Source organism: Gilliamella sp. B3022, assembly GCF_028751545.1.
Taxonomy (GTDB): domain Bacteria; phylum Pseudomonadota; class Gammaproteobacteria; order Enterobacterales; family Orbaceae; genus Gilliamella.
Genome location: NZ_CP071867.1, coordinates 634,385 through 1,095,757 on the forward strand (window position 1 = coordinate 634,385; position 461,373 = coordinate 1,095,757).

413 protein-coding genes, 10 tRNA genes, 6 rRNA genes, 1 other RNA gene and 8 pseudogenes (2 of these 438 only partly in view) are annotated in these 461,373 nt (G+C 34.7%); 183 read left to right on the forward strand and 255 right to left on the reverse strand.

Annotation, left to right across the window (positions count from 1 at the left end):
• The 5 genes from J4T76_RS02785 to J4T76_RS02805 form a co-directional block, all read left to right on the forward strand.
• On the forward strand, window positions 1-1,547 hold the 3' portion of the coding sequence (locus tag J4T76_RS02785; protein ID WP_267339600.1) for a multicopper oxidase family protein. It extends 7 nt beyond the left edge of the window; the window shows 1,547 of its 1,554 coding nt (coding positions 8-1,554); the start codon falls outside the window, past its left edge; it ends in the stop codon at window positions 1,545-1,547.
• 314 nt (window positions 1,548-1,861) lie between these two features.
• The gene (locus tag J4T76_RS02790; protein ID WP_267339601.1) at window positions 1,862-2,206 is read left to right on the forward strand and encodes a hypothetical protein; all 345 of its coding nucleotides are present in this window, start codon (window positions 1,862-1,864) and stop codon (window positions 2,204-2,206) included.
• Window positions 2,207-2,288: 82 nt separating this feature from the next.
• Entirely contained in the window at window positions 2,289-5,021 is a 2,733-nt protein-coding gene (gene secA / locus J4T76_RS02795) for a preprotein translocase subunit SecA (protein ID WP_267339602.1), read from the forward strand.
• Window positions 5,022-5,138: 117 nt separating this feature from the next.
• A complete protein-coding gene (gene mutT / locus J4T76_RS02800; RefSeq protein ID WP_267339603.1) occupies window positions 5,139-5,543 on the forward strand; it encodes an 8-oxo-dGTP diphosphatase MutT in 405 nt (134 codons plus the stop codon).
• 436 nt (window positions 5,544-5,979) lie between these two features.
• Window positions 5,980-6,132, forward strand: coding sequence for a DUF4177 domain-containing protein (locus J4T76_RS02805; RefSeq protein WP_416380281.1), 153 nt, complete (start codon window positions 5,980-5,982; stop codon window positions 6,130-6,132).
• A 155-nt stretch (window positions 6,133-6,287) separates the two neighbouring features.
• Here the strand turns inward: J4T76_RS02805 and J4T76_RS02810 are convergent, their stop codons facing one another.
• Genes J4T76_RS02810 through J4T76_RS02830 form a run of 5 tightly spaced genes read right to left on the reverse strand, consistent with a single transcriptional unit; the run spans window position 6,288 to window position 8,204 of the window.
• Window positions 6,288-6,671 (reverse strand): DMT family transporter, encoded by a 384-nt coding sequence (locus tag J4T76_RS02810; RefSeq protein WP_267339604.1) that lies wholly within the window; start codon window positions 6,669-6,671, stop codon window positions 6,288-6,290.
• Window positions 6,671-7,027: an EamA family transporter gene (locus tag J4T76_RS02815; protein WP_267339605.1), complete on the reverse strand. Its 357-nt coding sequence runs from the start codon at window positions 7,025-7,027 to the stop codon at window positions 6,671-6,673. Before J4T76_RS02815 ends, J4T76_RS02810 begins: the two co-directional genes overlap by 1 nt.
• Window positions 7,015-7,449 (reverse strand): zinc uptake transcriptional repressor Zur, encoded by a 435-nt coding sequence (zur, locus tag J4T76_RS02820; protein WP_267339606.1) that lies wholly within the window; start codon window positions 7,447-7,449, stop codon window positions 7,015-7,017. The genes J4T76_RS02815 and zur overlap by 13 nt, the downstream gene beginning before the upstream one ends.
• 22 nt (window positions 7,450-7,471) lie before the next feature.
• On the reverse strand, window positions 7,472-7,741 hold the full coding sequence (locus J4T76_RS02825; RefSeq protein WP_267339608.1) for an RnfH family protein: 270 nt from the start codon (window positions 7,739-7,741) through the stop codon (window positions 7,472-7,474).
• A 1-nt stretch (window position 7,742) separates the two neighbouring features.
• The gene (locus J4T76_RS02830; protein ID WP_267339609.1) at window positions 7,743-8,204 is read right to left on the reverse strand and encodes a type II toxin-antitoxin system RatA family toxin; all 462 of its coding nucleotides are present in this window, start codon (window positions 8,202-8,204) and stop codon (window positions 7,743-7,745) included.
• Between the two features lie 33 nt (window positions 8,205-8,237).
• Here J4T76_RS02830 and smpB point away from each other — a divergent pair, with 33 nt between their 5' ends.
• Window positions 8,238-8,720: an SsrA-binding protein SmpB gene (gene smpB, locus J4T76_RS02835; RefSeq protein ID WP_267339611.1), complete on the forward strand. Its 483-nt coding sequence runs from the start codon at window positions 8,238-8,240 to the stop codon at window positions 8,718-8,720.
• A gap of 31 nt (window positions 8,721-8,751) precedes the next feature.
• On the opposite strand, the gene J4T76_RS02840 is transcribed toward smpB, so the two are convergent.
• The 8 genes from J4T76_RS02840 to J4T76_RS02875 all read right to left on the reverse strand — a co-directional run bounded on the left by J4T76_RS02840 (window position 8,752) and on the right by J4T76_RS02875 (window position 19,983).
• Window positions 8,752-9,750: a substrate-binding domain-containing protein gene (locus tag J4T76_RS02840; RefSeq protein ID WP_267356020.1), complete on the reverse strand. Its 999-nt coding sequence runs from the start codon at window positions 9,748-9,750 to the stop codon at window positions 8,752-8,754.
• 15 nt (window positions 9,751-9,765) lie between these two features.
• Window positions 9,766-10,884, reverse strand: a complete 1,119-nt coding sequence (locus J4T76_RS02845; protein WP_267339614.1) for a glycoside hydrolase family 172 protein — start codon at window positions 10,882-10,884, stop codon at window positions 9,766-9,768.
• A gap of 58 nt (window positions 10,885-10,942) precedes the next feature.
• Complete coding sequence (locus tag J4T76_RS02850) at window positions 10,943-12,193, reverse strand: oligosaccharide MFS transporter (protein WP_267339615.1); 1,251 nt, start codon at window positions 12,191-12,193, stop codon at window positions 10,943-10,945.
• A gap of 618 nt (window positions 12,194-12,811) precedes the next feature.
• Window positions 12,812-14,128, reverse strand: coding sequence for a glycoside hydrolase family 28 protein (locus J4T76_RS02855; protein ID WP_416380580.1), 1,317 nt, complete (start codon window positions 14,126-14,128; stop codon window positions 12,812-12,814).
• A 110-nt stretch (window positions 14,129-14,238) separates the two neighbouring features.
• The gene (locus J4T76_RS02860; RefSeq protein ID WP_267345284.1) at window positions 14,239-15,738 is read right to left on the reverse strand and encodes a UxaA family hydrolase; all 1,500 of its coding nucleotides are present in this window, start codon (window positions 15,736-15,738) and stop codon (window positions 14,239-14,241) included.
• 13 nt (window positions 15,739-15,751) lie between these two features.
• Window positions 15,752-17,215, reverse strand: coding sequence for a tagaturonate reductase (locus J4T76_RS02865; protein ID WP_267345155.1), 1,464 nt, complete (start codon window positions 17,213-17,215; stop codon window positions 15,752-15,754).
• A gap of 18 nt (window positions 17,216-17,233) precedes the next feature.
• A complete protein-coding gene (uxaC, locus tag J4T76_RS02870; RefSeq protein ID WP_267356018.1) occupies window positions 17,234-18,646 on the reverse strand; it encodes a glucuronate isomerase in 1,413 nt (470 codons plus the stop codon).
• A gap of 68 nt (window positions 18,647-18,714) precedes the next feature.
• Complete coding sequence (locus J4T76_RS02875) at window positions 18,715-19,983, reverse strand: MFS transporter (protein WP_267339619.1); 1,269 nt, start codon at window positions 19,981-19,983, stop codon at window positions 18,715-18,717.
• A 242-nt stretch (window positions 19,984-20,225) separates the two neighbouring features.
• Here J4T76_RS02875 and exuR point away from each other — a divergent pair, with 242 nt between their 5' ends.
• Entirely contained in the window at window positions 20,226-21,008 is a 783-nt protein-coding gene (exuR, locus tag J4T76_RS02880; RefSeq protein WP_416380283.1) for a transcriptional regulator ExuR, read from the forward strand.
• A gap of 556 nt (window positions 21,009-21,564) precedes the next feature.
• Here exuR and lolA read toward each other — a convergent pair.
• Window positions 21,565-22,158 (reverse strand): outer membrane lipoprotein chaperone LolA, encoded by a 594-nt coding sequence (gene lolA / locus J4T76_RS02885; protein WP_267339622.1) that lies wholly within the window; start codon window positions 22,156-22,158, stop codon window positions 21,565-21,567.
• 175 nt (window positions 22,159-22,333) lie between these two features.
• Here lolA and J4T76_RS02890 point away from each other — a divergent pair, with 175 nt between their 5' ends.
• The 7 genes from J4T76_RS02890 (at window position 22,334) to J4T76_RS02920 (ending at window position 35,683) form a co-directional block, all read left to right on the forward strand.
• On the forward strand, window positions 22,334-23,674 hold the full coding sequence (locus J4T76_RS02890; RefSeq protein WP_267339623.1) for a replication-associated recombination protein A: 1,341 nt from the start codon (window positions 22,334-22,336) through the stop codon (window positions 23,672-23,674).
• Window positions 23,675-24,380: 706 nt separating this feature from the next.
• Window positions 24,381-25,769: a hypothetical protein gene (locus J4T76_RS02895; protein WP_267339624.1), complete on the forward strand. Its 1,389-nt coding sequence runs from the start codon at window positions 24,381-24,383 to the stop codon at window positions 25,767-25,769.
• 711 nt (window positions 25,770-26,480) lie between these two features.
• Window positions 26,481-27,878 carry a hypothetical protein gene (locus J4T76_RS02900; RefSeq protein WP_267339625.1) on the forward strand — a complete coding sequence of 466 codons (1,398 nt, stop codon included), beginning with the start codon at window positions 26,481-26,483 and terminating at the stop codon, window positions 27,876-27,878.
• 321 nt (window positions 27,879-28,199) lie between these two features.
• On the forward strand, window positions 28,200-30,485 hold the full coding sequence (gene nrdA / locus J4T76_RS02905; protein WP_267339626.1) for a class 1a ribonucleoside-diphosphate reductase subunit alpha: 2,286 nt from the start codon (window positions 28,200-28,202) through the stop codon (window positions 30,483-30,485).
• Between the two features lie 142 nt (window positions 30,486-30,627).
• The gene (gene nrdB, locus J4T76_RS02910) at window positions 30,628-31,758 is read left to right on the forward strand and encodes a class Ia ribonucleoside-diphosphate reductase subunit beta (protein WP_416380284.1); all 1,131 of its coding nucleotides are present in this window, start codon (window positions 30,628-30,630) and stop codon (window positions 31,756-31,758) included.
• Window positions 31,759-32,080: 322 nt separating this feature from the next.
• Window positions 32,081-34,735 carry a bifunctional uridylyltransferase/uridylyl-removing protein GlnD gene (gene glnD, locus J4T76_RS02915; protein ID WP_267339629.1) on the forward strand — a complete coding sequence of 885 codons (2,655 nt, stop codon included), beginning with the start codon at window positions 32,081-32,083 and terminating at the stop codon, window positions 34,733-34,735.
• A 24-nt stretch (window positions 34,736-34,759) separates the two neighbouring features.
• Window positions 34,760-35,683 (forward strand): AEC family transporter, encoded by a 924-nt coding sequence (locus tag J4T76_RS02920; protein WP_267354508.1) that lies wholly within the window; start codon window positions 34,760-34,762, stop codon window positions 35,681-35,683.
• 140 nt (window positions 35,684-35,823) lie between these two features.
• Here the strand turns inward: J4T76_RS02920 and J4T76_RS02925 are convergent, their stop codons facing one another.
• Entirely contained in the window at window positions 35,824-36,504 is a 681-nt protein-coding gene (locus J4T76_RS02925; RefSeq protein ID WP_267339631.1) for an HD domain-containing protein, read from the reverse strand.
• Window positions 36,505-36,877: 373 nt separating this feature from the next.
• On the opposite strand from J4T76_RS02925, the gene mprF reads away from it, so the two are divergent.
• Together mprF and J4T76_RS02935 are read left to right on the forward strand one after the other, a co-directional pair.
• On the forward strand, window positions 36,878-39,478 hold the full coding sequence (gene mprF, locus J4T76_RS02930) for a bifunctional lysylphosphatidylglycerol flippase/synthetase MprF (protein ID WP_267354510.1): 2,601 nt from the start codon (window positions 36,878-36,880) through the stop codon (window positions 39,476-39,478).
• A gap of 4 nt (window positions 39,479-39,482) precedes the next feature.
• Window positions 39,483-40,763 (forward strand): virulence factor family protein, encoded by a 1,281-nt coding sequence (locus J4T76_RS02935; RefSeq protein ID WP_267356016.1) that lies wholly within the window; start codon window positions 39,483-39,485, stop codon window positions 40,761-40,763.
• A 58-nt stretch (window positions 40,764-40,821) separates the two neighbouring features.
• Here J4T76_RS02935 and J4T76_RS02940 read toward each other — a convergent pair whose 3' ends face one another.
• Entirely contained in the window at window positions 40,822-41,718 is an 897-nt protein-coding gene (locus J4T76_RS02940) for a DMT family transporter (RefSeq protein WP_267339635.1), read from the reverse strand.
• A gap of 1,229 nt (window positions 41,719-42,947) precedes the next feature.
• Here J4T76_RS02940 and ssrA point away from each other — a divergent pair.
• The 4 genes from ssrA (at window position 42,948) to J4T76_RS02960 (ending at window position 47,666) form a co-directional block, all read left to right on the forward strand.
• Window positions 42,948-43,312, forward strand: a transfer-messenger RNA (tmRNA) gene (gene ssrA / locus J4T76_RS02945).
• A 119-nt stretch (window positions 43,313-43,431) separates the two neighbouring features.
• Window positions 43,432-43,617, forward strand: a complete 186-nt coding sequence (locus J4T76_RS02950) for a helix-turn-helix domain-containing protein (protein WP_267356024.1) — start codon at window positions 43,432-43,434, stop codon at window positions 43,615-43,617.
• A gap of 1,218 nt (window positions 43,618-44,835) precedes the next feature.
• Window positions 44,836-46,803 carry a hypothetical protein gene (locus J4T76_RS02955; RefSeq protein ID WP_267356015.1) on the forward strand — a complete coding sequence of 656 codons (1,968 nt, stop codon included), beginning with the start codon at window positions 44,836-44,838 and terminating at the stop codon, window positions 46,801-46,803.
• Entirely contained in the window at window positions 46,791-47,666 is an 876-nt protein-coding gene (locus J4T76_RS02960) for a hypothetical protein (RefSeq protein WP_267356014.1), read from the forward strand. Before J4T76_RS02955 ends, J4T76_RS02960 begins: the two co-directional genes overlap by 13 nt.
• Window positions 47,667-47,884: 218 nt before the next feature.
• Here J4T76_RS02960 and J4T76_RS02965 read toward each other — a convergent pair whose 3' ends face one another.
• From J4T76_RS02965 to J4T76_RS02985, 5 genes are all read right to left on the reverse strand, one after another.
• Window positions 47,885-48,565, reverse strand: coding sequence for a hypothetical protein (locus J4T76_RS02965; protein ID WP_267356012.1), 681 nt, complete (start codon window positions 48,563-48,565; stop codon window positions 47,885-47,887).
• Between the two features lie 34 nt (window positions 48,566-48,599).
• A complete protein-coding gene (locus J4T76_RS02970) occupies window positions 48,600-49,508 on the reverse strand; it encodes a DUF5655 domain-containing protein (protein WP_267356010.1) in 909 nt (302 codons plus the stop codon).
• Window positions 49,509-50,093: 585 nt separating this feature from the next.
• Window positions 50,094-50,831, reverse strand: a complete 738-nt coding sequence (locus J4T76_RS02975) for a carbonic anhydrase (protein WP_267339646.1) — start codon at window positions 50,829-50,831, stop codon at window positions 50,094-50,096.
• A 374-nt stretch (window positions 50,832-51,205) separates the two neighbouring features.
• Window positions 51,206-51,934 (reverse strand): outer membrane protein, encoded by a 729-nt coding sequence (locus J4T76_RS02980; RefSeq protein WP_267339647.1) that lies wholly within the window; start codon window positions 51,932-51,934, stop codon window positions 51,206-51,208.
• A gap of 182 nt (window positions 51,935-52,116) precedes the next feature.
• Window positions 52,117-52,192: transfer RNA gene (locus tag J4T76_RS02985), tRNA-Asn, on the reverse strand.
• Window positions 52,193-52,337: 145 nt separating this feature from the next.
• Between J4T76_RS02985 and J4T76_RS02990 the strand changes: the two genes are divergently transcribed.
• Window positions 52,338-52,913, forward strand: a complete 576-nt coding sequence (locus tag J4T76_RS02990) for a TIGR00730 family Rossman fold protein (protein ID WP_267345137.1) — start codon at window positions 52,338-52,340, stop codon at window positions 52,911-52,913.
• Window positions 52,914-52,967: 54 nt separating this feature from the next.
• On the opposite strand, the gene fruA is transcribed toward J4T76_RS02990, so the two are convergent.
• The 11 genes from fruA to glnA all read right to left on the reverse strand — a co-directional run bounded on the left by fruA (window position 52,968) and on the right by glnA (window position 65,949).
• On the reverse strand, window positions 52,968-54,665 hold the full coding sequence (fruA, locus tag J4T76_RS02995) for a PTS fructose transporter subunit IIBC (protein WP_267345136.1): 1,698 nt from the start codon (window positions 54,663-54,665) through the stop codon (window positions 52,968-52,970).
• Between the two features lie 8 nt (window positions 54,666-54,673).
• A complete protein-coding gene (gene fruK, locus J4T76_RS03000) occupies window positions 54,674-55,609 on the reverse strand; it encodes a 1-phosphofructokinase (RefSeq protein WP_267339651.1) in 936 nt (311 codons plus the stop codon).
• Between the two features lie 2 nt (window positions 55,610-55,611).
• A complete protein-coding gene (gene fruB / locus J4T76_RS03005; RefSeq protein ID WP_267339653.1) occupies window positions 55,612-56,808 on the reverse strand; it encodes a fused PTS fructose transporter subunit IIA/HPr protein in 1,197 nt (398 codons plus the stop codon).
• A 173-nt stretch (window positions 56,809-56,981) separates the two neighbouring features.
• Window positions 56,982-58,046 (reverse strand): catabolite repressor/activator, encoded by a 1,065-nt coding sequence (gene cra / locus J4T76_RS03010; protein ID WP_267339655.1) that lies wholly within the window; start codon window positions 58,044-58,046, stop codon window positions 56,982-56,984.
• Between the two features lie 121 nt (window positions 58,047-58,167).
• A complete protein-coding gene (locus J4T76_RS03015) occupies window positions 58,168-58,923 on the reverse strand; it encodes an iron ABC transporter ATP-binding protein (protein WP_267339656.1) in 756 nt (251 codons plus the stop codon).
• Window positions 58,920-59,891 (reverse strand): iron chelate uptake ABC transporter family permease subunit, encoded by a 972-nt coding sequence (locus J4T76_RS03020; protein ID WP_267339658.1) that lies wholly within the window; start codon window positions 59,889-59,891, stop codon window positions 58,920-58,922. Before J4T76_RS03020 ends, J4T76_RS03015 begins: the two co-directional genes overlap by 4 nt.
• On the reverse strand, window positions 59,881-60,840 hold the full coding sequence (locus tag J4T76_RS03025; RefSeq protein WP_267339660.1) for an ABC transporter permease: 960 nt from the start codon (window positions 60,838-60,840) through the stop codon (window positions 59,881-59,883). The genes J4T76_RS03020 and J4T76_RS03025 overlap by 11 nt, the downstream gene beginning before the upstream one ends.
• Window positions 60,841-60,847: 7 nt before the next feature.
• A complete protein-coding gene (locus tag J4T76_RS03030; protein WP_267339661.1) occupies window positions 60,848-61,804 on the reverse strand; it encodes a siderophore ABC transporter substrate-binding protein in 957 nt (318 codons plus the stop codon).
• 167 nt (window positions 61,805-61,971) lie between these two features.
• A complete protein-coding gene (glnG, locus tag J4T76_RS03035; protein WP_267339662.1) occupies window positions 61,972-63,411 on the reverse strand; it encodes a nitrogen regulation protein NR(I) in 1,440 nt (479 codons plus the stop codon).
• A gap of 14 nt (window positions 63,412-63,425) precedes the next feature.
• The gene (glnL, locus tag J4T76_RS03040; RefSeq protein ID WP_267339663.1) at window positions 63,426-64,472 is read right to left on the reverse strand and encodes a nitrogen regulation protein NR(II); all 1,047 of its coding nucleotides are present in this window, start codon (window positions 64,470-64,472) and stop codon (window positions 63,426-63,428) included.
• Window positions 64,473-64,539: 67 nt separating this feature from the next.
• Window positions 64,540-65,949 carry a glutamate--ammonia ligase gene (gene glnA / locus J4T76_RS03045; RefSeq protein ID WP_267339664.1) on the reverse strand — a complete coding sequence of 470 codons (1,410 nt, stop codon included), beginning with the start codon at window positions 65,947-65,949 and terminating at the stop codon, window positions 64,540-64,542.
• Window positions 65,950-66,504: 555 nt separating this feature from the next.
• Between glnA and J4T76_RS03050 the strand changes: the two genes are divergently transcribed.
• From J4T76_RS03050 to gpsA, 3 genes are read left to right on the forward strand one after another with little or no spacing between them, the layout of a single operon-like run.
• The gene (locus tag J4T76_RS03050) at window positions 66,505-66,945 is read left to right on the forward strand and encodes a rhodanese-like domain-containing protein (RefSeq protein WP_267339666.1); all 441 of its coding nucleotides are present in this window, start codon (window positions 66,505-66,507) and stop codon (window positions 66,943-66,945) included.
• A gap of 25 nt (window positions 66,946-66,970) precedes the next feature.
• Entirely contained in the window at window positions 66,971-67,444 is a 474-nt protein-coding gene (secB, locus tag J4T76_RS03055; protein WP_267339668.1) for a protein-export chaperone SecB, read from the forward strand.
• 39 nt (window positions 67,445-67,483) lie between these two features.
• The gene (gpsA, locus tag J4T76_RS03060) at window positions 67,484-68,497 is read left to right on the forward strand and encodes an NAD(P)H-dependent glycerol-3-phosphate dehydrogenase (RefSeq protein ID WP_267354518.1); all 1,014 of its coding nucleotides are present in this window, start codon (window positions 67,484-67,486) and stop codon (window positions 68,495-68,497) included.
• A gap of 56 nt (window positions 68,498-68,553) precedes the next feature.
• On the opposite strand, the gene J4T76_RS03065 is transcribed toward gpsA, so the two are convergent.
• Window positions 68,554-69,528: a hypothetical protein gene (locus J4T76_RS03065; protein ID WP_267339671.1), complete on the reverse strand. Its 975-nt coding sequence runs from the start codon at window positions 69,526-69,528 to the stop codon at window positions 68,554-68,556.
• Window positions 69,529-69,726: 198 nt separating this feature from the next.
• Between J4T76_RS03065 and aas the strand changes: the two genes are divergently transcribed.
• The 14 genes and pseudogenes from aas to J4T76_RS03130 all read left to right on the forward strand — a co-directional run bounded on the left by aas (window position 69,727) and on the right by J4T76_RS03130 (window position 82,622).
• The gene (gene aas / locus J4T76_RS03070; RefSeq protein WP_267356009.1) at window positions 69,727-71,868 is read left to right on the forward strand and encodes a bifunctional acyl-ACP--phospholipid O-acyltransferase/long-chain-fatty-acid--ACP ligase; all 2,142 of its coding nucleotides are present in this window, start codon (window positions 69,727-69,729) and stop codon (window positions 71,866-71,868) included.
• Window positions 71,869-71,882: 14 nt separating this feature from the next.
• A complete protein-coding gene (gene lplT / locus J4T76_RS03075; protein ID WP_267356008.1) occupies window positions 71,883-73,070 on the forward strand; it encodes a lysophospholipid transporter LplT in 1,188 nt (395 codons plus the stop codon).
• Window positions 73,057-73,968 (forward strand): N-acetylmuramic acid 6-phosphate etherase, encoded by a 912-nt coding sequence (gene murQ / locus J4T76_RS03080; protein WP_267339675.1) that lies wholly within the window; start codon window positions 73,057-73,059, stop codon window positions 73,966-73,968. The genes lplT and murQ overlap by 14 nt, the downstream gene beginning before the upstream one ends.
• Before the next feature lie 200 nt (window positions 73,969-74,168).
• A complete protein-coding gene (locus J4T76_RS03085; RefSeq protein WP_267365799.1) occupies window positions 74,169-75,920 on the forward strand; it encodes a carboxylesterase family protein in 1,752 nt (583 codons plus the stop codon).
• Between the two features lie 499 nt (window positions 75,921-76,419).
• Window positions 76,420-76,800: pseudogene (locus J4T76_RS11820) on the forward strand (PTS sugar transporter subunit IIA); the annotation flags it as partial.
• A 51-nt stretch (window positions 76,801-76,851) separates the two neighbouring features.
• Window positions 76,852-77,394, forward strand: a pseudogene (locus J4T76_RS11825) (PTS system mannose/fructose/N-acetylgalactosamine-transporter subunit IIB); the annotation flags it as partial.
• 23 nt (window positions 77,395-77,417) lie between these two features.
• The gene (locus J4T76_RS03095) at window positions 77,418-78,218 is read left to right on the forward strand and encodes a PTS mannose/fructose/sorbose transporter subunit IIC (protein ID WP_267339680.1); all 801 of its coding nucleotides are present in this window, start codon (window positions 77,418-77,420) and stop codon (window positions 78,216-78,218) included.
• 16 nt (window positions 78,219-78,234) lie between these two features.
• Window positions 78,235-79,146, forward strand: coding sequence for a PTS system mannose/fructose/sorbose family transporter subunit IID (locus tag J4T76_RS03100; protein ID WP_267339682.1), 912 nt, complete (start codon window positions 78,235-78,237; stop codon window positions 79,144-79,146).
• 167 nt (window positions 79,147-79,313) lie between these two features.
• Window positions 79,314-79,688, forward strand: coding sequence for a DUF956 family protein (locus tag J4T76_RS03105; RefSeq protein ID WP_267339683.1), 375 nt, complete (start codon window positions 79,314-79,316; stop codon window positions 79,686-79,688).
• Window positions 79,689-79,909: 221 nt separating this feature from the next.
• Window positions 79,910-80,158, forward strand: coding sequence for a 30S ribosomal protein S16 (gene rpsP, locus J4T76_RS03110; RefSeq protein ID WP_034900786.1), 249 nt, complete (start codon window positions 79,910-79,912; stop codon window positions 80,156-80,158).
• A gap of 26 nt (window positions 80,159-80,184) precedes the next feature.
• Window positions 80,185-80,712, forward strand: a complete 528-nt coding sequence (gene rimM, locus J4T76_RS03115; RefSeq protein ID WP_267354520.1) for a ribosome maturation factor RimM — start codon at window positions 80,185-80,187, stop codon at window positions 80,710-80,712.
• A gap of 16 nt (window positions 80,713-80,728) precedes the next feature.
• The gene (gene trmD / locus J4T76_RS03120) at window positions 80,729-81,481 is read left to right on the forward strand and encodes a tRNA (guanosine(37)-N1)-methyltransferase TrmD (protein ID WP_267339693.1); all 753 of its coding nucleotides are present in this window, start codon (window positions 80,729-80,731) and stop codon (window positions 81,479-81,481) included.
• Between the two features lie 31 nt (window positions 81,482-81,512).
• Window positions 81,513-81,863, forward strand: coding sequence for a 50S ribosomal protein L19 (gene rplS, locus J4T76_RS03125; protein WP_025314641.1), 351 nt, complete (start codon window positions 81,513-81,515; stop codon window positions 81,861-81,863).
• Between the two features lie 156 nt (window positions 81,864-82,019).
• Window positions 82,020-82,622, forward strand: a complete 603-nt coding sequence (locus tag J4T76_RS03130; protein WP_267339694.1) for a MarC family protein — start codon at window positions 82,020-82,022, stop codon at window positions 82,620-82,622.
• Window positions 82,623-82,747: 125 nt separating this feature from the next.
• On the opposite strand, the gene J4T76_RS03135 is transcribed toward J4T76_RS03130, so the two are convergent.
• From J4T76_RS03135 to lysA, 4 genes are read right to left on the reverse strand one after another with little or no spacing between them, the layout of a single operon-like run.
• Entirely contained in the window at window positions 82,748-84,133 is a 1,386-nt protein-coding gene (locus tag J4T76_RS03135) for an amino acid permease (RefSeq protein ID WP_267345120.1), read from the reverse strand.
• A gap of 56 nt (window positions 84,134-84,189) precedes the next feature.
• Window positions 84,190-85,296 carry an alanine/ornithine racemase family PLP-dependent enzyme gene (locus J4T76_RS03140; RefSeq protein WP_274460514.1) on the reverse strand — a complete coding sequence of 369 codons (1,107 nt, stop codon included), beginning with the start codon at window positions 85,294-85,296 and terminating at the stop codon, window positions 84,190-84,192.
• Window positions 85,297-85,315: 19 nt separating this feature from the next.
• The gene (locus J4T76_RS03145; RefSeq protein ID WP_267339699.1) at window positions 85,316-86,728 is read right to left on the reverse strand and encodes an APC family permease; all 1,413 of its coding nucleotides are present in this window, start codon (window positions 86,726-86,728) and stop codon (window positions 85,316-85,318) included.
• Between the two features lie 53 nt (window positions 86,729-86,781).
• Window positions 86,782-88,179: a diaminopimelate decarboxylase gene (lysA, locus tag J4T76_RS03150; RefSeq protein ID WP_267339701.1), complete on the reverse strand. Its 1,398-nt coding sequence runs from the start codon at window positions 88,177-88,179 to the stop codon at window positions 86,782-86,784.
• A 262-nt stretch (window positions 88,180-88,441) separates the two neighbouring features.
• Here lysA and J4T76_RS03155 point away from each other — a divergent pair, with 262 nt between their 5' ends.
• Window positions 88,442-89,881: a sigma-54 interaction domain-containing protein gene (locus J4T76_RS03155; protein WP_416380278.1), complete on the forward strand. Its 1,440-nt coding sequence runs from the start codon at window positions 88,442-88,444 to the stop codon at window positions 89,879-89,881.
• 6 nt (window positions 89,882-89,887) lie between these two features.
• On the opposite strand, the gene J4T76_RS03160 is transcribed toward J4T76_RS03155, so the two are convergent.
• Both J4T76_RS03160 and J4T76_RS03165 read right to left on the reverse strand, forming a co-directional pair.
• Window positions 89,888-91,069, reverse strand: a complete 1,182-nt coding sequence (locus J4T76_RS03160; RefSeq protein ID WP_267356002.1) for an NAD(P)/FAD-dependent oxidoreductase — start codon at window positions 91,067-91,069, stop codon at window positions 89,888-89,890.
• Window positions 91,070-91,853: 784 nt separating this feature from the next.
• Window positions 91,854-93,083, reverse strand: a complete 1,230-nt coding sequence (locus J4T76_RS03165) for an MFS transporter (RefSeq protein WP_267356000.1) — start codon at window positions 93,081-93,083, stop codon at window positions 91,854-91,856.
• Between the two features lie 871 nt (window positions 93,084-93,954).
• On the opposite strand from J4T76_RS03165, the gene J4T76_RS03170 reads away from it, so the two are divergent.
• The 3 genes from J4T76_RS03170 to J4T76_RS03180 all read left to right on the forward strand — a co-directional run bounded on the left by J4T76_RS03170 (window position 93,955) and on the right by J4T76_RS03180 (window position 101,009).
• A complete protein-coding gene (locus J4T76_RS03170) occupies window positions 93,955-94,533 on the forward strand; it encodes a TetR/AcrR family transcriptional regulator (RefSeq protein ID WP_267355998.1) in 579 nt (192 codons plus the stop codon).
• 592 nt (window positions 94,534-95,125) lie between these two features.
• Complete coding sequence (gene gltB / locus J4T76_RS03175) at window positions 95,126-99,583, forward strand: glutamate synthase large subunit (RefSeq protein WP_267339705.1); 4,458 nt, start codon at window positions 95,126-95,128, stop codon at window positions 99,581-99,583.
• A 13-nt stretch (window positions 99,584-99,596) separates the two neighbouring features.
• Window positions 99,597-101,009, forward strand: coding sequence for an FAD-dependent oxidoreductase (locus tag J4T76_RS03180; RefSeq protein WP_267355996.1), 1,413 nt, complete (start codon window positions 99,597-99,599; stop codon window positions 101,007-101,009).
• 80 nt (window positions 101,010-101,089) lie between these two features.
• On the opposite strand, the gene J4T76_RS03185 is transcribed toward J4T76_RS03180, so the two are convergent.
• From J4T76_RS03185 to mazG, 3 genes are all read right to left on the reverse strand, one after another.
• The gene (locus J4T76_RS03185; RefSeq protein WP_267339708.1) at window positions 101,090-101,782 is read right to left on the reverse strand and encodes a glutathione S-transferase; all 693 of its coding nucleotides are present in this window, start codon (window positions 101,780-101,782) and stop codon (window positions 101,090-101,092) included.
• Between the two features lie 96 nt (window positions 101,783-101,878).
• Window positions 101,879-102,319, reverse strand: a complete 441-nt coding sequence (locus tag J4T76_RS03190; RefSeq protein WP_267339710.1) for a hypothetical protein — start codon at window positions 102,317-102,319, stop codon at window positions 101,879-101,881.
• Window positions 102,320-102,325: 6 nt separating this feature from the next.
• Window positions 102,326-103,114 carry a nucleoside triphosphate pyrophosphohydrolase gene (gene mazG / locus J4T76_RS03195; protein ID WP_267339712.1) on the reverse strand — a complete coding sequence of 263 codons (789 nt, stop codon included), beginning with the start codon at window positions 103,112-103,114 and terminating at the stop codon, window positions 102,326-102,328.
• Window positions 103,115-103,345: 231 nt separating this feature from the next.
• On the opposite strand from mazG, the gene J4T76_RS03200 reads away from it, so the two are divergent.
• A complete protein-coding gene (locus tag J4T76_RS03200) occupies window positions 103,346-105,349 on the forward strand; it encodes an OPT family oligopeptide transporter (RefSeq protein ID WP_267339714.1) in 2,004 nt (667 codons plus the stop codon).
• 48 nt (window positions 105,350-105,397) lie between these two features.
• Here J4T76_RS03200 and J4T76_RS03205 read toward each other — a convergent pair whose 3' ends face one another.
• The 3 genes and pseudogenes from J4T76_RS03205 to J4T76_RS11835 all read right to left on the reverse strand — a co-directional run bounded on the left by J4T76_RS03205 (window position 105,398) and on the right by J4T76_RS11835 (window position 107,100).
• Window positions 105,398-106,546 carry a glycerate kinase gene (locus J4T76_RS03205; protein ID WP_267345111.1) on the reverse strand — a complete coding sequence of 383 codons (1,149 nt, stop codon included), beginning with the start codon at window positions 106,544-106,546 and terminating at the stop codon, window positions 105,398-105,400.
• A gap of 63 nt (window positions 106,547-106,609) precedes the next feature.
• Window positions 106,610-106,922, reverse strand: a pseudogene (locus J4T76_RS11830) (NAD-binding protein); the annotation flags it as partial.
• Window positions 106,912-107,100, reverse strand: coding sequence for a sugar diacid recognition domain-containing protein (locus J4T76_RS11835; RefSeq protein WP_416380277.1), 189 nt, complete (start codon window positions 107,098-107,100; stop codon window positions 106,912-106,914). The pseudogene J4T76_RS11830 and the gene J4T76_RS11835, both read right to left, overlap by 11 nt.
• Before the next feature lie 201 nt (window positions 107,101-107,301).
• Between J4T76_RS11835 and J4T76_RS03215 the strand changes: the two genes are divergently transcribed.
• Window positions 107,302-109,245 carry an ABC transporter ATP-binding protein gene (locus J4T76_RS03215; RefSeq protein ID WP_267339717.1) on the forward strand — a complete coding sequence of 648 codons (1,944 nt, stop codon included), beginning with the start codon at window positions 107,302-107,304 and terminating at the stop codon, window positions 109,243-109,245.
• Window positions 109,246-109,363: 118 nt separating this feature from the next.
• Here the strand turns inward: J4T76_RS03215 and nusG are convergent, their stop codons facing one another.
• From nusG to J4T76_RS03265, 10 genes are all read right to left on the reverse strand, one after another.
• Entirely contained in the window at window positions 109,364-109,909 is a 546-nt protein-coding gene (gene nusG, locus J4T76_RS03220; protein WP_065602493.1) for a transcription termination/antitermination protein NusG, read from the reverse strand.
• A gap of 1 nt (window position 109,910) precedes the next feature.
• A complete protein-coding gene (gene secE, locus J4T76_RS03225) occupies window positions 109,911-110,312 on the reverse strand; it encodes a preprotein translocase subunit SecE (protein WP_267339719.1) in 402 nt (133 codons plus the stop codon).
• Window positions 110,313-110,446: 134 nt separating this feature from the next.
• Window positions 110,447-111,631 (reverse strand): elongation factor Tu, encoded by a 1,185-nt coding sequence (gene tuf / locus J4T76_RS03230; protein ID WP_267342169.1) that lies wholly within the window; start codon window positions 111,629-111,631, stop codon window positions 110,447-110,449.
• 184 nt (window positions 111,632-111,815) lie between these two features.
• A tRNA-Thr gene (locus J4T76_RS03235) sits at window positions 111,816-111,891 on the reverse strand.
• A 3-nt stretch (window positions 111,892-111,894) separates the two neighbouring features.
• Window positions 111,895-111,969 (reverse strand) — tRNA-Gly (locus tag J4T76_RS03240).
• Window positions 111,970-112,026: 57 nt separating this feature from the next.
• Window positions 112,027-112,111, reverse strand: a tRNA-Tyr gene (locus J4T76_RS03245).
• Window positions 112,112-112,144: 33 nt separating this feature from the next.
• Window positions 112,145-112,220 (reverse strand) — tRNA-Thr (locus J4T76_RS03250).
• A 153-nt stretch (window positions 112,221-112,373) separates the two neighbouring features.
• Entirely contained in the window at window positions 112,374-115,070 is a 2,697-nt protein-coding gene (adhE, locus tag J4T76_RS03255; protein ID WP_267356111.1) for a bifunctional acetaldehyde-CoA/alcohol dehydrogenase, read from the reverse strand.
• A 317-nt stretch (window positions 115,071-115,387) separates the two neighbouring features.
• Window positions 115,388-116,191 carry a tRNA cyclic N6-threonylcarbamoyladenosine(37) synthase TcdA gene (gene tcdA, locus J4T76_RS03260; protein WP_267341688.1) on the reverse strand — a complete coding sequence of 268 codons (804 nt, stop codon included), beginning with the start codon at window positions 116,189-116,191 and terminating at the stop codon, window positions 115,388-115,390.
• Between the two features lie 283 nt (window positions 116,192-116,474).
• Window positions 116,475-117,038, reverse strand: coding sequence for a hypothetical protein (locus J4T76_RS03265; protein WP_267341687.1), 564 nt, complete (start codon window positions 117,036-117,038; stop codon window positions 116,475-116,477).
• Between the two features lie 354 nt (window positions 117,039-117,392).
• Between J4T76_RS03265 and J4T76_RS03270 the strand changes: the two genes are divergently transcribed.
• Window positions 117,393-118,397: a dihydroxyacetone kinase subunit DhaK gene (locus tag J4T76_RS03270; RefSeq protein ID WP_267341685.1), complete on the forward strand. Its 1,005-nt coding sequence runs from the start codon at window positions 117,393-117,395 to the stop codon at window positions 118,395-118,397.
• Between the two features lies 1 nt (window position 118,398).
• The gene (gene dhaL / locus J4T76_RS03275; RefSeq protein ID WP_267341683.1) at window positions 118,399-119,028 is read left to right on the forward strand and encodes a dihydroxyacetone kinase subunit DhaL; all 630 of its coding nucleotides are present in this window, start codon (window positions 118,399-118,401) and stop codon (window positions 119,026-119,028) included.
• 185 nt (window positions 119,029-119,213) lie between these two features.
• Here dhaL and J4T76_RS03280 read toward each other — a convergent pair whose 3' ends face one another.
• From J4T76_RS03280 to J4T76_RS03310, 7 genes are all read right to left on the reverse strand, one after another.
• Window positions 119,214-119,876 carry a class II aldolase/adducin family protein gene (locus J4T76_RS03280; protein ID WP_267355006.1) on the reverse strand — a complete coding sequence of 221 codons (663 nt, stop codon included), beginning with the start codon at window positions 119,874-119,876 and terminating at the stop codon, window positions 119,214-119,216.
• A 28-nt stretch (window positions 119,877-119,904) separates the two neighbouring features.
• Window positions 119,905-122,010 (reverse strand): BglG family transcription antiterminator, encoded by a 2,106-nt coding sequence (locus J4T76_RS03285; RefSeq protein WP_267341681.1) that lies wholly within the window; start codon window positions 122,008-122,010, stop codon window positions 119,905-119,907.
• A gap of 47 nt (window positions 122,011-122,057) precedes the next feature.
• On the reverse strand, window positions 122,058-123,437 hold the full coding sequence (locus tag J4T76_RS03290; RefSeq protein WP_267341679.1) for a PTS galactitol transporter subunit IIC: 1,380 nt from the start codon (window positions 123,435-123,437) through the stop codon (window positions 122,058-122,060).
• 9 nt (window positions 123,438-123,446) lie between these two features.
• On the reverse strand, window positions 123,447-123,725 hold the full coding sequence (locus J4T76_RS03295; protein WP_267341677.1) for a PTS sugar transporter subunit IIB: 279 nt from the start codon (window positions 123,723-123,725) through the stop codon (window positions 123,447-123,449).
• Window positions 123,726-123,734: 9 nt separating this feature from the next.
• Window positions 123,735-124,226 (reverse strand): PTS sugar transporter subunit IIA, encoded by a 492-nt coding sequence (locus J4T76_RS03300; protein WP_267356113.1) that lies wholly within the window; start codon window positions 124,224-124,226, stop codon window positions 123,735-123,737.
• Window positions 124,227-124,518: 292 nt separating this feature from the next.
• On the reverse strand, window positions 124,519-125,874 hold the full coding sequence (locus J4T76_RS03305) for a PFL family protein (RefSeq protein ID WP_267356115.1): 1,356 nt from the start codon (window positions 125,872-125,874) through the stop codon (window positions 124,519-124,521).
• A gap of 34 nt (window positions 125,875-125,908) precedes the next feature.
• Window positions 125,909-126,178 (reverse strand): ACT domain-containing protein, encoded by a 270-nt coding sequence (locus J4T76_RS03310; RefSeq protein ID WP_267341672.1) that lies wholly within the window; start codon window positions 126,176-126,178, stop codon window positions 125,909-125,911.
• Between the two features lie 145 nt (window positions 126,179-126,323).
• Here J4T76_RS03310 and J4T76_RS03315 point away from each other — a divergent pair, with 145 nt between their 5' ends.
• The gene (locus J4T76_RS03315) at window positions 126,324-127,538 is read left to right on the forward strand and encodes a pyridoxal phosphate-dependent aminotransferase (RefSeq protein WP_267341670.1); all 1,215 of its coding nucleotides are present in this window, start codon (window positions 126,324-126,326) and stop codon (window positions 127,536-127,538) included.
• 355 nt (window positions 127,539-127,893) lie between these two features.
• Here J4T76_RS03315 and J4T76_RS03320 read toward each other — a convergent pair whose 3' ends face one another.
• Window positions 127,894-128,649 carry a M48 family metalloprotease gene (locus J4T76_RS03320; protein ID WP_267341668.1) on the reverse strand — a complete coding sequence of 252 codons (756 nt, stop codon included), beginning with the start codon at window positions 128,647-128,649 and terminating at the stop codon, window positions 127,894-127,896.
• 192 nt (window positions 128,650-128,841) lie between these two features.
• Here J4T76_RS03320 and queA point away from each other — a divergent pair, with 192 nt between their 5' ends.
• Window positions 128,842-129,879: a tRNA preQ1(34) S-adenosylmethionine ribosyltransferase-isomerase QueA gene (queA, locus tag J4T76_RS03325; RefSeq protein ID WP_267346125.1), complete on the forward strand. Its 1,038-nt coding sequence runs from the start codon at window positions 128,842-128,844 to the stop codon at window positions 129,877-129,879.
• Window positions 129,880-129,974: 95 nt separating this feature from the next.
• On the opposite strand, the gene J4T76_RS03330 is transcribed toward queA, so the two are convergent.
• On the reverse strand, window positions 129,975-130,580 hold the full coding sequence (locus J4T76_RS03330) for a M48 family metalloprotease (RefSeq protein WP_267356117.1): 606 nt from the start codon (window positions 130,578-130,580) through the stop codon (window positions 129,975-129,977).
• Between the two features lie 212 nt (window positions 130,581-130,792).
• Here J4T76_RS03330 and tgt point away from each other — a divergent pair, with 212 nt between their 5' ends.
• Both tgt and J4T76_RS03340 read left to right on the forward strand, forming a co-directional pair.
• Window positions 130,793-131,941: a tRNA guanosine(34) transglycosylase Tgt gene (gene tgt, locus J4T76_RS03335; RefSeq protein WP_267341665.1), complete on the forward strand. Its 1,149-nt coding sequence runs from the start codon at window positions 130,793-130,795 to the stop codon at window positions 131,939-131,941.
• 60 nt (window positions 131,942-132,001) lie between these two features.
• A tRNA-Pro gene (locus tag J4T76_RS03340) sits at window positions 132,002-132,078 on the forward strand.
• A gap of 126 nt (window positions 132,079-132,204) precedes the next feature.
• Here the strand turns inward: J4T76_RS03340 and J4T76_RS03345 are convergent.
• Window positions 132,205-133,236, reverse strand: a complete 1,032-nt coding sequence (locus J4T76_RS03345; protein ID WP_267341664.1) for a LacI family DNA-binding transcriptional regulator — start codon at window positions 133,234-133,236, stop codon at window positions 132,205-132,207.
• A 328-nt stretch (window positions 133,237-133,564) separates the two neighbouring features.
• Here J4T76_RS03345 and J4T76_RS03350 point away from each other — a divergent pair, with 328 nt between their 5' ends.
• The 4 genes from J4T76_RS03350 to rimL all read left to right on the forward strand — a co-directional run bounded on the left by J4T76_RS03350 (window position 133,565) and on the right by rimL (window position 136,429).
• A complete protein-coding gene (locus J4T76_RS03350) occupies window positions 133,565-134,008 on the forward strand; it encodes a PTS sugar transporter subunit IIA (protein WP_267341663.1) in 444 nt (147 codons plus the stop codon).
• Between the two features lie 31 nt (window positions 134,009-134,039).
• Window positions 134,040-134,312 carry a PTS sugar transporter subunit IIB gene (locus J4T76_RS03355; RefSeq protein ID WP_267341661.1) on the forward strand — a complete coding sequence of 91 codons (273 nt, stop codon included), beginning with the start codon at window positions 134,040-134,042 and terminating at the stop codon, window positions 134,310-134,312.
• Between the two features lie 20 nt (window positions 134,313-134,332).
• Window positions 134,333-135,694, forward strand: coding sequence for a PTS ascorbate transporter subunit IIC (locus tag J4T76_RS03360; protein WP_267341660.1), 1,362 nt, complete (start codon window positions 134,333-134,335; stop codon window positions 135,692-135,694).
• A 183-nt stretch (window positions 135,695-135,877) separates the two neighbouring features.
• Window positions 135,878-136,429, forward strand: coding sequence for a 50S ribosomal protein L7/L12-serine acetyltransferase (gene rimL, locus J4T76_RS03365; RefSeq protein WP_267341658.1), 552 nt, complete (start codon window positions 135,878-135,880; stop codon window positions 136,427-136,429).
• 105 nt (window positions 136,430-136,534) lie between these two features.
• Here rimL and J4T76_RS03370 read toward each other — a convergent pair whose 3' ends face one another.
• From J4T76_RS03370 to J4T76_RS03380, 3 genes are all read right to left on the reverse strand, one after another.
• Window positions 136,535-137,983, reverse strand: coding sequence for an APC family permease (locus tag J4T76_RS03370; RefSeq protein WP_267341657.1), 1,449 nt, complete (start codon window positions 137,981-137,983; stop codon window positions 136,535-136,537).
• A gap of 195 nt (window positions 137,984-138,178) precedes the next feature.
• Window positions 138,179-139,213 carry an alcohol dehydrogenase AdhP gene (gene adhP / locus J4T76_RS03375; protein WP_267341655.1) on the reverse strand — a complete coding sequence of 345 codons (1,035 nt, stop codon included), beginning with the start codon at window positions 139,211-139,213 and terminating at the stop codon, window positions 138,179-138,181.
• A gap of 496 nt (window positions 139,214-139,709) precedes the next feature.
• On the reverse strand, window positions 139,710-141,029 hold the full coding sequence (locus J4T76_RS03380) for an MFS transporter (protein WP_267355010.1): 1,320 nt from the start codon (window positions 141,027-141,029) through the stop codon (window positions 139,710-139,712).
• A 247-nt stretch (window positions 141,030-141,276) separates the two neighbouring features.
• Between J4T76_RS03380 and J4T76_RS03385 the strand changes: the two genes are divergently transcribed.
• Window positions 141,277-142,311 (forward strand): tagatose 1,6-diphosphate aldolase, encoded by a 1,035-nt coding sequence (locus J4T76_RS03385; RefSeq protein WP_416380573.1) that lies wholly within the window; start codon window positions 141,277-141,279, stop codon window positions 142,309-142,311.
• Window positions 142,312-142,466: 155 nt separating this feature from the next.
• On the opposite strand, the gene grxB is transcribed toward J4T76_RS03385, so the two are convergent.
• Together grxB and J4T76_RS03395 are read right to left on the reverse strand one after the other, a co-directional pair.
• On the reverse strand, window positions 142,467-143,117 hold the full coding sequence (gene grxB, locus J4T76_RS03390; RefSeq protein WP_267356121.1) for a glutaredoxin 2: 651 nt from the start codon (window positions 143,115-143,117) through the stop codon (window positions 142,467-142,469).
• A 2-nt stretch (window positions 143,118-143,119) separates the two neighbouring features.
• Window positions 143,120-143,752, reverse strand: coding sequence for a Pr6Pr family membrane protein (locus J4T76_RS03395; RefSeq protein WP_267346117.1), 633 nt, complete (start codon window positions 143,750-143,752; stop codon window positions 143,120-143,122).
• Between the two features lie 234 nt (window positions 143,753-143,986).
• Here J4T76_RS03395 and J4T76_RS03400 point away from each other — a divergent pair, with 234 nt between their 5' ends.
• From J4T76_RS03400 to J4T76_RS03440, 9 genes are all read left to right on the forward strand, one after another.
• Window positions 143,987-144,259, forward strand: a complete 273-nt coding sequence (locus J4T76_RS03400) for a hypothetical protein (protein WP_267341646.1) — start codon at window positions 143,987-143,989, stop codon at window positions 144,257-144,259.
• A 12-nt stretch (window positions 144,260-144,271) separates the two neighbouring features.
• Entirely contained in the window at window positions 144,272-144,664 is a 393-nt protein-coding gene (locus J4T76_RS03405; RefSeq protein ID WP_267341644.1) for a hypothetical protein, read from the forward strand.
• A gap of 135 nt (window positions 144,665-144,799) precedes the next feature.
• Window positions 144,800-145,063 (forward strand): hypothetical protein, encoded by a 264-nt coding sequence (locus J4T76_RS03410; protein WP_267341643.1) that lies wholly within the window; start codon window positions 144,800-144,802, stop codon window positions 145,061-145,063.
• Window positions 145,064-145,662: 599 nt separating this feature from the next.
• On the forward strand, window positions 145,663-146,562 hold the full coding sequence (gene xerD, locus J4T76_RS03415; protein ID WP_324123803.1) for a site-specific tyrosine recombinase XerD: 900 nt from the start codon (window positions 145,663-145,665) through the stop codon (window positions 146,560-146,562).
• 25 nt (window positions 146,563-146,587) lie between these two features.
• Window positions 146,588-147,292, forward strand: coding sequence for a bifunctional protein-disulfide isomerase/oxidoreductase DsbC (gene dsbC, locus J4T76_RS03420; RefSeq protein ID WP_267341640.1), 705 nt, complete (start codon window positions 146,588-146,590; stop codon window positions 147,290-147,292).
• Window positions 147,293-147,372: 80 nt separating this feature from the next.
• A complete protein-coding gene (gene recJ / locus J4T76_RS03425) occupies window positions 147,373-149,109 on the forward strand; it encodes a single-stranded-DNA-specific exonuclease RecJ (RefSeq protein ID WP_267356123.1) in 1,737 nt (578 codons plus the stop codon).
• Window positions 149,110-149,233: 124 nt separating this feature from the next.
• On the forward strand, window positions 149,234-150,628 hold the full coding sequence (gene mpl / locus J4T76_RS03430) for a UDP-N-acetylmuramate:L-alanyl-gamma-D-glutamyl-meso-diaminopimelate ligase (protein WP_267341637.1): 1,395 nt from the start codon (window positions 149,234-149,236) through the stop codon (window positions 150,626-150,628).
• A gap of 70 nt (window positions 150,629-150,698) precedes the next feature.
• The gene (locus J4T76_RS03435; RefSeq protein ID WP_267341636.1) at window positions 150,699-152,177 is read left to right on the forward strand and encodes an NAD(P)H-hydrate dehydratase; all 1,479 of its coding nucleotides are present in this window, start codon (window positions 150,699-150,701) and stop codon (window positions 152,175-152,177) included.
• Window positions 152,178-152,289: 112 nt separating this feature from the next.
• Complete coding sequence (locus tag J4T76_RS03440; RefSeq protein WP_267341635.1) at window positions 152,290-152,649, forward strand: helix-turn-helix domain-containing protein; 360 nt, start codon at window positions 152,290-152,292, stop codon at window positions 152,647-152,649.
• Between the two features lie 95 nt (window positions 152,650-152,744).
• Here the strand turns inward: J4T76_RS03440 and J4T76_RS03445 are convergent, their stop codons facing one another.
• Both J4T76_RS03445 and J4T76_RS03450 read right to left on the reverse strand, forming a co-directional pair.
• Window positions 152,745-154,112, reverse strand: a complete 1,368-nt coding sequence (locus J4T76_RS03445) for an L-serine ammonia-lyase (protein WP_267341634.1) — start codon at window positions 154,110-154,112, stop codon at window positions 152,745-152,747.
• 198 nt (window positions 154,113-154,310) lie between these two features.
• On the reverse strand, window positions 154,311-155,612 hold the full coding sequence (locus tag J4T76_RS03450; protein WP_267356125.1) for a serine/threonine transporter: 1,302 nt from the start codon (window positions 155,610-155,612) through the stop codon (window positions 154,311-154,313).
• Window positions 155,613-156,034: 422 nt separating this feature from the next.
• Here J4T76_RS03450 and proS point away from each other — a divergent pair, with 422 nt between their 5' ends.
• From proS to J4T76_RS03465, 3 genes are all read left to right on the forward strand, one after another.
• Window positions 156,035-157,756 (forward strand): proline--tRNA ligase, encoded by a 1,722-nt coding sequence (proS, locus tag J4T76_RS03455; protein WP_267346105.1) that lies wholly within the window; start codon window positions 156,035-156,037, stop codon window positions 157,754-157,756.
• A gap of 139 nt (window positions 157,757-157,895) precedes the next feature.
• Window positions 157,896-158,363, forward strand: coding sequence for a dual specificity protein phosphatase family protein (locus tag J4T76_RS03460; protein WP_267341630.1), 468 nt, complete (start codon window positions 157,896-157,898; stop codon window positions 158,361-158,363).
• Window positions 158,364-158,491: 128 nt separating this feature from the next.
• A complete protein-coding gene (locus J4T76_RS03465; protein ID WP_267341629.1) occupies window positions 158,492-159,946 on the forward strand; it encodes a beta-barrel assembly-enhancing protease in 1,455 nt (484 codons plus the stop codon).
• Between the two features lie 78 nt (window positions 159,947-160,024).
• Here the strand turns inward: J4T76_RS03465 and J4T76_RS03470 are convergent, their stop codons facing one another.
• Window positions 160,025-160,687 carry a histidine phosphatase family protein gene (locus tag J4T76_RS03470; RefSeq protein ID WP_267341628.1) on the reverse strand — a complete coding sequence of 221 codons (663 nt, stop codon included), beginning with the start codon at window positions 160,685-160,687 and terminating at the stop codon, window positions 160,025-160,027.
• A 20-nt stretch (window positions 160,688-160,707) separates the two neighbouring features.
• Entirely contained in the window at window positions 160,708-161,697 is a 990-nt protein-coding gene (gene rluC, locus J4T76_RS03475; protein WP_267341627.1) for a 23S rRNA pseudouridine(955/2504/2580) synthase RluC, read from the reverse strand.
• A gap of 148 nt (window positions 161,698-161,845) precedes the next feature.
• On the opposite strand from rluC, the gene dsbB reads away from it, so the two are divergent.
• The 4 genes from dsbB (at window position 161,846) to rapZ (ending at window position 164,726) form a co-directional block, all read left to right on the forward strand.
• Window positions 161,846-162,388, forward strand: a complete 543-nt coding sequence (gene dsbB, locus J4T76_RS03480) for a disulfide bond formation protein DsbB (protein WP_267341625.1) — start codon at window positions 161,846-161,848, stop codon at window positions 162,386-162,388.
• Between the two features lie 67 nt (window positions 162,389-162,455).
• On the forward strand, window positions 162,456-163,112 hold the full coding sequence (rluA, locus tag J4T76_RS03485) for a bifunctional tRNA pseudouridine(32) synthase/23S rRNA pseudouridine(746) synthase RluA (protein WP_267341624.1): 657 nt from the start codon (window positions 162,456-162,458) through the stop codon (window positions 163,110-163,112).
• 85 nt (window positions 163,113-163,197) lie between these two features.
• The gene (locus J4T76_RS03490; protein ID WP_267341623.1) at window positions 163,198-163,794 is read left to right on the forward strand and encodes an XTP/dITP diphosphatase; all 597 of its coding nucleotides are present in this window, start codon (window positions 163,198-163,200) and stop codon (window positions 163,792-163,794) included.
• Between the two features lie 83 nt (window positions 163,795-163,877).
• Window positions 163,878-164,726, forward strand: a complete 849-nt coding sequence (gene rapZ, locus J4T76_RS03495; protein WP_416380289.1) for an RNase adapter RapZ — start codon at window positions 163,878-163,880, stop codon at window positions 164,724-164,726.
• Here the strand turns inward: rapZ and J4T76_RS03500 are convergent, their stop codons facing one another.
• Window positions 164,727-165,545, reverse strand: coding sequence for a divergent polysaccharide deacetylase family protein (locus tag J4T76_RS03500; protein ID WP_267341621.1), 819 nt, complete (start codon window positions 165,543-165,545; stop codon window positions 164,727-164,729). It lies immediately after the preceding gene.
• Window positions 165,545-166,756 (reverse strand): murein hydrolase activator EnvC, encoded by a 1,212-nt coding sequence (gene envC, locus J4T76_RS03505; RefSeq protein ID WP_267341619.1) that lies wholly within the window; start codon window positions 166,754-166,756, stop codon window positions 165,545-165,547. Before envC ends, J4T76_RS03500 begins: the two co-directional genes overlap by 1 nt.
• A gap of 210 nt (window positions 166,757-166,966) precedes the next feature.
• Between envC and glyQ the strand changes: the two genes are divergently transcribed.
• The 4 genes from glyQ (at window position 166,967) to ybaK (ending at window position 171,435) form a co-directional block, all read left to right on the forward strand.
• Window positions 166,967-167,899 carry a glycine--tRNA ligase subunit alpha gene (gene glyQ / locus J4T76_RS03510; RefSeq protein ID WP_267341617.1) on the forward strand — a complete coding sequence of 311 codons (933 nt, stop codon included), beginning with the start codon at window positions 166,967-166,969 and terminating at the stop codon, window positions 167,897-167,899.
• Window positions 167,900-167,909: 10 nt separating this feature from the next.
• Entirely contained in the window at window positions 167,910-169,979 is a 2,070-nt protein-coding gene (gene glyS, locus J4T76_RS03515; RefSeq protein WP_416380290.1) for a glycine--tRNA ligase subunit beta, read from the forward strand.
• Between the two features lie 67 nt (window positions 169,980-170,046).
• Window positions 170,047-170,850: a hypothetical protein gene (locus J4T76_RS03520; protein WP_267341614.1), complete on the forward strand. Its 804-nt coding sequence runs from the start codon at window positions 170,047-170,049 to the stop codon at window positions 170,848-170,850.
• A gap of 99 nt (window positions 170,851-170,949) precedes the next feature.
• The gene (gene ybaK, locus J4T76_RS03525; protein WP_267341612.1) at window positions 170,950-171,435 is read left to right on the forward strand and encodes a Cys-tRNA(Pro) deacylase; all 486 of its coding nucleotides are present in this window, start codon (window positions 170,950-170,952) and stop codon (window positions 171,433-171,435) included.
• 144 nt (window positions 171,436-171,579) lie between these two features.
• Here the strand turns inward: ybaK and J4T76_RS03530 are convergent, their stop codons facing one another.
• The 4 genes from J4T76_RS03530 to J4T76_RS03545 all read right to left on the reverse strand — a co-directional run bounded on the left by J4T76_RS03530 (window position 171,580) and on the right by J4T76_RS03545 (window position 174,679).
• Complete coding sequence (locus tag J4T76_RS03530; RefSeq protein ID WP_267341610.1) at window positions 171,580-171,852, reverse strand: HU family DNA-binding protein; 273 nt, start codon at window positions 171,850-171,852, stop codon at window positions 171,580-171,582.
• A 174-nt stretch (window positions 171,853-172,026) separates the two neighbouring features.
• Window positions 172,027-172,620, reverse strand: coding sequence for a YjaG family protein (locus tag J4T76_RS03535; protein WP_267341608.1), 594 nt, complete (start codon window positions 172,618-172,620; stop codon window positions 172,027-172,029).
• Complete coding sequence (gene hemE, locus J4T76_RS03540) at window positions 172,613-173,686, reverse strand: uroporphyrinogen decarboxylase (RefSeq protein WP_267341606.1); 1,074 nt, start codon at window positions 173,684-173,686, stop codon at window positions 172,613-172,615. The genes J4T76_RS03535 and hemE overlap by 8 nt, the downstream gene beginning before the upstream one ends.
• Before the next feature lie 87 nt (window positions 173,687-173,773).
• Window positions 173,774-174,679, reverse strand: coding sequence for a LysR family transcriptional regulator ArgP (locus J4T76_RS03545; RefSeq protein WP_267341604.1), 906 nt, complete (start codon window positions 174,677-174,679; stop codon window positions 173,774-173,776).
• Window positions 174,680-174,885: 206 nt separating this feature from the next.
• On the opposite strand from J4T76_RS03545, the gene rpiA reads away from it, so the two are divergent.
• Window positions 174,886-175,551, forward strand: coding sequence for a ribose-5-phosphate isomerase RpiA (rpiA, locus tag J4T76_RS03550; RefSeq protein ID WP_267341602.1), 666 nt, complete (start codon window positions 174,886-174,888; stop codon window positions 175,549-175,551).
• A 68-nt stretch (window positions 175,552-175,619) separates the two neighbouring features.
• Complete coding sequence (gene serA / locus J4T76_RS03555) at window positions 175,620-176,861, forward strand: phosphoglycerate dehydrogenase (protein ID WP_267341600.1); 1,242 nt, start codon at window positions 175,620-175,622, stop codon at window positions 176,859-176,861.
• 189 nt (window positions 176,862-177,050) lie between these two features.
• On the opposite strand, the gene srlR is transcribed toward serA, so the two are convergent.
• From srlR to srlA, 6 genes are all read right to left on the reverse strand, one after another.
• The gene (gene srlR / locus J4T76_RS03560) at window positions 177,051-177,830 is read right to left on the reverse strand and encodes a glucitol operon DNA-binding transcriptional repressor SrlR (protein WP_267341599.1); all 780 of its coding nucleotides are present in this window, start codon (window positions 177,828-177,830) and stop codon (window positions 177,051-177,053) included.
• Between the two features lie 113 nt (window positions 177,831-177,943).
• Window positions 177,944-178,303 carry a transcriptional regulator GutM gene (locus tag J4T76_RS03565; protein ID WP_267341598.1) on the reverse strand — a complete coding sequence of 120 codons (360 nt, stop codon included), beginning with the start codon at window positions 178,301-178,303 and terminating at the stop codon, window positions 177,944-177,946.
• 79 nt (window positions 178,304-178,382) lie between these two features.
• Window positions 178,383-179,162, reverse strand: coding sequence for a sorbitol-6-phosphate dehydrogenase (srlD, locus tag J4T76_RS03570; RefSeq protein WP_267341596.1), 780 nt, complete (start codon window positions 179,160-179,162; stop codon window positions 178,383-178,385).
• Window positions 179,163-179,173: 11 nt separating this feature from the next.
• Window positions 179,174-179,542 (reverse strand): PTS glucitol/sorbitol transporter subunit IIA, encoded by a 369-nt coding sequence (locus J4T76_RS03575; protein WP_267341594.1) that lies wholly within the window; start codon window positions 179,540-179,542, stop codon window positions 179,174-179,176.
• Between the two features lie 89 nt (window positions 179,543-179,631).
• A complete protein-coding gene (gene srlE / locus J4T76_RS03580; protein WP_267341593.1) occupies window positions 179,632-180,624 on the reverse strand; it encodes a PTS glucitol/sorbitol transporter subunit IIB in 993 nt (330 codons plus the stop codon).
• 19 nt (window positions 180,625-180,643) lie between these two features.
• Window positions 180,644-181,192 (reverse strand): PTS glucitol/sorbitol transporter subunit IIC, encoded by a 549-nt coding sequence (gene srlA, locus J4T76_RS03585; RefSeq protein ID WP_267341591.1) that lies wholly within the window; start codon window positions 181,190-181,192, stop codon window positions 180,644-180,646.
• 276 nt (window positions 181,193-181,468) lie between these two features.
• Here srlA and J4T76_RS03590 point away from each other — a divergent pair, with 276 nt between their 5' ends.
• The 5 genes from J4T76_RS03590 to J4T76_RS03610 all read left to right on the forward strand — a co-directional run bounded on the left by J4T76_RS03590 (window position 181,469) and on the right by J4T76_RS03610 (window position 187,086).
• Entirely contained in the window at window positions 181,469-182,029 is a 561-nt protein-coding gene (locus J4T76_RS03590; protein ID WP_267341589.1) for a Dps family protein, read from the forward strand.
• 83 nt (window positions 182,030-182,112) lie between these two features.
• On the forward strand, window positions 182,113-182,661 hold the full coding sequence (locus tag J4T76_RS03595) for an NADPH-dependent FMN reductase (RefSeq protein ID WP_267341587.1): 549 nt from the start codon (window positions 182,113-182,115) through the stop codon (window positions 182,659-182,661).
• 69 nt (window positions 182,662-182,730) lie between these two features.
• The gene (gene mutH / locus J4T76_RS03600; RefSeq protein WP_267341586.1) at window positions 182,731-183,408 is read left to right on the forward strand and encodes a DNA mismatch repair endonuclease MutH; all 678 of its coding nucleotides are present in this window, start codon (window positions 182,731-182,733) and stop codon (window positions 183,406-183,408) included.
• 393 nt (window positions 183,409-183,801) lie between these two features.
• On the forward strand, window positions 183,802-185,214 hold the full coding sequence (locus J4T76_RS03605; RefSeq protein WP_267356129.1) for a glycoside hydrolase family 28 protein: 1,413 nt from the start codon (window positions 183,802-183,804) through the stop codon (window positions 185,212-185,214).
• 618 nt (window positions 185,215-185,832) lie between these two features.
• Window positions 185,833-187,086 carry a PTS ascorbate transporter subunit IIC gene (locus J4T76_RS03610; protein WP_267356131.1) on the forward strand — a complete coding sequence of 418 codons (1,254 nt, stop codon included), beginning with the start codon at window positions 185,833-185,835 and terminating at the stop codon, window positions 187,084-187,086.
• A gap of 40 nt (window positions 187,087-187,126) precedes the next feature.
• Here J4T76_RS03610 and argA read toward each other — a convergent pair whose 3' ends face one another.
• From argA to J4T76_RS03645, 7 genes are all read right to left on the reverse strand, one after another.
• Entirely contained in the window at window positions 187,127-188,455 is a 1,329-nt protein-coding gene (argA, locus tag J4T76_RS03615; RefSeq protein WP_267355030.1) for an amino-acid N-acetyltransferase, read from the reverse strand.
• Window positions 188,456-188,692: 237 nt separating this feature from the next.
• Window positions 188,693-189,991, reverse strand: a complete 1,299-nt coding sequence (locus tag J4T76_RS03620) for an MFS transporter (RefSeq protein WP_267356133.1) — start codon at window positions 189,989-189,991, stop codon at window positions 188,693-188,695.
• A 76-nt stretch (window positions 189,992-190,067) separates the two neighbouring features.
• A complete protein-coding gene (locus J4T76_RS03625; protein ID WP_267341581.1) occupies window positions 190,068-191,267 on the reverse strand; it encodes an MFS transporter in 1,200 nt (399 codons plus the stop codon).
• A 285-nt stretch (window positions 191,268-191,552) separates the two neighbouring features.
• The gene (gene aroL / locus J4T76_RS03630) at window positions 191,553-192,065 is read right to left on the reverse strand and encodes a shikimate kinase AroL (protein ID WP_267341580.1); all 513 of its coding nucleotides are present in this window, start codon (window positions 192,063-192,065) and stop codon (window positions 191,553-191,555) included.
• Between the two features lie 221 nt (window positions 192,066-192,286).
• Window positions 192,287-192,640 (reverse strand): Aca2/YdiL-like domain-containing protein, encoded by a 354-nt coding sequence (locus J4T76_RS03635; RefSeq protein ID WP_267341579.1) that lies wholly within the window; start codon window positions 192,638-192,640, stop codon window positions 192,287-192,289.
• A gap of 161 nt (window positions 192,641-192,801) precedes the next feature.
• Window positions 192,802-193,632, reverse strand: coding sequence for a shikimate dehydrogenase (gene aroE, locus J4T76_RS03640; protein WP_267341577.1), 831 nt, complete (start codon window positions 193,630-193,632; stop codon window positions 192,802-192,804).
• Window positions 193,633-193,887: 255 nt separating this feature from the next.
• Window positions 193,888-194,787, reverse strand: a complete 900-nt coding sequence (locus J4T76_RS03645; RefSeq protein WP_267341575.1) for a LysR family transcriptional regulator — start codon at window positions 194,785-194,787, stop codon at window positions 193,888-193,890.
• Window positions 194,788-195,093: 306 nt separating this feature from the next.
• Here J4T76_RS03645 and rpmB point away from each other — a divergent pair, with 306 nt between their 5' ends.
• Window positions 195,094-195,330, forward strand: a complete 237-nt coding sequence (gene rpmB, locus J4T76_RS03650; protein WP_025314527.1) for a 50S ribosomal protein L28 — start codon at window positions 195,094-195,096, stop codon at window positions 195,328-195,330.
• A gap of 15 nt (window positions 195,331-195,345) precedes the next feature.
• On the forward strand, window positions 195,346-195,513 hold the full coding sequence (rpmG, locus tag J4T76_RS03655; protein WP_025314526.1) for a 50S ribosomal protein L33: 168 nt from the start codon (window positions 195,346-195,348) through the stop codon (window positions 195,511-195,513).
• Window positions 195,514-195,765: 252 nt separating this feature from the next.
• On the opposite strand, the gene gltP is transcribed toward rpmG, so the two are convergent.
• The 22 genes from gltP to murA form a co-directional block, all read right to left on the reverse strand.
• Window positions 195,766-197,088, reverse strand: a complete 1,323-nt coding sequence (gltP, locus tag J4T76_RS03660; RefSeq protein ID WP_267341570.1) for a glutamate/aspartate:proton symporter GltP — start codon at window positions 197,086-197,088, stop codon at window positions 195,766-195,768.
• 75 nt (window positions 197,089-197,163) lie between these two features.
• A complete protein-coding gene (gene gyrA, locus J4T76_RS03665; protein WP_267341568.1) occupies window positions 197,164-199,860 on the reverse strand; it encodes a DNA topoisomerase (ATP-hydrolyzing) subunit A in 2,697 nt (898 codons plus the stop codon).
• A gap of 98 nt (window positions 199,861-199,958) precedes the next feature.
• Window positions 199,959-200,537: an SIS domain-containing protein gene (locus J4T76_RS03670; protein WP_267341567.1), complete on the reverse strand. Its 579-nt coding sequence runs from the start codon at window positions 200,535-200,537 to the stop codon at window positions 199,959-199,961.
• 16 nt (window positions 200,538-200,553) lie between these two features.
• Complete coding sequence (locus J4T76_RS03675; RefSeq protein ID WP_267341566.1) at window positions 200,554-200,922, reverse strand: YraN family protein; 369 nt, start codon at window positions 200,920-200,922, stop codon at window positions 200,554-200,556.
• Window positions 200,891-202,726: a penicillin-binding protein activator gene (locus J4T76_RS03680; RefSeq protein WP_267355035.1), complete on the reverse strand. Its 1,836-nt coding sequence runs from the start codon at window positions 202,724-202,726 to the stop codon at window positions 200,891-200,893. The genes J4T76_RS03675 and J4T76_RS03680 overlap by 32 nt, the downstream gene beginning before the upstream one ends.
• 22 nt (window positions 202,727-202,748) lie before the next feature.
• Complete coding sequence (gene rlmM / locus J4T76_RS03685; RefSeq protein ID WP_267341564.1) at window positions 202,749-203,831, reverse strand: 23S rRNA (cytidine(2498)-2'-O)-methyltransferase RlmM; 1,083 nt, start codon at window positions 203,829-203,831, stop codon at window positions 202,749-202,751.
• Window positions 203,832-203,876: 45 nt separating this feature from the next.
• A complete protein-coding gene (gene lpxL, locus J4T76_RS03690; protein WP_267341563.1) occupies window positions 203,877-204,827 on the reverse strand; it encodes an LpxL/LpxP family Kdo(2)-lipid IV(A) lauroyl/palmitoleoyl acyltransferase in 951 nt (316 codons plus the stop codon).
• A gap of 213 nt (window positions 204,828-205,040) precedes the next feature.
• Complete coding sequence (thyA, locus tag J4T76_RS03695; protein ID WP_267341561.1) at window positions 205,041-205,835, reverse strand: thymidylate synthase; 795 nt, start codon at window positions 205,833-205,835, stop codon at window positions 205,041-205,043.
• Window positions 205,832-206,701, reverse strand: coding sequence for a prolipoprotein diacylglyceryl transferase (gene lgt / locus J4T76_RS03700; protein WP_267356135.1), 870 nt, complete (start codon window positions 206,699-206,701; stop codon window positions 205,832-205,834). The genes thyA and lgt overlap by 4 nt, the downstream gene beginning before the upstream one ends.
• On the reverse strand, window positions 206,698-207,270 hold the full coding sequence (rppH, locus tag J4T76_RS03705) for an RNA pyrophosphohydrolase (protein WP_267341559.1): 573 nt from the start codon (window positions 207,268-207,270) through the stop codon (window positions 206,698-206,700). Before rppH ends, lgt begins: the two co-directional genes overlap by 4 nt.
• Window positions 207,271-207,366: 96 nt before the next feature.
• Window positions 207,367-207,927 (reverse strand): YgjV family protein, encoded by a 561-nt coding sequence (locus J4T76_RS03710; protein ID WP_267341557.1) that lies wholly within the window; start codon window positions 207,925-207,927, stop codon window positions 207,367-207,369.
• Between the two features lie 201 nt (window positions 207,928-208,128).
• Window positions 208,129-208,244 (reverse strand): 5S ribosomal RNA (gene rrf, locus J4T76_RS03715).
• A 152-nt stretch (window positions 208,245-208,396) separates the two neighbouring features.
• Window positions 208,397-211,295, reverse strand: a 23S ribosomal RNA gene (locus tag J4T76_RS03720).
• Between the two features lie 202 nt (window positions 211,296-211,497).
• Window positions 211,498-211,573: transfer RNA gene (locus J4T76_RS03725), tRNA-Ala, on the reverse strand.
• Window positions 211,574-211,630: 57 nt separating this feature from the next.
• A tRNA-Ile gene (locus J4T76_RS03730) sits at window positions 211,631-211,707 on the reverse strand.
• Window positions 211,708-211,763: 56 nt separating this feature from the next.
• Window positions 211,764-213,301: ribosomal RNA gene (locus tag J4T76_RS03735) — 16S ribosomal RNA — on the reverse strand.
• Together the 16S, 23S and 5S rRNA genes with 2 tRNA genes alongside form the textbook arrangement of a ribosomal RNA operon.
• Before the next feature lie 793 nt (window positions 213,302-214,094).
• Window positions 214,095-215,165: an acyltransferase family protein gene (locus J4T76_RS03740; protein ID WP_267340414.1), complete on the reverse strand. Its 1,071-nt coding sequence runs from the start codon at window positions 215,163-215,165 to the stop codon at window positions 214,095-214,097.
• Window positions 215,166-215,312: 147 nt separating this feature from the next.
• Complete coding sequence (locus J4T76_RS03745; protein WP_267340413.1) at window positions 215,313-215,570, reverse strand: GNAT family N-acetyltransferase; 258 nt, start codon at window positions 215,568-215,570, stop codon at window positions 215,313-215,315.
• A 260-nt stretch (window positions 215,571-215,830) separates the two neighbouring features.
• Window positions 215,831-216,793, reverse strand: coding sequence for a 6-phosphofructokinase (gene pfkA, locus J4T76_RS03750; protein ID WP_267340412.1), 963 nt, complete (start codon window positions 216,791-216,793; stop codon window positions 215,831-215,833).
• 93 nt (window positions 216,794-216,886) lie between these two features.
• The gene (locus J4T76_RS03755; protein WP_267340411.1) at window positions 216,887-217,783 is read right to left on the reverse strand and encodes a cation diffusion facilitator family transporter; all 897 of its coding nucleotides are present in this window, start codon (window positions 217,781-217,783) and stop codon (window positions 216,887-216,889) included.
• Window positions 217,784-217,794: 11 nt separating this feature from the next.
• Window positions 217,795-218,370, reverse strand: a complete 576-nt coding sequence (locus J4T76_RS03760) for a DJ-1 family glyoxalase III (RefSeq protein WP_267340410.1) — start codon at window positions 218,368-218,370, stop codon at window positions 217,795-217,797.
• A 55-nt stretch (window positions 218,371-218,425) separates the two neighbouring features.
• Complete coding sequence (murA, locus tag J4T76_RS03765; protein ID WP_267340409.1) at window positions 218,426-219,679, reverse strand: UDP-N-acetylglucosamine 1-carboxyvinyltransferase; 1,254 nt, start codon at window positions 219,677-219,679, stop codon at window positions 218,426-218,428.
• 282 nt (window positions 219,680-219,961) lie between these two features.
• On the opposite strand from murA, the gene J4T76_RS03770 reads away from it, so the two are divergent.
• From J4T76_RS03770 to can, 4 genes are all read left to right on the forward strand, one after another.
• Entirely contained in the window at window positions 219,962-220,159 is a 198-nt protein-coding gene (locus J4T76_RS03770) for a YbdD/YjiX family protein (RefSeq protein ID WP_267340407.1), read from the forward strand.
• Window positions 220,160-220,175: 16 nt separating this feature from the next.
• Window positions 220,176-221,216 carry a CobW family GTP-binding protein gene (locus J4T76_RS03775; RefSeq protein ID WP_267340406.1) on the forward strand — a complete coding sequence of 347 codons (1,041 nt, stop codon included), beginning with the start codon at window positions 220,176-220,178 and terminating at the stop codon, window positions 221,214-221,216.
• Window positions 221,217-221,427: 211 nt separating this feature from the next.
• Window positions 221,428-222,486 carry an FAD-binding protein gene (locus tag J4T76_RS03780; RefSeq protein WP_267340405.1) on the forward strand — a complete coding sequence of 353 codons (1,059 nt, stop codon included), beginning with the start codon at window positions 221,428-221,430 and terminating at the stop codon, window positions 222,484-222,486.
• Window positions 222,487-222,543: 57 nt separating this feature from the next.
• Window positions 222,544-223,209 (forward strand): carbonate dehydratase, encoded by a 666-nt coding sequence (can, locus tag J4T76_RS03785; protein WP_267340403.1) that lies wholly within the window; start codon window positions 222,544-222,546, stop codon window positions 223,207-223,209.
• 10 nt (window positions 223,210-223,219) lie between these two features.
• Here the strand turns inward: can and nrdG are convergent, their stop codons facing one another.
• The 5 genes from nrdG to trxA all read right to left on the reverse strand — a co-directional run bounded on the left by nrdG (window position 223,220) and on the right by trxA (window position 229,741).
• Window positions 223,220-223,684: an anaerobic ribonucleoside-triphosphate reductase-activating protein gene (nrdG, locus tag J4T76_RS03790; protein ID WP_267340401.1), complete on the reverse strand. Its 465-nt coding sequence runs from the start codon at window positions 223,682-223,684 to the stop codon at window positions 223,220-223,222.
• Between the two features lie 17 nt (window positions 223,685-223,701).
• Window positions 223,702-225,837, reverse strand: a complete 2,136-nt coding sequence (gene nrdD / locus J4T76_RS03795; protein ID WP_267355837.1) for an anaerobic ribonucleoside-triphosphate reductase — start codon at window positions 225,835-225,837, stop codon at window positions 223,702-223,704.
• A 385-nt stretch (window positions 225,838-226,222) separates the two neighbouring features.
• Window positions 226,223-227,638 carry an NADP-dependent phosphogluconate dehydrogenase gene (gene gndA, locus J4T76_RS03800; protein ID WP_267340399.1) on the reverse strand — a complete coding sequence of 472 codons (1,416 nt, stop codon included), beginning with the start codon at window positions 227,636-227,638 and terminating at the stop codon, window positions 226,223-226,225.
• A gap of 166 nt (window positions 227,639-227,804) precedes the next feature.
• Window positions 227,805-229,067: a transcription termination factor Rho gene (gene rho, locus J4T76_RS03805; RefSeq protein WP_065565045.1), complete on the reverse strand. Its 1,263-nt coding sequence runs from the start codon at window positions 229,065-229,067 to the stop codon at window positions 227,805-227,807.
• 347 nt (window positions 229,068-229,414) lie between these two features.
• A complete protein-coding gene (gene trxA, locus J4T76_RS03810; RefSeq protein ID WP_267340396.1) occupies window positions 229,415-229,741 on the reverse strand; it encodes a thioredoxin TrxA in 327 nt (108 codons plus the stop codon).
• A 155-nt stretch (window positions 229,742-229,896) separates the two neighbouring features.
• On the opposite strand from trxA, the gene rhlB reads away from it, so the two are divergent.
• Window positions 229,897-231,126 (forward strand): ATP-dependent RNA helicase RhlB, encoded by a 1,230-nt coding sequence (gene rhlB, locus J4T76_RS03815; protein WP_267340395.1) that lies wholly within the window; start codon window positions 229,897-229,899, stop codon window positions 231,124-231,126.
• Between the two features lie 124 nt (window positions 231,127-231,250).
• Here the strand turns inward: rhlB and J4T76_RS03820 are convergent, their stop codons facing one another.
• Window positions 231,251-231,865: a TfoX/Sxy family protein gene (locus J4T76_RS03820; RefSeq protein WP_267340394.1), complete on the reverse strand. Its 615-nt coding sequence runs from the start codon at window positions 231,863-231,865 to the stop codon at window positions 231,251-231,253.
• A 319-nt stretch (window positions 231,866-232,184) separates the two neighbouring features.
• On the opposite strand from J4T76_RS03820, the gene J4T76_RS03825 reads away from it, so the two are divergent.
• Window positions 232,185-232,826: a hypothetical protein gene (locus J4T76_RS03825; protein ID WP_267340393.1), complete on the forward strand. Its 642-nt coding sequence runs from the start codon at window positions 232,185-232,187 to the stop codon at window positions 232,824-232,826.
• A 6-nt stretch (window positions 232,827-232,832) separates the two neighbouring features.
• Here the strand turns inward: J4T76_RS03825 and glnB are convergent, their stop codons facing one another.
• Window positions 232,833-233,171 (reverse strand): nitrogen regulatory protein P-II, encoded by a 339-nt coding sequence (gene glnB / locus J4T76_RS03830; protein ID WP_267340391.1) that lies wholly within the window; start codon window positions 233,169-233,171, stop codon window positions 232,833-232,835.
• 22 nt (window positions 233,172-233,193) lie between these two features.
• Window positions 233,194-234,801, reverse strand: a complete 1,608-nt coding sequence (locus tag J4T76_RS03835) for an NAD+ synthase (RefSeq protein WP_267340390.1) — start codon at window positions 234,799-234,801, stop codon at window positions 233,194-233,196.
• 119 nt (window positions 234,802-234,920) lie between these two features.
• Between J4T76_RS03835 and aroB the strand changes: the two genes are divergently transcribed.
• Window positions 234,921-236,000, forward strand: coding sequence for a 3-dehydroquinate synthase (gene aroB / locus J4T76_RS03840; RefSeq protein ID WP_267340389.1), 1,080 nt, complete (start codon window positions 234,921-234,923; stop codon window positions 235,998-236,000).
• Window positions 236,001-236,167: 167 nt separating this feature from the next.
• On the opposite strand, the gene J4T76_RS03845 is transcribed toward aroB, so the two are convergent.
• The 3 genes from J4T76_RS03845 to J4T76_RS03855 all read right to left on the reverse strand — a co-directional run bounded on the left by J4T76_RS03845 (window position 236,168) and on the right by J4T76_RS03855 (window position 239,542).
• Window positions 236,168-236,347 (reverse strand): hypothetical protein, encoded by a 180-nt coding sequence (locus J4T76_RS03845; RefSeq protein ID WP_267340388.1) that lies wholly within the window; start codon window positions 236,345-236,347, stop codon window positions 236,168-236,170.
• A 121-nt stretch (window positions 236,348-236,468) separates the two neighbouring features.
• Window positions 236,469-238,919 (reverse strand): flavocytochrome c, encoded by a 2,451-nt coding sequence (locus tag J4T76_RS03850; protein WP_274460533.1) that lies wholly within the window; start codon window positions 238,917-238,919, stop codon window positions 236,469-236,471.
• On the reverse strand, window positions 238,919-239,542 hold the full coding sequence (locus J4T76_RS03855) for an NADPH-dependent FMN reductase (protein WP_267340386.1): 624 nt from the start codon (window positions 239,540-239,542) through the stop codon (window positions 238,919-238,921). Before J4T76_RS03855 ends, J4T76_RS03850 begins: the two co-directional genes overlap by 1 nt.
• A 245-nt stretch (window positions 239,543-239,787) precedes the next feature.
• Here J4T76_RS03855 and J4T76_RS03860 point away from each other — a divergent pair, with 245 nt between their 5' ends.
• Window positions 239,788-240,732, forward strand: coding sequence for a LysR family transcriptional regulator (locus tag J4T76_RS03860; RefSeq protein ID WP_267354620.1), 945 nt, complete (start codon window positions 239,788-239,790; stop codon window positions 240,730-240,732).
• Between the two features lie 23 nt (window positions 240,733-240,755).
• Here the strand turns inward: J4T76_RS03860 and J4T76_RS03865 are convergent, their stop codons facing one another.
• The gene (locus tag J4T76_RS03865; RefSeq protein WP_267355839.1) at window positions 240,756-241,679 is read right to left on the reverse strand and encodes an FAD:protein FMN transferase; all 924 of its coding nucleotides are present in this window, start codon (window positions 241,677-241,679) and stop codon (window positions 240,756-240,758) included.
• 330 nt (window positions 241,680-242,009) lie between these two features.
• Between J4T76_RS03865 and J4T76_RS03870 the strand changes: the two genes are divergently transcribed.
• Window positions 242,010-243,095 carry a 3-deoxy-7-phosphoheptulonate synthase gene (locus tag J4T76_RS03870; RefSeq protein WP_267340382.1) on the forward strand — a complete coding sequence of 362 codons (1,086 nt, stop codon included), beginning with the start codon at window positions 242,010-242,012 and terminating at the stop codon, window positions 243,093-243,095.
• 56 nt (window positions 243,096-243,151) lie between these two features.
• Here J4T76_RS03870 and purL read toward each other — a convergent pair whose 3' ends face one another.
• Window positions 243,152-247,054: a phosphoribosylformylglycinamidine synthase gene (gene purL, locus J4T76_RS03875; protein ID WP_267354622.1), complete on the reverse strand. Its 3,903-nt coding sequence runs from the start codon at window positions 247,052-247,054 to the stop codon at window positions 243,152-243,154.
• 259 nt (window positions 247,055-247,313) lie between these two features.
• Between purL and J4T76_RS03880 the strand changes: the two genes are divergently transcribed.
• Window positions 247,314-247,832, forward strand: a complete 519-nt coding sequence (locus J4T76_RS03880; RefSeq protein WP_267340380.1) for an endonuclease V — start codon at window positions 247,314-247,316, stop codon at window positions 247,830-247,832.
• A 53-nt stretch (window positions 247,833-247,885) separates the two neighbouring features.
• Here J4T76_RS03880 and glnS read toward each other — a convergent pair whose 3' ends face one another.
• From glnS to J4T76_RS03900, 4 genes are all read right to left on the reverse strand, one after another.
• On the reverse strand, window positions 247,886-249,562 hold the full coding sequence (gene glnS / locus J4T76_RS03885; RefSeq protein ID WP_267340378.1) for a glutamine--tRNA ligase: 1,677 nt from the start codon (window positions 249,560-249,562) through the stop codon (window positions 247,886-247,888).
• Between the two features lie 240 nt (window positions 249,563-249,802).
• Window positions 249,803-249,952 (reverse strand): hypothetical protein, encoded by a 150-nt coding sequence (locus J4T76_RS03890; protein ID WP_267340377.1) that lies wholly within the window; start codon window positions 249,950-249,952, stop codon window positions 249,803-249,805.
• Between the two features lie 454 nt (window positions 249,953-250,406).
• Window positions 250,407-251,750: an ATP-binding protein gene (locus J4T76_RS03895; RefSeq protein WP_267340375.1), complete on the reverse strand. Its 1,344-nt coding sequence runs from the start codon at window positions 251,748-251,750 to the stop codon at window positions 250,407-250,409.
• Entirely contained in the window at window positions 251,747-252,475 is a 729-nt protein-coding gene (locus J4T76_RS03900; RefSeq protein WP_267340374.1) for a response regulator transcription factor, read from the reverse strand. The genes J4T76_RS03895 and J4T76_RS03900 overlap by 4 nt, the downstream gene beginning before the upstream one ends.
• A gap of 157 nt (window positions 252,476-252,632) precedes the next feature.
• Between J4T76_RS03900 and J4T76_RS03905 the strand changes: the two genes are divergently transcribed.
• The 4 genes from J4T76_RS03905 to J4T76_RS03920 are packed head-to-tail and all read left to right on the forward strand — an operon-like array spanning window position 252,633 to window position 254,968.
• A complete protein-coding gene (locus J4T76_RS03905; RefSeq protein WP_267340373.1) occupies window positions 252,633-253,361 on the forward strand; it encodes an MtnX-like HAD-IB family phosphatase in 729 nt (242 codons plus the stop codon).
• 13 nt (window positions 253,362-253,374) lie between these two features.
• Window positions 253,375-254,208, forward strand: a complete 834-nt coding sequence (locus tag J4T76_RS03910; protein WP_267355841.1) for an alpha/beta hydrolase — start codon at window positions 253,375-253,377, stop codon at window positions 254,206-254,208.
• On the forward strand, window positions 254,208-254,564 hold the full coding sequence (locus J4T76_RS03915; protein WP_267340369.1) for an EamA family transporter: 357 nt from the start codon (window positions 254,208-254,210) through the stop codon (window positions 254,562-254,564). The genes J4T76_RS03910 and J4T76_RS03915 overlap by 1 nt, the downstream gene beginning before the upstream one ends.
• 2 nt (window positions 254,565-254,566) lie before the next feature.
• Window positions 254,567-254,968 (forward strand): DMT family transporter, encoded by a 402-nt coding sequence (locus tag J4T76_RS03920; protein WP_267340367.1) that lies wholly within the window; start codon window positions 254,567-254,569, stop codon window positions 254,966-254,968.
• An 80-nt stretch (window positions 254,969-255,048) separates the two neighbouring features.
• On the opposite strand, the gene J4T76_RS03925 is transcribed toward J4T76_RS03920, so the two are convergent.
• The 3 genes from J4T76_RS03925 to J4T76_RS03935 form a co-directional block, all read right to left on the reverse strand.
• Window positions 255,049-255,921, reverse strand: a complete 873-nt coding sequence (locus J4T76_RS03925) for an arginase family protein (protein WP_267345459.1) — start codon at window positions 255,919-255,921, stop codon at window positions 255,049-255,051.
• Window positions 255,918-256,967, reverse strand: coding sequence for a peptidogalycan biosysnthesis protein (locus J4T76_RS03930; RefSeq protein WP_267340363.1), 1,050 nt, complete (start codon window positions 256,965-256,967; stop codon window positions 255,918-255,920). Before J4T76_RS03930 ends, J4T76_RS03925 begins: the two co-directional genes overlap by 4 nt.
• A 72-nt stretch (window positions 256,968-257,039) precedes the next feature.
• Window positions 257,040-258,449 (reverse strand): aspartate aminotransferase family protein, encoded by a 1,410-nt coding sequence (locus J4T76_RS03935; RefSeq protein WP_267340362.1) that lies wholly within the window; start codon window positions 258,447-258,449, stop codon window positions 257,040-257,042.
• 166 nt (window positions 258,450-258,615) lie between these two features.
• Between J4T76_RS03935 and J4T76_RS03940 the strand changes: the two genes are divergently transcribed.
• From J4T76_RS03940 to gyrB, 7 genes are all read left to right on the forward strand, one after another.
• Window positions 258,616-259,365: a MipA/OmpV family protein gene (locus tag J4T76_RS03940; protein WP_267340361.1), complete on the forward strand. Its 750-nt coding sequence runs from the start codon at window positions 258,616-258,618 to the stop codon at window positions 259,363-259,365.
• A gap of 126 nt (window positions 259,366-259,491) precedes the next feature.
• The gene (locus tag J4T76_RS03945) at window positions 259,492-260,400 is read left to right on the forward strand and encodes a recombination-associated protein RdgC (RefSeq protein ID WP_267340360.1); all 909 of its coding nucleotides are present in this window, start codon (window positions 259,492-259,494) and stop codon (window positions 260,398-260,400) included.
• Window positions 260,401-260,591: 191 nt separating this feature from the next.
• Window positions 260,592-261,695, forward strand: a complete 1,104-nt coding sequence (gene ompA, locus J4T76_RS03950) for a porin OmpA (RefSeq protein ID WP_267340359.1) — start codon at window positions 260,592-260,594, stop codon at window positions 261,693-261,695.
• 156 nt (window positions 261,696-261,851) lie between these two features.
• Window positions 261,852-263,210, forward strand: a complete 1,359-nt coding sequence (gene dnaA, locus J4T76_RS03955; RefSeq protein WP_267340358.1) for a chromosomal replication initiator protein DnaA — start codon at window positions 261,852-261,854, stop codon at window positions 263,208-263,210.
• Window positions 263,211-263,225: 15 nt separating this feature from the next.
• Entirely contained in the window at window positions 263,226-264,329 is a 1,104-nt protein-coding gene (dnaN, locus tag J4T76_RS03960; protein ID WP_267340356.1) for a DNA polymerase III subunit beta, read from the forward strand.
• Between the two features lie 49 nt (window positions 264,330-264,378).
• A complete protein-coding gene (recF, locus tag J4T76_RS03965; RefSeq protein WP_267340355.1) occupies window positions 264,379-265,452 on the forward strand; it encodes a DNA replication/repair protein RecF in 1,074 nt (357 codons plus the stop codon).
• Window positions 265,453-265,494: 42 nt separating this feature from the next.
• Entirely contained in the window at window positions 265,495-267,906 is a 2,412-nt protein-coding gene (gyrB, locus tag J4T76_RS03970; protein ID WP_267355843.1) for a DNA topoisomerase (ATP-hydrolyzing) subunit B, read from the forward strand.
• 354 nt (window positions 267,907-268,260) lie between these two features.
• Here the strand turns inward: gyrB and J4T76_RS03975 are convergent, their stop codons facing one another.
• The 3 genes from J4T76_RS03975 to gss all read right to left on the reverse strand — a co-directional run bounded on the left by J4T76_RS03975 (window position 268,261) and on the right by gss (window position 271,918).
• Window positions 268,261-269,055, reverse strand: coding sequence for a virulence factor SrfB (locus tag J4T76_RS03975; RefSeq protein ID WP_324123789.1), 795 nt, complete (start codon window positions 269,053-269,055; stop codon window positions 268,261-268,263).
• 125 nt (window positions 269,056-269,180) lie between these two features.
• Window positions 269,181-269,963: an SrfA family protein gene (locus tag J4T76_RS03980; RefSeq protein WP_267354626.1), complete on the reverse strand. Its 783-nt coding sequence runs from the start codon at window positions 269,961-269,963 to the stop codon at window positions 269,181-269,183.
• A gap of 71 nt (window positions 269,964-270,034) precedes the next feature.
• A complete protein-coding gene (gene gss, locus J4T76_RS03985) occupies window positions 270,035-271,918 on the reverse strand; it encodes a bifunctional glutathionylspermidine amidase/synthase (RefSeq protein ID WP_267345461.1) in 1,884 nt (627 codons plus the stop codon).
• Between the two features lie 208 nt (window positions 271,919-272,126).
• Here gss and ybeD point away from each other — a divergent pair, with 208 nt between their 5' ends.
• Together ybeD and J4T76_RS03995 are read left to right on the forward strand one after the other, a co-directional pair.
• Entirely contained in the window at window positions 272,127-272,393 is a 267-nt protein-coding gene (gene ybeD, locus J4T76_RS03990) for a DUF493 family protein YbeD (protein WP_267340351.1), read from the forward strand.
• Window positions 272,394-272,459: 66 nt separating this feature from the next.
• Entirely contained in the window at window positions 272,460-273,740 is a 1,281-nt protein-coding gene (locus J4T76_RS03995; RefSeq protein ID WP_267340350.1) for a bifunctional O-acetylhomoserine aminocarboxypropyltransferase/cysteine synthase, read from the forward strand.
• A gap of 63 nt (window positions 273,741-273,803) precedes the next feature.
• On the opposite strand, the gene adk is transcribed toward J4T76_RS03995, so the two are convergent.
• The 11 genes from adk to putP all read right to left on the reverse strand — a co-directional run bounded on the left by adk (window position 273,804) and on the right by putP (window position 284,845).
• Window positions 273,804-274,448, reverse strand: coding sequence for an adenylate kinase (gene adk, locus J4T76_RS04000; protein WP_267340349.1), 645 nt, complete (start codon window positions 274,446-274,448; stop codon window positions 273,804-273,806).
• 37 nt (window positions 274,449-274,485) lie between these two features.
• Window positions 274,486-274,737 (reverse strand): YfgJ family double zinc ribbon protein, encoded by a 252-nt coding sequence (locus J4T76_RS04005; RefSeq protein ID WP_267340348.1) that lies wholly within the window; start codon window positions 274,735-274,737, stop codon window positions 274,486-274,488.
• Between the two features lie 3 nt (window positions 274,738-274,740).
• On the reverse strand, window positions 274,741-276,207 hold the full coding sequence (gene der / locus J4T76_RS04010; RefSeq protein ID WP_267340347.1) for a ribosome biogenesis GTPase Der: 1,467 nt from the start codon (window positions 276,205-276,207) through the stop codon (window positions 274,741-274,743).
• A gap of 18 nt (window positions 276,208-276,225) precedes the next feature.
• The gene (gene bamB / locus J4T76_RS04015; protein ID WP_267340346.1) at window positions 276,226-277,398 is read right to left on the reverse strand and encodes an outer membrane protein assembly factor BamB; all 1,173 of its coding nucleotides are present in this window, start codon (window positions 277,396-277,398) and stop codon (window positions 276,226-276,228) included.
• Window positions 277,399-277,425: 27 nt separating this feature from the next.
• Window positions 277,426-278,139: a YfgM family protein gene (locus tag J4T76_RS04020; RefSeq protein WP_267340345.1), complete on the reverse strand. Its 714-nt coding sequence runs from the start codon at window positions 278,137-278,139 to the stop codon at window positions 277,426-277,428.
• Between the two features lie 23 nt (window positions 278,140-278,162).
• Window positions 278,163-279,440 carry a histidine--tRNA ligase gene (gene hisS, locus J4T76_RS04025; protein ID WP_267345462.1) on the reverse strand — a complete coding sequence of 426 codons (1,278 nt, stop codon included), beginning with the start codon at window positions 279,438-279,440 and terminating at the stop codon, window positions 278,163-278,165.
• A gap of 24 nt (window positions 279,441-279,464) precedes the next feature.
• Complete coding sequence (ispG, locus tag J4T76_RS04030; protein WP_267340342.1) at window positions 279,465-280,574, reverse strand: flavodoxin-dependent (E)-4-hydroxy-3-methylbut-2-enyl-diphosphate synthase; 1,110 nt, start codon at window positions 280,572-280,574, stop codon at window positions 279,465-279,467.
• Between the two features lie 86 nt (window positions 280,575-280,660).
• The gene (locus J4T76_RS04035; RefSeq protein ID WP_267340341.1) at window positions 280,661-281,095 is read right to left on the reverse strand and encodes a helix-turn-helix domain-containing protein; all 435 of its coding nucleotides are present in this window, start codon (window positions 281,093-281,095) and stop codon (window positions 280,661-280,663) included.
• Window positions 281,096-281,153: 58 nt separating this feature from the next.
• Window positions 281,154-282,020 (reverse strand): pyridoxal kinase PdxY, encoded by an 867-nt coding sequence (gene pdxY, locus J4T76_RS04040; protein WP_267355845.1) that lies wholly within the window; start codon window positions 282,018-282,020, stop codon window positions 281,154-281,156.
• A 4-nt stretch (window positions 282,021-282,024) separates the two neighbouring features.
• Window positions 282,025-283,296: a tyrosine--tRNA ligase gene (tyrS, locus tag J4T76_RS04045; protein WP_267355847.1), complete on the reverse strand. Its 1,272-nt coding sequence runs from the start codon at window positions 283,294-283,296 to the stop codon at window positions 282,025-282,027.
• Window positions 283,297-283,351: 55 nt separating this feature from the next.
• Complete coding sequence (gene putP / locus J4T76_RS04050) at window positions 283,352-284,845, reverse strand: sodium/proline symporter PutP (RefSeq protein ID WP_416380253.1); 1,494 nt, start codon at window positions 284,843-284,845, stop codon at window positions 283,352-283,354.
• Between the two features lie 262 nt (window positions 284,846-285,107).
• On the opposite strand from putP, the gene nth reads away from it, so the two are divergent.
• Entirely contained in the window at window positions 285,108-285,746 is a 639-nt protein-coding gene (gene nth, locus J4T76_RS04055; RefSeq protein WP_267340336.1) for an endonuclease III, read from the forward strand.
• Between the two features lie 6 nt (window positions 285,747-285,752).
• Window positions 285,753-286,295 carry an endonuclease SmrB gene (smrB, locus tag J4T76_RS04060; RefSeq protein ID WP_267340335.1) on the forward strand — a complete coding sequence of 181 codons (543 nt, stop codon included), beginning with the start codon at window positions 285,753-285,755 and terminating at the stop codon, window positions 286,293-286,295.
• A 620-nt stretch (window positions 286,296-286,915) separates the two neighbouring features.
• On the opposite strand, the gene cgtA is transcribed toward smrB, so the two are convergent.
• The 4 genes from cgtA to rplU all read right to left on the reverse strand — a co-directional run bounded on the left by cgtA (window position 286,916) and on the right by rplU (window position 289,711).
• On the reverse strand, window positions 286,916-288,076 hold the full coding sequence (cgtA, locus tag J4T76_RS04065) for an Obg family GTPase CgtA (protein WP_267340333.1): 1,161 nt from the start codon (window positions 288,074-288,076) through the stop codon (window positions 286,916-286,918).
• Complete coding sequence (locus tag J4T76_RS04070) at window positions 288,063-289,040, reverse strand: DMT family transporter (protein WP_267340332.1); 978 nt, start codon at window positions 289,038-289,040, stop codon at window positions 288,063-288,065. The genes cgtA and J4T76_RS04070 overlap by 14 nt, the downstream gene beginning before the upstream one ends.
• A gap of 86 nt (window positions 289,041-289,126) precedes the next feature.
• A complete protein-coding gene (gene rpmA, locus J4T76_RS04075) occupies window positions 289,127-289,387 on the reverse strand; it encodes a 50S ribosomal protein L27 (protein WP_025314437.1) in 261 nt (86 codons plus the stop codon).
• 15 nt (window positions 289,388-289,402) lie between these two features.
• Window positions 289,403-289,711 (reverse strand): 50S ribosomal protein L21, encoded by a 309-nt coding sequence (gene rplU, locus J4T76_RS04080; protein WP_025314436.1) that lies wholly within the window; start codon window positions 289,709-289,711, stop codon window positions 289,403-289,405.
• Between the two features lie 227 nt (window positions 289,712-289,938).
• Between rplU and narX the strand changes: the two genes are divergently transcribed.
• Together narX and narL are read left to right on the forward strand one after the other, a co-directional pair.
• Window positions 289,939-291,747, forward strand: a complete 1,809-nt coding sequence (narX, locus tag J4T76_RS04085) for a nitrate/nitrite two-component system sensor histidine kinase NarX (RefSeq protein WP_267340329.1) — start codon at window positions 289,939-289,941, stop codon at window positions 291,745-291,747.
• Window positions 291,748-291,750: 3 nt separating this feature from the next.
• Window positions 291,751-292,404, forward strand: a complete 654-nt coding sequence (gene narL / locus J4T76_RS04090) for a two-component system response regulator NarL (protein WP_267345466.1) — start codon at window positions 291,751-291,753, stop codon at window positions 292,402-292,404.
• 144 nt (window positions 292,405-292,548) lie between these two features.
• Here the strand turns inward: narL and cysG are convergent, their stop codons facing one another.
• The 4 genes from cysG to nirB are packed head-to-tail and all read right to left on the reverse strand — an operon-like array spanning window position 292,549 to window position 297,613.
• Window positions 292,549-293,922: a siroheme synthase CysG gene (cysG, locus tag J4T76_RS04095; protein ID WP_267340325.1), complete on the reverse strand. Its 1,374-nt coding sequence runs from the start codon at window positions 293,920-293,922 to the stop codon at window positions 292,549-292,551.
• Window positions 293,923-293,960: 38 nt separating this feature from the next.
• The gene (nirC, locus tag J4T76_RS04100) at window positions 293,961-294,728 is read right to left on the reverse strand and encodes a nitrite transporter NirC (protein ID WP_267340324.1); all 768 of its coding nucleotides are present in this window, start codon (window positions 294,726-294,728) and stop codon (window positions 293,961-293,963) included.
• A gap of 25 nt (window positions 294,729-294,753) precedes the next feature.
• Window positions 294,754-295,086, reverse strand: a complete 333-nt coding sequence (nirD, locus tag J4T76_RS04105) for a nitrite reductase small subunit NirD (protein ID WP_267340323.1) — start codon at window positions 295,084-295,086, stop codon at window positions 294,754-294,756.
• A gap of 1 nt (window position 295,087) precedes the next feature.
• Window positions 295,088-297,613: a nitrite reductase large subunit NirB gene (gene nirB / locus J4T76_RS04110; RefSeq protein ID WP_267345470.1), complete on the reverse strand. Its 2,526-nt coding sequence runs from the start codon at window positions 297,611-297,613 to the stop codon at window positions 295,088-295,090.
• A 305-nt stretch (window positions 297,614-297,918) separates the two neighbouring features.
• Between nirB and J4T76_RS04115 the strand changes: the two genes are divergently transcribed.
• From J4T76_RS04115 to agp, 14 genes are all read left to right on the forward strand, one after another.
• Complete coding sequence (locus J4T76_RS04115; protein WP_267340321.1) at window positions 297,919-298,419, forward strand: MarR family winged helix-turn-helix transcriptional regulator; 501 nt, start codon at window positions 297,919-297,921, stop codon at window positions 298,417-298,419.
• Between the two features lie 73 nt (window positions 298,420-298,492).
• Window positions 298,493-299,605: an HlyD family secretion protein gene (locus J4T76_RS04120; protein ID WP_267340319.1), complete on the forward strand. Its 1,113-nt coding sequence runs from the start codon at window positions 298,493-298,495 to the stop codon at window positions 299,603-299,605.
• Complete coding sequence (locus J4T76_RS04125; RefSeq protein ID WP_267354629.1) at window positions 299,605-300,771, forward strand: ABC transporter permease; 1,167 nt, start codon at window positions 299,605-299,607, stop codon at window positions 300,769-300,771. The genes J4T76_RS04120 and J4T76_RS04125 overlap by 1 nt, the downstream gene beginning before the upstream one ends.
• Before the next feature lie 403 nt (window positions 300,772-301,174).
• The gene (gene agaR, locus J4T76_RS04130; protein ID WP_267345471.1) at window positions 301,175-301,957 is read left to right on the forward strand and encodes a transcriptional repressor AgaR; all 783 of its coding nucleotides are present in this window, start codon (window positions 301,175-301,177) and stop codon (window positions 301,955-301,957) included.
• A gap of 48 nt (window positions 301,958-302,005) precedes the next feature.
• Entirely contained in the window at window positions 302,006-303,175 is a 1,170-nt protein-coding gene (locus J4T76_RS04135; protein ID WP_267340315.1) for an SIS domain-containing protein, read from the forward strand.
• Window positions 303,176-303,212: 37 nt separating this feature from the next.
• Complete coding sequence (gene agaV / locus J4T76_RS04140) at window positions 303,213-303,695, forward strand: PTS N-acetylgalactosamine transporter subunit IIB (RefSeq protein WP_267340314.1); 483 nt, start codon at window positions 303,213-303,215, stop codon at window positions 303,693-303,695.
• Between the two features lie 20 nt (window positions 303,696-303,715).
• Window positions 303,716-304,498, forward strand: a complete 783-nt coding sequence (gene agaW, locus J4T76_RS04145; RefSeq protein WP_267345475.1) for a PTS N-acetylgalactosamine transporter subunit IIC — start codon at window positions 303,716-303,718, stop codon at window positions 304,496-304,498.
• Window positions 304,488-305,384: a PTS system mannose/fructose/sorbose family transporter subunit IID gene (locus tag J4T76_RS04150; RefSeq protein ID WP_267345476.1), complete on the forward strand. Its 897-nt coding sequence runs from the start codon at window positions 304,488-304,490 to the stop codon at window positions 305,382-305,384. Before agaW ends, J4T76_RS04150 begins: the two co-directional genes overlap by 11 nt.
• A 9-nt stretch (window positions 305,385-305,393) precedes the next feature.
• Window positions 305,394-305,831 carry a PTS galactosamine/N-acetylgalactosamine transporter subunit IIA gene (agaF, locus tag J4T76_RS04155; protein WP_267340309.1) on the forward strand — a complete coding sequence of 146 codons (438 nt, stop codon included), beginning with the start codon at window positions 305,394-305,396 and terminating at the stop codon, window positions 305,829-305,831.
• Between the two features lie 85 nt (window positions 305,832-305,916).
• A complete protein-coding gene (locus J4T76_RS04160; RefSeq protein ID WP_267340307.1) occupies window positions 305,917-306,039 on the forward strand; it encodes a hypothetical protein in 123 nt (40 codons plus the stop codon).
• Window positions 306,036-306,320 carry a hypothetical protein gene (locus J4T76_RS04165; protein ID WP_267340306.1) on the forward strand — a complete coding sequence of 95 codons (285 nt, stop codon included), beginning with the start codon at window positions 306,036-306,038 and terminating at the stop codon, window positions 306,318-306,320. The genes J4T76_RS04160 and J4T76_RS04165 overlap by 4 nt, the downstream gene beginning before the upstream one ends.
• Window positions 306,321-306,506: 186 nt before the next feature.
• Complete coding sequence (locus tag J4T76_RS11840; RefSeq protein WP_416380241.1) at window positions 306,507-306,638, forward strand: hypothetical protein; 132 nt, start codon at window positions 306,507-306,509, stop codon at window positions 306,636-306,638.
• A gap of 382 nt (window positions 306,639-307,020) precedes the next feature.
• Complete coding sequence (locus J4T76_RS04170; RefSeq protein WP_443135232.1) at window positions 307,021-307,497, forward strand: hypothetical protein; 477 nt, start codon at window positions 307,021-307,023, stop codon at window positions 307,495-307,497.
• Between the two features lie 69 nt (window positions 307,498-307,566).
• Window positions 307,567-308,814 (forward strand): bifunctional glucose-1-phosphatase/inositol phosphatase, encoded by a 1,248-nt coding sequence (gene agp / locus J4T76_RS04175; RefSeq protein WP_267345477.1) that lies wholly within the window; start codon window positions 307,567-307,569, stop codon window positions 308,812-308,814.
• Window positions 308,815-309,060: 246 nt separating this feature from the next.
• Here agp and J4T76_RS04180 read toward each other — a convergent pair whose 3' ends face one another.
• The 8 genes and pseudogenes from J4T76_RS04180 to gatA form a co-directional block, all read right to left on the reverse strand.
• Window positions 309,061-309,393, reverse strand: coding sequence for an HAD-IA family hydrolase (locus tag J4T76_RS04180; protein ID WP_267345478.1), 333 nt, complete (start codon window positions 309,391-309,393; stop codon window positions 309,061-309,063).
• Between the two features lie 387 nt (window positions 309,394-309,780).
• Window positions 309,781-309,960 (reverse strand): annotated as a pseudogene (kbaY, locus tag J4T76_RS04185) (tagatose-bisphosphate aldolase subunit KbaY); the annotation flags it as partial.
• A gap of 152 nt (window positions 309,961-310,112) precedes the next feature.
• Window positions 310,113-310,334: a hypothetical protein gene (locus tag J4T76_RS04190; RefSeq protein ID WP_267355848.1), complete on the reverse strand. Its 222-nt coding sequence runs from the start codon at window positions 310,332-310,334 to the stop codon at window positions 310,113-310,115.
• 720 nt (window positions 310,335-311,054) lie between these two features.
• Complete coding sequence (locus J4T76_RS04195) at window positions 311,055-311,828, reverse strand: DeoR/GlpR family DNA-binding transcription regulator (protein WP_267355850.1); 774 nt, start codon at window positions 311,826-311,828, stop codon at window positions 311,055-311,057.
• A 93-nt stretch (window positions 311,829-311,921) separates the two neighbouring features.
• On the reverse strand, window positions 311,922-312,965 hold the full coding sequence (locus tag J4T76_RS04200; protein WP_267340299.1) for an alcohol dehydrogenase catalytic domain-containing protein: 1,044 nt from the start codon (window positions 312,963-312,965) through the stop codon (window positions 311,922-311,924).
• Window positions 312,966-313,064: 99 nt separating this feature from the next.
• Window positions 313,065-314,447: a PTS galactitol transporter subunit IIC gene (locus J4T76_RS04205; RefSeq protein ID WP_267340298.1), complete on the reverse strand. Its 1,383-nt coding sequence runs from the start codon at window positions 314,445-314,447 to the stop codon at window positions 313,065-313,067.
• Window positions 314,448-314,451: 4 nt separating this feature from the next.
• Window positions 314,452-314,736 carry a PTS galactitol transporter subunit IIB gene (gene gatB / locus J4T76_RS04210; RefSeq protein ID WP_267340297.1) on the reverse strand — a complete coding sequence of 95 codons (285 nt, stop codon included), beginning with the start codon at window positions 314,734-314,736 and terminating at the stop codon, window positions 314,452-314,454.
• Between the two features lie 20 nt (window positions 314,737-314,756).
• Window positions 314,757-315,206, reverse strand: coding sequence for a PTS galactitol transporter subunit IIA (gene gatA / locus J4T76_RS04215; protein WP_267340296.1), 450 nt, complete (start codon window positions 315,204-315,206; stop codon window positions 314,757-314,759).
• Between the two features lie 312 nt (window positions 315,207-315,518).
• On the opposite strand from gatA, the gene J4T76_RS04220 reads away from it, so the two are divergent.
• A complete protein-coding gene (locus tag J4T76_RS04220; RefSeq protein ID WP_416380252.1) occupies window positions 315,519-316,019 on the forward strand; it encodes a gluconokinase, GntK/IdnK-type in 501 nt (166 codons plus the stop codon).
• A 66-nt stretch (window positions 316,020-316,085) separates the two neighbouring features.
• Window positions 316,086-317,857: pseudogene (gene edd, locus J4T76_RS04225) on the forward strand (phosphogluconate dehydratase).
• A gap of 107 nt (window positions 317,858-317,964) precedes the next feature.
• Here the strand turns inward: edd and J4T76_RS04230 are convergent.
• A complete protein-coding gene (locus J4T76_RS04230; RefSeq protein ID WP_267340294.1) occupies window positions 317,965-319,686 on the reverse strand; it encodes a thiamine pyrophosphate-dependent enzyme in 1,722 nt (573 codons plus the stop codon).
• A gap of 249 nt (window positions 319,687-319,935) precedes the next feature.
• Here J4T76_RS04230 and J4T76_RS04235 point away from each other — a divergent pair, with 249 nt between their 5' ends.
• A complete protein-coding gene (locus J4T76_RS04235) occupies window positions 319,936-321,813 on the forward strand; it encodes an SLC13 family permease (protein WP_267365734.1) in 1,878 nt (625 codons plus the stop codon).
• 273 nt (window positions 321,814-322,086) lie between these two features.
• The gene (fmt, locus tag J4T76_RS04240) at window positions 322,087-323,049 is read left to right on the forward strand and encodes a methionyl-tRNA formyltransferase (RefSeq protein WP_267355852.1); all 963 of its coding nucleotides are present in this window, start codon (window positions 322,087-322,089) and stop codon (window positions 323,047-323,049) included.
• 43 nt (window positions 323,050-323,092) lie between these two features.
• Here the strand turns inward: fmt and tehB are convergent, their stop codons facing one another.
• Complete coding sequence (gene tehB / locus J4T76_RS04245; RefSeq protein WP_416380570.1) at window positions 323,093-324,022, reverse strand: SAM-dependent methyltransferase TehB; 930 nt, start codon at window positions 324,020-324,022, stop codon at window positions 323,093-323,095.
• A 126-nt stretch (window positions 324,023-324,148) separates the two neighbouring features.
• Here tehB and fabI point away from each other — a divergent pair, with 126 nt between their 5' ends.
• Entirely contained in the window at window positions 324,149-324,937 is a 789-nt protein-coding gene (gene fabI, locus J4T76_RS04250; RefSeq protein WP_267345486.1) for an enoyl-ACP reductase FabI, read from the forward strand.
• Between the two features lie 157 nt (window positions 324,938-325,094).
• On the opposite strand, the gene J4T76_RS04255 is transcribed toward fabI, so the two are convergent.
• Window positions 325,095-325,385, reverse strand: coding sequence for a pyrimidine/purine nucleoside phosphorylase (locus J4T76_RS04255; protein ID WP_267355854.1), 291 nt, complete (start codon window positions 325,383-325,385; stop codon window positions 325,095-325,097).
• Window positions 325,386-325,721: 336 nt separating this feature from the next.
• On the opposite strand from J4T76_RS04255, the gene slyD reads away from it, so the two are divergent.
• From slyD to J4T76_RS04270, 3 genes are all read left to right on the forward strand, one after another.
• The gene (gene slyD / locus J4T76_RS04260; RefSeq protein ID WP_267340286.1) at window positions 325,722-326,291 is read left to right on the forward strand and encodes a peptidylprolyl isomerase; all 570 of its coding nucleotides are present in this window, start codon (window positions 325,722-325,724) and stop codon (window positions 326,289-326,291) included.
• A gap of 167 nt (window positions 326,292-326,458) precedes the next feature.
• The gene (radC, locus tag J4T76_RS04265) at window positions 326,459-327,130 is read left to right on the forward strand and encodes a RadC family protein (RefSeq protein ID WP_267345488.1); all 672 of its coding nucleotides are present in this window, start codon (window positions 326,459-326,461) and stop codon (window positions 327,128-327,130) included.
• Window positions 327,131-327,180: 50 nt separating this feature from the next.
• On the forward strand, window positions 327,181-327,384 hold the full coding sequence (locus J4T76_RS04270; RefSeq protein WP_267340283.1) for a SlyX family protein: 204 nt from the start codon (window positions 327,181-327,183) through the stop codon (window positions 327,382-327,384).
• A gap of 167 nt (window positions 327,385-327,551) precedes the next feature.
• Here J4T76_RS04270 and rplQ read toward each other — a convergent pair whose 3' ends face one another.
• The 35 genes from rplQ to iscR form a co-directional block, all read right to left on the reverse strand.
• Window positions 327,552-327,941, reverse strand: coding sequence for a 50S ribosomal protein L17 (rplQ, locus tag J4T76_RS04275; protein ID WP_267340282.1), 390 nt, complete (start codon window positions 327,939-327,941; stop codon window positions 327,552-327,554).
• Window positions 327,942-327,968: 27 nt separating this feature from the next.
• Window positions 327,969-328,958 (reverse strand): DNA-directed RNA polymerase subunit alpha, encoded by a 990-nt coding sequence (locus tag J4T76_RS04280; RefSeq protein ID WP_065738256.1) that lies wholly within the window; start codon window positions 328,956-328,958, stop codon window positions 327,969-327,971.
• Window positions 328,959-328,983: 25 nt separating this feature from the next.
• On the reverse strand, window positions 328,984-329,604 hold the full coding sequence (gene rpsD, locus J4T76_RS04285) for a 30S ribosomal protein S4 (protein WP_267340281.1): 621 nt from the start codon (window positions 329,602-329,604) through the stop codon (window positions 328,984-328,986).
• A gap of 42 nt (window positions 329,605-329,646) precedes the next feature.
• On the reverse strand, window positions 329,647-330,036 hold the full coding sequence (gene rpsK, locus J4T76_RS04290) for a 30S ribosomal protein S11 (RefSeq protein ID WP_025314405.1): 390 nt from the start codon (window positions 330,034-330,036) through the stop codon (window positions 329,647-329,649).
• Between the two features lie 15 nt (window positions 330,037-330,051).
• On the reverse strand, window positions 330,052-330,408 hold the full coding sequence (gene rpsM, locus J4T76_RS04295) for a 30S ribosomal protein S13 (protein ID WP_267340280.1): 357 nt from the start codon (window positions 330,406-330,408) through the stop codon (window positions 330,052-330,054).
• Between the two features lie 169 nt (window positions 330,409-330,577).
• Window positions 330,578-330,691, reverse strand: coding sequence for a 50S ribosomal protein L36 (gene rpmJ, locus J4T76_RS04300; protein WP_025314403.1), 114 nt, complete (start codon window positions 330,689-330,691; stop codon window positions 330,578-330,580).
• Window positions 330,692-330,717: 26 nt separating this feature from the next.
• Complete coding sequence (gene secY, locus J4T76_RS04305) at window positions 330,718-332,058, reverse strand: preprotein translocase subunit SecY (RefSeq protein ID WP_267340279.1); 1,341 nt, start codon at window positions 332,056-332,058, stop codon at window positions 330,718-330,720.
• An 8-nt stretch (window positions 332,059-332,066) separates the two neighbouring features.
• Window positions 332,067-332,501 carry a 50S ribosomal protein L15 gene (gene rplO, locus J4T76_RS04310; RefSeq protein WP_025314401.1) on the reverse strand — a complete coding sequence of 145 codons (435 nt, stop codon included), beginning with the start codon at window positions 332,499-332,501 and terminating at the stop codon, window positions 332,067-332,069.
• A gap of 5 nt (window positions 332,502-332,506) precedes the next feature.
• Window positions 332,507-332,686, reverse strand: a complete 180-nt coding sequence (gene rpmD / locus J4T76_RS04315) for a 50S ribosomal protein L30 (RefSeq protein ID WP_025314400.1) — start codon at window positions 332,684-332,686, stop codon at window positions 332,507-332,509.
• A 6-nt stretch (window positions 332,687-332,692) separates the two neighbouring features.
• On the reverse strand, window positions 332,693-333,193 hold the full coding sequence (gene rpsE, locus J4T76_RS04320) for a 30S ribosomal protein S5 (protein ID WP_065569211.1): 501 nt from the start codon (window positions 333,191-333,193) through the stop codon (window positions 332,693-332,695).
• Window positions 333,194-333,207: 14 nt separating this feature from the next.
• A complete protein-coding gene (gene rplR, locus J4T76_RS04325; protein WP_025314398.1) occupies window positions 333,208-333,561 on the reverse strand; it encodes a 50S ribosomal protein L18 in 354 nt (117 codons plus the stop codon).
• A 9-nt stretch (window positions 333,562-333,570) separates the two neighbouring features.
• On the reverse strand, window positions 333,571-334,104 hold the full coding sequence (gene rplF, locus J4T76_RS04330) for a 50S ribosomal protein L6 (RefSeq protein ID WP_267340278.1): 534 nt from the start codon (window positions 334,102-334,104) through the stop codon (window positions 333,571-333,573).
• Between the two features lie 11 nt (window positions 334,105-334,115).
• Entirely contained in the window at window positions 334,116-334,508 is a 393-nt protein-coding gene (rpsH, locus tag J4T76_RS04335) for a 30S ribosomal protein S8 (protein WP_039129274.1), read from the reverse strand.
• 17 nt (window positions 334,509-334,525) lie between these two features.
• On the reverse strand, window positions 334,526-334,831 hold the full coding sequence (gene rpsN / locus J4T76_RS04340) for a 30S ribosomal protein S14 (RefSeq protein ID WP_025314395.1): 306 nt from the start codon (window positions 334,829-334,831) through the stop codon (window positions 334,526-334,528).
• A gap of 11 nt (window positions 334,832-334,842) precedes the next feature.
• A complete protein-coding gene (rplE, locus tag J4T76_RS04345) occupies window positions 334,843-335,382 on the reverse strand; it encodes a 50S ribosomal protein L5 (protein WP_065558584.1) in 540 nt (179 codons plus the stop codon).
• Window positions 335,383-335,399: 17 nt separating this feature from the next.
• The gene (gene rplX, locus J4T76_RS04350; RefSeq protein WP_267340275.1) at window positions 335,400-335,714 is read right to left on the reverse strand and encodes a 50S ribosomal protein L24; all 315 of its coding nucleotides are present in this window, start codon (window positions 335,712-335,714) and stop codon (window positions 335,400-335,402) included.
• A 10-nt stretch (window positions 335,715-335,724) separates the two neighbouring features.
• Window positions 335,725-336,096 carry a 50S ribosomal protein L14 gene (gene rplN, locus J4T76_RS04355; protein WP_025314392.1) on the reverse strand — a complete coding sequence of 124 codons (372 nt, stop codon included), beginning with the start codon at window positions 336,094-336,096 and terminating at the stop codon, window positions 335,725-335,727.
• 194 nt (window positions 336,097-336,290) lie between these two features.
• Complete coding sequence (gene rpsQ, locus J4T76_RS04360) at window positions 336,291-336,551, reverse strand: 30S ribosomal protein S17 (RefSeq protein WP_025314391.1); 261 nt, start codon at window positions 336,549-336,551, stop codon at window positions 336,291-336,293.
• A 1-nt stretch (window position 336,552) separates the two neighbouring features.
• A complete protein-coding gene (gene rpmC / locus J4T76_RS04365) occupies window positions 336,553-336,744 on the reverse strand; it encodes a 50S ribosomal protein L29 (RefSeq protein ID WP_034902373.1) in 192 nt (63 codons plus the stop codon).
• Window positions 336,745-337,155: a 50S ribosomal protein L16 gene (gene rplP / locus J4T76_RS04370; RefSeq protein ID WP_025314389.1), complete on the reverse strand. Its 411-nt coding sequence runs from the start codon at window positions 337,153-337,155 to the stop codon at window positions 336,745-336,747.
• A 12-nt stretch (window positions 337,156-337,167) separates the two neighbouring features.
• The gene (gene rpsC, locus J4T76_RS04375; RefSeq protein WP_025314388.1) at window positions 337,168-337,905 is read right to left on the reverse strand and encodes a 30S ribosomal protein S3; all 738 of its coding nucleotides are present in this window, start codon (window positions 337,903-337,905) and stop codon (window positions 337,168-337,170) included.
• Window positions 337,906-337,919: 14 nt separating this feature from the next.
• Window positions 337,920-338,252 (reverse strand): 50S ribosomal protein L22, encoded by a 333-nt coding sequence (gene rplV, locus J4T76_RS04380; protein WP_025314387.1) that lies wholly within the window; start codon window positions 338,250-338,252, stop codon window positions 337,920-337,922.
• Between the two features lie 13 nt (window positions 338,253-338,265).
• The gene (gene rpsS, locus J4T76_RS04385; RefSeq protein ID WP_024496505.1) at window positions 338,266-338,544 is read right to left on the reverse strand and encodes a 30S ribosomal protein S19; all 279 of its coding nucleotides are present in this window, start codon (window positions 338,542-338,544) and stop codon (window positions 338,266-338,268) included.
• A gap of 19 nt (window positions 338,545-338,563) precedes the next feature.
• Window positions 338,564-339,388, reverse strand: coding sequence for a 50S ribosomal protein L2 (rplB, locus tag J4T76_RS04390; RefSeq protein ID WP_160401459.1), 825 nt, complete (start codon window positions 339,386-339,388; stop codon window positions 338,564-338,566).
• Between the two features lie 18 nt (window positions 339,389-339,406).
• Entirely contained in the window at window positions 339,407-339,709 is a 303-nt protein-coding gene (gene rplW, locus J4T76_RS04395) for a 50S ribosomal protein L23 (protein WP_267340272.1), read from the reverse strand.
• Window positions 339,706-340,308, reverse strand: a complete 603-nt coding sequence (gene rplD / locus J4T76_RS04400) for a 50S ribosomal protein L4 (protein ID WP_025314384.1) — start codon at window positions 340,306-340,308, stop codon at window positions 339,706-339,708. The genes rplW and rplD overlap by 4 nt, the downstream gene beginning before the upstream one ends.
• 16 nt (window positions 340,309-340,324) lie before the next feature.
• Window positions 340,325-340,951 (reverse strand): 50S ribosomal protein L3, encoded by a 627-nt coding sequence (gene rplC / locus J4T76_RS04405; protein ID WP_267340271.1) that lies wholly within the window; start codon window positions 340,949-340,951, stop codon window positions 340,325-340,327.
• A 31-nt stretch (window positions 340,952-340,982) separates the two neighbouring features.
• Entirely contained in the window at window positions 340,983-341,294 is a 312-nt protein-coding gene (gene rpsJ / locus J4T76_RS04410; RefSeq protein WP_006120582.1) for a 30S ribosomal protein S10, read from the reverse strand.
• A gap of 694 nt (window positions 341,295-341,988) precedes the next feature.
• A complete protein-coding gene (fdx, locus tag J4T76_RS04415) occupies window positions 341,989-342,327 on the reverse strand; it encodes an ISC system 2Fe-2S type ferredoxin (protein ID WP_267354632.1) in 339 nt (112 codons plus the stop codon).
• A 14-nt stretch (window positions 342,328-342,341) separates the two neighbouring features.
• Window positions 342,342-344,201, reverse strand: coding sequence for a Fe-S protein assembly chaperone HscA (hscA, locus tag J4T76_RS04420; protein WP_267340270.1), 1,860 nt, complete (start codon window positions 344,199-344,201; stop codon window positions 342,342-342,344).
• A gap of 36 nt (window positions 344,202-344,237) precedes the next feature.
• Window positions 344,238-344,756 carry a Fe-S protein assembly co-chaperone HscB gene (gene hscB, locus J4T76_RS04425; RefSeq protein ID WP_267345490.1) on the reverse strand — a complete coding sequence of 173 codons (519 nt, stop codon included), beginning with the start codon at window positions 344,754-344,756 and terminating at the stop codon, window positions 344,238-344,240.
• A 14-nt stretch (window positions 344,757-344,770) separates the two neighbouring features.
• Complete coding sequence (gene iscA / locus J4T76_RS04430; protein ID WP_267340268.1) at window positions 344,771-345,094, reverse strand: iron-sulfur cluster assembly protein IscA; 324 nt, start codon at window positions 345,092-345,094, stop codon at window positions 344,771-344,773.
• Window positions 345,094-345,480: a Fe-S cluster assembly scaffold IscU gene (iscU, locus tag J4T76_RS04435; RefSeq protein ID WP_025314376.1), complete on the reverse strand. Its 387-nt coding sequence runs from the start codon at window positions 345,478-345,480 to the stop codon at window positions 345,094-345,096. Before iscU ends, iscA begins: the two co-directional genes overlap by 1 nt.
• A gap of 16 nt (window positions 345,481-345,496) precedes the next feature.
• Window positions 345,497-346,711 carry an IscS subfamily cysteine desulfurase gene (locus J4T76_RS04440; protein WP_267340267.1) on the reverse strand — a complete coding sequence of 405 codons (1,215 nt, stop codon included), beginning with the start codon at window positions 346,709-346,711 and terminating at the stop codon, window positions 345,497-345,499.
• A gap of 36 nt (window positions 346,712-346,747) precedes the next feature.
• Window positions 346,748-347,203 (reverse strand): Fe-S cluster assembly transcriptional regulator IscR, encoded by a 456-nt coding sequence (gene iscR / locus J4T76_RS04445; protein ID WP_267340266.1) that lies wholly within the window; start codon window positions 347,201-347,203, stop codon window positions 346,748-346,750.
• 165 nt (window positions 347,204-347,368) lie between these two features.
• On the opposite strand from iscR, the gene sltY reads away from it, so the two are divergent.
• Both sltY and trpR read left to right on the forward strand, forming a co-directional pair.
• Window positions 347,369-349,309: a murein transglycosylase gene (gene sltY / locus J4T76_RS04450; protein ID WP_267340264.1), complete on the forward strand. Its 1,941-nt coding sequence runs from the start codon at window positions 347,369-347,371 to the stop codon at window positions 349,307-349,309.
• Window positions 349,310-349,320: 11 nt separating this feature from the next.
• Window positions 349,321-349,611 (forward strand): trp operon repressor, encoded by a 291-nt coding sequence (gene trpR / locus J4T76_RS04455; protein ID WP_267340262.1) that lies wholly within the window; start codon window positions 349,321-349,323, stop codon window positions 349,609-349,611.
• A gap of 42 nt (window positions 349,612-349,653) precedes the next feature.
• Here trpR and robA read toward each other — a convergent pair whose 3' ends face one another.
• The 3 genes from robA to J4T76_RS04470 all read right to left on the reverse strand — a co-directional run bounded on the left by robA (window position 349,654) and on the right by J4T76_RS04470 (window position 352,018).
• Entirely contained in the window at window positions 349,654-350,571 is a 918-nt protein-coding gene (gene robA / locus J4T76_RS04460) for an MDR efflux pump AcrAB transcriptional activator RobA (RefSeq protein ID WP_267340261.1), read from the reverse strand.
• A 96-nt stretch (window positions 350,572-350,667) separates the two neighbouring features.
• Window positions 350,668-351,249, reverse strand: coding sequence for a Fe-S biogenesis protein NfuA (gene nfuA / locus J4T76_RS04465; RefSeq protein ID WP_267340260.1), 582 nt, complete (start codon window positions 351,247-351,249; stop codon window positions 350,668-350,670).
• A 97-nt stretch (window positions 351,250-351,346) separates the two neighbouring features.
• Entirely contained in the window at window positions 351,347-352,018 is a 672-nt protein-coding gene (locus tag J4T76_RS04470) for a phosphoribosyltransferase family protein (RefSeq protein ID WP_267340259.1), read from the reverse strand.
• A gap of 253 nt (window positions 352,019-352,271) precedes the next feature.
• Here J4T76_RS04470 and J4T76_RS04475 point away from each other — a divergent pair, with 253 nt between their 5' ends.
• A complete protein-coding gene (locus J4T76_RS04475; RefSeq protein ID WP_267355858.1) occupies window positions 352,272-352,832 on the forward strand; it encodes a peptidylprolyl isomerase in 561 nt (186 codons plus the stop codon).
• Window positions 352,833-352,922: 90 nt separating this feature from the next.
• Here J4T76_RS04475 and pepB read toward each other — a convergent pair whose 3' ends face one another.
• Window positions 352,923-354,203, reverse strand: coding sequence for an aminopeptidase PepB (pepB, locus tag J4T76_RS04480; protein ID WP_267340255.1), 1,281 nt, complete (start codon window positions 354,201-354,203; stop codon window positions 352,923-352,925).
• A gap of 100 nt (window positions 354,204-354,303) precedes the next feature.
• Here pepB and J4T76_RS04485 point away from each other — a divergent pair, with 100 nt between their 5' ends.
• The gene (locus tag J4T76_RS04485) at window positions 354,304-355,068 is read left to right on the forward strand and encodes a tyrosine-protein phosphatase (protein WP_267345494.1); all 765 of its coding nucleotides are present in this window, start codon (window positions 354,304-354,306) and stop codon (window positions 355,066-355,068) included.
• A gap of 146 nt (window positions 355,069-355,214) precedes the next feature.
• Here the strand turns inward: J4T76_RS04485 and J4T76_RS04490 are convergent, their stop codons facing one another.
• Window positions 355,215-355,832 (reverse strand): 4'-phosphopantetheinyl transferase family protein, encoded by a 618-nt coding sequence (locus tag J4T76_RS04490; RefSeq protein WP_267340253.1) that lies wholly within the window; start codon window positions 355,830-355,832, stop codon window positions 355,215-355,217.
• A gap of 97 nt (window positions 355,833-355,929) precedes the next feature.
• Here J4T76_RS04490 and metC point away from each other — a divergent pair, with 97 nt between their 5' ends.
• Together metC and tilS are read left to right on the forward strand one after the other, a co-directional pair.
• Window positions 355,930-357,147, forward strand: a complete 1,218-nt coding sequence (metC, locus tag J4T76_RS04495; protein ID WP_267345495.1) for a cystathionine beta-lyase — start codon at window positions 355,930-355,932, stop codon at window positions 357,145-357,147.
• 11 nt (window positions 357,148-357,158) lie between these two features.
• Window positions 357,159-358,466: a tRNA lysidine(34) synthetase TilS gene (gene tilS / locus J4T76_RS04500; RefSeq protein ID WP_267340249.1), complete on the forward strand. Its 1,308-nt coding sequence runs from the start codon at window positions 357,159-357,161 to the stop codon at window positions 358,464-358,466.
• Between the two features lie 37 nt (window positions 358,467-358,503).
• On the opposite strand, the gene J4T76_RS04505 is transcribed toward tilS, so the two are convergent.
• Both J4T76_RS04505 and suhB read right to left on the reverse strand, forming a co-directional pair.
• Window positions 358,504-360,687 carry a heavy metal translocating P-type ATPase gene (locus J4T76_RS04505; protein WP_267354637.1) on the reverse strand — a complete coding sequence of 728 codons (2,184 nt, stop codon included), beginning with the start codon at window positions 360,685-360,687 and terminating at the stop codon, window positions 358,504-358,506.
• A gap of 847 nt (window positions 360,688-361,534) precedes the next feature.
• The gene (gene suhB, locus J4T76_RS04510; RefSeq protein WP_267340246.1) at window positions 361,535-362,338 is read right to left on the reverse strand and encodes an inositol-1-monophosphatase; all 804 of its coding nucleotides are present in this window, start codon (window positions 362,336-362,338) and stop codon (window positions 361,535-361,537) included.
• A 387-nt stretch (window positions 362,339-362,725) separates the two neighbouring features.
• Here suhB and ubiU point away from each other — a divergent pair, with 387 nt between their 5' ends.
• The 4 genes from ubiU to csdE all read left to right on the forward strand — a co-directional run bounded on the left by ubiU (window position 362,726) and on the right by csdE (window position 366,398).
• A complete protein-coding gene (gene ubiU / locus J4T76_RS04515) occupies window positions 362,726-363,721 on the forward strand; it encodes a ubiquinone anaerobic biosynthesis protein UbiU (protein ID WP_267340245.1) in 996 nt (331 codons plus the stop codon).
• 153 nt (window positions 363,722-363,874) lie between these two features.
• On the forward strand, window positions 363,875-364,753 hold the full coding sequence (locus J4T76_RS04520) for a U32 family peptidase (protein WP_267340244.1): 879 nt from the start codon (window positions 363,875-363,877) through the stop codon (window positions 364,751-364,753).
• The gene (csdA, locus tag J4T76_RS04525) at window positions 364,710-365,933 is read left to right on the forward strand and encodes a cysteine desulfurase CsdA (protein WP_267340242.1); all 1,224 of its coding nucleotides are present in this window, start codon (window positions 364,710-364,712) and stop codon (window positions 365,931-365,933) included. Before J4T76_RS04520 ends, csdA begins: the two co-directional genes overlap by 44 nt.
• Window positions 365,934-366,002: 69 nt before the next feature.
• A complete protein-coding gene (gene csdE / locus J4T76_RS04530; protein WP_267340241.1) occupies window positions 366,003-366,398 on the forward strand; it encodes a cysteine desulfurase sulfur acceptor subunit CsdE in 396 nt (131 codons plus the stop codon).
• A 68-nt stretch (window positions 366,399-366,466) separates the two neighbouring features.
• Here csdE and dolP read toward each other — a convergent pair whose 3' ends face one another.
• Entirely contained in the window at window positions 366,467-367,048 is a 582-nt protein-coding gene (gene dolP / locus J4T76_RS04535; RefSeq protein WP_267340239.1) for a division/outer membrane stress-associated lipid-binding lipoprotein, read from the reverse strand.
• A 241-nt stretch (window positions 367,049-367,289) separates the two neighbouring features.
• Here dolP and J4T76_RS04540 point away from each other — a divergent pair, with 241 nt between their 5' ends.
• Both J4T76_RS04540 and J4T76_RS04545 read left to right on the forward strand, forming a co-directional pair.
• Complete coding sequence (locus tag J4T76_RS04540) at window positions 367,290-367,988, forward strand: DUF1266 domain-containing protein (RefSeq protein ID WP_267340237.1); 699 nt, start codon at window positions 367,290-367,292, stop codon at window positions 367,986-367,988.
• Window positions 367,985-370,663 (forward strand): J domain-containing protein, encoded by a 2,679-nt coding sequence (locus J4T76_RS04545; protein ID WP_267345505.1) that lies wholly within the window; start codon window positions 367,985-367,987, stop codon window positions 370,661-370,663. The genes J4T76_RS04540 and J4T76_RS04545 overlap by 4 nt, the downstream gene beginning before the upstream one ends.
• A 68-nt stretch (window positions 370,664-370,731) precedes the next feature.
• Here J4T76_RS04545 and J4T76_RS04550 read toward each other — a convergent pair whose 3' ends face one another.
• The 3 genes from J4T76_RS04550 to xthA all read right to left on the reverse strand — a co-directional run bounded on the left by J4T76_RS04550 (window position 370,732) and on the right by xthA (window position 374,816).
• Entirely contained in the window at window positions 370,732-372,402 is a 1,671-nt protein-coding gene (locus tag J4T76_RS04550) for a molecular chaperone HscC (protein ID WP_274460534.1), read from the reverse strand.
• A gap of 234 nt (window positions 372,403-372,636) precedes the next feature.
• Window positions 372,637-373,974: an exodeoxyribonuclease VII large subunit gene (gene xseA / locus J4T76_RS04555; RefSeq protein ID WP_267345506.1), complete on the reverse strand. Its 1,338-nt coding sequence runs from the start codon at window positions 373,972-373,974 to the stop codon at window positions 372,637-372,639.
• Window positions 373,975-374,009: 35 nt separating this feature from the next.
• Window positions 374,010-374,816 (reverse strand): exodeoxyribonuclease III, encoded by an 807-nt coding sequence (xthA, locus tag J4T76_RS04560; RefSeq protein WP_267340234.1) that lies wholly within the window; start codon window positions 374,814-374,816, stop codon window positions 374,010-374,012.
• 116 nt (window positions 374,817-374,932) lie between these two features.
• Here xthA and tyrA point away from each other — a divergent pair, with 116 nt between their 5' ends.
• The 22 genes from tyrA to lysS all read left to right on the forward strand — a co-directional run bounded on the left by tyrA (window position 374,933) and on the right by lysS (window position 398,867).
• Entirely contained in the window at window positions 374,933-376,054 is a 1,122-nt protein-coding gene (tyrA, locus tag J4T76_RS04565; protein ID WP_267340232.1) for a bifunctional chorismate mutase/prephenate dehydrogenase, read from the forward strand.
• Between the two features lie 138 nt (window positions 376,055-376,192).
• Window positions 376,193-377,530, forward strand: a complete 1,338-nt coding sequence (glmM, locus tag J4T76_RS04570; protein WP_267340231.1) for a phosphoglucosamine mutase — start codon at window positions 376,193-376,195, stop codon at window positions 377,528-377,530.
• A gap of 254 nt (window positions 377,531-377,784) precedes the next feature.
• Entirely contained in the window at window positions 377,785-378,567 is a 783-nt protein-coding gene (atpB, locus tag J4T76_RS04575; protein ID WP_267340230.1) for a F0F1 ATP synthase subunit A, read from the forward strand.
• Window positions 378,568-378,603: 36 nt separating this feature from the next.
• Window positions 378,604-378,834 carry a F0F1 ATP synthase subunit C gene (gene atpE / locus J4T76_RS04580; RefSeq protein WP_034901511.1) on the forward strand — a complete coding sequence of 77 codons (231 nt, stop codon included), beginning with the start codon at window positions 378,604-378,606 and terminating at the stop codon, window positions 378,832-378,834.
• A 24-nt stretch (window positions 378,835-378,858) separates the two neighbouring features.
• A complete protein-coding gene (gene atpF / locus J4T76_RS04585; RefSeq protein ID WP_267340228.1) occupies window positions 378,859-379,329 on the forward strand; it encodes a F0F1 ATP synthase subunit B in 471 nt (156 codons plus the stop codon).
• Window positions 379,330-379,342: 13 nt separating this feature from the next.
• Window positions 379,343-379,876 (forward strand): F0F1 ATP synthase subunit delta, encoded by a 534-nt coding sequence (gene atpH / locus J4T76_RS04590; protein WP_267340226.1) that lies wholly within the window; start codon window positions 379,343-379,345, stop codon window positions 379,874-379,876.
• A gap of 11 nt (window positions 379,877-379,887) precedes the next feature.
• A complete protein-coding gene (gene atpA, locus J4T76_RS04595) occupies window positions 379,888-381,429 on the forward strand; it encodes a F0F1 ATP synthase subunit alpha (RefSeq protein ID WP_416380240.1) in 1,542 nt (513 codons plus the stop codon).
• A gap of 14 nt (window positions 381,430-381,443) precedes the next feature.
• Entirely contained in the window at window positions 381,444-382,313 is an 870-nt protein-coding gene (gene atpG / locus J4T76_RS04600; RefSeq protein ID WP_267340225.1) for a F0F1 ATP synthase subunit gamma, read from the forward strand.
• A 47-nt stretch (window positions 382,314-382,360) separates the two neighbouring features.
• Window positions 382,361-383,743: a F0F1 ATP synthase subunit beta gene (gene atpD, locus J4T76_RS04605; protein WP_267340224.1), complete on the forward strand. Its 1,383-nt coding sequence runs from the start codon at window positions 382,361-382,363 to the stop codon at window positions 383,741-383,743.
• 26 nt (window positions 383,744-383,769) lie between these two features.
• Complete coding sequence (locus J4T76_RS04610; RefSeq protein WP_267340223.1) at window positions 383,770-384,195, forward strand: F0F1 ATP synthase subunit epsilon; 426 nt, start codon at window positions 383,770-383,772, stop codon at window positions 384,193-384,195.
• An 859-nt stretch (window positions 384,196-385,054) separates the two neighbouring features.
• Window positions 385,055-388,255, forward strand: a complete 3,201-nt coding sequence (gene recC, locus J4T76_RS04615) for an exodeoxyribonuclease V subunit gamma (RefSeq protein ID WP_267340221.1) — start codon at window positions 385,055-385,057, stop codon at window positions 388,253-388,255.
• 8 nt (window positions 388,256-388,263) lie between these two features.
• The gene (locus J4T76_RS04620; protein WP_267340220.1) at window positions 388,264-389,061 is read left to right on the forward strand and encodes a TatD family hydrolase; all 798 of its coding nucleotides are present in this window, start codon (window positions 388,264-388,266) and stop codon (window positions 389,059-389,061) included.
• Between the two features lie 44 nt (window positions 389,062-389,105).
• Window positions 389,106-389,648 (forward strand): bile acid:sodium symporter family protein, encoded by a 543-nt coding sequence (locus tag J4T76_RS04625; RefSeq protein ID WP_274460535.1) that lies wholly within the window; start codon window positions 389,106-389,108, stop codon window positions 389,646-389,648.
• A gap of 163 nt (window positions 389,649-389,811) precedes the next feature.
• A complete protein-coding gene (locus J4T76_RS04630) occupies window positions 389,812-391,200 on the forward strand; it encodes an MFS transporter (protein ID WP_267340219.1) in 1,389 nt (462 codons plus the stop codon).
• A 20-nt stretch (window positions 391,201-391,220) separates the two neighbouring features.
• Window positions 391,221-391,853: an MBL fold metallo-hydrolase gene (locus J4T76_RS04635; RefSeq protein ID WP_267340217.1), complete on the forward strand. Its 633-nt coding sequence runs from the start codon at window positions 391,221-391,223 to the stop codon at window positions 391,851-391,853.
• 163 nt (window positions 391,854-392,016) lie between these two features.
• A complete protein-coding gene (locus tag J4T76_RS04640) occupies window positions 392,017-392,607 on the forward strand; it encodes a biotin transporter BioY (protein ID WP_267340215.1) in 591 nt (196 codons plus the stop codon).
• Window positions 392,577-393,167 (forward strand): YiiX/YebB-like N1pC/P60 family cysteine hydrolase, encoded by a 591-nt coding sequence (locus tag J4T76_RS04645; protein ID WP_267340214.1) that lies wholly within the window; start codon window positions 392,577-392,579, stop codon window positions 393,165-393,167. The genes J4T76_RS04640 and J4T76_RS04645 overlap by 31 nt, the downstream gene beginning before the upstream one ends.
• A 95-nt stretch (window positions 393,168-393,262) precedes the next feature.
• Window positions 393,263-393,338 (forward strand) — tRNA-Asn (locus J4T76_RS04650).
• A gap of 637 nt (window positions 393,339-393,975) precedes the next feature.
• Complete coding sequence (locus J4T76_RS04655; protein WP_267340213.1) at window positions 393,976-394,701, forward strand: type 1 glutamine amidotransferase; 726 nt, start codon at window positions 393,976-393,978, stop codon at window positions 394,699-394,701.
• A 596-nt stretch (window positions 394,702-395,297) separates the two neighbouring features.
• On the forward strand, window positions 395,298-395,924 hold the full coding sequence (locus J4T76_RS04660; protein ID WP_267340212.1) for a Fe-Mn family superoxide dismutase: 627 nt from the start codon (window positions 395,298-395,300) through the stop codon (window positions 395,922-395,924).
• Between the two features lie 298 nt (window positions 395,925-396,222).
• Window positions 396,223-397,321 (forward strand): peptide chain release factor 2 gene (prfB, locus tag J4T76_RS04665; RefSeq protein ID WP_324123788.1). Its coding sequence is split into 2 segments (ribosomal slippage): window positions 396,223-396,297 and window positions 396,299-397,321, totalling 1,098 coding nucleotides; the frame shifts between segments, so codons are not numbered across the junction.
• A gap of 31 nt (window positions 397,322-397,352) precedes the next feature.
• Window positions 397,353-398,867 (forward strand): lysine--tRNA ligase, encoded by a 1,515-nt coding sequence (lysS, locus tag J4T76_RS04670; protein ID WP_267340211.1) that lies wholly within the window; start codon window positions 397,353-397,355, stop codon window positions 398,865-398,867.
• 552 nt (window positions 398,868-399,419) lie between these two features.
• Here the strand turns inward: lysS and J4T76_RS04675 are convergent.
• On the reverse strand, window positions 399,420-400,604 hold the full coding sequence (locus tag J4T76_RS04675) for a uracil-xanthine permease family protein (RefSeq protein ID WP_443135237.1): 1,185 nt from the start codon (window positions 400,602-400,604) through the stop codon (window positions 399,420-399,422).
• A gap of 186 nt (window positions 400,605-400,790) precedes the next feature.
• Entirely contained in the window at window positions 400,791-401,417 is a 627-nt protein-coding gene (gene upp / locus J4T76_RS04680) for a uracil phosphoribosyltransferase (protein ID WP_267340208.1), read from the reverse strand.
• Between the two features lie 247 nt (window positions 401,418-401,664).
• Here upp and J4T76_RS04685 point away from each other — a divergent pair, with 247 nt between their 5' ends.
• On the forward strand, window positions 401,665-402,012 hold the full coding sequence (locus J4T76_RS04685; RefSeq protein ID WP_267340206.1) for a DUF805 domain-containing protein: 348 nt from the start codon (window positions 401,665-401,667) through the stop codon (window positions 402,010-402,012).
• Between the two features lie 66 nt (window positions 402,013-402,078).
• On the opposite strand, the gene gntR is transcribed toward J4T76_RS04685, so the two are convergent.
• From gntR to J4T76_RS04710, 4 genes and pseudogenes are all read right to left on the reverse strand, one after another.
• Window positions 402,079-403,074: a gluconate operon transcriptional repressor GntR gene (gene gntR / locus J4T76_RS04690; protein WP_267340204.1), complete on the reverse strand. Its 996-nt coding sequence runs from the start codon at window positions 403,072-403,074 to the stop codon at window positions 402,079-402,081.
• A 1-nt stretch (window position 403,075) separates the two neighbouring features.
• Window positions 403,076-403,768 (reverse strand): uracil-DNA glycosylase, encoded by a 693-nt coding sequence (ung, locus tag J4T76_RS04695; RefSeq protein WP_267340202.1) that lies wholly within the window; start codon window positions 403,766-403,768, stop codon window positions 403,076-403,078.
• 77 nt (window positions 403,769-403,845) lie between these two features.
• A pseudogene (locus J4T76_RS11845) lies at window positions 403,846-404,943 on the reverse strand (glycoside hydrolase family 88/105 protein).
• Between the two features lie 114 nt (window positions 404,944-405,057).
• Window positions 405,058-405,420, reverse strand: a complete 363-nt coding sequence (locus J4T76_RS04710) for an MFS transporter (protein WP_324123791.1) — start codon at window positions 405,418-405,420, stop codon at window positions 405,058-405,060.
• Window positions 405,421-406,278: 858 nt separating this feature from the next.
• Here J4T76_RS04710 and grcA point away from each other — a divergent pair.
• On the forward strand, window positions 406,279-406,662 hold the full coding sequence (grcA, locus tag J4T76_RS04715; protein ID WP_025314317.1) for an autonomous glycyl radical cofactor GrcA: 384 nt from the start codon (window positions 406,279-406,281) through the stop codon (window positions 406,660-406,662).
• Between the two features lie 583 nt (window positions 406,663-407,245).
• On the opposite strand, the gene dnaJ is transcribed toward grcA, so the two are convergent.
• The gene (dnaJ, locus tag J4T76_RS04720) at window positions 407,246-408,376 is read right to left on the reverse strand and encodes a molecular chaperone DnaJ (RefSeq protein ID WP_267340198.1); all 1,131 of its coding nucleotides are present in this window, start codon (window positions 408,374-408,376) and stop codon (window positions 407,246-407,248) included.
• 128 nt (window positions 408,377-408,504) lie between these two features.
• On the reverse strand, window positions 408,505-410,421 hold the full coding sequence (gene dnaK, locus J4T76_RS04725) for a molecular chaperone DnaK (protein WP_267340197.1): 1,917 nt from the start codon (window positions 410,419-410,421) through the stop codon (window positions 408,505-408,507).
• A 228-nt stretch (window positions 410,422-410,649) separates the two neighbouring features.
• Here dnaK and satP point away from each other — a divergent pair, with 228 nt between their 5' ends.
• Complete coding sequence (satP, locus tag J4T76_RS04730) at window positions 410,650-411,228, forward strand: acetate uptake transporter (RefSeq protein WP_267340196.1); 579 nt, start codon at window positions 410,650-410,652, stop codon at window positions 411,226-411,228.
• Between the two features lie 95 nt (window positions 411,229-411,323).
• On the opposite strand, the gene asnB is transcribed toward satP, so the two are convergent.
• The 6 genes from asnB to polA form a co-directional block, all read right to left on the reverse strand.
• A complete protein-coding gene (asnB, locus tag J4T76_RS04735; RefSeq protein ID WP_267354639.1) occupies window positions 411,324-412,997 on the reverse strand; it encodes an asparagine synthase B in 1,674 nt (557 codons plus the stop codon).
• A gap of 216 nt (window positions 412,998-413,213) precedes the next feature.
• Window positions 413,214-413,558, reverse strand: a complete 345-nt coding sequence (locus J4T76_RS04740; protein ID WP_267340193.1) for a YdbL family protein — start codon at window positions 413,556-413,558, stop codon at window positions 413,214-413,216.
• A gap of 134 nt (window positions 413,559-413,692) precedes the next feature.
• Entirely contained in the window at window positions 413,693-413,878 is a 186-nt protein-coding gene (locus tag J4T76_RS04745) for a YnbE family lipoprotein (protein WP_267340192.1), read from the reverse strand.
• Between the two features lie 11 nt (window positions 413,879-413,889).
• Window positions 413,890-415,503 (reverse strand): intermembrane phospholipid transport protein YdbH family protein, encoded by a 1,614-nt coding sequence (locus J4T76_RS04750; RefSeq protein WP_267345515.1) that lies wholly within the window; start codon window positions 415,501-415,503, stop codon window positions 413,890-413,892.
• Between the two features lie 57 nt (window positions 415,504-415,560).
• Window positions 415,561-416,991, reverse strand: coding sequence for a glutamate--tRNA ligase (gene gltX / locus J4T76_RS04755; protein WP_267355861.1), 1,431 nt, complete (start codon window positions 416,989-416,991; stop codon window positions 415,561-415,563).
• A gap of 259 nt (window positions 416,992-417,250) precedes the next feature.
• On the reverse strand, window positions 417,251-420,031 hold the full coding sequence (gene polA / locus J4T76_RS04760) for a DNA polymerase I (protein WP_267355863.1): 2,781 nt from the start codon (window positions 420,029-420,031) through the stop codon (window positions 417,251-417,253).
• A gap of 202 nt (window positions 420,032-420,233) precedes the next feature.
• Here polA and folE point away from each other — a divergent pair, with 202 nt between their 5' ends.
• From folE to ispH, 5 genes are all read left to right on the forward strand, one after another.
• A complete protein-coding gene (gene folE / locus J4T76_RS04765; protein ID WP_267340187.1) occupies window positions 420,234-420,893 on the forward strand; it encodes a GTP cyclohydrolase I FolE in 660 nt (219 codons plus the stop codon).
• 302 nt (window positions 420,894-421,195) lie between these two features.
• Window positions 421,196-422,134: a bifunctional riboflavin kinase/FAD synthetase gene (gene ribF, locus J4T76_RS04770; RefSeq protein ID WP_267340186.1), complete on the forward strand. Its 939-nt coding sequence runs from the start codon at window positions 421,196-421,198 to the stop codon at window positions 422,132-422,134.
• A 37-nt stretch (window positions 422,135-422,171) separates the two neighbouring features.
• Complete coding sequence (gene ileS, locus J4T76_RS04775) at window positions 422,172-424,979, forward strand: isoleucine--tRNA ligase (RefSeq protein WP_267354645.1); 2,808 nt, start codon at window positions 422,172-422,174, stop codon at window positions 424,977-424,979.
• A 105-nt stretch (window positions 424,980-425,084) separates the two neighbouring features.
• On the forward strand, window positions 425,085-425,558 hold the full coding sequence (gene lspA / locus J4T76_RS04780) for a signal peptidase II (RefSeq protein WP_267340182.1): 474 nt from the start codon (window positions 425,085-425,087) through the stop codon (window positions 425,556-425,558).
• 1 nt (window position 425,559) lies between these two features.
• The gene (gene ispH / locus J4T76_RS04785; RefSeq protein ID WP_267340180.1) at window positions 425,560-426,507 is read left to right on the forward strand and encodes a 4-hydroxy-3-methylbut-2-enyl diphosphate reductase; all 948 of its coding nucleotides are present in this window, start codon (window positions 425,560-425,562) and stop codon (window positions 426,505-426,507) included.
• Window positions 426,508-426,514: 7 nt separating this feature from the next.
• Here ispH and J4T76_RS04790 read toward each other — a convergent pair whose 3' ends face one another.
• Both J4T76_RS04790 and J4T76_RS11850 read right to left on the reverse strand, forming a co-directional pair.
• Window positions 426,515-426,763 carry a YfhL family 4Fe-4S dicluster ferredoxin gene (locus J4T76_RS04790; RefSeq protein WP_267340178.1) on the reverse strand — a complete coding sequence of 83 codons (249 nt, stop codon included), beginning with the start codon at window positions 426,761-426,763 and terminating at the stop codon, window positions 426,515-426,517.
• A gap of 862 nt (window positions 426,764-427,625) precedes the next feature.
• Window positions 427,626-427,844: an IclR family transcriptional regulator domain-containing protein gene (locus J4T76_RS11850; protein ID WP_443135238.1), complete on the reverse strand. Its 219-nt coding sequence runs from the start codon at window positions 427,842-427,844 to the stop codon at window positions 427,626-427,628.
• 558 nt (window positions 427,845-428,402) lie between these two features.
• Between J4T76_RS11850 and J4T76_RS04795 the strand changes: the two genes are divergently transcribed.
• Entirely contained in the window at window positions 428,403-429,590 is a 1,188-nt protein-coding gene (locus J4T76_RS04795; RefSeq protein ID WP_267340177.1) for an efflux RND transporter periplasmic adaptor subunit, read from the forward strand.
• Between the two features lie 2 nt (window positions 429,591-429,592).
• Window positions 429,593-431,563, forward strand: coding sequence for a MacB family efflux pump subunit (locus tag J4T76_RS04800; RefSeq protein WP_267340176.1), 1,971 nt, complete (start codon window positions 429,593-429,595; stop codon window positions 431,561-431,563).
• 83 nt (window positions 431,564-431,646) lie between these two features.
• Here J4T76_RS04800 and J4T76_RS04805 read toward each other — a convergent pair whose 3' ends face one another.
• Together J4T76_RS04805 and J4T76_RS04810 are read right to left on the reverse strand one after the other, a co-directional pair.
• On the reverse strand, window positions 431,647-432,366 hold the full coding sequence (locus tag J4T76_RS04805; protein ID WP_267355865.1) for a DsbA family protein: 720 nt from the start codon (window positions 432,364-432,366) through the stop codon (window positions 431,647-431,649).
• Between the two features lie 14 nt (window positions 432,367-432,380).
• Window positions 432,381-432,650, reverse strand: coding sequence for a YihD family protein (locus tag J4T76_RS04810; protein ID WP_267340174.1), 270 nt, complete (start codon window positions 432,648-432,650; stop codon window positions 432,381-432,383).
• Window positions 432,651-432,888: 238 nt separating this feature from the next.
• On the opposite strand from J4T76_RS04810, the gene mobA reads away from it, so the two are divergent.
• Complete coding sequence (gene mobA / locus J4T76_RS04815; protein ID WP_267340172.1) at window positions 432,889-433,476, forward strand: molybdenum cofactor guanylyltransferase MobA; 588 nt, start codon at window positions 432,889-432,891, stop codon at window positions 433,474-433,476.
• Between the two features lie 205 nt (window positions 433,477-433,681).
• Here mobA and J4T76_RS04820 read toward each other — a convergent pair whose 3' ends face one another.
• Window positions 433,682-434,716, reverse strand: a complete 1,035-nt coding sequence (locus J4T76_RS04820; RefSeq protein ID WP_267340170.1) for a threonine aldolase family protein — start codon at window positions 434,714-434,716, stop codon at window positions 433,682-433,684.
• A gap of 73 nt (window positions 434,717-434,789) precedes the next feature.
• On the opposite strand from J4T76_RS04820, the gene mobB reads away from it, so the two are divergent.
• Together mobB and mtgA are read left to right on the forward strand one after the other, a co-directional pair.
• Window positions 434,790-435,284 (forward strand): molybdopterin-guanine dinucleotide biosynthesis protein B, encoded by a 495-nt coding sequence (mobB, locus tag J4T76_RS04825; RefSeq protein WP_267340168.1) that lies wholly within the window; start codon window positions 434,790-434,792, stop codon window positions 435,282-435,284.
• Between the two features lie 799 nt (window positions 435,285-436,083).
• Window positions 436,084-436,719 carry a monofunctional biosynthetic peptidoglycan transglycosylase gene (gene mtgA, locus J4T76_RS04830; RefSeq protein ID WP_443135233.1) on the forward strand — a complete coding sequence of 212 codons (636 nt, stop codon included), beginning with the start codon at window positions 436,084-436,086 and terminating at the stop codon, window positions 436,717-436,719.
• Window positions 436,720-436,728: 9 nt separating this feature from the next.
• On the opposite strand, the gene cobB is transcribed toward mtgA, so the two are convergent.
• Window positions 436,729-437,415, reverse strand: a complete 687-nt coding sequence (gene cobB / locus J4T76_RS04835) for a Sir2 family NAD+-dependent deacetylase (protein ID WP_267340164.1) — start codon at window positions 437,413-437,415, stop codon at window positions 436,729-436,731.
• Between the two features lie 934 nt (window positions 437,416-438,349).
• On the opposite strand from cobB, the gene J4T76_RS04840 reads away from it, so the two are divergent.
• Window positions 438,350-439,042 (forward strand): aspartate/glutamate racemase family protein, encoded by a 693-nt coding sequence (locus J4T76_RS04840; RefSeq protein WP_267340163.1) that lies wholly within the window; start codon window positions 438,350-438,352, stop codon window positions 439,040-439,042.
• Here J4T76_RS04840 and J4T76_RS04845 read toward each other — a convergent pair.
• The 21 genes and pseudogenes from J4T76_RS04845 to tsaE form a co-directional block, all read right to left on the reverse strand.
• On the reverse strand, window positions 439,032-439,253 hold the full coding sequence (locus J4T76_RS04845) for a helix-turn-helix domain-containing protein (RefSeq protein WP_267340162.1): 222 nt from the start codon (window positions 439,251-439,253) through the stop codon (window positions 439,032-439,034). The genes J4T76_RS04840 and J4T76_RS04845 overlap by 11 nt on opposite strands.
• A gap of 10 nt (window positions 439,254-439,263) precedes the next feature.
• A complete protein-coding gene (locus tag J4T76_RS04850; protein WP_267340161.1) occupies window positions 439,264-439,836 on the reverse strand; it encodes a DUF2975 domain-containing protein in 573 nt (190 codons plus the stop codon).
• A gap of 207 nt (window positions 439,837-440,043) precedes the next feature.
• Window positions 440,044-440,904, reverse strand: a complete 861-nt coding sequence (rpoH, locus tag J4T76_RS04855; protein ID WP_267340160.1) for an RNA polymerase sigma factor RpoH — start codon at window positions 440,902-440,904, stop codon at window positions 440,044-440,046.
• Window positions 440,905-441,042: 138 nt separating this feature from the next.
• On the reverse strand, window positions 441,043-442,014 hold the full coding sequence (gene ftsX / locus J4T76_RS04860; RefSeq protein ID WP_267340159.1) for a permease-like cell division protein FtsX: 972 nt from the start codon (window positions 442,012-442,014) through the stop codon (window positions 441,043-441,045).
• Entirely contained in the window at window positions 442,015-442,671 is a 657-nt protein-coding gene (gene ftsE / locus J4T76_RS04865; RefSeq protein WP_267340158.1) for a cell division ATP-binding protein FtsE, read from the reverse strand. It abuts the gene before it with no gap.
• 8 nt (window positions 442,672-442,679) lie between these two features.
• A pseudogene (gene ftsY, locus J4T76_RS04870) lies at window positions 442,680-443,603 on the reverse strand (signal recognition particle-docking protein FtsY); the annotation flags it as partial.
• A 179-nt stretch (window positions 443,604-443,782) separates the two neighbouring features.
• Window positions 443,783-444,343: a pseudouridine synthase gene (locus J4T76_RS04875; RefSeq protein ID WP_267340155.1), complete on the reverse strand. Its 561-nt coding sequence runs from the start codon at window positions 444,341-444,343 to the stop codon at window positions 443,783-443,785.
• Window positions 444,344-444,506: 163 nt separating this feature from the next.
• Window positions 444,507-444,622 (reverse strand): 5S ribosomal RNA (gene rrf, locus J4T76_RS04880).
• Window positions 444,623-444,774: 152 nt separating this feature from the next.
• Window positions 444,775-447,673: ribosomal RNA gene (locus tag J4T76_RS04885) — 23S ribosomal RNA — on the reverse strand.
• Between the two features lie 209 nt (window positions 447,674-447,882).
• A tRNA-Glu gene (locus tag J4T76_RS04890) sits at window positions 447,883-447,958 on the reverse strand.
• A 56-nt stretch (window positions 447,959-448,014) separates the two neighbouring features.
• Window positions 448,015-449,552, reverse strand: a 16S ribosomal RNA gene (locus tag J4T76_RS04895).
• A gap of 301 nt (window positions 449,553-449,853) precedes the next feature.
• The gene (gene purT, locus J4T76_RS04900; RefSeq protein WP_267341014.1) at window positions 449,854-451,035 is read right to left on the reverse strand and encodes a formate-dependent phosphoribosylglycinamide formyltransferase; all 1,182 of its coding nucleotides are present in this window, start codon (window positions 451,033-451,035) and stop codon (window positions 449,854-449,856) included.
• 92 nt (window positions 451,036-451,127) lie between these two features.
• Complete coding sequence (locus tag J4T76_RS04905) at window positions 451,128-452,426, reverse strand: adenylosuccinate synthase (RefSeq protein ID WP_324123794.1); 1,299 nt, start codon at window positions 452,424-452,426, stop codon at window positions 451,128-451,130.
• Between the two features lie 19 nt (window positions 452,427-452,445).
• The gene (hflC, locus tag J4T76_RS04910; protein ID WP_267372663.1) at window positions 452,446-453,408 is read right to left on the reverse strand and encodes a protease modulator HflC; all 963 of its coding nucleotides are present in this window, start codon (window positions 453,406-453,408) and stop codon (window positions 452,446-452,448) included.
• A gap of 17 nt (window positions 453,409-453,425) precedes the next feature.
• Window positions 453,426-454,646, reverse strand: coding sequence for an FtsH protease activity modulator HflK (gene hflK / locus J4T76_RS04915; RefSeq protein ID WP_267354813.1), 1,221 nt, complete (start codon window positions 454,644-454,646; stop codon window positions 453,426-453,428).
• Window positions 454,647-454,669: 23 nt separating this feature from the next.
• A complete protein-coding gene (hflX, locus tag J4T76_RS04920) occupies window positions 454,670-455,965 on the reverse strand; it encodes a ribosome rescue GTPase HflX (protein ID WP_267341018.1) in 1,296 nt (431 codons plus the stop codon).
• A 21-nt stretch (window positions 455,966-455,986) separates the two neighbouring features.
• Window positions 455,987-456,232: an RNA chaperone Hfq gene (hfq, locus tag J4T76_RS04925; RefSeq protein ID WP_267341019.1), complete on the reverse strand. Its 246-nt coding sequence runs from the start codon at window positions 456,230-456,232 to the stop codon at window positions 455,987-455,989.
• A gap of 304 nt (window positions 456,233-456,536) precedes the next feature.
• Window positions 456,537-457,448 carry a tRNA (adenosine(37)-N6)-dimethylallyltransferase MiaA gene (gene miaA, locus J4T76_RS04930; protein WP_267341020.1) on the reverse strand — a complete coding sequence of 304 codons (912 nt, stop codon included), beginning with the start codon at window positions 457,446-457,448 and terminating at the stop codon, window positions 456,537-456,539.
• The gene (mutL, locus tag J4T76_RS04935) at window positions 457,445-459,304 is read right to left on the reverse strand and encodes a DNA mismatch repair endonuclease MutL (RefSeq protein WP_267355925.1); all 1,860 of its coding nucleotides are present in this window, start codon (window positions 459,302-459,304) and stop codon (window positions 457,445-457,447) included. The genes miaA and mutL overlap by 4 nt, the downstream gene beginning before the upstream one ends.
• Window positions 459,305-459,324: 20 nt before the next feature.
• Window positions 459,325-460,029: pseudogene (locus tag J4T76_RS04940) on the reverse strand (N-acetylmuramoyl-L-alanine amidase); the annotation flags it as partial.
• A gap of 67 nt (window positions 460,030-460,096) precedes the next feature.
• A complete protein-coding gene (gene tsaE / locus J4T76_RS04945; protein WP_267341025.1) occupies window positions 460,097-460,564 on the reverse strand; it encodes a tRNA (adenosine(37)-N6)-threonylcarbamoyltransferase complex ATPase subunit type 1 TsaE in 468 nt (155 codons plus the stop codon).
• A 136-nt stretch (window positions 460,565-460,700) separates the two neighbouring features.
• On the opposite strand from tsaE, the gene tusB reads away from it, so the two are divergent.
• Entirely contained in the window at window positions 460,701-460,982 is a 282-nt protein-coding gene (tusB, locus tag J4T76_RS04950) for a sulfurtransferase complex subunit TusB (RefSeq protein WP_267341027.1), read from the forward strand.
• Between the two features lie 165 nt (window positions 460,983-461,147).
• A protein-coding gene (locus J4T76_RS04955; protein ID WP_267341028.1) for a Sua5/YciO/YrdC/YwlC family protein crosses the window boundary here: on the forward strand, window positions 461,148-461,373 show its 5' end (the start). It continues 338 nt past the right edge of the window; the window shows 226 of its 564 coding nt (coding positions 1-226); the start codon lies at window positions 461,148-461,150; the stop codon falls past the right edge of the window.

A 461,373-nucleotide genomic window follows, 5' to 3' on the forward strand; every position in this document is an offset into this window, starting at 1 on the left:
GTCGACATTTTTTATTAAATATTACCACTGCAATCAGTGGATTAGCGGTTACCAAAGCCTTTGCCAAAATGGACCACTCAACTATGAGTCATGCCATGTGCACAACAAATTCTGATGAATGTCAAAAGGGGGACAGTATGCACCACGAACATATGAGTATGAATATGAATATGAGCCATAACAACTCTCCACAAAAACTTTTACCTACTTCAGCATTACCACAAGGTCGAAATTTACCAGAATTAGTACACTTAAAAAATACTAGTGATAAACAAGGTACTTTCGAAGCAGATATTGAAGCTAAACCCGTTAAAATTAAATTAACACCAGAATTAACAACAGAATTTTGGGCATATAACAATAGTATTCCTGGCCCAGCAATTGAAGCGTTTGAAGGTGATAAAGTCAAAATAACCGTTAAAAATAGTTTACCGCAAGCAACCACTGTACATTGGCATGGTTTACTGATTCCATCCAATCAGGATGGCAATCCGCAAGACGCAATCCCAGCTGGTCATAGTCGAACTTATGAGTTTACGATTCCTGAAGGTAATTCAGGTACCTTCTGGTATCATCCTCATGGACATGAAACTGTTGCTGAACAAATTGCCCGTGGCTTAGCCGGAATATTTATTGTACGCAGTAAAAACGACCCTCTCGCCTCTTTACCTGAACAAAACTGGTTCTTTTCCGATTTAAAATTGACCGATAAAGGTGAAATTGCCGATAACTCAATGGTTGATTGGATGAATGGTCGTGAAGGACAATTTGTATTAATTAACGGTGCTTATCGTCCTAAAATCACGGTGAATACTGCAACCCGAGTACGTGTTTGGAATGCGTGTTCTGGACGTTATCTAAATTTATCCATACCGAACTGTGATGTTTATTTAGTCGGAACGGATGGAGGATTGATGCCTGAATCCATTAAACTAACTTCACCATTATTATTGTCACCAGCTGAACGTGCTGAATTAGTTATTGTACCAAAGAAATCTGGAGTCGTTTATTTACAATCAATTGGTTACGATCGTGGTAAAATGGGCAATGTCCCCCCAGAACAAGATATCATACTCGGAGAATTAGTCTTAACACAATCATCCTCAATTACTTTACCGTCAATCTTACGTGAATTACCAAAAGTAGGACAAGCAACTGCCCATAAATCACTAGAATATACAGAAGTGATGGATATGAAAGAACCGCGTGGTGGTATGCTATTTTTAATTAATGGCAAACGTCATGATATGCAACGTATTGATTTAGAGAGTAAAATTCATGAAATTGAAGAGTGGACAATTTTTAATAACTCTCATATGGATCATAATTTTCATATACATGGTGCGCAGTTTACCGCTGTTTCACATGAATTCGACGGTAAAACGACACGACCTGAATATGTGGCATTAAAAGATACCATTAATCTACGCCCACGTGAAAAAATCACTCTAAAAATTCAACAAAATATGCCGGGATTACGTATGTACCACTGCCATATAGTTGAACATGAAACATTGGGCATGATGGGACAATTAATGGTGAAATAGTTTGACTATCCCCTCCCTATTTTTAATCGCTGTTTATTAAAATTAGAAGGGGGGGAAGATTTTGTTAATAAAGAAAGTTCTCAGACAGAGTTTAAAGATTAGAATATTAGCTAATCGCTTTTTAAACTAATTTTAATCACAACTTTCAAGGTACAACTTATTACCATGCAAGTTTTGATCAATTTAAATTACTTTTTATTGATAATAGGTCTTATTAGGTTTATCCGCTTATCACTTCAGTACTTCAAATAATCGCTTAACTTGTTGTAATAATTATTTTTGATTTTGACAAAAAATGCTAATATACTGCCAAAATGATCATGATCAATTATTGGCAAAAAATCAGCAAACGCTTGATTATCAATACTGCTTTATCGCACTTATTATTAGGTGTGATTGCTGCTGGGTTTGGATTATGTCAAGAAAATGCTTTACCGGTACAATTGTCAACATCCCAAGTTGGCATCATTACTATTACCCTAATCGTACAAGATCATCAAGCGCCGATAACAACAAAAACACAAACATTAGCCTTATCACAAAAACCACAATTTTATAAGTCATTTACGCCATTAAATTACACTGAGATTAGTCCAAATACCATTATTCGATTATCACCAAATAATGGCATAAGAGCTGGACCCGATGCTACTGCTTGATGAGCCTACCGCTCAATGTATTTAAATTGTTGTATAAGGTATCAGCCTTACTATATCTATTAAAAAGAATAAGAGAAAAGTTATGTTATTAAAATTATTAACTAAAGTATTTGGTAGCCGCAATGAACGCGTATTAAAAATGATGCGTAAACGTGTTGAAAGAATTAATGCCCTTGAACCGCAAATGGAAGCATTAACTGATGAGGAACTTAAAGCTAAAACCACAGAATTTAAACAAAGAATTGCAGATGGTACTAAGTTAGATGACATTTTAGAAGAAGCTTTCGCCGTTGTACGCGAAGCAAGTAAGCGCGTTTTTGGTATGCGTCATTTTGATGTACAACTTATTGGTGGCATGGTTTTAAATGAACGTTGTATTGCTGAAATGCGTACTGGTGAAGGTAAAACGTTAACAGCAACCTTACCCGCTTATTTGAATGCCTTAACAGGTAAAGGGGTGCATGTTGTTACCGTCAATGACTACCTAGCACAACGCGATGCTGAAAATAATCGCCCACTATTTGAATTTTTAGGATTATCCGTTGGCATCAACTTACCTAATATGCCACCACACATTAAACGTGAAGCTTACAATGCCGATATTACTTATGGTACGAATAATGAATATGGCTTTGATTACTTACGTGACAATATGGTATTTACTAAAGATTCGCGCGTACAACGTCCATTACACTATGCATTAGTCGATGAGGTTGACTCAATTCTAATTGATGAAGCCAGAACACCACTTATCATTTCAGGACAAGCTGAAGATAGTTCAGACCGATATATTAGTGTCGATAAAATTATTCCATTTTTAGTGCAACAAGAAAAAGAAGATTCCGAACAATTCCAAGGTGATGGTGATTTTTCTATTGATGAAAAATCTCGTCAGGTAAACTTAACTGAACGGGGATTAGTGAAAGTTGAAGAGTTGCTTATTAAAAACGGTATTATGAGAGGTGACGAATCACTTTATGCACCCGGTAATATTGTATTAATGCATCATGTTAATGCCGCATTACGCGCTCATCACCTATTCCATAAAGATGTTGATTACATTGTTAGAGATAACGAAATCATTATCGTTGATGAACATACTGGTAGGACTATGGATGGTCGACGTTGGTCGGATGGTTTGCATCAAGCCGTTGAAGCCAAAGAACATGTTAAAATTCAAAATGAAAACCAAACATTAGCATCAATCACATTCCAAAACTATTTCCGTTTATATGAAAAACTAGCAGGGATGACAGGAACAGCTGATACTGAAGCCTTTGAATTCAATCAAATTTATGGTTTAGATACCATTGTTATTCCAACCAATCGCCCGATGGTACGCAAAGATCAACCTGATCTTGTCTATATGACTGAGAAAGAAAAAATCAATGCTATTGTAACTGATGTGAAAGCTTGTGTAGAGCGCGGACAACCTGTCTTAGTTGGGACAGCCTCAATTGAAAAATCTGAATTAGTTTCATCTGCTTTTAAAAAAGCAGGGATTAAGCATAACGTACTTAATGCTAAATTTCATGCTCAGGAAGCGGAAATCATCGCTCAAGCTGGTCGTAAAGGTGCCGTAACAATTGCCACCAATATGGCGGGTCGTGGTACTGATATTATGCTTGGCGGTAACTGGCAAAGCGAGATAGCGAAACTTGAAGAACCAACCCCTGAAGATATCGAAACAGCCAAACAAGCATGGCAAGCAAGACACGAAGAAGTCATTGCGCTTGGCGGACTTTATATTTTGGGTACTGAACGTCACGAATCCCGTCGTATAGATAACCAGTTACGCGGTCGTGCAGGTCGTCAAGGTGATCCGGGAGCATCACGTTTTTACTTATCACTGGAAGATCCGTTAATGCGTATTTTTGCTTCTGATCGTGTAGGCAATATGATGCGTAAACTTGGTATGAAAGAAGGTGAAGCCATTGAGCATCCTTGGGTAACTAAAGCCATTGCTAACGCTCAAAAGAAAGTTGAAAGTCGTAACTTTGATATTCGTAAACAGTTACTTGAATATGATGATGTTGCCAACGATCAACGTAAAGCAATTTATCGACAACGTAATGAATTACTCGATAATTCAGATATTAAAGAAACGATCAATTCAATCCGTGGTGATGTCTTTAACGCATTAATTGATCAATATATTCCACCGCAATCCATTGAAGAAATGTGGGATGTTGCAGGACTCGAAACAGCACTTAAAAACGATTTTGATTTAGATTTACCTATTGCTAAATGGTTAGATGAGGAACAAAATCTGCACGAGGAAACATTACGTGAACGTATTTTACAAATAGCACAAGATACCTATATCGAAAAAGAAAATATTGCTGGTTCTGAAGCATTTAGACAATTCGAAAAAAGTGTTATGTTACAAACACTCGATACTTTATGGAAAGAACATCTTGCGGCAATGGATTATTTACGTCAAGGGATTCATTTACGTGGTTATGCTCAAAAAGATCCAAAACAAGAATATAAACGCGAATCATTTAACATGTTTGCCAGCATGTTAGAATCGTTAAAATATGATGTAATTGGTATTTTAAGTCGTGTACAAATTCGTTCACAAGAAGAAGTCGATGAAGCTGAACGACAACGCCTAGCAGAAATGGAAAAATTAATGGCAAAGCAACAAACCAACCATGAAGAGGTAACTAGTATGGGTAGTGAAAGTAAAGACCAATCAGCTGGATCGTCATCACAACCAATCGTAAGGAACCAAACCAAAGTTGGACGTAATGATCCATGTCCTTGTGGCTCAGGTAAAAAATATAAACATTGTCATGGTGCTGTTCACTAAGGCAAAAATTTAGTATCATCAAATAATATTGATATTAAATAACCGATTAAACTCGGTACTTACATTATCAGGGAAAGTAGCCGCTTTCCCTGATGTTGATAACAAATAGACAGGATTATGAAAAAACATACTGAAATTGCTGTAGGTATAATTCGTTCACAAGATTGTCAGATCTTTATAACTCAACGCGGTGAAGACTCACATCTTGCTGGTTTTTGGGAATTTCCAGGTGGCAAGATTGAAGTAGGTGAAACCCCATTTCAAACCTTACAACGTGAAATAGCTGAAGAAGTTGATATCCAAATTCATCAAGCCCAATTTTTAAATATTTTTAAACACAGTTATGATGATCGTCATATCACTATTCATGCTTACCTCGTTGAAGAATGGGACGGCGTACCATTTGCTAAAGAAGGCCAACCTAGCCGTTGGATTGATCAACAAGATCTCAATGCTGACGAATTTCCAGATGCCAATAGACCGATCATTGAAATGCTTAAGAATCTAGATAAACAAATTTGATTTATTTGTCTGTTGGCTTTAAATAGCTTTGAATGTTTTTGAAGCTAGGGTGCTTTTTGTTTTTTTATCATATTAAAACTCTCTAATTTACTTATTCACTTTTGCAAAACGATGTCATTATCATGATTCTATATCATAATATTCACCTAAATTCTCTTTTTTATACTGAAACGTTTGCATTACCTGAAACGTTTTAACAAAATCAGAATTAAACAATTTAGATTGATTAATCCTAAAAATCATAAGGTTCAATATTTGTTTAATTGGCTAAAAAAGGTCTAATTTCTGTCTGCTTTTTAATATCACAATCAAAAAAATGACTATTTTGGTAAATGGATTTAAGGTTTAACCATATGAAAGAATATTAAGTAGTACTCTATCGAGAAGATACGTTATCTTCATTGCTTTAGGTATAGCTAACGCTAATCCAGTAAAATTGTCTGATTTTTTAAATAAATATGCAGTTCAAGGTTGGCAAGTTGTTACTATGGAAACAGACATACGTCGTTTGTTTCTATTTTGGCGTAGAGAAGCTTACTTAGTTATCATGGAACGTGAAGGCAACGAAATTAAACAAAACTTTTTCTAACCGGACAATTATGAAAGGAATCAATATCCCTAATAACTTTATTGATTCCTGATAATAAATAGATCCAATCAATAATCAATCTTAAAAGTTAGCAAGTCAAAAAAATAACTTTTGTCAAAAAGTTTCAGGTAATGCAAACGTTTCAGTATAAAAATTTACTTTTTGCATTGTAATTTTTGCTCAGCTAACGCTAAAAATACAATACCAATAATAATACATAGTCCACCAAGCAAACGAGTTAACGTTATATGTTCATTAAACACAATTATTGAAACTAGCATAACCGTCACCACTTGTAGATGAGAAGCAGCAAAAGCTGGTCCTACCGGCGCATTTTTTAATAAAACCATCCAAGTCATAAATGCACCAGTGTAGCCTAAAATTACCAAATAGACCCATCCATGACTAAAAATACGAATTAACCAATCGAAACTTATTTCAAATGGTAAAGCTGATAATGCGGTTAATTTGAAAGTAGTTTGACCAAACGTATCAAAAAACAATAATAAGATAAAACCAATGATATAAAATTTTTTCATTAAGTCAGTCCCACTAATATCACGCCGATAGTGATAAACAATATACCGATAAGACGAAATGCTGTTAGATGTTCTTTGAATAAGATGCGTCCAGCAACCATAACCGTGATGATATTAAACGATCCTAATAAAATACCTTGCGATAATGGAACTTCACTTAAAAAAGCCAGCCAAAAAATAAAACCAACAAAATAAGTACCAAAACCTAACCAAAGCCAGAAATTACCAAACAATTTTTGCCAATAATATAAACCTTGTTGATGTTTTGAAGTTATCGCGGCATATTTAAATGCAATTTGTCCGACAGTATCACAAAATAAATTAACAAACCAAAGAATAATAATTAAGGCTGACATGACTGACAAATTCCATGGATTTCAAGCACACTATGTTTTATTAAAAACTCATTTTGTTGCGCTAACTGCTTAAGTTGTGTTTCTATATCTTGAGAATGTTTTTCAATAATCTGTTGACACTTATCACAAATAAACAGTATGGAAATATGTTCTGGATCATGAAAATTTGGACAAATAATAAAACTATTAGACGATTCTACTTTATGGATAAAACCTTGTTCAAGCAAAAATTCCAATGCACGATAAATTGTTGGCGGTTTTGCTTTTGGTTCACTGACTTTAAGCAAATCTAAAAGATCATATGCACTCATTGCCTTATTTGCTTTGAGCATAATGCCTAACACAGTTCGACGCTGTGTTGTTAATTTAATCCCACGCTTCTTGCATAAATTTTCTATTTTTTCAATTAGCAGATTAAGCATTGTGTTTCCTTTGCTTCATAAACTATTTTTTTGCTGCTCTTCTTCGTCTGATTTCTTTAGGATCATTAATTAATGGGCGATAAATTTCAATACGATCACCATTTTTCACCAAATCATTAAGATCACAACGTTTGCCATAAATACCAATCAAATGCCCATCCAATTTTATCTGACATATTGATAAGATATTGGATTTTGTAATTGCTTGCAAGACATTCGTTTGCTCATCAACATCGCAAGTAATGATGGTTGGATTATTTGGTAGCGCATAAACAACTTGAATACTGTTCATCTTAATAAATCTGCCTTGCTCTTTGTGAAAATGCATTAACCATGTTAGACATCACCTCTTTAAAAACTGGAGTGAACGCTATATCAAGTAATTTATTTTTGAATTCAAAATCCAAATCGAAACTAATTTTACTTTTGTGTTCACCTAATGCAGTAAATTGCCATTTTCCCGATAAGTATTTAAATGGGCCGTCTAACAAACTCATTTCGATAGAATGAGGCTGATTAATTTTGTTTAATGTTGTAAAAGATTTCTTAAACCCTAATTTTTCAACTTCAATAAATGCGGCCATTAAATTATCTTGTTTTCTAATAATGCCAGTTGCGATACAATCAGGTACAAATTCTGGATAGTGAGTAATATCATTGACCAAAGTAAACATTTGCTCAATTGAATAAGGCTCGATAACCTCGTGAAAAACATGTGCCATAATAATAAAATGAAAAGTTAAAATTAATGGCATATAGTACCACGTAACTTTATAATATCGCATATTATGACTAAGAAAAAATCACACAAGCCGGGTTCGGCAACTATAGCACTAAATAAACGCGCACGCCATGAGTACTTTATTGAACAAGAAATCGAGGCAGGACTATCCCTGCAAGGCTGGGAAGTAAAATCATTACGTGCAGGTAAAGCCAACATAAGTGATAGCTATGTTTTACTTAAAGATGGTGAAGCATGGTTATTTGGCGCAACAATTACACCATTAAATGTTGCATCAACACATGTAATATGTGAGCCTATGCGCAATCGAAAATTGTTATTAAATGAACGTGAGCTCAACTCATTATTTGGTCAAATCAATCGCCAAGGTTATACTGTTGTCGCCCTTTCTTTATATTGGAAAAATGCTTGGGCGAAAGTAAAAATTGGTGTGGCGAAAGGTAAAAAAGAGTACGATAAACGCTCCGATATTAAAGAGCGTCAATGGCAGGTTGATAAAGCCCGTATTATGAAAAACGCCAATCGTTAATCATTGCGTGATTCATCGCGCTATGCTCAACTTAATGATGGCGTATTATTTGTGGTTTGATAAAAATTGTAGGGTTTTTTAACTCATTAAAGTTAAGTAAATTATCGATAACATCAACACAAACATGCGCCATACTTTGAAAATCCTGCGCAATTGCATCAATCGGGTAATAAGAGTAATCTAAATAAATATTGTAGTCATAAGAACATAAGCAAATTTTTTTTGGATCGAGCTTGATTTCCACCAAATAACTAAGCACTTCTTGTAACAAATTTCCTGATGGTGTAAAAATCGCTTTTGGTAATCGCCCTAATTTGTGATGTAAATTTTTTAGTAATTCGTATCCTTTATTGGGACAATAATCATCACTGACTAGCCAATGTGGATTAACGGTTAAACCAGCTTTATTCAGACCTTGCTTAAATCCTTCAAGCCTTGCATCAATCGATGTCAATTGTGTATCACAGCCAATAAAATAAAACTCATCTAATTGTTCGGCATAAGGTCGAATTAATTCAGCAACTGAATGCAATGATTCACTTGTAATAAAAGGTAATGAGGTGTCTTTAAGATAGCGGTCAAAAAACAGAACCGGAGTGTGTTGGTTAATACTCACATAAAATTCATCACTGTCTAAAGATGTCACCACAATCATCGCATCCACTTTGCGTTCAACTAAATTTTGGGCGACATTCACTTCGACATCTTTATTATAATGACTGCACGTAATTAATAATTGAATGTTTTTTTGCCGAAATGATGCTTCTAAATGATGCAAAAACATTGAAAAAAAAGAATTCGACATATCAGGAACAATCACACCCACCGTATTGGTACTGTTAGCTTTTATCAAACATTGACGAATATGAGATTGATCACTATATTGCTGAGCAATGGCTAATACCCGTTGTCGTGTGTGCGGTGAAATACGATATTTTTTGTCTCGTTTATTAAAAATATGACTGACGGTCGTTGCCGACACGCCAGCCAAACGAGCAATATCATTAATTTTTATTTTATTACTCGCCATTTACTCATCTCTCAATTATCGTGGTGTACGTTGTTGTTTATTCGGAAATACCGGATTATGGTTTTCCGATGGACTTTGATACCAATAAGCAACACTGGCAATATCATCACAACGTTCATATAATCTTATATCATCATTACCAATTTGTTGGAATGCAAGTTTGATATTTTTATGGAATGCGATTGGATCGGGTAAATGCCAACGATATAAGCCATGCATAGGTAGGCTATCATCACCAAAACCGTGTACGGGGTTAGAATCTCCTGTTTGAAAAAAATCACGCGTTGCATCACGATTGGTTTGATATGGATACCCCATAAATAACGTTTGGAAACATTTAGCCTTTGGCCGACCTTGAGTATCTCGGTTATGAAATGCCCATGCACCACCAAAATAGTCTTCTGAACCGGTTGAATGCTGAGTTGGGTAATTGCTATCATCATCTAGATAAAACTTAAACTCACCTTCTCCCCACCAATAGCGCTCAAGGGCAGTCAGTGCTAAGTAAGTACCAACATAATAACCATGACCTTCAACATTGTCTAATATTACATAGTCTTGCGCATAGTTGGTGACGCGTTGTCTACGCCATTGTGCATGGAAATAAAGCGGTGCCTCAAACGGTTTTGGCATAATGGCATAATTAATAGTGAAGAAGAAATGTTGTAAATCCGCTTCGTGCTCATTTTGAATTTCAATGCGCGCTTTTTTATTAAATGGCATTCTAAAATAGCTATTAAACCCACCTGTTGGATTAACAACAATTGGCACAGAATTAATATCGCATCTTGCCCCAAAACCATTACAGAAAAAATCCCCAATAGGGCTTTCAACGGAAGGAATTTTTTCATCGTCCCAATAGATGCGAATCACTACATCACGAAGCACAAAACTACCGCGATGCGTTCTATCAGTTAAGGTAAACCACATATGGCGAATCTCGGCCGGACCTGTGATTTGGGCAATGGTTACCGTTTCGCCTGAAGCAATTGAAATGCAACCTTGTCCCTTACGACTAGGACCTAATGCGCTGCTTTTCATGCACGATTGTCCTTTTTCACCAGTCATGTTTTCCGGTGAAATGGTGCGAGTTTGTTCAAAGTGAAATTGTGTTACAGAATTATATATGTTCATTGTGAATCCTTACTAACGTGATTAAATTCGATTAATGAAAATTAAAAACAGTGTTAACTTAATTAACTTCCTGCTCAGTTTCGATATTGATACTTTTCCTGTCACGACTTAGGAAGATGATGGCGAAAATCATAAAGCCTAGCACAACTAAACCAAGATTATTAAATGTAGTTGCCGCCCCTGCGGTATCATAAAAATCACCAACTAACGTTGAAAATAAAATGACCCCCACTGATCCTGCAACCTGATAACCAATTAAAAAAACAGTCGCAGATAAGCGAGCATTAAAGTTATTATCAATATATTTAAATACTGAAACCAAAATGGTTGAAATCTCTAAGCAGTGCATAAGCTTAATCACTGAGATAATTGCAATACTGCTAACGTGACCCGTTAGAAAGATACGAGAAGCCGAAATAAATGCTGCAAAAATCAATGCATTTTTTGCACCAACACGATTCACTACAAATGGTACACAAAACATAATGGCGGCTTCTAAAAAAACTTGGAAAGAATTTAAAATACCATATAAGCGATAACCATCATTGATATCGTCAAACTGTTGTGTGAAATAAACCGGAAATAACTGCTGATCATAAATATTATAAAGACTATAGGTTCCGAGTACATAAATAACAAATATCCAGAATTTTTTCAGGGTAAAAACGGAAAGGATCTCACTAAAACTGAGTTTATCCTTTTTCTGAAACACCGCTTCTGATGATTTACTCAAATCAGGTTTGAAGTTGAAATTAAGAATCATGAAACAAACACCAACTGCCGATGCCGCCCAAAAATTAAGGTGAGGGTTAAGACTAATTAAAATACCTGCAATAAAAGTACCAACAGCATAAGCAATACATCCCCATGTTCGACATTGACCAAACTCAAAACCAAACGCTCGGCTGATTTTTTCGCAATAGGAATCAATTAGCCCCATGCCAGCAATCCAACCAAAGCCTAAAAAGAAACTACCAAAAATCACTCCTACGTAGAAATTATGGCGTAATAGTGGCTCATAGACGTAAATTAATGCTGGAGCGGCGCAGGTAATAATAATACTTTGAAACCAGACAAGGTGTTTTTTTAGCACTAGTTTATCTTGGTAAACGCCATACATAATCATAATGATTAATGAAATAAAGTAGTTAAACGAATAAATAATGCCGGTCTGTTTTGCGCTTAAGCCTATCTCTTTACTTAGCCATATAGCATAAAAGGAAAAAACAAAACTTCCTGCTGCGTAATACATAAAACTGTAACAGGAAGCGAACCAATATGTTGGTTTATTATAAAATGCAGTTGTCATAATTTATCCTATATAGAGTGAACCACTGCAATTGAGTATGCAGAGCTAAAAATTTAGCTTTAAAAGGTTTATTAGATAAATGTGATCAACATCAAAGTTATTTTACTAAAGAAAAGTAAACAAAAATTCTAAGCTACCTAACGATCAGTCGTTGCTAAGTTTAGAGCTGGTCATGTAGACCGTAAAATAACGCACAAATTCTGTAGGTTGGTGTCATTAGCTATGAAATTAACAGCGCTGTTATCCGTTGGTCTCACCTTTCTCATGTCAATAAAGATTCATTACATTTTTTATGTGCAGCAGGATTTACCCCCAGCGAAGATAACTTCCACTCAAATGATAATGTGGTGTAAATTTGCAATGCATATTGGATAGATTTTAATGTGGATTAATTAAGTAAAAGGAATAACAGTAGATAAATCATTAAAACGTTTTTTGAATGTCAGAGTACCTCTGTTAAATGGTAAAAAATTATCGACAAGTTTATGCCAACCTATTTTTAAAAGGAGAATGCTTAAGTTATGCTTTTTAATGATAAAAATAACCGCTATTCAAGCGGTTATTTACTAACAATCACTGATTTTTTTAATAGAATTTAAAAGATCAGTGATAATGCTTTTAAACTTCCAGTTTAATTAATTTGCCATCCTGCTTCACAAATGTTTGATTAACATGAACATCAAGACTGTTTTTAACACAAAGTGGCTCACTCACAACATTATCGACAATAACGTTATTAAACAAAATACTTTGTGCATTTTCGATAAAAAATCCTTTACCTGCCTCTGATTTAACATCCTTAAACATATCAACTTCGCCGGCTTCGGCATTCATTTGCATTGATACTCGTACATTATCAAAAGAAATATTGGTAATGGGCGATTCAGGAATACCATATAAAAATCCAGCATAAGCACGCACATTTTTAGCAATAATATTTGAAAAACTAATATTATGGCAGGCTGGTGTTGCTTCATTTATTGGCATCGGATCTTTATTCCAAACAATTGGATCGTTCCCTTTTGGTCCACAGTAATAATAATAGTTCATCACAAAAGCTGATAGCACTTCATCCATAACAATATTACTAAAAGTAATATCTGAAATGGTGCCACCGCGACCACGACGTGTTTTAAATCTCACACCACGATCTGTTTTTTGAAATACACAGTTAGTAATCGTCACATTACGAATACTACCACTCATTTCACTACCCAATACTACCGCACCATGACCATGAATCATATTACAATTAGTTATTAAAATATTTTCACAAGGACTTTTGTCCGCTGTTTCCTCAGTACCAGCTTTGATTGCGATGCAATCATCACCCACATCAATATAACAATTTGAAATTCTAACATTACGGCAAGATTCAGGATTGATACCATCAGTATTAGGTGAATCAGCAGGATTTAAAATCGATATATTATCAACCACCACATTATTTGACTCCATTGGATGTACCGTCCAACTTGGAGACTGAGTTAAAAAGACTTTTTCAATCGTTATACGTTGGCAAAAATCAAAACCAATTAAGTAAGGTCTTGGATACCTTAGGCTATCACGATTATGACGGAAAGTATGCCACCATTTAGCACCATTGCCGTCAATTTTACCTCCCCCTGTGATAATGACATTTTCAAGATATTGACCATAAATACAGGGCATATACACATCTTGCTTTACCCCTTCCCAACGTGAATGAACGATTGGATAATCTTGCTCATTATCGGAAAACAATAAAGTCGCATTTTGTTCAATCACTAAAGTTAAATTACTGCAAAGCTTTATTGCGCCAGTCAAATATGTCCCAACGGGAACGATAAGGATTCCACCGCCTTGTTGTTCAATATGGTCTATTGCTTTGGCAAATGCAGCTGTGTTGAGCGATTTGCCATTACCTATAGCGCCAAAATCTTTAACAGATACCATTGTCATTGTTGCTTCCTTTTGTATTTTAGTGTGAACGGTAGACTTTAATCGTCTACCGTTCGCATTTTTTTGATAAGAAGGCCAGCTGGTTTAGCCTTGATTGTAAAGTGTTATAGCGTTACACCACTTTTTAATATCGCTAGATTTCTGAAATTATTTATTTCATTGCAAGTCTGCTGACCATTAGCAACCAGTACGATATAGTCAATAAATTCAATTAATAATTCTTGCATAGAGACACCTTCAATCAGTTTACCAGCATTAAAATCAATCCAATTGACTTTTTTGTCAGCTAATTGCGAATTAGTAGCAATTTTCACCGTTGGTACGATTCCACCATAGGGAGTACCACGACCAGTAGTGAACAACACCATATGACATCCTGCTGCTGATAAAGCCCCGGTGGCGACCGCATCATTACCAGGTGCACTGAGTAAATTAAGACCAAGCTTTGTTAGTCTTTCACCATAGTTCAAAACATCAATCACTTCACTTCCACCAGCTTTTTGCGTACAACCAAGAGATTTTTCTTCTAAAGTTGTTATCCCTCCTGCTTTATTACCCGGAGAAGGATTTTCATAAATAGGTTGATTGTTTGAGATGAAATACTGTTTGAAATCGTTGATCATATGCACGGTTTTATCGAAAGTTGGCTCATCAACACAGTGCGACATTAAAATATTTTCAGCACCAAACATTTCCGGTACTTCAGTTAAAACACTGGTTCCACCATGAGCAATGACATAATCGGAAAACAGTCCCAACATCGGATTGGCGGTTATGCCTGAAAAACCATCTGATCCACCACATTCTAAACCAAATTTTAACTCACTCAAACGCCCTGCTTCGCGTTTATCTTGCTTCATAATGGCATACAATTCTCTTAGCTGCACCAAGGCACAAGCGACTTCATCGGCTTCTTGTTGAGCAATAAGAAATCTAACACGCGACTCATCATAATCACCAAGATCGGCTTTAAATTCAGAGATTTGATTATTTTCACATCCAAGTCCAATAACTAATACAGCCCCCGCATTAGGGTGTTTAACAAGATCTTGTAATATTAATTTAGTGTTTTTATGATCTTGCCCAAGTTGCGAACAACCATAAGGATGTTCAAGTACGGTAATTGCATCAATTTCTAATTGATTATTGAGCTCATCACAAAACTGTTTAACAATTTGCTGAGCAATACCATTAATACATGTTACCGTTGGTATGATCCAAAGTTCATTGCGGATCCCCACTTCGCCATTTTTTCGACGGTAAATGTTTACTGGTTTATCCGCTATTTCATGCAGTGCCTGATTTTTGGATAAATTAGGCAGATATTTATAATCATTAATATCACTTAAATTGGTTTTTAAATTATGTGAATGAATATGTTCACCAGTTTTAATTAAACAAGTGGCATGTCCTATTGGTAAACCATATTTAATGATATTTTCATTAGGCTCTATATCTTTAAGCGCAAATTTATGTCCTTGTTTGATCGCTTGTGGTAAATCGATGGCGTTTTCATCGATTATAATATTACTTTCATGTGCTTCAATATCAGATAATGCCACAGCAACATTATCTTTATTATTAATTTTTATATATTTTACCATTGCACCACTCATGTTATTTGCTACCAGTAACACATTTTTTAATAGCACTGCGCATTCCTTCTTGAGTAATGACAGTTAAATATTGTGTTAATGTTTGTGATAATTGCGGAATGCTGAGTAAATCACAATCCCAATGAGCACGATCACTCAGTACTGTTTGAACTAATTGTGCAAGTGTTTCATTGCCACTATTAACCTTCGCCCAGCCTGTACTGAAACGCTCTAACCAAATTGCTTCATCCTGTAATGGATAATTTTGATTACTTCTCACACCACGATAAAAAGCAATTAAGGCAGCGAAAGAGAAGACTAAATGCTTAGGTAATGCGCTTTTTGCTTTTTGATAAGCGAGCAACTGCGGAAGTATACGCGTTTTAAATTTGGTCATACTATTTAGAGCGATTGACAATAATTGGTGTTCAATAAATGGGTTTTTAAAACGATTGATAACTGACTGTGCAAAATCAACTAATTCTTGGTGTGGTAAATCTAAAACAGGAATAATCTCATCAAAAATGGTCTCTTTAATGTACTCGAAGATTTGTGAATCATTCATTGATTCACCTACCGTATCAATTCCTGCCAGATAAGCAACAGGAACCAACGCGGTGTGTGCACCATTTAAAATCGCGACTTTACGCTCTTTATATGGCTTAATATCATCGACAATTTTGATATTCATGTTGCATTTATCTAAGCGCAATTTCTGTGCTAACCATTGTGGACCTTGGATAACAAAAAGATAGAAGTATTCTGCTGAATCAATAAAGTTATCTTTATAACCTAATTCCGATTCTAATTCAGCCATTTGAGCTTTAGGGTAACCAGGTACAATCCTATCAACCAATGTTGAACAAAATACATTATCATTTTCTAACCAGTTAATAAATTTGTCTGACAAATTCCATTGTTTGGCATAGTTTAAAACTAAGTTTTTCAGTGCGTCACCATTATAATCAATTAACTCACATGGAATAATGATTAGACCACTTTCTTTGCTACCAGAAAAATGGCTAAATCTTTCATATAAGAAAGCGGTTAATTTAGCTGGATAGCTAGTAGCTGGCTGGTCAGTGAGTTTGTCACTTTCAACATAACTGATGCCCGCTTCAGTGGTATTAGAAAAAATAAATTGGATATTAGGATCTTTGGCAAGTTCAAGATATTGGTCATATTGTGTATAGACATTTATCTCAGTGTTAACCGAACGAATCATCCTAAATTCTTTTACCGTTTCATTGCTTTCATTTAATCCACGGATTAACGTGGTATATAAACCATCTTGCGTATTTAATGATGGTGGAAAGTCTGTATTAAGTGGACGAATAATAGCGACACCAGCATCAAGATCGGTTTTTTCATTCAAGATATCCAATTGCCAATCTAAAAAAGCACGCAAAAAATTGCCTTCGCCGAATTGTACAACACGCGTAGTATATTTAGCACCAGGAAAATCAACTCTGTTTAATGTTTTCATTACTATCACTCTAATCTATTAATTTAATTCAATACCAAAATAGTTTTTTGCATTATCAAAACTGATATTTTTGACCATCTGTCCTAATAATTCGATATCACCTGGTGCTTCACCATCTTCAACCCAACGACCAATCATACGGCATAAAATGCGTCTAAAATATTCATGACGAGTATAAGAAAGGAAACTGCGGCTATCGGTTAGCATTCCAACAAAACGACTTAATAAACCAAGTTGAGCAAGTTGGGTCATTTGGCGAATCATGCCATCTTTTTGATCGTTAAACCACCAACCTGAACCAAATTGCATTTTGCCTTGTATTGATTCCCCTTGGAAATTACCTATCATCGTACCCAAGATTTCATTATCAGATGGATTTAAACAATAAAGAATGGTTTTAGGGAGAGCATTTTGTTTAGCTTGTGCATCTAAGAGTCGAGACAATGGTTGAGCAATTGGCGAATCATTAATAGAATCAAAACCAACATCAGGTCCCATCAGTTTAAACATTTTTGAATTGTTATTACGTAAAGCGCCAATATGGTATTGCTGAACCCATCCACGTTTGTTGTATTCACTGCCTAAGTAGATGATAACCGCAGTCTTGAATTGAGCGATCTCTTTCGAAGTTAAATTTGCACCCGTTAACCGTTTAGTTAAAATTACATCTAATTCTTTTTCTGTTGCTTCTTCATAAACTACTGTATCTAAAGCGTGATCAGAAACTTTACAACCATGTGCAGCAAAATGATCCATACGTTTTGCTAAAGCCTGACAAAGTTGATGAAAGCTTGAGATGCTGATATCTGCTACTGTCGATAATTTTTCTATATAAGAAACAAAAAATTCAGAATCAATATTAAATGCTTTATCAGGACGCCAACTTGGTAAAACTTTAATATCAAATGAAGTATCTTGAGCAATGGTTTTATGGTGAATTAAATCATCAATTGGATCATCGGTTGTGCCTACCATTTTCACATTCATTTTTTTCATAATACTACGCGCAGTAAAATCTTTAGTTTCAAGCATTGCATTACAGGTATTCCAAATGGTTTCAGCCGTTGCAGGTGAAAGCGTAATGTTATCGATGCCAAAGGGTCTACGTAATTCTAAATGGGTCCAATGATAAAGTGGATTACCTATCGTATGAGGTACTGTTTCAGCCCATGCTTTAAATTTATTAAAATCATTAACGTCGTTGCCCGTACAAAATTTTTCTGGTACACCATTAGTGCGCATGGCACGCCATTTATAATGATCGCCTTTTAACCATATATCGTATAAATTTTTAAATTGATAATCTTGCGCGATTTGTTCTGGCGGTAAATGACAGTGATAATCAAAAATTGGCTGTTGTGCCGCATAATTGTGATAAAGTTGACGAGAAAATTCTGTATCAAGTAAAAAATCTTCAGTTAAAAAACGCATGTTATTCTCCATAAACCGTATTTATCTATTGGATTGCACATGCCAATGGCATGTACAACTTGATTAATTTATTGTTGTTCAGTTGTAGATGGTGCTTTTAATATTGTCCATACCGCTAATGCAGCTAAAAGATCAAGACAACTTAATATTACAAATAATGGACTAAAACCAACTGATTCCGCAACCGCTCCCACAATTAAAGCAAAGATAGTACTTGCAAGCCATGCCGCCATACCTGTAAAGCCATTTGCAGTTGCAACTTCATTTCGACCAAATACATCGGAAGATAATGTAATTAATGCACCAGATAATGCTTGGTGAGCAAATCCTCCAATACAAAATAAAAAGATAGCAACATAGGGATTTGCAAACAGCCCAATTAACCCAGGAGCAATCATTAATATGCCACCAACAGTCACAACTAATTTGCGTGAGTTAATCAAACTGACATTAAAATATTTTTGGAAAAATGGCGCCATATAGCCGCCAAGTACACAACCAAAATCAGCAAACAGCATTGGCATCCAAGCAAAAATTGCAATCTGTTTTAGGTCAAAACCATAAGTTGTAAACATAAATAATGGGATCCAAGCGTTAAAGGTTCCCCATGCCGGTTCAGCTAAAAATCTAGGAATGGCAATACCCCAAAAGCGACGAGTACTCACAATTTTATATGCAGGTAATTTTTCAGTATTTGAAGTTTGGTGACTTACTTCTTGCCCAGATAGAATGTATTTTCTTTCTTCTTCTGATAATCGTTTTTGGTTAGTTGGATGACGATAAAGAGCAAACCAAAATACCCCCCAAACAAAACTTAATAAACCACAAATAATAAATGCTAACTGCCAGCTATGTAACCATATTGCTCCGGCGACTAATGGCGGTGCTATCATTGCCCCAACCGATGATCCTAAATTAAACCAACCAACGGCAATTGATCTTTCTTTCGCTGGAAACCATTCACTTGTTGCTTTTAAACCAGCAGGAATCATAGCCGCTTCAGCAGCACCCACTGCTCCACGAGTGAATGCAAGACCAACCCAACTGCCTGAAAATGCAGTACTAATACAAAAGATTGACCATAATAGAGCGAATACCGCATAACCTACGCGTGTACCCAATAAGTCAAGTACATAGCCAGCTACAGGTTGCATTACGGTATAACAGGCTGAATAAGCAGCAACAACATATGAATATTGTTGAGTTGTCATACCCATGACTTCATTAAGCACTGGGGCAGCAACAGCAATTGAATTTCGAGTTAAATACCCAAGAATGGTGCCAATGGTTACTAACGCTATCATATACCAGCGAAGATTTTTTATTGCTTTGTACATTTTATGCTCCCTATACATTATAAATTTTGGCGCATATTAACATGTCAGTCAACTTAAAAAGTTGACATACATCACAGAACATAACAATTAACCACCATAAAAATCCGGTTGTTCATTTGTCAGTCTTATTGAAAAAATATCAGATAAGGTTACAAAAATTTAATCAAAGCTTGTTTAACTCTAAGCAATTAGATGGTATTTTAAGAACCAAACTAGAATTATGGAATTATTCAAACATTATTATGATCCAAGAGCAAAATGAACATCAGCGTCTTTATCAAGTTATCGCTACAGAATTAAAAAACCGTATTATTAATGGTATTTATTCTGTTGGAAGTAAATTACCGTCAGAAAGACTTATTTGTGAAGAATTAAAAGTCAGTCGTTCGGTGGTAAGAGAAGCGATTATTATGCTAGAAGTTGAAGGTTTTGTTGATGCTAGAAAAGGGTCTGGTATACATGTTATTGCAAATAAGCAACAGACCATCAATATAATTAGTGACTCACACGGACTTAATTTTGCAACAACAGGGCCATTTGAATTATTACAAGCCCGTCAATTAATTGAAAGCAATATTGCTGAGTTTGCTGCAACTCAGATCACAAAAGATGATATTGTAAATCTATTAGAAATTCAGCACAATGCCAAAAAAGAAGATCACTATCGTGACTCTGATTGGGATCTGAAATTTCACACCCAAATAGCCATGATTACGCGTAATACAGCTTTAATAACCATTGTTGAAGAAACATGGCGACAGCGAACTTTAAATCCTTTATGGAAAAAACTTCATGAACATGTACAGCAACAAGATATCGAAAGCTGGTGGGAAGAACATGATAAAATTCTTGAGGCATTAATCAATCGAGATCCCAAAGCAGCCAAATTAGCGATGTGGCAACATCTAGAAAATACGAAAAAAATGTTATTTGATGCAGCGAGTGAAGATTTTGAAACTAAACGCGATCATTACCTGTTTTCAGATAATCCAGTTGTCAGTATTAATGAAAATGAATTTGAATAAATATTCAATTTATGCCTTGTTCATCCATATTCTTGATATCAAACTAACCTCATATTTTATATAGAACAAGTGAATGATCGGGGCTTTTACTCGTGTTATTTTGAACATGACAAGTTAATATCAAAAAGAACTTTTTATACATAACAATAGGACTCAATCAAACCGATATGGCATAATAATACTAAAAAAGATTCAATAAATTTAAAATATAAGTTATGTTATCGCTTGTTTAGTCAATGACAAATCAGTACGATTTTTTTAACCTAACTGATTCTAGATTGATACTCAATAAACTGATCTTAGAAATAAATATTTATAATATTTTTCATATAAACACTGAATGATCATATTGGCAATATTGAATGGCATAATTAAGTTCAGATAAAAGACATTCACTGATATTTTACAGAGTTCTCATCTTTTATCTGATAGCTTGTTAAAAGTCTTTAAAATTGATAAAGTTCATTACTCATTTTATTAATAACGGTTTAAAATAAAAAAATAAATAAGAGACATAAATAAATTTTCACATCACTTAAATCATCTCTACAGAGAACTAACGTTGATCATCAATTGTTATACCTGCTGGTGGAGTAAATTTAAATTTGTCTGAGTCAACTTTGCCAAGTTTTTGGCTAAATAATTCATAGTCGCTACGTTGCCCATCTTCTTCAATAATGGAAAAGTTAGAAATCATGCCCGTTGGTAACACCGAAATAACAAAAACCTGATTAGATCCATCTGTTGGTTTTAATGTAAATGAATCTTGTTTACGAGTCACATTATAAACATTCCAAATGGCATTGTGGCTATCAGTAATCAGTAGCATCAATCGATTATCCACTGCTTTTTTTAAATCCATTACACTCACCTGCTCAACCGCTGGTATATAGACCCACATATCTGTTCCATCGGAAATAATTGAGGTTTCATCGGGTTCGTGCATTGTCCAATTAAAATAATAAGGTCTTGTAACCCAAAGCTCTCCTTTACCTTCTTGAACCATTTGGTTATCAGCAGTTTTTACCTCTTGAGAAAAATGTGCATAAAAACCATCTATTTTATCAAGGCGGCGTTGTAACAACTCTTTATCGCCAGCCCATACTGAAGCGCTAGCCAACAATCCCATTAACAATAAAAACTTTTTCATAACTCATCCTTATGTACTTTATTTGGCAGTATTGAAATCAACTTCGATAATTGAAATTACTTAAAATATTACTGTTTTTTAGTTAGAGGGAAAAGATATTTTCTTTTCTTTTTCACTAATTTCATTCAATAAGTATATAATACCTATAACTTTGTAAAACTGGACTCAATGTGTTATGCCTAGTATGTCTTTTGAATTTACGACAGAAGAATTTAAGCCGTTAGCGGCAAGAATGCGTCCTCGTACGTTATCAGAATATATTGGTCAAACACAACTTTTGGGTGCTAACAAACCTTTACCAAAAGCGATTACTGCCGGTAATTTGCATTCGATGATTTTATGGGGGCCTCCTGGGACGGGTAAAACGACACTTGCTGAAATCATTGCCCATCATGCCAATGCTAAAGTTGAAAGAGTTTCGGCAGTGACGTCAGGAATCAAAGATATTCGTGAAGCCATTGAAAGGGCGAAAATTAATCAGCAAGCGGGTATCCGTACCATTTTATTTGTTGATGAGGTTCACCGTTTTAATAAAAGTCAACAAGATGCATTTTTACCCTATGTTGAAAATGGTACCGTAACATTTATAGGGGCTACCACTGAAAATCCTTCATTTGAATTGAATTCTGCATTATTATCACGTGCTCGTGTGTATCTGCTTAAATCATTAACCACACATGATATTGAGCTAATCTTACAACAAGCGATAGATGACCCAGAACGCGGATACGGTAAATATAAAATTACCCTACCAGATGAAACCAAAAAACAAATCGCGGAATTTGTGGGTGGGGATGCGAGACGTGCCTTAAATACTCTTGAACTTTTAGTCGATATGTCTGATGGACAACCACTTACGCCTGCATTACTCAAAGAGATAATTGGAGAACGTAGCGCTCGATTTGATAATCAAGGTGATCGTTATTACGATTTAATCTCTGCTGTTCATAAATCGATTCGAGGTTCAGCACCCGACGCAGCACTCTATTGGTATGCTAGAATTATTTCGGCGGGCGGTGATCCACTTTATGTTGCTCGCCGATTGTTAGCTATAGCTTCGGAAGATGTGGGTAATGCTGATCCAAGAGCAATGCAAGTTGCACTAGCGGCATGGGATTGCTTTACACGTGTTGGTCCAGCTGAAGGTGAGCGCGCTATCGCACAAGCAATTGTGTATCTTGCTTGTGCACCAAAAAGTAATGCGGTATATTTAGCTTTTAAACAAGCTATGCTTGATGCGCAATCAAAGCCCGATTATGATGTTCCACAACATTTACGTAATGCACCAACAAATTTAATGAAAAAGTTAGGTTATGGTGCTCAGTATCGTTATGCTCATGATGAACCTAATGCATTTGCAGCAGGAGAAAATTATTTTCCGCCTGAATTAGCCGATAGCAAGTATTATTATCCAACCATGCGTGGTGCCGAAAAAAATTATCGTGATAAACTCGCTTGGTTAGAATCGCAAAATCAAGCCAGCCCTATTCAACGTTATAAACCATCCAAAGATTAAATCAATCTGTAAAATGGTCATATTATGACAAAATGATGACTTCCAATTATATAGAAATATATTGCTATTCATCATTGGCAAATACTTATAGTGCATTAAATTTAGTAACGCTTTCAATTCAACATTTGTTTACTAATATCAACTCTAAAGTCATGATATTGACAATTTATTGATTACCCTCAATCGTCAAAACCTATTGTTTTCCCTATATTTTCATCTTTAATTCAGCAAAAAGGCTATAACATTTTCTAAGTTACGATCCTAAAAGGCATTAACATTTTCAAGTATATTTTTAAAACTCCTGTGACTCGATACCGTTAATAATGGGTATCATTTACATTACGAAATATTACTCGGGTATGGACAATAACTTCTATTATTTTAAGCAAACAAAAAATTAAAAAACTTATTGTTTATTATGAATATATTTCATCAGATGTAAGACAGTGAATTATACCTATCATGTTCATTTTTACCTGTTAAAAAGGGTTATATCGCTAATATTTACTTTTTAAATACACAATAATTGACAAAAATTAAAAAAAAACGGTAGTTTTAGATATAATTGATCGACTAGCTATATTATTTTTATTATAATCAGCTCATTAATGATTCAGGTTATCGAATCATTAATTAAAATAAACTAATATATAAAACAAATAATTACATAATAAAATTAACAATTTTAAACATGAAAGTGAATACAATGATCAGATCCTTAAAAACAACTAGGTATGCTTTACTGCTATTACCTTTTTTTCAGTTAAGTTATGCTAACTTGACCATCGAAACAGCTAAAACAATACAAGGAACACAACCAAGATTATCAGAAGACTTAGAAAACGAATTACTAAATAATGGCGAATTAAAACAGTTATTTGGATTACGTATTGATCATAAAGATTATTATGGTGAAGAAGGGATAGCTAGCATGCCAGTTCCAATTAATCATCCATTTAAAAATCGATTTATTCCTGCACAAATTAAACAACCTAATGAAAATGAATATTTTGATAGGGACGGTGATAAATTATCGTACATTTTACCTGCAGATCCGTCAAAAGATATTAAAATGCAATGGTACTATACAGATTCAAGAAATAACGACATTGCCTTTACACCCAAAGACACTGATACATTTTGTTCATTGTCAGCAGAAGGAAAATTTGCGCCCTATAAAGTTAAATTATCTACAGATTTAGTTTTATTTTCTGAATCTGGTGATCCTGATCATACTACTTATCCTAATGACGTTATTAAAAATCAACCATCGGCAACATTTACTGTTATAGATGATATTGGCATTTGTTTTGCAAAACCATCATTAAGACCTAATCTTCCTTCAAGCGATAAAGATCAGTGGATTGCCCAAAAAGGGTTCAAAACTCAGTCAAATACAGACCCAACAAAAAACTTTCCAAATACCGGTTTTGTTGGTGCTAAATTTGAACTAATCCTATCTCAAACAAACCTTTATGCCAATTATGAATGGAATGTAAAACAGGGTAATGATCTTGTCACAGTTACCAAAGATGCTAGAACGAATATACCAACAGTAATCTTCAATGGACCTGATGCAAAAGATACAGAAAAAGCTTGGGAGCATGTTATGGGTGGCTCAGGAGATGGATATCCAGTTGTTATAGAAGGAAAAAACACTAAAACCGGTAAAATAATCCAATATGCCTTTACCATTACCAAATGGTTTGATACTTGGGAGCAAACTGTTATCAACAACATTTATTATGCAAAAATAGATACCGTTGCGAAAGTTGTTGCAGCATGTAAGAAAAAACCGGGTCATTACCGTTTAAGTCAAACTTCCGATGTAACGAATGCTATTGAACCAGATACCGCTAAGACTATTTATATTACGCGTGAAATAGGGACTTTATTTAGCGAATGGGGTGATGTGGATCAATTGAATTACCCAGGATCTTTTGCTCCGAATGTAGCAGGTACTTACAAATTCTTTTATGTAGAACAACCAAGTAATAACAAAGTTTGTGACATACATATTGATACAGGTATATATCATTGTCGTCCTGTTGACACAGAACTAAAAAATGCTGTCTGTGCATCCTATAGACCTTAATATCTAAATGCGGTAAATTCTATTTAAATAAAATGACCATCGAAAAAAGATGGTCATTGTCACTCAACTTATTATTCTATTCTTCGATACCTATCGTATTGTTTACTTCATCATCAAATCAATAAATTAATTTCTAATAACAATGCATTTTTATTAAAAAAATTCTGTAATTTAATGATTGATAGAATTTTATTCATTTTAATGATCTATTTTTCAGTTTGATCTTTTTTGAATGAATTTAACAATACACATTGCGATAAAATTTACAGCATGTTAAATATCCTTGCCAATATGAAGATACTGAAGATAAATTGGTGATGGTGAATTGATATAAAACTTGTAACTCAGTTATGTTTCTGTAAATAACACCTAGCATCTATGAAAAGATGGTCATTATCAATTAAATTGTCGTTTTTTTCTTTTATCTCTTTCTTTTATTCATTTCTTACTAAAAATTATCAAAGTACTGATCAGTGACCATTAACTTCATTATTTATCATTTTAGAAAGCTTTTCATTCGATTGTTAACACAATATATCCGTTAATCATATGAATAAATGAATGATTATTTAAATAGTAAATTCTCATATTTAATTTTATTTTCTTTTCGACTAAACTTAATAATTAAGTTATACTATTTGTAAATATAGAAAAGTTTATGTAAATAAACCTTCTTTTTTCCAATAAATATTTAATGAAAGAAATAAAATAATGAAATTAATAACTTTTAGCCGTCATATAAAAAGCATTACATGTACATTACTTTTGTTGCAATTTTCTACCAGCAGTTATGGATATTTTACATCTCAAACAGCGCAAACAATTCAAGGTAGTCGTCCATCTTTAACACAAGAAATGGAACTGAATATTGAGAATTTGGAGTTATTTGGTTTGAGTATTGATGAGCATAATTATTACGGTAATGAATTAGCGAATATGCCTGTTCCAATTAGCTATCCATTTAAAGATAAGATAAAACCAGCAAAAATTAAACAGCCAGACGATAAACAATTTTTTGATAGGGATGGTGATAAATTAGATTATCTCGGAGTTGATGGCGATATTAGTATGGTGTGGTACTATACGGATGCTAGCAACAGAGAGATTGAATTTAAACCAAAAAACAATGATACATTTTGTTCATTGGTCGCTGAAAAAAAATATGCACCTTTTAAAGTGAAGCTTTCTGCCAATTTAGTTTTATTTTCTAAATACGGTGATCCAGATAATAATACTTATCCTAACAGTGTTATCAAAACTCAGCCATCAGTAACATATACACTCATTGAAGATGTAGGCATCTGTTATGCAAAACCAGAATTAAAACCAACTGCCGTCTTAACTAGTGATAAAAAACACTGGGATTCAACCAATGGTTTTTTAACTCAATCCATTGTTGACCCAACAAAAAACTTTCCAACTACTGGCTTTTATGGTGCTAAATTTGATCTAATCTTATCTAAAAATGGCCTTGTCAATAATTATAATTGGCGTGTAAAACAAGGTAGTGAACTTGTTACTATTGACTATAGTAATGCCAATGTCGTAACCGTATTGTTCAAAGGACCAGATGCTCAAGATGTAAAAAAAGCTTGGGAACATGTTATGGGTGGATCTGGCAAAGGATATTCAGTTGTTATTGAAGGAGTAAATAAAAAAACCAATGTAGCAATTCACTATGCCTTTACTATAACCAAATGGTATGATGCTTGGCAACAAAATATTACCAATAACAATTATATTTCATTGACAGCTCCCGTTGCGAAAGTTATTGAACAGTGCAGTAAAAAACCTGGTCATTATCAGTTAACTTATGCTGAAGAAATAAGTAATGCTGTTGTGGGAGCGAAAAATGACGTGAAATTTACACGAGAAATCGGTAGATTAATCAGTGAATGGGGTGATGCAAGTCAAAAAACTTATCCTGGTTCTTTTGCGCCTCATGCAGGCGGAGCTTACAAATACTTTTATGTATGGGAACGAACAGAACAAGGGGGGAAAAAAGTGTGTGACATACATATAGATACAGGTGTATATCATTGTCGTCCCGTCGACACAGAAGCAAAAAATGGTGTATGTGTTTCAGTACCTGCACAAACACAAGAGTAATTTTTTTAAGCTCTATTTATTAATAGAGCTTTTTTTTAACTTTTAAATAATAACTTTAAACAATCATTCATAGATAAAGTCTTATATCCTCATATTTTTGTTATTTTAGTTATCATCTCGTTATCCTTATTGTATCATCTGAAAAGATTCATCATTTAAAATGGCTTTATCAATTTTAGCTGTTAAAATCAATAATATAAACTAAGTAACAAACATACTACATATAGTAATTAATTCATTAATAGGTACTATATATTGTATATTTTGACAAATATCAATTATTATAGCCTTCCACAAGACACATACGAAACCGGATGAAAAATGAACAAATCAATGCTTGTCACTAAACGAAATGGCAAAAAAGAACCGATTAATCTTGATAAGATCCATAAAGTAATTACTTGGGCAGCAGAAGGATTAGAGAATGTTTCCGTTTCGCAAGTTGAGTTACGCTCACATATCCAATTTTATGATGGCATTCATACTTCTGATATTCATGAAACAATTATTCGAGCTGCAGCTGATCTGATTTCACAAGAAACACCAGATTATCAATATTTGGCTGCACGTTTATCAATTTTTCATTTACGTAAAAAAGCTTTTAATCAATTTACTCCTCCCCCTCTTTTTGAACATGTTAAAAAATTAGTCGATTGTAAACGCTATGATAAACATTTACTTGAAGATTATACTCAAGAAGAATTTACACAAATGGATAAGATGATTGATCACTGGCGTGATATGTCTTTTTCCTATGCAGCAGTAAAACAGTTAGAGGGTAAATATTTAGTACAAAACCGTGTTACAGGTGAAATTTATGAAAGCGCACAATTTTTGTATATTTTAGTTGCCGCTTGCCTTTTTGCTCATTACCCAAAAGAAACCCGACTTGATTTTATCAAACGTTTTTATGATGCAGTGTCAACATTTAAAATTTCACTACCAACACCCATTATGGCAGGCGTTAGAACCCCTACTCGTCAATTTAGCTCATGTGTTCTTATTGAATGCGATGATAGTTTAGATTCAATCAATGCCACAGCTAGTGCAATTGTCAAATATGTCTCACAACGTGCAGGAATTGGTATCAATGCGGGACGTATTCGCGCTTTAGGTAGTTCAATTCGTGGGGGAGAAGCGTTTCATACCGGATGCATTCCATTTTACAAATACTTTCAAACTGCAGTTAAATCATGTTCGCAAGGCGGTGTACGAGGTGGTGCAGCTACCGTATTTTATCCAATATGGCATTTAGAAGTTGAAAGTTTACTTGTTTTACGAAATAACCGTGGTGTTGAAGAAAATCGAGTTCGTCATTTAGATTATGGTGTTCAAATTAATAAGTTGATGTATCAGCGACTGATTAAAAACGAAAATATAACACTGTTTAGCCCTTCTGATGTCCCTGGACTTTATGATGCATTTTTTGCGGATCAAAATACCTTTGAAACACTCTATCATCAATATGAACAAGATGTAACTATCCGCAAACGTGTGGTAAAAGCAATTGAACTCTTTTCATTGCTAATGCAAGAACGTGCATCTACTGGTCGAATCTATGTGCAAAATGTTGATCATTGTAATACTCATAGTCCATTCAATGCACAATTAGCACCAGTGCACCAATCGAATTTATGTATGGAAATTGCGCTACCAACTAAGCCCCTTAATAATGTTAATGATGAAAAAGGAGAAATTGCGCTTTGTACCTTGTCCGCTTTCAATCTAGGTAAAATTGATTCTCTTGATGATTTTGACGAATTAGCTGATCTTACCGTACGAGCACTTGATTCACTGCTCGACTATCAAGATTATCCCGTACCCGCTGCCCGTAACTCATCTATCAATCGACGAACGTTAGGTATTGGCGTAATTAACTATGCCTATTATTTAGCTAAACATGGAGTCAAATATTCCGACGGCAGTGCCAATCATTTAACCCACCGCACGTTTGAAGCAATGCAATATTATTTGTTAAAAGCGTCTAATAATTTAGCAAAAGAAAAAGGTGCTTGCTCACTTTTTAATGAAACAACCTACTCGCAAGGTATTTTACCGATTGATACTTATAAAAGAGATTTAGACACTATTTGCAAAGAACCATTACATTATGATTGGGAATCATTACGTGAATCAATAAAAACTTATGGTTTACGTAACTCGACCTTATCAGCATTAATGCCGTCAGAAACATCATCACAAATTTCGAATGCGACTAATGGTATTGAACCTCCTCGTGGTTATATCAGTGTTAAAGCATCTAAAGATGGTATTTTAAGACAAGTCGTGCCGGATTATGAGAATCTAAAAAATGCATATGAACTGCTATGGCAAATACCAAATAACACAGGTTATTTGCATTTAGTTGGTATTATGCAGAAATTTATAGATCAATCCATTTCTGCTAATACCAATTATGATCCAACTAAATTCCAAAATGATAAAGTACCCATGAAACAATTATTAGCTGATTTACTGACAGCTTATAAATTTGGTGTAAAAACACTCTATTATCATAATACACGTGATGGCGCTGAAGACATTCAAGGTGATATCCCATTAACTGAAAGTGATGATGGCTGTGAAGGTGGAGCTTGTAAAATTTAGTTAACTTTTATTATTGAAAGATTGATACTTGATATCGTATTTAGGGGGGAAGCTAATAACCCCTAATGATTTCCCCCCTCTTTTCTAATGACGAAAGGTGGCGGTAAAAGCAACCAACTCAATGAGGAATAATTTTATGAGTATGAATTACAGTACCTTTTCGCATGTACATAATGATCAACTTAAAGAACCCATGTTTCTTGGTCAACCCGTAAATGTTGCACGATATGATCAACAAAAATATGAAATGTTCGAGAAATTAATCGAGAAGCAACTTTCTTTCTTCTGGCGACCGGAAGAAGTGGATATCTCTCAAGACCGTATTGATTATGCCGCTTTACCAGAACATGAAAAACACATATTCATTAGTAATTTAAAATATCAAACCTTGCTTGATTCAATTCAAGGACGTAGTCCAAATGTAGCACTGCTTCCACTCATTTCGATTCCTGAGCTCGAAACATGGGTTGAAACTTGGTCATTTTCTGAAACTATTCACTCCCGTTCATACACACATATCATTCGAAACATTGTTAATGATCCTTCTGTTGTTTTTGACGATATTGTTACAAATGAAGAAATTCAAAAACGTGCTGGTGATATTGCGGGCTATTATGATGATCTTATCAGTTATGCAAGTTACTATAATTTATTAGGTGAAGGCAAACATACTGTTAACAACAGTACCATAACTATTGATTTGCGTGAACTTAAAAAAAAGCTTTATCTATGCTTAATGAGTGTTAATGCGCTTGAAGCCATTCGTTTTTATGTCAGTTTTGCTTGTTCTTTTGCCTTCGCTGAACGTGAATTAATGGAAGGTAATGCTAAAATTATTAAGCTTATTGCTCGTGATGAAGCTCTGCATTTAACAGGAACTCAATTTATGATCAACACCCTACGCAGTGGTGAAGATGATCCTGAAATGGCTGAAATCGCCAAAGAGTGTGAGCAAGATTGCTACGATTTGTTTTTGCAAGCTGCCAATCAAGAAAAAGAATGGGCTGGATACTTATTCGAAAGTGGCTCAATGATTGGTCTAAATAAAGATATTTTATGCCAATATGTCGAATATATTACCAACATCCGTATGCAAGCAGTTGGACTAAAATTACCCTTCCAAGTCAAATCTAACCCAATCCCATGGATAAACAACTGGCTCGTTTCAGACAATGTCCAAGTTGCTCCACAAGAAGCCGAAATGAGTTCTTATTTAGTTGGGCAAATTGACTCTGAAATGAATGAAGACGATTTAAGTGATTTTGAATTATAGTTTTTTACTTAAACGTATAGTTAACCTGAAACTTTTTTACAAAAAGAATCGTTTCTTTCATTAAAAATGCTGTATAAAAATACTAATAATCTTTTTTGTCATTCAAAACGATTATTAGTATTTCTTATTTAAATTGACGCGCTTATCGCATACTAATAATCAATTATCCATTAACAAGCTAATTTGCACATAATTTTTTTATCGATTAAATAATAAAATTATTATTAAAACTTATAAACAATTCAAATAACTGTAACTTGACAGTCATCTAAAATCAGGTGACGATATGACAATTGACTCATCCTAATTTAATATGATGACTATGACTCAAACGCATATGTTATACCCTATTTCTCCGCTTAATTTTAGCGATGAACAGATAAATATTAACTATCTCAAACAACAGCTCAATGACTTTCAACAATGGTCTGTTATACAATTTGAACAAAATGTCGATATTGATATTTTAGTGCATTTACGCAGTCATTTTATCGATCAACTGTTGCAACGTTTATGGTGCTATTTTCAAATTCCTGAACAAGTTTCTTCTCTTTTTAAACAAAATCGTATAGCTTTAATTGCCGTTGGCGGATATGGTCGGATTGAACTTCATCCATTATCAGATATCGATATATTGATCTTAAGTGATCATCCATTTGCTAAAGATATTGAAAAAAAAGTCAGTGATCTGGTTCGTTTGCTTTGGGATCTTCATTTAGATATAGGCCATAGTGTTAGAACGTTAAAGACTTGTCTACAAGAAGCAAAAAATGACATCACCATCATGACGAACTTGATCGAATCAAGGATAATAGCTGGCAGTCAATCATTATTAGATGAACTTCGTGAACACATTTTTAGTGATAAGATCTGGCCTTCTGCTGCTTTTTTCCGAGCGAAAGTGCAAGAACAACAAGACAGACATAAACAATATCATAGTACCAGTTATAATCTCGAACCCGATTTAAAAAATAGCCCAGGTGGGCTTCGCGATATGCAAATCATACAGTGGATTGCAATTCGCCACTTTGGAGAAGAATATTTACAAAAAATAGCTCACTTTGATTATTTAACCCCCGAAGATATTGAAGACTTTAAGACATGTCGAAATTTCTTATGGCGTATGCGCTTTGCTCTACACAGTGTCATAACGCGCTATGATAATCGCTTACTGTTTGATCGTCAGTTAAGCATAGCGAATATGCTCGGTTACCATGGTGAAGGCAATACACCAGTCGAAAAAATGATGCGCGATTATTATCGTGTTGCCCATAATATCACTGAGCTTAATCAAATGTTACTACAACTGTTTGATGAATCTATACTGGAACTTAATCCACAAAATAAAAGCTATGATATAGATGAACATTTCAAAATTAGGGAAAAACTCATTGATGTAAAAGATGACAATTTGTTCAAAAAAGATCCAGTCATGATTATGCAACTTTTTTATACTATATTGCTGAATCCACAAATTATAGGGCTTTATTCAAATACGATAAGACAACTACGTTCAGCACGAAGACAATTAACGACACTGCTGAGTGAAGATGCCAAAGCAAGATCACTGTTTATGAAAATAATTAAACACCCAGATGCAATAAAAAAAGCAATCTTACCAATGCATCAATATGGTATCCTCACTGTTTATATACCCGGTTGGAAACATATTGCAGGGATGATGCAATTTGATCTGTTCCATGCTTACACCGTAGATGAACATACTATTCGCCTACTGCTTGAGCTTGATAGTTATAAATCCGAATCCGGCAAACAAAGACACCCTAATAGTTCTAAAGTTTTTGCTAAACTATCTAAACCTGAGCTACTTGTGATTACTGGTTTATTTCATGATATTGGTAAGGGTCATCATGGTGATCATTCCGAAATCGGTGCCAAATTAGTAGAAAATTTTTGTCAATTACACGAATTAGAGCCTAGAGATACAGATTTAATCATTTGGTTAGTACGTTATCACTTACTTATGTCAGTAACCGCCCAAAGCCGAGATTTACAAGATCCAGCGGTTATCAGCGAATTTATTCAAATTGTAAAAAGTGAGCGACGTTTACAATATTTACTGTGTCTGACTGTTGCAGATGTCTGTGCAACAAATGAGACCCTTTGGAACAGTTGGAAGCAAAGCTTAATGCGTCAACTGTATGAAACAGCAAAACGATCATTTGATTCCGGTATTCATCAAATACCTGAGCAACGAAGTATTGCTCGTCAACATAAGCAAGAAGCATTAGCTATCTTACTTAAACAAAATTACGATGAACAAAAAATAAAAAATCTTTGGTTAGATTATCGTATTGACTACTTTTTACGCTATACCACAGAACAAATTGTCTGGCATGTACAAAATTTATTATCACATGATTTGAACCAAATTCTAGTATCGATCAATCCAAATCCTTATCACGGTGGTACTGAAATAATTATTTATTCACCTGATAGACCTTATCTGTTTGCTACTGTATGCAATACACTTAACAATCATAACTTAAGCATTCATGATGCACTCATTATTACAAATAAAAAAGGATTTGCACTTGATACTTTTATTGTATTAGAGCCAAATGGACAAACATTACAAAACGATAGGTATCAAAGCATTATACAAGCGCTAACTAAAGCCCTTAAACAGCCTGTTTACAAAGGTGTGACTATTAAACCACCTAAACAAAGGTTACGATCGTTTTCGGTACGAACACAGGTCAATTTTTTATCTGCTTTCAATGAAAGGCAAACATACATGGAACTCATAGCTTTAGATAGACCCGGATTGCTTGCATGTGTCGGTGAAGTATTTGCTAACTTAGATGTATCATTGAGTAGTGCTAAAATTGCAACTATTGGTGAACACATTGAAGATTTATTTATCTTAACCGATAAAAATAACAATGCGCTAGATGATAATACCTGTTATCAATTACGAGAATCGATTATTAAAGCTGTTGAATTATTGAATTAATTATTCAAATGCAGGATGTAATTTATGCAATTTTTTATTATTTTGTTTCCTATTTTTTGTATTTTTATTGTCGGATTTATTTCTCAGAAAATAGTAAAATTTGACGTTGCTAATCTTTCAAAAATGTCACTGTATGTGCTTTCTCCTTTTTTAGCTTTTAAAACCTTTTATGTCCATACTTTGACCATTGATTACCTATATTATATTTCTTATATTTTAGGACTCTGCTTATCATTAGTATGTATCATCTCTATTTGGTCAATCATCATGAAATATTCGACTAAAGAACGTTGTGCAATGATTTTAAGCTCTTGTTTTATGAATAACGGTAATTACGGTACCCCAGTACTATTAGTATTTTTTGGTAGTATAGGTTTTGAGCTTGGTGTAATTATGATGGTGTTACAGCAATTTGTGATGAGTACCGTTGGCATTTATTATGCGGTAAAAGGGAGTTCTCATAGTGACATTGTTAGCCAAAAAGATGTCATTAATAAAGTAATTCGTATGCCTGTTGCTTATGGTGCACTTTTAGGTATTATTTTCCAGTTATGCCACATCCCTTTGTCGAAATCCATTATGACATCCATTGGCATGATTGGGGATGCATCTGTTGTAGTAATTATGATTATTTTAGGGATGCAGTTGGCTAAAATAAAGATCACACAACTCGATTATCCTAAACTTTCATTTTCGTTAATAACCCGTATGATAATTTCACCGTTGGTGGCAACGTGTATGGTCTACTTTATGCCAATTTTACCTGTTTATAAACAAGTATTGATCGTGTTATCGGCAATGCCAAGCGCAGCTAATACCACTTTAATGTCTGTACAATTTGATACCAACCCTGAACTGGTTTCTAGTGCAACGTTAATAAGCACATTACTCAGTTTGATAACATTACCCACTGTACTATGGCTTGTTAACGCCCCCATCCCTTTTTGATACAAAGTCGCGTTCTTTTCAGCAAAGAACGCTAAATCAAACGATAAAAAGGTCATCATCTATCCTAGACATACCATTTAAAAATGTTAATCCGTCATGACGTTAAGACCATAGCTTTCTATAAATTGTTCTAAGAAAGATTAATCTTCACCTTGCCACTCTTTTTCAAATTGTTGAACAAATGCAACTAATAAATTATGTCTGGATAAAGCCAATTTTTTTGCCTTTTCTGTATTCATCCTATCTTTCAATGAAAACAGTTTTTCATAGAAATGATTAATAACGGTATTGGGGCGTCTATAACTTTCTTCATCAATAACCGTTCTTGGTAAAAGAGTAGGATCGTGCATAATATTATGCTTATTACCTCCATAATAAAATGTTCGTCCTATACCTATTGCTCCAATGGCATCTAAGCGATCGGCATCTTGTACAATTTGCCCTTCAAGTGATAATGTTTTTTTACCTGATAAATTTTTTCGAAAAGACATATTTTCAATAATATCAATTATCATTTTTATATTATGATCTAATATGTTTAGTGAATTCAGATAATAATATAATTGTTCTGTCGCTTGATGGACATCATTGACAACTTTTTCATCAATAACATCATGTAAATAAGCACTTAAAATTACGATAAAGGCATCCGCTTTTGGTTCATAAGGTAAGATTTTTTTTGCTAATCTAACTACGCGCTCAATATGCGCCATATCATGACCTGAAAAATCATTAGCAAGTTTTTGCTTAACATAAGCTTGTATTTTTTCAACAATCTGATGTTGTTCTTTTGTTAATTCAATTGATTCGTTTATGCTCATTTAATTTATGATTATCCATTTAATTAAAAGAAAATTAGAAATTTAAAAGTTTTAGTAAAGATTATGCTAACCATAACTTAAATAGGTTACCACAATTGATTCGCTATTAATTTAATTAAACTTGAAAATATTAAGTTATTAGATGATTCAACGTTCTTAGATTTGTGTTTAACAATAAACATCAATTCGTTTCCATTCATTGATGTCATTCGTTTATTAAATACTCAATAAATAGACAAATATTGTAAAAAAATTCTAATGATTAATGGTTTTTTTAAATTTCCTTTAGTTTCTCACGATTGTTTTCATTAGTTTGCAACGGTAGAATGCGCCAATCTAAAACACCATTAAAGCAAGTATCGGAGTTGCTCACGTGAAAATATTAGCGCGTAAAGTTCTGCCTTGGCAATTGATAGAATACTTCACTCGCTATCGTCAAATCATAACGTTATTGTTTGGATTATCCATCTTTTTTATTGCACTTATTTTATGCTGGCATTTACTTAAAGATATTAATCTATGCGATTTAAAAAATGCTGTTGACAACCTTTCAACTATAGCCATTTTGCTTGCTTGTTTATCTGCTATTGGCAGCTATTTGATGCTTATTGGCTGCGAATGGTGTGCAACACGATATGCAGGTGTAAAATTGAAACCATCAGTGATAATGCTTGGTGGTATCTGTGCTTCGGCTATTGGTAATGCGATTGGTTTATCCGCTTTATCAGGCGGTGCGATTCGTTGCCGATTATATTTCAAACAAGGATTAACGACTATCGACGTAGCCAGAATGTCGATATTTGTTACATTGTCATTAGGGCTTATTCTGCCCCTACTGGCTACGATAGCTGCTTTAATAAATATTCAAAATACTATGTTAGCACTGCATTTATCCCAAAAAAATGTAGTGTTAATCTCATGTGGCATAATTTGCTTTTATGCTGGCATGTTGATCTTTTTATATTGCAATCGATTAGAAACAAAACCGAATAAAGATACCCAATTATTCCAATTATTTCACTGGTCAATACGTTTACCTAATTTGCGCCTTGCATCTCACCAATTTGTCATTACATTAATCGATACAGTTTTAGCTGGGACTATTCTCTACTTTTTAGTACCAGTTCAACCTCATTTTATTACCTTTATTATGATCTATATTCTGGCTTTAGTTGCTGGGGTATTGAGCCACATTCCTGGCGGTGTAGGTATTTTTGAAGCAGTGATGTTGGCTGCATTTTCATCCGAAATTGGCCCTGCTTCATTAACTGTTGCGTTAATTATTTATCGTATCATTTATATTTTAATACCACTTGTTATAGCTAGTTTTTTACTTTTAATAAATGAAAGTAAACATTTTTTTGCAATGCCAGAAGTTAAAGAAACTGAAACAGGTATTGCGGCTATTATTATGGCGGCAGCTGTTTTTTTTGCTGGTATGGTAATGATGTTTTCAAGCGTTCTTCCCGGATTTAATCACCACTTAGTCAGTACCTTTATTCCCAATAAAATCATTAATACGGCTCATTTAGTCGCCAGTTTAATCGGAGTTTTATGTGTATTACTGGCAGTGGGTGTACGCCGAAGACTTTATTCTGCTTGGGCGGCTTCGATCATTTTATTGTTTTTAGGTAGTATTTGCTCACTTTTACGGGGCTTGCATTGGATAGAAGCTAGCACGTTATTCACAATCGCGATGTTATTAATCCATTTCAGACATGCTTTTTATCGCAAAAGTCGATTAAATGTATTGCCTTTTCCTTTTAAATCCTTCGCTGTCTGCTTTTGTCTAATCGCTGTTCTTGTATGGTTAATATTATTTATCTATCAAGATGTACCTTATAGTCATTCATTATGGTGGCAATTTGAACTCGACACTCGTGTACCACGAGTATTAAGAGCAACTTTAGGCAGTTTTATTTTATTAATTTGTATTATGCTCTATTGGTTATTTCATCCAGCTTTGCCAATATTAAACAGTCCAAAACGCGAAGAGTTAACCAAGGCTCATCAAATTATTTTAAATTCAGCTCAGCCAGAAGGTGGACTTGCCATGACTGGCGATAAATCACTGTTATTTAATGAATCACACACTGCTTTTATTATGTATGCCAAACGTGGCAGAAGCATGGTCGCACTGTATGATCCAATTGGTGATAACACGGATCGAGCGGATTTAATTTGGGATTTCAGAGATTTATGCGATGCCCACCATCTTCGTCCTGTATTTTATCAAGTTAAAGCCACTAATTTACCTTTTTATATGGATATTGGTTTGCGAACAATAAAATTAGGTGAAGAAGCTTTGGTGAATTTAGAAAAGTTTGATCTTTCATCTAAAGGATATAAAGATCTTCGTTATACATGGAACAGATGCCAACGCGATGGGCTTAGTCTTGAATTTTATGCACCAGGTTCGGCTCCACTTGATGAGTTAAAAGTTGTATCCGATTCATGGTTAAAAAGCAAACATTCTAGAGAGAAACAATTTTCACTGGGATCTTTTTCAAAGTCATATTTAGATAATTTCACTATTGCTGCTATCAAATTTGAAGGTCGTATTATTGCTTTTGTAAATTTACTTGAAACAAATCAACATTACTCAGCTAGCATCGATCTAATGCGATTTGCTGAAAATATTCCTAAACTCACCATGGAATTTTTAATGATTGGTTTAATTCTGCACTATAAAGAAAAAGGATTTGAATATTTTAGTTTAGGTATGGTACCTCTATCAGGCATGCAAAGAAGACGCGGAGCCCCATTAATTCAAAGGTTTGGTGCATTAGTATTCAGGCGTGGGGGTCGATTTTATAATTTTCAGGGATTACGTCGTTTTAAAGACAAATTTGCAACTCATTGGGAGCCGCGTTATATGGCAGTTCCTGCTGGACTTGATCCATTTGTTGCTTTAATCGATACCACTATGCTGATCTCAGGTGGATTAACTGGCTTAAAAAAGAAAAAGAGCTGATTTTATGAAAAAATTTATTCGCTATTTTTTGTTATTCATTGTCATATTACTAATTATTTTGTTTGTATTTACTAGCTGGCATTATATAAAAAATCGCGGCAATGCAACTGTGAAAACCGTGGCTGTAAACAATGATTTTTCAGTAGTATTAGCTAACCCAAAAAATTCAGTAGAAGCAGCCGCGATGATTGTTGCCACTCAAAAAGATCATTTTACTGAAAAACAATTATTGGATTTATCTCAAAAAATGGGTGCTCGGTTGGTTCAATTTGAATTGAAACCTCAGGCAAGTTGTGCAGAACAACAAAATCGTTTTAATCAAGCATTAAAAATTTTAAACGAGCCTGAATTTGTGGTTGCGGGTATGGAAGAAGGCGCGGCTTTTGCTTACCGTTGGCTGGCTAAACAACAAAATGATGATGCTAAAGCGTTATCAATAGAGTTCACTTTGGATAATCAAGATTGTGAAGCACCCTTACCTGCTCAAGCAACACGAGGAACATGGCAAGTAATTTGGAACAACCCGCCTGATGAACAAGTGGCAATTTTTCCTCGCCAACAAAAACAAATTAAAGTAACGACTGAAATTGGCGAATATCAAGCATCACCAACCGAACTTTTAAGTTCACATTTATCATCCATTTTATTTGGTGAATATAAACCACTGCCAGTTATAGAATTACCGGCTAAAAACAAACAACAACATCCTAATACCGTTACATTTTATTATTCAGGTGATGGTGGATGGCGAGATTTAGATAAAGTTTCAGCAGAATATATGGCTTCACATGGTTATTCCGTTGTTGGCGTTGATGCACTAAAGCTATTTTGGCAACATCGTTCAGTTGAACGTAGTGCTAAAGATTTAACTTATTTAATGCAACAATATCGAGAAAAGTGGGGAACGACTAAGTTTATACTAGCCGGCTATTCATTCGGTGGTGATATCTTACCTGCACTATACAATCGTTTATCTAAGGAAGATCAACATAGTATTCAAGCTTTAATCATGATAGCTTTTTCAAAAGACGCTAATTTCGAAATAGAAGTTAGTGGTTGGCTTGGTCAATCTGGTGATGAAATGAAAACTGCTCCTGAAGTGAATCAGATTCCAGCAAATAAATTATTTTGCATCTATGGAGAAGAAGAAAAAGAGGATACTGGTTGCTTACAACCAGAGATGAAAGGTGAAGTTTACCAATTACCTGGTGGTCATCATTTCGATGAAAATTATGAACATTTAGGGCAAATTATTATGCAAGCAATTGACAAACGAATTCTATAAGTAAATAAAGTTAGATGAGTTCATTAAAATTAACCAATTAATAATAAATTTCAAAACATCAATGCTTTTTGAGTTTTATTTTACCTTCTGACAAGAATACACCGAAAAGTGTTAGTACTGTGCCGAATGCTGCAATCCAAGTAAAAGGTTCATTTAAAATAAGAATGGCAGCAATTACAGTAAGTATGGGAACTAAATATAAATAAACGCTAATTTTTACAGCCCCCACTAATTTCACTGCATAATTCCATGAGGCAAAACATATAGCTGAAGCTCCTACCCCTAAAAATAGAATATTGAATAAATTAACTGGGTTAGTGAAACGCATTAAATCCCATTGAAAATCAGAAAAAGACAGTGCAGGAAACATCATTATCAAACCATAAAAGAAGAAGCGCCGAGTCAATAAAATCGTATTGTAACCGTAATTACTGCATTTCTTGGTTAAAATTGAATAACATGCCCAAAACAGACAAGCTAACATCGCAAGAATATCGCCGATTGGATTAAGGGAAAGCACAAATTTACCATTAAAGCTAATTAACCCTACTCCAATAATGGCAAACAAGCAACCTATATAAAAACGCTTAGGGGGTGTTTCGATTTTTAAAAAAAATAGAGATAATATAGCAGTAAAAATGGGGGATAAAGTGGTTATGATTCCCACATTAGATGCCGTGGTATAAGTTAGTGCGATATTTTCACACAAAAAATAGCAAGTCACCCCACATAATCCCGCACATAAAAACATAACTTCTCGCTTAAAACCTTGCCAAATAAAAAAGTGAGGTTGTAAGATCCATAAAGTAATGTAACCAAGCCCAAAGCGAAAAAATGAAATTTCAATTGGTTTAAAATCGACTAATAATACTTTAGTTGCAATAAATGTGCTTCCCCAAAAAAATACGGTCATTAATGCAACTAAATTTCCTTGTACCCTTTTTGACAATAACATAATAACTTTATCTGCTTACTAAAATGAAATGCGACTAATATAAATTATAATATATTATTCATACATCATTTTAATTAAAATGATTAGTAAGACTTGATAACGAAAAAAAAGGCTACTATTTTAACTAATTGCAGTACTTGCTTTCTATTGATCAAAATACAATTTGTTTTTAGTTTATAAAATAATTTATGATAAGGTGTGGTTGATAATCACTGTATCTAAAACTGAATCATTTATCTAAGCAAGATAATTTAGGATAAAAAAAATCCACTCGAATATTCGAGTGGAGGGCAAAAAATGAAAAAACGTAATCTGCTTATATAGACATGCTAAATCATAAAAAGTTCAATTTAAATTCATATATTTTTCCTATTTTCGTAAAATAAAATATAACATAATAATTAATAACAATTTATTATTTTAATTTTTTTAATAAAGTTAACGTTTGATTATTCATCCTTGCATTTTTTACTTATTTTCAATTTGCTACTGAATACTTAACGACTCATGTTATTGAGCTAAATATTCAAATTAATTGAACTGCCTTTAATTATGATCAATTTACCTTTAATCATCTAATGACAAAATAGTATGTTTCTTTTAATAAAAACTTTTTATAGCGAGGTATTTTCGTTTTTACTTCGATACAAAGTTATCGGTGAATGAGTGATGCTTTGATAAGATTAATTGTCAATCATGGCATACTATATATAAACTGTTTTATGTGCAATTTACGCAATTAATCGGTTTGAAATTAAAAACAGCATATGTTGTAAAAGTGATTTTGCACGATTTAACCCAACGATTTCCAATCGGTGTTTCATTAAAATCTTCTTAGTAATATATGTCACTTGGTTTTGACCATCTGTTGATTGTTAGTTTCCTAGTACTCATCAATGGTAAGGGTGTTTATTATAAAAAATATCCATTAGCCACTAATCAATTAATCACTTTAATCAATAGAACTTTTGCTTTACCGTTCTTTGTTGTATTAATATGTTCAATATTCTAAAAATCATGAGCCGATTAACATTTCTCTTTGTCGGTATCGCAACAATTATTAGGCAACATCATCATGACGGTTATATTGCACATTGATAATGTTGTGGCTTTGAAAGGCGCAAAACAACAGGAACTGGATTAATCACAAGGTAAGGTAAGTTAACTTGTATTACAACTTGAATTCACCTATAATGCCCCGATATTGTTTACATTAACAATTCACAATTGGGGCTGATTCTGGATTCGACGGGATTTGCGAAACCCAAGGTGCATGCCGAGGTGCGGTAGGCCTCGTAAATAAACCGCAAAAAAATAGTCGCAAACGACGAAAACTACGCACTAGCAGCTTAATAACCTGCATAGAGCCTTCTCTCCCTAGCCTCCGCTCGTAGGACGGGGATAAAGAGGAGTCAAACCCAAACGAGATCGTGTGGAAGCCTTGCTTGGGGCGGAAGCATTAAACTTAATCAAGCTAGTCTATCGGTAGCGTGTTTGTCCGCAGCAGGTAGGCGAAATTTAAAGACAAACTACGCATGTAGTACCAAGGATGTAGAGATTTCGGACGCGGGTTCAACTCCCGCCAGCTCCACCAACTATCTTCTGTCATATTTTTAAATAGCAAATACATTGAATATAAATAAAAGATTTAAAGTTTTCTTTACTATCATTAATCCCCATTAAGGTCTATTAATCGCAGATAACAATAAAGGAATAACGCTATCTGCGTTATTTAGACAATCTGGCTATGCACCTTCAACGCTTTCTAACGCACTTGTACGGCCATGGACAAAAGGCGAAATGATTATTGCTAATGCTTTAGGTGTAGAGGCTAAACGGATTTGGCCATCTCGTTATAGAAAGAAAATTCGGGTAATGCGAAGTAAAGAATGTGAATAGAAACCATATAATTCGTTTAGTCCCTAAATTTAAATTAGGTGAAAAATCGATTGCAACGATTTTAAGTTTAGTGAGCATAACGAGCAACAACATAAGTACAGCCGTCACTGTGGAATCAAGGACGGATTTGGATATCTACCAATGATCTTTAACATCATCCTAATTATAGAAACGGTATTTAGGTAAACCTGCTATCCTACTTTGATTCAATAATATTTTCATTAGGTTTGGTTGTTGATGTTGGTACATATAACCATTGAAAAGCCAATAAAACTGAGGTAGCTTGTTGTAGTAATTTAACCCATTCTACGGTATCCAAAATATTTATTGTAATTTCAATATGTTCTTGATTAGCTTCTTCATAAGGAAGTATTGCATTATCACAAATATTTAATATTTCGATAAATTCTTCATGTTCTACTGAAGATTGGGAATGTAATTCGTTCTTTAGGTTAATAAATAATTTTTTAAAAGCACAATGTTTATACTCGCCATTACCAAACTTTATGACATAACACGTTATGCCTAAGCAGATAATGCAAATATCCGAAGGAGATTACTTTATTTTAAACATCAACCTTATGTGATTGGCTGACAAGTTAACGCATCTACTTCTCATGAGAGACCTTGAATGCGCTGAACATTCAACCCTATGATTTGTTACAGATAATTTATTACTTCGTGTAATAAATAGAAATTGTTTTTAGTAATTGCATAAAGCGAAGTAAAAATCGATGATGTGAGGCATGATTTGTACAATTCCCTAAACCAAATTCACCAGTCTGCAAGTAAAGACTCGCTAATTACTGCCAATAAAAACCACTTACAACAAAGAAATACTTATGAGGTACAATATTAAAAAGTAGGGTTTATTAAATGCATAGCTTACGGAACGCACACGCACACGCACAAACACTATGCGAAACGCTCACTTAGAGAAAGTCACCGAAAGCGATAGGGTTATCAGAGAAAGAATTATTGCCTGAACAGCAGATCAAAGACAAATGTGATCAGCAGATAATTAGTCAGAAAATTGGACATGAGCAGATTAGCGTTTTTGGGTTTATTTGAGGCGATGATTTTAATAAAAATAAATATAATTTATTTGGTTATACACTAAACAGTTGATAATTTGTTCTGTATAATTACAAAAGTCAAATATAATAAGATTAATAATTTTAAGATGTTAATATGAAAATATTGGAGTAAAGCATAGCAATGGTTGAATTATCTTTTAATTTTGCTGAAATTAAATTAGTAACGAATGAGTTCTCTGTATATCGTACAGAATATGATAAAAAATTATTTGATGAATGCAGAAAAGATCCTAACAAAGATTTTTTTTATTATCGATATGGTGAACATATATATGCTTTCCCCCAAACTCCCTCTTTGACAAAGCCCATTGGATTTCAAAATGAAATTATTAAAATCAATGAAAATACTAGGATTTTTGCTAAATTTCTTAGTTTATTATTTAAGAGTTACTTTGAGTCTAAAGGACGAAAGATTTATTATTCGAAGTATTCATCCCTTTTTTATTTCAATATTCAACAAAAGTCCCCTGAATTAATTGGAGATTTAGAGCTTGTACCTAAATGTTTTTTTTCTGTAAATCCATTATTTACTAATTCTGGAAATATAGTTTTTATATTAACTATATCCAAAGAATTTAAACCTAAATTTAATTGTACGTTAGAAAAGTTGGAGGAAGAAAGAATTGATGTACAGGACTTTATAGTTAAAGAAGGATATATTCAGGCGAATAAATCAAATATAAAAAAATATTTAGAACGAACAGGATTACAGAAAAGTTATAATTCAAAATATGAGCATGTATCTAGGAAAGAAGAAGAATATAATTTTATTTGTTCGACTTTTAATTATCTAACAAAAGATTTGAGCCATATTGATAATGGTTTTAATCTTATAAAAACAATTGAACATCTACATATTTCTAATAGTAATTTCAGACAAATTATAATAGATAAACCAACTCTATATTATTATAACAATAGTACTACAAAAATGTACTTACATGAAGCCTTGAAAAATTATAAACCATTAAGTTTTGATAATTTTTATGATAAAAAAATAAAAATTTGTGCATTTATTCCAACGGTTGAGGCAGAACAATGCCAAAAATTCATTAATAAAATACATTCAAATCTAACTCAATATTTTCATATAGAAGATATAGAACTCACTAATTTTTTAGTAGAAAATGATAGAAATCAACATTTAGATATTATCTCTAAATTTAAAAATAAAGAGTATGAATTAGCTTTACTCTTTCTAAAAAGTGAAGATAAAAACCAAAGTAAAGCTCACTCTGATTATAACAAATTAAAATCTAAATTAATTAGTAAACAAATACCATCTCAAAACGTATTAGTTGAAAACGTACAGAATAGCAATGAGTATACACTAAGAAATTTTGCTTTAAACTTATATGCAAAATTAGGTGGAACAGCATGGTCTATAGAAAAAAAAACTATTGCAAATAATGAATTTATAATTGGAGTAGGTTCAACTATTGACGAGAAAGGTAATAGAAATATCGGATTTGCTAATATATTTGATCATTCTGGCTCCTATATTGTTGGTAATTGTACACCCTTATGTGAAGTTAAAGACTATACTGAAAATTTGAAAACACACTTATCTTCAATAATTAGTAATACAATTATTAATGATAAAAATCTTTCAAAAGGGGATAAAATAAGATTAATATTCCATTTATTTAAGCCAGCTAGTGAAAAATATGAGTTATTTGCAATTAATGAATGTATCAAAAAATATATAGATTATGATATTGAATTTGCAATTATAAATGTGAGCTATGCTCACCCATTTAAATTATTCAAAAATATTAATGAACAGCTTGAAAGGGGAAGATTAATAAGTTTAACTCCCTATCAAGCCTTATTAAGTATGGGAGGAACTGGTCGAGTGCCTTTACAAATAAGATTGGATAAACGCTCTACATATAAGGATTTATTAAAATTAAGTGAACAAGTTTTATTTTTTTCGCACCTTTCTCATCGTTCATTTATGCCGTCAAATAAGCCTGTTACAATAACGTATCCTCAAATTTTAGCAAAACTAACTAATGATTTACTTTCTATTCCTCATTGGGATCCTGATATGTTATATGGTATGGAGGATAAACTTTGGTTTATTTAGATGAGTTGGAAATAAAACTCATAAGTAAGGCATCAAATAGAGAAATAGCGATCTATAAAAGTTCTTGTTCTGAAAAGTACTACTTTGAATATAACCCAAATGATATCGAGAGTATTATTTGTTCAGCTGCATGTTCGGATCCTCAGTCAGGATTAAGTACATTAACTTTGCTTAGAAATCAAAAGCCACCAAAAGGATTATACTATTTTAATAACTTAACATTACTTTTGGCTGCAGCTAAAATTGACTTACATGGTGAATTAAAAAATATAAATAATTATATTAAATCTCATACATTTAAAGGTAAGTATATTTTATCTAAATTGTTAAAGGAAAATTTTGATGCAGTAAGCAAAGAAAGTACTAATTCTATTGATAGATTGGCAGAAAAACTATATGGCAATGAAACAATTGTTATTGATGATATTTCTTGTTGTTTAACTTCTATTTCAGATTTATATGACTTTATTATTTTAAAAGATGCAGTTGCTAAAATAATGACTCAAATTAGTTTAATAAACAACCTCGATACATACAAAAAAATAGTCAGTATTAATAAGGGTATGGTTACGAGGATAAATTGTATATATACAATAATAATTATTATTGCTTTATTAAGTGTAGCTCCCTTTATTACTTATAATCTTTATTGTAACTCGGAATTTTTTACGGCATTACAATCTACATATCAAATAATTATTACTATATTATCATTTTTATTAGAAAGTCTATTTTATTTTGGAATAAAAAAGATTAGAGATTTTATAAAAAATAAAATACTATCTTTGCTTTATAAAATAATAAAAATAGACTACTCTGAATTTAGTGAACTATTAAATAAAGTAAATAACATAAAAAAGTAGATACTATATCACATTGATTTATTAATAATTATTGATCGCTATGCCCACCTCCAACATGGGCATAGATAGAATGGCTAAGAAAACAGGATTGAAAATTTTAAAACTTAATTAAAATCATTTAATTGAACCTAAGTATTCCACTTACAACCCATAAAGATCTCTTTTAATAAGTTAAATGAATATCAATAAAAACTGTTATTTATCTTTTATAGTTGAATTTAATTCTTTATTTCTATGGTATTAAAAACGGGTGGAATCGTTAATTTAATTGAATAACATTCAGCACTGTTTTTTTTGATATAAACAATATCGTTACGTTTCTTACCACAGTCAGAAATATGAAAAGCATCAGCGATAATATAATAATCCCTCAATTCATCGGCAACATAAGATAATGGAAAAATTATACTAAACATTCCTATTATCACAAATGGTGCAAAGCAAAACTCAATTGATTGTGTCTTTTTTCTATGCCTTGTAGTGTAAAAATTAAGAAATCCCCACCATGAAGATTTTATTTGATAAGGAATAAAATAGAATAGAAAAATTAAGATGACACCAATGCACAATGCAACTAACGTAGCATATATACTAACAGAGTAATTTAAATACTCAGGGTTGATGTCATAAATATAACTTAATGACTTCTCGGCATAAATGCGAGCAAAAAAATATAAAACACCAAAACTAAGCAAAAGTTTCCACCATTTATTTATACGAGATAATAATTGTTGATAATGAGTAACAACATAAATAATAGTGGGAATATAAAAGATAATTCCAGCAATAATATAATATTGATTTGCTATTAGATAAAGTACTACAAAACACCAAAATAAGTTTAGTGATATGCTCAAGAACCTATTTCTATTTAAATAATCACTTATTTTGTTCCACATACTATTTATTATTCCTCATATAGAGCGTAGTTTCTTACAACACCTGCTTTACCAAACTCATAATATATTCTAAATTCTTAGTATCAGTTACCGTCAACTCATAATCCCCATTTCCCCAATGACCAACATTCGAAACGTCTTTAGTGAGTTTTTTGGGATCATCAAGTTCATCTTTTTTGGCGTTAATCCATATCTTTAACGATTTACTTTGAATATGAATATCAACAATATTATTTTTACCCTGTTTAAAAGCAATATAAAATTTTTTAGGTGAGATTTCTAGATCTGTCGATAATGCTAAAATAGCATTCTTAAAGCTTTCATAAAGCTCTAGAACGTCATCTGATTTATCCTCTAAATGGTAGTCTTCATCATATACAACTAACTCTTTGGTTACTTTATCTAATGCCGAATCTTTAGTATGTTGTACTTGTTTAATACTTGGTGCCGACTTAGAACGTTTGATAGGGTTAATCGAAATTAAGTCATTATCAAACCGTTTAATTTCCCATAGTTCTATGGCTAAATCTTTGAAGTTAGTCGATTGTTTTTGATAATCAGTAAATGCAGGGGAAACAAAAATAATTTTACTTTGCGACCAATCAATTTGATGACGTTTTAAATTCGCTTGGCAAGATTCATTATACTCGACAATAAAATCAGCCTGATAATCCAGCATAAGATTTAAGTAGGTCACGCCCTGATCAATAACACTAAAATTACGTTCACGTTTATATTCAATAATGACAAACGCATTTGCTTCGGTATCATAAGCTAGGGTATCAATGCGGTAATCTTTAATTTTGAATTCAGATTTTACAAAAGTTAAATTACCAATAATATCTAAATTATGTTCAAATAATGACTGGATCTCTTTTTCTAGTTTGAATGGTTTTTCTTTTAAGATAGTCAATTTTTGACTTTTATTTGTAAAAATTTGCATCATTATTTCCTAATCAATCTCATCATTTTTTATAGAATAAACGATTTCGTGTTTTTTTTCATTGTGTATAAAAATAAAGATATTACGAATATTAACCTAATCAGCACTTAAATTGGTCTACAAAAAATTAAACTATTTTTATTCAATTAATCAATTTATTATAAAAGGATTCAACTCCCGTCTGGGTCGAAGTCTCAATTAATTTCAGTGATTCATTAAAATTAGTAGATAAATTATATTGTTCGTAGACTAATTGTTAATCATGCCAAAACTAAATTTACTTATGGCATGACGAATATTGATAATGCTAGGGTATATTTCAATTTCGCATTTGAATTATCAGGTAACACATGGTCTAAAGCGTTTTCAACTAAGCAAAATGATAGCGGCGTAAAAAATGCAAATAGGACTGATGTGGTAGAATGTGATTCGACTTTAGATGTTGCGTGATAAGTTGCAAAGCATTTATAAGTAATTTCTTATTTCAAATTTCAATTATAAAAAAATTAAAAATTTTTTTATAATTGAAACACAATTTGTTAGAATAGGCTCTATCTAAATACATTCGATATAGCCATTTGGACATTAATCAACAATTACCCTTCCATTCAATGGTTGAACTGGTCGGTTGTTGTCATGATGCATGATTGAATGGAATTTTTGAATTTGTTCATCTGAAGCAGTAACTGATTTTTCAAATACAATCCATCTTACACCTTCTGTACAAGGTGGAGTGGTAAGTGATCCACTAAAGCGATAATAATCCAATTTTTTAGGAAATAATTTTTTAATATCAATTGTTCTATCTAAAATAGTTTTATTGCCTGATTCTGTTGGCATTTGTTGCCATGCTTTTGCTATTTCTTGATTCTCCTTACCATAATCAAACATTAATGCCACTACGGTAAGCTCTCCATCTTTATTTTTGTAAACAAAGTGGGCTTCCATTGGATAATGTTTACCTTTAATGGTATTTTCACTTATTGTATGAAAATGGAATTGCTGTAATTTAAAAATTTGATCGTCCAACGTTAATTGATTATCTCCAGAAACACTAATCTCAATAGTATGTCCATTATTAATAATTTCTTGTTTACCAGCCTCAAAAGAAAACTTTAAATTTTCATGATGAGTTTTTAAAACATGGTCAATGTTAATAGGTGACTGATTTTTTCCGTTTTCACATGTAGAATATTCAATGGATAATTTACCCCAGTTTTCTGGTTTTTCTTGACCTTCATATCCCCAATGTGAAGTATCCTCTGCTGCCGTACAAGATAGACTAATTAACATTAGTGCTACAATTATTATGTTTTGTTTCATTTTAGATTTACATTAATAAATTAAAGGAAAACAAATTATACGTCACAAAAAATAACCTTACTACACGAGATTAACATTATTTTTTCTTTTTTTTATTATTTTTTTAATTGTAAGACGAAATAATTTTAATCAAAAAATTATCAATCTAGTCAGTCTGTTTTATAGTTTATGCTATAGATAACCTATCAATAATTAGGGGGTCTATAATGATGAAGATAGGATTATAAATCGAAAATTAAGAAGTAAAACTCTTCTAGGTTTGTTTGAAATAACACCCTATGATTAAAGATATAAATATTGAGTTGTTGTAGTCTAATTTGCATTTAGTGAGAAAATAAAAAAGGGCAAATGCCCTTTACCGTTAAAATATAATATTAGAAGGTGTAACGAATACCTGCTAAGAAATCCATCGAACTTAATTTAGCGCTCGCTTTTACATTAACACCCTCAATATTGGTTTTTATAGAAGTTTTACCAGCATTAACATAACGTGCGGTAAAATCAATATCGACATTTTCGTCAATGTTATATGTTACGCCAGCAGCTACATTCCAAGCAAATTTTGTTTTAGTATCTGATATGCCAACTGAAGCTGATTCTTCAGTAAATTCACTTTTATAATATCCTGAGTATTTCTGATCCAACTTAGTGAAAGCAATACCTAGTCCAGCTCCAACAAAAGGAGTAATGGAATAATTAGTTTCAATATCATAGTATGCATTTACCATCAAAGTATTCATGCGAACTTTGTGTTTATCGCTAGTTTGAAGATAATCGTCTTCCAAATCTACATCACTATAAGCGTGACGGTATTTTTTATCTGAATTACCGCGTATTGTAAAAGATAGCTCAGTACGAAGGGGAAGTTCATAATCATATTTGAAGTTATAACCAATATTTAACGCCCCTGCGATTTTACCGTTTTTGAAAGATCCAATTTTAACCGTTTCGGACTCATCGAAATAAGACAATGTATCTTTAATGCTGTTAGCCTTCAAAATACTCGCACCTAATTGACCCCCTAGATATATTCCTATCGTTTCAGTTTGAGCAAACGCTGGGAAACAGGCGATAGTTGCCAGAGTAATAAGTGTTTTTTTCATATTTTATTTTCCTTTCCTTTTAAATTACTTTTTTGTCATTTAATTAACGTGGCAAGTTTAAACGAGCAAATAAGATAAAGCAATAAAAAATAAGAAATTTATAAAAGCTGAAGGTAACAACTAATTATTTATATAAGATATACGATAGAGGAATGATAAAAATAAAGGGAGTGGGTTAAAATTGGCTCCTCCAACAGGACTTGAACCTGTGACATACGGATTAACAGTCCGCCGTTCTACCGACTGAACTATGGAGGAACACTCGGGGTAAGATAGTAACGATCTATAATGATTATGTCAATGTGAAAAACAATATTTAAATTTAATTGCTCAGCTTGTAATCAAATCTCTTAATGGCATGCTAAAATAGATAAAATTATATGGTCAAGGTAAATAAATAGTTATGAAAAAAAATATTTGTGTGTTTTGTGGTGCAAGTGAAGGTAATCGCGCAGAATATCGTGTAGCGGCAGAACAATTAGGGGTATTAATTGCAAACCAAAATAGACGATTAATTTATGGTGGTGGAAATAAAGGTTTAATGGCTGTTATCGCCAATTCAGTTTTAGCTCATGGAGGCGAAGTTATTGGAATTATTCCAGAGCGACTAGTCAAAGCAGAAACAGCACACCATAACATTACTCGTTTAGAAGTTGTTGAAAATATGCATCAACGTAAAGCACGTCTTTGTGAATTAGCCGATGGATTTATCGCTATGCCAGGAGGAACTGGTACTTTAGAAGAGGTTTTTGAAGTTTGGACTGGTATGCAAATTGGTTATCATGAAAAACCAGTTTCATTGTATAATCCAGCCAAATTTTGGGAGCCTATGATGAATTTTTTACAGCATGCTGTCGATGAAGGTTTTATTAGAGAAAGTTTTTATAAAACTTTAATTGTGTCTAATGATCCACAATCTATTCTACAAAAAATGGACGATTTTACTGCTAAAGATTTACAACGTTGGGTAAAAAAATAATTCAAAAAATAAAAAATGCCATCAATTGATGGCATTTTAGTATAAATAAATAATTTAAGCAGAAGCCGTTTCTGTGCTTGATTCAGGTTGTTTAAATACCGCATAGGCAACACCAGAAACAAGAGAACCAATTAAAATTGATAGTAAATAACCGCCAACAGGCTTCACTACTCCAGGGATAGCTAAAGCGAATAATCCACCATGTGGTGTCATAAGCTGTGAACCAAATGCTAACGCTAAACCGCCTGTAATTGCCCCACCAATAATACAGCAAGGAATCACTCGTAATGGATCACGTGCCGCAAATGGAATCGCTCCTTCAGAAATAAAGCATAAACCAAGTACTAATGAAGCTTTACCACTTTCTTGTTCAGCTTTAGCAAATTTTTTACGAGCAATTAATGTAGCAATACCCATAGCCAAAGGAGGAACCATGCCACCTGCCATAACCGCCGCCATTGGTGCGTATACTTGAGCTGAAATTAAACCTGTACCAAACGCATAAGCAACTTTATTAATTGGTCCACCCATATCAGTACACATCATACCGCCTAAAAGTGCACCTAACAAAACAGCATTGGCGGTTCCCATTGATTTCAACCACCCAGTTAAGGCTTCCATTAACCATGCGATCGGCGTACCAACTATAAACTGCATGACTAAACCTGTAGCTAATGTAGCAAGTAAAGGTACAATAAGAATTGGTTTTAATGCTTCAAGTGTTTTCGGTAATGGTAAATACTTTGAGATTAACATTGCTAAGTAACCAGCAAAATAACCTATGATAATACCACCTAAGAATCCAGCACCCGTAGAGACAGCCAGCAAACCACCTACAAGTCCAGGAGCTAAGCCAGGTCTATCAGCAATAGAATAAGCAATATAACCAGCAAGTAAAGGTACCATAAGTGAGAATGCAAGCCCACCAATTTGTGCTAAATGAGATTCACCAACCAGTTTTTGTACACCATCAACCATTTCAAATGAACCAAAAGCAAACGATAAAGCGATGATTAATCCACCCGCAACAACCATTGGTAACATATAAGAGACGCCTGTTAATAGATGCTGATAGATGCCTTTCTTCTCATTACTCGATTTTGTTGTTGAAGCAGAACGTGTTGGTTGATAGATTGTCGCTTCTTCAAATGCTCTATCTAATTCTTGTGCAGTTTTTTTCAGTGCAGGACCGGTTTTAGTTCGATACATCTTTTTACCTGCAAACTTGCTTAAATCGACTTCTATATCACATGCTACAATCACAACATCAGCTGAAGCCACCTCTTCTGGTGTTAATTCATTGCCAACACCAACTGAGCCACGTGTTTCAACTTTACACCACCAACCACGTTTTTTTGCTTCTTCTTCAATCGCTTCGGCTGCCATGAAAGTATGCGCAACACCTGTTGGACAAGCAGTTACCGCAACAATACGTTTTACACCACTTCCCGATACTGAACTTGTGTCACTATGTTTAGATTGTGCGAAAATAGCAGCTTTACTTTGTGCATCTTTGAGTATTTGTTTAGGATTGGCAAAAATATCATTGAGATCACTAACTACATAAACTTTTTTTCCGATCACGGTTTTATCACTGACATCACCTGATCCGATAGCAACAGTTACCTCTGCTGATGCCACACTATCGACGATATTAAAATTTAATGAATTAGCAGCTAAAACCAATTCAGCTTTAGCTAAACGTCCATTAACAGGGCCTGCATTATTCCCCTCTATTATGTAAATATTCATGAATACTCCTATCCAGCAATTATTTCAATTTTATCCAACATATTGGTTACAGCCTGACGATCAGCAATACCAACTCCGGCTTGTCCAACAGATAACGCAGCAACACTTGAGGCGAAAACTAAGGTGTCTTTAATTGATTGACTGGTCATAAGTCCATACATTAATCCACCAACCATTGAATCACCAGCACCAACGGTACTTACTACCTGACATTTTGGTGGTTTTGCTAACCATGCTTCATGTTTAGTTACCCACAAAGCACCTTTGCTACCAAGTGAAATGACAACGTTTTCTATGCCATCATTGATAAGTTCCATAGCAGCAGCTTTTATTTCAGCTAACGTCGACAACTTGCGTCCTACAAACATTTCAAGCTCTTTGTCATTAGGTTTTATTAACCACGGTTTAGCTTTCAATCCTGCAACTAACGCATCACGGCTACTATCAAAGACCACTTTAGGACAAATTGCTTTCACTTGTTTCATCCATTCTGTGAACTTTTCCAGAGACACTCCGGCAGGCAAACTACCACTAATTGCAATCATATCAAAATTTTTTAACCATTCGAGAGAATCGGTAACAAAACTTTGCCAATCTTGCTCTGTTATAGTAAAACCAGAAAAGTTTAAATCAGTAACTTCACTATTTTCCTCAGTCAATTTAACATTAATGCGGGTACGACCCGCTATAGATTGAAATTTATCCTCAACATTAAGTGAATTAAATAGTAAATTAAAACCATCACGATTTTCTTTACCTAAAAATCCACCCAAAGTTAATTTAATACCAAGATCAGATAATACTTTAGCAACATTGATGCCTTTGCCAGCAGCAAGTAATGCATTAGTTTGAACTAAATTAACATCGCCAAGTTCTACTTTTGGACAAAAACCTAATAGATCATAAGCAGGATTTAAAGTGATAGTTGCAACACGATAAGTCATGATTAAATACCCTCACCTAAACCACTCTCAATAGCTTTTCCAATCGCATCTAGTGCTTGAACAGCATCATCACCTACTGCTGTGAATAGTAATCGACTGCCTTTTTTAGCGCCAAGAGCAACAATTTTCATTAAGCTTGTCGCACTAACAGGTTCAGCTTTACCATCAAGGTTTGCAACAGTAACTTTACTTTTAAATTCTTTCACTAATTTAACTAATACCGATGATGGGCGAGTGTGCAAGCCATTTTCATTTGGAACAATAAATTCACGAGTTAATATTGGATTATTTGTATCTGAAGTTTGTTTTGCATTGGACGATTGAGTCTCAAGTTGATTTGATACCGCAGATTGATCATTAGATACAAGCAAATCAATAATTTTATCAATATCAGCTGACAGTAAAAGATCCAATTTTTGATTAAAGGCTAAAGAAGCTAAATTATTTACTACGTTATCAATAGCATCATTCATCATCGACATGGTAATCAACAATTTAACTGGTTTACCGTCTTCATTTAGATCGCTTATTGTACGACTAATTGCAATCGCATTTTTTAGGTTACCTTCTTTGCTATCATTGAACCAAACGCCGCTACCCAAATAGTTAGGTTTATTATCCAGTACATTAGTAATAAAATTAGCATTTACTGCACTTTGTTGTTTTAAACGTGAAGCGTTTAATGCTTGTAAAGTTCCTAAACTATCCGCAGGAATATCCAATAATAAAGAAGATTCAGTTATACTAAATTGGCTATCTTCTATGCTCGATTTTCCCGTTAAAATCGCAATTGCCTCATCTGCTGATTGAATATTTTTAATGCGTTCTTCAACACCATCAGCGCTAAGTACATGTGTTAATTGACGAAGTAATTCTAAATGCTCATCAGAACTTGCTGCAATACCAATGGCTAGATAAGCTTTTTCGCCATCATCACCCCATTCAACTCCGTTAGGAAAGCAAAAAACTTGCACACCGGTTTTTTTTACTAAATGACGAGTTTTAGTTGTACCATGTGGAATAGCAAGACCAATACCCAGATAAGTTGCTGCTTGAGCTTCGCGTTCGAGCATTCCATCTACGTATCCTTCCTCAACAAATCCTGCACTTGTTAAAGCAGCAGCTACTTTTTTTATCGCCTCAGTTTTGTTAGGGGCTTGTTCATTTAAATGGATATTTTCTTTAACTAAATGAAACATATAATAAATACCTCTGGGTTGCTATGTTAAATCATCTAACATAATTCATATTATTTACTTAAATAACTTAATTGAATCGTTTCAGCAATAATGACGAGAATTATATTAATTATCAAATAAATTATCTCTATTAATAGAAAATATGTGATCTGGATCTTCTTTTTGTATAAAATTTAACAAAAAATTTTGTTAAAATGATCCTTTTTCATTAAAGTTCGATCCCGACTTAAACTGCCACGGTAAATTAGTCGTCTAGGAATAACTGTGGTTCCTGGCTGATAATTCTCATTTTTCAAACAGTTTAATAACATTTTTATCGTCATTTTAGCAACTTCTTTATGATCTTGACAAAGTGATATAACTTTACAAGGTAAGAAATCCAATAATTCATTATCACCAAAAGTAGCAATAGTTAATGTTTCAGGTAAATGACCGAACTTTCTTAAGATTGCGTCAATAGTCCCTTGAAGCAAGGAAAAAGAGGTCGTAAAAATGCCATCAGGCAAATCATGATCTTCTAACCATTGACTAAAAGCGATATCAGCGTCGTGACGACTATAATTAGTTGCATATAAGAAATCAATTTTATTCTCATTATCATGATTACAATGATTAAGTCTAATATCATTAAATCCATCTAAACGAAGTTGACTAACCGATAGATTAGGTAAGGCTCCTAGATAAACCATAGAACCATGAACAACATCATTAAACGCTTGTGCTAAGGTTTTGGAGTCTTGTTTATCCGCACCAACTATATTTCTAAATTTAGTACTGGATAGAATTCTATCAAGAGCAAATAATGGAATTTTTGTATTTTGCCAATCGTCATAAAAAACATAATCTTTGGCGGAAACAAATGATGAGGAAATTACTAACGCATCAACTTGTCGTTGTTGAAGATGCTTAACGCACTCTTTTTCAATTTTGGGATCATCTTCTGAACATGAAAGTAATACTTGATAACCTTCTTTTCTTATTAACTGTTCTAAGTAATTAGCAATACGAGTATAACTGATGTTTTCTAAATCGGGAATAATAATGCCAATAGTATGAGTTTTACCCGCTCTAAGTCCGGCTGCAACCGCATTTGGCTGATAATCATGCTCTTTTACAACTGACATTACTTTTTCTATTGTCTGATCACTAACGCGATATTTCTTTGCTTTTCCATTAATAACGTAACTAGCCGTTGTTTTTGAAACGCCAGCTATTAGTGCAATTTCCTCTAATTTCATTATTATTATCTCGGCAAAAATATTGTCATTTATTTAACATGAATCAGAGAGAATAGTAAACAATCGTTTCTTTATTTACTTATACATATGTAATGTCTTTATTATTAGAATTAATTATCTATCAATAATAGATTGCGATATTTTGATTATGTATTTTTTCTATTTTAACGGGAGTATCAAAAATATCCTCTAAAATAGTTGAATCCATTACCTGATTTGGATTTCCCTGATAAATTAATTCTCCATTTTTCATTGCAAGAATATAGTTAGAATAGACCGAAGCAAAATTAATATCGTGAATGACAATAACAATAGTTTTCCCCAACTCATCTGCTGCACGACGTAACTGTTTCATCATTGCAACCGCATGCTTCATATCAAGATTATTTAGAGGTTCATCAAGTAATACATATTCTGTGTCTTGACAAAGAACCATTGCAACATAAGCACGTTGTCGTTGTCCTCCTGAAAGTTCATCTAAAAATCGATCTTTATATTCTGTTAAATTTAAAAATTCAAGAGCGCGATTAATATGTGCTAAATCATCTTTAGTTAATCGCCCTTTGCTATAAGGATATCGACCAAAACCTACTAACTCAGAAACAGTAAGTCTACTAGTAAAACGATTTTCTTGTCTTAATACTGAAAGATAGGTTGCAAGTTTATCACTTGGCGTATTAACCACATCCATGTTTTGAATCTTTACTAGGCCCTCATCAGCTAGTAATAATCGACTAATAATTGATAATAATGTCGATTTACCTGCACCATTTGGACCAATAATCGCTGTAATACCACCTTGTGATATTGTTGCACTCACATTTTTTAATACCGGTAAAGTTTGATATTTTTTACTAATATTATCAATTTCTATCACATTGGAACCTTTTTCAATAATAAGAAGATAAACAATGAACCACCAATAAATTCAATTACAATAGATAATGCACCTACCATATTTAAAACATGTTCTAAAAACATCTGTCCACCAACAAGAAAAATCACACCTAATAAAAAAGCTGTTGGTAATAAAAAGCGATGTTGACCGGAACCACTGATGCTATACGCTAAATTGGCAATAAGCAGACCAAGAAAAGTAAAAGGACCAACAAGTGCTGTTGATATTGAAACTAAAACCGAAACGAGTAATAAAATAATGGTGACACTTCTTTGATAATCGACACCTAGATTAATCGCATTATCACGTCCTAGAGCCAGTACATCAAACTTGAATCGCATTCGCCATAAAAAAAGACCAATTATACTGGAAATAACTAACGAAAAGACAATTAATACGGGTTCAGCTCGAGTAAATGTTGCAAAAATTCGGCTTTGCAATACTGCAAATTCACTCGGAGCCATTAAACGTTGTAGTAAATTGGAAAAGCTACGAAACAGTGTCCCTAAAATAATCCCAATTAATAAAACTAAATGCAGATTTTGTTTAAGTTTGGTAAATAAACCTCGATACAAAAATAGAGAAAATAAAATTAACAGTAATGATTCAAAGACAAATTTACCAACAATGCCAATATAAGGAATACCTTGCGCATCAATAAAAAAGATTATCATCGTTTGAATTAACACAAACAAAGATTCAAATCCCATTATAGAAGGGGTCAAAATTCGATTATTCGTAACAGTTTGGAAAAGCAGAGTCGAAGTTGCAGCAGAAAAAGCCACTAAAATCATTGTTAAGACAATCCAAGCCCGATGGCGTAGAATGTAACTAATATTACCTTTTAAATTAAATGCCATAAATAAAACAACACAAAAAACGGCAATAATTAGTAAAAATACTATGGTTTTTCGAGTTGAAATGAGGCGTTTTTGATTAACTAGCATGACGTTTAGTACTCAACAACACTAAAAAAATAATTGCCCCCACCACACCAAGAATTACACTAACAGGTATTTCAAACGGATAGCGGATAACTCGTCCAATAATATCACAAAGTAACACTAACCCACTTCCGAACAAACATATCCAAGGGATGGTTTTACGAACGTTATCACCAAACATTAAACTGACTATGTTAGGAACAATCAAACCTAAAAATGGCAATACACCAACAACGACAACAACAATCCCACCAATAAGAGCTACCACAATAAGTCCGGTTAACATCACTTGATTATAATTAAGCCCAACATTAACAGAAAAGTCACGTCCCAGTCCCGCAACCGTAAAACGATCTGCACTCCAGCAAGCAAACAAGGTGATGCCCCCTACTAACCATAATAATTCATAACGACCTTGTAAAATACCTGAAAAATCACCGGATTCCCAACCTACAAGAGATTGCAATAAATCAAAATACATAGCAAAAAAAGTACAAATGGCACTAATTACTGCACCAAGCATCATTCCAATAAGTGGTACCATAAGGGCTGTTTTAAAAATAATTTTGCGAGAAATAAACATAAATAACACGGTACCAGCCATAGCAAACAAACTCGCTACCAACATTTTCATCATAACACTTGCGCCTGGAGCGAGTACCATCATCACTAATAAACCCAAACTAGCTGATTGAGTAGTTCCGACTAGAGATGGTTCGACAAATCGATTTTGGGTAAGGAGTTGCATTATTAAACCGGCAATGCTCATGGCACTACCCGCTAAAAGTAAAGCCACCGTTCTGGAAACGCGACTAACAAAAAAAATTTGTTGCATATTACTGTCAGACCAAAGATCGACTAACTTTACATGCCCTGCACCAATAAATAAGCTCAATGCAGTCATTGTTAATAAAAAAACAATGCCTGCAATAAAATAAACTCTTTTAGTCATGGTTTATTCAGTTAGCTGATGTTTTGTTTAAAACATCACTTATTTGGTCCATTAAACGACTATAAGTTTGAATACCACCTGAAATATACATTGATGTTGAATCTAAATAAACAATGTGATTTTGTTGCCATGCATCCGTTTTAGAAATTAATTCATTATTTAAAACTTGCTGTGCTGATTGAGCTTCTTTATTACCAATTGCATTGTCTCTATCTAGAACAAATAACCATTGAGGATTAACGCTTAGTACAAACTCAGAAGTAATCGCATTACCATGGAGCCCTGCTTCCTGAAATATGGTTGCAGGTTTAAAACCAAGTACATCAAAAATGAAGCCAAAACGTGATTTTGGTCCATAAGCAGACATTTTGCCACCATTAATCATAATAACTAAGGCTGTTCCTGCTGTGCTTGCTTTTGGACTTAACTGTTCAATTTTTTGATTAAAATCAGCAAGTAATTTTTTAGCTTCTTGTTGTTTACCAAAAATATGACCTAACTGTTCTGTACGTTGCGTTAAGCTAGCTAAGAAATTATTTGGATCGAGATCAAGCGAGATTGTCGGTGCAATGTCACTTAATTTTTTATACGCATCATTTGCACGTCCACCAGCAATAATCACATCGGGTTGGAGTGTACTTAGTACTTCGTAATTTGGTTCAAATAAAGTACCGACATTAGTATAAGCTTTGTCTGCATATTTTGATAAAAACTCTGGAAAATGTACATCTGATTGAGGAACCGCTGTAACAGGAATATTTAATGCATCGATAATATCTAATGTTGCAGTATTAAATACCACTACTTTTTTCGGATTTTCAGGAACGTCTGTTTTACCTTGGGCGTGTTCAATAACGATTGATGTTTTATTATCGGTAGGTGTATCTTTTTTATTGTCACAACCAACCAACGCAAATAAAGCGGCCAGTAATACTAAAAATTTAATTTTGATAGATGAATACATTGTAACTCCTAATTATTAGCTTAGTTCAAAAGCGCATAAATGATAAATATAATAATTATCATTTACGCCAAATTGTAACTAAAAATAAATAAGTGTTCAATGAACTTTAAACAAACAGCAAAATAATACTAAAGAATTTGATAAAAACAGCATTAGAGCATGATAAATTATTTATCATCAGATAACTCTTTAAGCTTTCTAGTCAATGTATTACGCCCCCAACCTAATAGATGGGCGGCATCTTGTTTATGCCCACGAGTAAAATTCAAGGCACAATTTAATAAAATACGCTCAACATCAGCAACGACCTTGGTTAAAATGCCAACTTTCCCTGCAAGTAATGCTTCTTTAGCCCACTGTTCGAGCTGATATTGCCATTCAATATTTATTTGTTCTTGATTACTCTGTTTAATGCTAACATCCCGACTTAAAATGTTTTTAGGCACATTTAATTGCAATAACTCTGGTGGTAAATCTTGCACAAGTATTTCTTTACTAGAAGACATAACTGTGACCCAACGGCAAGCATTCTCAAGCTGACGAACATTACCTGACCAATTAAACTTACATAAAACATCTAAGGCTTCAAGACTCAATACTTTACTTTCTACCCCCAACTCTTTTGCCGTAGTGTGTAAAAAATGTGCTGCCAGTTTTGGAATATCTTGAGCTCGCTCACGTAGTGGAGGTAATAAAATACGAATAACATTTAAACGATGAAACAGATCATCTCTAAATTTTCCTTCTCTCACTCTCGCTTCTAAATCTTGGTGAGTTGCCGCAATAATACGTACATCGACTTTGACTGGCGAATAACCACCAATACGATAAAACTGTCCATCAGCCAACACTCTTAATAATCTTGTTTGTACATCAAGTGGCATATCCCCAATTTCATCTAAAAATAATGTACCGCCATTAGCTTGTTCAAATCGTCCATGACGAATTTGAGCTGCTCCTGTAAAGGCACCTTTTTCATGCCCAAACAGTTCAGATTCAATAAGGTCTCTAGGAATTGCAGCCATATTAAGCGCGATAAATGGTGATTGCGAGCGAGGACTATGAGTATGCAGTGCTTTAGCAACAAGTTCTTTACCCGTTCCAGACTCTCCATTAATTAAAACACTTATTGAAGATTTAGATAAACGCCCAATAATACGAAACACTTCTTGCATTGCAGGTGCTTCACCAATAATACCTGTTGACGCTTTAGAGGTTGTATTATTACTATTTTTACTACTTTGAGTTTGAATTATTGCTCGCTCTACGAGTTGAATTACTTCATCAACATCAAATGGCTTAGGAATATAATCATAAGCTCCTCTTTGATATGCATTCACTGCAGCATCAAGATCTGAATGGGCTGTCATAATAATAACAGGTAAATCAGGATATTGTTCTTTAACATAATGAAGTAATGTAAAACCATCCAGCCCAGGCATTTTTATATCTGAGATTAACACTGCGGGCTTTTGTGGATTATTAACTAGAGCATCTATTGCTTCTTGACCACTTGAAAAACTAATACAGTTAAAATGAGCATTGGTTAACGCCTTTTCTAATACCCAACGAATAGAGCTATCATCATCAACAATCCAAACATTCATTTTAATTTACCTCACTACTTAATTGGCAGATAAACAGAAAACTCTGTATGCCCAGGCCAACTATTAAATTCAATTTTACCGTGATGTTGATCGACAATATTATGTGCAATTGAAAGCCCAATACCCGTACCGCCTTCATAACCACTTACCATTGGATAAAACAGTGTATCTTGTATCTGAACAGGAACACCTGGTCCATTGTCTTCAATATCTATGCGCGCACATAGACGATAACGCTGGCCATGTAAAGTAACTTGAAACGCTGTTCTTGTTCTAATTGTTATAGTTCCACTTTTAGAACCAATAGCTTGTAAAGCGTTACGAACAATATTTAAAATCACCTGCTCAATCTGCTCTGAATCATGAATGAATTCAGGCAAACTGGGATCATAATCACGTAAAATAACAACATTGAAAGGTTTTTCTAAACAAAGCAGTGCATATATTCGCTCAATTGCTTTGTGAATATTCTGTTCCTTTTGCTGCAATCGCTGTTGGGGACCAAGTAACCTATCTACAAGATTTCTTAATCTATCTGCTTGTTCAATAATTATTTGTGTATAATCTTGCAATTCATTTTTAGGTAGTTCACGTGATAATAATTGAGCGGCACCTCTAAGACCACCAAGTGGATTTTTTATTTCATGAGCAAGCCCTCTAACTAATTCTCGTGCTGCACTTTGTTGGGCTTGTTGCAATTGTTCCTGGCTCAAGCGCTTATGATTATTTAATGGAGCCATTTCTATCAATACATGACCATTTGTTAATAATTGTGCCGTTAACGATAAGATATGCAATTCATTGTTAACAACTAAATTAACTTCATTATCCGTAAAACCTTGATTTTTTTCTAATGCATTAAGCATTAATTCAATATCTAAGGAAAAATAACTCAATAAATCTGGAAAATAACTTTCTAATAATTTTTTGGAACTTTGCGCTAGTAATTGTTGTGCGGCAGTATTAGCATAAAAAATATTGAGTTTCTTATCTAATAACAAAATACTTGTGATCATCGAATCGAGAACAAGATTAGCATCAGATTCATTATCAAATGTCATCGTTGGATTTCCGTCCTCTTAAAGAAGCCACCACTAAATAGTGGTGGTTAAGATATAAAGTTTTTACTTATAGACTATAATACAATTCAAATTCAACTGGATGTGGTGTCATACGAACACGATCCACATCTTGACGTTTTAAATCGATATAAGCATCTATAGTGTCATTAGTAAATACGTTACCACGAGTTAAAAATTCACGATCTAAATTTAATGCTTCTAGTGCCTCTTCCAATGAGCCAGCCACTTGCGGAATTAATTTAGATTCTTCTGGTGGTAAATCATATAAGTTTTTATCCATCGCATCACCTGGATGAATTTTATTGATAATGCCATCTAAACCAGCCATTAACTGTGCTGCAAACGCTAAATATGGATTCGCTGATGGATCGGGAAAACGAACTTCAATACGGCGAGCTTTAGGGCTTGTAACAACAGGAATACGAATAGATGCAGAACGGTTACGAGCTGAATAAGCAAGCATAACTGGTGCTTCATAACCTGGTACTAAACGTTTATAAGAGTTAGTGGCTGGGTTAGTAAATGCATTGATTGCTTTAGCATGTTTAATAATTCCACCAATATAAAATAATGCCATTTCAGATAGACCGGCATATTTATCACCCGCAAAAAGGTTTACTCCATCTTTAGCAAGTGATTGGTGGCAATGCATACCTGAACCGTTATCACCAAATATTGGTTTTGGCATAAACGTTGCAGTTTTACCATAGGCGTGAGCAACATTTTGAACAACATATTTATAAATTTGAACTTCATCAGCTTTTTTAGTTAATGTGTTAAAACGACAAGCAATCTCGTTTTGACCTGCTGTAGCAACTTCATGGTGATGAGCTTCAACGATTAAACCAAGTTGTTCCATAATCAAGCACATTTCAGAGCGAATATCTTGTGATGAATCAACCGGTGGAAGTGGAAAATACCCCCCTTTTACACCAGGACGATGCCCTTTGTTACCTTCTTCATATTTAGTGCCTGAATTCCAAGCCGCTTCGATATCATCAATATGAACAAAACTGCCTGACATCGGCGAACCAAAACGTACATCATCAAATAAAAAGAACTCAGGTTCTGGTCCAAAAATAACAGTGTCAGCAATACCTGATGATTTTAAGAAGTCTTCTGCACGTTTAGCTATCGAACGAGGATCACGATCATAACCTTGCAATGTAGCTGGTTCTAAAACATCACAACGTATATTTAATGTCACACTTTCAAAAAATGGGTCAATAACCGCGCTTGATGAATCTGGCATTAATACCATATCTGATTCGTTAATACCTTTCCAACCTGCAATTGATGAGCCATCAAACATTTTACCATCTTCAAAAAAATCAGTATCAATTTGGCTAACCGGAATAGTAACATGTTGCTCTTTACCCTTAGTATCAGTAAAACGTAAATCAACAAATTTCACATCATTTTCTTTAATTAGCGTTAAAACTCTTTGTATAGACATGTATCTTCTCCATTGAGGACAAATAATTGTTCAGTTTAAAAGGCATTCTTGCCGAATTGTTTATAATTATGCAAATATGATGCCATTCTTTAATCATATTGTTTTAGTGGATTTATCTTTGATGATAGTAACATAAATGCACAAATTGCACCAAATTAAAGCAATAAGCACCAAATCAACGCACCAAAATTACTCATCATTCAAAAAATTATCGTTTTAATGCCCTAAAATAGAGAAATTTTACCATATAAGTCATTATGCAAGATCCATTTCGTTTTTTAAATTGACATTTTTCTTAAGCGAATCATCTAATCACCAAACAAAAAACATGAATAATAAAGAATAATGCATAATTGGATTTTAAATAACAGCACATAACTAAAATAGGCTTATAAAAAACATAAAATTAAGATAACTTATTAAAGTTATCTAAAATCCAACCTTAAATTAATACGGTTCCATGTAAATTAAGTTTTCTCCTTTAGCTCTGTATTTCAATGCATAATACCGTTATAATCTTGCCTTATTATTAAAAAATTAGGTAATTATATAAGTATGGACTTTATAACACTCGAAATTCTACCTTTTGTAAAAAATCATCTTTTGCTTTCATTAGGTTGGATTGCACTATTTATCACAATTATTGTATTAACTATTAAAAGTAAACTATCAAAAGTTAGAGTTGTTGATAATGCTCAAGCAATCCATATGATTAACAAAGAAAATGCAGTTATTATTGATATTCGATCGGCTGATAGCTTTAAAAAAGGTCATATCACCGACGCTCATAATGTTTTGCCTATCGATATTAAAAATTCCAGTTCAAAATTAATTGAGAAATTTAAAGAAAACACCATAATTTTGATTGACGAAAATGGTTTATCATCAGCGAGTATTGGTGAAACACTTGTCAAACAAGGCTTTTTAAATGTGTCTGTATTGAAAGATGGCATTGCAGGCTGGAATGGCGAAAATTTACCACTAGTTAAAAAATAATATTATTCAAAAATAAGGTTTTATCATGACAGAACAAAATAATACACAACAACCTGAAACACAATTTGCAATTCAGCGTATTTATACTAAAGATGTTTCATTTGAAACTAATAATGTACCTGAAATTTTTACTAAACAATGGCAACCCGATATGAATTTAGAGTTAAATTCATCCTCGCAAATCTTAAATGAAGGGGTTTATGAAGTTGCATTACGTGTGACGGTCACGGTAAAACAGCAAGATGAGATTGTGTATATTTGTGAAGTGACCCAAGCCGGTATTTTTTCACTTATTGGATTTGATGAAAACCAAGTTCAACATTGTGTTGGTTCTTATTGCCCAAATATTTTGTTCCCTTACGTACGTGAAGTGATTTCTAACTTAGTAAATAAAGGATCATTCCCACAAGTAAATTTAGAACCAGTAAATTTTGAAGCACTATATATGAACTATATTCAGCAACAAGCTGAAGCTGAGTCAACCGAAACATTGCAATAGTTGTAGTGTTTAAATCAATAGAAAGTTTTTTGGATTATTATGAAAAAAAATGCTGCCGTGACAGTTATTGGAGCGGGTTCTTATGGAACGTCTTTAGCTATCTTGCTAGCTCGAAATGGCCACCCTACATTATTGTGGGGACATAACCCTGATAAAATGACTGTTTTGCAGCATGACAGGCAAAATAGGCAGTTTTTACCGGATATTCCTTTTCCTGACCAGCTTCAAATTGAAGCCGATCTAAAAACCGCAGTTGCGGCTTCACCTGTTTTATTAATTGTTGTACCAAGCCACGCTTTTGGTAGTATTTTGAAAAAAATTAAGCCGTTTTTAAGAAAAGACAACAAAATTGTTTGGGCAACAAAAGGGCTTGAAGTTGATACAGGCAGATTGTTACAAGATGTAGCTCGAGAAATTTTGGGTGATCACATTCCATTAGCGGTTATCTCTGGACCAACATTTGCCAAAGAAGTGGCTTCAGGTTCTCCAACAGCAGTAACCGTCGCATCAACTAATGAGCAATTTTTATCTGAATTGCAAAGTCTATTTCACTGTAGTAAAAGTTTTCGTGTTTATAGTAGCAAAGACTTTATAGGAGTACAGCTCGGTGGCGCAATAAAAAATGTTATTGCTATCGGCGCAGGTCTTTCAGACGGTTTAGGGTTTGGTGCTAATGCTAGAACGGCGTTAATCACCCGAGGACTCGCCGAAATGATGCGTTTAGGTGAAGTATTGGGAGCTGATCCTGCAACTTTTATGGGAATGGCAGGACTTGGCGATCTAGTTTTAACATGCACAGACAATCAATCCCGTAACCGTCGCTTTGGAATATTACTTGGTCAGAATAAATCTATTCAAGAGGCCCAAAATATCATTGCTCAAGTTGTCGAAGGTTGTAAAAACACAAAAGAGGTTTGGTCACTCGCTCAAAAGTACCATGTTGATATGCCTATTACTGAACAAATATATCAAATTTTATATGAGCATAAAGATCCCAAACAAGCTGCCATGGCATTACTTGGACGCTCTAAAAAAGAAGAGTTAAAAAGCTAATCTTTTACTTAAATGTATAGTTAACCTGAAACTTTTTTACAAATTTCAGGTTTTTTTTAGATGTTTAAGCCAATACCATTTTCTTTTGCTTTAAGGTAAATGTCATAACCAACATAGACATCAAGTACTGCTGTTCCAACCGATTTAAATAAAGTAATTTGCTGCTCATTTTGACGACAAAGTTGCGGATTTAAAATTAAATCACCTAATTCTAAAAAATCATCTTTTGATACTATTTTTTGGTGAAGCGGATCAATAATATCCCCCGCTTCAGCAAACACACCTCCTTTCGTATCAAGTACTCGAATTTCGGCTTTTTCTACAATATTACTTGGGATCTCATGCATGTCTGGCATGTATGCCCCTACACCATTGATATGAGTGCCTGGCTTAACTAAATCTCCATTAAAAGTTACCTCTTTTGACGTGGTGACAGAGGTAATGATATCCGCTTGATGAATATCTTCATCAATATTGTAAGAAAAATAAAGATTAACAGAAAAATGTTCAAATCTTTTCTTCATTGCTTCGGTAAATTGTTGCCCTTTATTAGCATCAAGTCCAAAGATTGCCACATCTGTTAATGGACGAACGGTTAACATTGCTTCCAATTGTGAAGCAGCTTGTCCACCTGTACCTATCAACACTGCCCGCTTAGAATCTTTACGGGCTAAAAGATCGGTTGCAGCACCTTGCACAGCGCCCGTTCTAAGTTGGGTCACAAAAGTACCATCTAACATGGCACAGACTTCACCAGTTTGTGGATCGATCATCATGACTTGAGCCGGTACAGAGGGTTTACCTAATTTGGGATTATCTGGAAATACCGAAACTATTTTAATACCGACAATATCTTGACCTTTTATATAGGCCGGCATAAACAAGCATTGTCCTTTTTGCATATCGAAATTGATACGTAATGGTACATCACTTTTTCCTTGAGTATAAATTTTTAAAGCTTGTTTATCAGCGGCTATTGCTTCTGACATAGTGTAGAATTTTTCAATATCTTTAGCTGTTAAAATGAGCATTTTGATCCCTTATTGTTCTTTACTATTTATTTACGTATTTTATGTATTTATCATCTATTTTTAGATTGAACATCACCATCTTAATACATAACAATATGTTTTATATTGTTTATTTAATAATATTTACATTTCTTGTATATTTTAATTATTTTCACTATTATTACATGGTGCAATTTTACACGATAATTGAGAATTCAGATGTTATTTAAAACATTAAAAATCTTATTAAAGATGCTATTCCATGTCAAAGTTCATGGTAATTTTAAAAATTTAGAACAAGACAGATTGCTTATCACACCCAATCACGTTTCTTTCCTTGATGGTATTCTAATCGGCGTTTTTTTACCAGTAAGACCAGTATTTGCTATCTACGCAGGTTATATCAATCATTGGTTAGTACGCTTAGCTAAACATTATGTAGACTTTGTGCCAATGGATCCCGTTAACCCAATGGCTATTAAACGCTTAGTTCGTGAAATTGAAAAAGGCCGACCTATTGTAATTTTTCCTGAAGGAAGAATTACAGTTACAGGCTCACTAATGAAAGTTTATGATGGTGCTGCTTTTGTTGCTGCCCGATCTCAAGCAACCATTGTACCTGTCTGGATTGAAGGTGCTGAATTTACCATCACCAGCCGCTTAAAAGGATTATTTAAACGCCACTTATTCCCCAAAATAGTGATTCATGTGCTTGAACCAACATCCATTCCTATGCCTAATGCACCTAAAGCTAGCGAAAGACGCTATATTGCCGGTGAAAGACTTCATCAAATAATGATGAATGCTCGAATGGGAAGTCGTCCAAAATTAACCCTTTTTGAAGCATTGCTTGAAGCTCAAGTGCGCTATGGCGTGAAATCACGAATGGTACAAGATCCTACAACTAATGAAGCATCTTATCGCAATCTCATCAAACAAATTATTGGCATTAGTTGCATCGTTTCTAAATTCACTAATAAAAAAGAACGTGTTGGAGTTCTATTACCCAATTCAACTATTACCGTTGCTACCATTTTTGGTTTATCGGTAAAAAACCGCATTCCAGCAATGCTCAATTATACTGCAGGAACAAAAGGTTTAACCTGCGCTATCACTGCAACTGAAATCAAAACTATTATCACTTCACGTAAATTCATCCAAAAAGGAAAACTCGACTATTTACTTGAAGAAATCAAAAATGTTAAATGGTATTTTTTAGAAGATTTACGTAACAGTTTAACATTTACCGATAAGCTTTATGTTACCGTTCACCAATTTATTCCGCGTTTGGTTAAACAAGATCAATCCTGTGATGACGAAGCTTTAATACTATTTACATCAGGCTCTGAAGGTAATCCCAAAGGTGTTGTGCATAGTCATGGTAGTTTACTTGCCAATGTTGAGCAAATTCGAACCGTGATTGACCCAACGCCTGCCGACCGATTTATGTCTGCATTACCTTTATTCCATGCTTTTGGTATCACCGCTGGACTATTTTTACCAATATTTTCTGGTAGCCGTACTTTCTTATATCCCAATCCTTTACATTATCGTATGGTGCCTGAAATAATTTATGACCAAGATTGTACTGTTCTATTTGGTACACCCACTTTCTTGGCTAACTATGCCCGTTATGCGCACCCGTATGATTTTATGCGACTACGTTATGTGATCGCTGGTGCGGAAAAACTATCTGACGCAGTTCGTGAACAATGGAAAGATAAATATGGCATTCGTATTCTAGAAGGTTATGGTGTTACTGAATGCGGACCGGTTGTATCACTGAATGTTCCAATGGCATTTAAAACTGGTACTGTAGGCCGTTTATTACCGGGTATGACAGCTAAATTAATCTCAATTCCAGGTATTTCTGATGGCGGAGAATTGCTCGTTAAGGGGCCTAATGTTATGAAAGGGTACTTACGAGTAGAAAACCCAGGTAAACTGGAAAAACCAATTGTGACCAATGAACAAGGACAATCGGAAAAAGATTGGTATGATACCGGTGACATTGTTTATATTGATAATCAAGGTTTTATGACAATCAAAGGACGAGTGAAACGATTTGCTAAAATTGCAGGTGAAATGATCTCATTAGAAAGTGTTGAAGCTCTTGCTAAAAAAGTCGATCCTCAAGCGATGCACGGTGCAACAGTAAAAAGTGATGCTGCTAAAGGAGAAGCGATTGTATTATTTACCACATCATCTGAGTTAAATCGAGAACAACTCAATCTAAAAGCTCAAGAACTGGGTATTCCTGCATTAGCTATACCGCGTGATATTCGTATTATTAAAGAGTTACCGCTTCTTGGTACAGGTAAAGTTGATTTTATGACCTTACGAAAAATGGCTGACCAATAATTTAAGGATATCTTATGAACCAACGCCCATTATTAAATAAAGGCATGGTTGCAACCATGCTAGCGCAATTTTTTTCAGCCTTTTCCGATAATGCGATCTTTTTTGCCATATTGGCGTTCATTAAAAATTTACATTATCCCGAATGGAGTCAGTCAGCATTACAGATAGGTTTTGTTGTGCCTTTCATTTTACTTTCCCCTTTTGTTGGTCAATTTGCTGATAGTATGCCCAAAGGAAAAGTGATGATGATTTCAAACGGTATAAAATTATTGGGTGCCGGTTGCGTCTGTTTAAACTTAAGTCCATTTGTAGGCTATTTCTTAGTTGGTATGGGTGCAGCCGCATACTCTCCTGCAAAATATGGAATTTTAGGAGAACTTACCAGCGGCGATAATTTAGTAAAAGCCAACGGGTTAATTGAAGCATCAACAATTGCTGCTATTTTGCTTGGGTCATTAGCTGGTGGACATATTGCCGATCTCAATGTAAGCGTGGCATTGTTTGCTTGTGTATTGATGTATGGACTTGCTGTTATCGCTAACTTTTTTATTCCTAAATTACCCGCTGCAAGAGAAAAAATTCAATGGCATTTTTTAAGTATGGTCAAAGATTTTGCTAACACGATTAACATAATATTTACTAATAAGCAAGTACTGTTTACATTATTAGGCACAAGTCTATTTTGGGGCGCGGGTATTACTTTACGCTTTTTATTGATTAGTTGGGTTCCTGTCGTTTTAGATATTTATGATAATGCAACACCGACTAATCTTAATGCTGTTGTTGCCATTGGCATTGTAATTGGTGCAGGACTGGCCAGTACATTTATTTCTATAAATAACATATTGCGATGTATTCCAGCAGGAATTATGATGGGGATTATGGTTATTACTTTTACTTTGCAAGGCAATATCATTTCATCTTATATTTTATTAGTTATCATTGGGGCTTTAGGTGGCTTCTTTTTAGTACCCCTAAATGCTTTTATCCAAAAAATAGGTAAAGAACTTGTTGGCGCAGGAAGTGTGATTTCGGTACAAAACTTAAGTGAGTATACTGCCATGATGGTAATGTTAGGGCTTTACACTTTGGCTGTTGCTCTGGATTTACCCATTATAGCAATTGGTGTTGGTTTTGGTGGTTTATTTGCCATAATAATTTTATTATTATGGTTAGGATTAAAAAAACATGCAAAAAATTAATCTTTCAGAGATGATAACCGAAAGTCGCAATCCTAATAGCGAACACATAGATAACTGTTCAACAGTAGAGATACTCAAAATTATCAATAATGAAGATAAACAAGTCGCGATAGCTGTTGAAAAAGAACTTTATAATATAGCCCAAGCTGTTGACGTTATCAGCCAAACTTTTTTAAAACAAGGTCGATTAATTTATCTTGGTGCTGGCACTTCAGGGCGATTGGGTATTTTAGATGCCAGTGAGTGTCCTCCTACTTATGGTTCGCCACCACAGCAGGTCATAGGCTTAATTGCTGGCGGCTCATCAGCTATTTTTAAAGCAGTTGAAAACGCGGAAGATGATCCTACTCAAGCTATCAGCGATTTAGCCAATATTAATTTTAGCGTTAACGATGTTTTAGTAGGTATTGCTGCAAGTGGGCGTACGCCTTATGTAATAGGAGGTATGCAATATGCAAAATCAATGGGGGCAACCGTTATTAGTTTATGTTGTAATCCTCAAGCACCAATAATTAAACTGGCGGATATCTCTATTACCCCAATTGTTGGAGCCGAAGTGATCACCGGTTCATCAAGAATGAAAGCCGGTACTGCACAAAAGTTAGTACTCAATATGCTCACTACCGCAAGCATGATCAAAATCGGCAAAGTTTACGGTAATTTAATGGTTGATGTTGAAGCAACTAATGCCAAACTCATGGAACGACAAATATCGATCGTTATGCAATCCACCGATTGTACTCGTGAAATAGCAATGGCTGCATTAAATAAATGCGATAAACATTGTAAAACAGCAATATTAATGATTCTTGCTAATATTGATGAGTTACAAGCAAAAAAAATATTGTTACAAAATAATGATTCTATTCGCAAAGCAATAAACAATCACACCGCATAAATGACTACAAAACACAAATTGGTTCACCCAATTTGTGACTCAAGTCTAATTTTTCATTCTTAATGTTTGAAATAAATATTCATAAAAATAATAATTTTGCTCTAATTTCAAAGGTTACTATGTTCATTAATTAATGGATTTTTTTGAAAAAAACTAATTAAACTTTGATTGTAAGTTTAATCTTATAAAAAGGAAAATCTATGAAAAAATCATTATTACAACTTAATATAGCCACAATTTTGCTTGGTATATTAGCGCTATCCCTCCCAACTTTTGCGAGTAATGAAAAAAATTTACCTATTGTTGATAATCATCAATCCAATATCAACCAAATTGCTGATGCCTCTTTAGTTCAAACTCAATATGGTATGATAAAAGGTCAATTCGATAAAATAAATAACGTTATTGTTTGGACTGGTATACCTTATGCAAAATCACCAGTAGGTCAACTTAGATGGAAAAAACCTGTTGATCCTGAATCTTGGAAAGGAGTATTAGATGCAACCCAAGCAAGCAAAATTGCATTCCAACTGAAAGATAATAAAGTTATCGGATCAGATGATAGTTTAAATCTCAATATATACCGACCAAATAATAAATCGAATAATTTACCAGTACTGGTTTATATTCACGGGGGAAATAATCAAAATGGCAAAGCGGAGGAAATGACAGGGAATACTCTGGTAAATGACATTGAAGGAATTTTTGTCTCAATTAATTACCGTTTAGGACCGTTGGGATTTAATCCGCTTCCAGCCTTACAAACTGGCGATAAACTCGAAGATTCTGGAAATTATGCACTACTTGACATTGCAAAATCCTTAGATTGGATAAAAGAAAATATAACCCATTTTGGTGGAGACGCTAATAATATAACTGTATCTGGATTTTCTGCTGGCGGGCGAGATGTAATGGCAATGTTAATCTCACCTATTTTTAAAGGTAAATTTCAAAAGGCTATATCTTTTAGTGGTGGCATGACTATCGCAGATAAACAAGATAGCGTAAAAGTATTTGCTAAAGCTATCGCTCCCCTTGTTGTTGAAGATAAAATTAAACCAACCCAAGATGAAGCTTATCATTGGTTATTAACCAATAATTCTAATGTAAGAACTTATCTTTATAGTGTATCTTCACAACGACTGGTATCACTTATGGGAAATGCTGGAATAAGAATGAGTGTATTTCCACATTTATACAATGATGGATATGTCATTCCTAAAGATGGTTTCAACACTCATGAATATAATTCTGTACCACTGATTATGCTCACAGGTACCGGCGAATTTTCATTGTTTGCCCAAACATCACCCTATTTTAGTGATACTTTCAATAATGATTTGCCAACAGGAAAAAAGCTTAAAGAATTTAATTTTGCCAATAAATATGGGGGACATTTATATGACCTATTTAATGTAGCAGATTCTGCGCAAAAAATGGCACCCTTTTATAAGGCCAAAATTTATGGACTAGAAATAGAATTTGGTCAAGACAGCAATAGTGTTGGTTCACACATGGCATTATTTGGAGCTTTTCATGGAGTGTTCCTACCACTATTGGATGCTGATTCTCAAAATTATGATCGGTTAATTGGTAATGCATATAAAACTCAAGGCGCCAAACAATTAAGCATGACATTAAAAAAATACCTTAATAATTTTATTCATTCAGGTGATCCTAATGGAACTGATTTAGTTTATTGGAATAACTGGACTACTGAACATAATAAAGCTAATAATGCTTATTTATATATGAATGCAGATAAAGTAAAAGCCATTGCTTATATGGGAGGCAAAAAATTGACTTACAGCGATGTACTTAATGAAATGGATGATGATCAATCAATTAATCAAAAAACGAAAAAAGTCATCATATCTGAAGTTTTAAACGGTCGATGGTTTAGTAGTGAGCTTGATCAACGGTATAACAATAAATCATTATGGATTAAATAAGTTAAGTAATGCTATGCACAATATGTTCTGTATTATCATTTGATGATCATATATTGTGCTTAATAATGATCATCAAAAGTTTACAAATGGATAAAATAAAGTTGAGTGACCAACCAATCTGAATGTCCTATGAAAAGCTTTAAGAAATTATCCTAACGTCTAGAAATGCATAATTCTAGGGAATAAAAAATAAAATTTTTTATTTTTGACTATTCTATTTTTTTATTTTAACAATATGTTTTTTAGAAATATTATCCATTATCCCTGTCACAGATTTTAACAAATGCTATCATTTAATAATAAAATTTATAATATAATAACTATATTCGTTGATGAGATAAATAGGTAATCAGATTGACACTAAAAACTTTTTGCTTTGTTTGCGTAATAAAAAGTAACATTTTTTAGTGTAGAAAATAACTGAGTTAGTCATAATTTTTAAAAATATTTTATAACACATTTATATTATTCAATAATATAAAAATCCGGAGGAAATTATATGGTAGGAATTATCCTAGCTACTCATGGGGAGTTTGCTGAAGGTATTCTACAATCAGGATCGATGATCTTTGGAGAGCAGGAAAATGTGAAAGCCATTACCTTGCATCCTAGTGATAGTCCAGAAAGTTTAAAAGAACGAATGCAGGAAGCAATCGCAACATTTGACAATCAAGATGAAGTATTATTCCTGGTAGATTTATGGGGAGGTACACCTTTTAATCAGGCTAATAATTTATGTGGTGAACACAGTAATTGGGCGATCGTCGCAGGTTTAAATCTTCCAATGCTTATCGAAGCTTATTCTTCACGTTTTTCAATAGAGAGCGCCAAAGAAATTGCTGCAGCAATTATTGATCCTGCAAGAGAAGGTGTCAAAGCAACTGTTGAGGCACCAAATCAAAGCAAATCAGCAACGCAAGTATCTAACACAATACCTGAAGGAACGGTACTTGGTGATGGTAAAATGAAAATTGTCTTAGCGAGAGTTGATTCACGATTATTACATGGACAAGTTGCCACTGCTTGGACTAAATCAACCAATCCTAATCGTATAATTGTGGTTTCAGATTCCGTAGCGAAAGATGAACTAAGAAAAAAACTTATTCAAGAAGCTGCACCTCCTGGCGTTAAAGCCAATGTTGTGCCAATTAAAAAAATTATTGAAGTATCGCACGATCCTCGATTTGGCAATACTAAAGCCTTACTCTTATTTGAAAATCCTCAAGATGTTTTACGTGCGATAGAAGGTGGCGTCGATATTAATGTTGTTAATATTGGTTCAATGGCACATTCTGTAGGTAAAGTCATGGTTAATAAAGTACTTTCTATGAATGCTGATGATGTTGATGCTTTTGAAAAATTGAAAGCTAAAAACGTTAAATTTGATGTTCGCAAAGTACCAAATGATTCCAATAGTAATATGGATGATTTATTGAAAAAAGCAAAAGAAGAGTTGGCTGAACAAAAAGATTAGTTTTATTTACGAGGTTATACATTATGACATTATCAATCATTGCTATCATATTAGTGATAGCTGTTGCCTTTCTAGCCGGTATAGAAGGTATTTTAGATCAATTCCAATTCCACCAGCCGCTTGTTGCATGTTCTTTAATTGGACTTGTGACCGGAAATTTAGAAGCGGGCGTAGTATTAGGTGGATCACTACAAATGATTGCGTTAGGTTGGGCAAATATTGGGGCAGCAGTAGCGCCTGATGCCGCACTAGCCGCCGTTGCATCATCGATTATTTTAGTTTTAGGTGGACAAGGTATTGCTGGTGTATCAACAGCAATTGCGGTAGCGATTCCACTTGCGGTTGCTGGATTATTTTTAACCATGATTGTACGAACTATCGCTGTTCCATTAGTTCATATGATGGATGCCGCAGCAGAAGAAGGCAATATTCGTAAAATCGAATGGTTGCAAGTTTTAGGCATCTGCTTACAAGGTCTACGAATTGCCATTCCAGCAGCAGCGTTACTATTCATTCCAGCAGAAACGGTAAAAGAAGCGTTAAATGCAATGCCTGAATGGTTAACAACTGGTATGGCTATTGGTGGTGGTATGGTTGTTGCAGTAGGTTATGCAATGGTAATAAACATGATGGCAAACCGTGAAGTATGGCCGTTTTTCATTATTGGCTTTGTGGTTGCCGCTCTATCCCAATTAACATTAATTGCCCTTGGTGCGTTAGGAATCGCATTAGCACTGATATATCTCAGTCTTTCAGAACGTGGCAATTCATCGAATGGCGGTAGTAAAGGTGATCCGCTTGATGATATTTTGAATGATTACTAGAAACTTGGAGAAGAAAATGACAGATAGAATTCAATTAAGTAAAAAAGATCGTTTAGCAGTCGCTTGGCGTTCAACTTTCCTTCAAGGTTCTTGGAACTATGAACGTATGCAAAATGGTGGTTGGGTTTATTCTATGATTCCTGCCATCAAAAAATTATATACCACAAAAGAAGACCGTTCAGCAGCGTTAAAACGTCATTTAGAGTTTTTCAATACACATCCATATTTAGCATCACCCGTTTTAGGTGTAACACTTGCTTTAGAAGAAGAGCGCGCTAACGGTGCCGCAGTTGATGATGTTGCAATTCAAGGGGTAAAAGTTGGGATGATGGGTCCTTTAGCGGGGGTGGGTGATCCAGTGTTTTGGTTTACCGTACGACCAATGCTAGGTGCTCTTGGTGCTTCATTAGCGCTTAGTGGTAATATTATGGGCCCTATTTTATTCTTTTTACTATGGAATATTATACGTTGGGGTTTTATGTGGTATACGCAAGAATTTGGTTATCGTACTGGATCGAAAATCACAGATAACCTATCAGGTGGTTTACTACAAAAAATTACTAAAGGTGCATCTATACTAGGAATGTTTGTGCTTGCTGCTTTGGTACAAAGGTGGGTATCAATAAAATTTCAACCCGTTGTATCAACAGTTAAACTAGACAATGGGGCATTCATTGACTGGGATTCGCTTCCAGCTGGCGCTCAAGGTATCCAACAAGCATTACAACAAATGCAAAGTGGATTATCACTAACCCAAGAAAAAGTCACCACATTACAAAATAACTTAGATCAATTAATACCAGGGCTTGTTCCGCTACTTTTAACGTTTTTCTGTATGTGGTTATTACGTAAAAAAGTATCGCCAATCATTATCATTGTTGGATTATTTTTAGTAGGTATTGCTGGTCATTTAGTTGGTCTTTTATAAACCAGTATTTTTGTAAAGAGGTTTTAGGAAAGCATAATGTTACAGTATGAAATTTTGCTTTCTGTCAAACAATAATTATCCTTTTCATTACACAATGTGACAAACAACACGATGTGTATGAAAAGGATAGCATTATCAATTCAACCTTAACTATGGATAGGTAATAGATGGTTCAATCTTTGAATACAAAAATTGATTTGACTGTAAAAGCAACCGCTTTTACTGGTTTATCTGAATATGGCAATATTATGATTGGTGATAAAGCATTTGAATTTTATCATCGGCATGACCCTCGCAAATATATCCAAATTCCTTGGGATGAAGTGGACTATGTCATTGCATCAGTATTATTTGGTGGCAGATGGATTCCACGTTATTCAATTCAAACAAAAAAAAATGGTACTTTCACTTTTGCCTCTGAAAATCCTAAAAAAACATTAAAAGCGATTCGCGTTTATATAGATGGTCAAAAAATGGTGAGATCTTTAGGCTTTTTTGATGTTTTAAAACGAGCTTTTATTTGTAAAAAAAATAAAAAATAGCAGCGATATCTAAATATAAGAACGTAATAGATTCTAAAAAATAAAATATCGTCAGTATTATTTTTATTCATTCATGACTAAATAAGTTTAAAGCAAGCAATATCACGCCAAGCATCAACAAACAGCCATTGCACTTTTTTCCAGAAAGAGTATAATTTCGGGGCTTTGATTTTGTCCATGTTGGGCAAAAGAAAGATTATTTTTTAATTTAAGAGGATGTTATGGTAACTATTCGTTTAGCTCGTGGTGGCTCTAAAAAGCGCCCTTTTTATCAAGTAGTTGTCACTGATAGCCGTAACCCACGTGATGGTCGTTTTATTGAACGCGTTGGCTTTTTTAATCCAATTGCACAAGGTAAAGCAGAAGAATTACGTTTAGATCTTGATCGCGTAAATCATTGGGTTGGTTTAGGTGCAACAGTTTCTGATCGTGTGAATGCATTGATCAAACAAGCACAAAAAGCTGCTTAATTAAGTAATAAATAGTAACTGTAATGATGAATACTGAGAATCTGATCGTTGTAGGTAAACTTGGTTCTAGCTACGGCATTCGTGGTTGGCTCAGAATTTTTTCGTTTACAGAATTTCCAGATAGTATTTTCGATTACACACCTTGGTATATCCAGCGTGCTGGTAAATGGCAAGAGGTAATCGTAGAAAGCTTCAAACCCCATAATCAGGATATGATTGTAAAACTCAAAGGCGTTGACGATCGTGATCAAGCCAATGCATTAACTAATTTTGAAGTATTTGTTGATGCTGAAAAATTTCCAGAGCTTAACAATGGTGATTTTTATTGGAAGGATTTGATTGGCTGTCGAGTAAAAACAGTTAACGGTTATGATTTGGGTCAGGTGACTGACTTAATGGAAACTGGTTCGAATGATGTGTTGGTTGTTAAAGCAAATCTAAAAGATGCATTTGGAGCAACAGAACGTTTAATTCCATTTGTGGATGATCAATTTATAAAACAAGTTGATTTAACAGCAAAAGTGATTGTGGTCGATTGGGATCCTGCTTTTTAATTGGTAAGGTAAGAATATGTGGATTGGCGTTATTAGCCTTTTTCCTGAAATGTTCCAAGCAATTACCTGTTATGGTGTGACTGGTCGAGCCGTAAAAAACGGACTGTTAACAGTAGAATATTGGAACCCGCGCGATTTTGCGTATGATAAGCATAAGACTGTCGATGATAGACCTTATGGCGGTGGTCCCGGCATGTTAATGATGGTACAACCACTTCGCGATGCAATTCATGCTGCAAAAACAGTAGCTGGTAACGATACAAAAGTAATCTATCTCTCCCCACAAGGGCGCAAATTAAACCAACAAGGTGTTGGCGAGTTATCGCAATATCAAAAAATGATTTTGATTTGTGGTCGATATGAAGGTATAGATGAACGTGTTATCCAAACCGAAATTGATGAAGAATGGTCAATTGGAGATTACGTGTTAAGTGGCGGTGAATTACCAGCGATGACGATGATTGATGCATTAGCAAGATTTATTCCTGGTGTATTAAATCACGAATCATCAGCAGAAGAAGACTCTTTTGCTAACGGGTTACTCGATTGTCCACACTATACCAGGCCTGAGGTGTTAGATGGAATGGCGGTGCCCGACGTGTTAATGTCTGGTCACCATGAAGCGATTCGTCGCTGGCGATTAAAACAATCACTGGGACGAACTTGGTTGAGAAGAGAAGATCTTCTTAAAAATCTAGCTCTGACTGATGAAGAGCAACGTTTACTCACTGAATTCCAACGTGAATATCGTGATGAACCGAGCCGTTGATATTTCAGTATAACTAGTAAGAGACAAAATTATGAAAAATGCAATTATTCAGCAATTAGAACAAGAACAAATGAAAAAAGACATCCCGTCTTTTCGTCCGGGTGATACGGTTGAAGTAAAAGTATGGGTTGTTGAAGGTAACAAAAAACGTCTTCAAGCTTATGAAGGTGTTGTTGTAGCAATTCGTAATCGTGGTTTACATTCTGCATTTACAGTACGTAAAATTTCGAATGGCGAAGGTGTTGAACGAGTATTCCAAACTCACTCACCAATTGTTGATTCAATTACTGTGAAACGTCGTGGTCAAGTACGTCAAGCTAAACTTTACTACTTACGCGAACTTCGTGGTAAAGCAGCGCGTATCAAAGAACGCCTTAACTAATTCAAATTGGTTAATATTTGATAAACTAATTAAATATATCCAATTAAATATGGTCACCTTTATGGTGACCGTTTTTATGTATATAGTAAAAGTTCATTCCCGCCAACAATCGTTGACAAAATTCAAGCAATATCTAGATTAAATAAAGGTAACATTATGGATAACTATCTTGTTGCGATTCTTGCTACCACAACCAAGTTATTCGCATTAATGACACCACCAGCAGTGCTAAGTGCATTCTTAAGTGGTACTAAACAATATGATGAACCACAACGCCGAAAAACTGCACTTAAAACATCTTGTGCTGTATTTATAATTGGTATTGTATTGTTCTTTTTTGGAAATACTATGTTTAGTGTTTTCGGTTTTACTCTCGATGCATTTCGTATCGGTTCTGGCGCGTTACTGTTTATTACTGCTGTGACACTAATGAATGACTCTCCAGATAAAAATAAAATTAACAGTAATGAAGATATTAGTGTTGTACCGCTTGCAATTCCTCTTTGCATGGGCCCTGCTTCTATCGGTACAATTATTGTTATGGGAACAAGCTCAGTGGGTTTTGCCGCCAATATGATAGGTGCGGTTTCATTGTTTATTGCTTCCTCGGGCATTTATGCCATGCTTTTATGTGCAAAAAGTATTGCAAAAGTATTAAAAAATACAGGTATTGCCATTTTATCAAAATTAACCGGACTACTAATATCAGCAATTGCTGCACAAGTAGTTTTTTCTGGCATAACGGCTTTTATAAAATAGCTAACCTATATTGATAAATTTGTTACGTTATTACGTAAAATAACGTAACAATTAAATTCACTATTTCATCTAAGATTAAATTATGAGCATTTCTATACTAATTGAGTATAAATAATCTTAATGATTCATGATGAGATTGCGTTTTTATTATAGTAATACGAAGCTAAAATAATGATAATTAAAACAACTTCTGATAATAAAATAAAATGCCCCGACTCACCAAACCACACACCAACAATGATCACAATATTAACAATGATTGAAATTGCTGCTAACCATGGAAATAATGGTGATTTAAATTTAATCATCTCTTTAGGGTATTTACCACTATTCACCCCTTTACGAAATTGATACTGACACCAAGCGATAATAATCCACGCAAAACAACCTACTTGTCCAGTACCTGCAACCAAATAGAGATAAAGCTTTTCCGCGGCAATATATTTAGAAAATAATGAAACTAGAGCAATAATTGCAATAAATAAGATGCCTTTAGTAGGAACGCCCCGTTTATTGACTTCTGAAAAATATTTAGGCGCTAAATTATCCTGTGCCATAGACCATAACATACGCGAACTGGCATAAATAGCTGAGTTAGCCGCAGATATCGCAGCACAAAAAATAACGAACAACATCATATAAGAAGCAAAAGTGATACCGACTTTGTTAAATACCCACACAAAGGGACTAATTTCATCATGCACAGTTCCATAAGGGTAAACTAATGCTAAAATTGCAATAGCTAATACATAAAACAGAATAATTCTAAATGCTACACCTGTAATAATCTTGGGTAATACTGACTGAGGTGACTCAGCTTCACCAGCGGCACTACCAATTAGCTCAACACCTTGAAATGAATAAGTCACAATGGTCATGCATACAAAAATCGATAAAAAACCATTTGGAAACCAGCCTTGTTCTGTTTTAAAAGTAGGTAATATGTGAGTTTGAGTATATTGCTGATAAAGAAGATAAATACCAACACCGATAAAAGCAATAATTGCCAACACTTTAATGGTTGAAAACCAATATTCACTTTCACCAAAAGCACGGACAGAAGTTAAATGAACTGAGGTAATAACAATTAAAATCAATAAGCTAAAAAGATAAATAGGAACAGCAGGAAAAAATTGGTGAGCAATCATAGAAGCGGCAGTTAAATCTGCTGCCATAGACAGAACCCAACTAAGCCAGTATAACCAACCAATAGTATAACTCCAAATCGGATTTGGAATAAACATTAGTGCATAATGCTGAAAAGAACCCGCATGCGGGAATGCACAAGAAAGCTCACCTAAACATAACATTGTTGCTAACATTATGCTACCAGCCATTAAATAAGCAATAATAGTTCCTAATGGCCCTACCGTAGTTAATGGCGCAGCGATACCAATAAATAAACCGGTACCAATCGATCCCCCTAATGAAATCATTAGCAGATGACGATTTTTAAGATTCTTTTTTAAATTACTGAAATTTTGGCTTTGTTGTGATACTGATGTTGCCATGTATAAACCGCCTAATCATTGATAAAAACTGCTGGTTAACCAGCAGTTAACACAAATTAATAGATAAACCGTTTTTCTACACCACTAGTTTGACAAGCCATTAGCAAGGCAGTGTAATCAAGCTCAAATCCAATCATATCACCGACTTTAAGATTTTGTGACACATCTTCGATATCGACTAACGTATGATCACTGGTTTGACCAAGTACAGTAATATTATCATCGATTGGTACACAGCTTTCAGCCGGAACATCTTGACGTCCAAACGCAAGCAGCGCTCGTTTACGTATACCATGATCGACAAAAGTTTTACTGTTTAAAAAAGCATCAACACCTAGCTCGCCGACTGGAACGGTTGGTTTACTGTTAAGCTCGATGATTTGTGCATATAATTTATACATATCACTACAAGCTTTTTCGACAGGTTTATTGGAATGATGAAATTCATCAAGATATTTCATATCCACATACTCAATACCAAACTCATGTAAACCACCAATCCGGATATGATTAAGACCTTCTGGCCAGATACCCTTGTCTAATAAGTGATAACTAGTACAATTACCGGCCGATAAATATTGTATTTTAATATTGCAAGATTTTTCAACTTTACGCGCAATTTCTAAAAAGTCTACTCCATTTTTAACTGTTGGTAACACAGTACCATAACAGTTAAAATTAGTACCTAGCCCATAAAGCTCAACACCCGGTAAAGATAAAATAAGTTTGACCGTATCAATAATTTCATCCAAATGTTCAAACCAAATACCTTCACGTAAATCACCCATATCAATCATTAATAAAACTTGGTGAATTTTTTGTTGCTTAACGGCTTCGTCTGAAAGTGCTTGAATCACCACTTTTTCACTATTTAAGCTAATATCTGCATATTTAACTATTTCACTAATTTCACTTAAACAAGGACTACGCAATAAGCAGGTTTTACACCCTAAAGCATCTTTAAGTTTCTTCAAATTGTAGGTTCTTGACTCAGCAATAACATCAATACCTCCATCTAGAACTGCTTTTGCTGTTTCAACACAACCATCAAACACTTTATTAACTGCCATTACTTCAATGCCGTGTTTAGCAAGCAGCTCTTTTTCAACACGTGCATTGTCTTTTAATTTTCCTAAATCAATTTCCAATACAGGTTTGTACATAAATTTACTCCTCTATCTCTTATTGTTGTTGCATGCGATTACGCTTTTGTGCTCTATGGTATATCCACTCCGCTAACACGATAGCAAGCACTGCACCACCAACAATTTTCGCGATATACTCAACATATCCCCCCATATCAATCTGTGCTGGTGGAATAAACACTAAGATCACCGCAAATAGTGTAGATAAGAATCCTAAACCTGGTAAAACAATCGGTAATACTTTACCTGGGATCTTAAAGCTACGTGGTACATCTGGTTGAGTAATACGTAAACGATAGTATGCAATAAACATCACTAAATAAGGAATAAAGTAACAAATGGTTGTTAATGCAGTTAACATCCAATATGCAGCAGCAATACTTGGCGATACAAACGTTGAGAAACAAAGTACTGTGACAATGATTGCTTGAATAACTAAAGCAAATGCTGGAGTTTGATAGACAGGATGTAAATGTCCAACACGTTCACCAAGTAAATTATCTTCTTTTGACGCCTCTTGTAACATATAGATAGGGCCAACTAACCATGAGTTAATTTGACCTAATGCACCAAAGAATAAACAAATTGCCATTACAGGTAATAACCAAGGCATATGTAACTCTTTAGCCGCTGCTTCCATTGCTTGCATTACACCGGCAACAATATCAGTATCAACAGCAGGTAATAAGGTATTAATGGCCCAAGTACCAATCATATAGATACCAACGATAACAATTGCAGATACCGCCATCGCTTTAGGGAAGTCACGTTGTGGATCACGAGTACGACCAGCAATCATAGGGGCAACTTCAAGTCCAGCAAAAGCAAACATCATACTTGATAGAAAAACAATGGTATCCCAGCTACTTAAATCCGGAATCCAATCACTAATATGACTATAATCAGTGGCCATTGGGTGACCAGTCATTAGCCACACAATGGCTAATAACACGATAATACCAGCAGGAATAAAGACCCCTAACCATGCACTAACACTGTTAATGATTTTAGTCCATTTCAAACCTTTGATATTCATTAATGTTAAGATCCAAAATACTACCATGGAACCAACACCAATAAACACCTGATTTTGAGCTAGTTCAGGACTAAACATGTAGCCAATTGCAGTAAAACCAAATTGCAACATCAGTGGGAAGAAAAGCACGCATGAGAATAAGAAACAAACAACTACTATCCAACCAACTCGTTTACCAAACGCTTCTTTTACCCAAACAAAAATCCCACCATCTTTTGGCCAACCAGTAGAAAGTTCACCACAAACCATTGCTAAAGGAAAAAACAAACAAAATGCAGCAAGGAGCCAAAGCACCATTGCTGACGCTCCATAAGGAGCAACATTAGGAATTTGACGTAAACTTAGTATTGCAATGACATTCATAAATACAATGTCTTTAATACCAAGTAAACTTGAATTTTTAGAATCACTCATAATAACCTCACATTATAATATCTGGGACGATAAGCGCCCCAGATAACTCATGATTAATACACGTCGTATCCAACCATATCCTCGTAAGTGTCCTCACGGCGAATCAATCGATCTTTACCTTTTTTATCAATCATAACAACAGCAGTACGTGGACGGTTGTTATAAACTGTTTGGCTCTCAATGGTATAAGCTCCAGCATCAAGGAATGCAATAATATCTCCAACCTGAGTATCTTTTGGTAGCAAGAACTCTTCCCCTTTTACACCAACATGGTAATAGTCACCACCATCGCATAAAGGTCCAGCAAGTTTAATGTATTGATCATGCTCTTCGGTAATTTTTGATGCATCATAAACATAGAAGAACCAATCAAAATGCTGACTGTCAGATAACACGCTATAGCCTGCGTCAACAAATTTCCACTCAACATGTTCTTCAATGTTTCCGTCTAAATCGTAATTAGTTTTACGTTTTTCACAAGCTACTTCTGTTAATAATACGGCAGCTGATCCTGTTACTTTACGACCTGGTTCAATACAAATCTCAACATCGGTACGCCATTTATGTACTTCTTTAATTACTGCATCAGCAAAATGTTGTGCGGTAATACCTGCGTACATATTATCCTGTAATGGATTGCCATTTTCTTCGTCATATTTATATGGAACAGGAATACCACCACCAACATTAATTAAATCCAATTTAATACCAAGAACTTCTTCTAAACGGCGTGATTCATCAACTAATACTTTCGTTGCTTTAGCAAAAGGTTCTGCTTCTGGTACTTGATCTCCTACGTGCATATGTAAACCACGTAAATGTACATAAGGCATTTCAAGAATACGGCGACAAGTTTCTTCCGCTTGTTCTAAATCGATACCCGATTTAGCATGATAAGCTGTCACGAGTTCCGCATGCGTCGCTGAAGGTACATTGGGTTCAACACGTACACAAACATTTGCCACTTTCTTCAAACGTCTTGAAATTTCATCAATTATATCAAGTTCAAATAAGCTATCTACGTTAATAATATAAAGCTCATTTTGGATAGCAAATTCTAAATCAACTGGTTTTTTAACCACACCATTGAAAACAATTTGACTGCCTGGAAAACCAATCTCTAAACATTTGCGCACTTCAAACATTGAGTTCGCTTCAGCATAAATACCCGCATCTTTAATTGCTTTTAGCACACCCATTACAGAACATGTTTTTGACGCATAAAAAATCTTAGTGTTTGGATGAGCTTTAAACGAATCTTTGATTTCCTGAATATTACGATCAATTTCTTTTTCAGAAAATACGTAAAAAGGTGTTGGGTATTTCTTTGCTAATTCTTCTAAATTTATGCCGTCAAAACATAATTTACCGTTTTGAGCACTGAAACGACGATCTTTAGTTATTAGATCAGTACGTAATTTGTTATAATTTGACATAATTTTGTCGGACATAAGACCTCCAGTTAATTAGTACATAAAAAGTACATAAGAAAACAAGTAAAATGGCTTCTCACTTGCAATGCAATCAGCATGCCAACTTATAAATCATAAAAAATCAATTTATTATGAAAATTATTGCAAAAACAATTTTGGTCATTTTGTTTAAAACCTGTTTTTATGACAAAAATTTGTCACAAAATCATTAATGGTTGAAAGGTATTAAAATTAACGTAAGCTAAACTTAGCTAATAAGCTAAATTAAAAAGGTACTAATATCATGACAATCGATCCTGAATTATTACAATCATTAGAAATATTCAAACATTTTTTTGATTTAATCCATCAGCCAATGGCTATTATCGATAAAGAAGGTAAATATATTTATTATAATCGGGAAAGTGCAGAACTTGATGGTTACCCTATGGAGCAAGCTATTGGTAAACCCATGCTTAAAGTTTATCCTAATTTAAGAAAAGAAGATAGTACCATGTTACAAGCTTTACAACAAGGTAAGGAATATCAGGATAATTACCAAAGCTACTATAATCATGTAGGTAAACTGGTTGATTATATGCATACAACCGTACCACTTTATAACAAGCATAAAGATATTATTGGTGCGATCGAAATAGGACGAAATTTATCAACTGTTAGGCAGCTACACGATCAAGTATTCAAACTCAATAGTAAATTATACCAAAATAAAGATCAGCCATTGCCTGAAATAGTTTTTGTATCACAAAAAATGCAAAAGGTTATTGATCAAACAAATATTTTAGGAGCAAATGATGTCCCAGTATTAATTGTCGGTGAAACTGGAACTGGTAAAGAGCTTTTTGCTCATTTGATTCATCAAACAAGTCATCGCCGTAATAAAGCGTTTATTTCGTTAAACTGTAGTGCTTTACCTACCACATTGATAGAAAGTACCTTATTTGGAACGATGAAAGGAGCCTTTACTGGAGCCGAAAACCATCCAGGTTATTTAGAACTGGCTAATGGCGGCACACTATTTCTTGATGAACTTAATGCTATGCCACTGGATATGCAAAGCAAATTACTGAGATTTTTACAAGAAAAGACTTACTGGCCATTAGGGGGCAATAAAGAGCTACACGCCGATGTTAGAATTGTTGCCGCCATGAATGAATCACCAGCAGAGTTGTTAAAAACAGGGAAAATGCGAAGTGACCTATTTTATCGATTAAATGTCGGATTAATTAAACTTCCAGCCCTTCGTGAAAGAAAAGAAGATATTCCTGTATTGGCGCGATACTTTATTGATAAACATAAAGCGGATGTAAATGTTGTGATAACAGGCATTAGTGAGCACGCATTACAACAACTCATGTCGGCACCTTGGCCGGGAAATGTGAGGATGCTGGAAAATGCAATCGTACGAAGTATAGTCTTACAAAATGAACCGGGAGAATTGCAACAAATTATCCTTGATGATGAACTGTTTGACATTCATAGCCCTTACCCACAAGATCAATTCGAAACGAAATTTGAAAAACAAAGTACGAGCATGACCGCTGGCAACATTAACTTAACTGTACAAGTTGAAAATTATGAAAAACAACTTATTATTGATGCTTTAAATCAAACCAACGGCAAAATTATTGCTGCCGCAAAATTATTAAATATTTCACGGACGACATTACAATATAAAGTAAAAAAATATCATATTCAAATGGGGGTAATAGGTAACTAATCCCTCTTAACAAAAGGCTTGTGCGCAGGCAAATGCACTGCTCCAGGCCCATTGAAAATTATAACCACCGAGCCAACCAGCTACATCCACAACTTCACCAATAAAATAGAGATTTGGATGCGATTTAACTGCCATCGTTTTTGAAGATAAAGCATCGGTACTTACTCCGCCTAACGTCACCTCAGCCGTTCGGTATCCTTCAGTACCATTTGGTGTTATATGCCAGTGTGTCAATGTATTATATAGATCTTGTTGCTGCTTAGGATTAAGTTGTTTAACAGTTGTGTCGATTATCAAATTCAATTGTATCAGTACTTCAATCAACCTTTTCGGTAAAATCTGTGCTAAGCAATTTTTTATAGTTTGATTACGATTTTGTTCAAGTAACGGTTTAAAAGTTGATTCGAATAACCTATCTGGTAATAAGTTAATCATGATTGACTCTCCTGCTTGCCAATAACTCGAAATTTGTAAAATCGCTGGTCCTGACAATCCACGATGGGTGAATAATAAATTCTCTTTAAAACAGATTCGTTCATTAGATACTTCAACTGGAACAGCCATTCCTGATAAAGTAGATAAAACTTCTAACAAAGGTCTATGTAACGTAAATGGCACTAGCCCCGCTTTTACTGGTACAACAGGAATCGAAAATTTTTCAGCTATTTTATATCCGATCGAGGTCATGCCTAGTGCTGGCATCGACTGTCCACCGGTTGCAATAATTAGTTTATCAGTATCAACAAAGCCTTGAGAAGTAGATAACTTAAATCCTTGCTGTTCAGCCTCCACATCTTCAAGTTGTGTTTTTAACATAAACTTAACTTGCCCTTTCTGGCACTCTTGAATAAGCATATCAACAATATCTTGAGCTGAATTATCACAAAATAACTGACCATGATCTTTTTCATGATAGGCAATATGATATTGATTAACGAGTTGGATAAAATCCCATTGGGAAAATCGTTTTAATGCAGATTTACAAAAGTGGCGGTTTTGCGAAATATAATGTTTTGCCTCAACATCGAGATTAGTAAAATTACATTTACCGCCACCAGACATTAATATTTTACGTCCTAATTTTTTACCATTATCAATGACTGTTACATCAAAGCCTTTTTGACCAAGTAATCCCGCACAAAAAAGCCCAGCAGCACCAGCACCGACAATTGTTATTTTGGTTTGCATAACTAATATGTCCAAAAGAAAAGGTGCTAGATTATAACAGTATACAATTGCCACTTATAGTCGTCATTTTATACTTGATTAAATGCATTAGCTGAAACTTATTTAAAACACCAATATAATGGTCTACAATCGTAAAAGACTAGTATTTTCATTAGCTATGTAATCGATACTTAACAAGGTTAGGATATTGTTAAATGCTTGGGGGTGTTCTACCAAGTCACAAATCCAATCACACTAAAAACTGAGTGTAATTTTTGTAAAAAATATTTAGGAGTCTATCCCTCTTGGGATTTGAATTATGCTCATTAACCTGAAAGGAATAGCTATCAGTGTTTAGGTGGCTTAGGTAAGATTTTAATTAAGTCATTCCGATACCTAATGCTAAAGCATTAATTTTCTGTATATCCTTGTACCAAGATCTCAGAAAATTAATGTTATTCTAGGTGTAATCTGCCTACTTTGGAGCAGTGCTATGAATAATTCCTTGCTCGCAGGAAATCAATTCATTATGTTTAATGTCAGTAATTCACAACTACGACTTAATAGATTAATTTAAATCCATGCAAAAGGATTTTTTGTATAAAAAATAGGCAATCTTGACGTGTTATGCTTCCTTGCTGATAATGTTTTATTAGAGCAGCAAATCTTCATACCTTTCCCTATTTAATCACTCAAATGTTGGCGGAGTATTAATTTCATGAAGAAAATACAAGTCTAAATAAAAGCGTCACTTTCGCCAGAAAATCAATAAGATGGAACTATCAAATTTTTTGCATAATCGTTTTTAGGATTTATTAATATCACCAATGTATTTAAAAGACTTTTTGTTGTTTGAAAATATGAAACAAAATAGCGCTGCAAATGTTAAAATAGACACAGCCCCCCATACTGTTCTCCATCCATAACCATGTGCAACACGGGAAACTAAAATAGGTGTCAAAAACGATGAAATGAACACGGTTGTACCGACCATACCTAATGCTGTTCCTGCACGTTCAACGCCAGCTTTTATTGCAGATTCTGTATAAGCAATACCATGCCATGCATGGCCAAACAAACCAGTTAATACAAGAAATACAACGCCTATATACATATTATCAACCATAAAACAAAGCACGAGAGAAGCACTTCCACCAAGAATAGCATAGTACTTTAATAACGAAATACGATTCTTTTTTTTATCCGTATAGTAACCTGACCAAATCCTAAGGATTCCCCCACCAATCTGAACACCAATGAGAATGATAGAGATCAACGTCAAATTTATATTTAGCACATCTCGCATATAGACGCCTCCAAAAGTGAGTACGGCCATTTGTGGTACCGTTAGGAAACCAGCAGACAAAACAACTCTCCAAACTTCAATATTTTTTAGGGGTGAAGGTAAGATAAAATTAGATTGGGATGCATTTTTTAATTCAGTATGTTTAGAGTTGATAAATAAAACAGTAATAAGACCAACAGTAAACGCTGTGATAGCTAAAACAATAAAAGTAACTTTAAAACCGTATGAATAAGCTAGCCAAGGTAGCAAACCCGTGCCAATAGCACCACCAATAGGAATTGCAGTTTGACGAATACTCATGGCAAAGCCTCGTTCACTATCATCAAACCATGACATCACCGTTCTTCCTGATGATGAGTTAATGCTTCCCCCAAAAGCTCCTGTTATTGCAAAAGCGGCTGCCAAGTGTAGATATTTAACGCCACCAGAAGAGGTCTCGGATGTAAACAATATAGCAATTATCAAAAACATCACTGCTGATGACCATAGTCCTAAAATTAGAACGGTCTTATCGCCTAGTTTATCGGTAAGGATTCCCCAAATTATCTCTGAAGCGGCAACTCCTAGCCCCATTGAACCTAATACAAAACCAAGCTCATATAACGAAAAATGATACACATCACGCATCAAAATTCCCGTTATAGGAATTCCTGCAAACCCCATGGCGAATGTTGCTTGTGCAAGTACACCTATTCCAAGCACAAACCAACGATAATTATTTTTTTTCATTCTTTCGTGATCCTTATTTTCAATTAAATACCTACTAGTATGTATTTAAACATAACTTGAAATATTTGTATATAAAAATAAAATTAGATATATAAATGAATAATTGACATTAATTATTATCTGATGAAGTTATTATTTATTTTATCAAAAATAGACTAATTGGTATTTTTTGGTATGAAAGTAATGGGCAATAATGATGACTAATGTAATGATTAATAGTTTTATCTTATTAAGTGATGTTTATACATATTCTGGAAATAAATCCATATAATATAAGATTACATTATAAAACAATCAGTTACATTAAGTTTAACAAACAATAATTAGCGAGTTATAATACATGAGAAATGTAATACTGATAATCCTACATTATCTCATTACTAAATTGATGTCATACGAAAATCTGCAAATGCAGTTAATGATGAGAAAAAATCAAATAATAATATGTATTATAATATGAAAATAAACATTTCATTATTTAAAACTTTCATACACAACGCATTTAGTTAGATGTACTACTTGTAAACGTTGATATTAAATAAGTATTATGATAGTTATTACTCAAGCCATGACAGAGTTTTAATTATTAATGTTATTTTAAAAATAGAGAAAGAAGTGACACATCAATAACTAATTAATACTATTAAAAAGTAATTAATTCAAGAACGATGGATGGTATACTTGTTTATAGAAAAGTTGAAATTGTTTTAACAAAAGTTATTAATGACAACCTATCTAAAGTTATTAGTTAGTAGGACAAAGAAAGCAACAAGAATTAAACCATTTAGTAGATATAATTTTACTGTTTAAATAATTATTCAATTAAACATGTCAATATTACTGATCGGTATAATGGTATTTTGTGAAGAAAATGAATAATAACCAAAACACTAAACGAAATTCGAGAGAAAAGCTAATCAAAGCAATGGCCGATCTTTTGTTGGAAAAAGGTCTAGCTAGTACTAGTCCAAATGACATTTTGACTCGAGCAGAAGTCGGTCAAGGTAGTCTCTACCACTATTTTACAGGTAAAGAGGATTTGTCCCTATACGCAATAAAATACAATGTAGAACAATTAATAAACTTTAATACTTCAATTCTAAATTCAGATAAAGATGCATACAATAAACTTTCAGATCTTCTTCTAAAATCTCGTAATATAGATAGAGGTTGTTTGATTGGTCAACTCGCTCGAGATAGAGCAATTATGGAAAATGAAGCTTTAGCAACAGAAGTGACTCGTGGATTTGAATTCATGCAACAAACATTCACTAGCATTATAAATAGCGGAATTTCTGATGGAAGCATTTCTAATAAACTTGCGCCTTTAGAGGCGGTAACACTGATAATATCAACTTTGCAAGGTGCCTACATTTCTGCAAAAGGGTTACAAGATGACTCATATTTTCGCATAACGATTAATACATTATTGAAAATATTTACTCCATAGCCGTAAATTTCACGAATAATTTAAATAACAAATGTCTTTTGGAGATCATTATTTATTTACCAATTTTATAGTTACTTTTTGTAAATTGCTGTTTAATTCATAAATGATTATCAACACCAATTTTGTGATTACAGCAAACACTTTAACTACTACATAAGAAACCCCTTAGCTACAACTATCCAATCTAGCTGATAAAATACCTACATGTCGTTACAAAATATCACCAAATAGTAAGCAGATCTCCAACATAATTGGTTTCTTAACTTTTAAAGTAAGTCTTTTAGACATTCTAATTGATTGCTGGTTTTTACTGAAATGTATATACATCATCTGAATTTTTTTAACAAAAAAAGAGAAATTTATAGTTATTAAATTACATACCGTTATAAATAAATTAATTTTCCTCATGAAAATAATAAGGATAAATACAATTATAAGCTTCATTAATAACTCTGATAGACCTTATTAAAAGATTGACTTATAAGTAATATTTATTTGACCAAAATACCTTTTTTCTTTAATTTCTTAGCCATTATGGGATTAATGCCTATACCTTCACAAAATATAAAAGCGATGATTTAGAGGCAATGATATGTTATATAACCAGCATCATGAAAAAGATAACTGCGGATTTGGTTTAATTGCTCATATTGAAGGGCAACCAAGTCATAAAGTGGTGCGTACTGCAATACACGGGCTTGCCAGAATGCAACACCGAGGAGCCATACTATCAGATGGTAAAACAGGTGATGGCTGTGGTCTTTTATTACAAAAACCTGATCGTTTTTTCAGACTCGTTGCACAAGAAGCTGGCTGGCGTTTAGCCACCAATTATGCTGTTGGTATGCTATTTCTAAGTCAGGATAAAAAAGAAGCACAAGCTAGCCGTGATATTGTTGAAGAAGAACTTGCTAATGAAACCTTATCTATTTTAGGTTGGCGTGAAGTTCCTATTGATAAAAGTGTTTTAGGTGAAATCGCTTTATCATCATTACCACAAATTGAACAAGTTTTTGTTAATGCTCCTGCTGGATGGAGTAAAATTGACTTAGAACGACGTTTATATATGGTGCGCCGACGTATTGAAAAACGGGTACAAGATGATACTTTTTATGTCTGTAGTTTTTCAAATCAGGTTAATATCTATAAAGGTCTGTGCATGCCTAAAGATTTACCTAGATTTTATTTAGATCTAGCGGATTTACGTATGGAAACAGCAATCTGCCTATTCCATCAGCGATTTTCAACCAATACTGTTCCTCGTTGGCCACTTGCCCAACCATTTAGACATTTAGCCCATAATGGTGAAATTAATACTATTGAAGGTAATAGACAATGGGCGAAAGCACGTTCTTATAAATTTAAAACGCCATTGATTCCAGATCTACAAGATGCTGCGCCTTTTGTAAATGTTACCGGTTCAGATTCAAGTTCATTAGATAATATGCTTGAACTATTTTTAGTGGGTGGTATGGATATAGTACGAGCTATGCGCTTGCTTGTACCACCTGCATGGCAAAATAATCCTGATATGAATGAAGATTTACGTGCCTTTTTTGATTTTAATTCAATGCATATGGAACCATGGGATGGGCCAGCAGGCATTGTTATGTCTGACGGTCGTTATGCAGCCTGTAATTTAGACCGTAATGGTTTGCGCCCAGCACGCTATGTCATTACCACGGATAAACTTATTACCTGTGCATCAGAAATTGGTATTTGGGATTATCAACCTGACGAAGTCGTCGCTAAAGGACGTGTTGGTCCTGGAGAACTGATGGTTATTGATACGGAAGAGGGACGTATTTTACAATCATCCGAAACTGATAACGATCTACAAAAACGTCATCCTTATAAAGAATGGATGAGTAAAAACGTAAAGCGACTCATTCCTCTTGAAGATTTACCCGATGACAATATTGGTTCAGGTATCTACGACGATGTCTTACTGGCAACGTATCAAAAACAATTTGGTTATAGTAGTGAAGAAATTGATCAATGTATTCGTGTTTTAGGTGAAAATGGTCAGGAAGCCACGGGATCTATGGGAGATGATACTCCTTTTGCGGTATTATCAGGCAGACCACGCCTTATCTATGATTACTTTAGACAGAAATTCGCTCAAGTCACCAACCCACCAATTGATCCATTGCGGGAAGCGCACGTAATGTCACTTTCTACCAGTATTGGTCGTGAAATGAATGTGTTTGCCGAAGCAGAAGGACAAGCACATCGTGTAGCATTTAAATATCCGGTTTTAGTTTATTCTGATCTTGAGCAGTTAGTCTCTTTAGAGTCTCGCTATTATAAATCTGAAAAACTTGATATGACTTATGATATTGATGGTAGTTTACGCGATGCTATTGAGCAGTTATGTGGTGATGCTGAAGCAAAAATACGTAATGGTACAGTATTACTGATCCTATCAGATAAAAATATCGCAGCAGATCGCTTACCTATTCCAGCACCTATGGCATTAGGTGCTGTGCAGCAACGATTAGTTGAAAAGAATTTACGCTGCGATGCAAACATTATTGTCGAAACAGGTAGTTGCCGCGACCCTCATCAATTTGCCGTACTTATCGGTTTTGGTGCCACAGCCGTTTACCCTTATTTAGCATACGAAACTTTGGCAAAAATGGTCGATAATGGGACCATCAAAAAATCCTACCGCGAAGCTATTTTAAATTATCGTAATGGGATCAATAAAGGTCTATATAAAATCATGTCTAAAATGGGGATCTCAACTGTTGCCTCTTATCGATGTTCAAAACTTTTTGAAGCTGTAGGGTTACATAAAGATGTGGTTGACCTCTGTTTCCAAGGGGTTACTAGTCGTATCAGTGGTGCGAATTTTGATGATTTTGCTCAAGATCAATTTAACTTATCAAAAAGTGCTTGGTTACGTCGTAAACCTTTAGATCAAGGCGGATTACTTAAATTTGTTTATGGCGGCGAATATCATGCTTATAATCCTGATGTTGTGCAATCTTTACAACTCGCTGTCAATAATGGCAACTATGAAGATTATAAACGTTATGCCGATATCGTTAATAATCGCCCTGTCGCTACATTGCGCGATTTATTAAAACTTAATCCACCCGAAAATGAGGCTATTGCACTTGATGAAGTCGAACCGGAAGAATCTTTATTTAAACGTTTTGACTCAGCAGCAATGTCAATTGGTGCACTTAGCCCAGAAGCGCACGAATCACTTGCCATAGCAATGAATACTTTAGGGGGGTATTCAAATTCTGGTGAAGGTGGAGAAGATCCTGCGCGCTATAACTCCATCAAAGTTTCTCGCATTAAGCAAGTGGCATCTGGTCGCTTTGGGGTAACTCCTGGTTACTTAATGAGTGCAGATGTAATTCAAATTAAAGTGGCACAAGGTGCTAAACCAGGTGAAGGTGGTCAACTACCAGGCGATAAAGTCACACCTTATATTGCTAAATTACGGTTTTCTGTTCCTGGCGTAACCCTAATTTCACCACCACCTCATCACGACATTTACTCTATTGAGGATTTAGCACAGCTAATCTTCGATTTAAAACAAATTAACCCTAATGCAATGATTTCAGTTAAATTGGTTTCCGAACCGGGTGTGGGTACCATTGCAACTGGCGTGGCTAAAGCTTATGCCGATTTAATCACTATTTCGGGTTACGATGGTGGAACAGGCGCCAGTCCATTAACATCAGTTAAATATGCTGGCTCACCTTGGGAGCTAGGACTTGTTGAAACTCAACAATCCTTAGTTGCTAACGGATTACGTCACAAAATACGTTTACAAGTTGATGGTGGTTTAAAAACTGGTACAGATATTGTAAAAGCTGCTATTTTAGGGGCAGAAAGCTTTGGATTTGGTACAGGACCAATGGTTGCATTAGGCTGTAAATATCTGCGTATTTGTCATCTTAATAATTGTGCAACCGGTGTTGCAACTCAAGATGAAAAATTACGGAATGAGCATTATCATGGTTTACCAGAAAAAGCCATGAACTATTTCCGATTTATTGCTCGTAATACAAGAGAGGTCATGGCTGAACTTGGAGTAAGTCGTATTGTTGATTTAATCGGACGAACCGATCTCCTTCTAGAACTAGACGGCATTACCGCCAAACAACAAAAATTGGATTTATCCAGTTTGCTCGAAACAGCGACGCCTCATGAAGGTAAACCGGTTTACTGCATTGAAGAGAATAAACCATTTGATAAAGGTGTACTTAATAAAGAGATCCTTACGCAAACCCAACAGTTTGTTGATGCACGTAAAAGTAAAAGTTTCTATTTTGATATTCAAAACACAGACCGTTCTGTGGGAAGTAGTCTATCAGGTTATATTGCCCAAAAATATGGTGATCAAGGTTTAATATCAGAACCAATTTCATTAAATTTCAACGGCACGGCCGGTCAAAGCTTTGGAGTATGGAATGCCGGTGGTGTGGATTTAACTCTGACAGGTGATGCTAATGACTATGTTGGTAAAGGCATGGCAGGAGGTCGCATTGTAATTCGACCTCCTCAAGGTTCGGCGTTTTTAAGCCATGAAGCAACCATCGCCGGTAATACCTGTTTATATGGTGCAACTGGCGGTAAATTATTTGCCGCAGGTCGTGCCGGTGAACGTTTTGCCGTACGTAATTCAGGTGCCATCAGTGTGGTTGAAGGCATTGGTGATAATGGCTGTGAATATATGACAGGCGGGATTGTTTGTGTATTGGGTAAAACTGGGGTTAACTTTGGTGCCGGTATGACTGGTGGATTTGCCTATATTTTAGATGCTGATGGTGATTTTCATAAACGTATCAATAAAGAGTTAGTCGAAATGCTAAATGTTGCTGATTATTCAATACATGAAGAGCACTTACGAGGCTTAATCATGGAGCATGCTCAACTTACTCACTCATCACGCGCTGAAGAAATTCTAGCGAATTGGCAAGATTTTGCTAAACAATTTGTTTTAGTTAAACCTAAATCGAGCGATGTAAAAGCGCTGCTTGGTCATCGTAGTCGTTCATCAGCAGAACTACGCGTTCAAGCACAGTAAGGAGAGCACGAAAATGAGTCAAAATGTTTATCAGTTTATCGATTTACAACGTGTCGATCCGCCAAAAAAACCGTTGAATATTCGTAAAATAGAATTTGTTGAAATTTACGAAGGATTTTCCCCTGCGCAATCTCAAGCCCAAGCCGATCGCTGTTTGGCTTGTGGTAACCCATATTGTGAATGGCGTTGTCCTGTGCATAACTATATTCCGAATTGGCTAAAATTAGTTAACGAAGGTAAAATTTTAGAGGCAGTTGAACTCTCTCACCAAACTAATAGTTTACCGGAAGTTTGTGGCCGTGTTTGCCCTCAGGATCGACTTTGTGAAGGATCATGCACCTTAAACGCAGAGTTTGGCGCTGTTACTATCGGTAATATAGAACGCTATATTACCGATGAAGCCTTTAAAATGGGCTGGAAACCTAACTTAACTAATGTTGAAAAAACGGGATTAAAAGTCGCCATTATTGGTGCGGGTCCTGCAGGACTTGCTTGCGCTGATGTTTTAGTACGTAATGGTGTAACACCGGTAGTTTTTGATCGTCATCCTGAAATTGGTGGGCTATTAACCTTTGGTATTCCTGCATTTAAATTGGATAAGGAAGTATTAATTAACCGTCGTAAAATTTTTACCGAGATGGGAGTTGAGTTTCGTCTAAATACCGAAGTAGGAAAAACAGTTCAATTATCTGAGTTACTTAATGAGTTTGATGCTGTTTTTATTGGAACAGGTACCTATCAATCAATGCGCGCAGGACTTGAAAATGAAGATGCTAACGGCGTTTATGATGCGTTACCATTTTTGATCGCCAATACTAAGCACATAATGCATCATGAACAAACCAAAGATACCCCATACATCGACATGAAAAATAAGCGTGTAGTTGTATTAGGTGGGGGGGATACCGCGATGGATTGTGTACGAACTTCAATTCGTCAAGGCGCAAGCGAAGTAACATGTGCTTATCGTCGTGATGAAGCCAATATGCCAGGCTCTAAACGCGAAGTCAAAAATGCCAAAGAGGAAGGGGTACAATTTCAATTTAATGTACAGCCATTAAGTATAGAAATTAGCAATACCGGACACGTTACCGGCGTGGAAATGGTCAGGACTGAATTAGGTGAGCCAGATGCTAAAGGCCGCCGCTCACCGGTAATTATTGAAGGTTCAGAATTTGTCCTTCCTGCTGATGCTATAATTATGGCATTTGGCTTTAAACCCCATGCTATACCATGGCTAGCCGAACATGGTGTTGATTTTGATGATAAAGGGCGGATTATCGCTCCAGAAATGAAAGGTTATCAAACAACCAATGCCAAAATCTTTGCCGGCGGCGATGCAGTGCGAGGCTCGGACTTAGTCGTCACTGCCATTAGCGAAGGACGCAAAGCAGCAGAAGGAATTTTAGATTATTTAGAAGTGTGATTGCGTTTTTAGATTAAATCCAAAGATTAACCCCTACTTACGCAAGGTTAAGTGGGGTTATTTTTTAGCAAAATCTTTAATTATCGGTGTAATCGATAAGGTTCATCCATCGTGACAAAACTGTGTTCTTTTAACGCCTCATTTATCCAATCTTGAATACCTTTAGTATGACAAATCGTTTCAATGTAATTAGCTAAAGTTGAACTTGTTTGAATATGATAATTTTTTAATCTTAAGCATAAAGGTGCATAAAATCCATCTGCTATACTAAAGTCACCAAATAAGAAGCGATCATTTGATTTGTTAGAAGATAAAAAAGACGTTAATAAATCATCTAAAAACAAAAGCTCTTTTTTTACTTCGGGGTGATCACGTAAAATTATTTGCCCGACTTCTGGCAATTCGGCCTCGATATTCATGGGTAAATAATTTCGAATCGCTTGAAATCCCGAATGCATTTTTGCAACTAAGCTACGAGCCATTGCTCTACGTTTTATATCCGTTGGCCATAGTGCTAAATTTCGATGCTGTTCAGCTAAGTATTCACAAATCGCTAAAGAATCGTTAATGATAAGATCGTTATCAATAAGTATCGGAACAGTTCCAAATTTTGAAATGGATGATATCGTAGTTTTAAATAGTGAATCTTCATCAAAACTATCAAATTTAACCAATTTTTCAGCAAAGGGAATATCAAAGTATTTCATCACGACCCAAGGCCGCATAGACCACGTAGAGTAGTTTTTATTGCCGATATAAAGTGTGTAATTCATTTTCAACCATCCTTGCAATAAAGATTAAGTTTAGCTTTAGGCGCTAATCTTACTTAACCTTTTCATTAAGAATTTTAAATATTACACTTTATGAAGTTATAAATAAACCACATGTGTGCCTTTTTCTGGTTGAAAGGTCGCTTTACCAAATTCATCAAGGAAATAAGCAATATGATCAGTTTTATCACCCAATAAACGTCCTTTAACTTTATTCCACGTTAATAACGCTATAGTCGAGTCAGGCTCACAGCAGATTAACATAGGTTGTTCAAATTCTTGATTCCAATAAAACTGACCACCATATAATTTATATGCAGTTAATAACAAATAACAGCCATATTCTTGCGATATCATATTAAGTTGTTCTTCTGGAAGACCAAAGCTTTTATCAGCCATTTCGCCAATGATCATCTCAACAACTGTAATACTTTTTTCGGAATAGTCGAGTTGATTAATACTCCAAGTTGGACTATGTAAAATGGCATTTTGTGCCCATGCTTCGATTTCTTGATACAATTCATTTTTTTGTTCAGTCATTTTTATTCACTTTAAACGTTTATTATCTTGTTCTAGTTGTTTAACACTTTGCCATGCCTCTTCCATTTCTTCAAGTGTTGCATCCAGTAAAGCACGATCTTTTTGTTTGAGTATCGATTCTACCAGCTTAAAACGCCGTTCGAATTTTTTATTAGCTTGTTGTAAACAAAGTTCTGACCTTATTTTTAAATGTCTAGCTAAATTTACAGTAGCAAAAAACAGATCACCAAGCTCCTCTTCGATTTTTTGATGATCACGTTCATTTTGATTGAGCTCATGCTCTACTTCACCAATTTCTTCTTTTACTTTATCTAACACTGGTTGTAATTGATTCCAATCAAATCCGACCGAAGCACATCGTTTTTGGATTTTTTCGGCTTTCATTAAAGCTGGAATAGAATTGGGTATATCATCTAATATTGAATATTGCGCACGTTTATCACGTTCTTGTTGTTTTAGTTGTTCCCAATTGGGCTTTTCTTTTGTTTTATTGGTAAAAATATGGGGATGACGACTGACTAACTTATCGGCAACAGCATTACAAACATCATCAAAATTGAATTCTCCTTGATCACTAGCTAAATCAGCATAAAAAATGATTTGGAATAATAAATCGCCCAATTCATTTTTCAGTTCTTGCATATCTTGATGATCAATTGCATCTAAAACTTCGTAGGTTTCTTCTAAAGTATAAAGTTTCAATGATGTGAAAGTTTGTACTTTATCCCATTCACAACCATCAATAGGATTACGAAGCCGCTTAGTAATAGCTTGTAAGCGTTTTAATCCGGTCACGTTAACAATACCTCCATGAATCTACCAATGATCACTTATTGTAAAGCTTTTAAGTTAAAATCGGTTATTATTTTACATTATAATTAACATGAATTTTTAGTATAACGGGTAAAAATTCTACTGAAAAGAATGTTAAAAAGCTTAAATATTCTGTTATTTACAGAACCTCTAGTCGATAAAAGCGAATTAAGTATATAATACCCCCTTATCAAATTAACTTAATGACATAATATGAATAATTTACGAGAACTTACATTAAGAGGCACAATTTTAGGTGCTTTTATCACTGTCATTTTTACTGCATCAAATGTCTATCTTGGCTTAAAAGTCGGATTAACATTTTCATCGGCTATACCTGCAGCAGTAATTTCAATGGCAATATTAAGAATGTTTTCAGGATCGACTATCTTAGAAAACAATATGGTGCAAACCCAAGCTTCCGCTGCGGGCACATTATCTTCAATTATCTTTGTTTTACCGGGCTTATTGATGATTGGATATTGGCAAAGTTTTCCTGTTTGGTTAACACTTGCAATTTGTGCTGCGGGTGGAATGTTAGGGGTGCTATTTTCAATCCCATTGCGTCATGTTATGGTGGTCAAAAGTAATTTACCCTATCCAGAGGGGGTTGCTGCCGCTGAAATATTAAAAGCCGGCTCCAAAACAGAAGGTAACGAAGCGAATAACGGACTAAAAGATATTTTATTTGGTGGTGTGTTAGCTTCCATTGTGAGTTTATTAACGAATGGTTTTAGAGTGCTATCGGACAGCACGGCTTATTGGTTTACCGCTGGTAAATCCATTTTTCAACTGCCAATGGGGTTTTCGTTAGCTCTTTTGAGTGCTGGTTACTTGATAGGCATTATGTCAGGTATCGCAGTATTAGTTGGGACAATTATTGCTTGGCTATTTGGCATTCCAATTTTAAGTCTAATGAGTGATTATGATACAAGTCAACCTTTATCACAAATTGCTATGGGGTTTTGGGCTAAAGATATTCGCTTTATTGGTGCCGGTACTATTGCTATCGCGGCTATTTGGACATTACTTACTTTAATTAAACCCGTAATTGAAGGCTTAAAAATTTCATTTAAAACCATGCGTGCTGACGTGTCAGCAAGTGATATTGCGCCAACAGATCAAGATTTATCACCTAAAACGATATTCTTAGTTATGGCAGGGATATTGATGGTTTTACTCGTTACCTTTTATGCATTTATTGCTGATAGTGGATTACCATTAGGCATAGCATGGTCTTTAGTCATATGTGCAGTGTTATTTGCATTTATTATGGGCTTTTTAGTAGCGGCTGCTTGTGGTTATATGGCAGGATTGGTTGGATCATCCGCTAGTCCAATATCAGGCATTGCGATTGTTGCTGCTATTGTTATTTCACTTATCTTACTTGGTTTAGGCGAAGTAAATGGTATGTTGAACTCTATAGAAGGTACTAATTTTGCAACCGCTCTCGCGCTATTTACCACCAGTGCTGTTTTAGCTGTGGCCTGTATTTCTAATGATAACCTGCAAGATTTAAAAACCGGTTATTTAGTCCAAGCCACACCATGGAAACAGCAAGTTGCATTATTAATCGGTTGTATTGTTGGCGCTATTGTCATTGCACCCATCTTAGAAATCTTATACAACGCTTATGGCTTCACAGGTGCGGTTCCTCGTCCTGATATGGATCAATCACAAGTATTAGCAGCACCACAAGCAACCCTTATGACAACCATTGCTAAAGGTATTTTTTCACATAATCTTGACTGGACTATGATCATAATAGGCTTAGCTGTTGGTGCTGTTATTATCGCTATTGATTTAGTTTTAGCTGCCAATAACTCCAAATTTAGATTGCCTGCCCTTGCTGTTGGTTTAGGTATTTACCTGCCACCTAGCATTACTATGCCTATTTTCGTCGGAACAGTATTATCGTGGATTATAAAACGTAATACTTATGTAAAAGCAAAAATGCATAAGTTGGATCCAGAAGAAGAATATAAAAAGGTCGATCGAAAAGCAGCATTAATTGCTTCAGGCCTGATTGTTGGTGAGAGCTTAGTCGGGGTAATTTTAGCGGTTGTGATTGTAATTAGCATTGCTAGTGGCGGCAGTAATACTCCACTTGCCATATCAGCTGATTTAGGGATATTACCTCAATATCTAGGATTATTTGTTTTTGCAGCTGTTTGTGTGTTATTTATTCGCCGAGCGTTATCCGTTCTTAAACGATAACTCCATTATAATACCCTTTATCTTATTTTGATAAAGGGTACTTATAACTTATTTGAGAGTATTTCCTAATTTAAGTGTCAAAGCTACATTCGTTGATGTCTGAAGAAGATTAGCACTTGCTGCTGTTGGATCTAGAGCTTCGGATAAAGTAGTAACTTTACTTAAAATGCTAAACATAGCATTAATCCCGTAAGGATAAATAGCTTCTGCCTGATCACCTAAACTTCCAACAATTGCGATAACAGGTTTTTGATATTTTTGAGCAATACGAGCAACACCTACAGGAACCTTACCATTGATACTTTGATAATCTAATTGCCCTTCACCAGTAATCACTAAATCAGCATTCGAAATAAATTTATCTAAATTTAAAGTTTCAGTAATAAGTTCGATTCCAGGCCTTAATTTAGCATTCATAAATGCTAATAATGCCGCTCCCATTCCACCAGCTGCACCAGTTCCTGGGATGAATTCAATATCGAGATTAAAACTTTTTTTTATTACTTGGGCATAATGTTTAAGATTTTTATCAAGCAAATGAACATCGGCTTGTGACGCTCCTTTTTGTGGTCCAAATATGAATGAAGCACCATTTTCACCAGTTAAAGGATTAGTCACATCACAAGCAACTTCAAAATCACAATCTTTAATTCGGTGATCAATTTCATTAATGTCAATTGTATCAAGATCACTTAATGAAATACCACCATAACCGATTTGATGACCATATTCATCTAAAAGCTTAACACCTAATGCTTGCAACATTCCAGCACCGCCGTCATTTGTGGCACTACCGCCTATACCAATAATAAATTTTTTACAACCTTTATCCAAAGCATCTTTAATTAATTCTCCAGTACCATATGAGGTCGTGATTTTAGCATCTCGTTTATTAATGGGTACACGCTCAAGACCACTTGCTGAAGCCATCTCTATCACAGCTGTTTGTCCATCTCCTGAAATGCCATAAAAAGCCAAACCTTTTTCACCTAATGGATCAGTAATCGTCACTGTGATTTTATTACCATTTAATGCATCAACCATTGCATCAACAGTTCCTTCTCCTCCATCAGCAACTGGAATTAAATAATATTCAGCCTGTGGATAAACGTTTAAAAATCCCTTTTTAATTATATTAGCAACTTCAATAGCACTTAGACTTTCTTTAAAAGAATCAGGAGCAATGACAATTTTCATATCTATCCTTATCAAATGACTCAAAGTTATTGAGTATGTCACCATACTCAATTTTAACCTTAATTATTTCATTTCTATTTTTGCTAAACGCTTATAGTAACGCGTTAATGCACTATGATTACATTCTCCCTTATCATCAGTTTTTAGGCTTACATCATTTCCATTAAAGCTACCGTTAATGGCAATGACGTACCAATACCATGAGAAGTATCTAACGCATTTTGTAAATCCTTAAAATGTAAATCAATTCTAAAACCTGTTTGAAATTACGATTCAAAACCATTGGAGCTTTAGCATCTAATACAGTACATCCAGCTAATCCCCCGCGAATTGCTTGATAAACTAATTCAGGGTTTACACCAGCTTTAGTTGCTAAAACTTCTTGTAATAATTGGGTTTGCCCCATCATCATTTTTTGCCGTCCTACAGACCAACTTATTAAATTGCCTAATATCTGATGGTTCACCGGTTAAACCAATGACACCCACTATGCGATCGTTGAGCGTTAATGATAAATTGATGCCAGACTTAATCCCTTTCAGACATTTAACCATTGTACCATCAATAGAAACAATTCTTTTTTGAGATATAGATAGTATTGCCCCTTAATGTAATTCCCCAATACGTTCTAAATCACCACTCTACCAATGATACAACCATCGGCAGTTTACCATAATAATTCCTATTCTAATTTTGCATATGCATTATTTTTGTTAGAATAACCCATTTTACATTGAATCATAGGTGACTTAATCATGATAGTATTTGATTCCATCCAAGTTCGCCGCGGAGTTAATGTACTCTTAGATAAAGCTTCTGCCACAATAAACCCTAAACAAAAGGTCGGATTAGTTGGTAAAAATGGTTGTGGCAAATCTACTTTATTTTCACTCATTAAAGGTGAAATTGAAGCGGATGCAGGTACGTTAACCTTTCCTAGCCTATGGCAACTGGCATGGGTAAATCAAGAAACCCCTGCATTAGATATACCAGCAATTGAGTATGTTATTGATGGTGATCGGGAATATCGCCAATTAGAAAAAAAGTTAGACCTAGCCAATCAACATAATGATGGTCATCAAATTGCTCTTATTCATGAAAAATTGGATAATATTGATGCATGGACAATTCATCCAAGAGCAGCCACACTATTGCATGGTTTGGGATTTTCTAATGAGCAATTATTACTACCAGTAAAATCCTACTCTGGTGGTTGGCGCATGCGTTTAAACTTAGCGCAAGCCTTAATGTGCCGTTCGGATTTATTATTACTTGATGAACCTACCAACCATCTTGATTTAGATGCCGTTATATGGCTTGAAAAGTGGTTAAGTAATTATCAAGGAACCTTAATATTAATATCTCATGACCGTGATTTTTTAGATCCTCTGGTCAATAAAATCATTCATATTGAGCAACAAAGTTTATTTGAATATACTGGTAATTATTCTTCATTTGAAACTCAACGCTCAGCTAAACTGGCGCAACAACAAGCCCTCTATGAAAATCAACAAGCTAAAGTGGCACATTTGCAAAGTTACATTGATAGGTTTAGAGCTAAAGCAACCAAAGCTAAACAGGCTCAAAGCCGTATTAAAATGCTAGAAAGAATGGAACTCATTGCCCCTGCTCATGTTGATAATCCATTCCATTTCAATTTTAAAAAACCGGAATTTTTACCAAATCCATTATTAATGATGGAAAAAGTTGTTGCTGGTTATGATGACAAAATTGTGCTGGAACAAATTAAATTAAACTTAGTCCCGGGTTCTCGAATAGGTCTATTGGGCCGTAATGGTGCTGGAAAATCAACCTTAATTAAATTACTGGCTGGCGAGCTTGCACCTAAAGAGGGACATATAAACCTTGCTCAAGGTATTCAACTCGGATATTTTGCTCAACATCAATTAGAATATCTAAGGCCTGATGAATCTGCACTTTGGCATCTCTCTCGAATTGCTGATTCAAATAAAACTGAACAATTATTACGTAATTATTTAGGGGGATTTGATTTTCATGGGGATAAAGTTAAAGATCCAGTAAAAACCTTCTCGGGTGGTGAAAAGGCTCGCCTTGTTTTGGCATTAATTGTATGGGAAAAACCTAATCTGCTTTTATTAGACGAACCAACAAACCATTTAGATTTGGATATGCGTCAAGCACTCACTGAAGCGCTTATTGGGTTTGAAGGAGCATTAGTGGTCGTGTCGCATGATCGTCATTTATTACGATCAACAACGGATGAATTTTACTTAGTTCATGATCATAAAGTGGAACCTTTTGATGGTGATCTAGAAGATTATCAAAAATGGTTATCTAACGAACAAAAAGCTGAAAATCAAACGATAGATCAAGAGAATAAAATTGAAAAGGAGATTATCAAAAAAACAGCTATTCAAAATGTTTCGGCTTTAGATCGTAAGGAACAAAAACGTAAAGATGCACAACGACGTGCGCAAATGCAGCCGCTGAAGAAACAGCTTGAAAAAGAAGAACACATGCTTACACGATTAACGAGCCAATTACACACACTCGAACAACAATTAGCCGATCCAACTGTGTATGAAGCCGATAAAAAAACAGAATTAACTGCGTTACTTTTGAAACAGAGCCAATTGAAAAATGAATTAGAAGATACTGAATTAAAATGGTTAGATATTCAGCAACAACTTGAAGAGTTTGAAGTAAGAAATAATTAGTATTAATGTCTAAAATAAGATGTTTAAATTATTTCTCAGTTAATAAGCAAAAAAAATCACAGAATTAATTCTGTGATTTTTTTAACTTGTAACAGAATGAATAAATTCTAATAAAATTTTAGCTTTTTTCTACCTGGCTAAAATCAAGTTCAACAGGTGTAGAACGACCAAAAATTGAAACCGATACTTTTAAGCGACTTTTTTCATAATCAACTTCTTCAACAACACCATTAAAGTCTGCAAACGGTCCTTCATTAACACGAACAAGTTCACCTGGTTCAAATAACGTTTTAGGACGTGGTTTATCACCAACTTGTTGTAAACGATTCATAATAGCATCAACTTCACGCTGACTGATAGGTGCTGGTCTATCTGAGGTACCACCGATGAAACCCATAGTTCTTGGTACGCTTTTGACTAAATGCCAAGTTGCATCATTCATCATCATTTCAACTAAAACATAACCAGGGAAGAATTTACGTTCACTTTTACGACGTTGACCACTTTTCATTTCAACGACTTCTTCGGTTGGTACAAGTACTTCACCGAATGAATCTTCCATATTATGTAACTTGATATATTCACGTAATGATTGTGCAACACGCGCTTCGTAACCAGAATAAGCTTGAATAACATACCATCGTTTTTGTTGTGTTTCACTCATATCAACGCCCTATTGATGTTAAATAAAAGACTACTGAACGGAATAAAGAATCCATTCCCCAAAGCGCTAAACCAACAACCACTGTGATGGCGGCAACTAATAAGGTGGTTTGTACCGTTTCTTTACGACTTGGCCATACAACCTTTCTTAATTCTTTTCTTGATTCTTGTAAAAATAATATAAATGATTTGCCTTTACCTGTTGTAAATGCAATAAATAAAGTTAATGCTGAAATCACCACAACGGCAATAATCCGAACGATCGTATTAGGTTGATATATATCATTAGGTTCAGAAAAATAAAAATTGCCCCAAACAATAAACGCAATCAATACTAAAACTAAACCCCATTTAAATTTGTCTAGAATAGCATTTGTATCTTGACTCTCGTTACTTACTAGCATATAAAACCTACGATTATGTTATTTATAATATTATCTATTTTCCAAAATGCTCTTTTCTTAAAAACATTTTGCTAAACAGACCAGATAAGAAAGGGCATCAAAAGACACCCTTTCTATGGTAGCGAATAACTTAATTATTTAATAACCTTAGCAACAACACCAGCACCAACAGTACGACCACCTTCACGGATAGCAAAGCGTAAGCCTTCTGCCATTGCGATTGGGTGAATTAATGATACAGTCATTTTGATGTTATCACCTGGCATTACCATCTCTACGCCTTCTGGTAACTCGATTGTTCCAGTTACGTCAGTTGTACGGAAGTAGAACTGTGGACGGTAGCCTTTGAAGAATGGAGTATGACGACCACCTTCATCTTTACTTAGAATATATACTTCTGATTCGAAATCAGTATGTGGTGTGATTGAGCCTGGTTTTGCTAATACTTGACCACGTTCGATTTCTTCACGTTTTGTACCACGTAGTAAGACACCAACGTTTTCACCCGCACGACCTTCGTCTAGCAATTTACGGAACATTTCAACGCCAGTACAAGTTGTTTTTGTTGTTGGTTTGATACCAACGATTTCAACTTCTTCACCAACTTTGATTACACCACGTTCTACACGACCTGTTACCACTGTACCACGTCCTGAAATTGAGAACACGTCTTCAATTGGAAGTAGGAATGGTTTATCGATATCACGCTCTGGTTCCGGGATATAGCTGTCTAAAGCTTCAGCTAATTCAACAATTTTTTCTTCCCATGCTGCATCGCCTTCTAACGCTTTTAACGCTGAACCACGAATGACTGGAGTGTCATCACCTGGGAAATCGTATTGAGATAGAAGTTCACGTACTTCCATTTCAACTAATTCTAATAATTCTTCATCATCAACCATATCGCATTTGTTTAAAAATACGATGATGTATGGAACACCTACTTGACGACCTAAAAGAATGTGCTCACGAGTTTGTGGCATAGGACCATCTGTTGCTGCTACTACTAAGATAGCACCGTCCATTTGTGCCGCACCAGTGATCATGTTTTTAACATAGTCAGCATGGCCCGGGCAGTCTACGTGTGCGTAGTGACGAGTCGGGGTATCGTATTCAACGTGTGAAGTGTTGATGGTGATACCACGTGCTTTTTCTTCTGGTGCATTATCGATTTGATCGAATGCACGTGCTTGACCGCCGTATTTTTTAGAAAGTACAGAAGTAATTGCTGCTGTTAAAGTTGTTTTACCATGGTCAACGTGGCCGATTGTACCAACGTTAACGTGGGGTTTTGTACGTTCAAATTTTTCTTTAGACATTGATTGTCCCTCAAATGTAATACAAATCGGTGGTGAATCACCACATTAACCAAGTATCATATTAAATTATCAACATAATACTAACTTAAAATTAGCTCTGAATAATAACAGATAAAGCTGTATAGTGACAAGCTTTAAAGCAGGCAAATTCGATATTTTTAGAAGTTTAGGAGAATAACAAGAATGGTGCTGATAGGCAGATTTGAACTGCCGACCTCACCCTTACCAAGGGTGCGCTCTACCAACTGAGCTATATCAGCAATTGGAGCGGGCAGCGGGAATCGAACCCGCATCATCAGCTTGGAAGGCTGAGGTAATAGCCATTATACGATGCCCGCATGTTCAAACTCGGCTACCTAAATGCTTCGATTAGCTATTGCTAATATCAGATTACATGGTGGTGGGGGAAGGATTCGAACCTTCGAAGTGTGACACGGCAGATTTACAGTCTGCTCCCTTTGGCCGCTCGGGAACCCCACCCCGAATCTTTATTAATTTGTCTACTTAGGAAAATGGTGCCGGCTGCCGGAATCGAACTGGCGACCTACTGATTACAAGTCAGTTGCTCTACCTACTGAGCTAAGCCGGCCTAAGTGCTGCGCATTATGTACTAGAACATTTAACCTTGCAAGCAAAAAAAACAAATTTTATTTTGTTTGCTTAAAAATAAATCAAAAAATACAAAAAAGCCTGAAATTTAGGCTATTTCAGGCTTTTTTTAGATCAAAAATAATGTATTAAATTATTTCTTTTTTGACGCTTTTTTCTTAGTAATTGCTACGCCTTTGGCTGCTGTATGTACAGCAACTTCCTCGCTAATATCTCCATTATCTTGATATGCACGACCATAATATGTATCAAGTAGGATTTGTTTTAATTCAGCAATTAGAGGATAACGTGGATTAGCACCCGTACATTGGTCATCAAAGGCATCAACAGCAAGTTGATCCACTTGGGCCAAGAAGGTCTTTTCATCCACACCAAACTCTTTAATTGAGAATGGAATATCAAGTTCTTTTCTTAATTGATCTAACCAACCAATTAATTTCTCAACTTTCTTCTCATCTTTATCAGCTACAGCAGTTAAACCTAAATGATCAGCTATCTCAGCATAACGGCTAACAGCTTTAGGATAACCATATTGGCTAAAGGTGCCTTGTTTAGTAGGTTTATTGGTTGCGTTAAAACGCACCACATTACTAATTAGCATTGCATTTGCCACCCCATGAGGAATATGGAATGCAGCACCAATCTTATGCGCCATAGAGTGACAAACACCTAAAAATGCTTGAGCAAAAGCAACACCAGCTAATGTTGCAGCACTATGTACTTTTTCTCGAGCCAGTGGATTTTTAGCCCCTTCTTTATAGCTAGCAGGTAAATAAGCTTTTAACATGCTTAATGCTTGTAATGCTTGCCCATCAGAAAACTCCGTTGCCATAATTGAAACATAAGCTTCTAAAGCATGAGTTACTGCATCATAACCACCCGCAGCACAAAGTGATTTTGGCATATTCATTACTAAGTTAGCATCAACAATAGCCATGTTTGGAGTAATTGCATAATCAGCTAAAGGATATTTTTGACCAGTAGCATCATCAGTAACTACAGCAAAAGGAGTCACTTCAGAACCTGTACCAGAAGTGGTTGTAACACAAATTAGTTTCGCTTTTTTACCCATATTAGGGAAATGGCAGGTACGTTTACGAATATCCATAAAGCGTAATGCTAGCTCATCAAATTTGGTCTCAGGGTGTTCATAAAGAACCCACATAATTTTAGCCGCATCCATTGGTGAACCACCACCTAAAGCAATAACAGTATCAGGTTGGAAGGATGTCATTGATTCAGTACCCTTTCGAACCACACTTAACGTTGGATCGGCTTCAACATCATAAAATGTTTCACAGATAACGCCTTGCGATTCTAATTGATCAGTGATTTGTTTTGAGTAACCATTGTTAAATAAGAATTTATCGGTTACTAAAAATACTCGTTTTGCGCCTTGTTCGACAACTTCACTTAAAGCAACAGGCAATGAGCCCCGTTTAAAATAGATAGAACTTGGTAATTTGTGCCATAACATGTTTTCTGCTCTCTTAGCGATGGTTTTTTTGTTTAGTAAGTGTTTCGGTCCAACATTTTCAGATACCGAGTTTCCACCCCAAGAACCACAACCTAATGTTAAAGATGGCGCTAAATCGAAGTTATACAAATCACCAATACCACCATGAGCAGCTGGTTGATTAATTAAAATACGGCAAGTTTTCATCTTACTGCCAAAATAATCAATACGATCACGGTTGCTATCTTGATCTGTATAAAGTACAGAGGTATGACCCATCCCCCCCATTTCTACTAATTTTTCCGCTTTCTCAACTGCTTCAGTAAAATCTTTTGCTCTAAACATTGCTAAAGTAGGGGAAAGTTTTTCATGCGCAAATGGCTCAGATAAATCAACTTTAGTTACTTCACCAACAAGTACTTTTGAACCTACCGGAGCTTTAAATCCTGCTAATTCTGCAATTTTAATAGCTGGTTGACCTACAATATTAGCATTTAAAGCGCCTTTATCATTCAATATAATGCCTTGTACTGCTCTAGTTTCTTTAGCATTTAAAACGTATGCACCATATTCTGATAATAAACTACGCACTTCATCATAAACAGAGTCAACTACAACGATCGCTTGTTCTGACGCACAAATCATACCATTATCGAATGTTTTAGACATCAGTACTGAAGCAACAGCTCGTTTCAAATCTGCCGTTTCATCAATAATTACTGGCGTATTACCTGCTCCAACACCTAGTGCTGGTTTACCAGAGCTGTATGCCGCTTTGACCATACCTGGTCCACCAGTCGCTAAAATAGCTGCAATATCATCATGATGCATCAAAGCATTAGACAATTCGATAGATGGCTCATCAATCCAACCAATAATATCTTTCGGTGCACCAGCTTTAATTGCGGCATTTAATACAATTTTGGCTGCTTCGATAGTGGATTTTTTTGCTCGAGGGTGAGGTGAAAAGACAATAGCATTGCGAGTTTTTAAACTGATTAACGATTTGAAAATTGCGGTAGAAGTTGGGTTGGTAGTTGGGACGATACCACAAATGATGCCCAAAGGTTCTGCTAAGGTAATAGTGCCAAATGGTTCGTTTTCAGCCACTACGCCACACGTTTTATCGTGACGATATTTATTTAATATATACTCTGCGGCAAAAAGATTTTTTATTACTTTATCTTCAACAATTCCCATTCCTGATTCTGCAACTGCTTGTTGTGCGAGAGGGATTCGAGCTGCGGCGGCCGCTGTTGCTGCTGCTACGAAGATTTTGTCGACTTGCTCTTGAGTATAATTTGAATAAGTTTCTTGTGCTTTCTTCACACGAGTCATTAACTCATTTAACTCATTCATATTAGTTACTGCCATAGATTTCTCCTTGAAATATAAAAAATAAACCGGGATCGTTTGGCGTCTTCCTTGAAACTTTTTAATGCTTAGACATAATTACAAAACGAAATTGGCATTATCGTAAATCAGATTTGCGCTTTATACAATAATATATGAACAAAAAAAAAGATTGTTTTTTAAATCAATAGATATATTTAGACTTTTAGAAGGTAAATAAAGAAAAATATTTACAATAGGAACTCAAAAGACAATTATTTTTAGTCAAACGTTAATTGTCCTTTAAAAGAATTTATTTTAAAAAAATAAAAACTATTTTTTTAAATTGAGAGAGAGAATCATATGTTACATAATTTGTTCAATACATAACTCACAGCAACAAAACCAAACGTTGCTGTTACCGTTGTTATTGCTCCGAATCCTGATTCACAGTCCATTTTTTTATTACTGTCGGCTTGATTTTTAGCAAAACAAATCTGACCATTTTTAGTTGGATAAGTTAGCTGCTCAGTCGAAAATACGCAAGGGATGGAATATTTACCTTTACTGTCTTTATTAAGCTTATAATCATTTTTTAACTTTTCGCGTAATTTAGCCGCTAAAGGATCTTGAATGGTTTTTGCTAGATCAACAATCTTTATTTGTGTAGGATCTTTTTGACCTCCTGCCCCCCCTATTGTAATCATTTTTAATTTTTGACGCTTACAATAAGCAAGGACAGCTGCTTTATCACGAACGCTATCAATTGCATCGATAATATAATCATATCGTGGATTTTGTTTCGTTCCCAAATATTGGCTAACATTATCAATATTAATAAAATCATCGATTTCATTGACAATACATTCAGGATTAATTTGCAAAATTCGTTCTGCCATGACGGATGTTTTAGGTTTGCCAATATTAGATTTTAATGCGTGAATCTGACGATTAGTATTAGTAACACACACATCATCCATATCAATTAAGGTAATTTGCCCTATACCACTACGCGCGAGTGATTCAGCAACCCAAGAACCTACTCCGCCAATACCAATCACACAGACATGTGCACGAGAAAAAAAAGTTAATGCAGACTCACCATATAATCGTGCAACTCCGCTAAAACGTTGAAAATAAGATTCTGAAAATGTGTTTTGCATAATTACCATTCATCTATCAAATTATGCCAGCATACTAACAGCGCATAGATTCAAGCGCAATATGTTAACCAATCTCAATAGATGGTCTCCTCTACATGAGTAATAATCCTAAAATAGATGTTTAATTCTAACCGTTTCTCCATTATTTTTAGTATTTATTGTTACTCAACTGCTTTTTTTAAAGCTATTAATAACTTTTTAATTACTGTCCTTTTATAAAGGTGAGAACATTTACTTTTATTGTGGTTAGTTCTCGTCAAAATACGAATACAATCACAAATGATTATTTAGCAAAATTGATTAATTCATCAACCAGTTGCTGTGGTTCAATGGGGTTTATGATATCAAAAAAATCAGTATTTTTAGTATTGAGTCGATAGACTAAAGATTTTATTGTTACTAAACTGTTAGCCTCATCAAATTGTTGGACAAGAATATAACGTCTGTTTAATCTGGAATCAATACCATCAATATATTTGACGTTATTATAAAGTTTGATTTCTGGTTTTGGATTACCACGCGTTTTAGCTTGCCCAAGAAATATTTGCATGGCCTCTTTTTCATTAGCGACAACTTCATTAATAATTAAAATTCTTGCGTCATTCAAATCATTACTATAAAGCACGACATAATTATCAGTGAAATTCTGGATATTATTAGAATTGAACGCTTCAGTTTTTTCAAAATCGATAGTAAAAAATCGACTTTTCTCTGGTAACTTAAATTTTGACAAGACTTTATCAGATGATTGAATTGAAATTTCATCCGTTTTAGGTACAGATAACGCTTGATTAGTTGGCATGTTTATTAAAATGCATGCAGTAAAGATCGCTCCAAGATTTTTCATACTCTCTACTCTATTTATTCATCAAATCATCATGCTTGAAAATCGATTATAACCTTATTGTGCAAGTTAGCAATTTATATGAGAATCCCTTAACAAAAATTTTTCTAATATCAAACCAATGATTTAAATAAATTTTATCTTATTGAATTAATAATGTTTTTACACAAATACACCTATAACCTCAAACTTTTTTACAAACAGATGTTGTATTTTATTAAATAAATGGTTGAAAAGGTTGCTTCCTATGATGAGCAACCAAAGGGATATTATTTGTCATTAAATGTGTTCGTTTGATTTTTTAGTTTTACCTACAATAAATGCCATTAAACATGAACAATTAAAGAGGAAAAATCAATGCGTAAGCCTAAAAAATTACTTAATGATCCAAATAACATAAGGCAAGAAGTCATGCAAGGATTGGTCTATGCCTATAATGGTAAATTAACGGCTATTTCAGATTATTGTGCTGTTTATGGTAACCATATCTCAAACAAACAAGTGGTAGTTATTTCAGGAGGCGGTAGTGGTCATGAACCAACTTTTGCCGGTTTTATTGGTGAAGGAGGCATTGATGGTTGCGCATTAGGAGAAGTATTTACTTCACCATCACCAGACCAAATAATTGAACTCACGAAAGCCATTGAAAATGGTAAAGGTGTCCTTTTTTTATATGGTAACTATTCAGGTGACGGGATGAATTTTGATATTTCAGCCGAATTATTAGCGGAACAAAACATTGTCACTAAAACTGTTCGAGCAACCGATGATATTGCCTCTGCTCCTTTATCCAAGCTTTCTAACCGCCGTGGTGTAGCCGGTATTATGTTTTTATATAAAATTGCAGGTGCTGCATCTCAATTTGAGAAATACCATCTTGAAAATCTTTATCAAGTTGTATCAAAAGCTAACGTTAATGTTCGCACTATAGGTGTCGCACTTGATGGCTGTGCTTTACCTCAATCAAATAATTTTAATTTTGCATTGGATGAAAATGAAATCGAAATTGGGATAGGTATTCATGGTGAGGCAGGATTACATCGACAAGCTATGACACCAAGTGATGAAGTGGTCAAAGAGATGATAGATCGCCTGTGTGATGATTTACCTTTTCAAACAGGAGATCGTGTATGCGTACTGATTAACAATTTAGGGGCACTTAGTAATACAGAACTATTAGTGGTAACACGCAAAGTCGGAATTGAACTTAATAACCGAGGTATTATCAGCCACGATATTGCTGTCGGGCATTTTTGTACATCACTTGAAATGTCAGGTTTTTCAATCTCACTAATGAAATTAGATGATGAATTGCAACGTCTTTATGATCTACCTTGTCAAACTCTTGGATGGAGAAAATAAAATGAATTTATCACACATTCGTAAAATAATGTTGTTTACTGCTCAAAGAATGGTCGAAATCGAACCAGAATTAACAGCTTTAGATCAGATAATTGGTGACGGTGATCATGGAATTGGGATAAAACGAGGATTCACATCTATCATTGAATTACTCCATGATGAGAATTTTCAACCTGAAGATATAGGTGATTTATTTACCCAAATTGGCACAAAATTAATGACAAGTATGGGCGGAGCTTCAGGTGCTATATTTGGAACATTATTTAGGACAGGCGGAAAAAGTATTGCTGGCACGATGGAATTAAACTCTGAACTCTTCGCTAAATTTCTTAATTCCGGTTGGCAAGGAGTATATCAACGTGGTAATGCAGAACCAGGAGATAAAACGATGGTAGATGCATTAGCAGCAGGTGCAAAAGCAGCCAATGAATTAACTTCACTTACACTTAATGAAGCGTTACCAACAATTGCTAAATCAGCAATGGAAGGCGCAGAAAAAACCAAACAAATGATTGCGGTATTTGGGCGGGCTAAAAATTTAGGCGACCGTACGATTGGGCATATGGATCCTGGGTCGGTTTCAATGGCATATATTTTAAAATACATGAATGAATGTATTCAAATGCAATAAATAACATAATCCGCTGGTCATCGGCGGATTTAAATAAATCACATTGAGTAAAAACATTTTATAAAACTCCTATTGAGTAACAATAAAAAAGATCTTTCAGTTAATAGTATCAAAATAAATGAAAACATCTGCATTTTATAACGTAATGTTGAATTATTACGTTATAAAATAAAGAATATTAAACATTAGTTTTTAAATTTGATTTGTGAAGGATACGCCCAGTTTTGTAACTCTTCTGGTGGAAAACCGCCTGGATCTTTACCATCATTGATAAGCAATGCGTGATAATAAATTTCAGCCATTTCCTCAATATAAGCAGCTTTTAAAACAGCCTCATAAGGATCTTTATCCACAGCTATAGCGCCATGTTTTTCCATTAAAATCGCATCAGCACGTTTAATGGGTTCTATAACACTATGTGAAAGTTCCGTTGTTCCTGGTCTGCCGTAAGGTGCAACAGGGATAACGCCATCTTTTAAATTAAGAATAGCACATTCATAAACGACCGCTGGAATAGGTCTTGATAAGACTGCAAATGAAGTAGCAAAAATAGAGTGAGTATGTGATACAGCAAAAATATCTTCACGAGCTTTATAAATCTCAAGGTGCATTAAACATTCACTTGTAGGTCTTAATCCTGAATCAGCTTCAATAATATTACCATCAAGATCCATCACCACAATATCCCGAATGGTTAATAATTTTTTGTCAATGGTTGTTGGTGTTACCAGCACATACCCAGTTTGTTCATCTCTAACACTTGAGTTACCAGCTTTATGTTTACATAATCCCCATTCGCTGGATTTTTGTGCCATATCAACAACCTTCTGTTTTTGAATCTCTAACATTTTATGACTCCTGTTTTTGGCAAAATATTCATTGATAGTGTGCAAACAATTTCCTAATTTCATGGCTATCGTTTGCTTTTCGTATATTTGCTGCTCCGTCATGAAGTTCTAATAATTCATTTAATTGAGCTAAAGCTTTAAGATGTTTTTGTGGATTATTGGTCGCAAGAACAACGATTAAATCTGCTTGAATGTAACCACAAATATCAATTTTCTGGGGGAATTTAAGCAACGACATGGCTACTTTATTAACACCATCATCTATTCCAGCATGAGCAATAATTAAACCATCCACCAACATAATATAAGGTTGTTCAAATTGAATTTTGTTAACCATTCTTTCAAGATAACAACGCTCAATAGATTGATTACTTAAAAGTGGCTTAGCGGCTAGTTCAAGTGCATCTTGCCATGAAAGATCGACTAATTGCGCTATATTGATATGTTCTTGTTGCATTAAATCAGCAAGCGATGGAATTTCCTGTTGAGTAATGCGTAAAGGATTATCATTTACTTCATCGTTATACAAATATGCGGTTAACTCTTTTTGTAAAGCTTTTCGCTCTTTTATATTACTGAACTTTTCAATAATTAACATGAGCTCTTCAACTTGAATGATGCTTGGATCAATTCCTTGTAAAGTACCGATCACCTGATTACGAAAAGCATTTTTATGAAAATTATTAACGGAAGGATTAACAATAAATAAAAGTTTATCCGTCGATAAATATGATGTTGAAAACACAATATCATAATAGTGATTATATTTTTCAAACTCACGTTTTGACATCGCATCGGAGAAATGCAATTCAGGTAGTAAGACCTGTAAAGTTAAATAAAGATAAGTTGAAACCGTTGCGCTATTTTCACAAACAACAATTGCGATTTTTTTGGTTTTAATTTGATTTATCAAACCTTCACGAGTTAACCAACCACCGAATAAAACCGTAATAAAAGCGACCTCTTCATCAGGCATGTTACCATGCAAAATTTTTTCAAATGGTGCGATGGCTTTTCGTACCATTTCATGCAAATGACCAAACTCTTGTAATACGATGTCATAGACACTATTAATATTGGTAATGTGGTAACGAATTCGATAATAGGCGGGTTTCCAATGTTGGTAAATGCGTTCAATAAGTTCACTTTTATCCTTAAAAGTAATACAGCTAATCTGCTCAAAATTATTAATCACTTCAACAGCGCTTTCCAATAAGACTGTATCTAAATGGAAATATTTATCGGATAACGTTTGGATATTTGAACTTTGCACAAGAATGGTTAAAAAAATCTGCTCATTTAAATCGGTAATACCAAATTTTTCAATCAACTTTTTCATCAGTTGAAAATCACGGCTATTAGCAACTTCAGCATAATTTTTTGGTAAATATTCAATTTTTTTATTCGATTCAATGCGCCTTAACATAAAACAAATAAAATAGGTCAGTTCTTGTAACTGCTCATCGGTAAAAATAATTTTTAATTTTTTCTCTATTTCACTAAATACTTGTCCTACTTGTTCTAATCCGCCTTGGGTAATAATATCATTTTGTTTAAAAATTTTATCTGCGATAGGCATACTGATAATTCTATGAATTAATTCCAGCAACAAATAACGCTTGTCAATTTCGTTACCGACAATTCTGTAACCATTTTCACGGTCGTAACTTATTTGAAGATGATATTGCACCATCATTATTTGTACTTTTTTTATGTCATTAATAACGGTATTTTGACTAACAGTAAGAGCGGAAGATAAATGTATCAAGGACAATCTTTCGGTTCGAGTTAATAAAAAGAACAAAAGCAAATGGACACGCTCATCTTCCGAATATATATAACGTCCGATAGTTTTGGAAACAGGTTCATCTCTAAATGTTTCAATGACATGTTTTGGTACACTAAATTTTCCTGTTTTAAAACGTTTAATTAATTCAAGATTAGAAGACTCAAGAAAATCATTAATTTTCTTAAAGGTATAACTAAGCTGTTTGCGTGTTAACCCAAATTCAGCTTGAAGTTCTACACCACTGATACTTGGATTTTGAATCAAGGCATTTAGGACAGTATGAATTCTCTTATCAACAACCATATCACAATTACCTTTTGTTCGTTGTCTGATGATCATTACCATCAGAGAGACCAAAAACTATTTCCAACGAAAGCTTAAATACTCATTTATCAATTATTTTTAGCTAAATCTTGTAGTGTTTCCCTGCGCAGCTCACGGGAATAAAAGAAATACCCGACACACCAATAGACAGCAAAAATTAAGGGTATAAAATAACCTTGCAAACATTGCCAAATAAAAGAAAACGCATAGGTAAAAATCGGTGCATCAATAGAGCTGTTTGAAATCAATTGATTGGCTGGAATATCAATTGCTTTTGTTGATAATCCTAAATCTGTAATAATAGGCGCAAATTGGGTACCAACAAATAAAAAAAATGGCACACCTATAATTGCTAAAATCACCATTCTTAAAGTATTACCTTTAGTCAAAATATAAGCTGGAACAATAAGAGCAATGTTAATAATGCCAGCAAATGGTAGAATTTTATTGCCCGGTAAAATAACTGCCCAAATTAAAGTAACCGGAATAGCAACAATTACACTAAACCAAATCTCACTAGCCCCGCCCATAAATGGCCAGTCCAAACCTACGAACAATTTCCGTCCAGAAAAACGCTTATTCATATAATCACTAATTGCTTCAGAAATTGGCGAGAGCGCTTGCATAAATAATTTAGAAATCATTGGAAATAACATCAATGCAGTAGCGGCTTGCACTCCTAACATTAAGATGGCTGCTACATCATAACCAGCAATAATTCCAAAGGTCACGCCTAATAAAAAACCAATAACATGATTTTCAGCAAAAATACCAATTTTGGCACGTAATGTTGCTGCATCCATCGGTTTATTTAAAATAGGGATTTTGCGAAGTAGCAGATCAAAAGGATAATAAATCGCACAGAAAAATAACATTCGATGGGTACACGTCACCCCAGGAATACCAGTTAATTTTTCAATACGATGTTGATTTATATCACCAGAATTGAGTTCCAATATGATTTGGAGTATGGCAATAATAAAAGCAAGAATTAATGCCACAAGAGGACCTAAAATAGGTGTAGCTACTGCGACAACAATAAATGCAGTAAAGATTTTGCCCCATACATTCCATAAATCAGCGTTAAATGTATCGGTCTTTCTTAAGACCAGCATTAAAATATTGACGCCCACTTGTAAAGGAAACATAAGAAAAGCATACGGCCAAGCCCAAGATACGTTTGCCATAGTCGTCCAACCGCCATCAACAATACTAAGCTCAATGCCTGTACGTTCCATCATTGTTTGTGCAGCTGAGCCAATGGCACCAACCATAAAACCAATCAACATACTCATACCCACAAATGCAACACCTAGCGTAATAGCGGCTGATGCGTCTTCTCTAAATTTCATTCGTACAATTAAGCCAGCAATAAGCATAATGAAAGGTACAAAGACTGGAGCACCTAAATTTAAAATATAATTTATCATTGTTGCAAGAAAGTCCATAATGCACTCCTATTTACAGGCATCGATAATTTTTTGTAACTCAGCTTCCATATTTATTCCCGTTAAAAATGCAATGCCATTAATTACTGGGATAGGATATTGTTTTTCAATTTTGGTTATCGCTATGTATGCCGCGCTATTTTTGATGTGAGCATCAACCGATTTTAGATCGACAACTTCGACCTTTATGTCATCAAGATTTCGTTCTTTTAATAAACGTGTAACTTTACTTGCAACAGTTTGAGATGTAGCAACTCCACTGCCACATGCAACAATAACTTTTTTCATATTGCCTCCTTATAGATTAATATTCGACGTTAGTAATGTAAAAACTTCATGTTTGTTTTTTGCATGAAAAAGCGACTCTAAAAAACCTGAATTGACAAAGTGGGACATTAATTTTTGTAACAAATCAATATGTCCATTTTTTTCATTAAATCCAAGTAAAAAAACAAAATTAGCATTTAAAACATGGTCGTTATTTGCCATTTCACACCATGGAATGGTTCCTTTGAGTCGAGTAAAAAAGATAAATGGCTTAATCACATGTTCAATGTCAGTATGAGGCATAGCAACGATATAAGGTTCAGTAGGTAAAGCGGTTGGGAATGAAGATTCTCTTTTTTTAATTGCCTCTAAGAAGGAGTGAGTAACATACTTTTTCTTTTTTAAGACAGAAAATGTGAATTCAAAAAATTGATTTGTATTTTGGAAGTCTTTATCTAAAAGAATCAAATCTTCAAAAAAAATTTGGTCGCTAGATTCATTCCCCATTTCATCCTCCATCATTCTGTGATCATCAAATTTTAAAATACTGATTGTTGGCTATTGCTTGAATTAAATAAGTACTGTTTAGATGTGATTGATTTTAGGAAATAAAAATAAAAGACACGAATGGATTTGATACCAAAAAGTCGCCATGATATTGCACATCATAGGGAGCGTTATAACTTCAGTGATAATAATTTTACCAAGCGAGTAAAAGATATTTCTGAAGGAAGAATAGAATATAAATCGGTTGACTTCCGTCTGCTTTTTACAGACGGTGTATAATATAAACAACCAATTTATTAAAAATGAATTAATTTTTAAATGAATGAATTGGAGCCGGAATTCGTCCACCACGATGGATAAAATCACTAGAGGAATATTTATTGACTGACATCACAGGTGCATGCCCAAGTAACCCACCGAATTCAATATTATCTCCGACTTTTAGACCAACCGCTGGAATAATTCGCACCGCGGTAGTTTTGTGATTAATAACACCAATAGCAGCTTCATCAGCGATAATTGCCGAAATGGTTTCAGCTGGAGTATCACCAGGAATGGCTATCATATCAAGCCCTACTGAGCAAACACACGTCATAGCCTCAAGTTTTTCCAAATTTAATGCGCCATTATTTACTGCATCAATCATCCCCGCATCTTCCGATACAGGAATGAAGGCGCCACTTAAGCCCCCCACATGCCCACATGCCATTACACCACCTTTTTTAACTGCATCATTTAGCATAGCCAGTGCTGCAATTGTTCCATGAGTGCCAACAGCTTCTAATCCCATTTCCTCTAAAATATGGGCAACAGAATCACCAATAGCAGGAGTTGGCGCTAAAGATAAATCAACAATACCAAATTTTACGCCTAAACGCTCTGATGCTTCTTTACCAACAAGCTGTCCCATTCGAGTAATTTTAAATGCGGTTTTTTTGATCGTTTCAGCAACAACATCAAACGGCTCACCTTTCACTTTTTCAAGCGCTCGTTTAACGACACCAGGACCACTGACCCCCACATTAATGACACAATCGGCTTCACCGACACCATGAAATGCCCCAGCCATAAAAGGATTGTCTTCAACCGCATTAGCAAATACCACTAATTTAGCACATGCCATACTGCTATTATCGGCTGTTAATGCCGCAGCTTCTTTAATGATCTGCCCCATTAATTTTACAGCATTCATGTTGATGCCTGTTTGCGTAGAGCCGATATTAACTGATGAACAGACTCTTTCTGTTTGTGCTAATGCTTGAGGAATTGATTTAATTAGAATTTCATCACCTTTATGGCATCCTTTTTGTACCAACGCTGAAAAACCACCAATAAAGTTAACCCCCACAGCTTTAGCTGCTGCATCAAGCGTTTTAGCAAATTCAACATAATCTTTATCGTCACTCGCTCCAGCAATTAACGAAATAGGGGTAACTGAAATGCGTTTATTAATAATTGGAATGCCAAATTCTGAAGTAATTTCATCCCCAACTTTAACCAGATTTTTAGCTAATCGCGTAATTTTTTTATAGATTTTTTGACGTGCTTTTTCACCATCACTGTCAATACAATCCAGAAGTGAAATACCCATGGTAATTGTACGAATATCGAGTTTTTCTTCCTCAATCATTTTAATCGTTTCGAGGATTTGTTTGGTTTCCATAAGTATTATCCTTTAATAAAGTACAAAATTTAAATTATAAATGATGCATTGCATCAAAAATTTCTTCCCGTTGAATATTCACTTTTACTTTTAGATTGTCGCCCGTTTGAGTCAATGCAGTCTTCACATCATCAAATGACATATCAATTTTCGATAAATCCAATAACATAATCATGGTAAAATATTCACCCATAATCGTTTGACTTACATCTAAAATGTTAATATTTAACTCATATAACTTCTGACTGATACCTGCAATAATCCCCGTTCGATCTTTACCGATTACCGTTAAAATAGTTTTCATAACACTCCCGCACAAATTTTACACAATCAAAAGACATTTCCTAAGCTAATTATAATAACATCTTCAAAAATTATCGAAATAGGAGTAGATTATTTTTTTAATTAAAAAATAAAAAATTATCACAATAAATAGAAAGGGCAGAATTATGGTAAATTTCCAAAAATCCAATAAATTGGATCATGTTTGTTATGACATACGTGGACCAATTCTTGAACATGCAAAGCGTCTCGAAGAAGAAGGTCAAACGATTCTTAAACTCAATATTGGAAATCCCGCCCCGTTTGGTTTTACCGCTCCAGATGAATTATTAGTTGATGTCATTCGCAATCTCCCCACTTCACAAGGATATTGTGATTCAAAAGGTCTCTATTCTGCTCGCAAAGCAATTATGCAACATTATCAATCGAGAGGAATTACAGATTTAGATGTTGAAGATATCTACATAGGAAATGGTGTTTCAGAATTAATCGTACAGTCAATGCAAGCACTACTCAATAATGGGGATGAAATTTTGGTTCCAATGCCTGATTATCCATTATGGACAGCCGCAATTAGTCTATCTGGAGGGAATGCAGTCCATTATCTCTGTGATGAAGAGTCCAATTGGTCACCCGATTTAGAAGACATTAAGCACAAAATTACTTCCAAAACAAAAGGAATTGTGATTATTAATCCCAACAATCCAACGGGTGCGGTTTACAGTAAGGAAGTGTTACTTGAGATTGCTGAAATTGCTCGACAAAATAATTTAATTATTTTCGCTGACGAAATTTACGATAAAATTTTATATGATGATGCTGTTCATCATTCAATTGCAGCCTTGGCTCCCGATCTTTTTGTCATAACCATGAGTGGTTTATCAAAGACGTATCGAACAGCAGGATTTCGACAAGGGTGGATGGCTCTTTGTGGACCAAAACAGCACGTAAAAGGCTATATTGAAGGTTTAAATATGCTGGCGTCAATGCGTTTATGTGCAAATGTGCCACTGCAACATGCCATTCAAGCTGCTTTAGGAGGATACCAAAGTATTAATGAGTTTATTGTTCCCGGAGGGCGACTCTACGATCAATGTATGTTGGCATGGCGATTACTCAATGATATCCCTGGCGTATCATGTACTAAACCACAAGGTGCTTTGTATTTGTTCCCAAAACTTGATCAGAAAAAATTCAATATTCATAACGATCAAAAATTAGTCTTAGATTTTTTACTACAACAAAAAGTATTACTGGTACAAGGCACTGGATTTAACTGGCATCAACCTGATCATGTTAGGATTGTCGCCTTACCTCATATTGGTGAACTTGAAGATGCTATTGAAAGATTCGCTAAATTCTTATCTTCCTATAAACAATAAAATAACCCCAGTCACCGCTGGGGTTAGGATATCAAAATATTAAATTGGGTAATAAACCACATTAATTCTGTCAAGTGCTTTTCAATTTGTTTGATATTTAACCTTAATACTGTGAGTGACTGTTTATAAATAAGATCTACTTTTCTCATTGAGTAAGACTGATTATTTCCACTACATTGCTTTTCAACATCTCATCGTAACTATACTCAATATTAGAAAAGAACCGAACATTACTTAATAGGTCAGGAGAAGAAAAATAAGATCACTGACGATGGTTTTTATCAATATAGAAAAATAATTGCATAAAAGTTAGATAAAAAACGCCATAAATGGCGCTTTTAAAAATAAAGGAGTTTTATTTTTTTATTTGGGCAATTTTTTTGCGGATATTTGCTGCACGGGATTTAGAAGATGGATGACTGCTTAATATTGAAGAATCTCCGCCACCTAATTTATCAAATGCAGTTGCAAGTCCTGATGGATTAATTTTTTTCTTAACTAAGTAATCAAATGCGTAATTATCAGCTTCTTGTTCTTGTTTTTGTGAGAATTGAGAATTAATTACTGTAGATGCTAAAGCACCTAATTTAGATTTAGAGATTGAAGAAACTGCTGCATTACCAGATGCAGATGCGGCATCTTGAGCAATTTCGGTTGCATAAGCAATTTGCATGGCTTTTTTACTATGACCTAAAGCAACATGACCTAATTCATGTCCTAAAACACCTTGAATTTCATTATCTGTCATTAAGTCCATCAAACCACTATAGACACGCACACAACCGTTCGCCATTGCCCAAGCATTAACGTCTTTAGTAATATATACTTTATAGTTAATAGGCGTACCATCAACTTTGTTACCCAAAGCTTTAACGATTTTCTTTAATCTTTTAGAGTAAGCGCTGTTTGCAGAAGCAACTTTTGACGTAGCATCCATTTGTGCACAAGAATCTTTACTTAATTGTTTAACATCAGCATCACTTAATGTTGCAGCTTTCAGACCTTTCATGCCAAGGTTAGCTAAATCATCTGGGTTCATATTACAACCAGTGAGAGACATGGTTGCAACTAGTGGTAAGGCAACTAATAATGTTTTTTGATGTTTTTTCATAATATTTTCCTTATTTCAATAATTATTTATATCCATCTAAACTAAAGATAAGTTAAGTTAGACGAAGAAATTTTAAACTAACTTTATTAATAATCAATAAATAATTGCTTGTTTTAACACTTGAAAAATATTTACTTGATTACTCAGTATATGAGATTTAGACTAATCATCCATTTTTTAAGGTATAAACTTATGCAACTATCTGATTTCGATTTTACACTTCCTAAAGAACTCATTGCCAAATATCCATCAGAAACTCGAAGTGCATGCCGACTTTTATCGCTTGATGGAAAGACAGGTAAGATTAGCCATGGCATTTTTACTGACATTATAGACAGAATTAATCCCGGCGATTTACTTATTTTTAATAACACACGAGTCATACCAGCACGTGTTTTTGGGAAAAAAATATCTGGCGGTAAAATTGAAATACTCATTGAACGATTATTAGATGGAAATCGTGCACTTGCACATATAAAAGCGTCAAAATCACCTAAAGAGGGAATGGAATTAATCTTAGGAGAAAACTCAACTGTTACTGTAACTATGGTAACTCGTCATGATAGTCTTTTTGAACTACAATTTCCGGACGACGTACTTACCATTTTGAATCAAATTGGACATATCCCTTTACCTCCTTATATTGATAGACCTGACGATGACCAAGATCGTGAAGTTTACCAAACAGTCTACAATAAAGTACCTGGAGCAGTTGCAGCGCCTACGGCTGGACTTCATTTTGATGAAAGTTTATTAGAAAAACTGAATCAAAAAGGGGTTGAAATGGCTTTTGTCACTTTACATGTTGGTGCAGGAACATTTCAACCGGTAAGAGTTGAAAATATCGAAACGCACATTATGCACGCAGAATACGCGGAGGTTTCCGAAGAAGTTGTCAAAGCGGTATTAGCCTGCAAAGCCAGAGGTAATAAAGTTATCGCTGTGGGTACCACTTCGGTTAGAGCACTTGAAAGCGCCGCACAAAAAACCGGAGAAATTGCTCCTTTTTTTGCTGATACACAGATATTTATTTATCCTGGTTACCACTTTAATGTCATTGATTCACTGATCACAAATTTTCATCTGCCTGAATCAACATTAATTATGCTTGTATCAGCATTTGCAGGATATGAAAACACAATGAATGCTTATCAGGAAGCTGTCAAGCAACAGTATCGATTCTTTAGTTATGGTGATGCTATGTTTATCACCAAACAATCTAATGAATAATTCTATAATCTTATCGATATTTAATGAAAAGTTGCTTAATCAAGCGGATAGGTCAAATTTGATTGGTAACTTTTCCAATAAATCAATTTTACTATCTATTGATTATCTAATTTATCTAAAATATTATTAATACGATACAAATTTGAAGGATGAGATGTTGGATGCTCTGATGCATGAATGGGCATTTTAAATAACATATTTACCAAACCTCTTGGATCAATTTTTTCTTTTAATAACAGATTAAGAGCATACTCGTCAGCCTCAATTTCATACTTTTGAGCAATCTCTTGTTTTACAATGATAACAATTTCATTAGCTTTATCGGTAACTTCAATATACGGGGCTTGTCGAAATGATTGAATAGCATGGTTAAGTGCAATATGTCCTTGCTCATGCGCCAATACAGCTTGCAATTCATTATCCGTTAATAATTTCATTAATCCACTGTTCACTCGAACACAACCATTTGCTGTAGACCATGCATTAGGTTCAGTATTTAAATAGACTTTATAATTTACTTTTATGTTATGAATATTATTAGGCAATGTTTCAGCTATTTTAGTTAACCGTTTACTTAAAGCATGATGATTAGCTGCAATCGTTGCCTTATTATCCATTTCATTACACGCTTGCTTGCTAATTGCTAGAATATCTTGTTCAGATAAAATTTTTACTGCTTCAGATGGTATGCGTTTAGGCATACAATATTTTCTGTTATTTTGACATGCGGTCGACAAAAATATTAATGATAATAAAAATAACAATATCACATAATTCACAATTCTAAAAATCCCATCAAAAGTTGTTAATTCAAGTCAAGCACGATAAACTAGGCATCGCAATGTAATAATACACAACGCATTATATCAATAATACGCGCCAAACTGTTTATTTGGTCGCAAGAGGTAAATAAATGAAATTTGAATTAGATAATACCGACGGCTTAGCTCGTCGTGGGCGTATGAAATTCGATCGTCGTGGAGTCGAATATACGGTAGAAACCCCTGCATTTATGCCTGTCGGAACTTATGGAACGGTAAAAGGTATGACACCGGAAGAAGTCGCCGCAACGGGAGCTCAAATCTTATTAGGTAACACTTTCCATTTATGGCTAAGACCAGGTCAAGAAATCATGCGTAAACATGGTGATCTGCATGATTTTATGCAATGGCATGGCCCAATCTTAACCGATTCAGGTGGTTTTCAGGTATTTAGTTTAGGTGATATTCGCAAAATTAAAGAAGAAGGTGTCTATTTTAGAAATCCAATCAATGGAGACAAAATCTTTTTATCTCCAGAAATTTCTATGGAAATCCAATATGATCTTGGTTCTGATATCGTCATGATATTTGACGAGTGTGCGCCATATCCTGCCGAATGGGATTATGTCAAAAAATCAATGGAAATGTCACTACGTTGGGCCAAACGAAGCAGAAAACGCTTTGATGAACTAGGCAATAAAAATGCTCTATTTGGCATTGTTCAAGGTGGTATCCATCAAGAATTACGAGACATCTCAATTAAAGGATTAACGGAAATTGGTTTTGATGGTTATGCCGTTGGTGGTCTTGCAGTTGGGGAACCTAAAGCGGATATGCATCGTGTTTTGGAAGGTACATGCCCGCAGTTGCCGATTGATAAACCTCGTTATTTGATGGGTGTTGGTAAACCTGAAGATTTAGTTGAAGGTGTTCGCCGCGGCATTGATATGTTTGATTGCGTAATGCCAACACGTAATGCACGCAATGGTCATCTCTTTGTAACCAATGGTGTAATCAAAATCCGTAATGCCAAATATAAAGACGATACGACACCGCTCGATCCTCAATGTGATTGTTACACATGTAAAAATTATACAAAATCTTATCTGCACCACTTAGATAAATGTGGGGAAATTTTAGGTGCACGATTAAATACTATTCATAATTTGCGTTATTACCAACGTCTAATGGCAGAGATCCGTGAAGCTGTAGCAAACAAACGTTATGAAGAATTTGTTATCGAATTTTATCAACGTATTGGTAAAACGCCTGCCCCATTTACAAAATCTGAAAATAACTAGCATATTTTTTTAGGTAAGTATTGACACTTTTTTGTTAGCGCAGTATTATGCGCTTCCTAACGGCGAGTAGCGCAGCTTGGTAGCGCAACTGGTTTGGGACCAGTGGGTCGGAGGTTCGAATCCTCTCTCGCCGACCAATTTCAAATAAAAAAGCCTACTCAGTAAGTGGGCTTTTTTATTATCTGTATTTTGACAGGATGAGAACTGATTAGAGGTTCGAGTCGAGTGTAATATAATTTAAATCATCTATCTTATAAAACTAGTTAAACACTAGCCCGCAATCGAATGACTGGAGCTAATTCGGACAAATCTGTTTTTTCTGATGCTTTTTTATTCTTCAAACTATCTAATAACAAAGTGGCCGTATATTCACCGATCTTTTTATATGGTAAAGCGATGGTTGTTAATGCAGGAAAACTCACTTGGCTGAACTCATTATCACCAAAACCACTTACCGCTAACTGATGAGGTACTCGAATATGACGACGTTGGCATTCATACAGGACACCACAAGCTAATTCATCGGAAGTACAAATTAATGCGTCCAATTCTGGCCAATTTAATAACATATCGGGTAATAACTCACTTCCAGTGCTAAAATTAGCTGGTTTAGCGGCATTAATAATTCGATACGTAGGAAGATGATAGACCAACATTGCTTTATGCCATCCGTGTAAACGCTGTTGAAAAATTTGATATTCTTGGTTAGCACAAAGTAAACCAATGTATTGATAACCTTTTTTAATTACATGTTCAGTTAGCATATACATAGCCAAACTGTCATCTATTCCAATATTTATATTGGTTAATCCGTCATAATTCTTACCAATATTCAAAATAGGAACAATTTTATTTTTCAAAATCTGCTTAACAAAACCTTCATCTTCAAATTGGAATAGTAAAATTGCTTCAAGATTGTGACTATATATAGCATCTAACATTTGTGATTCAAATTTGTAATAATGATAAGATTCAATGATTAAGGTTGTATACCCCGCTTTTGCTAAGTGTGTTTGAAGCGAATTTAACCATAGTTGAGCTGAATGATCATATATTTTAGTCGTGATAACAGCAATAACTCGATTCGCTGATGCGGAAGCTAACAAACTTGCTGCAATATTGGGTTTATATCCTAACGTATCAACAGCAATTTGAATTTTTTGGCGAAGTTTATCTGAAACTCGATCTGGGGTTCGTAAAGCTCTGGATACGGTCATTGTTCCGACACCTGCATATTTAGCAACATCAAACAAAGTAATTTGTCCCGTTGTTTTACGCTTCTTTATTTCTTGCATCTTTTATTCCGATTGAATTTAATCTAAACTTTTACTAATAAATGTTATATTAATGACAGCAAAACACGAAAAATAGACAGCATATAATCAATAATATATAAGTGTGATAGCTTCATTTGAACTCACTCTGATTTACATAATACTATTACGTCTAAATAACTATTTTATGTTCGTCGTATTAAAAATGTTATCTCCATCACAAAATAAGAAAAATTTTCATCAACTTTGATAGCGCTATCACATTTCTATTTTTTTTTTATTTCTATTCTTATTTAGTATGTTAGTTTTTAAAGTAACTATTATTGATATCGGTTTTAATGGAGGAAAAATGTTAGGTAAATGGTTAACCAGCCAAGCAGTCAACATTGTCGATTCTGTTCAAGATTGGAAAGAAGCGATACAAATTTGTGCAAAACCATTATTAGAAAATAATGCCATTTCACCCAATTATGTCCAAGCAATTATTCAATTGCATGAATCAATTGGACCTTACTACGTATTGGCGCCTGGCATTGCCATGCCACATGCCAGACCGGAGCAAGGTGTCAATCAATTAGGGTTATCTATGCTATTGGTCAAACAAGGAGTGAAATTCAATTCAACAGAAAATGACCCCGTATATTTAATTACTTTGTTAGCCGCTAGTGACAGTACAAGCCATATTGAAATATTAACTCAATTAGCTGGTCTGTTTAGTGAATCAAACGATATGCAGACAATTTTTAAGGCACAAAACAGTGATCAAATTTTGGCTGTAATCAATCGCTATTAAATTTAATAACATTAAGAAAGGGATAAATAAAATGAAAATTATGGCAGTTTGTGGTTCAGGTCTTGGTAGCAGTTTTATGGTTGAAATGAATATCAAAAAAGTTCTAAAAAAATTAAGTATTGAAGCAGAAGTAACACATGCAGATCTTGCCTCAGCAACACCTGAACAGGCTGATGTATTTGTTATGACCAAAGATTTAGCAGACAGCTCTGGCATTCCTAGTAATAAACTTGTGGTTCTAAATAATATAATTGATATCAATGATTTGGAATCCAAGCTCGTTGAACATTTTGCTAAGCAATAATCAGATAATGAGGTGTTGCGATGATTCAAGAAGTTGTTAAATTTATCGTTGATATTTTAAAAGTACCTGCTGTGTTAGTTGGCATGATTGCTATGGTTGGGTTAATCGCCCAACGCAAATCATTTGCTGATACGGTAAAAGGAACGGTTAAAACGATTTTAGGATTTTTAGTTTTAGGCGGTGGTGCAAGCGTACTCATCAGTGCAATTACACCCTTAGGCATGATGTTTGAGCAAGCCTTTAAATTACAAGGCATCATTCCTAATAATGAAGCAATTGTATCGATGGCATTAAATGAATATGGAGCAGCAACAGCATTGATTATGGCTTTTGGGATGATTGCGAATATTGTTGTTGCGCGTTTTACATGTTTAAAATTTATCTTTCTAACTGGGCATCATACATTTTATATGGCGTGTATGATCAGCATTATTCTAACTGTTGCAGGTTTTGAAGGATGGCAATTAGTCTTTACTGGAGCATTAGTACTAGGGTTAATAATGGCATTTTTCCCTGCGATAGCTCAACCTTATATGTGTAAAATTACAGGTAATAATGATGTTGGATTTGGTCACTTTGGTACCTTAGGTTATGTATTAGCGGGAGCGTTTGGTCAAGTCGTAGGTAAAAACTCTCGATCAACAGAAGAGATGAATTTACCTAAAAATCTCAGTTTTTTACGTGATAGCTCAATTTCAATCTCATTAACAATGATGATTATCTATTTAATTCTTGCCATTTTTGCAGGACCTGATTATATCCAAACAACATTAAGTAATGGTGATAATTACCTCGTTTATGCAATTATCGAAGCAATTACCTTTGCAGCTGGTGTATTTATTATTCTACAAGGCGTACGCTTAATTCTTGCTGAAATTGTCCCTGCATTTACAGGTTTTTCAGAAAAACTTGTGCCAAATGCCAAACCAGCTTTAGATTGTCCAGTTGTTTTCCCATATGCACCTAATGCCGTATTAATTGGTTTTTTATTTAGTTTCCTTGGTGGATTAGTTGGTCTATTTGTATTAGGTCAGTTAAATGCTGTATTAATTCTACCTGGCGTGGTTCCTCATTTCTTCTGTGGCGCAACGGCAGGTGTCTTCGGTAATGCAATGGGCGGACGTCGAGGTGCTATACTTGGTGCATTTGCTAACGGTTTATTAGTCACATTTTTACCGGTACTTTTATTACCTGTTTTAGGTTCACTTGGTTTTGCAAATACGACTTTCTCAGATGTTGATTTCTGTGGAATTGGTATTATCTTGGGTAATATGGCTAAATGGTTCAATAAAGACATAATAATGGTGATTATTATTGCTATCTTTACGCTATTGGTCATCCACAATTACTTGTTTAACCATAAAAGAACCGCAAATGATTAAAGCGTAAAAGTTTCTAATTAATACAAGATAACAATTCAATGACCAGATCAAATGGTCTGGTAGGTTTTTATAAGTACAGTAACAGCACAATTAAAATTACAACTCATGAACTAACTTATATTTATATCATTCTTTAATTTGTGTTAATAAAAAATTGATTGTACTCTTTTAAAGGAATCGTTAATGACAAATCCCAATCAACAAGGCATCTTTGTCAATGAGCATATTCACTTAGTCCCACCAGATCGACGATACTCGACAAAGTTATACAATATTATTGATGTAAACCGTGATAATTTTAGTCAATATATGGCATGGACGAAGTTTGTCAGTAATGAAACAGACACATCAAATTTCTTAGATAATTGTACAATTGAACATCAAATAGATCTCACCAAAACTTATCTAATTTTACTGGATAATAACCTCGTCGGTTTACTGTCTTTCAATCAGATAGATAAAAACAATAAAACCGCTTATATTGGTTATTGGCTCGATAAACGAACAGAAGGTAAAGGTATTATGACTCAAGCCATTCAAGCTCTTACTCATCACTATGCATCACAAAAAATAATTAAACGATTTGTTATCAAATGCTCTGTAGATAATCCAAAAAGTAATGCTGTTGCAAAACGATGCGGTTTTAGCTATGAAGGCACACTTAAACAGGCGGAATACTTAAATGGAATTTATCATGATCAAAATATTTATGGTCTAATTTCAACGTACCTTTAAAATTATCACGATGAAATTATGCACAAAAAAACCGACTAATGTCGGTTTTTTATTTCTATCATTTTTAAATAACCTATCTCACGATAAGCTTTATACATTCAATAATTATCTACTAACCACATTACCATAAAGAGCTAACAGAGCAACGATAATCATTGCAGAAATGGCGATAATATATTGCATTTTCACTTTGTATTTCTTCATTTTACCAAGCGAAAGCTCTTTATTCTGATTCTTTCTATGGTAATAATAATATAAAGGTAAACCAATTAATGTCAGAATGATGGACGCAATGCCATTAAAGGTTTGATAAACAAGCATACCATAAATAACATACATAGCACCCAATATAGCTATAATCGGAATAATTGGATAACCAATTACTTTATAAGATCTTGGAACATTAGCATACTTTTTACGGGCAATGATAACACCGATAAATGTTAATAAATAAAATACCCAAATTGAAAACATCGAGATTTCCGATAAACGATCTGCATCAAGCAAGATCGAATATAAAAAAGAAAATATCACTAATACACATATAGCATTAACCGGTGAGCGGCTATCATCATCAATTGTACTTAAATAACGTGCACCAATGATGGTTCCTCGTTCTGCCATACTAAAAATAGTACGAGATAACGTCATAATATAACCATTAATTCCTCCTAAAATTGAGATCATAATGCCAACAGCAACTAAATTACCACCTAAATGGCCAAACATACGTTGTGAAGCAACAGCCGATGCATCATGACCGAGTGATACCATTTCTTGTACAGGAAAAATTTTAAATAATGCAATATTGATGCAAGCATAAACAATAACTAAAAATATAATACCCAAAATGATTGCTTTAGGTAACACTTTTGCAGGGTTATGAATTTCACCAGCAACCGAGGCTACTTGAGCCCAGCCATCATAAGCAAATAAAGTGGCCAAAATCGCTACAGCAAACGGAGCATAAGTTTCAATACCTTGACCACTAGTACTAAATAATGCGACTTGACCATTGCCTTTCAATAGTCCAAATACCGCTAATAATAAAATAGGAATAAGCTTACAAACAGTAGCAATCGTTTGCAGATAACCGGCTTGTTTCACGCCAATAGCATTAATAACAGCAATAAAACCTAAAACACCAGCACTGACCGCCATTTTAAAAGAATCATCTATGCCAAATAACAGACAAAATACCGAACTAAAATACCCCACCAATGCGCCAACTAATGACGGAGCAAAAAGCACCGTAATCATCCAACCATAAAGATGGGAAACTTTTGAGCCATAAATTTTTTCCAAATAAACCAGCATACCACCTGTACGTGGAAACATAACACCCAATTCACAAAGTGTTAATCCACCACAAATAGAAAAAACACCACCAATAATCCACGCTAATAATGCATAGTTATAATCACCAGCAACTTCTAATACGGCAGGTGGTTTCATAAATGCACCTGCCCCTAAAACCATACCAACCACCAGTGACAATGCAGAAACTAAACCAAGATCTTTCCGTAAATTATTTTCTAAATTGTGATCTTCCATACAGGTCCTCTTAAAACATATTAAATTAGCGAGCAAAATAGATTTATGATAGGGATTTATCAATAAAATACAAGAAAGATTAATATTATTGATAGTAAAAGTCGCGAAAGTAAAATGAATAAATCAATATTTAGTCAAGAAAAAAGCCGGCATCAAGCCAGCTTTTATTCTTTTTCAACTTAAATAGAAAAACGATCAGCTCTGTTTTTTCATTTTCATATCAACAACCATACGACCGCGAATTTTACCTTCTCTCATTTCATTAATCATTTCGTTGATGTCTTCAAATGGACGCTTTTCAACTATTGGTACAACTTTACCTTCAGCACTAAATTGGAATGCTTCAGCTAAATCTTCACGCGTACCAACCAAAGAACCTAAAATTTGAATCCCATCTAATACCGTTTTAGGAATACTTAAATCCATAGTTTCAGAAGGTAAACCTAAAGCGACCACTCTACCTAAAGGACGAACAGACTCAATTGCTTGATTAAAGGCTGTTTTAGTGACCGATGTCACTACCGCACCATGCACACCTCCACCCGTATGTTTTTTAATATAAGCACCAACATCAGTTACTTTTTTCGGATTGACAATTAAGTCAGCACCCAGTTCTTTACATAGTTCTAACTGGCTGTCACTATTACTAATCGCCACCACTTTATTGTTGAATACTTTTTTGCCATATTCAACTGCCAAGGTGCCTAAACCACCAATACCAAATACCGCAAGCCATTGCCCCGGTTTGGTGTCTGCAACTTTAATACCTTTGTAAGTTGTTACTCCTGCACAAGTTATACTGGTTGCTTGAGCTGGATCTAATCCTTCTGGCACTTTAACAGCGTAATCCGCTTTTACAATACACTGTTCTGCCATACCACCATCAACACTGTATCCAGAATTTAAAGCACTACGGCAAAAGGTTTCTTGACCTGAAATACAATACTCACACGAACCACAGCCAGCATGGAACCAAGCAATACTGACACGATCACCTATTTTTAAGCTTTTTACATCTGGAGCAATTTTAGTCACGATCCCTACTCCCTCATGTCCAATAACACGACCTGGTTTTTTACCAAAATCACCTGCCGCGACATGAAGATCGGTATGACAAAGGCCACAATATTCAACTTCAACTAAAGCTTCACCTGCTTCTAATGGACGCAGTGGAATATCTTTAATTTCAACTTGACCATCGCACTCTTGTCTAACAACTGCTGCCTTCATTTTTTTCTCCTACATAATTTGAAAATACAATATAACTGAGTTTATTTTATCCTAACCATGCTGAAAAAAAATGAGTTATTTCACAAAATTATTAAAAACATTGAATATTTAATAATCCTAATTGAAACGTATATCTAACCTCAAACATATTGACAAACAATAGCGAAATATTTCAAAAAAACGTGTTTAAATTAGATTTTGATAATTTGGTTAGTTTTTTATTTTTTTGTTCTCTATTGAATAAAAAAGCATACTTATAAACTTAATTAAACTTAGCCAAATAAATGGATAACAAAAGTATTTTCACGATCAATAATCCTAATTTTAACTTTGCATTCATATCATGAAATTTAACGCCAGTTAACAACGTATTAAGATATTTTGAAAGATTCTGTCAGGAAAAGAATGGACGATCATGGGCAGGAAAAAATGTTTATATACCTTAAAGGAACGAGTCTAAATACTCGCTCCTTATTTAAGTTTAACACAATGATTATTAACCAATATCTTTTGCAATATATTTCTGACTCTGGTTATTTATTAATAAAAATAGCCCAATTAATGCACCTAGTGTAAATAACCCAACCACATACATAGCAGGTGCCATTTTGCTTACAAAGTCACTCAAAAAAGATATTAATAAAGGTGTTAATCCACCTGCGATGGCATACGCCATATTAAATGAAAACGATACGCCACTATAACGAATTTGAGCAGGAAAAACTTTCACCATAAAACACGCAAAAGCCCCAACAATACCAACACAGAATCCGGCTAGAGAATAAGTGATAAATAAAAGTTGATGGTTATCTAATGATAAATAAAAAATAGCGATAGCAAGTGTAGCAAAAATACAACCCATTAATATGACTTTACCCATAGCAAACTTATCCATCATCATGCCATAAAAAGTACAACTTATAATCAGACCAATGATGGCTAATATATTAGCTTGTAATGCATCAATAGGTGAGTAACCAAATGCTTTTTGCAATAAAATGGGGGTCATTAACATAATGACCATAATACCGGCAGACAAAACCCAAGTCAGTAACATTGATAATATTGTCTGGGGTAAATATTGAGTTATCACGGTAATAACAGGAATTTTATTAGACAATTCTTGCTGTTTACGTTTCTGAATTTCAAGAAAAATTGGGGTTTCTTTTAACCAACGGCGCAAATACATTGCCATCAAACCAAAAATACCACCAATAAGAAAAGGAATTCGCCATCCCCAATCAATTAATTGTTCGGGAGAGACGCTTTTATTTATAACAGTTGAAACCAATGATCCGAATAAAATACCTAAACTTAAGCCACTGGTTAAAATTCCACATGCTAAACCAATTTTATTTTTTGGTACGTGTTCAGCAACAAATGTCCAAGCACCGGGTACTTCACCGCCTACTGCCAGACCCTGACATAATCGCATAAGTAGGAGTAATAAAGGAGCAAAAACACCAATATGGGTATATGTTGGTAAACAACCGATAAATAACGTCGGTAAAGCCATAAGCAGTATACTAAGCGTAAACATTCGTTTTCGACCAAAAAGATCGCCAAAGTGCGCCATAATAATTCCTCCAAAGGGACGAATTAAATAACCTGCTGCAAAAATACCGAATGTTTGTACCTGACTTAACCATACTGGCATATCATTTGGAAAAAACAGATGACTAATAGTAATTGAAAAGAAAACAAATATAATAAAATCATAAAACTCTAAAGCTCCACCTAAAGCAGACAATGCTAACGTTTTATAATCTTGTTTATTTAAAGTACGAGTGTACGTAATGGGTGCTGTGTATGACATGATCTTCCTTGTAATTTTTTTTTTACACATAGTATATTTTAATGTACTAATATACCTGAACACCCTATTTTTTAAAAGAAAATATCAATTAAAACGACAACCTACATTTTATTATCGGTATAATATAAAATCTTTTTTTAAAATATATCTTATTTGATTAGATAAACAGCACTAAATGATTAATATACCGTGACAAATTAAAACTACAATCAAAAAATATTTTAAAATGGAGAGTCGTGAAATGGCTATAAAACATATTACTCGAGGTAAATTCACACGCATGCAACAATTATCTAACCAAGATGGTGTGATTGCAGCATTAGCGATTGACCAACGCGGTTCAATGGTAAAAATGATGGAATCGGCAGTAGGTAAAGATCACTATCATATAGATATGGTGTATGAGTTCAAAGAGCTTGTCTCACAAGAATTAACCAAATATGTTAGTGCTATCTTGTTAGATGAAGAGTATGGCTTTAAAGGTATGGCTAAAAAAAATAAAGATGCTGGATTAATCATCTCCTACGAAAAAACAGGTTATGATGCTAATACTCCAGGTCGTCTACCCGATGTTTTGCCAGAAGACTCTCTACAACGGTTATTGAAAAAAGGAGCCGATGCCGCAAAAGTTTTGGTTTATTATAATCCCGATGATCCTCAAGATATTCTAGAAAAAAAACATGCTTTTTTAGAACGTATCGGTACTGAAGCAAGAGCGGCGGATATCCCGTTATTTGTAGAACCAATCGTCTATGATAATGTGATAACTGATGATAAAAGCCCTGAATTTGCCAAAATAAAACCTCAAAAAGTCATTAATACCATTAAAGAGTTTACTAAAAATCAATATTATATTGATGTACTAAAAGTTGAAGTCCCAGTACTTTTCAAAAATGTTGAAGGATTTAATGATAATAATGCTGTTGTTTACACCCAAAAACAAGCTGCTGATTATTTTAAACAGGCCAGTGACGTAGCAACTCGCCCATTTATTTATTTGAGTGCAGGTGTACCCACTAAAACTTTCCATCAAGAATTAATTTTTGCTGGCGAAAACGGCGCTAAATACAGTGGTATTTTAGGTGGTCGCGCAACATGGTTTGAAGGCGTTGCAGCTTATGCCAAAGAAGGAAAAGACGGTCTTAAACGCTGGTTAGATCAAACAGGACGTGAAAATGTTGAACACCTCAATAAAATTTTAAAACAGTATGCGACACCTTGGTATGATATTTATGGTGGTAAACAAAACATAGAAGTGATCGATATTAAATTAGGTAATTAATCATAAATTCGAACCAAATAGCTGTAAATTACGAGTAAGCAAAGATAGAGTACAGGATGTTATCCTATTTACCTGTACTCTCTTTTAAAGTGCTAAAAATGTTATTACCAAGATGTGCTGTCAATAAAAAATAAATTAGAACGTCCTAAATGATATTAGAGCGCTTTATCAAAAAATAAATTTACTTTAGTTAATTTAGCCATCGACTCAATATAACTTTGCACTTTAGGTGGAAAAGACAATCCTTTTACACATGTTAAGTTGCGTAGCACAGGAAACAAACATATATCATCTAAAGATAATTGCCCATTACACGCTTGTGACGAGATAATTAACGGTTCAAGATCATTCAATAATTTAGATATTTTAGATACCAATGAATCCGTCTGTGCTAAACATTCATCAAACGAACCTATTTTTTTAGTTTTACTTGTGACAAAGTAGTTGATTGCACTTTGAGTAGTAAATTCTGCCAAACCAAGTTTTATATAGCGTGGGCACTCTAATTTATAATCATATTGTTGTAGTTGTTTAATTAAATTTTCAATATTTGCAGATGTTGGTCCGATTAAAATAGGTTTGCTCCCATAATGATTATCCACATAATGAACAATATCTAAACTTTCAGGCAAATAACTGCCATCATCTTTTTGTAAAATTGGGGCCATTTTTTGACCTATCATGCTTTCGGGAGACTTAAAATCATCACTTAGAAATACATGTAGCTCAACTGGGATATTTTTTAAACCAAAGATCATTCTAGCCCTTACACAAAAAGGACAATGTTCGTAAATATATAATTTCATTTTTACCTCCTTCTTAACCAATCAATAGCCCATAATAAATATGCGAGCCCGAGGAATACCAGTATAACAATGCTTGCATTAATCAATGCTTGCCAATAACCGATTTTTGTTACATTGATAAAAGGATACGGATAGAAATGAGTAAAATACCCTCGTACAAAAGTATAAACACCATAAATTAACATGCTAATTAAAGATCCCATAATGACGCGAAAATTAATCCGCTGAAATGGTCCCCAAATCAACCAACTTAAAATACCAAATGTGGGAATAACGACATGTAAACTTTCATTAGCTAATCGCATATATATATTGGGCGGGATATGAATGCCACGCAAAAGCGAGTTATACACAATAGCAGTAATGATTACCCCCACCAACCCATTTAATCGAATAACTCGAAAAATAAAACGATTACAATTCGGGCTAAAAGCTAACCATAAACAACTTATTGCCAACATAAGGTTAGATAATACAGTAAAAAAACTGTAATAAAACACCATACGCCCTATTGGTGTTGCTGGTTGCCAGCTTCGAAGTTGTGCATGCCAATAAGTATAAGTTTCAAAACCGACAACAAACAGCACATATAATGCAATAAAAAAATGAAAATTTCGTTTCAACATAACAAACATAAAAAAATCAAACCGTATTGCAGTATATATCAGTTCATATAAAAAAACGAAAATATAAAAATAGATTAATGTGTGACTTTTAATCAAAACTCTGAACAAAATACTCATAAAGAAAGCATAAAGAAGGCATAAAATCTAAGTATTTTTCACTATTGCAATTTACGCTTCTAATTTAAAATTACCACGATTTTAGAATAAAACGGTATACACTCCTGAATATTTTTTACAACTTAAATGATCATTTTTGTCATTATTTTGGGTTTTATTATCGGTATTGGTCTTATATATTTAAGCAATGATGATTCAAAAAAACAAAACCATGAACTTAATCAACCGGAAAATTTAATTATAGACCTTACAATTTACCCTTCAACCATTCCTGAAAATCAATTATTACATATAAAAGAAGCTAAAAAGTTGTATGAATCAGCTTTTGACGATCAAGTATTCCATGCGGTAGTTAGCCCGGACAACTTAATCAAATTTTTAAAACATGCCTGGCAATAAGATAAAAATGCCATGCCATATTATTACTCTCTTCTTACTTGGCATAAATTCTTTGATGAAGATTACGAAGAAAAAGGGATGATCTCATTTACAGAATTTATGCATAAGTATCGGGATCAGTTAGTGGATAATCCAGGTAAACCGTTAGTCGAACCTTACGTATTTAAAAGTGAGCAAATGCGGGGGTACTTATGGGATAAGTTTGCCGATTTAAAATATCCGTATTTTGCAATTAGAAAAGGTTGGAGTAAGGGGGCTTGTAGGTATGATGAACAAGGCATGGCGAGACCCTGTACAGATGAGCAATTAGAAAAAAGTATTGAGTATTTTAATTACGCCATTGACGGTGGCTATCATTGCTACGAAGGTTTGATAGCCCGTATGTTATTTCAACAAGGGCGTTAATATAAAGATCAGAAATATGAGCAACTGAATAAATTAACCGAATACCGCAAAGTATTAAAATCAGACAATTTAAAACAGGCGATAGATTATGCATAGCTAATAGCAGAGCATAGCTCGATTATAGGCATATTGCGCATGACTGAAGCCTATTTATATGGTTTAGGACGGGAGCAAGATCCGGTTAAAGCCAATGCCTGGTCACTATTAAGTGATTATGCAAAAAAAATTATCGAGATAGGCAGGAATTTAGCGTGGGATGCAGAGCAACTACCACCGGTTTGGGAATATAACAAAGAAATCCAAAATCGTTTGGAGCAACAACTTACCCCCAACCGAAAAACAAGCGGCATTAGATTATTTGGAAACGCCGAAAACCAAAGTGGTCACTTGGAATTATAATAAATGGCGAGATCAAATAGATAATTTTCACCCTAAACCATAGACAAAATCCTATTTCAATTACAGAAGCCCATTGGCTTATTTGCTAATAAATTGAGCCTAAAATTCGTTGCCAACCTGCCTATCGTAAAAAAGTATTTCTGCTTCAGAAACAAAGGATTCAAAGAGTTATACCGGTATCATTTATTTTAAAACAAAAACTACCATTACATCTGAAAATCAAGGAGATCGAAGTCAGAATTGATGATAAAAGTAGTTAAAATTGTATTAAGAACTCATATCAAGCTTCTTAGATTTTTCTAAATTGAAACGTCGGATATTTAATAGTGCTATGCAGCTAATGACGTATAATTAAAAATGGACATTAACGTTTTTACAAAATTCAGTGTGACTAGATAATGAAATTAATTTTGTCAAAAAGTTTCAGGTTAACTATATCTTTGAGTAAAAATATTGGTTAAATCTAATTGTAATTGAGCATCAAAAAAAGATTATATCGCCTTATAATCTGAACCTATCTTTAACTTCTTATCTTCAGTTGGTATATAATATTTATCACAAATTATTCGTAGGGACTACTTTTGATATCTGATAAAAACATACCAGCACAAAATAAAATGTTAATTGAACAATTTTTAGACTCGCTATGGCTGGAACGTAGTTTAGCAGAAAATACTATTACATCTTATAAACTTGATTTAATTGCATTAAGTCAATCACTGCAACAACAAGATGTAACATTATTGACCGCGCAAACTAACAATTTACAGAATTTTTTAATGCAGCGTGTTCAAGATGGTTATAAAGCCAGTAGCTCTGCACGTTTACTCAGCGCGACTAAAAGATTTTTTCAGTATCTTTATCAAGAAAATTATCGCACTGATGATCCTTCAGCAGTTTTATCATCACCAAAATTACCGAAAAAACTGCCCAAAGATTTAACTGAATCACAAGTCGACGCATTGCTTGAATCTCCAAGTATTGAAGATCCTATTGAGCTTCGAGACAAAGCCATGTTAGAAGTTCTTTACGCCACAGGTTTACGTGTTTCTGAACTGGTTAATTTAGAAATAAGTGATGTGAGCTTACGTCAAGGCGTCGTTCGAATCATCGGTAAGGGTAACAAAGAACGCTTAGTGCCACTCGGTGAAGAAGCGATTTATTGGTTAGAGTATTATTTTAAATATGCCCGAAATGATCTTTTAAAAAATGGCGCAGTTGATGTACTATTTCCAAGCAGATTAGGTAAAAAAATGACCAGACAGACCTTCTGGCATAGAATTAAATATTATGCCATACTAACCGGTATTAACATTGAAGCACTTTCCCCACACGTACTTCGACATGCTTTTGCAACCCATTTGCTTAATCATGGTGCAGATTTACGCGTGGTACAAATGTTACTCGGTCATAGTAGCTTATCGACCACTCAAATTTACACACATGTGGCAACGGAAAGATTAAAACAGTTACACAGCAAACATCATCCTCGAGCATAGTTCTCAACAAAATAAGGATAATTAAATGAAGAAAATAGTTTTAAGTATAGGTTTAGCATTGATCTCAACTTCAGTACTAGCAGCGAATGCCGATATTACAAAAAGCTTAAACCAATTAGGATATCAAACCAAAGACATAAAAATTGAGAATAGTCCAGTAAATGGATTTAAAACCGTGATCACACCTGATGGCGTTTTTTATGTTTCTGATGATGGAAAATACCTAACTCAAGGACCAATCTTTGATGTTCAAGGCAACGAACCTCAAAATATCGCTAATAGTCACAATGCTAAATTAATCAAATCGATTGAGAAAGATGCTATTGTCTATAAAGCTAACAATGAAAAATATGTTATTTCCGTATTTACGGATTATACCTGTCATTATTGTAAACTGTTGCATGAAAATATTAATAAATATTTGGATGCAGGTATTTCAGTACACTATTTTGCTTTTCCTCGAGCTGGCGCAGATAGCGAAGTTGGAAAAAACATGCAATCAATCTGGAGTGTAGCGGATCGTAAAGCTGCTTTTGAAAATGCTTACAAAGATAATCCTATCTCTCCAGCAAGCAGTATGATACCTTATGTAACCCAACAATTTAATGTTGGTAAACAAATTGGTATTACTGGCACACCTGCCATTGTTTTAGCTGATGGTCAACTTGTTTCTGGCTATGTCCCTGCTGATAAATTACTTACTATTTTAAATAAAAAATCGGTTAAGTAAGATTTTACGAATCAATTTTAATTATTAATTAAAACGAACATAAAGACATATGTTAGCGTTTTGACGCTAACATCTATAATATGAATAAAAATAGAATATTACATCGAAAATTACCTGATTCTTTTCCCGAGTTATCACAAGATATTCCGCAATTATTGCAACGAATATACGCATTACGTGGCATTAAATCCATGCATGAACTTGATTATACAACGCGTAATTTATGCAATTATGATAAATTAACTGGCACACAAAATGCTGTTGAAATCCTTTATTCAGCAATGAAAGAGAACAAACGCATTGTTGTTGTAGGTGATTTCGATACCGATGGGGCAACAAGTACGGCATTAACCGTAACAGCACTGAAAAAAATGGGCTGTCAATTTGTTAATTATATCATTCCAGATCGCTTTGAAGATGGTTATGGATTGAGTGTAAGCGTCGTAAAAAAAGCCATTTCACAACGTGCGGATTTGATAATCACTGTTGATAATGGTATTGCTGCCATTGAAGCTGTTGAGTTTGCAAAGCAAGCTAACTTAATGGTCATTATTACTGATCATCATTTATGTCCAGAACAGTTACCCAGGGCTGATGCCATAATCAATCCTAATTTACCTAATTGTTCTTTTCCATCTAAACATTTAGCTGGAGTCGGGGTAGCATTTTATTTTATGCTCGCATTAAGGGCCAAGTTACGTAAGGAAGATTGGTATACAAAAAATAACTTAATACCATACAATGTTGCCAATTTATTAGATTTAGTAGCTTTAGGTACCATTGCCGATGTAGTAAAACTGGATCACAACAATCGAATTTTGGTCCATCAAGGCATAAGACGAATTCGATCTGGCTATTGTTGTGAAGGAATAAAAGCTTTATTGTATATTGCAAGAAAAGAGCCATCTTCTTTCACTGCAACAGATCTCGCTTTTTATATTGCACCAAGATTAAATGCAGCAGGAAGAATGGATAATATGTCTTTAAGTGTTGAATTATTACTTTGTGATGATTTTGATACGGCTATAGAACAAGCCAAAAATCTTGATATGCTCAATAATGATCGCAAATTGATTGAGCAAACTATGCATAAAGAAGCATTATCATTTATTCAACAAATTGAAAAACAAGCAACAGCCATTCCAGACATACTGATTGTTTACCACTCTCAATGGCACCAAGGTATTATTGGTATTTTATCGGCTCGATTAAAAGATAAGTATTATCGACCTGTTATCTCATTTGCCTCAACTACAGATGGTTATTTAAAAGGATCTGGAAGATCAATAGCAGGAATACATTTACGTGATTTATTAGATGAATTTGATCAGCAATACCCGAATTTAATTGTGAATTTTGGTGGTCATGCAGTGGCGGTAGGTTTAACCATTCGTGAAGAGGATTTTGAACAATTTAAAACTTGCTTCGAAGAGCTAGTCAATACTAAATTCATTAAGACACCATTAGAACCAATCATTGAAACAGATGGCGAAATAGAGGGTAAAGATTTTAATTATGTCATAGCAAAACATTTAAAAGAAGCCGGTCCTTGGGGAGAAGGTTTTTCTGAACCCATTTTTGATGGGGAATTTATTATTCATCAACAGCGCTTGTTTGCAGAAAAACATCTTAGATTAGTTTTGGAACCCCAAAAGGGAGGACCACTTGTTGAAGGCATATTGTTTAATGCTAACTTGCAACAATGGCCAGATCAATCATTAAAAAATGTCAAAATCGTTTATCATTTAATGGTAGATGAATTTCGTGGTAATCAAATGGCAAAACTATTGATTAGATATTTATGGCCTATCGCATAAGCCATAAAAATCGACTATAATTACGCAGACATTTCGGAATTACATCCAATTGCCAATCAAAACAACAGTGATAACTAAACAAATATTATTATCAATACATTTTTATTAAAGTTAAGGACTAAAAATGCATATTCATATTCTAGGAATTTGTGGCACATTTATGACAGGAATTGCATTAATAGCCCGTTCGCAAGGTCATAACGTAACGGGTTCAGACAAGAATGTTTACCCGCCGATGAGTACACTTTTGCAAAAAGAGCATATCGATATTATTGAAGGGTATGATCCTTCTCAATTGACCCCTACTCCCGATCTGGTAATAATCGGTAATGCGCTATCAAGAGGTAACCCTTGCGTTGAATATGTTCTTGATAATAATATTCCCTATATTTCAGCCCCTCAATGGTTACATGATAATGTCTTACGCGATCGTTGGGTGATTGCTGTTGCAGGTACCCATGGTAAAACAACGACTGCTGGAATGGTCAATTGGATATTAGAAAAACAAGGTTATCAGCAAGGTTTTGTTATTGGTGGTGTTCCGGGTAATTTTGATGTATCGGCACGATTAGGCGAAGGTAATTTTTTTGTAATTGAAGCTGACGAATACGATTGTTCATTTTTCGACAAGCGATCAAAATTTATGCATTATTGCCCTAAAACCTTAATCATGAACAATTTAGAATTTGATCATGCTGATATTTTTGATGATCTTGGTGCAATCCAAAAGCAATTTCATCATTTAGTCCGTTTAGTACCAAGTAAAGGACTTATCATCACGCCACAAGATGATGTAAATTTAAAACAAGTATTAGCTAAAGGTTGCTGGAGTGAACAAAGCTTTACGGAATCTGAAACAGGTTGGCTAGCACAACGTATTAATAGTGATGCCAGCCACTTCGCGGTTTATTATAATAGCGAAAAAGTGGGCGAAGTTAAATATTCTTTAGTGGGTGAATATAATATGCATAATGCGCTGATGGCTATTGCTGCCGCTCATAATGTGGGCATTCAACCTACGGATGCTTGTGCAGCATTAAGTACGTTTATCAATGCGAAAAGACGATTAGAACTTTATGGTGAAGTTAATAATATTGAAATATATGACGATTTTGCCCATCATCCGACTGCAATTTTGGCAACTCTTGAAGCTTTGCGTAGCAAAATTGGAGCTAATCGCCGAATTTTAGCCGTTCTTGAACCTCGCTCAAATACAATGAAACTTGGTGTATCAAAAGATGAGTTGGCACCATCACTGGGTCGTGCTGATGAAGTTTTTATATTCCAACCGGAACAATTACCATGGTTAGTAGCAGATGTTGTTGATGGTTGTATTCAACCTGCATACTGGTCTGGCGATATCGATTTGCTTGTTGAAATGATAACGAAATCCGCTAAACCTTCTGATGCTATTTTAATTATGAGTAATGGCGGTTTTAGCGGAATACATGATAAAATTTTAGAAAGCCTAAAAAAAAAACAGCTAAAAGATCAATTGGATGAACAATCATTACTCTAATGATGGGTGAATTTACCTGTATGATTTTGCCACTTAATGTGGCATCTCATTTACAGTAAGAGGCAGTATCATGCAATACTTAGTTACCTCGTCTGAAATGAAGCATTATGATGCTTATATCTCAAATAAAATTGGTTTACCCTCCTTGGTACTCATGGAACGTGCTGCCCTAGCCGTGGTGAATCAACTTAATAAAAATAACTATAATTTAAATAAAGTGGCTGTAGTATGTGGATATGGTAAGAATGGTGGTGATGGTATTGCTATTGCTCGCTTACTCAAATTACAAAACATTGATGTTAATGTTTATTTAATTGGCAAACCAGAAAAGGCTTCAAATGAAACGTTACAGCAAATCAAAATAGCACAACATTATAATATTACCTTTGTAACTTCACTCAAAGGGTCCTTAACTAAATATACAACGATTGTTGATGCTATTTTTGGTATAGGGCTTAATCGTATCGTTACAGGTGATTTTTTTCATACAATTAAATTGATTAATCAGAGTAACGCTGAAGTTCTTGCTGTTGATATTCCTTCAGGACTTTGCAGCAATACGGGTAACATTCTTGGTATTGCTGTCAAAGCGAAACAAACGGTAACATTTGCCTATTCAAAAATTGGTTTATCACTTTATCCAGGAGCTGAATTAGCCGGCGAAATCACTATTGCAGATATTGGTCTCTATGCAGATACGCCAGCAACTCATTATACTTATCAATCTAGTGAGTTGAGCCAGTTATTACCACGTAGATCGAATCATAGTCATAAGGGTAGCTATGGTAACGTATTGATTATTGCCGGATCAGAAAATATGTCCGGAGCAGCCTTCTTTTCAGCTAAAGCCGCTTATAAAACTGGTGCTGGGTTAGTACGTATTTACACACCAATATGTAATCGTGATATTTTATTAACACAACTACCTGAAGTATTATTTACACCTTATATTCCCAATCAAATTGATACAACAAAACTTGAAGAATTAATAAATTGGGCCTCAGTCATCGTTATTGGGCCGGGAATGGGAGTATCTAAAGATACTTATACAATATTAATGCACGTATTACAATACGCTACGATTCCCATTATTATAGATGCTGATGGACTTAATACCTTAGGTGGGAATTTGAAATTATTAAAACAAGCGCACTCAACCATCATTGTCACTCCACATTTAGGGGAAATGTCCAGATTAATCAATCTACCAATTGAAAAAATTAAAAACAATCTCATCATGACTGCAAAAAAATTTGCACAAGACTATAACGTAATCTGCGTTCTTAAAGATGCAAAAACCATTGTCACAATCCCTCAAAACGCCACTTATATTAACCAAACCGGTAATAATGGTATGGCAACGGGCGGGACAGGTGATGTTTTAACCGGAATTATGGCAGGACTTATAGCACAACATTTACCACCTATAAAAGCGGCCCCAGTAAGCGTTTACTTACATGGATTGGCGGGTGATGAGGCGTTAAAAAGACGAAATAAATACAGTTTATTAGCCAGTGATGTCATCGACAGTCTAAATGATATATTATAAATTTAGCTCAACATATAACCTGTAGTTTTAGTTTTAGTTTTAGTTTTAGTTTTAGTTTTAGTTTTAGTTTTAGTTTTAGTTTTAGTTTTAGTTTACTCAGTAAGGATATTTCATGAATGAAATTACCGATATGATTAAATTGTTATGTCGCCGAATAAAAATAACTAGAATCGAAAAAAATTTATCACAACAAGAACTTGCAGATAAATCTCAAATTGGTATAGCAACGATAAAACGTATTGAGCAAGGCGAATCAATCACATTACAAACATTAATTTCAGTTCTTAAAGGATTAGGTGAACTCGATCAACTCAATAATCTACTCGCCTACAACGAAGTCATTCACAAAACTTATGCAGACCAACCAAAACGAAAAAGAAAACAACGAACAACCAGAAAAGAAACAGTTGAAATACTAATTGAAAATGATTTTTTACGCTCTAAAGTGAATACCATGCGCTGGAAATACTAAAAAGATACTCTAAAAAACAAAATGCTAAAAATAAGTATATAGGGTAATTTTTATCTTCGCCAATGATAAAACAGACGAAGATAAATAATGAGATCTTAATTACAATGTACCGTAATTGCCAATCCTCCTCGCGATGTTTCTCGATATTTAGCATTCATATCTTTACCGGTTTCATACATTGTTTTAATCACCTTATCTAAAGAGACTTTTGCTGCCGTTATTCTTCTCAACGCCATTCTTGTGGCATTAATAGCTTTAACCGCTGCAATAGCATTACGCTCAATACATGGCACTTGCACCTGCCCAGCGACAGGATCGCACGTTAAACCTAAATTATGTTCCATCGCAATTTCAGCCGCCATACAGACTTGTTGAGGATTACCCCCTAAAAGTTCGGCTAATCCCGCAGCAGCCATTGAACAAGCCACGCCCACTTCACCTTGGCAACCCACTTCGGCACCAGAAATAGAAGCATTCATTTGATAAAGTTGTCCAATTGCACCACAGGTTAAAAAGAATCGAATACAAATATCAGGCGTGACTGGATTAATAAATTTATTATAATAACCCAAAACAGCAGGAATAATACCGCAAGCACCATTAGTTGGAGCCGTAACCACACGCCCACCAGCTGCATTTTCTTCACTAACTGCAAATGCAAACATATTCACCCAATCAATGATCACCATAGGATCGCCGATGATCTGATCATTCATTGTTGATAGCTGCCGATAAAGAGAGAAAGCTCGGCGTGGTACCTTAAGTGGCCCAGGTAATAAACCTTCTGTGTTCATGCCACGTTTGATACATTCTAAAATAGTTTGCCCTACGCGTGAAAAATAATCTTCAATTTCTTCATACGAATGAAGTTGCAGCTCATTTTTCATTATAATACTTGAAATTGATAAAGAATTATCTTCACAATATTTTAATAATTGTGAGGCAGAAGAAAACCGATAAGGCAGTTTTACTGTTTCTGGTTTTTGCTGTGCAAACTGTTCTTCTTCTACAATTTTACCACCACCTACTGAATAGTAGGTTTTCTCAAACAGCAGAGTTTCACCATTGTAGGCACTCAATTTCATACCATTTTCATGGAGTGGCAAAAATTTTGAATGAAACACCATACAACTCGCAAGAGAAAAATCGATTTCGTAACGCTTATTATAAATCGGTAAGCGATGCGTTTGACTGATTCTTTCAATGAATGATGGAATACTATCAATATTAACCCTATCAGGTTTTTCGCCGGCAAGCCCCATAATAATTGCAATATCGGTTTGATGACCTTTACCTGTTAGTGATAAAGATCCATAAACATCAGCAACAATTTTGGTAACTGATGACATCATGTCATTATTTATCAGTTGATCTACAAATGCCTTTCCTGCTCTCATAGGGCCAACAGTATGTGAGCTTGAAGGACCAATACCTATTTTAAATATTTCAAATACCGAACTCATATTTTTCCCTTTTTGATACAAACGCAACTCAATGGCGCGAGTCTAAATCTTTAAAAATTTACTATTGTAACAAAACGGCCAATAAGCTAATTCACTATTAACACTATTTTACCTATAGATCCTGCATACTATTGGCTAATACCCATGGATTTTATTCATTAAAAAATCAAATCATTCATAATAAATAATGGGTTAATCTTAAATTAAATTATAAATAGCGGCTGAAATCGCAATGAATCCCATGATCACAATAAATCCATTACTCAGTTTGCCACGATATTTTGCTAATGTGGGCAATTTATGAATGGCATACATAGGCATTATGAACAATAGGACAGCCAAAATTGGACCACCTAGTGATTCAATTAAACCTAAAATACTCGGATTTAGTGTTGCAACGCCCCATGCTGTTAAAAACATAAATGACACAACAAGTTTTTCAAGTTTGTTTTCAGATATTGTTTTGTTACGACAACGTAAAGCTTTATTCACTATACCATTAAACCCTTCTTTAGCTCCCAAATAGTGTCCCAAAAACGATTTAGCCATAGCAATAAAGGCAATTGGTGGACCAATATACTCAATCACCGGCGAATTAAAGCGATTAGCTAGATAAGATAATATTGAAATATTTTGCGCTTTTGCTTCTAAAAGTTCTGTAGGTGATAAACAAAGTGCACAACTAAATACAAAAAACATCACAGTTACAACCATCATAATATTACTGACTGCAATAATTTTAGTGCATTTTGGTTCAGCATAAGTTTTCCCATATTCTTTACGTTTCGCAACAGCTAAAGAAGAAATAATCGGCGAATGATTAAATGCAAAAACCATAACAGGAATGACCAACCAAAGTGTCATTAAAGTACCATGACCACTATAATCATTATTACTAAAAGAAATATTATGAAAAATTTCACCATTCCATTCAGGAATTAAAAATAATGCTAAAATCATTAATACCGCAATGAAAGGAAACACCAAAATGGACATAACATTTACAATAAACCCTTCACCAAAATGAACAATCGACATTAAAAAAGCGACCAAAATAAAAGATAACAAAACTCTTGGTAGTGAAGCCAAACCAAGTTGGTGCACCATAAAACTGTCGACGGTATTAGTAATGCCAACACTGTATACTAATAAAATGGGGTAAATAGCAAAAAAATAAAGTACTGTTATCCAGTTACCTGCAGTGCGGCCAAAAGCTTCTTCAACGACAACAGTAATATCCCCTTCTCGGTTTTTACCTGACAATACAAATCGACACAAAGCTCGATGAGCAAAAAATGTCATAGGAAAAGCAAGAACTAACATCACTAATAAAGGAATTAAACCTCCAACACCCGCATTAATTGGTAAAAACAAAACTCCTGCACCAATCGCAGTACCATAAAGGCTTAGCATCCATAGAGTATCGCTTTTACGCCATTTAGATAATGCCGCATCCTCTTTAGAAATTGTTATCCCCTCATTAATGGTTAATTGGTCCATATTAAACTACTCCTTATGTTTAAAAATTTTGCGCATATGATATCAACTTAATATCCTTATCAACGTGATCTTTGTCACATAAACATAATAAGTTAAATATAATCAATATCATATATTTTAAAAATATATCTATTTTGATACTTAGTGTTGCCAAAAAAATTAAAGCATCAATTTTAATACAAAATATTTATAAAATTACCAACAATTTTCAATTGGCCAAAAAATTATAATGCAATTTAAATTAGAATTAGATTTGGCATTGATCGCAAGTCGCTTGTGTTATTTGAAAGGCTATTAAGGTTTTTATTATCTATTTCACATCAAAAATAACGATAAAATTACTTTAGTGTTGCGCTGGGTACTGCTAAACTAGCAAGCATTTTTAGTATATTTATAAGTAAATTATTTTTCGGGATAAATTCATGCGAACCAGTAAATATCTTCTTTCTACGTTAAAAGAAACGCCAGCTGATGCTGAAGTAATTAGTCATCAATTAATGTTACGTGCCGGTATGATTCGAAAAGTTGCGGCAGGTTTATATACTTGGTTGCCAACTGGTTATCGTGTACTTAAAAAAGTTGAAAACATTGTCCGAGAGGAAATGAATAAAGCTGGTGCAATTGAAGTACTAATGCCTGTTGTCCAACCTGCTGATATTTGGCAAGAAAGTGGACGTTGGGAACAATATGGCCCAGAGCTATTACGTATTAAAGACCGAGGTCATCGCGACTTTGTATTAGGACCAACACATGAGGAAGTGATTACCGACTTACTACGCAATGAAGTTAGTTCCTATAAGCAACTACCATTGAATGTTTATCAAATTCAAACCAAATTCCGTGATGAAGTTCGCCCACGTTTTGGTGTAATGCGTTCACGTGAGTTTATTATGAAAGATGCTTATTCATTCCATACGTCACAAGCATCATTACAAGAAACTTATGATGACATGTACAAAGCTTATAGTGCAGTATTTACTCGCGCAGGCTTAAACTTTAGAGCAGTACGTGCCGATACCGGATCAATTGGAGGTAATTGGTCACACGAATTCCAAGTCTTAGCTGATAGTGGTGAAGATGATATTGTTTTTTCAACTGAATCAGATTATGCAGCCAATATCGAAATGGCCCAAGCATTAGCACCGACTCAAAACCGTGCAGCGCCAACAAAAGTAATGGAAATTGTGGATACTCCAAATGCTAAAACCATTGATGAATTAGTTCAACAGTTCAATTTACCAATTGAAAAAACGGTTAAAACATTAATGGTAAAAGCAACTAAAGAAAGTGGTCATCAATTAGTCGCATTATTAGTGCGTGGTGATCATACTTTAAATGAAATCAAAGCTGAAAAAATTGACATTGTTGCTTCACCATTAGAATTTGCAACTGATGAAGAAATTCGCGCTATTGTTAATGCTGGTCCTGGATCATTAGGTCCAATTAACCTAAATATGCCAATTATTATTGACCGGGATGTCGCAGTAATGAGTGATTTTAGTGCTGGAGCGAATATTGATCATAAACATTACTTTAATATTAATTGGGAACGAGATGTTGCTCTTCCACGCATTGAAGATATTCGTAATGTGGTTGAAGGTGATATGAGTCCTGATGGTAAAGGCACATTACAAATTAAACGCGGCATTGAAGTTGGGCACATTTTCCAACTTGGAACTAAGTATTCAGAAGCCATGAAAGCTACGGTTCAAGGCGAGGATGGACAAAACCATGTTATGATTATGGGGTGTTACGGCATTGGTGTCAGTCGCATTGTGGCCGCAGCAATTGAACAATGCCATGATGAACGTGGTATTGTATGGCCAGAAGCCATCGCTCCATTTAGTGTTGTCATTATTCCTATGAACATGCATAAATCTGAAAAAGTACAAGCAACAGCTGAAAGACTTTATGCGGATTTACAAGCTACAGGTATTGAAGTGTTGCTTGATGATCGTAAAGAGCGACCAGGTGTGATGTTTGCCGATGCTGAGTTAATAGGAATTCCACATACCATTGTTATTGGTGAACGAAATCTTGAAAATGGCGAAGTGGAATATAAACACCGCTGTGGAGGGGATAAAGAAATGGTAAAAATTGAAAGCATCATTGAATTTATCCAAAACCGTCGTCAATTGGTATAAAATTAATAGATAAATTGCACATATTTATGCTGTCACAACACAACAATTAAGTCCTTGTTATTGCTTTATCAACGTAAAAATAACAAATTTATTCATGTTGTGTTGTGTCTTTTTCAGGATATTTGACTGCCAATTTAATATGAAACCTAGCAATAATTTACCCAATAATTTTTATAAAATCTCGAACGATCTTTCACGATCAGAACAGCCTACTCGAAAACAGATACAATATCTTAGTAAGTTAGGTTTTAAAACCATTATCAACTTGCGTTTATTGCATAGTAATCGAGATAAGTTAGAAAATACTGTTCTTTCCGAAGTTTGGATCAAGGTACGGGCTGGCAATATTACCGACGAAAAAATGATTGAGATACTCAGAGCTTTTAAACAATCACCCAAACCAGTCTTAATTCATTGTTGGCATGGTAGCGATCGTACTGGTGTTGCTGTGGCTATGTATCGTATAGTCTTCCAAAATTGGTCAAAATCTCAAGCCATTGATGAATTAATGAACCCAGAATTTGGTCATCACTATAATGTTTATCCTAATATTGTTAAATACATCAAAAATGTAGATATCGAAAAAATTCGAGCCGCAGTATTATAATATTTTATTATTTTTTATCCTCAAAACCTGATATATTTATAGATTGATTAATAAATCAAAGTGAAATTGTGTTTTTTTTCATCTAAAATGATAATTGTCAAATATTCATATTCCTATAGGTTGAAATAATGTTAAAAAAAACAGTCGCATTTGTGCTATCTACCTCACTATTATTACAACATGCCCCTTTAGTTTATGCCGATAATATCAATCTTCCTGATATAGGTACGACCGCTGCTTCAACGTTAAGTATAGGACAAGAGATGGAGATGGGCGATTATTCTATGCGGTTATTACGCGCGGATGCCCCTATTATTAACGATCCAGTTTTGAATCAATATATCAATGATTTAGGTAAAAAATTAGTTTCAAAAGCAGAATCAGTACAAACACCTTTTCATTTTTATATTATACGAAGCAATATAATTAATGCATTTGCTATGTTTGGCGGTAATGTGGTTATTCACTCTAAATTAATATTAGATACAAATAATGAAAGCCAATTAGCTTCTGTCATGGCTCACGAAATTGGACATGTTACTCAACGTCATTTAGCGAGATCAATGGAAAACCAGAATCGTAACAGTCCTTATGTTTGGAGTGCTACATTAGGTTCTTTACTATTAGCATTAGCCAATCCAGAAGCTGGGATGATGGCAATGACAAGTACTATTGCTGGTTCAACGCAAAGTATGATTAGTTTTACTCAAAGTAATGAACAAGAAGCCGATCGTGTTGGTTTAAGGACACTTGCTAAAGCAGGGTTTGATCCATATGCTTCATCGGAATTCTTGCAAAAGCTAGCGGATGAAACCCGTTTTAGTAGTAAGCAGCCAGAAATTTTGCTTACTCACCCGCTACCAAATAGTCGTTTAGCCGATATTCGTAATCGTTCAATGCAATATTCCAAAAAAGATGTTGCTCCTTCACTTAATTATTATTTAGCCAAAGCAAGAATAGCAATTTTACTCAATAATAATAGCAATACTGGTAAATTATTACTTGAAGATTACAAAAAAATCAATAATGAACAAAGCAAAATGGCTATGATTTATGGTGCTGCACTAACGGATTATCGAGATGGTAATTATCAAAAAGCAAAACAGCAACTGCAACCATTATTAGATAATGATCCCAATAATCTTTGGTACATAGATTTAATGACAGATATTGATCTAAGTACGAATAACAATAGTGCTGCAATTAATCGATTGCAAGCTGCATTAAAAAAATCTCCAAATAGTTCAGCATTACAACTCAATTTGGCTAATGCTTATGTGCAAAATAAAAATTATCAAAAAGCCGTAAGTATCCTTCATCGATATACTTTTGATCACAATGATGATACCAATGGTTGGGAGTTACTGATTTTGGCTTATGGGGGATTGCATTCAAGAGCTAAAGAAATGAGTGCTCAAGCAGAACTCATTGCACTACAAGGTCAATTTCAACGTTCAATCCAAATATTACAAAATGCTAAAAATCATACGAAAGGCGATCAAATCTTGATGTCAAGGATTGAGGCTAGAATTAAACAGTTACAACAGCTACAACAACGGTATTCACAATACAGTAAAACATAAATGTTATGCCAGTTTATTATCTCTCATTTTATGTTATTAAACACATTATTTGAGAGATAATAAAAAATACATGGCCAATTATTTATCCGTTAAATGATCTATATTGTTATAATATTTAACCGTAAATTTCCCTTCTGACTGGTCATCGGCTTGTTGATAATTAACAACACTTACGCTGGTATTTAACATACGAGGAAAGTATTGTTCATCACGATGTAAACGCCAATCGCCTCCATTTAATACGCAAAGTAATAACCGTAATACCGTTCCATGCGAAACAACCAAAATATTGCCTGTATTTTGTGGCACTTGTTGGATTATTGTATTTAAAGCTTGTTTCATTCGTGTTAGAACATCCAGGTAATTTTCACCTTTATTAACAGATGCATCAAAATTAGCGGGATCGGTTAAATAAGTCATAAATTCTGGCACTTCTTTTTTAAGAGTCGGTACGTGTTTTCCCTCCCAATTACCAAAATCCATTTCTTGCAAATCAGACAGTTCGAAAGTTGGAATATTATGAAGATTTTCGTTAACAATATAATTTCGTGTTTCTATAGCACGTTGTTGAGTACTGGAGTATGCTTGCAAAAAAGGCACATTTTTTAAATGTTTCCCTGTTATTTTCGCACCCAAAATGCCTTGCTCTGTCAAAGGTGAATTTTGCGATCCTTGCATTTGATCTTTAACATTCCACTCTGTTTGCCCATGTCTAATTAAGTATAAATTGAGATCTTTCATTCGTACTCACTACCTTTTTTTTATTTTAACGATTCTGTTTGTTGATATTTATCATTTCTAAGCTGATTTAAACATGCCTGTAACTTATCATCCATAGGCGCATGTAATTGCATTTCTTGTAAAGTTTTAGGATGAATAAATTTCACATTTGCTGCATGTAAAAATAACCGGTTAAGCTTTGTATTTACCAATAGTGCATCAAATTGGTTATCACCATAACGATCATCAAAAGCAATTGGATGGTTAGCATATTGAGTATGAACTCGAATTTGATGAGTACGCCCCGTAACCGGACTGGCTTTAATTAAAGTTGCAAAATCAAATCGCTCTTCAACTTTAAATCGTGTTTCAGAAGGTTTTCCTTCTTTATCAACTCGGACAACTCGTTCACCACTTTTTAATACGTTTTTAAGTAATGGAGCCTGCACTACTTTACATTCCGACGACCAATTTCCTTTAACTAATGCAAGATAATTTTTTTGCATCTGTTTAAGCCTCAGCTGCTCATGTAATGCTTTTAATGCAGAACGTTTTTTAGCGATTAACAACACACCCGATGTTTCACGATCAATTCGATGGACTAATTCTAAAAATTTTGCTTCGGGTCTTAATGCACGTAATCCTTCAATAACACCAAAACTCAAACCACTACCACCATGAACAGCAATACCAGAAGGCTTATTAATTGCTAAAATCACATCATCTTCATAAATAATTGCTTTTTCCAAATCGGCTACTTTATTAAGCTTAGTTGAAATTTCGGGGGTCGATTTTTCGGCAACGCGAATAGGAGGAATACGAATTTCATCACCATGATTTAATTTATATTCGGGTTTTACGCGTTTTTTATTAACTCTCACTTCACCTTTTCTTAGTATGCGATAAATCATACTTTTAGGCACACCTTTTAAATGTGTGATTAAAAAGTTATCAATTCGTTGTGTCGCATTTTCTTCTGAAATTGTAACAAATGAGACTTGCAATTTAGTTTGTGGAACGTTTGAATCCATAAGAAGTGATTAATCCGCCATCAATGTATAAAAGTCGTTTACATTATCCGAAAATAAACTACACTACCATCACTAAAAAATCAGTTAGATTACTTTCGATATAATTAAAGATAGGTAATTATAACGGAATATGGAGGAATAAAATAGTATGTTATCACTACTCAATCATTACTCACATGGCAGAGCTGCTTGGTTTTTATTATTCCTTTCTACCTTTATTTTTGAATTAACGGCTCTCTATTTTCAATATGGGTTAGGACTAGCCCCTTGTACATTATGCATTTATCAACGCTGTGCAATTTTTGGAATTATGCTTGCAAGCATTATTGGATTGATTAAGCCTAATAATTTTATTTTTCGATTAATCGGAATTTTGATTTGGTTGATTAGTGCATATAAAGGATTTACCCTAGCCACATTTCATGCCCATTTACAATTTGAACCCAACCTCAGTGATACATGTTCAATTAACGTTCAATTTCCATCTTGGTTACCTTTAAATCAATGGTTACCAAGTATGTTTAATGCGTATGGCTCATGTGCCGATAAAATTTGGACTTTTTTAACCATCGAAATGTCTCAATGGATGATTATTATTTTCGCCTGTTATTTTCTTGTTGGGCTAGCTGTCTTTATTGCTCAATTTTTCTCGGCAAGAAAACATAATGTCAAGCCAGAGGCACTTTTATAAAACTGGCACTTTTTGTTGAGTTTGCTAAAATGTATGGCAATTTTATTTTGAGAATTGTCATACATAAATGCTTTTGGAATATCATCCCCCCATTGACCCTTGGCTTTCTATCCTACATCAAGATGACCATATTGTCGTTGTTAATAAACAACCTGGTATATTGTCGGTATCAGGCAATAAACCTCAATTTATTGACAGTATTATTCACCGTTTACAACAGAAATACAGTTATGTGGAGTCTGTTCATCGCTTAGATATGGCAACCAGTGGTATTATGGTTGCAGCACTATCAAAATTAGCAGATCGAGACATCAAAAAGCAATTTCGAGAACGGATCCCTAAAAAAACCTATATTGCTGTTGTATATGGGCATCTTGCGCAAGATACGGGAAAAATTGAACTGCCTTTAATTTGTGATTGGCCTAATCGCCCTAGGCAAATGGTCGATTTTGAAAATGGTAAACATGCATTAACTGAATATCAAGTTATTTCACGAAATGCCAATAATACCACCAGAGTTAAATTATTTCCATTTACGGGGCGGTCACATCAATTACGTGTTCATATGCAAGCTATTGGGCATCCAATTTTAGGAGACAAATTTTATGCGCATCCTGAGGCATTTTCGATGTCTCAAAGATTGTTGTTACATGCCCAATTACTGACCATTAATCATCCTAAAACAGGTGAAAGCATGACTTTTACGTGCGAACCTAATTTTTAAAAATGTGCATATATCAACTCCCCACAGTGACACAAAATTCACTAGCGATAATATTTAACAAACAAGTTATATTAAGGAAATTAGAATGCAAAAAATTGTTTTAGCAACAAATAACCAAGGTAAAGTTAATGAACTCCAAAACCTTTTAGCCAATGCAGGGTTTAACATTGTTGCACAAAAAGAGTTCAATGTACCTGATGTGGATGAAACAGGTTTAAGCTTTATTGAAAATGCGATATTAAAAGCAAGACATACCGCTAAATTTACTGGATTGCCAGCAATCGCTGATGATTCCGGATTAGTGGTTAATGCTCTTGACGGTGCTCCAGGGATCTATTCTGCCCGTTATGCAGGTGAACAAGGTAACGATGAAAACAATAATCAAAAATTATTACAGGAATTAAACAATGTACCAAGTGAAAAACGTTCCGCTTATTTTTATTGTGCATTGGCATTTATGCGACATGAAAATGATCCAACACCAATTATTTGCTTAGGAAAGTGGAATGGCATCATTTTGAATGAAACACGAGGTACAGGTGGCTTTGGCTACGATCCATTATTTTATGTACCTGAACTCAATTGCAGTGCAGCAGAGTTAACAAAAGAGCATAAAAGCCAGATTTCTCATCGAGGACAAGCACTTAAACAACTTATTGCTAAGATTAAAACCGAAAATTAAATCAGTTTCATATCAACACGAAATTGCATCTTTACAAACAAACAGTATATACTGAAAAAAACATCAATATTGGAGTTTTAATTGTGATTCTGATGATAGTAAGTGGACGTTCTGGTTCAGGAAAATCAATTGCTTTACGAGCGCTAGAGGATATGGGATTTTATTGTGTTGATAATATTCCTGTCGCTTTATTACCGCAATTAGCCGATGCATTAAAAAATAATAATACGCCTGTTGCTGTTAGTATTGATATTCGCAATTTACCTATCAATTTTGAATTTAATTACGATATACTGCAAAAACTTCCTGAATCAGTAACACCTGAAATCATTTTCTTAGACTGTAGCCGTAATACTCTTATCCGTCGTTATAGTGAAACAAGGCGAATCCATCCTTTAGCCAACCAAAAATATTCACTTGAGGAAGCAATCGATCTTGAAGAAAATTATTTAGAATCGTTAAAATCACATGCAAGTTTAGTAATTAATACTGATAATCTTTCCGTTCACGAATTATCTGACATTTTAAGAACACGTATTTTAGGTAAAAAAGAGCGTGAATTGACTATCATTTTTGAATCATTTGGGTTTAAACATGGATTACCAGTTGATGCCGATTTTGTATTTGATGTCCGTTTTTTACCTAATCCTCATTGGGATATCAATTTAAGACCCCTAACCGGATTAGATAAACCTGTTATAAATTATCTATCCAAACAAGATGAAGTAACCAATTTTATTTATCAAACCGCTAATTATTTACAACAATGGTTGCCAATGTTGGAGAAAAATAATCGAAGTTATTTAACTATCGCTATTGGCTGTACCGGTGGACAACACCGTTCTGTTTTTATTGCAGAACAGTTAGCTGAATTTTTTCAAGCACAAAATAAACAAACACAAATTCGCCATCGAACATTAGAAAAAAGATAATTATTTATTTAGATCATTATTAAAATTCCATGCATCTTCTAAACGTTTTATACAATGTTCAAAAATGTATTTTAATGTTACTTTTGGTTTAGATTCTGTTGGTAATGGAATTACAAGTTGACTGACTTTGATTAATTCAATATCTAATGGTAAGTTAGCCAGTTTATTTTTAAGCACATTGATCGTCTGTGGATGTGGGTGCCCAATAGCAATGGCTGAACCATTTTTACGTGCAACTTTGATAGCTAACTCGAATTGTTGACTAATAGCAGCTTCATTTTGCTTATCATCTAGAAATACATCTCGTTCTAAGACGGGAATATCATAAATACTTGCAGCATCTATGACCGCTGTTTTTCCGACAGTTTTACTATCTAAAAAAAACATTGAGTGATGGCGGAGTGCTTTCATAACATTTTCCATTCCAATTTGGTTGGATGTCATTAAGCTACCCATATGATTATTAACACCAATTGCATGAGGTACTTGTGCTACCGCATCGGTTACAATACGATCAACTTCCTCTTCTTCCATATAAGGATACAAAGTATCTTTTTCTAACGGCTGCTTACCAAATGGCGCCATTGGCAAATGAATGATCACATCATTACCATGTTGATGAGCGATATTTGCAATACGATGCGCATTTGGAGAATTAGGCAATACCGCCACAGTAATATTAGGCGAAAGCTTAATAATTTGTTCTTCATTATGTTGCCTATAGCCAAAATCATCAATAACAATTGCTAACTGTGCCGCCCATACATTGCTTGTTTGTAATAATAGACCGAGGGCCATTGAACTAAGTAAACGAACCACTATTTTAACCATCCACTAGGATTTAACGCTTTTCCATCTCGACGAATTTCAAAATATAATCCTGAACTATTTTGCCCACCACTAGAGCCTACTAAAGCAATGGGTTGACCACTATAAATTTTATCACCGACTGCCACAAGCACTCTCTGATTATATCCATACAAACTCATATCACCTTTACCATGTTCAATTGCGACAACAAAACCATAACCTTGTAACCAACTCGCTAATATTACTCGTCCATTGGCTATCGCTTTCACTTGTGTACCATCTTTAGCATTTATCACCATTCCTTTCCAATATAATTCACCTTGTAGTGACTCACCAAATCGATGTAAGACAGTTCCACTTACAGGCCAATTAAACTGGCGTTGTGGTTTACCAATGCCACTCACTCGAGCCATGAGCGAACGCTCATCAGGGCTTAAAGTATAATTATTATTTTTTTGTTTTGCTTGTATATTTTTTGCTTGTCTTGCTTCTTCTTCTGCTACACGCCGGCTTTCTCTCTCAGCTTCAGCAATTTTTGCTTGTAGTTTTGTCTCATTTTCATGCAATTGAGCCAGTTTTTGTTGATTTACTTGCATGGATGATTCTAATGAAGTAATCGTTTTTTTTCTATCTTGACGATTTTTTTCAAGTCCTATTTGTTCCTGCTTTTGTTTTGTTTGTAACGTTTGCTGGGAGACCTGTTTCTTTTGTAAAGCTAATTTTTTTTCGTTAAGCTGTAATTGAGTTTCACGCAGAGCATTAATATGTTGTTCTCTGGCGTCATTAATGTAACCAAAATAGGTGATAAGACGTTCATTACGTTCACTTTGTTCACTAGCAAAAATAAGCTCAAAACCTGTTTTTTTACCTAGTTTAAAAGCTGTTTCAAGTTGCTTTGCTAATGCGCGTCTTTGTTGCTGTTGTTTAACATTTAACTCATCGATCTGCTTGATTAACTGAGTAATTTCCTTATTAAGTTTATTCAATGTGACATTATTTTTTTCAATTGAAGTCAACAGTTTGGCAATCTCAGTTTCTTGGTGTTTGAGATCACTCACTAATTGTGTTCTTTCCTTTTTCTGTTCAGCTAAACGAATTTCTTGTTCTTTAATTGACTGGCGCAAAGTTTGTAACTTCTGATTATCATCCATAGCATACAAGAAGTTGGCGTGCATTAATCCAATTAAAATAGGGATAAGAAATTTTTGATAAATAGCCATAGAATTGTAATTAGGATTTATTATCAAACGTAAATGATAAAATACTATACATACAAATAACTAAATAAGCAAAATGTATACCATCTCAGTGGGTTTAAGAATAATTGCAGCATAATAGTATATTAGATATTTCACAAGCACTGATAAAAAGTATAAAATATAAAACTATTTAAATTACCAAAAAATCAATTCAACCATAAAGATAACATCATGCAAAAGTTTAATGTCAAAACCTTTCAAGGGTTAATACTAACGTTACAAGATTACTGGGCTAATCAAGGTTGTACGGTGATTCAGCCGTTAGATATGGAAGTCGGGGCAGGAACCTCTCACCCTATGACTTGCTTACGAGCTCTTGGTCCCGAGCCTATTAATGCTGCTTATGTACAACCTTCGCGTCGCCCTACCGATGGTCGCTATGGCGAAAACCCAAACAGGCTACAACATTATTATCAATTTCAAGTTATCTTAAAACCTTCTCCTGACAATATTCAAGAGCTATATTTAGGTTCATTAAAAGAGTTAGGTCTGGATCCAACTATCAATGATATTCGTTTTGTTGAAGACAACTGGGAAAACCCAACTTTAGGCGCATGGGGACTAGGTTGGGAAGTTTGGTTAAATGGTATGGAAGTTACCCAATTTACTTATTTTCAACAAGTTGGAGGACTTGAGTGTAAACCTGTTACAGGTGAAATTACTTATGGTCTTGAACGACTCGCTATGTATATTCAAGGTGTAGATAGCGTATATGATTTAGTTTGGAGTGACGGTGCATTTGGTAAAACAACTTATGGCGATGTGTTTCATCAAAATGAAGTGGAACAATCAACTTATAATTTTGAATATGCCAATACTGAATTTTTATTTTACTGTTTTGAACAGCATGAAAAAGAAGCTAAATTTTTACTTGAACTCGAAAAACCACTGCCATTACCGGCTTATGAACGTATTTTAAAAGCTGCTCACTGTTTTAATTTACTTGACGCACGTAAAGCAATTTCAGTTACTGAAAGGCAACGGTATATTTTACGAATCAGAACATTAACCAAAATGGTGGCTGAAGCATACTATGCATCACGCGAAGCACTCGGCTTCCCTATGTGCCAAAATTCACGTTCTAACCCAAGCGTAGCAAAGTAGGAATTTAAAGATTATGCAAAAAACATTTTTAGTGGAAATTGGTACTGAAGAGTTACCTCCAAAATCACTCCGAACATTAGCTGAGAGTTTTGCAGCGAATTTTATTGAACAACTTGATAATGCCAAATTGGAACACGGTGAAGTACTTTGGTATGCATCGCCTCGTCGTTTAGCATTAAAAGTATTGAATTTAAATGATACACAGCCAGATAGCCAAATCCTGAAACGTGGTCCAGCAGTGAGTGCTGCATTTGATGCAAATGGCAATCCAACCAAAGCAGCGGAAGGATGGGCTCGCGGATGTGGTATTAGCGTAGTGCAGGCTCAACGGATCCAAACTGATAAAGGAGAATGGCTTTGTTATACGCAAAATCAAAAAGGCCAGCCTGTAGTTAATTTATTGTGTGAAATGGTAAAAAATGCATTAAGCAAATTACCCATTCCTAAACCGATGCGTTGGGCTGCCCGTCAAGTTGAGTTTATTCGACCAAGTCATACTGTAACGATGCTTTATGGTGAAGATTTAGTGCCTGGTATTATTTTAGACATTGAATCTAACCGAGTAATTCGTGGTCATCGCTTTATGGGTGAACAAGAATTTACTATCGATAATGCTGATCAATATCCTGATATTTTAGAGCAACGAGGTAAAGTCATCGCGGATTATGATAAACGTAAAGCTATCATCAAACAACAAGCTCAAGCTGCTGCAGCTAAACTGAATGGTAAAGCAGATTTAACCGACAGTTTACTTGAGGAAGTGTCTTCTTTAGTTGAATGGCCAGTAGTGTTAACAGCTAAATTTGAAGAACGCTTTTTAGCTGTACCTGCCGAATCATTGGTCTATACCATGAAAGGCGATCAAAAATATTTCCCAGTTTACGATAAGCAAGGCAAACTGCTACCAAATTTTATTTTTGTGGCAAATATTGAATCAAAAGACCCACAAGTGGTGATTTCAGGTAATGAAAAGGTTGTTCGCCCTCGCCTTGCGGATGCGGAATTCTTTTATCAATCTGATTTAAAACAACGTTTAGAAGATCGCTTACCTCGTCTTGAAACCGTTCTATTTCAACAACAATTAGGAACAGTTAAAGATAAAGCGTTGCGCTTAGAAGCTTTGTCTGGCTTTGTTGCCGATAAAATAGGTGCTAACGTTGAACAAGCTAAGCGTGCAGGTAAACTGACTAAATGTGATTTAGTGACAAATACCGTTTTTGAGTTCCCTGAAACGCAAGGTATCATGGGTCGCTATTTAGCACTAAAAGATGGAGAAAGTATCGAAATAGCTACAGCTATCGAGGAGCAATACAAACCTCGCTTTGCTGGTGATGAGTTACCGAGTACTTACGTGTCATGCGCTGTGTCTATTGCCGAGAAAATGGATACTTTAGCGGGTATTTTTGGTATTGGTCAACACCCTAAAGGTGATAAAGATCCATTTGCGTTACGTCGTGCAGCCATTGGCGTTCTACGTATTATTGTTGAAAAAGCGCTACCTTTAGATTTGTCAGATTTATCAAGTTATGCGGTGTTACTATATGGCGATAAGTTAAACAATAAAAATGTTGTTGAAGATATTGTTAGCTTTATGCAAGGACGATTCCGTGCTTGGTATCAAGAACAAGGTTTTACCATTGATACCATTCAAGCTGTATTAGCACTCAATCCAACTAAACCTGCCGATTTTGATGCCAGAGTTAAAGCAGTAACGCATTTTAGGACATTATCGGAAGCATCGTCATTAGCGGAAGCCAATAAACGTGTTTCAAATATTTTGTCTAAAACCGATAGCATTATCTCTGAACATGTAAATGCTGCCCTGTTGGTAGATGGTGCTGAAGGAGAATTAGCTAAACATGTGGCAATATTAACGGATAAATTAGCGCCTTACTTTAAAGATGGACGTTATCAAGAGGCTTTAGTTGAATTAGCCGCGCTTAAAACACCAATTGATGCCTTCTTTGAGAAGGTCATGGTGATGGTAGATGATGAACAGGTTAAACTCAATCGTTTAGCCCTTTTGAAAAAGCTACAAAATTTATTTTTAAAAGTTGCTGACATTTCACTTTTACAATAATATCCCTTTCGTTAATTATATTTAGTGGTAACTTAATAGTTACCACTAATGAGGTAAGAATATAAACATGCAAACAGAACTCTCTTTTTCCATAGTTTTTACTCAGGCCGCTAATTTTATTCGAAATCGGTTTTGGCCAATCGCGCTAATCAGTTTATTCTTAAATTTAGTCTCATCATTAATTTTAAAAAATACAGTTGATCTAGCTACTCTCACTCAACTTCTTCAAACAGAAAATTCAAGCGCATTTCCACATTTATTAAAATTGCTAGTAATTAAATTAGTATTATTTATAGTAATTGATGCTATTTTAATTGCCGTTATTTATAACTATTCTATCCATGAAAAACTGAATTTAAATACAGTATTCTCCAGAATGTTACCCAATTTACTCTATATGATTGGTTTTGAATTGGTATTCTTAATCATATTGCCAGTAGTATTTCTATTTGGGGGATTAATATTTATGATTTTAGGATTAATTATTCCAAATACTGTAGCCATTTTTTTATTTGTAATTGTCGCGATTGTATTTGCTGTATTTTTTAATGCACTTTACTATAATTTTTGTGGATTAATCACTCAACCAACGACTAAAACTTTTTTCGAAAAATTCGCTGAGTGTAACAGATATACCTTAAAGTATTGGCGTTTCGCTCTTCCAATGATGCTAATATATTTTCTTGTAATTTTAGTCGTTTCGCTTTTTAATTCAGTAAACAGTAATACTTTTTTATCTGTTATTTATTCAACATTATTAACAATCTTAAATATTTTTACAATTTGCTTCTTTTATCGATTGAATATGCTATTAACAAATAACAAATCAGATCTTGAAGCAACTGAGCAAAATAACAATTTAATTATTTAAATAATAATTACTTTCTCATATTACCCTATTCACTTTCGTGACTAGGGTAGTTAAAATTAAATAATTAACCTATTTTATTTCATCCTAGTAGACACCACTATGACACCTGCGATTAACCTTCTCAAAAAGTTAAATATCACATTTAAAATTCATCAATATGAACATAATCCTAATGATACACATTATGGACAAGAAGCCGTGAATAAACTCGCTCCCAGTTTAAACGTAGTTGCTGCACAAGTGTTTAAAACATTGGTTGTGAGTTTAAATGGTAACGATAAGACGTTAGCAGTTTGTGTATTACCTGTTGATAATCATTTAGATCTTAAAAAAGTAGCCAAAGCGCTGAATTGTAAAAAAGTCGATTTAGCAGATCCTAGTTTAGCTCAAAAAATTACCGGTTATTTAGTAGGAGGTATTAGTCCATTAGGACAGAAAAAGCAATTACCTACTGTTATAGATTCAAGTGCAGATCAACTAGAAAAAATGTTTATTTCGGGAGGAAGAAGAGGCTTAGAAATAGAACTGATCCCACAAGATTTAGCTAGAATATTAAAAGCAACATTTGTAGAAATAAAATCTTAATTTTATATAAATCTGCTTTTGTTTTATAACAAATCGCTGTGTGTTGAAAAAAGAAAATAGCCAAGAAAAACTAGGCCACAAGACAACGTCTTATGACCAAAAGTACATCCCATCAATATAATAAAATAGGAAGAAAAACCAAACTTATTTGATTGCTTCTTTTAAGCTTTTACCAGATACAAACGCTGGTACTTTACTTGCGGCAATTTTGATTTCTTTACCAGTTTTTGGATTACGACCAATACGAGCTTTACGATCGTTAACTTTGAATGTACCAAAACCAACTAATTGCACGGATTCACCCGCTTTCAATGATTCAGTAATAGCTGCTAATGTTGCTTCTAGAGCTGTTTTTGCAGCAACTTTTGTAATATCTGCTTTGCTAGCAATAGCATCGACAAGTTCTGTTTTATTCATGGAAATATCCTTACATAATTATTTTATTGTTAAAGTTAACATTATAAGCAATGCCGAGAATCAACTTTGCTTCTGTAAACAACCTCAGATTACATTGTTATTAAATGTAGTCTATATTCTCCTAATGTTAAAGAAAAATTTGGTAAAAAATAAAAAAATGACGCATTTAAAAGCTTAATCGCTCAAAAAAACACCAATATTACTTATTGCTGATTCTCGAATATCGGCTTTTAAACCTTTTATTAAGTCAATCATATCGTTATTTTCATCTCGTAATAATCGATAGATTTCCCATTGAAAATCAAATTCATCAATCACACTAGGTAAAGTTTGTTGCTCATCTTCACTTAGAGCAATATTTGATTTTGTCATTTCAAATTCTGCAACAGTTGTTGCCGATATACTACTCACTTTTATTGCGTGCTCAGCTATTTCACCAGTTAAGTGAGAGTGTAACACCTCACTTAAAGCCTGACATGCATCAATAGCAGGGTAAATCATGTAGGGACTATTTTCGGTGATAATAGGAATAATGACTTCTAACTTTTCCAATTGTAAATCAAAATTGATTTTTACATTATCAATCAGTAATGATTCCCACATCAGATCAAGTATCTTTTTATAACTTTTAGCATCTTCTTCATTTTTCTGCTGTTTTGCATAAAAGACAAAATTTGGATACATTCTCTCACACAAACAAAGCATAAATAAACGTTGTTGCCATAATGCTAATTTTTCGATTCTTAACTGAATTGGATTTTTAATCATGATGAAACCTTTTGGAGCGTTGATGTACAGCCTCAATTAAATATTGTACATGTTCTACTGGAATATCTTGATGAATACCGTGTCCTAAATTAAAAATATGACCATTCTCTGTACCATACTCTTTAAGAACAGTATCAACATTAGATTCTATTGTTTGTCTATCAGCATATAAAACCGACGGATCTAAATTACCTTGCACAGCAATTTTACCTTTTTGTCGAATATCACTTAAATTAACGGTCCAATCAACACCAATCGCATCGCAGCCAGTGTTAACAATATTATCTAACCATAATCCACCACCCTTGGTAAACAATGTAACAGGCACATATGAGGTGATATCCGGAGTTTTATTACCTCGTTTTAACTTTGATAAAATTAATTGCATATAGTTGAGAGAAAATATTTGATAACTTTGATGACTTAACACTCCCCCCCAAGTATCAAATATCATTATTGATTGAGCTCCCGCTTCAATTTGTGCGTTTAAATATAAAGCAACACTGGTTGACAATTTTTCAAGTAATAGATGCAGTGCTTTGGGATTACTATAAAGCATCTTTTTTATTTTGGTAAAAGCTTTACTGCTTCCCCCTTCAATCATATAAGTCGCCAACGTCCAAGGACTACCAGAAAAACCGATTAAAGGAACTTTGCCATTAAGCTCTTTTTTTGTCAGGCTTATCGCATCCATTACATAGCTTAGAGACAATTGCGGATCGGGAATAGGTAATTTTTCAATATCAGATAAGTGAGATATAGTTTTAGCAAATTTGGGACCTTCCCCCGCTTCAAAATATAATCCAAGTCCCATTGCATCAGGAATGGTTAATATGTCTGAAAAAATAATTGCTGCATCAAGATCAAACCGACGTAATGGTTGTAAAGTCACTTCACACGCTAATTCTGGTGTTTGGCACATCGTCATAAAATCACCAGCTTTAGCTCGTAACTGTCGATACTCAGGCAGATAACGTCCAGCTTGTCGCATCATCCAAATAGGGGTGTAATCAACAGGTAAACACTGTAATGCGCGTAAATAACGATCATTTTTTAATTGATTCATATTATTTGCTCTGTAAGTGATGATTGTACTTTGTAAAGAAGTTTCAGATTAGCACTACGTTTCAGTAAAAACATCTCGTTTTATTTATTATTTTCTATCTTGTGGCTGAGATAAAGAACGTTGGGCATAACGAATTAAAGTTTCAGAAATATTTTGCATTACACTACTTTCAGGTGCAAACCGATGCCAATAAAGCATTCGTCTTTGGTATAAACCTTCGGTCAAATTTACCAATTCACCATTTTTTAACTCTTGCTCAACTTGTAACATCGGTATCATACAACAAGCAGATCCTTGCTTAGCAAGCTGAACAAAGGCTTCTGATGAACTTGTGATATGACAAATTACACTGCCAGGTGTAAGATTAAAATTTTCTTGTAAAAAAGCTTGATGCATATCATCCAAATGGTCAAAAGCAACCGCAGGTGCTTTTAAAAGCGAAGATCGAGTCACACCATTAGGAAAGTATTTTTTAGCAAACTCAGGAGATGCAACAAAAATATAGTCAAGCGCCCCTAGTAAATCAGATAAACAACCAGGTAATGGATTAGCTTGAATACTGATGGCCGCAACCACCGTGCCTAAACGCAATAGTTCTAAAGTATGCTCTTCATCCCTTACTTGAATATCAAAACGAAGAATATTTTTATCCAACACGGGTTTTAAAGCAGGTAAAAGCCATGTGGCTAAAGAGTCTGCATTAATCGCAATAGATAACGACAAAGGGGTCGTATTTTGCTCATTATCACCTAACCATTGCTGTTCTAATAATTCAACTTGATGAAGCAATCCTAGAAGATGCTCTCCTTGTTTAGTGGCTTTCGGTGGTATAGTTCTAACTAATAATTGTTGACCGAAAAAGCTCTCTAATTGTTTGATACGCTGTGATACGGCTGGTTGTGTAATACACAATTTATCAGCTGCTCGTTCAAATCCCCGTTCTTTTATCACTGCATCTAATGCTTGTAATGCTCTATAATCTGGACGCTTCATAATCTCTTTACTAATGATTTGATCATTGATTGGATATTCAAGCTATTTTAATATCGTAAAAAATTTTTAATAGATCAAAAATTAATATATTTCTTAAAATACTAATGATTTTTGCTTTCCAATTGGGTACTATGCCATATCTTTAATAATTTTTCTTTTAAAATTTTATTTTTTTGAGAAAATTATCCTTCAGATAGGATGATATCATGACACAAGACGAATTAAAAAAAGCTGTAGGCTGGTCAGCCTTAAAATATATCAAACCAAATTCTTATGTTGGAGTGGGAACAGGTTCTACTGCGTCTTATTTTATTGATGCATTAGCTACAATAAAAGATCAGATTAAAGGCACCGTTTCAAGTTCGGAAGCATCGACACAAAAATTAAAAAGCTACGGTATTCCAGTATTAGACTGTAATGATGTTGATAGTTTAGATGTATATGTTGATGGCGCTGACGAGATAAATCAACAATTACAAATGATCAAAGGCGGGGGTGCTGCATTAACACGTGAAAAAATAGTCTCAGCGCTGGCTAAACAGTTTATTTGTATTGTCGATGAATCTAAAGTCGTCAATGTTCTTGGTAAATTTCCACTTCCAGTAGAAGTAATTCCGATGGCCCGTTCTTATGTTGCTCGAGAATTATTTAAACTTGGCGGTAAGCCAATCTATCGACAAGGTGTAGTGACCGATAATGGCAATGTTATTTTAGATGTGCATGATCTTCTTATCACCAATCCTGAGCAATTAGAACATCGGATTAATAATATTGCAGGAGTGGTAACCGTTGGATTATTTGCCAATAAAGGGGCAGATATTGCATTAGTCGGATGTCGCTCAGGTGTAAAAGAGTTAAATAAAGCTATCTAATTTTTAAAAATTTAAAATTTTAAATCATAGTAAATACCAAATCTATTTTGTAGGAAAGAGAGGAAATAATGGTTGTTCAGTCGTTAACAAAAGATGAAAATAAGTTTGTATTACTTGAAGGTATCCACCCTAGTGCGGTTGAAACACTTAAATCAGCAGGTTATAGCAACATTGAATATCATAAAGGTGCATTATCGGAATCGGAACTCAAGGCCGTTTTAAAAGATGCAAGATTTATTGGAATTCGATCACGAACACACTTAACGAAAGATATCATTGATGCCGCCCCTAAACTTGCTGGGATTGGTTGTTTCTGTATTGGTACCAATCAAGTTGAACTTAATGCCGCTACCGTTAAAGGTATTCCTGTTTTTAATGCACCGTTTTCTAATACCCGTTCTGTTGCAGAGCTAGTATTAGCTGAAGCGATTTTATTACTTCGTCGTGTACCAGAAGCCAATGCCAAAGCTCATCAAGGAAAATGGAATAAAATGGCTACAGGCTCCCATGAAGCGAGGGGTAAAAATTTAGGTATCGTTGGCTATGGTCACATTGGCAGTCAATTGAGTGTACTTGCTGAAGCATTAGGTATGAATGTTTACTTTTATGATATTGAAACAAAATTGTCATTAGGCAATGCCAAACAAATTTCAACTATGAAAGAGTTACTTGCCATGAGTGATATCGTCAGCATGCATGTTCCTGAAAATCCAACAACAATTAAAATGATCGGTAAATCAGAAATTGATATGATGAAATCAGGAGCAATCTTAATTAACGCTTCCCGCGGTAGTGTCATTGATATCGATGCCCTAACTCAAGCGTTAGAAGCCAATAAGCTCAGTGGTGCAGCAATTGATGTATTTCCAACTGAACCAGCCAGCAATAATGATCCATTTGAGTCGCCATTATGTAAATTTGATAATGTCATTATTACTCCACATATTGGTGGTTCAACCAGCGAAGCCCAAGAAAACATTGGTATTGAGGTGGCAACAAAACTGGCTAAATACTCAGACACAGGAGCAACACTTTCCGCAGTTAATTTCCCTAAAGCTGCTCTACCAATTCCAGCAAAAGGGTCAAGTCGTTTTATTAATATTCACCATAATCAACCTGGGGTATTAACGGCAATTAATACTTTATTTGCAGAACAAGGCCTCAACATATCTGCGCAATATCTGCAAACGGACCCTAAGATTGGTTATGTTGTTATTGATATAGATAGAGTAGAACAAAGCAAAGCTGAAGAGTTATTAGTTAAATTAAAAAATGTAGAAGGCACAATTCGAGCGAGATTATTATTTTAATAATGCGTTCGAGCAGTAATTTTTTTAAGGATAATAAATAAAATTATCTTTTGAGCAATTTTAAATAAAATCGGAAATTACTCAAGATCATTAAAAACTCAAAGCTTGTTATTATGTTAATTTTAATAAGCTTTGATATTTGCTATTGAGTTTAATACCCACTTTCTAAGATTTTAAATTTAGGTTTTCTTACTTATCTAACGGCTTTACTTTAATAACGTTAATAGCCTTTTGAATTAATGCATTATAGTATTTATCATCTAAATTATCGTCGGTAATGATGGTATCGACAGCACTTAAATTACACACGACATTCGGGCTGCGTCGTCCAAATTTTGAAGAATCCGCTAATAAAATTAGTTTAGCAGCAGCCTTACTCATTGCGACACTACCATGATAGCTTTCATTAAATGTAGTTACACCACCAACTAAATCTACGCCATCGGCACCCATAAAAAGTTTATCAAACGTATAGGATTCAAAAGCGGCGATGGCTGAAGCATTATTGCTATGAAATGAGGCTGATTTACGGCGAAATGTTCCCCCTGTTAAGATAATAGTTTGATCATTATCATTAGCTACCAGTTCATTTACCATATGTAAACTATTGGTCATAATAGTCAGATTATTGAATCTAGCAAGCATAGGGATCATTTGGGCAACCGTGCTACCTGCATCAAAGATAATTGAATCCCCCTCATAGATCAATTTAGCAGCTTCTTGAGCAATCGCTTTTTTAGCTACAGTATTAATGTAAGTTTTATGATCGATGGCTCTATCACCAATTTCACGATTTAGCATAGCGCCACCATAAGTACGCAAAACTAAACCACTTTCATAAAGCTGTGTAAGATCTTTACGAATCGTTGTACCAGTTGTTTTAAAGTGTCGAACTAATTCATCAACACTAACTTGTCCGTGATTTTGCAAGTATTCTAAAATAGCTGTCTGTCTTTGCCTTACCTTCATGCTTGGATCCCATCATTATTAGTGTATAAAAAATTAGTGTATAAAAATTTTTATTTTATATAATTATTATACTTTATAATGAAAGAAAATACTTTTCAAAATAAAAGTTAATTTTACTTATTGGCAGTCAAAGCAACTATTAATGCACTTTGTGAAGACGGCTCACTGGGAAATACCTTTTCAGGTATGATATCTAAAACTGACAGTCCATGTAATTGTGAGACGGGTTTGGGTTTAGCAAATACCGTGATCCCTTTCATAATAACAGAATCAATGACTATCTGGTTTTCATCCAATGAAAGCGCAATTAATACTCTCGGTTTAAAATGTTTATTTTTACTACGGCCAACACCCAAGTACCTACTTCTTTTCATAGATGAAAAAGCATGATTAAAACGGCGTATTTGCAACCAACTCAAAATAATTTGGGTACACCATGCAAACAATGCCATGACAATTAGCGTATTGGTCATAATTATGATTTGTCCATTTGATATAAACTAAATAATGAAGTGCGATAAGTTTTACATTAACTTACGCACTTTATTCTAATTAAAACATTACTTGACCACCAGTTATATTAATTGATTGTCCTGTGCAATAAGAAGCTTTGTCACTTGCATAAAATAATAGGACATTAAGCACATCTTGATAATCACAACCACGTTTTAGTGGTACTTTATCAATATAAACTTGCTCAACTTGGTCTTCCTCAATACCTAACTTTTTAGCATATTGAGGTATTAATGATTGGAACATGGGTGATTTTAATAAATTACCTAACATTAATGAGTTAACAGTAATACCATAATCAGCAAGATCAAGAGCTAATGATTGAGTTAAACCAACGCCACCAAATTTAGCCGCACTATATCCAGAGTTATGTTTACTGCCCACTTTACCCGATTTTGAATTAATTTGAATAATTCGACCAGAGATTTTATGATTTACCATTAATTTAGCAAATTCACGTGCACATAAGAAATAACCTGTAAGGTTAACATTCACTGATAGTTGAAAGTCGCTTAATATAAAATTAGTAACCGGTGCAGCTTTAGCAATGCCAGCGCTGTACACCATTAAATCCGTACGTTTAAAAGCATCATCAACATCACTCGCCAGCTGGATAACACTCTTTTCGTTCGTTGCATCAACACCAAAACCTTTTGCAGCACCCATACCATGTTTTTGATTTATCTCGTTTGCAACTTTATTGGCGTTAGCGATATTTAAATCGGCAACAGCAACCTTGTATCCAGCATCAGCAATCCCCTTACATAAGAATTCACCTAAAGTTTGACCACCACCTACAATAACTGCTACTTGTTTCATTTTTATATTCCTTAATTAGTTAAAATTCTAATTTCATCACCGACAAAAAGTTTTGCAGGGATGTCACCTTTTACATGCACCGTTCCAGGTAATTCAGCTTGATTATTACCATCAAACCTTATTGTGATATGTCCTAACTGTTGAAAATTAACATTTGCTACATCACCTACCGCTGTAATGTTATAAATACGACTGCCTAAATAAATTACTTGCCCGACTTGCAAATTCTGCTTTAAAACATCATGGCTATGAATAAAACAGTAATCTGCTAAATCTGCTGGTGCGCCAGTTTTAAATAGAATTAGCATGCCATCGGCTAATGCTTCTAATGCAAATTCACCGATTTGATTAATATTTGAATGATAGATAACTTTGGACATTTTTAACCTTCTCATATTTTGACTAAACACTCATTTCCATTACTATCGTCAGCTTAAAATGGGATGTACAATTCCATTTTTTAGTTCGTTTATTGATAAATAAATAATGATACGGCCCAAGCGATTAATACAGTTGGTGCACCAGTTAAAAATCGACTGACTAAAACAGAAGGAACGCCAACTCTAACTGTATCTTGCTTAGCTTCAGCCAATGACAACCCAACAGGGATAAAGTCACATGCGGCCTGAGCATTTATGGCAAATAACGCAGGTAAAGCTAAATGTGGTGGAATATGACCAAGTCCTATTTGCACCCCAACTAAAGTACCAATAACTTGTGCAATTACCGCGCCAGGACCTAAGAATGGTGAAAGCAAAGGAAAAGAACAGATTAACGATAATATAACCAGACCAAGTGGATTATTAGCTAATGGTACAAGACCATGTGCAATAAAGTCACCTAAACCGGATGCGATGATTATTCCTATTAATGCCGATACAAACGCCATAAAAGGAAGGATGGTTTTAAGTACTGTATCAATCGTATCACGACCAGCTTGGAAGAAAACTGCAACACCGGATCCCATTCCAATACCAATTTTTGCCAATAAACCATCACTTTGTTCAGTAATTTTTTTACTGCTATCATAATCTTTAAAATTAGAGGTGGTGCCGCTCGCTTGGTATTCCGTGTTGTCACCAACTTCATCTTCTTTTTCAATTAATGTGATATTGTGTGGTTTTACAGCTGACACATAAATGTCTTCAACAATATATTGCGCAAGAGGCCCTGATTTGCCCGTTGCATGAATATTAATGGTTGGTATGCGATTTTTTGGATAAATACCGCACCGTAATGTACCACCGCAATCAATTATAGCCACGCCAATGTCTTCTTTTGGTGGTTCCCCTTCTTTAAAACCATCAATCGCTTGCCAACCCGTTAATTGGGTGAGAGTGTCAACAATTGTAGGTCGCGTACCGGCAGCAATATAGACAATTTTTTTTCCAGCAATGACAGGCAATTCTAAAGGTCCGCCCCAACCAGATTCACCTTTTTCTATACGAATAAATTCAGCCATTTTGTGTTCCTTATCATTGTTATAAATGCACTTTTCTATCTAATTTAATACCCATTTTTCGTTCGAAAATGGCTGTACAAAAGTCTGTGATCCAACCTCTAAAAAAGTTTGTACCTAAACCGATGAGGAAATAGCTAACCGCTAAAGGACCTAATGGTAAATTTAAAGTGGTTAAGCCTGCTGCTACCCCTAAATAAACAAAAAGTTCACCAGGATTAACATGAGGAAATAAACCATTCATTGAATGGCAGCTATAAGATGAAGCAGCGTAATAACTTGGTTTGTAAAACTCTGGCATAAAGCGTCCTAGACTTAGTGTCATTGGATTACAAAATACAAAAGTACCAATTAGCGGTAAAATCAAATAACGAGAAACAGGATTACCCGCACAAGCTTGAGCTAGACGTTCAATACGTTCTTGTCCAATAAATTTAATCAGTGCGTTCATCACTACAAGCAATGAAATTAATAATGGTAAAATCGACGTTACCATCCCCACAAAAACTTTTCCTCCTTCCTGAAATAAACCAATAAACCATTCAGCACCAAATGAAATAGCATCAATCATATTGTCTCCTATTGAGTTGAATTTCGATTAAATACTATCAACATCAAAAACAAATAACTTTTAACTAGATCACACTTTGAAATATTTTCTTTTATTTTGAAAGAAATAAATTAGAAAATAATTAAAAAAAAAGGTGTTTATGAAACGATTGGCATCCATAGATTGCTAAAATAGCAGTGATAGACAACAATAGCTCATTTTGATTGGACTTTAATTGATAGTTAGCGTAATTTGTAAATACTTACTTGTTTTGTTTTTCAACTTAAGGAGAATATCATGGCTAAAAGTATTACCTCATCTAAATCTAAAAAAGTTGCTAGTGTAAAGAAAATACAGCAATCAGCAATTTTGTTTCCTACTGATTTAGGTCAAAAGGCATCAAAAGATATTTCCGGCGCAATGAACTCTGTATTAGCAGATGTGTTTGCCTTATATTTAAAAACTAAAAACTTTCATTGGCATGTAAGTGGTCCTCATTTTCGTGATTACCATTTAATGTTAGATGATCACGGAGATGAATTATTTGCAATGACTGATCCAATTGCGGAACGTGTGCGCAAATTAGGTGGCACAACATTACGTTCTATTGGTCATATATCAAAATTACAAAGTATTTCTGATAATGATGCAGATTTTGTTGAACCTTCAGATATGATTGCTGAACTTTGCCAAGATAATATTAAACTTACCACTCGTATGCGTGTTGCACATGATATTTGTGATAAATATAACGATTCAGCAACAGCAAGTTTGATTGAAGAGTGGATAGATCAAACAGAAAAACGTGCTTGGTTTTTATTTGAAACCAGTCGTAAATTGGATTCTTCGGGTCACTAAAAATTTAGTAATGCTGAATCATTATCCCTAATAAGAGACACATTATTGTGTCTCTTTATCATTTCATTAAGGGGGAATTACAAATGAGTAAAAAAATTGCTGTTCTTGTTGGGAGTTTACGTAAAGAGTCCTATAATTTAAAAGTAGCCAAAGTGTTTCAACAGATTGCACCACCATCACTCTCACTCAATATTGTTGAAATAGGTGATTTACCTTTTTACAACGAAGATATTGATGCTGATACGCCACCACAATCTTATAATCGTTTTCGTCAAGAAATTACTCATTGCGATGGTGTGATTTTTGTTACACCAGAATACAATCGAGGATTACCTGCTGTCATAAAAAATGCACTGGATGTTGGTTCACGTCCTTATGGTAAAAGTGTTTGGTCAAAAAAACCAGCCGCTGTGGTTTCGGTATCACAAGGTGCCATTGGTGGCTTTGGTGCCAATCATCAGTTACGACAATCTTTAGTTTTTCTTGATATGCCTACATTACAACAACCGGAAGCTTACATCGGTAATATTGGTACAGCTTTTAGTGAAAATGACAATATTAATGAAAAAACCAAGTCTTTTCTTTCATTAATTATTGAAAGTTATGCTAAATGGGTTGAACAGCTAAGTTAATAATGATTTATTTTAATATCCACAACCAATATAATTGACTGTGGATATTATTAAATTTATTTGAAACACATGCTAAACTTCCATCCTTCTAATGAACAAGAGTTATTAAATCGAGCAAAAATGGCTGCTGGTTATAGCTTTGCTGAGATAGCTCAGTATGTCAATATTCCTATCCCTGCTAATCTTAATAAGCAAAAAGGATGGGTAGGCAATCTGATTGAAACTTACCTTGGTGCGAATGCTGGCAGTAAAGCAGAAAGAGACTTTTCTAAATTAGGTATTGAGCTAAAAACAATTCCAGTCAATAAAGACGGTAAACCATTAGAAACCACCTTTGTCAGCGTTATTCCCTTAATGGCAAATCACGGTGTGATTTGGGAAACCAGCCATGTTAAATACAAACTTAGCAAAGTGCTTTGGATCCCTATTGAAGGGGAAAGAAGTATACCTCTTGCAGAAAGAAAAGTTGGAGAACCAATACTGTGGACACCAACTTTTGAACAAGAGCAACAGCTTAAACAAGATTGGCAAGAATTGATGGATATGATAGCACTTGGTCAAGTTGAAAAAATTACCGCACGTTATGGCACCTATTTGCAGATTAGACCTAAAGCAGCCAATGGAAAAGCTTTAACTCAAGCCATTGGTAAAAATGGCGAGATCATTTTAACTCGCCCAAGAGGATTCTATCTTAAAAAGTCATTCACTTCACAAATCCTACAGAATTCCATTGATCATTTTAGTTAAAAAGAATTGATCATTTAATTTCTATCACCCTTATTTTTTTAGCCTTACAAAACTTTTTTTTTCGTTAAGAAAAAATCATTTCTTTTATTTTGAAAGATTAAAATACCACTTTAAAAATATTTGTTAGAGGTGATGCTGAAAAAGTTAACAGTTTGATTGCGGTATTAAATGCAAATTATATTGATGTATTAGTCTTTAGTAATAAAATGGCAAATCAATTATTTGATTAAATTCATGAATAAATTGACACATAAATATAATATTAAACACCATGTTATTTTCATAAACTGTTTTTAAAATTTGTGACTCTATTAACAGATTCTTAGATTATTAACCTCGATAATCATGTCTATCTTCAATCTTTGATCTTTTATTCTTCATTTTGGAAAAAACATGTATCGTTTAATTATAAAAAATGGATTATCGATTAGTTTACTCACGCTTACCGCTAGTTTCGCTGTGATAGCTTCACCACCATTTGTTCCAGTTACTTTGGACAAACTTAATATTCCTAATAAACAATGTAATGTCAGAGATTATGGCGCTGAAGCAACAGGTATTTGGTATGATACAAAAGCATTTCAAACCGCTATTAATGATTGTGCGCAAAATGGCGGTGGTAAAGTTATTGTTCCTGCGGGTTATTACCTATCTGAACCTCTATTTTTAAAAAGTAATATTGAATTTCATTTAGAAAAAGGGGCGGTAGTACAAGCTTCAGCAGAGGAAAGTGCATATCATCCTTCAGAAGAACAAAAAAAATGGTCATCATCAGCTGAATCATTACCACTAACAAAACAATGGATTGGGTTTATTAATATTGCAGAAGAAAAAAATATTGCTATCACCGGTGAAGGAATTATTGATGGGCAAGGTTCAACGCTTTTAGAAAAATACCGCGCCGAGACTCGTCAAGCCGGAAAAAAGGGACCAACCAATCGCCCACGTCTACTTTTATTTAAAAACGCTAACAATATTTTAGTTGAAGGCGTCACAATACAAAATTCGCCAAGTTTTCATATTGTTTTTAAAAATGTGGAAGATATTACAATTAATAAAACAACAATATCCGCTCCAGCTTGGTGGCAAAACACCGATGCCATTGATCCAATGGATAGTAGAAGAGTCAGTATTACAAAAAACACAATAAGTGTGGGTGATGACCATGTTGCAATTAAATCAACAGTAAACAACCTTAGCCATGATTTTTATATTGCAGATAATAACTTTATGCTCGGTCGTGGATTATCTATTGGTTCAGAAACATATGGCGGTGTGAGCAATTTACTGGCAGAAAATAATACCTTTACCGATGCGATGTATGGTATTCGAATCAAATCGCCAAGAGGCAAAGGTGGTGAAGTTAAAGATATTGAGTATAACAATACAACAATGGTCAATGTAAAAACGCCAATTGTTTTGTCAGCTTATTATAAAGGCGGCCCAACAACAAAAGATGCAAAAATTAAAGCGTTGCAAGAAGGTGAATTTGCTGGTGGATTTATGTTAGGCGATCAGATTTATCCTGCGGATACTGAACAACCAAAAGAGCATAAACAAACCCCATACTTCAATAACATTAGCTTCAATAATCTTACTGTAAAAGGTAAAAGTAATTACGCTGGTTTTATTATTGGAACACCAGAAAAGCCATTCAATAATATTAGATTTTCAAACATCAATATTGAAGCGGAAAATGGTTTTAAAATTCGTAACGCATCAGTTGAGTTTAGTCACACTAAAATTAATGTAGAAAAAGGATCAGATATTATTAAAGAAAAAGGAAGTCATATTACTCATAAATAGTAATTTGGTGGCTCAGATTTGAGCTAATAAAAAATTCACAAACTAGAGCGTTACCAATTGAAACTGTCAAACCGACAAACAAAACAGGTAACGCTTATATTTCTGACTCAAAATTAACGCAATAAATAGTCTTATTAAATTTACTTGAAGAACTACAGAATATTTCATTGATCTTCGCTAAAAAGTGCATTATCTATCATTAATTTCCGTGAAATCAAAATCGACTAAGCACAAGCAAGACATCACACTCTTGTTCATTATGCTGTTTTTTAATTTTTCTTTTTACCACAACGTGATCTCTCATTAATCGTTTTGACTTTAAAAGCTCGCCTCTAAAATGATTTTTATCCGTTCAATGTAAATTAAGTAATTCAATATAGAACTCAAAACTTAATGAAATGGTATAGACTCCTCAATTATTTTTACAAATAAACGTCAATCAACCCAGAAAATCATCAACTAAAAAGTTTAATTAATGTTCCATAATCAAGATCAATAATTTGCTACCAATTGATTATTCGCATATTGTATTTGATGATTTGTGATCCAAAACACAATATAAAACATCGGTTTAATTATAATGATCTTAAGTTATGTTATTGAGTTTGGAGCTAAAAAATGGACCTTTTTCTAAATATATTTGGTCAGCCAGCTATTATTATTGCATTAGTTGCGTTCATAGGATTGGTACTACAGAGAGCAAAACTTTCTAAAATTATTACTGGCACCCTACTTTCATTTATTGGGTTTGTGTTAATTAAAACGGGTGGAAAAATCTTAGGTGGCGTGTTAATTATGTTCAGTAACATGTTTACTCATGCATTTGGAATGCATGGGGTCGTACCAAGTAATGAAGCCATTACCGCATTGACGATGGAATCACTTGGTACTAGTGCAGCCTTTATCCTCTTTTTTGCGATGATAATTAATCTACTATTAGCAAGATTTACCCGCTTTAAATCGATTTATTTATCATTGCATTTAGTGCTATTCATGGCATTTTCATTTACCGCAGTTTTACAAGGTATGGGCTATAATGGCTATATTATTGTTGCAACTGGCGCAATGATTATTGGCCTTTATATGGCGATATTTCCAACTTTACTCTCTAAATTTAGCCGTACAATAATAGGGAATAATGATTATTGTATTGCCCATGCTGGTACCGTTTCATACTTATTAGGTTCCTATTTAGGTAAATGGCTAGGAAATAAAAAAAATGATATCGAAAAGATTAAAATAAATGATCGTTTTAGCTTTTTGAGGCAATCAGATGTTGCGACTTTTATTACCATGTTTGTTTTACTAGGCTTATCCGGTGCTTTTTCATCCGCTGAGTATTTGAAAGAGATACTTAAAAACAATACGTTTATTATTTTTGCGTTGGAACAATCCGCTATTTTTGCCGGAGGACTCTATATTGCCAAAAAAGGGATCGCTATTTTTACTGAAGAAATCATCCCAGCTTTTAAAGGATTTGCCCAAGTTGTCGCACCTGGTTGTGTACCGGCAGTCGATCCAATGGTGTTATTTGATAAATCACCAAATTGTGTATTAGTTGGTTTTATTGTGAGTTTCTTTACTGAAATAGCTTGTGTGGTTGTTTTCCCTTTTATTGGTTTACCTATTATCATTCCCGGAATTATGGCAAGCTTCATCACTGGTGGAACAGCAGCAATATTTGGTAACTCAACAGGTGGAGCAAGAGGAGCGGTTATTGCCTCTTTCGTTAATGGTTTACTTTTATGTGTGTTGCCAGCCCTCGCATTACCTCTCTTTAAATTTTTAGGTGTTGAAGGTGTAACCTTTGCTGATCCTGATTTCACATCCTTATCGTTAATCACTGAATTTATTGTTAAGCTATTTAGTTAATCAAAAAGTCCGTTGCTATACGGACTTTTTCTCGATAAATTTAAATTAAATCAAACATTAATATTTTTGAGTTTCTTTGATAATTATAGAGTTGTTTCTTTTTAATCGGCAGATCATCCACTTCAGCTGGATTAAAACCTTTTTCACGAAACCAATGAATGCTTCGAGTGGTAAGCACAAAGATTTTTTCTAATCCTAAATTATTAGCACTTTCTGAAATTTTTTCTAATAATAAATCACCGCGTGATGAGTTTCTATATTGCGGATGAATCGCCAAACAAGCCATTTCACCCATTTTTTCTTCTGGATAAGGGTAAAGCGCAGCACAGCCAATTGTCATATTATCACGTTCAATAATAGTGAATTTGTCAATTTCCATCTCTAATTGTTCTCGTGAACGTTTAACTAAGATACCCTGCTCTTCAAGTGGTCGAATCAGCTCCAATATTCCACCTATATCATTGATTGTTGCCAAGCGAACTTGCTCTGAATGTTCCATTGCAACTTGTGTACCAATACCATCGCGAGAAAACAGTTCTTGCAAAATAGAGCCATCGACTAAATAGCTAACTAAATGGCTACGGCGGACGCCATTACGACATGCTTTGGATGCCGCACGCAAAAAACGAGCCTCACTAGATAGGTGTTTACCACATTCTTCTTTGCGATTAACATAATTATCAGCATCCACTGGGAACAGATCAGTTATTACATGATTTTGTTCATCAAGTACACCTTGTTCTGCACAAAAACTGATGAGTTTATCGGCTTTTAAGCGAATAGCAACTTCAGCAGCAATATCTTCAGATGCTAAATTAAAACTTTCGCCAGTTACCGAGACACCTACAGGACCGAGCAAGACAATAGAACCTCGCTCTAATTGTTCAGCAATAGCTTCGTTGTTTATGCGGCGAATTTTGCCTGTATGACAATAATCGACACCTTCATCAACCCCTAATGGCTGAGCAATGACAAAATTACCGCTAACTACACTAATATGAGCACCTTGTAACGGGGTATTATTTAAACTCATAGATAAACTTGCGGTTATGTTGAGCTGTAACAGACCAGTAACTTGCTTGATGATATCTAATGTAGTTGCATCAGTAATACGTGTATTTTTATGGTATTTAGGTGTAATGTGATGGTTTTTTAACGACGCATCAATTTGGTTACGTGCACCATTAACAATAACGAGTTTAATACCGAGACTGTAAAGCAATCCAATATCACTGATGATACTTGAATAATTATCACTGTTTAGGACAGCACCAGTAAGTAAAATCACAAATGTTTTACCCTGATGCGCATTAATATAAGGTACTGAATGTCTTAAACCTTCAACTAACTCAGTTGTACGCTCTTTCATTTACACAACCTTTTAAATTGAATATTTATTCATTATTTGTGTATTTTTATTTATTTTTATTTTGATCGCAAGCAGTTTTTGAAAATAATTGAGAAAAGAAATTTTATTCATGTAACAGTAAAAATTTCAATTATTAAATTGAAATAATTGATTTTATGAATGTGATTTGTTTAATCTATAAAAAAGAGCCTGCAAGTAACCGCAAACTCTTAAGATTAAAATATTTTGTTAAATGAATTATTGAGCTTTATCTACTCTTTTAGGAAAGTTAAATATTTTTTGGTAACGCATCAAGACAACAATTGCTAATAATGTTCCTAAACCAGCAATAATTGCATCACTAAGCATAACATAACGCAAACCAAAATTTGTTGATATCCAACCAATAAAAAATGGTATTACGGTAGTTGCAATACTTGACGATGTGAAGAAAATACCCAATACTTTTCCTTTACCCGATGGAAAAAATTCGGCCATTGTTGTTAATGCTAACTGCAATACGCCACCTGCTGCTGTAAATCCAAGCACAAAACCTCCGATAATACACATTATTGGTGTTGGATGACTATAAAGAATAATTAACATTAACATTGAAAATAAAGGATATATAACAACAATATAAATAGGTCTTACCAAACTTTTTACTAAAATTGAAGTTAAAAATACACTGGCTAATGTGCCAATACCGTATGATGAAAATGCCTGAATCGCGCCAGATGAGTCCATACCAGCAACTGTTTGTGAAAAATCTTTTAAACAAGATGAGACTAAATAAAATGTCGCTGTAGAGGTAAAACCAATCACAATAAAGCATATACCTTCAATAAAAAAATTAGCTTTTTGTTTCAATGTTGGTGTCTCGTTTTCCAAAGTTTGTAGATCTTTCTCTTTTTCCTTTGTAGTAACTTTATAATTCGGAAATGGCATTTTTAATACAATTAACGCATTTAATCCTAAAATAATACAACATAATATAAATGACCAACCAAAATAACCATGGTTAGCCATAATAATACCCACAATAATTGGCAGTACAGATTGACCGGCGGCAATGGCTCCTTTAATTAAAATTGACGCTGACCCTGGTGATTTTGGAAATGCTTCCATTAAAGCTGGATAAGTACCAGCATCTAATGTTGAGTTAGCTATACCGCCTAAGACGGCAAACATAAATGCAATTTGCACATTCGGGCTTACTAAAATACCGAGTAAAAATCCAATATAAAATAGGGCTCCTAAAACTATAAACGGTTTACGTCCAAATGTATCTGAAAGAGTTCCCATAATAAATAAAACTAATAATCGACCGACACCTAACCCCATCATGACATTATAAACACTTTGTTTAGCTTCACCTACTAATCCAAGTTGTTCCGGTGTTAATGAATCTTTTGTAATACTAAATAAATAGGCAAGCTCTGGATTAAATTGTGCGGCTAAATAATCAATATTAAGCCCAAGAATTATCGCTCCCATTCCGTGCACAAAATAGTTCATATATAAACAAACTGAGGTGCCTAAATATTTATTTAACATTTATTATTTCCTTTAAACTTTCATTTTTTATTTCGAATAATTATTTGGTTTTTAAAAACTTTATTAAAATTTTGTCCTATATTTTTTTCATATCAATCACTTGTTTAAATCGATAAAAGACAATAGAACCAAGTATTACACTAGACAACGCGATAAAAAAGTCGATCAAAATAGCATAACTTACATTATAGATAGCTAATTTAGGAACAATGAGCGGTATAACAATAAAGGATAACCCACTAAACGTATACATACACCCTACAGCTATACCTTTGCGTGTTGGAAACAATTGCTGCATAACAACTAGAGTTAATTGAAGTACACCTCCTGCTGCTGTAAATCCCATACCAATTGCGGCGATAACACACATCATAGGTGAAATATTAAAGTAAAATAGGATTAATACTATTGCAGAGAGTAAAGGTAATATAATGATACAATATATTGGTTTTAATAAATGTTTAACGATAAATGCCGTTACAAAGACCGAGATAATTGATGCGGTACTATAATAGCTAATCAATTGTTTAGCTTCGATATCGCTCATATTAACCCCATTAATGGCAATTGTAGGTAACCACTGTAAAATTATGACAAACGTTGCTGTTGTAGTGAATCCCATAATGATCAACAAAACGCCTTCAACTTCGAACTTAGGTTTAGCTTTGAAATAATTTTCAGTACCACCGTTACCTTTTATTGCAGTTTCTTTGTTAGGAAAATTTTGAGGAAATAAAATTAAACTATTAATAACTAAATAAGCAGTAAAGCCAAGAAACGCCCAACCATACCAGATTTTGTTTGTATCAAAAAAAGTGACAATGAATGGAAGAATTAGTGTTCCAATAGAAATAAATGCTTTAATAAGGACACTTGCAGAACCCGCTGAACGTGGAAAACACTCTGTCAGAGCAGGCATTGAACCTGTATCTAAAAAAGAATTGCCAGCCCCTACTGCAATTGCAAGACAAAAAGCGATATGAATATTGGTACAGAAAGTCATGCCAATAAAGAAAATCGCATAGCAGGCCATACCCAGATAGATAAAAAGTTTTCTTCCAAATTTATCTGATAAAATTCCACCTGCAAACATTAGAAAAATCTTACCAATCCCTATACCAGAAGCAACATAGCCAAGACCAATCATATCTGTGTTAAGCTGCTTTGAAAGATCTAGAGAAAATTGCATAATCACAATCAATGCGATACTTTGAATAATATAATTTGCATAAATAGATCCGACTATTCCATAAGAATTTATTTTTCGATTATCCATTTGCTATACTCCATATGTAGAATTAAATTTTTAACCTTATAATTGTATTCAATATACAAGCATCAGCATTAATCTGAAAGCAATAACGACAAATTTATTGTTAAACTTTACATTTTTCACATTTATCTATAGATTTGAATTTATCTATAAATAAAAGCAGCATAATATTGAATAAAAATCAAACTTACCAATAGGTTTTTTTTATAAATTATTAAATAATTATTTTTATTTATTATCAATAAAAATACCACTTTATTAAGTGGTATTTAGTAAAAGAGTATTCAGTTAGTTTTGCAACATGTGAAGTATATTAGTGAGTATTAGAGCTTCATCCTGTTCAACATTAACAACATGATGTGCTGCATCATGATATAGCGGTAATCGCTCAGCCAATACTTTTTCCATTTCATCAACAATAGACAGACCTGTCAATGAAGGTCGCTGAGCAATATTAGGATCTTTCATTAAACGTGCAGCTAATGTTTCAGCAGTGGCCGATAAAAAAATGACAGTCCCATTTTGTTTCATAAAATGGCGATTATGATCAGCGAGTACCATTCCGCCACCGGTAGCAATGACTCGATTAGGCTTCGTTGTATCAATTAAAATCTGGCTTTCTCTGGCTCTAAAGCCTTCCCAACCTTCTTTTTCAACAATTTCAGCTACTGTTTTTTTTGTAGTTTCAAGTAAATAACAATCTGTATCAATGAAAGAAAACGATAGCTTATTTGCAAGCATTTTTCCCATTGTTGTTTTGCCAGCTGCTCTGGCACCTACTAAAAAAATAGTATTATTCATATTGAGTCATGTCCTTTCAAATTTACAGCTTATAGAATATACCGTCTATGCTAGTGATTCACTCTAAATTTTGCAATATTTTTTTTACATATTATAATAAATTTAAAAAGACATTGATTTTTATAAAATAATTTAATATATTTCAATCCATATTCGTAAACAATAGTTTACACATTATTAAAGATATCTCTAAATATAAATATTGGTTGCATTATATTTTATTAACACAATTTTTCTAACCCCCGAAAATATAACTCTGTAGCAATAGATTGATGTAATCGCCATTGAATGATATCAAGTTTTGGATTCACTTTCTTGAACTCTTCATAGGTCAAAAAATAGCGAATAGTACTACTACCAACCCGATCATTAATACTATTAATGATAATATTGACTTTATCAGTTCGGAGTTTTTTTAATTCTTGCATTGCTGTAACAACATATTGGGGAACAGGGCTAGTGCCTTTTTCCCAATTATGCCATGTACTAACATCAGTTTTACCAATATATTCACTTGCCTCTGAAACTTTTAGCATAAGGAAGCGACGATACGCTTGCAATTCTAGGTTAGTCATAAATACTCCTCCTTAACATATTTTTACATATACTGTAACTCTACATATGGTACCAATATCATCCATTGAAATAACGTTTTTAAAATAAAATTTAAACATATAGATATCAGCAATACATCTAATTTAAATTAATTAGATAAGTCAATACTTTTACTTATTAATCATTTTCCTGCTAGAGCATCAATTACAGCTTGTTTTGCCCGTTCAGAAAGATCTTTGCCTGTCCAAATTTTAAATTGAGCATTTGCTTGCCCGATAAACATCTCTCGACCTGAAATTGATTCCCAACCAGCTTTTTCAGCTTCTTGTCTGAATCGAGTATTATAGGGCGTATATACGATATCATACGCAATACCTTTACCTTTAAACCATGCTTGTTCATAAGGTGTTTGCTCTTCAAATTTACCTGTCATACCCAATGGAGTCGAATTAATAATTATTTGTGCTTCTACTTTACTTCTATCTTGCCATGTAACGGTTTTAAGATTGAACTCATTTGCTAACGATTGTGGTAAATCATCAACAATATCAGTGACAGTAATATCTGTATAACCGAGATCTTGTAATCCAACTACTGCTGCTCGTGCGGCCCCCCCCGCCCCAAGTAATAAAACTCTTTTGTATTCGGCTGGCAAATTCTTTTCTCTAAGTGGTTCCATAAAACCAACAATATCCGTATTATCACCACAAAGCTTATCGCCATCCCAATAAACTAAATTAGCTGCCCCCGCTTTTTTTACATGCTCTGTGACTTCATCTAAATAAGGAATAATTGTCTGTTTGTGTGGGATAGTGACACATAATCCACGTATATTTAATAATCTTACAGATTTAAATAACGTTGGAATTTCTTCTGGAGGAGTAGGAAATGGAACTAAAACAGCAGCAATACCATAATCTTGAAATGAGGTAGTATGAATAAGTGGACTCATACTGTGACCTAAAGGATAACCGATAATACCGTATATACTATATGGCTTAAACTGACTCATATAATCTCCTTGAAAGTTGAAAAATCAAAAGGCATAAATAAAATCTTAATCCTAATTATTAAAACACATTTATTATAAAATTGAATCATTTTTTCTAAAATTACAGAAGAAGTTAAGATTTTGTTTTATAATAATTTGTTTAATTTATAAAAAATAATTCCTACTCTATCAAAAGAATATTTTGAACAGAATTTAACTTTTTAATTTTTCACTGTTTCAAGGTAATATTTTGACATCTCAAATAGCAAGATAATTTTAGCGGCCAAAAATAGCATCATCACTATGCTCAATTAGGAAATGATAAAACTTTTGTGGTGCAGGCAATAAAGGTCTATTTTTCATTGTTGCAATGAAAATATCTCTTTTTTGATAACATTTATTCATGGGAACAAGAGTAACATTAAATTCTTCAGGAATAAGTACTCTTGGCATAATGCCTATACCATAATTTATGGAAGCCAAACCCATCATGGCACTTTCTGTTTCAACATGACAAGCAATATTGGGTTGCAAACCCGTTTTAGTTAACATATCATCTATCACAGTTTTTATACCGTTTTTTTCATTAAAAAGAATTAGAGGTTCATGAATCAATTCTTTTAAATCAAGTTTTTTACGTTTAGATAAAGGATGATCATTAGAAATAATAAAAACAAGTTCTTGCTTAGTTAACTTTCGAAAGTGAACATCGGGTTCATTTTGTAAATGAGAGCAAATTCCAATCTCATACTTTTTTTCTCTAAGTCCTTCAATAATATTTTGTGATGTCCCTTCATAAAAAGAAAACGTAATGTCGTTATTTTCAGGTTCAGCTAAAAAAGCTTTAATGATTTTAGGGATATAATTTGAGCTAATGGAGTAGATAAAAGCCAACCCAATATGTCCATGGGAAACATTGAGCAATTCTTTAACAAATTGTTCACCTTCCGATAGTGCATTTAATGCTTGCTCAACATAGGTTAAATATTGTTTACCTTCTTTAGTTAACTCTACATTTCGGCCTCGTTTTTGAAACAATTTAATTCCAATTTCCTTTTCAAGTTCTGAAATCGAATGGCTTAAACTTGGTTGACTAATCGAAAAATAGTCCGAAGTAGATGTGTAATGTTGAGTTTTTGCAAGCAATTGGAAATATTTTAATTGTTTCAAATTCATATAGTCAAACATTCTTTAATGATTTATACCCAAGACAGTATAGGATAAATATTTATTAACACAATATTTGTATTTGGGTTTTATTTGAATGACATTTACTTAAACTTATTTTAAGCTTACATAAGATAATGCTTGAGAATTTGTGTATAACAGCGTATACTTCGCTACCTCATTATTGTGGGTGTAGTGTGAGAGGTTAGACTGCTTCTCAGATAGAACTGCAGCAAACTAAAAGCCTGACGAGGTTAATTCCATTAACATATTACGCCCAAGGCTTAAGCATAGAAATTTCGGAGAATTATTGACATGTCACGAGTATGCCAAGTAACAGGAAAAGGTCCTTTAGTGGGAAATAATCGTTCTCATGCGATGAATGCTACTAAACGTCGTTTTCTACCAAATCTTCAAACTCACCGTTTCTGGGTTGAGAGTGAAAAACGTTTTGTAAAATTGCGTATATCTGCTAAAGGTATGCGAACTATCGATAAAAAGGGTATTGATGCAGTTTTAGCTGAACTTCGTGCCCGTGGTGAAAAGTACTAATAAGGAAACCCTATCATGGCAAAAGGTGTACGCGAAAAAATTAGATTAGTTTCTTCTGCTGGTACAGGTCATTTTTATACCACTAGCAAAAATAAAAGAACTATGCCTGAGAAAATGGAAATCAAAAAATACGATCCCGTTGTTCGTCAGCATGTTATTTATAAAGAAGCTAAAATTAAATAGTTATCTAATAAATAAAAAAACCCAGCAAATGCTGGGTTTTTTTATATCATTATATAAAATTCTCTTAATATTATTTGTAATAAATTATGCAATATATTTTATTTATCTAGGATGAGCAAAAGACGGATAATTCATTTCAAATATTAAAGAATATAAATTATACCTGTTTAAGTAAAATAAATTATTTATTAAAATTTTACAAAAAAAAAGCTTCAGTAAAACTGAAGCTTTTTTAAGAAAATAGTTAATACGTTATTTTAAATAGTGTTGTTCATATACTTTTGCTTTTTTATCATCAAAAGCATGTTCCCAACGAGCAATAACAATCGCTGCTAATGCATTACCTACAACGTTAACAACAGTTCTACCCATATCTAAAATACGCTCTACCCCCATAATATAACCAATACCCTCAAGTGGAATACCTACACTACCAAGGGTTGCAGATAAAACAAGAATTGAAGCACCTGGTACACCTGCTATGCCTTTAGAAGCAATCATCAATGTTATAACAATAATAATTTGATCTAGAATAGTTAAATCAATATGAAATAACTGAGCCAAAAAGATGACCGTAATACTTTGATAAAGCGTTGAACCATCGAGATTGAAGGAATAACCAGTTGGAATAACAAAACTTGTGATCGATTTTGGAGCACCATATGCTTCCATCTTTTCAATAATTTTGGGTAATGCCGTTTCAGAACTGGCTGTTGAAAATGCTATGACTAACTCTTCTTTTAATATTTTTAAAAGGGTAAAAATATTAAATCTACAAAGTTTACATACAAGTCCTAATACTACTAATGTGAAAATAATCATTGCTGAATAAACAGTTAAAATTAATTTAAACAACGGTAGAAGAGATTCAAATCCATATTTAGCAACTGTTACTGTGATGAGCGCAAAAACACCAATTGGCGCATAACGCATAATCATATTGGTTACTTTAAACATGGTGTCAGATACCACTTTTAAGAAGAAAACAAATGGTTCACGTTGTTTATCTGGTAACGACATTAAACCTAAACCGAAAAAGACACAGAAAAAGATAACTGGCAAAACAGCGCCATCAGTCATAGCTTTGAAGATATTAGCTGGGATCATATCTAGTATCATCACAATCAAACCATGAGGTTTTCCGCTTAATTCTTCTGCGGCTTTAGTATATTTAGTGATATCTGTCGTTGCTAAGGTTGTTGAATCAATTCCCGCACCAGGTGCAAAAATATTTCCCCACAAAAGCCCTAATAAGATGGCAATCGTGGTGATAATTTCAAAATAGAGAATTGTTTTGAAACCCAATGTTCCTAATCTTTTTGAACCACCAATACCTGCAATGCCTAAAGTTAGAGTACTGAGTATAATAGGTAATACAATCATTTTAATTAAACGAATAAAGATATCACCTGCTGGTTGAAAAATGTTAACTATCGAAAATTGATAGTATGAATGTAAAGGATGGCTTGGGACAGAAAGTTCAAATAAATAAGCGCCCATCGCTACGCCTAGTATCAAAGCAATTAAAATTTGCCATGCAAGATTCGTTAAGATTTTCTTTAAAAAAAATGACATTTAATACTATTCCTTTTCTGGATTTTATAAATAAAAAAGGATTAGTTATAACTAATCCTTTTTGATAATTAAAAATTATTCTTCGGACTCCAGAGCTGAATTCTGCCGTTCCTCATCTTGAGAAAAATCAGATTCACTTTCCTCATCCTCAGTTTCAGCTATTCTCTGTAATCCAACCACTTTCTCGTTATCTGCTGTACGAATAAGCATAACACCTTGTGTATTTCGGCCAACGATACTTACTTCTGATACACGGGTACGTACAAGCGTTCCAGCATCAGTGATTAACATAATTTGATCCGTTTCATCAACTTGAACGGCACCAACGACTTCACCATTTCTTTCACTAACTTTGATAGAAATCACTCCTTTGGTTGCTCGTGATTTAGTTGGATATAATTCTTGTTGTGTACGTTTACCGTAACCGTTCTGTGTTGCGGTTAAGATCGCGCCATCACCACGAGGAACAATAAGTGAAACAACTTTATCATTACTATCAAGTTTGATACCTCTAACCCCTGCTGCTGTTCGTCCCATGCAGCGGACTTTATTAGCTGGGAAACGAACAACTTTGCCATTAGCAGAAAATAACATAATGTCTTCAGTAGTTGAAAGCAGAGTAACCTCTTCATCCTCACTTTCAATATCCTCAACAACATTATCATCATTAAGTTCTTCATCATCGCAAACAGCAGAAGGATCATTACTTGTTAGATCAATACCAATTAATTCATCATCATCACGTAAATTAATTGCGATAATACCACCACTTCTAGGACGGCTAAATTCAATTAATGAAGTTTTCTTAACTGTACCTTGTGCAGTTGCCATAAATACACAATGTTCATCATCAAATTCTCGGACTGGTAGAATTGCAGTAATTCGTTCACCTGCTTCAAGTGGTAATAAATTGATAATTGGACGTCCACGTGAACCTCTACTTGCTTCAGGTAATTGATAGACTTTCATCCAATATAACCGTCCACGGCTTGAGAAACAAAGAATAGTATCATGTGTATTTGCTACTAGTAATTTTTCAACAAAATCTTCTTCTTTGATTTTGGTTGCAGATTTACCTTTACCACCTCGACGTTGCGCTTCATAATCAGATAAAGGTTGGTATTTTACATAGCCTTGGTGTGAAAGAGTTACAACAACATCCTCTTGAGCAATAAGATCCTCAATATTAATATCAGCACTGCTTGCTGTGATCTCAGTTTTTCTTGCATCTTGAAATTGATCACGAACCGCTTCAAGCTCTTCACGAATCACTTCCATTAAACGTTCTGGACTAGCTAAAATATGTAATAACTCACTAATTTGAATAAGTAATTGTTTATACTCATCCAAAATCTTTTCATGTTCTAGACCCGTTAAACGATGTAGACGAAGATCTAAAATAGCCTGTGCTTGTGCTTCTGATAGGTAATAATAACCATCACGAATACCAAATTCTAGTGCTAAATCTTCTGGTCGGGCAGCATCATTACCCGCTTTTTCGAGCATTGCTGCTACATGACCAAGCTGCCAAGCTTGAGATAATAATTTACTTTTAGCTTCAACTGGTGTTGATGCAGCGCGAATTAATTCGATAATGGGATCAATGTTAGCTAGCGCAATAGCTAATCCTTCTAAAACATGAGCTCTTTCACGAGCTTTACGTAATTCATAGATAGTTCTACGAGTGACTACTTCACGTCGATGAAGCACAAAGGCTTCAATCATATCACGTAAATTTAAAAGTTTAGGTTGCCCATTATGTAAAGCTACCATATTGATACCAAAGGAGACTTGCAATTGAGTCAATGAGAATAAGTTATTTAATACAACCTCAGCGACAGCATCTCGTTTAATTTCAATAACAATTCGCATCCCATCTTTATCAGATTCATCACGCAGTGCTGAGATACCTTCAACTTTTTTGTCTTTGACTAATTCTGCTATTTTTTCGATCAGTTTTTTCTTATTAACTTGATATGGAATCTCATTAACAATGATTGTTTCACGTCCAGTATGATCATCAACTTCGATAGTTGCTTTAGAACGAATATAGATAATACCACGTCCGGTTCGGTAAGCATTTTCAATACCCTTTCGGCCATTAATTAAAGCGGCAGTAGGGAAGTCAGGCCCATGAATATGTTCCATTAATCCATCGACTGAAATATTTTCATCTTCAATAAAAGCAAGGCAACCATTAATGACTTCAGATAAATTATGAGGAGGGATATTAGTTGCCATACCCACTGCGATACCTGAAGAACCATTGATTAGTAGATTAGGAATACGCGTTGGCAATACATCAGGGATCATTTCTGAGCCGTCATAGTTTGGAGAGAAATCAACAGTTTCTTTATCAAGATCAGTCAATAACGCGCCTGCAAACTTTTGCATACGTATTTCAGTGTAACGCATTGCTGCAGCCGAATCACCATCAACAGAACCAAAATTGCCTTGACCATCAACTAACATATAACGTAATGAAAATGGCTGTGCCATACGTACGATTGTGTCATATACAGCAGAGTCACCATGCGGATGGTATTTACCAATGACATCCCCAACGACACGAGCAGATTTTCGATAAGGTTTATTCCAATCGTATCCGGCTTCATGCATGGCAAAAAGGACCCTTCTATGGACCGGTTTTAAGCCATCGCGTACATCAGGTAAAGCACGCCCAACAATGACAGACATTGCATAGTCAAGATAAGAGGATTTTAGCTCATCTTCAATATTAACGGGGGTTATTTCTTTGGCTAGTTCGGTCATAACACCATATTCTCTTATTAAATTAGGTCATCAAAATAGCTTGTAATTATAGCATAAAATTCGTTATTAATGCAGGACTATACTGTTTTTATTTCAACTTATTCATGTTGAATAAACAAAGTATTTTCAATTAATTGGCATAAACAATTTAAAATCATGGCATGCATTTCATATGCCATTACTTTTTTGTAAGATGGAACTCTTATTTCAATATCATTTTGACCTAGTAAGCCAATAACTTCACCACCATCAAAGGCAGTTAAAGCTACAATTTTCATATCTTTAATCACTGCTTCTTGAACAGCACGAATAATTGAACGGCTGTTACCTTGGCAAGTCAATACGATCAAAATATCACCGCGATGACCCAAAGCTTGTATTTGGCGAGCATATACTTCTTCATGATTAGCAATTGCACTCAATAATACATTATCCGATACCAAAGCTATAGCGGGTATGCTGGGCCTTTCTATATTAATACTGGTAATTAATCGAGAAGTAAAACTTTGTACATTTGCAGCTGATGAACCATTGCCACAACTCATAATTTTATTACCATTAAGTAAACCTTGAACAATAATGCTTGCCGCTTTTTCAATTGATGTACCTAAAGACTCAGCCATTACAATTTGAGTTTGAATACTCTCAGTAAAATAATTTTTAATTAAATCTTGCACGTTTTTCACCTAAAAATTAAAACGCATTAATAATCCATTTTTGGTTTTTGCCCGTAATGGCAAAAATATCAAATCTAAATTCTGTATCATCAATATTCATATTTTCTGACAACATCCAGAGTTGTGCCGCTTGCTTAATTTTATTTTGTTTACTAGATGTTACTGTCATTTCAGCATTACCAAAATTAGCATTTTTTCGATAACGGACTTCAACAAAGACAAGACATTGTTTATCACGCATAATCAAATCAATTTCGCCTAAACGATACTGGCTATTTTGAGCAATAAACAAAAGTCCCTGTTTTAGTAAATATTGACAAGCAATGTCTTCATAATACTTGCCAATTTTTTTGTTATTCTTGTGAATTTGATTTAGATGACACATGGGTATATTGTTGCCAAGATAAAGCACGAGTGACTTCACATTGATCCTTCGTCGATAATTCTCCTGTCATACCATTTAAAAAGTCAGTTTGATAGGAATTGATTTGATTAAAGCGATTTGCGAGTCTCCATGCATCTATCCCCATTGCATATAAACGCATTAATGAATAATTTTTCTTGATATTATGAGGGATCATTTCTGACACATTATCAGAATAATTAACGATCATTGGGATTTCAGCATACTCTGTATGATTCATATCATAATTAAAATCCTCTGAAGCATTCGCCACATGACTTTTAGAGCTTGTGTAGATCATAAGTGATGATGAATTACCAACTGTTCTTCCTGCTGCCATATCAATCATTGGTTTTATAAGAGTTAGTTCATCGTATGAGGCATAAATATAGACAGCGTCAAAATTATCGGATTGATCTTCTGTATTATTTGTTAAAATCGGCGTTCCAGTAAGTGTTATCCCAACATCACGATTCATACCAGAACTTAATGTACTTTTATTACCAAAATATTGGACATAAGCTTGTGAGCTATCAGATGATAATTCAGACCATTTTTTGGCAAAACTTTGAGCCACACGTTGACCGAGATCATTTTGAGGAACAAGCAATAACGGCTTTAATTTGTTTTGCGCATAAATATGATCTGCTGCATCTTGTGCTTCATCTTCTGGTGATAATGCGAAATAACACATTTTACTCGCTGTGGTGGAACTATTATCCACTTTATTTAATGCTAAAACAGGTAAAGAAGGAGATAATTGTTTAATCTTAATCACTTCATCTTTCAATAAGGGGCCAACTATCAATTCTACATTTTGTTCCTTAGCTTGTCTTAGAAGTACATCTATTTCGGTACTTGTTGTATCAAGTAAAACTATACTTTGTTGTGGCTCTTGTGGAAAAAATTTAATAGCATCAAAATAACCTTGTCGAATAGTATCACCAAAAATACGTGATGAACCTGTTAATGGTAATAATAATGCTACTTTTTTAGCATTAGCATCATCAACATTTAATACTGGTTCTCCAGTTAATACAGAAATAATATTTTTAGCAGGATGATCTGGATATTGTATTAACCAATCATTTACAGCCTGTTTTAATAATTGGCTCTGTTTTTGTACTTTTTCTGCAATAATTTCGGGTGTATCATCTTCTTGTGTTTTTAGTTCTATACTATTACGCTTATAAGCATCAGTTAGATTAATCCAACCTTGTAAGGTTATTTCATCTTCATAAACTAAAATGGCATTAATATCTTTAGAACTTAATTTACTAAAAAATTTCCATGTATCATTTAATAATTGTTTTTTCTGGTTTGCTGGGATATATTTTTCTAATTCAATATAATCATGGGCTTGTCCATTAACATCTCTATTTTTTTCATCCAAACTTAATTTAATAAAGTAGTAACGGTATAATTGTGAATTAGTTAATTCATCAGAATTTAACTGTTTGATATTAAATGATTTGCCTGATTTTACGGCAATTTCACCTTGCAATAATAATTTTTCTTTTTGTTGTTTATCATTGAGATCAGAAGATAGTTGAGATAATAAATCCTTTGCTTGAGAAACTTTATTTTCTTTAATTAATGCCTGAATAGCTAATAAATGCCAATTGGTTTTAACATTTCCAGAACTTTGATCCGCGAGAGATAGATAATAACTAGAACTTTTATTTCCATCATAATCATTAAGTTGAGCTTGATTACTTGGGCATCCAGTTAAAAATGTCAATAATGTAGATATTAATATTGTATAAAAGAAATTTTTTAAATTCATACACCTACTCTCTTGTAATTTGCTATCCCCAAATTCGTTGCACATGAACAGTAATTTCTTCGCGATCATGATAAAGCTGTTTAGCCTGAATTTGAACATTGATTTGATTATTATTTAATTCATCGTTGAGTAACTTTATATTTTGTTTTACTTCTTCATACCTTTTTTTCATTGGTAATTTAAGATTAAAAATAGTTTCTCGACACCAACCGTTAATAAGCCATTTGGCTATTAATTGCGTTACTTTAGTCGGCTTTTCAACCATATCACAAACTAACCAATAAATATTATGCTTTTTAGGTATAAATTTAAAGCCATCTTCACGATAATGTTTAACTTGCCCAGTTTCCATTAACTTATCATTCATTGGACCATTATCAATAGCATAAACCATCATACTTCTTTTGACTAATTGATAAGTCCAACCGCCTGGGCAAGCACCTAAATCAACCGCGTTTAAACCACCTTTTAAGCGTTCATCCCATTCCTCATAAGGAATAAAAATATGGAAAGCCTCTTCTAATTTTAATGTAGAACGACTTGGTGCATCAGCAGGAAATTTTAGTCTTGGTATTCCCATATAAAATGGTGAATTATTCTGGCTTAAAGAATAACCAACATAACAACTATTGCTATTAGTAAAAAATAGATGAATAACAGGTTTTGTTGGATTTTCAACTTTTAACAAAATACGTTTACTTCGCAATGCTTGACGAAGTGGTACAGTAAATTTGCGACAAAATCCAGCTAATTCTTTACCTTCATTCGTATCAGGAACTTCTACACGCACATCACCTGCATTATTTATTAGACCAGATAACGCATTAATTATTGAAGTGATCCGATCGTTAGCTGGCAAATTAGTCAATAAATCACCGGATACAAACATTTGTCTAGCAAAAATCAGGGTACGAAAAGAGAGTTTTTTTATCAGTATTGTAGCTTGATCATCTTGATAACATTCAAAAGTGACATACCCACTGTTTTCTATCACTTTGGCAAAACCAAATATTTCTAGTTGTGCAGCTCTATCTGTGATTTCTGCAGCACATTCTTTTTCAAAACCACAACGACAGTATAGAATAATTTTATTTAGTTTTTGCATTTCGTATTTTTACTCATCAAACAGACACTATAAAAAATAATTGGATTAATCAGATTGAACATCATCAGTATACAAAGGTGCTTCCCCCTTTGGACGAGTTTTAAATCGTCGGTGTAACCACATATATTGTTCTGGAGCTTTTAAAATTTCCTTTTCAATAGCTTTATTCATAAAAGTTGCTGCTCGTACATCATCTTCAATAGGATAGCCTTCAAGCGCTGGTGTTACATATACTGTATAGCGACCATTTTTCTCACGCTTAGGTGTAAATGGAATAATGGCGGGTTGTCCTAATTTAACCAATATGCGTGTACCTATCGTAGTTGCTGCTTTTTCTACTGAAAATAATGGAGCAAATACACTATTTTTAGGTCCATAATCATGATCTGGGGCATACCAAAGTAACTCTCCATTTTTTAATGCACGGATCATACCCTTGGTATTATAGCGATCTAACATGTATTTATTAGATTTGAGTCTACCTTTAAGCTGAATATAATCCATTACCAGATTATCATTTGGTCGATAAACCCCTACGCCAGGATGACTCATTCCCAAAATACGCGCTCCCAATTCTAATGTTAAAAAATGGATTCCAATAAGTAAAACACCTTGACCGGATTGCTGTACATTTTTGATATATGGATCACCAACAATAGAAGAATGTTTAGCTAATCTTTTATCAGACCAGAACCATGCCATTCCTGTTTCAAAAATAGCTAATCCTGTGGAAATAAAATTTCTTCGTAATATTTGATCACGTTCAAGCTGTGATTTTTCAGGAAAACAAAGTTTAAGATTTTGTCTTGCTGTTTCTTTACGCTTACCAATTAATTTCATTGAAAGCAATCCTAAACCTTTTCCTAATTGATAAATTACTGGGTAAGGAAATAAAACAATTAAATATAAAATGCCAATACCAAACCACGTTAACCAGTAACGAGGGTGAAGTAGGCGTTTAGTAAAGATAGGATGGATTTCCTGATTTTGACTCATATTAAGATTAAGTTATTGTTAATAACAAAGTTGATTATTATATACTATATCTTGATTTAAAGGGCAAAAAATAGAAAGATCTTCGAAACAATAATTTATTGAATAAAGTATAGTTAATACAGATCACAACAATATATAATTATTTGCTGTGATCTTCGTTCTTTAAATTTTATATGCTAACGTAATATTTTTCTGAAACTTTTTTATAAGAATCTAAACCGCAACAGGTGCTTTGATCGCAGGGTAAGGATCATAGTCAATAATTTCAAAGTCCTCAAACTCATAGTCAAAAATTGTTGGTGGTTTACGTCTAATAACAAGTTTTGGCAGTGCCCTAGGAGTTCGACTCAATTGTAAATGAGTTTGCTCCAGATGGTTTGAATATAGGTGCGTATCACCACCAGTCCAAACAAAATCGCCCACATCCAAATTACACTGCTGAGCAATCATATGAATCAACAGTGAATAGCTAGCGATATTAAATGGTAATCCTAAAAACACATCGCAAGAACGTTGATAAAGCTGACAAGAAAGTTTACCATCAACGACATAAAATTGAAAAAATGCATGACATGGAGCTAAAGCCATTTGATCCAATTCCCCAACATTCCAGGCAGAAATGATTAGACGCCTTGAATCAGGATCATTTTTGATTTGATCTATCAGTTGTGATACTTGATCGATGTGCTGACCGTTAGGCGAAGTCCATGCTCGCCACTGTTTTCCATAAACAGGACCTAAATTACCATTCTCATCTGCCCATTCATCCCAAATAGTTACTTTATTATCTTTTAGATAGTTAATATTTGTGTCGCCTTTTAAAAACCATAGTAATTCATGAATGATAGAACGTAAATGGCATTTTTTTGTAGTGACTAATGGAAATCCATCTTGTAAATTAAACCGCATTTGATGACCAAAAATGGATAATGTTCCAGTTCCTGTTCGGTCTGACTTAGGCGCACCTTCAGCTAAAATCTTTTGCATAAGTGCTAAATACTGTTTCATTGTGTTGTCGCCTTTTTGTTAACTCTATATGTATATAAAAGAAATAAAATACCAGCAAAAATCATTGGTAGGCATAAAATTTGTCCCATACTAATGATATTAAAAAATAGTCCCAATTGCTCATCAGGTTGTCTAAAGAATTCGATTATAAATCGAAATAAACCATAACAAAGCAAAAACAATCCAGAAACAGCACCAGTTGGTCTATTTTTACGAATGAACAAATTTAGAATGATAAATAAAACAATCCCTTCAAACATCATTTCATAAAGCTGAGAAGGATGTCTTGGTAAAATACCATTAAGAGTAGTATAAAGCGATAACCACTCTGGATGTGCTTGTACAAACATAAAATCAGCATGAGAGGAAGTTGGGAATAACATGCCAATGTGTGATTGAGTCACACGCCCCCAAAGTTCGCCATTAATGAAATTACCAAATCGTCCAAACATTAATCCAATAGGTACTAATGGAGCAACAAAGTCAGCTACTTGCATAAAGGTTTTATGATTCTTTTTTGCGAAAATTGCAATAACGCAAATTGCGCCTATTAAACCACCATGGAAAGACATACCGCCTTCCCAGACTTTAAACAATATAATTGGATTTTCGATAAAAACTCTAAAATTATAAAAAAAGATATAACCTAATCGTCCGCCTATAAAAAGCCCTAAAAAACCCCAGAATAGCAAATTTTCAACTTGTTGTGTTGTCCATTGGCTATTAGGTTTATTTGCCCTTCGTTTAGCTAAATAAAGTGCTCCAAGTACCCCAAATAAGTACATTGCACCATACCAATGGAGCGATATGGGACCTAGTGAAAAAGCAATTGGATTGAAATTAGGAAATTGTAAGTATTGATTCATTTTTTAACACACTGTTTATTTTTTCGTTTATGAGCGAAGAAATTAAATCGTTTCTTCTTAGAAACATTTGCTATTGGCGCTTCCACCTCAGATTGGATGCTAAATACTAACAATGAAAATTCTTTCATTGCTTTTCGATAAACTTCACGTTTAAAAGCAATAACCTGACGAATAGGATACCAATAACTAACCCACTTCCAATCATCAAATTCAGGAGTAGAAGACATATTAAGATTAATTACCGATGTATCAGAGATTAATTCTAATAAAAACCATTTCTGTTTTTGACCAATACAAACAGGTTGATTTTCCCAACGTATCATTCGTTTAGGTAATTTATAGCGTAACCAACCGTTTGTAACGGATAGAATTTTTACATCTTGAGGTAATAATCCTACTTCTTCGTTTAATTCACGAAACATTGCCTGCTCAGGCGTTTCGTTTAGTTTTATTCCGCCCTGAGGAAACTGCCAAGAATTTTGTCCATAACGACGAGCCCAAAGTACTTGACCATACCTGTTACAAATAACTATTCCTACATTTGGACGGTAGCCATCATTATCAATCACTGACTACCTCAAAAAATTTATTCTTATATAGCTAAATTGTTTCATACATACAGCAAGAAATAAATAGGAAAATGAATTAATCGAGTAAATATACCTTTATATAGTTTGTTTTTTAGATAATTTGATAATCGTTATAATATTAATTATGGCAAAAGTTACTTCAATTGCCAGACTACCTAAAGATCCTATCCATAAACTATAAATAATCCATAGAACACTGCTCATTAGTATAAGTAGCCGCATTTTCTGCTGTTGTAAACGAAATAATGCAATAGTAACTAATGTAGTACCGATAACAGATAAATAATGTATAAATTCAGTCGTATCGGGAGTAGTAAGAAAATAAAATATCCACATTAAAGCAATAAAAAATAACATTGCTAACATATTTTTAGTGTAATTCGAAGTAATATTTCTAAATATATTGACTATATTAAGAATTGCCGCAGGATAAGACTCTGGACCCAATAAGTAAAAGTGTACAGTCATAATGATATTAACAATTGTTAACTGCCAACGAAAAGCATTATCACTACGTTGTAAGAATGCACTAATACCTACAAGATAACCTAAAATACCAATTAATTGAGGTAAAGTAGTATATCTATCAATAAAATCTGGGCCCATGAATTGATACAAAAAGTTTAGATTATCCATTGTTCACTCCATAGATAAATGGATCTAATAATTAGTTAGTAACTTACATATGAATAAACAATAAAAAAAATAGTTTATTAAAAGTGATTAATAAAATAATCATCTAATCACATACTCAAACATACAAACTTCTTTAGAAGTTTGTAATTTCTGTATGCAAAAAAGCCCAGCATTCCTGCTGGGCTCTCGATATATTTAAAAGTCTGGCGGCTCCCTACTCTCACATGGGTAATACCCACACTACCATCGGCACTTCGGCGTTTCACTTCTGAGTTCGGCATGGGGTCAGGTGGGACCACCGCGCTATTACCGCCAGACATATTCTGTCTTCTCTTTTTCTATTGATGATGATTATCACATATCTTCACCAATTGCTCAATCCGGAACAAACTGTTTCATCAATCTTTCATCATCTTTCGATGATTTCTTAATCTCTCAACTTCGCGTATCCAAAACAACTCCGAGTTGTAAGGTTAAGACTCTCGGTTCATTAGTATCAGTTAGCTCAATGTATCACTACACTTACACACCTGACCTATCTACGTCTTAGTCTCAAACGGACCTTACTGAATCTCTTCAGGGAAAACTCATCTCGAGGCTAGTTTCGTACTTAGATGCTTTCAGCACTTATCTATTCCGCACGTAGCTACCGGGCAATGCAATTGGCATCACAACCCGAACACCAGCGGTGCGTTCACTTCGGTCCTCTCGTACTAGAAGCAAACCCTCTCAATTTTCCTACGCCCATGGCAGATAGGGACCGAACTGTCTCACGACGTTCTAAACCCAGCTCGCGTACCACTTTAAACGGCGAACAGCCGTACCCTTGGGACCTACTTCAGCCCCAGGATGTGATGAGCCGACATCGAGGTGCCAAACACCGCCGTCGATATGAACTCTTGGGCGGTATCAGCCTGTTATCCCCGGAGTACCTTTTATCCGTTGAGCGATGGCCCTTCCATTCAGAACCACCGGATCACTATGACCTACTTTCGTACCTGCTCGAGCCGTCACTCTCGCAGTCAAGCTAGCTTTTGCCATTGCACTAACCTCCTGATGTCCGACCAGGATTAGCTAACCTTCGTGCTCCTCCGTTACTCTTTGGGAGGAGACCGCCCCAGTCAAACTACCCACCAGACAGTGTCCCTTACCTCGATTCAGAAGTATAGGTTAGAACATCAAACATTAAAGGGTGGTATTTCAAGGTCGACTCCACACACACTGGCGTGCATGCTTCTTAGTCTCCCACCTATCCTACACATTAAGGCTCAATGTTCACTGTCAAGCTATAGTAAAGGTTCACGGGGTCTTTCCGTCTTGCCACGGGTACACCGCATCTTCACGGCAATTTCAATTTCACTGAGTCTCGGGTGGAGACAGCCTGGCCATCATTACGCCATTCGTGCAGGTCGGAACTTACCCGACAAGGAATTTCGCTACCTTAGGACCGTTATAGTTACGGCCGCCGTTTACTGGGGCTTCGATCAAGAGCTTCTGCTTACGCATAACCCCATCAATTAACCTTCCAGCACCGGGCAGGCGTCACACCGTATACGTCCACTTTCGTGTTTGCACAGTGCTGTGTTTTTATTAAACAGTTGCAGCCAGCTGGTATCTTCGACTGACTTCACCTCCATCCGCGTGGGACTTCAATTACCATCAGCGTGCCTTCTCCCGAAGTTACGGCACCATTTTGCCTAGTTCCTTCACCCGAGTTCTCTCAAGCGCCTGAGTATTCTCTACCTGACCACCTGTGTCGGTTTCGGGTACGATTAACTATAACCTGAAGCTTAGAGGATTTTCCTGGAAGCAGGGCATCAATTACTTCACTACCTTAGTAGCTCGTCATCACGCCTCAGGGTTTCAGTGACCGGATTTGCCTAATCACACCCCTACACGCTTAACCCACCATCCAATAGGTGGTAAACCTAGCCTTCTTCGTCCCCCCATCGCAGTTATAGCCAGTACGGGAATATTAACCCGTTTCCCATCAGATACGCCCTTCGGCCTCTCCTTAGGGGTCGACTCACCCTGCCCCGATTAACGTTGGACAGGAACCCTTGGTCTTCCGGCGAGCGGGCTTTTCACCCGCTTTATCGTTACTTATGTCAGCATTCGCACTTCTGATACCTCCAGCATGCCTCACAACACACCTTCTACGGCTTACAGAACGCTCCCCTACCCAATACACTTACGTGCACTGCCGCAGCTTCGGTGCATAGTTTTAGCCCCGTTACATCTTCCGCGCAGGCCGACTCGACTAGTGAGCTATTACGCTTTCTTTAAATGATGGCTGCTTCTAAGCCAACATCCTAGCTGTCTAAGCCTTCCCACTTCGTTTCCCACTTAACTATGACTTGGGGACCTTAGCTGGCGGTCTGGGTTGTTTCCCTCTTCACGACGAACGTTAGCACCCGCCGTGTGTCTCCCATGATTAAACTTGTCAGTATTCGGAGTTTGCATCGGGTTGGTAAGCCGGGATGGCCCCCTAGCCGAAACAGTGCTCTACCCCCAACAGTTATACATGAGGCGCTACCTAAATAGCTTTCGGGGAGAACCAGCTATCTCCCGGTTTGATTGGCCTTTCACCCCCAGCCACAGGTCATCCGCTAATTTTTCAACATTAGTCGGTTCGGTCCTCCAGTTAGTGTTAACCAACCTTCAACCTGCCCATGGCTAGATCACCGGGTTTCGGGTCTATACCCTGCAACTTAACGCACAGTTAATACTCGGTTTCCCTTCGGCTCCCCTATTCGGTTAACCTTGCTACAGAATATAAGTCGCTGACCCATTATACAAAAGGTACGCAGTCACTATTACCCAACGGTAACAGCTCCCACTGATTGTACGTACACGGTTTCAGGGTCTATTTCACTCCCCTCCCGGGGTTCTTTTCGCCTTTCCCTCACGGTACTGGTTCACTATCGGTCAATCAGGAGTATTTAGCCTTGGAGGATGGTCCCCCCATCTTCAGACAGGATATCACGTGTCCCGCCCTACTCTATAAGCTTCCACATAATGCATTTTCATGTACGGGACTTTCACCCTCTGTCGTGCGACTTTCCAGACGCTTCCACTAATACATTATGCTACCCGCTTGGGCTGCTCCCATTTCGCTCGCCGCTACTTTGGGAATCTCGGTTGATTTCTTTTCCTCGGGGTACTTAGATGTTTCAGTTCTCCCGGTTCGCCTCATCTGACTATGGATTCATCAGATGATAGTGCAGTCACCTGCACTGGGTTTCCCCATTCGGACATCAACGGCTATCGCGCCTTTTATCGGCTCACCGTCGCTTTTCGCAGATTAACACGTCCTTCATCGCCTCTGATTGCCTAGGCATCCACCGTGTACGCTTAATTTCTTAACCTTACAACTCACAGTTGTCTTGGTTTTAATTACGCTTTTTTCTCTTTTCTACTTCTTCACATTCATATTTTCATACAAATGCTTTCCGTAAAAACGAGAACTCGTTTCTTTCAGCTTGTTCCTAATTGTTAAAGAGCTTTATCTTTCTATTTACTCTTATAAGTAAATACAAACATAATTTAGTTAAAAAGAGACTTCTTTAATGGTGGAGCTAAGCGGGATCGAACCGCTGGCCTCCTGCGTGCAAGGCAGGCGCTCTCCCAGCTGAGCTATAGCCCCATTTTCTTTCACTTCTTCAACCCGTTAAAGCCAAAATCAGCAAAAAATAAGTTGAATTGGTGGGTCTGAGTGGACTTGAACCACCGACCTCACCCTTATCAGGGGTGCGCTCTAACCACCTGAGCTACAGACCCAATAAAGTGACTCTTTTCTTAACAAACAATCTGTGTGAACACTTACGAGCACTTCGTAAGGAGGTGATCCAACCGCAGGTTCCCCTACGGTTACCTTGTTACGACTTCACCCCAGTCATGGACCACACCGTGGTAAACGCCCTCCCGAAGGTTAAGCTATCTACTTCTGGTGCAACCCACTCCCATGGTGTGACGGGCGGTGTGTACAAGGCCCGGGAACGTATTCACCGTGACATTCTGATTCACGATTACTAGCGATTCCGACTTCATGGAGTCGAGTTGCAGACTCCAATCCGGACTTAGACGTACTTTATGAGGTCCGCTTGCTCTCGCGAGGTCGCCTCCCTTTGTATACGCCATTGTAGCACGTGTGTAGCCCTGGTCGTAAGGGCCATGATGACTTGACGTCGTCCCCACCTTCCTCCGCTTTATCAACGGCAGTCTCCTTTGAGTTCCCGACCGAATCGCTGGCAACAAAGGATAAGGGTTGCGCTCGTTGCGGGACTTAACCCAACATTTCACAACACGAGCTGACGACAGCCATGCAGCACCTGTCTCACAGTTCCCGAAGGCACTCTCGCATCTCTGCAAGATTCTGTGGATGTCAAGACCAGGTAAGGTTCTTCGCGTTGCATCGAATTAAACCACATGCTCCACCGCTTGTGCGGGCCCCCGTCAATTCATTTGAGTTTTAACCTTGCGGCCGTACTCCCCAGGCGGTCGATTTATCGCGTTAGCTTCGGAGCCCATCACTCTAGGCAACAAACTCCAAATCGACATCGTTTACAGCGTGGACTACCAGGGTATCTAATCCTGTTTGCTCCCCACGCTTTCGCATCTCAGCGTCAGTATCTGTCCAGAAGGCCGCCTTCGCCACCGGTATTCCTCCACATCTCTACGCATTTCACCGCTACACGTGGAATTCTACCTTCCTCTACAATACTCTAGTTAACCAGTTTTAAGTGCAATTCCTAGGTTGAGCCCAGGGCTTTCACACCTAACTTAATTATCCGCCTACATGCCCTTTACGCCCAGTCATTCCGATTAACGCTCGCACCCTCCGTATTACCGCGGCTGCTGGCACGGAGTTAGCCGGTGCTTCTTCTGTAATTAACGTCAATTGATGAACCTATTCGATTCATCACCTTCCTCATTACCGAAAGTACTTTACAACCCGAAGGCCTTCTTCATACACGCGGCATGGCTGCATCAGGGTTCCCCCCATTGTGCAATATTCCCCACTGCTGCCTCCCGTAGGAGTCTGGACCGTGTCTCAGTTCCAGTGTGGCTGGTCATCCTCTCAGACCAGCTAGAGATCGTCGCCTTGGTAAGCCTTTACCCTACCAACTAGCTAATCCCATATGGGCTCATCAAATGGCGCATGGCCCGAAGGTCCCATGCTTTGGTCTCTCAACATTATGCGGTATTAGCAGTCGTTTCCAACTGTTGTCCCCCTCCATTCGGCAGATACCCATACTTTACTCACCCGTCCGCCACTCGTCATCAAGTGCAAGCACTCATGTTACCGTTCGACTTGCATGTGTTAAGCCTGCCGCCAGCGTTCAATCTGAGCCATGATCAAACTCTTCAATTTAAAGTTTGATGCTCAATAACTGTCTCTGACATATTCAAATGAATCTTCAGTGTCACTTATCAAGACTTAATTTTTCAGTCCGTAGACTTTTAATCTTTCGTCTCGCAAGTGCCCACACAGATTGTCTGTTTCTTCTTTTTAAAGAGCTGACAGCTATTTATCTTTCACTAAACATTTTGTTATTCAGTTTGCTGTCTCAAGGGCTGCGTATACTACGCTACACCTTTTTATTCGTCAAGATCTTTTTTCAAAATTTTTGACCTTGCTCACTTACACCCGCTGTCTCTGTTTGTCGATGACGCCGTGTCAGTGGATGCGCATTATAGGCACTTTAAATTTTACTGCAAGTGTTTATTGCTATTTTTTTTCTGTTTGCGTTTTTTTTATCCTATTTCTTTTGTGGAATATTTTTAAGCTTGTTAAAATAAGAACAAATTAAATAATAAAAAACATGTTATTAGCCATCATAAACAAGTGAATTTTAAGTGGGACAAATTTGCAATTCTCGATATAACATAGTAGAACGAAAAAATTAGATGCCTATTAGTGTTTTAATGTATGAAGTAGGAAAACATTCACTATAACTTCAATAATAGAGTCGTAATTATTTTTGAAAAGAATTAAGTTCCACCCATATGATAATCAGTGGGTGGTAATTTTTTACTGCTAATTTAAAAATAATATTTAATAAATCACAAATTCCATAGGGCTGGGAACCTAATGGACATACAATGATTCCAAATAAGCAAATTTATCTTAAAAACGATTAATTTTATAAGTTAATTAATCGATTTTAACGCATTCCTCCAATAAGATATTTTGCTTTATCTTTGAAAACTAATTTAATTATGTTAGCAATTATGGTACTAATCACTAAAGTTAATACTAAAAAAGTTACTGCTCCTAATGAGGCTAGTTCACCATTACTTGTTTTAATAATATCACCTATTGGTGATATATAAAGTTGATACTCAAGCTCTAATACTATTATTTCATGAATAAAATAGATAGGAAAACTCACATTTGCCATATAGGAAAAGAATTTATAAATTTTTCCTTCATTTACTTTATGATTTAATCTATCTAAAAAATAGAGAGCTAGTATAAATAAAATAATTTTTTGCAAAGTATCAAAATAAAGATTCTGAATACCAAAGTAATTCATATAACGATATGCAAAAGGAACAAAAAAACATAAACCAAAAAGAAAGATAATTAATAACAAGTTATCTTTCACAGACTTCATAATAGTTTCATAATTTTGTTTAAGCATCATACCGACTAAATAAACGGGACCATAATGCAATAAATTTTGAAGAGGCTTAGTAAAATCAGGTTTAGTAAATATCACCACCCAAAACATAGCTATTAAACCAGTCACAATTAAATTCTTTTTTGACCAATAAAAAAAAAGTGGTCCCATTAGATATACAATAATTATCATTGGGATAAACCATAGGGGTAAAAGCTGCTCGCCAGTTAACATCATCCTAATTATTGAGCTGATAACGCTAGGTTCTGTTGATGAGTACCATGGTAATCCCGATAGATATTGATAGTGATAAAAGAAAAAACAAAAAATAGACACTGAAATATAAGGACATATAATTGTTTTAAATTTTGATAAATAGTATGTTTTAGTATCAAATTTGTATGTTAAATGTTGAAACAAAAAACCAGCAATCAATACAAAAAAGGTTGTGAAATTAAATGCAAACAAATTTAAAAAAGAAAATAAATAACTATTCGCAATTAGATTAGAGTTTTTAAATACACCTAAACAATGACTAAAAACAATCATAATAATTGCAACACCACGCAATACGTGAATAGAATAAATTTTTTGAGGTTTCGCAGATTCCATCTTAAAATCAAAATACTATGGTAATAAATATAGCGATACATTAGCACATATTCGAATAACTGGAACTAGCATTTATAAAAAATAATATTTAAAATAAGGCTTGACAATTTGATAATTGAAATATTTAAATTTTTTTAATAACTAGAATTAATTTTGTTCGTTTAATTTTTTAATAGCAAAAGAACAAATAGGAATAATTTTACGGTTTTCTTGTTGTAACTTTTTTACAACAAGATCTAATAATTTTTCAGCAATGCCTTGACCTCGATAATCAGGAGCTATATAAGTGTGATTAATAGTAGCTTGATTTTGTCCTAGACGAGTAAAAGTCATCTCGGCTATCTGTTGATGTTTTGCATCACAGACATAGAAACGATCAATATCTTCTAAATAACTTAATGACATAATCTCTTCCTGCTATTTAAACTATTTATTTGGGATCTGAAATTTAATAAATTGAGTAAAAAATAAATATTAACAATGTATCTATAAAATTATTATCAAACAGAAAAATTAAGTTTATTGATAGTATAAAGTCAGCTGAACATTAAAAAAATTAATGAGTGAATGATTGAAATATTGTTTTATCAATCATTCACTTATTAAACAATGCTTTCTTATTACTTATATTTATGCAGATTGTTTGATCGACATAATATTAATAACTAAAATAAACGTTTTGCAATATTATAAAGATCTACATCAAATGGGCGCTTCATATTATTAATAGCATCTATTATATCATGATGTACTAATTTGCCATTTTGAACGCCTACACTTCTTCCTGCATGACCTTGTAATAATAATTCAACAGCATAAGCACCCATACGTGAACCTAAAATACGATCATAAGGAACAGGAGTGCCACCTCGTTGAACATGACCTAATACTGTAGCACGAGTTTCATGGTGAACGGCTGCTTCTATATCAGCTGCAAGTTGATTTACGTCACACATATGCTCTGTAACGGTTACAATTGCATGTTTTTTACCTTTTGCAAAACCTAATTTAATTTCTTCAATTAAATCTTCTTTTGTATAAGACATTTCTGGAATAATCATGAATTCACAACCACCAGCAACTGCCGCATTTAATGTTAAATCACCGCAATCTCGCCCCATAATTTCAATCACAGATATTCGATGATGTGAAGAACAAGTATCACGCAATCTATCAATAGCTTCAACAGCAGTACTTAATGCTGTGAAATAACCAATCGTATAATCGGTTCCTCGAATATCATTATCAATGGTACCTGGTAAACCAATACATGGAAAACCTTCTTCTGTTAAACGCATGGCGCCCATATAAGAACCATCACCACCAATAACAACTAAAGCATCAATTTGATGTTTTTTCAAATTCTCAATAGCTTTTTGTCTTACTGTTTTATCTTTAAACTCTGGGAATCTGGCAGAACCTAAAAACGTACCACCACGAGTAATGATATCTGACACGCTAGAACGTTCTAACTGAGTAATTCGATCTTCACAAAGACCTAAATAACCATCATATACACCAAAAACTTCCAACCCTTCTGTTAAAGCAGTTCTAACCACACCTCGAATGGCTGCATTCATCCCTGGTGCATCACCACCACTAGTCAAAATACCTATTTTTTTTACCATAGAAAATAACTCCTAATAATTAACTTCTGATTATTATAGAGTCTTAACAGATTTCTAACAATAGATGATAAAAGGTATTTTTGGTGTTTTTTTCTACGACATTATTTCAATTGGTACAACCGAAATGGGATCTTGATGAATAATTACTGTCGCAGGAGAAAAGAGTTCAGCAATACGCTTTTCAATTGAATCCGCTATAGCGTGTGCTTTAACTAAAGGCATATTATCATCAAGTTCTATATGCAATTGAATGAATTTTATCGGACCTGCTTGCCTAGTTTTCAAATCATGAAAACCATGAACATTCGGATAGGATGCAACAATATTAGCAATCTTCTCGTTATCACTTTCTGGCAATGCTCTATCAAGTAAATCTTGTATAGCATTGTAAGCAATCTTATAAGCATTATAACAAATATATAAAGCAATCAAAAAAGCAAATGCAGCATCAGCAAAAGAAATTCCATACCAGCTTAAAAAGAGTGCAATGATGACAGTAATATTCATTAACATATCAGAAGAATAATGTAGCATATCAGCTTGAATTGCCTTACTTTGAGTTAGTTTCACAACATATCTTTGATATAAAACAAGTAAACAAGTAAATACCGCAGATATGGCTGAAACAATAATCCCCAACAATGGAGCTTGTAGCTCACTAGGATGAACAATAGATTTAATACTAGAAAGCAATAAAATTGTCGCTGAACCTATAATAAATGTACTTTGTGCCAGTGCTGCAAGTGATTCAGCTTTACCATGACCGAAAGTATGATCATCATCGGCAGGTTTCATAGCATAACGTACCAAAAAGAAATTAAGTCCTGAAGCAAGTAAATCAATACTTGAGTCTAATAATGACGCAAATAAACTTATTGAACCCGTTATCCAACAGGTAATAAATTTTAAGAAAATTAGAAAAATAGATGTTAAAACAGCAATCAATGTAGATCTCTTAACTAATTTATCGTACAAATGTGAATTTGACATTTGGTACCTTTTTATTGATAGGATTCAATCCCCAATGGAAGGACTAATTGCTGAGCAACCTCAGCTGCCTTTTTTCGCCCGACTAAAACATCAATAATTTTCAAAGCAAAATCTATTGATGTAGCAGGACCTTGACTCGTGATAACTTTATTTTGCTCATCAAAATATACTCTATCCGTTTTCCAAAGTTTAAATGCATCTTTTGTAGATGGGTAACCAGTCATATATGCCTTTGGAAATAAATTATGATGTTGTAAAACTATTGCTGGAGAAGCGCATATTGCCGCAATAACGCCGCCAACGTGATGAGTTTTTTTCAATATTTCGATTAATAACGTGCAATCTCGAAAATTTTCAGCTCCTTTAACCCCACCTGGTAAAATAACCACATCAAAATTCTCATATTGAACATCTGAAATCGTTTTTTGAGCTAAAATTGTTACTCCACGAGAACATTTAACTTCGCAACAATCTGAGATACTCGCAGTAATGACTTTAATACCTGCTCTGGTTAGTAAATCAATTGTTGTTACTGCTTCTGTTTCTTCGCAGCCATCTGATAAAAAGATCATCGCTTGTTTCATCATTATGGTACTCCTTTTAACCAATTAAGAATCTATTTAATTTTAATTATGATGAATTTTATTTTATTCTTTCAATATTGGCTCCTAAACTTCTTAGCTTTTCTTCAATATTGTCATAACCTCTATCAATATGGTAAATACGATCAACCATTGTAGAACCTTCTGCAATACAACCAGCCAACACTAAACTTGCCGATGCTCGTAAATCTGTCGCCATCACTTGTGTGCCACTCAGTTTTTCTACGCCATGTGTAATTAATGTATTACCTTCAATTTCTGCTCTAGCACCCATACGAATTAATTCTGGCACATGCATAAATCGATTTTCAAAAATTGTTTCTTTAATAATTCCAGTACCTTCAGCGACCATATTCAATAATGAAAATTGTGCTTGCATATCGGTAGGAAAACCTGGATGTGGCGCAGTATGAATATTTACAGCTTTTGCTCGTTTATTTTGCATATCTAAACAAATCCAATCTTCGCCAACTTCAATATCTGCACCTGCTTCTTTTAATTTTGATATAACGGCATCTAACAAGTTTGGATCAGTTTTGCGACAAGTAATTTTTCCTTTTGAAATAGCAGCGGCTACTAAAAAAGTTCCTGTCTCAATTCGATCTGAAACAATTTCATGCGTACCACCACCTAAATTTTTAACACCTTCAATTTCAATACGCATTGTTCCAGCACCTGTAATTTTTGCACCAAGCATATTTAAAAATTTAGCTGTATCAACAATTTCAGGCTCACATGCTGCATTTTCAATTATCGTTTTACCTTCGGCTAAAGTTGCAGCAGACATAATCGTCACTGTAGCACCTACACTCACTTTATCCATAACAATATGAGCTCCTTTCAATCGACCATCTACAGAAGCTTTAACATATCCTTCATCCAAAACAATTGTAGCACCTAATTGTTGAAGTCCAGTAATATGAAGATCAACAGGTCTTGCGCCAATTGCACAACCTCCAGGTAATGAAACCTGTCCTTGACCAAAACGAGCTACCAATGGTCCCAAAGCCCAAATGGAAGCACGCATTGTTTTCACTAATTCATAAGGTGCACAATAATTGTTAAGATGAGCAGCATTAAGCTGAACAGAACCATTACGTTGACATTTCACACCTAACTGGCTTAGTAATTCCAATGTAGTATCAATATCTTTCAACTTAGGTACATTTTTTAGTTCTACCGGCTTTTCAGCTAAGATGACCGCAAATAAAATAGGTAAAGCAGCATTTTTAGCGCCAGAAATAATCACTTCACCGTTTAAAGAAGTTGGACCTTTAAGGAGAAACTTTTCCATTATTAAACTCTAATAAATAATAAATTAGGCAATATTATAAAAGTTATTTAATAATATATAAATCAATTTAGTAAAAATATATTTAAATCATTAAAAGGGATTAGGATAGATTTCACACAATATTATTATCATTTTTATGTAATTTTATAAATTACTTCAAATCAATGATTGACTCAAGTTATATAGCGTCTTATATTGAAAAATGTTCTAATTATTAATATAGTTGATTAAGAGAAAATTAAAACTCTTAATGTTCTTTTTCAAAATAATAAGAGATAAAACATGTTTGATTCACTTACCAAAGCAGGAAAATATCTCGGTCAAGCTGCTAAGCTTATGGTCGGTATTCCTGATTACGATAACTATGTTCAACACATGAAACTAACCCATCCTGAACAAACACCTATGACTTACGAGGAATTTTTCAAAGAACGCCAAGATGCACGTTACAGTGGTAAAGGTGGATTTAAATGCTGTTAAAATTGAGAGATAGCAAATGAGCAACCCAATCATTCCGCATCCCCTACCTGTCACTTTACTAACAGGATTTCTCGGTTCGGGTAAAACGACATTAATTAATCATTTATTAGAGAATAATTGTAATGAAAAAATAATTATTATTGAAAATGAATTTGGTCAAGTAAACCTTGATAGCGATTTATTAAATGTCAATTGTGATATTCAAATTGTTGAGATGACAAATGGTTGTATCTGCTGTACCGTTCAAGGCGAACTTACGGATGCCCTTCATAAATTGCACGCACAGCGAACAGCTGGCAAATTAACATTTGATCGTCTTATTATTGAAACCACAGGACTTGCCGATCCAGCGCCAATTATTCAAACATTTTTTATTGATGGCTTGATTCGTGAAACAATTAAACTTGATGCGATTATTACCTTAGTCGATGCTCAACATATTTTGCAGCATCTAGAACAACACCGAGTAGTACTTTCACAAATTGGATTTGCTGATCGCATTATAATTACTAAAACTGATTGTGTAAGTGAAGAGCAAAAAAATGAAATTATTAATAGAATTAATAGAATTAATAATAAAGCAGCAATTGTTGTAGCAATAAATGGACAATTACCAAAATCACAATGGATTGACATTCATTCATTTGATTTAAATGACGATTTAATTATTAATAAAGGTTTTTTTGTTATCAATTCAATAAAAAATGTTGAAACAAGCTTTAAAATTCTCCCATTAGAGAAGCAACCTCAATCTTGGGAAGATAATATCTGCTCCTATCTTTTTGAAGCTGGCGAACTTGATTTGAAAAAGATAGGCTTATTTATGGAAAACTTGGTTGAACAATATGGTAATGACATGTTACGGTATAAAGGTGTATTAGCTATTAAAGACAACCCACAACGCTTGATTGTTCAAGGCGTGCATAAAATTGTTGGTTTCGATTATGGTTCTTCATGGCAAGATCCTTCTGAAAAAATATCTCGATTAGTAGTAATTAGTCGTATTTTGCCATTTGACGATTTGAATCAAGCATTTTTAAAAACTATTGCTGACTAAAAATTAATGCATATTTGTTTAACCCAATAAAAGATAACATCTATTTCATCGATTAATTCACTATCTATTTTATACTGAAATGTATAGTTAACCTGAAAGATCTTTACAAAATCCTAAATTAGAAACGGTATAACCATAATAGTCACTTTTTATTTTATATATGATAATATGACGGAATTTTTCAAATTTATTAAGTAAGTAATATAATAATATGGATTACGATATTGCAATCATTGGCCTAGGTCCTGCAGGTAGTACGTTAGCACGTTTACTTAACCCATCTTTTAAGATTATTGCTTTAGATAAAAAAGATCAAACTGGTGATAAAGGTTTTCATAAACCTTGTGGAGGATTATTGGCAAATGATGCTCAAAAATCTTTTGCTAGACAAAAATTAAATATTCCAACTGATATTTTAACCAACCCACAAATTTTCAGTGTCAAAACTATAGATTTACAAACTAAATTAGTTCGTAACTATCAACGTAGCTATATTAGTTTTGATAGACATAAGTTTGATCTATGGTTAAAGTCACTTATTCCTTCAACAGTTACAGTCTTACATAATACGCTGTGTAAAGAAGTAAGAAGAATCATTGATGGTTATCAAATTACTTTTGTCGATGAAAATGAGATTGAACATAATGTTACCTCTCGGTATGTAATTGGTTCTGATGGAGCAAATTCGATTGTTAGACGAATGCGCTATCCAAATCATTCCATTAGGCAATATGTAGCAATTCAACAATGGTTTATTGAAAAACATACAAATCCTTTTTATTCTTGTATTTTTGATAACCAATTAACTAATTGCTATGCTTGGAGTATGTCTAAAGATGGGTATTTTATACTTGGTGGAGCATTTCCCAAAAAAAATGCCAATAAATATTTTGAACAATTAAAACAAAAATTAACACAACAAGGCTTTATACTTAGCGAATCGGTGAAATCTGAAAAATGTCTAGTTATCTATCCTAATCGTTTCCGTGACTTTTATACTGGCAATGAAAATATATTCTTAATAGGTGAGGCGGCAGGATTTATCAGTGCAAGTTCTTTAGAGGGAATCAGCTACGCTCTTGACAGCGCTGAGATTTTAAGCAAAATATTAAACAGTGGTCAATCAAAACCAAATAAGCGATATTATCAAAAAACAATACCATTACGCCTTAAATTATATAGCAAAATTATTAAAGCCAAAATATTCACTACGCCAATTTGGCGAAAGCTGATTATGAAAAGTAAGATTCAACATATAAGAACGAATTAATTAATATTGAATTTATATCAATAAAATAACTCAATAATAAATACATAAGGAATTGTTGTGAAGTTTAGTGTTAACGATTTAATCCGTTTTAATCACGAATGGTCAGAAAAAATAGAACAAGAAGATCCCGAATTTTTTAAACAACTTGCTATTGCTCAAAATCCAAAATTTTTATGGATTGGTTGTTCAGATAGCCGAGTTCCTGCAGAAAAATTAATTAAGCTAAAACCCGGTGAGTTGTTTGTTCATCGAAATGTCGGTAATTTAGTTATCCATACAGATCTTAATTGTTTATCTGTTGTGCAATATGCCGTTGATGTGCTAAAAATTGAAGATATTATAGTGTGTGGACATTTAGGATGTGGCGGTATACGCACTGCAGTCGAAAATCCTGACATAGGATTAATTAATAATTGGTTGCTACATATTCGTGATTTATGGTTTCGTAATAGTTCGCTCATTGGTGAGTTTCCACCAAAAATCAGATTAGATATTTTATGTGAGCTTAATGTTATTGAACAAGTTTACAATTTAGGTCATTCAACAATTATTCAATCTGCATGGCAACGCGGACACAGAATAAATTTACACGGTTGGGTTTATGGTATTGATAATGGCAAAATTACTGATTTGCATATCACATCATCAAGTAGTGAAAATCTTGAGATTAATTATCGAGAAGCAATATCCTATCTTTTAAACTTACATAAGTCTCAACAATAATCTTAACGCTTTATTTAAAACGATAAATGATTTGATTGCTGCTTCCTCGCCATAATAGTCGAGGATCAGCTAGTTGTTGAATAAATTTACCATCAATTAGTACATCAATATAAGATATAACTTCTTGCTGTTCGGCATTGAGTTCATCAAGTTTATATCCAGTCCATAGCCAAATATCTTTGTTATCACATTCAGATTTAACACGTTTAACTAGTTTTAATATTGCTGGAACATTCTTTGGATGTAAAGGATCACCACCAGAAAGTGATAATCCTTGACGTTTTATTTCTGTATCTTGTAAATCTTTAATAATCTGATCTTCAAGTGATTGTGTAAACGGCGAACCTGAATGAATTCCCCATGTACTTTTGTTATAACAACCTGGACATTGATGTACACAGCCAGCAACAAAAAGTACACAGCGGGTCCCTTCCCCATTTACAACATCAACAGGATAATAGCGATGATAATTCATATTTTTTAAAACTATGATTAACCAATTTGACCATTATTTAGATGCTTAACTCGACGTTTTACTTCTTCTTGTTTTCCTGCATTAAATGGACGAGCATCAGGGCTACCTAAGTAACCACACACACGACGAGTCACAGAGACTTTAGAGGAATCATGATTACCACAACTTGGACAAACAAAGCCTTTACTGGTACAAGAGAATTCCCCCATATAACCACATTCATAACACTCATCAATTGGGGTATTGGTACCATAATAAGGTACTCGACTATAGCTATAATCCCAAACATCTTCTAATGCTTTAATATTATTTATCATATTAGGATATTCTCCATAACAGATAAATCCGCCACTTGCTACTGGTGGATAAGCTTTCTCAAACTCAATTTTTTCATATGGATTGACTTTTTTTTCAACATCAAGATGAAAACTATTAGTATAATAACCTTTATCAGTGACACCAGAAATGATGCCAAACTCGGCAGTATCGAGTCGACAAAAACGGTCACATAAATTTTCGCTTGGTGTACTATACAAACTAAAACCATAACCAGTCTCATCCTTCCATTGTTCTACTGCTTTACGTAAGTGTTTAACAATAGCAATACCTTTTTGACGTAATGTTTCATTATCAAATGGGTGCGTTTGATTACCATAAAGTGCATTTAAGGTTTCATGAATACCAATATAGCCCAATGAAATAGAAGCACGGCCATTTTTGAATATTTCAGACACACTATCATCTTCTTTTAATCGCACACCACAAGCTCCTTCCATATATAAAATAGGTGCTACACGAGCTTTAACACCTTCTAAACGAGCTATACGTGTCATTAAGGCTTTTTTGCATAGAGCTAAACGTTTATCTAAAATTTTCCAAAACTGCAATTCGTCGCCACGCGATTCAATTGCAATACGCGGAAGATTTAAACTAATTACTCCCAAGTTATTACGCCCATCATGAATTTTATGACCATCTTCTTCATAAACTCCTAAAAAGCTTCGACAACCCATTGGAGTTTTGAATGAACCAGTGACTTCAACAACTTTATCGTAATTTAGTATATCTGGATACATACGTTTGCTCGCACACTCTAATGCAAGTTGTTTAATGTCATAATTGATATCGTTTTTTTTATGATTAATTCCATCTTTAATTGCAAAAACTAATTTTGGAAAAACAGCCGTTTTATGATTTTTACCTAAACCTTTTATACGAACTTTGAGAATGGACTCTTGAATTAAACGTGACTCCCAGCTAGTTCCTAGACCGAAGCCGAAAGTAACGAACGGAGTTTGTCCATTAGCAGTATGTAACGTATTAACTTCATATTCTAAAGATTGAAAAGCATCATAACACTCTTTTTTAGTTCGACTTTCAGCATAAGCTTCTGGATTAGGTATATTCCATTCTTCAGCTACTTGTTCATGTTTTTGATAACTGATAGTGACAAATTTTGCTAAAATTTCATCAATACGATTTATAGTTGTTCCGCCATAAATATGACTAGCAACTTGAGCAATAATTTGTGCAGTTACTGCTGTAGCAGTCGCAATTGATTTTGGCGGTTCAATTTCAGCATTTCCCATTTTGAAGCCATTTGTTAACATGCCATCTAAATCAATTAGCATACAGTTAAACATTGGAAAAAATGGTGCATAATCAAGATCATGATAATGAATTTCACCACAATCATGGGCTTGCGAAATTTCTTTAGGTAATAGATATTGTTTTGCATAATGCTTTGCTACAATTCCCGCGAGCAAGTCGCGTTGTGTAGGAATAACCTTACTATCTTTATTAGCATTTTCATTTAATATTGCAACATTACTTTGTTCAATTAAACCACGAATATCTTGAGTTAAACGACTGCGTTGTTCACGCTCTCGATCACGATCATGTCTATACTCTATATAGGTTCTTGCTAACTTTTTATAAGGGCCTGACATTAGCTGATTTTCAACTGCATTTTGGATTTCATTAATATCAACACTTTCACGATCAGCCATTTGATTAGTAATATCTTGGGCAACAGCAGCACAATAATTAGGATCTTTAACATTAGCAGCAACTGCTGCCTTAATGATAGCATCTCTGATTCGATCTTCATTAAATGCGGTCTGATAACCATCACGTTTAATTACTACAGGCATATATACTCCTCAACATTCATTAATAAATAGCAGTTTGCATAAGATTTATATCAATATTAATACTCATGTTAATTGTAATGATTAAAACAATTGATTTTTTTATAAGAATATTAGACTTTATTTGATATAGATCGAGATTTTCACATTGCTAAGATAACACTATATATAGTAAATACAAATAAATTATACACCATATATTGTGTTTTTCCAGATTTTTTAGTAAATAATATTACTTGACAAAGCAAAGTTCAAGAACAACAAGTCTTTTTATGGATAACTTAAAAAATTTGAATGAATTTATTGGATGATAAGAAGACAATTTTTATAAGAGTGCGAGATAATCTTGCACTCTTTTAGCAACTGTTATTACTTGGATTAAAAATAATTATGACTCAATATTGAGCCAATCGGTATGAAAAATACCCTCTTTATCAATACGTTGATAAGTGTGAGCACCAAAATAATCTCGCTGTGCTTGAATTAAATTAGCGGGTAATACTGCTGAACGATAACTATCATAATAAGCTATAGCTGCCGAAAGCGTTGGCACAGCAATACCCTGTTGAATAGCTAAAGAGACAACATCACGCAATGACTGTTGATAAACTTCAACAGTGTGATTGAAATAAGGTGCTAATAATAAATTATCAATCTGATTATTATTAGCATAGGCATCAGTAATTTTTTGCAAGAATTGCGCACGAATAATACATCCAGCTCTGAAGATTTTAGCTATCTCTCCATAATTTAAATCCCAGTGATATTTATGAGATGCAGCCTTTAACTGTGCAAATCCTTGAGCATAAGAAATAATTTTACCCATATAAAGTGCTTTACGCACTTTTTCTATCAATTCTTTCTTGTCACCAGCATAAGGATCGTGTTTAGGACCTGTTAATACTTTTGATGCAGCCATACGTTGATCTTTAATTGCAGAAAGATAACGAGCAAATACCGATTCAGTTATCAATGATAAAGGTTCCCCAAGATCTAAGGCACTTTGACTCGTCCATTTACCCGTACCTTTATTACCCGCTGCATCTAAAATCACATCAATAAGATAATTACCATCCTCATCTTTAAATTTAAAAATATCAGCTGTGATCTCAATTAAATAGCTATTTAACTCACCTTCATTCCAATCACAAAAAACGTTAGCTAGCTCATCATTAGTTAAACCTACAACATGTTTTAGAACTGAATAACTTTCAGCTATAAGTTGCATATCACCATATTCAATACCATTATGTGCCATTTTCACATAATGACCTGCGCCATTTGGACCAATATAAGCCACACATGGTTCTCCATTAGCTTTAGCAGCTATTTTTTCTAATATCGGTGCAACTAATGCATATGCTTCTTTTTGACCTCCAGGCATAATTGAAGGACCTTTTAATGCACCTTCTTCACCACCAGAAACACCTGCACCAATAAAGTTAAAACCTTCATCAGATAACACTTTATTTCGGCGAATAGTATCTTCAAAATACGCATTACCACCATCAATAATAATATCACCTTTATCTAATAGCGGTCGTAGCTCATTAATAACGGCATCTGTTCCCTTACCAGCTTGAACCATAATAAGGATACGGCGAGGTTTTTCTAAAGAATTTACAAAATCTTCAATAGTGAAGTAAGGAACCAATTGCTTATCAGAATGCTCTGCCATTACTTGTTCTGTTTTATCTTTAGAGCGATTATAGATAGCAACAGAAAATCCACGACTTTCAATATTGAGCGCAAGGTTACGCCCCATAACTGCCATTCCAATAACACCGATTTGTTGTTTAGACATGATTTGGCTCCTATATTAAATCTATATATCACCTTAAATATTAAGGCTTTTTAACAATACCTAAAAATTATTTAAATTACGCTATATTTTGCCACAAAAAAACCGTATCAGAATATAATACGGCTTTTTTGGCAACTTTAATTATACTGAGTTCTAATTACGCAAATCATGAACGTTTCATCATTTCAAAAAACTCATCATTCGTTTTAGTCATGGCAAGTTTATCAATTAAAAACTCCATCGCGTCAATTTCACCCATTGGGTTAAGAATTTTGCGCAAAATCCACATTTTCTGCAATTCATCTGGTGAAGTCATTAAATCTTCTTTACGAGTGCCAGAGCGATTAAAGTCAATTGCAGGAAATACACGTCGTTCTGCTATTTTACGAGATAAGTGCACTTCCATATTACCGGTACCTTTAAACTCTTCGTAAATAACTTCATCCATTTTTGAACCAGTATCAATTAGCGCAGTTGCAATAATAGTTAAACTACCACCTTCTTCTACATTACGTGCGGCACCAAAAAAACGTTTTGGTCGATGTAATGCATTTGCATCTACACCACCAGTTAATACTTTACCGGATGATGGTACAACCGTATTATAAGCACGAGCTAGACGAGTAATCGAATCGAGTAAAATAATGACATCTTTTTTATGTTCTACTAAACGTTTAGCTCGTTCAATGACCATTTCCGCAACTTGAACATGTCTTGCAGCAGGTTCATCAAAGGTTGATGCAACAACTTCGCCTTTTACCAGACGTTGCATTTCAGTAACTTCTTCTGGACGTTCATCAATCATCAAGACTACAAGTTCACACTCAGGATGATTTACCGCCAAACTTTGTGCAATATTCTGCAGAAGCATGGTTTTACCTGCTTTTGGAGGTGCTACAATCAAACCACGCTGACCTTTACCAATAGGTGAAGCTAAATCAAGTACTCTGGCAGTAATATCTTCGGTAGAACCATTACCGCGTTCCATACGTAATCGAGAGTTTGGATGAAGTGGGGTTAAGTTTTCAAAGAGGATTTTGTTGCGAGCATCTTCAGGTTTATCATGATTAACTTCGTTAACTTTAAGCAAGGCAAAATAACGTTCGCCTTCTTTTGGTGGTCTAATTTTACCCGCAATCGTATCACCTGTTCTTAAATTAAATCGCCTAATTTGACTTGGCGATACATAAATATCGTCAGGCCCAGCTAAATATGAGCTATCGGCAGAACGTAAAAAACCAAACCCATCTTGCAAAATTTCAAGTACGCCATCGCCAAAAATATCTTCTCCACTTTTAGCATGCTGCTTTAAAATCGCAAAAATAATGTCTTGTTTTCTAAGACGAGCAAGATTTTCAAGACCCATTGTTTTTTCACCAAGCGTTACAAGCTCGGAGACAGAAGTGTTTTTTAATTCAGTTAAATTCATAATTTTAAAAATTCTTGAGGATAAAATTGATATGTTTGCAATTACCGCTATTTTTTGTATATTTCTTTTAATTTACTTATAAAAAACCTCTTTCTGGCAATAAACAAACGCAATCAATTATTAATTTTTGATGATAATATGCGCTTAGATATAAACTATTCACCCACTTAATCAATAAAAACAATGGATTGCAGAAAGGAGTTCTTGTAAGAGGTTAGCAATGTACACTAAAAAAGGTACTATGTCTATACTTAATTATAGTTAATGTATAGAGATATATGTATTTAAAATGAAATAATAAGAGTAATTTTATTACTCTTATTATTTGTAATAACTAATTAACACAATTAAAGTTGGTCATCAATAAAGCTTTTAAGTTGTGCTTTAGTTAAGGCTCCCACTTGTGTTGCAACAACTTTACCATGTTTGAAAATTAATAGTGTAGGAATTCCACGTATATTAAATTTAGGGGCAATGTTGGGATTTTCCTCAATATTTACTTTAGCAAAAATCATTTCATTACTATATTCTTCTGCGATTTCTTCTAAAATTGGTGCTATCATTTTACAAGGTCCACACCATTCAGCCCAAAAATCAACCAATATCGGTTTTTCAGCATCATTGATTTGTTTGTCAAATGTCGCTTCAGAAAGTGTAACAATATTATTACTCATTTGTTTATCCCCCAATAAATATTTTATATTTATAATATTAATAAATTTTCTATTTTTCCACTAGTAATTAGTATAATAGGGCATAATTATTAGTGATGTCTGTATGACTAATATGCTATAATTCTCAAACTTTGATAATTACATTTGAAACCATAATGATTCCATCTTATCTTACCAAAACAACTTTTAGTCAATTTCCATTACATCCTTTAGTAATAAAAGCACTTGATAAGAAAGGCTTTACTTATTGTACGCCAATTCAAGAACAAACATTACCGTTAACAACAAATGGTGTTGATATAGCTGGGCAAGGACAGACAGGAACAGGTAAAACTATTGCTTTTTTAGCCTCAACTTTTAATCATTTATTAAATCATGAACCATTAGCGGATCATAAAGCAAATCAACCTAGAGCAATTATTATAGCTCCAACTAGAGAGCTTGTGGTACAAATTTATCATGATGCAGAAGTATTATCTGAAGAAACAGGTCTTAAGTTAGGGCTAGCTTTCGGCGGTGATGGCTATGATAAACAGTTAAAAATGTTATCAGCTGGCGTAGATATTTTAATCGCTACCACAGGTCGTTTAATCGACTATGCTAAACAAAATTATATAAATTTAGAAGCAATACAGGTTGCCGTTTTGGATGAGGCTGATCGTATGTTTGATTTAGGATTTATCCGTGATGTACGCTGGATTTTTAAACATATGTCTTCCCCTTCAAAACGATTGACTATGTTATTTTCAGCAACATTAACACATAACGTACGTGAATTAGCTTTTGAGCACATGAATAATCCACAATACGTTGAGGTTGAACCTGAACAAAAAATTGGTCATCGAATCAAAGAAGAACTATTTTTTCCATCCAATGAAGACAAACTTGCCCTACTACAGACACTTATTGAAGAAGAATGGCCTGATCGCTGCATTGTATTTGCCAATACTAAAGTCACCTGTGAAAAAATATGGCGACATTTAATTGCAGACGGTCATCGTGTGGGACTATTAACAGGTGATATTGCTCAGAAAAAACGTTTGTCAATTTTAGAACAGTTTACTCGTGGAGATCTAGATATTTTAGTTGCAACGGATGTTGCTGCGCGTGGTTTACATATTCCTGATGTTACCCATGTTTTTAATTATGATCTACCTGATGATTGTGATGACTACCGTCATAGAATTGGAAGAACAGGGCGTGCAGGGGCTGAAGGTTACTCAATTTCACTTGCTTGTGAACGTTATTCTCAAAATTTACCAGCAATTGAAAAAGCAATTGATCATACTATTCCAGTTAGTCAATATGATCCATCTGCATTATTAGTTGACTTACCAATACCAAAAACGTTTAAACGTACTCCACGTAGAAGATCATCCACATAACATAATAATATAAACTTTGTAATATTATTATAAGCAATATACAGTTATCTTAAAAAATCAGTCATAATTAAGATAACTGTTATCAAAATTAATATATTTATTTAACTTATAGATTAATAAATAATTAATTTTTATTTTTGTTTTTTAAAAAATCTTCATAGGCTAATTCAATCTGTTTTTTAGTTGCCTTAGATAACGATGCAACATGGCGTTGATTCAATGAGCCAAATAAAATAAATAAAACATTACCTGAAATACGAGAGTTTTTATTTTTTATCCTATGATATGCTTCTAAATATCCTACTCTATAAAATATTTCTATATTGGTAATACCAACACTAAATAGTAACTTTTCTAATGATAATGTTATATTGGGAAGTGTTTTAATTCGCTGATTTTTTAGCTTAATTTTCTCACTCTGTTCTAACTGAGCATATTTAATAACCATTTTAACCATGGAATGAAAAGTTTGTGTATCTTCAAATAATTCATCACTTACCTTGTAATAATCTAATGATTTTGTCAAAATCCCTGAAGGTAAGGTTAAAGTTGTCATGCCCATATCAATAAAAATCGAGCGATAATGTGAATGACCTCTTAAATAAAACTCTTGTTCACCAATCCATCCGAACATTACTCCTTTGCTATTAATACTAAAACCCCCAAAAAATGTTTTGATTGAAATATTATCAAAGGAAGATAAATCCTTCAGGATTTTATTTGCAAATGTTGAACTCATAATTTATCTCCACTTAACTTAATTAATTTAATAACATAGATAACTTACTGCTTAAATTAAGTTATAGTAAATAGTTTAATAATAAAACTGTTTTTTTTATAAATTCATAATTCTGGGATCTATCTTTCATAAATAAACATAAATGAGATTAATACTTGATAAAATAAATTTTTATCTTTCTAATATTCGTTTCAAAAATAAAACTAATTATAAATAAACAAATCTTAATAATTCTTTAAAAAGAAAAGATACTTTAACATTGTTATTATGTTGTAAAAATTATACAATCAACACACTATGAATTATATGGTTTCAATTATTGTCAATTCACATTAACATGATCAAAATTGCTGTTATTTTGTTTGTTTTGTTTTGTTCATCTGCTGCAACTGCAGATAAACTTGCATTAATACAATCATTGACTCTTTGTAATCCTAATTTTTTCAAAGAAGTTTATGCTAACAAAAGTGAATTGCAAAAATATACAGAGATCCAAACTTTTGATAAGAATAAAGCTTATATTTCTGTCGAAAATCGTACAGATACCAATAAAAACTATACTTATTTCAAAATTCCTATGATTTATAAAAATTTAACAATTAAAGGTTACTATGATAGTGCCATGGATCTAGGAAAAATGGGAAAATATTATTTTTGGGGCTTTATTATTGATAATGATATTAACCAAATTAAAGATGCATTGAATTTCATTGATTGGAAAAATATGGAAGACAATTTACTTTATATTGCTAATCCGATGATTCGTAATATTAACGATGAAATACATGTGTGGAATGAAAATACCGGTACGGTAGTAGGTGTAAAAACCATTCCTGCACCGGATACAACTGAAAAGTTGTTATTACTTGAAAAAGGCGCAAATATGAATCTGTTAATTTGTTCAATTCAAGGCATTGTAACAGTAGAATTACTAAAACAAGAACGCCCTGATATCAAATAAATTTAACTAAATTGCTGAATCATCCGTTTCACCGGTACGAATACGAATAACTTGCTCGACATTATAAACAAAAATTTTACCATCACCGATTTTGCCAGTCTGTGCAGTTTTCATAATGGTTTCGATACACATTTCTAAAATATCGTCAGAAACTACTAGCTCAATTTTTACTTTAGGTAAAAAATCCACCATATATTCAGCTCCACGATAAAGTTCTGTATGCCCTTTTTGACGACCAAAACCTTTAACTTCAGTGACGGTCATACCTGTTATACCCTGATCGGCTAACGCTTCTCGAATATCATCTAATTTGAATGGTTTGATAATAGCTTCAATTTTTTTCATACTTATTTTCCTCAATTCGAGATCACCAATTTTTAAATCCAAATGCAGATGTTATTGGATAACGTCTGCCTTTTCCAAAATTACGCATTGTGATTTTTGGACCGACAGCTGATTGACGCCTTTTATACTCATTAATATCAACTAATTTAATAACACGCCTTACTGTAATTTCATCATAACCTTGCTCAATAAGCTGTTCAACGGAAAAATCTTGTTCAACATAACCTTTCAATATTCCATCTAAAATATCATATGGTGGTAAACTATCTTGGTCTTTTTGATCTGGAGCTAATTCAGCTGAAGGAGGGCGAGTAATTACTCTTTCAGGAATAACATACGAGCGAGTATTTCGATATTTTGATAATGCAAACACCATTGTTTTAGGTACATCTTTAAGTACATCAAAGCCGCCGGCCATATCTCCATAAAGCGTAGCATAACCCACTGACATTTCGCTTTTATTACCCGTTGTTAATACTAGGCGTCGTCGTTTATTGGACAAAGCCATTAAAATAACGCCACGGCAACGTGCTTGCAAATTTTCTTCTGTAGTATCTTTTTGTGTACCGGAAAACATGGGTTTTAAAGATGACATAAACGCATCAAACATCGGTTCAATCGAAACAATATCAAATTCCACACCTAATAATTCAGCTTCTTCTTTAGCATCAGCAATACTAATATCAGCCGTATAACGGAATGGCATCATAACAGCCTGCACTTTATCTTTACCTAATGCATCAACCGCAATAGCTAGTGTTAACGCTGAATCAATGCCCCCAGAAAGACCTAATACTGCGCCTTGAAAACCATTTTTGGTAATGTAATCACGTGTTGCAAGAACCAATGCATCATATATCGACGCTAAAAGAAGATTTTTATCTTCAGCAATGGTAGTTTGGTTAGTAGGTACACCTAATTCAAAACAAGTAATTTGCTCAACAAAAGATTTTAGTTGGCAAACAATATCACCGTATTGATTACAAACAAAAGAACTGCCATCAAAGATAAGTTCATCTTGACCACCAACTTGATTAACATAAACAATGGGTAATCGGGTTCTAATGGCATGATCTTTGATTAAAGCTTGTCGTCGCTGTTGTTTTTCATAATCATAAGGAGAAGCATTAATAGTGATTACCAAATCTGCATTCTGAGCACTAATTTGATCGATAGGCTGATCTTGCCAAAGATCTTCACAGATTAATAACCCAATTTTTTTACCTTTAAATTCGACAATACAGCTCTGATTATCGGAAGTAAAATAACGCTTCTCATCAAAAACATCATAATTAGGTAGTAGTTGTTTGTGATATCGGGTTAATAACTTTTCTTCATAAAAAAAAGATAATGCATTAAAGATATGTCCATCTTGCCAATGTGGATGACCGACAATTACAGCACAATCGACACTCGCCTGCTGGACTAAAGATAGCGCTTTCTGACACCGATCTTTAAAATCAGCACGATAAATTAAATCTTCGGGCGGATAACCGCAGATAGCAAGCTCTGAAAAAATAATAAGGTCATTCGATGAATGGCTATGTATCAACTCAACAATTTGTTGAGTATTACCTTCTATATCGCCAACACACCAATTCATTTGTGCTAAAACAATAGATAAAGACATATAAAATTCAAAATCTCAAATAAAATTGGCGTTAAGTTTAAATGATTCTAAGTTGCGCTGCCACTTTTTTATCGTTAACATGAAGTAATAAATTAGCTTTGACTTGACTGGAAATTATTATGCAAAAAATCTTAAATGTGGCACTAGCCAAACGTAGTTATCCTATAATTATTGGCGAAAATCTACTAAATGAATTCCACCATTTTAATCTTCAGGCAGGTCAACGTGTGTTAATTGCTACAAATGAAACTATTGCCCCACTTTATTTACAATCATTAATTGATATGCTAGGAAAACATGGTGTGAAAACCGATTCCATCATTGTTCCAGATGGGGAAAAATATAAAACCATAGAAACATGGAATACTATTTTAACCGCTTTGCTTGCTAATAATCATACGCGTAACAGTATCCTAATTGCATTAGGAGGTGGTGTAATCGGTGATGTTGTAGGTTTTGCTGCATCTGCTTACCAACGAGGAATAAAGTTTATTCAAGTTCCTACAACACTGTTATCGCAAGTTGATTCTTCGGTTGGCGGCAAAACAGCGATTAACCATCCATTAGGTAAAAATATGATTGGCGCCTTTTATCAACCTCAATCCGTTGTTATTGATCTTAATTGCTTAAAAACCTTACCACAACGTGAATTTTCCTCAGGTCTGGCCGAAGTCATAAAATATGGTATTATTTTAGATGCAGACTTCTTTAATTGGTTGGAAATATATATTGAAGACTTACTCAATCTAGATCTTAAAGCGCTCAGTTACTGTATTTATCGCTGTTGCCAACTCAAAGCCCAAATAGTTGCAGCTGATGAAACTGAACAAGATATGCGTGCAATATTAAACCTAGGACACACTTATGGGCATGCAATTGAGGCTGAACTTGGATATGGTAATTGGTTACATGGTGAAGCTGTCAGCGTTGGTATACTTATGGCAGCTCAAACCGCCAAATTATTAAATAAGTTAACAGATACCGAAATTGATCGTATAAAAAACTTATTGATTAAAGCTAAACTACCAGTAATAAGACCCACACAAATGTCCATAGAATCATATCTTCCACATATGATGCGCGACAAAAAAGTTCTATCAGGGCAATTACGCCTAGTAATTCCCACAAAAATTGGTCATGCTGAAATTATTGATGGAATTGAAAAAGAAATGGTGTTTAAATCGATACAGCAAGTTTAAATTGCTATTTTTAATATTAGACATTATTTATAAAATAAAAGGTGTTATACAGGACACCTTTTATTTTTACCCTCTTATTTTTAATCTGTTTATAAATCAGATCGAATACTACACCCAACAACACAACCGCAATTGCAATATAAAATGCTTTAGTATAATTTCCACCATTATTGACCAATAATATCAGCAATAATAGTACCTAATGCAAACCCACGTTTCTCTTTGAAAAATTTAATTTTATTGCTTAAGCAGCCTAAATAAGCTAACCCTTGTTCAAAACCACTTAGTATCATAGGAATTGGTCCAACAGCAGAATTTATGCCAACTGCAACCATAAAATTAGACATACTCCAAATTTTCTCAATACATAAAGTTCCTGTAGAAACATTAAAAGTATATATAGCACCAGTACAAAGCAATATTGATGTTGATGCAACTTGAACAATCTATCTATTAATATAATACTTTTCATTCACCATGATTAGACTTCACTCTTTGATTTATATCCTTTGATGCAGTTTTGCCAGCAATTCGACCAAAAGTAAAAATATCGGTTAATGAATTACCGCCAAGTCTATTACCTGCGTGAATACCACCTGCAACTTCACCTGCGGCATATAAACCTGTAATTTTTTGTCCTGATTTATCTAATACATGTGTTTGCTTGTCGATTTTTAAACCTCCCATAGTATGATGAACAGCGGGTTTTCTCGGAGTAGCATAAAATGGCGGAATATGGACTTTCAAATCAAAAACATCTTTGCCAAATTCAGGATCGTTTCCGGCATCAACATAATTATTATAATTAGTTATAGTTTGTTTTAAGACTTTTGCATCCATACCCAGTTTTTGTGCTAACTCTTCTAAAGTATTAGCACAAAATAGCGTGCCAGCCGCAATTTGTTTGTCAATTTTTTCTTGAGACGTGTTATAAGCAGTTTTCTTAATTTCTTCATCAGCAATTAGATAAAATAACCCACCATTATCAATTGCAGCTTGGGTAAGTTTATCTCTACTGCCATACTCATTCACGAAACGCTTACCTTGCTTATTAACCATAATGAAGTTTTGTGGGGGAACTTGCAATCCACTAAATAACGCACCGGTTTCAGGATCAGAAACTGGCATCATTTGGGAAAATCCCATACCAACAAGATCAGCTCCAACACTTTGTCCTAAAATAATACCATCACCTGTAATAGCAGGCGAATTTGATGTTTTAATATCATCATCAATTTCTGTCCAATAGGTATTATATTCTTTTAACATTTTCGTATTAGCACCAAAACCACCAGAAGCTAAAATAACCGCATCAGCTTTCACTGTAACTTTCTTACCATTTAAACCACTGCCTATTATCCCAACAACTTGCCCTTTTTCAACAATTAATTCTTTTACTGCTGTATCGGTAATGATTATACCGCCATGAACTTCGACATATTTTTGTAAAGCTGAGATATAAGCATAGCCTTCACTCTTTATTGGTTTATGACCTCTACGCCATAATGCTCCAACAGGCATGGTCACATCATGTTTATCAAATTCAACACCAATATTTTCCAACCATTTAACGGAATCTAAAGCTTCATCAGTTAAAATTTTCACTAAATCGTATTGACCATAAATGACATTGCCTAATTGATCCGTTCTTTTACCCCCAAGGTAAGTTTGAATACGATGCAATAATGCAGAATCAAATAAATACCCAGTCTTATCTCTATTTTCAGCCAGATAATCATTAATCTGCTGCTTTAATATTTTAAAATCATCAAGGTATTGAGTATCAATAGCTGACTCATTGATTGTCGCGATTTCTTGTAAAGTATGACTTTCACCAGCCATGGCGCTAAACGTATTTTGCCATTTAGGATTAGCCGCATTCATTGGCCCTCCCGTACGTACTGTATTACCACCAACGGCAGGGAACTTCTCAACCACTATAACTTTTTTCCCCTCTTGTATAACACTTGCTGCTGCAGATAAACCAGCACCACCAGCGCCCACCACAACCACATCGGTTTCATATTGCACATCGCTATTATCAATCGCACTTGGAGCTTTTGGTCGTTTACGTAATACATCAGGGTTACCACCAGCCAACTTAATTGCTTTAGCTACACCATCAATCACGCCATTACTAGTAACAGATGCACCTGATAAAATATCTACATTAAGGGTTTGCCCTTCAAGGATTTGTGATGGAATACGTTTAAATACCACATCAGCAATGCCTTCAGATTCACCCTCTATATCAATATCAATCGACTCAATACGATCATTTGACAACATAACCACCATCGGTAAATCACCATTATGGCCTGGTGCAGTAACACAGTATCTTCCAGGTTTAAAAGAGATTTCTTCTGGAACATTAAGTAAGCTTAATACTTGAGTAAAGCGAGTAAACCTGAAAAAACAGCTGTCTAAGAAATCAATTGTACGTTCTGATTTAAGATCACCCTTTTCATCAAATGCTTCATGCGCTCGTCCAAGTAAAAATTCAGATCCTGGCATAACATTGGCATTCACTCCCGGCGCATCGAGGATTTGTCTTAAATGTAATTGTGCTCTTGATGAACCTTGTACATCATAAGCAGCACCTACAATCATCACTGGTTTGCCATCAAATGGATGTAAATTAAATGATAGCCATTCAATAATGCTTTTTAGAGCTGATGGAATAGAATGATTATGTTCAGGAGTAGCAATGATCACGCCATCAGCCTGTATAATTTTATTATTAAAATTCTGAATAATCGGATTATTAGATTGATCATTTGATTCATTAAACATTGGCACATCAATCAATTCTAATAGTTCAATTTCGGCTTTATCAGCAAAATGTTTTTGCATAAATTGTAGTAGTAAACGGTTATAAGACTTCTGAGCATTTGTTCCAACAATTCCGATTAATTTCATTATAACGCTCCTTCTTTAGCTGCTTTTTTCCAATTGAATTTCTTATTTTTTTCTGTATTACATTGTGATTTTTTAAGTAATTCATTAGTGAATGTAACAAACAAAATGAATTCTTCGAAACATTCCTCTAATTCTTTAACTTTATCGGGATAAATAAGAACACCATTTTCATCAAAAGCTTGGAGCGAATGCCCTAAAAGGAATTCTGAACTTGGCATAATTCGTGCTTTTAGCTCTGGAGCATCTAAAATTTGCCGTAAATGCGCCTGTGCTCTTGAAGAACCTAACGATCCATGGGAAGCTCCTACAATCATCACACATTTATTAATTAGTGGGCGAGTTGTGTAAGACAACCACTCAATAGCACTTTTTAAGGCCGCAGTAATTGAATGATCATATTCTGGTGTGGCAATAATCACCCCATCAACTGCTTCAATTTTATCTGATAACTCTTTTACTGTTGAAGGAGGAGTTTTATCTTCAGGCTCATTAAATGCAGGCAATGACTTAATTTCACAAACTTCAATTTCTGCTTTGTGCGCAAAATGCGTTTTCATAAAATGGAGTAATTTCCTATTAGTTGAACGATCCGAATTCGTGCCAACTATGCCAATAAATTTCACTTTAAAACCTCACTTAGTAATTATCAGTACAAATTTTATTAATATTTCATTTTTTTAGAATAAATTATTTAGAAATCCTACAAAACAGTTGTATATTTAATTATTAGATTTAGCATGTTTATATTTGAGTGATATGCATATCAAAGTTAGTTTAGAACAGAAAAATACATTTGTGAAATAGCTGATTAATTATAGAGTTATAAGTAATTTGTTATAACAAAGTAAAACAGGAAATGAGAGATAAAATGACTAAAATAAATTCATTAAATATGATGCAATACATTGATGTTTTACTTAAACATGGAAATTACACCAAAGCAGCAAAAAATCTTTATATTTCTCAATCATATTTAACGCAAACAATAATAAAAGTAGAAAATCAAATTGGTATTGAAATCATTAATCGTCAAACGGTACCCTTACAATTAACTGAAGCAGGTAAGATTTATTATCAATATTTAGCTTCACTGGTAGACAAAGAAGAACAATTTAAAAGAAAAATAAAAAAGTACACTGATACAAATTATGAAGTAATTCAAATAGGTGTTTTACCTTGTTTAGGTACCTATTTGCTGCCACTTTTTTTGCCAGAATTTATGCAAAAATATCCAAATGTAAAAATTGAATTACATGAATATACTCCAACAAATCTTGAAGAAAAAACAGAAAATAATACGTTAGATTTTTTTATTGGGCAAAATCCTGAAACAATATCACAAAACTTAATTAGCCATACCTGTGGCAAACATTGCTATTATGCGCTGATCCCTCAAAGCTCAAAACTTTATCAAAAAAATCCAAAAATACTTGAATGTAATAATGATGTTATAAAAATGTTACTGCAAGAAAAGCTTATTTTAACAGCACATGGATCGGCAATTCGTCATCAGATTGAATATCTAATTCAAAAATATAAAATTGAACCCCAAATAATTCTTGAAAGTAGTAATATTTTTACACTTGTTGAGTTAGCCAAAAAAGGGATAGGTATTACTTTCATTCCAGAAAGTGTTAATATTTGCAATAAAAAAAATGATCAAGCTTATAACTTATTACCACTTCCTTTAGATCTCATTTCTCTTAATTACTTTATTGCATATTCTGCAAATAGAGCTTTAAATTCTTCTAAAAGGGCGCTTGTTGATATTTTTATCTCATCACTTAATCGTGAAGCCAAGCCATTTAATTAATACTTATTTAATCTATAAATGATTCATTCAATAAGCAAACCATCTGAACAAGCAAACTTATGATTAATCGTAACAATCATTCCTTCAATATCAGGTATTTTATTTATAGCCTTTATAGCATACTGAGCACTTGCCCCATAAAGCTGTGTAGTCCAAATTTCTCCATTAAGCGAGTTTTTTGACACAATAGTAATACTGGTTAGATCGGTTTCTACTGGATATCCAGTTCGACTATCAAAAATATGATGATAGGTTTTGCCATTATAACTAAATGTTCGTTCATAAATACCAGATGTAACCACTGACTGATTTTTTATTTTTAGTGCAGTGATAATATTTCCTCTTGGTTGAAAAGGATTCTGAATACCCACTCGCCAGTATCCATCATCATGAAAAGGACAATCACCAAAAGTTAAAACATTTCCACCTAAATTAATAAATGCTGCTTTGGCACTTTGTTGTTTAAAAAACTCAATTATCTTATCAGCAAAAAAACCTTTAGCTAATGCACCTAAATCAATAGCCATTCCTGGTTGAGTGAGAAAAACAGAATTATTGGATTCATCTAAAATAATATTATTAGGATTAATAAACTTTAATTGCTGTTTTATTTCTTTATCAGAAGGATATCTAGCATCATTAAAACCAATTCGCCAAGTTTGTATTAAAGGTCCTATCGCAATATTTAAAAAACTATTATCAATAGTGCTTTGGATTTTTCCAATCTTAATTAATGTAAAAAGGTCTGCTGATACTGGTACAAATTTAATCCCAGCATTTTGATTGATATTCATTAATTCTGATTTAGGATTATTAGCACTAAAACGACGATCGTAATCCATTAACTGACTTTCTGCTGCATCTAATAAAACTTCTGCATTATCGTCTAACAACCATATTTCAATAATAGTACCCATTATATGAATAAATCGTTTTTGTTGAAGCATTGTTGATTGTTCCTAAATTCACAATTTTACACATTACAATTATTTTTTAACAAAAACCAGTCACCATCAATCTCTATTATCCATAAAAATTTAACAAGTAAGCTATTTGTAAAATTTTATTTACACAACAAAAAGATAACTTATAAATTCACTCATTTATAAAAAACAGCTTTATATATTACATATATAATATTATGAAACCATCATTATGAAATAAAAACAAAAAATTCTATTTACTATTATGTAATTTTGTGTTTACATAGTAGGCGTTTATGTAATTAATATTTTACATATAAAATATTTAAAAGATTTTTCATAAGGAAAATAAAAATGTTAAAAGATACGTTGAATAATGTTCGAATTAGAGATGAACATATGCTAATCACCCCTAATGAAATAAAACAACTTTACCCACTTTCTCCAGAATTAGAAAACCAAATTGCTTCGTCACGAAAAACTGTAGTTGATATTTTAGAGAGAAAAGATCCCCGATTACTCATTGTCTGTGGTCCATGTTCTATTCATGATCCTCAAGCAGCAATTGAATATGCGCATAAACTAAAAAAATTATCTGACGAAGTTAGCAATGATTTATTTATTGTTATGCGTGTTTACTTTGAAAAACCTAGAACAACCGTTGGTTGGAAAGGTATGATAAATGATCCACATATGGATAGTTCATTTGACATTGAGTACGGACTCAAAAAAGCCCGTAAATTATTACTTGATATCACTAAAATCGGTTTACCTATCGCAACCGAGGCATTAGATCCAAACACACCACAATACATTGCCGATTTAATTAGCTGGTCTGCTATAGGTGCAAGAACAACAGAATCACAAACCCATCGTGAAATGGCATCTGGTTTATCCATGCCAGTTGGTTTTAAAAATGGTACCGATGGCAATTTAGATGTCGCAATTAATGCTATGAAATCAGCTTCTATGCCTCACCGTTTTGTAGGTATTAACCAGCAAGGACAAGTAACAGTTTTACAAACTGTCGGTAATTCTCATGGACATGTGATCTTACGTGGAGGTAAAGCTCCAAATTATAATGCTGAAAATGTTGCACTATGTGAAATACAGATGAAACAAGCGGGGTTATTACCGAATTTAATGATTGACTGTAGTCATGCAAATTCTAATAAGAATTATCGTAATCAACCAATTGTTGCAGATTCAATTATTGAGCAAATCAAACTTGGAAATAATTCAATTATTGGTGTGATGATTGAAAGTAATCTAGTTGAAGGTAATCAATCTTCCGAACAATCAAAAGAAAACTTTAAATATGGTGTTTCAGTGACTGATGCTTGTATCAACTGGGATGAAACAGACATATTACTTAGAAAAATGGCAAATACTTTAGCAAATCCTCTTGTAGCAAGACAAAAACAAGATGCAAGCGCTTAATGTAGCCATTTTATTTTAACAAATAACCGCCGACAAATTTCGGCGGTTTTTATATTTTAACCCAACTGCTTACGTGCATTGCGGAATATTCGCATCCATGGACTGTCTTCCCCCCAATTATCAGGATGCCATGAATTAGTTACTGTTCTAAATACTCGTTCAGGGTGAGGCATCATAATGGTTGCACGGCCATCACTTGAAGTCACAGCCGTAATACCATTTGGTGAGCCATTTGGATTAGCAGGATACTGTTGTGTTACATTGCCGAAATGATCAATGTAACGTACTGTAATTAATCCTGATGTTTCTAATTCAGATAAGTGAGCATCATCTCGAATTTCAACTCGCCCTTCCCCATGTGATACTGCAATTGGCATATGCGAACCCGCCATATCAGTAAAAAATAATGAAGGGCTAGATTGAATTTGTACCAAACTAAAACGTCCTTCAAATCGTTCTGATAAATTACGCACAAAACGTGGCCATAAATCAGCACCAGGAATTAGATCTTTTAAATTTGACATCATTTGACAACCATTACAGACACCTAATGATAAAGTATCATTACGATGAAAAAATTGTTCAAATTCATATCTAGCTTGCTCATTAAATAAAATTGATTTAGCCCATCCCTCTCCAGCACCTAAAACATCACCATATGAGAAACCACCGCAAGCAACAAGAGTATGAAATTGATCTAAAGTCACCTGACCAGATAATAAATCAGTCATATGGACATCAATTGATTCAAAACCAGCTCGATTAAATGCAGCGGCCATTTCAACATGAGAGTTAATACCTTGTTCACGTAAAATCGCAACTTTCGGTTTCACTCCTTTTAATATATAAGGTGCGGCAAGGTCTTGCATTGGATCAAACGTAAGCCATACATTCAAGCCCGGATCATCATTATTTTGTTTGGCTTGATGTTCTTGATCGGCACACGCTGGATTATCACGTAAACGTTGCATTTGCCATGTGGTTTCAGCCCACCATGTTCTTAATGTTAAACGAGATTCGCTATAAACTACTGCTATATTATTACGTATAATGAATTGCTGTCCTGCTTTTGCTTTACCTAGCGTATGAATCGCATGAGAAAGTTCAAACTGCTTAAAGCATGCCATTACCCTATCTAAATCCTTTCCACGAATTTGAATAACGGCCCCCAGTTCCTCATTAAATAGAGAAGCAATCACATCACTACCAAGCGTATGAATATCGACATCAATACCACAATGCCCAGCAAAAGCCATTTCCGCCAGGGTAACTAATAAACCACCATCTGAACGGTCATGGTAAGAGACTAGCAAACTATCCGCGATTAATGTTTGGATAGCTTGATAAAAAGATGCTAATTCATTAGCATCATGAACATCAGCTGTTTTTTGCCCTAAATGACGATAAACTTGTGCTAATGCAGTTGCCCCCAATGCTTGATGACCTTTGGATAAATCAATAAGCAATAATAAATTATCTTTATCTGTGCATAATTGAGGTGTGACAGTTTTACGAACATCTTCAACTCGAGCAAATGCGGAAATTACTAGCGACAATGGTGAAATTACTGCTTTTTGTTCACCATCTTGTTGCCATGTTGTTTTCATTGACATTGAATCTTTACCAACAGGAATCGCCAACCCTAAAGCTGGACATAATTCTTCGCCAATAGCCTTAACTGCTTCATACAGACCGGCATCTTCACCTGGATGACCTGCAGCAGCCATCCAATTAGCCGAAAGCTTAATCCGTTTAATATCGCCAATGTTGGTCGCTGCAATATTGGTAATTGCTTCACCAACAGCTAATCTTGCTGATGCAGCGTAATTAAGTAGTGCAACAGGAGCACGCTCACCAATCGACATAGCCTCACCATAATAACTGTCTAAACTTGCTGTTGTCACTGCACAATCGGCAACGGGTACTTGCCAAGGTCCAACCATTTGATCGCGAACAACCATTCCTGTTACCGAACGGTCACCAATCGTAATTAAAAAAGTTTTTTCAGCAATCGTTGGCAAATGTAAAACGCGTTTAACCGCGTCATATAAATTAATGTCATTTGGTGAAAAATTATCACCATGAGCTTGTCGAGACTTAACCTCTCGTAGCATTTTAGGGGGTTTACCAAGTAAAACATCTAAAGGTAAATCTATCGGATTATTATTAAAATGTTCATCATGTAAAACTACCGCTTTATTTAATGTAGCCTCTCCGATAACTGCATAAGGTGTACGTTCGCGTTTACAAAATTCATCAAATAACTCAAGACTTTCTGGATGAATAGCCAGCACATAACGCTCTTGTGATTCATTACACCAAATTTCCAACGGCGACATACCTGATTCATCACTTAATATTTTACGTAATTCAAACTGCCCCCCACAGCCACCATCACTAACCAGTTCCGGCATAGCGTTAGACAAGCCACCTGCACCGACATCATGGATAAACAAAATAGGATTTTCATCACCAAGTTGCCAGCAACGATCTATCACTTCTTGGCAACGCCGTTCCATTTCAGCGTTATCACGTTGAACTGATGCAAAATCAAGATCAGCATTAGATTGCCCAGATGTCATTGAAGAGGCTGCTCCTCCTCCCAAACCGATATTCATGGCAGAGCCACCAAGAACAATTAATTTGGAACCAATAGGGAATTCCCCTTTTTGGATATGTTCACGGCGAATATTTCCCAAACCACCGGCTAACATAATAGGTTTATGATATCCTCTAACTTCTTCACCATTAAAGCTATTTACTTTTTCCTCATATGTACGAAAATAGCCTAACAATGCAGGACGCCCAAACTCATTATTAAATGCGGCACCTCCTAAAGGTCCATCCATCATAATGTCAAAAGCGCTCACTATTCTGTCAGGTTTGCCAAAATCTTGTTCCCATGGTTGTTCAAAATTTGGGATTCGTAAATTTGAAACTGAAAAGCCAACTAATCCAGCTTTCGGTTTGGCACCTTTTCCTGTTGCACCTTCGTCACGGATCTCACCACCACTACCTGTTGCCGCACCTGGCCAAGGTGATATCGCTGTTGGATGATTATGCGTTTCAACCTTCATTAAAATATCTACATATTCCTGATGATAATTGTAGGTTCGATTTCCATAATCAGCAAAAAATCTACCTACTTTAGAACCTTCCATAACCGCGGCATTATCTTTATAAGCAGATGAAACATAATCAGGTACATTTTCAAAGGTGTTCTTTATCATTTTAAACAATGATTTAGGCTGCTTAATACCATCAATAATCCAATCTGCATTGAAAATTTTATGTCGACAATGCTCTGAATTTGCTTGCGCAAACATATACAGTTCAATATCTGTTGGATTACGATTTAATTTTTTAAAACTTTCAACTAAATAATCAATTTCATCAGATGCTAACGCTAAACCTAACTTGATATTAGTCTCCTCGAGTGCCTGTCGTCCTTGACCTAACAAATCCACAACAATTACTGGTGCTGGTTCATCAACTTTAAATAATTGTTCTGCTTGATCAAATCTGGTTAATACGGCTTCCATCATACGATCATGAATTAACTCGGCAAATTCATCTTTTTGAGATTGAGTCATTGGCAAACTTGTTGCAATGTAATAAGCAATACCCCGCTCAATACGATGAATTTGTGTTAAACCACAGTTATGAGCAATATCAGTTGCTTTTGAGGACCATGGAGAAATCGTGCCAGCACGAGGCGTGACTAAAAAGAGTTGTCTATTGGTATTACAATCTTCATTTACGTGAACAGATTTCGGACCATATTTTAATAATTTTTCAAGTATTGATTGTTGCTCAACTGTAAACTCATCAATTGAATCAATAAAATGGATAAATTGAGCTTCAAGGCTAATAACGGGAATGGATTTTTCATGACAAATAGATAAGATTTTACTAATACGAAATGCGGATAAAGCAGAAGAACCAGCTAAAATTTTCATGCTAATTACTCTTTTTAAGACCAAAATAGGTAAAAAATAGAGCAATAGTATAAAAGAAACTGCACATTATGGCTATCTTAAAAACAGTTTATATTGTGTGGATAATCATGCATTAAGTTGCCTAACTTTATGATAAGTATTGAATATCAAATAAATAATAGAGAAATGATAATGAATAATGGTATCATGTTATTTAATGAATCGTAAAATTTATAAGTTGTGTTTACTGAATAATATATTGAGAGGAAAATTAAGGTAAATGATTCTTGCAATTGATGTTTATTACATAAATAACCAAGCAAAATCTGTAGGAATTTTATTTAATCATTGGGCTGATAATAAATGTGATATTGAAAGAATCATTATTGATTATCAAAATAATGTTGCCCCTTATCAATCAGGTCAGTTTTATCAACGAGAACTACCTTGTATAATGTCACTTTTAAATAAAATCGATTTAAGCAAAATTACCACAATTGTTATTGATGGATATGTGCACTTGAATAACGGTAAGATAGGATTAGGTGGATATTTATATAATGCTTTAGATAAAAAAATACCCATTATTGGAGTAGCGAAAAAACCTTTTTATGAAAATAGTGAATACTTAATCGAAGTAGCTCGAGGGCAAAGTAAACATCCTTTATATGTCACTGCTTTAGGTATATCATTAGAAAAGGCTGCGGAAAATGTAAAATCAATGTCAGGTAAATATAGAATACCTGATTTACTTAACTATCTAGATCAACAAACAAAATTATTTAAATTTGAAGATTAAAGATTAAATTTTAATAATCCGCCGACCTAAGTCGGCGAATGTCATGTTATTGTTTAAGCATCGTTCCAACTATCTCTCAATCCGACAGTTCGATTGAATACCAAATTATCATCTGAGGCATATTTGCTGTCTAAACAAAAGTAACCTTCACGTTCAAACTGAAAAGCCTTACCGATCTCTGCATATTGTAAACTTGGCTCAACAAAACCTCTTTTAATCAATAAAGAATTAGGATTAATGGTCGATAAAAAGTCATCGGCTGATCCAGGATTTGGCGTATTAAACAAACGATCGTAAAGACGAATTTCAGCTGGTTTTGCAAATTTAGCTGACACCCAATGAATTACACCTTTAATTTTACGCCCATCTTCTGGATTTTTATTTAATGTAGTAGGATCATAAGTACAATAGATCGTTTGGATATTACCTTCTGAGTCTTTTTCAACGCGATCAGCACGAATTACATAAGCATTACGCAAACGAACTTCTTTTCCTAAAACTAAACGCTTATAATTTTTATTAGCTTCTTCTCTAAAATCAGCACGATCGATATAAATTTCACGAGTAAAAGTCACTTCACGATTACCTAACTCTGGACGATTAGGATGATTAGGCATGCTTAATACTTCATCAAGTGTTTCTGAAAAGTTCTCAATTACTATTTTAACAGGATCAAGCACTGCCATAGCACGTGGGGCATTCTCATTAAGATCTTCACGAATACAAAACTCAAGCGTACTCATCTCAACGGTATTTTCTTGTTTAGTTACGCCAATACGACGGCAAAATTCACGAATCGAGGCTGGTGTATATCCACGGCGACGTAGGCCTGAAACAGTAGGCATACGTGGATCATTCCAACCATCAACAATTTTTTCTGTCACTAACAACGTCAGTTTACGTTTAGAAGTTATTGCATACTCTAAATTTAAACGAGAAAACTCATACTGATGCGGACGAGCCTCAATTGTAATGTTATCCAACACCCAATCATATAAACGCCGATTATCTTGGAACTCAAGTGTACAGAGAGAATGGGTAATATTTTCAATCGCATCGGAAATACAATGGGTAAAATCGTACATTGGATAGATACACCACTTATTACCTGTTTGGTGATGCTCTGCAAATTTAATGCGATATAAAACAGGATCGCGCATGACAATGAATGGAGATGTCATATCGATTTTAGCGCGTAAACAAGCCTTCCCTTCAGCAAAGATACCTTCTCTCATTTGTTTAAAAAGTGCCAAATTTTCATCAACACTACGGTTGCGGTAAGGACTATTTTTACCTGGTTGAGTTAGCGTTCCTCGATATTCACGAATTTCATCAGCTGATAGTTCATCAACATAAGCGAGTCCTTTTTCGATAAGCTCAATAGCATACTCATATAAACGGTCGAAATAATCAGATGAATAACAAATTTCACCATCCCACTCAAAACCTAACCAGCGTACATCTTCTTTAATTGACTCAACATATTCAATATCTTCTTTAACTGGATTAGTATCATCAAAACGTAAATTACATTTACCCTGATAATCCTGAGCTAGGCCAAAGTTTAAACATATTGATTTAGCATGACCTATATGTAAATAACCATTTGGCTCCGGTGGAAAACGAGTATGTGTTGTTTTATATTTTCCTGCTGCAAGATCTGCATCTATAATTTGGCGAATAAAATTTGTTGGACGATTATCAGTCTCAGCCGGTAGTGAACCGCTCATAAAAAACCTCTGATTTTATATTTCAATGACGAATTTAAAAATTTGTTCTGTCACTTTTTATCATTTTGACTAAAGAATATAACAAATTTTTTCTTTTTCTGAAATGGAAAAAAAGCAGACTTTTTATTCCGATAAAACACTATGTTTTACTAAAATTTATGCTTTACCTAATATTTCTGACAAGATAATCAACAAGAAAGAATGATTAAAAATCGTTAAAATCACCACGATACATTAAATCTAATAAACAGTTGGTCCTTCTTTGACAAATAGCATTGCAGTTATTCCAACCATAGTAATAACTGCAGCTAAGTAAAAACCACTATTTAAACTTACCGTTTTATCGGCAATCAAGTCTGAAAAATAAGGAGCACAGATTGATGCAGCCATACAAAAAAACTATACAGTCCAAATACAGTACTTAATGATGCTTTTGATGCATTATCAGAAACTAAAGCTATCAACACGGTATTTAAACTAATTTTACCAATATATCGCCAGGAACAAGTGATGGTATTTGAAATATTGTATAAGCGAAAAAAACAAACTTATCATGCCCCCCATTTTGTGCTTTATTTAAACCAAACTGGGATTGTAATTCTCATACTAAAGGAATTAAAACAGATCTTCCAGCATAAATAACATTACAATCCAAAAAGAAAAATTATCACAAACTTGATCCAATAAAATTTTGGAATTGAATGCATTGACTTATTTGTCATAATATTTACCTCACTGTTCAATAAAGTAAATATTATCTTATGATAAACTGTAAAAAATAACTTATTGAAACTTAATAATTATGATCATATTTAATAATAACGCATTAATTATAAGAAAATGATTAACAATCGTTAGACTTTAATGAAATCACAAACCTTGCTCCTCCAAGAGGGCTAGTAACGACGAAAGCATTACCATCATGAAATTCTGCCATTAATTTGACATATGCTAAACCAAGGCCATAACCACCAGTAGAACGTGTTCGACTGGTATCTAGTCTAGCAAAGGGCATAAAAATCTTTTCACGTGCTTCAAACGGAACGCCTGGTCCATCATCATCAATTTCAATTACTACGCTATTTTTCTGTTTTGTAATATTTAATACTGCTTTATGCGTAGCATATTTAAATGCATTTAGAAGTAAATTTTTAACAATTGTTTCTGCTAAATTAGTATCAATGATAGCTAAAACATCCTGACTATTGCACACTAATTCAAATCCTTTTGGTTTAAATAATGCTAAGGACTGACAGACTTTTTCAACCCATTGTTTTAATGAAACTTGAGTTAAGTTTAACTCAATATTACTCTGTTGCATTTTAAAGTAATTTAAGCTGGCACTGATTAAGGTTTCTAATTCGTTAATATCATCACTCATACCTTTTTGTAGAAGCAATTTTTCTTGTTCATCATTAGATTCTTCAAGCATACTAAGCTCAAATCGCATACGGGCAAGTGGTGTGCGCAGTTCGTGTGCCATAGCATGCGAGATAGTTTGGTTCGTACCAACTAAATGTTCTATGTGTGTTCCCATATTATTTAGAACTTTTGCGAGTGGTTTGAATAACCAGCCTTTAACGTTTTCAGTTCTGGCTTTTAAATTGCCCTGCCCAAGCTGTTCTGCAGTTTGTCTTATATTTACTAAATCTTTCCAAACTGCACTAAAAGCAAAATAGATTAGAATAAAAAAGATGATCGCACTAAATAACGCCCAAATAATTAAAAAAACACTTAATGACATAGTGTTAGACTGTAATATATCGCGCATTACGATAGGACCTAACTGTAATAAATTACCATCATTTAAATCAATGTAGACAACTTCTTTATCACTATCAAAAGAAAAACCAAGATTTTTTAATTCTTGAAAAACTGAATGCGGTAAAACCGTATTGATTGGTAAAATTTCTATTGGGTAGCCAAAATAAGGTTGCAACTCGTCAACAACTTCTTGCAAAGGACGATTTTTATTTTCGTTAATTCTCATACGAATTAAGTTTACTGTACCTCGTTGTGACTCACGAAATACAAGATGATCATCGGGCATATCAGTTAATGAGGAAGGTAAAGAATCAAATACCAATAAAGCTCCATAAGCAATGATACACTGCAAAGAAAGTAATATAACGAGATAAAATACAATTCGTCTATTAAAAAATAGTGGTTTGGCTAATAATTGACTCAATGACTATCCCCCTCACGCATGAATAAGTAACCTTTTCCTCGAACCGTTTTAATTCGTGATGGATTGTCAGGATCATCGAGCAATTTACGGCGAAGTCTTGATATACGGGAATCAATAGAACGATCGCTACCATCAAAATCAATACCACGCACTTGAGAAAAAATATCATCCCTTGATAATATGTTTCCAGCATTATTAGCCAATAACCATAGAAGATCAAATTCCGCGGTAGTTAAATCTATCTCTTGTTCTTGTAATACTACTTTCCTATTTTCGCCATCTATCACTAAGTTATCAAAAATAAGGGTTTTGTTATTTAAGGGCATAACCCATTCTTTGCCACAATCTTTTTCATTTTCTATCTGTTTACGTCGTAACAAGGCACGTATTCGAGCAAGTAATAATCTTGGTTCAACTGGTTTTGCCAAATAATCATCAGCACCAAGTTCAAGTCCGACAATTTCATCGATGTTATCTTCACTGGCTGTCATGATTAAAATATAATTGGCGAACCAGCCTCGTATATCACGACAAATATCAAAACCTGATTTTTGTGGCAACATTACATCTAATATGACCAAATCTGGATTGAGTTGACGAATTTTTTCTTCTGCTCCTTCACCACTATTATGCCAATCAACAGTATACCCTTGCCGAACAAGGTATACTTGTATGAGGTTGGCTAATCTTGGATCGTCTTCAATGATTAATATACGTTCGCTCATTATCGATTCTCATTACTATAGCTTATACCGAGTGAACCTCATTATACAGACAATTTCACCCTCGTTACAAAATATATACAAAGAGCCCACAAAGTTTAAAACTACTTTATGAGAAAATTTGCGCCATTATCTACAATTAGACTATTTTGATTTTAAAATGAATACTTTTTCATCGATGGCTGACCATCTTTTTTATCCATCTTATACTCAGCATCAGACTCCTATTGTCTTATGTGATTTTGATGGAACCATCAGTGTTAATGATGTAACCGATACTTTACTGAGTTATTTCGGGCAAGATGGTTGTGATGAGCTTGAAGAAATGTGGGTTAATGGCAAAATTGGCTCTCAAGAATGCATGAGTAAACAAATTGCTCTAATGGATGCCAGTTTAGAGGAACTCAATCAAGTTCTCTCCAAGATTGAAATCGATCCAATGTTTAAATCGTTTATTAATTATACCGAACAAAAGAATATTCCTGTTCATGTTGTGAGTGATGGGTTAGATTACGCAATACAGTTTGTATTAAAACGTCATGGAATTGAACATTTGCCTATTTTTGCCAATAAGTTGCTTCATGATAATAACCGTAGTTGGCGACTTGAATTTCCTTATGCCAATAAGGATTGTATTAAACAAAGTGGTAATTGCAAATGTAATCATGTTAAAAAGCAACAATATTTCCCCCAAATACTTTTTGTAGGAGATGGTACCTCAGACTACTGTGTATCACATAATGTTGATTATGTTTTTGCCAAAGACAAACTAGTGAATTACTGTAAAAAAAATAAGATTGCGCACTGTGCTATCAATAGTTTTGCTGATGTAACCAAAGCATTAGAACAAGCACAACATTCTTTAATTCCCATCATGATAGTAAAATAGTAAAGGCATAATAATGAGTACAATGCAAGATTTATCTTATTTTTTACCTGGTAATAAAAATGGTGTACTTCTAATTCATGGCTTAACTGGTACGCCGAATGAAATGCGAATTTTAGCTAATGGTTTACATAAAGCTGGATTTACAGTTTATGCTATTCAACTAGCCGGTCATTGTGGTACCGAAGCTGATCTTTGTAAAACATCATGGCAAGATTGGTACCAAAGTGTACAAGAAGGGGCTGATTACTTAGCTCAACATGTTGATAATGTTTATGTTGCTGGATTATCAATGGGTGCACTTTTAGCACTGAAACTAGCCGCTGATAGACCAGAACAAATTAAGGGTGTTGGCGTTTTAGCACCAACTTTTTATTACGATGGCTGGAGTATGCCTTTTTGGGCAAAAAAATTCTTCTTTTTGTTGGTTTATTTTAAAAAATTAAGAATTTTCCAAAAAGTGTCTTTTATTGAAAAACCACCATATGGACTTAAAGATGAACGGATTCGAGCCGTCGTATCTGAAAGCATGTTAAGTGGTGATGCAGCTTCAGCAGGACTTGCAGGAAATCCCTTCCCAGCACTTGCCGAAATGCAATTACTTGCCAAGGATGTACGTGCTCAACTGCCTAATGTTGTTTCACCATGTTTAATTATGCACTCAGGTAATGATGATATCGCCAATATTGAAACCAATGCAAAACTAGTTGAAAAAAACGTTTCTGGCTCCAAAAAACTAGTGATCTTAAATGACAGTTATCATTTGATAACAATTGATAGTCAACGTCGGGAAGTGATTAAAGAGTGCATTATATTCTTCAATAATATAGCAAAAGGAATAGAGTCATAATGTCACCATTAGTAATGATACTTTGGGTTAGTAACATCTGTTTTGATACTTTAGGACAAGTCGCTTTTAAATTTGCTGCCATCTCACCAAATAATCGTGATGGTTGGTATTATTGGCTAGATTTGGCAAAAAATCATTGGATTTGGATTGGCATTATCTCTTATGTTGCAGAATTTTTATTATGGTTGGCATTTTTAACTTTAGTTCCCCTTTCACAAGGTGTATTGCTAGCCTCATTTAATATTATTACTATTATGATTGTTGGACGTATTATTTTCAAAGAGCTGCTTACCTTTTATCGTTTAATTGGCATGCTATTAATTACTACTGGCGTCATTTTTGTAGGAATGTCTTAAATATGGCTAGATTCTATCTTATCGGTTTTTCAGTATTACTTTTTTTTGATACTATTGCACAATGTAGTTTTAAATTAACCGCTATCCATGCCCAACCTCTAGAAATGAGTATGGATTGGTTAGTGCGGGTTTTTACTAACCCATGGATTTATATATCAATAACAGGATATATTCTTACTTTTTTCACCTGGATGACGTTATTAAAAAAAGCACCAGTCGGTCCAGCATTTGCCGCATCTCACTTTGAAGTAGTAACGGTAATGATTGCATCAATCTGGTTATTTCAGGAACCTATTACGTTATTTAAATTAATCGGTACAATTCTAATTGTTTCAGGAATTTTGTTTTTAGCATTAGCAGAAGGCAAATTATCTAAACAGAATTCTTCTAAACATCATCCTTAAATTTTTTTCAGATCTTTGGAAAAGTAGGTCTAAGTTTTATACTCAAACACCTACATTTCCTCAAACTTTTTGACAATAGTTTATCCTGAAATAGCTTTCAATAACGTTAGATTAAGCTGATGTTGCTCTTTCTGCCAATTGATAAGATCATCAGATGATATGCTGGGTTGCTTATCTAGTGAACTAAGAAAACGTTTAAACCAATTTGTCGGTTTCCATATAGAAAGTTCCCCTGTAATATCACTACCAACAAGCCTTGGTTTGATTGAGGTGATAGTATCAAGGATATGATATGTTTGTAATTTACCCTGATCCCAATTGGTATGTACAACTTCTTCACTTAATGCATCTTTATCAATCGATAAATAAACAGGTTGTGCGCTATGATATTGTTCTGAAAGAAAGCTAGCAATAAGATCATCAGGGGTAGCAAAATGGCGAAAAGCATGACTTAAGCCAATTTTTTTTGCCCAAGTAACATTGACATCTAAACTCCAATAAGTCAGTTTTTTATGGAATAGCGGTGACCATCTGTTTTCCCAAAAATGAGAAAGACCAATGTCTTGAGATGAAATACCTAAAACATGTACGCGGCTAACAAAAGGTAAACTTGCCACGTAACTAATCCATGATCCGCAATGTATTCCAAATAAATAACGCATATTGTCAGGATGATTATCAAAAACGACAACTTGAATGGGATTGCTAGCTGAATATTCTTTAGCTAAACGTTCAATCAATAATAACGAAACATGATGAAAATCTCCACTTCCCATTAACACCGTTCCATATTTATCAGGTAGGGATTGTTGCAACACTTTTTTAAAGTGAAAGAATTTTTTCTCAGTACAGCCAAAGCGAATGGCATCCTGCCACTCAGTCACATCGATGGTTTTAGCATTGTTTATCTTACCTACACTTTTATCGAAATTGAGTATAATAGGACAGGTCATGCTACTTTCTCCTTGTCACTTTCAAAGTGACCAATCAATTTACGTAATATTACACGTAATAATGGATTACGAATATATACTAAATGTTTAGTAAATGTGAATTTAGCACCCAATGATGCTTTTACTTCAGGATCTGTCCAACCTGCAATATAATAATTAAATCCTTGTTGCAACGCATATTCAAGATTTACAAACCAGCTTACGAAGTAAAGATTTAGTTCTCTTGCTTTTGGATAAACCATGCCGATATATTTATCAATCAGCATATTATTTACTTCAAAACAGATATTAAAACCAATAAATACTCCATTATTGTGATAAGTAAAAATATGGGCTTTGGCTGCTTTACTTTGCAATAATTGAATAAAAAATGGTTTAGTTAATAAATCAAAATGTATTTCGCTTTGCTGATAAACATTAAGATAAAGTTGATAATATTCGTCTTGAACATCTTGATTAAAAAAGCATTCATCCCCACTATGCAAAATATTAATGTCTAATTTATCGCGTGATTTTAGTTTTCTTCTAAAATTTTTTCGTCGACTATACGAAAAACGCGAGAAAACTTCGTTTATATCAACAAAATCAATAGGTAACCAAGCTAATGCTTGTCCTTCAACTTCGATATAGCCTTGTTCTTTTAACGCTTCAATAAGCTGCTCTGAATAGTGGTTATCGTATTCACTTAATAACGGGGATGCTAAAGGAAGATCTTTAACAATCATAAAAGGATATTGTTTGGCATAAGTTGTTTTAAGATGTTTAGCTAATTGATTAGCATCAACCTTATCTGTTAATAACGTATATTCCGAAACAGTTGTCCCAACAAAACAGGTTCTTGGCTGTAACCAATGTTTCCATTTTTTATAAAAAGGAAATTTTTGAATTTTATATTTAAAATCATCATTTGCAGTTGTAAGTAAATCAAACTTGGCAGAAAAAACAGGCACATCATCATCACTTAACCAAGCTGAAAAATCCTGTGGCGGATAAGTTAAAAAGCTGTCTATTAATTCATTTTTTTCTAACTGATTGATGTATTTCATAAATTTAATAAATGGTTGGCTATAAAACGCAACCTGCCAACAAAAGTTGGCAGGAAGAATAGAATTAAAGGATTAAAGTTCTTTTTTTGCTCGTGTGATTAATTGATCGAGCAATTCGATACCTTGATCGATTTCTTGACGAGAAATATGTAATGATGGAGCAAAGGTGATAACATTTTTATAGTAACCACCAATATCGAGCACCAAGCCCATTTTGTTACCTTTCCAATCAAGATCACCTGACATACCAATATCTACCATTTTATCAACTAAGGCTTTGTTAGCGGTAAATCCATCTTCGGTACAAATTTCAGCGCGAAGTGCAAGACCTAGACCATCAACTTCGCCTATCTCTTTATGTTTCTTCTCTAGTGTTTTTAATCCTTCAAGGAAGTATGCTCCGCTATCCATTACCATTTTTTCGTAATCTGTTTCAGAAGTCATTTTTAATACTTCTAAACCAACTGCAGTACCTAAAGGATTTGAAGCAAACGTAGAGTGAGTTGAGCCAACTGGGAATACTTCCGGATTGATTAACTCTTCACGAGCCCATAAGCCACCTAATGGATTTAAACCATTAGTTAATGCTTTCGCAAATACCACCACATCAGGTTTAACATCAAAATGCTCAATTGACCATAATTTACCAGTACGATAAAAGCCCATTTGAATTTCATCAACAACTAATAAAATACCATATTGATCTAAAACTTTTTTCAGACCTTTAAAGTAATTACGTGGAGGAACAATATAACCACCCGTTGCTTGTAACGGTTCGGCATAAAATGCAGCATATTCAGCCTGTCCTACTTTTGGATCCCATACACCGTGATATTCAGTTTCAAATAAACGAGCAAACTCAGCAACTAAATGTTCACCATATTCTTCTGCTGTCATTCCTTTTGGACGACGAAACGGATATGGGAATGGTACAAACATTGCACGATCACCAAAGTGACCATAACGACGACGGTAACGGTAGCTTGAGGTAATTGAAGATGCACCCAAAGTACGGCCATGGTAACCACCTTGAAATGCAAACATCAGAGATTTACCACCAGTAGCATTACGAACGACTTTTAATGAATCTTCAATACATTGTGAACCACCAACATTAAAATGAACTCGCCCTTGGTAACCGAATCGCTGCTCCATACCTTGAGCAATTGTTTTGGCTAATTCGATTTTAGTAGGATGTAAATACTGGCTAGCGCATTGTGGTAAAGTATCAATTTGCTTTTTAAGTACGTTATTTAAACGTTCATTAGCATAACCAAAGTTACAAGCAGAGTACCACATTTGTAAATCAAGGAAGGCTTTACCTTCTTTATCATACATGTAACTACCTTCACAGCCATCAAAAATCTTTGGTGGTTCAACATAATGCACGGTATCACCAAATGAACAATATTTTGCTTCATCAGCCAATAACGTTGCATCGTCGGGCCGACTATTAATCATTTCTAAAGTTGGTTTACTCATAATTTATCTCACTAATCCATATTCAAATATGACAAAATGTGGCATTATTATTAAGGAAATTCATTTGTTACAATGTACAATTAATGTATTGATTGTGTGACCAAGACTCCAGATGAATAATATTCGATTAGATGATAGCGTTATTACTTAAATGGATATAAAAAAGATGAAAAAAACATTTTGTTCAATTCCTATTTTATCAATAATTACTTTATCAACTATACCAACTGTATCTGCCAATCCAACATCTATTGGATTAGGTATTGGTTGGGGGAATTCTCCGTATAAAAGTTACAGTTCAAAGTTTTATCCAGTTCCTCATATTGATTATGACAATGGTCTATTTTTTATCGATGATTTATCAGCTGGCATTTATGCTTATAATACAAATAATCAAAGTTTATCCATTGGAGCACGTTACTTATCTAACGAATTCAAACCAAATGACTCCAATAATCATCAATTAAAACTTCTTGATAACCGTCACTCAACCCTATTGGCTGAAATTGAATACTCTATAGATACTAATTTTGGAAGTTTTTCTAGTAGTATAGGAGCTGATATACTAGATGAAAGTAATAGTTTATTAGCCAATGCTGATTATAGTATTCCTTATATGCAAGGTAACTTAATAATTGTTCCAACTATAGGTGTAAATTGGGCAAACAGCAAACATAACGATTATTACTATGGTATTTCTCATAAAGAATCATCGCGTTCAAAATTACATTACTTTAATGTTGACAGCTCATTTACGCCTTACGCTGAAATAGGAGCACAATATTTATTAACTGACAACATTGCTACATTTGGTAGTGTACATATTGATAAATTAACTGGTGATGCTGCGGACAGTCCAATGGTTGATAATAGTACAGTAACATCAGTTTATATGGGCATATCTTATAAATTCTAACCTTAGAAACATGCTGAATCTAAGCACAATAATAAAACTATGACTGTTTTACAATTTACAGGCAGTTAATAAAAACTAAACATGCTAAAATAATAACCATAAACACATTTTAGGAACGATAAATCCATGCTTTGGTTTAAAAATGCCATTATTTATCAATTAAATAATGACACGTTACTCAATAAAGATGCTATTGAAAAAGCAATTAAATCTCAAATGTTTACCCCATGTGGCAACTTAGATACAACAAAAATGGGCTGGGTTTCACCCTATCATGACAATAACCAAAATGATTTTATTGTCGATATGCAAGGTCATTTATTATTACGTATAAAAAAAGAAACCAAAATATTACCAGCGCCAGTCATTAAACAAACTTTATTAGAAAAAATTGATAAACAAGAACAAGCTCTAAGTAGAAGACTTACAAAAAACGAGAAGGCTAGCTTAAAAGATGAAGTTTTAATTGACTTAATGCCAAGGGCTTTTAGTAAATATAACCATTATTGGCTTTGGATTGATACTGAAAATAAACGTATTATTGTTGATTGTAGTAGTTTTAAACAAGCTGAAGATATTCTCGCGATTTTACGCAAAGAACTTGGTTCATTAGCATTAACTCCACTATCAATTGACAAACCACTTGAACAGATTATGACCTCATGGGTTAAAGAAAAGCTTAATTTTTCACCCTTTATATTAGGTGATCAAGCTGAACTTAAAGATCCGCTCGAAGGTAATGGAATTATCAGCTGTAAAAATCAAGAAATCACAAGCGATGAAATGCGCGTTCATTTTGATTCGGGTAAATGGATTACAAAAATGAAAATTGTCGATGAGAGAGGTGTTAACTTTATCGTCAATTCTGACCTAACATTTAAACGAATAAAATTTGATTCTATAATACTAGATGAAAATGAAGATATAAGCTCAGATGAATTTGATAAACGACTTGAAGCTGACTTTTTTATTATGTCAAAAGTGTTATCCAATACGGTAAATGATTTTACTACAGTGATTAACAAAATATTTTGATAACATTGTTTAAATTTTTTAAAGGCGATATCATTAGATATAGATTTGTATACAAGATATGCTATAATCAACTAGGATTATGTATAGCATAATTAATACAACAATAAGTAATTGTTCTTTTATTTAAAGTGAAATTTAAACAAAAGGAAACTAAACATCGTCTATAACAACATTAAAGTTGAGGCAAAAAAATGAAAAAAACAACTCTAGCTCTAGCAATTGCAGTTGCAAGCTTAACAGCTACTGCAGCTAATGCAGCATATGAAGATAACACTTTTTATACAGGTGCTAAATTAGGTTGGTCAGAACTCTACAGATTAGATGCAAATAAAATTCGTGAAAACTCTAACGTTGGTGTTAGCACTTCTGATCGTAGCAATATCGGCGGCGGTGCTTTTCTTGGTTTCCAAGCAAATCCTTATCTTGCATTTGAATTAGGATATGACTGGTTGGGTTCTGCTAAATATAAAAAGACTTACAATTATCAAGGCACTCACAGTGATCTAGGTCACAGTAAAGTTTCAGCACAAGGTGTTTCTTTAACTGGTAAATTAAGTTATCCAATATCATTCATTTCTGATGACCTTGATATTTATGCTCGTGCAGGTGGAATGGTAACTATTGCTAAGTGGAAAAATAGCGGCTTAGTTAAAGATGTAAATGGACACGGCGGAACTAAAACTGACTTATCTCCTGTTTATGCATTAGGTCTTGACTATCGCTTTGATGAAGACTTCTCTACTCGTTTAGAATATCAATATGTTCAACATATCCATACTAAAACTAATGCATCACCAGACGCCGGTTTATTAACTTTAGGTATTACTTACCGTTTAGGTTCACCTGTTGTAGCAGCACCTGAAGTTGAAGTTAAAACACAAGAAAATCGTTATGTATTAAATGAAGATGTATTATTTGCCTATGCGAAATCTGACTTAAAAGCTGAAGGTCGTCAAGCATTAGACAACTTATTAACATCACTTGTTAAAATTAACCCAACTCAAAGCGCTATCGTTGTAATTGGTCATACTGACCGTATTGGTTCAGATACCTATAATCAAAAACTTTCTGAGCAACGCGCACATTCAGTAATGAAATACCTAGTAGAAAAAGGTGTTCCAGCTGATCTAATCAGTGCACGTGGTGTGGGTAAAACACAACCAGTTACAGGTACTAAATGTAATGCACTTCGTGGCGCTAACTTAAAAGCATGTTTAGCACCAGATCGTCGTGTTGAAATTGAAGTTAAAGCACGTAATATTCAAGAAGTTAAAGTTATTGATACAACAAATTAATTATTACTTCTACTTGAAAAACCCAGTTAAACTGGGTTTTTTTATCTATATAATTTTTATTCATCAAATTATATAGTCACCCCTATCTATAAATTACCCACAAAAAAGATTATAATTACAGAAGCATTGTTAGTAATTAAAATTAAAGGAGTTGCTGTGCCTACCGCTATTTGGCAAGATTGTCTTTCTCAATTACAAGAAGAACTTCCAACAACTGAATTTAATTTATGGATTCGACCATTGCAAGCGGAAATGGTTGATAACAAACTCTATATTTATGCCCCTAACAGATTTGTGTTAGATTGGGTCAGAAATAAATATTTAACAACAATATCTCAATTACTAAATAAGCATTTTAATAATGATTCTTTGAAATTGCATCTCGAAGTTGGTTCAACACTTTCGATGGATAAAAAAATCAAAAATGAACAACCAAAAGCAGAACTTGTTCCTGCTTGGAAAATGACTAAAGAAACTAATAGCAATCACGCTTATCACTCAGGTATTAATCATAAGCACACATTTAATAGCTTTGTTGAAGGCAAATCTAATCAACTTGCTGTTGCTGCTGCTAAACAAGTTGCCCAGAATCCAGGCAAGGCTTATAACCCATTGTTTTTATACGGTTCAACTGGATTAGGCAAAACTCATTTATTGCATGCTGTTGGTAATCAAATAATTGATGAAAAAGATAATGCAAAAGTTGTTTATATGCATTCAGAACGTTTTGTGCAAGATATGGTAAAAGCCTTACAAAATAATGCAATTGAAGAGTTTAAAAACTATTATCGTTCTGTTGATGCATTACTTATTGATGATATACAATTTTTTGCGAATAAAGAACGTTCTCAAGAAGAATTCTTTCATACTTTTAATTCATTACTAGAGGGTAACCAACAAATTATATTAACTTCAGATCGTTATCCAAAAGAGATAAATGGCGTAGAGGATCGTTTAAAATCACGTTTTGGCTGGGGATTAACAATAGCAATAGAGCCACCGGAACTTGAAACCCGTGTGGCAATTTTAATGAAGAAAGCAGAAGAAAATAATATTAAACTGCTTGAAGAGGTTGCTTTTTTTATTGCTAAACGTTTACGTTCCAATGTGCGTGAATTAGAAGGGGCGCTTAATCGCGTTATTGCTAACGCTAATTTTACTGGCAAATCAATTACTATTGATTTTGTAAAAGATGCTCTAAAAGATTTACTCGCCTTGCAAGAGAAACTTGTTACTATTGAAAATATACAAAAGACAGTTGCTGAGTATTATAAAATCAAAGTATCTGATTTGTTATCAAAACGTCGTTCACGATCTGTTGCAAGACCACGTCAAGTTGCAATGGCATTAGCGAAAGAATTAACAAACAAAAGTCTTCCTGAAATTGGTGATGGATTTGGAGGAAGAGATCATACAACAGTATTACATGCATGTCGTAAAATCGCAGAATTAAAAGAAGAAAACAACGATATTAAAGAAGATTATTCCAATTTAATACGAACATTATCAACCTAAAAAAGAATCAACATTATGAAATTTATTATCGATCGCGAAAAACTTATCAAACCATTGCAACTTGTTAGCGCACCACTAAGTAGTCGCCCAACACTACCAATTTTAGGTAATTTATTATTACAAGTGAGTGATAATGTTTTATCAATGACAAGTACAGATCTTGAAATTGAAATGATTTCTCATTTACCTTTGATTGAAGCAAGCGAACCGGGTGCAACAACAGTTCCCGCGAAAAAATTTCTCGATATCTGTCGTAATTTACCCAGCAATGCTCAAATTTCAATAACTGTTGACGATAACCGATTAATTATTCAATCAGGTCGAAGTAAATTTTCATTAACAACACTACCTGCTAGTGATTTCCCTAATCTTGAAAATTGGCAAAGTGATATTGATCTTTCCGTTCCACAAAAAACCATAAAACGACTTATTGATGCAGTTCAATTCTCAATGGCTAATCAAGATGTAAGGTATTATTTAAATGGTATGCTATTTGAAATTGAAGATGGTTTATTAAAATCGGTTGCGACTGATGGTCACCGCTTAGCATTTTGTGCTCAGCCTGTTGGGCAAAATATTTCTACTGCTTGCTCAGTTATTCTTCCAAGAAAAGGCGTCATTGAACTTGCGAAACTTGTTGGTGATAATGAGGAACCGATTAACATACAAATTGGTAATAATAATTTACGTGTTAATCTTGGTGATTTTACTTTTACTTCAAAATTAATTGATGGAAGATTTCCAGACTACAAACGAGTACTACCTCGAAATCCAGATAAACCTCTAGAAGTATCTTGTGATGAATTAAGGAATGCTTTATCTCGCGTAGCAATTTTATCTAATGAAAAATTCCGCGGAATAAGATTGTATGTACATAATAATCAAATAAAAATCACAGCAAATAATCCAGAACAAGAAGAAGCCGAAGAGTTAATTGATGTAAAATATGAATCAGCAGAACTTGAAATTGGCTTTAACGTAACGTATTTATTAGATATATTAAATACATTAAAATGTGATAGCGTACAGCTTTTATTAACTGATGCAACATCAAGTGTTCAGATTGAAGACATTAATGACCAATCAGCCACTTATGTTGTTATGCCAATGCGTTTATAATCAAATCTCATTTAGCTTCTGACGATGATCAGAAGCTTTATTCATTAATATGACAATTTCACAAATCAAAATTCATCATTTTCGTAATATTGATAATGCTGAGTTATCATTATCTCATCATTTCAACTATATCATAGGTGATAACGGTAGTGGTAAAACCAGTCTACTTGAAGCCATTTATATGCTTGGACATGGACGTGCATTTAGACATATTCAATCCAATCGAATTATACAACACGAACAACCAGAATTAGTTTTATTCAGCCAAATTAAATCAATCAATCAGCAAATTCGAACAATTGGTCTAGCAAAAAATCGTAATAATGATAATAAAATAAAAATTGATGGTGATGAAGGTTTCCGGTTAACAGATTTGGCTAAACTATTGCCAATTCAGTTAATTACACCTGAAGGTTTTGATTTATTAACTGGAGGCCCAAAATATCGGCGTTCATTTATTGATTGGGGATGCTTTCATCATTATCCCGAATTTATTTATCTTTGGAACAATTTGAAGCGTTTGTTAAAACAACGTAATGCTTTACTTAAACAATGTAATAGCTATAATCAATTACTACCTTGGGATAAAGAACTAACCCCAATAGCTGAGAAAATAAGTCAGATTAGAGCAAATTATTCACAACATATTTTTCCAGAGATTATTCATACTTGTCAGGATTTTTTACCTGAATATCAAATTAATTGTCAATATTATCAAGGCTGGGAACACGGTATTGAATATTCAGAAATATTAAATAAACAATATGAAAGAGACAAATTCATTAATTATACATCGGTTGGACCTCATAAAGCTGATATTCGATTACGTATTGATAATATTCCCGTTGAAGATATGTTGTCTCGAGGTCAGTTAAAATTATTAATGTGCGCTTTACGTCTTTCTCAAGGTGAGTACTATTCAAAACAAAACTCACAACCTTGCGTTTACTTGATAGATGATTTCGCTTCAGAATTGGACAATACCAAACGAGAATTATTGGCAAAACGTTTAAAATTAGCTAATTCACAAGTATTTATTACTGCAGTTAGCCAAGATCAGATTACCCATATGATCAATGAAAATGATAAGATTTTTCACATAAAATCTGGTATAATTTCTTAGATATACAGAACGATATAAACAATCAAATAAGTCGAGAAATTCATGTCTAATTCTTACGATTCTTCTAGTATTAAAGTACTCAAAGGGCTTGATGCTGTCCGAAAACGTCCAGGGATGTATATTGGTGATACTGATGATGGAACAGGACTTCACCATATGGTTTTTGAAGTAGTCGATAATGCCATAGACGAAGCATTAGCCGGTTATTGTCACCATATTGAAGTCACTATTCATCCTGATAACTCTGTTTCTGTGCGAGATGATGGTCGAGGTATTCCAACAGGCATTCATGAAGAAGAAGGAATTTCAGCAGCTGAAGTTATCATGACTGTATTGCATGCTGGTGGTAAATTTGATGATAATTCTTATAAAGTTTCTGGTGGTTTACATGGTGTAGGTGTTTCGGTTGTTAATGCCTTATCAAACAAATTAGAATTAATTATTTACCGTGATGGAAAGATTCATCGCCAAATCTATAAACTTGGGGTTCCACAAGAACCGCTTAAAGTTATTGGTGAAACAACGGAATCAGGTACGTATGTTCGTTTTTGGCCAAGTCCAGAAACTTTTACTAATATTGAGTTTATCTATGAAATTTTAGCTAAACGTCTACGAGAACTATCATTTTTAAATTCAGGTGTATCGATAAGACTACTTGATGAACGTACCGGTAAAAGTGAACATTATCACTATGAAGGCGGGATTAAAGCATTTGTTGAATACTTAAACAAAAATAAAAATCCTATTCATCCTAAAATCTTTTATTTTAGTACTGAAAAAGACGGCATTGGTGTTGAAATAGCATTACAGTGGAACGATGGATATCAGGAAAATATCTATTGTTTTACTAATAATATTCCGCAGAGGGATGGTGGTACACACTTAGCTGGTTTTCGAGGCGCCATGACTCGAACGCTTAATAATTATATGGAAACAGAAGGATACAGTAAAAAAGCAAAAATCAGTGCCACGGGAGATGATGCTCGTGAAGGTTTAATTGCTGTAGTATCTGTAAAAGTTCCAGATCCTAAATTTTCATCACAAACCAAAGATAAATTGGTTTCATCAGAAGTTAAATCAGCAGTAGAATCTGTTATGGGTGAAAAATTAGCTGAATACTTACTTGAGAACCCATCGGATGCCAAAATTGTTGTTGGTAAAATCATTGATGCAGCTAGAGCCCGTGAAGCTGCACGTAAAGCACGTGAAATGACCCGTCGGAAAGGCGCCTTAGATTTAGGAGGACTACCGGGGAAACTCGCTGATTGCCAAGAAAAAGATCCTGCACTTTCAGAACTTTACTTAGTGGAAGGGGATTCTGCAGGTGGATCGGCAAAACAAGGTCGTAACCGTAAAAATCAAGCCATTTTACCGCTTAAAGGTAAAATTCTAAATGTTGAAAAAGCACGTTTTGATAAAATGCTTTCTTCTCAAGAAGTAGCAACATTAATTACCGCTCTAGGTTGCGGAATTGGTCGTGACGAATATAATCCTGATAAAATGCGTTATCATAGTATCATTATCATGACCGATGCCGACGTCGATGGTTCACACATTCGTACATTGCTATTAACGTTCTTTTATCGTCAAATGCCAGAAATTATTGAACGTGGTTATGTTTATATAGCTCAGCCACCTTTATATAAAGTAAAAAAAGGCAAGCAAGAACAATATATTAAAGATGATGATGCGATGACTCAATTTCAAATCGCCTTAGCTCTTGAAGATGCATCATTACATGTTAATGATCATGCACCAGCATTAGCTGGCGAAGCATTAGAAAAGCTTATTGCTGAATATCAAAAAGTTGAGAAGCTAATTACTAAAATGGAACGACGCTACCCTAAAGCGCTGCTTTCTGAAATGGTTTATCATGAAGTATTAGAAGAAAATATACTAACAGACCAACAAAAAGCTGAAAATTGGGTAAAAACCATTGTAGAAAAATTATCAAGTAAAGAACAACACGGTAGTAGCTATGGTTATTCGGCCTCTTTTAATGAAAAAACGCAATTATATATACCAATCATAAAAGTAAGAACACATGGCGTTGATACTAATTATGCATTAGACCAAGTATTTATTCATAGTAATGAATATCGAAATATTTGCCATTTAGGATCGCAATTAAAAGATCTTCTTGAAGAGAGTGCATTTATTCAACGGGGAGAGCGTAAACAGCCTGTTAATTCCTTTGAAGAAGCGGTTAATTGGCTAATCCGCGAATCTCGTCGGGGACTTACTATTCAACGTTATAAAGGTCTCGGAGAAATGAATCCCGAACAACTATGGGAAACCACCATGGATCCAACTAGTCGCCGTATGTTACAAGTGACTATCAAAGATGCTATAGAAGCAGATCAACTTTTTACCACATTAATGGGTGATGAGGTTGAACCTCGCCGATTGTTTATTGAAGAAAATGCCTTAAAGGCAGCTAATCTAGATTTTTAAAATTGTTTTTTCAATAAAATAAATAAAAAAACCAGACAAATGTCTGGTTTTTTTATTCTTATTCTGATATATAATTTGGATAACCGTAACTTATATATTCTAAAAACTGTTCTACTTCGTGAGGCGGTTCAACTAACGTTGCCATCATGGATAAAGAGTTATCAAACACAATGATCATTCTTGATGGATTAGGATTATTTTGTATCTCTTCTTTTAGTAATACAATTCGTGAAATTTTTGTTTTCTAGCGATGGTTTAGGTGCCTTTTCTATCCTGATACCAGAGTTTGTATCTTCAATTGGTAACTTTTCATACTTCAATTCTTCTATGAATCTAGGTTCTTCTTTAGAAGGTTCAATAATTGGTTAAAGTGTTTTTTCTAATCAATACAGGAGAAATAATAATAATTTTCGGTATGGTTTCTGAGAATTTATCCTTGTTAAATGGATAAAAAAAGAACAATGAAGCGCCTAATGCGGATAATAATAGAGTTAATAATAACACATTCCACCATCTCCAAAAAAATTTTCGAGAATTTGATACAATTTTGATTGTTGGTAGTTGTATTGAATCTACAAGCAAATTAAGAATGTTCAGATAATGGCCATAATAAGATTTCTTAATTATTTCTAATTCAATATCCTCTTTATGTAATTTTAGTCGTTCTGGCTGAGGAGCTAATTCTTGGAATAAGTCAATTAACCAACTTGTTATCCATTTTAGCTCTAGATACCAAGAAATCTGATCTGAGCAATGTGCCAGACTAAATACTGAACCTTTTTTTACATCATTCTCATTAGGAGCTAAATAAACAACGTATTGCATATTTGCAAAGATTTTAGTATCAAATGCAAAAGTTACACGATGTGTATTGCCATCAGGTTCGTCTCCTTCTGGAATGCTAACAATTCTTACACGTCTCCAGTTATGAGATCCTATATCAAAGCGTTCAAGGGGTATTGATCTTAAAACAGAAACAGGCAACCAAATACCATCATACATTTTTAGTGATTGGTCAACACTAATCTCTGGTGTAGGGGTAACTATAAAAAAGTGATTACCCGGTTCAAAAAATTTACCATTATTGCTATCTTCAATTAATCTAACTAGTGCCCCACTTTCAGAAGGATCGATAAAACTACCATTAATTTTATTGCGCCATTGACTATCTTTTCAATCTATTTTTAACTAAAAATCAATAAATTGAATTCCAAAATTCATTATAAGTGTAACTTCTTGACCATAGTTATGTGTTTCTGGAAGCATATACAACCTTATTGTTTTTTCATCGTAATGGGGAACAAAGCCCCGTTGTCATAAATTCCCTGACAATCAGCTTGATTATTGTTGCCTAATTTACACTGAATCTTAGGTAATTGATATTTGGTATTATCACTACAAATAGCTTGGTTATTACCGACAATACTCAAGTTAGCATTTTGAATACCACTATCAACTTGACCTAGACATTTAACTCCATCGCTACGAGTAACAGTAACTTGACCATTCCTATTTTTAAATTCATAGCTCAATTGTAATGGTTTACCTGTAGCCTTATCTTGAATACCTCCACTCACAGACCATTGTCCATTCAAAAAGTTAGTTGATCTTTGTGTTACTTGAGCTGGAGATAAAGTTAAATTATCGACTTTTTTATCTGGCTTTGCTAAGTACAAGTTACCAACTTTGTCATTTTTATTACTTAAAGTGTTTGAAACTTGATTAATACCACCATTATTTTCAATATTATTTGGTATTACATTTGAATCAACCGTATTAAGAGCATCTACTAAAACATCAGTACTAATAGGTACACCGTTGGTTTCAACTGTATACTTTGCATTATTTTTTGTGCCATTATTTACATCAATTTGCCTATCAATCACGGGATCTTTCGCCATCACCTCTTTTATATCTTGTTTTTTATCGGTTAACGAAAGTTGATTGATATTATTTTCTTTGCAATCTCCTGATGGACCGAAATATCCAATTTGCCAACATCCTCGTAACCTAAATATTGCAAATACAAGCAATAATAAAGGCAACAAACCAAGCATCCATATCAGCCAACGTTTCCAATCTATTTTTTTATCCTCTCAATTTCGATTACTGTTGATGATGAAGGGGATTATTGTAATTGTTTTAAAAACTCTTCATCAGTTAAAACTCGTAATGGTTGCATATCACTTTCACCTCTTATAACTAAAGAGGGATCAGAACGTAAACATGCTCCTCCATAATGCCCGCCTACTGTAAAGGTACATAATTGTAGATAACGATCATCAACTTTCGGCAAACACCAAAGTTCTTGGTAAATATTTTCTTGCTTAGCAAACTGCCCTACGGTTTTATCGAGAATTTGTTCTTGACTACTAACTAATTGAATATCACTTCCACGGCGCCCTGCTATTGGTTTGATGGCATAACCTTTTTTAATCAAGCTATCATTAAGTTTGAACGTTGATTCTAATAAATAACGGTGATTAGGAAATAAAGACCACAAAACAGGCAAAATAGCTTTGTTACTCGGAATAACTGTCCACAGAGGCTCAAAGACTGACACTTCAGGTCGTAAAAGCACATCAATTAACCTTACAGCATTTTCAGGATGCCAAGTACGAATTGGTAAACCGGCAATTTGAGCTTCACTTTCTTCTCGTAGTTGCTCTAAAACGGTTTCCCATGCCCATGTTTTCCACACACATGTGACTTGCCGCTCTTCATCATCGACTAATCGACCTTGCTTATCCCATCTTAACCCATTAAGTCCACGTAGAATCTTGCTATTAAACCCTGCTTGAGTTAAGGCTGTTTGCATAAACAAGGCGTGATAATTTTCCTCACTATCATTATCTTGCATGATATGAACAAAAGCTTGTGCATCGCTATGTGTCCAACAGTTAGCCAAAGAATTGAGTAAACCACAACTTGGGTTCACACCAACATTTAATCCTGCTTGAATCGCCCACTTTTCTAATATATGTCCAGCTTCAGTATGACAAGAAGCGGAATCAGCGTTATACTCGTAAACTTTAAAACCTCGTTCATCCATACAAAAATCTAATCGTCCTGTGATCATTTGATAGCGACGTTGTTGCCATGACAGTCGGAGTCTGGGCCATAATATTTCAGGAATATTAAAATTAACTAATAAGCGATCATCTTTTAAGACTTTATCAGTAGCATGTAAATACATTAAATGTAATTCATTGGTTGCGCGAATTAATTCTTGTTCAGCACTTTCAGAAATACTGAAATAACGATAGTGATCGTCATGGCTGATTTCATGTCCTGTGGCTGATACATAGGCATTTTCAAGTGTATTTAATTCATCGAGCCACTTTTTATCAAATTGATTTTCATTTTCTATATGAGTACTGTGTATCTCCAGCAACAAATTAGATACATTGGGTTGTGGTAAACTATATTCGGTATTATCTGTTTGAATCATCCAACCAAGAATTGTTGTATCATCAAACGTATCATGCAATTGATAACCACTATCTATCCTTGTCATGGCAAGCTCACGTGTCCATTGTTGACCGATTGGCAAACGTGTATGTATCACATTTTGTTCAGCAATCCGAATTTTATCTTCAAATACTTCAGTAATAATAGCAACATGACCGGTACGATCAAAAAAGCCACCATCATCCCAAACCAATAATGCACCTGCTTCTGGGGCTCGTTTACTGCCATTGGCAAAGGCTTGTAAAGGTAAAATGGCTTCATTAATCACTTGTCTTAAAAATCGTAATGAAAATATCTCATGTGCCATGCCCACATCAGTAAATACAATACCGTGATTTAAAAATAAAAATCGCCTTGCAAATTCAACACATTGCCATTTGTATCCCATATATTCATGTCCAGAATAACTGCGAAATGAAGCATCATTAGGGTAAAGATTGGAATCTAATGTTTCATAATCAGATGAATAAATTGCAACACCGCCTGGCGCATAACCTAATAATGTTCCAAAAGATTCTTTGTTATTGGACAAAGATGACATGCTATATTAACCTTATATTTATGAACAAAATGCAAGATAGATTTATCAAGCTATGTTAGAATTTTCTTATCATAGATCAAATTATAAGCTTTAAAAAGCGATGTTTATATTTCCTAATACTTGAAGAATTATAAACCGCCTATATATATTCGTAATTCCTGGTATTCATACCAATAAAATGAACTAATAAAATGAGACATATAAAATTATGCAACAAACAAAATTAAATGAATTATTAGATTTCCCTTGTTCATTCACTTATAAGGTGATGGGAGAAGCAAAACCAGAGTTGGTTGACAAAGTCGTATCCGTGATTCAACGTCATGTACCTGGTGATTATACGCCGTCTGTCAAACCAAGTAGTAAAGGTAATTATCATTCTGTATCGATTACTATTAATGCAACACATATTGACCAAATTGAGAATCTTTATAAAGAATTAGGCGAAATTGATATTGTGAGAATGGTTTTATAATTCTTTGCTTTTTTTTAAAATTTTGTGCAAAATGTGAGCTTCATACTGCAATAATGAGGCTCTAATATGAAACCAGAAACCATTGCCATTCATACTGGCTATACACCCGAGTTAACAACCCACGCTGTTGCTGTACCTATTTATCAAACCACTTCTTATTCTTTTGACAGCACTCAACATGGCGCAGATCTTTTTGATTTGAAAGTACCTGGAAATATTTATACAAGAATTACAAATCCCACTAATGCCGTACTTGAGGCAAGAGTCGCAGCGCTTGAAGGTGGAGTTGGTGCCTTAGCTGTAGCATCAGGTATGGCGGCTATTACTTACGCAATTCAAGCAATCACTTTTTCAGGTGAAAATATCGTTTCAGTTTCTAAGCTTTATGGTGGAACGTATAATTTATTTGCTCATACATTACCTAACTTTGGTATTACAACTAAATTTGCTCCTCACGATGATCTCATCGCTATTGAAAAACAAATTGATAATAAAACTAAAGCCATCTATTGTGAAAGTATTGGTAACCCTTCTGGCAATATTGTTGATCTTGAGGGGTTAGCAAATATTGCTCATCGTCATGGTATTGTTTTAATTGTTGATAATACTGTCGCTAGTCCTGCACTTTGCCGACCGTTTGAATTTGGAGCGGATATTGTCATTCATTCGCTCACTAAATATATTGGTGGACACGGCAATAGTTTAGGTGGAATGATTGTTGACTCAGGTAAATTTTCTTGGAAAGATCATGCTGATAAATATCCAATGTTGAATCAACCCGATCCATCTTATCATGGCGTTTCATATACTGAAACATTTGGTGCGGCTGCCTATATAGCTCGCTGTCGTGTTATCCCATTGCGTAATATGGGTGCTGCATTATCTCCATTTAACACTTTTCTAATATTACAAGGACTTGAAACATTATCTTTAAGAGTTGAACGCCACTGTCATAATACTCTAAAAGTAGCTCAATATTTAGAAGCCCACCCTCAAATTAGCTGGGTAAATTATGCCGGTTTATCAAATCATCCAGAACACCACTTAGCCGTAAAACAGATAAATAATAGTTTGCCAGCTGGTATTTTATCGTTTGGTATAAAAGGAGGTAAACAAGCAGGAGCTAAATTTATTGACGCATTAAAATTAATAATCCGCTTAGTTAACATCGGCGATACTCGTTCATTAGCTTGTCATCCAGCTACCACAACACATAGACAACTTAATGATGAGGAACTGCAAAAAGCTGGGGTCAGTCAAGAAATGATTCGCTTATCAATTGGTATCGAACATATTGACGATATTATTGCAGATCTAGAGCAAGCCCTTACAGCTGCTTCAAATTGATCTTTTGTACAATATTAAAAGAGTCAGATACTAAAAACGATCTGACTCTTTTGATGAAATCAATTATCCTAATATTTTAGCTAATTCTTTTGTTACATCAGCAACCGGCTGAGTTCCATCAATACGAAAATATTGTGTATGCCCTTCTTTAGCTTCATGTTGGTAATAACTAATCAAAGGTTTTGTTAGATCATGATATTCAACAAGACGTTTACGAACAATTTCTTCACTATCGTCTTTGCGAGTAGTCAGTAATTCTCCTGTAACATCATCAATATTTTCAACTTTTGGAGGATTATGACGGATATGATATACACGACCAGAAGCAGCATGAATTCGTCGCCCACTCATACGGTCAATAATCACTTCATCAGGTACATCAAACTCAAGTACATAATCGACATCAATACCAGCAGCCTTCATTGCATCTGCTTGTGGCACTGTACGAGGAAAACCATCTAATAAAAAACCATGACTACAATCACTTTGTGCAATACGTTCTTTCACTAGCGCTATGACCAGCTCATCGGTAACAAGTTTTCCTGCATCCATAAGTGATTTTGCTTGTAGTCCTAATGGGCTACCTGCTTTCACTGCTGCGCGCAACATATCCCCTGTTGAGATTTGTGGGATACCATACTTTTGCATAATAAATTGTGCCTGAGTTCCCTTTCCTGCTCCTGGCGCACCTAATAATATAATTCGCATTAAATAACCTCTTATAACTTTAATATAAATAGTTTTTCTATTCTGGTAAATAATGAAATATCACTTTACTACTTGATATTAAACCATCTGTTTGACATATATAATTGATCGAGCCACAGCCTTTAATCATTTGCGCACTTTGTTGGCAAACTGGACAAATATATTGTTCAATGTAATGCTGTTGGCATTTAGAACAATTAAAATGTTGAGGAGAAATAAGACTCATTTTTTCATTACAGTTCGGGCAAATACCTTCTTGTCCATGATTCACTGCTATTTTTTTTGTCATAATTTATTTTCGACCTCGAACATGTTTCATCAATCGGCGACGCTTACGTTGCTGTGATGCTGTTAGGCTATTTTTTCGACCTTCAAACGGGTTAGATCCCTCTTTAAATTGTATTCGAATTGGTGAACCCATAATTTTTAATGAACGTCTAAAATAGTTCATTAAATAACGCTTATAAGAGTCAGGTAAATCTTCAACTTGATTACCATGAATAACAACAATTGGTGGATTATAGCCACCAGCATGTGCATATTTTAGTTTTACTCTACGACCACACACCAAAGGAGGTTGGTGATCATCTTGTGCCATTTGCATGATTTTTGTTAATAGTGCAGTGTTCACACGACGCGTCGCACAATCATAAGCTTCTTGGATGGAATCAAATAAATTACCAACGCCGCTACCATGTAATGCAGAGATAAAATGGACTCGAGCAAAATCAATAAAATCGAGTCGATCATCAAGAGTCGTTTTGACTTGTTCTTTAATATCTTGTGATAAACCATCCCATTTATTAACAGCTATTACAAGTGAACGACCACTATTTATAATAAAACCAAGTAAGGATAAGTCTTGATCCGATATGCCTTCTCTAGCATCAATAACTAAAATCACCACATTTGCATCTTCAATTGCTTGTAACGTTTTAATAACAGAAAATTTTTCAATAGTTTCAGTTACTTTACCACGTTTACGAACACCTGCTGTATCAATTAAGATATACTCACGCTCATCACGTGTCATTGGTATATAAATGCTATCTCGCGTTGTTCCTGGCATGTCATATACAACAACGCGCTCTTCACCTAATATGCGATTTGTTAGTGTTGACTTACCAACATTTGGACGACCAACAATAGCAACCTTGATTGGTTGGTTTATCAATGATTGAGTATCATCAAGGATATCATCATACGATTCAGGTAGATCGTTAGATAGTTCGTCGTTAACAAAATTATTTTGTTGTTCATTTTTGAATTGAAAAATGGGTTCTAAAACAGTCTCAATTAATGAACTTACTCCTCGACCATGACTAGCTGCGATTGAGTGAATTTTACCTAATCCTAACCCATAAAAGTCAGAAATCGCAATGTCAGCATCAATACCATCAATCTTATTAGCGACTAAAAATGTGGCTTTCTGGCGCATACGCAAGTGTTTAGCGATAGCATGATCAGCAGGCATAGCACCTGCTCTAGCATCTACTAAGAAAAGCACAATATCTGCTTCTTCAATCGCTTGTAGGGATTGCTCTGCCATAAAGCTCTCAACCCCATCTTCAGTTCCATCAATACCACCAGTATCAATGACGATATATTCGTGACCTTTAATTTCAGCTCGTCCATATTTTCGATCACGAGTTAATCCGGGAAAATCAGCAACTAATGCGTCCCTAGTTCGAGTTAACCGATTAAATAAAGTCGACTTTCCAACGTTCGGACGACCAACTAGTGCTATAACAGGTACCATGTATATTCTCTAATTACCTTAATTTTTTGTAAACGCATAAATATCTCCATTTTTTGCTTGGACAATTATTTTATTGTCTACAACTAATGGTCGAGATATTAAACCACTACTACTTATTTCTGTTTTAGCAACGATTTCGCCGCTATCTTTATTTAGCAAATACAAATAACCTTCAAAGTCACCTACAATAATATAATTTTGGTAAATAACTGGATCGGTCAATTGACGATGCAAAAGGCTAGATTGGGTCCAGTCCACTGCTCCACCTTTTTTAGTGATAGCTTGAACATTATCATCTTGATCAACAATGAATATTTGTTGGGAGTCAACAGCAAAACTATGAGTTGATCCTAATTGCTTACGCCAAACAATTTGACCATTACTTAAATCTAATGCCACAACATTTCCATTATAACCAACGGAATAAACCAAATTCCCTTCAACAACAGGTGTAGAATCAACATCGTTCAATTTTGCTATTTCTGTTGAACCTGTCGGTTGAGAAATACGTTGTTGCCAAATTAATTGTCCATCGTTGATATAGTAAGCATTAACTCTTCCACTATCATCACCCACAATGGCAGCACCATGAACGACAGTTGGTGTGGAATTGCCTCGTAACGATAAAGTAGGTGCATCAAGGGTTACATCCCATAGATCTTCACCTGTATTACTGTTTAGTCCTTGTAAAATGCCGTTAGCAGTATGAATAATTAATTTATCCTGAAAAGAGACAGGTCGTGCAAGAACTTCGCCTTTTACATTTTTTTCCCAAATAACTTTACCATTATTGCGATCTAAAGCATAAACAACAGCTCGTTCACTTCCAATGTAAACGTACTTGTCATCAACACTTACTCCACCTGAAAACAAAGCTGTTTTGCTACTAAAAAAAGTACTTTGGGATAAATTTACATCCCATATAGTATGACCATTTGATAAATCAATCGCTTTAACCTGTCCACTGCGACTAGCAACATAAATTATATTATCATAACTGGCAGGCCCTAATAAGGAGTATATTTGCGTATTACCGGCTGTATTATTTCGCCATATTTGCTGAATAGGAAATTGGCTTTTCACTTTCGGTGAAGGTGAAATCTGTACAATCTCTTCTTCACCACCAAATAAAGAACATCCCGCAAGTAAGCAAATTAAAACACTGGAAAAAAAACATTTTGTTAACTTCATATTATATGACCCTTATAGCAGGATAAATTAATTTTTACTTTCTTCAGTTGCTGCTTTGTTCCCTTGTGACTCTTGTTTTTCCTTATCTTTTATTGCTTGTTCATCCTGTTTAGCTTTTAAATATTCTGCTTCGTTTAATTTCATTTTTATATTTGTTTTTAACTCATTAGTTGTTGATGAGGTCAGTGCAAGGTTATATGCATCTACCGCATCACTATAACGGTCCATCTTCACGAAGTTATCGCCACGAATATCATTTACAATTGTCATCCAACTTTTTTCTGATATCTTACTTAATGAAGTTAAACTTTCTTGATATTGTTCTTGCTGATATTGTAAACGAGCTATTCGAATATATGCGATTGCTTTAACTGGTTCTGCATCAGTTTTCTTCAAAGAGTCAGTCAGTAAAACTTGAGCTCCTTTATAATCTTTTAATACTTCTACATAAAATTTCGCCGCATTAAAGCTAGCAAATACACTATAAATAGTATCATCGTTTTTAGCAAAAGCGACTAATTCACCGACAGAATCGGGATTAGTATTATCTAATTTCGCTATTAATTGTTCATATCTTTCTGATGATTCAATTGATTTATCTACTTTATAAGATTGCCAATAACGCCATCCATAAAAAGCTAATAAACCAATTACGATAACTGCAACAATAATTTTCCATGTTTTAGCAAGAAATTCTTTAATTTCTGAAAATTGTTCCTCAGGCGTTAATTGATGACTCACTTTTTTCTCCTATTATCCTTTATTTATAGTATAGCCAAACAAGTTTGAACAATATCTGTATTCGCAACTTCAACTTGTTCACCGCTTAGTAAATTTTTAATGGTTACTGTTTGGTTTTCTATCTCGTTTTCTCCAATAATAACCGCTATTTTAGCACCTAACTTATCTGCCTTGGCAAATTGTTTCTTAAAATTGCTGGAACCATAATTGGTGACAATGCGCTTTTCAGGTAATCCATCCCGTAATTGTTCGGCTATGCATTGTGCTGCAGAGATTGTCCTTTCATCACCTGACGAAATCATATAAATATCAATAGAATTATCAAAATTTAATGACGGATTGACCGCTTGAACTAATAAAACTAAACGCTCAACACCCATAGCAAAACCAACAGCAGGTGTAGATTGTCCTCCTAATTGGCTAACAAGACTATCATAACGACCACCTCCACAAACGGTACCTTGTGCTCCTAAACTACTTGTTACCCATTCAAAAACTGTGCGATTATAATAATCTAATCCACGGACTAATCGTTGATTAATATTGTATTTGATACCAGCATTATCCAATAAGCGACACAAACCGTCAAAGTGCTGTTTAGATTCTTCATCTAAATAATCAAACAGTTTTGGAGCTTCATCTAGCAAATCTTGTACAACAGGATTCTTAGAATCAAGAACTCTTAATGGATTAGTATACATTCTACGTAAACAGTCTTCATCCAATTTATCTTTGTGTTGTTCAAGGAAGTTCACTAAAGCATTACGATAATTTGCTCGAGCGTCAAGAGAACCAATTGAATTAAGTTCAAGAGAAGTATGCTGTTCAATACCAAGCGCCTTCCAAAAACGCGCCGTTAATAAAATAAGTTCTGCATCAATACTTGGCCCTTCAAGCCCAAAGACCTCAACACCAAATTGATGGAATTGGCGATAACGCCCCTTTTGAGGTTTTTCGTAACGAAAAGCAGGTCCTAAATACCAAAGTCGTTGTTCTTGGTTATAAAAAAGACCATGTTCAATGCCCGCACGAACACAACCTGCTGTAATTTCAGGACGCAGAGTAATGCTCTCATTATTACGATCATTGAATGTGTACATTTCTTTTTCAACGATGTCTGTAACTTCACCTACCGCCCTTTTAAAAAGTGCAGTATCTTCAACAATAGGTGTTCTAATTTCGTTATAACCATAGCTATTTAATACACCTTTAACGACTTTTTCAATCTGCTGCCAACTTGCACTATCTGTTGGAAGTAAATCGTTCATTCCTCGTATTGATTGAATTTTTTTCTCTGTCATTTGTTTATTCGCTTTCTTTTAAAATTATAATTCAGTTGTTGAAATTTTATTTTTCAACAATAATGCTTTAGCTCGGATTTTAGCTTCTAATTCGTCGATCATTTGTTCATTATCAATACGGCCTATTCGAACACCATCTTCATAAAAACCACTTTTATTATGGCCTCCAGCAACCCCCATGGTTGAAGCTAATGCTTCTCCTGGACCATTAACCACACAACCAATAATTGAGACATCCATGGGTGTAATAATATCTTCTAATCTTTGTTCCAATATATTTACCGTATTTATCACATCAAATTCCTGACGAGAACATGTAGGGCATGCAATAAAATTAATGCCTCGAGCCCGTATACGCAGTGATTTTAGAATATCAAATCCTACTTTCACTTCTTCTGTGGGGTCTGCAGCTAATGACACACGTAAGGTGTCACCAATGCCTTCTGATAATAATAATCCCAATCCTATAGCCGATTTAATAGCACCACTACGAACTCCACCGGCTTCAGTGATACCTAAATGTAGTGGCTGCTTAATTTGCTTAGCTAACAATCGATAAGCATCAACAGCCGTAAAAACATCTGAGGCTTTTACACTGACTTTAAACTGTTCAAAGTCAAGTCTGTCAAGTATATCAACATGACGCATAGCTGACTCAACAATTGCTTGTGGAGTTGGTTCCCTATATTTTTCTTGAATATCTTTTTCTAATGAACCTGAATTAACCCCAATGCGAATTGGAATATTTTTATCTTTAGCGCAATCAACAACCGCACGTATTCTTGATTCGTTGCCTATATTACCAGGATTTATCCTTAAACAATCCACACCATACTCAGCAACTTTCAAAGCTATACGATAATCAAAATGAATATCAGCAATAAGTGGAACTTTTGCTTGCTGTTTAATAAATTTAAACGCTTCAGCCGCATCCATTGTGGGAATAGAGACACGAACAATATCGACTCCAACACGTTCAAGAGCTTGAATTTGAGCTACAGTTTTTTCTACATCTGTTGTACGAGTATTTGTCATCGATTGAACAGCAATTGGTGCCCCTCCACCAATAGGAACATTGCCGACATAAATTTGGGTAGATTCTCGTCTAATAATAGGTGAATCTTGATGACTCATAACATGCCTAATTATATTACAAAATAACTAGCCAGCAATCTTAACAAGATTTAAAGCAAAAGTCTGTATAAGAATAAGAAAATTTGCTAACTATTAACATGTTTAGATAGTGATGGTGAAATATAATGACTAACTTCCACAAGATTGCTTTTATTTTCTTTATTAACATAATATAGGGTAATACCAAATGCACACAAAAAAACTAAAACAATCATAAAAAATATTTTTTTTCCATATCTTTTTTTATATTTTTGTGAATAACTTTTCATTTCATAGGATTGGTAATGGTGGGATAATTCATTAAGATAAGGTTGATATTCATCAGCAGATAATCCCACAAGTTCAGAATAAGAACGGATATATCCTCTAACAAAAACGAAAGAAGTGCGAATCAATTGTTCTTTTTCAATATCATCAATTATCGCTTTACGGACATGAATCTTATTGGCAATATCATCTTGAGTAAATCCCATTTGCTCTCTTAAATAGGCTAGCTTTCCTCCCAATGAAACGTTATCCATTATCCCCTCATGTCTATAATAATCCCGAAAGATGTCTCATTTTTACATATTTTGATAATTAATCAATTTTTTTCGCACTAAACCACTGAGTTGGCTTTGCTATTTCATCTTGTGCAGCCACCAATTGTAGTTCATATTCTTTTTGTTTTAAAGTTTCAAGCATAACAGCATACACCGCAGCAGTAGTATGTTCTAAAGCTTCTATCAATGATTTCCCAAGTAAAATATTAGCTAAAAATAATCCACTGGTCATGTCACCAACACCAACCGGTTGTCTTATACCAAAATCAACTAACGGTCTACTTATATGCCATGCTTCATTTTGAGTCACGAGTAATATTTCAAAACGATCATTATGATATCCTGCTCGGCTTAGATGCTTAACCAAAATAGCTTTTGGTCCTTTTTTACATATGGTTCGGCAAGCTAATACGGCCTCATCAACATTATTGATAGGCTGTTTTCCGTTGAGCTCTTCGAGCTCAAGTATATTTGGTGCCATAATATCTGCCATAGATAAAGCAGTATTACATAAAAATGCAGATACTCCTGGAGCAACAAAGCAACCTTTTTCAGGATGCCCCATTACTGGATCACAAAAATAAATAGCATTTGGATTAACGGCTTTTGCTTTTTTAACAATCTGAATAATGGCATCACCTTGTTCTGGTGATCCCATATAGCCACTTAGTACTGCATCGCAATGCTTTAATTCATTAATAGCATTAATTCCATCAACAATCTCAATCAAATGAGATGCAGGCATTACCGTTCCAGTCCACTTATGATATTGAGTATGATTAGAAAATTGAACTGTATTTAGAGGCCAAACATTTACACCTATTCGACGCATAGGAAACACTGCCGCACTATTTCCCGCATGACCAAAAACCACATGTGACTGAATCGATAAAATACTTTTCATGGAATTAGCTCCAAATTAATAAGCAATAATATTTTTTACCGCGGCGAAGTAAAGTATAGCGATTAAAAAGTTTATCGCTCTCTGAAAAACGATAATCAGTTGTTGTATTACGTTCACCATTAATTGAAATAGCATTCGATTCAATCATGGTTCTAGCTTGTCCTCGTGATGGTGCAAATTGGGTATTGACAATTGCTTGTTGTAAATCAACGTCACTTTCAACAACAAGGGTTGGCATACCATCTTGGGCAAGTTGTTCTAAATCTGCTTCAGATAGGTCACTTAATCGTCCAGAAAATAAGCTTTCAGTAATTCGTTTAGCTGCATTTAGTCCTTCTTCACCATGTACGAGACGAGTAACCTCCTCGGCAAGAACATATTGAGCACGAGGTGCAACACCACTATTTTTATCTTCTTCCTCTAATGCATCAATTTCATTTAATGGCATAAATGTAAAGAATTTTAAAAATCGATAAACATCAGCATCAGCAGTATTAATCCAGAATTGATAAAATTTATATGGACTGGTCTTTTTAGGGTCAAGCCATACTGCACCACTTTCCGTTTTACCAAATTTAGTACCATCTGATTTTGTGATCAACGGTACAGTCAAACCATAAACTTGTTTTTGATGTAAACGACGTGTTAAATCTATACCACCGGTAATATTACCCCACTGATCAGATCCTCCAATTTGTAAAACAACATTATGAGATTTATTTAAACATGCAAAATCATACGACTGTAATAAACTATAAGAAAATTCTGTAAACGAGATCCCAACTTCATCGCGGTCAATACGTTGTTTTACAGATTCTTTATTAATCATAGCATTAACCGAGAAGTATTTACCAATATCACGTAAAAATGTCAGCACATTCATGCAACCAAACCAATCGTAATTATTGGCAACAATAGCCGATTTTTCACCACAATCAAAATCTAAAAATGGTGAAACTTGTTGTTTTATTTTTTCACTCCATTCAACAACTGTTTCTTGAGTATTAAGTTTACGCTCAACAGCTTTAAAACTAGGATCACCAATTAATCCTGTTGCACCACCAACTAAAGCAACAGGTTTATGACCTGCTAACTGAAAGCGCTTTAAACAAAGTAACGGCACTAAATGCCCTAAATGTAGGCTATCGGCGGTTGGATCAAAACCACAATAAAGCGCAATAGAATTGTGTTCAATGAGTTCTATCAGTGCTTTTTCGTCAGTAAGCTGAGCAATAAGTCCTCGCTCTTGTAGTTGTTTGATCACATTTTTTGTCATAATATTCTACCTATTAATTTTTTTACGATTTATATTTTATTATTTAAATAATAATCTATTGTGTCTTGTTATGATAACGTTTATACGCTTGTTTAAAATGATCTTCCACTATTTCATTAGGTTTTTTATCAAAAAGACTAAAAATCATAATACCAATAGAGGCAAATAAAAATCCAGGAATAAGCGAATAAAGATTAAACCAATTAAAATTAATCCAAAGCAATACAGTTACTGCACCAATTATCATACCAGCTAATGCACCATTACGTGTCATACGTGACCAAAAAACAGAAAATACAATAATAGGTCCAAATGCTGCACCAAAACCAGCCCATGCGTGACTGACCAAATCAAGTACACTGTTATTTGGATTAATTGCTAATAATATTGCGATAATTGATACAATTAGTACCATTATACGCCCTACCCAAACAAGCTCTTTTTGTTTTGCTTTCGGTCTAAAAAATGCACGATAAAAATCTTCTGTTAATGCACTTGAACAAACTAATAACTGGCAACTTAGAGTACTCATAACCGCAGCTAAAATAGCTGCCAGCAAAACACCTGCAATCCAAGGATTGAAGAGTAATTTTGACAATTCAATAAAAATACGCTCATGTTTACCATTATTGATCAGATAAGATAAATCAGGATGATGGGCAAAAAACGCAATACCAAAAAAACCAACAGTAATTGCGCCTCCTAAGCATAAAAGCATCCATGTCATACTAATTCTACGAGCATTTTTCATCACATCATGGGAGTCTGCAGCCATAAATCTAGCTAAAATATGAGGTTGCCCAAAATATCCAAGCCCCCATCCCAATAGTGAAATAATAGCGACAAAATCCATATGAGCAAATAAATTAATGTAATTAGGATTAAGCGACTCAATATAATTCATTGCATCAGTAAATCCACCTGAGTTTATCATAACCATGATTGGCGTTAAAATAAGTGCAAACATCATTAAACTAGCTTGAATCGTGTCAGTCCAACTTACTGCTAAAAATCCACCAATAAATGTGTAAGCTATCGTTGCTCCAGCACCGGCTAACATAGCCCACCCATAACTCATACCAAATGTACTTTCAAACAATTTCGCTCCCGCAACAACACCGGAAGCGCAATAAATAGTAAAGAAAATAAGAATAATGATAGCTGAAATAATACGAAGTAATGAGCTTTTATCATCAAATCGACGAGCAAAGTAATCGGGTAAAGTTAAAGAGTTATGGTTAATTTCGGTAAAAACACGCAGTCTCCCAGCAATCAGTAACCAATTAAGATATGCACCAATTATTAAACCAATTGCAATCCAGCTTTGTGAAATACCAAATAAAAAAACAGCACCAGGAAGTCCCATCAACAACCAACCACTCATGTCAGAAGCTCCAGCAGAAAGTGCTGTCACCACGCTACCGATACGACGTCCACCTAATATATAATCACCAAAGTTTTGTGTTGCGCAAAACGCAAAAAAACCAATTGCAATCATTCCTAAAATGTACACAGCAAAGGTGACAATCATTGGTAACGACATTTTTATAATATACCCTGTAAAATGAAATTAAAAATAGTTGGCTAGCTTATCATAAAAAGCTTATGCTAAAAAGCAGGCTATTTATGGATATCTGTAAGCAAGAAATAAAAGATAACTTAATGCTAACATTAAGAATATTCAACTTATATAATAATAGCTATGTTTCTTTCATAGGTATGGGCTATTTAAAAACTCAATTTAACTTACAGATAAACCCTAAATTAAAGTATATAATAAACGGTAAATTACTTTTAGATATAACTATTTTGTGAAACAATTAACTCGAATTCAAATTTTAGAAAGACTGAAAGAACACATTAAAGATCCAACAACGGAGCTTGTATACAAGACTCCTTTTGAATTACTTATTGCGGTTGTACTTTCAGCTCAAGCTACTGATATTAGTGTCAATAAAGCAACAAAACCATTGTTTTCTGTTGCCAATACTGCTGAACAAATTTTAGCGCTTGGCGTTGATAAATTAAAAGACTTTATTCGCACAATTGGTCTTTATAATAGCAAAGCGGAAAACATCATAAAAACATGTAAAATATTAGTGGATAAATATCAAGGTCAAGTACCAGAAAACTTTGATTCACTTATTGCATTGCCTGGTGTTGGCCGAAAAACTGCAAATGTAGTATTAAATACTGCTTTTGGTTGGCCAACAATTGCGGTTGATACCCATATCTTTCGTGTCAGTAATAGAACAGGTTTCGCACCAGGTAAAACAGTAGAAGCTGTTGAAGAAAAATTATTAAAAGTTGTACCGGAAAAATATAAAATTAATTGCCACCACTGGTTAATTCTACACGGTCGTTATACTTGTATTGCCAGAAAACCTAGATGTGGTGCATGTGTAATTGAAGATCTGTGTGAATTTAAAGAAAAAATTTACCCTGAGTAAAAAATAATGCTAGATAAATATAAATTAACCCAAGATGATATCAACTTATTTAAAAATAGCTTTGGAGATGCCAAAAAGTTAAAACAAGATACTGTGCTACACAAACCACAAAAGCGTTCACAAAAAGTAATAGAAATCCAAAAACAGCAATATGAAAAAATTAATGCTGAATTTTATTTTTCTGACGATTATCAACCACTATTACAAGAAGATCCCATTCGATATAGTAGAAAAAATGCTGATCCTAACGAAGTTAAAAAATTACGACGCGGTTTTTATGAGCCTGAATTTTTTTTAGATTTACATGGCTTAACACAACAAGAAGCCAAAAAAGAGATAGCCGCGCTTATTGCAGCTTGTTTGCGAGAAAAAAATCCTTGTGCATGTATTATGTATGGACATGGAAAAAACATATTAAAAAAACAAACACCAATGTGGCTTGCACAGCACCCAAAAATTCTTTGCTTTCATCAAGCACCAAAAGAATTTGGGGGCAATGCTGCGTTACTTATTTTATTAGATATCAATGATGAATTAGCAAATAATTAATCATTGCCAATTAAAACATTTGAATATATATCAAAATCTCGCCAAATTTTTATCACTAATGCTCTACTTGCAATATTTACAGTTGTATAAGTATATTACTAATGAGTAACAATAAATTATGTAGAGATTCATCATATATTATTCACAAGAATTATAACGATGATTAATTACTGTCATATAACGTATATGAATATTTTAAAAATAATTAAAATTGAATAATAAGGTATGAATACTTTATATTGAAAATGTGTCTTAGAAATAGAAATTCAATATCAATATACGATAACAAATATAATTTAATATTATGAAAGCAAAAAAGCCAGCCTAGATAAGCCAAGCTGGCAAACATTGGAAGCAATGTGAGCAATGTCATACTTTATTAGAAATCTTTCAGAGTTCTAATAAAGCACAAATTAATGATAATGATTCTCATTATTAAAAGCAAGCGTTTTTTTGGACTTTTTTAAAAATAAATTTTCCATACATTATTTTAAAAAAAGATTAATATCCAACCAAATAAAAAAGAAACGAAATGAGTAGAGGCGGTTGCCTCTACTTGTAATAGATAATTTTATAAAGTAGCTAAATTTGATAGAATGTAGAATAGAGTACAAACTTTCTTATTTTTGATAAATGAATTCAATACCCTCTTCATCACTTTCGTCCCAATCATCAAAATCATCATCAAAAGCTTCATCTATTACTTGTTGGTGATAATCATCCCACATAAATTCTACTTTTTCAGCTGATGATTCTTCTTGTTCAGCTTCACGCGGATGAGCATTCATGTATTCCATCAAATCCCAACAAAGAGCTTTTACTCCTTCATGTTTAACTGCAGAAATAACATAAAATTTGTCTTGCCAATCAAGTGCTTTAGCAATTTCTCCTGCACGTTTAGCACTCTCTTCAGCACCCAACACGTCCATTTTATTAAATACTAACCAACGTGGTTTATTGGCTAATTTTTCACTATACTGATGTAATTCCTGGATGATTACTTTTGCATTTTCAATAGGATCAGATCCATCTATGGGAGCAATATCAACCAAATGAACTAATACACGGCAACGTTCAAGATGTTTTAAAAAACGAATACCAAGACCGGCTCCATCTGATGCGCCTTCAATTAAACCTGGAATGTCAGCAACAACAAAACTTTGTTCATTATCCATTCTTACTACACCCAAACTTGGAACTAAAGTTGTAAATGGATAATCAGCAACTTTTGGTTTAGCGGCAGAAACTGAACGAATAAAGGTTGATTTACCCGCATTTGGTAAACCTAACATTCCCACATCAGCAAGTAACAATAATTCCAAAAGCACATCACGCTTTTCACCTGGAGTTCCATCGGTTTTTTGTCTTGGCGCGCGGTTTACAGATGATTTAAAACGGGCATTACCCAAACCATGGAATCCACCTTTAGCAACTAATACTTTTTGTTGGTGGTGTGTTAAATCACCGATAATTTCACCAGTGTATTTATCGGTAATACGTGTTCCTACTGGTACTTTAACAGTAATATCTTTGCCTCGTTTACCTGTACAATCTGAACCTTGACCGTTTTGTCCGCGTTCTGCGCGATAATTTTTTTCAAATTGAAAATCAACCAATGTGTTTAAATTTTCATCGGCAATAAAAAATACATCACCTCCATCGCCGCCGTCTCCACCATCAGGACCGCCTTTGGGTATATATTTTTCTCGACGAAAACCCACACAACCATTTCCACCATCACCGGCCTCTACTCGGATTGAAGCTTCATCAACAAATTTCATTATTCTTCCCCTTTTTCCGGTTAATTAGCCAACCTTTTCTTGGATGCCAAATATGGTGTCCAATAGTTGCAAACATAGCACCTGCAACAACAGATATTGCACCAATATAACCTAAAATATTTAAATATTGCATAGCAAATTTTTCTGGCCAAATTAACGCAAACAAATCGGAAAAGATTAGTGCAAATAATGGCGTTAAAGTTGTTATAGCGCTAACTTGTGCTGCTTGCCAGCGTTCCATGGCCATCACTAATGCACCATAAGCAATAATGGTATTTAAACCACAAAATATGATAGCAAACAATTGTGTACCGTCGGCATTAGCTATAATACTCGGTGATGCAAAAGGCCATAAAAAGACAGCACAAATAAGGTAAATTAACCAAAGTAACTGTTCCGCACGTAATTTTTGCAATAAAACTTTTTGAGCCAGCGCATAACCTGCCCATGAAACCGAAGCAAGTAAAGCGAGCCATACGCCAATGCCATAAGTAGACATATTAGCAAAAAGATCAACAATATTTTTATTAAAAAATAGCCCTAATCCAATCAACAATATTGTTATACCAATAATTTGCGTTGTTCTTAACCTTTCTTTAAAAATAAATGCACTTGAAATCATAAATATTACAATACCCATTTGACCAACAACTTGAGCTGTTGTAGCACTAAGATACTGCACTGCTGTAGCAAATAATGCAAAATTACCTAATAAACCAAAACCTGCAACCATCAACAAAATAAAACGACGACGTTTTTTAAAAATGGCTAAATTTGGAAATTGTTTTTTAAATGCAAGCCAAATAGTAATACCAATTGCCGAAATAGAAAGTCGTGACCATGCTAAAGTTAATGGGTCAATAACGACTAACGCATATTTCATTGCAATCGGCACAACGCCCCACATCACCGCAGTTAATATGGCCAACGCAAAACCTAATTTTACATTTTGCTGTTTTATCATATTGCAACTAATTTATAAGAATTTCAAGAAATGAAAAAAGCCCCACAATAACTGTGAGGCTTCTATAACTTCCAAACCGTTTTTAATTAACTGTTAGCAATTACACTAACATAACGACGGTTTTTAGGCCCTTTAACTTCAAATTTTACTTGTCCATCAATCAAGGCAAATAGAGTATGATCACGACCACAACCTACGTTAGTGCCTGGGTGGAATTGAGTTCCACGTTGACGAACTAGAATATTACCAGCAAGAACTTCTTGAGAACCATAACGTTTAACACCTAAACGTTTACTCTGGGAATCACGACCATTACGTGATGAACCACCTGCCTTCTTATGTGCCATTGTTCGATACTCCTATTAAGCGATTGCAGTGATCTTCACATCAGTAAACCACTGACGGTGACCTTGTTGTTTACGATAATGTTTACGACGACGGAATTTAACAATCTTCACTTTATCGCCGCGACCATGTTCAACAATCTCTGCTTTAATTGTTGCACCTTCAACAAACGGAGCACCAACTTTGATGTCTTCACCATTTGCTACCATTAAAACTTTATCGAAAACAACTTCCGCACCTGTTTCGACTTCAATTTTTTCCAAGCGAACGACTTGTCCTTCGCTAACTCGGTGTTGCTTACCACCACTTTGGAAAACTGCGTACATACTTAACTCCGCAATAAAAAACAGACGATTATTTGATTGAACATAGATGTCTGTATGATTAATCTTATAGGGCGTGAATTTTACGCAAAATTTATTCTTGTTGCAAGCGCTGTTTAGTAAAAGATCGCAAAAAGTTACAAAAAAGATCTGAGGTATACTGTTTTCACGTTACAATAATTATAAATTATTATTTATTTGAAATATTTGCAATCCTATAGAGTTTCAATATGTCAGGAAGAAAAGTTGGCTACAATGCCTCTATTACTAGTCGCTTAACACTACTTATGTTCATTTTAGGCAGTATTGCATTAGTAGCACTATCACTATCAATTAGAATCGCCAATGATACTAAAGGTAGTGCTTATATGATTAATCAATTAGGGCTACTTAGAATGAAGAGTTATCAACTTTTGACAATTATTCCAGTGCACCAAAATGATCATAATCGTCTTAATATTTTTGTAGATTTATCTTCCTCAAAACAATGTTTACAACTATTTGAGCATTATGGCTTAACCAATGAATTCAACCAATTAAAATATGAGTGGATGAGGAATATAGTACCAAAAATACAACAAGCCCAAAAAAGTGATGAAGTAAAAAATGATATAGATAACTATGTTGATCTCACTAATAACTTGGTACACAAAATTGATCTAAAAACGGAAAAGCAAATCCATTATATTTTTCAGTTACAATTAGTATTTATTGTCATCATTATAATTTCCTTAATTATCCAAATTTACTATTTACGCCGCTACATTTTAGTTCCATGGCAAAAACTCATTGATATGGCAGAAGCCATTTCAAAGCATAACTTCAGCGAACGTTTTAATATTCAGAAAAAAAAGAATGAATTTGATTTACTTGGGTTAGCTTTTAATAAAATGTCAGAACAAATTGAATCACAATATTTATTACTTGAACAGCGCGTTACCGAAAAAACTTCTGAATTACAGAAGACCAATCAAATTATTTTATTTCAATATTATGCAACCAAGCAACTGCATACTTCAGAACCACTATGTGAGCGTTTTCTTAAAATACTACGAGAATTAGAAGAATTGGTCCCCCTAACTCAATTTCAAATTCGTTTTTATGAATCTAATAATCCAGAACATTATCAACAAATCAGTTATGATAACCAACAAAAATTACCCTATTGTCTTAATCCCAAATGTAATGCTTGTTTAACTCCCTCAAAAATCTATCAAAAAAATGGGATTCAACGCCTTTGGTATCTTCAAGAAAATGGTGAAAAATATGGCGTTTTATTTGCTATTCAACCATCTAACATCACATTAAGCATTGAGCAAGAAAATCTAATTACTGGATTAATTGAACAAATGACCACAGCAATTATGCTTGATAGACAAATTGAAAAGCAAAAACAATATTTGTTAATGAAAGAGCGTTCGGCAATGGCGCGCGAACTTCATGATTCGATAGCCCAATCGCTATCTTGTTTAAAAATTTATCTCAGTTGCTTACAGATGCAATCTGACTTGAATTCACCAACCAGCGCTGATCTACTCACGACTATGCGCAAAGAAGTGAATGTTACTTACTCTCAACTAAGAGAGTTAATTACCTCTTTTCGTTTACGTCTAAATCAAACAGGATTTTATGCAAGCTTAATCGAGTTAGTAGAAGAGTTTAATGACAAATTAAAATTCAATATTCAACTTGAATATCAATTGCCTTTAAATATCATTAATAGCAAATATGCTTTTCATTTATTACAGTTTATTCGTGAAGCACTGAATAACGTATATAAACATGCAAAAGCTTCCTGTGTAATAATAAAATTAGAAATGGATAATAATCAAATTATTACACTAAATATAAAAGACAATGGGATAGGCTTTCAAAATCAAATTAAACAAGATCACCATTATGGTCTTATTATTATGCGAGATAGAATTGAGATATTAAATGGTAATCTAATTATTGATAGTAAACCCAATAAAGGAACACAAATTGTGGTAACATTTAAAGCTATGAAAGCCATTCCATTAAAAATAGTAGAAGATTAACCAATGGAACAAATTAAAAGTTCAATATTACTTATTGACGATCACCCTATGTTACGAAATGGTGTAAAGCAATTAATCCACACCGTCAATCATTTTGAAATAGTTGATGAAACAGGGTCAGGAATAGAAGGAATAAAACTGGCTGAAGAGCTTGATCCAGATATTATATTACTTGATATTAATATACACGATGTTAATGGTTTAGATATTCTTCGAAATTTACGTGAAAAAAATATCTCAAGTCGTATCATTATTTTTACCGTATCAAATGCAAAAGAAGATATTATTACGGCTCTTAAAATAGGTGCTGATGGTTACCTATTAAAAGATATGGAACCAGAAGATTTTCTCAAAGCGTTACAAGATATTTCAATTGGAAAAGTAATAATGGATGATACAATTTCGCATATTATTCTTAATTATATGCGTCATGGCGAAGAACCGACAACCAAACCGATCCATGATGTCAGCCTTCTCACCCCTAGGGAGCATGAAATATTTCATCTATTAGTGCAAGGACTATCCAATAAACTAATAGCCAAAGATTTAGATATTGTCGAAAGTACAGTAAAAGTTCATATCAAAAGCATATTCAAAAAACTTAACTTCAAATCTCGCATGGAAATGACAGTATGGTATTTACAAAGTAAGGAATAACTCAAGTAATGAAAACAAATAGATTTAATTTATATAGAACAACAATTATTGAAAATCAATTCGTTACAGTTTTTAAAAATAAAATAATCTATAAATAACAGACAAGTATATGACTAACAGGTAACATTTACTTGCCTATTAAAGTTAATGATTAGAAAACCAATTTAATTTTTCACGCAGTGCAACCACTGACCCAATAAAAACTAGACTCGGACTTCGTGCTTGCAAAGCCAGATTCGCTAAATCGTTCAATAAACCAGTAATGACTCTTTGCTTAGTACTTGTTCCCTCCTCGACAATTGCAATAGGTGTTTGAGCATTCATACCATGTTTAATCAATTGATTCCGGATGTTTTCCGCTTGAGAAAGCCCCATATAAAAAACTAAAGTTTGTTTTTCCGCCGCTAAGCTCTGCCAATCCAAATGATCTCCATTTTTTAAATGCCCTGTAACCAAACGTACGCTATGTGCATAATCACGATGTGTTAATGGTATACCACTATATGCAGAACAACCAGAAGCAGCAGTTATACCGGGCACTACTGAGAAAGGGATATTAGCATTAAATAATGTTTCAAGTTCCTCTCCACCACGACCAAAAATAAAAGGATCTCCCCCTTTTAAGCGTACTACACGTAATCCTTTTTGAGCTTGTTCTAACAAGATTTGGTTAATTTGTTCTTGTGAAACACAATGATATCCCACCCGTTTACCAACAAAAATACGCTGAGCATCGCGACGAACAAGATTCATAATTTCATCTGATACTAATCGATCATAAACTATGATATCAGCTTGTTGAATTTGCTGTAGTCCTTTTAATGTTAATAAGCCAGCATCACCTGGCCCTGCGCCAACTAAAACAACTTCTCCGCGATCATCAAGTGACATATTAAATAATTCACTAGTTAATAATTCAATACGTTCTGAATCATTATTTGCAATAGCTTGTGCTAACCTATCATGGGTAAATAACTTTTCCCAAAATCGGCGACGTTCTGTTAATGTTTTATAACTTAATTTGACTTTATTACGTAAATAACCAGCATATTTGGCTAATTTACCTAAATGTTGTGGTAAAATAGCCTCTAATTTTTCACGTAATAATCGTGCTAAAACGGGAGCATGACCCGCAGATGAAACCGCTACCATAATTGGTGAACGGTCGATAATTGAAGGCATAATGAAGCTAGCATTTTTAGGAGAATCAACCACATTACAAAAAATACGTCGATTTTCGGCTTCAATACTTACTTGTTGGTTAGTTTTGTCATTGTCAGTAGCAGCAATAACCAACCATTTATCATCAAGTAATTGAGCTCTAAATTCATCTTGAACTAAAATTAATTGCTTTTGATCTTGCCAACACAAAAATTGTTGGCTAAAAGTGACCGCATTAACAGTAAGATTAGCCCCAGCCTCAAGCAACAAACGAGCCTTTCGTTCAGCAATTTCACCCCCCCCAACCAACAAACAATTACGATTTTGTAATTTACAAAATAAAGGAAAATAATCCATAACTCTGTCATTCCTGTACTTTAACTATGTAATTGGTACTAAGGACGTTCTGATTTAGGTGTTGCATACCAATATCCTAACCCCATAAAAATAGCACCAGAAACAATATTACCCAATGAAACCCATAATAAATTATGACCTATATCAGCTAATGTGTAATTATCACCATGGTTACCAAACCAAGATAAAGAAAAAAGTGTCATATTGGCAACAGAATGTTCATAACCACAAGCAATAAAAGCCAGTAAACACCACCAAATAGCAATAAATTTTGCAGATCCTTCAACGCGATTTGCCATCCAAATAGCTAAACATACTAACCAGTTACATAAAATACCACGAAAAAATAAAGCACTAGCTGGCGCTGATGTTTTAGCTAACGCTGCACCATGTACTAAACTGGTATCAGTTGATAATAAAGGAGTTGCAGCATAGAAGTAAATTAATGAAACAAAAATTGAACCTAGCAAATTGCCTAACCAAGTTTGCGGTAATACAAACCACATCTGTTTATGAGTAATGCTTTTACATTTCACACCAAAGGTTAAAAACATGGTATGACCCGTAAATAATTCAGAACCAGCAATTATGACTAACGTTAAAGCAATCCCAAATGTTGCCCCCATTAATAATGGTCTTAAGGCAGGATCAATTAAATTACCAAGCGTAAAAATAAGAATAATACCAAGCCCAACATATGCGCCAGCCATAGCTGAACTTAACCAAAATCCGAATGGATTAAATTTTGCAAATTGAACAATGCGTGCCGCATTAGCGGCACATTTATTGATAGTATCGCTATACATAACAAAGTTTTCCCTTTAAATAAATTTAATCCGCTTTTACTTGTACAAAGCCATCATCATTCACTTTCACTTCATAGTGAGGGATACAATTATTTTCATCATCATAACAATAGCCATCTTTTAATCGAAAACGTTGTTTTTTTAGTGGACTAGCAACCCATAAATCATCATCATGCTGACCAATAATGCCACGTGACAACACACTAGCATGAGCAAAAGGGTCAATGTTACTTATCGCATAAAGTTTGTTGGAATGGTAAGGTCGAAAGATCGCTACATGTGTTCTTCCAACTAACGCACAAACACCTGCTCCAGGCAGTATATTATCTATTTTACAAACAGTTACCCAATCCGTCATATTATTGCTCCTCAAATATTGCATAGCGTTCTTGTAAACTTGCTGGGCGATGTTGATTTCGCTCAGGAATAAACTGAACATTTTCATCTCGTTTGTTGCTATTGATAAAGTGAGCAAATCGATATTGATTTTCCGGATGTTCAATTGTCTGCTTCCATTCACATACAAATAAACTGCGTAAACGAGTCATTTCTGTTTCTAGGTCATCATTAATACCAAGTTTGTTATCAATAATCACACTACGTAAATAGTCAACACCTCCTTCCATATTTTCAAGCCAAACAGACGTACGTTGTAATTTATCTGCGGTACGAATATAGAACATAATAAAACGATCGAGATACTGAATTAATGTAGCTTTATCTAAATCGGCCGCCAGTAAATCAGCATGACGAGGCTTCATTCCTCCATTACCACAGACATATAGATTCCACCCATTTTCAGTAGCAATCACACCAATGTCTTTACTCTGTGCCTCTGCACATTCACGAGTACAACCTGATACTCCTAATTTAAATTTATGGGGAGCACGAATGCCTTTATAACGATTTTCCAACTCCACGCCAAAACTAACGCTATCTCCTACACCAAAACGACACCATGTGCTACCGACACAGGTTTTTGCCATCCGTAAGGCTTTAGCATAAGCATGACCACTTTCAAATCCAGCATCAATTAGCTCTTTCCAAATAGCCGGCAAATCATCTTTTTGCGCACCAAAAAGACCAATACGTTGTGAACCAGTAATTTTAGAGTAGAGATGATATTTTTTAGCTATCTTTCCGACGGCGATCAGTCCTTCAGGCGTAATTTCTCCACCTGCACTACGAGGTATAACTGAATAAGTACCATTTTTTTGAATATTACCGAGAAAGATATCATTACTATCTTGCAGAGGGATCAAATCTTGACGCAAAATATAATCATTCCAACATGAGGCTAATAACGAAGCTATCGTTGGTTTGCAAATTTCACAACCATAACCAATACCATATTTTTTTATCACCTGCTCAAATGTTGTCAGCCCTTCAACTCTAATCAGATGATATAGTTCTTGGCGAGAATATTTAAAATGTTCACAAAGTGCATGACTGACTTCTATACCTTGTTTTGCTAATTCCGTATTGAGAATTTGTGTAACCAAAGGTATACACCCTCCACAACCTGTACCAGCTTTAGTTTGAGCTTTAATCGCAGCTACAGTATGGCAGCCTGCATTAATGGCATTAATGATTTTTTCTTTAGTAACATCAAAGCAAGAGCAGATTTGAGCTGAATTTGGCAACGCATCGACACCCATTGTTGGTTTAGAACCAGTATATTCTGGCAAAATCAAAGTATCAGGGTGTTCAGGTAGATCCATGTTATTGAGCATCAATTGTAATAAATTACTGTAATCTGCCGTATCTCCCACTAAAACAGCACCCAATAATTTTTTATTATCATTAGATACAACTAATTTTTTGTAAACAGGGATAGTTTCATCTAAATATACATAACTACGGTTACCCACAGCTTTAGCTTTGGCATCGCCAATACTTCCAACATCAACGCCCATCAATTTTAGCTTAGCACTCATATCAGCACCCTCAAATGAGGCACTGCCACCAAGCAAATGTGCAACAGCAATTTGAGCCATTTTATAACCAGGAGCCACTAAACCAAAAATTTTGCCTTGCCAACATGCACATTCGCCAATAGCATATATATCAGGATCGGACGTTTGACAATAATCATTGATTACAATGCCTCCACGGTCACCAATGTCTAACTGACAATCGCGCGCTAACTGATCATTTGCACGAATGCCAGTAGAAAAAATGATAAAGTCGATTTCTAGCGATGAACCATCAACAAATTTCATTACTTTACCTTTTGGTGTATGCAAAATTTCTTGGGTGTTTTTGCTGGTATGTACACTAACCCCCATTTCTTCAATTTTATGGCGCAATTGTTCACCACCCATCACATCAAGCTGTTCAGCCATTAAAACGTTGGCGAACTCAACTACATGGGTTTTTATACCTAAATTTTTAAGCGCTCCGGCTGCTTCAAGTCCAAGCAAACCACCTCCAACTACGGCCCCAGTTTTGCAATGACGAGCACATTGTGCAATAGCGTCTAAATCTTCAATAGTACGATAAACAAAACAATCAGATCCATCAGCACCTTTAATTGGTGGAATCCAAGCATATGAACCTGTCGCTATCACTAACTTGTCGTACTCAACAATTCGCCCAGTTTGTGAATACACTTGTTTAAGCTGACGATTGATTAAAATCACACTTTCATTTAATAAAACATTGATGTGATTTTCTTCATAAAATCCATCACGAACAAGCGATAATTCTTCGGCAGTAAAGCCAGAGAAGTAAGAAGAAAGGTGTACCCTATCATAAGCGACTCTAGGTTCTTGACAAAAAATTGTAATATTGAATTGATCAGACTGTATTTTGTCGATAATTTCTTCGACAAAATGATGTCCAACCATCCCATTACCAATGATAACGAGATTGGTTTTACTCATACTAAAGCTCCAATTTATTCTAATTTAAATAATCAATTTTGATACTATCCACATTGTATGAAACTTTATACGGAATATAATTACTCTCAAGGGTTACTACTTTAGTAGTAATCTCAAATAATATTATTTAAATACATTATGTTATTTATATTTTATATTTAAGTAAAATTAAAAATGTTACAGCCCCTTTGAAAACAGGCTTGTTAATTAGTCATTAACAGATATAAAAAAATCAAATAAAAAATGATTGCCAATTAAGATTAAACCAGTATAATTAGCCGACTAAATAAATTGAGTAATGATAATTGAATTACAAGTTAAGAAAGCTTCCATCTCGTGAGACATTAGCACGAGCACAAAGATTTAATGATGATATTATCGACGTATCGGGTATTGACCTAGTTTTAAGTTTGATAACAACAGCTGATTTGATTCGTTCAAATATTTATGCACAACTTACTAAAGATTATGACGTTTCTGAAGGTAAGTTTGCTTTGTTAATGTCATTATATTCTGAAGGTGAAACCAGTGCTGGCGAACTTGCACTACGTATAGGAGTAACTCCAGCAACCGTATCAGTTATGGTCAAGCGAATGTTGACCACATCCAATCCATTAATATCCATGACAAAAAACGAGGAAGATGGTCGTTCACGTTTGATAACTTTGACAGAAGCTGGAATAACACTTATTCAAAATGCATTACCCGATCACCTTAAATCGATTCGTACTTTTGCACAGGTACTAAACTCGCAAGAACAAGAATCTTTAATACTTATGTTACGTAAATTATTACGAAATAACTGACTTCAATGAAAATTGAAGTCGTTCTTTTTAATTAAATACTTAGCTGACTAAATAAATGGAAAATAAGCTATATATGAAAAAAAATGTCAAAATTCCGGTTATCTTTTTACTTCTCCTATTTGTTGGATCGTTTTTAATCTTTTTGGGCTCTCGAAATGATGCGGTAACGGTTGCTAAAAGCATTAAATCAGGCGTGTTAACGGCTGATGAAATTAATGTGGCTTTTCAGAATGTAGGAGGTAAAGTCATTAAGCGATTTGTAGAAGAATCACAAATGGTTAAAAAAGGGGATCCTTTAATGCAATTAGAGGACGTCGATACAAAATTAGCAATTGATCGATTACAAGCATTGGTTGATAGTCAAAGAGCTGCGGTCAATCAAGAACAAGCTGCAATTGAAATCACAGAAAATGAAACCAATCTTTCTGAACTATCTACTTGGCGAAAAATAGAAGAAGTAAAAGCAAGCTTAGAATCGGCAAAATCTGCTAGAAATTTAGCTAGCACTGAGTTTGATCGGCAAACACAATTACGTAAAACAGGTGGAAATTCACAATCTCAACTTGATAATGCTCGTAATACTTTTATTGGAGCAAAAATGCAAGTTGTCCAAATTGAAAGCCAGCTATCGACATTAATGATTGGTGCTACATCAGAACAAGTCAGCCAATTTGAGAAAACGCAAAATGCCACTGGCATGTCACTACAATCAATTACAATTGCCAGACAAAAGCTTAAAAATCGCCAAAATCAATTAGCACAACTTAAAGCACAGTTAGCTCAAGGCGAAGCTGATTTAAAACAGTTGCAAATTAATTATCAACGACTGACGTTAAAAGCACCTGAAGATGGTAAAGTCTTAAAACTGATGTTTGAAGATGGTGAATTGGCACCAACAGGCGCACCCGCTGTATTATTAGAAACTGATCGTAAATATATCGATATTTACGTGAATGAAAAAATGGTTAATAACTACCAACCAGGTACAACTGTTAAAGCAAATGTGATTGCTTTGGATAAAAAAGTAAAAGGTAAGGTTCGTTTTGCTACAGCAGCACCATCTTTTGCTGATTTACGCATGACTCGAGAACGAGGTCAAGCCGATTTAACGTCTTATCAGGTCAGAATATATATGGAATCCATTCCAAAACTATTAACCGGAATGACACTTGAGGTTGAACAATGATGCAAAACATCATTAAATCTATTCAAGAAGAGCTTGATGCAATGTTATCAGGCTACTTTATCCCGTATTACAAGGTTGCTATAGGGTTAGCCGCTATTGTTGCGCTTATTTTTTCTATAGTACTAAGCCATAGTTCGGTATTTGAAGGAAAAATTGCAGTTATTGACCTTGATGGTTCTAATTATTCGACTGAATTAATTAGTAAAATAAATACGTCTTCTTACATTGAAGTTTCGGAAGTAATCAGATCGCCGGTTAACCCTATAACTTTAGTTTCTCATGACCGTAATTTAGGAGTGTTATATATTCCTAAAGGGTTAGAAAAGAGTTTAAAAAAAGGGGATCAAACTGTTCGTTTAGGTTACTTTGCTGATGATACGAATGAAGCCCAAAATGCTAAAGTACTTCAAAATCTCAACGAATATATACCTGAATTAGGTGCAGAACTAAGTGTGGGTAAAGTTTCTTCATTAGGGTTTGGTCGAGAAGGTACCGAAGCAACCTTATCACCTATGCAGCTAAAATCTCGTAATCTATTTAACCCAGCAAGTTCATCAACGATTTCTACCATCATCTATTTTGTTTACTTTTTCTCATCTTTAACATATGGATTAACATCATTGATGATTATAGGTCGTTTAAAAGTTACTGGCATGTGGAATACCGTTTTAGAAAGAGGATTTGTCGCTTTATTGGCAAGAACAATACCTTATGCATTGTTTTATACCACCGGATTAACATTGATTACCGCAGTACTAGTTTTATTTGGACAACTGCGTTTTGATGGTAATTATTTCGTATTTGTACCTAGTATATTTATGACAGGGCTAGCATTTGGTTGGTTAGGTTTTTTACTCTCCTGGAAAACAAATAATCCAGGTGAAGGTGCAAGTAAAATGGTATTTTTAGTACCTCCAGGTTTTATTATGGGGGGATCAACAATGGCTGTTGGTATTATGCCAATATGGGCTTATTATGTTAGCCACGCCTTTCCTTTAGTTTGGTTATTCCGTTTTTTCCGAGATATCGCTATGCGTGGGCGTTCACTCATTGATATGCTGTCCACTTATGGAATGTTTATTATTTATTTAACTGTTATTGCATTTGTGGTAATGATAGTTTTTAACCAAGTTAAAAAATCTACTTCTCAGCCGGAATTGAATTAAAAAATCCAGTTATTGAAACTATAAAATGGTTTCAATAACTTTCTCACACTAATTTTTTCCTCTAATCATTTTTACATTAAATCTGCCCAAAATGAGTATTATTTTAAATCAAATTACCAAATTTGTGATAAACATCACTTTATAAAATGAAATTACGTACTTTCATTTCTGATTCAAAAAATTTTTAATCATTATTTATTTTTTTGTTAACTATTTGAATAAGAATAATAATTATTATTTATCTGAAATATAATTTTATTTTCATTCTTTCACTTATTTTCAAATGAAATGATTTTTTGTTTTTTTTAAGCAAAATCCATTTTGTGACTTATTTATCATTTTTCAGTCCCTTACATATGTTCAAATCTAATAACAAAATGAAAGGTTAACAAGTTACAACTTTATGACTAATGAAATCATGAACACTTTACAGCGTCGAGAAAAAATTATTCATGTACTCGGTAAAGAAAATACCGTATCAGTAAATAAGTTAAGTAAACTTTTTAATGTTTCTACCGTCACAATCCGTAATGATCTTCGCCACTTAGAGCAAAAAGGCTGCGTATTACGTTCTTATGGGGGAGCAATGATAAATAAAACTTTCGCTTTTGATAGACCTTTATTTGATAAAAGTCGCATAAATTCAATAATAAAAAATAAGATTGCTAAAAAAGCTGCCAATATGGTAAATGATGGCGATAGAATTATTCTCGATTCAGGCTCAACAACCTCTGCAATGGTGCCATATTTAGGTAAAAAACAGAATTTAATCGTTTTTACAAATGCGATTAACATTGCTTACGAATTAACCATCAATACAAATATAGAAGTGATCATAGCTGGCGGTAATATTAGAAACAAGGCTTACTCTATTTCAGGTCCAACCGTTGAGCAACAATTAAAGATGTACCACTTTAATAAATTATTTTTAGGTGTTGACGGATTTGATCTCAATGCAGGTATTACAACTCCCAATTTTGGTGAAGCTTCGGTTAATAGAGCAATGTGCCAAGTTTCTGAACACATTATTGCAGTAACAGATTCAACAAAGTTTGGTCGGAAAAGTTTCTGCACGATAGAAAAAATTCATCTTATTCACACAATAGTGACTGATTCAAAAATTTCCAAAGATCATTTAATGCAATTCCATTCATTAGGTATTAACGTGGAAATTGCAGATATATAGATGATCTTATTTTTAACCAAATGATCACTCAAAGGTAGGATCTAAATTATGCAAAAGTACTTAAATTATTCACTAGATTGGCTTAAAAAGCACGGTGCAGAACATACTGCTAAAGAAATCTGTCAACAACCTAAAATTTGGCGTGATTTACTACAGTTAATTGATCGAAACAGAACCCAACTACAAACATTTTTAAAACCTTTGCTGTCTGATCCGAGTTTAGAAATTATTTTGACTGGAGCTGGATCATCGGCTTTTGGTGGTGTTGCTCTTGCTCCGTGGTTAAGGGAGCATACTCATCGAAACGTGCATGCCTATGGCACAACGGAAATTGTTGCTGACCCACTACAATATTTTTCACCAAATAAAAAAACGTTAATGGTGTCATTTGCTCGTTCGGGAAATAGTCCTGAAAGTGTGGCAACGGTTAAATTAGCCGATCAATTAATTTCTGATTGTTATCACTTATTTTTAATATGTAACCCAAACTGTGCTTTAATCGATTATGCAACATCTAACAATTCATCAAATCGTATTCTTCAACTAGTCATGCCAGAAGGAGCTCATGATTTAGGTTTTGCTATGACCTCAAGTATTAGTAGTATGATGCTTGCAGCATTACTCCTTTTAGGAAATATTGATCATGTGATGGCACATAAGGCTGTAATGGAAATTGCTCGTGTCTGTGAACAAAAAATAGAAAGTTGGCAGCAAATAACTAAACAATTAGCACATAAAAACCATGAAAGAGTTATTTATATCGGTAGTAGCTGTTTTATTGGTGTCGCTCAAGAGTCTGCATTAAAAATTCTTGAACTAACAGCGGGTAAAATAGTTTCTCGATTTGATTCAATTTTAGGTTTACGTCATGGTCCTAAATTTATGATTAATTCACAAAGTTTAGTTGTTTGCTTCTTCACTAATGAACATTATACACATCAATATGATACTGATTTATTTAATGAATTAATTAATGACCATATCGCAACCGATGTGTTTGTATTATGCGGAAAAAGTAGCAGTAATAAACAAAATATACTTACAGTAAATGGAGATTATTCAGATTGCTGGCTCATCTTCCCATACCTTATTTTTTCCCAAATGCTTGCATTTGAAAAATCATTAAATAATGGTTTAACACCTGATAATCCTTGTCCAACAGGTGAAGTTAATCGAGTAGTAAAAGGCGTTACTATTTACCCATTTAATCAAATTTAGGGTATCCAATTATCACAAAACAAAGGATGTAAAACGTATGAACATTCCGAATATTCTTATGACGCGCATTGATAATCGCTTAGTTCATGGTCAAGTTGGGGTGACTTGGGTCAATGCACTTGGAGCTAATTTATTATTAGTTGCTAATGATAATGCAGCACAAGATCCTGTACAACAAAATCTTATGGATATGGTTATTGCAGAGAGAATACAAACCCGTTACTTCACTTTACAAAAAACCATCGACATTATTGGGAAAGCAGCCGAACGACAAAAAATATTTATTGTTTGTAAAACACCACATGATGTTTTAACTCTCGTTAAAGGAGGCGTACCAATCAAATTTGTTAATGTAGGTAATATGCATTTTTCAGAAGGAAAAAAACAAATTCATAAAACAGTATCTATTGATGAAGAAGATATAGCTGCTTTTAAAGAACTTGAAAAATTAGGTGTAAAATGTGAGATTCGCCGTGTGCCAGATGAAGCTGGTCAAAAAATAATAGATCTACTTGATTAATCCTAATACGGGAGCAAACTATGGTAATCGATGCAATATTAATTGGACTACTAGCAGGTATTGCTGGTGTAGATTTATTTGATGGGCTAACTCATTTACATAGACCTATTGTAATTGGTCCTTTAGTTGGATTGATCTTAGGTGATATAAAAACAGGGTTATATGTTGGAGGTTCATTAGAGCTAGTTTGGATGGGAATGGTACCATTAGCAGGAGCGCAACCACCTAATGTTGTCATTGGCGGAGTAATTGGTACAAGTTTTGCAATTTTAACTCATGCCGATCCTAAAGTTGCCATTGGTATTGCCGTACCATTTGCTATAACGGTACAAGGTTGCATTACTATCTTATTTACCATCTATTCACCAATGATGCACAAATGTGATCGCTATGTTGATCAACTTAATTTTAAAGGTATTGAATGTGTCAATTATCTTGGCATGATTATCCTGTTTTGCTTTTATTTTATTGTCGCATTTTTACCAATTTACTTTGGCGCTGATATGGCAACAGATTTAGTAAAAAAATCACCACAATGGTTACTTGATGGATTGAGCATTGCTGGTGGGATGATGCCCGCAATCGGTTTTGCTATGTTAATGAAAATTATGATGAAAAAAACATATATTGCTTATTTCATTCTAGGTTTTCTTAGTGTGACATACCTTAACTTACCAATTTTAGCAATTGCATTAGGTGCTTTAGCAATAGCGATGATTGATTTCTTTAATGATAGCCAAGTCAATAACGATAATAACAAATCAGTACAGGCAAGTTCTGTAGAGGTGGAAAATGGTATTTAATGACGAAAATGACAGCAAAATGGCAGCAAAAGCAGAAAAACGTATGGAACAATCATTGTCAACAAGCAAAGTATCAACTGATACTTATATTGATCAAAGTCAAAATGTAACATTAACTAAAGTTGACATTAATCGAATGGCATTTCGTTCCTTAGCTTTACAAGCCTCATTTAATTATGAACGTATGCAGGCTGGAGGTTGGCTTTATACTATTTTGCCTGCACTACGTAAAATTCATAAAAACTCAGATGACTTAAAAAACTCAATGCATATGCACATGGAGTTTATAAATGTCCATCCGTTTGATGTTACCTTTTTATCTGGTTTAGTTTTAGCAATGGAAAAAGGTAAAGAAAATATTTCAACAATACGTTCAATTAAAGTTGCTTTAATGGGACCTTTAGGTGGTATTGGAGATGCACTATTTTGGTTAACATTGTTACCTATTTGTGCTGGAATTGGTGCTTCATTAGCACTAGAAGGTAGTTTTTTGGGACCAATAATATTTTTATTAATATTTAATTTAGTCCATTTCGGATTACGTTTTGGTCTTGCTCATTATGGTTATCATGCTGGTACTAGCGCATTACCTTTATTAAAAATTCATACAAAACGCATTTCACATGCAGCATCAATCATCGGTATGACAGTTATTGGTGCATTAGTGGCTTCTTATGTACATCTATCCACACCATTAGAGATCAATGCTGGTAAAGCACATATTGCTCTACAAGCCGACGTATTAGATAAACTCATGCCAAATTTATTACCGTTAGGATTTACATTATTTGTCTATTATTTAATGAAACGTAATTTCTCGCCTGTAAAATTAATCGGTTTAACAGTGGTAATTGGCATATTTGGTAAATTAGTTGGTTACTTATAGAGGTTGATTATGTTAGGTGTTATTTTAACAGGTCATGGTGGCTTTGCCACTGGTCTTTATGAAGCTGTAGTACAAATCATTGGAAAACAAGCACAGTTTACTGCGATTAACTTCCCAGATGGGATGAGTACTAAGATACTAGAACAACAACTCACTGATGCCTTAAAAAAGTGTGATAAAGGTGATGGTGTAATATTTTTTACTGATATCTTAGGAGGCACTCCATTTCAATTAGCCGCACGGTTAAACTATCAATTTAATCATGTTGAGATAATTAGTGGTACAAATTTACCAATTTTATTAGAAATGTTATTACAACGTGATGAATTAGATGCTGAAAATTTTCGTCTGAGAGCATTAGATATTGGTAAATCTAGCATAACCAGCTTATGGAGTGAAAACCACAGAAAATCAATTGATAAAAAGGAATATTCAGATGGAATTTGAAAAAATATAGGCAAGCAAATAAAGTCTGTTCATACAATATCAAAATTTTACCTGCATTAATAGATACCCACATTTTCATGGAGTAATGAACGCAGATATAATGGATGCAATACATGAAGCACTTAATACAATGAGCCATTTCTTAGTACAACATGGTATTGGTGCGTTTTTAGCTACGACTGTTACAGAAAGTCAATCAGAGTCATGATTGGGCATACTAATGCAGACTATCAAACAACAAAAGCGGAACTACTTGCTGGTGCCAGTGGGGTTGTGCACTGTTATAACGGCATGTCAGGATTGCATCATCGTAATCCAGTTGTAGTTGGTGTAGCACTAACAATTGATAATTGCCAAACTCAAATTATCATAGATGGTCATCATGTACATCCTGCCGCAGTTAATATCTCTTATAAATGTTGTGGCAAAAACTTACTATTAATTAGCAATGCAATGAGAGCAACAGGGATGTCTGATGGTAATTATTAATTAGGCAAATTAAAAGTACATCTCCAAAATGATGTTGTACGTACAAAAGATGGAGGGCTAGCGGGAAGTACTTTAACAATAAATTGTGGAGTTAATAATCTTGCTAATTATGCGAAGATTTCATTTGAACAAGCATGGTAACATGGTAGTTCTTATCCAGCAAAAGCATTAGGCATAGATCATTACTTGGGTGATATTGCCATAGGAAAACAAGCTAATCTAGTACTTTTAAATGCGAATAATCAACTATTGGCAACTATAGTAAATGGCAAGATTGTTTATCGAACATCAGTAGATGTTAACGATATTTTGATTTAAAAATCCATAAAAATTTTTTCATCAAAGTAAGAATCAACGATGTTCTTTTCTTAGGAATAAAAATGTTTATCAAATCAATTTTCATCACTTTTATAGTATTATTAGAATGTATAAGTACTATTACTGATGCTGACTTAATCAAAATTATGTCATTTGATACTCATCATAGTGAAAAGCATGATGGAAGGATTAGCACGGCAAGCATTGCCAATATAATCATCACAGAAAGAGCTGATATTATTGTATTGTAAGAAGTTGATGATAAAACCAACGAACCAACAATGTTGATCAATTGGCTCAAATAGTAAAACTAGTTCACTTAAAGTATTATAAATTTAATGCATTTTTCGATTATGATGGTGGACAATATGGCATAGGAATTATGAGTCGTTACCCTATCATTGATTCATATAATATCTCTTTACCAAAAGGTTCAGAACCAAAGACTGCTTTGATGACAACAGTAAATATTAATGGAAAAAATCTCAATGTTATAGGAGTACATCTCTATCGCTCATTTGAAGAAAGGACATTACAACCCAAAGCCATTATTGACTATGTTCAGTCATCAACATTACCACTAATAGTGGCGGGCGATTTTAATACCACTCCAACCAACAGTTCACCGACTAAATACATGAATTCAAACATTGATCATAGTAAAGATAACACACTCATTCAATATTTGACTTCACATTGGAACCAATTAGAAAAAATGATAAATAAAATCTTATTTCCATCAAGAACTTTGTGGGATAAAGATGGAGAAAGACAAGTAGAAATCGATCATACCTTTATCAAAAATTTGGATATTAACAATGTAAAAGCACACTACCTAATTGAAAAAAATTGTAAGTGATCACCGACCACTTATAACAGAAATATTATGGTGATATTATCTCTTTAAAAGTGAATTAAGAGGTTTTTTATGAGGAAATTAAAAATAATATTAGCTTTGTCTTTTGTTTTATCTTTCTCTGTACAAGCAATAGAAACATTAGATAAGTATACCTTAGAACAAGTAATCGTATTTAGCCGACATGGTTTAAGAGCGCCACTTTCCAGTCCAACAAGTACACTTGGTAAAATTACACCAAATCAATGGCCACAATGGGATACACCTGCAAGTTATTTAACTGCTCGAGGAGGGGTACTAGAAAGTTATTTTGGTCATTACTTTAGTGAATGGTTTATTGATAATAAACTTTTAACTGGAAATACCTGCCCAAGTGAACATGAAGTGTATATTTACACCAACAGTTTACAACGTACTATCGCTACCGGTCAGTACTTTACGGTTGGAGCTTTTCCAGGTTGTATTATCCCAATTATGCATAAGGAAAAATTAGGTACCATGGATCCCGTATTTTTTCCTGTAATTCGTGATGATAACCCTAAGTTTAAAAAAATGGCAATCATTTCAATCAACCAAACAGCTAATGAAAAAGGTATTGAAGGGTTAAATCAAAAACTGAATCAAACTTATCAAGATCTGTCTAACATCCTAAATTATACTCAATCAACTAATTGTTTGACCGATAAACAGTGTGATTTTACCAATTTACCAACTCAATTTATTATTGAAAAAGGTAAGGAGCCCGGCATAACTGGTCCACTTCGAATTGGGACATCAATCGCAGATGCCTTTATTTTACAGTACTATGAAGGCGCACCATTGCAAGATATTGCTTGGGGAAAGATCAAAAGCAATCAAAAATTTGAACAATTAGTTTCTATAAAAGAATATTACAATTCAGTTTTATTTGGCGCACCTATTATTGCTAAACAGGTTGCCGCAAATTTAATTAACTATATTAATCAAGCTTTCTCTGAAAATAATCATACTAAATTTACTCTTTTAGTCGGCCATGATTCTAATGTAGCATCATTATTATCAGCATTAAAAATTAAATCTTATAAACTGCCGGATCAATTTGAAAAAACGCCAATTGGTGGCAAAATAGTGTTCCAAAAATGGCGAGATAATTATAGTGGTAAAACATTGATGAAAATTGAATATTTTTATCAATCAACCGATCAAATCCGAAATCTAACTCAATTAAATCGTAATAATCCACCCCATAAAGTAACATTAGCAATGGAAAATTGTCCAATTGACACAATGGGTTTTTGTTCGTTTTCAATCTTTAAAAAATTCATAAGCAATATAAATTAATAATGTCTAAATCCGTTGATAATATATTCAAATTAAGTAAAATTGAATGTATTATCAACAATTATGTGACAACAATATTTTCGGATACAAAGGTTACTCACATAAAGCAATAGATAACTTTATCAATTATATTTTATAAATTACTTTTCAATATTACAAAATCATTCATGTTTAATTTTTTAATTAAACGCTCGCCAAAAGAATAAATATCTACCATACAATTATCACCAAGTGAATTAGTAGAGTTTACACTAATAATTTGACAATGCCATTAAATGCAGATTCAATCCCCACTTTAGAATCTTCAAAAACAATACACTTATCAGAAGGTAATCCGAGTAAATTTGCTTCTTGTAAATAACCATCAGGATCTGGCTTAGTATTAATCACCATTTCACAGGTAATAAAAACTTTTGGTTTAGCTACATTAAGAAAGCCAAAACGAGGATCAGCAACTTTTTTGAACCTGAGGTTACAATTCCCAAGGAATATTAAGTGAAAATAATTGGCGTAAGAAATAACTAGCGCCAGATATTTGTGGTTAATATCTTTCACATCTTGAGCCTCTAATTGTTCCATCCAACGATACTCTTACTTGATAAAACTTTCTTATTTATTAGGCAAGAATAATTTTATGTTATCGATAGCTTTACGACCATGAATAGTTTCTAATACATATGAATGATTAAATTTATGACGATAAGCTAATACTAACCAGCAACGCTCAACTGCTGGTAATGAATTGACTAATATCCCATCTAAAACAAATACCCTTTGTTTGCGTACTACAATTTCCCAGCACTACCACAAATACGAATCTTATCTTTTACAATTTTTTCATAGCTGATTTAGCCGATTGCATATAATGCCTTAGATCATTAGTATCGGGATAAATTTTAAATTCTTGTTTTAAAATGTCAGAATATGATGATCTAAATGTAACACAAATGGAAAATGATGAATTTACGCTGCATTTTTACAAATATTGATTAAATACTGCGTACCAGCATAGTGATAAGTGGCGGGTGTTGCTGCATCAATTACAACTTGAATCGTCTCAAGGTAGGTTGTGTATATTAAAAGCGGGCACAGCATATTGTTCTCGCTGAGCTTTTTAACTTCTCTTGATGTGGAAATAAGATACATAATTTATTCCTAATTAACCTTATGATTTATATATTTTTTAAATTTAACTTATTGAACATAATTACTCATGTTGAAAACCCTTTCTGTGATTCCATTGTATTTAACATATCCATCGTTATAGCACGTTTCAACATATCATCTATTGATTCATTTTAATGTAAACTTACTGCAAAACCAGATAATATGACATCATCACCTGAACCAACGGTATTAACTACGTTAATTCTAAGAATTGTGACTTGATAAAATTGGTTATAACAACAAGCAAACGCCTCTTTTTTACCTATCAAAATAATCATGAAAGGAATACCCTCTAACAAAGAATGACTAAGTGCTTTTGTTAATGTATTATTATTACTATCATCAATATCCATTTGAATAATTTGTTTTTATTCTTCTTTATTGAGTTTTATTCAATAGGGTTTATGTTTTGAAATGAGCGATGCATGAAACATTTTTTTAGAAAAACAAGCAAAACAAGAATCTGATATTTAGCAGCTTATTCAATTAAACTTACATAAAAATCGATGGAAAAATCCTGAAATAATGAACCTGAAATGGTCACAAGGTCTGATTTTTCAAGCAACGTTTGATAGTGTTTTAAAAAAGATTAGCTTCCTGTATATCGAATTCTGGACCCGATTCTAAAATTTCGTTTTGGTTTCCTACATATAAGATTGCAATACAGTTTCTTGATTTCTGCTTTGTAATATAACAATCATAATCAATGTTATCTTTACCTAATTATATTTGGATATATTTGAAAATTTAATTTCTCTGGTAACATTAAGTCCTTTACCGCTAGCCGTCTTTTTTACATTAGATACCCGATTAATATCATTAATGATAAATTTATTTAATGGGTATGATAAGTTCACCGATGGATTCATCGTAATTGTTAATATCATATTCTCACCTACAAATTAATATTGTTGGGAGGAACAACCATTTTAAATGATCAACTTTTTAGATAAGATTCATTTTAAGTAAGTATGCAAACAATACTTAAATAAATAAACTGAAATTCGTTATCTTTAAAAAATTTAGATCCATTAAGTCTACTTTAATCTGGTTTCCAATTATCAACAAAAATATTAAACAGCGATTAAGCTAACACCTTGTTTTCTAAATTCTTGCTTATATTTACTATCAACATTGATATCTGTAATAATAGTATTAAGCTTATTCAGTGGTAAAACTACATTGATGCCATTTCTTCCAAACTTAGATGAATCTAGTACTGCAATCACCTTTTTTGCGGTATTAGCCATCACACTGCTGGTTGTGTACCCTTCATTAAAAGTTGTTATTCCTCTTTTTGCATCTATACCATCTGCACCAACAAATAAAATATCAGCAGAAATGCCCTCTAACGATTGCTCAGCAATTTTTCCATGAAAAGATCGGGTTTTATGCCTAAGTGTCCCACCACACATAAATATCATTATGTCGCTATTATCAGAGAGTATAAAAGCTGAGGTAAGACTATTTGTTATAACAGTAATATTTTTTAATTTAACCAGCTCTTCGGCTATCAACATGGTGGTACTACCACTATCTAAAATAATAGTATCGCCTTGTTTAACATGTTTGACTGCTTCAATTGCAATTCGTTTTTTATCTTCAATAAATCGTTGATACCGTTCTTCTAACTGCAACTCTTTAAAAGACTTTATATCGCTATGATTGATGATTTTTGTTGCGCCACCATGAAATCGTGTTAGCTCACCTTGTTTTTCTAATAATCGAAGATCTGTTCTAATTGTGACTTCTGAAACCTCATATTGTTCCGATAAGTCGCTTACTAATACCGTTGCTTGCATATTGAGAAGTTCAATTATCTGTTGACGTCTTTCACTTGCATTCATAATATTTCCTTTTTCGAAAATTATTAAGCAGTGTATAACAAACAAAATCAAAAGATAAGCTTTCATTTTTCATAGCTAATTTGAAACAAACTTTTAGCTGCAATTTAATAAAATTTTACCCTTCATTGGTTGCCCATTTAAATTTATCACTTCCTGAATAAATGTATTAAAATCAGCAATCACCGCTATCAATTCATTAAGATTTATCTTACCTTCTACAAAAAACTGACTTACCAATAGCCACTCTTTACCAGGCCATGGTGCAGAATAATTCATCCAACTTCCTAAAATTTGTAACTCTTTTCGTAAAATAAGCCCGAATGTTTTTTCTGGTAAGGTAAAATCATCATGAACAGTACCAACTAAAACCACTTTAGATCTAGGACCTGCAATGTCAATGGCTAATCTAACCGTAATTGATGAACCAGCTGTTTCTAATACGATTTGCTCAAAACGTTGAGGAGATAAGGCTTGATAAATCTCATCAACACTAACATTTTTAGAGTTATAAATAGCATCAGCACCTAGTCGTTTTGCCAGATTCAGCCGTTCATCATTAATATCTAAAACAGCAATAAAGCTCGCCCCCATTGCCTTAGCACAAAGCATAGCAAGCAGTCCGATTGTTCCACCACCGACAATTACGACATGTTTATTTTGGCAGCCATCAGCTAATAGTAGAGCATGCATTCCTACAGTCATTGGTTCAAAAAAGGCGCCGTCAAGAAGATTTACTCCTTTGGGTAATTTAAATGCATTTTTTTTATTTAATACAATATATTCAGCAAAACCGCCTGTTATTCTTGATCCCACAAAGGTATAATTTTTACAAAGTGAATAATAATGCTTTTGACACTCATCACATTTAAAACATGGTAATAATGGTACACAAGAAATTAAATCCCCAACGTCAAATTCAGTTACACCATCGCCTATTTCAATAACCGTACCACTAAACTCATGTCCCAGCGTGATAGGATAAAAATGCGAACCATGATGGAATATTCTAGGAATATCTGATCCACATAATCCACTATAAGCAACTTTTACTAAAATTTGATCTGGATATGTAATTTTGGGCATGTCAATATCTTGTACAGATAGAGATCCCCCTTCATTGACAACAACCGCTTTCATTTTATTTTCCTTAATTAGTCATCACATTATTTTGAAATATGATTTTCACGGATACTTCGTGAAAGTCACAAAATTACAGATATTTATAGGGCTTATAGACTAATTTTTTATTTTATCTGTCTGCACTATTTGCTGTTCTTTTAAAAAGAATTCGTATTTTTTCGCTCGCTTCCAAGTTAAAAATAGACAAAAAAGGTAAAATAATCCAATAAAAGAAAAGCCAATAGGTTGTGTTAAGTTCACTAACTGAACCATCATATAAGTAATTGGAGAACCACCTTGATCCATTGCCCCAACACTAATACTATTATCATCAGTAATAATATCAGCATTGATTGCAAGTTGAGTTGTTAATGGGACCATTTGTGTGGCGATCCAAAGCGTGATAGCAATAATAATTGAACCTGAAATAATGATTCTAAACAAATTACCCTGATGAATTGCCACACCCATTGCAATAAAAAAGCCAATAGTGGCTAAATCACCAAATGGTAAAATTTCATTTCCTGGTAAAATAATGGCAATGAAAATACTTAGAGGAATAAAAATTAAGCTAGCAGAGACAACTGTTGAATGTCCTAACAGTAAGGCAGGATCTAAACCGATAAGAAATTCTTGTCCACCAAATTTTGATTGTAGGTGTTTGCGAGCTTGTTTGGATATTGGTGTTAAACCATCCATAATTGGCTTAATTACACGTGGCATTAATAACATTACTGCAGCAGTTTGAATAGCAAGTTGTAATGTTTCTTTCACGCCATATCCAGCTAAAAATCCTAATATAATGCCCATAAATAAGCCAACGGTTACGGGTTCACCAAACGCACCAAACCGTTTTTGCATATCAACAGCATTAAAATTAATCTTATTAATGCCCGGTATTTTTTCAATCGCAGCATCAATAAACACAGCAATTGGACCACAATAAGCTGATGTACCATGAGGAACAGCAATCCCTTCAAGTTCAAAAAACTCTTTAGTATCTTTAGAAAACCAATCACCCAATTTAAAGGCAATAATAGCATGAATAATAACACCTGTAATACCTAACCAATAAGAACTCGTTACGATATAAACTAATGCCCCAGAAAATGTCATATGCCATATATTCCAAATATCGACATTGACTACTCGTGTTAACTTTGCCAATAACATGACAATATTTACTGCGATAGCAATAGGTATCGCAACCAAGGCTATCTGTGAAGCCCAAGTCATCGGCGCAGTTCCTGGCCACCCCACATCAACAATATTCAAACTAATATCAAATTTTTCGGCCATTGCTTGAGCTGCAGGACCAACAGAACTTGTTAGTAAACTGACAACTAAACCAATACCAACAAATCCAATACCAATATGTATACCTGCTTTTAAGGCATCTCCCATTTTCATTCTTAACGCTAATGAAAATAGAATAATGACAATGGGTAACATCACTGACGGACCAAGATCCAAAATGTACTGCATAATTTCACTAAACATAGATTTATCCCTTTAATATCGCTAGTATTTTATCTTTTAGCTGATCTATTCCAATACCTGAAACAAAAGGCATGCCATGTATAATAGGAATGTTACCAAAAGTTTGATCCATTCTTGCTGTGGTACAAATTAAATCGACATCATCAATAAAAGTGTTAATTTCATTAATCCGACATTGAATAAGATCCAACTCAATATTATTTTCTTTACATAAATCTTTAATCTCTTCAGCAGCTAAAGTTGATGTTGCAACCGCACCACCACATGCAACAATAATCTTCTTTTTCATAATGCCTCCTAACTCACTTTTTAATTAAATATCACTTTACTAAAATGCTCTATAATTTCATTTTGTGGCGCTTTTAATAAGAAGTGATAGAATTCTTTATTCTGTAAATGTGAAAAAAGCGCTTTCAACAAATCAAGTTGAGCTTCGGGGGAAGTTACAACTAATGAAATAATAAGGGAAACATCAACTGTACCGTCATCATCAGCTCGATTGAAAGCTACTGGGCATTGTGTGCGAATAATAAAAATCGCAGGTGTATTAGCGTGTTGAGCCTCACAATGTGGAATAGCTACAGCATAACCATCAAGTGCAATACCTGTGGGAAATAAGGCTTCTCTTTCAATTAATGCTTTTAAATGGCTTTTTTTTACAATATTTTTCTGCTGTAAATGCTCGCTAATATACGTTAATGCTTCTCGCTCATTGTTAAATTTGAGCTTGTCTTCGAAAATAAGCTGACACTTGTTCATATTAAATCTCCATTGTTGTACTTCTATTAACTTTTTTAACTTTCGAAAACAAAATATTTAACGAAAGATTATTTTCTTTCGATTTAAAAAGCAAATAGACTTTTATATTTTTGTGATCGAAATCTATTTTTTAAATAAAGATCAAAACGCAAACTTGTAATTATTTTTGTTTATGAAGAAAAGTATGATCACGATCACAAAAAGAAGGTTTTTAAATTGAAAAAAATACTTAATATGCAAAAATGTTACCCGTAACAATTTGCATATTAAGGAGCCACTGTGACGAAAAATAACAAACAAGTTTTTATATTAATGGGTGTTTCTGGTAGTGGTAAATCCGCAGTTGCCAAGCAAGTTTCATATAATCTTGATGCAGCATTTCTTGATGGTGATTTTTTGCATCCTAAAGCAAATATTTTAAAAATGCGTAGTGGAACACCATTAAATGATGAAGATCGTTTTCCTTGGCTTGATTTGATTAGTAATGCGGCATTCGCTATGAGCAACATTAATAATATTTCAATTATCATCTGCTCAGCTTTGAAACGGAAATATAGGGACATTATCCGTGGTAAAAACGAAAATGTACACTTTATCTATTTAAAAGGTAGTTATGATGTAATTGCTGATCGTTTAGCAAAACGAAAGGACCATTATCAAAAAACAGGGATGTTACAATCGCAATTTGATACTCTTGAAGAACCCACTGTTGATGAAAAAGATGTGTATACCGTCAATATAGAACAATCTTTAGAAGGGGTTGTGCATGATACCCAACAGTTAATAAGCACAACATGCCAGCGCAAAAAATAGAATATAAAATAATAAATTATACAATAGGTTAATGTTAATCCAACTGTCAACAATGTAACACAGCGAATTATTGAACGCTCTAAAGCTTCTCGCACAGCCTATCTGCAAAAAATTGAAGATGCGATGATTAACAAAGTTACCCGCTCTAAATTGCCATGTAGTAATTTAGCACATGCTTTTGCAGCCTGCTATCTTGATGATAAGAATGATCTAAAAAATATTTTAAAAAGTAATATTGCTATTATTAGTTCTTCCAACGATATGCTTTTAGCCCATAAACCTTATGAGTTCTATCCAGAACAAATTCGCAAAGTCTTACATGAAGTTGGAGCAGTTGGCCAAATCGCAGGAGGGATACCAGCAATGTGCGATGGAGTAACTCAAGGTGAACCAGGAATGGAGCTATCATTAATAAGTTGAGATATCATTGCGATGTCGGTTGCTGTTAGTCTTGCACATAACATGTTTGACGGTGCGTTATACCTTGGCATATGCGATAAAATTGTACCGGGTTTATTAGTTGGGGCTCTAACCTATGGTCATCTACCCACAATTTTTGTACCAGCTGGACCTATGCCCTCTGGACTATCAAATAAAGAGAAAGTTCGTATACGTCAACTCTATTCTGAAGGAAAAGCCTCGCGTGAAGATTTATTAGAATCAGAAGCTGCATCTTATCATTCTAGTGGTACTTGTACTTTTTATGGAACGGCAAACAGTAACCAAATGGTGATAGAATTAATGGGATTACCCTTGCCGGGAGCTGCATTGGTCAACCCAGAAACGGCTTTACGTTTCGAGTTAACCAATGCAGCAGCGAGACAGATTACTCGGTTAACTTAACAATCAGCTTATTATAAGCCTATTGGAAAAATGGTTGATGAAAAAGTCATTGTCAATGGCTTAATTGCCTTACTTGCTACAGGCGGTTCAACTAACTTAACAATGCATATCGTCGCAATAGCTAAAGCTGCAGGCATAATTGTTAATTGGGACGATATTTCAGATCTTTCAACAGTAGTACCACTTTTATGTCGAATTTATCCAAATGGAGTGGCTGATATTAACTATTTTCAAGCTGCAGGTGGAACTTCAGTGTTAATTAGAGAATTACTTAAAGGTGGCTTATTACATGAAGATGTAGAAACGGTTATGGGTCGAGGATTGAGTCATTATATCAAAGAGCCAATATTAAAAAATGGAAAACTCATTTTCTGAGAAAGTCCAAATCAATCATTAGATGAAAATGTAATTGCATCAATAAAAAAACCTTTTAACTCACATGGTGGATTAAAAGTGATGTCAGGCAATATTGGTAGAGCAGTAATGAAAACTTCTGCTATTGCTTCTGAACATCAGGTCATTGAAGCTCCAGCCGTTGTTTTTAATAGTCAATATGAATTAGATGATGACTATAAAGCAGGCAACTTAGATAAAAGTTGTGTTGTAGTGGTTCGTTTTCAAGGCCCTAAAGCAATCGGTATGCCTGAACTGCATAAATTAATAACACCTTTGGGAGTTTTACAAGATCGAAGGTATAAAATTGCCTTATTAACCGATGATAGATTATCAGGAGCATCAGGTAAAGTGCCAGCAGCAATACATGTAACACCAGAAGCCTATGATGGCGGTTTACTAAGTAAAATAAAAAATGGAGATATGATTAGAGTTAATGGACTAACTGGAGAAATAACATTATTAGTAGACGCAACAATCTAGCTAAACGTCAGCCTTATCGCTTTGACTTATCTAATTCACATCTCGGTTATGGGCGAGAACTATTTTCTATCATTCGTGAAAATTTAACTTCTGCTGAAGAAGGTGCAGTAAGTTTCTAAATGAGTTCTTCTGCCGCAAAATGCGGCAGAGATCAGTAAAAAATATACTGAAATGTATTCTTAACCTGAAACTTTTTGACAAAGATTATTAATAATAACGTTATAAATTATTTTTTGATAAAGTTATCAACCAATAAATTCATTACGTCGCCAATTTTTCCACTCAAAGAAGCTTTCATACTGTAAAGTGCCATCCCCATGACTTGCGAAGCATGAATTTCAGGGGGCATAACAAGTTCATCAGCACTCGTTTTAACGTCCAAAAGCGCTGGTCCATCATGAGTTAAAAATGATTGCATTGCTGCTTCAAGTAGATCTGAATCATCAACCCTTATTGAAAATAACCCCATCGATTCAGCTACTTTAGCAAAATCAGGATTCTGTAAATCAGTATAGTGATTAATTAATCCCTCTACTTTTTGTTCTAATTCTACAAAATTAAGTGAACTATTATTAAGTACGATAATTTTTATTGGTAATTTTTCTTGGATTGTCGTTAATAGATCGCCCAATAACATACTAATGCCACCGTCTCCGGATAAGGTGATCACTTGACGATTAGGAAACGCTTTTTGAACACCTAAAGCTTGCGGCATGGCATTTGCCATAGTACCATGTTTTAAACTAATGACGGTTCGTCTTTTACCATTAGTATTAAAGTGCCGACAAGCCCATACCATAGCCGAACCAACATCAGCGCAGAGCACGGCATCATCTGTTGCATATTTATCAATTAGTTCAGTTAAATATTGAGGATGGATAGTTGATTTGGAAGCCAATGCTTTCTTATTCAATTTACTCATGGCACTACTATATAATGCCTGGCATGTTTCTAAAAATTTAGTATCTTTTTTTTCGTTAACTAAAGGTAACAAAGCAGTTAAAGTTGGTTTACTACTACCAACAACACCAATACTTACTGGGTGACGTCGTCCTAAGTGAGTTGCATCAATATCGATTTGAATAATTTTGGCATGATTTGGATAAAATTGTGACCAAGCAAAATCAGTACCTAACATAATAAGAACATCACACTCTTTAATTGCCATAGTTCCTGATTTAACACCAAACATTCCTGTCATACCAACATTGTATGGGTTATCATATTCAACAAAATCTTTACCTCTAGAGGTATGTACAATAGGCGATTTTATTTTTTCGGCAAATGCAATAAGCTCATTATGAGCATCATAGACACCTTGACCAGCAAAGATGGTCACTTTTTGATTTTTATTTATAATATCTGCGATTTCAGCTAATTCCTTATCTGATGGGCGTATTATTGGTTTAGGATGATAAATCTTATGACCACTTTTATCTTCTACTTTCTCTAAACTAATATTATAAGGAATTACCAATACAGCAACACCGCGTCGATTAATAGCAGCTTGAATAGCAGCAGTAGTAATTTCTCTGACTTGAGTTGCATCACTAATTTCCCGACAAAATACGGAACAATTTTTATAAACCGATTCAAAATCTACTTCTTGTGGAAAGTCGTTTCCTTGTTGTGAAGTAATTAATTGACTAGCTAATAAAATGACTGGAACTCTATTTCTTTGTGCTTCATAAATACCATTAATGAAATGTAAACTACCGGGTCCACAAGAACCAGCACAAGCCGTAATTTGATCAGTGAGATAAGCTTCTGCTCCGGCTGCAAAAGCTCCAACCTCTTCATGTCGAACGTGAACCCACTCAATATCACTTTTTTCAATAGCAGAAGTAATTTGATTTAATGTATCACCTACAATACCATAACAATGTTTAACACCAGCTTCACCCAAAATATCAACTATAATTTGCGCAACTGTTTTCTTTGATGTCATATTTTCTCCTAAAAAAGGGTTATTAGTTGAATAAGTTAACTTCGGTAAATTACACCAAAGTTTGGTTAATACGAATAGGTTATAAAAAATTAGCAAGAAATGTTAAAAATGTAATAAATGATCAATTATTGTTGAATAAATAGCAATAGAAAATATTCCCTATTACAATAAATCAAGGTATTATGTATAAAATAAAATCTACCTCATTGAGTTATTTTTGTGAAAAATTTGTCATCTGAGCATGGCTTAATGTCATTTATTACTGCTTTTTTGCCTGATTATTTAACCCAACATTACCCTCTAATTATTGTTTGTATATTGCTATGTATTGCCATTATCTTATTTTCAATTAGTAAGTTAAGAATGGATATAATTGCATTACTTACAATTACAGCAATCACCATGACGGGGGTGTTAACGCCTACTGAAGCACTCTCTGGATTTAGTGATCCCAATATTATCTTAATCGCACTACTTTTTGTTATTGGTGAAAGCTTGGTAAGAACGGGTATTTCATACAAGATGAGCGAATATATTCTTAAAATAGCCGGTCAAAATGATATTCGAATTATCACTTGCATCATGTTAGGCATCGCTTTACTTGGCTCAGTAATGAGCTCAACAGGGGTTGTCGCTATATTTATTCCTGTAGCTATTAGTATTGCTAATCATACTGGTATTCATATTAAAAAATTAATGATGCCTCTTTGTATTGCAGCATTAATTAGTGGCATGATGACATTAGTCGCTACCGCGCCTAATCTGGTAGTAAACAGTGAGCTAAGTCGTGCCACACTAGAAGAGTTCGGATTTTTCTCAATTACGCCAATTGGTATTGGTGTTTTAATTGTTGGCGTTATTTATTGTATATTAACACGCAATTGGTTGCTTACCGCAGAACAAGTTACACCAACAAATATTCAACCACAAAGAAGAAAAATAACTGATCTAATTCGAGACTATAAATTGATTGGTCGTGCTCACCGCGCACAGATATTAGCTGGTTCGCCTTTTGTAGGAAGAACTATTGATGGTTTACATTTACGCACTGAACATGGTGTAAATGTTATTGGTATTGAACGTTGGCGAAAATTTCATAAAGTATTAATACCAGTAAATGGTTCGACCGAATTTCGTGAAAATGATATTTTATTATTGGATATGTCGCATTCAGAAGCCGATTACCGAACATTTCTAACAACAAACAATCTTGAACCTAAAATTTTACGAGGTGAATATTTTTCTGAACAAGTTAAAGAAGTAGGTATGGCCGAAGTCGCACTACTACCGGAATCAACACTGTGTGGTAAAACACTCAATGAAATAGATTTCAGAGGAAAATATTTTCTAACAGTAATTGGTATTTGGCGAAATCATGCTCCAGTTGAAACTAATAACTTATTCCAAGAACGTTTAGAAATGAGTGATACATTATTGGTATGTGGAGATTGGGGATCAATTCAGAAACTGCAAACACGCACTAATGATTTTGTGGTCTTGGATTACCCTGCTGATATTGATGATATCGCACCTGCAAGTTCACAAGCTCCCGCAGCTTTAATAAATTTAACAATCATGATTCTATTAATGGTTACAGGTATTGTACCGAATGTAGTTGCTGCGCTCATTGCCTGTCTATTAATGGGAGCCACTCGTTGCATTGACATGTCTAATGCTTATAAATCCATTCATTGGCCAACATTAATTTTAATTATTGGGATGATGCCTTTCGCTGTAGCTTTAAATAAAACGGGAGGAATTTCGCTAATATCTGAATGGTTAGAAATTCACCTAAGATCTTTTGGTCCATATATGATATTAACTTTTATCTTTTTATTGTGCTCAACGGTAGGGTTATTTATTTCTAATACTGCAACTGCGATTTTAATTGCTCCAATTGCGATTGATTTAGCAATTAAATTTAACTACTCACCTTATCCTTTTGCTATGACAGTCGCCATTGCAACATCAGCGTCGTTTATTACACCTGTTTCTTCACCAGTTAAAACCATGGTAGTTGCACCAGGAGGATACAGTTTTAGTGATTTTGTTAAAGTTGGCATTCCTTTAACCTTTTTGGTAATGATTGTAGATATTGCTTTAGTACCTATATTTTTCCCTTTTTAAAAATGAATGGTATTTTGATCGCTTAAAACGAATGTTTTGATTTGGGATCTTGTATCAAGATGCAATGAAATTAACACAGAAAGTATTAGATTGCTAAAAAGAAGGTATGATCAATCGTAACATACCTTTATCATTTTACTCGTAATTTAATTCAACATAATGCTATACGAAAATAAGGTTTTTCTGTAACAAATAATAGCCCCTTTTTTTGTTTAAAGATTCTCAATGAAATTTCGATTATAATCATTATTTTTTATTATGGATATAAAACTTATGCAACAGACAATTAAACCGTTAAATATCATTTTTGCTGGTACGCCTGACTTTGCAGCCACTCATTTAAAAGCATTAATTGATTCTAATCATAATGTAGTTGCAGTTTTAACACAGCCTGATCGTCCTGCAGGTCGAGGCAACAAAGTAACAGCTAGTCCAGTTAAACAATTGGCATTAGAAAATGATCTTCCGATTTATCAACCTTCAACACTTAAAACACTAGAAAATCAAAAAATCATTACTGATCTAAATGCTGATATTATGGTTGTTGTAGCTTATGGATTGATTTTACCACAATTAGTATTAGATGCCCCAAAACTTGGGTGTTTAAATGTGCATGGTTCGTTATTACCAAGGTGGCGTGGAGCCGCTCCTATTCAACGCGCTTGTTGGGCCGGTGATACTTTAACAGGTATTACGATTATGCAAATGGATGCTGGGCTTGATACGGGTGATATGTTATATAAACTCACCTGTCCAATTGAACCTTATGATACCAGTGCAACGTTATATAACAAACTGGCGAAATTAGGTCCACAAGGACTACTTGATACATTAACACTGATTACCGATGGGAAAATTCAACCCAAAAAACAAAATCCATCAGAAGTTACTTACGCTGAAAAATTATCTAAACAAGAAGCTAAACTTGATTGGAATTTATCGGCACAGCAACTTGAACGATGCGTTCGTGCCTTTAATCCTTGGCCTGTTAGTTATTTTGAAATAAATGGCGAACCAGTAAAAGTATGGCAATCAGAAGTGATAACAATATCCCACAATCAACCAGTCGGTACTATTTTACAAGCAGACAAACAAGGGATATGCATTGCAACAAGCGACGGTGCATTGAATATGACACTTTTACAACCCGCAGGCAAAAAACCGATGTCAGCTCAAGATTTATTAAACTCTCGTAAAGCTTGGTTTGTTGTTGGTGAAAAACTAAATAACGATTAATTGATCAATGTAAAAAATTACAGGATGATCCATCCTGTAATTATTACCGTTTTTTAGCTAGCAAAGTCGCAAACCTCAATTTAATTCGATTACCATGTCTATCTGTTTTATGTAACTCCCCAACATTTTCGTTATATTTCAGTATTTTCCAATCCTGATAATAATCTCGCAATTCATTTTCTTTAAACGTAAATGAAAAACCAACAGAACAAGGATAATCAGAAGTCGACATGGCACTGACAATAAGATTATACCCTCCCGATTTAGTCAATTTTTGCATATTATCAATAATGTTAGGGATTTTTTCAGGTTGCAAAAACATCATGACAACAGTTGAAAGAATAAAATCATATTCGCCTTCTAAATTTGCTTGATTGATATCATATACCTTTGTACTAAGGCGCTTTAAATTTCCATCATTGATGATTTGGTGTAAATTACTAATACTCAATTCGGATTTATCAACGGCAGTCACATCAAATCCAATTAGCTGTAAATAGAGCGAATTACGTCCTGAACCACAACCTAAATCCAATACTTTTCCTAACGGAATAATTTTGCTTGCCGCTAGTACTTCAGAATGTGTTTTAGTCATTTGATACTTTTTAAAAGTATAGTCTTCTGGTAAACAATAAAATGATAGTTGGCATTGCAAATCTTCAGATACCTGAGCGATGCGATACCATTGTTGAGGCAAAATAAAAGCAGGCTGATGGAAAACATCATAATGATGTTTCGATTGTATTTTTCCTTTTTCTGTTAATATTTCTAAATCTATACTGCCTACCAGGATATGAAGCTTAGCCCAAGTACCAACTTGCATATTATGTTTTTCATGAAATGATTGCGGTAATGATTTAGCATACCAAACAGATGATATTTTATAACAAATTAGGTTTTTCAAAATTTCATCGCGAGTTAAATAAACCAATAGTTGACTATTATAATCAACTATTGATGATATAAACAACATTTTGCTGGTCACTCAGTCACCAAAACAAAATCATTAAAACTAAATTTATTGTGGCGAAGTTTACTTTATCAACATATAATCATCACCATCCTAAACTATATAGCTAAAATATTAGAGGAAAAATTTATGGGATTTTTAGTAGGTAAGCGCATACTTGTTACCGGTGTTGCTAGTAATCGTTCTATTGCTTATGGTATTGCAAAAGCTATGCATCGTGAAGGTGCTGAATTAGCTTTCACTTATCAAAATGATAAATTGAAAACTCGTGTTGAAGAGTTTGCTGCGGATTTTGCTTCTAACATCGTGTTACCATGTGATGTAGCACATGATGAAAGCATTACTGAGCTTTTTACTGAACTAGAAAAAACATGGGACAAATTTGATGGATTTGTACATGCAATCGCTTTTGCTCCAGGTGACCAATTAGATGGTGATTATGTTAATGCGGTTACACGCCAAGGCTTTACTATCGCTCATGATATTAGTTCATACAGCTTTGTGGCTATGGCTAAAGCATGTCGTCCAATGTTAAATCCAAATTCAGCATTAGTGACACTTTCGTACCTAGGGGCTGAACGTGCAATTCCTAACTACAACGTAATGGGATTAGCTAAAGCATCGCTTGAAGCAAATGTTCGTTATATGGCAAACGCCATGGGACCAGAAGGAGTACGTGTTAACGCAATTTCAGCTGGTCCAATTCGTACACTTGCCGCATCAGGCATTAAAGACTTCAAAAAAATGTTATCGCACTGCGAATCTGTTACTCCTATCCGCCGTACGGTTACAATAGAAGATGTTGGTAATTCAGCAGCCTTTTTATGTTCAGACCTTGCATCAGGTATTACTGGCGAAGTTGTACACGTCGATGGTGGATTTAGTATCGCTGCAATGAATGAGTTAGAACTCAAATAATTCCCAATATCATTATTCTCCCGTAAAGTTACGGGAGAATGGTTCATAGTAAAGTTAAAATCTGCTAAAAAACGAATGAACAGTGATATTTATTCCTATCAATCAGTAAAGCTACTGAATTGAATATTGCAAGAACATGAAAAGTATTAAGGATGATTTAATATTTTGCTAAATAGCGGCACAAATAAGCTGTAGGTTCTACAACAACATCAAATTGACTTTCTCCTGCAATATGAAAAATTTGCCCCATTTCAAAAATCTGCCAATCTTTTGCTGTAGGTAATAATACTTTCAATGAGCCTGTAATCACAGTCATTTCTTCAGGATTATCGGTGCTAAAAATATACTCACCTGGTAGCATTACTCCAATAGATGCTTGACCAACAGACGCATTTTGAAAGCCAATGGACTGAACTTTACCATTAAAATATTGTTTTATATTTAACACAATCACTCCTTATAATTTTTAGTTAGTTTCGAATTTTGATTGAATTGAGTAATTTATTGATAAATGATTCATCTCCAAACATGTATTATTAAAAAATGAAACAGAACAACCTTAATTCAGCAATGATAGATTTATACAAAACAATATAAAATAGAGCTAAGTATATTACAGATGTTAACAGATTTAAGCATCTTTTATCGAAAAAATTTTATAGAAGATTAAAAAAATTTCCTTAATTTCATCCCAAATTTTTTTAAAAAGAAAATAGCATACAGATTAGATTTTTTCCGTTAAAATCTAACTTAATTTGCTCAATAAAAGTTTATTGGAGAAAAAATGAAAATAGCAAAAAATAAAGTTGTCAGTTTAACTTTTCAAGTTCGAACTAAAGATGGTGTACTAGTTGATGAAGCAACTAAAGCCGCACCTTGTGAATATTTGCATGGAGCAGAAAACTTATTACCGGATTTAGAAAAAGCATTGGAAGGTCATCAAATCGGTGATAAATTTGATATTGAGCTAATTAATGCTTATGGTGATTTTAACGATGCACTTGTACAAAATGTTCCGCGAGATGTTTTTGTTGGTGTAGATGAATTAGAAGTTGGCATGCGTTTTTTTGCTGATACACAGCATGGACCGCTGCCGGTGGAAATAACAGCTATTGATGGAGATAGTATCACTATCGATGGTAATCACATGTTAGCCGGACAAGATTTACAGTTTGTAGGTGAAGTATTAGCTATACGTGAAGCAACAGAAGAAGAAATTGCTCATGGACATATTCATGGTGAACATGGTCACGATCATGGGCATGGCGGTTGTGGCTGTGGTGAACATGATCATGAAGAAGACGATAACCATGCTTGTTGTGGTGGTAGTCACGGTGGTTGTGGTTGTCATTAATTATTTCGACAATGATTACAATATTTCAAAAGCGCTGTTAGGCGCTTTTTTTCTATTGTGCAAAATTTCTCTTTTTTTTGTGAAGTAGTTCATAATACTTTTATTGATTATTTTATCTAATTTATTATTTCACCAATAATTCAGTTTTGAATAATAGGAATTGTATTATGCCTGCACTACATCCAACATTAATGCCCCGCGAAAAGCTTTTGAAATTTGGAGTAGAAACCTTAAGTGATACTGAATTATTAGCAATATTTTTACGTACTGGTACGCGTAATTTACCTGTTTTACAGTTATCTCAACAATTATTAAGTGAATTTGGTTCCTTATATAACTTAATTAATGCAAGTCATAGTGAATTTTGTAATAAACATGGATTAGGAACAGTTAAATACACACAATTAAAAGCAGTCATTGAACTTTCACATCGATATCTTAGAGTTAAAATGGCAAATGAAAACTTTCTTTCCTCACCATCCTTAACACATCATTATTTGGCCAGCCGATTAGCGAATAAAGATCGTGAGATTTTTATGGTGATTTTTTTAAATAATCAACATCAAGTAATTACATCTGAAGAAATGTTTGTAGGTACCTACAATTGTGTCGAAGTGCATCCGAGGGAAGTCGCTAGGCGAGCATTACAACATAATGCAGCAGGTTTGATTTTAGCGCATAATCATCCATCAGGAATGGCTGAACCAAGTCAGGCTGATCGTATATTAACTAAAAAAATAGAGCAAGTTTGTGAGTTGATTGATATCCGAGTTATTGATCATCTTGTAATAGGTAAAGGAGAATATGTCTCTTTTGCCGAACGTGGATGGATTTCATAAGCTTTTTTGCTTACAATATAAAAAAATGAATCGAATCAAAAAAACGCTTTATGAAACATCAATTAGAATTACTAGAAACAAAAGTTGCATTTCAAGAAATGACCATTGAAGAATTGAATCAGATGGTGGTTAACCTACAATCGGATATCAGCAAACTTAAAGAACAATTAACGTTGTTATCACAAAAACTTCAAGCTACACAAGTGTCAAATATTGCTAACTTATCTGAAGAGACTCCACCGCCACATTATTAATATGTATTGTACATTTTATAGTGACTACATTGAATTTTTAACTGAAAACACAATAATAAAGTTAATTATTTGTTATTTAAATATACCATCTCCTACAAATGAATAACCTATATTTGATTAATAAAAAACCGGCTTATAGCCGGTTTTTGTACACAATGATTTTATAATTACTCAGTTGCTGCTTCTGCTGCTTCTACTGCAGGGCGATCAACTAATTCAATATAAGCCATTGGGGCATTATCTCCATCACGGAAACCACATTTTAAAATGCGTACATAACCACCAGGACGGGTAGCAAAACGTGGACCTAAATCTGAAAATAATTTTTTCACTGTATCTTTATCACGGATACGAGCAAATGCCAGACGGCGATTAGCTACGCTATCGCTTTTGGCTAGCGTAATTAACGGTTCAACAACACGACGCAACTCTTTTGCTTTAGGCAATGTAGTTTTGATGATTTCATGTTCAACAAGTGAACTAGTCATGTTACGAAACATTGCTTGACGATGGCTGCTATTTCGGTTCAGTTGACGACCACTTTTACGATGGCGCATAACTTTATCCTTCTTATAAATTTTATCTTAGTCTTCAACAATACTTGCTGGTGGCCAGTTCTCAAGACGCATGCCTAAAGATAAACCACGAGATGCGAGCACATCCTTAATTTCAGTAAGCGATTTCTTACCAAGATTAGGAGTTTTCAGTAACTCAACTTCAGTACGTTGCACTAAATCACCAATATAATGAACTGCTTCTGCTTTTAAGCAATTAGCAGACCGAACGGTTAATTCCAAATCATCTACTGGACGTAAAAGAATTGGATCGAACTCCGGTTTATCTTCTTTAACTTCAGGTTGACGTACATCACGTAAATCAACGAAAGCTTCAAGTTGTTCAGCCAAAATTGTTGATGCACGACGAATAGATTCTTCAGGATCGATTGTACCATTTGTTTCCATATCGATAACCAGTTTATCTAAATCTGTACGCTGTTCCACACGAGCAGCATCGACAGAATAAGCGATACGCTCAACAGGACTATAACATGCGTCAACTAACAAACGACCAATTGGTCGATCTTCATCTTCTGACTTGACACGAGCAGAAGCAGGGACATAACCACGTCCTCGTTGTACACGAATACGCATACTAATTGAAGCATTGGCATCAGTAAGATGACAAATTACTAAATCAGGATTAACAATTTCAACATCACCATCATGAGTGATATCCGATGCAGTTACCGCACCAATACCTGATTTATTTAAAGTCAGCATAACATCATCTTTATTATGTACTCGAACTGCCAATTTTTTCAAATTAAGCAGAATATCAAGCACATCTTCTTGAACGCCTTCTTTAGTACTGTACTCATGCAGAACACCGTCAATTTCAACTTCGGTTACTGCATGTCCCGGCATAGATGATAATAAAATGCGGCGTAGTGCATTACCTAAAGTATGACCAAAACCACGCTCAAGTGGCTCTAAAGTCACTTTAGCATGAGTTTGACTGTATTGAACAACATCAACTAGGTGAGGTTTTAAAAACTCTGTTACAGAACCCTGCATTATGTCCTCTCTTAAGTGCTAAACTTTACTTAGAGTAAAGTTCGACGATCAAATGTTCGTTGATGTCAGCAGATAAATCTGAACGTTCTGGTAAGCGTTTAAATACACCTTCCATTTTGCTAGCATCAACTTCTAACCATGTTGGTTTTTCACGTTGTTCAGCTAACTCTAAAGCGGCTTTAATACGTGCTTGTTTTTTTGATTTTTCGCGAACACTAATGACATCTTCAGGTGAAACCTGATAAGAAGCAATGTTCACTACCTGACCATTAACAAGAACAGCTTTATGACTAACTAATTGACGAGCTTCAGCGCGAGTTGCACCAAATCCCATACGATAAACAACGTTATCTAAACGACGCTCTAAAAGACCAAGTAGGTTTTCCCCGGTATTGCCTTTAATACGCGCAGCATTTTTGTAATAATTACGGAATTGACGTTCTAAGATTCCATAAATACGTCTAACTTTTTGTTTTTCACGTAACTGAACACCATAATCTGATAAACGCGGTTTACGCGCACCATGTTGTCCAGGAGCTTGTTCTAATTTACATTTACTATCAATCGCTCGGACGCCAGACTTAAGGAATAAATCTGTACCTTCACGACGACTTAATTTGAGCTTTGGTCCCAAATATCTTGCCATTTTATTTCTCCAATAATCCTAAACATTCAATGTTTAATAAAATTAAACACGACGTTTCTTTGGTGGACGACAACCGTTATGAGGAATCGGAGTAACATCAGTAATATTAGTGATGCGATAACCCGCTGCATTTAATGCACGAATTGTTGACTCACGACCAGGACCAGGTCCTTTTACCATAACTTCCAGATTCTTAATTCCGTAATCTTTGACGGCTTCAGCACAACGCTCCGCGGCTACTTGAGCTGCAAAAGGTGTTGACTTACGAGAGCCACGGAAACCAGAACCACCAGCGGTTGCCCAACCCAACGCATTACCTTGACGATCGGTAATAGTTACGATTGTATTGTTAAATGATGCATGAATATGAGCTATACCATCAGAAACTTGCTTTTTAACACGTTTACGTGTACGAACAGGTGTCTTTGCCATTTAATTATACCTCAATTATTTCTTGATTGGCTTACGCGGTCCCTTACGGGTACGAGCGTTAGTCTTAGTGCGTTGACCACGAACCGGAAGTCCACGACGGTGACGCATGCCACGATAACAACCAAGGTCTAATAAACGCTTGATACTCATAGTTACTTCACGACGCAAATCACCTTCAACTGTGAATTTAGCGACTTGTTCACGTAACGTTTCAATCTGATCTTCAGATAGTTCTCTGATCTTAACATGTTCTGGAATACCAGCTTCAGCACAAATTGTCTTAGCGCGGGTACTTCCGATACCATAAATTGCTTGTAAAGCAATTACAGCATGTTGTTGATCAGGAATGTTAATGCCTGCTATACGGGCCACTATGCACTCCTTTATTGTTAATGTTTAGTAAAATCACTATACTGAAAAGCCCGTTTTCAGGATACTCAAACAGCGATTTTACAAATAAATTTAGGCTGGCTATTCTAGCCAGCTTTACTATACTTTGGCAAGTAAAATATGCAAAAGTTACAACTTCGCAACTAAATAATTAGCCTTGACGTTGTTTATGTTTACCTTCAACGCAAATGACACGAACAATGCCATTACGTTTAATGATTTTACAATTTCTGCATAATTTCTTGACTGAAGCACGAACTTTCATGTTTTTCTCCGTAACTTCTGGCTAACTTATCGGCCGTAGCCTTTAAGGTTCGCTTTCTTTAACACTGACTCATAACGATTTGGCATCATTAAAGTCTGTACTTGTGCCATAAAATCCATGATTACAACAACCACAATTAATAATGAAGTTCCACCGAATTGAACCGGAACTTTCATTGCACTTGTCATAAACATTGGTACCAAACATACAAAAGTAATGTAGATTGCGCCAACCAGCGTTAAACGAGTCATTACTTTGTCGATATATTTAGATGTTTGTTCACCTGGACGGATACCTGGAATAAATGCACCAGATTTTTTTAGCTGATCTGCCGTCTCTCTTGGGTTGAAAACCAACGCCGTATAAAAGAAACAAAAGAAGATAATCGCTGCTGCAAAAAAGATTATATATAATGGTTGATCATGAGAAAAATATTGACCTATAAGAACAATAATATATCTCCATCCTTCGCCATCTCCTTGAAACCAAGAAGCCATCATTGATGGTAACATAACAATTGTTGAAGCAAATATTGCAGGAATAACGCCTGCCATATTTATTTTTAATGGTAAATGTGTACTTTGTGCTGCATAAACTCTACGACCTTGTTGACGCTGTGCATAGTTGACAACTATACGACGTTGACCACGTTCAACAAATACAACAAAATAAGTCACTCCAACCACTAATGCTGCGACGACTAATAATAAAATCGGATGCAATGAACCAGAACGAGCTTGTTCAATTGTTTCATATATTGCATGAGGAAGACCTGCAACGATACCAGCAAAGATAATGATTGAGATACCATTACCTACACCGCGTTCCGTGATCTGTTCACCCAACCACATAAGAAACATAGTGCCAGTAACTAAGCTAACCGATGCAATAAAATAGAAAGAAAATCCTGGATCAATCACAACTTGACCATAACCAGGAATATTTGGTAAACCAGTCGCAATACCAACTGCTTGTACCATCGCTAAAGCCAATGTGCCGTAACGGGTGTACTGACTGATTTTCTTACGTCCTGATTCACCTTCTTTCTTCAATTCTGCGAGTTTAGGGCTAATGGCCGTTAATAATTGCACAATAATGGATGCAGAAATATAAGGCATTATCCCTAAAGCAAAAATTGAAGCACGGCTTAAAGCACCACCAGAGAACATATTGAACATACCAACAATACCATTAGATGATGCTTGTTCTAGTAAGTCCGATAACGCTTTAGTATCAATACCAGGAACCGGAACGTAAGAACCAAGACGGAAAACAATAAGCGCTAAAAACACAAATAATAAACGTCTTTTAAGCTCACCGCTACCGCCTCGTGTACTTTGAAAATCTAATCCTGGTTGCTTTGCCATCTTTCTAATTATTCCTCAATTTTTCCGCCAGCAGCTTCAATTGCAGCTTTAGCACCCTTAGTCACTCGAATACCGCGAACAGTTACAGGTTTAGTTACTTCACCAGATAACATAATTTTCGCATACTCGATTTGTGAATTAATCACATTAGCAACTTTTAAGCTATTTAGGTCAACAATATCACCTTCAACTTTCATTAAATCTGAAAGACGAACTTGAGCTGTAACTTGAGCTTTACGTGAGGTAAAACCAAATTTTGGTAAACGACGATATAAAGGCATTTGACCACCTTCGAAGCCGCGACGTACGCCACCACCTGAACGAGATTTTTGACCTTTAACACCACGAGTACCAGTTTTACCTAATCCAGAACCAATGCCTCGACCTACACGTTTAGGTGCATGCTTTGAACCTTCAGCAGGAGATAAAGTATTTAAACGCATTACTATTACTCCTCAACTTTAACCATGTAATAAACTTGGTTTACCATACCGCGAATCGCAGGAGTATCCTCGCGTTCAACAGTATGACCAATACGACGTAATCCTAGACCAACTAACGTTGCTTTATGCTTCGGTAGACGACCAATAGAACTACGAGTTTGTGTAATTTTAATTGTTTTTGCCATGGCTAATTACCCCAAAATTTCTTCGACGGTTTTACCACGTTTAGCAGCAACCATTTCTGGTGATTTCATATTTTCTAAGCCATCAATTGTTGCACGAACCACGTTAATTGGGTTTGTAGAACCATATGCTTTAGCTAGAACGTTACGAACTCCTGCAACTTCTAAAACAGCACGCATTGCACCACCGGCGATGATACCAGTACCTTCTGATGCAGGTTGCATATAAACACGAGAACCTGTGTGAGCACCTTTAACTGGATGCTGTAAAGTATCGTTATTTAACGCAATATTAATCATATTACGACGTGCTTTTTCCATTGCTTTTTGGATTGCTGCTGGCACTTCACGTGCTTTACCATATCCAAAACCTACGCGGCCATTACCGTCACCAACTACTGTTAGTGCAGAAAAACTAAAAATACGACCACCTTTTACGGTTTTAGAAACTCGGTTAACTGCGATTAATTTTTCCTGCAGTTCACCAGCTTGTTTTTCGATGTTTGACATCTTTAACTCCTACCTTAGAACTGTAGGCCAGCTTCGCGAGCAGCATCTGCTAGCGCCTGAACTCGACCATGATATTGGAAACCTGAACGATCAAATGAAACTTCTTTGATATCTTTCGCTAATGCGCGCTCTGCGATTGCTTTACCAACTGCTGCTGCTGCATCTTTGTTTCCAGTGTATTTTAAACTTTCACTGATAGCTTTTTCTAATGTAGAAGCGGCTGCCAGTACTTCTGATCCGTTTGGTGCGATAATCTGCGCATAAATATGACGCGGAGTGCGGTGAACCACCAAGCGAGTTGCAAGTAGTTCATGCATCTTGCGACGCGCTTTAGTTGCACGACGGATACGAGCTGATTTCTTATCCATAGTGTTACCTTACTTTTTCTTAGCTTCTTTAGTACGCACAACTTCATCTGCGTAACGAACACCTTTACCTTTATAAGGTTCAGGACGACGATAAGCACGGATATCTGCTGCAACTTGTCCAATTAACTGTTTATCAGCACTTGTTAGTACGATTTCAGTTTGTGATGGACATTCAGCTTTTACACCATCTGGTAATTGATGTTCAATTGGATGAGAATATCCAAGAGATAAACCAATTGCATTACCTTTAACTTGTGCACGATAGCCGACACCAACTAACTGAAGTTTTTTAGTAAAACCTTCAGTAACACCAATAACCATTGCATTAACCAATGCACGTGCAGTACCTGCTTGAGCCCAAGCATCTGCAAAGCCATCGCGAGGACCAAATTTAATTTGATCTTCTTCTTGATTAATTACAACAGCTTTATTAATTGTGCGAGATAACTCGCCATTTTTACCTTTAATCGTAATTACCTGACCATTGAGTTTTACCTCTACGCCAGCAGGAACAACGACAGGTGCTTTTGCAACACGAGACATTTTTTTCTCCCTTACGCTACGTAGCAGATAATTTCACCACCAAGACCTGCTTGGCGTGCTGCACGATCAGTCATAACACCTTTAGAAGTAGAAACGACTGCAATACCTAGTCCTGCCATAACTTTTGGCAATTCATCTTTACGTTTATAAATACGTAAACCTGGACGGCTAACACGTTTAATACTTTCTACAACAGCTTTACCTTGGAAATATTTTAAAGTAATTTCCAATTCTGGCTTAGTGTCACCAACAATTTTAAAGTCCCCGATATAACCTTCTTCTTTTAGCACATTGGCAATTGCCACTTTTAGCTTAGAGGAAGGCATGGTGACTGCAACTTTATTCGCAGCTTGACCGTTACGAATACGGGTCAACATATCTGCTATAGGATCTTGCATGCTCATCTATAACACTCCCCTGATTACCAACTTGCCTTTTTAAGACCAGGAATCTCACCACGCATGGCTGATTCACGAACCTTAATACGGCTTAAACCAAACTTACGAAGGACGCCATGAGGACGACCAGTTTGACGACAACGACGACGTTGACGTGATGGACTAGAATCACGAGGAAGCGTTTGCAATTTAAGCACTGCATTCCAACGATCTTCATCTGATGCATTAAGATCAGAGATAATCGCTTTTAATTCTTGACGCTTTGCAAAATATTTTTCTGCTAGCTTTACGCGTTTCTTGTCGCGTTCAATCATTGATTGTTTAGCCATTATGCCCTACCTTACTTACGAAATGGGAAGTTAAAGGCAGATAATAAAGCTCGGCCTTCTTCATCTGATTGTGCAGAAGTTGTGATAGTAATATCTAAACCACGAACACGATCAACTTTATCATAATCGATTTCAGGGAAAACGATTTGTTCACGAACACCCATGCTATAGTTACCACGACCATCGAAAGATTTTGCGCTTAAACCACGAAAATCTCGAGTACGAGGAAGAGCAATATAAACTAGACGTTCAAAAAATTCCCACATGCGTTCGCCACGTAAAGTGACTTTACAACCAATAGGATACCCTTGACGGATTTTAAAACCAGCAACTGATTTGCGTGCTTTAGTGACTAGTGGTTTTTGACCACTGATTGCAGCTAAGTCTGCAACCGCATTATCTAATAATTTTTTATCAGTAATTGCTTCACCCACACCCATATTCAAGGTGATCTTTTCGATCCGAGGGACTTGCATGACAGATTTGTAGCCAAACTGTTCTTGCAGTTTATTTACTACCTGTGCTTTGTAGTAATCATGCAGTTTCGCCATCGTACACTCCAAATTACTTATTTAATTAATTCATTAGTAGACTTATAAAAACGGACTTTTTTACCGTCTTCAATACGAAAGCCTACGCGATCTGCTTTGCCTGTAGCTGGGTTAAAAATTGCTACATTAGAAACATTAATAGCTGCTTCTTTTTCAACAATTCCACCTTCTTGATTTAGTGCAGGTACAGGTTTTTGGTGTTTTTTCACCAAATTAATACCTTCAACAATCACTTTGCCAGTAGACAAAACGCTTTTTACTTTACCGCGTTTACCTTTATCTTTACCAGTTAACACGATAACTTCATCTTCTCGACGGATTTTCGCTGCCATTACCCGCTCCTTACAGTACTTCTGGTGCTAATGAAATGATCTTCATAAACTTCTCAGAACGAAGTTCACGAGTGACCGGTCCAAAAATACGCGTACCAATCGGTTGCTCACTGTTATTATTTAAAATAACACACGCATTGCGATCGAAACGAATGACAGATCCATCAGGACGACGAACACCTTTTCTAGTGCGCACAACCACAGCTTTAAGTACATCACCTTTCTTAACTTTACCACGTGGAATTGCTTCTTTGATAGTAACTTTGATGATATCACCTACCGCTGCATAACGACGGTGCGATCCACCGAGAACCTTGATACACATTACACTACGTGCGCCAGAGTTATCGGCAACATCTAGCCTAGTCTGTTCTTGGATCATTTTAATGCTCCGTATAAATTAATTATTGTCTAATCTACCTTCATCCACCTCAACTTCCATGGATAAGAATAGACAACCAAAAACCCACTTACGTGAGGGCGCATAGTATAACACCACTCAAATAAAATGGATAGCATAAAATAAACGGCCGTCGAGCCGTTTATTATATTATGTACAGTTTTTAATCAAAAAGATTAACTAACCGCTTTTTCAACGATTCGAACAAGAGTCCATGATTTGGTTTTTGATAATGGACGACACTCTTTAATTTCTACAGTATCACCAATACCACACTCGTTGTTTTCATCATGTACATGCAATTTAGTCGTACGTTTAATGAACTTACCATATAACGGATGCTTCACTTTACGTTCAATAGCTACAGTAATAGATTTATCCATTTTGTCGCTAATAACACGACCTTGCTGAGTACGAATTTTTACTTCAGTAGTCATATTACGCACCCGCCTTCTCAGTTAATAACGTTTTAACTCGTGCAATATTACGACGCACTTGTTTTAACATATGAGTTTGTGTTAACTGACCCCCAGCTAATTGCATACGTAAGTTAAATTGCTCACGTAATAAATTAAGAAGTTCAGTATTTAACTCTTCAACGCTTTTTTCGCGTAGCTCTTTTGCTTTCATTTACATCACCGTCTTAATCACAAAGGTGGTTTTAATTGGCAGTTTTGCAGCTGCCAACGCAAATGCTTCACGAGCAACTTCTTCCGGTACTCCGTCCATTTCATAAAGGACTTTACCTGGTTGAATCTGAGCAACCCAGTATTCAACGTTACCCTTACCTTTACCCATACGCACTTCAAGTGGTTTTTCAGTAATTGGTTTATCAGGGAAAACTCGAATCCAGATTTTACCTTGACGCTTAACTGCACGAGTCATTGCACGACGTGCCGCTTCGATCTGGCGCGCAGTCAAACGACCACGACCCACAGCCTTAAGACCGAATGTACCGAAACTAACGTCAGTACTTACAGCAAGACCACGATTGCGGCCCTTGTGCACTTTACGGAATTTTGTACGCTTTGGTTGTAACATCAGCGACGCTCCTTATTGTTTTCGGCCTTTGCGCTGCTTTTTCGGTTGAGCAGCAGGTTGTTTTTCTGCTTGTTCAACGGCAGCCATACCACCAAGGATCTCACCTTTGAAGATCCACACTTTAACACCAATAATACCATAGGTTGTTAATGCTTCAGACAAACCATAGTCGATGTCAGCACGTAATGTATGTAAAGGAACACGACCTTCACGATACCATTCACTACGAGCGATTTCAGCGCCGCCTAAACGACCACTTACTTCAACTTTGATACCTTTAGCACCCGCTTTCATTGCGTTTTGAACCGCACGTTTCATAGCACGACGGAACATAACACGGCGTTCTAACTGAGAAGTAATGCTGTCAGCAACTAATTTAGCATCAAGTTCAGGTTTACGAACTTCGGCAATATTAATTTGTACTGCAACATCACGTTTTTCTCTTTTGTCTTTATATTTATTGACAATAGAAGCTACGGCATTACGTAATTTTTCAACATCCTCACCTTTTTTACCAATCACAATACCTGGACGAGCAGTGTGAATAGTAATGCGAACGTTGGTTTCTGCTGAACGATCGATTACAATCTTAGAGATTGATGCTTGTGCTAATTCTTTGTTCAAGAATTCACGCACTCTAAAATCACTTTCTAAATTATCAGCGAATGTCTTTGTACCCGAATACCATGTAGATGTCCAAGGCTTGACGATGCCTAGTCGGATACCATTTGGATTTACTTTTTGACCCATTGCTATTCTCCAGCCTAGCGATCTGAGACGATCACGGTGATGTGACTCGTACGCTTCAAAATTCGATCTGCACGACCTTTCGCACGAGGCATAATACGCTTCATGGTTGGGCCTTCATCTACGAAAATTTTCGCAACTTTTAGATCATCAATATCAGCACCATCGTTATGCTCTGCATTAGCAATAGCAGACTCTAATACTTTTTTAACCAGTACAGCCGCTTTTTTATTGGTGTACGTTAAAATATCAAGTGCCTGAGACACATTCTTACCGCGAATAAGATCTGCAACTAAGCGAACTTTTTGCGCAGAAGAACGAGCGTGGCGATACTTTGCAATTGTTTCCATCTCTTTCTCCTACTTATTTCTTCTTAGCTTTCTTATCAGCCGCGTGGCCGCGATAAGTACGAGTCGGCGCGAATTCACCCAATTTATGACCAACCATTTCGTCGGAAACATAAACAGGAACGTGCTGACGACCATTATGGACAGCGATGGTCAAACCGATCATATTAGGAAAGATCGTTGAACGACGGGACCAAGTACGAATTGGTTTCTTGTCCCCGCTTTCCACCGCTTTCTCTACCTTCTTCAGCAAGTGTAGGTCAATAAAAGGACCCTTCTTGAGAGAACGTGGCATAGCTAATCCTCTATATTAATTATTTCTTATTGCGACGGCGAACAATATACTTATCAGTACGTTTGTTGCTACGCGTTTTCAATCCTTTGGCTTTTTGACCCCATGGAGACACAGGATGTTTACCAAAGTTACGACCTTCACCACCACCATGTGGATGGTCTACCGGGTTCATTGCTGTACCACGAACAGTAGGACGAATACCACGCCAACGCGAAGCACCTGCTTTACCTAATACACGAAGCATATGTTCTGAATTACCCACTTCACCAATAGTGGCGCGGCAATCAGATAACACTTTACGCATTTCACCTGAACGTAGACGTAATGTTACATAAGCACCATCACGAGCAACGATTTGAACATAACTACCAGCTGAGCGAGCAAGTTGTCCGCCTTTACCTGGTTTCATTTCAATATTATGCACGGTAGAACCGACTGGAATATTGCGCATCGGTAAACAGTTACCTGTTTTAATTGATGCATCAACACCAGATTGGATCTGATCACCTGCTTTTAAGCCTTTAGGCGCTAAAATATAACGACGTTCACCGTCTTTATATAAAACCAATGCAATATTTGCACTGCGATTTGGATCATATTCCAAACGTTCAACAACTGCTGGAATACCATCTTTATTACGCTTAAAGTCAACAATACGATAATGTTGTTTATGACCACCGCCGATATGACGGGTAGTGATACGACCATTATTATTGCGACCACCAGTTTTGCTTTTTGAATCAAGCAACGGTGCATAAGGCTTACCTTTATGCAACTCTGGGTTAACCACTTTAACAACGTGGCGACGACCCGGAGATGTAGGTTTACACTTAACAACTGCCATTGTTCTTACTCCTCCGAATTACTCAGCGACGCCAGCAAGGTCTAAATTTTGACCTTCTGCTAAAGTAACGTAAGCTTTTTTCCAGTCGCTACGGCGACCGATTTGTTGACCACGACGTTTAACTTTGCCTTTAACAACAAGTGTATTAACGCCATCTACTTTAACTTCAAATAGTTGTTCAACTGCGGCTTTAATCTCTCTCTTAGTAGCATCTTTAGTAACTTTCAATACTAATGTATTCGTTTTTTCCATTGAAATAGATGCTTTTTCAGAAATATGTGGTGCTCGCAGGACTTTAAGCAGACGCTCTTCACGAATCATGCTAACATCTCCTCTACTTGTTTAACAGCATCAACAGTGATAACCACTTTGTCAAATGCAATCAAACTAACTGGATCAATACCTGCCACATCACGCACATCAACTTTATGTAAGTTACGTGCTGCTAAGAAAAGATTTTCATCAACATCAGAAGTAATAATAAGAACATCATTAAGGTTCATATCATTTAATTTCTGAGTTAATAATTTAGTCTTAGGTGCTTCAACAGTGAATGTTTCAACCACAACTAAACGTTCTTGACGCACTAATTCAGAGAAAATACTCTTTAATGCACCACGATACATTTTACGGTTAACTTTTTGGCTATGATCTTGTGGTTTTGCTGCAAATGTCACACCACCGCTACGCCAAATAGGGCTCTTAATAGAACCTGAACGAGCACGACCTGTGCCTTTTTGACGCCATGGTTTTTTACCTGAACCAGCGATTTCTGCACGAGTTTTTTGTGCGCGTGAGCCTTGACGAGCAGCAGATGCATAAGCAACAACTACTTGATGAACTAACGCTTCATTAAACTCACGTCCGAAGGTAGTTTCGGAAACAGAAAGCGCTTGCGCGTCTTTTACTACTAATTCCATCTCTATCTCCTCGACGTTAAGCCTTGATTGCCGGTTTAACAATTACGTCACTATTAATTGCGCCTGGAACAGCACCTTTTATTAATAAAAGGTTACGTTCTGCATCAACGCGCACGATATCTAAGTTTTGAACAGTTACACGCTCATTACCTAAGTGACCTGCCATTTTACGACCTTTGAACACTTTACCTGGAGTTTGGTTTTGACCGATAGAGCCATGACCACGGTGTGCCAAAGAGTTACCATGAGTTGCATCTTGAGTACGGAAATTCCAGCGTTTAGTTACACCTGCATAACCTTTACCTTTAGATGTTCCAGTAACATCAACTTTTTTAACGTCAGTGAAAATATCAACGTTAATATTTTGACCTACAGTAAATTCGCCTTCTTCAAAACGGAACTCCCATAGACCACGACCAGCTTCAACGCCAGCCTTAGCGAAATGACCTGCTTCAGGTTTATTTACGCGGCTTGCTTTTTTGCTGCCAGTAGTAACCTGAATAGCTTGATAACCATCATTCTCAAGCGTTTTAACTTGAGTAACGCGGTTGCTTTGAACTTCTACTACGGTGACAGGAATAGAAACACCTTCTTCAGTGAAGATTCGTGTCATTCCTACTTTACGACCGATTAAACCAATCATTGTTTCGACCTCTCAATCATTCAGCTTAGGATTAACCTAAACTGATCTGCACATCAACACCGGCAGCAAGATCTAGACGCATTAAAGCATCAACTGTTTTTTCAGTTGGCTCAACAATATCAACTAGACGTTTATGAGTACGAATCTCATATTGATCACGCGCATCTTTATTTACGTGCGGAGAAATCAATACAGTGAAACGCTCTTTGCGTGTCGGTAATGGAATAGGACCACGAACTTGCGCACCAGTGCGCTTCGCAGTTTCTACAATTTCAGCAGTTGATTGATCAATCAAACGATGATCAAACGCTTTTAACCGGATACGGATTCTTTGGTTCGACATGAGACCAGAGCTCCATTATTTAAAAGTTATAACAAAAGATTACTCCTCTCACCCTGTTTCGATTGACAGGAGAGTGTAATCCGTTCTTTTCGTAACCCCCAAATCGGGAGTATTGTTAATATAATTCAATATATTACATATTAATTATATTTTTATACGCATTTGCTGTTGGAAAATCAACAAACAAAGTGCGTCAATTATACGTAAATTATAAACGAATGCAAGGAGTAATTAATAAAGCATACAGATAATTATTTAACGAACAACATTTTTAAATAACAAGTATAATTATAGGTTTTTGACGCTTGAAAATGAATTTAATCACAACACATCATTTTTAAAAATAAATTATTCATAAATACAGACCAACCTTCCCGCCATTTATTTCAATATAGTAAACTCCATCAGTACTAACAGTAATAGAGATACGTTTCACGCCCTACTGATGAAACTTGTCAACAAATTTAAAAATATTTTGATTGGAATAAATTTTCATACCAATTAAAATTTCAGTTTCTAAACGATTAGGTTTTAAAATGTGAATTTGTGATAATCAATCTTTAATTTTATGAGATTCGAAAGCGAATAAGGTATCAATAAAAATATGACAATAATTATGATAATAAGGAAGAAAAACGCTTTACAGCAATTAAAATAAATTATGGTAAATAAAACCGCCATCATGGCGGTCTCTTTAATGATCTTCTTTAGCGTGATTTAAAGTGTATCTTGGAATTTCAACTTCAAGATCTTCATCAGCAACTCGCGCTTGACAACTTAATCGACTATGAGGCTCTACTCCCCAAGCTTTATCAAGCATGTCATCCTCTTGCTCATCACTTTCTTCGAGTGAATCAAAACCTTTGCGGACAATACAATGGCATGTTGAACAAGCACAAGACATTTCACATGCATGTTCAATTTCAATATCATTACGAAGTGCAACTTCTAAAATAGATTCACCTTCTTCAGCTTCAACTGTTTTGCCTTCAGGACAAAGATCAGCATTAGGTAAAAATGTAATTTTGGGCATAATAATCTCGTTTGTTAAATATCATCAACTTTATGGCCAGTTAAGGCTTGACGAATTGATCTATTCATACGTTTAGCAGCAAACTCTTGAGTCACATTATCAACAATTTTAATATGCTTTTTGATAGCATCACTATCATCTAATTCACTTACTGCTTGTAATTGATGTTTAGCGATTAAAATCTGATTAAGCTGTTGCTCATTTAATAGATCCGCATCTTTATCTAAGGCGCTTTGTAAACTTTCAAGTACTCGTGCTGCTTCAACCTTTTGTTCGACAAGTATTCTTACTTGTTTATCTTGCTGCGCATGATTGATTGAATCTTGGATCATATTAGCAATTTCATTATCAGTTAGACCATAAGAGGGCTTAACTTGAATTGCGGCTTCAACACCTGTTGATTTTTCCATTGCTGTAACATTTAATAAACCATCCGCATCCACTTGGAAAGTGACACGAATATGTGCTCCGCCAGCAGGCATTGGGGGAATACCTCTTAGCGTAAATCGAGCCAACGATCGGCAATCTGCAACACTTTCACGCTCACCTTGTAACACATGAATCATCATGGCTGTTTGACCATCTTTGAATGTGGTAAATTCTTGAGCTCTGGCACATGGTATTGTGCTATTACGTGGGATGATTTTTTCCACTAATTCCCCCATCGTTTCTATTCCTAAAGACAAAGGAATAACATCGAGCAATAACATATCTGAATCGGGCTTATTACCAATCAGAATATCAGCCTGTATTGCCGCACCAATGGCAACAACTTTATCAGGATCAATTGAAGTTAAAGGCTCGTTTCTAAAAAAATCACCTACTAATTGTCGGACTAAAGGGACGCGAGTTGATCCACCAACCATGACAACTTCAACCACTTCATCAATATTGATTTCAGCATCTCTTAATGCACGACGACAAACCACTAAAGTTCGTTTAATTAAAGGTTCAATTAAGTTTTGAAATTGTTCACGCGTTATAGTTAAGGTTCGACCTTCTATATTGGCTAAAGCGGAGTTTTGCTGACTTAATTCTATTTTTATTTTAACTGTTTCATCAATAATTTTTTGGTTTATATAAGGATCAGTATTATTTGCTAAACCTAATTTATTTTTCAAATAATCAGCAAGCAATCGGTCAAAATCATCACCACCAAGCGCTGAATCCCCCCCCGTTGCTAAAACCTCAAACACACCTTTATGTAGACGCAAAATAGAAATATCAAACGTACCACCACCTAAATCATAAACTGCAATAACGCCTTCTTTGCCAGAATCTAAACCATAAGCGATAGCAGCAGCGGTTGGTTCATTCAATAATCTTAAAACATGCAGTCCAGCTAATTTAGCAGCATCTTTAGTCGCTTGCCGTTGCGCGTCATCAAAATAGGCTGGCACTGTAATTACAACACCATCCATCTCGCCTCCTAAACTCTGTTTTGCACGTTGAGCTAAGGCATTCAAAATTTCGGCGGATACTTGTATTGGGTTAACTTGATTATTAGGCAAATTCAATAACGGAACACCATTATCAGTTTGTGAAAAACTATAAGGAAAATAAGCAGTATCAATATCAGATAACTTTCTACCCATTAACCGTTTAACAGAACTCACCGTATTTTGAGGATCATTCACAGCATTAGATTTTGCATACTTACCAATGGTAATAATAAGATTATCATCAACACCTAAACCGTAGTGAACTACTGACGGTAGTAAAAAATCATTATCCAAATCTGGCAGCACTTCGGCTTGTCCGCTACGCACAGTAGCAACTAGTGAATTGGTTGTACCTAAATCAATACCCACAGCTAAACGACGCTGATGAGGTTCAGGAGTTTGTCCCGGTTCACTAATTTGTAATAATACCATTTGAATTGTCTCTAATTGATCTATGCTTAAGTAAGATTATAAAGCATATTGTTTTTCTTGTAACTTTTCGATTTGTTCAATCAATCTAGTTAAATAGCGGATTTTAAAGATTTGATTAAGAGCAGCTGCCCAATCTTGTTTATTCACATATTCTAATAATTCTTTATAAACATCACGTTGACGAGCAAAGACTTCCGAATGAAAATCTTCTAATATAACAAAATCATTCTGACTTTCTATGTCTTCTAATTTTTCACGCAAAGCAAATTGTTCCATTAAAAAATCAGCATCATGGATAATATTTTGCTCTGTTACCACATCAAAACCTTGTAAAGACAAGAAATGTTCAGCAGCTTTAATCGGATTTTTTAATGCATAATAACCGTCATTAATCATTGCTGATTTTTGTACCATCATTATTTTATCGCTATCGCTAGCATTGGCAAAATTATCGGGATGATATTGTTTTTGTAATTGTTGATAATGCGCAGTTAATAACGACATATCTACAGGTAGCTGAATGGGTAAATCAAATAGCTTGAAATAATTAGCCATATTCATTGTCTCAATTACACATTAAAGCTTTCGCCGCAGCCACACTCGTTCTGCGAATTGGGATTATTAAATTTAAAACCTTCGTTTAATCCCTCTTTAACAAAATCCAATTCAGTACCATCAATATAAACCAAACTTTTTTTATCAACAATGACTTTAACATTTTTATCTTCAAATACACTATCATCATCGTTAATAATATCAGCAAATTCTAAAACGTATGCCATACCGGAACAACCTGATGTTTTAACGCCCAATCGCAGTCCAACTCCTTTTCCTCGATTAGCAAGAAAAGCTTGAACACGATTAGCCGCACTCGTTGTTAGTGTAATTGCCATTAACTTTGACCTTTTTTAGTTTTATAGTCATCAATTGCCGCTTTAATTGCATCTTCCGCTAAAAGCGAACAGTGAATTTTAACGGGTGGTAACTCAAGCTCTTTAGCAATATCCGTATTCTTAATTGCTTGCGCTTCATCCAAAGATTTACCTTTAATCCACTCAGTAACTAAAGAACTTGATGCAATTGCACTACCACAACCATAAGTTTTAAATTTAGCATCTTCAATGATACCGTCATCGTTTACTTTGATTTGTAGGCGCATAACATCACCACATGCAGGTGCCCCAACCATGCCACTGCCAACGTTGGGATCATTTTGATCAAAAGAACCAACATTACGAGGATTTTCATAATGATCAACTACTTTTTCGCTGTATGCCATAATTTACTCCTATTTTTTAATGGGCTGACCATTTGATTTTACTTAGATCAACACCATCTTTAAACATTTCCCAAAGCGGAGATAATTCTCTTAATTTACCAATAGAGTCTTTGATTAGTTTAATCACATAATCCACTTCTTCTTCAGTACTAAATCGACCAAATGAAAAACGTATCGAACTATGGGCAAGTTCATCATTAAGGCCAAGAGCCCGTAACACATAAGATGGTTCTAAACTAGCAGAAGTACAAGCTGAACCTGATGATACAGCCAAATCTTTTAAAGCCATCATCAATGATTCACCCTCAATGTAAGCAAAGCTTACGTTTAAAATATTAGCAACGCTGTGTTCTAAAGAACCATTAAGATAAACTTCTTCTATATCTTTCAAGCCATTCCACAAGCGATTTTTTAAAGCTAATAAACGCGGCATTTCAGTTGCCATTTCTTCTTTAGCAATACGATATGCTTCTCCCATACCAACAATTTGATGCACAGGTAAAGTTCCAGAGCGCATACCCCTCTCATGACCACCACCATGCATTTGTGCTTCAATACGTACTCTAGGTTTACGCCTTACATAAAGCCCACCGATACCTTTAGGACCGTAAATTTTGTGACCTGAAAATGACATTAAATCAACTTTCAATTTTGTAAGGTCAATTGGCAATTTACCGACACTTTGGGTTGCATCAACGTGAAAAACAATACCTCTTTCACGACACATTTCACCAATTTTTTCGATATCTTGGATGACGCCAGTTTCATTATTGACATGCATAATTGATACAACGGTTGTATCACTGCGCATTGCAGCTGCTAGTTTATCTAAATCCAATATTCCATTAGATTCAGGGGCCAAATAAGTTACTTCATAGCCTTCACGTTCAAGTTGACGGCAGGTATCAAGTACCGCTTTGTGTTCGGTTTTACAAGTAATAATATGTTTACCTTTAGCTTTATTGAAATGAGCTGCCCCTTTAATCGCTAAGTTATCAGCCTCCGTTGCTCCTGAAGTGAACACAATTTCTCGGGAATCAGCACCAATAAGATCGGCAATTTGATTTCGAGCAATATCCACCGCTTCTTCGGCTTGCCAACCAAATTTATGAGAACGGGATGCTGGATTACCAAAAATACCATTTGGTGTTAAATATTGTATCATTTTTTCAGCAACTCTAGGATCAACCGGCGTTGTAGCTGCATAATCCATATAAATAGGTAATTTCATTAATTACTCCCAATTACAAATTCTGTATTTTATTTTTTAATTAATGCTGATGTGCTGTATATTGCTTTGTCGATTAGCTACGGCTTTTACTTCATTATTATTGACTAACTCGCTAAGTGTAATGCTGGTTAAGAAGTCCTCTATTCGCTCGCTTAAATCATTCCATAGTGTATGGGTTAAGCATCTAACACCACCTTGACAGCCATCTTGACCGTGACACTTGGTTGCATGTACCGTTTCATCAACGGCTTTTACAATTGAGCTAATCGCAATTTGATCCATTGCTCGACCCAACACATACCCCCCACCTGGGCCTCTAACACTGGTTACTAAGCCATTTTTTCGTAACCGCGCAAATAATTGTTCAAGATAAGAAAGTGAGATTTCTTGACGTTCTGAAATATCGGCAAGTGATACAGGCCCTGAACCAGAATGTAATGCTACATCCAACATTGCAGTTACCGCGTATCTTCCTTTTGATGTCAATTTCATTAATCATCCCCCTATGTGTTATAATATTTATTGTATATATCCTTTTATTTTAGTCAAGTATTTAGTTGACCATTTTAGTGGGAATTGTCTCCTCTCAGTTCATCATCGACGAAACACAATGAAATATGCTAATCTAGTTGGGTAAATTCATATGGGAGCTAAAGGATGAAATTGGTATTACGTTACTTATTGATAATAAGTTTAGTATTTACGAGTAACACTTTCGCAAATAATTCTCAAAAAATGTTACGAGAAAATTATCAAAAATGGATTAACTCCTATCAATCGTTAAATTTTCAAGAACAAAAAACATTACTTGCAACCCTAAAAAATTATCCATTATATCCTTATGCTGCCGTGCAATTTTTTCAAAAAAATATAAAAGTTGTTCCCCCAAATATGGTCAGAGAATTTGTCAAAAAATATCAGGATTTTCCTTTAACAAACTCTCTAACACAATCTTATTTAAGAGAATTAACCAATCGCCAAGATTGGGATTCTATAATTTCATTTCCTAAAGATAATTCGATACCTTCTAATTGTCTCTACCAATATGCTTTACTCAAGAAAAACGATGATAAATTCATTTTCAATGATGTGAAATCACTTTGGCTTACAGGTAAAGAGCTTTCTTCTGCATGTGATCCATTACTTGATGCCTGGACTAAAATCGGTAAACGAACAAATAATTTAATATTATTACGTATTGAATTGGCAGTCGAAGCAAATAATTTAAAATTAGCTCGACATCTTGCAAACTTATTAGATGAACGTTATACAACGACTAAAAGCCATTTACTAGACTTATTTGATAATCCAAGAAAATTGGAAGATTTCTCAAAAAATATTAAAGCAAGCTCTTTTACTAAAAAAATTATTTTAGCATCATTCTCTCGTTTAACCAAAGTCGATATGAAATTAGCTGAGACTTTATTACCGCAATTAATTAATCAGCAAAAATTAAATGAAAACGAACAAAGTTTATTGCAAAAAAGTTTAGCTAGTGTTTATTTTAATGATTCTGCTACTGATGAACAAATTAAATGGAGAGACAATTATATTGCCAAAAGTCATGATTCATCGTTGGTTGAAAAACGTATCCGTATAGCTATTGATGAAAATAATTACAAAGATATTGATTATTGGCTAGCACAACTAACACCAGAAGATCAATTAAAAGAGGATTGGCAATATTGGAAAGCACGTGTGTTATTAAAAAATAATCAAAAAAAAGAAGCGCATGGGATTTTACAAACACTCACAACGAAACGTGGCTTTTATGGTATGATTAGTGCACAAGCACTGAATCAATATTACTCTCTTAATAATCAATCACAAAAAATTACCCATACCGAAATTTCAACATTAAAATCTAAGTTTGATAATAAACCTTTTATCAAAAGAATTAATGAATTACGTAGTTTAGGTATGTTATCAGAATCAAGCCGAGAATGGCGATATATGCTCAATAGTCAAATGGATAATAATGAATACCCGAAATTAGCTCAATATGCTTTACATAAAGGTTGGGGAGATCTAAGTATTCAAGCAACCATTGCAGGCAAACTATGGAATAATTGGACCGAACGCCTACCTATCATGTACCGTGACTTATATCATAATGCCTTAAAAGATAAAGCTATCCCATTTTCTTATGCTTTAGCTATCTCTCGTCAAGAAAGTGCGCTTGATACTACAGTACAGTCTTCAGCTGGAGCCAGAGGATTAATGCAATTGATGCCAGCCACCGCAAAAGAAACGGCTAAAAAAATGGGCTCTATTACTTATGTTTCATCAACACAGCTGTTCGATCCTAAAATCAACATACAATTGGGTAGCTACTATTTAAATTCAGTTTATCTACAAAATGATAATAACCGGATATTATCTTCAGCAGCTTATAATGCAGGACCTAATCGTGTCAAAGGCTGGTTAAAAGAGAGTGGTGGAAAACTTGATGCTGTTGCTTTTATTGATAGCATTCCATTTACTGAAACGCGTAATTACGTGAAAAATGTATTAGTTTATGACTATATCTATCAAATGATCTTAGGTAAAAAAAATCCACAAATTTTAACTCAGCATGAATTTAATAAACAATATTAATGGTGATTATAATGAAAAATAACGAATGGCAACAAACCGTTAAGCTATTACACCAAGCTTTTAATGACGGTTATTCACTTGATATATTAAAATTATTAATGACAGCCGATGAGCGAGATGCCCTGATAACCAGAATGAAAATTGTACATTCATTGCTTGACGGTTCTATCAACCAACGGCAGTTAAAAGATCAACTAAAAATAGGCATTGCAACAGTAACTCGAGGTTCTAATAGTCTTAAAGAGGCAACACCTGAGTTTAAAAAATGGTTAGAAAACACTCTATTAAGCTCAGATAACTAAAACATGGCTAATAACAATGAGCGATACTTGTAAAAAGTATCATTATAAATTTTGTTGGATATTAACTTCAGTTTCTGTAACAACTGGCACGCAGTAATCACACTCCATAGTTTTAATATCTTTCACAGAGCAGACTGTATCATTTTGATGATTATGATGAATTTCGATTAAACAACTGGAACTACGCAACCGTACTTTTAGGGTTGGCATTGCAGCTAAATGAACTTGAGAGATAAAATCACTAAAATTATCTGGCGAACCAATATATTTAAAGCACAAATATAATCCACCTTCACTGACAACTTCTTCAATATGTTCAAGATTATTATTATGATCTAACGCAATGGTATAAAGTAATTCTTGCTCATTGGTGTTATCTTTACTTTTTAATATACGACTAAACGCATAAATTTTATCAGGCAAATCTTCATTATTATTTGTACAACGAGATAAATAATTATGAAAAAACTGCGTCCGAAGTCTATTTTCTTCGTCTAATAATTGCCCTAAATTACAATTATTCTTAAATGAAATCCCCCAAAAAGTCTGTTTCGGCATATCAACAAATTTGGGATCAGGTAGTGAAAGCTGATTTTTATTAAGATCAATTGCTGGTGTTAATCCTACAGGATCCCAAAATTCACCTCGACGATAACTTGCTGGAGTTTCATTAAACTGTTTTTTAAAAGATCGAGTAAATGTTTGTTGCGAATCAAAACGATATTGCATAGCAATGTCTAAAATCGGCTTGCTTGTCATACGCAAAGCGAGCGCCGCATAAGTTAAGCGACGATGGCGAATATACGTCCCAAGAACTTGACCCGTTACTTCTTTAAACATTCGTTGTAAATGCCACTTTGAATAACCAGACTTTTGCGATACATTATCAATAGACAATGGCTGTTCCAAATTTTTTTCAATCCAAATAATAAGATCTGAAATAATACTAACTTGATTCATAAAACGCCATCATAAAATGAACAGACACATAGCCCCTGATTATGACTTAATCCCAGCAATAAGCAAGTTCTAAATCAAAATTATTTTCAATGCATTTTAATAAAATGAATGTGCGCCCGCTTGATGTTCGGTAATATCTTTCACTCCTGCAAGTTCAGGAAATTCAACCATTAATTGTTTTTCAATACCTTCTTTTAACGTATAATCAACCATTGAGCAACCATTACATCCACCACCAAATTGTAATATGACATAATTATCGTCGGTTAACTCAACTAGATTTACACGTCCACCATGACTTGCCAACTGAGGGTTAATCTGTGCTTGGATAACATAGTTGACTCGTTCAATTAACGGGGCATCATCCGCAACTTTTCTCATTTTGGAATTTGGTGCTTTTAAAGTTAACTGTGCTCCAAATTCATCCGTCACATAATCAATCACAGTTTCTTCCAAAAATGGGGCACTCAATTCATCGATATAAACAGAAAAATCGGCATACTTTTCTTCTATATCGTTATCTTCAACTGTATCAGCCGGACAATATGAAACGCCACATTCTGCACTAGGCGTACCTGGATCCATAACAAATACTCTAATTTGTGTGCCTTCTGGTTGATTAGCAAGCAATTTTTTAAAGTGCTGTTGAGCTGATTCAGAAATAGTAATAATAGACATAACTCCTCACTTTAACACTATTTGGTATAAATAATACCCAGCATCATTTATAATAGTTGACTAACTTTCTTGGTTATTATAGGGGCTGTTTAGGATTTTACAATACCGTACGGCATAAACAAATTATCTCAACACGAGTAGCCCCGCGTTGTTTTAACTGTTGACTAATAACATTTATAGTATTACCAGTAGTAACAATATCATCAATAAGCATTACCGATTTATTAGCAACATTTTGGTTACAAACAAAAAGTGTTTCAACATTGCTCATCCGTTGTTTAAGTGATAACTTCTTTTGATCTGTCGCATTTTTCCTTCTTGATAACAGATGAGGATAAAAATCGCGATTTAACCATTTAGCAATCGGTTTTGCTAACAATTCAGCTTGATTGTAGCCTCGGGACCAATATCGAAAATGATGTAAAGGAACACAAGTTACCAAATCTGGTTTAGCTAAGCCTTCCATTTCCCGCCGTTGATACCAGGCTAAAAACATTAATCTGGCTAATGCCAAATTTAATTCAATTTTTTTATAAAATTTTAAGTGATGAATTAAATTCTTTAATGGGTGAATATATTCACTAGCAGCAATAAGTTCGTCCCAATAGGGTTTATGCTCTCGACATCGATAGCATACATTTGTTGATAACGAATGGGGTAAACAACATTGGGGACAAATCTTATTGAATTTAGGTAAATTTTTAACACATTGGCTGCAAATACCATGATGAGATAAAGATAAAGACATATTACATAAAATACAGCGCATAAAGTTTGTTTTTTGTAAAAAAGTTTGAGGTTAACATAATGTTTCAGTATAAAATCTACTTATCATTTGGATCCACTTCAAAATAGAAACCCAGTAAATTCATTTATAATAAATGTTTAAAAAACGTGTTCTTAATAAAGAATAAAATTGCGATCTATGACACATAATTTCATCTGATGTTGCATAATAATTATTTAAAATAATCAAATATTCGGTATAATCAGCCAACTATATCGGATTAAGGAAATAATATATGAAAAAAATCAAATTGTTATTTATATCATTGTTGTTCACTCTTTTTACTAGTGTTGCTGGCGCTGATACTAAAGTGTTATTGCAAACGAGTCTGGGTGATATTGAAATTGAATTAGATAGCGAACATGCGCCAATAACTACTAAAAACTTTATTGATTATGTTAAGAGTGGATTTTATGAAAATTTAACCTTTCACCGCGTCATGCCTGGCTTTATGATTCAAGGTGGTGGAGCCGACGATCAATTGAAATTTAAAGAGGGAAATGCACCGATAAAAAATGAAGCAAACAATGGTTTGAAAAACAATCGTGGTACGATAGCCATGGCAAGAACAAGTAATGTGGATAGTGCAACTAGCCAATTCTTTATTAATACTGTTAACAACGAATTTCTCAATTACCAATCACCTGAAAATTACGGTTATGCTGTTTTTGGTAAAGTGATTAAAGGGATGGATACTGTTGATAAAATTGTGAATGTAGCAACTCACCGTGTTGGACCTCACCAAAATGTGCCAGTTGATCCGGTCTATATTAAAAAGGTAACCATTATTGAATAGATGGAATAATTTTTTAAAACGATGCGCTCCTAAAAAAACCATCTTAATAATTTAAGATGGTTTTCTTCTTTTATTGCCAATACAGATATTTTATTTTAGGTTACTTAATAAATTAGCAAGCGTTCTTATACCAACACCTGTAGCACCTGTTGCCCATAATGCGGTTGCACTTTTACGAAAGGTTGCTGAACAATCAATGTGTAGCCAATTTTGTTTATAATTCTTAATAAAATAGGATAAAAAAGCAGCTGCCGTACTTGCGCCAGCGGTATTCGGTAATCCGGAATTTGCCATATCAGCAAAAGAAGATGGAAATTGAGAGCGATGAAAATCAGCTAATGGTAGTCGCCAGAAATTCTCATGTTCAGCTTGACTACTTGCTAATAACTGATGAGCAAATTTATCATCAAATGAGAGCAATGATTGATAATCATTACCTACAGCAATTTTTGCTGCACCAGTAAGGGTTGCACAATCAATGATATAATCTGGGTTATCATTATCAGCACTAATTAATCCGTCAGCTAAAACCAAGCGACCCTCAGCATCGGTATTATCAACTTCCACTGTTTTACCATTACGATAACGAATAATATCACCCAATTTGAAAGCATTACCACTTACCAAATTATCTGCACAGCATAAATAAAGTTTGATACGATGATTAACTCCTCGAGCAATAGCAAGGGTCAGAGCACCTGTTACCAATGCAGCTCCCCCCATATCCGATCGCATTGATTCCATAAAATTGCTTGGTTTTAGGCTATATCCTCCTGAATCAAAAGTAATACCTTTCCCAACTAAGCAAGCAACGATAGGCGCTTTTGGATTTTTAGTAGGATTATAATCAAGCTCAAGCAAGGCTGCCGGCCTATCAGAACCTTTGCCAACCGTGTAGATTCCCATATAATCTTGTTCTTTTAATGCGTTACCTGAAATAATGTTATAGGTAATATCAGAGGAATAATGACTAATTAATTTTGCACTTTGTGTTGCCAGTTCTAAAGGGCTTAATGTTTCTGCTTGTTGATTAACAATGTCACGACACCAATCAATAATGGCTAAGCGATTTTTTAATTCTTGCTTATCTTTATTATTTAACTTTGCCCAACTGACTTTATTATGATTCTTAGCATTACGATAACCCATCCAAAAATGCCAACATGACTCTAAATCCCAATTGTCACCACTAAGTTTAACTGACTTAATACCTTGATTATCTAACTTTCGTGCAGCTCGCTGAATGGCATCATATCGATGCTCGAATTGATAATGAATGGTCACAGCATCTTCTGAAAAACTGAGCAATCCATCTTTACCCCACTTTGATGGTGCGGGTTTTTCCGAAAGTAAAATAGATAACGTCGACATAATAATTTCCTCAAGCAATATTAATGCAAAAACGATGAATCAATTCTAATCAGAAACATGTTAATATAGCAAGCAAAGTTAACCAAAATAAGGACCTATAATGACATCAGTTGTACCAATCAAAAATGGAATCAATTTTCGTGATTTAGGTGGCATTAAAACCAATAATGGACGTCAGATTCGTTCAGGAATGTTGTATCGTTCAGGTGAATTTTCACGTATTAATGAGGGTGAAAAAAACTTTTTATCTGATGAGCTTAATTTGCATTATGTATTAGATTATCGAGATCAACATGAAATCAATCGTAGTCCCGATAATCTTTGGAATAATAGCCAATATATTAATGTGCCAGCAAACCCATTAGATGATGAAATTACAGCAAGCCTAACCAGTAATGATATTTTCATTATGAAAAAATACTCACCGTTTGATTTTATGGTTCAACTTTATCAATTATTACCATTCAATAATCCAGCATATAAAAAGCTAATATCGCTGCTATTCAATGCCAACGGAAAACCATTAGTACAACACTGCGCTGTAGGAAAAGATAGAACAGGTGTCGGTGTCGCCTTAACCCTATTTGCATTGGGTGTGAGTGAAGATGTTGTTATGCAAGATTACTTACTTACCGAACGTTATTTAAATGAATATCGCGAAGCCATATTGAGTCAAAATAAAAGTAAATTATCACCAAAAGAATTTGAAAAACAAAAAACCATTTTTGCAGCGAAAGAAGAGTTTTTAAGTGCAGCTATTGATGAAATCAAAAAACGATATAACACAATCGACAATTGGTTAACTAAAGAATATCAATTAGATTATAAAAACAGAAAAATTCTTCAAGATATTTACCTTATTTAACTAAAATAAGGGGGGATTCACTATCCCCTTATTAACAATCATTTTATCTTTATTAGAAGCGAATCAAAATTATTTATAATAAGTACACAATAAACTCATTCCACAGATCCTATTACAGGTTAAATATGTAACAGCATATTTATTCATTAAGATTGTAGTATCAATTCTGTAATAGGTTTATTATGGTTAACAGCAAGATGAACCGATGCTACTTGCTGATATTGATAATAAAAATGCTGTCCAAATGGTGCACTAATCAACTTTTTATCAATATCGACTTTTACTGATTTTATTTGCCAAACGCCTTTAGCATATAATTTAAGTGCTGATTCTTTTAATGTCCAAAGCTGCCAAAAGGCTTTTAAAGTATCCGCTTGCTTCATCATCCATTGACACTCCGCATCGGAAAAAAAGTTTTTGGCAACATCCAAATAATTTTTTCGGGGGCGATCGACTTCAATATCAAGACCGATGCTACCATTTAACGATATTGCAACAGCTACCCAATCTTGACTATGACTGATATTAAAATCAGGAAGATTAGTATTTAAAAAACAAGGTCGGTGATTATCACCTATGACCATAGTTGGTAAAATATCAATTTGACAATACTGATTAAGTAAACTCGCTAAGATTGAACGACAGACTAAAAACTGTTTTTTTCGTCTTCCATTGAATAATTCAGCATCGTTAATGATTTGTGTTGATAATAGCGAATAGTTCACTTCTGCCGTGTCTAAATGGGCAAGTTGGACAATTAACATTTTGTATAGCCATTTTAAACAAAATTTATTTTTTACTATTTTAACAGCATGCTATGCTAACTGTTACCAAAATTTATCAGATCACTAAGGATGCATCATGTCATTACAAACAAAATTAGTTCATGCGGGTCGAAAAAAACGCTATACCCAAGGTGCAGTCAATTCCGTTATTCAGCGAGCTTCATCGCTAGTTTTTGATTCAATCAAAGCAAAAAAAGAAGCAATGGAAAATCGTACTAAAGGGGCTCTATTTTACGGTCGTCGTGGCACTTTAACTCATTTTGCTTTGCAAGATGCCATGGTAGAAATAGAGGGAGGAGCAGGCTGTTACCTATATCCTTGTGGAGCAGCAGCAATTGCAAATGCCATTTTAGCTTTTGTAAAAGCAGGAGATCATATTCTGGTATCGGAAGCCAGTTACGAACCTACCCAAGAATTTTGTGAGCATATACTTAAAGATTTTGGAGTGGAAACCGATTATTTCCCGCCACTCATTAGTCGATATATTACTAAATATATAAAACCGAATACTAAAGTGGTATTTCTTGAATCACCAAGCTCAATTACCATGGAACTGCATGATGTGCCTGCAATTGTTAAAGCAATCCGTAGCGTGAATCCAGAAATTGTGATTATGATGGATAATACATGGGGAGCAGGTGTTTTATTTAAAGCATTAGAGCACGATGTTGATATCTCAATTCAAGCCGGTACTAAGTATTTAATTGGTCACTCAGATGCCATGTTAGGAACGGCTGTTGCCAATCAACGCTGTTGGGATAAATTACGTGAACGTTCTTATTTAATGGGGCAAATGTGTGACGCAGATACCGCTTATATGGCAGCACGAGGATTGCGAACTTTAGCCGTTAGATTAAAACAACATCATGAAAGCAGTATAAAAGTGGCAAATTGGTTAGCTAATCACCCTAAAGTGGCAACCGTTAATCATCCAGCACTCGAAAGTTGTAAAGGACATGAGTTTTTTAAACGTGATTTTAGTGGCGCTAGTGGTCTATTTTCATTTGTACTTAACGATCATTTAAGCGAAGTGCAATTATCTGATTTCTTAGATAATATGACTCACTTCTCAATGGCATATTCATGGGGTGGATTCGAATCACTAATATTGGCCAACCAACCCGAAGATCTAGCAAAAATACGACCAATATCCGGCATTGATTTCACTGGTACATTAATCCGATTACATATCGGTCTTGAAGATCCTGATGATTTAATTGCCGATTTGGCTGCTGGTTTGGATAGAATCAAACTACATACAAACAAGGTTAATGCATTACAAAGTTTAGTATAAATGGATAGCAGATGGGTCATCAAACAAAGAGCGACAATGTGATTGAACAAACTATTTTACAACACCTAAACGGTCGGCAATCGCTACTTGTTGCCTTCAGTGGTGGAGTTGATTCAACCGTATTAATGCAAGCATTAGTCAATTTAAAGCGACAGTTACAAAATTTGCAACTCAGAGCAATTTATATCCATCATGGTTTGAGTCAAAATGCCGATAATTGGGCTGAACATTGCAAACAACAATGCCTAGTTTGGCAAGTCCCTTTGATTATTGAAAAAGTAAAACTTGATAGAACAGCTGGCAATATTGAAGAACAAGCCAGAGAAGCCCGTTATCAAGCAATTTATCGACATTTAGAAAATAATGAGTTTTTATGTACTGCCCAGCACCTTGACGATCAATGTGAAACTTTCTTTTTAGCGTTAAAGCGTGGAAGTGGACCAACTGGCTTATCCGCTATGCCGATTGAAAATGGACAACATCTTCGACCATTATTAACGATATCTCGTCAAGAGATTGAACAGTATGCCAATCTACACCAATTAAGTTGGATAGAAGATGAAAGTAATCAAGATGACCATTACGATCGCAACTTTTTACGTTTAAATGTTCTACCAACACTTAATCATCGTTGGCCTCATTTTTCACAAATGGTTGCTCGCAGTGCAAAATTATGCCAACAACAAGAAGCGCTACTTAACGAACTACTGTTAGCTGATTTTAAACAAGTTACAACATCAAAAGGGCAGTTATGTTTAACAGCGTTACATGGCTATTCGGACTATAAACGTAATGCCATACTACGAATGTGGTTTCGATCTCAACAAATCAATATGCCAAGCCAAAAACAGTTATCGTTGATATGGCAAACAGTGGCTTTGGCACAAGAAGATGCTAATCCGAAATTCATATTGCATAATTGGCAAATTCGCCGATATCAAAACCAGCTCTATTTGTTGCCTTTGTATCAAGATATTGAGCAACAAATTTTACCTTGGGATTTAACCGCTTCGCTAACTTTGCCGGATAATTTAGGTATATTGCAGCCCAATTACCAAACCAATTTAACTTGTCGTTTACCACAAAATGATGAAACCGTATCAGTCCGATTTCATGCTCAAGGGCAATTTCAAATTGTTCAACGCCAGGGATCGCGATCGATAAAAAAATTGTGGCAAGAGCATCATATTCCACCGTGGATGCGCACCCGTATTCCCTTAATTTATTATAATGAACAACTCATTACCGCAGTTGGGGTATTTGTTACTGAGCAAGGTAAAGGATCACAAGTTGGGTTTAACCTTATAAATAAACAATAAGGAGACAATCCGTCTCCTCAATTTACAAAATATCAAATTATTTTGTTTCAGAACGAGCTTTCCATCGTTTCAACAACAACGCATTTGTCACCACACTCACACTGCTCAGTGCCATTGCTGCACCAGCTATCATTGGATTTAAAAAACCTAAAGCAGCGAGAGGTATGCCAATTAAATTGTAGATAAACGCCCAAAATAGGTTTTGTTTAATTTTATTATAAGTTCTTCGAGAAATATCGATAGCATCGGCAATTAAAAATAGATTGCCACGCATTAAAGTAATACTGGCTGTATGCATTGCGACATCAGTTCCCGTCCCCATTGCAATACCAATATCAGCGGCAGCTAAAGCCGGTGCGTCATTGATACCATCACCAACCATGGCAACTTTATTATTACTTTGGCTATCTTTTTGTAATTGATAAATATAGTTCGCTTTATCTTGAGGCAAAACTTCAGCAATAACTTTATCCAAATTTAATTGCTGTCCTACATAATTAGCAGCTTGTTGATTGTCACCGGTTAACATAACCGTATTTACCTTTAATTGATGTAATGCATCAATAGCACTTTTCGCTTCAGGCTTAATAACATCAGAAAAACCGAATATGGCTAATATCACAATACTATTTTCTGATTGCTGTTTGGCTAAAAATGAGATTGTGTAACCTTTTTGCGTAAGCTCATTAACTTTATCCTGCATATCTACAAAATAGGCATTTAACGTTTTCATCCAACGCAAACTGCCTAAATAATATTCATGGCTATCAATCGTTGCCATCACTCCTGAACCCGCGATTGATGTAATATTTTGTGCATAACTGTAGGATTTAGCCTTAGCTAATATTGCTTTAGCTAGTGGGTGTTCACTACCTGCTTGCATAGATGCTGCAACAGAAAGAATTTGATCGGCTGTTTCCATGCCCAGCACATCTAGTTCAACTAACTCTGGTTTACCGATTGTTAATGTGCCAGTTTTATCAAATGCTACAGTATTAATATTGTGTAAGGTCTCAAGTGCTTCGGCATCTTTAATCAAAATACCATGACGAGCAGCAACCCCCGTACCAACCATTATAGCTGTTGGCGTTGCTAACCCTAGCGCACATGGGCAAGCAATCACTAACACGGCAACCGCATGAAGTAAAGCTTGCTGCCAATCATGAGAAATAAAGCCCCAAGCAAGCAATGTAATTAAAGCAATCAATAAAATGACGGGTACAAAAATAGCACTAATCCGATCCACAATACGCTGAATTGGTGCTTTTTTCGCTTGGGCTGACTCAACCATAGCAATAATCTTAGACAACATAGAATCAGCTTGAATAGCGGTTGTTTTTACAATTAATAGTCCTTCACCATTTATAGTTCCACCGGTTACGGTACTATTGAGTGTTTTAGTAACCGGAAAACTTTCCCCAGTCAACATAGACTCATCACAACTTGATGCGCCTTCAAGAACAATACCATCAACGGGTATTCGCTCACCGGGTTTAATAACCACCACATCATTAACCTTAACCTGACTTATTGGCAAACTCACCTCTTGCTCCCCTTGTCGAACTAATGCTACTTCAGGGCGAAGCGCAGAAAGTGCCTCAATCGCTTGGGTCGTTTGATGTTTGGCCCTTGACTCTAACCATTTACCAATCAAGATCAAGGTAATAATAACCACTGATGACTCAAAATAGAGGTGATCGGCATGACCAATAATAAGCTGATAAAGAGAAAGTCCATAAGCAGCGCTGGTACCAATAGCAACAAGTAAATCCATATTCCCAGACAATGCTTTAGCTGCATTAAAACCACTACGATAAAATTTAGCGCCAAGTCCAAATTGTACAATCGAAGCAATCACTAATTGCAGCCAAGCGGGCATCATCCAATGAATTCCAAATAATTCAAATAACATCGGCAAAACAAAAGGAAGTGCTAATATAACCGAAATAATAATCGGCCAAACTGATGCTTGCTTACTCACGTCTTTAGCGTGAATTTCCGGCTCGGAAATCTTCACTGCATGGTAACCAGCTTTATCAACTGCTGCCATTAAAGTTTCTAATTTAACATCAGCATTAGCCTTAACGGTGGCCTTTTCAGTTGCAAGGTTTACACTAACATCAATCACACCATCAATCTTTCTTAATGCTTTTTCTACACGGCTAACACATGATGCGCAGCTCATATCTTCAACAAAAAAATTGTATTCAACTGTTTTCATTTGATGCATCCCTTAAGTGTTGATGTTGTTTGGGTTCAGTATTGGCTGAATGTTAACAAACTATTTTCCAACTAAATCTATTATTGTTTTAACAGATAGAGAAAGACTATTTCTTATCTTGATTAAAATGAGCCTGTCCTATTAAATGACATCAAATAACTGATAGCCACCTATAAAACAAGTCTTTTTTAATACTCAATCAAGATAGCAATAATCTCAATGATTATAATACTATAACAACATCAAAAAAGTTTTAGTAACGATTCTATTAATAACCTATTTAATAACCATTCTAATGTTTATTATTCTTATAGCAAGAATGAACTTTTTTGATCTATACTTCCCCAAAAGAAACTATTGGGTCATTAACATGACGTATAAATCCGATCCTAATGAAGATTATCAACCTACTATTTGCTGCCAGTTGAGACAACAACAAATATCATTGGATAAGAATACAACTCTCTAATTTTATTAAAATTAATGAAAGAAAAAACATTAAGATATTCTCAGTTACGTAAAGAAAGCCCATATGCACACCTAAAATGCTCACTCAACAACTAGGTGATCTTGAAACAAATGGCTTATTAATTGTAAAGTATTCTCAGTTATTCCACCGAAAGTCGAATATTCATAAACTTATTTTGGTAAAACGGTTAAACTCATATTAAAAGCAATGTATAAATGGGGATACCCTTGCTTAAATAGCCTAGGATCAGAAGTTAATTGTTCAATTGTTGAACTAGCAGACTAACTATAATAATTTAATTTAATCAGTTAGATAAGATTAAAAATCTGTATACGAAAAATACAGGATCTTGATAACCCTGTATTTTAATCTAAAAAATTAATTACGTAATTTTTCTGGCCAATCGTTTTGAGTGGAAACCAATAGATCTTTAACAATTCTAGGATTTCCAGCGACAACATTACCAGAAACCATATAATTATTACCACCAGCAAAATCGGTCATCACACCGCCAGCTTCACGCAAAATCAATTCACCGCCAGCGATATCCCATGGTTTTAAACCAATTTCAAAAAAGCCGTCTAGACGACCTGTTGCAACATAAGCCAAATCTAAAGCTGCCGAACCGCTACGACGAAAATCGCCACATCGAGTAAATAACTTTTGTAGAACCGTAAAATAGCTATCGCTATATTGTTTAGCCTTGAATGGAAATGCCGTTGCTAGCACACTACCATCTAAATCTTTAGCGTTACTGACACGAATACGGTAACCATTAAGCTGAGCACCTTTACCACGCGCAGCAGTAAACAATTCATTACTCATTGGATTATAAACCACAGCAACTTCGGTTTTGCCCTTAACACGAGCGGCAATAGAAACAGCAAAATGCGGAATATTCTTAATAAAATTGGTCGTACCATCAATTGGATCAATTATCCACTGAGTTTCAGCATCATTACCTTTAGCCAAACCACTTTCTTCGGCGATTATAGTATGATCAGGATACGCTTTTTTGATTGTTTCAATAATCAAAGCTTCAGCAGCGCGATCAGCATTAGTAGCAAAATCGTTAGCGCCTTTAGTATCAATTTCGATTGAACTAGGGTTTTCATAAGCCTTTATGGCCACATTACCTGCTTTACGAGCAGCGCGAATAGCAATATTAAGCATCGGATGCATAAATTTCTTCCAATTGATGATGTTAAAGAACGGATGGTTTTAGTAAAACTCACATAGTCATACTAAAATTTACAGTATAGTATAAAGGTTTTACCGCTTCATTGCCAGATTATGTTAGGATTGATGGCTAAAATAGCCTTATTCTCGTAACGCTGATCCTCTATCACCTTGTTACTTAATTTGCTTTATTTATATCTAGCTAATCAGTAAGAACTTTATTGATAACTATTAAGTTAGCTCACCAAGATTAATTAGAGTTAATAAAAATGGTTAAATCATTCTATCGTAACTTTTTTCACCGCATAATTGGCTTTCTATTCGCAATAAATTAAGAATTATTGCATAATACTTAGCGTATAAAAAAGCGAACTTAAGTTAGGAATAATTATGGAACTTCTTTGTCCAGCAGGATCTTTACCATCACTTAAAGTAGCCATTGATAATGGTGCTGATGCGGTTTATATTGGTTTAAAAGATGATACTAATGCCCGTCATTTTGCTGGTTTGAATTTTAATGAGAAGCGCTTAATTGAAGCCTCTGACTATGTGCATAGACATGGTAAAAAACTCCATATTGCAATTAACACCTTTGCGCATCCTGAAAATTTCCAGCGTTGGCAATATGCAGTTGATACAGCCGCCAATATTGGTGCCGATGCACTTATTATTGCGGATTTAGCAATGCTAGATTATGCTGCTGAAAAATATCCAAACCTTGAGCGTCATGTCTCAGTACAAGCATCATCAACCAATGAAGAATCAATTAAGTTCTACTATAACAATTTTCACGTACATCGTATTGTGTTACCGCGTGTACTTTCTATGCATCAAGTAAAGCAACTTTCACAAGTTTCGCCAGTTCCACTTGAAGTATTTGCCTTTGGTAGTTTATGTATTATGGCAGAAGGACGTTGTTATTTATCTTCTTATCTTACAGGCGAATCCCCCAACACTGTCGGTGCTTGTTCACCAGCAAAATTTGTTCGCTGGGAAGAAACCGAAAAGGGTCTTGAGTCGCGCTTAAATAATGTATTAATTGATTGCCATAAAAAAGGTGAAAATGCTGGTTATCCAACCTTATGTAAAGGTCGTTATTTTGTAGGAGATGAACTTTATCATCCTATTGAGGAACCAACCAGTTTAAACACAATTGAACTATTACCTGAGCTGTTTGCAGCCAATATTGCGTCAGTCAAAATTGAAGGTCGTCAACGTAGCCCTGCCTACGTTGAACAAGTAACTAAAGTATGGCGTCAAGCAATTGATCGCTATAAAGCAAATCCACAATCATTCCAGGCAGAAAAAAGCTGGATGGATACACTAGGTTCTGTATCTGAAGGAACCCAAACTACATTAGGTGCTTACCACCGGAAATGGCAATAGCACCATAGTGAGTATACTGCTTTATTAATTATCAAGAAATATTGATTATCAAACTTATCAGTTCTTGATTTTTTATGTACTTAACAACTTACGTTATGTCATTTTATTAATTGAAACCAGATTTAAGATAAATAAATTATAGTGAGCAAAACCATGAAATATGCATTAGGACCAGTGCTTTATTATTGGCCTAAAACTGAAACCGAAGCCTTTTATCACGCTGCAAAAGAGAGTGAAGCTGATATTATTTATATGGGCGAAACAGTTTGTACCAAACGTCGAGAAATGAAAGTCCCCAATTGGCTAGAATTAGCTAAGGAAATCGCCAAATCAGGCAAGCAAGTAGTACTTTCAACATTGGCTTTGCTTGAAGCTCCCTCCGAATTAAATGATTTACGACAGCTAGTCAATAATGGAGACTTTTTGGTGGAGGCCAATGATTTAGCTGCCATCAATATTGCTCAAGAAAATAAATTACCTTTCGTTGCAGGTCCCGCTATCAACTGTTATAACGCCTTGACTTTAAAATTATTACAAAACCGAGGTATGGTACGTTGGTGTATGCCTGTTGAACTTTCACGCGATTGGCTCAGTAATGTTCTTACACAGTTTGAAAGTCTAAATATTGAAAAAAACTTCGAAGTGGAAGTCTTTAGTTATGGTTACTTACCTTTAGCTTATTCCGCACGTTGTTTTACCGCTCGTTCAGAGGATAGACCAAAAGATAAATGTGAAACTTGCTGCATTAACTATCCGGTTGGTCGTGAAGTATTTTCGCAAGAACAACAAAAAGTTTTTGTACTAAACGGCATCCAAACACAAAGCGGTTATTGTTATAACTTAGGTAATAATTTAAAAGAGATGAAAGGATTAGTCGATATTGTACGAATATCGCCATTAGGAATCGAAACACTTGATATTGTAAAACAATTTAAAGCTAATGAAGATGGCTCTAATCCGCTGCACATTGAACATAAACGAGACTGTAATGGTTACTGGAATGGTATTGCTGGACTCGAACTTAGTCAATAAACATTTTACACCAAAGCAATTTAGGGCTGATTTTCCAGCACTAAACGGTAATAGTGTGTATCTTGATTCCGCCGCGACGGCCCTTAAACCTCAGGTAATGGTGGATGCCACCGTAACCTATTATGCACATAACACCGCAACAGCCAAACGAAGTTTACATCATGATGCGTTGCAAGTAACCCTTGCTATTGATAAAGCACGTCAGAATGTTGCTAATTTGCTTCATGCTAACAAAAATACTGAAATTATCTGGACTCGCGGCGCTACTGAATCAATTAATTTAATTGCCCAAAGTTATGCTCGCTGTGTATTACAACCTGAGGACGAAATTATTGTCAGTCAATTAGAGCATCACAGTAATTTAATACCTTGGTTAATGGTCGCTCAACAAACTGGAGCAAAAGTCATTGAATGGTCCGCCGATGTGGATGAATTATCATCTATAATATCATCAAGAACTAAAATTGTAGCAATAACTCATATGTCAAATGTCACTGGATTTTGCCCAAATTTAGCGACAATTAGCCATATCGTTCATCAACATAATGCTATCTTAGTAGTAGATGGTGCCCAAGGAATTGTCCATCATGATATTGATGTAACAACCCTTAATATTGATTTTTATGCTTTTTCGGCTCATAAATTGTATGGTCCAACAGGGCTTGGGGTTTTATATGGTAAACAAACCTTACTAGAGCAAATGTCTGTTTGGCATGGCGGAGGTAAAATGCTAAAAAGTGCCTCATTTGATGACTTTATACAAGAAGAGATTCCTTATAAATTTGAAGCAGGCACACCCAATATAGCAGGCATTGTAGGCTTTAGTGCAACACTTGATTGGTTAAACCATTGGGATCTTAAAAAAGCAGAAAATTACACGGAACAATTAGCTCATTATGCTAAATCACAGCTAAGCAAACTGCCCAATTTACAATTTTACAATGTTGAAAACAGCCCAATTATCACATTTAATATTAACGATATTCATCCTAATGATGTAGCAATTTTACTGAGCGAGCAGAACATTGCGATTCGTACTGGCGAGCTATGTGCTCAGCCCTTAATGAAGAAATTGGGTTGTCATGGGGTTATTCGTCTATCATTAATGCCATATAATAATCAGCAAGATGTGGATACTTTTATCCAAGCATTACAAAATGCAATTGAAATCTTAGCCTAATTTTATACTGAAACGTATAGTTAACCTGAAACTTTTTTACAAACAGTCAATCATTTATAGGTCAATATTATGCTATCACAGCAAGACTTAACCAAATTATTTTTACAGCAACACAATTGGCAAGACCGATATCGACAATTAATTGTATTAGCGAAACAATTACCAACAATGCCTGAAAATTTAAAAACTGATAAAAACCAAGTCAATGGTTGTGAAAATCGAGTTTGGCTAACTTATCAAAAGCAAAAGGATAATACCTTTATATTTCAAGGTGACAGTGAAGGGCGTATTGTTAAAGGTTTACTGACCATTCTAATTATTATTGCTAACCACAAAACGGCAGAAAAAATTGCCAAAATTGATTTTCAATCTTTATTAAGCGAGTTGAAAATTACTGATGAGCTAAGTCAATCGCGATTACAAGGTATGACTAAACTCATTGAACGTATTCAATCTGTTGTATAAAAAAGGAGGGGAAAACTAGCTTTTCCCCCTTTTTGCTAAAAATTGTTACTAATTTATAAAAATGCTCATTAATTTTGGCTATAAGTAAAAAGTGTGATCACTTTTTTAACACCATTGACTTTACTAGCAAGTTGTGCAGCAGCTTTACCATCTTCTGATGTCACAATACCAATCAAAAATACTTCGCTATTTTCAGTTACAACTTTAATATTGCGTGCTTTAGTTTTAGCATTCATTATTAGCTGAGATTTAACTTTCGTTGTTATCCATGCATCATTGGTGATTGTCCCTGCACTTACAGGCTTACCTAGTCGAATTTGATTGTAGACTTTTTTTACGCCTTCAACTTCATAAGCCAAGCTTTCCGCCTTTTCGATTTGTCCACTGTTAGCTTGACCCGTTAAAAGGATATCACCGCCATAAGTACTGGTAACGATTCGTGCTCCAATAAATTGAGGACTATTATTTTTAAGTTTTATCCCCATACGTGAATTTAAAGTGGTATCATCAACTTGTGTACCAGTAGTACGAGGATCGGCAGCAACTTTTGCAGTAGCTGTAGCGCCAGCGCCAATTACAGCGGCAGTAATACAGCCTTGTAACATTAATGCACCGGTTATTAACACAGCAATTAAGGCAGCTCTCTTCATTATTACTCCTTACAATTTATCATATTGTAATAATCAAATACTAAAATCGCTGTTATTATGCCTTGTTGATAATGATTTGCAAAACAATTTTGTGTATTACGTTATGATAAAAACGATTAAAAATATAAGAACATAAATGATTTAAAAATTGTTCTATTTTATTACTAATCACAGTTACTTTTTTTGTTACAATCTAATGTCAATAATATGATGTAACATTTGGAATTATTGGAATTAACACATGAATAAAGATAGTATTGATTGGCTATATGGCTTGTCCGCGCCAATGGTTGCTTTAAACAAAGATAATGGTGCAAGTTATACTTCAGCATACTTTATTCCCGAACGTAATTTTGTAGATTTGAGCGAAAGTTGGGGAATCACATCTCGTCAGACTCTGCTCAATTGTGTTTTTGATATGGTTGATAATGGACATTCGCCATTATTATCTCACTATTATTCAATATACTGTCGATCCTCAGAATCCGATTGGCGTAATTACTGTCAAAATCAAGACGATTATCAAAAAGTTTTACTGGAATTTGTTGAACAAACTTTTTGTGTATGTGGTATTGGTGGCATTCGTAGTTGGGATTATGCACGTATGGCATATATACTACGAAATGGCACGACCAACAAATATATTACCGAAGAAGAAGCGCTATGGATTCTTACAAAAATTGCTGCTCGTTCTCAATATTTTTATAAATCCTGGCGTAACTACTTTGCTGGTTGGTCCGTTGGTTTTCAATTTTGGGAATCATTTAACAACAAAGAAAATCTTGAAGCTTTACGTTGTGAATTAACCAGAGCATCGCAAACGCGTACCATGAAAATATTAATTAGCGACGAAGATTCGCCTTGCAATCGTCTACCTTGGTACATTGATATTAAAGAACGCGAAAAACCAGAATCTTTAAGGGAGTATGATTGGTCATGAATACAAATTTTTGGCAAATATTAGGCATCAAACCCACTACGGATACTGCGATTATTCGTCAATCGTATCGTGCAAAGCTGCCATTATATCATCCAGAAACGGATCCTAATGGATTTAAAGCATTGCGCGAGGCTTATGAAGCAGCAATAAATTATGCAAATTCACCTGAAACAGCTATTGATGCAGCAACCCAACAATCCGAGCAAGAATCTTTATTACAACTAACAGAAGAACAAATTCAAGCAAATGAAATTTACCAAGCTTACCAAGCTCTATTAGAAGATCCCCTGCGTTGTTATAAAAGAGATGAATGGCAAAAATTTATTGCTTCATTTTATGATTACCCAATGTCGGTTATTGATTCAGTCAAGTGGCGATTATTAACGTTAAGCTATGAAACAACCAATATTTCAGAGTCATGTGTTAAGATTCTAGCCGATAATTTACGCTGGCGTCAGCAATTAATGACTCAGTTTACTGATGAATCTCAACTATATGATAGTTACTTAAATCATATCGATCATGGCGATTTATTTGATTACACCTGTCTACCAACAACCAATAAAGCATTACAAAATGCTACTATTGATTATATTTATTCTATCAAATGGTTTTTTTGGGAACGTAGACCCGACGATGTTTATATGTTCTTATCCCAAGATACTGTCATTTATCTTCCTGATGATAAAAATTTAATGCTTGAATTTGCTTTTTGGCATAGTGAAGCAAACATGAAAAATCAATTTATTTTGGATTATGCTTTAAAATGTATTGCCGGAAACGATCAAAATGAACAAACCATCATCGATTGGAAATATATAGCCGCTATTCAGTATACTTTGCTTGAAGACAAACACAATGCCTTACAATCCTGGTTAGACTTGTATTATTCTGGGCATTATCGAGAAAAAGCAGAAAGTTGGATCGCGGGTTGGTGCGTCTACTTTAAAAAAGATTACTTCCCTCTATTAATTATGGCATTAAATAAAAGTCATTGTGCTGCCACCGATAAAACAGAAATTTATTTACACACAATTCCGCAATTAACTACTGCCACAACAGCACGATTAGCTGGACTCGATGATATCGACAGTTACCCAAAAGAAATTGTTGATTTTGTTAATTGGAGTTTAAGCGTAAATTGGAGTTATCGACAAATTCTATCGATATTGTTACGCGATGACGGTTCGAGTCGATTATATCGATTATATCGGCATGCTGTGATGTTGCGCCATGGTAACGAAATATTATTACAAGAAATTTTAGATGATCAAAGCAATGATCCTTTTGAACAATTTATTCTGCATCATTTACAACGACAGGCACGACAACATCTAACATGGCTCAAACAACTCTCACCAATACAAGAATTTAAAGCATGGTTATTTGATAAGGATAAAAATGCCCAGTTACCTAAAAAATTCGATCCAAATGAAAATGGTGAGCTGGTTTTATATGGTCGCTTATGGCTAGATAGATTCCAAGCGATCCCCGATATTGCTAAATTACATTTATATCATAGCTTTCATTATTCAAATATGGAAATGTTTGATTGGGCTATATTTTTAGAATTCATGGAATATTATTTGCTACCCGAACCGCCAGATGCATCAACAAGAATGAATAACAAAAATGCGTATTGGCAATGGTTTTATCATTGTTTATTAGTTTATGCTATTGTTAACGATCCGACAAATGTCGCTATTTATATTCGACAAAAAAATGATCATTTTACTATGGAGGAGGATGATAAACTTAAACCATTAATAGAGATATTTAAACATGGCAATTGGCACAATCAATCTGAACTTTACAACCTAATTGATAATGATAGTGATCTAGTTAATTGTATTTTAAACAATTATCCAGATTCAATAGAATGGTTTATTGATGATCCAGACTATATCGATTTTAATGATATAGAACAAAAAATAGAACAATTATGGGCACAGAAATTAGCTAAAAAAAATCCAGCTTATTTGATATTGCTATACCTGATTGTATTAAACAAACCTGAACAAAAAACCAAATTAGATCACACGTTACAAAAACTGGTTGGTAACAATAAAGATCTACAAAAGGTAGCTAACTCTTTAAAAGATAATTGGAGATATCCTTTTACGATTAATAAAAACAGATATCACAATACCAAGCAATTTAACGAGTTCGCATCACTTGCTAAACGCTTATCCAATCAATACGGCGTATGTGATGATGATGAACTAAAATTGTTAGATGAATTTAAAAATGATAGCGATAACGATTTAGTTTTACGACTCTGTGCAGCATTACTTTTGGCAAAAGATACTGAAAATAAAAAATGGCTTGATTCACAATCCCTACCCTCAAATAGATGGTGGCAGTTTTGGCGTTGGAATGGGCGCACAAATATAATAGGCTTTATCGTGCAATTAATCTTATCTATTAAAATGGTTACGTTTTTAAGTAAAAATGATTTAGACAATATAACAAGTTGTGTCATTTTGACATTGATAGCAATGAATACTATTTTTGCTATCAAACGACGTATCAATGATACTGATAAAGGACAACCTTTATATTTTGTTACAACAACACTTAAGCTACCACTATTATTATTACCATGTTGGTTTCCAGAATTCAAAAAAACCAATCGCTTTGGACCACCAATAAAAAAAACCATTAAGGAAAAGTAAGCGGTATAAAATCCCCTTTTTTAGTTCGTATAAAAAGGGGAAAATCGTCTGATAAAAATCTATAGTGGTTATCGATTGAGCTCTTTTAGATTTACTTCAATTTCATAGCGCATTTCACTAATTTCTTCTGAATTTTGCTGATTTAACACCTCAATAAAAGCTTCAATATACGACCCAATTAATGCTCTTTCATCACCTAATGATTGCGCCCATGCTCGTTCTAACCTTGCTAATAAAGTCCGATTTGGCATCTCATCACGGGGATGAACTTTGAGCGATTTTAGCCGTTCATGGCTCTCTTGTCTTTGTTCATCAGTTAATCCTATTGGGCTATGATCAATAACTTTTCCATGTTGAATGCCTGTTTCAAGTTCAACTACATCAACTTCTAACAAACCATTCAAATCATAACTAAAACGCACATCAATACCTTGTGTTTTCTCCATCGGGGTTACCAACACATCAAACTGATCAATCAATACATTATTTTCTACGCGTGGGCTTTCGCCTTGATAAACCGAAATACCAATAATTTTCTGTTGCGGGTGCACCGTGTAAAAAGTTTTTACTTTCGAGGTTGGAACAATGGTATTGCGTTCTATAATTGGTGCAAATAATCCGTCCACATTACCTGAACTACTTTCAATACCTAATGTATAAGGACATACATCCGTTAAAATAACCTCTTCAATATCTGCATTACGTAATCGACAAGCAGCTTGAACAGCAGCGCCTTGGGCCACAATCGTGGTAGGATTAATATGGCGATAAGGTAATTTTCCAAACAACTTCGTTACCAATTCACGCACTACACCGAGTTGCGATGAGCCACCTACCAACACAATATGCTCAAGCTGATTAGTCTTTAAACGCGCATCATTTAAAGCTTGTTCAATAGGCGCACGCAAACGATTAAGAAGTGGTAACCATAGCGTTTTGGCTCGGTTTTCATTTAAGGAAAATTGCCACTGCTTATCTTGCCAAAACCAAGTTAATTTGTGCAATTCATCTCTGTTTAATTTACATTTTAGTTGCTCCGCTAAATCCAATAAACGTGCATAGTCATCAACAGGAATATCTTTCTGTTTAAGATTCCACTCATTTAAGCAGGCCTTAACCAGTTCATCAGTAAAATCTTCACCACCTAAATAGTTGTCTCCAGCAGATGCATGTACTTCAATAATTGGCAAAGCATACTCCAGTACAGTCACATCAAAGGTACCACCACCTAAGTCAAAAACGAGAGTATTACCTGATTGCTCTTCATGTAACCCATACGCCATAGCTGCTGCGGTTGGCTCATTGATTAAACGTACTGCATTTAAACCCGCTAATTCTGCGGCAAAACGTGTTTGTTTGCGTTGTTCATCATTAAAATAAGCAGGAACAGAAATCACGACATCGTGTATTTCTTGGTTTAAATAAGCTTCGGCATCGGCTTTAAGTGATTTTAGCACCATGGCAGAAAGTTCAGTTGGTGTAAATTTCTTGTCATCCAATTCAAATACTTTATTAGAGCCTAGAAAACGTTTGAATGCTGCTGCCGTTCTATTTGGATGAGTAGTTAAACGGGATAAAGCTGCACGCCCAACTAAAATAGAATCATCTTCATCAATACTTACAACTGATGGAGTGATAATTTCTCCTATTGAATTGGGAATAAGTATTGGCTTACCATCTTGCCAGACACAAATTAAACTATTGGTAGTACCTAAATCAATTCCTATGGGGTGATGCATAATTGGTTTTTTCTCTTTATATTTTTAAAGTTAATATCAACAATATTATATAGTTAATACTGCTTGGGGTACAATTCTATCAAACGTTTGAATATTCAAATTTAATTTAACTTATTATATAATTCATATCTCGAAATGAGACCAATAAAAATAATCATTTCCATTTGTATTTATTATTTTCAATAAATGACCATTAAATCAATCGTCATTTAAAAATTGCACTAATAATTATCTTTATTTTTGTATATCAACAATTTTACTAGTTAAGTGACCACTAACTAATCGGGTTGTGATAAGCTCACCTTCGTTTACTTGTTCAACATGACGCACAACGGTATTTTGTTGATTGGTCGTTATAGAGTATCCTCTTTCTAATGTCCCAAGTGGACTGACACTATTAAGTTGTGAAGTTTGCAAAATAAATTGATGTCGTGACTGAGTTATTTTTTGATGAATTAAATTAACAATTTGCTGACGTTTTTGGCGAATTAGCTGACTCAAGTAGATAATATTATTTTGTGGTGATAGCCGTAATAGTTGTTTATCTAAAAAATTATGGCAATTTGACTGTTTGAGTAAATATTGCTGCATATTTTCATATAAAGCATGCTGGTAAGAAAGTAATCGATTTAACTTTTTTGCTAGTTTAGCTTGTGGATGTTGGGTATGTAATTGGTGACGCCACTTATTGAGCATTTCACGGCGTCGTGTTAAATAATAATCCATTGCCATAGATAAATGCTGCTCTTGAACTTGAATACGCCTAATTTGCTCCAAATTATCGCGACTGACCAATTCAGCTGCAGCTGAGGGAGTTGCTGCTCTGACATCTGCAACAAAATCGGCAATGGTAAAATCAATTTCATGTCCAACGGCACTGACAATTGGCAATTGGCTGGCAAAAATTGCTCTTGCGACCACTTCTTCATTAAATGACCATAAATCTTCGAGTGAACCACCACCTCGACCGACAATTAACACATCACATTCTTGACGAACATTGGCAATTTGAATCATTTTAGCGATTTGCGCAGCAGCTTCTGTACCTTGTACTTGCGTTGGATAAATAATTAAATGCAAACTTGGATCACGACGTTTTAAGATCTGACAAATATCATGTAATGCCGCTCCAGTTGAAGAGGTAACAATGCCAACAGTACGAATATTTTCAGGCAATGACTGTTTATAAATAGAATCAAATAAACCTTCTTCAAATAATTTTTGTTTTAATTGTTCAAACTTTTGTTGTAACAATCCTGCGCCAGCGGGTTGGATTTTATCAATAACAAGTTGATATTCACCGCGTGCCTCATAGAGTGTAACTGTAGCTCTAACCAATACCTGCTGACCATTTTGTGGTGTAAAGCCAGCACGGAAATTGCTATTGCGAAACATGGCACAACGAACTTGAGCTGTATCATCTTTTAACGTGAAATACCAATGCCCAGAAGCTGGACGAGAAAAATTAGAAATTTCGCCCATCAGCCAAATTTGACCAATCGCATCAGAAAGAAGATCTTTCACCATTTGATTAAGATCTTTAACCGATAAAATCGAACTATTGTGCTGCATAGTCTTCCTCTGTTGTTATGATACAGTTACCTATTTTAAGCTAAATCAAATTGTGCCCAAATTGGCGCATGATCAGACGGTTTTTCCATGGCGCGAATATTGTAATCAATGCCTGTTTGTTGACAATATGCCATCAGCTTTTCACTTGCTAAAATCAAATCAATTCTTAATCCAGTATGGGTATCAAATCCCTTAGAACGATAATCAAACCAGGAATATTCCTGCTTTGTTGGATGTTCATTACGATAAGTATCTGTAAACCCAAGCGACAGTAAATTGTTCATCCAATCCCGCTCTTCAGGTAAAAATGAACATTTACCAGTACGTAACCAACGTTTACGGCTATCGTCTGAAATGCCGATATCCAAATCGGTTGGGCTAATATTCATATCGCCCATAATTAAGCAGAGCTGATCACTCAATTGCTGTTGCTTTAAATGATGAATCAGATCTTGATAAAATTTACGTTTTGCAGGGTATTTGATTTCATGATGCAGACTTTCTCCTTGCGGAAAATAACCATTAATCACCGTTAAATTACCTTGTCTGGTTGCTAACTGAGCCATAATTAATCGGCATTGTGCATCATCGCTATCCGTTGAAAAACCACATTGAACCGAAAGGGGCTTTTGCTTAGTTAACAGTGCCACACCATAATGCCCTTTTTGCCCATGATAATTTAAGTAATAACCAAACTGTTCCAGTTCTTCAACTGGAAACTGATCATTATGAACTTTGGTTTCTTGCAAACCTATCACATCCGGTTGATGCTGGTCGATAATGGCGGCTAATTGATGTATTCGAGCCCGAAGGCTATTAATATTAAAAGAAATAACTTTCATGATAAATTTATTATATTGGAATTAAGGTTGCAATAGTCCCATCCTACCAAAAATACGTTATACTGTTAAGCTATTATAGTAACAGTTATCATTTGTGAGAAAAGGAATAACCGAATATGTCTACGGAATTACTTGCCTTACGCGATAAAATCGATGAAATCGATCAATCAATTTTATCTCTAATTAATAAAAGATTATCATTAGTTGCCAAAGTTGGCGATGTAAAAAGCAAACACGGTATTCCGATTTACGATCCCAAGCGTGAAGCAGAAATGTTAGCCCAAAGAAGACAAGAGGCTGAAAATATTGGCGTTTCACCTTCTTTAATTGAAGATATATTACGCCGTTTAATGCGTGAATCATACATCAGTGAAAATAACAAAGGTTTTAAAAAGGTCTATACCGGTCAAGGTTCTATTGTTATCGTTGGAGGTAATGGACAAATGGGTAGATTGTTTACCCGTCTATTCACTTTATCTGGTTACCATGTTAAAACCTTAGGTTCTAAAACCATGCATCAAGCAGCTGAAGTGGTTGCTGATGCCGCAGCAGTGATTGTGACAGTACCAATTAACAAAACATGCGAAATCATCGATCAATTACCGCAACTGCCTAAGGATTGTATTTTAACCGATTTCACGTCTATAAAAGTTAAACCCCTGGAGGCTATGCTCAAAAAGCATTCCGGTCCTGTTGTTGGGCTGCATCCGATGTTTGGTCCTGATGTGCCGAATTTAGCAAAACAGATTATTGTCTATTGTGAAGGGCGTGAACCAGCTAAATATGAATGGTTAATTGAACAAATGCGTATTTGGGGAGCCAATTTATGTGCAATTGATGCTAAAGAGCATGATAAATGCATGTCATTTATTCAAGCTTTACGCCATTTTACCTCTTTTTCATATGGCGTGAATATGCAGCGGGAACAAGCCGATTTAGAACAATTGATTGCTCTATCTTCTCCTATTTATCGCCTAGAATTAATGATGGTTGGTCGATTGTTTGCGCAAGATCCAGTACTTTATGCCGATATTATTATGGCATCTGACGAAAATATTGAGTTGATCAAACATTATTACCAATGTTTCGGAGAAATGGTTGAATTAATTGAGCAACGTAACAAAGAAAAATTTATTGAGAATTTTAATAACGTCACTGAGTGGTTTGGTAATTACGCCCAACGCTTTATTAAAGAAAGTCAGGTTTTACTTAAATTTGCTAATGATAATCGGGAATGATTTTATACTAAAACGTATAGTCAACCTCAAACTTTTTTACAAAAAGTTCATACATACTGCGTCTAGTTAAAATGATTTATAAATAATAATCTTATAGTTAAAAGCAGACCAAAATAAAATTTAGTGTGAGGGAATAAAATGTCTAATCGAAAATATTTTGGAACAGATGGGATTCGAGGAAAAGTTGGAGAATACCCCATCACACCGGATTTTGCGCTTAAGCTAGGGTGGGCTGCAGGTCGTATACTTGCCAAAGATGGGGTTAAAAAAGTATTAATTGGTAAAGATACGCGTATTTCGGGTTACATGCTTGAATCAGCTCTTGAAGCAGGATTTGCTTCGGCTGGTGTTGCTACTGCATTTACTGGTCCCATGCCAACCCCAGCTATTGCCTATTTAACACGAACATTTCGAGCTGATGCTGGTGTAGTGATTTCGGCATCGCATAACCCCTTTTATGATAATGGTATTAAATTTTTTTCAACCGAGGGGAAGAAACTTGATGATGCAATCGAATCAGAAATTGAAGCTCAACTTGAAAAAGAGATCGACTGCGTTGAATCCAAACAACTCGGACGTGCAAGCCGCATTACCGATGCAGCAGGCCGTTATATCGAATTTTGTAAAAGCACCTTTGATCATGATTTAAGTTTAGCTGGATTAAAAATAGTCGTCGATTGTGCTAACGGTGCCACTTATCATATCGCCCCTAAAGTTTTACGTGAACTTGGTGCAAATGTGATAAAGATTGGCTGTGAACCCGATGGTGTCAATATTAATGAAAACTGTGGTGCTACTGATGTAAAGGCATTAACCAAAAGTGTTCTTGAAGAAAAAGCTGACTTAGGCTTTGCTCTTGATGGAGATGGTGATCGCATTATTATGGTCGATCATAAAGGCAATAAAATTGATGGTGATTTAATTATTTACATTATTGCCCGTGAAGCCTTAAGACAAGGTCAACTAAAAGGGGGTGTTGTTGGCACATTAATGAGTAATATAGGACTTGAAATCGCGCTTAAAAATTTGGGCATTCAATTTGTTCGCGCTAAAGTTGGTGACCGTTATGTACTTGAAAAAATGCTTGAAAAAAATTGGCGTTTAGGTGCTGAAAATTCTGGTCATGTTTTATTGTTAGATAAAACCACCACTGGTGATGGTATCATTGCTGGTCTACAAGTTTTAGCTGCTATGGTGCGTAATGACATGTCATTGGCGGATTTATGTAGTGGTATGACTATGTTGCCACAAATATTAATTAATGTACGATTTTCTGGCAAACACGATCCATTAACAAATTCTAATGTCAAATTAGCCATTAAACAAGCCGAAAAACAACTTGGTATTCATGGGCGTGTTTTGATTCGAAAATCAGGAACAGAACCACTCATTCGCGTCATGGTAGAAGGTAGTAATTCTGCGGAAGTACAGAAACTAGCAGAACAAATTTCTGAAGCAGTTAAAGCATCAAATTAGGTTAATTAATCCCCATTAATGTGACAATTAATAGGGGATTATTTCTAATAAAGTAACACGAGAAGTTGCTATTCTTTACACAAATTTAGTAAAAAGTGTCTAAATTCTTAATTTTGTTAATCAAAGGTTGACTTATTATAGGCAATTAGGTTTAAAATAGAAGCTTCGGATTATTACAAGCGATTGCTTATACCTTTATCAAAAAAGAATATAGGCAGTATTTTTAAATTTTAGAAATAAGGTAAGAGGGTTTTATGTCAGTTTCCTCTCCAGCTTCACCACAAGCTTATATCAAGCATCATCTTGAGAACTTGCAAGTAGGTTCTGGTTTTTGGACCTTTAATCTGGATTCGTTGTTCTTTTCAATTGTACTAGGTATTATCTTTTTATGGATATTCCATTGTGTAGCTAAAAAAGCGACCAGTGGTGTACCGAGTAAATTGCAATGTGCAGTAGAAATACTCTTCGAATTTGTTAATAACACTGTCAAAGACATGTTCACTGGTCAAAATAAACTCATTGCACCGTTAGCCCTAACAGTGTTTACTTGGGTGTTCTTGATGAATTTAATGGATCTCATTCCAGTAGATTTTTTACCTTACGCAGCGCAATATTTAGGTATTTCTCATTTAAGAGTCGTTCCTTCTGCAGATGTTAGTATCACAATGTCAATGTCATTAGGCGTATTTATTCTTATTATAATCTATTCAATTAAATACAAAGGTATTTCTGGATTTATTAAAGAATATACACTTCATCCTTTTAATCATTGGGCATTTGCACCAATCAATTTAATCCTTGAACTTGTTAGCTTATTAGCTAAACCTGTTTCTCTAGGACTTCGACTTTTCGGTAATATGTATGCAGGTGAACTTATTTTTATCTTAATTGCTGCACTATTACCTTGGTGGTCACAATGGATACTGTCATTACCTTGGGCCATATTCCATATTTTAATTATTACGTTACAAGCTTTTATTTTTATGGTGTTGACGATCGTCTATTTAGCAATGGCATCGGCAACGGAAGATCACTAATTTCACTATTTTTTTGATAATAAACTGGAGTATATAATGGATAGTATGTTATTTGTAGCCGCAGGCATAATGATGGGATTAGCTGCAATTGGTGGTGCAGTTGGTATTGGATTACTAGGTGGTAAATTCCTTGAAGGTGCTGCTCGTCAACCTGAATTAATGCCTATGTTACGTACCCAATTCTTTATCGTTATGGGCTTAGTTGATGCGATCCCAATGATCTGTGTGGGTATTGCACTTTATGTTATTTTTGCTGTTGCCGGTTAATAAATTTTTAAGAGGAATCGTCTCATGAATATGAACGCAACTCTCCTCGGCCAAGCAATTACATTTGTATTGTTTGTTTGGTTCTGCATGAAGTTTATTTGGCCACCTGTTATTAATGCGATTGAAAAACGCCAAAAAGAAATAGCAGAAGGTCTTGCTTCAGCAGAAACAGCAAAAAAAGATTTGGAATTAGCCAAAGCAAATACATCTGACATAATGCAACAGGCTAAGGTAGAGGCTAATGCAATTATTGAGCAAGCAAATAAACGTAAAGCTATCATTCTTGAAGAAGCTCAACAAGAAGCGATTCGCGAGAAAGAACGTATTGTTGCTCAAGGACTTGCCGAAGTAGAAGCTGAACGCAAACGCGCTAGAGAAGAGCTTAAACAACAAGTCGCTACACTCGCTATTGCCGGTGCAGAAAAAATTATTGAACGTTCTGTTAATGAAGCCGCAAATAGCGACATCATTGATAAACTCGTAGCTGAACTGTAAGGAGAACAGAGCAATGACTGACTTAATTACAATTGCTCGCCCTTATGCTAAAGCCGCTTTTGATTTTGCGGTAGAAAAAAACAGCATCGAATCATGGCATAAAATGTTGGTATTAACTTCTCAAGTAAGCAAAAATGCACAAATAAGAAGTATTCTAACATCTGATATGAAAACTGATTTGGTGGCTAATTTACTCATCAACATCTGTAAAGATGTATTGGATGAGTTTAGCACTAATTTTATTAAAGTGATGGCTGAAAACAAACGATTATCGCTTCTTCCTGAAGTGTTAACTTTATTTGAACAATATTGTTTAGATAAAGAAGCTCAAGCAGATGTGGATGTCATTTCAGCTAGTGAATTAACTAGTGAACAACTTAATAAAATTTCTATCGCTGTCGAAAAACGTTTATCACGAAAAGTAAAACTAAAATGTCATATTGATAAATCGCTCATTTCTGGTTTTATTATTCGTACGGGCGATATGGTTATTGATAGTAGTATCAGAGGGCGTTTAAATCGTTTAAATGACGCTCTACAGTCTTAAGGGGACTGATAATGCAGCTAAATTCAACTGAAATAAGTGAACTAATTAAAGAGCGGATAGCTCAGTTCAATATTGTGAGTGATGCTCACAATGAAGGAACGATCATCTCAGTTAGTGATGGTATTCTTCGAATTCACGGATTAACCGATGTAATGCAAGGCGAAATGATTGCATTACCTGGTAATCGATATGCAATGGCATTAAACCTAGAACGAGATTCAGTCGGTGCGGTGGTTATGGGACCATACGAAGACTTATCGGAAGGGATGAAAGTGCAATGTACTGGTCGCATTTTACAGGTACCAGTGGGTGATGGCTTATTAGGTCGTGTTATCAATACACTTGGTGAACCAATTGATGGAAAAGGTTCTATTCAACATGACGGTTTCTCACCTGTAGAAGTTGTTGCTCCAGGCGTTATCGATCGTCAATCTGTTGACCAAGCGTTACAAACTGGTTATAAAGCGGTTGACTCAATGATTCCAATTGGTCGTGGTCAGCGTGAACTTATTATCGGTGACCGTCAAACAGGTAAAACAGCATTAGCAATCGATGCAATTATTAACCAGCGTGATTCAGGTGTAAAATGTATCTATGTCGCAATAGGTCAAAAACAGTCAACTATTGCAAACGTAGTACGTAAACTTGAAGAACATGGTGCACTTAAAAATACAATCGTTGTTGTCGCTTCAGCGTCTGAATCAGCCGCATTACAATATTTAGCGCCTTACGCTGGTTGTGCTATGGGAGAATACTTCCGTGACCGTGGACAAGACGCATTAATTGTTTATGATGATTTATCTAAACAAGCCGTTGCTTATCGTCAAATTTCATTACTACTTCGTCGCCCACCTGGACGTGAAGCGTATCCTGGTGATGTGTTCTATCTTCATTCACGTTTACTTGAACGTGCAGCTCGTGTTAACGAGGCTTATGTTGAAGAGTTCACTAAAGGCGAAGTAAAAGGTAAAACCGGTTCATTAACTGCGTTACCAATTATCGAAACTCAAGCGGGTGACGTTTCTGCATTCGTACCAACTAACGTAATTTCGATTACAGATGGTCAGATATTCCTTGAAACCAGCCTATTTAACTCAGGTATTCGTCCTGCAGTTAACCCAGGTATTTCGGTTTCTCGTGTTGGTGGTGCTGCACAAACTAAGATAATGAAAAAATTATCAGGCGGTATTCGTACAGCACTTGCACAATATCGTGAACTGGCTGCGTTCTCACAGTTTGCTTCTGACTTAGATGAAGCAACAAGAAACCAATTAAGTCATGGTGAAAAAGTAACTGAACTATTGAAACAAAAGCAATATTCGCCTATGACTGTTGCAGAGCAATCAATTGTACTTTACGCTGCTGAGCGTGGTTACCTTGAAGATGTAGAACTTGCTAAAGTATTACCTTTTGAAGCAGCACTGCTTGCTTATGCCCACAGTCAATATGCGGATTTTGTCACACAAATCGACGAAACGGGTAATTACAATGATGAGATTGAAAGTAAATTAAAAGCAATACTTGAAAGCTTTAAATCAACTCAAACTTGGTAAGGGTGAGGTAAAAAATGGCTAATGCAAAAGAAATTAGAACAAAAATTGCCAGTATCCAAAGTACGCAAAAGATTACTAAAGCAATGGAAATGGTTGCCAATTCTAAAATGCGTAAAACACAAGATAGAATGGCCGCAAGTCGTCCATATGCTGAGATGATTCGAGAAGTAATTGGACATTTAGCGTTAGCTCAGATAGGCGCCAAACATCCTTATTTAGAAGAAAGAGATGTAAAGCGAGTTGGCTATCTTATCATTTCAACTGATCGTGGTTTATGCGGTGGTTTAAATATCAATCTTTTCAAAACTGTCATTGCTGATATGTCAGCATGGCAGGAAAAAAATGTTGAAGCTGATGTTGCTTTGATTGGTTCTCGAGGTGTTTCATTTTTTTCATCAGTAAAAACAAACATCTTAACGCAAGTCACGAATTTGGGTGACGAACCAACTTTATCCGATTTAATTGGACCGGTAAAAACAATGCTTGAGGCATATGACAATGGCAAAATTGATAAATTATATATTGTTACGAATAAATTTATTAATACCATGTCACAAAAACCAACAATACAGCAATTATTACCATTACCGCAATCAGAAGATAAAGCGCTCAAAGCTTCATCATGGGATTATATTTATGAGCCTGATGCTAAATCACTATTAGATGTGATTTTACGTCGTTATATTGAATCACAAGTCTATCAAGCTGTGGTTGACAATCTAGCGAGTGAACAAGCGGCAAGAATGGTGGCCATGAAAGCAGCAACAGATAACGGTGCAAACTTAATTAATGAATTACAAATTGTGTACAATAAAGCACGTCAAGGTGCGATCACAAATGAATTGATTGATATTGTATCCGGTGCAGCCGCTGTTTCAGGTTAGTGCTAAATATTGGCTTATAGTTAAGAAAAAGACGTAGAGGATTAAAAATGGCTACTGGAAAGATTGTCCAGATCATCGGTGCGGTGGTTGATGTCGAATTCCCAGAAGATGCAGTACCAAAGGTATATGATGCATTAGAAGTAGAAACCGGCGCTGAAAAATTAGTTCTGGAAGTTCAACAACAATTAGGTGGTGGTGTTGTTTGTTGTATCGCAATGGGATCATCTGATGGTTTAAGACGTGGACTTAAAGTAGTAAATACAGGTCACGGCATCGAAGTACCCGTCGGTACTAAAACACTTGGTCGTATAATGAACGTACTAGGTGATCCTGTTGATAAAGCAGGTCCAATTGGTGAAGAAGAGCGTTGGGCAATTCACCGAGCAGCACCAACTTATGAAGAACTAGCTAACTCGACTGAATTACTGGAAACGGGTATCAAAGTTATCGACTTAATTTGTCCATTTGCTAAAGGTGGTAAAGTTGGTCTGTTCGGTGGTGCAGGTGTTGGTAAAACTGTTAACATGATGGAATTAATCCGTAACATCGCTATCGAACATTCAGGCTACTCAGTATTTACCGGGGTAGGTGAACGTACTCGTGAAGGTAATGACTTCTATCACGAAATGAAAGAATCAAACGTACTTGATAAAGTATCGTTAGTATATGGTCAAATGAATGAGCCACCTGGAAACCGTTTACGTGTAGCGTTAACGGGCTTAACCATGGCTGAGAAATTCCGTGATGAAGGGAAAGATGTTCTTCTATTCATCGATAATATTTACCGTTATACCTTAGCTGGTACTGAAGTATCTGCGCTATTAGGTCGTATGCCTTCAGCGGTAGGTTACCAACCAACATTAGCAGAAGAGATGGGCTTGCTACAAGAGCGCATTACTTCAACTAAAACCGGTTCAATCACTTCAATTCAAGCGGTATACGTGCCAGCCGATGACCTGACTGACCCATCACCAGCAACAACTTTTGCTCACTTGGATGCAACGATCGTATTGAGTCGTCAAATTGCCTCATTAGGTATCTACCCTGCGGTGGATCCATTAGATTCAACCAGTCGTCAGTTAGATCCATTAGTTGTTGGTCAAGAACACTATGATTGTGCTCGTGGCGTTCAGTCAATTTTACAACGCTACCAAGAATTAAAAGATATCATTGCAATTCTTGGTATGGACGAATTATCAGAAGACGATAAATTAACCGTTGCTCGTGCACGTAAAATTCAACGCTTCTTATCTCAACCATTTTTCGTGGCGGAAGTATTTACAGGCTCACCAGGTAAATATGTACCATTGAAAGATACCATCAGTGCCTTTAAAGGAATTATGAATGGCGATTATGATCACATTCCGGAACAAGCATTCTATATGGTTGGTTCAATCGACGAAGTAATTGAGAAAGCGAAATCTCTCTAAGAGATTCATTGAACGGAGATAGTATTATGGCACTAACTTCCTATCAATTAGAAGTTGTTAGTGCTGAATCTCACCTATTTTCAGGTGATGTTCAGCGAATCAGAGTCACAGGTCAAGAAGGTGAACTTGGGATCTACCCTGGTCACACTCCCCTACTTACCATGATTAAACCGGGTATGGTAGGTATTGTCAAAGCAAATGGTGAAGAAGAGTTTATCTACCTTTCTGGTGGCGTATTAGAAGTTCAACCGAATATTGTGACAATCTTAGCTGATACCGCAATCCGCGGTGAAGACTTAGATGAAGCAAGAGCACAAGAAGCAGTAAGACAAGCGCAAGAACATATTAATCATCCAAGTGATGATATGTCATTTGCTCAAGCATCAGCAGAGTTATCAAAAGCTTTGGCAAAAATTCGCGTTATCGAATTAACACGCCGCATAGGGCAATAATTAGCTTTTTACTGTGTTAGCATAAAATAGAAGGTTACATCTTATTGATGTAACCTTCTATTTTATTACACTTTTTAAAGCAATAAAATTAACCCAGTCAAAATAACAATCACTGAAAATCAGTTTATTATCATTCGCTACTTGTATTACCAATTTTTATCTCTTTAACAAATCATGACTACCCATATATAACCATATAAATTTATTGATTAAATATCAAATATACCGCAAACCTCAGGATGATTCTACGCTATTATGCGATTGATAAACGATCCAAAAGAGACCCATTATATTAAAACTTTTATTCGCTTATCCCCCCCTGTCTAATACACTACAGCAAATGTCTATGCCAGATTCTGCAAATATTTTTCAAGGATACATTTATATTTATTTGAATAATCGTTATTTCGCTAAATACAATCAAAACGAATCGGCAATAGTCTTGATTTGTCTATATGTTAATAGAAGAGTTGAAGCTTTTAGTGCGATTTGGCACCCAAAAATATCATGTTAAGCTATGATAACCAGCTTAAACACTTAGTAAAAGCATAAATTGGCATGAGCCATAGTGTATTTGCTTAAGAGGCTTAAGAGAATATTGCCATTTTTGTTAAAGCCCTTATATAATTTAATATAAAATGAAATGTTATACACAAACGTTTGATTAACATAACTCATTATATATTATTAATATCTTTCTTTATTTTCTTGCTAAAACGTGGGTGTTATCTAAAACGTTTTGACAAAAATCTATCATACTATGTGATATTTATAATCTAATTGTTTAAAATTACTGTGCTAGATTTATTAGTCGCTATCGGCGATAATTTGAGTCAATTTATATAACATTAATGTGATCATGTTTACCATTTACCATTCCAATCAAGTTGATTTACTCAAGACACTGTTAAGTGAATTGATGCGCAGACAGCCATTAGAAGATATCTTTACACCCGATGTTGTGATGGTGCAAAGTCAAGGTATGGGACAATGGTTGCAAATTGCTTTAGCAGATGAACTGGGTATAGTAGCAAATGTTGATTTTCTTTTTCCGACCCAGTTTATTTGGCAACTTTATCAAAGTTTATTGCCTGATGCGCCAGTTGAAAACAGTTATAGTATTGAGACAATGACTTGGCGTTTGTATTATTTACTTCCACAAATTATTGAGCAAGGCGAATTTAACACACTTAAACATTATCTTAATATTGATAAGCAAGATCGAAAGCTTTATCAGTTAGCAACCCGCATTGCCCGCTTATTTGACCAATATTTGGTTTATCGTCCTGATTGGCTAGCAAAATGGGAAGCGAATCAAACTGTTGACGAACTCAATCATCATGCCGATGAAATTTGGCAAGCAGAATTATGGCGACAACTGATTGCAATTAGCCAGCCCTATCACCGTGCGAATATTTATCAACAAATGCTAGAAATTTTGTTAGATGATAATTTCGATAGCACTCGACTAAATCAGCTTCCCGAACGTATTTTTATTTTTGGTATCACCTCGCTACCACCTATTTATCTTTCCTTGCTATCAGCACTAGGGCTACATATTGATGTACATTTAATGTTTAATAATCCTTGTAAATGGTACTGGGGCGATATTGTCGAAAAACAGCTATCCGACATTTTAAATACACCGGATAAGATCCCAAATCCATTATTAACCTCGTGGGGAAAATTAGGTCGCGACAATTTATTTTTATTACAAGAATTTAATAGTAAACAAGATATTGAAGCCTTCGTCGATCAAGAACGCTCTTGCTTGTTACACGCTATTCAGCAAGATATTTTAGAACTTTATCATAATAATTCGAATAATAAACACCTCGCTATGTCCGATAAATCCATTTCGTTCCATATTTGTCATAGCGAACAACGTGAAGTCGAAATATTATACGATTATCTGTTATCGGTTTTTGATGCAAATCCTGACATTGAACTTCGCGATTGTATTGTGATGGTTTCAGATATTGATCGCTATGTACCTTATATTCGTGCCGTATTCGGTAATGCCAGTGGTGATCGTTATTTACCATTTACGATTTCTGACCAAAAGGCTCGTAATATCGATCCAATCGTTCAGGGATTTTTTGCTATTTTAAACTTTCCCAATAGTCGATTCACTGCAGAAGAGCTATTTAATTTACTGGAAATTCCCGCCATTGCTGAAAATTTTGCTATTAATGAATCACAATTAATTTTATTGCGAACATGGATTATCGAATCTGGTATCCGTTTTGGTCTGGAAAGTGCACACAGTTGGCTATTCGGACTTGAGCGATTATTGCTTGGTTATACCATGAATAGTGAACAAGGGGGTTGGCAACAAATTTTACCTTATGATGGTGCCACAGGATTAGATGCTGAGCTTATCGGTCAATTGGCTCAGTTCATTAAAGTTGTTCGTAAATGGTTTATGATACTAAATGAAGCCAAACCATTATCTGAATGGCAAGGTTATTGCCTTGAACTAATTAATGACTTTTTTAAGCATAATGAGCAACGCGATGCTCTTTTATTAATGATAGAAGATGAATGGGAACAATTAATTAATAGTGGCCTAACAGCTCAATTTACCGAACTTATTTCGATCACTGTTTTGCATGATGCAATGCAGGCTCGTTTAGAACAAAATCACTTAGCACATCGTTTTTTAGTCGGTAAAATCAATTTTTGTACTATGATGCCTATGCGATCTATTCCATTTAAAGTAGTTTGTTTGCTCGGTATGAATGATGGCGACTACCCAAGAACATCACTACCGCTGGATTTTGATTTAATTGCCAAATATCCAAGACGAGGCGATCGCAGTCGTCGAACTGATGATCGTTATCTATTTTTAGAAGCCATTTTATCCACTCAATATCAACTCTATATCAGTTATGTCGGACGTGATATGAAAGATAATAGCGAACGTTACCCATCCGTACTGGTTGATGAACTTTGGGAATATATTGTTCAATATTATGGTGAATCAACAAAAAACACAGAAAACAATATTGATTTTTTAAAAGTTTTTCACACTAGAACGCCATTTAATCCTTTAAACTTTTTACAAGAACCGAAAAGTTATGCCGATGAGTGGTTACCGGCTGCCTTGAAAAAAGGAGAAAGCCAAACATTCATTAGTCAAATACCAGCTATCAGTATTGATTGTATTAATCTTGATGAATTAAAACGTTTTTTTCAACACTCTATTCGGTTTTTTTTGCAAAAACGGTTTAATTTTTATGTCAGTTATCTTGATGATACTTTACCTGATGCCGAAAACTTTAATCTGGATAACTTAAAACGTTATCAACTCAATGTGCAAATTTTAAATCAATTAATTACTCAAACATCTAAAGATTCAAAAGTTCTTTATCAGCAATTAAGATTAACTGGTGAGCTGCCTGATGGCGCTTTTGGTGAGATCATTTATGATGAGCAAAGCGAAGCTATGCAATCTTTAGCAGATAAAATCTGTCAAGAACGGTTAGAGATGACCAGTGAGGAAGTCAATATAACAATTGAGGTAAATAATCAACATTACCCACTTCAAGGTTGGCTAACACATTTGCAATCCGATGGTATTTTAACTTGGCGACCATCAAAACTTTCAATTCGTGATGGTATTTCATTATGGATAGATCACTTGGTTTATTGCATTTTATACCGTGAGAAAGTTGATAGCCAAAGCCGCATTTATGGTCGTGATGATCAAGAATGGCGATTTTCGCATTTAGATGCCAACGAGGCATTAACTTACTTAACCCCACTAGTTGAAAGTTTTTTGCAAGGCATCAATCAACCGTTATTAATGCCAATTCAAAGTGCGTGGAATTGGTTAACCTTTGCTTATAATAAAAAAACAGGCGAAATTGTTGATAGTGATAGGGCTAAAAATCAGCTTATGAATACTTGGCAAGGGATTCTTTTTCAATCATCAGAATGCGACAGCTACTATGAACGTTTGTATCCTGAATTAACTGAAGAACAAGTTGAACAAATCATCGATTTTGCTAAGCAATTTTTATTGCCAATTTTATTACATCAAGTAACAGTAGAATAGGAGGCATTATGTTCATAGATACACACTGTCATTTCAATTTTCCTGCTTTTTTGACAGCGTTAGACAACTCAATGAATTGTATTCGACAAGCTAAAATTGCCAGTTTAATTATGCCTGCCATATCAGCAGATCATTTCAGTCAAATTCTGCAACTCACTGAGCAATATGATGAACTTTATGCCGCACTGGGCTTGCATCCTATCTATCAACATTCTCATACTGATCTTGAAAAATTATCCGATATCATTAGTACTTCTCCTAAAAAATTAGTTGCCATTGGCGAAATCGGCTTAGACCGTTATGACATTTCCGTAGATTGGCAACAACAACTTACTTTTTTTCGAGCTCAACTGGCGTTAGCTAACCGCTATGAATTACCCGTTTTAATTCATTCACGTAAAACTCATGATGTAATTTATCATGAGTTACATCAAGCTAATTTACCGTGTCGTGGCGTGATCCATGGTTTTTCCGGTAGCTATCAACAAGCAATGCAATTTATCAAATTAGGCTATTATATTGGTGTAGGTGGCGTAATAAGTTATGCTAGAGCAAATAAAACACGCCATGCCATTGCAAAGTTACCTCTCGAAAGCCTAGTATTAGAAACTGATGCCCCTGATATGCCTTTAAGCGGTCGACAAGGGCAAATAAACCGTCCTGAAAACATTGTCAATATATTTAATATTCTTTGTCAATTACGTATTGAAGATTCAGAACAAATATGTAGAACGATTCTAACAAATACCTTGACGCTATTTAGCAGAATTAATAATATGAAAATTCAAAACCAAGCACATCAATAACTTTTTAATTATTAATAGGTTAATTAGACACAAGGTGATGCTTTATGTTTCAACGCCGTAGTCGTATTTTTGTGCAAACCATTATTTCGCTTACTCGATTATTTCCGTTATGGGCAATTCTTTGCGCAATAGTTGCCTATTTATTACCTAATGCATTCCTTCCAGTTCGACCACAAACATCACACTTATTGATGTTTGTAATGTTTTCTATGGGAGTAACGTTAAGTATTAATGATTTTAAAAGAGTGGTGGCGAAACCTAAGGCAGTCATCATTTGTATCTTACTGCATTATATTGTTATGCCATTCACTGCTTTAATCTTATCTAAATTACTTACTATGCGACCTGAGTTATTAGTCGGGCTGGTTCTAGTTGGTAGCGTAGCTAGCGGTACAGCCTCCAATGTGATGATCTATCTAGCTAAAGGTGATGTGGCGTTGTCAGTTACTGTCTCATCAGTTTCAACTCTTATCGGTGTAGTGGTTACTCCAATTCTCACTCTTTTACTCGTTGGTACAACGGTTGAAGTTCCCGTTTGGGATATGTTAGTGCATCTTATCCAAATTGTTCTCATTCCTATTATTTAGGGAAACCCGTTAAAAATAAGAAAAAATCTAACAATTAATTGTGAATATTGTAAAATAACATTTACTCACTCTCTTACTTAATAATAATCGATATGAGAGTATAACCTTAGGATTTACTATGATCCTTCTCTTCCAGCATAACAATCAATTTTAGGCTGAAAAAATGAATAGCGAATTCCAGTTACCACCCTTTGTTTATCGAATATTACCTTGGATTGCTGCATTTGCATTTTTTATGCAATCACTTGATACCTCAATTTTAAATACGGCTTTGCCAACTATGGCTAAAGATCTCAAAGAATCACCGCTAAACATGCAATCAGCAGTAATATGTTATGCAATAACATTAGCGTTATTTATTCCAGTAAGCGGCTTTTTATCGGACCAATTCGGGACACGAAATATTTTTGTAATGGCTGTATCGCTTTTTACCTTAGGATCACTACTTTGTGCCTTGTCCAATTCATTATTTTTTTTAGATATATCACGGGTTATTCAAGGTGTCGGCGGATCAATGATGGTACCTGTTTCACGTTTAGTTTTGATTAAAGCATTTAAACGCAATGAGTTCTTAGCCGCGTTAAACACAGCAACGATTCCAGGTTTAATCGGTCCAGTACTAGGACCGGTTTTAGGAGGCTACCTTGTAGATATGGTAAGTTGGCACTGGATCTTTTTTATTAATTTACCAATTGGTATTGTCGGGATAATGATTAGCTTAAAATATATGCCTAATATAAAAGGCAAACGAATGCCTTTTGATTCATTTGGATTTATCTTTATCATTATCACTTTTATTAGTGCAACCCTTAGTGTTGAATGTTTAAATCAAGGTCAACAATATTATTTACCGCTGGGTCTTGCTGTCACTAGTCTAGTTTTTTTATTTATTTATCGCAGCTATGCAAAAAAGAAACAAGCCCCTCTATTTCCTCTCTCTTTATTTGATATACGAACGTTTAAAATAGGCATTATCGGTAATTTAGTCTGTCGATTAGGTATTTCTGGAGTGCCTTTTCTTATTCCTTTATTTCTACAAGTTGGTTTTGGTTATTCGGCAATTTTTGCTGGAATGATGCTCATGCCAATGGCAATTGCATCGATTTGTACAAGGTTTTTTATTACTCGGATTCTTGCTCGTTTAGGCTATCGTTTTGTACTAATGGCAAATACCATCTTAGCAGGAATTTTGATCCTTTTAATGTCATTATTAAATTTAACTACTCCTCTTTTGATATTAGGTGTTTTGCTATTTTGTATTGGAGGCATCAATTCAATGCAATTTACTTCAATGAACAGTATAACGTTAGCCAATTTACAAGGAGAAAGCACAAGTAGTGGTAATAGTTTAATGGCTGTCAATCAACAGTTAGCTATCAGTTTTGGTACTGGTTTTGGTGCTTTATTGGTAAGATTATTTGGTAAAACAACAACGACTATTCACGCTTTTCAATTAACCTTTGTTATACTAGGTATTGTAACTATGCTATCAAGCGTGATTTTTGCTCAATTAAAAAAACAAGATGGTCAGAATTTAACGGCTCGCCATTAAGCGACAAGGAGATAACGATTATGTTTCAGTATCAAATCATTCCAGTTACGGATTTTCAAGAAAATTGCAGTATTATCTGGTGTAACGAATCAAATGAGGCTGCTTTTATCGATCCCGGTGGAGAGCCAGAATTACTCAAGAAAGCGGTTGAAAAGCTCGGGGTTAATATCAAACAGATTTTATTAACACACGGTCATTTAGATCATGTGGGCGCCGCCACTGAATTAGCGAAACATTATGATGTTAAAATCTTTGGTCCTAGTCAAGAAGATGAGTTCTTATTTACAGCCTTACCACAACAATCTATGCAATTAGGTTTTCCTTATACCGAAAGTTTTTTACCCGATCGTTGGTTAAAAGAAGGGGATCAAATCCAAGTAGGAAATATCACCCTTGATGTGCTATTTTGTCCGGGACACACACCAGGTCATATCGTATTGATCAATAAGCAAGATAAACTGGCATTTGTCGGTGATGTACTTTTTAAAAATAGTATTGGACGCACAGATTTTCCACGTGGTAACCATTCTGATTTAATTTCGTCAATTAAAAACAAGTTATTGCCACTTGGTGAAGATTTTATTTTTGTGCCGGGACATGGCCCTATGTCCACATTTGGTAATGAGCAATACAATAACCCATATTTAGTTTAAACAATCCATTATTTCTTTTGTTATCACATTTTTTATATGAAAATGTGATAATGGATCTCGCCTTAACCATTATATAAGTAAACTTTTAAAATAAAAAATAGTTTACAACTTAAAACATTGCGCTATTATAACGCTATGATTTAGGTATTAAAGGTAGAAAACAATGAATAAACAAATGACGTCTTATTATCCAACATTTATCACAACAATGATTGATTTATCCTCATGGCAACGTAAGCTCTTGGCTACAACAAGTTCCGCATTACTGTTAGGTGTAGCAGCTAATGTAAGTATTCCAACCTACCCTGTGCCATTTACTTTACAATCATTAGCCGTATTGCTAATTGGCGCTTTTTTAGGTCGTAAACTCGGTGCATTAGCCATACTTCAATACCTGTTTTTAGGCGCAATGGGATTGCCACTGTTTGCCAATGGCAGCAGTGGATTTATGGCACTAGTATCGCCTTCTGCTGGTTATCTATATGGGTATGCATTTAGTGCTTATATTGCTGGATTTGCTGCCGAGAAAGGTTACGATCGTCGCTTTCTTTTAGGATTGATCGCCTTTGCTTGTGCCCATCAATTAATCTTTGTATTTGGCGTAACTTATTTAATGGGTTATTTACATATTTCACTTACTGAAGCATTACAAGTAGGTTATTTTCCTTTCGTAGGTGTTGATGCGCTCAAGTTTATCATTGCTACTTGTGTTATGTTTTCATTATGGCGTTATCATGCAAGAAAACACCGATAAAGATGCAAGTTGGTGATATCATTTTTCAATCTCAGAATGAGCAAAGCGAGTTTAATAAAGCAATTACTCATTCTGGTTCCTTGATGAATTCAAACGACATAATGAATCAAATAAACCATGTCGGCTTATATATTGGCAACGATCTGGTCATTGAAGCGACCCCAAAACATGGAGTTATTAAGCAACCTATTAAATCTTTTTTAGCAACAGCTCAATATAATTGGGTTGCAACTATTAACAATAACGTTGTCATTAAAAATGCATTAATTCGTGTTCAAGACTGTTTAGGATTACCCTATAACCATAGTTTTCGTTCAGATGCGAAAGGATTTTACTGTAGTCAACTTATTACTTATGCTTTTAAATATGAATCAGGTAAAGACTATTTCAACCTTTATCCTATGAACTTTAAGAATTTAACCACTGGTCAGATTCTCCCATATTGGATCAATTATTATCGAGAACTAAAACAAATGATCCCTCAAGGGGAGCTTGGATCACATCCACAACAACTATTAAGACAAAAGAAACTATTTAAGACTATCCTAACAATTAAATAATGATAATAAGTTAAAAATTAATCAAACAAAGAATTTCCGATAATTAACTATTGACATAACCCCAGTAAATCTATAATATGCACGCCACATTGGATTCCTCCATAGTTCAGTCGGTAGAACGGCGGACTGTTAATCCGTATGTCACAGGTTCAAGTCCTGTTGGAGGAGCCAACTTTTCACATTATTTCCATTTGTAGCGAAGATTTTTACCTTTCACTTCTTGCTTATTCTTATTAATCCCCATACTAAAAATTTTAATTAAACAAGTAAACAAAACTTACTGACTTGATACGATGATTTAATTTATCCGCTATAAAAATAATTAAAAAAAGTACCATAATCATCGTTGGTATAATTTTCTTCTAATATATTTGGTTTTCTTTTTATCATGCGATAGTCAAATAATCATTATTAGCATAATTAATATTGCTTTGTTAGCAAACTAAATCACATCAAACTATGAACATGAAAATATCAATTTTTCGTAACCTTTATTTATTCATGTCATTTAATTTAATTTAATTTAATTTTAAGATTATAAATTAACCACTTAGTTAAAATAATGATGAAGACGAGTTTATAGAAAAATAATGTTATTTTTCTTATTTTAAAAAATGGTTTAAACGATGTAATTAAAGATGAATATAACGGTACTCATCGAATTTATCATTACATATGCAATTATTGAAATACAAATATTTTGTTTTTATCCCTGTTATCGCTTAATATAGTGTTGAGTGTTTTTTTAAGATAATTAATATTAAATTTCTTATTTACTAATTTAATAATTTCAATATATTAGAGATCTATGCATATCCATTTTATTATTCATGAAGAATTTGAAACACCAGGCGCCTACGAACAATGGGCAAAAATACACCAACATACTATTAGTTATTCTCGCGTTTATCTTGGCGAAGCACTACCTGATAATATCAATCACATTGATTTTTTAATTATTATGGGTGGACCACAATCCCCGGCAACGACAAAGCAAGAATGTACGTATTTTGATTCATTAGCTGAACAAGCAGTAATTTTATCAGCAATTCAATCAGATAAAGTTGTTATTGGTGTTTGCTTAGGATCACAATTGATTGGTGAAGCATTAGGTGCCACTCATGAACACAGTCCAGAAAAAGAAATTGGCAAATTTCCAATTACATTAACTGATGTGGGCAAGCATCATTCTCTATTTACGCATTTCGGTGATAAATTAGCGGTAGGTCATTGGCACAATGATATGCCAGGATTAACTAAAGATGCTCAAATAATTGCTTATAGTGAAGGCTGTCCGCGGCAAATTATTGCTTACAGTAAATTCGTTTATGGTTTTCAATGTCATTTGGAGTTAACACACAAAGTAGTTGAAAAACTTATCTCTCATTCACTAAATGATCTCAATCAAGCTGCGAATTATCGCTTTGTTGATACACCAGATATGTTACGTAATCATGATTACAGCCAAATGAATTTAAAACTTTTTGTTTTTCTTGATAAGTTGAGTTTAGATTATCTATCAAGCCCAAAATAGATAGAAAGTTAACCATTAGGAAAATGAAATGACGCATGGCAATATTGTTCGAAAATCTCAATAATACAATTAGTTAAGATTAAAGCAAAATGAAAAGTATTTTATACTAAATATCTAATCCAATTGTGTTGTTGATAAAAAATACTTGTTGCTATCCCCATAAACAATAGGGTGTTATTTTTGTCACAAGTACTTAACCATGTTGATAGGTATCGATAATGTAATAAAATCACTAATTTTAGTTTAATAATTGAAAAACTTGATGGCCTTATCACTAAACTGAATCGACGCTTTTCAATCTAGCCATTCAAGCTCTATCGAGTTGATGAACAACGTTAAGAAAAAACCACTTATAAAATCCGGTAATGATAATGCTTTTATCTATTATCATTAATAAAAATCAGTTTGATTTAAAATTAATGTAGATGATTTAAATCTTTTTTGCTTTAATTCAAACGTTGTACTGTGTTTAAAAATATAGCTATTGCTTAGATAGTCATGAACTATCTAAATAATAGTTTGTGGGCACCAGTAATAGCTCGTATACTTTTAGCATAAAAAGTTAAAAAAACTCAATAAATGAAAGGAGCAATTTCATGGCTTATACATTACCCCCTCTACCCTATGCTTATGATGCTTTAGAGCCTTATATTGATACTGAAACCATGCATCTTCATCATGATAAACATCATCAAACTTATGTAAACAATGCTAACGCTTTATTAGAATCGTTACCTACTGAAGTTAAAGATTTTTGTCCTGAAACTTTACTAAAAAATCTAGATAAAGTCCCATCTGACAAAGTTACCGGTCTTAAAAACAACGTTGGTGGTCATGTTAATCACACTTTGTTCTGGGAGTTGTTAAAAGTCGGAACTGAACTCAAAGGTGAGTTGAAAACGGCCATTGAAAAAGATTTTGGTTCAATTGATGCTTTTAAAGAGAAATTTTCTGCTGCTGCAGCAACCCGCTTTGGTTCAGGTTGGGCTTGGTTAGTACTCAAGAATGGTAAGCTTGAGGTTGTTTCTACGGCTAACCAAGATTCACCAATTATGGGTGAAAAATTTGCTGGTGTATCTGGCACACCAATTTTGGCTCTTGACGTTTGGGAACATGCTTACTATTTAAAATATCAAAACCGTCGTGCCGATTACATTGGTGCATTTTGGAATGTCATTAATTGGGATAAAGTTGCTGAGTTATACGCAGAAGCTAAAAAATAATTTTTATCGATCATTTTATCCAAATTACTTCATAATGACGCCTCTCGCGTCATTATGAGTTTTTAGTAATGATTCTTTACTATTGTGCCGATATCACGATTAACTCATTGTTAGAACTTGAACTGTTTTTTATTCATGTTCACTTCTTTTTGATAATGTTATTTTATCTTCCACTTTGTTGGATAAAATTATTGAATCACCATACACCAAGCCTAAATTGGTAATTGCTAAATTATACTTAAATCCGCTACAATGAAAGCTTATCTAAAAATCATAAACTGAGTATCCAATTTAAAACATGTTTGAAATTAATCCGGTTAAATCAAAAATAGCAGAACTTACCGAACGCAGTGCTGTGATTCGGGGGTATCTTTGACTATGATCTAAAAAAAGAACGACTAGAAGAAGTCAACGCCGAATTAGAGCAATCTGAAGTCTGGGCAAATCCTGAAAAAGCACAAGCTTTAGGTAAAGAACGAGTAACACTTGAAGATATCATTAATACCATTAATTCATTAGAGCAAGGGCTTGACGATGTCGAAGGCTTGCTTGAGCTTGCTGTTGAAGCTGAAGATCAAGACACTTTTGATGAAGCCAATTTAGAACTTGAACAATTAGAAAAAAAACTAGCCGGGCTTGAATTCCGCCGTATGTTTTCAGGTGATTATGATAGTGCTGACTGTTATTTGGATATCCAATCGGGTTCAGGTGGTACTGAAGCACAAGATTGGGCAGAAATGCTACTCAGAATGTATTTGCGCTGGGCCGAATCAAAAGGTTTCACAACCGAAGTAATGGAAGTATCCGATGGTGATGTTGCTGGTATAAAATCAGCGACAATTAAGGTATCTGGCGATTATGCTTATGGTTGGTTGCGCACCGAAACAGGAGTTCACCGCTTAGTACGTAAAAGTCCATTTGATTCAGGTAACCGCCGTCATACATCATTTGCATCAGTCTTTGTCTACCCTGAAATTGATGATAATATTGATATTGATATCAACCCTACCGATCTCCGTATTGATGTTTATCGTGCATCCGGTGCGGGTGGTCAGCATGTTAATAGAACTGAATCAGCGGTACGCATTACACATATTCCAACTGGCATAGTAACACAATGTCAAAATAATCGTTCTCAGCACAGTAATAAAGATCAAGCCATAAAGCAGTTAAAAGCTAAATTGTATGAGCTTGAAATGCAGAAAAAAAATGCAGAAAAACAGCAGATGGAAGACAATAAATCCGATATCGGTTGGGGCAGTCAAATTCGTTCATATGTCCTTGATGACTCAAGGATTAAAGATTTACGTACTGGTGTAGAAACACGCAATACTCAAGCCGTTTTAGACGGTGATTTAGATCAATTTATTGAAGAAAGCTTAAAAGCAGGTTTATAACCCTGCTTGGTGATAAAGAAAAGGTAAAATTATGTCAACACAGCAAGAGCAACAAAACCCTATTGAAGAGTTAAATAACGAGCTTACAATACGTCGTGAAAAGCTTGCACATATTCGTGAGCAAGGTATTGCTTTCCCTAATGACTTTCGCCGTGACGCAATTTCAAGCGATCTTCATAAATTGTATGATGATAAAACTAACGAAGAATTAATTGAAAATAAAATTATTGTAACCGTTGCGGGTCGAATGATGATGCGCCGTATTATGGGTAAAGCCTCATTTGTATCATTACAAGATGTTGCAGGGCAAATCCAACTTTATGTTACTCGTGATGATCTACCTGAAAACTTTTATAATGAACAATTCAAAAAATGGGATCTTGGTGACATCGTTGGTGCTAAAGGCTACTTATTCAAAACCAAAACAGGTGAACTATCAATCCACTGTGAAGAAATCCGCCTACTAACAAAAGCATTACGCCCATTACCCGATAAATTCCACGGCTTAGCAGATCAAGAAATGCGCTATCGTCAACGTTACCTTGATTTAATTACTAATCAACAATCACGTGACACCTTTATTGCGCGCTCAAAAGTGGTAACTGAAATTCGTAACTTCATGTTAGAAAACCACTTTATGGAAGTTGAAACCCCGATGATGCAAGTCATCCCAGGTGGTGCATCAGCCAAACCATTTATTACGCACCATAATGCGCTTGATCTAGACATGTATTTACGAATTGCGCCAGAACTTTACTTAAAACGTCTAGTGGTAGGTGGATTTGAGCGTGTATTTGAAATCAACCGCAATTTCCGAAACGAAGGGGTATCGCCAAGACATAATCCTGAATTTACCATGATGGAAATGTACATGGCTTATGCCGATTATAAAGATTTGATTGTATTAACTGAAGCGTTATTCCGTCGTTTAGCCATTGCCGTGACGGGGAATGCAGTAGTGCAATATGGCGAACACACTTTTGATTTCGGCAAACCATTTATCAAAATGACCATGCGTGAAGCAATCTGCCATTATCGTCCAGAAACTAACAATGCTGATTTAGATGATTTTGACAAAGCCTGTGCGATTGCAAAAGCCGTAGGAATCAAAGTGGAAAAAGGCTGGGGACTTGGTCGAGTGGTAACTGAAATATTTGAAGAAGTGGCTGAAGCTAACCTTATTCAACCAACATTTATCACCGAATACCCGGCAGAAGTCTCACCACTTGCTCGTCGAAACGATGAAAACCCATTTGTAACAGACCGCTTTGAATTCTTTATTGGTGGACGTGAAATTGGTAACGGCTTTTCAGAACTTAATGATGCTGAAGATCAAGCACAACGTTTTGCTGATCAAGTATCACAAAAAGATGCAGGAGATGATGAAGCGATGTTTTATGATGATGATTATATCACAGCACTTGAACATGGTTTACCGCCAACGGCAGGACTCGGTATTGGTATCGATCGTACTGTGATGTTATTTACTAACAGCCATACCATTCGTGACGTAATTCTATTCCCGACCATGCGCCCAATAAAATAAAATTTTTTACTTTAATAAACCTCACTTATTTTATAATAAGTGAGGTTTTATACTCAAACGTATAGTTAACCTCAAACTTTTTTACAAGATTTATTCTTTATTCTAATAAAAATTAATGGATATTACCTTTATTCAACTGTTTCCCATTTAATTAAAATCATATAATTACGTTAAATGTTTTTGTTCACAGTAATCAATTAAATTAAATTAAAGTAAAATACAATTAATCATACTAACTCAAAACTTCACAAATCATGCTTACAGCCTTTTAACCATTATCTTTAAAATCAATGAGTCAATAATTAATCATAATAATTAAATTTGCTAATTCATCTATTAAAAACCATGGTTAACGTTCCTAATCAATATTGATTAAGTTATTTTTTAATAATAAAAGAAAAAGTTTAACTAAAGATCTTTATCGAAGACTTAAACTTTTTAAAAGAAAGTCATCACTGACATAAAGTCACGGCGATATTAATAAAATAGTCTGTTATAAGAAAAAAGAATAACCGTTCATGATGTTCTTCATAAACGGTCTATTAATTTAGATTAACCAACATTGGTTGGTTTAGTGTGATGAGGTAAAATTAAATTTAATACGATAGCTAAAATGCCACACAAGCTAATTCCTTGAAGGGCATACGAGCCAAAATCAAAAATCATTCCACCAATACCAAAGACTAAAACTAACGAAACAATACACATATTACGGGAAACGGATAAATCCACTTTATGTTTGACTAAAATATTAATGCCTACCGATGCAATTGATCCAAACAAGAGTACCATAATGCCCCCCATAACTACTGTTGGAATAGAGCTTAAAAAAGCGCCAATCTTTCCAACAAAAGACATTAAAATCGCCCAAATTGCAGCCCACGTCATCACTCTTGTTTTAAAATTACGAGTTAATGTTACTGCACCAATAACTTCAGCGTAAGTAATACAAGGTGGACCTCCAAAAAATCCAGCAGTAGAAGTTGCCAATCCATCACCTAACAAAGTACGTTGTAAGCCGGGTTCACGGGTATAATCTTTACCAGTAACAGAACTAATTGCCATAATATCACCTACATGTTCGATAGTTGGTGCGATAACAATTGGAATCATATATAAAATAGACTGCCATTGAAATGTTGGAAACGTGAAATCAGGAACTTTAAACCAAGGAGCATCAATAACAGGTTGAAAATTGACAATACCAAATAAGCAGGAAAATACATACCCTACGATGATACCGGCAATAATAGGCACTAATTTAAAAAAACCTTTTGCCCAAATCGCCATAGCTAAGGTAGTGATTAGTGATGCCATTGAAATAATAATTAACTGATAATTTTCAGCCATTAAGCCACTATCTTTACCCATTGCCATGCCGACAGCAACAGGGGCCAGCGATAATCCAATAACCATAATAATAGGACCCGTCACCACTGGTGGTAAAATTCGATTAATGACATTATTTCCGTTAATTTTTACTAAAAAAGCAAAAAACATAAACACAAAACCGGCAGCAACTAAACCTCCTAGCGTTGCCGGTATTCCCCACTGTGCTACACCAAAAGAAATCGGCGCAATAAAAGCAAAGGAAGAAGCTAAAAATACTGGTACTTTTCCTTTAGTAGTAAGTTGAAACAATAACGTTCCAACACCAGCTGTAAAAAGTGCGACATTGGGGTTTAATCCAGTTAATAAAGGAACTAAAACTAATGCACCAAATGCGACAAATAACATTTGAGCACCAGTGAAAATATCCTGCCATGAAAATTTAGACAGAGGGGCATCATGCTTTACTTCATCTATTGTGATTTTTACCACGTTGACAATCTCCTTTTCAACTTAATCTGTAGCTCATAAAGAATTTGATAATTAATTAACAGGCATAAAAAAACCGGATAAACCGGTCTAAAATTTGAAATTTTATTTGGTGCCAAATATCTTGTCTCCGGCATCACCAAGCCCAGGTAAGATGTAGCCTTTATCATTCAATCTTTCATCAATTGAAGCGGTATAAAGTTCCACATCTGGATGCGCCTGCTCAAGCGTTTTAATTCCTTCTGGAGCAGCAACTAAAACCAATACTTTGATATTTTTACAACCCGCTTTCTTAAGCAGATCAATAGTTGCAACCATTGAACCACCGGTTGCAAGCATTGGATCAACAACCAAAGCCATTCGTTCTTCAATATCAGAAGTTAATTTTTGGAAATAAGGCACAGGTTCAAGAGTTTCCTCATTACGATAAAAACCAACGACGCTAATTCTTGCACTAGGTACATGTTCCAATACACCATCCATCATGCCTAAACCTGCACGCAAAATTGGCACTACAGTAATTTTTTTGCCTTTAATGCGTTCTACCTGAACTGGACCACACCAACCTTCTATGGTTACAGTTTCGGTCGGTAGATTTGCCGTTGCTTCATAAGTTAATAAGCTGCCTACTTCACTGGCAAGGTCACGGAAATCTTTTGTGCTAATATCACTTTCACGCATTAAGCCGATTTTATGACGTACAAGAGGGTGTTTTACTTCAACAATTTTCATGGGGGCCTCAGTGTTATTCTTTGAAGATAAATTAGTAGGTATAAATAACCACTGAGCGATAATTCTAACATAAATCTGACTTTATGAAAACCTGAAATCAACAACAGTTCTGATAACATAACTATTAGTAATATAATAAAAAAAAGAAATTTTAATGATAAAAATCAGTTTTATTTTCAATTTTTTTTTATTAAAATATCAAATCAATAGGATTTTTTTTTAATTAAATTAACAAGGATGATAAAAAATGGGCTGGTTTATTGATTGTATTACAAAAAATTACATAAATTTTAAAGGAAGAGCACGTCGAAAAGAGTATTGGATGTATATGTTATTTATTCTTATTGCCTCCTTTTTTACAATAATACTTGATAAGTCGTTGGGACTAGACTTAAATATAACAACCATATTTTTGTTAGCAACAACACTCCCTACTTTGGCTGTGTCAGTACGACGTTTACATGATACAGACAAATCAGGTTGGTGGTTACTGCTACAGCTTGTTCCATTTGGCAATATTATATTATTCATCTTTTTCTTAATGGATTCAACACCCGGACTTAACCGATTTGGTCAATATCCTAAAGAGTTATAAATAACTCATGGACACTAACCTGATTATTTTAAAATAATGAGGTTAGTTTATGCATCAGCTATATTATCAAATGCTTTCGCCGTTTAAATACTCAACTGGCAAATCAATTACATTCTGATCAATCTGCTCACCATTAATACATTGTAATAACATTTCTGCTGATTTCTGACCAATTTTCATCCTCGGTGTCAAAATAGAAGCTAATTTTGGCGTGACAACTTGTCCAACATCGTGCCCATGAAAACCCGCAATAGCCAATTGTTTAGGTACTTTTATGTCCAATCGTTGACATTCAAACAATACCCCGAGCGCTAAATCATCATTAGTACTAAAAACACCATCAATTTGTGGATACTCTTTCAATGCTTGATGAAGTAATTGCTTACCTAATGAGTAAGATGAAGATTTTTTTGTTGCAAAAGTTTTGGCAAAAAGCCCAGCTTCTTGCATAGCTTGTTCATAACCTTGCTGGCGAATAATACTTCTATCATCCTGACGAGCACTAAAATAAGCAATATGTTTATACCCTTTTTTAATCATACAATTGACCATATTTTTAGTTACCCCATAATTATCAAAACCCACAGCCATATCAATGCAAGGCGAAACACTGTCCATAATTTCAACAACGGGCACGCCCGATATTTCAATCATTTTTCGTGTTGCAGCGGTATGAGTACGTTCAGTTAATATTAATCCATCAATATTATAAGCTAGTAACGACCGTAACCGCATTTCTTCTTTTTCCGGATTATATCCTGTATGCGCAATCATGGTTTGATAACCATATTTGTCTGTTACAAGTTCGATACCTTTTAATACATCAGCAAACACCTGATTGGTTAATGATGGTAGTAATACACCAATTGCATTACTTTTTGCATTAGACAGCATATCCGGCGCTTTATTAGGGATATAACCAAGTTCATCTATTGCCGCGGATATTTGCAACTGAAGTGGTTTTGATACAAGATTAGGATCACGTAAAAAACGGCTTACCGTCATTTTACTAATACCTATAAAATCCGCTATTTCTTGCAAACCTGTACGGCGTTTTTTCATACTACACATTAATGTTTTCCGGAAGCTTCGGTTGCCAATCTATTGGTGTTTTACCTTGTTGCCGAATAAGATCATTCGCTTTTGAAAAATGCTTACATCCTAAAAAACCACGATGAGCAGACAAAGGGGATGGATGAACTGAAGTTAATACATGATGTTTTTGACGATCAATAAACTGTCCTTTCTTTTGCGCAGGTGATCCCCACAACAAAAAAACCACCCCTTCAAGATATTGATCGATTGCAGCAATTACGTGATCGGTAAATGTTTCCCAACCTATTTTAGCGTGTGAATGAGCTTGCCCTGCTTCTACAGTCAATACATTGTTCAACAATAATACGCCTTGACTTGCCCAAGAGGCAAGGTATCCATGAGAAGGAATGTTAAATCCTTCAATATCAGTAGACAGTTCTTTATAAATATTTAATAAAGAAGGCGGTGGTTTTATACCTGGTAACACTGAAAATGAAAGCCCATGTGCTTGATTAGGACCATGATAAGGATCTTGCCCTAAAATCACAACTTTGATTTCATTAAATGGAGTAAAACGAAAAGCATTAAAAACATCGTGCTTAGGAGGGTAAATAATCTTTCCTTCAGCACGTTGCGATGCTACAAATTGCATTATCTGTTGAAAATAAGGTTTTTCTTTTTCAGAACCGATGACATCATGCCAGGTTAATTGATTCGTCATACAATACCTATATTCTTTTGTGGCTTAACAACATTATTTAATGGTTGTATTAATTATACCTAAAAATCATAATAAACCTATTGATAATCAATTTTAGGCATGGATGTTAGTAGAATATTTTTATAATACTCCAGATCGTTACCCATTGCCGTTCCAAATGAGACATTTAAGAGTTTACCTTCATCATTAATGTTAGCCATCACACCTTTAATCGCTTTTTTAGCAATAATTTTATAATCATACGATATATAGCGTATTCTAATTGATTTTAATATTCCATAAGCAAAACCTGCTGTTGCTGATGTTTCCAAATATGAGGTAGTATCATCAATAATAGTATGCCATGAACCACTTTCATCTTGATATTAGGCTAATGCTTCAACTTGAGCATTTAAAATTTCAATAAGCATTTTACGAATCGGATCTTTTCTGAAGATCAAGTAGTTCGATAAATTCCGGGATCACTATGATCAACCACTGTTTCCCCTTGCCCATTTTGCTTTAACAAAATGATGATTACCGTCAAAGGTCCAACCATGAAACTAAAGACCTGTCTGACGATCCATTAAATATTGAATATGAATCAATATTTGATAAATTGCTTCTTGAATATATTCAGATTTATTGAGTGTATTACCAATTTTAACAATTGGTAATACACTCATCATCAAAGTATCATCCCAAAGTTGTTGATGATTTTCATTATTATAAACAATATGTTGTAAATCTCTAAATTTAGTTCAAGGCATATCATACATCACCCAATCAGTCCAACTCTCTAAATAAGGCAAAAAAACAGAATTTTTAGTTTCTTCGTAGCGATAAGCCAATGTCAGAAATGGGCATACAGTATTTACATTTTTAGTTGATGTTCCTTCAGACAAACGCTGTTCAAACCAATTATCAATAATTTCTAACGTAACCTTATCGCCAGTCTGTTGATAAAATTGATGCATACCATAAAGACCGATGCCATGGGTCCATACCCATCCATCCCAATCTTTAGTATCAATAACCTGTCCATCATCCAGTCGCAATAAAAATTCACCTGTTTCATCTTTTATATTAATTAAATTATTAATAATGTTTTGAATCAATTTTTGTAATTCAGATTTAGAAACTAAATACTCGGGTTTACAGAGCAATTTACTATGTTTTACAGGAAATATTTGCATCTTTCTCATCCTTTTATAAATTTATATAAAACAGCTAATACTCATTTATTTTGCCCCAAAGTTCGGTAACAGGCATTGCAGTCAACATTTCGATAATGGGTTTTCCTTTATCACTTATTCTTTTTTCTGAATTTGTTCCAATTTTTTTATATTATTAATTTCATCAATTAATATTTTGTGAGTTTTCAAATCCAGTTTAAATTTTAATGAAATTAAAAAACCTAAAGTTAAAACAAAAATAGTGCTAACGATTAATAAGATTAAAATAGTTTGTGATACCCCTAGTGGTTGCTCATTATGTCCTTTAACAAATCCTGAGTTTTGCAAACAAATGACAATTAGCATTACTGCCCCTGCTTGAGAAGCTTTCCGTGTGAAGATCATTACTTCTGCAAAAATTCCTTCTCGACGTTTACCGGTAATAATTTCATCGACATCAGAAATGTAAGTATGGATATTACAAGGAATATAGTTGATCCCCCCTTCGGCCTAATCCCGCTATCGCCGATACAATAATCAACAGTATATGAATATCACTTAAAGGGTCATAAAAATGACACCATAAGCTAAGCAGCTCATACCAAAATGGTGAGTTTTTATATGACGAATCCAAGAGTGGCTATTTCATTAATAGGAGGTCTTGAGAAAGCTGAAGCATTAATTATTTTTAACTCGTTTTGTCGTCTCAAGATTGAAGTTTATTTGTTAGCATGCCAAACCAGATTATCGTGACCAGCCATCATTTTTTCTGGTGGAACCGACGGAAAGTTGAATTTAGGTAAAAACCAGATGTGATTATATTTATTCAATTATACCAAGCTGCCAGTAAATGAATCTGTTTAATCTGCACTGCTGAGGTATAAGTCTTAAAATTTATTCAAAGGCAGAAGGTACGACTGCTCAGGTGATTGATATAAAATGCCCATAATGGTGTTTTAGTTCATCAAGATATCATTGTCTAAGTAATAATGAGTTTTTGGTAAGGTATTTAAATTTGCTTTTACACTTAGTGTCATTACTTATTATGTATGAATCAAGAAGAGATTAAATTTTAAGCTGATCATATTTATATCTCTTATTGATCAAATTAATTTTTGGTGTTTTACTTATCAAAGTGTTTTTTAAATTTTCTTAAAAAAAGATCCATATAAATTAACCAATAAATTTTAAAAAATTTAAAGAGTTGCTTACAAGCATTGCAATTAAAGCAAAAAAAAATAACCAAAGGTATTACTTATTGAATTGATAGCTTATTTTGACTTTAATCAAATTATGAAAGTGCTATATTAACTCACAATAGATAAGGGCAATAAGGCCCGTTAGGAGGATTTAAAAATGATTACAGGTATCCAAATTACTAAAGCTGACAATGCTGCACTACTTAACTCTTTTTGGTTATTAGATGATTCAACTAAAGAAGCACGTTGTGTAGCTGCTAAATCTGTTTATAAAGAAGATCAAATTATTCCAACTGCTGAACTTGGTCAATTTGAATATCGTGAAGTACCTTTAGATGTAGCACCAACAATCAAAGTTGAAGGTGGTCAACATTTGAATGTTAATGTTCTTCGTCGTGAAACTTTGGAAGATGCAGTAAAACACCCTGAAAAATATCCACAATTAACTATCCGTGTTTCTGGTTATGCTGTACGTTTTAATTCTTTAACAGCAGAACAACAACGTGATGTTATTGCCCGTACTTTTACTACAAAAATGTAATTAGTATCAATATGTTTTAAACCTAATAATAATTAGCATAAAAAGGATAATTAAAAATTATCCTTTTTTTTATGAAAAAATAATTTACTTATATCAATATTAAACATTTTAATATTTTTAATTGTAAGTCCATAATCAAACATCCCTATTATTTGATCAAAACGAATTGATAAGATTGATCACCACAAATAAGCGTTTCAAAAATAATCATCATAATCAATTGATTTAACCTAATAAATAAATTAATGTGAAAATACCCAATCCTTCCATATAATTAATATTTATATAAGCAAGTTAAATTTTTTATCCTGACCAATTCAGTAATTATAGGTATTGGTCATGTATGTCTGTCTCACCATAATATTAGATAAATAAGCCTACCAAATGCTTGTAGAGTTCTCTAACATTTACTGGAAATAAAAGGAAACCAACTAACGCAAAAAATAATAACGACAAGTTGAGTTTAGTGAAAATTTTGAATATTTGATGTATAGAAGAAAAAAGAAATTAAAATTTACAATCAACATGAGAATAATAACAAAATCAAGCCTTAGTGGCTCGATTTTATTATTATTAATTAATATTAACCAAAAAACTTTTTCACTTTATCAAAAAAGTTTTTTTCTTTCGGACTATGTTTGGAGCTTTTATCTGCTTTAAAACTTTCACCTAACTCTTTCAATAGTTCTTTTTGTTTACTGGTTAAGTTAACTGGTGTTTCAACTACTACATGACAGTAAAGATCACCAACCGAACTACTACGTAAGGATTTAATACCTTTACCACGTAATCGGAACATTTTGCCTGTTTGTGTCTCGGCTGGAATAGTTAAACTTACTTTACCGTTAAGGGTTGGAACCTCAACTTCACCACCAAGTGACGCTAAAACAATATTAATTGGTATTTCACAATGTAAATTAGTGCCATCACGTTCAAAAATCGCATGCTGTTTGATTTGTACTTGAACATATAAATCACCAGCTGGAGCACCATTTAAACCAGCTTCACCTTCGCCAGCAAGTCGAATTCGATTACCAGTATCAACACCAGCTGGAATAGTAACTGATAGTGTTTTATTTTTTTGTACACGACCTTCACCATGACACTTCTTACATGGATTTTTAACAACTTTACCACGACCATGGCAGGTTGGGCATTCTTGTTGTACAGCAAAAAATCCTTGACGCATTTGGACAACGCCAGCACCATGACAGGTATCACAAGTAACTACATCAGATGACTTTTCAGTACCTTGCCCATGACAAGTATCACATGTGACCCAAGTTGGTACTTTAATTTCTTTGCTAACACCGTTAGCCGCTTCTTCAAGTGTTAATGTAATATTATATTGAAGATCTGCACCTCGAGATGCGGTTTGACCGCGTCCACGCCCACCACCGAAGAAGTCACTAAATAGGTCATCAAATGCACCACCACCAAAACCACTGAAACCGCCAAATCCACCAGCTCCAGCACCGCCACCTTGTTCAAACGCTGCATGTCCATATTGATCATAAGCAGCTTTCTTTTGGGCATCGGTCAAAATTTCATATGCTTCTTTGACTTCTTTAAATTTTGATTCAGCTTCGGCTTTATTATCCTGATTCTTGTCAGGATGATATTTCATGGCTAGGCGTTTATAGGCTTTTTTTATTTCACTTTCAGTGGCTGTTTTGCTTACGCCTAATATTTCATAATAATCTTTCTTCGCCATAATTAACCTTTATTTTTATCATAACATAAACAACTAAACGGGCTTGAGTTACCTCGCGCCCGTTTAATGTGTTACATGTTTAAAACTCGTTGAAATAACTCATTAAAAAACATCTTTATTAATGCTTATTATTTTTTCTCGTCATCAACTTCTTTGAAATCAGCATCAACAACATCATCTTGCGCCGCAGAACCGCTGTTTGTTTGGTTTGCAGATTGGTCACTTTGAGCTTGTTGTTGTTCTAATTCAAGCAATTTTTTAGATGCTTCCATCAACGCATTAATTTTTGCTTCAATTTCGGCTTTATCTTCGCCGCGAGCGGCAACTTCTAAAGCGCTTACTGCATCTTCGATTGCTTTTTTATCATCTGCTGATAATTGATCACCAGCTTCTGTCACTTTTTTACGAGTTGAGTGAACAAGATGATCGGCTTGATTACGCACTTGAGCTAATTCTTCAAACTTACGGTCAGCATCGGCATTTGCTTCAGCATCATTTACCATTTTTTGGATCTCTTCTTCACTTAAACCAGAAGATGCCTTAATAGTAATATTTTGTTCACGACCGGTATTTTTATCTTTCGCTGATACATGTAAGATACCATCAGCATCAATATCAAAAGTTACTTCAATTTGTGGCATACCACGAGGTGCAGCTTGAATACCATCAAGGTTAAATTGACCTAATGATTTATTATCACTAGCGCGTTTACGTTCACCTTGTAATACATGAATAGTTACTGCTGATTGATTATCTTCCGCTGTTGAGAACACTTGACTATGTTTAGTTGGGATAGTTGTGTTTTTCTCAATTAAGGTAGTCATTACACCACCCATCGTTTCAATACCAAGCGACAATGGAGTTACGTCAAGTAATAATACGTCTTTAACATCACCACCAAGCACGCCACCTTGTACTGCCGCACCCACCGCAACTGCTTCGTCAGGGTTTACATCTTTACGTGGTTCTTTACCAAAGAAGTCAGCAACTGCTTTTTGCACCATTGGCATACGTGTTTGACCGCCAACTAAAATTACATCTTTAATATCAGAGACAGATAGACCAGCATCTTGTAACGCAGTTTTAACTGGTTCCATTGAACGTTTAACTAAATCTTCTACTAAAGATTCAAGTTTTGCACGAGTTACTTTAATATTTAAATGTTTTGGTCCAGTCGCATCAGCAGTGATATATGGTAAGTTGATATCAGTTTGTTGTGCTGATGATAATTCAATTTTCGCTTTTTCAGCCGCTTCTTTTAAACGTTGCATTGCAAGTGGATCATTTTTAAGATCGAAACCTTGTTCACGTTTAAATTCATCAACTAAATAGTTAATTAAGCGAGAGTCAAAATCTTCACCACCTAAGTGAGTATCACCATTTGTTGCTAATACTTCAAATGTTTTTTCACCATCAACATCATCAATTTCGATAATTGAAATATCAAATGTACCACCACCAAGGTCGTATACTGCGATTGTGCGGTTCCCCACATCTTTATCTAAACCATAAGCAAGCGCTGCTGCTGTTGGCTCGTTAATAATACGTTTAACATCTAAACCGGCAATTCGACCAGCATCTTTTGTTGCTTGACGTTGAGCATCATTGAAATAAGCTGGAACAGTGATCACCGCTTCAGTCACTGGCTCACCAAGATAATCTTCTGCTGTCTTTTTCATTTTCTTTAATACTTCAGCAGAGATTTGTGGTGGAGCAATTTTCTGACCTTTAACATCAACCCATGCATCGCCGTTATCAGCTTTTACAATTTTGTATGGCATAATACCCACATCACGTTGTACTTCAGCATCTTCAAAACGACGACCAATTAAACGTTTAATGGCAAATAATGTATTTTGTGGATTAGTTACTGCTTGGCGTTTTGCTGGTTGACCAACTAAAATTTCACCATCTTGTGTATAAGCAATAATGGAAGGAGTTGTGCGATCGCCTTCTGCATTTTCTAATACTTTCGCTTGACCATTGTCCATCACTGCAACACATGAATTTGTTGTACCTAAATCAATACCTATAATTTTACCCATAATCTTTTTCTCCTCAAAACCTGTATTTTATTTCTTGTATATAAGTCTTAAATTTTGATTTTCAAGCTTTAAATTTATACAAAGAAATATTTTTTGTTTCCACATAAATGGGAACAATATTGTTAATATCAAGGGGCAATATAAAAATTTTTTAATATATCTTGATTGCTAAGTTTTATCCACTTATCATTGCCGTTCTTTTTATAAAACTTAATTTATAGGATCTTTATGGAACAAACAAAACTTGCAAATCCTGGCCCTTTAGGTTTAATGGGATTTGGTATGACAACAATTTTATTAAATATTCATAATGCAGGATTTTTTCCTGCCATGACTGTAATTGTCTCAATGGGTATTTTTTATGGTGGTCTTGCTCAAGTTATTGCTGGTATTTTAGAATTCCGCAAAGGCAATACGTTTGGAACAACAGCATTTACCTCTTATGGTTTCTTTTGGATCGTATTAGTTGGCATTTGGTATTTACCAACTTCACCAGCAACAGCACCATCTGATGCAACATTTGTAGGTATTTTCCTTGCTTTATGGGGAATTTTTACTGGTTTTATGTTTATTGGTACCTTAAAAGGCAATCGTGTATTACAATTTGTTTTTGCTAGCCTAACGCTGTTATTTGCTCTATTAGCAATTGGAAATATTTCAGGTAATCATGATATTATTCATATTGCTGGATTTGAAGGCATTATTTGTGGTGCAAGTGCAATTTATTTAGCAATGGCAGAAGTAATTAACGAACAATTTGGTCGTACTATTTTGCCTATCGGTGCACCTAAAGGCGCAGCGCATTAGTAAAATTAAGCAGCTCTACAATCATTAATAAGCAAGTAATAAAAACGGGGAAATATCCCCGTTTTTTTATGCCTAATAAGAGCGATTAAAGCTTATTATTCTTTATAAGCATCATTATGCACACCAACTGCTGCTCGACCAGATGGATCGTTTAAGTTTTTAAATGATTCATCCCATTCAATTGCTTTCGCAGTTGAACAAGCAACGGTTGGACCACCCGGTACACAATGGGCAGCACTTTCTACTGGGAATAATTCATCAAAAATTTCACGATACATGTACGCTTCTTTCGAAGTTGGCGTATTGTAAGGGAAGCGGAAATTTGCATTTTCTAGCTGTTGATCCGTAATCTTGCTCTCTGCAATCTCTTTTAATGTGTCAATCCAGCTATAACCAACACCATCAGAGAATTGTTCTTTTTGACGCCAGATGACTGATGCAGGTAAATAGGACTCAAACGCTTCACGGACAATGTGTTTTTCCATTTTACCATTGCTACCACACATTTTATCTTTCGGATTAATGCGCATCGCTACATCTAAGAATTTTTTATCTAAGAATGGTACCCGAGCCTCAACACCCCAAGCTGCCATAGCTTTATTTGCACGCGCACAATCGTACATATGTAATGCCGCTAATTTACGTACAGTTTCTTCGTGGAATTCTTTTGCACTTGGTGCTTTATGAAAATACAAATAACCACCAAATACTTCATCTGCACCTTCACCTGATAGAACCATTTTTATTCCCATTGCTTTGATCTTACGCGCCATTAAATACATTGGCGTTGAAGCACGAATGGTGGTTACATCATAAGTTTCGATGTAATAAATGACATCACGAATTGCATCAATACCTTCTTGAATAGTAAAATTAATTTCATGATGAACAGTGCCTAAATGGTCTGCAACAGCTTGCGCGGCTTTCAAATCTGGCGCACCTTTTAAACCTACTGCAAATGAATGCAACTGTGGCCACCATGCTTCAGATTTTTCATGATCTTCAATACGGCGCGCTGAGAATTTTTTGGTAATTGCTGAGATAACTGAAGAGTCAAGACCGCCAGATAATAAAACACCATAAGGTACATCAGACATAAGATGGCTTTTAACAGACTCTTCTAGTGCAACACGAAGTTCATTGATATCTGTCTTATTATCTTTGACGTTATCATATTCCATCCAATCACGTTTGTAATAGGTTTTAATTTCACCTTCTGTACTTGATAAGTAACTTCCAGGAGGAAAAGCCTCAATCGTTTTACAAACCGGAACCAATGCTTTCATTTCAGATGCAACGTAAAACGTGCCGTTTTCATCATGTCCCATATACATCGGAATGATACCGATATGATCACGACCAATAAAATAGGTGCCTTTATTAATATCATAAAGAATAAACGCAAACATACCTTGTAAGTCATCAAGACAGTGTATACCTTTTTCTTGATAAAGGGCTAAGATTACTTCACAGTCTGAGCCTGTTTGAAATTCATAACGATCTTTGTACTGATTTCGGAGTTCTTGATGATTATAAATTTCGCCATTGACTGCTAAAACTAAAGTTTTATCTTTATTATAAAGTGGCTGAGATCCTGTATTAACATCTACAATTGATAAACGTTCATGAGCTAAAATAGCTTTATCAGAAGCAAAAATACCAGACCAATCAGGACCACGATGACGTTGTAGACTTGATAGTTCTAATGCTTTTGTTCGTAGTTGTTCTGGATCTGATTTAATATCAAGAATACCTAAAATCGAACACATTGATTTTCTCCATTTAAAATCGCCTGAGCGATACAATTTACAAGTAAAAACTAACTATCTGTATGAAAATATTCATATCATTTTGTTGTTATGGTAATTATGCCCTTTTCAAAAATTAATGTGAGCAAAATTCTAAATAAACAGCATACACATTATTGATACACAATTAAAGTACAATATCGTTATGCTCTTCCTATCATTGCAAAAAGATCACAATTATTTTTTTTGCCATTGACCTTGTTGCTTTATATATTGACCTGCTGGTGTTTTATCTTGCGCTTTACTACCAGCTCGATTTTCTACTTCATTTAATGGAACGTTACTTTCAGCAGAAACTTTTTGGTACTGTGCTTTACGAGCTTGATTAATTAAATTTGCAATCTCACTGGCATTATCTTCATTTTTTACTACACCTAAATAACCATCTGCCTGTTCTCCTACTAATCCTCGCGCTTTAGCTTGGCTTAGTGAATCGATGGCTTGTTCCAAAGTCAGTGCAGATACAGAAAAAGATAAAACAGCAGTAAATAAAGCTATTGTCACTTTTTTATAGATACTCATAGCACACTCCTTAATCATACTTTTTATTATTAAATTTAAAAGTAGCAAAAGATTGTTGAGCTTCACAATTAGTATGTGTTGACCATCTTTGCTATTTTCTTATCATAAATCACTCATTAACAAAAATTTATTTTTTAATATAATCCAGATTTATTAATAATATTATCTAATGCTTTATCCATTTTAATATTAATCTCATGATCAATTTTTACATTTAAATTAATATTAATAGGTTCACTTGGCGTTTGTACTTTAACCGTCGGCGAACATCCCATTAACACACTACCTAATACCAATATTGCAATAATTCGTCGTATCATAAAATGACCTCTTATTTTGCAGATTCCTTTTTTAAATGCGCTTCAATACGTTTACGAATTGGTTCACTAATTTGATCCGATAATTGTAAACTCGTTAGCAGTTTGGCGATATTTTCTTCTAATGTTACATTTAAATTGACAGCTTTGCCATCTTCAACATCCAAATTACTTCCTTGGATATGAAGCCCTAATTTAGCGACATCATCAGCATAATCAACCGTTCCATCCAGTTTAGTATAATGAAAATTTTTTATAATATCTGTGAGTATTTTCATATTAGGATTATTTTTGGCATAATTTTTTAAAGCTGAATTTTCAAACTGTAAAAAGCCTTGGTGGGTTGTGGTTAGCTGTCCTTTTTTAATTATAGGCTTAAAAGTTACACCATCTTTGTTATTTACAGATAATAAAGTAATGGGTAATAAACCATCAATAGCACCGTCACCAGCGAGTCCTTCAGCAGGATATGTGGCAAGAATATCTTTTAATTGTATCTGTTTTAACCTTAAATTTAATTGTTGGGGTAATTTAGCTAAATTCAATTTATTGGCTTGAAGAAATATAGAACCTGAAAAAATCGTTGCTTGTGCCTTTTTACAAATAATTATACCTTTGTTTGGTGTATTAAATGGCGCTGTATAACTACCAGATAATTTCACTTGTTGTAAAGCAATCCCCATATTGATTTCTTGTATATTAAGTGATGGTACTGAAATGGTAAATTGCTGATTTTTGATATCAACATAGATATTACCCGCAGCAGATTTTATTTCACTATTTTTATAAATACCATTGAATTTATTAAGGGCTAATTTAGCTGTGGTTGATATCTGGTTAGGTTTAATCGGAATGAGTGATTGTACTTTAAATGTTAACGTTCCATTTAATTGGTTAAATTGAAAGTCGTCCGACAAATTTGCTTTTTCTATAGTTACTGAGGCATTGCCAGAATTATTGAATTCAAATCGATTATCGGTAATCCAACCCGTAAACGGCAGTAATATTTTCCCATTTTGTACACCAAATTGATTTATAGTTGTGGTTAAAACACCATTTTGGATATCAATACGCAAATCATTTTGATTGAATAGTAAAGTGGCAGAAAGATTAGCAACATATTGGTTATTCGACGATACGTCCAAATGAATAGCTTCTTGCTGTTTAGTTGCTGTCATCTCCACATCAAAAAGCTCACGATTTTGTTCATAAATTCGTAAAGAGTCAATATGGATCGTTGAGGGTAACCAGTAAATAATGGTTAACAACGACGAATAACTAAACTCCGATTGATTTTGCTTTTCAGTCGTCACATTAACGACATTTTTGGTTTTATCAGTGACCATCTTATTGTCACTTAATTGCCAATCAATATTAAGATTTTGGACTGATAGTTTTGACCAGGAAATCAGTACATCTTTAGCCGTAACAGTAAATTGCGACTCTTTATAAACCGTCAATTGTTCAAATGAAAGACCGGATAGGTTAATATGCGCTCCATACCAGTTTATTGAGAATCCGTACTCTTGTCTAAATTCTTGCCAAGAACGCCAGCCAAACAGACTAAGTACGATGATAAACATTAAAATACTTAGTGAAATCCAATAGCGTTTTTTTAAACGAGCCATATTCATTCTCGACTTAGCTAAAATTATTGCCGGAATCAACCGGCAATAATAGGATGATTATGCTGATGTTTGCTCTCTCTGGTTAATATACGCAAGCGCTTTATCAATTCTTGCTAGCGTGCGTTTTTTACCCACAGCAAATACCGTTGCATCAACAGAAGGGGATTGACCAATACCGGTTACTGCAACACGAAGTGGCATACCAACTTTACCCATACCTATTTCAAGCTCCGCAGCTGTTTTTTCAATAACCTGATGGATTTTTTTAATTTCCCAATCAAAATCAGCAATCGCTTCAATTTTTTCTCGGATGTTTTCTAATGGTTCTTTGGCAACGGGGCGTAGATGTTTTTTTGCAGCATCAGCATCAAAATCAGTAAAATCTTGATAACAATAAGCACATGATTGAGCCATCTCTTTTAGCGTTTTGCAACGTTCGCCAAATAACTTAATAATCGTAATCAGATCTGGGCCTTGTGATAAATCATAGCCAAGTTGATTCATATGCCAAACTAAATGTTGAGCAACATAATCAGCATCTAAATGATTAATATAATGATGATTTAACCAAAGTAATTTTTCAGTATTAAATGCACTTGCAGATTTACTCACTGCATCTAATGAGAAGAAATCAATCATTTCTGGCACTGAAAATATCTCTTGATCACCATGAGACCAACCAAGACGAACTAAATAGTTAAGCAACGCTTCTGGCAAATAACCATCATCACGGTATTGCATCACGCTCACTGCGCCATGACGTTTAGAGAGCTTTTGTCCATCGTCACCTAAAATCATTGATACATGACCATATTCAGGCAATGGTGCACCTAATGCTTTTAAAATATTAATTTGGCGAGGCGTATTATTAATATGATCCTCACCACGAATAACATGAGTAATTTCCATATCCCAATCATCCACAACGACGCAAAAATTATAAGTCGGAGAACCATCAGTACGACGAATGATTAAATCATCAAGCTCTTTATTGGCAATTTCAATTGGACCACGAATCAGATCATTAAAAATAACTACGCCATCTACTGGATTAGCAAAACGAACAACATGCGGCTCAGTATGTGAATGCTGTTTTTGAACATCATCACACCGACAATGACCGTCATAACGCGCTTTTTCACCTTTTGCCATTTGCTCTTCACGTAATTTTTCAAGACGTTCTTTTGAACAGTAACAACGATAAGCCGAACCTTTAGCTAACATTTCATCAATAACTTGATTGTAACGATCAAAACGTTTCGTTTGAAAATAAGGGCCTTCATCCCATGACAATTTTAACCAATTCATACCTTCCATGATGGCTTCAATCGCTTCTGGTGTTGAACGCTCAAGATCAGTATCTTCAATACGCAATACAAACGCACCTTTTGCATGACGAGTATAGAGCCAAGAGTAAAGCGCTGTACGTGCACCACCTACATGTAAATAGCCTGTTGGGCTAGGTGCAAAACGAGTTTTAATTTTCATGAAATAATCCTAATAATAACAGAAATGAGCGCCGATACTATAAGGTCATCATTTGCGCCCTTTTATTTTGTCAATATCAAATTAATAGAATAACTTTTTGATATAAATTCATTTTAGTTGCTTATTCTAACATGCTAAAAGGTTTCGGCAATAGTCATGTTAATGTTAAAGAATTAATGATCAACGTTGTAAAAAAGTTTGAGGTTAAGCATACGTTTGAGTATAAAACATTGATACTTAACCTTTGTATTTTGAATAATTAATGTGCCTCATCCCAGTTATTGCCGATTCCTATATCAACTTTTAAAGGTACGGATAACTGATAACAATTTTCCATAATCTTTTTAATTTCTGTACAGTACTGTTCAACAAATGCATCTTTTACCTCAAACACTAATTCATCGTGTACCTGCATCACCATTTTGATATTACCTGCGGATTGATTTTTTATCCACTCACTCATTTTTATCATGGCTGTTTTGATAATATCCGCCGCGGTACCTTGCATTGGTGCGTTAATTGCTGCGCGTTCAGCTCCTCGCTTTTCAATACCGTTAGTTGATCTAATCTTAGGTAGATACAAACGGCGACCAGACAAGGTTTCAACATAACCTTGCTCGGCAGCAAGTTGGCGTGTTTGTTCCATATATTGTTGAACGCCTGGATAGCGTTCAAAATAACGATCGATATAAAACTGCGCTTCTTTACGAGGAATATTGATCTGTTTAGATAAACCAAAAGCGCTCATACCATAAATTAAACCAAAATTAACTGCTTTAGCACGTCTTCGCTCTTCATTGGTGACTTCTGATTCGGTTTTACCTAAAATCTCACCAGCGGTTACTCGATGAATATCTTTATCATGGGCAAAAGCATTAAGTAAACTTTTATCGTGCGATAAATGCGCCATAATACGTAACTCAATTTGTGAATAATCAGCAGAAATGATCTTATAACCTTTCGGTGCAATAAATGCTTGGCGAATACGGCGTCCTTCTTCATTGCGTACTGGGATATTTTGTAAATTCGGATCGTTGGATGACAATCGACCTGTGATAGTACCAATTTGATTATAGTTAGTATGAATACGCTGATCGATTGGGCTTATCATCAATGGTAGTTTATCGGTATAAGTATTTTTCAATTTAGCTAACCCACGATAAAACAAAATCATTCGTGGTAATTCGTATTCGTTGGCCAGCTCACTTAATACTTCTTCACTGGTTGAAGGATCACCTTTTGGGGTCTTTTTTAAAACAGGTAAATTGTGTTTCTCAAATAAAATAGCTTGAATCTGTTTTGGTGAAGCTGGATTAAATTTTTCGCCTGCTAATGATTGCAGTTGTGCTTCAATTTCAATTAACTGTTTAGCTAACTCATTAGAGTACTCATTTAATTGCTTTGCATCAACCAAAACACCTGTTCTTTCCATTTCAGCCAGTACAATAGCTAATGGCATCTCAATATCAGTAAATAGCTTCGTTAATTTTTGGTCTTTTTCAAGTTCTGGCCACAATTTTTCATGCAGTTGCAAAGTAATATCCGCATCTTCAGCCGCATACTGAGTCGTTTTTTCTATCTCAATAGCATCAATGGTAACTTTCTTTTTATCTACTTTGGTTAGCTCATCATAAGTAATGGTTTTATGATTGAGATAACGATGTGCCATACTATCCATATCATGACGCTCAGTACTATTTAATACATAAGATTCAAGCATGGTATCATAGGCAATACCACTCACCTTAATACCATAATTAGCTAATACGCTATAATCAAATTTAGCATTTTGCGCAATTTTTTTGATCTTTGAATTTTCAAGTACGGGGCTTAATTTGGCTAACACATCGGTTAAGGGTAATTGCTCTGGAACACCTAAATACTGATGTGCCAGTGGTAAATAAGCGGCTTGATAGGGTTTAACACTCAGCGATATACCCACTAATTTAGCATGCACATGATCAACATTATCCGTTTCAGTATCAAAAGCAAATTGCTTACTATTGGATAACTTGATAACCCAATCATCCAGTTGCTCATGCGTTAATATACATTGATAATCGGTCTCTTTTTTTTGTGCTAGAGTTGGATGTTGTTGCTCTACAAATAAAGATGAACTTTTATCTACATCTACGATAGCATTGTTTTGCTGTTTTAGGAACGTACCAGCAATTAACTCTTTTTGCCAACGATGAAAACCATAATAAGAAAACAATTCGACCAATTTATTGACATCAATGTCGGAAATAAGCAATTGCTCATTAGTAAAATCTAATTTTACATCAGTTTTAATGGTAGCAAGCAAATAGGAAAGTTCAGCTTCAGTTTGATTATCAATCAATTTTTGTTTTAAAGATTTTGCACCACGGATCGATAATTTTTCAATATCATCTAAGCGCGCATAAATATCTTTAATACTGGTAAATTCAGTCAATAAGCTTTGTGCCGTTTTTTCACCTACACCTGGCACTCCAGGAATATTATCAGATGAATCGCCTCTTAAAGCTAAATAATCAATAATTTTTTCAGGTGGAACACCAAATTTATCCATCACCCCTTTTGGATCAAGCACAGCATTATTCATTGTATTAATTAGTGTGATTTTATCGCTCACCAACTGCGCCATATCTTTATCGCCAGTACTAATTAATACCTCCAAATTTTCGCGTTCAGCTTGTCTGGCTAAAGTACCAATAACATCATCAGCCTCAACACCTTCAATGCATAGTAATGGTAATCCCATTGCTTTCAAAATAGTATGAATGGGATTAATTTGCGGGCGAAGATTTTCGGGCATGGCCTCACGTGTTGCTTTATATTCGCTATAGATCTCATTACGAAATGATCCCCCTTTAGCATCAAAGACCACCGCAATATGGGTAGGATTATATTGATTAATCAAACTGCGAATCATATTAATCACACCAAAAATAGCACCAGTTGGCTCACCTTGGGCGTTAGTTAATGGAGGGCATGCAAAAAAAGCTCGGTAAAGATAAGAAGATCCATCAATTAAGATGATCGGCGTATTGTTTGGCATTTCTATTACCCAAATGTTATTCAAGTCAATGGCTGATAGTATAACCTAATTAACCATAATATTCTTATTCACGACCATAATATAATGTAAAGAAGTTTCAGATTAACTATACGTTTCAGTATAAAAAAACCAGTAAACAACTGTATATTGTTCAATAAATGTTATATAATAGTGCATTTATTTTCGCCTGAGTATGTAATAGATGACAGAATTAAGTCTTGCTGCGCAAAAAGTCAAAGAAGCACTCGCCGCTAAAAATCTGGAAACCCCATCGAGTCGTTTAGATATGAACAATAGCGAACGGAAAGCTAAAATCGAAACACATTTTCGAGAAATTATGAAACTCATGGAACTTGATTTGAGTGATGATAGCCTAGCTGAAACTCCGCACCGTGTTGCAAAGATGTATGTTGATGAAATCTTTTCTGGACTTAATTATCATAACTTCCCCAAAATCACCTTAATTGAAAATAAAATGCAGGTTGATGAAATGATTACTGTTCGGGATATTACTTTAACGAGTGTTTGTGAACACCATTTTGTTACCATAGATGGTAAAGCGACGGTTTCTTATATTCCAAAAGATAAAGTGATTGGTTTATCGAAAATTAATCGGATTGTTGAGTTTTTTTCACAACGCCCCCAAGTGCAAGAAAGATTAACCCAACAAATTCTGGTTGCACTACAAACACTGTTAGGAACGGTTAATGTTGCAGTTTCAATTGATGCCACACACTATTGCGTAAAAGCCCGCGGTATTAAAGATTCAAACAGTCTAACAACAACAACCGCATTAGGTGGAGGATTTAAAACGAATCCAAGCACCCGGCAAGAATTTTTAAGGGCGTTAAAACACTATTAATAGCAATTAAACGATAAAAAGAAAGTCGTGTCTTATTTTATGAGCACAACAATAGAATTTACAATCATAAGATAGCAAATTGTTTTATTATGTGATTTTTCTTTAATGATCAATGTCCATTTACGTAAAGTGATAAAAATGCTTTAAAGCTTGATATTACCATCACGCGTTATTCATTCAATAAGCGTAATATTGCATATATAACATAAAAAGCACAGTTGTTATTGCGTGCATCTTCAAGAAAGATTGGTATAATTGACTACTATTTTAGTTAAAACATAACAATTAATTAACTCGCTTTAATGAAGATAATCCGCGGTATTGGTAATTTAAACAATGAATTTACTCAATGTGTACTAACATTGGGCAACTTTGATGGTGTACATTTAGGGCACCAACAATTAATTAATCATTTAATAGAACAAGGTAAAAAATTAAATTTACCAACAGTGGTTATGTTATTTGAACCTCAGCCATTAGAGTTTTTCTGTAAAGAGCAAGCGCCTGCAAGATTAACATCATTTAAACAAAAAGTGATGTTAATTGAAAAGCTCGGTATCGACTATATTATTGCAATTCCATTCACCCAAACCTTTGCCAATATGTCAGCCAATACTTTTGTTCAAGATTGGTTAATTAACAAATTAAATGCCAAATATATTGCTATTGGTGATGATTTTCGGTTTGGACATGAACGTAAAGGCGATATTCATTTTTTACAACATTTTTCTTATAACCGCCACTTTGTTATTCAGAGTATGCCAACACTGGTTTGGAATAATTTAAGAATCAGTAGCACTGCGGTGCGAGAAGCGTTGTTCAATAGTAATTTTAAATTAGCACATTGCCTTTTAGGGCGTGAATATACCATTGAGGGGCGCGTAATACATGGCAATGCTTTAGCAAGACAATTAGGATTTCCCACAGCCAATATTCATCTGCACCGCAAAAAACCAGCGCTACAAGGTGTTTATCTGGTTAAAATCAAAAATTGCTGTAGCAATCAAGATTATGAAGGTATAGCCAACATAGGTATAAGACCCACAATTCAAGGCAAAAAAGCAATATTAGAGGTGAATCTGTTTGACTTTTCAGGTGATATTTATGGACAATATTTAGACGTTACATTTGTTCGTAAATTACGTGATGAGAAAAAATTTGATTCATTGTCAGACTTAAAAGAACAAATAACACAAGATATTTGCACTGCGAAAGAGATCAGGGCAAAATTAACCAATTAAAAAGTAGTATCAACAAAATTAACTGGAATAAATCAGCATGACAGATTATAAAAACACATTGAATTTACCGGAAACTGGGTTTCCAATGCGAGGAGATCTTGCTAAACGTGAACCTGCGATGTTGCAAAATTGGTACGATAAAGAGCTTTATCGTAAAATCCGCCAAGTAAAAAAAGGGAAAAAAGCCTTTATTTTGCATGATGGTCCTCCTTATGCAAACGGTAAACTTCATATTGGTCATGCTGTCAATAAAATTATTAAAGACATTATCATCAAATCAAAAGGATTAAGTGGTTATGACTCCCCGTATATTCCAGGATGGGATTGTCATGGTTTGCCTATCGAGCAAAAAGTAGAAGAACAAGTCGGTAAGCCAGGTGTAAAAGTAACACCCGCTGAATTTCGTCAAATTTGCCGCGATTATGCTGCTTCACAAGTTGAACTACAAAAAGCTGATTTTATTCGCATGGGTGTACTTGGCGATTGGCAAAATCCATACCGTACGATGAACTATGATACTGAAGCAAATATTATTCGTGCATTAGGTAAAGTGATTCAAAATGGACATTTAGTTAAAGGCGCTAAACCAGTTTATTGGTGTACGGATTGTATGTCTGCGTTAGCGGAAGCTGAAGTCGAATATTATGATAAATCATCGCCAGCGATTGATGTTAAATTCAAAGCAACCGACAATCAAGCGGTAGCAAATAAATTTGGAATCAATACAGATTTAACGATTTATGCAGTTATCTGGACAACCACACCTTGGACACTTCCTGCTAGCCGAGGAATTGCACTTAATGCAATAGTGGAATATCAACTCGTACAAATCAATGATAAAGAATGCTTAATTTTAGCATCACAATTAGTTGAATCGTTCATGAAACGTGCTGATATAGCTAATTGGAAAATCTTAGGATCTTGCCATGGTGAGGATCTTGAATTATTGCGTTTTAAACACCCTTTTCTCGATTTTGATGAACCCGTTGTCCTTGGTGAACATGTTACGGTTGATGCTGGTACTGGCGCAGTACATACAGCCCCAGGTCATGGAGCAGAAGATTTTGTTGTTGGTCAAAAATATGGTCTGGAAGTGGCTAATCCTGTTGGAGGAAATGGTTGTTACTTACCTGGAACAGGTGCTGGTTTAGATGGTTTATTTGTTTTTAAAGCCAATAAAGTGGTGGTGGAACTATTAAAAGAACGTAATGCGTTACTACACTTTGAAAATATTGAACATAGCTATCCATGCTGCTGGCGACATAAAACGCCAGTTATCTACCGTGCAACGCCACAATGGTTTATAAGTATGGATAAACAAGGTCTACGTGCTCAATCATTAAAAGAGATCAAACAAGTTCGTTGGATCCCAGACTGGGGGCAAGCACGTATTGAAACTATGGTAGCGAACCGTCCAGACTGGTGCATTTCTCGCCAACGCACATGGGGCGTACCCATGACGCTATTTGTGCATAAAGAGACAGAAGAACTGCATCCAGATACTTTAAAACTTATTGAAAAAATAGCGAAATTAGTTGAACAAAATGGCATTCAAGCATGGTGGGATGCAGATATTAAAGATCTACTTGGTCCTGATGCCGATGATTACCGTAAAGTACCTGACACATTAGATGTATGGTTTGATTCAGGATCAACTTTTTATTCAGTGGTTCGTGTTCGTCCTGAATTTGCAGGACACGAAGCCGATATGTATTTAGAAGGTTCCGATCAACATCGTGGTTGGTTTATGTCATCATTAATGTTATCAACAGCTATTGATAATAAAGCCCCTTACAAACAAGTCTTAACTCACGGTTTCGTAGTTGATGGGCAAGGTCGTAAGATGTCTAAATCACTCGGTAATATTGTGACACCACAAGAAGTTATGAATAAATTAGGTGCCGATATATTACGTTTATGGATTGCTTCTACCGATTATTCGGGCGAAATGAGCTACTCAGATGAAATTATTAAACGCGCTGCGGATAGCTATCGCCGTATCCGTAATACCGCACGTTTTTTACTGGCAAACTTAAATGGTTTCGAACCAGCCAAAAATATGATTAAACCAGAAGATATGGTGGTACTTGATCGCTGGGCAGTGAGTATGGCAAAAGAAGCCCAAGATCAAATCATTCAGGCTTATGAGCACTATGATTTCCATAAAGTTGTACAACGTATTATGCAATTTTGCTCAATCGAAATGGGTTCTTTCTATTTAGATATCATTAAAGATCGTCAATATACGGCCAAAAGCGATAGTATTGCTCGTCATAGTTGCCAAACTGCGCTGTATCATATTGCACAAGCGATGGTACGTTGGATTGCGCCAATTTTATCCTTCACTGCAGATGAAATTTGGCAATATCTACCAGCAACAGAAAAACAAGAATTTGTTTTTGAAGATGAATGGTACACAAAACTGTTTACATTATCAGACAATGAAACATTAAACAGTGAATATTGGGCACAAATTCTAGCGATTCGTAGTGAAGTTAATAAAGTGCTTGAGCAAGGTCGTAATGATAAAGTGATAGGAGGGGCTCTTGAAGCGGCGGTTACCCTTTATGCTGATGAAGATATCACCACAACTTTAGCTAAATTAGAAAACGAATTACGCTTTGTATTATTAACATCACAAGCAGATGTTAAGCCATTACAAGCAGCGCCAGAAAATGCCGTGCAAAGTGATATTAATGGATTAAAAATTGAACTTACCAAAGCGCAAGGCGATAAATGCCCGCGTTGCTGGCACTATACTATCGATAATGATCCAATCACGCATCTATGTAAACGCTGTGAAGAAAATATTAATGGTAAAGGTGAAGTTAGACATTTCGCCTAGCATCAATAATTTGATATTTAAAACCGCTATAGAAGAAAATCTATAGCAATTCAATATTTTAACCGCCGACAGCTGTCGGCGGAAATATAATAATGAGCATACTATATGAAAAAAGATAATGGACTTTACTGGTTACTCGTTACAATTGTGGTTTTTGTAATTGATATTGCAAGCAAATTTTTTATTATTGATAAATTTTCTCTGTTTGAATCAGTAAATCTTTTACCGTTCTTTTCGATTACTTATGTGCGTAATATCGGTGCAGCATTTAGTTTTTTTGAAGGACAACGTGAGATGCTTGTTGCTATTGCCTTAATTATCAGCGTTGTAATTATGCATATGCTCTATCGTAATTCACGCCACAAAAAATTAGAAAATTTTTCCTTATCACTAATTTTAGGTGGTGCATTGGGTAACTTATTCGATCGCTTGTACCATGGTTTTGTGATTGATTTTTTAGATGTTAATTTTGGCAATTGGCACTATCCAACTTTTAATATTGCAGACTGCGCTATCTGTATAGGCATTGGATTATTTATTTTTTGTAACTGTAAAAAACCGAAACAGACTGCTGAGTAATATGCAAATAATTTTAGCTAATCCTCGTGGATTTTGTGCTGGTGTTGATCGCGCCATTACAATTGTTGAGCGAGCTATTGAACTTTTTGGTGCTCCTGTTTATGTCCGCCATGAGGTGGTACATAATCGTTATGTGGTGAATCGCCTTAAGCAATTAGGCGCCATATTCATCGAAGATATTAGGGATGTACCCGACAATACCATTCTTATTTTCTCAGCACATGGCGTATCTAAAGCAGTTCGAGAAGAAGCCAAACAGCGCAAATTGCGCGTCTTTGATGCAACTTGCCCATTAGTAACCAAAGTGCATATGGAAGTAGCTCGATCAAGTTATCGCGGTGAAGAAGTCATTTTAATCGGTCATGCAGGCCATATTGAGGTCGATGGTACTATGGGGCAATATAACAATCCTAAAGGTGGTATCTATTTAATTGAATCGACTGAAGATGTAAATAAGTTAAAAATTAAAAATGAAAATCATCTTTGCTTTACCACTCAGACAACCTTATCTGTTGATGATACAGCGGAAATTATTGCCGCGCTAAAACAACGCTTTCCAAATATTCGTAGTCCTCGTAAAAATGATATTTGCTACGCCACAACCAATCGTCAGCAAGCGGTTAAACAGTTATCATCACGTGCTGATATTGTTTTAGTTGTCGGATCTAAAAATTCATCAAACTCAAATCGTTTAGCAGAACTCGCGCGACGAAACAGTAAAAATGCTTATTTAATCGATTATGCATCGGATATTCAACAAGAATGGTTAATTAATGCACGTACAATTGGGGTAACCGCTGGTGCATCAGCACCAGATATTTTAGTGCAACAAGTTATCGAGCACTTAAAAGGTTTAGGTTGCACATCTCTTATTGAAACCGAGGGTATTTTAGAAAATATCACTTTTGAAATTCCTAAAGAATTGCGAATAGAAGCTAAGACAGTCTAACTTAAGATCAGTGCTTAAGTCGTTCAAATTTTGCTAATAGTTCTTCCTGTGTTTCAACATGCTCTGGATCTGCAATAATAGCATTTTGTATTGGGCAAACACGCTGACATGTCGAATGATCATAATAGCCAACACATTCTGTACATTTGTTAGGATCAATTTCATAAGTATCAAAGCCCATTGAGATTGCCTCATTAGGGCACTCAGGCTCACACATATCACAATTAATACATTTGTTGGTTATTTTTAATGCCATTCTCTTTGCTATCTTTAATTAACTGAAAAAAATTGGCGTCATTATAGCGCAATCACCAATAATTCCGAATAAAGATCACATTATCACTGTTTAAGAAGATCAATTCTTGTCAAAAAGTTTCAGATTAACTATATGTTTGAGTATAAAAACTCGACCAAATTAGTGTTAACAATTACATTTATGAAATATAAATATCCAGTAAATTAAAAAATTTAAGCGCTATTGATCCAATTAATACTGACCAGAAGCGCTTTTATTATTTTTTATCGAAATCAAAATGTTTTTAATATTTTCAAGTATTATTGCTGAAGTTTATGGACCTGGTACATTAATCATTTCCAATCTTCACGGTTTTTTTAAACACTAGCATAACATCAATACTAACTTGACCTTTTTCACCACTATTATTTGTATCAGAACACATGACGAACAATTGCAGCATCCTTCATTAATAATATTACTCGTTGGTTAAATTGTGGCGGCAATTAAGTTATAACATGACTTAGCTGCAATGAGTATTCACTATCTTGGTGCGATCATTCCTTGTGAAACACACGATTAATTTAATGTTATGTCGAAATACACGTCAATTGCTTTGAAGTTGAGCTTATCGTCTCTTTTAACAAAAAGCGTATTTTTCAATTTGATTGTGCATTCAATGGCTGAGATCAGCAATTCTTAAAGCTACTATAACCTCGTTACTATAATTGACTATACCTGATGCAATACAAACAAAACCTTCTTCATCATGCATGGAATAACCATCAATCTACACTTTTGCAATACTATTATGAATGGGCGCTCGGTCGACAAGGTTTTACTGATAAATTGTACTAATGGACGACTTAAAACTTTATTAATTTCAACTAACAGTTGATAAGCTAACAATGAATCTACCCAGCCCAGTACAATATAAAGGCATTTGGCTACTACCAGTATGTGAGTTGGTTTTAACAGCAAGCTCACCTTCAGCTTTATACAAAAGCATAGCACTGCCATCACGATAGACGGCTAAGAAGCAGGTGTCATTTAGTTTTGCTGAAATTTGTTTTAAAAAAATCGATATCCAACTGAAAAATATTTTTCAGTAAAAGCATGATAGCAGAGATATTGTCTTTTTTAATATGTCTAAAATTCTCAATACGGTTATTTTTGCTATTTGACTTAATTTAATGATTTCTGCTAAAGAATTTCCTGAAGAATAATGGCTACTAATTTCAAGTACAGTTAAGGCATTAACTCACCTAGTTTATTGTTTAGAAAAAACATTTACTGAGCCCTACACAGAAATACTTTTTAAATAAGTCATCTCTTATTTATCATTAAAAAACATTATGTTATAAAATAAAACAGGCATTTTGAAAAAGACTTCGGTATACTAATTTATCTAATTACATGTATAAATTAGGGTTAGGGGTTACCTATTACGAGAATATTCTGTTTTTTCTATGAATTCAATAACATATTTTTATTATTTATTTTCTAAGAAAAAAATAAACTAGATTATTTTATATTTCATAGTGTTTTATTTATTTTCATATTCATTACAGTTTATTAAGAGTAATTATTAATATCATTTAACTTATTAAGATAAAATACACAATATCACAAAAATAACAAATTTAAAGGATGAAAGAGATTGTTAAAGTTAATTAAAATCAAATACATATTAATAGCAATTATTATTTTCGTAATTTTCTATATTGCGAAATTAATTATATTTCCAACAGAAACAACGGTTAATTATATTACTTCACCCGTTACTAAAGGTAACATTGAAAAATCAGTATTAGCAGACGGTACAATTAGCGCTTTTAAACAAGTAAGTGTTGGGGCTCAGGTTTCAGGACAAATCAAAAAGCTTTATGTTGAATTAGGTGACGAAGTTAAACAAGGTGATATGATTGCCGAGATTGATGATCTAAAACAAAATAATGATTTAAAGCAATCCGAAGCATCCCTTAATAGCTTTGAAGCGCAACGCAAATCTAAAAAAGCGAAATTGGTAAACTATCAGTTGACCTACAACAGACAATTAAAATTGGTTAATAAAGGGGTCGGCATTCAATCAGATTTAGATGCGGCAAAGGCCGATCTTGATGCAATTAAAGCCGATATTGCAGCTCTTGATGCAGATATCGTAAATGCCCAAGTCGCTGTAGATACCGCCAAAGTTAATTTAGGCTATACCAAAATTCGCTCGCCGATTGATGGTGTGATTGTTGCCATTCCCGTTGATCAAGGTCAGACCGTTAATTCAGTACAAAGTGCGCCTACTATCGTAAAAGTGGCTCAGCTCGATAAAATGACGATTGAAGCTCAAATCTCCGAAGCCGATGTCATTAATGTTAAAAAAGGTATGCCAATCTATTTTACAATTTTAGGTCTACCTAATAAGCGTTTTGATGGTTTAACATTACGCGCAATTGAACCGGCACCAGATTCAATTAATACTGAAACTACTACAAGTTCAAGCTCATCAACAACGAAAAGTGCTATTTACTATAATGGGTTATTTGATGTTGATAATCCTGATCATATTTTACGCATATCCATGACGGCACAAGTTTTTATTGTATTATCTTCTGCAAAAGATGTATTGACGATTCCATCTCAAGCTCTCCAAAAAAGTTTAGGAGAAAATAAAGCCATTGTTTATCTAATAAATAAAAATAAAGAGATTGAAGAACGGGAAGTCACAGTAGGTATTAATAATAATATAAATGTCGAGATAAAATCAGGTATCAAAGAAGGGGATACCGTTATCGTTAGTAGCACTAATGGTGCATCTCTAGGTAATGCAAAAGCACCAAGGATGCGATTCTAAATATGACAAACAAAAACACACCTCTAATTAAGCTTGAAAATATTATCCGTGAATTCCCTGCAGGGGATTCAACCGTGCAAGTTCTTAAAAGTATAAATTTAACAATTAATGCTGGTGAAATGGTGTCAATTATTGGAGCATCTGGTTCTGGTAAATCGACCTTAATGAATATTTTAGGATGCTTAGACAAACCTACTAGTGGTAATTATACGATAAGTGGTCGAATAACCAGTAAATTAACGCCTGATGAATTAGCTGAACTACGTCGTGAACATTTTGGTTTTATCTTTCAACGATACCATTTATTAAATGCATTGACTGCTCAAGGAAATGTTGAAATTCCTGCTATCTATGCTGGCGTTGGTGGAGAGAAAAGACAAAAACGTGCAACCGAAATTTTAACTCGTTTAGGATTAGGGGATAAAATTCACAATAAACCGAATCAGTTGTCGGGTGGGCAACAACAACGTGTAAGTATCGGTCGTGCTCTAATTAATGGTGGACAAATCATTTTAGCCGATGAACCAACTGGTGCTCTTGATCGTAAAAGTGGTTTAGAAGTTATGACAATATTGCGCGAACTGCACAGCCAAGGTCATACCGTTATTATTGTCACACATGATGCAAATATTGCCCAAAGCGCACAGCGAATCATTGAAATTAGTGATGGCAATATTATTTCAGATTCAATCAATCCTAATTATCAATCAGAAACTAACGACAATCGCCAAGTTAAACAAATTGAACAAGCTAAAACACAAGATAATTTACTAGCAAAATATTATCGTTTTCGTGATGCCTTTAAAATGGCAATTTTATCAATGTATTCACAGCGATTACGAACCTTTTTAACAATGTTAGGTATTATCATTGGTATTGCATCTGTGGTTTCAATGGTGGCATTAGGACAAGGGACAAAACAAAAAATATTATCAAATATTAATGCTATGGGAACAAGTACATTAGAAATTTATGCTGGTAATGGTTTTGGAGATCGTAATGCAGATAAGATTACAACTTTACGATCATCGGATGCTGATTTTTTAGCTCAACAAAGTTTTGTTCATAGTACTACTCCAAATCTATCAACTAGCGTTTATTTCCGAATTAATAACCTGGCTGTAACCGGAACAGTTAATGGTGTCGGTGAACAATTTTTTGCTGTTCGTGGTTATGATATTACACAAGGCACCTCTTTTGATCAAACCAGCATTGACAATTCGGCACAAGATGCTGTAATCGATGAAAATACCGTTAAGCGATTATTTACAAATGAAGATCCAATTGGCAAAATTTTAATGGTTGGTCAGCTACCAGTTAAAATTATCGGCATTGCTTCAAAGCAGCAACAAGGATTTGGTAGTAATGAAAGTTTAAATGTTTGGTTACCTTATACTACTGTTATCAATCGTATGGTTGGACAAACTTCATTAAAAAGCATTACAGTGCGTATTAATGATAATATTGATTTGTCGATTGCCGAGCAAGCCGTTACTCGAATCATGTTACAACGGCATGGCACAAAAGACTTTTTCATTTTTAATTCAGATAGTATCCGTGAAACAATAAACTCTTCAGCTTGGGTCTTAACATTATTAGTGTCAACCATTGCATTAATTTCACTTATTGTTGGCGGTATTGGAGTAATGAATATCATGCTAGTATCGGTCACTGAAAGAACACGAGAGATCGGCGTTCGTATGGCGGTTGGAGCTCGCTCAAGTGACATTTTGCAACAATTCTTAATTGAAGCAGTATTAGTATGTTTAACTGGCGGAATAATAGGTATTTTGTTGTCATTTGTTGTAGGATTTATTTTTAATGCATTAGTTACATCTTTTGCTATGAGTTTTTCCTCCATAGCCATTGTAGCTGCCTTTAGTTGCTCAAGTATCATTGGCATTATTTTTGGTTATTTTCCTGCCAAACGTGCTGCAAAGCTCGATCCGATTTATGCTTTAGAAAGAGAATAACCATAATCGTTACAAAAAAAGCCTTTAATGAATTGCTTCATATAAAGGCTTTTTAACTAATGACTAAAACTTGAGTCTTTTAATTATTTTTTCTTTTTTGAATCAACGTTAACATTAGAATCTAAATTGGATAAAAAAGTAGCAACTCTAACATAATCCGCTATATATGCAGCATCGTTTGATGCATCAAGACCAGAAGAATTAATATAGAATTTACGATTGACAATAATAGAAGGAATAGATGAAGGTTTCATTTCTTTAATAGCATCAGCTTGTTGAACCATAAATGCTTTCACTAAAAAACTATTTTTAGTTTTTTCATAAGTTTCCGCATCAACACCCAATTTAGCAAATACTGCTTTAATATCATCAGCGGTTTTTATTGTTCTATCTTTTTGTACTGCATCATAAAGTGCCTGTGATGCTTTATCTTCTATACCAAGAACGTTAGCTATCGCCCATGCTTCGGATAATTCCATAGCAAGCGATCCAAAGTCTAATAAGTGATAGCGTTTAACTTTCATATTTTCTGGTAAAGCTTTAGCTATGAGGTTTGTACCATGAAATTTTGATTCGAAACGGAAACAACTAGGACAATTAAACGAGAAAAATTCAATCACTTCTTTTTCAGGTGATGGGTAAGTTGGTAACACAATATATTGTTTACCCTCTTCAATTGGTGCCTGTGTTGTTGCAGGTGTTTCGCTTTGGGATGTCTTTGGTATTGCACTTGTTAAAGAGTTATCCGCAAAACAATTTACCGAAAATAATAATATACCCATAGCAATAAGCGTTTTTTTCATTTAATTTATTCTCCTTATTCTTTAATAATTCCGCGGGCTTTTAACAATGCGGTTTTAAAATCATCTTCATAATCTTTTTTCAACCCAGGTATTGCTTCATTTTTATCTGAGTTACGCATTTTTAAATGATAAATTAACACTTCATCACTCAAATCTTGTAGGTCACCGTCAAAACCAGCTTCTTTACCCAATTTATCTAAAAGTTGCAATAAATTCAGATCTGAATCCGCTTCCCATGCTGGTTGTAATAACTCTATTAACTCATCTATACGGTGACATTTCATAATAACTACCTTATTAAATATTCAACTAAGTTGAAGGTGATGATATAAAACTTTATGTTAATCTTTATAGTACTATCTATATATTAAAAAGCCTCTATTATATACTCGACTTTAAATTTAAACAGTGCATTTAGAAAGATTCATAAACTGCTGACATATGTTATTTTGCGACTAAAAAATAACTTTGATATATAGTAATGCTATTTTGTTTTTTGGCAATGTAAAAGAGAAATAATTTATGCAAAAACTATCAATTACTGCAATTATTTTAGCTGGAGGTCAAAGCAACCGCATGAATGGTAAGGATAAAGGTCTAATGTTATTAGCAGGAAAACCGCTTTATCAACATGTTATTGATCGTATTAAACCTCACGTCAATTTTATAATGATTAATTGTAATCGACACATTGATCAATATAGCTCGTTAGGCTATTTAGTTTTTTGTGATGATTTAAAAGGATTTTTAGGACCTTTATCAGGAATTTACAGTGGTTTGTTAAAAAGCACGACAGATTGGAATTTATTTGTCAGCTGTGATACCCCCTTTTTACCAGATGATCTTATTGATCGATTAGTAAAATTTACAACAACTCACCAAGCAATTTATCCTTTTGATGGAAAAAATGATCATCCCACTATTTTATTGATCCACAAATCGATCGCTCCGCAATTAAATAAATATTTAGTCAATGGTGATCGTAAGCTTATGCTGTTTCTTAAGCAAATTAATGCAATCGCTGTTGATTTTAGTGAAAATCCGTCTGGTTTTACTAATATTAATACTCTGGAAATGCTGGAGAAAGCTAACGTTTCAATCAAGTCATGAACATTAAATGGTATTTTGTCGATTTATACAAGGAAGAATTTAAACATAACATACTATAAATAAAGGATAAATATATGATTGTTATAGTTTTTTTAAAAAGTGAAAGGTAATTTCGAACATTACCCCCTTTCTTAGATAGTCTAGCGATATTTTCAATTTAAATTATATTGCGGTGAAAATAAATTTATGCAAACAAAAAAATACATTATTGCTTTCCAAATAGTGTCTTTAACTGTTTAGAAAAATTTTCAATTTCAAGTTTTTGTGTTGCCCATGAAGTACAAAAACGTAAGCAAATATGTTTTGGATCAATTTGCCCTAGATTATCTACGGTATACAGTGACACGATTTTTTTGGCAAGTTGATTAGGAAAATTAACAAACAGTTGGTTGGATTGTGGTTTAGCTGCAAATGTTAATCCTTCAGTTTCAAACAAGTTTTTTAATTTTTCAGCCATAATATTGCTATGCTTACCAAGCGAAACATAAAGATTATTTTCCATTAATGCTTCAAACTGTACAGCAACAATCCAACTTTTTGCTAGTATTGCGCCTTTCTGTTTCATATTAAAACGGAAATTATGATTGATTGTAAGATTATTAAATACCAATGCCTCACCAGCAAAAGCGCCAACTTTGGTTCCACCAATATAAAAAGCGTCGGTGTATTTAGCTAAATCTGGGAAAGTAATATCGTTATCTTTAGCTGCCAATGCCATTGCTAAACGTGCTCCATCTAAATAAAGGTAAAGATGATTTTTTTGACAAAATTGGTACAGTTTTTTCAACTCTTGTTTTGTATATAAGGTACCTACTTCGGTAGTATTTGAAATATAAACCAGTTTCGGTTGCACCATATGTTCATCACAATGAAAATCCAAAATGGGGGTAATTATTTCAGGAGTTAATTTTCCATCTTCAGTTTTGACTGTTACAACTTTGTGTCCAGTTGCTTCAATCGCTCCGGTTTCATGAACATTAATATGACCAGTTTCAGCAGCAATAACCGCCTGATAAGGTTTTAATATATGAGAAATTACCGTTAAATTAGTAATGGTTCCTCCAGCCATAAAATGTATATCGGCATTCGGTGATTTTAATATTTTCCTAATGCTATTTATTGCCTCATTACAACATTCATCTAATCCATAACCACTCAACTTTTTATTATTAATATCAATAAATTTTTTTAATAAATTAGGGTGAACTGTTTGATTATAATCATTTAAAAAATCGTACATACCATTACCTTTAATCTTGTATAAAATGATGTAATATTTACTTTTAAATATAACACGTTAGAGTTAAGAGTCTATGAATAGAAAAAAAATTATTGGAATTACAGGGTATAGCGGCAGTGGTAAAACAACATTATTAACAAAGGTGATTTCATTGCTGGTTGAGCAAGGATTTAAAGTGGCTACATTGAAACACGCCCATCACGATATTGAACTCGATATTCCCGGAAAAGATAGTTATAAATTGCGTAAAGCTGGATCTTTGCAAACTATCGTTGCATGTAATAATCGTTATGCTTTTATTTGTGAAACACCCAATAAATCAGCTGACTTGTCGACATTAATCAACCAGTTTTCAGATGTAGATATTATATTAATTGAAGGATTTAAAGATGAAATCATCCCTAAAATTATTTGTCATCGAAGCACAACTGAAAAACCACTTTTTATCGATGAATTTACTATTGCTGTTGCCAGTGATATGCCGTTAGACACTGCATTACCAGGGTTTGACATCAATGAACCGATTCAAATTGTCGAATTTATTAAAAGTTATTTTTCAATTTCATAATATAATTATTTGGATATAAAAAAACCTGAAAAGCATGTTGTTATTATTTGTTGGCATTAAAATGCGATCATTATTTTTCATTCTGAGGAACAATTTTATTAAGTTGATTTTCTGATAGATTAGATAAACTATATTCATTCATTAAATCGATTAAATAACCATTTCGTCCACAAGATGTATTGGATAAGATAAAAATAAGGAGGTAATGAAAAATTTCGATAGCACCAGCTTAATGATTAAGATTGATACCATTACTTTTTAAATTCATTTAATATTAAGACTGCTCTACAATTAAAAGAATTAATATCTGTTTTGAGATGACATGATATCTAGCATATGTAAGAAGAGTAAAATTAATAGTATAAAACCAATAAAAACAAAAATATCATCTTTTTTATCATAAAACATTTTAGTAACTGTGGACACACAAAATATGCCGATTAAGGTAAAAATTAAATCAAAATCGTCCAAGTTCGTTCCTTTTTTAATTATATTTTTATACTATTTTTAACGATGCTAATTGATGTTAAAATATCATAAATTTATTGCAAATAACATTAAATATCTTTATCAAATTTTAGAAATTATTGTTAATTTAAATTCTTATATACCACAATTATCTCAGTACGATTCATCATGTTCAGTTTTATCCAATTACCAAATTTATAAAAATTCATTTATTTAAATGTTAATATATCGTATCTTACTTACCTATTTTTAACGAAAATCTGTCTTAATCAGCATGAAATCATTATTCAAAAAAATTTTTAACATTACTAAAAAATTGATAATATTGTTTATGCTGTTATCCGTTTCACTCGTTTTATTAATGCGCTGGATTGATCCTTTTAGTTCAATGCTAATGGTAGAAAGAAAATTTTCCGATAAGAAGATTATTCAACAACGAACATGGAAAGATTGGGATCATATTTCGGATAATATTAAAATTGCGGTCATAGCCGCTGAAGATCAAAACTTTGCCAATCATTGGGGATTTGATTTTAAAGCCATTGAGCGAGCCTTAAAGCATAATCAAAACAACAAAAAAATTCGTGGCGCAAGTACTATTACTCAACAAGTAGCAAAAAATATTTTTTTATGGTCTTCGCGCAGTTGGATTCGTAAAAGTATTGAGTCTTGGTTTACTCTTGAAATTGAATTACTCTGGTCTAAAAAACGAACTCTTGAAATTTATCTAAATAGTGTTGAGTGGGGAAATGGAATTTTTGGTATAGAAGCAGCTTCACAATACTATTTTCATGTAAGTGCTAAACAGTTGACACCCTATCAAGCAAGTTTGCTCGCCGCTATATTACCTAATCCAAGAAAATGGAACCCTGCTAAACCAAATCATTATATCCAAAAAAAAGCGCAATGGATTCATAATCAAATGAATAATCTTGGTGGTAACAATTATTTAAAACAATTAAACTAATTAAATGTTTTATATGAAATTTTTTATAAACTCCGGCACAGTTTTACTTGCTGGACCATAAATTTTTATTTCAAATAAATTTTCACCTAAACTTGGCTCTAAGTTGAGTTCAATTGTTTTTGCACTTGCTTGATTGGCTATTTGAACAAACCCCGCTGCTGGATAAACATTACCTGATGTACCAATCGAAATAAAATAATTCGTTTGCAAAAGTGCGTTATAAATTTCTTCCATTTGTAATGGAATCTCACCAAACCAAACAATATGCGGACGAATTAGTTTATTTTCATTATAATTCACATCATAATAATTATCGATTATTTGTCCTGTTTTTTCATTGCGCACTTTTAATAATTCACCATGCATATGGATAATATTTTTAGATCCGGCTTGTTCATGCAAGTTATCCACATTTTGTGTGACGATTAATACATTATCCGAACCTAACGTTTTTTCTAGTTGAGCTAGTGCAAAATGAGCGGCATTAGGTTTTACTTCAGGATTTTGTAATTTTCGACGTAACATATTATAAAAATCATGAACAGCAACCGGATTACGCATATATCCTTCGTAAGTTGCTACATCATTAACATCATGACCTTCCCATAAGCCATTTTGTGCGCGAAATGTCGATAACCCTGATTCAGCAGAAATACCTGCACCGGTTAAGATGACTATTTTTGGTGTTTTCAACATATCTATTTGCCTTTTAATTAATAAGTTAACTAATTTACTAAAAAAAACAGATTATTGGCTATAAAAGATTGATATTTTAAACCTTATTTCATCTTTCGATTCACCATCTAACCAATTGTTAATTATTATATGCACACGATAAGCTTCAAATACCATTCAATGCAAGGTTAAAATTAATGGTGTAATACCTAAACGAAATAATGGTAGAGTGAAATATTTCTGGCTTTTACAGGTAAGTACCGCTGCATAACGTAATTTTGTTTTTCTTACTCTGTTTTTAAGAAGGTATTGTAACACCAACTTTCAAATAGATAATCACGCCATGATGATTCCATTAAAAAAATCATCATCTATATAGATAACAAGATCGGGACTTCCTCCTGCCATTATGGTTTTATCATGAAGTCTAATTTGCTGAGTTTTTTATCTGCTGCATAATCTAAATTGTCATCAACAACATCAGTAATATATTTACCATCATATGTTTGAGTAATGAGATACATATCCTTATTTTGATGTTTATAAATTATCTCTTCTAATATTTTCCAACTTACTGCTCTTTTTGCTTAACAAAATAGGTTTTAAAACCATAAGCAACACTCCAATAAAAATTATTTTTGGGATCTCGACCACTATTGATGCAGTATCTTCTGATATTTTTTATCACATAAAGCTACTTATACAGGAATGACTTTAGATTCTGCAACGGTATGAAAATAAACGATCAAAAAATTATTAGTGTTATATAGCGATAATTAATGATTTCTTCATCATTAGCTTGGCATTCCTGATCCATATAATAAACATTTTGCGCCAAATATTCTTAATAAGAATCGATTAACTATATTAAAAAATTTAAATTAAACAAAATCATTATAATGTATATTAATGATATTAATGAAAAGTAATTATAAAAAAATAAGGTATTAGTAATATGAAAACAATCGGATTAATTGGTGGAATGAGTTGGGAAAGTACAGTGACTTATTATCAAGTCATCAATCAATTTATTGGCAAATCACTTGGTGGGTTACATTCAGCAAAAGCACTTTTATACAGTGTTGATTTCCAGGAAATAGAAAGTTGCCAAGCAAATAATGAATGGAATAAAAGTGCGACTATCCTAACCGATGCCGCAAAAAGATTAGAATTGGCTGGAGCTGATTTTATTATTATTTGTACAAATACTATGCATAAAGTTGCAGACCAAATTCAAAAAGCCATTACTATTCCAATCATTCATATCGCCGATGTGACAGCTAAACATTTAATCAAAGATAAAATAAAATCCATTGCATTACTTGGTACCAAATACACTATGGAGCAAGACTTTTACAAATCAAAATTAATTGAAAAAGGTTTATGTGTCTTAATCCCTGATGAAAAAGATAGAACAATCATCAACAATATTATTTATGATGAACTTTGCCTCGGGAAAATTAAACCAAAGTCTAAGCAAGTTTACCTCAATATTATTGATAAACTTGTTAAGCAAGGTGCAAAAGGGGTCATTTTGGGCTGTACCGAAATTGGTTTGTTAATTTCACAGAAAGATTATGCCATTCCTTTTTTTGATACAGCCCTATTACATGCTCAAGAAGCAGCATGGTTAGCAATTAATTCGTAAAACCTTCTTCTTTAATATGTTCTAATATATCACCTGGTTGGCAATCTAAATAGTTACAGATTGCCTCTAGTGTTGCTAATCTAATCCCTTTTACTTTACCTTGTTTAAGTAAGGATAGATTTTGCTCAGTAATATCAATAGCAGCCGCTAAATCTTTGGATTTAACTTTACGTTTAGCCAGCATTACATCTAAATTTATAATAATTGGCATGTTTAACTCCTTATACAAACTGCCGATTTTCTTCCGCTAATTGACATGCTTTTTTCAATATTTGTCCAATTAACATAATGCTAATAGCAGGAAACAATACCATAATATCACCGCTAGATAATGAAAAAGAAAAATAACGTTCAGTTTGTTTGAAACTTAAAATTAAAGTTAATAAAGGCTCAGATAAAATATTAAAAATAGACCAAGTGACCAACATTTTACCAAAAATATAGCAATGATTGGTTGACCTTTCCGAAAAGAAATCAGATTGACTATATTTTACAAAAAGCAATTTCAATTGATAAAAAGCATAAACTAAAATTAGGATTTTTGCCGTATCAATTATCACAGCTAACAAAGCTTGCCAAAAATCCAATTCTGTTGGATCAACATCAACACTATTGGATATAAAAAAAGAATATCCAGCTGATCCTAAACCAATATTTTCAATATTGAAAAAATAAAAAAGTAATGGAGCGAATGCACCAATCAGCATGGTTATAATGACTAGAGTTGTTAAGAGTGCCATAAATCTACAATATCGATTTAAGCATAAGTTTGATCGAGCTAATGTTGTGTTCATATTTATTTCCCTTTAGATAAAAACTGACCATAGTTTATCTTAGGAAAACAACAAAAACAATAAAATATTACTGTTATACAATAATATTTTATTGTTAAATATTAAATTAATATAATTCAGCAAAATCAACAGTGAGTAAAATTTAGTTATAAAAAAACCTTACTCTGTTACAAGTAAGGCTCAGGAAGTTAACATTAACGAAAAAAATTATGCTTCTATAGCAACTCGCAATTTTTTCATCGCATTTTTTTCAAGTTGGCGAATACGTTCCGCTGAAACGCTGTATTTATCAGCCAATACTTGTAATGTTGATTTACTGTCATCTGCATCTAACCAACGTGCTTTGATAATATCTTGGCTGCGTTCATCTAATTGAGATAATGCATCATGTAACTTATCTGTTGCATCATTCTCCCAATTGTCATTTTCAATTGATTTAGAGAAATCAGAATTACCATCTTCCAAATAAAGAGCGGGTGCAACAATTGAATTGTCGTCATCATCAGTATCAATATCAAACGACATGTCTTGGGCTGACATGCGCGATTCCATCTCTAAAACATCTTTACGGCTTACACCAAGTTCATCAGCAACCATATCCACTTCGGCACTGTTAAACCAGCCTAAACGTTGTTTATTCTTTCTTAAATTGAAAAATAACTTTCTTTGAGCTTTTGTCGTTGCAACTTTAACAATACGCCAGTTTTTCAGTACATATTCATGTATTTCAGCTTTTATCCAGTGTACCGCAAATGAAACTAAACGAACACCCATTTCTGGATTGAAGCGACGTACTGCTTTCATTAAACCAATATTACCTTCTTGAATCAAATCTGCTTGAGGTAAACCATAACCGGAATAACCACGGGCAATATGTGCAACAAAACGTAAATGTGACAAAATTAATTGTTTTGCAGCATCAACATCATCATGATAATAAAGCTTTTCGCCTAATGATTTTTCTTCCTCTGCAGTTAACATTGGATAAGTATTAATCATACGAAGATATGATTCAATATTTCCTTGTGGGATTAAAGCACCTACTTGCATTTTTAAATCAGTACTCATTAAATTCCCTCCTTAATTTAAACTAGTTTTGTCGCCATATTCATAATAGCAACAATATAACTGTAATATTAGACTACTAAAATATCATTTAGTTCACATTTATTATTAATTTAGTAACAAAAAACTATGCTTAAATAATTAAGCAATACGCATTGTTTTTAAATATTTCTTAGTCGATATCAGTGCAGAAAGCCAACCAAGAATTATAGAGAACAATACAATTAGTATACTTTCGTCCCATGAAAGTCCTTTAAGGGTAAATTTTGTACCAAAAATAGTAGAGACATGTAATATAATTGAATCGATTTGAAAAATAAAGACTTCTGATAAAATCAATGCTAAAATAGTGCTGATAAATCCAATTAATATACCATTATACAAAAATGGGCGTAATATAAAACCTTCAGTGGCGCCAATTAATTGCATCACCATAATGACTTGTCTACGAGCAAAAATGTTTAATCGAATACTGTTACCTATGACAAGCGAAACAGCGCCAATCATGAATATCGAAATTATCCACACTATAGATTTTACCATATCTGTTAACGCTGTTAATCGAGTAAACCAACTATCGTCAAGTTGAACATCATCAATCTCATTAATTTTAAGTAATTTAGATTGAAAAGCATGCAATATATCTGTATTTTTTGCTTCTTCTTTTGGAATAAGAATTGCTACAGCTGGTAATGGATTTTCATCCAGAAGATCAAGTGCATTGCCAAATCCTGACCATGTTTTAAATTCTTCTTTTGTTTGATCTCGGGAAAGATATTCAATATTTTCAACCTCAGGATAAGATTTAAGCTTAGAAATCAATTCAGTGGTCTGTTTTGAAGTTAACTCTTTATTTATGTACACAGTTAAATTTGGTGTTGGGTTCCACTGATTTGAAGCTTGATTAGCATTTTTCCAAAGTAAATAGCTAATTGTCGGTAATGTTATTGAAATAGCAATAACAAAAACTGTTAATAATGAGGCAAAAATATGTTGAGTAAAATTATTAAAGGTATTACGCCAAGCATAACCAATTTGTCTTCTCCAACGACAAAAAAAAATATTCTTATCTTTTCCCTTGGATTTGTTCGGTTTAAGATTACTGCTCATCATTTATTTAACCTCTAATCGCCCTTGATTTAAATGCAATATACGATACTTTTTGTGGCGAATAAGCGTCATATTGTGAGTTGCCATCAAAACAGTTACCCCTGTTTGATTAAACTCTTCAAATAGTTTTAAAATGTCTTTTGAGAGTTTATCATCCAAATTACCTGTGGGTTCATCTGCAAGTAAAACAGTAGGATGATTTACAATTGCTCGAGCAATACCAACACGTTGTTGCTCCCCCCCTGATAACTGTATTGGATAAAATTTCATTTTATTTAACAATCCAACTTTATCCAATGAGGCTGAAACTCGTCGACGAATTTCTTCGGGTGATTTTCCTAAAATAATTAATGGAATAGCAACGTTATCATAAACAGTATGATCCATTAATAATTGATGATCTTGAAAAATCATACCAATAGTACGACGTAAAAATGGCATTTCTTGTCGTTTCAATCTCGACACATCAATGCCATTTAGCAATACATTGCCATCATTGGCTTTTTCTAATCCACAAATTAGACGCATTAAGGTGCTTTTACCTGCTCCAGAATGACCTGTTAAAAATGCCATTTCTCCGGGTAATAAAGTAAAGTTTATATTTTGCAATGCCGGTTTTCCACCAGAATAAACTTTACTCACGCGTTGAAATTGGATCATTATTTCTTTTACTCTTCTGTTTGATCAAACAGAGCATTAATAAAATCCACGGCAACAAATGGTCTTAAATCTTCAATTTTTTCACCTACCCCAATATAACGAATAGGTATATTAAACTGATCAGCAATGCTAAAAATTATACCACCTTTTGCTGTCCCATCCAGTTTCGTTAATGCCATTCCTGTAACACCTACTGCCTCATTAAATAATTTGGTTTGACTAATAGCATTTTGTCCTGTACTTGCATCAATCGTTAACATAATCTCATGTGGTGCTGTCTCATCTTGCTTTTTAATGACTCTTACTATTTTTTTTAATTCATCCATTAAATGAGATTTGTTTTGTAATCGGCCCGCTGTATCTGCAATTAACACATCTATTTTTTTTGCTTTTGCTGCTTGTATAGCATCAAAAATGACTGATGCTGAATCGGCATTAGTGTGTTGAGCAATAACGGGGATACTATTACGTTCGCCCCATACTTGTAATTGTTCAACCGCTGCTGCACGAAAAGTATCACCAGCAGCTAGCATAACTGATTTGCCTTGTTGTTGAAACTGACGAGCTAACTTACCAATAGTTGTTGTTTTACCTACACCATTAACACCAACCATTAAAATAATAAATGGTTTATGATTATCAATATTAAGTGGTTTATCGACTCCATCTAATATAGATTTCATTTCTTGTTTTAAAAGCTCATGTAATGCATCTGCATCTTTTAGTTCTTTTCTAGAAGCGTGTTGAGTTAGTGTATTAATAATCTTTTGTGTTGTATCAAAACCAACATCAGCGATGAGCAATTGTTCTTCTAATTCTTCAAATAATGCATCATCAATCTTTTTTCCTCTAAATAAGTTAAGGAATCCTGATCCAATATTCTGTTTTGTTTTAAAAAGTCCTTTTTTCAAACGAGAAAAAAATCCTTCTTTTTTTTGTTCAACCATAAATTGTTTATCCCATGACAATTGCTAGTAATCATTTTATATTATTTTAAAATAAAGCCCAATGTATTCAAACAAAAGGAGTAACATTATTGATCTATTAGATCATTTTATTAAATTATAAAAAGAATAATAAGTTCTATATAAAGAATAATTAAAATTAATTACTAATAAAGATCTGAAGTTTTAATATGACACCATTTACCTAGTGGTAGTTGGTGCGTAAATAAATTATATTTGCCAATTTGAATTCTAATTAGTCGTAAGCAAGGAAAACCCACCGCTGCACACATTCGCCTAACTTGGCGATTCTTTCCTTCAGTAATAATAATGCTTATCCATGAAGTGGGTATTGTTTTACGTTCACGAATAGGAGGAACTCTCTCCCATAGCAGCGATGGTTCATCTAAAAAATCTACTATAGCTGGCGCTGTATAAAATTCCTTTAACTGAATACCTTTTCTTAGTTGATCTATAGCTTGTTGACTAACTAAACCTTCTACTTGTACCCAGTAAGTTTTTGGCAATTTAAATTTTGGTGAGCTGATTTTAGCTTGTAATTTACCATCATTTGTTAACAATAACAATCCTTCGCTATCGGTATCTAAACGTCCTGCCGGATAAAATTTTGGTAATTTTATAAAATCTTTTAATGTCTGATACTTTTCATGAGGTGAAAATTGAGTTGTGACATTAAAGGGTTTATTAAAGGCTATTAATGAGTTCATCTCATCCTGCTTTAACTTAGTTTAAATATCATCTTTAGGTTATTATACACTAAATGAATTATTGTTTAGTGGCATACTCAAACATACAAACTTCTTTAGAAGTTTGTAATTTCTGTATGCAAAAAAGCCCAGCATTCCTGCTGGGCTCTCAATATATTTAAAAGTCTGGCGGCTCCCTACTCTCACATGGGTAATACCCACACTACCATCGGCACTTCGGCGTTTCACTTCTGAGTTCGGCATGGGGTCAGGTGGGACCACCGCGCTATTACCGCCAGACATATTCTGTCTTCTCTTTTTCTATTGATGATGATTATCACATATCTTCATCAATCGCTCAATCCGGAACAAACTGTTTCATCAATCTTTCATCATCTTTCGATGATTTCTTAATCTCTCAACTTCGCGTATCCAAAACAACTCCGAGTTGTAAGGTTAAGACTCTCGGTTCATTAGTATCAGTTAGCTCAATGTATCACTACACTTACACACCTGACCTATCTACGTCTTAGTCTCAAACGGACCTTACTGAATCTCTTCAGGGAAAACTCATCTCGAGGCTAGTTTCGTACTTAGATGCTTTCAGCACTTATCTATTCCGCACGTAGCTACCGGGCAATGCAATTGGCATCACAACCCGAACACCAGCGGTGCGTTCACTTCGGTCCTCTCGTACTAGAAGCAAACCCTCTCAATTTTCCTACGCCCATGGCAGATAGGGACCGAACTGTCTCACGACGTTCTAAACCCAGCTCGCGTACCACTTTAAACGGCGAACAGCCGTACCCTTGGGACCTACTTCAGCCCCAGGATGTGATGAGCCGACATCGAGGTGCCAAACACCGCCGTCGATATGAACTCTTGGGCGGTATCAGCCTGTTATCCCCGGAGTACCTTTTATCCGTTGAGCGATGGCCCTTCCATTCAGAACCACCGGATCACTATGACCTACTTTCGTACCTGCTCGAGCCGTCACTCTCGCAGTCAAGCTAGCTTTTGCCATTGCACTAACCTCCTGATGTCCGACCAGGATTAGCTAACCTTCGTGCTCCTCCGTTACTCTTTGGGAGGAGACCGCCCCAGTCAAACTACCCACCAGACAGTGTCCCTTACCTCGATTCAGAAGTATAGGTTAGAACATCAAACATTAAAGGGTGGTATTTCAAGGTCGACTCCACACACACTGGCGTGCATGCTTCTTAGTCTCCCACCTATCCTACACATTAAGGCTCAATGTTCACTGTCAAGCTATAGTAAAGGTTCACGGGGTCTTTCCGTCTTGCCACGGGTACACCGCATCTTCACGGCAATTTCAATTTCACTGAGTCTCGGGTGGAGACAGCCTGGCCATCATTACGCCATTCGTGCAGGTCGGAACTTACCCGACAAGGAATTTCGCTACCTTAGGACCGTTATAGTTACGGCCGCCGTTTACTGGGGCTTCGATCAAGAGCTTCTGCTTACGCATAACCCCATCAATTAACCTTCCAGCACCGGGCAGGCGTCACACCGTATACGTCCACTTTCGTGTTTGCACAGTGCTGTGTTTTTATTAAACAGTTGCAGCCAGCTGGTATCTTCGACTGACTTCACCTCCATCCGCGTGGGACTTCAATTACCATCAGCGTGCCTTCTCCCGAAGTTACGGCACCATTTTGCCTAGTTCCTTCACCCGAGTTCTCTCAAGCGCCTGAGTATTCTCTACCTGACCACCTGTGTCGGTTTCGGGTACGATTAACTATAACCTGAAGCTTAGAGGATTTTCCTGGAAGCAGGGCATCAATTACTTCACTACCTTAGTAGCTCGTCATCACGCCTCAGGGTTTCAGTGACCGGATTTGCCTAATCACACCCCTACACGCTTAACCCACCATCCAATAGGTGGTAAACCTAGCCTTCTTCGTCCCCCCATCGCAGTTATAGCCAGTACGGGAATATTAACCCGTTTCCCATCAGATACGCCCTTCGGCCTCTCCTTAGGGGTCGACTCACCCTGCCCCGATTAACGTTGGACAGGAACCCTTGGTCTTCCGGCGAGCGGGCTTTTCACCCGCTTTATCGTTACTTATGTCAGCATTCGCACTTCTGATACCTCCAGCATGCCTCACAACACACCTTCTACGGCTTACAGAACGCTCCCCTACCCAATACACTTACGTGCACTGCCGCAGCTTCGGTGCATAGTTTTAGCCCCGTTACATCTTCCGCGCAGGCCGACTCGACTAGTGAGCTATTACGCTTTCTTTAAATGATGGCTGCTTCTAAGCCAACATCCTAGCTGTCTAAGCCTTCCCACTTCGTTTCCCACTTAACTATGACTTGGGGACCTTAGCTGGCGGTCTGGGTTGTTTCCCTCTTCACGACGAACGTTAGCACCCGCCGTGTGTCTCCCATGATTAAACTTGTCAGTATTCGGAGTTTGCATCGGGTTGGTAAGCCGGGATGGCCCCCTAGCCGAAACAGTGCTCTACCCCCAACAGTTATACATGAGGCGCTACCTAAATAGCTTTCGGGGAGAACCAGCTATCTCCCGGTTTGATTGGCCTTTCACCCCCAGCCACAGGTCATCCGCTAATTTTTCAACATTAGTCGGTTCGGTCCTCCAGTTAGTGTTAACCAACCTTCAACCTGCCCATGGCTAGATCACCGGGTTTCGGGTCTATACCCTGCAACTTAACGCACAGTTAATACTCGGTTTCCCTTCGGCTCCCCTATTCGGTTAACCTTGCTACAGAATATAAGTCGCTGACCCATTATACAAAAGGTACGCAGTCACTATTACCCAACGGTAACAGCTCCCACTGATTGTACGTACACGGTTTCAGGGTCTATTTCACTCCCCTCCCGGGGTTCTTTTCGCCTTTCCCTCACGGTACTGGTTCACTATCGGTCAATCAGGAGTATTTAGCCTTGGAGGATGGTCCCCCCATCTTCAGACAGGATATCACGTGTCCCGCCCTACTCTATAAGCTTCCACATAATGCATTTTCATGTACGGGACTTTCACCCTCTGTCGTGCGACTTTCCAGACGCTTCCACTAATACATTATGCTACCCGCTTGGGCTGCTCCCATTTCGCTCGCCGCTACTTTGGGAATCTCGGTTGATTTCTTTTCCTCGGGGTACTTAGATGTTTCAGTTCTCCCGGTTCGCCTCATCTGACTATGGATTCATCAGATGATAGTGCAGTCACCTGCACTGGGTTTCCCCATTCGGACATCAACGGCTATCGCGCCTTTTATCGGCTCACCGTCGCTTTTCGCAGATTAACACGTCCTTCATCGCCTCTGATTGCCTAGGCATCCACCGTGTACGCTTAATTTCTTAACCTTACAACTCACAGTTGTCTTGGTTTTAATTACGCTTTTTTTCTCTTTTTTACTTCAGCGCATTCATATTTTCATACAAATGCTTTCCGTAAAAACGAGAACTCGTTTCTTTCAGCTTGTTCCTAATTGTTAAAGAGCTTTATCTTTCTATTTACTCTTATAAGTAAATACAAACATAATTTCATTAAGAAGTAACTTCATCACATATTATGGCGTCCCCTAGGGGATTCGAACCCCTGTTACCGCCGTGAAAGGGCGATGTCCTAGGCCTCTAGACGAAGGGGACTTAATTACTTCTTCTTTATAAACAAACAATCTGTGTGAACACTTACGAGCACTTCGTAAGGAGGTGATCCAACCGCAGGTTCCCCTACGGTTACCTTGTTACGACTTCACCCCAGTCATGGACCACACCGTGGTAAACGCCCTCCCGAAGGTTAAGCTATCTACTTCTGGTGCAACCCACTCCCATGGTGTGACGGGCGGTGTGTACAAGGCCCGGGAACGTATTCACCGTGACATTCTGATTCACGATTACTAGCGATTCCGACTTCATGGAGTCGAGTTGCAGACTCCAATCCGGACTTAGACGTACTTTATGAGGTCCGCTTGCTCTCGCGAGGTCGCCTCCCTTTGTATACGCCATTGTAGCACGTGTGTAGCCCTGGTCGTAAGGGCCATGATGACTTGACGTCGTCCCCACCTTCCTCCGCTTTATCAACGGCAGTCTCCTTTGAGTTCCCGACCGAATCGCTGGCAACAAAGGATAAGGGTTGCGCTCGTTGCGGGACTTAACCCAACATTTCACAACACGAGCTGACGACAGCCATGCAGCACCTGTCTCACAGTTCCCGAAGGCACTCTCGCATCTCTGCAAGATTCTGTGGATGTCAAGACCAGGTAAGGTTCTTCGCGTTGCATCGAATTAAACCACATGCTCCACCGCTTGTGCGGGCCCCCGTCAATTCATTTGAGTTTTAACCTTGCGGCCGTACTCCCCAGGCGGTCGATTTATCGCGTTAGCTTCGGAGCCCATCACTCTAGGCAACAAACTCCAAATCGACATCGTTTACAGCGTGGACTACCAGGGTATCTAATCCTGTTTGCTCCCCACGCTTTCGCATCTCAGCGTCAGTATCTGTCCAGAAGGCCGCCTTCGCCACCGGTATTCCTCCACATCTCTACGCATTTCACCGCTACACGTGGAATTCTACCTTCCTCTACAATACTCTAGTTAACCAGTTTTAAGTGCAATTCCTAGGTTGAGCCCAGGGCTTTCACACCTAACTTAATTATCCGCCTACATGCCCTTTACGCCCAGTCATTCCGATTAACGCTCGCACCCTCCGTATTACCGCGGCTGCTGGCACGGAGTTAGCCGGTGCTTCTTCTGTAATTAACGTCAATTGATGAACCTATTCGATTCATCACCTTCCTCATTACCGAAAGTACTTTACAACCCGAAGGCCTTCTTCATACACGCGGCATGGCTGCATCAGGGTTCCCCCCATTGTGCAATATTCCCCACTGCTGCCTCCCGTAGGAGTCTGGACCGTGTCTCAGTTCCAGTGTGGCTGGTCATCCTCTCAGACCAGCTAGAGATCGTCGCCTTGGTAAGCCTTTACCCTACCAACTAGCTAATCCCATATGGGCTCATCAAATGGCGCATGGCCCGAAGGTCCCATGCTTTGGTCTCTCAACATTATGCGGTATTAGCAGTCGTTTCCAACTGTTGTCCCCCTCCATTCGGCAGATACCCATACTTTACTCACCCGTCCGCCACTCGTCATCAAGTGCAAGCACTCATGTTACCGTTCGACTTGCATGTGTTAAGCCTGCCGCCAGCGTTCAATCTGAGCCATGATCAAACTCTTCAATTTAAAGTTTGATGCTCAATAACTGTCTCTGACATATTCAAATGAATCTTCAGTGTCACTTATCAAGACTTAATTTTTCAGTCCGTAGACTTTTAATCTTTCGTCTCGCAAGTGCCCACACAGATTGTCTGTTTCTTCTTTTTAAAGAGCTGACAGCTATTTATCTTTCACTAAACATTTTGTTATTCAGTTTGCTGTCTCAAGGGTTGCGTATGTTACTCACTTCACTTGCTCTCGTCAACCCCTATTTAAGAAATTTTATTATTTTTAGATTGATTGACTGCTTTTTACTCAAAATGATGTGTTATAACGTTATTTGGAGTCGTTTAACCGCATTTACGGCTTTATTTACCGCTTCGGAGACCGTTTCGGCTTTTGCCAATGCGACTCCCATTCGCCTTACACCATCTACTTCAGGTTTACCAAATAAACGTATATCTGTATGTGACTCTTGTAATGCTTTTTCTAAATTAGCAAATGTAATTTGCTTTGAACAACCATTTACTAAAATAACCGCAGAAGCAGCAGCACTGTATTGTTCAATCATAGGAATTGGTAATCCCAGTATAGCTCTAGCATGTAATGCAAATTCGGTGAAATTTTGAGATATTAATGTTACCAACCCAGTATCATGCGGACGAGGAGAAACCTCACTAAACCAAACATGATCACCTTTTACAAATAATTCAACACCAAATATACCTCGTCCTCCTAGAGCATCAGTTATTTTAGTTGAAATTTCTTTTGCTAGATTTAAAGCTTGATTAGACATTTGTTGCGGTTGCCAAGATTCTCGATAATCCCCTTTTTCTTGACGATGACCAATAGGTTCACAGAATGAAATACCATTAATATGTTTGACAGTAAGTAAGGTAATTTCGTAATCAAAATTCACTAAGCCTTCTATTATTACTTTTCCTTCACCTGTACGTCCACCTTCTTGAGCATAGATCCATGAGGAATCTATATCAACTTCACTACGTAATAATGACTGACCTTTGCCGGAAGAACTCATAATCGGTTTGACAAAACAGGGAAAACCAATTTCTGTTATTGCTTGTTTAAATTCTGTTTTATTTGAAGCGAAACGGTAAGGTGAAGTAGGTAACTTTAATTTTTCAGCAGCTAGGCGACGAATACCTTCTCTATTCATTGTTAACGCTACTGCATTTGCAGTGGGAATGACCGTAAATCCTTCACTCTCTAATTCAACTAAAGTTTTTATTGCAATGGCTTCTATTTCAGGAACAATATAATCGGGTTTTTCAGTTTCAATGACGTTTCTTAGTTCATTACCATCTAACATATTGATAACATGAGAACGATGTGCAACTTGCATCGCTGGAGCATTAGCATAACGATCAACAGCAATCACTTCACAACCAAATCGCTGTAATTCAATCACAACTTCTTTTGCTAGTTCCCCTGCACCACAAAGTAAAACTTTTGTTGCGCTGGATGATAGTGGTGTCCCTATTTTTGTCATGATATTCTTCTTATATGTTTAATCATTTTATTTTGTTTATAAGCTTAAAATAAAAAATCGGGATAATTATCCCGATTTTTCTTAATTTAAAATTATACTGAATATGGATCACGTAAAATCATAGTTTCACTACGATCCGGACCCGTTGAAATAATATCAACTGGTGTTTCCGTTAATTCTTCAATCCGTTTGATATAAGCTTTTGCTGCTTTTGGTAATGCATCATAACTCTTGATACCAAACGTCGATTCACTCCAACCTGGCATTGTTTCGTAAACTGGTTTTACTAAACTCCAATCTTCAGCAGCAGCCGGTGCATTTTTGATGACATGACCATTTGGTAATTGATAACCAACACAAATTTTAACTTCGTTAAGACCATCGAGAACATCCAGTTTTGTAAGACAAAATCCAGAAACAGAATTTAGTTGTACGGCTTTTCGAACGGCAACTGCATCTAACCATCCTGTACGACGACGACGACCTGTTGTTGCACCGAATTCATTACCCTGTTTACAAAGGTACTCGCCAGTTTCATCAAATAATTCTGTAGGAAAAGGACCAGCTCCAACTCGTGTAGAGTAGGCTTTAACAATTCCTAATACATAACCGACATAACGGGGACCAAAACCAGAACCAGTTGCTACTCCACCAGCAGTCGTATTAGAAGATGTCACATAAGGATACGTACCATGGTCAATATCAAGCAATGTACCTTGTGCACCTTCGAACATAATCCTTTCACCTTTTTTTCGTGCATCTTCTAAAAGTGCAGGTATATCGGCAATCATAGATACTAAAATATCTGCAATTGCTAATGTGTCATTAAGGACTTTCTGATAATCAACAGCTTCAGCTTTATAGTAATTTACTAATTGAAAATTGTGGTATTCCATCACTTCTTTTAATTTTTCAGCAAATGCCAGTCTATCAAGTAAATCCCCAACACGAAGTCCACGACGTGCAACTTTATCTTCATAAGCAGGCCCAATACCTCGACCAGTAGTACCAATAGCTTTATTTCCACGAGCTTTTTCTCGAGCTTGGTCTAATGCAATATGGTAAGGCAAGATTAATGGGCACGATTCAGAGATAAGTAGTCTTTCTTGAACAGGTATACCTTTATTTTCAAGTTCTTTCATCTCTTTCATTAAAGCATCTGGACATAGCACTACACCGTTAGCAATAATACTCATAACATTATTATGTAGAATTCCTGATGGAATTAAGTGTAATACGGTTTTTTCGCCATCAATAACCAACGTGTGACCTGCATTATGCCCGCCTTGATAACGTACCACATATTTTGCTTTTTCAGTAAGTAAATCGACAACTTTACCTTTGCCTTCATCACCCCATTGTGTACCTAGTACAACAACATTATTACTCATAGACTGTTTACTCATTCTGTTATTTATTTGATTTTAATTTCATATACTGGAAAAACTCACTATCAGGACTAATGACCATCACATCATTACCAGTGAAACTTTGTTCATACGCTTTTAAACTACGAATAAAACTAAAAAACACCATATCTTTACCAAAGGCATCAGCGTATAGTTTAGCGGCATTAGCATCGCCTTCACCTCGGATTATACGAGATTGACGCTCTGCTTCTGATAATATTTTGGTTGCTTCTAGCGTAGCTGTCGCTCTTGTTTCTTCGGCTTTTCTAACACCTTCAAAACGTTTATCACGAGCGATCACTTCACGTTCTGCTCGCATTCTTGCATAGATAGAACCAGAAACTTCAGATGGGAAGTTAATCTGTTTAATTCGAACATCAATGACTTCAACACCAAATGCTCTTAAGCTGGTTTTATTGATTTCAGAATCTTTTTGGGTATCAGTAACCAATTTGTCAATTGGTGCAGTATCAATGGAGTCTTGATGATTTCCATTCAAAGCATCTTTAACTCGAATCATTAAAGAATTTCGTGATTTAGTATCAGCGTTAGAATCATTAATAATATCTTTATTGCTTAATTTACCAATTTCAGCTCTTAAACGACCATTTAGACGTGCTAAAAGTAAGTCTTCAACGTTATTTCCGCCAGCTACTGTTTCATAATAACGATTAAAATCAACAATTTTCCACTGTACAAAATAATCAACAATTAATTCTTTCTTTTGTACGTTAAAAAAACGTTGTTCTTTGCTATTATTAGAACTATTAGTTGTTTGAATTTTAGCATCAATAACTTTGATGCTATCCATACCAGGAACTTTAAAATGTAATCCTGGATCAGATAACCCAATAATTTTATTAAATCTTAAAACAACACCACGTGTTCCTTCTTCTATCACATAAGCGCTTGAAAAGAACATACCAATTAAAATTAAAACGATAGGAATCAATAATTTACGCATACTCATCTTTCTCCTTATTATTGTCCCATAGTTCTCATAGTTCTCGCTGTATTGCTAGTAGAAGAACTATTGTTACTTGTTGTGGCACTTTTTTGTGATTCACTTGCTGTTTGAGGTGTACTTTTCATTGCTTCAGAAGAATTTGGCATATTAAAATTATAATCACTACTTTGATTTACTGTTGATGTAGATACTTTTTCGCCTTTATTTTTTAATAATTGTTCTAATGGTAGAACCATTAGATTACCACTTTTATCATTAACGATGACTTTATGAGTCTTCTCTAATATTTTTTCCATCATTTCAATATATAAACGCTCTTTAGTTATTTCAGGAGCAGCTTTATATTGAGGTAAAATTTGCTCAAAACGTGCAACGTCACCTGCAGCTTCAAGCTCTACTCGGACTTTATAGGCATTAGCATCAGCTAAAATTCTTGCCGATTTACCTTCAGCTTGCTGAACTAATTGAACTTTATCTGCTTCTGCTTGCTTGATTTCACGTTCACTATCACCCTGAGCACGAATTGCATCATCGTAAGCATCTTGTACCTCATCCGGTGGACGAGCCACTTGGAAATTTAAATCAACAATATTAATTCCCATATCATAATGGGTGATTACATTAACAAGTTCATCCTTAGTGCTACTTTCAAGAATTGAACGACCATCGGAAATGATAGCATCAATATTAGAGCTACCCACAGCGGTTCTAAGAGCACTATCTGCGGTTTGGCGAAGGCTATCTTCAACATTAGTAACATTGAATAAATATTTTAAAGGATTGCTAATACGATACTGTACATTCATCTCAACAAAGACAAGGTTCTCACCTGTAGTAACAATAAAGCCTTGGACATTGAAATTTCGAGTTCCTTGAGTATCAACAATATAGACCTTATCAATTAAGGTAGGTTTCCAATTTAATCCAGGTTGAACAATTTCTGGTTGAACTTGACCAAAGCGAGTAATCACCCCTCTTTGGCTTTGATTAATGGTATAAAACCCACTTAAACCCCAGATAAATATTAAAGCAATAAATGCTATTACAATAATTTTGTAGGTATTCATCGGTAATTTAGTGTTTGATGAACCGCCATTGTTATTGCCTAACTTACCTTTTTTAAGTAAATTTTTAATTTTATCCAATATATCATTTGTTGAATTGGAAGGTTTTTTGTTATTACTTCCCCATGGATCGTTATCTTGTCCGTTATTTCCGGGCTGATTCCACGCCATATTTTATATGCTCCATTTAACGATTAGTTGTTATTTTGCGTATTAATTAAGTATAACAGATCTGGCTCCTGTTTACAGAGACGATTCCATTCAATGGAAGGCATTCTCACATCTAGTCGAAAACTACCGTCATCATTAATAAACTCACGTTCTACTGCATTTAACTGATAAAAACGACTTCTTAATTTTGCCAAATGAGCAGGTAAATTCAACTGACAAACTTGAATCTGTTTAGCAAGCCTTTCTTTTAATGCTATAAATAAGAGATCTAATCCTAAACCATTTTGAGCAGAAATCCAAACACGAATTGGAATTCCCTCTTCATTACGATCAATGCTCGGTTCTCTACCTTCGATTAAATCAATTTTATTCATTACTAATAGTGTTGGGATATCATGTGCATCAATTTCAAATAATACTTCTTCTACTGCATGTATATTCTCCAACATATTAGGATCAGCAGCATCAATAACATGTAATAATAAAGCTGCTTCTTGTGTTTCTAATAAAGTTGCTTTAAAAGCCGCAATCAGATCATGAGGTAAGTGACGAATAAAACCTACCGTATCAGCTAAAACAACTTCTCCAACATCATCAACTGTAATCCGCCTTAGTGTAGGATCGAGCGTAGCAAATAACTGATCAGCTGCATAAACATCGGCATGAGTTAGAACATTAAATAGTGTTGATTTACCTGCATTGGTATATCCAACTAAAGATGCAGTGGAGAGATCTGCTTTATTTCTTGATTGCCGATTTTGGTTACGCTGTTTTTCTACTTTAGCTAATCTTGATAAAATTAATTGAATTCTATGACGAATCAAACGTCTATCAGTTTCTAACTGTGTTTCCCCCGGTCCTCTTAAACCAATACCACCTTTTTGTCGTTCTAAATGTGTCCATCCACGAACCAAACGAGTAGATAAATATTGCAATTGTGCTAATTCAACTTGTAATTTACCTTCATGAGTTCTCGCTCGTTGTGCAAAAATATCTAAAATTAAACCAGTTCGATCAACAACGCGACATTCACATAGTTTTTCAAGGTTACGTTCTTGAGTAGGCGTCAATGTATGATTAACTAAAATAACGGAAGCTTGTAGTTCTTTAACTTTTTCAGCAATTTCTAGGGCTTTACCTTCACCAATAAAATATTTGGCTTGAGGTGTTTTTCTTGATGTTGTCACAATATCGAGAATCTCTATTTGAGCAGAAGCAACTAATACTTCAAACTCTTTTAGATCCTCGATATCGCTTTCTTGAGGAAGGAAAACATGGACTAATAAGGCAGATTCTCCGCCTTTATATCGATCAAACAATCAGATTCTCCGCTGATTTAATCAGTTTTCATTTTCCTCTTCTGGCTGAGATACTAATCCAGAAATTGATCTTGATGGTACAACTGTTGAGATAGCATGTTTATAAACCATTTGGCTTACAGTATTTTTTAGTAATATAACAAATTGATCAAATGATTCGATTTGACCTTGTAATTTAATACCATTAACCAAATAAATTGATACAGGAATATGCTCGCGACGAAGCAAATTCAAATAAGGATCTTGTAATGACTGCCCTTTTGACATGAGATTATCCTTTAAAATGAAATAATATGAAGATTGAAATTATATTTTCAAAAATAAATATCTATTGTAATTACAATTATAGAATATTTACGTAAGTAAATATCAAAATAACATAAAAAACACGGTACTTGAACCGATCAATTGCAATTTATGCACAAATAACTAAATTTTTAATAACTTTACATTAACTAGACAAAATAATATACGAAACCGCCTCATTAATCTAAAATATTTTAACAAAACTAAATAAACTATCAATAAATAAAAAGACCAAGTAATAAGCAATGAAAATATCTATTTGAAATTAAAAGAGATGATTTAAAATATTTTCCATATTATTTCTATTTAACCATGTGACAGGTTGCTTCCAACCACGAAGCCAGGTAATTTGCCGTTTTGCTAATTGACGAGTAGCACAAATACCTTTGAATACCATTTCATCATAACTGGTATCGCCACTTAAATATTCCCACATTTGGCGATAACCAACGCAGCGAATAGAAGGTAGATTTAAATGAAGATCGGAGCGCTGCATAAGTTTTTTCACTTCATCTTCAAAACCTTGATCTAACATCTGTAAAAAACGTTGCTCAATATGCTTATGAAGTTCAGCTCTATCATCTGGCATTATAGCAAATTGCATAATATCATATGGTAAAGCTTTACCACTTTCTTGAGTTAGCTCGGTTAAACTTTTACCTGTGATAAGATAAACTTCTAAAGCACGATTTAGACGCTGTGGATCATTAGGATGAATACGCTCAGCCGATATAGGATCAATTTTTTGCAATTCTTCATGAATCGCTTGCCACCCCATTTTATTAGCTTTTTCTTCTATTTGTTTACGTATTTCCATGTTGGCAACAGGAAGCGGAGATAGCCCTTCAATTAGCGCTTTAAAATATAACATGGTGCCACCTACTAACAATGGAATGCGTCCTTTGTTTAGGGTTTTTTCAATTTCGACAATCGCATCATGCCGAAAATTAGCTGCTGAATAACTTTGTGCTGGATCACAAATATCAATCAATTTATGCGGATATTTATGTTGTTCTTTTTTAGTTGGTTTTGCCGTCCCAATATCCATTCCGCGATAAATTAGTGCGGAATCAACACTAATAATATCAATAGGATAACGATCATAAAGAGCCATTGCAAATGCCGTTTTACCCGATGCTGTGGGTCCCATTAATGAAATAATTTTTGGTTTGTTCATGATAAAATCGATTGAGTAAATAATTGTATATCAATTGGATATAAAAAAGTTTGTTGCTGTAACAAATTAATATCTATCTGTTCTAACTGAGCCAATAACTGAATCACTTTAGCTACGCTCCAACATACTGTATGACTGTCATCATACTGATTTGCTAACCAATTAGCTATCTGTGTTGGATTTAAAACTTCCTGTTCTGATTCTGATATAAAACTAATTAATGCTGGCAAAGTTTGTTGCCAATTCATAGCCCGCAACATTTTAGGCACATTTTCTAAGTACAATTTAGCTTTATCTATATAAAAATCAAAACCTAAAAATTGTAATTGTTTTTGATAATTAGTAATCACTTGCTGTTCTTTATGATCTATTAATATCGTTAAAGGTATCAATAATTTTTCCGATTCTTGAGATAATAATTTAATTGTGGTCACTTTTTTTTGGGCCACAGGTAATTTCATTAACATTAATTTTTGCTGATTATCTTCAAACTTTTCAAGCAACGCCATATCAGATTGAATGATAGTTAATACTCGACCAAATTGCACTAATGATGAACTATCAAGTTGCTGTTGTAATGATTGTAATGGCATATTTCGTTTAGGAAATAATGCTTCAATAACTGCTTGTTGAGGTGCAGTTATTAAACCATCATCTTCTGTTGGCTGAAATGATTGAGGCTGAGTTTTTTCTATTTCTGTTTTTGGATTAATTTCAACTAATTGACCATAAATTGCATTTTCTTTAATGTGATTGATCGGTTTTTTAGTTAATGAGCTCATTGTTGGATAATTTTTATGCTCAGTTTCTATTTGTTGATTAAAGATATTTTCACCGGCAGCTTGTCGATTCGGAGCCATTATCACTTTTTCTTTATATGTGTACGGTTGATTTGATTCAAGAGCCATGACAATTGCTTGATAAACAAAATCATGTACTAATCTCGCTTCATGAAAACGAACTTCGTGTTTCGCGGGATGCACATTAACATCAACTTGTTTAGGATCAATTTGTAAAAATACAACATAACTTTGTTGCTCATTAGTACGGCTATTGTATGCTTGTCGCAATGCATGATTGAGCAATTTGTCCTTGATGACACGGCCATTAACATAAAAGTATTGCAGTTCACTGCTTTCACTGCTGGTGACCCAACCTTGAATCACTAAATCATCGTGTTGCCAATCAAGTTTCACTGCTTTTTGCATAAATGCTCGACCGCAAACTAATTCCACTCTTTTTTTTAATTCAGATGCTCGATACTGTTTAACCAATTTACCATTATGTTGCAAATTAAATGAGACATCAGGACGAGCCAGCGCAATGCGTCGCACAAATTCCTCAATATGCATAAATTCGGTTTTTTCCGTTTTTAAAAAACGGCGCCTTGCAGGAGTATTATAGAATAGATCAAGAACTTCAACTGTTGAACCAATAGGATGCGCAGCGGGTTTAATAGTTGGCGTCATATCTCGACCTTCTGCATAAACTTGCCATGCTTCAGTCTGTTCTACTGTTCTCGAAGTTAAAGTTAATCTTGAAACAGAACTAATACTTGCTAGTGCTTCACCACGAAATCCGAGACTAATAATTGCATCGAGATCATCTAACGTACTGATTTTACTGGTTGCATGACGTGCTAAAGCAAGTGCTAATTCATCTTTAGTAATACCACAACCATTATCACGAATACGAATTAATTTACAGCCGCCTTGCTCAATATCTATATCAATTTGAGTACTACCCGCATCAAGGCTATTTTCAACTAATTCTTTAATAACTGATGCAGGGCGCTCTACTACCTCACCTGCCGCAATTTGATTCGCTAATTGGGGAGATAGAATATGGATTGCCATTAATGTTGTGCTCCAAATTTAGGATTCTGTTTTACATAGTTTTTTATACCTTGATAAATGGCTTTAGCAATCTTATCTTGATGGGCATTACTGCTTAACAGACGTTCTTCGTCTAAATTAGAAATAAAACCAACTTCAATCAAAATCGACGGAATATCAGGTGAACGTAAAACACCTAAACTTGCATATTCTGGCTGATTTTTATGAAGCTTAGTTACACTTTTTATTGACGTTAAAACTTGCATTGCTAATTCATAACCTACTCGCTGAGAATAAGAAAATTGTAAATCTAAGACCGCTTGACTTAAATGACGATTATTATCTTCAGCAAGAGCATCGCCAGCTCCGCCTAATAATTGAGATTGTTTTTCATCTTGTTCAAGCCAACGACCAAGCTCAGTATCAGCCCGTTTGGTCGATAAGACCCAAATTGACGCACCTGTTGCGTTACGATTTGGGGCTGCATCAGCATGAATAGAAACTAATAAATTAGCTTTATTTTTTCGAGCGATTTCTGAACGCTGTGGAACCGAGATAAAAGTATCACTACTACGGGTTAATACCCCTTTAAAACTAGGATCTTTATTTAACAAATTAGTTAATTTTTTGGCAATTGAAAATGTAACTGTCTTTTCATATAAATTGCTTTGACCTATTGCGCCAGAATCTTTACCACCATGTCCTGCATCAACGGCAATCACTACTTTAGCTGCATAAGCTGAGTTACAAAGCAATAAAAACATTAAAAAAGTAAGTAATTTTTTCATCATCTTTTACCGTTAATGTGTATTGTTAAAAATTAATAATCGTTCGACCCTTTTGACTTTTTGCTTGCACGCAAGCCGTACGTTCACAGGATAAATAAGCCAAATGAATTTCAATGTCAGCACTTGGTAGTATACCTTTCGCTTGTTCAGGCCATTCAATTAAACAGATCGAACGCGAAGAAAAATATTCACGGATACCCATAAACTCAAGTTCTTCAGAATCAATTAATCTATATAAATCAAAATGATAAACAGAAAAGCCATCGAATTGATACGGTTCAACTAAAGTATATGTTGGACTTTTGACATTACCTGTATGACCTAATTGTTGTAAAAATCCACGACTAAAAGTAGTTTTACCAGCACCAAGATCACCAATTAAATAAAGAATTATCGTATCATCTTGATTCAATAAATAGTTTAAACATTGCTTAGCAAGTTTGCTACCCAATGAAATGGTTGCGTGCTCATCGGCTAAAATAATTGGTTTCATGAGGAATTCTTTGCTCAATAAATAGTCCTTATTATATACTAATAACCATTAAAGATGTACCAAACAAGATTAACTTGCTTTTCTGTCAAAAAGTTTCAGGTTAACTATACGTTTAAGTATAAAAAAAGTGAGAATTATGTTACATACTATTTCAACAGCCAACCAATCAACTGTAAATACACAATTCATATCACAACACGATGCCGTTTTATTCTGGCAAAATGGTGTGATTATTGCGCTAAAAAATAATCCATTATTAGATGATATTATCGAAAAAACTGCACATTGCTACATCATCGATAATGATATTCAAGCTCGTGGATTACTCCCATTTATTGATCCAAGAGTTAAAATTATCAATATGCAGCAAACCGTTGAATTAACGGCAATCAACTACCCACAAATGAATTGGCAATAATATGATTTTTCGTTGACATACCCAGCCTGTCAGTTTTAATTACCTTAATCATTGTGTTTTATTATAGATAATTATGATGTTTTAAAATAATCTCAGCTAATTTGCAAATCTAACTCTCTGGGTTTAATATAATTTTCAATCGTTTTAATGAATATTTAAATCTTAATGACAAATTTATTAACAGTATCAGAATGTATTGGTCGTTTAAAAAATGGTGATGTAATTGCTTACCCTACCGAAGCCGTTTTTGGATTGGGTTGTGATCCCAACAATGAAATTGCTGTATTAAACCTGCTACAGTTAAAGCAGCGATCAATTGATAAAGGGCTAATTTTAATTGCGAGTGATTATCAGCAACTGCTTCCTTATATTGATGATTCAACTCTCAATA

Excerpts from the sequence above, each read along its gene's own strand:
- J4T76_RS02790 (WP_267339601.1), top strand. The coding sequence starts at position 1,862 with ATGATCATGATCAATTATTGGCAAAAAATCAGCAAACGCTTGATTATC.
- secA (WP_267339602.1), top strand. The coding sequence starts at position 2,289 with ATGTTATTAAAATTATTAACTAAAGTATTTGGTAGCCGCAATGAACGC.
- mutT (WP_267339603.1), top strand. The coding sequence starts at position 5,139 with ATGAAAAAACATACTGAAATTGCTGTAGGTATAATTCGTTCACAAGAT.
- J4T76_RS02810 (WP_267339604.1), bottom strand. The coding sequence starts at position 6,671 with ATGAAAAAATTTTATATCATTGGTTTTATCTTATTATTGTTTTTTGAT.
- J4T76_RS02815 (WP_267339605.1), bottom strand. The coding sequence starts at position 7,027 with ATGTCAGCCTTAATTATTATTCTTTGGTTTGTTAATTTATTTTGTGAT.
- zur (WP_267339606.1), bottom strand. The coding sequence starts at position 7,449 with ATGCTTAATCTGCTAATTGAAAAAATAGAAAATTTATGCAAGAAGCGT.
- J4T76_RS02825 (WP_267339608.1), bottom strand. The coding sequence starts at position 7,741 with ATGAACAGTATTCAAGTTGTTTATGCGCTACCAAATAATCCAACCATC.
- J4T76_RS02830 (WP_267339609.1), bottom strand. The coding sequence starts at position 8,204 with ATGCCATTAATTTTAACTTTTCATTTTATTATTATGGCACATGTTTTT.
- smpB (WP_267339611.1), top strand. The coding sequence starts at position 8,238 with ATGACTAAGAAAAAATCACACAAGCCGGGTTCGGCAACTATAGCACTA.
- J4T76_RS02840 (WP_267356020.1), bottom strand. The coding sequence starts at position 9,750 with ATGGCGAGTAATAAAATAAAAATTAATGATATTGCTCGTTTGGCTGGC.
- J4T76_RS02845 (WP_267339614.1), bottom strand. The coding sequence starts at position 10,884 with ATGAACATATATAATTCTGTAACACAATTTCACTTTGAACAAACTCGC.
- J4T76_RS02850 (WP_267339615.1), bottom strand. The coding sequence starts at position 12,193 with ATGACAACTGCATTTTATAATAAACCAACATATTGGTTCGCTTCCTGT.
- J4T76_RS02855 (WP_416380580.1), bottom strand. The coding sequence starts at position 14,128 with ATGGTATCTGTTAAAGATTTTGGCGCTATAGGTAATGGCAAATCGCTC.
- J4T76_RS02860 (WP_267345284.1), bottom strand. The coding sequence starts at position 15,738 with ATGGTAAAATATATAAAAATTAATAATAAAGATAATGTTGCTGTGGCA.
- J4T76_RS02865 (WP_267345155.1), bottom strand. The coding sequence starts at position 17,215 with ATGAAAACATTAAACAGAGTTGATTTTCCTGGTGCTAAATATACTACG.
- uxaC (WP_267356018.1), bottom strand. The coding sequence starts at position 18,646 with ATGCGTTTTTTAACTGAAGATTTTTTACTTGATACAGAATTTTCTCGT.
- J4T76_RS02875 (WP_267339619.1), bottom strand. The coding sequence starts at position 19,983 with ATGTACAAAGCAATAAAAAATCTTCGCTGGTATATGATAGCGTTAGTA.
- exuR (WP_416380283.1), top strand. The coding sequence starts at position 20,226 with ATGATCCAAGAGCAAAATGAACATCAGCGTCTTTATCAAGTTATCGCT.
- lolA (WP_267339622.1), bottom strand. The coding sequence starts at position 22,158 with ATGAAAAAGTTTTTATTGTTAATGGGATTGTTGGCTAGCGCTTCAGTA.
- J4T76_RS02890 (WP_267339623.1), top strand. The coding sequence starts at position 22,334 with ATGCCTAGTATGTCTTTTGAATTTACGACAGAAGAATTTAAGCCGTTA.
- J4T76_RS02895 (WP_267339624.1), top strand. The coding sequence starts at position 24,381 with ATGATCAGATCCTTAAAAACAACTAGGTATGCTTTACTGCTATTACCT.
- J4T76_RS02900 (WP_267339625.1), top strand. The coding sequence starts at position 26,481 with ATGAAATTAATAACTTTTAGCCGTCATATAAAAAGCATTACATGTACA.
- nrdA (WP_267339626.1), top strand. The coding sequence starts at position 28,200 with ATGAACAAATCAATGCTTGTCACTAAACGAAATGGCAAAAAAGAACCG.
- nrdB (WP_416380284.1), top strand. The coding sequence starts at position 30,628 with ATGAATTACAGTACCTTTTCGCATGTACATAATGATCAACTTAAAGAA.
- glnD (WP_267339629.1), top strand. The coding sequence starts at position 32,081 with ATGACTCAAACGCATATGTTATACCCTATTTCTCCGCTTAATTTTAGC.
- J4T76_RS02920 (WP_267354508.1), top strand. The coding sequence starts at position 34,760 with ATGCAATTTTTTATTATTTTGTTTCCTATTTTTTGTATTTTTATTGTC.
- J4T76_RS02925 (WP_267339631.1), bottom strand. The coding sequence starts at position 36,504 with ATGAGCATAAACGAATCAATTGAATTAACAAAAGAACAACATCAGATT.
- J4T76_RS02935 (WP_267356016.1), top strand. The coding sequence starts at position 39,483 with ATGAAAAAATTTATTCGCTATTTTTTGTTATTCATTGTCATATTACTA.
- J4T76_RS02940 (WP_267339635.1), bottom strand. The coding sequence starts at position 41,718 with ATGTTATTGTCAAAAAGGGTACAAGGAAATTTAGTTGCATTAATGACC.
- J4T76_RS02955 (WP_267356015.1), top strand. The coding sequence starts at position 44,836 with ATGGTTGAATTATCTTTTAATTTTGCTGAAATTAAATTAGTAACGAAT.
- J4T76_RS02965 (WP_267356012.1), bottom strand. The coding sequence starts at position 48,565 with ATGTGGAACAAAATAAGTGATTATTTAAATAGAAATAGGTTCTTGAGC.
- J4T76_RS02970 (WP_267356010.1), bottom strand. The coding sequence starts at position 49,508 with ATGCAAATTTTTACAAATAAAAGTCAAAAATTGACTATCTTAAAAGAA.
- J4T76_RS02975 (WP_267339646.1), bottom strand. The coding sequence starts at position 50,831 with ATGAAACAAAACATAATAATTGTAGCACTAATGTTAATTAGTCTATCT.
- J4T76_RS02980 (WP_267339647.1), bottom strand. The coding sequence starts at position 51,934 with ATGAAAAAAACACTTATTACTCTGGCAACTATCGCCTGTTTCCCAGCG.
- J4T76_RS02990 (WP_267345137.1), top strand. The coding sequence starts at position 52,338 with ATGAAAAAAAATATTTGTGTGTTTTGTGGTGCAAGTGAAGGTAATCGC.
- fruA (WP_267345136.1), bottom strand. The coding sequence starts at position 54,665 with ATGAATATTTACATAATAGAGGGGAATAATGCAGGCCCTGTTAATGGA.
- fruK (WP_267339651.1), bottom strand. The coding sequence starts at position 55,609 with ATGACTTATCGTGTTGCAACTATCACTTTAAATCCTGCTTATGATCTA.
- fruB (WP_267339653.1), bottom strand. The coding sequence starts at position 56,808 with ATGTTTCATTTAGTTAAAGAAAATATCCATTTAAATGAACAAGCCCCT.
- cra (WP_267339655.1), bottom strand. The coding sequence starts at position 58,046 with ATGAAATTAGAGGAAATTGCACTAATAGCTGGCGTTTCAAAAACAACG.
- J4T76_RS03020 (WP_267339658.1), bottom strand. The coding sequence starts at position 59,891 with ATGCTAGTTAATCAAAAACGCCTCATTTCAACTCGAAAAACCATAGTA.
- J4T76_RS03025 (WP_267339660.1), bottom strand. The coding sequence starts at position 60,840 with ATGACTAAAAGAGTTTATTTTATTGCAGGCATTGTTTTTTTATTAACA.
- J4T76_RS03030 (WP_267339661.1), bottom strand. The coding sequence starts at position 61,804 with ATGTATTCATCTATCAAAATTAAATTTTTAGTATTACTGGCCGCTTTA.
- glnG (WP_267339662.1), bottom strand. The coding sequence starts at position 63,411 with ATGAATGTTTGGATTGTTGATGATGATAGCTCTATTCGTTGGGTATTA.
- glnL (WP_267339663.1), bottom strand. The coding sequence starts at position 64,472 with ATGACATTTGATAATGAATCTGATGCTAATCTTGTTCTCGATTCGATG.
- glnA (WP_267339664.1), bottom strand. The coding sequence starts at position 65,949 with ATGTCTATACAAAGAGTTTTAACGCTAATTAAAGAAAATGATGTGAAA.
- J4T76_RS03050 (WP_267339666.1), top strand. The coding sequence starts at position 66,505 with ATGGACTTTATAACACTCGAAATTCTACCTTTTGTAAAAAATCATCTT.
- secB (WP_267339668.1), top strand. The coding sequence starts at position 66,971 with ATGACAGAACAAAATAATACACAACAACCTGAAACACAATTTGCAATT.
- gpsA (WP_267354518.1), top strand. The coding sequence starts at position 67,484 with ATGAAAAAAAATGCTGCCGTGACAGTTATTGGAGCGGGTTCTTATGGA.
- J4T76_RS03065 (WP_267339671.1), bottom strand. The coding sequence starts at position 69,528 with ATGCTCATTTTAACAGCTAAAGATATTGAAAAATTCTACACTATGTCA.
- aas (WP_267356009.1), top strand. The coding sequence starts at position 69,727 with ATGTTATTTAAAACATTAAAAATCTTATTAAAGATGCTATTCCATGTC.
- lplT (WP_267356008.1), top strand. The coding sequence starts at position 71,883 with ATGAACCAACGCCCATTATTAAATAAAGGCATGGTTGCAACCATGCTA.
- murQ (WP_267339675.1), top strand. The coding sequence starts at position 73,057 with ATGCAAAAAATTAATCTTTCAGAGATGATAACCGAAAGTCGCAATCCT.
- J4T76_RS03085 (WP_267365799.1), top strand. The coding sequence starts at position 74,169 with ATGAAAAAATCATTATTACAACTTAATATAGCCACAATTTTGCTTGGT.
- J4T76_RS03095 (WP_267339680.1), top strand. The coding sequence starts at position 77,418 with ATGACATTATCAATCATTGCTATCATATTAGTGATAGCTGTTGCCTTT.
- J4T76_RS03100 (WP_267339682.1), top strand. The coding sequence starts at position 78,235 with ATGACAGATAGAATTCAATTAAGTAAAAAAGATCGTTTAGCAGTCGCT.
- J4T76_RS03105 (WP_267339683.1), top strand. The coding sequence starts at position 79,314 with ATGGTTCAATCTTTGAATACAAAAATTGATTTGACTGTAAAAGCAACC.
- rpsP (WP_034900786.1), top strand. The coding sequence starts at position 79,910 with ATGGTAACTATTCGTTTAGCTCGTGGTGGCTCTAAAAAGCGCCCTTTT.
- rimM (WP_267354520.1), top strand. The coding sequence starts at position 80,185 with ATGAATACTGAGAATCTGATCGTTGTAGGTAAACTTGGTTCTAGCTAC.
- trmD (WP_267339693.1), top strand. The coding sequence starts at position 80,729 with ATGTGGATTGGCGTTATTAGCCTTTTTCCTGAAATGTTCCAAGCAATT.
- rplS (WP_025314641.1), top strand. The coding sequence starts at position 81,513 with ATGAAAAATGCAATTATTCAGCAATTAGAACAAGAACAAATGAAAAAA.
- J4T76_RS03130 (WP_267339694.1), top strand. The coding sequence starts at position 82,020 with ATGGATAACTATCTTGTTGCGATTCTTGCTACCACAACCAAGTTATTC.
- J4T76_RS03135 (WP_267345120.1), bottom strand. The coding sequence starts at position 84,133 with ATGGCAACATCAGTATCACAACAAAGCCAAAATTTCAGTAATTTAAAA.
- J4T76_RS03140 (WP_274460514.1), bottom strand. The coding sequence starts at position 85,296 with ATGTACAAACCTGTATTGGAAATTGATTTAGGAAAATTAAAAGACAAT.
- J4T76_RS03145 (WP_267339699.1), bottom strand. The coding sequence starts at position 86,728 with ATGAGTGATTCTAAAAATTCAAGTTTACTTGGTATTAAAGACATTGTA.
- lysA (WP_267339701.1), bottom strand. The coding sequence starts at position 88,179 with ATGTCCGACAAAATTATGTCAAATTATAACAAATTACGTACTGATCTA.
- J4T76_RS03160 (WP_267356002.1), bottom strand. The coding sequence starts at position 91,069 with ATGCAAACCAAAATAACAATTGTCGGTGCTGGTGCTGCTGGGCTTTTT.
- J4T76_RS03165 (WP_267356000.1), bottom strand. The coding sequence starts at position 93,083 with ATGAAAAAAAATAATTATCGTTGGTTTGTGCTTGGAATAGGTGTACTT.
- J4T76_RS03170 (WP_267355998.1), top strand. The coding sequence starts at position 93,955 with ATGAATAATAACCAAAACACTAAACGAAATTCGAGAGAAAAGCTAATC.
- gltB (WP_267339705.1), top strand. The coding sequence starts at position 95,126 with ATGTTATATAACCAGCATCATGAAAAAGATAACTGCGGATTTGGTTTA.
- J4T76_RS03180 (WP_267355996.1), top strand. The coding sequence starts at position 99,597 with ATGAGTCAAAATGTTTATCAGTTTATCGATTTACAACGTGTCGATCCG.
- J4T76_RS03185 (WP_267339708.1), bottom strand. The coding sequence starts at position 101,782 with ATGAATTACACACTTTATATCGGCAATAAAAACTACTCTACGTGGTCT.
- J4T76_RS03190 (WP_267339710.1), bottom strand. The coding sequence starts at position 102,319 with ATGACTGAACAAAAAAATGAATTGTATCAAGAAATCGAAGCATGGGCA.
- J4T76_RS03200 (WP_267339714.1), top strand. The coding sequence starts at position 103,346 with ATGAATAATTTACGAGAACTTACATTAAGAGGCACAATTTTAGGTGCT.
- J4T76_RS03205 (WP_267345111.1), bottom strand. The coding sequence starts at position 106,546 with ATGAAAATTGTCATTGCTCCTGATTCTTTTAAAGAAAGTCTAAGTGCT.
- J4T76_RS11835 (WP_416380277.1), bottom strand. The coding sequence starts at position 107,100 with ATGGTTAAATGTCTGAAAGGGATTAAGTCTGGCATCAATTTATCATTA.
- J4T76_RS03215 (WP_267339717.1), top strand. The coding sequence starts at position 107,302 with ATGATAGTATTTGATTCCATCCAAGTTCGCCGCGGAGTTAATGTACTC.
- nusG (WP_065602493.1), bottom strand. The coding sequence starts at position 109,909 with ATGAGTGAAACACAACAAAAACGATGGTATGTTATTCAAGCTTATTCT.
- secE (WP_267339719.1), bottom strand. The coding sequence starts at position 110,312 with ATGCTAGTAAGTAACGAGAGTCAAGATACAAATGCTATTCTAGACAAA.
- tuf (WP_267342169.1), bottom strand. The coding sequence starts at position 111,631 with ATGTCTAAAGAAAAATTTGAACGTACAAAACCCCACGTTAACGTTGGT.
- adhE (WP_267356111.1), bottom strand. The coding sequence starts at position 115,070 with ATGGCAGTAACTAATATGAATGAGTTAAATGAGTTAATGACTCGTGTG.
- tcdA (WP_267341688.1), bottom strand. The coding sequence starts at position 116,191 with ATGCAAAACACATTTTCAGAATCTTATTTTCAACGTTTTAGCGGAGTT.
- J4T76_RS03265 (WP_267341687.1), bottom strand. The coding sequence starts at position 117,038 with ATGAAAAATCTTGGAGCGATCTTTACTGCATGCATTTTAATAAACATG.
- J4T76_RS03270 (WP_267341685.1), top strand. The coding sequence starts at position 117,393 with ATGCGTAAGCCTAAAAAATTACTTAATGATCCAAATAACATAAGGCAA.
- dhaL (WP_267341683.1), top strand. The coding sequence starts at position 118,399 with ATGAATTTATCACACATTCGTAAAATAATGTTGTTTACTGCTCAAAGA.
- J4T76_RS03280 (WP_267355006.1), bottom strand. The coding sequence starts at position 119,876 with ATGTTAGAGATTCAAAAACAGAAGGTTGTTGATATGGCACAAAAATCC.
- J4T76_RS03285 (WP_267341681.1), bottom strand. The coding sequence starts at position 122,010 with ATGGTAATGATCATCAGACAACGAACAAAAGGTAATTGTGATATGGTT.
- J4T76_RS03290 (WP_267341679.1), bottom strand. The coding sequence starts at position 123,437 with ATGGACTTTCTTGCAACAATGATAAATTATATTTTAAATTTAGGTGCT.
- J4T76_RS03295 (WP_267341677.1), bottom strand. The coding sequence starts at position 123,725 with ATGAAAAAAGTTATTGTTGCATGTGGCAGTGGAGTTGCTACATCTCAA.
- J4T76_RS03300 (WP_267356113.1), bottom strand. The coding sequence starts at position 124,226 with ATGATGGAGGATGAAATGGGGAATGAATCTAGCGACCAAATTTTTTTT.
- J4T76_RS03305 (WP_267356115.1), bottom strand. The coding sequence starts at position 125,874 with ATGGAAACCAAACAAATCCTCGAAACGATTAAAATGATTGAGGAAGAA.
- J4T76_RS03310 (WP_267341672.1), bottom strand. The coding sequence starts at position 126,178 with ATGAAAACTATTTTAACGGTAATCGGTAAAGATCGAACGGGGATTATT.
- J4T76_RS03315 (WP_267341670.1), top strand. The coding sequence starts at position 126,324 with ATGGTAAATTTCCAAAAATCCAATAAATTGGATCATGTTTGTTATGAC.
- J4T76_RS03320 (WP_267341668.1), bottom strand. The coding sequence starts at position 128,649 with ATGAAAAAACATCAAAAAACATTATTAGTTGCCTTACCACTAGTTGCA.
- queA (WP_267346125.1), top strand. The coding sequence starts at position 128,842 with ATGCAACTATCTGATTTCGATTTTACACTTCCTAAAGAACTCATTGCC.
- J4T76_RS03330 (WP_267356117.1), bottom strand. The coding sequence starts at position 130,580 with ATGCCTAAACGCATACCATCTGAAGCAGTAAAAATTTTATCTGAACAA.
- tgt (WP_267341665.1), top strand. The coding sequence starts at position 130,793 with ATGAAATTTGAATTAGATAATACCGACGGCTTAGCTCGTCGTGGGCGT.
- J4T76_RS03345 (WP_267341664.1), bottom strand. The coding sequence starts at position 133,236 with ATGCAAGAAATAAAGAAGCGTAAAACAACGGGACAAATTACTTTGTTT.
- J4T76_RS03350 (WP_267341663.1), top strand. The coding sequence starts at position 133,565 with ATGTTAGGTAAATGGTTAACCAGCCAAGCAGTCAACATTGTCGATTCT.
- J4T76_RS03355 (WP_267341661.1), top strand. The coding sequence starts at position 134,040 with ATGAAAATTATGGCAGTTTGTGGTTCAGGTCTTGGTAGCAGTTTTATG.
- J4T76_RS03360 (WP_267341660.1), top strand. The coding sequence starts at position 134,333 with ATGATTCAAGAAGTTGTTAAATTTATCGTTGATATTTTAAAAGTACCT.
- rimL (WP_267341658.1), top strand. The coding sequence starts at position 135,878 with ATGACAAATCCCAATCAACAAGGCATCTTTGTCAATGAGCATATTCAC.
- J4T76_RS03370 (WP_267341657.1), bottom strand. The coding sequence starts at position 137,983 with ATGGAAGATCACAATTTAGAAAATAATTTACGGAAAGATCTTGGTTTA.
- adhP (WP_267341655.1), bottom strand. The coding sequence starts at position 139,213 with ATGAAGGCAGCAGTTGTTAGACAAGAGTGCGATGGTCAAGTTGAAATT.
- J4T76_RS03380 (WP_267355010.1), bottom strand. The coding sequence starts at position 141,029 with ATGTCATACACAGCACCCATTACGTACACTCGTACTTTAAATAAACAA.
- grxB (WP_267356121.1), bottom strand. The coding sequence starts at position 143,117 with ATGAAATTATATATTTACGAACATTGTCCTTTTTGTGTAAGGGCTAGA.
- J4T76_RS03395 (WP_267346117.1), bottom strand. The coding sequence starts at position 143,752 with ATGTTTGTTATGTTGAAACGAAATTTTCATTTTTTTATTGCATTATAT.
- J4T76_RS03400 (WP_267341646.1), top strand. The coding sequence starts at position 143,987 with ATGATCATTTTTGTCATTATTTTGGGTTTTATTATCGGTATTGGTCTT.
- J4T76_RS03405 (WP_267341644.1), top strand. The coding sequence starts at position 144,272 with ATGCCATATTATTACTCTCTTCTTACTTGGCATAAATTCTTTGATGAA.
- J4T76_RS03410 (WP_267341643.1), top strand. The coding sequence starts at position 144,800 with ATGACTGAAGCCTATTTATATGGTTTAGGACGGGAGCAAGATCCGGTT.
- dsbC (WP_267341640.1), top strand. The coding sequence starts at position 146,588 with ATGAAGAAAATAGTTTTAAGTATAGGTTTAGCATTGATCTCAACTTCA.
- recJ (WP_267356123.1), top strand. The coding sequence starts at position 147,373 with ATGAATAAAAATAGAATATTACATCGAAAATTACCTGATTCTTTTCCC.
- mpl (WP_267341637.1), top strand. The coding sequence starts at position 149,234 with ATGCATATTCATATTCTAGGAATTTGTGGCACATTTATGACAGGAATT.
- J4T76_RS03435 (WP_267341636.1), top strand. The coding sequence starts at position 150,699 with ATGCAATACTTAGTTACCTCGTCTGAAATGAAGCATTATGATGCTTAT.
- J4T76_RS03440 (WP_267341635.1), top strand. The coding sequence starts at position 152,290 with ATGAATGAAATTACCGATATGATTAAATTGTTATGTCGCCGAATAAAA.
- J4T76_RS03445 (WP_267341634.1), bottom strand. The coding sequence starts at position 154,112 with ATGAGTTCGGTATTTGAAATATTTAAAATAGGTATTGGTCCTTCAAGC.
- J4T76_RS03450 (WP_267356125.1), bottom strand. The coding sequence starts at position 155,612 with ATGGACCAATTAACCATTAATGAGGGGATAACAATTTCTAAAGAGGAT.
- proS (WP_267346105.1), top strand. The coding sequence starts at position 156,035 with ATGCGAACCAGTAAATATCTTCTTTCTACGTTAAAAGAAACGCCAGCT.
- J4T76_RS03460 (WP_267341630.1), top strand. The coding sequence starts at position 157,896 with ATGAAACCTAGCAATAATTTACCCAATAATTTTTATAAAATCTCGAAC.
- J4T76_RS03465 (WP_267341629.1), top strand. The coding sequence starts at position 158,492 with ATGTTAAAAAAAACAGTCGCATTTGTGCTATCTACCTCACTATTATTA.
- J4T76_RS03470 (WP_267341628.1), bottom strand. The coding sequence starts at position 160,687 with ATGAAAGATCTCAATTTATACTTAATTAGACATGGGCAAACAGAGTGG.
- rluC (WP_267341627.1), bottom strand. The coding sequence starts at position 161,697 with ATGGATTCAAACGTTCCACAAACTAAATTGCAAGTCTCATTTGTTACA.
- dsbB (WP_267341625.1), top strand. The coding sequence starts at position 161,846 with ATGTTATCACTACTCAATCATTACTCACATGGCAGAGCTGCTTGGTTT.
- rluA (WP_267341624.1), top strand. The coding sequence starts at position 162,456 with ATGCTTTTGGAATATCATCCCCCCATTGACCCTTGGCTTTCTATCCTA.
- J4T76_RS03490 (WP_267341623.1), top strand. The coding sequence starts at position 163,198 with ATGCAAAAAATTGTTTTAGCAACAAATAACCAAGGTAAAGTTAATGAA.
- envC (WP_267341619.1), bottom strand. The coding sequence starts at position 166,756 with ATGGCTATTTATCAAAAATTTCTTATCCCTATTTTAATTGGATTAATG.
- glyQ (WP_267341617.1), top strand. The coding sequence starts at position 166,967 with ATGCAAAAGTTTAATGTCAAAACCTTTCAAGGGTTAATACTAACGTTA.
- J4T76_RS03520 (WP_267341614.1), top strand. The coding sequence starts at position 170,047 with ATGCAAACAGAACTCTCTTTTTCCATAGTTTTTACTCAGGCCGCTAAT.
- ybaK (WP_267341612.1), top strand. The coding sequence starts at position 170,950 with ATGACACCTGCGATTAACCTTCTCAAAAAGTTAAATATCACATTTAAA.
- J4T76_RS03530 (WP_267341610.1), bottom strand. The coding sequence starts at position 171,852 with ATGAATAAAACAGAACTTGTCGATGCTATTGCTAGCAAAGCAGATATT.
- J4T76_RS03535 (WP_267341608.1), bottom strand. The coding sequence starts at position 172,620 with ATGATTAAAAATCCAATTCAGTTAAGAATCGAAAAATTAGCATTATGG.
- hemE (WP_267341606.1), bottom strand. The coding sequence starts at position 173,686 with ATGAATCAATTAAAAAATGATCGTTATTTACGCGCATTACAGTGTTTA.
- J4T76_RS03545 (WP_267341604.1), bottom strand. The coding sequence starts at position 174,679 with ATGAAGCGTCCAGATTATAGAGCATTACAAGCATTAGATGCAGTGATA.
- rpiA (WP_267341602.1), top strand. The coding sequence starts at position 174,886 with ATGACACAAGACGAATTAAAAAAAGCTGTAGGCTGGTCAGCCTTAAAA.
- serA (WP_267341600.1), top strand. The coding sequence starts at position 175,620 with ATGGTTGTTCAGTCGTTAACAAAAGATGAAAATAAGTTTGTATTACTT.
- srlR (WP_267341599.1), bottom strand. The coding sequence starts at position 177,830 with ATGAAGGTAAGGCAAAGACAGACAGCTATTTTAGAATACTTGCAAAAT.
- J4T76_RS03565 (WP_267341598.1), bottom strand. The coding sequence starts at position 178,303 with ATGACCAATACGCTAATTGTCATGGCATTGTTTGCATGGTGTACCCAA.
- srlD (WP_267341596.1), bottom strand. The coding sequence starts at position 179,162 with ATGAAACAAGTAGCAGTTATTGTAGGTGGTGGTCAAACTTTAGGTGAA.
- J4T76_RS03575 (WP_267341594.1), bottom strand. The coding sequence starts at position 179,542 with ATGTCCAAAGTTATCTATCATTCAAATATTAATCAAATCGGTGAATTT.
- srlE (WP_267341593.1), bottom strand. The coding sequence starts at position 180,624 with ATGGCTGAATTTATTCGTATAGAAAAAGGTGAATCTGGTTGGGGCGGA.
- srlA (WP_267341591.1), bottom strand. The coding sequence starts at position 181,192 with ATGATTGATGCTATTTCATTTGGTGCTGAATGGTTTATTGGTTTATTT.
- J4T76_RS03590 (WP_267341589.1), top strand. The coding sequence starts at position 181,469 with ATGGCTAAAAGTATTACCTCATCTAAATCTAAAAAAGTTGCTAGTGTA.
- J4T76_RS03595 (WP_267341587.1), top strand. The coding sequence starts at position 182,113 with ATGAGTAAAAAAATTGCTGTTCTTGTTGGGAGTTTACGTAAAGAGTCC.
- mutH (WP_267341586.1), top strand. The coding sequence starts at position 182,731 with ATGCTAAACTTCCATCCTTCTAATGAACAAGAGTTATTAAATCGAGCA.
- J4T76_RS03605 (WP_267356129.1), top strand. The coding sequence starts at position 183,802 with ATGTATCGTTTAATTATAAAAAATGGATTATCGATTAGTTTACTCACG.
- J4T76_RS03610 (WP_267356131.1), top strand. The coding sequence starts at position 185,833 with ATGGACCTTTTTCTAAATATATTTGGTCAGCCAGCTATTATTATTGCA.
- argA (WP_267355030.1), bottom strand. The coding sequence starts at position 188,455 with ATGAAAGAGCGTACAACTGAGTTAGTTGAAGGTTTAAGACATTCAGTA.
- J4T76_RS03620 (WP_267356133.1), bottom strand. The coding sequence starts at position 189,991 with ATGTTAAATAAATATTTAGGCACCTCAGTTTGTTTATATATGAACTAT.
- J4T76_RS03625 (WP_267341581.1), bottom strand. The coding sequence starts at position 191,267 with ATGGATAATCGAAAAATAAATTCTTATGGAATAGTCGGATCTATTTAT.
- aroL (WP_267341580.1), bottom strand. The coding sequence starts at position 192,065 with ATGAATAATACTATTTTTTTAGTAGGTGCCAGAGCAGCTGGCAAAACA.
- J4T76_RS03635 (WP_267341579.1), bottom strand. The coding sequence starts at position 192,640 with ATGACTAACCTAGAATTGCAAGCGTATCGTCGCTTCCTTATGCTAAAA.
- aroE (WP_267341577.1), bottom strand. The coding sequence starts at position 193,632 with ATGAGTCAGTTTAAGCCATATAGTATATACGGTATTATCGGTTATCCT.
- J4T76_RS03645 (WP_267341575.1), bottom strand. The coding sequence starts at position 194,787 with ATGAATTTGAAACAATTAAAATATTTCCAATTGCTTGCAAAAACTCAA.
- rpmB (WP_025314527.1), top strand. The coding sequence starts at position 195,094 with ATGTCACGAGTATGCCAAGTAACAGGAAAAGGTCCTTTAGTGGGAAAT.
- rpmG (WP_025314526.1), top strand. The coding sequence starts at position 195,346 with ATGGCAAAAGGTGTACGCGAAAAAATTAGATTAGTTTCTTCTGCTGGT.
- gltP (WP_267341570.1), bottom strand. The coding sequence starts at position 197,088 with ATGTCATTTTTTTTAAAGAAAATCTTAACGAATCTTGCATGGCAAATT.
- gyrA (WP_267341568.1), bottom strand. The coding sequence starts at position 199,860 with ATGACCGAACTAGCCAAAGAAATAACCCCCGTTAATATTGAAGATGAG.
- J4T76_RS03675 (WP_267341566.1), bottom strand. The coding sequence starts at position 200,922 with ATGTGTCATCTAAATCAAATTCACAAGAATAACAAAAAAATTGGCAAG.
- J4T76_RS03680 (WP_267355035.1), bottom strand. The coding sequence starts at position 202,726 with ATGAATTTAAAAAATTTCTTTTATACAATATTAATATCTACATTATTG.
- rlmM (WP_267341564.1), bottom strand. The coding sequence starts at position 203,831 with ATGCAAAAACTAAATAAAATTATTCTATACTGTCGTTGTGGTTTTGAA.
- lpxL (WP_267341563.1), bottom strand. The coding sequence starts at position 204,827 with ATGAGTCAAAATCAGGAAATCCATCCTATCTTTACTAAACGCCTACTT.
- thyA (WP_267341561.1), bottom strand. The coding sequence starts at position 205,835 with ATGAAACAGTATTTAGCACTTATGCAAAAGATTTTAGCTGAAGGTGCG.
- lgt (WP_267356135.1), bottom strand. The coding sequence starts at position 206,701 with ATGAATCAATACTTACAATTTCCTAATTTCAATCCAATTGCTTTTTCA.
- J4T76_RS03710 (WP_267341557.1), bottom strand. The coding sequence starts at position 207,927 with ATGGATAATCTAAACTTTTTGTATCAATTCATGGGCCCAGATTTTATT.
- J4T76_RS03740 (WP_267340414.1), bottom strand. The coding sequence starts at position 215,165 with ATGGAATCTGCGAAACCTCAAAAAATTTATTCTATTCACGTATTGCGT.
- J4T76_RS03745 (WP_267340413.1), bottom strand. The coding sequence starts at position 215,570 with ATGTCATTAAGTTATTTAGAAGATATTGATCGTTTCTATGTCTGTGAT.
- pfkA (WP_267340412.1), bottom strand. The coding sequence starts at position 216,793 with ATGGTAAAAAAAATAGGTATTTTGACTAGTGGTGGTGATGCACCAGGG.
- J4T76_RS03755 (WP_267340411.1), bottom strand. The coding sequence starts at position 217,783 with ATGTCAAATTCACATTTGTACGATAAATTAGTTAAGAGATCTACATTG.
- J4T76_RS03760 (WP_267340410.1), bottom strand. The coding sequence starts at position 218,370 with ATGATGAAACAAGCGATGATCTTTTTATCAGATGGCTGCGAAGAAACA.
- murA (WP_267340409.1), bottom strand. The coding sequence starts at position 219,679 with ATGGAAAAGTTTCTCCTTAAAGGTCCAACTTCTTTAAACGGTGAAGTG.
- J4T76_RS03770 (WP_267340407.1), top strand. The coding sequence starts at position 219,962 with ATGTTTGATTCACTTACCAAAGCAGGAAAATATCTCGGTCAAGCTGCT.
- J4T76_RS03775 (WP_267340406.1), top strand. The coding sequence starts at position 220,176 with ATGAGCAACCCAATCATTCCGCATCCCCTACCTGTCACTTTACTAACA.
- J4T76_RS03780 (WP_267340405.1), top strand. The coding sequence starts at position 221,428 with ATGGATTACGATATTGCAATCATTGGCCTAGGTCCTGCAGGTAGTACG.
- nrdG (WP_267340401.1), bottom strand. The coding sequence starts at position 223,684 with ATGAATTATCATCGCTATTATCCTGTTGATGTTGTAAATGGGGAAGGG.
- nrdD (WP_267355837.1), bottom strand. The coding sequence starts at position 225,837 with ATGCCTGTAGTAATTAAACGTGATGGTTATCAGACCGCATTTAATGAA.
- gndA (WP_267340399.1), bottom strand. The coding sequence starts at position 227,638 with ATGTCTAAACAACAAATCGGTGTTATTGGAATGGCAGTTATGGGGCGT.
- rho (WP_065565045.1), bottom strand. The coding sequence starts at position 229,067 with ATGAATTTAACTGAATTAAAAAACACTTCTGTCTCCGAGCTTGTAACG.
- trxA (WP_267340396.1), bottom strand. The coding sequence starts at position 229,741 with ATGAGTAATAATATTGTTACACTTTCTGAAGCGACATTTGACAAACAA.
- rhlB (WP_267340395.1), top strand. The coding sequence starts at position 229,897 with ATGATTCCATCTTATCTTACCAAAACAACTTTTAGTCAATTTCCATTA.
- J4T76_RS03820 (WP_267340394.1), bottom strand. The coding sequence starts at position 231,865 with ATGAGTTCAACATTTGCAAATAAAATCCTGAAGGATTTATCTTCCTTT.
- glnB (WP_267340391.1), bottom strand. The coding sequence starts at position 233,171 with ATGAAAAAAATTGAAGCTATTATCAAACCATTCAAATTAGATGATATT.
- J4T76_RS03835 (WP_267340390.1), bottom strand. The coding sequence starts at position 234,801 with ATGTCTTTATCTATTGTTTTAGCACAAATGAATTGGTGTGTTGGCGAT.
- aroB (WP_267340389.1), top strand. The coding sequence starts at position 234,921 with ATGCAAAAAATCTTAAATGTGGCACTAGCCAAACGTAGTTATCCTATA.
- J4T76_RS03845 (WP_267340388.1), bottom strand. The coding sequence starts at position 236,347 with ATGTCTAATTTTATGGTTGCAGTTGGCATAAATTCTGCTGTTGGACCA.
- J4T76_RS03850 (WP_274460533.1), bottom strand. The coding sequence starts at position 238,919 with ATGAAATTAATCGGAATTGTTGGAACAAATGCTCAGAAGTCTTATAAC.
- J4T76_RS03860 (WP_267354620.1), top strand. The coding sequence starts at position 239,788 with ATGACTAAAATAAATTCATTAAATATGATGCAATACATTGATGTTTTA.
- J4T76_RS03865 (WP_267355839.1), bottom strand. The coding sequence starts at position 241,679 with ATGCTTCAACAAAAACGATTTATTCATATAATGGGTACTATTATTGAA.
- J4T76_RS03870 (WP_267340382.1), top strand. The coding sequence starts at position 242,010 with ATGTTAAAAGATACGTTGAATAATGTTCGAATTAGAGATGAACATATG.
- purL (WP_267354622.1), bottom strand. The coding sequence starts at position 247,054 with ATGAAAATTTTAGCTGGTTCTTCTGCTTTATCCGCATTTCGTATTAGT.
- J4T76_RS03880 (WP_267340380.1), top strand. The coding sequence starts at position 247,314 with ATGATTCTTGCAATTGATGTTTATTACATAAATAACCAAGCAAAATCT.
- glnS (WP_267340378.1), bottom strand. The coding sequence starts at position 249,562 with ATGAGCGGTTCACTACCGGCTGAGACTGATAATCGTCCAACAAATTTT.
- J4T76_RS03890 (WP_267340377.1), bottom strand. The coding sequence starts at position 249,952 with ATGGCTGCATCAATCTGTGCTCCTTATTTTTCAGACTTGATTGCCGAT.
- J4T76_RS03900 (WP_267340374.1), bottom strand. The coding sequence starts at position 252,475 with ATGAGCGAACGTATATTAATCATTGAAGACGATCCAAGATTAGCCAAC.
- J4T76_RS03905 (WP_267340373.1), top strand. The coding sequence starts at position 252,633 with ATGAATACTTTTTCATCGATGGCTGACCATCTTTTTTATCCATCTTAT.
- J4T76_RS03910 (WP_267355841.1), top strand. The coding sequence starts at position 253,375 with ATGAGTACAATGCAAGATTTATCTTATTTTTTACCTGGTAATAAAAAT.
- J4T76_RS03915 (WP_267340369.1), top strand. The coding sequence starts at position 254,208 with ATGTCACCATTAGTAATGATACTTTGGGTTAGTAACATCTGTTTTGAT.
- J4T76_RS03920 (WP_267340367.1), top strand. The coding sequence starts at position 254,567 with ATGGCTAGATTCTATCTTATCGGTTTTTCAGTATTACTTTTTTTTGAT.
- J4T76_RS03925 (WP_267345459.1), bottom strand. The coding sequence starts at position 255,921 with ATGACCTGTCCTATTATACTCAATTTCGATAAAAGTGTAGGTAAGATA.
- J4T76_RS03930 (WP_267340363.1), bottom strand. The coding sequence starts at position 256,967 with ATGAAATACATCAATCAGTTAGAAAAAAATGAATTAATAGACAGCTTT.
- J4T76_RS03935 (WP_267340362.1), bottom strand. The coding sequence starts at position 258,449 with ATGAGTAAACCAACTTTAGAAATGATTAATAGTCGGCCCGACGATGCA.
- J4T76_RS03940 (WP_267340361.1), top strand. The coding sequence starts at position 258,616 with ATGAAAAAAACATTTTGTTCAATTCCTATTTTATCAATAATTACTTTA.
- J4T76_RS03945 (WP_267340360.1), top strand. The coding sequence starts at position 259,492 with ATGCTTTGGTTTAAAAATGCCATTATTTATCAATTAAATAATGACACG.
- ompA (WP_267340359.1), top strand. The coding sequence starts at position 260,592 with ATGAAAAAAACAACTCTAGCTCTAGCAATTGCAGTTGCAAGCTTAACA.
- dnaN (WP_267340356.1), top strand. The coding sequence starts at position 263,226 with ATGAAATTTATTATCGATCGCGAAAAACTTATCAAACCATTGCAACTT.
- recF (WP_267340355.1), top strand. The coding sequence starts at position 264,379 with ATGACAATTTCACAAATCAAAATTCATCATTTTCGTAATATTGATAAT.
- gyrB (WP_267355843.1), top strand. The coding sequence starts at position 265,495 with ATGTCTAATTCTTACGATTCTTCTAGTATTAAAGTACTCAAAGGGCTT.
- J4T76_RS03980 (WP_267354626.1), bottom strand. The coding sequence starts at position 269,963 with ATGCTTGGTTTGTTGCCTTTATTATTGCTTGTATTTGCAATATTTAGG.
- gss (WP_267345461.1), bottom strand. The coding sequence starts at position 271,918 with ATGTCATCTTTGTCCAATAACAAAGAATCTTTTGGAACATTATTAGGT.
- ybeD (WP_267340351.1), top strand. The coding sequence starts at position 272,127 with ATGCAACAAACAAAATTAAATGAATTATTAGATTTCCCTTGTTCATTC.
- J4T76_RS03995 (WP_267340350.1), top strand. The coding sequence starts at position 272,460 with ATGAAACCAGAAACCATTGCCATTCATACTGGCTATACACCCGAGTTA.
- adk (WP_267340349.1), bottom strand. The coding sequence starts at position 274,448 with ATGCGAATTATATTATTAGGTGCGCCAGGAGCAGGAAAGGGAACTCAG.
- J4T76_RS04005 (WP_267340348.1), bottom strand. The coding sequence starts at position 274,737 with ATGACAAAAAAAATAGCAGTGAATCATGGACAAGAAGGTATTTGCCCG.
- der (WP_267340347.1), bottom strand. The coding sequence starts at position 276,207 with ATGGTACCTGTTATAGCACTAGTTGGTCGTCCGAACGTTGGAAAGTCG.
- bamB (WP_267340346.1), bottom strand. The coding sequence starts at position 277,398 with ATGAAGTTAACAAAATGTTTTTTTTCCAGTGTTTTAATTTGCTTACTT.
- hisS (WP_267345462.1), bottom strand. The coding sequence starts at position 279,440 with ATGACAGAGAAAAAAATTCAATCAATACGAGGAATGAACGATTTACTT.
- ispG (WP_267340342.1), bottom strand. The coding sequence starts at position 280,574 with ATGAGTCATCAAGATTCACCTATTATTAGACGAGAATCTACCCAAATT.
- J4T76_RS04035 (WP_267340341.1), bottom strand. The coding sequence starts at position 281,095 with ATGGATAACGTTTCATTGGGAGGAAAGCTAGCCTATTTAAGAGAGCAA.
- pdxY (WP_267355845.1), bottom strand. The coding sequence starts at position 282,020 with ATGAAAAGTATTTTATCGATTCAGTCACATGTGGTTTTTGGTCATGCG.
- tyrS (WP_267355847.1), bottom strand. The coding sequence starts at position 283,296 with ATGACAAAAAATGTGATCAAACAACTACAAGAGCGAGGACTTATTGCT.
- smrB (WP_267340335.1), top strand. The coding sequence starts at position 285,753 with ATGCTAGATAAATATAAATTAACCCAAGATGATATCAACTTATTTAAA.
- cgtA (WP_267340333.1), bottom strand. The coding sequence starts at position 288,076 with ATGAAATTTGTTGATGAAGCTTCAATCCGAGTAGAGGCCGGTGATGGT.
- J4T76_RS04070 (WP_267340332.1), bottom strand. The coding sequence starts at position 289,040 with ATGATAAAACAGCAAAATGTAAAATTAGGTTTTGCGTTGGCCATATTA.
- rpmA (WP_025314437.1), bottom strand. The coding sequence starts at position 289,387 with ATGGCACATAAGAAGGCAGGTGGTTCATCACGTAATGGTCGTGATTCC.
- rplU (WP_025314436.1), bottom strand. The coding sequence starts at position 289,711 with ATGTACGCAGTTTTCCAAAGTGGTGGTAAGCAACACCGAGTTAGCGAA.
- narX (WP_267340329.1), top strand. The coding sequence starts at position 289,939 with ATGTCAGGAAGAAAAGTTGGCTACAATGCCTCTATTACTAGTCGCTTA.
- narL (WP_267345466.1), top strand. The coding sequence starts at position 291,751 with ATGGAACAAATTAAAAGTTCAATATTACTTATTGACGATCACCCTATG.
- cysG (WP_267340325.1), bottom strand. The coding sequence starts at position 293,922 with ATGGATTATTTTCCTTTATTTTGTAAATTACAAAATCGTAATTGTTTG.
- nirC (WP_267340324.1), bottom strand. The coding sequence starts at position 294,728 with ATGTATAGCGATACTATCAATAAATGTGCCGCTAATGCGGCACGCATT.
- nirD (WP_267340323.1), bottom strand. The coding sequence starts at position 295,086 with ATGACGGATTGGGTAACTGTTTGTAAAATAGATAATATACTGCCTGGA.
- nirB (WP_267345470.1), bottom strand. The coding sequence starts at position 297,613 with ATGAGTAAAACCAATCTCGTTATCATTGGTAATGGGATGGTTGGACAT.
- J4T76_RS04120 (WP_267340319.1), top strand. The coding sequence starts at position 298,493 with ATGAAAAAAAATGTCAAAATTCCGGTTATCTTTTTACTTCTCCTATTT.
- J4T76_RS04125 (WP_267354629.1), top strand. The coding sequence starts at position 299,605 with ATGCAAAACATCATTAAATCTATTCAAGAAGAGCTTGATGCAATGTTA.
- agaR (WP_267345471.1), top strand. The coding sequence starts at position 301,175 with ATGACTAATGAAATCATGAACACTTTACAGCGTCGAGAAAAAATTATT.
- J4T76_RS04135 (WP_267340315.1), top strand. The coding sequence starts at position 302,006 with ATGCAAAAGTACTTAAATTATTCACTAGATTGGCTTAAAAAGCACGGT.
- agaV (WP_267340314.1), top strand. The coding sequence starts at position 303,213 with ATGAACATTCCGAATATTCTTATGACGCGCATTGATAATCGCTTAGTT.
- agaW (WP_267345475.1), top strand. The coding sequence starts at position 303,716 with ATGGTAATCGATGCAATATTAATTGGACTACTAGCAGGTATTGCTGGT.
- J4T76_RS04150 (WP_267345476.1), top strand. The coding sequence starts at position 304,488 with ATGGTATTTAATGACGAAAATGACAGCAAAATGGCAGCAAAAGCAGAA.
- agaF (WP_267340309.1), top strand. The coding sequence starts at position 305,394 with ATGTTAGGTGTTATTTTAACAGGTCATGGTGGCTTTGCCACTGGTCTT.
- J4T76_RS04160 (WP_267340307.1), top strand. The coding sequence starts at position 305,917 with ATGAACGCAGATATAATGGATGCAATACATGAAGCACTTAATACAATG.
- J4T76_RS04165 (WP_267340306.1), top strand. The coding sequence starts at position 306,036 with ATGATTGGGCATACTAATGCAGACTATCAAACAACAAAAGCGGAACTA.
- J4T76_RS04170 (WP_443135232.1), top strand. The coding sequence starts at position 307,021 with ATGAGTCGTTACCCTATCATTGATTCATATAATATCTCTTTACCAAAA.
- agp (WP_267345477.1), top strand. The coding sequence starts at position 307,567 with ATGAGGAAATTAAAAATAATATTAGCTTTGTCTTTTGTTTTATCTTTC.
- J4T76_RS04180 (WP_267345478.1), bottom strand. The coding sequence starts at position 309,393 with ATGGAACAATTAGAGGCTCAAGATGTGAAAGATATTAACCACAAATAT.
- J4T76_RS04190 (WP_267355848.1), bottom strand. The coding sequence starts at position 310,334 with ATGGATATTGATGATAGTAATAATAATACATTAACAAAAGCACTTAGT.
- J4T76_RS04195 (WP_267355850.1), bottom strand. The coding sequence starts at position 311,828 with ATGAATGCAAGTGAAAGACGTCAACAGATAATTGAACTTCTCAATATG.
- J4T76_RS04200 (WP_267340299.1), bottom strand. The coding sequence starts at position 312,965 with ATGAAAGCGGTTGTTGTCAATGAAGGGGGATCTCTATCTGTACAAGAT.
- J4T76_RS04205 (WP_267340298.1), bottom strand. The coding sequence starts at position 314,447 with ATGTTTAGTGAAATTATGCAGTACATTTTGGATCTTGGTCCGTCAGTG.
- gatB (WP_267340297.1), bottom strand. The coding sequence starts at position 314,736 with ATGAAAAAGAAGATTATTGTTGCATGTGGTGGTGCGGTTGCAACATCA.
- gatA (WP_267340296.1), bottom strand. The coding sequence starts at position 315,206 with ATGAACAAGTGTCAGCTTATTTTCGAAGACAAGCTCAAATTTAACAAT.
- J4T76_RS04220 (WP_416380252.1), top strand. The coding sequence starts at position 315,519 with ATGGGTGTTTCTGGTAGTGGTAAATCCGCAGTTGCCAAGCAAGTTTCA.
- J4T76_RS04230 (WP_267340294.1), bottom strand. The coding sequence starts at position 319,686 with ATGACATCAAAGAAAACAGTTGCGCAAATTATAGTTGATATTTTGGGT.
- J4T76_RS04235 (WP_267365734.1), top strand. The coding sequence starts at position 319,936 with ATGTCATTTATTACTGCTTTTTTGCCTGATTATTTAACCCAACATTAC.
- fmt (WP_267355852.1), top strand. The coding sequence starts at position 322,087 with ATGCAACAGACAATTAAACCGTTAAATATCATTTTTGCTGGTACGCCT.
- tehB (WP_416380570.1), bottom strand. The coding sequence starts at position 324,022 with ATGTTGTTTATATCATCAATAGTTGATTATAATAGTCAACTATTGGTT.
- fabI (WP_267345486.1), top strand. The coding sequence starts at position 324,149 with ATGGGATTTTTAGTAGGTAAGCGCATACTTGTTACCGGTGTTGCTAGT.
- slyD (WP_267340286.1), top strand. The coding sequence starts at position 325,722 with ATGAAAATAGCAAAAAATAAAGTTGTCAGTTTAACTTTTCAAGTTCGA.
- radC (WP_267345488.1), top strand. The coding sequence starts at position 326,459 with ATGCCTGCACTACATCCAACATTAATGCCCCGCGAAAAGCTTTTGAAA.
- J4T76_RS04270 (WP_267340283.1), top strand. The coding sequence starts at position 327,181 with ATGAAACATCAATTAGAATTACTAGAAACAAAAGTTGCATTTCAAGAA.
- rplQ (WP_267340282.1), bottom strand. The coding sequence starts at position 327,941 with ATGCGCCATCGTAAAAGTGGTCGTCAACTGAACCGAAATAGCAGCCAT.
- J4T76_RS04280 (WP_065738256.1), bottom strand. The coding sequence starts at position 328,958 with ATGCAGGGTTCTGTAACAGAGTTTTTAAAACCTCACCTAGTTGATGTT.
- rpsD (WP_267340281.1), bottom strand. The coding sequence starts at position 329,604 with ATGGCAAGATATTTGGGACCAAAGCTCAAATTAAGTCGTCGTGAAGGT.
- rpsK (WP_025314405.1), bottom strand. The coding sequence starts at position 330,036 with ATGGCAAAGACACCTGTTCGTACACGTAAACGTGTTAAAAAGCAAGTT.
- rpmJ (WP_025314403.1), bottom strand. The coding sequence starts at position 330,691 with ATGAAAGTTCGTGCTTCAGTCAAGAAATTATGCAGAAATTGTAAAATC.
- secY (WP_267340279.1), bottom strand. The coding sequence starts at position 332,058 with ATGGCAAAGCAACCAGGATTAGATTTTCAAAGTACACGAGGCGGTAGC.
- rplO (WP_025314401.1), bottom strand. The coding sequence starts at position 332,501 with ATGCGTTTAAATACTTTATCTCCTGCTGAAGGTTCAAAGCATGCACCT.
- rpmD (WP_025314400.1), bottom strand. The coding sequence starts at position 332,686 with ATGGCAAAAACAATTAAAATTACACAAACTCGTAGTTCTATTGGTCGT.
- rpsE (WP_065569211.1), bottom strand. The coding sequence starts at position 333,193 with ATGTCAAACATCGAAAAACAAGCTGGTGAACTGCAGGAAAAATTAATC.
- rplR (WP_025314398.1), bottom strand. The coding sequence starts at position 333,561 with ATGGATAAGAAATCAGCTCGTATCCGTCGTGCAACTAAAGCGCGTCGC.
- rplF (WP_267340278.1), bottom strand. The coding sequence starts at position 334,104 with ATGTCTCGTGTTGCAAAAGCACCTGTCGTTGTTCCTGCTGGCGTAGAG.
- rpsH (WP_039129274.1), bottom strand. The coding sequence starts at position 334,508 with ATGAGCATGCAAGATCCTATAGCAGATATGTTGACCCGTATTCGTAAC.
- rpsN (WP_025314395.1), bottom strand. The coding sequence starts at position 334,831 with ATGGCTAAACAATCAATGATTGAACGCGACAAGAAACGCGTAAAGCTA.
- rplE (WP_065558584.1), bottom strand. The coding sequence starts at position 335,382 with ATGGCGAAACTGCATGATTACTACAAAGCACAGGTAGTAAATAAACTG.
- rplX (WP_267340275.1), bottom strand. The coding sequence starts at position 335,714 with ATGGCAGCGAAAATCCGTCGAGAAGATGAAGTTATCGTGTTAACTGGT.
- rplN (WP_025314392.1), bottom strand. The coding sequence starts at position 336,096 with ATGATCCAAGAACAGACTAGGCTAGATGTTGCCGATAACTCTGGCGCA.
- rpsQ (WP_025314391.1), bottom strand. The coding sequence starts at position 336,551 with ATGACTACTGAAGTAAAAATTCGTACTCAGCAAGGTCGTGTTATTAGC.
- rpmC (WP_034902373.1), bottom strand. The coding sequence starts at position 336,744 with ATGAAAGCAAAAGAGCTACGCGAAAAAAGCGTTGAAGAGTTAAATACT.
- rplP (WP_025314389.1), bottom strand. The coding sequence starts at position 337,155 with ATGTTACAACCAAAGCGTACAAAATTCCGTAAAGTGCACAAGGGCCGC.
- rpsC (WP_025314388.1), bottom strand. The coding sequence starts at position 337,905 with ATGGGTCAAAAAGTAAATCCAAATGGTATCCGACTAGGCATCGTCAAG.
- rplV (WP_025314387.1), bottom strand. The coding sequence starts at position 338,252 with ATGGAAACAATTGCAAAGTATCGCCACGCTCGTTCTTCTGCGCAAAAA.
- rpsS (WP_024496505.1), bottom strand. The coding sequence starts at position 338,544 with ATGCCACGTTCTCTCAAGAAGGGTCCTTTTATTGACCTACACTTGCTG.
- rplB (WP_160401459.1), bottom strand. The coding sequence starts at position 339,388 with ATGGCAGTTGTTAAGTGTAAACCTACATCTCCGGGTCGTCGCCACGTT.
- rplW (WP_267340272.1), bottom strand. The coding sequence starts at position 339,709 with ATGATTCGTGAAGAGCGTCTGCTTAAAGTCCTGCGAGCACCACATATT.
- rplD (WP_025314384.1), bottom strand. The coding sequence starts at position 340,308 with ATGGAATTAGTAGTAAAAGACGCGCAAGCGCTTTCTGTTTCCGAAACT.
- rplC (WP_267340271.1), bottom strand. The coding sequence starts at position 340,951 with ATGATTGGTTTAATCGGTCGTAAAGTAGGAATGACACGAATCTTCACT.
- rpsJ (WP_006120582.1), bottom strand. The coding sequence starts at position 341,294 with ATGTCGAACCAAAGAATCCGTATCCGGTTAAAAGCGTTTGATCATCGT.
- fdx (WP_267354632.1), bottom strand. The coding sequence starts at position 342,327 with ATGCCCAAAATTACATTTTTACCTAATGCTGATCTTTGTCCTGAAGGC.
- hscA (WP_267340270.1), bottom strand. The coding sequence starts at position 344,201 with ATGGTATTATTACAAATTAGTGAACCGGGACAAACTCCTGAACCTCAT.
- hscB (WP_267345490.1), bottom strand. The coding sequence starts at position 344,756 with ATGGCTAATTATTTCAAGCTATTTGATTTACCCATTCAGCTACCTGTA.
- iscA (WP_267340268.1), bottom strand. The coding sequence starts at position 345,094 with ATGGCAATTACACTAACAACGAGTGCGGCTAATCGTGTTCAAGCTTTT.
- iscU (WP_025314376.1), bottom strand. The coding sequence starts at position 345,480 with ATGGCATACAGCGAAAAAGTAGTTGATCATTATGAAAATCCTCGTAAT.
- J4T76_RS04440 (WP_267340267.1), bottom strand. The coding sequence starts at position 346,711 with ATGAAATTACCTATTTATATGGATTATGCAGCTACAACGCCGGTTGAT.
- iscR (WP_267340266.1), bottom strand. The coding sequence starts at position 347,203 with ATGAAATTGACATCAAAAGGAAGATACGCGGTAACTGCAATGTTGGAT.
- sltY (WP_267340264.1), top strand. The coding sequence starts at position 347,369 with ATGAAATTGGTATTACGTTACTTATTGATAATAAGTTTAGTATTTACG.
- trpR (WP_267340262.1), top strand. The coding sequence starts at position 349,321 with ATGAAAAATAACGAATGGCAACAAACCGTTAAGCTATTACACCAAGCT.
- robA (WP_267340261.1), bottom strand. The coding sequence starts at position 350,571 with ATGAATCAAGTTAGTATTATTTCAGATCTTATTATTTGGATTGAAAAA.
- nfuA (WP_267340260.1), bottom strand. The coding sequence starts at position 351,249 with ATGTCTATTATTACTATTTCTGAATCAGCTCAACAGCACTTTAAAAAA.
- J4T76_RS04470 (WP_267340259.1), bottom strand. The coding sequence starts at position 352,018 with ATGCGCTGTATTTTATGTAATATGTCTTTATCTTTATCTCATCATGGT.
- J4T76_RS04475 (WP_267355858.1), top strand. The coding sequence starts at position 352,272 with ATGAAAAAAATCAAATTGTTATTTATATCATTGTTGTTCACTCTTTTT.
- pepB (WP_267340255.1), bottom strand. The coding sequence starts at position 354,203 with ATGTCGACGTTATCTATTTTACTTTCGGAAAAACCCGCACCATCAAAG.
- J4T76_RS04485 (WP_267345494.1), top strand. The coding sequence starts at position 354,304 with ATGACATCAGTTGTACCAATCAAAAATGGAATCAATTTTCGTGATTTA.
- J4T76_RS04490 (WP_267340253.1), bottom strand. The coding sequence starts at position 355,832 with ATGTTAATTGTCCAACTTGCCCATTTAGACACGGCAGAAGTGAACTAT.
- metC (WP_267345495.1), top strand. The coding sequence starts at position 355,930 with ATGTCATTACAAACAAAATTAGTTCATGCGGGTCGAAAAAAACGCTAT.
- tilS (WP_267340249.1), top strand. The coding sequence starts at position 357,159 with ATGGGTCATCAAACAAAGAGCGACAATGTGATTGAACAAACTATTTTA.
- J4T76_RS04505 (WP_267354637.1), bottom strand. The coding sequence starts at position 360,687 with ATGAAAACAGTTGAATACAATTTTTTTGTTGAAGATATGAGCTGCGCA.
- suhB (WP_267340246.1), bottom strand. The coding sequence starts at position 362,338 with ATGCATCCGATGCTTAATATTGCTATTCGCGCTGCTCGTAAAGCAGGT.
- ubiU (WP_267340245.1), top strand. The coding sequence starts at position 362,726 with ATGGAACTTCTTTGTCCAGCAGGATCTTTACCATCACTTAAAGTAGCC.
- J4T76_RS04520 (WP_267340244.1), top strand. The coding sequence starts at position 363,875 with ATGAAATATGCATTAGGACCAGTGCTTTATTATTGGCCTAAAACTGAA.
- csdA (WP_267340242.1), top strand. The coding sequence starts at position 364,710 with ATGGTTACTGGAATGGTATTGCTGGACTCGAACTTAGTCAATAAACAT.
- csdE (WP_267340241.1), top strand. The coding sequence starts at position 366,003 with ATGCTATCACAGCAAGACTTAACCAAATTATTTTTACAGCAACACAAT.
- dolP (WP_267340239.1), bottom strand. The coding sequence starts at position 367,048 with ATGAAGAGAGCTGCCTTAATTGCTGTGTTAATAACCGGTGCATTAATG.
- J4T76_RS04540 (WP_267340237.1), top strand. The coding sequence starts at position 367,290 with ATGAATAAAGATAGTATTGATTGGCTATATGGCTTGTCCGCGCCAATG.
- J4T76_RS04545 (WP_267345505.1), top strand. The coding sequence starts at position 367,985 with ATGAATACAAATTTTTGGCAAATATTAGGCATCAAACCCACTACGGAT.
- J4T76_RS04550 (WP_274460534.1), bottom strand. The coding sequence starts at position 372,402 with ATGCATCACCCCATAGGAATTGATTTAGGTACTACCAATAGTTTAATT.
- xseA (WP_267345506.1), bottom strand. The coding sequence starts at position 373,974 with ATGCAGCACAATAGTTCGATTTTATCGGTTAAAGATCTTAATCAAATG.
- xthA (WP_267340234.1), bottom strand. The coding sequence starts at position 374,816 with ATGAAAGTTATTTCTTTTAATATTAATAGCCTTCGGGCTCGAATACAT.
- tyrA (WP_267340232.1), top strand. The coding sequence starts at position 374,933 with ATGTCTACGGAATTACTTGCCTTACGCGATAAAATCGATGAAATCGAT.
- glmM (WP_267340231.1), top strand. The coding sequence starts at position 376,193 with ATGTCTAATCGAAAATATTTTGGAACAGATGGGATTCGAGGAAAAGTT.
- atpB (WP_267340230.1), top strand. The coding sequence starts at position 377,785 with ATGTCAGTTTCCTCTCCAGCTTCACCACAAGCTTATATCAAGCATCAT.
- atpE (WP_034901511.1), top strand. The coding sequence starts at position 378,604 with ATGGATAGTATGTTATTTGTAGCCGCAGGCATAATGATGGGATTAGCT.
- atpF (WP_267340228.1), top strand. The coding sequence starts at position 378,859 with ATGAATATGAACGCAACTCTCCTCGGCCAAGCAATTACATTTGTATTG.
- atpH (WP_267340226.1), top strand. The coding sequence starts at position 379,343 with ATGACTGACTTAATTACAATTGCTCGCCCTTATGCTAAAGCCGCTTTT.
- atpA (WP_416380240.1), top strand. The coding sequence starts at position 379,888 with ATGCAGCTAAATTCAACTGAAATAAGTGAACTAATTAAAGAGCGGATA.
- atpG (WP_267340225.1), top strand. The coding sequence starts at position 381,444 with ATGGCTAATGCAAAAGAAATTAGAACAAAAATTGCCAGTATCCAAAGT.
- atpD (WP_267340224.1), top strand. The coding sequence starts at position 382,361 with ATGGCTACTGGAAAGATTGTCCAGATCATCGGTGCGGTGGTTGATGTC.
- J4T76_RS04610 (WP_267340223.1), top strand. The coding sequence starts at position 383,770 with ATGGCACTAACTTCCTATCAATTAGAAGTTGTTAGTGCTGAATCTCAC.
- recC (WP_267340221.1), top strand. The coding sequence starts at position 385,055 with ATGTTTACCATTTACCATTCCAATCAAGTTGATTTACTCAAGACACTG.
- J4T76_RS04620 (WP_267340220.1), top strand. The coding sequence starts at position 388,264 with ATGTTCATAGATACACACTGTCATTTCAATTTTCCTGCTTTTTTGACA.
- J4T76_RS04625 (WP_274460535.1), top strand. The coding sequence starts at position 389,106 with ATGTTTCAACGCCGTAGTCGTATTTTTGTGCAAACCATTATTTCGCTT.
- J4T76_RS04630 (WP_267340219.1), top strand. The coding sequence starts at position 389,812 with ATGAATAGCGAATTCCAGTTACCACCCTTTGTTTATCGAATATTACCT.
- J4T76_RS04635 (WP_267340217.1), top strand. The coding sequence starts at position 391,221 with ATGTTTCAGTATCAAATCATTCCAGTTACGGATTTTCAAGAAAATTGC.
- J4T76_RS04640 (WP_267340215.1), top strand. The coding sequence starts at position 392,017 with ATGAATAAACAAATGACGTCTTATTATCCAACATTTATCACAACAATG.
- J4T76_RS04645 (WP_267340214.1), top strand. The coding sequence starts at position 392,577 with ATGGCGTTATCATGCAAGAAAACACCGATAAAGATGCAAGTTGGTGAT.
- J4T76_RS04655 (WP_267340213.1), top strand. The coding sequence starts at position 393,976 with ATGCATATCCATTTTATTATTCATGAAGAATTTGAAACACCAGGCGCC.
- J4T76_RS04660 (WP_267340212.1), top strand. The coding sequence starts at position 395,298 with ATGGCTTATACATTACCCCCTCTACCCTATGCTTATGATGCTTTAGAG.
- lysS (WP_267340211.1), top strand. The coding sequence starts at position 397,353 with ATGTCAACACAGCAAGAGCAACAAAACCCTATTGAAGAGTTAAATAAC.
- J4T76_RS04675 (WP_443135237.1), bottom strand. The coding sequence starts at position 400,604 with ATGTTATTTGTCGCATTTGGTGCATTAGTTTTAGTTCCTTTATTAACT.
- upp (WP_267340208.1), bottom strand. The coding sequence starts at position 401,417 with ATGAAAATTGTTGAAGTAAAACACCCTCTTGTACGTCATAAAATCGGC.
- J4T76_RS04685 (WP_267340206.1), top strand. The coding sequence starts at position 401,665 with ATGGGCTGGTTTATTGATTGTATTACAAAAAATTACATAAATTTTAAA.
- gntR (WP_267340204.1), bottom strand. The coding sequence starts at position 403,074 with ATGAAAAAACGCCGTACAGGTTTGCAAGAAATAGCGGATTTTATAGGT.
- ung (WP_267340202.1), bottom strand. The coding sequence starts at position 403,768 with ATGACGAATCAATTAACCTGGCATGATGTCATCGGTTCTGAAAAAGAA.
- grcA (WP_025314317.1), top strand. The coding sequence starts at position 406,279 with ATGATTACAGGTATCCAAATTACTAAAGCTGACAATGCTGCACTACTT.
- dnaJ (WP_267340198.1), bottom strand. The coding sequence starts at position 408,376 with ATGGCGAAGAAAGATTATTATGAAATATTAGGCGTAAGCAAAACAGCC.
- dnaK (WP_267340197.1), bottom strand. The coding sequence starts at position 410,421 with ATGGGTAAAATTATAGGTATTGATTTAGGTACAACAAATTCATGTGTT.
- satP (WP_267340196.1), top strand. The coding sequence starts at position 410,650 with ATGGAACAAACAAAACTTGCAAATCCTGGCCCTTTAGGTTTAATGGGA.
- asnB (WP_267354639.1), bottom strand. The coding sequence starts at position 412,997 with ATGTGTTCGATTTTAGGTATTCTTGATATTAAATCAGATCCAGAACAA.
- J4T76_RS04740 (WP_267340193.1), bottom strand. The coding sequence starts at position 413,558 with ATGAGTATCTATAAAAAAGTGACAATAGCTTTATTTACTGCTGTTTTA.
- J4T76_RS04745 (WP_267340192.1), bottom strand. The coding sequence starts at position 413,878 with ATGATACGACGAATTATTGCAATATTGGTATTAGGTAGTGTGTTAATG.
- J4T76_RS04750 (WP_267345515.1), bottom strand. The coding sequence starts at position 415,503 with ATGGCTCGTTTAAAAAAACGCTATTGGATTTCACTAAGTATTTTAATG.
- gltX (WP_267355861.1), bottom strand. The coding sequence starts at position 416,991 with ATGAAAATTAAAACTCGTTTTGCACCTAGCCCAACAGGCTATTTACAT.
- polA (WP_267355863.1), bottom strand. The coding sequence starts at position 420,031 with ATGCCAAACAATACGCCGATCATCTTAATTGATGGATCTTCTTATCTT.
- folE (WP_267340187.1), top strand. The coding sequence starts at position 420,234 with ATGACAGAATTAAGTCTTGCTGCGCAAAAAGTCAAAGAAGCACTCGCC.
- ribF (WP_267340186.1), top strand. The coding sequence starts at position 421,196 with ATGAAGATAATCCGCGGTATTGGTAATTTAAACAATGAATTTACTCAA.
- ileS (WP_267354645.1), top strand. The coding sequence starts at position 422,172 with ATGACAGATTATAAAAACACATTGAATTTACCGGAAACTGGGTTTCCA.
- lspA (WP_267340182.1), top strand. The coding sequence starts at position 425,085 with ATGAAAAAAGATAATGGACTTTACTGGTTACTCGTTACAATTGTGGTT.
- ispH (WP_267340180.1), top strand. The coding sequence starts at position 425,560 with ATGCAAATAATTTTAGCTAATCCTCGTGGATTTTGTGCTGGTGTTGAT.
- J4T76_RS04790 (WP_267340178.1), bottom strand. The coding sequence starts at position 426,763 with ATGGCATTAAAAATAACCAACAAATGTATTAATTGTGATATGTGTGAG.
- J4T76_RS04800 (WP_267340176.1), top strand. The coding sequence starts at position 429,593 with ATGACAAACAAAAACACACCTCTAATTAAGCTTGAAAATATTATCCGT.
- J4T76_RS04805 (WP_267355865.1), bottom strand. The coding sequence starts at position 432,366 with ATGAAAAAAACGCTTATTGCTATGGGTATATTATTATTTTCGGTAAAT.
- J4T76_RS04810 (WP_267340174.1), bottom strand. The coding sequence starts at position 432,650 with ATGAAATGTCACCGTATAGATGAGTTAATAGAGTTATTACAACCAGCA.
- mobA (WP_267340172.1), top strand. The coding sequence starts at position 432,889 with ATGCAAAAACTATCAATTACTGCAATTATTTTAGCTGGAGGTCAAAGC.
- J4T76_RS04820 (WP_267340170.1), bottom strand. The coding sequence starts at position 434,716 with ATGTACGATTTTTTAAATGATTATAATCAAACAGTTCACCCTAATTTA.
- mobB (WP_267340168.1), top strand. The coding sequence starts at position 434,790 with ATGAATAGAAAAAAAATTATTGGAATTACAGGGTATAGCGGCAGTGGT.
- mtgA (WP_443135233.1), top strand. The coding sequence starts at position 436,084 with ATGCTGTTATCCGTTTCACTCGTTTTATTAATGCGCTGGATTGATCCT.
- cobB (WP_267340164.1), bottom strand. The coding sequence starts at position 437,415 with ATGTTGAAAACACCAAAAATAGTCATCTTAACCGGTGCAGGTATTTCT.
- J4T76_RS04840 (WP_267340163.1), top strand. The coding sequence starts at position 438,350 with ATGAAAACAATCGGATTAATTGGTGGAATGAGTTGGGAAAGTACAGTG.
- J4T76_RS04845 (WP_267340162.1), bottom strand. The coding sequence starts at position 439,253 with ATGCCAATTATTATAAATTTAGATGTAATGCTGGCTAAACGTAAAGTT.
- J4T76_RS04850 (WP_267340161.1), bottom strand. The coding sequence starts at position 439,836 with ATGAACACAACATTAGCTCGATCAAACTTATGCTTAAATCGATATTGT.
- rpoH (WP_267340160.1), bottom strand. The coding sequence starts at position 440,904 with ATGAGTACTGATTTAAAAATGCAAGTAGGTGCTTTAATCCCACAAGGA.
- ftsX (WP_267340159.1), bottom strand. The coding sequence starts at position 442,014 with ATGATGAGCAGTAATCTTAAACCGAACAAATCCAAGGGAAAAGATAAG.
- ftsE (WP_267340158.1), bottom strand. The coding sequence starts at position 442,671 with ATGATCCAATTTCAACGCGTGAGTAAAGTTTATTCTGGTGGAAAACCG.
- J4T76_RS04875 (WP_267340155.1), bottom strand. The coding sequence starts at position 444,343 with ATGAACTCATTAATAGCCTTTAATAAACCCTTTAATGTCACAACTCAA.
- purT (WP_267341014.1), bottom strand. The coding sequence starts at position 451,035 with ATGACAAAAATAGGGACACCACTATCATCCAGCGCAACAAAAGTTTTA.
- J4T76_RS04905 (WP_324123794.1), bottom strand. The coding sequence starts at position 452,426 with ATGAGTAATAATGTTGTTGTACTAGGTACACAATGGGGTGATGAAGGC.
- hflC (WP_267372663.1), bottom strand. The coding sequence starts at position 453,408 with ATGCGTAAATTATTGATTCCTATCGTTTTAATTTTAATTGGTATGTTC.
- hflK (WP_267354813.1), bottom strand. The coding sequence starts at position 454,646 with ATGGCGTGGAATCAGCCCGGAAATAACGGACAAGATAACGATCCATGG.
- hfq (WP_267341019.1), bottom strand. The coding sequence starts at position 456,232 with ATGTCAAAAGGGCAGTCATTACAAGATCCTTATTTGAATTTGCTTCGT.
- miaA (WP_267341020.1), bottom strand. The coding sequence starts at position 457,448 with ATGAACAAACCAAAAATTATTTCATTAATGGGACCCACAGCATCGGGT.
- mutL (WP_267355925.1), bottom strand. The coding sequence starts at position 459,304 with ATGGCAATCCATATTCTATCTCCCCAATTAGCGAATCAAATTGCGGCA.
- tsaE (WP_267341025.1), bottom strand. The coding sequence starts at position 460,564 with ATGAAACCAATTATTTTAGCCGATGAGCACGCAACCATTTCATTGGGT.
- tusB (WP_267341027.1), top strand. The coding sequence starts at position 460,701 with ATGTTACATACTATTTCAACAGCCAACCAATCAACTGTAAATACACAA.